Source organism: Pseudoalteromonas ruthenica (genome assembly GCF_008808095.1).
GTDB lineage: Bacteria > Pseudomonadota > Gammaproteobacteria > Enterobacterales > Alteromonadaceae > Pseudoalteromonas > Pseudoalteromonas ruthenica.
On the sequence record NZ_CP023396.1, the window covers coordinates 1 to 461373 of the forward strand.

At 47.8% G+C, this 461373-nt stretch carries 413 protein-coding genes, 14 tRNA genes, 9 rRNA genes and 2 pseudogenes (1 of these 438 only partly in view); 297 read left to right on the plus strand and 141 right to left on the minus strand.

From position 1 onward, the window contains the following. Window positions 1-160: 160 nt before the first annotated feature. The 4 genes from dnaA to gyrB are packed head-to-tail and all read left to right on the plus strand — an operon-like array spanning window position 161 to window position 6199. Window positions 161-1561 carry a chromosomal replication initiator protein DnaA gene (gene dnaA, locus PRUTH_RS00005; RefSeq protein WP_026111101.1) on the plus strand — a complete coding sequence of 467 codons (1401 nt, stop codon included), beginning with the start codon at window positions 161-163 and terminating at the stop codon, window positions 1559-1561. A 10-nt stretch (window positions 1562-1571) separates the two neighbouring features. After that, window positions 1572-2675, plus strand: coding sequence for a DNA polymerase III subunit beta (dnaN, locus tag PRUTH_RS00010; protein WP_022944872.1), 1104 nt, complete (start codon window positions 1572-1574; stop codon window positions 2673-2675). Window positions 2676-2678: 3 nt separating this feature from the next. After that, on the plus strand, window positions 2679-3770 hold the full coding sequence (recF, locus tag PRUTH_RS00015; RefSeq protein ID WP_151172231.1) for a DNA replication/repair protein RecF: 1092 nt from the start codon (window positions 2679-2681) through the stop codon (window positions 3768-3770). A gap of 11 nt (window positions 3771-3781) precedes the next feature. Further along, window positions 3782-6199: a DNA topoisomerase (ATP-hydrolyzing) subunit B gene (gyrB, locus tag PRUTH_RS00020; RefSeq protein ID WP_138548730.1), complete on the plus strand. Its 2418-nt coding sequence runs from the start codon at window positions 3782-3784 to the stop codon at window positions 6197-6199. A gap of 77 nt (window positions 6200-6276) precedes the next feature. Here the strand turns inward: gyrB and PRUTH_RS00025 are convergent, their stop codons facing one another. Continuing rightward, on the minus strand, window positions 6277-7416 hold the full coding sequence (locus tag PRUTH_RS00025; protein ID WP_151172232.1) for a S8 family serine peptidase: 1140 nt from the start codon (window positions 7414-7416) through the stop codon (window positions 6277-6279). Between the two features lie 289 nt (window positions 7417-7705). Here PRUTH_RS00025 and glyQ point away from each other — a divergent pair, with 289 nt between their 5' ends. From glyQ to PRUTH_RS00040, 3 genes are all read left to right on the plus strand, one after another. Beyond that, window positions 7706-8605, plus strand: coding sequence for a glycine--tRNA ligase subunit alpha (glyQ, locus tag PRUTH_RS00030; protein ID WP_026111100.1), 900 nt, complete (start codon window positions 7706-7708; stop codon window positions 8603-8605). A gap of 8 nt (window positions 8606-8613) precedes the next feature. After that, on the plus strand, window positions 8614-10683 hold the full coding sequence (gene glyS / locus PRUTH_RS00035) for a glycine--tRNA ligase subunit beta (RefSeq protein WP_151172233.1): 2070 nt from the start codon (window positions 8614-8616) through the stop codon (window positions 10681-10683). A gap of 109 nt (window positions 10684-10792) precedes the next feature. Beyond that, complete coding sequence (locus tag PRUTH_RS00040; protein ID WP_026111099.1) at window positions 10793-11245, plus strand: early set domain-containing protein; 453 nt, start codon at window positions 10793-10795, stop codon at window positions 11243-11245. A 3-nt stretch (window positions 11246-11248) separates the two neighbouring features. Here the strand turns inward: PRUTH_RS00040 and tusA are convergent, their stop codons facing one another. The 3 genes from tusA to fadB form a co-directional block, all read right to left on the minus strand. Further along, window positions 11249-11488 carry a sulfurtransferase TusA gene (gene tusA / locus PRUTH_RS00045; RefSeq protein WP_022944865.1) on the minus strand — a complete coding sequence of 80 codons (240 nt, stop codon included), beginning with the start codon at window positions 11486-11488 and terminating at the stop codon, window positions 11249-11251. A 108-nt stretch (window positions 11489-11596) separates the two neighbouring features. Beyond that, window positions 11597-12760, minus strand: a complete 1164-nt coding sequence (gene fadA, locus PRUTH_RS00050; RefSeq protein WP_045979470.1) for an acetyl-CoA C-acyltransferase FadA — start codon at window positions 12758-12760, stop codon at window positions 11597-11599. Window positions 12761-12762: 2 nt separating this feature from the next. Further along, on the minus strand, window positions 12763-14925 hold the full coding sequence (gene fadB / locus PRUTH_RS00055; protein ID WP_151172234.1) for a fatty acid oxidation complex subunit alpha FadB: 2163 nt from the start codon (window positions 14923-14925) through the stop codon (window positions 12763-12765). A gap of 301 nt (window positions 14926-15226) precedes the next feature. Between fadB and PRUTH_RS00060 the strand changes: the two genes are divergently transcribed. The 11 genes from PRUTH_RS00060 to PRUTH_RS00110 all read left to right on the plus strand — a co-directional run bounded on the left by PRUTH_RS00060 (window position 15227) and on the right by PRUTH_RS00110 (window position 23263). Beyond that, window positions 15227-17110: a transglycosylase SLT domain-containing protein gene (locus tag PRUTH_RS00060; protein ID WP_151172235.1), complete on the plus strand. Its 1884-nt coding sequence runs from the start codon at window positions 15227-15229 to the stop codon at window positions 17108-17110. A 60-nt stretch (window positions 17111-17170) separates the two neighbouring features. Beyond that, window positions 17171-18493 carry a Xaa-Pro dipeptidase gene (gene pepQ, locus PRUTH_RS00065; protein WP_022944861.1) on the plus strand — a complete coding sequence of 441 codons (1323 nt, stop codon included), beginning with the start codon at window positions 17171-17173 and terminating at the stop codon, window positions 18491-18493. Between the two features lie 59 nt (window positions 18494-18552). Then, entirely contained in the window at window positions 18553-19167 is a 615-nt protein-coding gene (locus PRUTH_RS00070; RefSeq protein WP_151172236.1) for a YigZ family protein, read from the plus strand. Window positions 19168-19206: 39 nt separating this feature from the next. Beyond that, the gene (locus tag PRUTH_RS00075; RefSeq protein WP_151172237.1) at window positions 19207-20658 is read left to right on the plus strand and encodes a TrkH family potassium uptake protein; all 1452 of its coding nucleotides are present in this window, start codon (window positions 19207-19209) and stop codon (window positions 20656-20658) included. A gap of 833 nt (window positions 20659-21491) precedes the next feature. Continuing rightward, entirely contained in the window at window positions 21492-21701 is a 210-nt protein-coding gene (locus PRUTH_RS00080; RefSeq protein WP_022946908.1) for an EF-hand domain-containing protein, read from the plus strand. 58 nt (window positions 21702-21759) lie between these two features. Continuing rightward, window positions 21760-21969, plus strand: a complete 210-nt coding sequence (locus tag PRUTH_RS00085) for an EF-hand domain-containing protein (RefSeq protein WP_022946908.1) — start codon at window positions 21760-21762, stop codon at window positions 21967-21969. Between the two features lie 58 nt (window positions 21970-22027). Next, a complete protein-coding gene (locus tag PRUTH_RS00090; RefSeq protein WP_022946908.1) occupies window positions 22028-22237 on the plus strand; it encodes an EF-hand domain-containing protein in 210 nt (69 codons plus the stop codon). A gap of 51 nt (window positions 22238-22288) precedes the next feature. Beyond that, window positions 22289-22501 (plus strand): EF-hand domain-containing protein, encoded by a 213-nt coding sequence (locus tag PRUTH_RS00095; RefSeq protein ID WP_022946909.1) that lies wholly within the window; start codon window positions 22289-22291, stop codon window positions 22499-22501. 35 nt (window positions 22502-22536) lie between these two features. Further along, the gene (locus PRUTH_RS00100; protein WP_022946910.1) at window positions 22537-22755 is read left to right on the plus strand and encodes an EF-hand domain-containing protein; all 219 of its coding nucleotides are present in this window, start codon (window positions 22537-22539) and stop codon (window positions 22753-22755) included. Window positions 22756-22801: 46 nt separating this feature from the next. Beyond that, window positions 22802-23020 (plus strand): EF-hand domain-containing protein, encoded by a 219-nt coding sequence (locus PRUTH_RS00105; RefSeq protein WP_022946911.1) that lies wholly within the window; start codon window positions 22802-22804, stop codon window positions 23018-23020. A gap of 27 nt (window positions 23021-23047) precedes the next feature. Continuing rightward, window positions 23048-23263 carry an EF-hand domain-containing protein gene (locus PRUTH_RS00110; protein ID WP_022946912.1) on the plus strand — a complete coding sequence of 72 codons (216 nt, stop codon included), beginning with the start codon at window positions 23048-23050 and terminating at the stop codon, window positions 23261-23263. Between the two features lie 68 nt (window positions 23264-23331). Here PRUTH_RS00110 and trkA read toward each other — a convergent pair whose 3' ends face one another. The 4 genes from trkA to def are packed head-to-tail and all read right to left on the minus strand — an operon-like array spanning window position 23332 to window position 27476. After that, window positions 23332-24708, minus strand: a complete 1377-nt coding sequence (gene trkA, locus PRUTH_RS00115; protein ID WP_151172238.1) for a Trk system potassium transporter TrkA — start codon at window positions 24706-24708, stop codon at window positions 23332-23334. 7 nt (window positions 24709-24715) lie between these two features. Continuing rightward, the gene (gene rsmB / locus PRUTH_RS00120; protein WP_151172239.1) at window positions 24716-25999 is read right to left on the minus strand and encodes a 16S rRNA (cytosine(967)-C(5))-methyltransferase RsmB; all 1284 of its coding nucleotides are present in this window, start codon (window positions 25997-25999) and stop codon (window positions 24716-24718) included. Continuing rightward, window positions 25992-26951 (minus strand): methionyl-tRNA formyltransferase, encoded by a 960-nt coding sequence (gene fmt, locus PRUTH_RS00125; protein ID WP_151172240.1) that lies wholly within the window; start codon window positions 26949-26951, stop codon window positions 25992-25994. The genes rsmB and fmt overlap by 8 nt, the downstream gene beginning before the upstream one ends. A gap of 12 nt (window positions 26952-26963) precedes the next feature. Further along, window positions 26964-27476 (minus strand): peptide deformylase, encoded by a 513-nt coding sequence (def, locus tag PRUTH_RS00130; RefSeq protein ID WP_022946916.1) that lies wholly within the window; start codon window positions 27474-27476, stop codon window positions 26964-26966. A 130-nt stretch (window positions 27477-27606) separates the two neighbouring features. On the opposite strand from def, the gene PRUTH_RS00135 reads away from it, so the two are divergent. The 6 genes from PRUTH_RS00135 (at window position 27607) to hemF (ending at window position 32510) form a co-directional block, all read left to right on the plus strand. Beyond that, window positions 27607-28734: a LysM peptidoglycan-binding domain-containing protein gene (locus PRUTH_RS00135; RefSeq protein ID WP_151172241.1), complete on the plus strand. Its 1128-nt coding sequence runs from the start codon at window positions 27607-27609 to the stop codon at window positions 28732-28734. Window positions 28735-28780: 46 nt separating this feature from the next. Then, entirely contained in the window at window positions 28781-29902 is a 1122-nt protein-coding gene (dprA, locus tag PRUTH_RS00140; RefSeq protein ID WP_151172242.1) for a DNA-processing protein DprA, read from the plus strand. Window position 29903: 1 nt separating this feature from the next. Then, window positions 29904-30377 (plus strand): DUF494 family protein, encoded by a 474-nt coding sequence (locus tag PRUTH_RS00145; RefSeq protein WP_045980674.1) that lies wholly within the window; start codon window positions 29904-29906, stop codon window positions 30375-30377. 61 nt (window positions 30378-30438) lie between these two features. Then, a complete protein-coding gene (locus PRUTH_RS00150) occupies window positions 30439-31017 on the plus strand; it encodes a DNA topoisomerase family protein (protein WP_151172243.1) in 579 nt (192 codons plus the stop codon). A 3-nt stretch (window positions 31018-31020) separates the two neighbouring features. Beyond that, window positions 31021-31584, plus strand: a complete 564-nt coding sequence (tsaC, locus tag PRUTH_RS00155; RefSeq protein WP_151172244.1) for an L-threonylcarbamoyladenylate synthase type 1 TsaC — start codon at window positions 31021-31023, stop codon at window positions 31582-31584. 2 nt (window positions 31585-31586) lie between these two features. Further along, window positions 31587-32510, plus strand: a complete 924-nt coding sequence (gene hemF, locus PRUTH_RS00160) for an oxygen-dependent coproporphyrinogen oxidase (RefSeq protein ID WP_151172245.1) — start codon at window positions 31587-31589, stop codon at window positions 32508-32510. Between the two features lie 127 nt (window positions 32511-32637). Here the strand turns inward: hemF and PRUTH_RS00165 are convergent, their stop codons facing one another. Then, window positions 32638-34233, minus strand: coding sequence for a nicotinate phosphoribosyltransferase (locus PRUTH_RS00165; protein ID WP_151172246.1), 1596 nt, complete (start codon window positions 34231-34233; stop codon window positions 32638-32640). A 10-nt stretch (window positions 34234-34243) separates the two neighbouring features. Continuing rightward, the gene (prs, locus tag PRUTH_RS00170; protein ID WP_151172247.1) at window positions 34244-35098 is read right to left on the minus strand and encodes a ribose-phosphate diphosphokinase; all 855 of its coding nucleotides are present in this window, start codon (window positions 35096-35098) and stop codon (window positions 34244-34246) included. A 181-nt stretch (window positions 35099-35279) separates the two neighbouring features. On the opposite strand from prs, the gene PRUTH_RS00175 reads away from it, so the two are divergent. Further along, on the plus strand, window positions 35280-35978 hold the full coding sequence (locus PRUTH_RS00175) for an NUDIX hydrolase (RefSeq protein ID WP_138588055.1): 699 nt from the start codon (window positions 35280-35282) through the stop codon (window positions 35976-35978). A 73-nt stretch (window positions 35979-36051) separates the two neighbouring features. Here PRUTH_RS00175 and PRUTH_RS00180 read toward each other — a convergent pair whose 3' ends face one another. Then, the gene (locus PRUTH_RS00180; RefSeq protein ID WP_151172248.1) at window positions 36052-36510 is read right to left on the minus strand and encodes a group II truncated hemoglobin; all 459 of its coding nucleotides are present in this window, start codon (window positions 36508-36510) and stop codon (window positions 36052-36054) included. Window positions 36511-36536: 26 nt separating this feature from the next. Between PRUTH_RS00180 and aroE the strand changes: the two genes are divergently transcribed. Both aroE and PRUTH_RS00190 read left to right on the plus strand, forming a co-directional pair. Beyond that, entirely contained in the window at window positions 36537-37361 is an 825-nt protein-coding gene (gene aroE / locus PRUTH_RS00185) for a shikimate dehydrogenase (protein ID WP_151172249.1), read from the plus strand. Next, window positions 37358-37606 carry a DUF1488 family protein gene (locus PRUTH_RS00190; RefSeq protein ID WP_151172250.1) on the plus strand — a complete coding sequence of 83 codons (249 nt, stop codon included), beginning with the start codon at window positions 37358-37360 and terminating at the stop codon, window positions 37604-37606. The genes aroE and PRUTH_RS00190 overlap by 4 nt, the downstream gene beginning before the upstream one ends. On the opposite strand, the gene PRUTH_RS00195 is transcribed toward PRUTH_RS00190, so the two are convergent. Continuing rightward, window positions 37578-38126, minus strand: a complete 549-nt coding sequence (locus PRUTH_RS00195; RefSeq protein WP_151172251.1) for a gamma carbonic anhydrase family protein — start codon at window positions 38124-38126, stop codon at window positions 37578-37580. The genes PRUTH_RS00190 and PRUTH_RS00195 overlap by 29 nt on opposite strands. Before the next feature lie 630 nt (window positions 38127-38756). Here PRUTH_RS00195 and PRUTH_RS00200 point away from each other — a divergent pair. From PRUTH_RS00200 to rrf (PRUTH_RS00220), 5 genes are all read left to right on the plus strand, one after another. Next, window positions 38757-40291: ribosomal RNA gene (locus PRUTH_RS00200) — 16S ribosomal RNA — on the plus strand. A gap of 79 nt (window positions 40292-40370) precedes the next feature. Then, window positions 40371-40447 (plus strand) — tRNA-Ile (locus PRUTH_RS00205). Window positions 40448-40500: 53 nt separating this feature from the next. After that, window positions 40501-40576: transfer RNA gene (locus PRUTH_RS00210), tRNA-Ala, on the plus strand. A 263-nt stretch (window positions 40577-40839) separates the two neighbouring features. Beyond that, window positions 40840-43724: ribosomal RNA gene (locus PRUTH_RS00215) — 23S ribosomal RNA — on the plus strand. A gap of 115 nt (window positions 43725-43839) precedes the next feature. Beyond that, window positions 43840-43954: ribosomal RNA gene (gene rrf, locus PRUTH_RS00220) — 5S ribosomal RNA — on the plus strand. Together the 16S, 23S and 5S rRNA genes with 2 tRNA genes alongside form the textbook arrangement of a ribosomal RNA operon. 393 nt (window positions 43955-44347) lie before the next feature. Here rrf (PRUTH_RS00220) and PRUTH_RS00225 read toward each other — a convergent pair. From PRUTH_RS00225 to lptM, 10 genes are all read right to left on the minus strand, one after another. Beyond that, window positions 44348-45181 (minus strand): chemotaxis protein, encoded by an 834-nt coding sequence (locus PRUTH_RS00225; RefSeq protein WP_151172252.1) that lies wholly within the window; start codon window positions 45179-45181, stop codon window positions 44348-44350. A gap of 73 nt (window positions 45182-45254) precedes the next feature. Next, a complete protein-coding gene (locus PRUTH_RS00230) occupies window positions 45255-46337 on the minus strand; it encodes an ABC transporter substrate-binding protein (RefSeq protein ID WP_052698214.1) in 1083 nt (360 codons plus the stop codon). Window positions 46338-46345: 8 nt separating this feature from the next. Beyond that, window positions 46346-48409, minus strand: coding sequence for a tRNA(Met) cytidine acetyltransferase TmcA domain-containing protein (locus tag PRUTH_RS00235; protein ID WP_170268864.1), 2064 nt, complete (start codon window positions 48407-48409; stop codon window positions 46346-46348). Further along, on the minus strand, window positions 48387-50552 hold the full coding sequence (gene uvrD / locus PRUTH_RS00240; protein WP_022943594.1) for a DNA helicase II: 2166 nt from the start codon (window positions 50550-50552) through the stop codon (window positions 48387-48389). The genes PRUTH_RS00235 and uvrD overlap by 23 nt, the downstream gene beginning before the upstream one ends. A 142-nt stretch (window positions 50553-50694) precedes the next feature. Next, window positions 50695-51132 carry a GNAT family N-acetyltransferase gene (locus PRUTH_RS00245; RefSeq protein WP_151172254.1) on the minus strand — a complete coding sequence of 146 codons (438 nt, stop codon included), beginning with the start codon at window positions 51130-51132 and terminating at the stop codon, window positions 50695-50697. Then, complete coding sequence (locus PRUTH_RS00250; RefSeq protein ID WP_151172255.1) at window positions 51110-51802, minus strand: HAD-IA family hydrolase; 693 nt, start codon at window positions 51800-51802, stop codon at window positions 51110-51112. Before PRUTH_RS00250 ends, PRUTH_RS00245 begins: the two co-directional genes overlap by 23 nt. A 2-nt stretch (window positions 51803-51804) precedes the next feature. Further along, window positions 51805-52737, minus strand: coding sequence for a tyrosine recombinase XerC (gene xerC / locus PRUTH_RS00255; protein WP_138589264.1), 933 nt, complete (start codon window positions 52735-52737; stop codon window positions 51805-51807). Next, window positions 52734-53345, minus strand: coding sequence for a DUF484 family protein (locus PRUTH_RS00260; protein ID WP_151172256.1), 612 nt, complete (start codon window positions 53343-53345; stop codon window positions 52734-52736). Before PRUTH_RS00260 ends, xerC begins: the two co-directional genes overlap by 4 nt. Beyond that, complete coding sequence (gene dapF / locus PRUTH_RS00265) at window positions 53342-54172, minus strand: diaminopimelate epimerase (RefSeq protein WP_022943590.1); 831 nt, start codon at window positions 54170-54172, stop codon at window positions 53342-53344. Before dapF ends, PRUTH_RS00260 begins: the two co-directional genes overlap by 4 nt. A gap of 66 nt (window positions 54173-54238) precedes the next feature. Beyond that, window positions 54239-54424, minus strand: a complete 186-nt coding sequence (gene lptM / locus PRUTH_RS00270; protein WP_022943589.1) for an LPS translocon maturation chaperone LptM — start codon at window positions 54422-54424, stop codon at window positions 54239-54241. Window positions 54425-54570: 146 nt separating this feature from the next. On the opposite strand from lptM, the gene cyaY reads away from it, so the two are divergent. From cyaY to add, 8 genes are all read left to right on the plus strand, one after another. Next, window positions 54571-54891 carry an iron donor protein CyaY gene (gene cyaY, locus PRUTH_RS00275; RefSeq protein ID WP_026110922.1) on the plus strand — a complete coding sequence of 107 codons (321 nt, stop codon included), beginning with the start codon at window positions 54571-54573 and terminating at the stop codon, window positions 54889-54891. Next, window positions 54892-55551, plus strand: coding sequence for an alpha/beta hydrolase (locus PRUTH_RS00280; protein WP_257220970.1), 660 nt, complete (start codon window positions 54892-54894; stop codon window positions 55549-55551). 22 nt (window positions 55552-55573) lie between these two features. Beyond that, on the plus strand, window positions 55574-56449 hold the full coding sequence (locus PRUTH_RS00285; protein WP_151172257.1) for a DUF2914 domain-containing protein: 876 nt from the start codon (window positions 55574-55576) through the stop codon (window positions 56447-56449). Window positions 56450-56467: 18 nt separating this feature from the next. Next, complete coding sequence (gene hemC, locus PRUTH_RS00290; protein WP_022943585.1) at window positions 56468-57409, plus strand: hydroxymethylbilane synthase; 942 nt, start codon at window positions 56468-56470, stop codon at window positions 57407-57409. Window positions 57410-57424: 15 nt separating this feature from the next. Next, window positions 57425-59263, plus strand: coding sequence for a uroporphyrinogen-III synthase (locus PRUTH_RS00295; protein ID WP_151172258.1), 1839 nt, complete (start codon window positions 57425-57427; stop codon window positions 59261-59263). A 1-nt stretch (window position 59264) separates the two neighbouring features. Further along, window positions 59265-60377 carry a heme biosynthesis HemY N-terminal domain-containing protein gene (locus PRUTH_RS00300; RefSeq protein ID WP_151172259.1) on the plus strand — a complete coding sequence of 371 codons (1113 nt, stop codon included), beginning with the start codon at window positions 59265-59267 and terminating at the stop codon, window positions 60375-60377. Window positions 60378-60404: 27 nt separating this feature from the next. Further along, entirely contained in the window at window positions 60405-63071 is a 2667-nt protein-coding gene (locus tag PRUTH_RS00305; RefSeq protein WP_151172260.1) for an ATP-binding protein, read from the plus strand. Window positions 63072-63133: 62 nt separating this feature from the next. Then, a complete protein-coding gene (gene add / locus PRUTH_RS00310) occupies window positions 63134-64138 on the plus strand; it encodes an adenosine deaminase (protein ID WP_151172261.1) in 1005 nt (334 codons plus the stop codon). Between the two features lies 1 nt (window position 64139). Here the strand turns inward: add and PRUTH_RS00315 are convergent, their stop codons facing one another. The 4 genes from PRUTH_RS00315 to PRUTH_RS19375 form a co-directional block, all read right to left on the minus strand. Next, complete coding sequence (locus PRUTH_RS00315; protein WP_151172262.1) at window positions 64140-64553, minus strand: CBS domain-containing protein; 414 nt, start codon at window positions 64551-64553, stop codon at window positions 64140-64142. 151 nt (window positions 64554-64704) lie between these two features. Further along, entirely contained in the window at window positions 64705-65418 is a 714-nt protein-coding gene (fre, locus tag PRUTH_RS00320; protein WP_045979494.1) for an NAD(P)H-flavin reductase, read from the minus strand. 69 nt (window positions 65419-65487) lie between these two features. Next, a complete protein-coding gene (gene ubiD, locus PRUTH_RS00325) occupies window positions 65488-66954 on the minus strand; it encodes a 4-hydroxy-3-polyprenylbenzoate decarboxylase (protein WP_053911849.1) in 1467 nt (488 codons plus the stop codon). A gap of 58 nt (window positions 66955-67012) precedes the next feature. Further along, window positions 67013-67318, minus strand: a complete 306-nt coding sequence (locus PRUTH_RS19375) for an MliC family protein (RefSeq protein WP_051034431.1) — start codon at window positions 67316-67318, stop codon at window positions 67013-67015. A gap of 381 nt (window positions 67319-67699) precedes the next feature. Between PRUTH_RS19375 and PRUTH_RS00335 the strand changes: the two genes are divergently transcribed. Continuing rightward, entirely contained in the window at window positions 67700-69658 is a 1959-nt protein-coding gene (locus PRUTH_RS00335) for an alpha/beta hydrolase family protein (protein WP_151172263.1), read from the plus strand. Between the two features lie 109 nt (window positions 69659-69767). Here PRUTH_RS00335 and PRUTH_RS00340 read toward each other — a convergent pair whose 3' ends face one another. From PRUTH_RS00340 to PRUTH_RS00360, 5 genes are all read right to left on the minus strand, one after another. Then, entirely contained in the window at window positions 69768-71054 is a 1287-nt protein-coding gene (locus PRUTH_RS00340; RefSeq protein WP_151172264.1) for a hypothetical protein, read from the minus strand. 121 nt (window positions 71055-71175) lie between these two features. Continuing rightward, window positions 71176-72027 carry a tetratricopeptide repeat protein gene (locus tag PRUTH_RS00345; protein ID WP_151172265.1) on the minus strand — a complete coding sequence of 284 codons (852 nt, stop codon included), beginning with the start codon at window positions 72025-72027 and terminating at the stop codon, window positions 71176-71178. Window positions 72028-72090: 63 nt separating this feature from the next. Further along, window positions 72091-73485 (minus strand): M20/M25/M40 family metallo-hydrolase, encoded by a 1395-nt coding sequence (locus PRUTH_RS00350; protein WP_151172266.1) that lies wholly within the window; start codon window positions 73483-73485, stop codon window positions 72091-72093. 110 nt (window positions 73486-73595) lie between these two features. Continuing rightward, the gene (locus PRUTH_RS00355) at window positions 73596-75665 is read right to left on the minus strand and encodes a TonB-dependent siderophore receptor (protein WP_151172267.1); all 2070 of its coding nucleotides are present in this window, start codon (window positions 75663-75665) and stop codon (window positions 73596-73598) included. Between the two features lie 51 nt (window positions 75666-75716). Further along, complete coding sequence (locus PRUTH_RS00360) at window positions 75717-76316, minus strand: DNA-J related domain-containing protein (RefSeq protein ID WP_151172268.1); 600 nt, start codon at window positions 76314-76316, stop codon at window positions 75717-75719. Window positions 76317-76388: 72 nt separating this feature from the next. On the opposite strand from PRUTH_RS00360, the gene PRUTH_RS00365 reads away from it, so the two are divergent. Beyond that, window positions 76389-76604, plus strand: a complete 216-nt coding sequence (locus PRUTH_RS00365) for a hypothetical protein (protein ID WP_151172269.1) — start codon at window positions 76389-76391, stop codon at window positions 76602-76604. After that, window positions 76576-79176: an ATP-binding protein gene (locus tag PRUTH_RS00370; RefSeq protein WP_151172270.1), complete on the plus strand. Its 2601-nt coding sequence runs from the start codon at window positions 76576-76578 to the stop codon at window positions 79174-79176. Before PRUTH_RS00365 ends, PRUTH_RS00370 begins: the two co-directional genes overlap by 29 nt. Here the strand turns inward: PRUTH_RS00370 and PRUTH_RS00375 are convergent. From PRUTH_RS00375 to trxA, 3 genes are all read right to left on the minus strand, one after another. Next, window positions 79168-80430 carry a methyl-accepting chemotaxis protein gene (locus tag PRUTH_RS00375; RefSeq protein WP_151172271.1) on the minus strand — a complete coding sequence of 421 codons (1263 nt, stop codon included), beginning with the start codon at window positions 80428-80430 and terminating at the stop codon, window positions 79168-79170. The two genes, PRUTH_RS00370 and PRUTH_RS00375, sit on opposite strands and share 9 nt — an antisense overlap. Window positions 80431-80546: 116 nt before the next feature. Beyond that, complete coding sequence (gene rho / locus PRUTH_RS00380) at window positions 80547-81806, minus strand: transcription termination factor Rho (protein ID WP_022943569.1); 1260 nt, start codon at window positions 81804-81806, stop codon at window positions 80547-80549. Window positions 81807-81979: 173 nt separating this feature from the next. Then, a complete protein-coding gene (gene trxA, locus PRUTH_RS00385) occupies window positions 81980-82306 on the minus strand; it encodes a thioredoxin TrxA (protein ID WP_022943568.1) in 327 nt (108 codons plus the stop codon). A gap of 91 nt (window positions 82307-82397) precedes the next feature. Between trxA and rhlB the strand changes: the two genes are divergently transcribed. The 5 genes from rhlB (at window position 82398) to rrf (PRUTH_RS00410) (ending at window position 90682) form a co-directional block, all read left to right on the plus strand. Next, a complete protein-coding gene (gene rhlB / locus PRUTH_RS00390; protein ID WP_022943567.1) occupies window positions 82398-83669 on the plus strand; it encodes an ATP-dependent RNA helicase RhlB in 1272 nt (423 codons plus the stop codon). A gap of 55 nt (window positions 83670-83724) precedes the next feature. After that, window positions 83725-85218 (plus strand): guanosine-5'-triphosphate,3'-diphosphate diphosphatase, encoded by a 1494-nt coding sequence (gene gppA / locus PRUTH_RS00395; protein WP_045979503.1) that lies wholly within the window; start codon window positions 83725-83727, stop codon window positions 85216-85218. A gap of 553 nt (window positions 85219-85771) precedes the next feature. After that, window positions 85772-87306, plus strand: a 16S ribosomal RNA gene (locus PRUTH_RS00400). A 261-nt stretch (window positions 87307-87567) separates the two neighbouring features. Further along, a 23S ribosomal RNA gene (locus tag PRUTH_RS00405) occupies window positions 87568-90452 on the plus strand. 115 nt (window positions 90453-90567) lie between these two features. After that, window positions 90568-90682 (plus strand): 5S ribosomal RNA (rrf, locus tag PRUTH_RS00410). 688 nt (window positions 90683-91370) lie between these two features. Here the strand turns inward: rrf (PRUTH_RS00410) and PRUTH_RS00420 are convergent. The 4 genes from PRUTH_RS00420 to PRUTH_RS00435 form a co-directional block, all read right to left on the minus strand. After that, window positions 91371-91895, minus strand: a complete 525-nt coding sequence (locus tag PRUTH_RS00420; RefSeq protein ID WP_151172273.1) for a hypothetical protein — start codon at window positions 91893-91895, stop codon at window positions 91371-91373. 93 nt (window positions 91896-91988) lie between these two features. Next, the gene (locus PRUTH_RS00425; protein ID WP_022946250.1) at window positions 91989-93374 is read right to left on the minus strand and encodes a class II fumarate hydratase; all 1386 of its coding nucleotides are present in this window, start codon (window positions 93372-93374) and stop codon (window positions 91989-91991) included. 10 nt (window positions 93375-93384) lie between these two features. Beyond that, window positions 93385-93747 carry a hypothetical protein gene (locus PRUTH_RS00430; RefSeq protein WP_130144982.1) on the minus strand — a complete coding sequence of 121 codons (363 nt, stop codon included), beginning with the start codon at window positions 93745-93747 and terminating at the stop codon, window positions 93385-93387. A 75-nt stretch (window positions 93748-93822) separates the two neighbouring features. Continuing rightward, the gene (locus tag PRUTH_RS00435; protein WP_022946252.1) at window positions 93823-94296 is read right to left on the minus strand and encodes a Dps family protein; all 474 of its coding nucleotides are present in this window, start codon (window positions 94294-94296) and stop codon (window positions 93823-93825) included. A 289-nt stretch (window positions 94297-94585) separates the two neighbouring features. Here PRUTH_RS00435 and PRUTH_RS00440 point away from each other — a divergent pair, with 289 nt between their 5' ends. Continuing rightward, entirely contained in the window at window positions 94586-94783 is a 198-nt protein-coding gene (locus tag PRUTH_RS00440) for a hypothetical protein (RefSeq protein ID WP_045980246.1), read from the plus strand. Here PRUTH_RS00440 and PRUTH_RS00445 read toward each other — a convergent pair. Both PRUTH_RS00445 and PRUTH_RS00450 read right to left on the minus strand, forming a co-directional pair. Beyond that, window positions 94780-95376, minus strand: coding sequence for a PGAP1-like alpha/beta domain-containing protein (locus PRUTH_RS00445; RefSeq protein ID WP_045980247.1), 597 nt, complete (start codon window positions 95374-95376; stop codon window positions 94780-94782). The two genes, PRUTH_RS00440 and PRUTH_RS00445, sit on opposite strands and share 4 nt — an antisense overlap. Window positions 95377-95408: 32 nt before the next feature. Further along, window positions 95409-95954, minus strand: coding sequence for a YaeQ family protein (locus tag PRUTH_RS00450; protein ID WP_022946256.1), 546 nt, complete (start codon window positions 95952-95954; stop codon window positions 95409-95411). Window positions 95955-96060: 106 nt separating this feature from the next. Between PRUTH_RS00450 and ylqF the strand changes: the two genes are divergently transcribed. From ylqF to PRUTH_RS00470, 4 genes are all read left to right on the plus strand, one after another. Next, window positions 96061-97005: a ribosome biogenesis GTPase YlqF gene (ylqF, locus tag PRUTH_RS00455; RefSeq protein ID WP_022946257.1), complete on the plus strand. Its 945-nt coding sequence runs from the start codon at window positions 96061-96063 to the stop codon at window positions 97003-97005. Window positions 97006-97437: 432 nt separating this feature from the next. After that, window positions 97438-97902, plus strand: a complete 465-nt coding sequence (locus PRUTH_RS00460) for a DUF2383 domain-containing protein (RefSeq protein ID WP_022946258.1) — start codon at window positions 97438-97440, stop codon at window positions 97900-97902. Window positions 97903-97938: 36 nt separating this feature from the next. Next, on the plus strand, window positions 97939-98718 hold the full coding sequence (locus PRUTH_RS00465; protein WP_045980248.1) for a VOC family protein: 780 nt from the start codon (window positions 97939-97941) through the stop codon (window positions 98716-98718). Window positions 98719-98780: 62 nt separating this feature from the next. Continuing rightward, window positions 98781-99446: an SDR family oxidoreductase gene (locus tag PRUTH_RS00470; protein WP_045980292.1), complete on the plus strand. Its 666-nt coding sequence runs from the start codon at window positions 98781-98783 to the stop codon at window positions 99444-99446. A gap of 1 nt (window position 99447) precedes the next feature. Here PRUTH_RS00470 and PRUTH_RS00475 read toward each other — a convergent pair whose 3' ends face one another. Both PRUTH_RS00475 and PRUTH_RS00480 read right to left on the minus strand, forming a co-directional pair. Continuing rightward, complete coding sequence (locus PRUTH_RS00475) at window positions 99448-101292, minus strand: M48 family metalloprotease (RefSeq protein ID WP_052698282.1); 1845 nt, start codon at window positions 101290-101292, stop codon at window positions 99448-99450. 2 nt (window positions 101293-101294) lie between these two features. After that, window positions 101295-101882, minus strand: a complete 588-nt coding sequence (locus tag PRUTH_RS00480; protein ID WP_045980249.1) for a LemA family protein — start codon at window positions 101880-101882, stop codon at window positions 101295-101297. Window positions 101883-102004: 122 nt separating this feature from the next. Here PRUTH_RS00480 and PRUTH_RS00485 point away from each other — a divergent pair, with 122 nt between their 5' ends. From PRUTH_RS00485 to PRUTH_RS00495, 3 genes are all read left to right on the plus strand, one after another. Further along, window positions 102005-102358 carry a hypothetical protein gene (locus PRUTH_RS00485; protein ID WP_045980250.1) on the plus strand — a complete coding sequence of 118 codons (354 nt, stop codon included), beginning with the start codon at window positions 102005-102007 and terminating at the stop codon, window positions 102356-102358. Then, window positions 102351-104681, plus strand: coding sequence for a fatty acid cis/trans isomerase (locus PRUTH_RS00490; protein ID WP_151172274.1), 2331 nt, complete (start codon window positions 102351-102353; stop codon window positions 104679-104681). Before PRUTH_RS00485 ends, PRUTH_RS00490 begins: the two co-directional genes overlap by 8 nt. A gap of 175 nt (window positions 104682-104856) precedes the next feature. Continuing rightward, window positions 104857-105360: a hypothetical protein gene (locus PRUTH_RS00495; RefSeq protein ID WP_022946265.1), complete on the plus strand. Its 504-nt coding sequence runs from the start codon at window positions 104857-104859 to the stop codon at window positions 105358-105360. Window positions 105361-105388: 28 nt separating this feature from the next. Here PRUTH_RS00495 and PRUTH_RS00500 read toward each other — a convergent pair whose 3' ends face one another. Then, window positions 105389-106033: a peroxiredoxin-like family protein gene (locus PRUTH_RS00500; protein WP_138549034.1), complete on the minus strand. Its 645-nt coding sequence runs from the start codon at window positions 106031-106033 to the stop codon at window positions 105389-105391. 112 nt (window positions 106034-106145) lie between these two features. Between PRUTH_RS00500 and PRUTH_RS00505 the strand changes: the two genes are divergently transcribed. After that, window positions 106146-106766, plus strand: coding sequence for a dUTP diphosphatase (locus PRUTH_RS00505; protein ID WP_045980253.1), 621 nt, complete (start codon window positions 106146-106148; stop codon window positions 106764-106766). On the opposite strand, the gene yrfG is transcribed toward PRUTH_RS00505, so the two are convergent. Continuing rightward, window positions 106763-107416, minus strand: coding sequence for a GMP/IMP nucleotidase (yrfG, locus tag PRUTH_RS00510; RefSeq protein ID WP_045980254.1), 654 nt, complete (start codon window positions 107414-107416; stop codon window positions 106763-106765). The genes PRUTH_RS00505 and yrfG overlap by 4 nt on opposite strands. Window positions 107417-107476: 60 nt before the next feature. Here yrfG and nudE point away from each other — a divergent pair, with 60 nt between their 5' ends. The 10 genes from nudE (at window position 107477) to PRUTH_RS00560 (ending at window position 116973) form a co-directional block, all read left to right on the plus strand. Next, window positions 107477-108031 (plus strand): ADP compounds hydrolase NudE, encoded by a 555-nt coding sequence (nudE, locus tag PRUTH_RS00515; protein ID WP_151172275.1) that lies wholly within the window; start codon window positions 107477-107479, stop codon window positions 108029-108031. A 34-nt stretch (window positions 108032-108065) separates the two neighbouring features. Next, window positions 108066-108869, plus strand: a complete 804-nt coding sequence (cysQ, locus tag PRUTH_RS00520) for a 3'(2'),5'-bisphosphate nucleotidase CysQ (protein ID WP_151172276.1) — start codon at window positions 108066-108068, stop codon at window positions 108867-108869. A gap of 125 nt (window positions 108870-108994) precedes the next feature. Further along, window positions 108995-109071: transfer RNA gene (locus tag PRUTH_RS00525), tRNA-Met, on the plus strand. 35 nt (window positions 109072-109106) lie between these two features. Next, window positions 109107-109183 (plus strand) — tRNA-Met (locus tag PRUTH_RS00530). 31 nt (window positions 109184-109214) lie between these two features. Then, a tRNA-Met gene (locus PRUTH_RS00535) sits at window positions 109215-109291 on the plus strand. A gap of 355 nt (window positions 109292-109646) precedes the next feature. Next, on the plus strand, window positions 109647-111734 hold the full coding sequence (gene fusA / locus PRUTH_RS00540) for an elongation factor G (protein ID WP_045980256.1): 2088 nt from the start codon (window positions 109647-109649) through the stop codon (window positions 111732-111734). Between the two features lie 232 nt (window positions 111735-111966). After that, window positions 111967-113565 (plus strand): alkaline phosphatase, encoded by a 1599-nt coding sequence (locus tag PRUTH_RS00545; protein WP_151172277.1) that lies wholly within the window; start codon window positions 111967-111969, stop codon window positions 113563-113565. A gap of 12 nt (window positions 113566-113577) precedes the next feature. Further along, window positions 113578-115365 carry an alkaline phosphatase gene (locus PRUTH_RS00550; protein ID WP_045980258.1) on the plus strand — a complete coding sequence of 596 codons (1788 nt, stop codon included), beginning with the start codon at window positions 113578-113580 and terminating at the stop codon, window positions 115363-115365. Window positions 115366-115421: 56 nt separating this feature from the next. Next, complete coding sequence (locus tag PRUTH_RS00555) at window positions 115422-116168, plus strand: hypothetical protein (protein ID WP_151172278.1); 747 nt, start codon at window positions 115422-115424, stop codon at window positions 116166-116168. 82 nt (window positions 116169-116250) lie between these two features. Further along, the gene (locus PRUTH_RS00560; RefSeq protein ID WP_045980259.1) at window positions 116251-116973 is read left to right on the plus strand and encodes a substrate-binding periplasmic protein; all 723 of its coding nucleotides are present in this window, start codon (window positions 116251-116253) and stop codon (window positions 116971-116973) included. A gap of 6 nt (window positions 116974-116979) precedes the next feature. Here the strand turns inward: PRUTH_RS00560 and PRUTH_RS00565 are convergent, their stop codons facing one another. From PRUTH_RS00565 to PRUTH_RS00625, 13 genes are all read right to left on the minus strand, one after another. Continuing rightward, entirely contained in the window at window positions 116980-119619 is a 2640-nt protein-coding gene (locus tag PRUTH_RS00565; protein ID WP_151172279.1) for an ExeM/NucH family extracellular endonuclease, read from the minus strand. Window positions 119620-119747: 128 nt separating this feature from the next. Next, complete coding sequence (gene hemB / locus PRUTH_RS00570; protein ID WP_022943899.1) at window positions 119748-120758, minus strand: porphobilinogen synthase; 1011 nt, start codon at window positions 120756-120758, stop codon at window positions 119748-119750. 9 nt (window positions 120759-120767) lie between these two features. After that, the gene (locus PRUTH_RS00575; RefSeq protein WP_151172280.1) at window positions 120768-121454 is read right to left on the minus strand and encodes a GGDEF domain-containing protein; all 687 of its coding nucleotides are present in this window, start codon (window positions 121452-121454) and stop codon (window positions 120768-120770) included. 4 nt (window positions 121455-121458) lie between these two features. Further along, window positions 121459-122556, minus strand: a complete 1098-nt coding sequence (locus PRUTH_RS00580; protein ID WP_151172281.1) for a 7TM-DISM domain-containing protein — start codon at window positions 122554-122556, stop codon at window positions 121459-121461. 2 nt (window positions 122557-122558) lie between these two features. Beyond that, entirely contained in the window at window positions 122559-123332 is a 774-nt protein-coding gene (locus PRUTH_RS00585; RefSeq protein ID WP_138510092.1) for a TatD family hydrolase, read from the minus strand. A 9-nt stretch (window positions 123333-123341) separates the two neighbouring features. After that, entirely contained in the window at window positions 123342-123893 is a 552-nt protein-coding gene (locus PRUTH_RS00590) for a hypothetical protein (RefSeq protein WP_151172282.1), read from the minus strand. Continuing rightward, on the minus strand, window positions 123890-124630 hold the full coding sequence (gene tatC / locus PRUTH_RS00595; RefSeq protein WP_022943903.1) for a twin-arginine translocase subunit TatC: 741 nt from the start codon (window positions 124628-124630) through the stop codon (window positions 123890-123892). Before tatC ends, PRUTH_RS00590 begins: the two co-directional genes overlap by 4 nt. Further along, complete coding sequence (gene tatB / locus PRUTH_RS00600) at window positions 124623-124943, minus strand: Sec-independent protein translocase protein TatB (protein ID WP_022943904.1); 321 nt, start codon at window positions 124941-124943, stop codon at window positions 124623-124625. Before tatB ends, tatC begins: the two co-directional genes overlap by 8 nt. Window positions 124944-124949: 6 nt before the next feature. Continuing rightward, window positions 124950-125192 (minus strand): Sec-independent protein translocase subunit TatA, encoded by a 243-nt coding sequence (tatA, locus tag PRUTH_RS00605; protein ID WP_138510096.1) that lies wholly within the window; start codon window positions 125190-125192, stop codon window positions 124950-124952. Window positions 125193-125262: 70 nt separating this feature from the next. Continuing rightward, the gene (gene ubiB, locus PRUTH_RS00610) at window positions 125263-126861 is read right to left on the minus strand and encodes a ubiquinone biosynthesis regulatory protein kinase UbiB (RefSeq protein WP_151172283.1); all 1599 of its coding nucleotides are present in this window, start codon (window positions 126859-126861) and stop codon (window positions 125263-125265) included. Window positions 126862-126872: 11 nt separating this feature from the next. Next, complete coding sequence (locus PRUTH_RS00615) at window positions 126873-127496, minus strand: ubiquinone biosynthesis accessory factor UbiJ (RefSeq protein WP_151172284.1); 624 nt, start codon at window positions 127494-127496, stop codon at window positions 126873-126875. Between the two features lie 9 nt (window positions 127497-127505). Then, the gene (gene ubiE / locus PRUTH_RS00620) at window positions 127506-128261 is read right to left on the minus strand and encodes a bifunctional demethylmenaquinone methyltransferase/2-methoxy-6-polyprenyl-1,4-benzoquinol methylase UbiE (RefSeq protein ID WP_022943908.1); all 756 of its coding nucleotides are present in this window, start codon (window positions 128259-128261) and stop codon (window positions 127506-127508) included. A gap of 90 nt (window positions 128262-128351) precedes the next feature. Next, the gene (locus PRUTH_RS00625) at window positions 128352-129302 is read right to left on the minus strand and encodes a GGDEF domain-containing protein (protein ID WP_151172285.1); all 951 of its coding nucleotides are present in this window, start codon (window positions 129300-129302) and stop codon (window positions 128352-128354) included. A 232-nt stretch (window positions 129303-129534) separates the two neighbouring features. Here PRUTH_RS00625 and PRUTH_RS00630 point away from each other — a divergent pair, with 232 nt between their 5' ends. The 4 genes from PRUTH_RS00630 to PRUTH_RS00645 all read left to right on the plus strand — a co-directional run bounded on the left by PRUTH_RS00630 (window position 129535) and on the right by PRUTH_RS00645 (window position 133731). Then, a complete protein-coding gene (locus PRUTH_RS00630; protein WP_151172286.1) occupies window positions 129535-131322 on the plus strand; it encodes a DUF885 domain-containing protein in 1788 nt (595 codons plus the stop codon). Between the two features lie 45 nt (window positions 131323-131367). Then, on the plus strand, window positions 131368-132423 hold the full coding sequence (locus tag PRUTH_RS00635) for a potassium channel family protein (protein WP_138547900.1): 1056 nt from the start codon (window positions 131368-131370) through the stop codon (window positions 132421-132423). Between the two features lie 403 nt (window positions 132424-132826). Then, window positions 132827-133339: an RNA polymerase sigma factor gene (locus tag PRUTH_RS00640; protein ID WP_151172287.1), complete on the plus strand. Its 513-nt coding sequence runs from the start codon at window positions 132827-132829 to the stop codon at window positions 133337-133339. An 11-nt stretch (window positions 133340-133350) separates the two neighbouring features. Then, window positions 133351-133731, plus strand: a complete 381-nt coding sequence (locus PRUTH_RS00645; protein WP_022943914.1) for a DUF6768 family protein — start codon at window positions 133351-133353, stop codon at window positions 133729-133731. 80 nt (window positions 133732-133811) lie between these two features. Here the strand turns inward: PRUTH_RS00645 and PRUTH_RS00650 are convergent, their stop codons facing one another. Beyond that, window positions 133812-135845 carry a glycoside hydrolase family 97 protein gene (locus tag PRUTH_RS00650; protein ID WP_151172288.1) on the minus strand — a complete coding sequence of 678 codons (2034 nt, stop codon included), beginning with the start codon at window positions 135843-135845 and terminating at the stop codon, window positions 133812-133814. Between the two features lie 185 nt (window positions 135846-136030). Beyond that, window positions 136031-136891 (minus strand): polyamine aminopropyltransferase, encoded by an 861-nt coding sequence (speE, locus tag PRUTH_RS00655; protein ID WP_151172289.1) that lies wholly within the window; start codon window positions 136889-136891, stop codon window positions 136031-136033. A gap of 160 nt (window positions 136892-137051) precedes the next feature. Between speE and speA the strand changes: the two genes are divergently transcribed. The 4 genes from speA to PRUTH_RS00675 all read left to right on the plus strand — a co-directional run bounded on the left by speA (window position 137052) and on the right by PRUTH_RS00675 (window position 142035). Next, on the plus strand, window positions 137052-138932 hold the full coding sequence (gene speA / locus PRUTH_RS00660; protein WP_151172290.1) for a biosynthetic arginine decarboxylase: 1881 nt from the start codon (window positions 137052-137054) through the stop codon (window positions 138930-138932). Between the two features lie 96 nt (window positions 138933-139028). Further along, window positions 139029-139922, plus strand: coding sequence for a 1-acylglycerol-3-phosphate O-acyltransferase, YihG family (gene yihG / locus PRUTH_RS00665; RefSeq protein WP_045980274.1), 894 nt, complete (start codon window positions 139029-139031; stop codon window positions 139920-139922). 2 nt (window positions 139923-139924) lie between these two features. Then, window positions 139925-140845: a 1-acylglycerol-3-phosphate O-acyltransferase, YihG family gene (gene yihG / locus PRUTH_RS00670; RefSeq protein ID WP_151172291.1), complete on the plus strand. Its 921-nt coding sequence runs from the start codon at window positions 139925-139927 to the stop codon at window positions 140843-140845. Further along, window positions 140842-142035: a mechanosensitive ion channel family protein gene (locus PRUTH_RS00675; RefSeq protein ID WP_045980275.1), complete on the plus strand. Its 1194-nt coding sequence runs from the start codon at window positions 140842-140844 to the stop codon at window positions 142033-142035. The genes yihG (PRUTH_RS00670) and PRUTH_RS00675 overlap by 4 nt, the downstream gene beginning before the upstream one ends. 7 nt (window positions 142036-142042) lie before the next feature. Here the strand turns inward: PRUTH_RS00675 and chrA are convergent, their stop codons facing one another. After that, window positions 142043-143182, minus strand: coding sequence for a chromate efflux transporter (chrA, locus tag PRUTH_RS00680; RefSeq protein ID WP_151172292.1), 1140 nt, complete (start codon window positions 143180-143182; stop codon window positions 142043-142045). 159 nt (window positions 143183-143341) lie between these two features. Between chrA and PRUTH_RS00685 the strand changes: the two genes are divergently transcribed. Next, window positions 143342-144040 carry a substrate-binding periplasmic protein gene (locus PRUTH_RS00685; protein ID WP_257220974.1) on the plus strand — a complete coding sequence of 233 codons (699 nt, stop codon included), beginning with the start codon at window positions 143342-143344 and terminating at the stop codon, window positions 144038-144040. An 83-nt stretch (window positions 144041-144123) separates the two neighbouring features. Further along, window positions 144124-144756: a YiaD family glycine zipper/OmpA-like lipoprotein gene (locus PRUTH_RS00690; RefSeq protein ID WP_045980297.1), complete on the plus strand. Its 633-nt coding sequence runs from the start codon at window positions 144124-144126 to the stop codon at window positions 144754-144756. Here PRUTH_RS00690 and PRUTH_RS00695 read toward each other — a convergent pair. After that, window positions 144746-146533 (minus strand): ABC transporter transmembrane domain-containing protein, encoded by a 1788-nt coding sequence (locus PRUTH_RS00695; protein ID WP_151172294.1) that lies wholly within the window; start codon window positions 146531-146533, stop codon window positions 144746-144748. The two genes, PRUTH_RS00690 and PRUTH_RS00695, sit on opposite strands and share 11 nt — an antisense overlap. A 139-nt stretch (window positions 146534-146672) precedes the next feature. Here PRUTH_RS00695 and PRUTH_RS00700 point away from each other — a divergent pair, with 139 nt between their 5' ends. After that, entirely contained in the window at window positions 146673-147077 is a 405-nt protein-coding gene (locus PRUTH_RS00700; RefSeq protein ID WP_022943926.1) for a DUF3224 domain-containing protein, read from the plus strand. Then, window positions 147070-147615 carry a PH domain-containing protein gene (locus PRUTH_RS00705; protein WP_022943927.1) on the plus strand — a complete coding sequence of 182 codons (546 nt, stop codon included), beginning with the start codon at window positions 147070-147072 and terminating at the stop codon, window positions 147613-147615. Before PRUTH_RS00700 ends, PRUTH_RS00705 begins: the two co-directional genes overlap by 8 nt. On the opposite strand, the gene PRUTH_RS00710 is transcribed toward PRUTH_RS00705, so the two are convergent. The 3 genes from PRUTH_RS00710 to PRUTH_RS00720 are packed head-to-tail and all read right to left on the minus strand — an operon-like array spanning window position 147612 to window position 149983. Next, complete coding sequence (locus tag PRUTH_RS00710; RefSeq protein WP_151172295.1) at window positions 147612-149390, minus strand: alkaline phosphatase D family protein; 1779 nt, start codon at window positions 149388-149390, stop codon at window positions 147612-147614. The two genes, PRUTH_RS00705 and PRUTH_RS00710, sit on opposite strands and share 4 nt — an antisense overlap. Before the next feature lie 58 nt (window positions 149391-149448). Continuing rightward, entirely contained in the window at window positions 149449-149793 is a 345-nt protein-coding gene (locus tag PRUTH_RS00715; RefSeq protein WP_138510120.1) for a rhodanese-like domain-containing protein, read from the minus strand. 1 nt (window position 149794) lies between these two features. Continuing rightward, window positions 149795-149983 (minus strand): YgaP family membrane protein, encoded by a 189-nt coding sequence (locus PRUTH_RS00720; protein ID WP_022943930.1) that lies wholly within the window; start codon window positions 149981-149983, stop codon window positions 149795-149797. A 136-nt stretch (window positions 149984-150119) separates the two neighbouring features. Here PRUTH_RS00720 and PRUTH_RS00725 point away from each other — a divergent pair, with 136 nt between their 5' ends. From PRUTH_RS00725 to PRUTH_RS00735, 3 genes are read left to right on the plus strand one after another with little or no spacing between them, the layout of a single operon-like run. Beyond that, window positions 150120-150416 carry an ArsR/SmtB family transcription factor gene (locus PRUTH_RS00725; RefSeq protein ID WP_022943931.1) on the plus strand — a complete coding sequence of 99 codons (297 nt, stop codon included), beginning with the start codon at window positions 150120-150122 and terminating at the stop codon, window positions 150414-150416. Window positions 150417-150419: 3 nt separating this feature from the next. Further along, entirely contained in the window at window positions 150420-153689 is a 3270-nt protein-coding gene (locus PRUTH_RS00730; RefSeq protein ID WP_151172296.1) for an efflux RND transporter permease subunit, read from the plus strand. Then, window positions 153679-154734 carry an efflux RND transporter periplasmic adaptor subunit gene (locus PRUTH_RS00735; protein ID WP_151172297.1) on the plus strand — a complete coding sequence of 352 codons (1056 nt, stop codon included), beginning with the start codon at window positions 153679-153681 and terminating at the stop codon, window positions 154732-154734. The genes PRUTH_RS00730 and PRUTH_RS00735 overlap by 11 nt, the downstream gene beginning before the upstream one ends. Here the strand turns inward: PRUTH_RS00735 and PRUTH_RS00740 are convergent. Then, on the minus strand, window positions 154729-155406 hold the full coding sequence (locus tag PRUTH_RS00740; RefSeq protein WP_138547912.1) for a nitroreductase family protein: 678 nt from the start codon (window positions 155404-155406) through the stop codon (window positions 154729-154731). The genes PRUTH_RS00735 and PRUTH_RS00740 overlap by 6 nt on opposite strands. A gap of 162 nt (window positions 155407-155568) precedes the next feature. Here PRUTH_RS00740 and PRUTH_RS00745 point away from each other — a divergent pair, with 162 nt between their 5' ends. Both PRUTH_RS00745 and PRUTH_RS00750 read left to right on the plus strand, forming a co-directional pair. Beyond that, window positions 155569-156453, plus strand: a complete 885-nt coding sequence (locus tag PRUTH_RS00745; protein ID WP_022943935.1) for an ABC transporter ATP-binding protein — start codon at window positions 155569-155571, stop codon at window positions 156451-156453. Window positions 156454-156461: 8 nt separating this feature from the next. After that, the gene (locus PRUTH_RS00750) at window positions 156462-160046 is read left to right on the plus strand and encodes an ABC transporter permease/M1 family aminopeptidase (RefSeq protein ID WP_151172298.1); all 3585 of its coding nucleotides are present in this window, start codon (window positions 156462-156464) and stop codon (window positions 160044-160046) included. Here PRUTH_RS00750 and PRUTH_RS00755 read toward each other — a convergent pair. Beyond that, the gene (locus PRUTH_RS00755; RefSeq protein ID WP_170268865.1) at window positions 160041-160850 is read right to left on the minus strand and encodes an endonuclease/exonuclease/phosphatase family protein; all 810 of its coding nucleotides are present in this window, start codon (window positions 160848-160850) and stop codon (window positions 160041-160043) included. The two genes, PRUTH_RS00750 and PRUTH_RS00755, sit on opposite strands and share 6 nt — an antisense overlap. 71 nt (window positions 160851-160921) lie before the next feature. On the opposite strand from PRUTH_RS00755, the gene PRUTH_RS00760 reads away from it, so the two are divergent. Both PRUTH_RS00760 and PRUTH_RS00765 read left to right on the plus strand, forming a co-directional pair. Further along, the gene (locus tag PRUTH_RS00760) at window positions 160922-161809 is read left to right on the plus strand and encodes an aldo/keto reductase (RefSeq protein WP_151172300.1); all 888 of its coding nucleotides are present in this window, start codon (window positions 160922-160924) and stop codon (window positions 161807-161809) included. Next, window positions 161796-162521 carry a substrate-binding periplasmic protein gene (locus PRUTH_RS00765; protein WP_022943939.1) on the plus strand — a complete coding sequence of 242 codons (726 nt, stop codon included), beginning with the start codon at window positions 161796-161798 and terminating at the stop codon, window positions 162519-162521. The genes PRUTH_RS00760 and PRUTH_RS00765 overlap by 14 nt, the downstream gene beginning before the upstream one ends. 47 nt (window positions 162522-162568) lie before the next feature. On the opposite strand, the gene PRUTH_RS00770 is transcribed toward PRUTH_RS00765, so the two are convergent. From PRUTH_RS00770 to PRUTH_RS00780, 3 genes are all read right to left on the minus strand, one after another. After that, window positions 162569-163255, minus strand: coding sequence for a TorF family putative porin (locus PRUTH_RS00770; RefSeq protein WP_082079365.1), 687 nt, complete (start codon window positions 163253-163255; stop codon window positions 162569-162571). Window positions 163256-163543: 288 nt separating this feature from the next. Further along, complete coding sequence (locus PRUTH_RS00775; RefSeq protein WP_045980287.1) at window positions 163544-164701, minus strand: hypothetical protein; 1158 nt, start codon at window positions 164699-164701, stop codon at window positions 163544-163546. A 117-nt stretch (window positions 164702-164818) separates the two neighbouring features. Further along, window positions 164819-165343 carry a GNAT family N-acetyltransferase gene (locus PRUTH_RS00780; RefSeq protein ID WP_151172301.1) on the minus strand — a complete coding sequence of 175 codons (525 nt, stop codon included), beginning with the start codon at window positions 165341-165343 and terminating at the stop codon, window positions 164819-164821. A gap of 86 nt (window positions 165344-165429) precedes the next feature. Between PRUTH_RS00780 and PRUTH_RS00785 the strand changes: the two genes are divergently transcribed. The 22 genes and pseudogenes from PRUTH_RS00785 to rrf (PRUTH_RS00890) all read left to right on the plus strand — a co-directional run bounded on the left by PRUTH_RS00785 (window position 165430) and on the right by rrf (PRUTH_RS00890) (window position 183293). Next, on the plus strand, window positions 165430-166854 hold the full coding sequence (locus tag PRUTH_RS00785; protein WP_151172302.1) for an aminotransferase-like domain-containing protein: 1425 nt from the start codon (window positions 165430-165432) through the stop codon (window positions 166852-166854). A 68-nt stretch (window positions 166855-166922) separates the two neighbouring features. Next, window positions 166923-168860, plus strand: coding sequence for an AsmA family protein (locus tag PRUTH_RS00790; RefSeq protein ID WP_151172303.1), 1938 nt, complete (start codon window positions 166923-166925; stop codon window positions 168858-168860). Window positions 168861-169178: 318 nt separating this feature from the next. Continuing rightward, the gene (gene rplN / locus PRUTH_RS00795; RefSeq protein ID WP_022943945.1) at window positions 169179-169547 is read left to right on the plus strand and encodes a 50S ribosomal protein L14; all 369 of its coding nucleotides are present in this window, start codon (window positions 169179-169181) and stop codon (window positions 169545-169547) included. A gap of 10 nt (window positions 169548-169557) precedes the next feature. Beyond that, window positions 169558-169872, plus strand: coding sequence for a 50S ribosomal protein L24 (gene rplX / locus PRUTH_RS00800; protein ID WP_022943946.1), 315 nt, complete (start codon window positions 169558-169560; stop codon window positions 169870-169872). A 15-nt stretch (window positions 169873-169887) separates the two neighbouring features. Beyond that, window positions 169888-170427 (plus strand): 50S ribosomal protein L5, encoded by a 540-nt coding sequence (gene rplE, locus PRUTH_RS00805; protein ID WP_045980290.1) that lies wholly within the window; start codon window positions 169888-169890, stop codon window positions 170425-170427. A gap of 10 nt (window positions 170428-170437) precedes the next feature. Then, a pseudogene (gene rpsN, locus PRUTH_RS00810) lies at window positions 170438-170744 on the plus strand (30S ribosomal protein S14). Between the two features lie 21 nt (window positions 170745-170765). Further along, complete coding sequence (gene rpsH / locus PRUTH_RS00815) at window positions 170766-171158, plus strand: 30S ribosomal protein S8 (RefSeq protein WP_022943949.1); 393 nt, start codon at window positions 170766-170768, stop codon at window positions 171156-171158. A gap of 12 nt (window positions 171159-171170) precedes the next feature. After that, entirely contained in the window at window positions 171171-171704 is a 534-nt protein-coding gene (gene rplF / locus PRUTH_RS00820) for a 50S ribosomal protein L6 (protein WP_022943950.1), read from the plus strand. Window positions 171705-171713: 9 nt separating this feature from the next. Further along, window positions 171714-172067, plus strand: a complete 354-nt coding sequence (rplR, locus tag PRUTH_RS00825; protein WP_022943951.1) for a 50S ribosomal protein L18 — start codon at window positions 171714-171716, stop codon at window positions 172065-172067. A gap of 9 nt (window positions 172068-172076) precedes the next feature. Beyond that, window positions 172077-172583 carry a 30S ribosomal protein S5 gene (rpsE, locus tag PRUTH_RS00830; protein WP_022943952.1) on the plus strand — a complete coding sequence of 169 codons (507 nt, stop codon included), beginning with the start codon at window positions 172077-172079 and terminating at the stop codon, window positions 172581-172583. Between the two features lie 6 nt (window positions 172584-172589). Continuing rightward, complete coding sequence (rpmD, locus tag PRUTH_RS00835; protein ID WP_081604373.1) at window positions 172590-172769, plus strand: 50S ribosomal protein L30; 180 nt, start codon at window positions 172590-172592, stop codon at window positions 172767-172769. Window positions 172770-172774: 5 nt separating this feature from the next. Then, window positions 172775-173209, plus strand: coding sequence for a 50S ribosomal protein L15 (rplO, locus tag PRUTH_RS00840; RefSeq protein ID WP_022943953.1), 435 nt, complete (start codon window positions 172775-172777; stop codon window positions 173207-173209). An 11-nt stretch (window positions 173210-173220) separates the two neighbouring features. Next, window positions 173221-174549, plus strand: a complete 1329-nt coding sequence (secY, locus tag PRUTH_RS00845) for a preprotein translocase subunit SecY (protein WP_022943954.1) — start codon at window positions 173221-173223, stop codon at window positions 174547-174549. 22 nt (window positions 174550-174571) lie between these two features. Then, window positions 174572-174685 carry a 50S ribosomal protein L36 gene (rpmJ, locus tag PRUTH_RS00850; RefSeq protein ID WP_002959476.1) on the plus strand — a complete coding sequence of 38 codons (114 nt, stop codon included), beginning with the start codon at window positions 174572-174574 and terminating at the stop codon, window positions 174683-174685. A 130-nt stretch (window positions 174686-174815) separates the two neighbouring features. Continuing rightward, window positions 174816-175172 (plus strand): 30S ribosomal protein S13, encoded by a 357-nt coding sequence (gene rpsM / locus PRUTH_RS00855; RefSeq protein WP_022943955.1) that lies wholly within the window; start codon window positions 174816-174818, stop codon window positions 175170-175172. A 13-nt stretch (window positions 175173-175185) separates the two neighbouring features. Then, complete coding sequence (gene rpsK, locus PRUTH_RS00860; RefSeq protein ID WP_022943956.1) at window positions 175186-175572, plus strand: 30S ribosomal protein S11; 387 nt, start codon at window positions 175186-175188, stop codon at window positions 175570-175572. Window positions 175573-175593: 21 nt separating this feature from the next. Beyond that, window positions 175594-176214 carry a 30S ribosomal protein S4 gene (gene rpsD / locus PRUTH_RS00865; RefSeq protein WP_022943957.1) on the plus strand — a complete coding sequence of 207 codons (621 nt, stop codon included), beginning with the start codon at window positions 175594-175596 and terminating at the stop codon, window positions 176212-176214. A 24-nt stretch (window positions 176215-176238) separates the two neighbouring features. Continuing rightward, entirely contained in the window at window positions 176239-177225 is a 987-nt protein-coding gene (locus PRUTH_RS00870) for a DNA-directed RNA polymerase subunit alpha (RefSeq protein ID WP_151172304.1), read from the plus strand. Between the two features lie 40 nt (window positions 177226-177265). After that, entirely contained in the window at window positions 177266-177667 is a 402-nt protein-coding gene (gene rplQ / locus PRUTH_RS00875; RefSeq protein WP_022943959.1) for a 50S ribosomal protein L17, read from the plus strand. A gap of 716 nt (window positions 177668-178383) precedes the next feature. Next, a 16S ribosomal RNA gene (locus tag PRUTH_RS00880) occupies window positions 178384-179918 on the plus strand. Window positions 179919-180179: 261 nt separating this feature from the next. Continuing rightward, window positions 180180-183063 (plus strand): 23S ribosomal RNA (locus tag PRUTH_RS00885). Between the two features lie 115 nt (window positions 183064-183178). Beyond that, window positions 183179-183293 (plus strand): 5S ribosomal RNA (gene rrf / locus PRUTH_RS00890). Between the two features lie 631 nt (window positions 183294-183924). Here rrf (PRUTH_RS00890) and PRUTH_RS00895 read toward each other — a convergent pair. Next, window positions 183925-185229 (minus strand): inosine/guanosine kinase, encoded by a 1305-nt coding sequence (locus PRUTH_RS00895; RefSeq protein WP_022944734.1) that lies wholly within the window; start codon window positions 185227-185229, stop codon window positions 183925-183927. A gap of 251 nt (window positions 185230-185480) precedes the next feature. Between PRUTH_RS00895 and tadA the strand changes: the two genes are divergently transcribed. Continuing rightward, window positions 185481-185990 carry a tRNA adenosine(34) deaminase TadA gene (gene tadA / locus PRUTH_RS00900; RefSeq protein WP_151172305.1) on the plus strand — a complete coding sequence of 170 codons (510 nt, stop codon included), beginning with the start codon at window positions 185481-185483 and terminating at the stop codon, window positions 185988-185990. Here the strand turns inward: tadA and PRUTH_RS19090 are convergent. Continuing rightward, complete coding sequence (locus PRUTH_RS19090) at window positions 185987-186157, minus strand: hypothetical protein (protein WP_022944732.1); 171 nt, start codon at window positions 186155-186157, stop codon at window positions 185987-185989. The genes tadA and PRUTH_RS19090 overlap by 4 nt on opposite strands. A 65-nt stretch (window positions 186158-186222) precedes the next feature. Next, complete coding sequence (mltF, locus tag PRUTH_RS00905) at window positions 186223-187683, minus strand: membrane-bound lytic murein transglycosylase MltF (RefSeq protein ID WP_082079376.1); 1461 nt, start codon at window positions 187681-187683, stop codon at window positions 186223-186225. 139 nt (window positions 187684-187822) lie between these two features. On the opposite strand from mltF, the gene purL reads away from it, so the two are divergent. The 4 genes from purL to PRUTH_RS00925 all read left to right on the plus strand — a co-directional run bounded on the left by purL (window position 187823) and on the right by PRUTH_RS00925 (window position 194811). Next, window positions 187823-191707, plus strand: coding sequence for a phosphoribosylformylglycinamidine synthase (gene purL, locus PRUTH_RS00910; RefSeq protein WP_151172306.1), 3885 nt, complete (start codon window positions 187823-187825; stop codon window positions 191705-191707). Window positions 191708-191844: 137 nt separating this feature from the next. Continuing rightward, window positions 191845-194292: an intermembrane phospholipid transport YdbH family protein gene (locus tag PRUTH_RS00915; RefSeq protein ID WP_151172307.1), complete on the plus strand. Its 2448-nt coding sequence runs from the start codon at window positions 191845-191847 to the stop codon at window positions 194290-194292. A 4-nt stretch (window positions 194293-194296) separates the two neighbouring features. Beyond that, window positions 194297-194482 carry a YnbE family lipoprotein gene (locus PRUTH_RS00920; protein ID WP_022944728.1) on the plus strand — a complete coding sequence of 62 codons (186 nt, stop codon included), beginning with the start codon at window positions 194297-194299 and terminating at the stop codon, window positions 194480-194482. A gap of 8 nt (window positions 194483-194490) precedes the next feature. Continuing rightward, window positions 194491-194811, plus strand: coding sequence for a YdbL family probable chaperone protein (locus PRUTH_RS00925; RefSeq protein WP_022944727.1), 321 nt, complete (start codon window positions 194491-194493; stop codon window positions 194809-194811). 102 nt (window positions 194812-194913) lie between these two features. On the opposite strand, the gene PRUTH_RS00930 is transcribed toward PRUTH_RS00925, so the two are convergent. After that, window positions 194914-195870 (minus strand): methylenetetrahydrofolate reductase, encoded by a 957-nt coding sequence (locus tag PRUTH_RS00930; protein ID WP_053910646.1) that lies wholly within the window; start codon window positions 195868-195870, stop codon window positions 194914-194916. 260 nt (window positions 195871-196130) lie between these two features. On the opposite strand from PRUTH_RS00930, the gene PRUTH_RS00935 reads away from it, so the two are divergent. Further along, window positions 196131-199007: a M16 family metallopeptidase gene (locus tag PRUTH_RS00935; RefSeq protein WP_151172308.1), complete on the plus strand. Its 2877-nt coding sequence runs from the start codon at window positions 196131-196133 to the stop codon at window positions 199005-199007. Window positions 199008-199112: 105 nt separating this feature from the next. Next, window positions 199113-200582: an alkaline phosphatase D family protein gene (locus PRUTH_RS00940; RefSeq protein WP_151172309.1), complete on the plus strand. Its 1470-nt coding sequence runs from the start codon at window positions 199113-199115 to the stop codon at window positions 200580-200582. Window positions 200583-200618: 36 nt separating this feature from the next. Here the strand turns inward: PRUTH_RS00940 and srmB are convergent, their stop codons facing one another. Continuing rightward, window positions 200619-201854 carry an ATP-dependent RNA helicase SrmB gene (gene srmB, locus PRUTH_RS00945; protein ID WP_045980670.1) on the minus strand — a complete coding sequence of 412 codons (1236 nt, stop codon included), beginning with the start codon at window positions 201852-201854 and terminating at the stop codon, window positions 200619-200621. Between the two features lie 68 nt (window positions 201855-201922). On the opposite strand from srmB, the gene PRUTH_RS00950 reads away from it, so the two are divergent. Further along, on the plus strand, window positions 201923-202618 hold the full coding sequence (locus PRUTH_RS00950) for a tRNA1(Val) (adenine(37)-N6)-methyltransferase (RefSeq protein WP_045980664.1): 696 nt from the start codon (window positions 201923-201925) through the stop codon (window positions 202616-202618). A gap of 118 nt (window positions 202619-202736) precedes the next feature. Beyond that, a complete protein-coding gene (locus PRUTH_RS00955; protein ID WP_235419807.1) occupies window positions 202737-204731 on the plus strand; it encodes an alpha-amylase in 1995 nt (664 codons plus the stop codon). A 91-nt stretch (window positions 204732-204822) separates the two neighbouring features. On the opposite strand, the gene PRUTH_RS00960 is transcribed toward PRUTH_RS00955, so the two are convergent. Next, a complete protein-coding gene (locus PRUTH_RS00960; RefSeq protein WP_218939685.1) occupies window positions 204823-205494 on the minus strand; it encodes a cation efflux transmembrane domain-containing protein in 672 nt (223 codons plus the stop codon). Between the two features lie 164 nt (window positions 205495-205658). Here PRUTH_RS00960 and PRUTH_RS00965 point away from each other — a divergent pair, with 164 nt between their 5' ends. Beyond that, on the plus strand, window positions 205659-206537 hold the full coding sequence (locus tag PRUTH_RS00965) for a LysR family transcriptional regulator (RefSeq protein ID WP_022943334.1): 879 nt from the start codon (window positions 205659-205661) through the stop codon (window positions 206535-206537). Window positions 206538-206562: 25 nt separating this feature from the next. Here PRUTH_RS00965 and fldB read toward each other — a convergent pair whose 3' ends face one another. Further along, a complete protein-coding gene (fldB, locus tag PRUTH_RS00970) occupies window positions 206563-207081 on the minus strand; it encodes a flavodoxin FldB (RefSeq protein ID WP_151172310.1) in 519 nt (172 codons plus the stop codon). A 117-nt stretch (window positions 207082-207198) separates the two neighbouring features. Between fldB and xerD the strand changes: the two genes are divergently transcribed. From xerD to PRUTH_RS01060, 18 genes are all read left to right on the plus strand, one after another. After that, window positions 207199-208101 carry a site-specific tyrosine recombinase XerD gene (gene xerD, locus PRUTH_RS00975; RefSeq protein ID WP_257220977.1) on the plus strand — a complete coding sequence of 301 codons (903 nt, stop codon included), beginning with the start codon at window positions 207199-207201 and terminating at the stop codon, window positions 208099-208101. A gap of 87 nt (window positions 208102-208188) precedes the next feature. Beyond that, the gene (gene dsbC / locus PRUTH_RS00980) at window positions 208189-208938 is read left to right on the plus strand and encodes a bifunctional protein-disulfide isomerase/oxidoreductase DsbC (protein WP_022943331.1); all 750 of its coding nucleotides are present in this window, start codon (window positions 208189-208191) and stop codon (window positions 208936-208938) included. Window positions 208939-209006: 68 nt separating this feature from the next. After that, window positions 209007-210713 carry a single-stranded-DNA-specific exonuclease RecJ gene (recJ, locus tag PRUTH_RS00985; RefSeq protein WP_151173678.1) on the plus strand — a complete coding sequence of 569 codons (1707 nt, stop codon included), beginning with the start codon at window positions 209007-209009 and terminating at the stop codon, window positions 210711-210713. A 197-nt stretch (window positions 210714-210910) separates the two neighbouring features. Next, window positions 210911-212009 (plus strand): peptide chain release factor 2 gene (prfB, locus tag PRUTH_RS00990; RefSeq protein ID WP_100229275.1). Its coding sequence is split into 2 segments (ribosomal slippage): window positions 210911-210985 and window positions 210987-212009, totalling 1098 coding nucleotides; the frame shifts between segments, so codons are not numbered across the junction. Between the two features lie 28 nt (window positions 212010-212037). After that, the gene (gene lysS, locus PRUTH_RS00995) at window positions 212038-213573 is read left to right on the plus strand and encodes a lysine--tRNA ligase (RefSeq protein WP_022943328.1); all 1536 of its coding nucleotides are present in this window, start codon (window positions 212038-212040) and stop codon (window positions 213571-213573) included. Between the two features lie 261 nt (window positions 213574-213834). After that, window positions 213835-214014, plus strand: a complete 180-nt coding sequence (locus PRUTH_RS01000; RefSeq protein WP_022943327.1) for a hypothetical protein — start codon at window positions 213835-213837, stop codon at window positions 214012-214014. Window positions 214015-214173: 159 nt separating this feature from the next. Then, window positions 214174-214266: transfer RNA gene (locus tag PRUTH_RS01005), tRNA-Ser, on the plus strand. A 34-nt stretch (window positions 214267-214300) separates the two neighbouring features. Beyond that, window positions 214301-214377 (plus strand) — tRNA-Arg (locus PRUTH_RS01010). A gap of 46 nt (window positions 214378-214423) precedes the next feature. Next, a tRNA-Arg gene (locus tag PRUTH_RS01015) sits at window positions 214424-214500 on the plus strand. Window positions 214501-214543: 43 nt separating this feature from the next. Beyond that, a tRNA-Arg gene (locus PRUTH_RS01020) sits at window positions 214544-214620 on the plus strand. A 906-nt stretch (window positions 214621-215526) separates the two neighbouring features. Beyond that, window positions 215527-216957 (plus strand): SH3 domain-containing protein, encoded by a 1431-nt coding sequence (locus tag PRUTH_RS01025; protein WP_151172311.1) that lies wholly within the window; start codon window positions 215527-215529, stop codon window positions 216955-216957. Beyond that, the gene (locus PRUTH_RS01030; RefSeq protein ID WP_151172312.1) at window positions 216954-218063 is read left to right on the plus strand and encodes a dipeptide epimerase; all 1110 of its coding nucleotides are present in this window, start codon (window positions 216954-216956) and stop codon (window positions 218061-218063) included. The genes PRUTH_RS01025 and PRUTH_RS01030 overlap by 4 nt, the downstream gene beginning before the upstream one ends. Continuing rightward, window positions 218060-218815, plus strand: coding sequence for a L,D-transpeptidase family protein (locus PRUTH_RS01035; RefSeq protein ID WP_257220978.1), 756 nt, complete (start codon window positions 218060-218062; stop codon window positions 218813-218815). Before PRUTH_RS01030 ends, PRUTH_RS01035 begins: the two co-directional genes overlap by 4 nt. Window positions 218816-218827: 12 nt before the next feature. Then, on the plus strand, window positions 218828-220396 hold the full coding sequence (locus PRUTH_RS01040) for a sodium:solute symporter (protein ID WP_151172314.1): 1569 nt from the start codon (window positions 218828-218830) through the stop codon (window positions 220394-220396). After that, entirely contained in the window at window positions 220389-221258 is an 870-nt protein-coding gene (locus tag PRUTH_RS01045; protein ID WP_151172315.1) for a glucosamine kinase nucleotide-binding domain-containing protein, read from the plus strand. Before PRUTH_RS01040 ends, PRUTH_RS01045 begins: the two co-directional genes overlap by 8 nt. A gap of 4 nt (window positions 221259-221262) precedes the next feature. Next, the gene (gene murQ, locus PRUTH_RS01050; protein WP_130148921.1) at window positions 221263-222204 is read left to right on the plus strand and encodes an N-acetylmuramic acid 6-phosphate etherase; all 942 of its coding nucleotides are present in this window, start codon (window positions 221263-221265) and stop codon (window positions 222202-222204) included. Between the two features lie 37 nt (window positions 222205-222241). Next, window positions 222242-223366 (plus strand): exo-beta-N-acetylmuramidase NamZ family protein, encoded by a 1125-nt coding sequence (locus PRUTH_RS01055; RefSeq protein WP_257221070.1) that lies wholly within the window; start codon window positions 222242-222244, stop codon window positions 223364-223366. 87 nt (window positions 223367-223453) lie between these two features. After that, window positions 223454-224227 carry a delta-class carbonic anhydrase gene (locus PRUTH_RS01060; RefSeq protein ID WP_151172317.1) on the plus strand — a complete coding sequence of 258 codons (774 nt, stop codon included), beginning with the start codon at window positions 223454-223456 and terminating at the stop codon, window positions 224225-224227. Here PRUTH_RS01060 and PRUTH_RS01065 read toward each other — a convergent pair. Beyond that, the gene (locus PRUTH_RS01065; RefSeq protein ID WP_022946440.1) at window positions 224224-225069 is read right to left on the minus strand and encodes a MurR/RpiR family transcriptional regulator; all 846 of its coding nucleotides are present in this window, start codon (window positions 225067-225069) and stop codon (window positions 224224-224226) included. The two genes, PRUTH_RS01060 and PRUTH_RS01065, sit on opposite strands and share 4 nt — an antisense overlap. A gap of 319 nt (window positions 225070-225388) precedes the next feature. Here PRUTH_RS01065 and pbp4b point away from each other — a divergent pair, with 319 nt between their 5' ends. The 3 genes from pbp4b (at window position 225389) to PRUTH_RS01080 (ending at window position 229486) form a co-directional block, all read left to right on the plus strand. Beyond that, window positions 225389-227833, plus strand: coding sequence for a penicillin binding protein PBP4B (gene pbp4b / locus PRUTH_RS01070; RefSeq protein ID WP_179954349.1), 2445 nt, complete (start codon window positions 225389-225391; stop codon window positions 227831-227833). A gap of 232 nt (window positions 227834-228065) precedes the next feature. Continuing rightward, the gene (locus PRUTH_RS01075; protein WP_138547641.1) at window positions 228066-228509 is read left to right on the plus strand and encodes an FAD-binding oxidoreductase; all 444 of its coding nucleotides are present in this window, start codon (window positions 228066-228068) and stop codon (window positions 228507-228509) included. Then, the gene (locus PRUTH_RS01080; protein WP_151172318.1) at window positions 228506-229486 is read left to right on the plus strand and encodes an SRPBCC family protein; all 981 of its coding nucleotides are present in this window, start codon (window positions 228506-228508) and stop codon (window positions 229484-229486) included. Before PRUTH_RS01075 ends, PRUTH_RS01080 begins: the two co-directional genes overlap by 4 nt. 44 nt (window positions 229487-229530) lie before the next feature. On the opposite strand, the gene PRUTH_RS01085 is transcribed toward PRUTH_RS01080, so the two are convergent. Next, window positions 229531-232554: a TonB-dependent receptor gene (locus PRUTH_RS01085; protein ID WP_151172319.1), complete on the minus strand. Its 3024-nt coding sequence runs from the start codon at window positions 232552-232554 to the stop codon at window positions 229531-229533. Window positions 232555-232823: 269 nt separating this feature from the next. Continuing rightward, window positions 232824-234086, minus strand: a complete 1263-nt coding sequence (gene lysA / locus PRUTH_RS01090; protein WP_151172320.1) for a diaminopimelate decarboxylase — start codon at window positions 234084-234086, stop codon at window positions 232824-232826. A 91-nt stretch (window positions 234087-234177) separates the two neighbouring features. Here lysA and PRUTH_RS01095 point away from each other — a divergent pair, with 91 nt between their 5' ends. After that, a complete protein-coding gene (locus tag PRUTH_RS01095; protein WP_151172321.1) occupies window positions 234178-235551 on the plus strand; it encodes a Na+/H+ antiporter NhaC family protein in 1374 nt (457 codons plus the stop codon). A gap of 110 nt (window positions 235552-235661) precedes the next feature. Then, complete coding sequence (locus PRUTH_RS01100) at window positions 235662-236168, plus strand: DUF3087 domain-containing protein (RefSeq protein WP_151172322.1); 507 nt, start codon at window positions 235662-235664, stop codon at window positions 236166-236168. Between the two features lie 6 nt (window positions 236169-236174). Here PRUTH_RS01100 and PRUTH_RS01105 read toward each other — a convergent pair whose 3' ends face one another. The 6 genes from PRUTH_RS01105 to PRUTH_RS01130 all read right to left on the minus strand — a co-directional run bounded on the left by PRUTH_RS01105 (window position 236175) and on the right by PRUTH_RS01130 (window position 243939). Continuing rightward, window positions 236175-236873 (minus strand): manganese efflux pump, encoded by a 699-nt coding sequence (locus tag PRUTH_RS01105; protein WP_151172323.1) that lies wholly within the window; start codon window positions 236871-236873, stop codon window positions 236175-236177. Next, window positions 236873-238576 carry an Aq_1262 family (lipo)protein gene (locus PRUTH_RS01110; protein ID WP_151173680.1) on the minus strand — a complete coding sequence of 568 codons (1704 nt, stop codon included), beginning with the start codon at window positions 238574-238576 and terminating at the stop codon, window positions 236873-236875. The genes PRUTH_RS01105 and PRUTH_RS01110 overlap by 1 nt, the downstream gene beginning before the upstream one ends. 66 nt (window positions 238577-238642) lie before the next feature. Beyond that, entirely contained in the window at window positions 238643-240502 is a 1860-nt protein-coding gene (locus PRUTH_RS01115) for an alkaline phosphatase PhoX (protein WP_151172324.1), read from the minus strand. 243 nt (window positions 240503-240745) lie between these two features. Beyond that, complete coding sequence (locus PRUTH_RS01120; protein WP_138547646.1) at window positions 240746-242296, minus strand: sensor domain-containing diguanylate cyclase; 1551 nt, start codon at window positions 242294-242296, stop codon at window positions 240746-240748. Beyond that, on the minus strand, window positions 242286-242714 hold the full coding sequence (locus tag PRUTH_RS01125) for a type 2 periplasmic-binding domain-containing protein (protein ID WP_022946452.1): 429 nt from the start codon (window positions 242712-242714) through the stop codon (window positions 242286-242288). The genes PRUTH_RS01120 and PRUTH_RS01125 overlap by 11 nt, the downstream gene beginning before the upstream one ends. A 1-nt stretch (window position 242715) precedes the next feature. Then, a complete protein-coding gene (locus tag PRUTH_RS01130; protein ID WP_151172325.1) occupies window positions 242716-243939 on the minus strand; it encodes a porin in 1224 nt (407 codons plus the stop codon). 221 nt (window positions 243940-244160) lie between these two features. On the opposite strand from PRUTH_RS01130, the gene PRUTH_RS01135 reads away from it, so the two are divergent. Beyond that, entirely contained in the window at window positions 244161-245402 is a 1242-nt protein-coding gene (locus PRUTH_RS01135) for an NRAMP family divalent metal transporter (RefSeq protein WP_151172326.1), read from the plus strand. Between the two features lie 4 nt (window positions 245403-245406). Here the strand turns inward: PRUTH_RS01135 and PRUTH_RS01140 are convergent, their stop codons facing one another. The 3 genes from PRUTH_RS01140 to PRUTH_RS01150 form a co-directional block, all read right to left on the minus strand. Beyond that, the gene (locus tag PRUTH_RS01140; protein WP_151172327.1) at window positions 245407-245895 is read right to left on the minus strand and encodes a DUF1240 domain-containing protein; all 489 of its coding nucleotides are present in this window, start codon (window positions 245893-245895) and stop codon (window positions 245407-245409) included. Between the two features lie 205 nt (window positions 245896-246100). Beyond that, window positions 246101-247300: a vWA domain-containing protein gene (locus PRUTH_RS01145; protein WP_151172328.1), complete on the minus strand. Its 1200-nt coding sequence runs from the start codon at window positions 247298-247300 to the stop codon at window positions 246101-246103. Further along, window positions 247300-248145 carry an AAA family ATPase gene (locus PRUTH_RS01150; RefSeq protein ID WP_151172329.1) on the minus strand — a complete coding sequence of 282 codons (846 nt, stop codon included), beginning with the start codon at window positions 248143-248145 and terminating at the stop codon, window positions 247300-247302. The genes PRUTH_RS01145 and PRUTH_RS01150 overlap by 1 nt, the downstream gene beginning before the upstream one ends. Before the next feature lie 143 nt (window positions 248146-248288). On the opposite strand from PRUTH_RS01150, the gene PRUTH_RS01155 reads away from it, so the two are divergent. The 12 genes from PRUTH_RS01155 (at window position 248289) to PRUTH_RS01210 (ending at window position 258796) form a co-directional block, all read left to right on the plus strand. Continuing rightward, on the plus strand, window positions 248289-248765 hold the full coding sequence (locus PRUTH_RS01155) for a DUF2947 family protein (RefSeq protein WP_151172330.1): 477 nt from the start codon (window positions 248289-248291) through the stop codon (window positions 248763-248765). Between the two features lie 91 nt (window positions 248766-248856). Further along, window positions 248857-249510, plus strand: a complete 654-nt coding sequence (locus PRUTH_RS01160; RefSeq protein WP_045978504.1) for a hypothetical protein — start codon at window positions 248857-248859, stop codon at window positions 249508-249510. Next, complete coding sequence (ftsB, locus tag PRUTH_RS01165) at window positions 249510-249803, plus strand: cell division protein FtsB (protein WP_022946460.1); 294 nt, start codon at window positions 249510-249512, stop codon at window positions 249801-249803. The genes PRUTH_RS01160 and ftsB overlap by 1 nt, the downstream gene beginning before the upstream one ends. Window positions 249804-249819: 16 nt before the next feature. Next, a complete protein-coding gene (gene ispD / locus PRUTH_RS01170) occupies window positions 249820-250560 on the plus strand; it encodes a 2-C-methyl-D-erythritol 4-phosphate cytidylyltransferase (protein WP_151172331.1) in 741 nt (246 codons plus the stop codon). After that, window positions 250557-251036, plus strand: a complete 480-nt coding sequence (ispF, locus tag PRUTH_RS01175) for a 2-C-methyl-D-erythritol 2,4-cyclodiphosphate synthase (protein ID WP_151172332.1) — start codon at window positions 250557-250559, stop codon at window positions 251034-251036. Before ispD ends, ispF begins: the two co-directional genes overlap by 4 nt. Further along, on the plus strand, window positions 251033-252106 hold the full coding sequence (gene truD / locus PRUTH_RS01180) for a tRNA pseudouridine(13) synthase TruD (RefSeq protein WP_151172333.1): 1074 nt from the start codon (window positions 251033-251035) through the stop codon (window positions 252104-252106). The genes ispF and truD overlap by 4 nt, the downstream gene beginning before the upstream one ends. Beyond that, window positions 252087-252845: a 5'/3'-nucleotidase SurE gene (gene surE, locus PRUTH_RS01185; RefSeq protein ID WP_151172334.1), complete on the plus strand. Its 759-nt coding sequence runs from the start codon at window positions 252087-252089 to the stop codon at window positions 252843-252845. Before truD ends, surE begins: the two co-directional genes overlap by 20 nt. Next, window positions 252835-253473, plus strand: a complete 639-nt coding sequence (locus tag PRUTH_RS01190; protein WP_022946465.1) for a protein-L-isoaspartate(D-aspartate) O-methyltransferase — start codon at window positions 252835-252837, stop codon at window positions 253471-253473. Before surE ends, PRUTH_RS01190 begins: the two co-directional genes overlap by 11 nt. A 10-nt stretch (window positions 253474-253483) precedes the next feature. Then, a complete protein-coding gene (locus tag PRUTH_RS01195; protein ID WP_045978509.1) occupies window positions 253484-254062 on the plus strand; it encodes a YqaA family protein in 579 nt (192 codons plus the stop codon). Window positions 254063-254065: 3 nt separating this feature from the next. Next, a complete protein-coding gene (locus tag PRUTH_RS01200) occupies window positions 254066-254914 on the plus strand; it encodes a peptidoglycan DD-metalloendopeptidase family protein (protein ID WP_022946467.1) in 849 nt (282 codons plus the stop codon). 67 nt (window positions 254915-254981) lie between these two features. After that, a complete protein-coding gene (gene rpoS, locus PRUTH_RS01205) occupies window positions 254982-255962 on the plus strand; it encodes an RNA polymerase sigma factor RpoS (RefSeq protein ID WP_022946468.1) in 981 nt (326 codons plus the stop codon). 284 nt (window positions 255963-256246) lie between these two features. Further along, the gene (locus PRUTH_RS01210; protein ID WP_179954350.1) at window positions 256247-258796 is read left to right on the plus strand and encodes an Ig-like domain-containing protein; all 2550 of its coding nucleotides are present in this window, start codon (window positions 256247-256249) and stop codon (window positions 258794-258796) included. 45 nt (window positions 258797-258841) lie between these two features. Here the strand turns inward: PRUTH_RS01210 and mutS are convergent, their stop codons facing one another. Next, window positions 258842-261421: a DNA mismatch repair protein MutS gene (mutS, locus tag PRUTH_RS01215; protein ID WP_151172335.1), complete on the minus strand. Its 2580-nt coding sequence runs from the start codon at window positions 261419-261421 to the stop codon at window positions 258842-258844. A gap of 24 nt (window positions 261422-261445) precedes the next feature. On the opposite strand from mutS, the gene PRUTH_RS01220 reads away from it, so the two are divergent. Both PRUTH_RS01220 and recA read left to right on the plus strand, forming a co-directional pair. Then, entirely contained in the window at window positions 261446-261952 is a 507-nt protein-coding gene (locus tag PRUTH_RS01220) for a CinA family protein (protein ID WP_053910685.1), read from the plus strand. A gap of 72 nt (window positions 261953-262024) precedes the next feature. After that, on the plus strand, window positions 262025-263074 hold the full coding sequence (recA, locus tag PRUTH_RS01225) for a recombinase RecA (protein ID WP_045978513.1): 1050 nt from the start codon (window positions 262025-262027) through the stop codon (window positions 263072-263074). Window positions 263075-263254: 180 nt separating this feature from the next. Here recA and PRUTH_RS01230 read toward each other — a convergent pair whose 3' ends face one another. Both PRUTH_RS01230 and PRUTH_RS01235 read right to left on the minus strand, forming a co-directional pair. Continuing rightward, complete coding sequence (locus PRUTH_RS01230) at window positions 263255-265384, minus strand: TonB-dependent siderophore receptor (protein ID WP_371741522.1); 2130 nt, start codon at window positions 265382-265384, stop codon at window positions 263255-263257. Between the two features lie 160 nt (window positions 265385-265544). Then, on the minus strand, window positions 265545-266708 hold the full coding sequence (locus PRUTH_RS01235; RefSeq protein ID WP_151172337.1) for a DcaP family trimeric outer membrane transporter: 1164 nt from the start codon (window positions 266706-266708) through the stop codon (window positions 265545-265547). 245 nt (window positions 266709-266953) lie between these two features. On the opposite strand from PRUTH_RS01235, the gene acs reads away from it, so the two are divergent. The 3 genes from acs (at window position 266954) to PRUTH_RS01250 (ending at window position 270065) form a co-directional block, all read left to right on the plus strand. Continuing rightward, complete coding sequence (gene acs / locus PRUTH_RS01240) at window positions 266954-268894, plus strand: acetate--CoA ligase (protein WP_138508979.1); 1941 nt, start codon at window positions 266954-266956, stop codon at window positions 268892-268894. 92 nt (window positions 268895-268986) lie between these two features. Beyond that, a complete protein-coding gene (locus PRUTH_RS01245; protein WP_151172338.1) occupies window positions 268987-269643 on the plus strand; it encodes a response regulator transcription factor in 657 nt (218 codons plus the stop codon). Between the two features lie 17 nt (window positions 269644-269660). Continuing rightward, window positions 269661-270065: an ACT domain-containing protein gene (locus PRUTH_RS01250; RefSeq protein ID WP_151172339.1), complete on the plus strand. Its 405-nt coding sequence runs from the start codon at window positions 269661-269663 to the stop codon at window positions 270063-270065. Window positions 270066-270068: 3 nt separating this feature from the next. On the opposite strand, the gene purU is transcribed toward PRUTH_RS01250, so the two are convergent. Further along, window positions 270069-270902 (minus strand): formyltetrahydrofolate deformylase, encoded by an 834-nt coding sequence (gene purU, locus PRUTH_RS01255; protein WP_022946947.1) that lies wholly within the window; start codon window positions 270900-270902, stop codon window positions 270069-270071. A gap of 39 nt (window positions 270903-270941) precedes the next feature. Beyond that, window positions 270942-274370: a PAS domain-containing hybrid sensor histidine kinase/response regulator gene (locus PRUTH_RS01260; RefSeq protein ID WP_151172340.1), complete on the minus strand. Its 3429-nt coding sequence runs from the start codon at window positions 274368-274370 to the stop codon at window positions 270942-270944. 334 nt (window positions 274371-274704) lie between these two features. On the opposite strand from PRUTH_RS01260, the gene PRUTH_RS01265 reads away from it, so the two are divergent. The 4 genes and pseudogenes from PRUTH_RS01265 (at window position 274705) to PRUTH_RS01280 (ending at window position 279360) form a co-directional block, all read left to right on the plus strand. Then, window positions 274705-274968, plus strand: coding sequence for a DUF4212 domain-containing protein (locus PRUTH_RS01265; protein ID WP_022946945.1), 264 nt, complete (start codon window positions 274705-274707; stop codon window positions 274966-274968). 11 nt (window positions 274969-274979) lie between these two features. Next, window positions 274980-276704 carry a sodium:solute symporter family protein gene (locus tag PRUTH_RS01270; RefSeq protein ID WP_151172341.1) on the plus strand — a complete coding sequence of 575 codons (1725 nt, stop codon included), beginning with the start codon at window positions 274980-274982 and terminating at the stop codon, window positions 276702-276704. Between the two features lie 165 nt (window positions 276705-276869). Beyond that, window positions 276870-278713, plus strand: a pseudogene (locus tag PRUTH_RS01275) (DUF294 nucleotidyltransferase-like domain-containing protein). A gap of 2 nt (window positions 278714-278715) precedes the next feature. Beyond that, window positions 278716-279360 carry a 3'-5' exonuclease gene (locus tag PRUTH_RS01280; RefSeq protein ID WP_151172343.1) on the plus strand — a complete coding sequence of 215 codons (645 nt, stop codon included), beginning with the start codon at window positions 278716-278718 and terminating at the stop codon, window positions 279358-279360. Here the strand turns inward: PRUTH_RS01280 and PRUTH_RS01285 are convergent. Beyond that, window positions 279347-279763 (minus strand): rhodanese-like domain-containing protein, encoded by a 417-nt coding sequence (locus tag PRUTH_RS01285; protein WP_138547662.1) that lies wholly within the window; start codon window positions 279761-279763, stop codon window positions 279347-279349. The genes PRUTH_RS01280 and PRUTH_RS01285 overlap by 14 nt on opposite strands. Before the next feature lie 90 nt (window positions 279764-279853). Next, complete coding sequence (locus PRUTH_RS19240; protein ID WP_257220980.1) at window positions 279854-279979, minus strand: hypothetical protein; 126 nt, start codon at window positions 279977-279979, stop codon at window positions 279854-279856. 116 nt (window positions 279980-280095) lie between these two features. Here PRUTH_RS19240 and PRUTH_RS01290 point away from each other — a divergent pair, with 116 nt between their 5' ends. The 6 genes from PRUTH_RS01290 to csrA all read left to right on the plus strand — a co-directional run bounded on the left by PRUTH_RS01290 (window position 280096) and on the right by csrA (window position 286150). Continuing rightward, window positions 280096-280719 carry a GTP cyclohydrolase II gene (locus PRUTH_RS01290; protein WP_022946939.1) on the plus strand — a complete coding sequence of 208 codons (624 nt, stop codon included), beginning with the start codon at window positions 280096-280098 and terminating at the stop codon, window positions 280717-280719. A 34-nt stretch (window positions 280720-280753) separates the two neighbouring features. Continuing rightward, on the plus strand, window positions 280754-281554 hold the full coding sequence (locus PRUTH_RS01295) for a BPSS1780 family membrane protein (protein ID WP_138590806.1): 801 nt from the start codon (window positions 280754-280756) through the stop codon (window positions 281552-281554). Continuing rightward, entirely contained in the window at window positions 281554-282018 is a 465-nt protein-coding gene (locus PRUTH_RS01300; RefSeq protein WP_022946937.1) for a regulatory protein RecX, read from the plus strand. Before PRUTH_RS01295 ends, PRUTH_RS01300 begins: the two co-directional genes overlap by 1 nt. Before the next feature lie 10 nt (window positions 282019-282028). Beyond that, the gene (alaS, locus tag PRUTH_RS01305) at window positions 282029-284629 is read left to right on the plus strand and encodes an alanine--tRNA ligase (protein WP_151172344.1); all 2601 of its coding nucleotides are present in this window, start codon (window positions 282029-282031) and stop codon (window positions 284627-284629) included. Window positions 284630-284650: 21 nt separating this feature from the next. After that, window positions 284651-285865 carry an aspartate kinase gene (locus PRUTH_RS01310; RefSeq protein ID WP_151172345.1) on the plus strand — a complete coding sequence of 405 codons (1215 nt, stop codon included), beginning with the start codon at window positions 284651-284653 and terminating at the stop codon, window positions 285863-285865. Window positions 285866-285958: 93 nt separating this feature from the next. Further along, window positions 285959-286150 carry a carbon storage regulator CsrA gene (csrA, locus tag PRUTH_RS01315; RefSeq protein ID WP_022946934.1) on the plus strand — a complete coding sequence of 64 codons (192 nt, stop codon included), beginning with the start codon at window positions 285959-285961 and terminating at the stop codon, window positions 286148-286150. A gap of 25 nt (window positions 286151-286175) precedes the next feature. Here csrA and PRUTH_RS01320 read toward each other — a convergent pair whose 3' ends face one another. Continuing rightward, a complete protein-coding gene (locus tag PRUTH_RS01320) occupies window positions 286176-286649 on the minus strand; it encodes a YcxB family protein (RefSeq protein WP_138587894.1) in 474 nt (157 codons plus the stop codon). A gap of 39 nt (window positions 286650-286688) precedes the next feature. Here PRUTH_RS01320 and PRUTH_RS01325 point away from each other — a divergent pair, with 39 nt between their 5' ends. Beyond that, on the plus strand, window positions 286689-287630 hold the full coding sequence (locus tag PRUTH_RS01325) for a hypothetical protein (protein WP_151172346.1): 942 nt from the start codon (window positions 286689-286691) through the stop codon (window positions 287628-287630). 61 nt (window positions 287631-287691) lie between these two features. Here the strand turns inward: PRUTH_RS01325 and PRUTH_RS01330 are convergent, their stop codons facing one another. After that, window positions 287692-290640: a TonB-dependent receptor domain-containing protein gene (locus PRUTH_RS01330; RefSeq protein ID WP_022946931.1), complete on the minus strand. Its 2949-nt coding sequence runs from the start codon at window positions 290638-290640 to the stop codon at window positions 287692-287694. A gap of 441 nt (window positions 290641-291081) precedes the next feature. Here PRUTH_RS01330 and PRUTH_RS01335 point away from each other — a divergent pair, with 441 nt between their 5' ends. From PRUTH_RS01335 to PRUTH_RS19095, 4 genes are all read left to right on the plus strand, one after another. Beyond that, on the plus strand, window positions 291082-291324 hold the full coding sequence (locus PRUTH_RS01335; protein WP_022946930.1) for an OadG family protein: 243 nt from the start codon (window positions 291082-291084) through the stop codon (window positions 291322-291324). Window positions 291325-291336: 12 nt separating this feature from the next. Next, a complete protein-coding gene (gene oadA, locus PRUTH_RS01340; protein WP_151172347.1) occupies window positions 291337-293118 on the plus strand; it encodes a sodium-extruding oxaloacetate decarboxylase subunit alpha in 1782 nt (593 codons plus the stop codon). Window positions 293119-293126: 8 nt separating this feature from the next. Beyond that, window positions 293127-294257: a sodium ion-translocating decarboxylase subunit beta gene (locus tag PRUTH_RS01345; protein WP_022946928.1), complete on the plus strand. Its 1131-nt coding sequence runs from the start codon at window positions 293127-293129 to the stop codon at window positions 294255-294257. A 199-nt stretch (window positions 294258-294456) separates the two neighbouring features. Beyond that, on the plus strand, window positions 294457-294633 hold the full coding sequence (locus PRUTH_RS19095; RefSeq protein ID WP_022946927.1) for a hypothetical protein: 177 nt from the start codon (window positions 294457-294459) through the stop codon (window positions 294631-294633). Window positions 294634-294693: 60 nt separating this feature from the next. On the opposite strand, the gene PRUTH_RS01350 is transcribed toward PRUTH_RS19095, so the two are convergent. After that, window positions 294694-296007 (minus strand): peptidoglycan DD-metalloendopeptidase family protein, encoded by a 1314-nt coding sequence (locus PRUTH_RS01350; protein WP_022944145.1) that lies wholly within the window; start codon window positions 296005-296007, stop codon window positions 294694-294696. Between the two features lie 153 nt (window positions 296008-296160). Here PRUTH_RS01350 and tyrS point away from each other — a divergent pair, with 153 nt between their 5' ends. Beyond that, window positions 296161-297363 carry a tyrosine--tRNA ligase gene (tyrS, locus tag PRUTH_RS01355; protein ID WP_045978528.1) on the plus strand — a complete coding sequence of 401 codons (1203 nt, stop codon included), beginning with the start codon at window positions 296161-296163 and terminating at the stop codon, window positions 297361-297363. Window positions 297364-297403: 40 nt separating this feature from the next. Here tyrS and PRUTH_RS01360 read toward each other — a convergent pair whose 3' ends face one another. The 4 genes from PRUTH_RS01360 to folE2 all read right to left on the minus strand — a co-directional run bounded on the left by PRUTH_RS01360 (window position 297404) and on the right by folE2 (window position 300734). Further along, on the minus strand, window positions 297404-298345 hold the full coding sequence (locus tag PRUTH_RS01360; protein WP_151172348.1) for a cobalamin biosynthesis protein: 942 nt from the start codon (window positions 298343-298345) through the stop codon (window positions 297404-297406). Continuing rightward, window positions 298346-299053 carry a 5'-methylthioadenosine/S-adenosylhomocysteine nucleosidase gene (gene mtnN, locus PRUTH_RS01365; RefSeq protein ID WP_022944142.1) on the minus strand — a complete coding sequence of 236 codons (708 nt, stop codon included), beginning with the start codon at window positions 299051-299053 and terminating at the stop codon, window positions 298346-298348. A 71-nt stretch (window positions 299054-299124) separates the two neighbouring features. Further along, window positions 299125-299742 carry a DUF2726 domain-containing protein gene (locus PRUTH_RS01370; RefSeq protein ID WP_022944141.1) on the minus strand — a complete coding sequence of 206 codons (618 nt, stop codon included), beginning with the start codon at window positions 299740-299742 and terminating at the stop codon, window positions 299125-299127. A gap of 68 nt (window positions 299743-299810) precedes the next feature. Continuing rightward, window positions 299811-300734 carry a GTP cyclohydrolase FolE2 gene (gene folE2 / locus PRUTH_RS01375; RefSeq protein WP_151172349.1) on the minus strand — a complete coding sequence of 308 codons (924 nt, stop codon included), beginning with the start codon at window positions 300732-300734 and terminating at the stop codon, window positions 299811-299813. A gap of 237 nt (window positions 300735-300971) precedes the next feature. Here folE2 and PRUTH_RS01380 point away from each other — a divergent pair, with 237 nt between their 5' ends. Next, the gene (locus tag PRUTH_RS01380) at window positions 300972-302762 is read left to right on the plus strand and encodes a type 1 glutamine amidotransferase family protein (protein ID WP_151172350.1); all 1791 of its coding nucleotides are present in this window, start codon (window positions 300972-300974) and stop codon (window positions 302760-302762) included. Window positions 302763-302804: 42 nt separating this feature from the next. Then, window positions 302805-305135 (plus strand): aerobic respiration two-component sensor histidine kinase ArcB, encoded by a 2331-nt coding sequence (arcB, locus tag PRUTH_RS01385; RefSeq protein ID WP_151172351.1) that lies wholly within the window; start codon window positions 302805-302807, stop codon window positions 305133-305135. Here the strand turns inward: arcB and arcA are convergent, their stop codons facing one another. The 3 genes from arcA to PRUTH_RS01400 all read right to left on the minus strand — a co-directional run bounded on the left by arcA (window position 305136) and on the right by PRUTH_RS01400 (window position 308099). Then, window positions 305136-305858, minus strand: coding sequence for a two-component system response regulator ArcA (gene arcA / locus PRUTH_RS01390; RefSeq protein WP_022944137.1), 723 nt, complete (start codon window positions 305856-305858; stop codon window positions 305136-305138). 107 nt (window positions 305859-305965) lie between these two features. Next, window positions 305966-306478 (minus strand): YfiR family protein, encoded by a 513-nt coding sequence (locus PRUTH_RS01395; protein ID WP_026110996.1) that lies wholly within the window; start codon window positions 306476-306478, stop codon window positions 305966-305968. Between the two features lies 1 nt (window position 306479). After that, entirely contained in the window at window positions 306480-308099 is a 1620-nt protein-coding gene (locus PRUTH_RS01400) for an ATP-binding protein (protein WP_138590790.1), read from the minus strand. A gap of 69 nt (window positions 308100-308168) precedes the next feature. Here PRUTH_RS01400 and PRUTH_RS01405 point away from each other — a divergent pair, with 69 nt between their 5' ends. Beyond that, window positions 308169-308663, plus strand: a complete 495-nt coding sequence (locus tag PRUTH_RS01405; RefSeq protein ID WP_138590788.1) for a DUF3293 domain-containing protein — start codon at window positions 308169-308171, stop codon at window positions 308661-308663. Here PRUTH_RS01405 and PRUTH_RS01410 read toward each other — a convergent pair. Then, window positions 308626-309672, minus strand: coding sequence for a methyltransferase (locus PRUTH_RS01410; protein WP_138590786.1), 1047 nt, complete (start codon window positions 309670-309672; stop codon window positions 308626-308628). The genes PRUTH_RS01405 and PRUTH_RS01410 overlap by 38 nt on opposite strands. A gap of 1 nt (window position 309673) precedes the next feature. After that, window positions 309674-310399 (minus strand): tRNA (guanosine(46)-N7)-methyltransferase TrmB, encoded by a 726-nt coding sequence (gene trmB / locus PRUTH_RS01415; protein ID WP_022944132.1) that lies wholly within the window; start codon window positions 310397-310399, stop codon window positions 309674-309676. 109 nt (window positions 310400-310508) lie between these two features. On the opposite strand from trmB, the gene mutY reads away from it, so the two are divergent. From mutY to PRUTH_RS01445, 6 genes are all read left to right on the plus strand, one after another. Beyond that, entirely contained in the window at window positions 310509-311606 is a 1098-nt protein-coding gene (gene mutY / locus PRUTH_RS01420) for an A/G-specific adenine glycosylase (RefSeq protein ID WP_040643027.1), read from the plus strand. A gap of 56 nt (window positions 311607-311662) precedes the next feature. After that, window positions 311663-311935, plus strand: a complete 273-nt coding sequence (locus PRUTH_RS01425) for an oxidative damage protection protein (RefSeq protein ID WP_151172352.1) — start codon at window positions 311663-311665, stop codon at window positions 311933-311935. Window positions 311936-312052: 117 nt separating this feature from the next. Beyond that, window positions 312053-312128 (plus strand) — tRNA-Phe (locus tag PRUTH_RS01430). A 57-nt stretch (window positions 312129-312185) separates the two neighbouring features. Next, window positions 312186-312261 (plus strand) — tRNA-Thr (locus PRUTH_RS01435). Between the two features lie 7 nt (window positions 312262-312268). After that, window positions 312269-312344 (plus strand) — tRNA-Phe (locus PRUTH_RS01440). A gap of 48 nt (window positions 312345-312392) precedes the next feature. Next, window positions 312393-312468, plus strand: a tRNA-Phe gene (locus PRUTH_RS01445). A 246-nt stretch (window positions 312469-312714) separates the two neighbouring features. On the opposite strand, the gene PRUTH_RS01450 is transcribed toward PRUTH_RS01445, so the two are convergent. The 9 genes from PRUTH_RS01450 to PRUTH_RS01490 form a co-directional block, all read right to left on the minus strand. Next, a complete protein-coding gene (locus PRUTH_RS01450; protein ID WP_151172353.1) occupies window positions 312715-314019 on the minus strand; it encodes an APC family permease in 1305 nt (434 codons plus the stop codon). A gap of 21 nt (window positions 314020-314040) precedes the next feature. Continuing rightward, a complete protein-coding gene (locus PRUTH_RS01455; RefSeq protein ID WP_045978538.1) occupies window positions 314041-314475 on the minus strand; it encodes a YybH family protein in 435 nt (144 codons plus the stop codon). A 17-nt stretch (window positions 314476-314492) separates the two neighbouring features. Then, on the minus strand, window positions 314493-315338 hold the full coding sequence (locus tag PRUTH_RS01460; protein WP_151172354.1) for a CopD family protein: 846 nt from the start codon (window positions 315336-315338) through the stop codon (window positions 314493-314495). Next, window positions 315338-315688: a copper resistance CopC family protein gene (locus PRUTH_RS01465; protein WP_151172355.1), complete on the minus strand. Its 351-nt coding sequence runs from the start codon at window positions 315686-315688 to the stop codon at window positions 315338-315340. Before PRUTH_RS01465 ends, PRUTH_RS01460 begins: the two co-directional genes overlap by 1 nt. 26 nt (window positions 315689-315714) lie before the next feature. Continuing rightward, entirely contained in the window at window positions 315715-316458 is a 744-nt protein-coding gene (locus tag PRUTH_RS01470) for a copper resistance protein B (RefSeq protein WP_045978540.1), read from the minus strand. Between the two features lie 11 nt (window positions 316459-316469). Further along, window positions 316470-318233, minus strand: coding sequence for a copper resistance system multicopper oxidase (locus PRUTH_RS01475; protein WP_151172356.1), 1764 nt, complete (start codon window positions 318231-318233; stop codon window positions 316470-316472). Beyond that, window positions 318223-318726, minus strand: a complete 504-nt coding sequence (locus PRUTH_RS01480) for a DUF411 domain-containing protein (protein ID WP_151172357.1) — start codon at window positions 318724-318726, stop codon at window positions 318223-318225. Before PRUTH_RS01480 ends, PRUTH_RS01475 begins: the two co-directional genes overlap by 11 nt. A 66-nt stretch (window positions 318727-318792) precedes the next feature. Continuing rightward, window positions 318793-319137, minus strand: coding sequence for an HYC_CC_PP family protein (locus PRUTH_RS01485; protein ID WP_257220984.1), 345 nt, complete (start codon window positions 319135-319137; stop codon window positions 318793-318795). Between the two features lie 538 nt (window positions 319138-319675). Further along, window positions 319676-320209 carry a TetR/AcrR family transcriptional regulator gene (locus PRUTH_RS01490; RefSeq protein WP_151172359.1) on the minus strand — a complete coding sequence of 178 codons (534 nt, stop codon included), beginning with the start codon at window positions 320207-320209 and terminating at the stop codon, window positions 319676-319678. A gap of 88 nt (window positions 320210-320297) precedes the next feature. Between PRUTH_RS01490 and PRUTH_RS01495 the strand changes: the two genes are divergently transcribed. Then, window positions 320298-320987, plus strand: coding sequence for a glutathione S-transferase family protein (locus PRUTH_RS01495; RefSeq protein ID WP_052698128.1), 690 nt, complete (start codon window positions 320298-320300; stop codon window positions 320985-320987). Here the strand turns inward: PRUTH_RS01495 and PRUTH_RS01500 are convergent. From PRUTH_RS01500 to PRUTH_RS01510, 3 genes are read right to left on the minus strand one after another with little or no spacing between them, the layout of a single operon-like run. Continuing rightward, complete coding sequence (locus PRUTH_RS01500; protein WP_151172361.1) at window positions 320957-321643, minus strand: LrgB family protein; 687 nt, start codon at window positions 321641-321643, stop codon at window positions 320957-320959. The two genes, PRUTH_RS01495 and PRUTH_RS01500, sit on opposite strands and share 31 nt — an antisense overlap. Beyond that, window positions 321640-322032, minus strand: coding sequence for a CidA/LrgA family protein (locus PRUTH_RS01505; protein WP_022944117.1), 393 nt, complete (start codon window positions 322030-322032; stop codon window positions 321640-321642). Before PRUTH_RS01505 ends, PRUTH_RS01500 begins: the two co-directional genes overlap by 4 nt. Further along, window positions 322004-322801 carry a crotonase/enoyl-CoA hydratase family protein gene (locus PRUTH_RS01510; RefSeq protein ID WP_151172362.1) on the minus strand — a complete coding sequence of 266 codons (798 nt, stop codon included), beginning with the start codon at window positions 322799-322801 and terminating at the stop codon, window positions 322004-322006. Before PRUTH_RS01510 ends, PRUTH_RS01505 begins: the two co-directional genes overlap by 29 nt. A 257-nt stretch (window positions 322802-323058) precedes the next feature. Here PRUTH_RS01510 and PRUTH_RS01515 point away from each other — a divergent pair, with 257 nt between their 5' ends. From PRUTH_RS01515 to PRUTH_RS01535, 5 genes are all read left to right on the plus strand, one after another. Further along, window positions 323059-324234, plus strand: a complete 1176-nt coding sequence (locus PRUTH_RS01515) for an efflux RND transporter periplasmic adaptor subunit (RefSeq protein ID WP_045978548.1) — start codon at window positions 323059-323061, stop codon at window positions 324232-324234. Between the two features lie 11 nt (window positions 324235-324245). Beyond that, window positions 324246-327362 (plus strand): efflux RND transporter permease subunit, encoded by a 3117-nt coding sequence (locus PRUTH_RS01520; protein WP_151172363.1) that lies wholly within the window; start codon window positions 324246-324248, stop codon window positions 327360-327362. A gap of 121 nt (window positions 327363-327483) precedes the next feature. Further along, a complete protein-coding gene (locus tag PRUTH_RS01525; protein ID WP_151172364.1) occupies window positions 327484-327798 on the plus strand; it encodes an HI1450 family dsDNA-mimic protein in 315 nt (104 codons plus the stop codon). A gap of 9 nt (window positions 327799-327807) precedes the next feature. Continuing rightward, window positions 327808-328620 (plus strand): DUF481 domain-containing protein, encoded by an 813-nt coding sequence (locus tag PRUTH_RS01530; RefSeq protein WP_045978550.1) that lies wholly within the window; start codon window positions 327808-327810, stop codon window positions 328618-328620. A 33-nt stretch (window positions 328621-328653) separates the two neighbouring features. Further along, complete coding sequence (locus tag PRUTH_RS01535) at window positions 328654-329094, plus strand: hypothetical protein (RefSeq protein WP_045978551.1); 441 nt, start codon at window positions 328654-328656, stop codon at window positions 329092-329094. A gap of 41 nt (window positions 329095-329135) precedes the next feature. On the opposite strand, the gene PRUTH_RS01540 is transcribed toward PRUTH_RS01535, so the two are convergent. Both PRUTH_RS01540 and ygfZ read right to left on the minus strand, forming a co-directional pair. Continuing rightward, on the minus strand, window positions 329136-329624 hold the full coding sequence (locus PRUTH_RS01540) for an FKBP-type peptidyl-prolyl cis-trans isomerase (RefSeq protein WP_022944110.1): 489 nt from the start codon (window positions 329622-329624) through the stop codon (window positions 329136-329138). A 12-nt stretch (window positions 329625-329636) separates the two neighbouring features. Continuing rightward, window positions 329637-330545 (minus strand): CAF17-like 4Fe-4S cluster assembly/insertion protein YgfZ, encoded by a 909-nt coding sequence (gene ygfZ / locus PRUTH_RS01545; RefSeq protein WP_151172365.1) that lies wholly within the window; start codon window positions 330543-330545, stop codon window positions 329637-329639. Between the two features lie 145 nt (window positions 330546-330690). Between ygfZ and PRUTH_RS01550 the strand changes: the two genes are divergently transcribed. Beyond that, on the plus strand, window positions 330691-330942 hold the full coding sequence (locus PRUTH_RS01550; RefSeq protein ID WP_022944108.1) for an FAD assembly factor SdhE: 252 nt from the start codon (window positions 330691-330693) through the stop codon (window positions 330940-330942). Then, the gene (locus tag PRUTH_RS01555) at window positions 330935-331360 is read left to right on the plus strand and encodes a protein YgfX (RefSeq protein ID WP_151172366.1); all 426 of its coding nucleotides are present in this window, start codon (window positions 330935-330937) and stop codon (window positions 331358-331360) included. Before PRUTH_RS01550 ends, PRUTH_RS01555 begins: the two co-directional genes overlap by 8 nt. Here PRUTH_RS01555 and nadB read toward each other — a convergent pair. Next, the gene (gene nadB, locus PRUTH_RS01560) at window positions 331335-332951 is read right to left on the minus strand and encodes an L-aspartate oxidase (RefSeq protein ID WP_022944106.1); all 1617 of its coding nucleotides are present in this window, start codon (window positions 332949-332951) and stop codon (window positions 331335-331337) included. The genes PRUTH_RS01555 and nadB overlap by 26 nt on opposite strands. Before the next feature lie 203 nt (window positions 332952-333154). Between nadB and rpoE the strand changes: the two genes are divergently transcribed. From rpoE to PRUTH_RS01615, 11 genes are all read left to right on the plus strand, one after another. Next, window positions 333155-333736, plus strand: coding sequence for an RNA polymerase sigma factor RpoE (gene rpoE / locus PRUTH_RS01565; protein WP_022944105.1), 582 nt, complete (start codon window positions 333155-333157; stop codon window positions 333734-333736). Window position 333737: 1 nt separating this feature from the next. Continuing rightward, window positions 333738-334340, plus strand: a complete 603-nt coding sequence (locus PRUTH_RS01570; protein WP_022944104.1) for a sigma-E factor negative regulatory protein — start codon at window positions 333738-333740, stop codon at window positions 334338-334340. 60 nt (window positions 334341-334400) lie between these two features. After that, window positions 334401-335288, plus strand: a complete 888-nt coding sequence (locus PRUTH_RS01575; RefSeq protein WP_257221072.1) for a MucB/RseB C-terminal domain-containing protein — start codon at window positions 334401-334403, stop codon at window positions 335286-335288. A gap of 3 nt (window positions 335289-335291) precedes the next feature. Beyond that, entirely contained in the window at window positions 335292-335741 is a 450-nt protein-coding gene (locus PRUTH_RS01580; protein WP_022944102.1) for a SoxR reducing system RseC family protein, read from the plus strand. A gap of 68 nt (window positions 335742-335809) precedes the next feature. Then, the gene (gene lepA, locus PRUTH_RS01585) at window positions 335810-337597 is read left to right on the plus strand and encodes a translation elongation factor 4 (RefSeq protein WP_022944101.1); all 1788 of its coding nucleotides are present in this window, start codon (window positions 335810-335812) and stop codon (window positions 337595-337597) included. A 21-nt stretch (window positions 337598-337618) separates the two neighbouring features. Next, entirely contained in the window at window positions 337619-338554 is a 936-nt protein-coding gene (gene lepB / locus PRUTH_RS01590) for a signal peptidase I (protein ID WP_022944100.1), read from the plus strand. Between the two features lie 2 nt (window positions 338555-338556). Then, window positions 338557-339234 (plus strand): ribonuclease III, encoded by a 678-nt coding sequence (gene rnc / locus PRUTH_RS01595; protein WP_022944099.1) that lies wholly within the window; start codon window positions 338557-338559, stop codon window positions 339232-339234. Window position 339235: 1 nt separating this feature from the next. After that, window positions 339236-340135 (plus strand): GTPase Era, encoded by a 900-nt coding sequence (gene era, locus PRUTH_RS01600; RefSeq protein WP_026110994.1) that lies wholly within the window; start codon window positions 339236-339238, stop codon window positions 340133-340135. A 6-nt stretch (window positions 340136-340141) separates the two neighbouring features. Further along, window positions 340142-340837, plus strand: a complete 696-nt coding sequence (gene recO, locus PRUTH_RS01605; protein ID WP_151172368.1) for a DNA repair protein RecO — start codon at window positions 340142-340144, stop codon at window positions 340835-340837. Between the two features lie 7 nt (window positions 340838-340844). After that, a complete protein-coding gene (gene pdxJ / locus PRUTH_RS01610) occupies window positions 340845-341576 on the plus strand; it encodes a pyridoxine 5'-phosphate synthase (protein ID WP_130145172.1) in 732 nt (243 codons plus the stop codon). Between the two features lie 72 nt (window positions 341577-341648). Continuing rightward, a complete protein-coding gene (locus PRUTH_RS01615; RefSeq protein WP_151172369.1) occupies window positions 341649-342044 on the plus strand; it encodes a DUF7079 family protein in 396 nt (131 codons plus the stop codon). 26 nt (window positions 342045-342070) lie between these two features. On the opposite strand, the gene barA is transcribed toward PRUTH_RS01615, so the two are convergent. Beyond that, a complete protein-coding gene (gene barA, locus PRUTH_RS01620; protein ID WP_151172370.1) occupies window positions 342071-344830 on the minus strand; it encodes a two-component sensor histidine kinase BarA in 2760 nt (919 codons plus the stop codon). A 79-nt stretch (window positions 344831-344909) separates the two neighbouring features. On the opposite strand from barA, the gene rlmD reads away from it, so the two are divergent. From rlmD to eno, 5 genes are all read left to right on the plus strand, one after another. Then, window positions 344910-346223 (plus strand): 23S rRNA (uracil(1939)-C(5))-methyltransferase RlmD, encoded by a 1314-nt coding sequence (rlmD, locus tag PRUTH_RS01625; RefSeq protein WP_151172371.1) that lies wholly within the window; start codon window positions 344910-344912, stop codon window positions 346221-346223. 8 nt (window positions 346224-346231) lie between these two features. Then, the gene (gene relA / locus PRUTH_RS01630; protein ID WP_022944092.1) at window positions 346232-348397 is read left to right on the plus strand and encodes a GTP diphosphokinase; all 2166 of its coding nucleotides are present in this window, start codon (window positions 346232-346234) and stop codon (window positions 348395-348397) included. Continuing rightward, window positions 348397-349158, plus strand: coding sequence for a nucleoside triphosphate pyrophosphohydrolase (gene mazG / locus PRUTH_RS01635; RefSeq protein WP_151172372.1), 762 nt, complete (start codon window positions 348397-348399; stop codon window positions 349156-349158). The genes relA and mazG overlap by 1 nt, the downstream gene beginning before the upstream one ends. Window positions 349159-349265: 107 nt before the next feature. Next, the gene (gene pyrG, locus PRUTH_RS01640; protein ID WP_022944090.1) at window positions 349266-350900 is read left to right on the plus strand and encodes a CTP synthase; all 1635 of its coding nucleotides are present in this window, start codon (window positions 349266-349268) and stop codon (window positions 350898-350900) included. A 69-nt stretch (window positions 350901-350969) separates the two neighbouring features. Continuing rightward, window positions 350970-352262, plus strand: coding sequence for a phosphopyruvate hydratase (gene eno, locus PRUTH_RS01645; RefSeq protein ID WP_045978620.1), 1293 nt, complete (start codon window positions 350970-350972; stop codon window positions 352260-352262). A gap of 103 nt (window positions 352263-352365) precedes the next feature. Here the strand turns inward: eno and PRUTH_RS01650 are convergent, their stop codons facing one another. Further along, a complete protein-coding gene (locus tag PRUTH_RS01650) occupies window positions 352366-352608 on the minus strand; it encodes a hypothetical protein (RefSeq protein ID WP_022944088.1) in 243 nt (80 codons plus the stop codon). A gap of 216 nt (window positions 352609-352824) precedes the next feature. On the opposite strand from PRUTH_RS01650, the gene PRUTH_RS01655 reads away from it, so the two are divergent. Beyond that, window positions 352825-353148: a hypothetical protein gene (locus PRUTH_RS01655; protein WP_151172373.1), complete on the plus strand. Its 324-nt coding sequence runs from the start codon at window positions 352825-352827 to the stop codon at window positions 353146-353148. Between the two features lie 5 nt (window positions 353149-353153). Then, window positions 353154-353585: a fosfomycin resistance glutathione transferase gene (locus tag PRUTH_RS01660; protein WP_151172374.1), complete on the plus strand. Its 432-nt coding sequence runs from the start codon at window positions 353154-353156 to the stop codon at window positions 353583-353585. Window positions 353586-353624: 39 nt separating this feature from the next. Here PRUTH_RS01660 and mutH read toward each other — a convergent pair whose 3' ends face one another. After that, window positions 353625-354293: a DNA mismatch repair endonuclease MutH gene (mutH, locus tag PRUTH_RS01665; RefSeq protein WP_045978562.1), complete on the minus strand. Its 669-nt coding sequence runs from the start codon at window positions 354291-354293 to the stop codon at window positions 353625-353627. A 459-nt stretch (window positions 354294-354752) separates the two neighbouring features. Between mutH and rppH the strand changes: the two genes are divergently transcribed. The 9 genes from rppH (at window position 354753) to PRUTH_RS01710 (ending at window position 362287) form a co-directional block, all read left to right on the plus strand. Continuing rightward, window positions 354753-355274 carry an RNA pyrophosphohydrolase gene (gene rppH / locus PRUTH_RS01670; protein WP_022944084.1) on the plus strand — a complete coding sequence of 174 codons (522 nt, stop codon included), beginning with the start codon at window positions 354753-354755 and terminating at the stop codon, window positions 355272-355274. Window positions 355275-355283: 9 nt separating this feature from the next. Continuing rightward, window positions 355284-357557 carry a phosphoenolpyruvate--protein phosphotransferase gene (gene ptsP, locus PRUTH_RS01675; protein ID WP_151172375.1) on the plus strand — a complete coding sequence of 758 codons (2274 nt, stop codon included), beginning with the start codon at window positions 355284-355286 and terminating at the stop codon, window positions 357555-357557. Between the two features lie 75 nt (window positions 357558-357632). Then, a complete protein-coding gene (locus PRUTH_RS01680) occupies window positions 357633-358439 on the plus strand; it encodes a sulfite exporter TauE/SafE family protein (RefSeq protein ID WP_022944082.1) in 807 nt (268 codons plus the stop codon). Between the two features lie 12 nt (window positions 358440-358451). Beyond that, the gene (gene lgt / locus PRUTH_RS01685; RefSeq protein WP_151172376.1) at window positions 358452-359267 is read left to right on the plus strand and encodes a prolipoprotein diacylglyceryl transferase; all 816 of its coding nucleotides are present in this window, start codon (window positions 358452-358454) and stop codon (window positions 359265-359267) included. Window positions 359268-359271: 4 nt separating this feature from the next. Continuing rightward, window positions 359272-360105, plus strand: a complete 834-nt coding sequence (locus PRUTH_RS01690) for a thymidylate synthase (RefSeq protein ID WP_022944080.1) — start codon at window positions 359272-359274, stop codon at window positions 360103-360105. A 79-nt stretch (window positions 360106-360184) separates the two neighbouring features. Beyond that, window positions 360185-360778, plus strand: a complete 594-nt coding sequence (locus tag PRUTH_RS01695; protein ID WP_151172377.1) for a FlgO family outer membrane protein — start codon at window positions 360185-360187, stop codon at window positions 360776-360778. Between the two features lie 12 nt (window positions 360779-360790). Further along, the gene (locus PRUTH_RS01700; RefSeq protein WP_151172378.1) at window positions 360791-361516 is read left to right on the plus strand and encodes a FlgO family outer membrane protein; all 726 of its coding nucleotides are present in this window, start codon (window positions 360791-360793) and stop codon (window positions 361514-361516) included. A gap of 60 nt (window positions 361517-361576) precedes the next feature. Continuing rightward, complete coding sequence (locus tag PRUTH_RS01705) at window positions 361577-362146, plus strand: FlgO family outer membrane protein (protein WP_022944077.1); 570 nt, start codon at window positions 361577-361579, stop codon at window positions 362144-362146. A 66-nt stretch (window positions 362147-362212) separates the two neighbouring features. Further along, window positions 362213-362287: transfer RNA gene (locus PRUTH_RS01710), tRNA-Arg, on the plus strand. Window positions 362288-362435: 148 nt separating this feature from the next. On the opposite strand, the gene PRUTH_RS01715 is transcribed toward PRUTH_RS01710, so the two are convergent. The 3 genes from PRUTH_RS01715 to PRUTH_RS01725 all read right to left on the minus strand — a co-directional run bounded on the left by PRUTH_RS01715 (window position 362436) and on the right by PRUTH_RS01725 (window position 365986). Continuing rightward, complete coding sequence (locus PRUTH_RS01715) at window positions 362436-363884, minus strand: dihydrolipoyl dehydrogenase (RefSeq protein ID WP_045978566.1); 1449 nt, start codon at window positions 363882-363884, stop codon at window positions 362436-362438. Window positions 363885-363928: 44 nt separating this feature from the next. Continuing rightward, complete coding sequence (locus PRUTH_RS01720; protein ID WP_151172379.1) at window positions 363929-364669, minus strand: glutathione peroxidase; 741 nt, start codon at window positions 364667-364669, stop codon at window positions 363929-363931. A gap of 147 nt (window positions 364670-364816) precedes the next feature. Further along, entirely contained in the window at window positions 364817-365986 is a 1170-nt protein-coding gene (locus tag PRUTH_RS01725; RefSeq protein ID WP_170268867.1) for a flagellar assembly protein T N-terminal domain-containing protein, read from the minus strand. 127 nt (window positions 365987-366113) lie between these two features. Here PRUTH_RS01725 and PRUTH_RS01730 point away from each other — a divergent pair, with 127 nt between their 5' ends. The 3 genes from PRUTH_RS01730 to PRUTH_RS01740 all read left to right on the plus strand — a co-directional run bounded on the left by PRUTH_RS01730 (window position 366114) and on the right by PRUTH_RS01740 (window position 369458). Beyond that, entirely contained in the window at window positions 366114-366569 is a 456-nt protein-coding gene (locus PRUTH_RS01730) for an LPP20 family lipoprotein (RefSeq protein WP_026110991.1), read from the plus strand. A 307-nt stretch (window positions 366570-366876) separates the two neighbouring features. Then, window positions 366877-367512, plus strand: coding sequence for a transglutaminase-like cysteine peptidase (locus PRUTH_RS01735; RefSeq protein ID WP_151172381.1), 636 nt, complete (start codon window positions 366877-366879; stop codon window positions 367510-367512). Continuing rightward, entirely contained in the window at window positions 367509-369458 is a 1950-nt protein-coding gene (locus PRUTH_RS01740) for a bifunctional diguanylate cyclase/phosphodiesterase (RefSeq protein WP_170268869.1), read from the plus strand. Before PRUTH_RS01735 ends, PRUTH_RS01740 begins: the two co-directional genes overlap by 4 nt. Here the strand turns inward: PRUTH_RS01740 and PRUTH_RS01745 are convergent. From PRUTH_RS01745 to PRUTH_RS01760, 4 genes are read right to left on the minus strand one after another with little or no spacing between them, the layout of a single operon-like run. Further along, window positions 369455-370051, minus strand: a complete 597-nt coding sequence (locus PRUTH_RS01745) for a helix-turn-helix transcriptional regulator (RefSeq protein WP_052698132.1) — start codon at window positions 370049-370051, stop codon at window positions 369455-369457. The two genes, PRUTH_RS01740 and PRUTH_RS01745, sit on opposite strands and share 4 nt — an antisense overlap. Window positions 370052-370053: 2 nt before the next feature. Beyond that, on the minus strand, window positions 370054-371478 hold the full coding sequence (locus tag PRUTH_RS01750; protein ID WP_151172383.1) for an HlyD family type I secretion periplasmic adaptor subunit: 1425 nt from the start codon (window positions 371476-371478) through the stop codon (window positions 370054-370056). Continuing rightward, window positions 371475-373607, minus strand: a complete 2133-nt coding sequence (locus PRUTH_RS01755; RefSeq protein WP_151172384.1) for a type I secretion system permease/ATPase — start codon at window positions 373605-373607, stop codon at window positions 371475-371477. The genes PRUTH_RS01750 and PRUTH_RS01755 overlap by 4 nt, the downstream gene beginning before the upstream one ends. A 23-nt stretch (window positions 373608-373630) precedes the next feature. Further along, a complete protein-coding gene (locus tag PRUTH_RS01760; protein WP_257220988.1) occupies window positions 373631-375604 on the minus strand; it encodes a TolC family outer membrane protein in 1974 nt (657 codons plus the stop codon). Window positions 375605-375832: 228 nt separating this feature from the next. On the opposite strand from PRUTH_RS01760, the gene PRUTH_RS01765 reads away from it, so the two are divergent. Further along, window positions 375833-382135: a retention module-containing protein gene (locus PRUTH_RS01765; RefSeq protein WP_151172385.1), complete on the plus strand. Its 6303-nt coding sequence runs from the start codon at window positions 375833-375835 to the stop codon at window positions 382133-382135. A gap of 57 nt (window positions 382136-382192) precedes the next feature. On the opposite strand, the gene flgN is transcribed toward PRUTH_RS01765, so the two are convergent. From flgN to flgA, 3 genes are all read right to left on the minus strand, one after another. Next, window positions 382193-382621: a flagellar export chaperone FlgN gene (flgN, locus tag PRUTH_RS01770; RefSeq protein WP_022944063.1), complete on the minus strand. Its 429-nt coding sequence runs from the start codon at window positions 382619-382621 to the stop codon at window positions 382193-382195. Then, on the minus strand, window positions 382614-382940 hold the full coding sequence (gene flgM, locus PRUTH_RS01775; protein ID WP_022944062.1) for a flagellar biosynthesis anti-sigma factor FlgM: 327 nt from the start codon (window positions 382938-382940) through the stop codon (window positions 382614-382616). Before flgM ends, flgN begins: the two co-directional genes overlap by 8 nt. Window positions 382941-383012: 72 nt before the next feature. Further along, window positions 383013-383729, minus strand: a complete 717-nt coding sequence (gene flgA, locus PRUTH_RS01780; protein WP_170268871.1) for a flagellar basal body P-ring formation chaperone FlgA — start codon at window positions 383727-383729, stop codon at window positions 383013-383015. A gap of 167 nt (window positions 383730-383896) precedes the next feature. On the opposite strand from flgA, the gene PRUTH_RS01785 reads away from it, so the two are divergent. From PRUTH_RS01785 to PRUTH_RS01940, 32 genes are all read left to right on the plus strand, one after another. Then, complete coding sequence (locus PRUTH_RS01785; protein ID WP_022944060.1) at window positions 383897-384829, plus strand: chemotaxis protein; 933 nt, start codon at window positions 383897-383899, stop codon at window positions 384827-384829. Window positions 384830-384876: 47 nt separating this feature from the next. Then, on the plus strand, window positions 384877-385710 hold the full coding sequence (locus PRUTH_RS01790) for a CheR family methyltransferase (protein WP_026110988.1): 834 nt from the start codon (window positions 384877-384879) through the stop codon (window positions 385708-385710). Window positions 385711-385783: 73 nt separating this feature from the next. Continuing rightward, a complete protein-coding gene (gene flgB / locus PRUTH_RS01795) occupies window positions 385784-386194 on the plus strand; it encodes a flagellar basal body rod protein FlgB (RefSeq protein ID WP_045978574.1) in 411 nt (136 codons plus the stop codon). A gap of 2 nt (window positions 386195-386196) precedes the next feature. Then, on the plus strand, window positions 386197-386619 hold the full coding sequence (gene flgC, locus PRUTH_RS01800; protein WP_045978575.1) for a flagellar basal body rod protein FlgC: 423 nt from the start codon (window positions 386197-386199) through the stop codon (window positions 386617-386619). Window positions 386620-386633: 14 nt separating this feature from the next. Then, window positions 386634-387311 carry a flagellar hook assembly protein FlgD gene (locus tag PRUTH_RS01805; protein WP_022944056.1) on the plus strand — a complete coding sequence of 226 codons (678 nt, stop codon included), beginning with the start codon at window positions 386634-386636 and terminating at the stop codon, window positions 387309-387311. Window positions 387312-387350: 39 nt separating this feature from the next. Beyond that, complete coding sequence (flgE, locus tag PRUTH_RS01810) at window positions 387351-388676, plus strand: flagellar hook protein FlgE (RefSeq protein WP_022944055.1); 1326 nt, start codon at window positions 387351-387353, stop codon at window positions 388674-388676. A gap of 129 nt (window positions 388677-388805) precedes the next feature. Continuing rightward, a complete protein-coding gene (locus PRUTH_RS01815; RefSeq protein ID WP_022944054.1) occupies window positions 388806-389549 on the plus strand; it encodes a flagellar basal body rod protein FlgF in 744 nt (247 codons plus the stop codon). 21 nt (window positions 389550-389570) lie between these two features. Beyond that, a complete protein-coding gene (flgG, locus tag PRUTH_RS01820; protein WP_022944053.1) occupies window positions 389571-390359 on the plus strand; it encodes a flagellar basal-body rod protein FlgG in 789 nt (262 codons plus the stop codon). A 14-nt stretch (window positions 390360-390373) separates the two neighbouring features. Next, window positions 390374-391054: a flagellar basal body L-ring protein FlgH gene (flgH, locus tag PRUTH_RS01825; RefSeq protein ID WP_151173683.1), complete on the plus strand. Its 681-nt coding sequence runs from the start codon at window positions 390374-390376 to the stop codon at window positions 391052-391054. A gap of 11 nt (window positions 391055-391065) precedes the next feature. Continuing rightward, window positions 391066-392157, plus strand: a complete 1092-nt coding sequence (locus PRUTH_RS01830) for a flagellar basal body P-ring protein FlgI (protein ID WP_022944051.1) — start codon at window positions 391066-391068, stop codon at window positions 392155-392157. 150 nt (window positions 392158-392307) lie between these two features. After that, window positions 392308-393243: a flagellar assembly peptidoglycan hydrolase FlgJ gene (flgJ, locus tag PRUTH_RS01835; protein ID WP_151172387.1), complete on the plus strand. Its 936-nt coding sequence runs from the start codon at window positions 392308-392310 to the stop codon at window positions 393241-393243. A 3-nt stretch (window positions 393244-393246) separates the two neighbouring features. Then, window positions 393247-395256 (plus strand): flagellar hook-associated protein FlgK, encoded by a 2010-nt coding sequence (flgK, locus tag PRUTH_RS01840; protein ID WP_045978577.1) that lies wholly within the window; start codon window positions 393247-393249, stop codon window positions 395254-395256. 5 nt (window positions 395257-395261) lie between these two features. Then, on the plus strand, window positions 395262-396509 hold the full coding sequence (flgL, locus tag PRUTH_RS01845) for a flagellar hook-associated protein FlgL (protein ID WP_045978578.1): 1248 nt from the start codon (window positions 395262-395264) through the stop codon (window positions 396507-396509). A 279-nt stretch (window positions 396510-396788) separates the two neighbouring features. Beyond that, on the plus strand, window positions 396789-397760 hold the full coding sequence (locus PRUTH_RS01850) for a flagellin N-terminal helical domain-containing protein (RefSeq protein WP_045978579.1): 972 nt from the start codon (window positions 396789-396791) through the stop codon (window positions 397758-397760). A gap of 389 nt (window positions 397761-398149) precedes the next feature. Continuing rightward, complete coding sequence (locus tag PRUTH_RS01855) at window positions 398150-399115, plus strand: flagellin N-terminal helical domain-containing protein (RefSeq protein WP_045978580.1); 966 nt, start codon at window positions 398150-398152, stop codon at window positions 399113-399115. A 159-nt stretch (window positions 399116-399274) separates the two neighbouring features. Further along, on the plus strand, window positions 399275-400246 hold the full coding sequence (locus PRUTH_RS01860) for a flagellin N-terminal helical domain-containing protein (RefSeq protein WP_151172388.1): 972 nt from the start codon (window positions 399275-399277) through the stop codon (window positions 400244-400246). Window positions 400247-400321: 75 nt separating this feature from the next. Then, window positions 400322-400771, plus strand: coding sequence for a flagellar protein FlaG (locus PRUTH_RS01865; RefSeq protein WP_151172389.1), 450 nt, complete (start codon window positions 400322-400324; stop codon window positions 400769-400771). A gap of 23 nt (window positions 400772-400794) precedes the next feature. Further along, window positions 400795-402210 (plus strand): flagellar filament capping protein FliD, encoded by a 1416-nt coding sequence (fliD, locus tag PRUTH_RS01870; RefSeq protein ID WP_045978582.1) that lies wholly within the window; start codon window positions 400795-400797, stop codon window positions 402208-402210. A gap of 15 nt (window positions 402211-402225) precedes the next feature. Then, entirely contained in the window at window positions 402226-402648 is a 423-nt protein-coding gene (fliS, locus tag PRUTH_RS01875) for a flagellar export chaperone FliS (RefSeq protein WP_045978583.1), read from the plus strand. Beyond that, window positions 402641-402925, plus strand: a complete 285-nt coding sequence (locus PRUTH_RS01880) for a hypothetical protein (RefSeq protein ID WP_151172390.1) — start codon at window positions 402641-402643, stop codon at window positions 402923-402925. The genes fliS and PRUTH_RS01880 overlap by 8 nt, the downstream gene beginning before the upstream one ends. 89 nt (window positions 402926-403014) lie before the next feature. Further along, window positions 403015-405135, plus strand: coding sequence for a motility associated factor glycosyltransferase family protein (locus tag PRUTH_RS01885; protein WP_151172391.1), 2121 nt, complete (start codon window positions 403015-403017; stop codon window positions 405133-405135). After that, window positions 405132-406322: a UDP-N-acetylglucosamine 4,6-dehydratase gene (locus tag PRUTH_RS01890; RefSeq protein ID WP_151172392.1), complete on the plus strand. Its 1191-nt coding sequence runs from the start codon at window positions 405132-405134 to the stop codon at window positions 406320-406322. The genes PRUTH_RS01885 and PRUTH_RS01890 overlap by 4 nt, the downstream gene beginning before the upstream one ends. After that, complete coding sequence (locus PRUTH_RS01895; RefSeq protein WP_151172393.1) at window positions 406322-407479, plus strand: LegC family aminotransferase; 1158 nt, start codon at window positions 406322-406324, stop codon at window positions 407477-407479. Before PRUTH_RS01890 ends, PRUTH_RS01895 begins: the two co-directional genes overlap by 1 nt. Continuing rightward, on the plus strand, window positions 407476-408633 hold the full coding sequence (gene neuC, locus PRUTH_RS01900) for a UDP-N-acetylglucosamine 2-epimerase (RefSeq protein WP_151172394.1): 1158 nt from the start codon (window positions 407476-407478) through the stop codon (window positions 408631-408633). The genes PRUTH_RS01895 and neuC overlap by 4 nt, the downstream gene beginning before the upstream one ends. Continuing rightward, a complete protein-coding gene (neuB, locus tag PRUTH_RS01905) occupies window positions 408626-409708 on the plus strand; it encodes an N-acetylneuraminate synthase (RefSeq protein ID WP_151172395.1) in 1083 nt (360 codons plus the stop codon). The genes neuC and neuB overlap by 8 nt, the downstream gene beginning before the upstream one ends. Continuing rightward, window positions 409701-410333, plus strand: a complete 633-nt coding sequence (locus tag PRUTH_RS01910) for a NeuD/PglB/VioB family sugar acetyltransferase (RefSeq protein ID WP_151172396.1) — start codon at window positions 409701-409703, stop codon at window positions 410331-410333. The genes neuB and PRUTH_RS01910 overlap by 8 nt, the downstream gene beginning before the upstream one ends. 12 nt (window positions 410334-410345) lie before the next feature. Further along, window positions 410346-411404, plus strand: a complete 1059-nt coding sequence (locus PRUTH_RS01915; protein ID WP_138507721.1) for a nucleotidyltransferase family protein — start codon at window positions 410346-410348, stop codon at window positions 411402-411404. Beyond that, a complete protein-coding gene (locus PRUTH_RS01920) occupies window positions 411404-412369 on the plus strand; it encodes a Gfo/Idh/MocA family protein (protein ID WP_151172397.1) in 966 nt (321 codons plus the stop codon). Before PRUTH_RS01915 ends, PRUTH_RS01920 begins: the two co-directional genes overlap by 1 nt. Then, window positions 412369-413064, plus strand: coding sequence for an acylneuraminate cytidylyltransferase family protein (locus PRUTH_RS01925; protein WP_045978593.1), 696 nt, complete (start codon window positions 412369-412371; stop codon window positions 413062-413064). The genes PRUTH_RS01920 and PRUTH_RS01925 overlap by 1 nt, the downstream gene beginning before the upstream one ends. Then, window positions 413061-413870, plus strand: coding sequence for an SDR family oxidoreductase (locus tag PRUTH_RS01930; protein ID WP_045978594.1), 810 nt, complete (start codon window positions 413061-413063; stop codon window positions 413868-413870). The genes PRUTH_RS01925 and PRUTH_RS01930 overlap by 4 nt, the downstream gene beginning before the upstream one ends. A gap of 70 nt (window positions 413871-413940) precedes the next feature. Further along, window positions 413941-414726 carry a flagellin N-terminal helical domain-containing protein gene (locus PRUTH_RS01935; RefSeq protein WP_151172398.1) on the plus strand — a complete coding sequence of 262 codons (786 nt, stop codon included), beginning with the start codon at window positions 413941-413943 and terminating at the stop codon, window positions 414724-414726. Window positions 414727-414876: 150 nt separating this feature from the next. Then, window positions 414877-416307 (plus strand): sigma-54 dependent transcriptional regulator, encoded by a 1431-nt coding sequence (locus tag PRUTH_RS01940; RefSeq protein WP_022944847.1) that lies wholly within the window; start codon window positions 414877-414879, stop codon window positions 416305-416307. Window positions 416308-416367: 60 nt separating this feature from the next. Here the strand turns inward: PRUTH_RS01940 and PRUTH_RS01945 are convergent, their stop codons facing one another. After that, on the minus strand, window positions 416368-416943 hold the full coding sequence (locus PRUTH_RS01945; RefSeq protein WP_022944846.1) for a DNA-3-methyladenine glycosylase I: 576 nt from the start codon (window positions 416941-416943) through the stop codon (window positions 416368-416370). Window positions 416944-417116: 173 nt separating this feature from the next. Between PRUTH_RS01945 and PRUTH_RS01950 the strand changes: the two genes are divergently transcribed. From PRUTH_RS01950 to PRUTH_RS02100, 31 genes are all read left to right on the plus strand, one after another. After that, window positions 417117-418232: a sensor histidine kinase gene (locus tag PRUTH_RS01950; RefSeq protein ID WP_151172399.1), complete on the plus strand. Its 1116-nt coding sequence runs from the start codon at window positions 417117-417119 to the stop codon at window positions 418230-418232. Further along, window positions 418225-419625, plus strand: coding sequence for a sigma-54-dependent transcriptional regulator (locus PRUTH_RS01955; RefSeq protein WP_045978596.1), 1401 nt, complete (start codon window positions 418225-418227; stop codon window positions 419623-419625). Before PRUTH_RS01950 ends, PRUTH_RS01955 begins: the two co-directional genes overlap by 8 nt. A gap of 188 nt (window positions 419626-419813) precedes the next feature. Further along, the gene (gene fliE, locus PRUTH_RS01960; RefSeq protein ID WP_026111098.1) at window positions 419814-420146 is read left to right on the plus strand and encodes a flagellar hook-basal body complex protein FliE; all 333 of its coding nucleotides are present in this window, start codon (window positions 419814-419816) and stop codon (window positions 420144-420146) included. Window positions 420147-420165: 19 nt separating this feature from the next. Further along, entirely contained in the window at window positions 420166-421887 is a 1722-nt protein-coding gene (gene fliF / locus PRUTH_RS01965; RefSeq protein WP_022944842.1) for a flagellar basal-body MS-ring/collar protein FliF, read from the plus strand. Beyond that, window positions 421880-422917: a flagellar motor switch protein FliG gene (gene fliG / locus PRUTH_RS01970; RefSeq protein ID WP_022944841.1), complete on the plus strand. Its 1038-nt coding sequence runs from the start codon at window positions 421880-421882 to the stop codon at window positions 422915-422917. The genes fliF and fliG overlap by 8 nt, the downstream gene beginning before the upstream one ends. A 3-nt stretch (window positions 422918-422920) precedes the next feature. Beyond that, window positions 422921-423778 (plus strand): flagellar assembly protein FliH, encoded by an 858-nt coding sequence (gene fliH / locus PRUTH_RS01975; RefSeq protein WP_022944840.1) that lies wholly within the window; start codon window positions 422921-422923, stop codon window positions 423776-423778. Beyond that, window positions 423775-425112 carry a flagellar protein export ATPase FliI gene (gene fliI / locus PRUTH_RS01980; RefSeq protein WP_151172400.1) on the plus strand — a complete coding sequence of 446 codons (1338 nt, stop codon included), beginning with the start codon at window positions 423775-423777 and terminating at the stop codon, window positions 425110-425112. Before fliH ends, fliI begins: the two co-directional genes overlap by 4 nt. Next, window positions 425105-425557 carry a flagellar export protein FliJ gene (gene fliJ / locus PRUTH_RS01985; protein WP_130145089.1) on the plus strand — a complete coding sequence of 151 codons (453 nt, stop codon included), beginning with the start codon at window positions 425105-425107 and terminating at the stop codon, window positions 425555-425557. Before fliI ends, fliJ begins: the two co-directional genes overlap by 8 nt. A gap of 72 nt (window positions 425558-425629) precedes the next feature. Beyond that, the gene (locus PRUTH_RS01990) at window positions 425630-427501 is read left to right on the plus strand and encodes a flagellar hook-length control protein FliK (RefSeq protein ID WP_151172401.1); all 1872 of its coding nucleotides are present in this window, start codon (window positions 425630-425632) and stop codon (window positions 427499-427501) included. Window positions 427502-427547: 46 nt separating this feature from the next. Further along, window positions 427548-428081: a flagellar basal body-associated protein FliL gene (gene fliL, locus PRUTH_RS01995; protein ID WP_053911139.1), complete on the plus strand. Its 534-nt coding sequence runs from the start codon at window positions 427548-427550 to the stop codon at window positions 428079-428081. Window positions 428082-428090: 9 nt separating this feature from the next. Beyond that, window positions 428091-429185, plus strand: a complete 1095-nt coding sequence (gene fliM, locus PRUTH_RS02000; protein ID WP_022944834.1) for a flagellar motor switch protein FliM — start codon at window positions 428091-428093, stop codon at window positions 429183-429185. Window positions 429186-429227: 42 nt separating this feature from the next. After that, window positions 429228-429632 (plus strand): flagellar motor switch protein FliN, encoded by a 405-nt coding sequence (gene fliN / locus PRUTH_RS02005; protein WP_022944833.1) that lies wholly within the window; start codon window positions 429228-429230, stop codon window positions 429630-429632. After that, a complete protein-coding gene (fliO, locus tag PRUTH_RS02010; protein WP_022944832.1) occupies window positions 429629-430024 on the plus strand; it encodes a flagellar biosynthetic protein FliO in 396 nt (131 codons plus the stop codon). Before fliN ends, fliO begins: the two co-directional genes overlap by 4 nt. Window positions 430025-430028: 4 nt before the next feature. Continuing rightward, window positions 430029-430772, plus strand: a complete 744-nt coding sequence (gene fliP, locus PRUTH_RS02015; protein WP_022944831.1) for a flagellar type III secretion system pore protein FliP — start codon at window positions 430029-430031, stop codon at window positions 430770-430772. Between the two features lie 2 nt (window positions 430773-430774). After that, window positions 430775-431044, plus strand: coding sequence for a flagellar biosynthesis protein FliQ (gene fliQ, locus PRUTH_RS02020; RefSeq protein ID WP_022944830.1), 270 nt, complete (start codon window positions 430775-430777; stop codon window positions 431042-431044). Window positions 431045-431046: 2 nt separating this feature from the next. After that, window positions 431047-431826 carry a flagellar biosynthetic protein FliR gene (gene fliR, locus PRUTH_RS02025; protein ID WP_022944829.1) on the plus strand — a complete coding sequence of 260 codons (780 nt, stop codon included), beginning with the start codon at window positions 431047-431049 and terminating at the stop codon, window positions 431824-431826. A gap of 8 nt (window positions 431827-431834) precedes the next feature. After that, window positions 431835-432965, plus strand: a complete 1131-nt coding sequence (gene flhB, locus PRUTH_RS02030) for a flagellar biosynthesis protein FlhB (protein WP_022944828.1) — start codon at window positions 431835-431837, stop codon at window positions 432963-432965. An 80-nt stretch (window positions 432966-433045) separates the two neighbouring features. Beyond that, a complete protein-coding gene (gene flhA / locus PRUTH_RS02035) occupies window positions 433046-435151 on the plus strand; it encodes a flagellar biosynthesis protein FlhA (RefSeq protein WP_138547726.1) in 2106 nt (701 codons plus the stop codon). 31 nt (window positions 435152-435182) lie between these two features. Next, window positions 435183-436682 carry a flagellar biosynthesis GTPase FlhF gene (gene flhF / locus PRUTH_RS02040; protein WP_045978605.1) on the plus strand — a complete coding sequence of 500 codons (1500 nt, stop codon included), beginning with the start codon at window positions 435183-435185 and terminating at the stop codon, window positions 436680-436682. Then, the gene (locus PRUTH_RS02045) at window positions 436675-437535 is read left to right on the plus strand and encodes a MinD/ParA family protein (protein ID WP_022946906.1); all 861 of its coding nucleotides are present in this window, start codon (window positions 436675-436677) and stop codon (window positions 437533-437535) included. The genes flhF and PRUTH_RS02045 overlap by 8 nt, the downstream gene beginning before the upstream one ends. A gap of 15 nt (window positions 437536-437550) precedes the next feature. Further along, entirely contained in the window at window positions 437551-438273 is a 723-nt protein-coding gene (locus tag PRUTH_RS02050; RefSeq protein ID WP_022946905.1) for an RNA polymerase sigma factor FliA, read from the plus strand. A gap of 38 nt (window positions 438274-438311) precedes the next feature. After that, window positions 438312-438695: a chemotaxis response regulator CheY gene (cheY, locus tag PRUTH_RS02055; RefSeq protein WP_010560568.1), complete on the plus strand. Its 384-nt coding sequence runs from the start codon at window positions 438312-438314 to the stop codon at window positions 438693-438695. Between the two features lie 17 nt (window positions 438696-438712). Beyond that, window positions 438713-439468, plus strand: a complete 756-nt coding sequence (locus PRUTH_RS02060) for a protein phosphatase CheZ (protein ID WP_022946904.1) — start codon at window positions 438713-438715, stop codon at window positions 439466-439468. Window positions 439469-439484: 16 nt separating this feature from the next. Beyond that, window positions 439485-441785: a chemotaxis protein CheA gene (locus tag PRUTH_RS02065; protein ID WP_151172402.1), complete on the plus strand. Its 2301-nt coding sequence runs from the start codon at window positions 439485-439487 to the stop codon at window positions 441783-441785. Window positions 441786-441798: 13 nt separating this feature from the next. Next, window positions 441799-442932, plus strand: coding sequence for a protein-glutamate methylesterase/protein-glutamine glutaminase (locus tag PRUTH_RS02070; RefSeq protein WP_022946902.1), 1134 nt, complete (start codon window positions 441799-441801; stop codon window positions 442930-442932). Further along, window positions 442925-443689: a flagellar motor protein gene (locus PRUTH_RS02075; protein WP_045978608.1), complete on the plus strand. Its 765-nt coding sequence runs from the start codon at window positions 442925-442927 to the stop codon at window positions 443687-443689. Before PRUTH_RS02070 ends, PRUTH_RS02075 begins: the two co-directional genes overlap by 8 nt. Window position 443690: 1 nt before the next feature. Further along, window positions 443691-444671 (plus strand): OmpA family protein, encoded by a 981-nt coding sequence (locus tag PRUTH_RS02080; protein WP_151172403.1) that lies wholly within the window; start codon window positions 443691-443693, stop codon window positions 444669-444671. Continuing rightward, the gene (locus tag PRUTH_RS02085) at window positions 444671-445453 is read left to right on the plus strand and encodes a ParA family protein (protein ID WP_022946899.1); all 783 of its coding nucleotides are present in this window, start codon (window positions 444671-444673) and stop codon (window positions 445451-445453) included. The genes PRUTH_RS02080 and PRUTH_RS02085 overlap by 1 nt, the downstream gene beginning before the upstream one ends. Continuing rightward, window positions 445450-446334, plus strand: coding sequence for a chemotaxis protein CheW (locus PRUTH_RS02090; RefSeq protein ID WP_179954351.1), 885 nt, complete (start codon window positions 445450-445452; stop codon window positions 446332-446334). The genes PRUTH_RS02085 and PRUTH_RS02090 overlap by 4 nt, the downstream gene beginning before the upstream one ends. Window positions 446335-446396: 62 nt before the next feature. Then, complete coding sequence (locus PRUTH_RS02095) at window positions 446397-446891, plus strand: chemotaxis protein CheW (RefSeq protein WP_022944775.1); 495 nt, start codon at window positions 446397-446399, stop codon at window positions 446889-446891. A gap of 3 nt (window positions 446892-446894) precedes the next feature. Continuing rightward, entirely contained in the window at window positions 446895-447311 is a 417-nt protein-coding gene (locus PRUTH_RS02100; RefSeq protein WP_239385690.1) for a DUF2802 domain-containing protein, read from the plus strand. Here PRUTH_RS02100 and PRUTH_RS02105 read toward each other — a convergent pair. Genes PRUTH_RS02105 through PRUTH_RS02115 form a run of 3 tightly spaced genes read right to left on the minus strand, consistent with a single transcriptional unit; the run spans window position 447308 to window position 449820 of the window. After that, window positions 447308-447613 (minus strand): EscU/YscU/HrcU family type III secretion system export apparatus switch protein, encoded by a 306-nt coding sequence (locus PRUTH_RS02105; RefSeq protein WP_022944773.1) that lies wholly within the window; start codon window positions 447611-447613, stop codon window positions 447308-447310. The two genes, PRUTH_RS02100 and PRUTH_RS02105, sit on opposite strands and share 4 nt — an antisense overlap. A gap of 1 nt (window position 447614) precedes the next feature. Beyond that, window positions 447615-448973 carry a flagellar hook-length control protein FliK gene (locus tag PRUTH_RS02110; RefSeq protein ID WP_151172404.1) on the minus strand — a complete coding sequence of 453 codons (1359 nt, stop codon included), beginning with the start codon at window positions 448971-448973 and terminating at the stop codon, window positions 447615-447617. Next, window positions 448921-449820 (minus strand): hypothetical protein, encoded by a 900-nt coding sequence (locus PRUTH_RS02115; protein WP_151172405.1) that lies wholly within the window; start codon window positions 449818-449820, stop codon window positions 448921-448923. The genes PRUTH_RS02110 and PRUTH_RS02115 overlap by 53 nt, the downstream gene beginning before the upstream one ends. A 102-nt stretch (window positions 449821-449922) precedes the next feature. On the opposite strand from PRUTH_RS02115, the gene ccmA reads away from it, so the two are divergent. From ccmA to PRUTH_RS02165, 10 genes are read left to right on the plus strand one after another with little or no spacing between them, the layout of a single operon-like run. Further along, window positions 449923-450543: a cytochrome c biogenesis heme-transporting ATPase CcmA gene (gene ccmA / locus PRUTH_RS02120; protein ID WP_081604405.1), complete on the plus strand. Its 621-nt coding sequence runs from the start codon at window positions 449923-449925 to the stop codon at window positions 450541-450543. Beyond that, window positions 450543-451229 (plus strand): heme exporter protein CcmB, encoded by a 687-nt coding sequence (gene ccmB, locus PRUTH_RS02125; protein ID WP_151172406.1) that lies wholly within the window; start codon window positions 450543-450545, stop codon window positions 451227-451229. Before ccmA ends, ccmB begins: the two co-directional genes overlap by 1 nt. Window position 451230: 1 nt before the next feature. Further along, on the plus strand, window positions 451231-451980 hold the full coding sequence (locus tag PRUTH_RS02130) for a heme ABC transporter permease (RefSeq protein ID WP_151172407.1): 750 nt from the start codon (window positions 451231-451233) through the stop codon (window positions 451978-451980). Further along, window positions 451970-452182 carry a heme exporter protein CcmD gene (ccmD, locus tag PRUTH_RS02135; RefSeq protein ID WP_022944768.1) on the plus strand — a complete coding sequence of 71 codons (213 nt, stop codon included), beginning with the start codon at window positions 451970-451972 and terminating at the stop codon, window positions 452180-452182. Before PRUTH_RS02130 ends, ccmD begins: the two co-directional genes overlap by 11 nt. Next, window positions 452179-452658 (plus strand): cytochrome c maturation protein CcmE, encoded by a 480-nt coding sequence (gene ccmE / locus PRUTH_RS02140; protein ID WP_045979864.1) that lies wholly within the window; start codon window positions 452179-452181, stop codon window positions 452656-452658. Before ccmD ends, ccmE begins: the two co-directional genes overlap by 4 nt. A 3-nt stretch (window positions 452659-452661) precedes the next feature. Then, entirely contained in the window at window positions 452662-454614 is a 1953-nt protein-coding gene (locus PRUTH_RS02145; RefSeq protein ID WP_151172408.1) for a heme lyase CcmF/NrfE family subunit, read from the plus strand. Continuing rightward, complete coding sequence (locus PRUTH_RS02150) at window positions 454611-455180, plus strand: redoxin family protein (RefSeq protein WP_045979862.1); 570 nt, start codon at window positions 454611-454613, stop codon at window positions 455178-455180. Before PRUTH_RS02145 ends, PRUTH_RS02150 begins: the two co-directional genes overlap by 4 nt. Beyond that, window positions 455177-455638 carry a cytochrome c-type biogenesis protein gene (locus PRUTH_RS02155; RefSeq protein WP_022944764.1) on the plus strand — a complete coding sequence of 154 codons (462 nt, stop codon included), beginning with the start codon at window positions 455177-455179 and terminating at the stop codon, window positions 455636-455638. Before PRUTH_RS02150 ends, PRUTH_RS02155 begins: the two co-directional genes overlap by 4 nt. Next, window positions 455638-456873, plus strand: a complete 1236-nt coding sequence (gene ccmI / locus PRUTH_RS02160; protein WP_151172409.1) for a c-type cytochrome biogenesis protein CcmI — start codon at window positions 455638-455640, stop codon at window positions 456871-456873. Before PRUTH_RS02155 ends, ccmI begins: the two co-directional genes overlap by 1 nt. Before the next feature lie 8 nt (window positions 456874-456881). Further along, window positions 456882-457619 carry an MlaA family lipoprotein gene (locus tag PRUTH_RS02165; protein ID WP_045979859.1) on the plus strand — a complete coding sequence of 246 codons (738 nt, stop codon included), beginning with the start codon at window positions 456882-456884 and terminating at the stop codon, window positions 457617-457619. A 59-nt stretch (window positions 457620-457678) separates the two neighbouring features. Here the strand turns inward: PRUTH_RS02165 and PRUTH_RS02170 are convergent, their stop codons facing one another. Then, window positions 457679-458899 carry an EAL and HDOD domain-containing protein gene (locus tag PRUTH_RS02170; RefSeq protein ID WP_151172410.1) on the minus strand — a complete coding sequence of 407 codons (1221 nt, stop codon included), beginning with the start codon at window positions 458897-458899 and terminating at the stop codon, window positions 457679-457681. A gap of 374 nt (window positions 458900-459273) precedes the next feature. Here PRUTH_RS02170 and putP point away from each other — a divergent pair, with 374 nt between their 5' ends. Continuing rightward, complete coding sequence (putP, locus tag PRUTH_RS02175) at window positions 459274-460761, plus strand: sodium/proline symporter PutP (protein ID WP_026111087.1); 1488 nt, start codon at window positions 459274-459276, stop codon at window positions 460759-460761. Window positions 460762-460872: 111 nt separating this feature from the next. Here the strand turns inward: putP and PRUTH_RS02180 are convergent, their stop codons facing one another. Beyond that, window positions 460873-461373, minus strand: partial view of a DUF3379 family protein gene (locus PRUTH_RS02180; protein WP_045979857.1) — the 3' portion only. Its footprint extends 231 nt past the window's final position; the window shows 501 of its 732 coding nt (coding positions 232-732); its start codon lies off the right edge, out of view — the gene reads right to left on this strand; its stop codon occupies window positions 460873-460875.

The following is a 461373-nucleotide window of genomic DNA, read 5'->3' on the forward strand; positions in this document are numbered from 1 at the left end:
ATAATTTCTAAAAAAATCAATATTGAAGTTGTGGATAAATAGGCGTCATAATGGACAGCCGGATCGCACCAAGGCGCAGATTCAGGGAAGACAAGCAACGACAACCTTCACCCGTGATGTACGGGTATCAATAATACAAACCTAATTTCGGGAGTACACTGTGTATCTGTCAGTTTGGCAAAGTTGTTTATATGTGTTGCAGGATGAACTACCGTCGCAACAATTTAGTATGTGGGTGCGCCCGCTCCAAGCTGAAAGTACAGACGACACTTTAACTATTTATGCGCCTAACCGTTTTGTGCTTGATTGGGTTCGCGAAAAGTACCTTAATCGGATCAATGAACTATTAGTTGAAATATGCGGTGACGAAGCTCCTGAATTGCGCTTTGACGTGGGCAGCAAACCGATACTCAACGGTAACACGCCCGCCCCCAGTAGCAATACGAATAATACCCAGGCAGCGAGTGCTAGCAGCGCTCCAGCGGTCACCCAAAGTGCGCAGGCACCTGCCGCCGTAGAACCGGCGCCCAAGTCACAGTACAAATCGAATATCAAAGAAAATTATACCTTCGACAATTTTGTTGAAGGTAAGTCAAACCAATTAGCTAAAGCAGCAGCAACACAGGTGGCCGATAACCCAGGTTCGGCATTTAACCCTGTCTTCATTTATGGTGGCACAGGCTTGGGTAAGACGCACTTACTGCACGCCGTGGGTAATGGTATTTTAGCTAAAAAAGAAAACGCTAAAATCGTTTATATGCATTCCGAGCGCTTCGTGCAAGATATGGTCAAAGCGCTGCAAAATAATGCCATTGAAGAGTTCAAGCGCTATTACCGCAGTGTTGATGCCTTACTTATTGATGATATTCAGTTTTTTGCTAATAAAGAGCGCTCTCAAGAAGAGTTCTTTCATACCTTTAATGCGCTGTTAGAAGGTAATCAGCAAATTATTCTGACTTCTGATAGATACCCAAAAGAAATAGAAGGCGTTGAAGACCGTCTTAAATCACGTTTTGGCTGGGGCTTAACTATTGCGATTGAGCCACCGGAGTTAGAAACTCGGGTCGCTATTTTGATGAAAAAAGCGCAGCAAAGTAAGATTAATTTACCCCATGAAGTGGCCTTTTTTATTGCGAAGAAATTGCGCTCAAATGTGCGTGAATTGGAAGGCGCACTTAATCGGGTCATCGCTAACGCAAACTTTACTGGACGACCAATTTCAATCGACTTTGTTAAAGAAGCCTTGCGCGATCTACTCGCTTTGCAAGATAAGTTGGTGACTATCGATAATATTCAACGCACAGTGGCAGAGTATTATCGAATTCGCGTATCAGATTTACTCTCTAAACGCCGCAGCCGCTCTGTAGCTCGTCCACGACAAGTGGCCATGGCGCTATCTAAAGAATTAACCAATCACAGCCTGCCAGAAATAGGTGATGCCTTTGGTGGGCGTGATCATACAACCGTGCTGCATGCATGCCGCAAGGTTAAATCACTGCGTGAAGAAAATCACGAAGTGAAAGAAGACTATCAAAATCTAATAAGAACTTTGTCATCTTAAGGTCAGCCTTATGCAAATTACTATCGCTAGAGATCAGTTTTTAAAACCACTCATGCAAGTGTCTGGTGCTATTGAGAGAAAACATACCCTGCCAATTCTTTCAAATGTATTGCTAGAGGTGCGTGATGGTCAACTTTATATGACTGGGACAGACCTTGAGATAGAGCTTGTTGCCTCGGTCACTTTGGAGAAGCCCACTGCCGATACCAAGATTACTTTGCCAGCTAAAAAGCTCTTAGATATCTGTAAAAGCTTGCCAGATGGCAGTGACATCAATTTAAACTCGCAAGAGCATCAGGTGGTACTGACCAGTGGTAAAAGTCGTTTTGCGCTATTGTCGTTGGCGGCCGAAGACTTTCCTAATTTAGAACAGTGGGATGGCGAGGTTGAGTTTCAGCTAAGCCGTATGGAGCTGAGAAAGCTACTCGAGAATACCCACTTTTCCATGGCGAATCAGGATGTTCGTTATTACCTTAATGGTATGTCATTTGAATTAGAAAATGATGAAATAAAAACCGTTGCCACCGATGGCCATCGCCTCGCATTAGCGTTTAAAAAATTACCTCAATCGCTTAATTCGCAGCGCCAACTTATAGTGCCACGCAAGGGCGTGCAAGAAATCATGCGGTTAATGCCGGCAGATGATAATCCTGTGACTATTCAGTTTGGTGCCAATCATATTCGAATTAGCGATGCAGAGTTTACATTTACTAGTAAATTAGTTGATGGACGCTTCCCTGATTATCGTCGCGTTTTACCTCGTGGTGGTGACAAGATTATTACTGCAAATCGGGAGTGGCTACGCAATGCTCTGCACCGAGTGTCTATCTTGTCTAATGAAAAGTTTCGTGGTGTGCGCTTAAATTTGAGTAATGGCTTATTAAAAGTCAGTGCCAATAACCCAGAGCAAGAACAGGCCGAAGAAGTTGTCGAGGTTATGTATCAAGGTGATGAGTTAGAAATCGGATTTAATGTTTCTTATTTGCTGGATGTTCTAAACACGGTAAAAACTGAAGACGTTACAATTACGCTTGCCGATTCGAATAGTAGTGCGCTGATGGAAGCGACAGGTGATAGTGAAGCGCTCTACGTTGTTATGCCTATGCGTCTATAGATAATGAGCATTACTTCTCTCAGCCTCAATGATTTTCGAAATGTTGAGGCTGTTTCTTTATCTCCCCAAGGCATAAATATCATCTACGGGGAGAATGGCAGCGGCAAGACTAGTTTTCTCGAAGCCATATACTTCCTTTCCCATGGACGTTCTTTTCGTACCAACAAGTATCGCAACGTGATTCGTCATGGGGCGCAAAAATTTACTCTGCACGCAAAAAAGCACAGTAATAATCTCACCATCCCAATGGGGATAAGTAAAAATGTACAGGGTGAGACCCAAGTCCGTATTCAGGGAAAAGCAAGCCGACGTATATCAGATTTAGCCCAGGTATTGCCTGTGCAAGTTATCACTCCTGAAAGTTACTCTTTCTTCTTTGGAGGACCGAAGGAGCGACGGGCATTTATTGATTTGGGTGTGTTCCACGTGGAACATGAGTTTTTAAATGCGTGGCAAAACTTTAACCGTATACTTAAGCAACGTAATGCTTTACTCAAGCAAAGACCCCGAGATATAAAGCTACAACTTGCTGTATGGGACAAAGAATTTGTCCGTTTGGCGCAGCATATTACGGCGCTAAGAGAATCTTATATTGAGAGGTTTAAAGCGCATTTTTTTGATAGACTGTGTGCTGAACTTGAATTGATGCAAGGCCTGAAAATCGAGTTCCATTGCGGGTGGAAACAGTCAGATTCACTCGCTGATGTACTGTCAGAAAACCTCGAACGCGACCTTGCACGTGGATATACATCGAGAGGGCCCCACAAGGCGGATATAACGATAAAAACCGATGTGGGTGCAGCAGAGCATGTCTTTTCAAGAGGACAGCTAAAACTGCTTTTATATGCGCTTAAAGTAGCGCAAAATAGCTTAATTGAAAAAGAGACCGGGAAGCAGTCACTGTTGCTAATAGACGACTTACCCTCGGAGCTCAGTGAAGATACAAAGCGCAAGGTGGGCCAATTATTATCCCATTGCCAAGCGCAAATATTTATAACGACAATTGAGTCCGAAAGTGTCTCTGCCGTGTTAGAAGCTTTGGATAGAACTGAAGCTTTGTTCCACGTGAAACATGGCAAACTAATAACAAGATAGATGGAAACACCATGTCTGAAAATTACGATTCATCAAGTATTAAAGTACTGAAAGGATTAGATGCAGTACGAAAACGGCCAGGAATGTACATTGGTGATACCGATGATGGCACCGGTTTACACCATATGGTTTTCGAGGTCGTCGATAACTCAATCGATGAGGCATTAGCAGGATACTGTGACGACATCTTCGTAACTATCCACACCGATGGCTCAGTATCAGTTCGCGACAATGGTCGTGGTATCCCAACTGAAATCCATGAAGAGGAAGGAGTCTCAGCGGCTGAGGTTATCATGACCGTACTACACGCCGGTGGTAAATTTGATGATAACTCATACAAGGTATCCGGTGGTCTGCATGGTGTAGGTGTTTCGGTTGTTAACGCATTATCAGAAAAGCTAGCGCTAGAAATTCGCCGCGAAGGTAAATTACATAAGCAAACCTACACCATGGGTGAGCCTGATGCGCCGCTTTCTGTGATTGGTGATTCGGAAACCTCAGGCACAGAAATTCGCTTCTGGCCGAGCTCAGAAACATTCAGCGATATTAACTTCCATTACGATATTTTAGCTAAGCGCTTACGGGAATTATCATTCCTGAACTCTGGCGTATCTATCATCTTGACCGATGAGCGCGAGGAAGATAAGCGCGACCACTTTAAATATGAAGGTGGTATACAAGCTTTTGTTGAATACTTGAACCGCAAGAAAACACCAGTTCATCAAAATGTTTTCCACTTCACCCATGAGCGTGAAGATGGCATCAGCGTTGAAGTATCGATGCAGTGGAACGATGGCTTCCAAGAAAGTATTTTCTGCTTTACCAATAATATTCCTCAACGTGATGGTGGAACGCACTTAGCCGGTTTCCGTGCAGCGCTTACCCGTACATTGAATGGTTATATGGAAAAAGAAGGCCTTAACAAAAAAGCCAATGCGTCGACCAGTGGCGATGATGCCCGTGAAGGTTTAACCGCAGTTGTTAGCGTTAAAGTGCCAGATCCTAAGTTCTCATCGCAGACCAAAGATAAACTTGTTTCCAGCGAAGTAAAATCTGCTGTTGAGCAAGCGATGGCCGAAAAATTAGGTGAATTCTTACTTGAGAACCCAAGTGATGCGAAAGTCGTTGTCAGTAAAATAATTGACGCTGCACGTGCGCGTGAAGCAGCGCGTAAAGCACGTGAAATGACGCGTCGTAAAGGAGCCATGGATTTAGCCGGCCTACCTGGTAAGCTCGCTGATTGCCAAGAGAAAGATCCTGCGGAATCTGAACTTTACATAGTGGAGGGTGACTCAGCGGGTGGCTCTGCTAAGCAGGGGCGTAACCGTAAAAACCAAGCTATCTTGCCACTAAAGGGTAAAATCCTAAACGTTGAAAAAGCCCGTTTTGATAAAATGCTTAGCTCGCAAGAGGTGGCTACGCTCATTACGGCGTTAGGTTGTGGTATTGGCCGTGATGAATACGACCCTGAAAAGCTTCGCTATCATCGTATCATTATCATGACCGATGCTGACGTAGATGGCTCGCACATCCGTACTCTGCTACTGACTTTCTTTTATCGTCAAATGCCAGAAATTATTGAGCGTGGTTATGTCTATATTGCTCAGCCACCGCTATACAAGATCAAAAAAGGTAAGCAAGAGCGGTATATCAAAGATGATAATGCACTCGTTGAGTACTTAACTTCTCTCGCACTAAACGGTGCCGCACTGTATACCAGTGAGGGAGCAAGTGCCATTCAAGATAACGCGCTAGAAAACCTAGTTCGCGATTATCAGAGTACTGAAAAAGTTATTGAACGTTTAGCGAGAAAGTACCCATCTTCAATGATGAACAGCTTAATCTACCAACCTCGTATTAGTGAGTCTGAGCTTGATAATGAAGAGAAAGTGTTAGCATGGACGAAAACACTGGTAGAAGACTTAATTGCTAAGGATGAAGATGCGGCTATTTTCAGCGCACACACGCAATTCGACGAAGAGCGTAAACTCTATTATCCGCTGATCAATATTCGTCAGCACGGGGTTGATAAAGTCTATGTACTGAACCACGATTTCTTAACCTCCAAAGACTATCAGCGTATTAGTGTTACAGGTGAGAAAATCACAGACCTGATGCAAGAAGGCGCTTATGTTCAACGCGGAGAGAAAACGCAGCCAGTGAGCAGCTTTGTTGAAGCACTAGAGTGGTTAATTACCGATTCTAAGCGTGGCCTATACACCCAACGCTACAAAGGACTGGGTGAAATGAACCCTGACCAGCTGTGGGAAACGACAATGGATCCTAGTGCTCGCCGTATGCTTAAAGTGACCATTGAAGACGCCATAGCGGCAGACCAATTGTTCGCAACTCTAATGGGTGACCAAGTAGAGCCGCGTCGTGACTTTATCGAGCAAAACGCACTTCGTGTTGTGAATCTAGATGTGTAGAAATACAGCTTAATAACGTATAACTAAAAGCCCTTACACAAACATGTAAGGGCTTTTTTTTGATTTAATACTTAATATTAAAGATGGATAATATCATCGGCATTGCCATCTGGATCGTTCAACGCCGATCCGTCTGTGCCTGGATTACCATTGCTCATCATGATCACCGCGCACGCCGCTGGTGAAGCCATTGATGTGCCAGACATTGTGGTAGTGCCACCCCCTTGGCGTGTGGAAAGAATACCGACTCCAGGTGCGGCATAATCGATAGGTGGGTTGCCAAAGTTACTGAAACTAGCAAAGCGGTCGCTGCTATCTGTTGCTGAAATAGTATAAACCCGGTTATGGGAGGCGCTCGCTGGAGAGACATTATTGGCATCTTGGCTTTCATTGCCTGCGGCCACTACAAAAAAGGCTCCCGATTGTTGTGCGGCATTTTCGACCGCATCGTTAAGTTCCTGATTGAAGCCTCCGCCTAAACTCATATTTGCACAGTCGCCTGGTGAGGCATTAGCGGCGACATGATCAATACCTGCTAGTACCCCAGACCAGCTGCCAGAACCGCGAGAATCGAGTACTTTTACAGGGACCACATCAGCACCTGCTGCAACACCAACGACATCGATACCGTTATTAAGAGCAGCGATAGTGCCGGCGACATGAGTACCATGACCATTGCCATCATCCATGTCTGCGTCACGCCCTTTAGTAAAAGCGGTAAAGCCACGGTTAGCATCAACGTTGAGATCAGTATGGTCTAAGTCAATACCGGTATCGAGTACCCAAGCGGTATAGCCGGAACCATCCACTGGACCTCCAACACGCGTGACGCTCCAAGGCGTTTGTTGAGATTGACTGCCGCCGCCACCGGGCTTACCTTTTTTTGCTGGTGAGGCATAGGCAATGCCATCTTCGGTGAAGCGCATCACATCGGCCTCGTTTGCAAATACCGTTTTCGCTTTAGCGCAGCTCATATTAACAGCCATACCTTTGATAGCATTTTTATATAGGTGCTTGGCTTGAGCTTGTGCCTTAGTCAACATACCGCGTGCTTTACCTTCGACATCAAAGCGAGAAACCGAGTCATTAAAACGGATAATACAGGTATTATCGATCTCCATCTGTGCCGCCATGCCGGTAAAACTAGGGGCGCTTTGTGCAGTGGCTATACCGGTGGATGCAGCGAATATCGCTGTGGCTAAAAGTGTCTTTTTCATTTCGAATCCTATCTTAGTTATATTTTATTGGTCAAAGTGCGGTTAACACTAATTTAACAAAGTTAGACTACTTTGCTGATAATGCAATAAAGAAGAATTAAAAATACGAATAATGAACTAGGTGAGAAGAAATAATTCAGTGATGTTTAAATGAATAGATTATGAATGTGAAAGGAAGGGGCTGTTAGCTACAGAGCCACTGTAAAAGAAACTGCTTAAAACACAGCGTGGCAGCAGGTATACTGTGAGCAATAAAACCGCACTCAAAGCAGCAGAATCTAACCTCATTATGCAAAAATACGACTTACAAACCTTTCAGGGCCTTATCCTAGCGTTACAGGATTACTGGGCACAGCAGGGCTGTGTTATTGCACAGCCTTTTGATCTAGAAGTGGGCGCAGGCACGTTTCATCCACTCACCTTTTTAAAAGCCGTTGGCCCAGAGCCAATGTCGAGTGCGTATGTGCAGCCTTGTCGCCGTCCTACCGATGGCCGCTATGGTGAAAACCCTAACCGCCTACAGCATTACTATCAATTTCAGGTAGTTTTAAAGCCGTCTCCGGACAATATCCAAGACCTATACTTGGGCTCACTCGCTGCATTGGGAATTGACACACTTAAGCATGAAGTCCGTTTTGTTGAAGACAACTGGGAATCGCCAACTCTGGGTGCTTGGGGATTAGGATGGGAAGTGTGGCTAAATGGCATGGAAGTCACGCAGTTCACCTATTTCCAGCAAGTAGGGGGGCTTGAGTGTGCGCCAGTAACCGGCGAAATCACCTATGGTCTAGAGCGTTTAGCCATGTATATTCAAGGTGTGGACAGTATTTACGACCTCGTGTGGGCTGACGGCCCGATGGGCAAAGTGACCTATGGTGATGTTTTCCACCAAAACGAAGTAGAGCAGTCGAAATACAATTTCGAACATGCCGACGTTGATGCGCTATTTAAGCAATTCGACCAGTGCGAAAAGGAAAGTCAAAAACTCATAGAAGCAGAGTTGCCATTACCAGCTTATGAGCAAGTGATGAAGGCATCGCACGCATTCAACCTTCTCGATGCACGTCACGCTATCTCAGTGACAGAGAGACAACGTTATATTCTGCGCGTTAGAGCCTTATCTAAAGCCTGTGCAGAAAGTTACTACGCGGCGCGTGAAGCGCTCGGATTCCCGCTGTGTAAGGATTAAGAATACCTATGTTACAACAGAATCTTTTAGTTGAAATTGGTACTGAAGAGTTACCACCGAAATCACTGCGCACACTTGCAGAAGCCTTTGCTGATGCATTAACCGCACAACTGGACGAGCTTACTCTCGGGCACCAAGGTGTGCAGTGGTATGCATCGCCTCGCCGGTTGGGGTTGATGGTGTTGCAACTGGACGAAAAACAACAAGACAAAGTGGTCGAGAAGCGTGGCCCAGCAGTCAAAGCTGCGTTTGACGCCGATGGCAACCCAACCAAAGCGGCATTGGGTTGGGCTCGTGGCTGTGGTATTGAAGTCAGCGATGCGGAGCGCCATACCACCGATAAAGGCGAGTGGTTACTACACAAGGCCAATGTTCCTGGTCAGGCGGTACAAGAGCTGATTGTAGACGCCGTAGCTAAGGCATTAACTAAACTACCTATCCCTAAACCTATGCGTTGGGGAGCTAACAAGACTCAGTTTATCCGCCCGGTACACACCGCGACCATTTTCTACGGTGCCAGCTTAGTTCAAGGTGAAATTCTTGGTAAAACGATCGGTAACGAGCTTCAGGGGCATCGCTTCCATCACCCAGAGAAAGTCGCTATTCATCACGCCGATGAGGCGCTAGTTAAGCTGAAGGAAGCCTACGTTGTCGCGGATTACGAGGCGCGCAAAGCGATGATCCGTAATCAAATTGATGCCGCTGCAGCAAAAGTGGGTGCCCAGGTCGCGATGGATGAAGAACTGTTAGAGGAAGTGACCTCGCTGGTTGAATGGCCGGTGACGTTAACCGCCTCTTTTGAAGAAGAGTTCTTGGATGTGCCAGATGAAGCACTGATCTACACTATGAAAGACGACCAAAAATACTTCCCACTGCTTGATAGCAATGGCAAGCTGATTAATAAATTCTTATTTGTTTCCAATATTGAGAGCAAAGACCCAAGTGTAGTGATCTCTGGAAATGAGAAAGTAGTGCGCCCACGTTTGGCTGATGCACAGTTCTTTTATGAGGCAGATAAAAAGAAAACATTGGAAAGCCGCTTAGCGTCTCTTGATTCCGTGTTGTTCCAAAAACAACTAGGTACCCTGAAAGATAAATCAGAGCGAATTAGCGCGCTATCAGGCTACATTGCAGAGCAATTGAGTGCCGATAAAGCTTTAGCAGAGCGGGCCGGTTTGTTAAGTAAAACCGACCTAATGACAGAGATGGTGATGGAGTTCACTGATGTTCAAGGCGTGATGGGGATGCATTATGCACGTCATGACGGTGAGCATGAAGATGTCGCCAATGCCATGAACGAGCAATATATGCCGCGTTTCTCTGGGGATGAATTACCACATAGCACTATCGCTTGTGCTGTGGCTCTGGCAGATAAGTTCGACACCTTAGTGGGTATTTTTGGTATCGGCCAAGCTCCGAAAGGTGACAAGGACCCATTTGCCCTGCGTCGTGCAGCAATTGGTGCGCTTCGGATCATGGTAGAGAAGCAACTACCTTTAGATGTGCTTGATATTATTGCCAAAGCACAGCAACTGTTTGCTGATAAGCTCAGTAACAGCAATGTCGCTGAGGATGTATTTGATTTCCTCCTAGGGCGTTTCCGTACTTGGTATCAAGAGCAGGGTATTGCCGTTGATGTAATCCAGGCAGTGTTGGCGCGTCGACCTTCTAAACCCCTTGATTTCGACCTGCGTGTAAAGGCGGTAAGCCATTTCCGTAGCTTAGAGCCTGCAGAAGCGCTGGCAGCGGCAAATAAACGAGTGGGTAACATCCTCAGTAAAAATGACATCAAGGAAGTTGGTGCCATTGATAAAGCGTTACTTCAAGAGCCTGCCGAGCAGACTTTGGCTGAGCAAGTAGCGGCCTATCAAGCGAAGTTATCGCCATTGTATGAACAGGGTGATTATCAGCTGGCATTAAGTGAATTGGCGAATATACGTCAAAGTGTTGATGCCTTTTTCGATAACGTAATGGTGATGGCTGACGATGATGCCGTTAAGAACAATCGCTTGGCGCTATTGTCACAATTACAATCGCTGTTTCTACAAGTTGCTGACATTTCTGTTTTACAGAAATAGTGAGTATTTTTCATAGTGATAGTAAAAGCCAGCATTAAGCTGGCTTTTTTATTGAAGCCTTTGCACTAATTTCTTAGACTGGAGAAAAGTGCGCTTAAAGTGGAAACAAATAATAATGACAAAGCAAATTCCGTTACTCGTTTCAGCCTTACTATTGGGGGCTTGCTCAAGCTCAGTGACTATCGATGATATCGTGCCTGCTGAGGAAGTGAAAAAGCCGTTATTCTTGCGTGGTGATTTCTCGTTGTGGGATGCACAGCCAGAGTATCAAATGCAACGAGTGGCGCCAGCCATCTATGAGACCAAAATTCGCTTCTCTACGCCGGGGAAGGCCTATGAGTTCAAAATAGCCGATGCCCAGTGGAGTGCTGGTTATAATTGCGGTTATCTTGACGAAGCGCTCGATAAAACGTTAGAGCTTGGCCTACCAGTTCAGGCAGACTGCAACAGCGTATACAACTATTTTAGCTTTACGCCAGAGGAGAAAGGTTGGTACAAAGTGTCTATCAATTTCTCTCGCTTTAAAAAGCCCTTGGTAACAGTCAATCAAGTGTTTGAATAAGGCCTACTGGCCTTTTCTGATCAAATACTGATACGGGGCTTGCTCGGTTTTCTGGGCCACCAAGGTGTGGTCCATAAAACGACAAAAACTGGGAATATCACGAGTCGTTGAAGGGTCATCAGCGGTGATTAGCAGGGTCTCGCCTTGGCGCATTTTGCGCACGGTGCCGCGCACCATCATCACCGGTTCGGGGCAACGTAGGCCCATGGCGTCAAGAACATGGTCAGCTTGGTCAAAGTTCATTGGTGTCGTTGCCTTAGAATAAAAGCGCTAGTTTACCCAAACTTTAGATAAGAAAAAAGGCGGGAGCAATAATGCTTAACCCGCCTTTTTGTCACCAAGCTGATGTGGCTATGGACGTTCGAACACCGTAGCAATACCTTGGCCTAAACCAATACACATGGTTGCAAGGCCGTATTTAGCGTCCTTATCTTCCATAATATTGATAAGCGTGGTGCTGATCCGTGAACCAGAGCAACCCAATGGATGCCCAAGTGCAATTGCACCGCCATTTAGATTCACTTTTTCATCGACCTTATCCAGTAGACCTAAGTCTTTAAGCACTGGTAAAGACTGCGCTGCGAATGCTTCATTAAGCTCAGCAACGTCAATATCATCAATGCTGATGCCTGCCTGCGCCAATGCCTTCTTAGTCGCAGGGACCGGACCATAACCCATGATTGATGGATCGCAGCCGGCGACCGCCATTGACTTAACACGAGCACGAATTGGCAAGCCTAGCTCTTTAGCTTTGTCTTCACTCATAACCAACATGGCAGAAGCACCGTCAGACAACGCTGAAGATGTGCCTGCAGTGACGCTACCCGAGGCCGGGTTAAATACAGGACGAAGCTGAGATAAACCCTCGACGGTGGTTTCTGGACGAATAACTTCATCATCTTCAACCAAGGTCAATGCACCACTTTCATCATGGCCTTCCATCGGTAGGATCTCGCTTTTAAAGCGACCCTCTACTGTGGCTGCATGAGCGCGTTGGTGTGAGCGAGCGCCGAACTGGTCCTGTTGCTCGCGGCTAATACCGTGCAAGGTGGCAAGATATTCAGCTGTTAGTCCCATCACACCTGCGGCTTGAGCTACAGAAGTAGCGAGCCCTGGGTGGAAATCATTACCATGGGTCATTGGTACATGGCCCATATGCTCCACACCCCCGATAAGGTAAGTGTCGCCGGCACCGGTCATAATTGCGCGTGCCGCATCATGCAACGCTTGCATTGATGAGCCGCATAATCGGTTTACAGTGACTGCTGGCACTGTGTGTGGAATACCCGCCAACAGTGCGGCGTTACGGCCGACGTTAAAGCCTTGTTCTAAGGTTTGCTGTACGCAACCCCAGTAGATGTCGTCTATTGACGCAGGATCCACAGCAGGGTTGCGCTCTAATAGGCCTTTCATCAAGTGGGCACTAAGGTCCTCAGCACGCTTGTGGCGGAATACGCCATTTTTTGAGCGGCCCATAGGTGTACGAATACAATCGACGATGACAACATTATTCATGATTATTGTCCCTCCACTTGATAAAACACGCGGCCTTGCTCGGCCCATTGACGTGTTTGGTCAGATACTTGGTAAATCGCACCAAGGTGTGCGTACTTATCGGCAGTTGCTACAAAGTTAGCCAGGCCGACTTGGTCTAAATAGCGGAATACACCGCCTCTGAATGGCGGGAAGCCAATACCATATACCAACGCCATGTCTGCTTCTTGTGGTGAAGCAATGATGTTTTCTTGTAGGCAAAGCAGTACTTCGTTGATCATCGGCACCATACAGCGGTCGATCATTTCCTGCTTATCAACGTCTTTCTCACTGTCGCTCAGCGTTGATAGTAACTTTAATGCCTCGTCATCATGGCTCTTCTTCAAACGGCCACGGCGATCAGGAGCATAGCTGTAGAAGCCTTTACCATTTTTCTGACCGTAGCGTTTAGCTTCTGCAAACACGGCGACCGGATCTTTCTCTTGGCGAGCCATACGTTCAGGGAAGCCTTCAGCCATCACGCCAGTGCAATGGAAGGCGGTATCAATACCCACCACGTCTAGTAGGTAGGCGGGCCCCATCGGCCAACCAAAGACATTTTCCATGACTTTATCGATTTTTGCGAAGCTGATTCCTTCGCTGACCATTTTGCTGAAGCCAGCAAAGTAGGGGAATAGCACACGGTTTACGAAAAACCCAGGGCAGTCATTCACAACGATGGGCGACTTACCTAGCTTAAGGGCATAGTCGACTACAGCGTTAACGGTATCTTCTGAGGTTTTCTCGCCACGAATCACTTCTACCAAAGGCATCTTTGGAACGGGGTTGAAAAAGTGCATACCGCAGAATTTTTCAGGTTTCTCTAGCGCTGTGGCAAGTTCATCAATACGAATGGTCGACGTGTTTGACGTTAGTACAGCATTGTCACCTAAGGTCTTCTCAAGGTCGCTTAATACTGCTTTTTTCACCTTCGGATTCTCAACCACGGCTTCAACTACGATATCAGCACTTTGCACATCCGCATCGTTGAGAGTCGGTTTTATTTTGCCTAGTACGCCGACCATCTTATCCATGTTCATATGGCCGCGTTTTACTTTTTTACCAAGTAGCTTTGCTGCCTCGCCCATACCTAAGTCGAGAGCATCTTGGTTAATGTCTTTCATGACAATAGGTGTGCCTTTGTAGGCTGACTGGTAAGCGATACCGCCGCCCATAATGCCTGCACCTAGTACCGCAGCTTGGTTGATGCTGACACTACTACCCTTGGCTTGCTTTTTAGCTTTGCCTTTAATGAACTGATCGTTCAAGAAAATACCGGTAAGCGCAGCAGCTTCATTGGTTTTAGCCAGCTTGGCGAAGTTGGCATTTTCCACTGCCATGGCTTCGTCGCGACTCATATTCGCGGCTTCTTTAATGGTTTTCACTGCAAGCACTGGCGCTGGGTAGTGGCCTTTAGTTTTGCCCATAACCATGCCTTCGGCCATGGCAAAGCTCATGCCTTGCTCTACCTTATTCATCTTCAATGGCGCTTGTTTTGTTGCGCGGCGCTTTTGCCAATCAAGCTTACCTGCAATGGCTTGCTCCAGCATGTTGATACATGCATCAACAAGCGCGTCATCAGTAACCACAGCATCAAGTGCGCCTACTTTTAGTGCATCATTGGCACGGTTTTCCTGACCCGTAGTGATCCAAGTCATGGCATTGTCTGCACCGATGATACGAGGTAAACGCACGGTGCCACCAAAGCCTGGCATAATGCCCAGTTTGGTCTCAGGTAAACCGATTTTAGCTTTGCTGCTACCAACACGGAAATCGGTCGCCAGAACCCACTCGCAGCCACCGCCAAGAGCCATACCATTGATAGCACTGATCGTAGGGAAAGGTAAGTCTTCTAAAGCATCAAACACATCGGTTGCGTTTTTAATCCAGCTTACAAGCTCTTGCTCTGGTCTTTGGAAAGTGGGTAGGAATTCAAAAATATCAGCACCAACGATGAAGTGATCTTTATCGCTGGTAAATACCATGCCTTTAATGTCGTCACGTTGACGTAATTCTTTGATGGCCTCTAAGCAGTCGTTTAAGGTTTGTTGAGATAGTTTATTCACTGAACCAGGTACAGTGAACTTAAACTCAGCAATTTGGTCCTTTATAAAAGAGACTACAAAGGAATCGCTCTGAAATATCATGGGTATCTCCCTTTGTTTCATGTGAAACTGGTACGATGAGTTGGGTTTTCGATCAGTGTCGCGTCTTTAATCCGAAAATGCAATGAAAATTTCCGGCTAAAATTTACATTCGGTTAAAAATTAACGCTGATACGAGATGCGACCAAAACACGTATAGATGCGGTTACTAAAGGTCAAAACTCATCCATTAATGTAGTACAGTTAAGATGGTTCGTTGAACCAATAATGGTAACGTGCCTTTTTGAGCATTTTTAGTGTTATTCCGTTACCTGTGTTTCGCGCGATAAAACGTAGGATTATCATGAAACGATTTATACATGTGTTACTGGCTGCATCCCTACTGCACGCCTCCAGTGCTTCTTTAGCCAGTGACAATGACGATTTTTTAGAGGCGGAAAAGGTGGCCTGGTCAGGCAACTATAAAGAGTTTAAGCGCCTCAATAGCCAACTTGATCACCCCCTTAAGCCTTATGTAGAGATGGCCTTTTATAAACGCCATCCGCAGTTAAAATATCAAACAGAAATAGAGCGCTTTTTGAGCGTGTACCAAAATACTCCCCTCGAGTGGCCGGTGCGTCGAGCCTGGCTTAACTACCTAGCTAAAAGAGGGCGAAAAGCCGACTTTGTTGCTAACTACCAACCCACAAGCGACGCGCAGTTAAAGTGCCAGTACCTAGATTTTCAATTGCAACTAGGCGCCCCTGAGCGAGCAATATTAGCGCAAGTTGCTGATCTCTGGGTGGTTGGGCAATCTCAACCGAAACAGTGTGACTCCTTATTCGCTAAGTGGCGTGATGCTGGGATGCAAACTCCACAACGGGTATGGCAACGGGTAGGGTTGGCAGCACGAGAGGGCGAACACTACTTGCTGCGCTACCTGAAAACGTTGCTACCGAATAATGAGCGTTATTTAGCTGATTTATATTCTGCGGTGCGCAAAGACCCCAGTGCTGCAGCAGGGTTGTACCGGTTCAAAAACAAAAGCAGCAAAGAAGCGGAAATTGCCCATTATGGCGTTAAGCGTTTGGTATGGCGAGATCCGGAACTAGCGATTCGAGCATGGACCAAACTCGATAACATGTTCACTTTTACCGACGAGCAACGTCAGGAAATTAACTATGCTTTTGCTTATGCATTGGCGGTAAAACAGCATGATGAAGCGAAATTTTGGTTAAATAAAGTGCCCGATGCGGGCCATGATAAAAAGCTAATGCAGTGGCATCTGGCAAATATGCTCAGAGAGCAAGATTGGCCAGGGATATCAGCTTACTTCACTAATAAAACCAATCTCAGCAATGGCCATAAATACTGGCTCGCATACAGCTATTTTCGTCAAGGGCGGGCACAAGAGGCCCAAAATATATGGCTGCCGCTGGCACAACAACGAGACTATTATGGCTTTCTTGCTGCCGCACGCTTGGACCAACCGGTTAACCTCAATAGTAAACAGTTGATGTTGCCGCCTGGGTTGAAGGAAAAGGTGGCTCAGGCGCCAGGCTTCAAGCGCGCCAAACGTTTGCATGAACTGAAGCGCTACACCAGCGCGCGCAGGGAATGGAATTACCTAATAGATACGTCAAGTGAAGCGGAGAAACTAGCGGCTTCGGTATTAGCCGGTGAACAAGGCTGGCATGACAGTACCATCTTTACATTAGCGCGTATAAAGGCTTGGGATTACGTGGATTTACGCTTCCCTGATGCATTCACCGACTTATTTAAGCGCTATAGCCGCCGCAACAAAGTGGATATGGATTGGAGTATTGCGATTGCTCGGCGTGAGAGCTCTTTTGCTCCAGATGCCCGCTCTCGGGCCAACGCCCGGGGCTTAATGCAGCTTCTTCCTAGTACCGCGAAGTACATTAATCGTAGTACCGTGTCTTCACGGCGTTTGTACGAGCCCAGCACTAATATCAATTTGGGCACCAAGTACCTCAAGTACTTAGAGGGTAAAACTAATGGCAACCAAGTGCTAGCAACAGCGTCTTACAATGCGGGTTATCACCGTGTACGTAAATGGTTACCGGATCAAGCTATGCCTGCGGAGCTGTGGATTGAATTGATCCCGTATCGGGAAACGCGCGACTATGTCAAAAATGTATTTGCTTATCGGCAAGTATACCTTACTAAACAAGGCAAAAACGAAAACATCCTAGCGTCTATTCTTGATATGCGCATAGGTGGTTAGCCGCACAGCTGGCGGCTGTGATAGACTGCAGTTAATAATATTTAGCAAAGTGGGTGATACATGAATAAATTAGCGGTGTTATACGCTGAACATATTGCAACCTTGCAAAAGCGCACGCGCGAAATTATCGAACGCGAAAACCTAGACGGCGTTGTTTTCCATTCTGGCCAAGCGAAGCGCCAGTTCTTAGACGATATGTACTACCCGTTTAAGGTGAATCCACAATTTAAGGCCTGGTTGCCAGTGATAGATAACCCACATTGCTGGATTGTCGCGAATGGCACTGATAAGCCAAAGTTGATTTTCTATCGCCCTGTGGACTTTTGGCACAAGGTCCCCGATGAGCCGAATGAGTATTGGGCTGACTACTTTGATATTGAACTGCTGGTGAAACCGGATCAGGTAGAAAAGTTACTCCCTTATGATAAGGCGCGATTTGCATATATTGGCGAATACCTGGAAGTTGCTCAAGCTTTGGGTTTTGAGCTGATGAATCCGGAGCCGGTAATGAACTTTTATCATTACCACCGTGCCTACAAAACGCAGTACGAACTTGCTTGTATGCGTGAGGCGAATAAAATCGCTGTACAAGGTCACAAAGCTGCGCGAGATGCGTTTTTTCAAGGCAAGTCCGAATTTGAAATTCAACAAGCCTACCTGTTAGCGACGCAACATAGCGAAAATGACACGCCTTATGGCAACATTGTGGCGCTAAATGAAAACTGCGCCATTTTGCACTACACGCACTTTGATCGTGTTGCTCCTGCTACCCATCGTTCTTTTTTGATTGACGCTGGCGCCAACTTCAATGGTTATGCAGCCGATATTACTCGAACCTATGACTTTACTGGTGAAGGGGAATTTGCTGAACTTGTTGCCACCATGAAGCAGCACCAAATTGCACTATGTAACCAGTTGGCGCCTGGCAAGTTATATGGAGAGTTACACCTTGATTGTCACCAACGTGTGGCGCAAACACTGAGTGACTTTAACATCGTTAACTTATCGGCCGATGAGATTGTTGCCAAAGGCATTACCTCAACGTTCTTCCCACATGGTTTAGGCCATCATATTGGTTTACAAGTACATGATGTGGGTGGTTTTATGGCTGACGAGCAGGGCGCACACCAAGAGCCGCCTGAAGGTCACCCATTCCTGCGTTGCACGCGTAAGATTGAAGCGAATCAAGTATTTACCATTGAACCTGGGTTGTACTTTATTGATTCCTTGCTCGGTGATTTAGCAGCGACAGATAATAATCAGCATATTAATTGGGACAAGGTCGCAGAGCTTAAGCCTTTCGGTGGTATTCGTATTGAGGACAATATCATTGTTCACGAAGACAGCCTTGAGAATATGACTCGCGAGCTAGAGCTCGATTAACCACCCATTCACTGCGGGGCCTAAGTGCTCCGCAGTTTGCTATCAATGATCCTGCCGTTATGTCTGAATACTCATACCCTAGTGAGCCCTTAAGTTACGAAGAAGAAATCAAAAAGAGCACCTTTATTGTGCATGTGGCGCACACGCCGGATATTAGTGCGGCGAAAGACTTTATCGCCGATATTAATCGCCGTTACCCCGATGCCCGCCATAATTGCTGGGCTCATGTAGCAGGGGCTCCAGGAGGCAGCCATGTGTATGGCTTTTCCGATGATGGTGAGCCCAATGGCACTGCTGGCAAACCAATGCTGAATGTGCTCCAAGGCAGTGGCCTTGGCGAGATTTGTGCTGTGACAACGCGTTACTTCGGCGGTATTAAGCTCGGTACCGGTGGATTGGTTCGTGCCTATGGCGGTACGCTTAATAACGCGCTGGCGCAACTAGTTACCCAGGTTAAGGTGCCTAGTGTGGTACTCATTGGCGACAGTGACTATGCTCTACAGGGAGTCATAGAGCAAAGGTTGCAAACTCACTATCAAGTCCTTGGTATTGAGAAGCAATATGATAGCGCCATTCGTTGGCAGATATGTATTGATGAGCGCCAAAGCGATGCAGCGATAAAAGATATCTTTGATTTAAGCCACGGTACTGTTGAGTTAAAAATAAAACAGTAAGACAATAACATGCAAACAAAAGTCACGGCGATGCGCTAGATGCAATACCGCACGATAATAAAAATACTGGGCCAGCTGGTGGCGTTATTCAGCATCACTATGGTGCCGCCAGCCTTGGTCTCACTAATATACAAAGATGGTGGCGGTTTACCTTTTATTCTCGCTTTTGTCTTTAGCGTAATTGCTGGCTTAATTGCCTACTACCCCAACCGTAATGAGCATGGAGATTTAAAGGCTCGGGAAGGCTTTTTAATTGTGGTGTTGTTTTGGCTGGTGCTGGGCTCGTTCGCATCTTTACCGCTGATTTTTCTAGATGCACCCAAGTTATCAATGGCAGACGCCGTATTTGAGGCGTTTTCTGGGCTGACCACTACCGGTGCGACTGTACTTACAGGCATAGAATATTTACCTAAGTCGGTGCTTTTCTATCGTCAGCAATTACAATGGCTGGGCGGTATGGGGATCATCGTACTTGCCGTTGCCGTGCTCCCTATGCTTGGCGTGGGTGGGATGCAGCTGTACCGTGCTGAGACGCCAGGGCCGGTGAAAGATTCAAAAATGACACCACGAATTGCCGATACGGCAAAACACCTGTGGTATATCTATGTGTCGCTTACCTTAGCTTGCACGCTGGCTTATTGGGTTGCGGGAATGAATTGGTTTGATGCGATTTGTCATGCCTTTTCAACCATAGCCATTGGTGGTTTCTCTACCTATGATGCGTCGATGGGGCACTTTGATAGCCCCGTGATTAACCTGATCTGTGTGGTGTTTTTGCTAATTGCGGCAATCAACTTTTCACTGCACTACGCAGCGGTGGCCAGTCGTAGTGGCAAAGTTTATTTGCGCGACCCTGAGTTTAAAGCGTTTTTTCTGATCCAAGTGGCACTCATCATTATCTGTTTCGCAGTGCTTTCCTCTAATAACATTTACGCTAATGGTGATGAAACTCTCGACCAGGCGATGTTTCAGGCCGTTTCCATCAGTACCACCGCCGGTTTTGCGACCGATAACTTCTCCGCTTGGCCGCTGTTTCTACCTATGCTGCTGATCTTTTCCAGTTTTATTGGTGGTTGTGCGGGCTCCACAGGCGGGGGAATGAAAGTAGTGAGGGTGTTTTTACTTTACTTACAAGGTATCCGAGAGCTTAACCGTTTGGTCCACCCGCGTGCCATCTATTCGATTAAGCTAGGTCGTAAAGCCCTGCCAGATAAGGTTGTGGAGGCGGTATGGGGCTTTTTCTCTGCCTATGCCTTGGTGTTTGTAATTATTATGATCAGCCTGATGGGGACGGGGCTAGATAATATCACTGCCTTCTCGGCGACCGCTGCCTGCCTTAATAACCTGGGTCCAGGGCTGGGTGAAGTAGCCGCTCACTATGGTGACATTAGTGATAGCGCAAAGTGGATTCTGACATTGGCAATGGTCTTTGGCCGGTTAGAGATATTTACTCTCCTCGTGCTGTTTACCCCAACATTCTGGCGTGGGTGAGGCACGGTCGCTTGCGACAGCGAGTGACTTAACGTCACTCGTTGAGGGCCGAACGCGAAGGCGTGGATGCCTGAGCCGGGCGTCGCTTCAGGATGAATTCCTGCCACCATGCCATCCCTTTTCTATCGCGTGACAGTGACTTAACGTCACTCGTTGAGGGCCGAACGCGAAGGCGTGGATGCCTGAGCCGGGCGTCGCTTCAGGATGAATTCCTGCCACCATGCTATCCCTTTTCTATCTCGTGGCAGTGACTTAACGTCACTCGTTGAGTGGCGTTGAGGCGTGGATGCCTAGCGTAGGCACTCAATTGTTTTTTTATCTCTTCTGTATTTCTTTTTGTCCTAAATTCCACCTCTTTACTGAACCAAAGATGCGTTGTTGCTAAAAAGCAACACAGCGCTTGGTGTGCAGTCGGGGCTCAATAAAAATCCCCTTACAAATAGTTATTTAAATTATAAGTTGTTGAATTTTATATAAATAAACATAAAAAATAATTTATGAGAATGATGGCATTACACTTTCATTCAGTTAAAAGTCACCTTCAGCTCAATCCTGGCAGGTAATTGGCTGAATTCAAGGTGAGAAGTTGCAAAATAACCTATTGAAAAATATAGATATTATCTTTTAAGCCTGAACTGTGTCGCAAAAGAGCAACAGAAAAACATAGTGTAACGGCTCTTAACTCCCCTGATTTACATATATCTCCATGATAAATAGTGCTTTTTTAATGTTGGCACCGGACTTGTAATAGTCAGGGTGAGTTTAAAACGCAGTAGCAATTAGCACAGAACGTTACTGACACAGATTTCAACAAGTAAAGAAGGATATTGATTATGAAACGCATGACTTCAACTTTAGCACTTATCACTTTAGCAGCTTCAAGCGCAGCGTTTGCAGCAGATTTCTCTACTTTAGATGCAGACGGCAATGGCGCTATCAGCAAGCAAGAAGCAGCAGTGGATGCAGAGCTTAGCAAACACTTCGACAAGCTAGATACCGATGGTAACGGTGAGCTGTCAAAAGAAGAGTTTGAACAAGCTTAAGCGCTTAGTTTAAACATCAATTTCAGATTTTAGTTTTCAGTCCAGAAGGATACTTATTATGAAACGCATGACTTCAACTTTAGCACTTATCACTTTAGCAGCTTCAAGCGCAGCATTTGCAGCAGATTTCTCTACTTTAGATGCAGACGGCAATGGCGCTATCAGCAAGCAAGAAGCAGCAGTGGATGCAGAGCTTAGCAAGCACTTCGACAAGCTAGATACCGATGGTAACGGTGAACTGTCAAAAGAAGAGTTTGAACAAGCTTAAGCGCTTAGTTTAAACATCAATTTCAGATTTTAGTTTTCAGTCCAGAAGGATACTTATTATGAAACGCATGACTTCAACTTTAGCACTTATCACTTTAGCAGCTTCAAGCGCAGCATTTGCAGCAGATTTCTCTACTTTAGATGCAGACGGCAATGGCGCTATCAGCAAGCAAGAAGCAGCAGTGGATGCAGAGCTTAGCAAGCACTTCGACAAGCTAGATACCGATGGTAACGGTGAGCTTTCAAAAGAAGAGTTCGAGCAAGCTTAAGCGCTATTCGCTCTTTCTCACGCACTTTATTTCCATTAAGAGGGATTTGTTATGAAAGGTATGACGTCAACAATCGCATTTGTCACTTTAGCTGCATCAAGCGCTGTATTTGCAGCAGATTTTAACGCACTTGATGCCGACGGCAATGGCGCTATCAGTGTTCAAGAGGCCTCTGTCGATGCCGCTCTAATGGAGCAGTTCGATCAACTCGATACAGATGGCAACGGTGAGCTCTCAAAAGCAGAGTTCGAAAAAGCCGAGTAACCCAATTATTTACCAAACAAGGTAAGGAGCAAGTTATGAAAACCATGAAACACACAGTCGCATTAATGGCACTTGTAGGCGCATCTTCAGCTTTCGCACTGGATGCAGATTTCAACACTATCGATGCCGACGGCAACGGCGCTATCAGCATGGAAGAGGCGTCTAAGTATCCTGAGCTTATGAGTCAATTTAAAGACTTGGATACTGACATGAACGGTGAGTTATCTGAGCAAGAATTTGCTAAAGCGCAGTAACGACTGCGCAACACCGGACAACACCACACAGTAAAGAGGATACATTATGAAAAATTCGACAAAAGCAGTCGCTATCGTAGGTTTAGTAAGCGCATCATCAGCATTCGCATTGGACATGGACTTTAACAGTGTAGACGTAGATAGCAATGGCGCTATCAGCATGGAAGAAGCGTCTAAGTATCCAGAGCTAATGCAGCAGTTCAAGGATTTGGACGCCAATAAAGACGGTGAGCTGAGCGAAAAAGAATTCGCAAAAGCTGAGTAATTTAACGCCAACTAAGAGGAGAGCGTGATGAAAACGACTAACACACTACTTGCTATGGCGATTTTGGCTTCTTCTGCAACAGCTATCGCAGGTTCTACTTTTGATACATTGGATGTCGACGGTAATGGCAGCATCAGCAAGGAAGAGGCAAGTGCAGATGCAGCGATTCTAACTAAATTTGATGAGCTTGATATTGATGGAAATGGCGAGCTATCTAAGGAAGAATTTGCTCACGCTGAGTAAATACCCAGACCCATTAGAGCAACGCAAAAGCAGTCTTAGTCCACCCACTAAGGCTGCTTTTTTATGTTTTACAGAAACATTGCGCTGACCTGGAAGAGCTTCTCAACCACATGAATGTGCTTTTTATCTATCAAGAACATAATGACATGGTCACCACTTTGGATCACTGTATCATCATGGGCTATCAGTACGTCATCATTGCGCACGATAGCGCCAATAGTCGTCCCTGCAGGTAGTTTAATTTCAGAGATAGCTCTGCCTACCACTTTAGAGGTGTTCTCATCACCATGAGCTACGGCTTCAATTGCCTCTGCCGCGCCTTTACGTAACGAGTAAACATTGACGATGTCACCGCGTCTTACGTGAGTCAGCAGGGCTGAAATGGTCGCTTGCTGTGGTGAAATAGCAATGTCAATTTCGCCGCCTTGCACCAAGTCAACATAGGCGCCACGTTGAATGAGCACCATGGTTTTTTGCGCCCCCATACGTTTTGCCAACATCGCTGACATAATATTGGCTTCGTCGTCATTGGTCACTGCAATGAATACATCGACTTGCTCAATATGCTCTTCTGATAGCAGCTCCTGATCAGACGCATCACCACAAAAAACCACAGTATCATCGAGCATTTCAGATAGTTGCTCAGCTCGTTGTGGGTTACGCTCCAGCAGCTTAACGCTATGGTTTTTTTCCAACGAGCGGGCCAAGCCAGCACCAATGTTACCGCCACCGGCGATCATGATCTTCTTATAAGAACGCTCAAGCTTTTGCAGTTCACTCATTACCGCACGAATATGCTTGGTTGCGGCAATAAAGAAGATCTCATCGTCGGCTTCGATCACTGTGGTGCCCAAGGGTTTGATAGCCTTGCCTTGGCGGTAAATTGCAGCAACACGAGTCTCTACATTGGGAATGTGTTCTTTCAATGCTGATAGCGCATAACCAACGAGTAAACCGCCATAGTAGGCTTTGACTGCGACCAGAGACAACTTGCCATCGGCAAATTGCAGCACTTGTAAGGCGCCCGGATAATCAATAAGGCGGCGGATGTACTTGGTAACAAGTTGCTCAGGAGCGATATGGTGGTCCACCGGCAAATCGTCATTATGGAACAACTGCTGACGATAGCGCAGGTATTGCTCCGAGCGAATACGGGCAATCTTGGTGGGGGTATTAAAAATACTGTAGGCCACTTGGCAGGCCACCATATTGACTTCATCGGAGCTGGTGACGGCAATAATCATATCAGCATCTTCAGCGCCGGCCTTGCGCAAAATATCGGGGTGAGCACTGTGCCCAGTGACTCCTTGCAGGTCATATTTGTCCTGTAGCTCGCGCAAGCGATCGCCATCAATGTCGACAACGGTGATTTCGTTCTGCTCGCCGACAAGGTTTTCAGCCAGTGTTCCGCCGACTTGCCCCGCGCCTAAGATGATAATTTTCATTGCTATATCACTGTTTTATTATTTTTGCGTAATAGAAGCCATCGGTGTCGCCAGGTAATAATTGCCACCCTGGTTGAGCTATAGAGTCTTGCTCGTGCAGTGGGCTATGCTGAGCATCACGATGGCGTGTGAAGAAGGCTTTCATCTGCTCTTGATTTTCTTCTGATAGCACCGAACAAGTGGCATAAAGTAAAGTTCCGCCCGGCTTCAATAATGGCCAAATAGCATCAAGGATTTGTCCCTGTAGCTTAGCGAGCTCGTCAATATCAGAGTGTCGTCTTAACCATTTAATATCAGGATGACGGCGTATCACCCCTGTTGCTGAGCAGGGAACATCCAATAAAATGCGATCAAATTGCTGACCTTGCCACCATGACTCAGTGTCTTGTGCTTGGGCGCAAACAAGTTCGGCATCAAGCTGTAATCGCTGTAAGTTAGCGCGCACTTTGTCTAGGCGTTCAGCATCACAGTCAAGCGCCATCACTTTTGCATCGGCCAACTCAAGTATGTGACAGGTTTTGCCGCCCGGTGCGGCGCAGGCGTCGAGCACATATTCACCATCTTGTGCGCCAAGCAGCCTCGCGGCTTGCTGAGCAGCTGCATCTTGGACAGAGCTTGCCCCTGCGAAAAACTCTGGTAGTTTCTGCACATCCACTGCTTTTTTAAGCTTTATTGCATCTTGGTAATCGGCAAATTGACTGTACTCGATACCTTGTTTGCTGAGCAGGTGCGCATATTGCTCGCAAGTATACTGACGTTGATTCACGCGTAACCACATGGGCGCTTGCGCCTGGTTTTGGGCAACAATGGTGTGCCAATGTTCTGGGTAGTCGCGCTTAAGTTTTTTTAATAACCAGCCTGGGTGATTATATTTACAAGCATCGATCTGTGTTGCTGCGGCTTCGAGCTCATCGCGTTGGCGCTGAAAACTCCGTAATACGGCGTTAACTAGGCCTTTCAGGCCTGGTGCGCGCATCGCTTTGAGTGCATTAACGGTTTCACCCACTGCGGCATGCTCGGGAACACGCATATGTATTAATTGATACAGGCCAACATAGAGTAAAAACTGATAGACACGACGTTTACCTTTGAGGGGCTCATCCAGCAGTTGCTGACAATAAAACTCTAGGCTTGGCAGGTAGCGTAAGACGCCATAACAGATCTGCTGCATCAAAGCCTTATCTTTTGGATTGAGGTCCCGGCTGTAGCGGGGCAGAGCTGCCGAGAGAGAAACCCCGCGATCGACGACGTGATAGAGTGTGTGCGCCGCTTGGGCGCGAACATTACTCATGGGTTTCGCCTGCAATATGTGCCAAGGTGCTACCCACACTGACCCAATCGGCTCGGCCGTTTAAAAAGTCTTGGGCGGACATGGGTTTTTTACCTGGCGGTTGAAGCTCGGTAATGCACAGAGCATGGTTGGTGCAGGCGACCACAATACCGTTTTTATCGGCCCGCAATATTTGCCCTGGTGCACCTTGCTCGGTAACAACGTCGGCTTGCCACACCTTGACGGTATTGCCTTGCATCTTGGTAAAACAAATAGGCCATGGGTTAAAGGCCCTCACGTTGCGAGCTAATTGCTCGGCATCAAGCTGCCAGTCTAACTCCGCCTCTTCTTTAGATAATTTTTTAGCGTAGTTTGCTTGAGCATCGTCTTGGGGCTCTGGCTCTATGGTAGAGAGCTTGGCTAAGGTATCAATTAACGCTGAAGGGCCTAGCTGCGCAAGCTTGGCGTACAATGAAGCTGAGGTTTCATCAGCTGCGATAGGGCAACGAGCAATACTCAGCATATCGCCAGTATCAAGACCTTCATCCATTTGCATAATAGTGATGCCCGTTTCCTTATCGCCAGCCCAGATAGCGCGCTGAATAGGGGCTGCGCCTCGCCAGCGAGGTAAAATGGAGCCGTGGACATTGAGGCAACCTAATCTGGGGGTTGTTAAAATCGCTTTTGGCAATAACAACCCGTACGCAACTACCACCATAACGTCGGCGTTTAGCTCTGCAAGTTGCTGTTGTGCCTGCTCGTCTTTTAGAGAAGTTGGCTGATAAACAGGTAAGTTATGCTCTAAAGCAAGCGTTTTAACCTCACTGGCCTTGAGCTTTTTTCCTCTACCTGCGGGGCGATCAGGCTGGCTGTACACGCCAACCACCTCATGTTCTGAGTCAATAAGTGCCTGCAAATGGCGGGCGGCAAAATCCGGCGTACCGGCAAATACGATGCGAAGAGTTTGAGTCACTGTTTATCCTTGTTACTGAGCTTTTGCGGCAAGACGCGCTTCTTTTTCAAGCTTCTTGCGAATACGTTGGCGTTTCAAAGGAGATAAGTAATCAATGAATAGCTTACCTAGTAGGTGGTCTAATTCATGTTGAATGCAAATGGCCAGTAAACCGTCGGCGTCAAGGCTGAACTCTTCACCTTGTTCATTCAGGGCTTTTACTGTCACCGTTTCAGCGCGATCAACCTTCGCATAGGAGTTTGGAACGGATAGACAACCCTCTTCACTGACCGTAGAGCCGTCTTTATGAGTAATCTCAGGATTAATAAGAACCAACGGCTGGTCGCGCTCGTCGGAAACATCGATGACGACGATACGCTGATGAATATCAACCTGGGTGGCCGCAAGACCAATACCATTTTCATCGTACATGGTCTCTAACATGTCTTTGACGATGGTGCGAACATCATCGTTAATATCGGTTACTGGTTGAGCGACTGTGCGCAAACGTTCATCAGGGAATCGAAGTACTTCTAAAAGTGCCATAGCTACCTTATTAAAAATTGTGCTAAATATCGGGTATTGTGTTATGTTTTTATTTTAGCCATTCGTGTGCACCTTTAACAGGTTATTGGGTAATAATTATAATAAAACAAGCTTGAGGAAGCTCATTACAATGATAAAACAGCTATCGGCTGCCGTATTAGCACTTGCGGCTGCTTTTCCATCATTAGCAGATGTTCTAACGGTAAAAGAAAATGCCCCTGAGCAGTATGTGGTAGAAAAGGGAGATACGTTATGGGATATCTCTGCTATTTATTTGGACAAGCCTTGGTTATGGCCAGAGCTGTGGCAAATGAATCCACAAATTGATAACCCTCACCTTATATATCCGGGTGATACGTTATACCTTGTGTATGACGCTCAGGGTCGACCTCGCTTAGTGATGGAGCGTCCAGAAAACTATCAAAAACTAACTCCCCATGGTCGCAAAACCATGAAGAGTGATAGCGCTATTCCAACTATTTCTTTAGAGCTATTGCGTCCATTTTTAACCTATGAACAGGCGCTAAGTGAAGAGCAAATAGCGGCTCAGCCCTATGTGTTAGGTGCTAACGAGAACGTTAAGCGCCCAACTAAAGGCCACATTCTTTACGTTAAAGGCGATTTAGAACGTAACCGTAACTACGCTATTTACCACAAAGATGATCCTTACATTGACCCACAAACAGAAGAAGTGCTTGGCTACGAGGTGAAGCTTGTTGCTACTGCGCGTGCGTTCCGCTCGGGAGACTTCGATAACGGTGTGCCAGCCTCTGTGTTTGTTAACGATGTGAAGCGTGAAATTAATGCTGGTGACTTCTTACTGCCCGTCAGCGAAGGGCAAAGCTTGCCTGCGTTCTTTAAAATGCGTCGCCCTGACAAGGAAATTGATGGCGAAATTATTGCGTCAACTAATGAGCTGCGTGAATTCAGCAAGATGGGCATCGTGGTACTCAATCGTGGCCTGACAGACGAAGTGAAAGCAGGACATATGTTTGATATTCGTCGACAGTCACCCACCGTGGTTGATGGTGACGATGGGCCAAGTTATAAAGAAGACGCGAGCACTTACGAGAAAGTTGCGTCTAACACTGAAGAGTCCTTTAATTTCGAAGAGGATGGTGACAACACCACGTGGCATATGCCGAAAGAGAAAGTCGGCGAGCTTATGGTACTGAAAGTACAAGATAGAGTGAGCTATGCCATTGTCACAAAAACGCTACGCCCAATTCGCGTTGGCGATGTAGTCAGTGTTAATTAGTAACAGCTGATCGTACACTGCGTTGGGTTGTGCTCAAGGAGGGAGCATGGCACAACAGTTACCGTTATCATCGGCCTCGTCAGAGGCCGATTTACATTTCCATCAAGCCGCATTACTGGCTTTGCTCTATGTTCGTGGACTTAGCTGCCGCGATGTCAATAAGTTGCTTACGCACGTACCGTTAGCCCAAATGGTTACGGAGCCCGAGTGTTTGCAATGCTACGGCGTAAAAGCGAACATCATTGGAGCCCTTTCAGCGCTTAATATGGCTAACTACAAGCGCGAGATTCAAGCATTCAAACATCAAGGTATTGATGTTATAGCCCTAGGTACGTCTGCTTACCCCGAGCTGTTAGCTGAGCTGCCCGATGCACCGCTATTACTGTTTTGCAGAGGCAATACCCAGCTTCTCAAACTACCACAAATCGCGATGGTCGGCAGTCGCAGTGCTTCGCTTGCTGGGAAGCGATGTGCCCAAGAAATAGCCCAGCAATTGAGTGCAGCGGGGCTAACAATCACTTCAGGCATGGCAATGGGTGTAGACGCCATGTCGCATCAGGGGGCACTGATGGCGACAGGTCAAACTGTAGCTGTGCTTGGCACCGGTGTTGATATTTGTTATCCCCGCCGCAATAAAGCCTTACGTGATGATATTTTGGCAAAGGGTCTGTTAGTCAGTGAGTTTGTGCCCACAACTCCGGCTCGGGCTATGCATTTCCCTAGACGTAATCGCATTATAGCTGGCTTATCGGTCGCTACTTTAGTGGTTGAGGCTGAGCGTAAGAGTGGTTCATTGATCACGGCTGAACTGGCTGCGGACTATAACCGAGAGGTAATGGCTATACCAGGCTCGATTAATAATCCCTATGCCAAAGGCTGCCATAAGCTAATAAAAGAGGGCGCGGCCTTGGTTGAATCGGCAAAAGATGTATTGCTCGAGTTAGGTTTTTCTGCACAAAACGGTCTATATATAAAGAGTGAACCTACTTACCGTGAGGATGAAAACAGCATACTTCGTCATATTGGTTACGAGCCTACTTGCGTTGATGACATTGCTAGTAGTGCCGAAGTACCCATTACAGAACTACTGACGCAACTAGTCGATTTAGAGCTGGAGGGGCTAATAGAGAGCACCTCAGAGGGCTATGTAAAAACAGGGGGCGGGTAACATGTTTGATATCCTAATGTATTTGTTTGAAAACTATATTCACAGCGAGAGTGAAATTTTTGTCGAAGAGAACGTACTCACCGACGAATTACGTAAAGCGGGGTTCAACAACAGCGAAATATTTAAAGCACTGGATTGGTTGGAGCAGTTAGCTCAGTTGCAATATAGCGACGAGCGCCCTTATTTGCATAATGCCCCAACTGGAGCATGCCGTATCTATACCGAATACGAAAGTATGAAACTTGATACTCAGTGCCAAGGCTTTTTGATGTTCCTAGAGCAAATTGGCGTTATAAATAGCACAACTCGAGAGATGGTTATCGATCGCGCTGTGGCATTGGACCAAGAGCAAATTGCACTGGACGATTTGAAGTGGGTGGTGCTGATGGTGTTGTTAAGTGTGCCTGGGCAGGAGCAGGCTTATGCACAAATGGAAGATTTAATTTTCGATGACCCGAACCCAACACTGCATTAAGCTTGATCTCTGTGTTGGGGTCAGTATATTGGGCGCAAATTCACCAAAGTGCGAGTAGTGCGTGAGCAAGATCGACCATTCGTTATTTAATGCTAATCAACATGCTCTCGAGAAAGAATACGAAGTGTGTCCCCAGTGTGGTTGTGAGTTGGTGATGCGGCACTCTAAGAACGGTCCTTTTTTAGGGTGCGCAGCCTACCCGAAGTGTGACTTCATTCGTCCTTTGCACCAACATGACACAGCCGTACTTAAGGTATTAGACGATAATCCCTGTCCTGAGTGTGATTCGCCTTTAGCGGTGAAAAACGGCCGCTTTGGCATGTTTATCGGTTGTACCAATTTCCCTCAGTGCCATTACATCGCCGATCAAAAGCAACAGCAGCCAGAGCAAAACCTAGTAACCTGTCCAAAGTGTCATGATGGTCGTTTAACTAAACGTAGTAATAAATATGGTAAAACCTTTTACTCTTGCGATGCTTACCCCAAATGCAAATACAGCTTGAACTATGAGCCCGTAGCTCATGCTTGCCCTCAGTGTGATTGGCCGGTCATGGTCAAGCGTAATCTTGCTGGGGGACCTGTGTTACAATGTCCGCAAAAGTCCTGTGGGCATAAACAAGTTGAGAATGTGGAGAGTTAGAAGGTGTCAGAGCCAATCACAGTAGACCCGGTTGTAGAAAGCTTACAACAGGGTGAGGTTATTCTTTACCCAACAGAGGCCGTGTACGGGCTGGGTTGCGACCCAATGAACCAACAGGCAGTAGAAAAGCTATTGGCTATTAAGCAGCGTCCGGTTGAGAAGGGTTTAATTCTTATTGCCGATAATTACGGTCAGTTACTGCCTTATGTGGCCGATCACAAAATTCCTATGGATAAGCGCGCTGATATCTTTTCGCAGTGGCCAGGCCCTGTCACTTGGGTGATGCCGGCTGCCGCTGATACGCCCAAATGGCTTACTGGCAAGTTTGATAGCATAGCGGTGCGAGTGACCAATCACCCAACTGTGAAGCGTTTATGCCAAGCCTTTGGTGGCCCTTTAGTGTCAACGAGTGCCAACTTAAGTGGCGAGCAGCCGGTTAGCTCAATTGCGGCTGCGAAAGCGGCGTTTGCCGCACAAGTGGGTTGCTATGTTGATGAACCCTTAGGTGGCCAGCAACAGCCCAGCACCATAAAAGACGCCCTCAGCGGGCAAACGTTTCGAGGTTAATCATGGCATCACAACTTTTAGCACAAGTGAAAGAATACCTTAAAGCGTTGCAGGATGAGATCTGCGCTGGTCTAGAGCAGGCTGATGGCAAGGCACAGTTTGTAGAAGATGCTTGGCAGCGAGAAGAGGGCGGTGGCGGACGTACGCGCGTTATTCGTGACGGCGCTATTATCGAGCAAGGCGGTGTCAATTTTTCTCATGTGTTTGGTGCGTCAATGCCGGCATCAGCAACAGCACATCGGCCTGAGCTTGCTGGGCGAAGTTTTCATGCATGTGGTGTTTCATTGGTTATTCATCCGAAAAACCCGCATATCCCAACCAGCCATGCCAACGTACGCTTTTTTATCGCCGAAAAAGAGGGCGAGCAGCCTATTTGGTGGTTTGGTGGTGGGTTCGATTTAACACCTTTTTACCCTGAACGTGAAGATGTAGAGCATTGGCATCAGGTTGCTAAAGATTTATGCGATCCATTCGGGGAGGATGTGTATCCAAAATATAAGAAGTGGTGTGATGATTACTTCTATTTGAAACATCGTGATGAAACTCGAGGTGTTGGCGGATTATTTTTTGATGATCTTAATGAATGGGGATTCGAAAAAAGTTTTGCCTTTATGCAGGCGGTGGGTAATGGCTATTTAGATGCTTATCTGCCGATAGTCAGTAAGCGAAAAGACACTGACTATAACGAACAGCAGCGCCAATTTCAGCTTTATCGTCGCGGTCGTTATGTAGAGTTCAATTTAGTTTGGGACCGAGGCACTTTATTTGGCTTGCAAAGCGGTGGCCGCACAGAGTCTATTCTCATGTCTATGCCACCGTTGGCGAGGTGGGAATATGACTATACTCCTGCCCCAGGCACTGCTGAGGCGAAACTATACGAGCATTACTTAAAGCCACAGGACTGGCTAGCTATGAGTGAAAAATAGATGGTTTCACGAGGTCGATAGATTCATCAATGTGGTAAGAACATGACAGCCCTGATAAAGCACGTTCATGTTCTTACCATAAGTAGATAGTAATAGGCTTTGTTAACTGTTGTCCAACCTAAAACCGCTAAACCTGTTGAGCTATTAAGGCTCTGATTTCGTCAAGGGTTGTCTCTTTTAATAACTTACCATCTTCAAAAACAACGTCTAAAAGTCCTTGTTGCTCCTCTTGTTCTGATACGTTATCAAATAGGGTTAGTTCACCATCGATACGTTCTACCTTTAACAACCCTTTCGATGATTTCTTTTTAGCGTCTGTTTTAGGGTCTTTGAAGATGGCTAAACGTTGACCATCCTTTACTACACTTGTGGCTTTAACCGCGGAGCCATGTGTATCTCGAGTTACGTATTGGTAGCTATATGAACCAATACCTAAAACAACCTTTGATGCGAAGCCTTTGTCCATGAGTCGTTGTAGTATCTGACGTTGACGACTTAGGGTGATTGCGTCCCCGTAAATTGCGCCAATATGATCGTCCAACAACTTGTATCCTTGAGCCGTAGTCGTGCCACCAAAAATGTCCCAGAGGCACTCTATCAAGCCTTTAACTTCGCACTCCATGAGCCTAATGGTCGAATTATTTTCGAATCCAAAGTATTCACCATTAAACCTGTAGGCCTCATACCCTTGCGAAATTGCTTCTTTTTTAGCCTCGATCTGGTTCTGAAATAGCTCACTGTAATCTGAGACAGGGGAAACTTTGTATCCTGTGAGTATTTTTACAGGGTCTCCTGAGTCAGGACGAATAACTAACGTACCGTCCCGCATCATAATATCGTCTTTTAATTGTGGGAGGTAATCAGTGACTAAAGTCCAGAAGTCCCATGTATCAGACACTACGCTTAGTATTCCTTTTGGGGATTGTTCTTTCATTAGGTATTTAAAAAACTCAATTTCTCCCTCCATAATCCAAGAGCAAGTTACCGAGTGCTCTGTTGCATCTACTGAGCAGCCAACTAGTTCTTTATCAACATTTGCGCCGTAGTATTTCTCTGCGAATAAAACTGCGGGAATAGTATCTGTGCCAACTAACCCTGATGCTAAATGGCCAAAGCCACTCATGGTAGCTGCATGCTTGCCAAACATTCCCCTAAAGCTGAAATCATGGCCTTGAAATGGCACAAAATCAGCGGGTAATCCCGTTTTAGTTGCAAACTCTTTAAATACTTTGAAATAGGCAACAGAAGTAGTTGCGCTTGTTTGAATTGGCCAATTCTCGCAACTTAACACGGTTTCGATCATATTGGTCAGCCATTGAAAACCCGGTTTTGTATTAACTATTGTGATGGGGGGCACTAAATAAGGAACCAGTGTTCCTTCTGGCAGTGCTTTGATTTTGAGTGGTAAATACCCCAAATCATGAAGATCTTCTAGGTATGTAACATCAACAGAATAGCCAAGCATTGAGCTCATAATTCGCTTATGAGTTGCTACAGCAACTGCTTTATCTTGTTTAAAAAACTCGTTCCACTCTTCTAACAGGTAGCTCTTTATAAAATATTGCAAGCCAACAAAAGCTACCTTGTCATTGTCTGTTATGTTGCTTAGCTTGCCACTTCTAGAAGTATAATTTGCATATACTTCGGTTACACTAGGGTGGTAAGCGCGACTATGAAACTCTTTATAAACATCCTTTTGCATACTTGCAGCTGTAATAGTCATGGTGTTGTCCCTACATCTCAATTATTTGTAAATTTATATCGCTGTTACTTTTAAACTCATTCGCGGGTCTAAAAGAGTCGGTTGTATAGATGTGATTGATCAGCCCCTCAAACACATCGAGTCCTTTGGAAAAAATTCCATGGGTAATGAACAAAGACACTTCTAAAGCCCCTTCATTCTTGAGTACTTTCGCTAACTCAATAAAGGTTCTCCCACCATCACAGATATCATCTGCGATCAGTACATTTTTATCTTTAACATCGCCTAGTACTTCGGTTTTTACTATGTCGCCCGTTTTGAGATCTCTGACTTTGTGAGCTTGAATTACTTCGGGCACTCCATTAAATTTTTCGGAAATCTTAAGTGTCTTTTTGCTGGCACCAGCATCAGGAGAGATTAGCGTTAGTTCACCCACAGATAAGCGTTTGTTTAACTCTTCACACCGTCCCAGTAACGCGACCTGCTCGATATTGGTTACTCGATGTATTAGAGCTGGTGAGACATCACTGTGTGAATCCCAAATGGTTACCTTTGAAAAGTTTAAGCTGTTAATGATATTTGCCATAACAGCGGCACCCAATGCTTCACCTTCTACACACACTCTATCTTGCCGAGCGTAGGGAAAATAAGGGATCACAAGCTCAATAGTCGTGCTCTCAGCTGTTATTCTTCTTAAAGCATCAACGGCCATCATCAGCCTGATCACTTTTGATGAGTCGTTAAGCCGTTCAAAAATTTCTATTTTTACAGTATGAAGTAAAGAGGCTGGGCTGAATCGAATATGTTCTTCACCCCCTGAAAAGCTGAAGTTATCATAATCGAGCTGTGATTTATTACCTGCTGAGTCATAGCTAAGTACTTTCATTTGGCATCCTTTCAATCTTTGTGTCCCATCGACACAAAGAAGGTTATCAAACGTACCTAAATCAAGCAAGATATTTTTTGAGCTAAAGTGCGACTAGCATAGTGGAGCGGTTAACTCTGCTAGTTGAAATTTTTGGGGCTACCAGATATTTTGTCGCTAAGATCTTAGTGTGGATGGGAAAGTGGCTGATAGTTACGATATTAGAAAATATAAAAACCCTCTATTTACAGTTGATAGTGTGTTGTTCACTGTAAAAGATGCGGATTTAAAGGTTTTGTTAGTCAAGCGAGCGAGCGACCCTTTTACCGGTCAATGGGCGTTACCGGGTGGCTTTATTGACATAGATATCGACCATGATGCGGATATGACCGCATTACGTAAATTAAAAGAAAAGACTAATATCACCCCTCAATATTTGGAGCAATTGCATACCTATTCGGGAGTGAGTCGCGATCCACGAGGATTTAGTGTAACCCTGGTTTACTTTGCGCTCGTCGCAGAGGGAAACGCATCAGCACATGTAGCCACAGTTGATGATGTGAAATGGACAAGTGTGAGGGATTTACAGGATCTACCTGTGGCCTTTGATCATAAATATATTGTAGAGCAGGCAAGGCAGAGGTTGAAGCAAAAGGCTTTGTATTCAATGGTGCCAGTATATTGCTTACCAGAATACTTTACCGTTGGGCAGTTCAAGTCTGTTATCGAAACTATTTTAGGCAAAACTGTACAGCGCAAGACCATTATCAGGCGTATAGAAGCAACTGATATGTTGGAAAAAATGGATGAAAAAGTTAGGTCAGGTGGCCGGTTCGCTCAGTTGTACCGAGTTAAGCCAGGCGTAGATATCGTTAATTTTGAACGCAACCTTAGTACATAATCCTTTGGGGATTATTTTATGGTGACTGCTTAATTTCGGATAAATTGTCCCTAACCTAATAGAGATAACATATTTAGTGCTGGTTTATCATATGACTAGCAAGCTGTGCCAATGATTGGCGCAGGTTTTCTCGCAATACTGGGTTGTCAATTTCTTGATCAAGCGCTTTGTTCATACAATGCATCCACTGGTCGCGTAAGTCTTTATCAATAGGAAAGGGCATATGGCGCTGTCTTAGGCGCGGGTGACCGTATTGTTCTACAAATAAATCAGGCCCACCGAGCCAGCCAGAGAGAAACTCAAAAAACACCTGACGAATGCGATCTAATGGCTGGGGATGCATATCATATAAAGGTTTTGCGTATTCATCTTGAGCCATAATGTCGTAAAATCGATTAGCTAGAGAACGGGCCCCTGGCTCACCTCCAATCATATCATAAGGGGTTTGTGACACGGTCGGGTGCTCGGTTTTGGCAGCGGTGGTTGATGAATTTGCATCTTTTTTGAGGATGCGTTTAAGTAACTGCTTCATAGCCTGCTCAATTATTAGGAAAGATAATGGATAAATACGCGGTTTTTGGTAACCCTATTAAGCACTCTAAATCTCCCCTTATTCACCAAGCGTTTGCTCGCCAACAGGGGATAGACGTGGATTACCAGCGCATTTTAGCACCGTTAGAAAACTTTGAGCAGTCGGTGACTGACTTTTTCGCCGCCGGTGGCAAGGGAGCCAATGTCACTTTACCTTTTAAAGAGCGTGCTTTTGCGTTGGCTGACACATTAACTGAACGCGCGCAATTAGCGGCAGCGGTTAATACCTTAGTGCTTACTCCGCAAGGCAAGTTAATGGGCGACAACACCGACGGCATTGGCTTGGTCAGCGACTTGCAAAGGACCTTTGGTCCGCTGCGCGATAGACATGTATTGTTACTCGGAGCGGGAGGGGCTGCGAAAGGGGCTGTGTTACCCTTAATTGAAAGTGGTATTGGCTCACTCACGATCGCTAATCGTACCGCAAGTAAAGCACAGCAGTTGGCAGAGCGTATAGATAGCAACGTAGCGGTTCATGGCTGTGGCTTTGCGCAGGTAAGTGAAGGCCCTTTTGATATTGTTATCAACTCCACTTCGTCCAGTGTTCACGGTCAGGTGCCAGATATTGATACTAAGGTAATGCAACACTGCCAGTATGCTTATGATATGTACTATGCCGATCAGCCAACCAGCTTTATGCGCTGGGCAGGTGACATAAACAGTTATGTTTCTTGTGCTGATGGTCTCGGTATGCTGGTGGCTCAAGCCGCTCATGCATTTGCCTTGTGGCGTGGCTTTATGCCTGACTGTGAGCCAGTCATTCGTGCCTTAAGAGAGGGGCAGTTAAAATGAATCAAGCTATCCAATTCGTAGACCGTGTAGAGTACATCAATGGTGTACTCACCTTTTACGCTATGGCCAATGGCATGCTAATACCCTGCACTATAGATATGAACAATATCGAACGCAGTGATGCGCTTACACACTTTGCGCAATTAAGATTTGACTACGAAGAGGTCGCGCAGCAACTTATCGAAGATGAGGAGTTTACCGCCGAGGGCCAAGTGGTTATTCCACCACTGGCACCACTTCGTTAAGATATTCGTCTTTTAAGCGCACATAATTATCTGCGGATACTTTCAAAAATGTACGTTCGTCATCGCTCAGTGGTCGAGCTTGCTTTGCTGGGCTGCCAACATACAAGTATCCAGACTGCAGCGTTTTATTCGGGGGAACAAGCGCGCCACCGGCGATAATCACATCATCTTCGACGGTGACGTTGTCCATGATAATGGCACCCATACCAACGAGAATACGGTTTCCTAACTTGCAGCCATGGAGCATGGCCTTGTGTCCTACCGTGACATCGTCGCCAATAATAAGAGGGTAACCTTCGGGTTTCGCTTTGCTGGCGCGCGTAAGGTGCAATACCGAACCATCTTGAATATTAGTGCGTTTACCAATGCGCATATAGTTTACATCGCCGCGAGCGGCTACCAGTGGCCAAATACTTGCGTTCTCGGCGACCTCTATATCTCCAACCAGCACAGCTGACTCATGAACATAGGCTGTCTTATCAATATTCGGTGCTTTACCTTTGTAGCTTTGTATAGTCATAGTTATCCCTTTAAAGTGATCTTGTTCCACTTTAGCTAGAGCTCTGCCGGAGCACAATAGAGTTGGCGAAAATGTGTTCGGGAGATCGGTTTTCTCCCGAACATGAGGTAATTATAGCGTTAATAACGTAGTAAAAGTGTTTATATAGGCCGGAATTTGAGCGAACGATCCATTTTTTGCAGTTTTCTTTAAAAAAGGGGTTGCGTGGAAATCGAATCTCCCTATAATGCGCATCCACCGACACGGCGGACTGCTTACAAACAAGCACTTCAACGAGTTGGGTGAGTCAAGTAAAACTGAGTTTTAAACAGCGCATTGAAAAATGCAAACTTCTTAAAATAAAGTGTTGACAATAAAACAGGGTTGAGTAGAATGCACAGCCCTCGAGACGCGAAAGCAACTCGAAACGTTCTTTAAAAATATGAAGCAATCATCTGTGTGGGCACTCGTACAGATTGAGTTCTAACAGCCGAATCTAGTTCGCTAGATGACGCAAACAAATTTAGAGTCTCAATTGAGCTGAGTGACCAACGGCAATAAATTTAATTTATTGCAGCACAGTCAATTCGATATCGACAGATATCAAAATCAGTATTCATTGAGCTGAATCTTCGGATTCAAAAAAACTTTTAATTGAAGAGTTTGATCATGGCTCAGATTGAACGCTGGCGGCAGGCCTAACACATGCAAGTCGAGCGGAAACGAAGAGGTGCTTGCACCTCTGGCGTCGAGCGGCGGACGGGTGAGTAATGCTTGGGAACATGCCTTGAGGTGGGGGACAACCGTTGGAAACGACGGCTAATACCGCATAATGTCTACGGACCAAAGGGGGCTTCGGCTCTCGCCTTTAGATTGGCCCAAGTGGGATTAGCTAGTTGGTGAGGTAATGGCTCACCAAGGCGACGATCCCTAGCTGGTTTGAGAGGATGATCAGCCACACTGGGACTGAGACACGGCCCAGACTCCTACGGGAGGCAGCAGTGGGGAATATTGCACAATGGGCGCAAGCCTGATGCAGCCATGCCGCGTGTGTGAAGAAGGCCTTCGGGTTGTAAAGCACTTTCAGCAAGGAGGAAAGGTTAGTAGTTAATACCTGCTAGCTGTGACGTTACTTGCAGAAGAAGCACCGGCTAACTCCGTGCCAGCAGCCGCGGTAATACGGAGGGTGCGAGCGTTAATCGGAATTACTGGGCGTAAAGCGTACGCAGGCGGTTTGTTAAGCGAGATGTGAAAGCCCCGGGCTTAACCTGGGAACTGCATTTCGAACTGGCAGGCTAGAGTGTGATAGAGGGTGGTAGAATTTCAGGTGTAGCGGTGAAATGCGTAGAGATCTGAAGGAATACCGATGGCGAAGGCAGCCACCTGGGTCAACACTGACGCTCATGTACGAAAGTGTGGGGAGCAAACAGGATTAGATACCCTGGTAGTCCACGCCGTAAACGATGTCTACTAGGAGCTCGGCTTTTCGGAGCTGTTTTCCAAAGCAAACGCATTAAGTAGACCGCCTGGGGAGTACGGCCGCAAGGTTAAAACTCAAATGAATTGACGGGGGCCCGCACAAGCGGTGGAGCATGTGGTTTAATTCGATGCAACGCGAAGAACCTTACCTACACTTGACATCCAGAGAACTTTCTAGAGATAGATTGGTGCCTTCGGGAACTCTGAGACAGGTGCTGCATGGCTGTCGTCAGCTCGTGTTGTGAGATGTTGGGTTAAGTCCCGCAACGAGCGCAACCCCTATCCTTAGTTGCCAGCGATTCGGTCGGGAACTCTAAGGAGACTGCCGGTGATAAACCGGAGGAAGGTGGGGACGACGTCAAGTCATCATGGCCCTTACGTGTAGGGCTACACACGTGCTACAATGGCGCATACAGAGTGCTGCGAGCCTGCGAGGGTGAGCGAATCACTTAAAGTGCGTCGTAGTCCGGATTGGAGTCTGCAACTCGACTCCATGAAGTCGGAATCGCTAGTAATCGCGAATCAGAATGTCGCGGTGAATACGTTCCCGGGCCTTGTACACACCGCCCGTCACACCATGGGAGTGGGTTGCTCCAGAAGTGGTTAGCCTAACCTTCGGGAGGGCGATCACCACGGAGTGATTCATGACTGGGGTGAAGTCGTAACAAGGTAGCCCTAGGGGAACCTGGGGCTGGATCACCTCCTTATACGATTTAGAACTGATTTGTTCGCAGTGTCCACACAGATGATTGCTGATTAGAAATTAGAGAACAAACATGATTGTTTGGGTCTGTAGCTCAGCTGGTTAGAGCGCACGCCTGATAAGCGTGAGGTCGGTAGTTCAAGTCTACTCAGGCCCACCACTTTGCCTCAACGCAAAGACCGGTTAAAAACAACTCATGTATCCTAGTAATGTGGGGCTATAGCTCAGCTGGGAGAGCGCCTGCCTTGCACGCAGGAGGTCAGCAGTTCGATCCTGCTTAGCTCCACCACTTTACTACCCCTTCTCATAGATAAACACTCTTACCTAAGCGGTAATGCTGAGAGTTTTTAACTCTGAGAAGTTATTCTCTTGCTCTTTAACAATTTGGAAAGCTGATAAAAACTTTGAATCACGCAAGTGATTTAGAGTTCTCAATAAGTAAAGAAAATGCCAGTTAATCGACAGATTAATTGTGCGTCTACTTTAGTATTCTATAACTTCTGGCGAAGTTAAACAGTCGCACCAAACAGCTCAAACTACTTTGGGTTGTATGGTTAAGTGACTAAGCGTACACGGTGGATGCCTTGGCAGTTGGAGGCGATGAAGGATGTATTAACTTGCGATAAGCCTGGTCAAGCTAGTAAAAAGCGCTTGAGGCCAGGATTTCCGAATGGGGAAACCCACCTGCTTGCAGGTATCTTGCACTGAATACATAGGTGTAAGAGGCGAACGCGGAGAACTGAAACATCTAAGTACCCGTAGGAAAAGAAATCAACCGAGATTCCGAAAGTAGCGGCGAGCGAAATCGGAGCAGCCCTTAAGCTTATTTGATGTTAGTGGAAGGCTCTGGAAAGTGCCACGATACAGGGTGATAGTCCCGTACACGACAACGTCTAATAAGTGAAATCGAGTAGGTCGGAGCACGTGAAACTTTGACTGAATATGGGGGGACCATCCTCCAAGGCTAAATACTCCCAACTGACCGATAGTGAACCAGTACCGTGAGGGAAAGGCGAAAAGAACCCCTGTGAGGGGAGTGAAATAGAACCTGAAACCGTGTACGTACAAGCAGTAGGAGCCCTTCGAGGGTGACTGCGTACCTTTTGTATAATGGGTCAGCGACTTATATTTTGTAGCGAGGTTAACCGCATAGGGTAGCCGTAGTGAAAGCGAGCGTTAACTGCGCGTTGAGTTGCAAGGTATAGACCCGAAACCCGGTGATCTAGCCATGGGCAGGTTGAAGATTGAGTAACATCAATTGGAGGACCGAACCCACTAACGTTGAAAAGTTAGGGGATGACCTGTGGCTTGGAGTGAAAGGCTAATCAAACCGGGAGATAGCTGGTTCTCCCCGAAATCTATTTAGGTAGAGCCTCGGACGAATACCATTGGGGGTAGAGCACTGTTTGGGCTAGGGGGTCATCCCGACTTACCAACCCCATGCAAACTCCGAATACCAATGAGTACTATCCGGGAGACACACGGTGGGTGCTAACGTCCATCGTGGAGAGGGAAACAACCCAGACCGCCAGCTAAGGTCCCAAAGTGTATGTTAAGTGGGAAACGATGTGGGAAGGCTAAAACAGCTAGGAGGTTGGCTTAGAAGCAGCCACCCTTTAAAGAAAGCGTAATAGCTCACTAGTCGAGTCGGCCTGCGCGGAAGATGTAACGGGGCTAAACATACCACCGAAGCTGCGGCTGCAACTTTATGTTGCGGGGTAGGGGAGCGTTGTGTAAGTGGCTGAAGGTGTGCCGGGAGGCATGCTGGACATATCACAAGTGCGAATGCTGACATGAGTAACGATAATGCGGGTGAAAAACCCGCACGCCGGAAGACCAAGGGTTCCTATCCCATGTTAATCAGGGTAGGGTGAGTCGACCCCTAAGGCGAGGCCGAAAGGCGTAGTCGATGGGAAACGGGTTAATATTCCCGTACTTGGTATAGATGCGATGGGGGGACGGAGAAGGCTAGGCAGGCACGGCGTTGGTTGTCCGTGTGAAAGGCAGTAGGCTTGAATCTTAGGTAAATCCGGGATTCTTTAAGGCTGAGAGTCGAGACGACACTCTACGGAGTGGAAGCTGTTGGTGCCATACTTCCAGGAAAAGCCTCTAAGCTTCAGTCTATATCGAATCGTACCCTAAACCGACACAGGTGGTCAGGTAGAGAATACTAAGGCGCTTGAGAGAACTCGGGTGAAGGAACTAGGCAAAATAGTACCGTAACTTCGGGAGAAGGTACGCCCACATTAGGTGAAGGACCTGCGTCTGGAGCTGAAGTGGGTCGCAGTGACCAGGTGGCTGGGACTGTTTATTAAAAACACAGCACTGTGCTAAATCGTGAGATGACGTATACGGTGTGACACCTGCCCGGTGCCGGAAGGTTAATTGATGGGGTTAGACTTTGTCGAAGCTCTTGATCGAAGCCCCGGTAAACGGCGGCCGTAACTATAACGGTCCTAAGGTAGCGAAATTCCTTGTCGGGTAAGTTCCGACCTGCACGAATGGTGTAACCATGGCCACGCTGTCTCCACCCGAGACTCAGTGAAATTGAAATCGCAGTGAAGATGCTGTGTACCCGCGGCTAGACGGAAAGACCCCGTGAACCTTTACTACAGCTTGGCACTGAACATTGAGCCTACATGTGTAGGATAGGTGGGAGGCTTTGAAGTGGTTACGCCAGTAATCATGGAGCCATCCTTGAAATACCACCCTTGTATGTTTGATGTTCTAACGTTGGCCCCTGAATCGGGGTTGCGGACAGTGCCTGGTGGGTAGTTTGACTGGGGCGGTCTCCTCCCAAAGAGTAACGGAGGAGCACGAAGGTTGGCTAAGTACGGTCGGACATCGTACGGTTAGTGTAATGGTAGAAGCCAGCTTAACTGCGAGACAGACACGTCGAGCAGGTACGAAAGTAGGTCATAGTGATCCGGTGGTTCTGAATGGAAGGGCCATCGCTCAACGGATAAAAGGTACTCCGGGGATAACAGGCTGATACCGCCCAAGAGTTCATATCGACGGCGGTGTTTGGCACCTCGATGTCGGCTCATCACATCCTGGGGCTGAAGTCGGTCCCAAGGGTATGGCTGTTCGCCATTTAAAGTGGTACGCGAGCTGGGTTTAGAACGTCGTGAGACAGTTCGGTCCCTATCTGCCGTGGGCGTTTGAGAATTGAGAGGGGCTGCTCCTAGTACGAGAGGACCGGAGTGGACGAACCGCTGGTGTTCGGGTTGTTTTGCCAAAGGCATTGCCCGGTAGCTACGTTCGGAATCGATAACCGCTGAAAGCATCTAAGCGGGAAGCGAGCCTCGAGATGAGTTCTCACTTGGAGTTCGACTCCACTAAAGGGCCGTTGAAGACGACAACGTTGATAGGCAGGATGTGGAAGCGCTGCAAGGCGTTAAGCTAACCTGTACTAATTACCCGTGAGGCTTAACCATACAACGCCAAAGTGGTTTGTATGTGACTGTTTAAGCACAGAAGTTAAGAGACTAAAGTAGATTTACTTATACGGCTTTCCAAATGACTAACACGCCGTGTTAGGCCAAGTTTATGCTTGGTGATAATAGCGTTCTGGACCCACCTGACCCCATGCCGAACTCAGAAGTGAAACGGAACTGCGCCGATGATAGTGTGGGTTCGCCCATGTGAAAGTAGGTCATCACCAGGCTCCTAATTAGAGAAACCCGTTGCACCAGCGCAGCGGGTTTTTTTATGCCTGTAGAAAAGAAACCTCCCGTAGGCCAGGCTTCAGCCTTGCAACATCAAGTCAGGGTAAACCCTGACCTACAACAGAGCAACACCTTAGTCAGGATAAATCCTGACCTACAACACAGCTAAACATTCATCACCATACTTGTAGGCAAGGCTTCAGCCTTGCATCACCCCAGTCAGGGTAAAACCCTGACCTACAACACCGCACCCCAGTCAGGGTAAAACCCCGACCCACAACACAGCATCACCTGTCACCACACCTGTAGGCAAGGCTTCAGCCTTGCAACACCTAGTCAGGATGAATCCCGACCTACAACACAGCAACCTAGCCGGGATAAACCTTTACTGGTCAGAATAATCCATACGCGGGCGTTTCTTCTGGACTGTGAGAAAGGTGTTCAGGCCTAAAAATAGCACTGGGCTCTATGATCACTGAGTGACTATCGCCGAGCTTTATTAATCCGGCCATCATATGTTTGGTTTCATTATCTATATTGAACCCAACCGACGTTAATTCACTTAGTGACTTAATATCATCTTGCTCGACACTGATGCTGTCTTCCACTCTGTCTATAAGCAAACCAATATAGGGGTTTAGACCATCTTTAGTGGTAAAAACGATGATAGGCTTATAGTTGTATAAGATCTGATCTTTGGCGGTTTCTAATAAGCGATTGAGGTGAGCAAAGCTGTGATGCTTTTCATAGCTCAATATTTCACGCCCTTGTTCTTGTGTGGCAGTGCGCACCAATTTAGCTTGCTCTAATAGACGCTGATGGCTGTCACTTAAGCGCTGTAGAATATCTTTTAGGTCACTGTCGTGGGCGTGCATATTTTGGTACCAGCGCACAAACTGACGAATATCATCGTCGTACTCGTTGGTCATGGCTTGGGTATTTTCTACGGCGTTCTCCAGCGCCGTAAACCACGTTTTATTTAATGTAATAAACTGGTCCAACTTATGCGCCAAGTTTGCATTACTCTGCTTCGTGGAGACACCATTGAGCATAATACCTAAATCGAATACCGGTGTTGGTATATCCATATAGTCTTTAACCCCGAGAAACGCTTTGTGCTCATTAGGAAGGCTGGTGAGGTTATCGTCGTAACGCTCAGTGAGTAAGATATCAAGGATCTTTAAAGAGATGGTTTTAGCGCCAATACGAAAATTAACAAAGTCCATAAAAGTCTAAGAGTTGCCCGCAATCGTTATTCTAAAGCTTAGTCTAGATAGACTTTTTAACCAGCAAATACAGTTAATTAAGTGGAACGATGTAACTATTCTCACCAACGGGCTTTGAAAGCTTGAAGAGTGTTGCAAGCTGCGGATCTTGAGAGCTGATGAGTGCGCCATTTTGAGCAATGCAGGATGACATAGGGGCTTGCCTTTGCTGGCAGAATTCAGCAATCAGTGTCATCGCATAAGCATTTAAGTAACCTTCAAAATGTAAGCGATTGGCCTTACTCATGCCTGCGGCGGAGAAATCCCGCCGAAAGGCTTCACATAGGGGTTGCTGACACGTGTTAGGGTCTGCCACTACCTCTGTGACTATAGCTCGAGAGCTTTGCTTAAGGTGAGGCCGTAATGCACTTTCGGAAGTAAATGACATTGCCGCGAACCAAGGTTCCTGCCCTTGTTCTGCTGCGGTATTTATAAACTCAGCAACCGGAACGTAGGTTCCTATCAATACGATGGCATCAAGACGCAGAGGCAAAAGCTTCTTTAGCGCGATGGCTAAATCTTGTGTATTGCGCCGAAATCGTGCCGTTTGTTTAACAGCTAACCCTTTGCTGGCTAGTGCTTTTAGGGTGCTAGACCCTGCTTCGAGACCAAACTCATCAGCCTGAATAACTATCCCCACACTTTTTACACCTCGATCTTTAAAGTACTGGGCATGAGCCATAGCTTCATCGTCGTAGCTAGTACGCAGATTAATAACGTTGGATGTTTCTAGATTGCGCAGAAAAGCTGCTCCAGAGTAGGGAAATAATAGCGGAACTTGGTGTTTGGAAATTAAATCGACGATGGCTGCAGTAGTCGGTGTCCCCATATAGCCAAACAGGGCATCGACCTTTCTTTGTGTGATGAACTCATGGGTATTGGCCACAGTATTAATTGGCTCATAACCATCATCCAAGACCGTCAGATTGATGATGGTATCACTGTGTCTATTATGATTATCAAAGTAGAGTTGGGCGCCAATCTTAAGTGCCTTACCAACTTCTTGTGCGGGGCCGGTGAGTGCACATGACATGCCCAAACTCAGAGATTGCTTTTGCTTCGTCGCCACGGGCATTGCAACGTCAAGGGTGAGCGAAAGCAGTAGAGCACTGAGCATGCTGATCCTTAGGTTAGTATTAGTGAAGCTAAAGCTATTAATACCTTATTAGTCTGCTTTTTGCTTTGCTGCAAATCAACCACCCGCTTATTTATACCTAAGGTATACAAGATAAGCGCTTGGGCTTCATCGTCCACGTTGAACAGCAATGACCAATTACCTGCGATTGCGCGGTACAGGGCTCCGTAGCATAGGTTCAATGGTATCTCATTATTCACAAAGCGAGTTAGACAAAGCCTGTCCGCTTCGGTGAGTGGCCTTGTTGGCGCTTCTTTTAACAGCTGTAATGTTAACTTTGGTGCTATGTCATTAAAGCAGTGGCTTAGCAGCAGTGGCATATCTTGGCACCAGCTCTGACTCAGAGTCGCAACACTCGAAGCACCTAGGGGGTTGAGACTTTTAACCATCAATGCACTGTGTTCGCCACTGACATGGTCGCGTTTACTACCTAGTTTGATAGTGCGATAGTTGGCTGATTGCCAAAACGAGAGTAGCGCTGCATGCGCGCCAAAGCTAGTACCAATAACCGCTACCTGCGACTGCCGTAAGTCCCCCTCAATAAAGGACAACAATAAATGACCCAACCCTTGATGGTGCAGCTCGGGCACAATGGCGATGCGCACTATGCGTGCATAACTTAATTGTCCGAGCTCTGCGTCGCCGGACATATTAATCATACTTTGCGCTAATAGATGGCCTTGAGGACGGCGCTGGCCGATGGCGATTGAGCTTGATATATCCTGATCTAACTCCCCCTCCATGCTGACAAGGGCCACGCCAATAATCTTGGCGCCATCCCGGCAGATATAAAGGTGTTGTGATGGTGCATCAAGCAGTTGCCGCAAATCGTTGGCGGACGTCTGGTAGTGAGCGAGTACCAATAAGGAAAAGCATTGCTCAAGTAAGGCGGCATCAGTCAGCAAGCTATGGGCTGGCACTTTAAGCAGCTCCACCTCGCTGTGGTCCACCCTTTGTGCGGGCATGGGTGTGCGCATATCCAGTAACAGCAGTCGGTTGATGCTTTGCTCTAGTGGATCGCCGTTAGCAAAACGTATGGGGGTAACCATATTGAAGGTGCGGTGATTCTTATAGGCTTTTTGCAAGAAGTCCAAAAATCGCAATGTATAGCCGCGACCGCTGCCTTCATAGCCGGCCATAGTACTGGCAAATACAACCCGAGGATAAAGCGTTAAGAGTTGCTTTAGTATCGGAATGGGTATGGTGGCCGCTTCATCAACAAACAACACGTCACACTGTGGTTGCTCACTGATTAATTTATCCGGCGGCATAAATCGTACGTTAGCCAGTTGATTGCCGTTGTCTGCATCGAGTTGTGTCTGCTCTGCTAAGTGCTTAAAAGCGCTGTCGAGGGAGCGGCGCTGAATGGCGCAGAGGATGATATCTTTGTCAGGCAGTTTTGCGGCACTTATGCCAAGTGCAGCTGATTTCCCACGACCCCGATCAGCGCTGAGCACCAAAGGCCGATTGGCACGCCCTGTGGCTGTTTTGATGATCATCGCTATAGCTTGCTCTTGTTCGCTGTAGTCCTGAGAACTCGGGGGCTTAGCAGCTAGCGATTGATAAGTAAGTGCTTGGTGAGTTTGCGCTGATTGACAGAGGCTAAGTGGCTTACAGTAGACTAATTGTTGCTCAAACCAGCGCCAAAACAAGCAGCTCTCGGGTTGAGGGTGGCCATAAGGCAGAATTTTATTGATACCAGGGTCGACAAAATCGTGGGTATTTTCTGGCAGCATAACGACCATCAGGCCCCCGGCTTTAACAGTGCCAGCGGCTGCGGCTACCTTATCGGCATAAAAGCCGCTGTAGCAATCGTAGGCAACAAAGCTATGCTCTTGTCCAAGAATTTGATGCAGATGCTCCGGCCATTGGTTATCAACACAGTGGTTAGATTTACTTAAAGTGAGCCAGTCGCTGTCGGTATCCTGTTGCAAATATTGCAGTTGCTGTGTGCACCATGACGGCTCACCCCGCAGCAGCAACAGTTGCCGCCAACGCCGCTGGGTTAAGCCACTCAGTAACGAGGCTAGCTCAGATTGCTTGTAAGCGCGCATAAGCGGTGACCAACCATTTGCTACCAACATCGTCGAAGTTTACTTGTACCCGTGATTGCGGGCCAGCCCCTTCGTAGTTAAGCACGGTGCCCTCACCAAACTTAGCATGGATAACTCGCTGGCCGAGGCTAAAGCCACTGTCGGCAAACGCTGCTTGAGTCAATGAAGGGCTAAAGCGGTTAGCTTGTTGTGGCGCTGAGATTTTTGTTTTAACGCGGATCTCCTCTACACAGTCTTCCGGCATTTCTCGTAGGAACCGTGATGGGCTGTGATACTTTTCTTGGCCATATAAGCGCCGGCTTTCAGCGTGGGTAATATAAAGTTTATCCATGGCTCGGGTCATGCCCACATAACATAGACGGCGCTCTTCTTCTAAGCGACCACTTTCCTCTTGGCTTTGTTGTGATGGGAACATGCCTTCCTCTACACCGACCATAAATACCAGTGGAAACTCTAAGCCTTTGGCAGAGTGCAGAGTCATCATTTGCACTGCGTCTTCGTGCTCTTCGGCTTGACCCTCTCCGGCCTCTAAAGAGGTATAGGCTAAAAAGCCTTGCAGTGGTGAGGAAAACTCTTCATCAACGGGTAATTCATACTGCTCGCAAGCGTTAATAAGCTCTTCTAAGTTTTCCACGCGAGCACGGCCTTTTTCGCCTTTTTCGGCCTGATACATGGCCATCAAACCGGTATTCTCTATGGTGTATTTTGCCTGCTCTGCGAGGGTCAACTCAGCAATACGCTGCTCCACCCCCTCAACCAACTCAATAAAGCGATTAACTGCCGTGGCGGCGCGACCAGACAAATGTTTCTGCTCTAAGATAGCCTTGGCGGCATACCATAACGGCAGCGACTCGGCTCGGGCACAGTCACGAATATGACTGAGCGTCTTATCGCCAATGCCTCGAGTTGGGGTGTTGATCACACGCTCAAAGGCGGCATCATCTTGACGGTTACTGACCAGGCGCAAATAACATAATGCATCTTTGATTTCTTGGCGCTCGAAGAAGCGCATGCCGCCATAAATACGGTACTTTAACCCCTCTTGTAACAAGGCTTCCTCTAAGACTCGAGATTGTGCATTGTTACGGTAAAGAATTGCGGTATCGGTTAGCGCATTGCCTGCATCCATCCAGGTTTTTATTTTGCCAACAATAAAGCGCGCTTCATCTAGCTCGTTAAAAGCAGCATAGATGGAAATAGGCTCGCCTTGATTGCCGTCGGTCCACAAATTTTTACCCATGCGTTCTGCGTTATTCTCAATCAGAGAGTTCGCCGCTTTCAAAATGGTGGCAGTCGAGCGGTAATTTTGTTCAAGACGAATGGTATCGGCGTCGAAGTCGTCCAAGAAGCGTTTGATATTCTCGATACGGGCACCACGCCAGCCATAGATACTTTGATCATCATCACCGACAATCATCATGCTGTTGGTGTCGCCTGCGATCAGTGCAAGCCAGCGGTATTGAATGGTATTGGTATCTTGAAACTCGTCCACCAGAATATGCGCAAAGCGCTGTTGATAATGGCGCAGCAGAGTGGGGTTTTGCTGCAGTACCTCGTAGCAGCGCAACAGTATTTCTGCAAAATCGACCAGTCCGGCGCGATCGCAAGCCTCTTGGTAAGCTGAATAGACGCGCAGCAATAGCTGCTCGTTGACATCATAGGCTTGAATGTCACCCGGGCGCAGGCCCTCATCTTTTTTGGCGCTGATATACCACGCAAGGTGTTTGGCTGGCCACTTCTTCTCATCAATATTCATGGCCTTGAGTAAGCGGCGGATCATTCGCTGTTGATCATCGCTATCAAGAATTTGAAAAGACTCAGGTAGCTTGGCTTCGCGGTGATGGGCGCGCAAAATACGGTGTGCCAAGCCGTGGAATGTGCCTACCCACATGCCGCCAACGGAGCCTTGAATGGTCTGCTCGACACGAGCACGCATCTCTTTTGCGGCTTTGTTGGTAAAGGTTACGGCGAAGATGCTAAAAGGCGAGGCTCCTTCAACTTGAGTAAGCCAAGCGATGCGGTGCACCAAGACCCGGGTTTTGCCCGAGCCAGCTCCTGCTAATACCAGCATATTTTGCAACGGCGCTGCTACCGCCTCGCGTTGCTTGTCGTTTAAGCCATCAAGTAATTCAGATACATCCATCGCCGCGTTCCACCTGTCATAATTGCCACCAGTATAACAAGAGTTCCAGCTTGGCTAAATAGAATACTGTTTTTATAACCAGTGCGCTGTCTCTTTATCATTCGCTATGGTGTTGCAGGCCCGACACTGGCACTTGATGGCTTTATAGCGGCTTGCTAAATACAATCTTAGTATCGGCATCAATTTGGCTGTTAGCAGTGAGTTGTAGGTACTGATATTTCGCCAACATGGCACGCATAGCGCTAAAGCACAGCATGCTCTTAACTTGAATTTCTTGATAGCCATGGGCTTTGGCCCAGCGCTCTTGATATTGCAGCAGCGCCCTGGCTACCCCTTGAGAGCGATAACTGGGCACCACACCGCCAAGCCAGCTATAAAAACATTGTGGTGACAACGCAAAGCCCAGTTTAAAACCGATAATATGATGTTGTTGATAGGCCACCAAGGCAAGAAAGGGGGCTGCTGCGATCTTTCGCTCATAGCGAGCTAGGCTGGCCCCAGTGGCAAGCTCTGGAATACGACGCTGAGCTGTTAAACACTCGGACAAACTAACGGGTTTAAGTGAGAATCTCAAGCTCATGGATATCGCTAATCTCCATATCCGCTAGCCCCTTGTAGTGGTAACTAGTCGCTTGGTTATTGAGCCATACACTCTTGCAACCAGCATTATTAGCGCCTTGTACATCGGTGTCTAAGCTATCGCCGATATGGATTATTTGCTGCGGTATGACTGCCATTGCCTGCGCTGCTTTGTGGTAAAGGTCGCTATAAGGTTTAGCACGACCGTCTGGGCCGGCCATAAATACGGCATCAAACTGGCCATGAAGGTTAAAGCGGGTGACATCGACATTGCCGTTGGTGATGGCTATCAGGCGAAAGCGTTGGCGCAAAGTGTCCAGTAATGCCAGCACACTGTCGGCAACAACAATGTTACTGCGGGCCTCGGCAAACGCCCGATAGGCATGTTCAGCATGGCTGTTGTCAACGCCCATGTGCTTCATGGCGTGAGTAAGTGCCTGCTTACGTAGGGCGGTAACATCATGCGCTAATGCTGGCTGCTGCATTAACGCCTGCTCGCGACAGTATTGCCAAAAATCAGCTTCTTGCTCGCGCCATTGCGGCAATGTTTGTAAGTAATCATGTTGCGCCTGCAGTGCAGCCTTAATAACCGGATGATTGTTATACAGCGTGTCATCCAAATCAAAACTGAGCACTTTGGCTTGCTCTAAGGCGCGATTGAATCGAATCATAGTTACTTCTGTTTTTTGGCTCTAGGGTGGGTATTATCATACACCTTGGCAAGGTGTTGAAAGTCCAAATGGGTATAAACCTGAGTGGCGGACAAGCTGCTGTGTCCAAGCAACTCTTGCACCGCGCGCAAATCACCACTGGACTCAAGTACATGCGAAGCAAAAGAGTGGCGTAGTTTGTGTGGATGTACCTGGGCACTAATCCCTTGTTTGACACCCCATTCACGCATGCGCTCACGTACGTGACGAGCAGAAATGCGCAACTTGCGCTGTGATAAAAATAGCGCATCAGAGTCTTGGCCGATCAGCGCTGGGCGTATTTTTAGCCACGAGTTTAATGCGCTAATGGCTTGGCGGCCCACAGGAACAATACGCTCTTTACGGCCTTTACCTAGGACCCGAACTTCTCCGCCACGCACGTCTATATCGGTTACATTTAAGCTCACCAGTTCGCTGATCCGCAAACCACTGGAATACATCAGCTCCATCATGGCTTTATCACGAACCGCAAGCGGGTCATCATCATCAATATCCAACAACTGATGCATCTGGTCTACATCTAAGTTACGAGGCAGGGGCTTATCGAATTTTGGCCCTTTTACGTACTGCGCCGGGTTGTCGTGGTGCTGGTGGTAAAGCTTCAAATAGCGAAAAAAAGCCCGCAGACAACTTAATTTTAAACTGACGGTACGTGCACTTAGGCCTCGTGCTCGCAATGACATGGCGAACCGGCGAATATCATCCGCGCTTAAAGTCAGCCAGCCATCACGCTCTTCATGATAATACCGCGCCACTTCAAGAAGTTGTCGTTGATATTGTTCTAAGGTGAGTGGCGAATATTGTTTTTCAAAACGAAGATAATCACTGTACGACTGGACAGGTGTGGCCCAAGTGTCAGCCATGGTCGAAAATGTTAGCGCCTGCGACTCGCTCATGAAATGGTAGCAAGACGCTCTTGTAATGCTTTCACAAACTCGAAGATAAAAAAGCTGTCCTGCGCGGGCTCAAAATGCAGTTCATCTTCGCTGGCAAACGCGAGCAATGCTAAGGGCGCATCCGGCTCACCAATTAAGTACAATGCCGCGCTCTTGCAGGTATGATTAAAGATCAATGCCTGCTCTTGCTCCGAGAGACGTCCTAGATAATGGCCTTGTGCGTGTAAACGGCTATTTATTAGCGGTTGCAGAGCGTCATTGTACTGAACCAACTTGCACTCGTTAAGCTGCAGTTGCTCGCAAATAAGTTGCTCTAGGCTACTGGCAAGCTCGACAAATTCACAGTCACTCATAAGCTGGCGATGACAGGCACTGAATACTTGGTAAACCTGTTCATTTTGCTTCGCTTGACTTACAAGTTGTTGTAATTGTTCTTGAAGAGCAAGGTTTTGTTCTCTCAATAGCTGCTGCTGGCGCAGTTGTAAGGAAGCGACGCTCTCATGCTGAGAGCCAAAGTTCATACAAGCAAACACGCCCGGATTTTCTAAAAAGAAGTCTGGGTTCTGTTGTAGGTATTCACTGACTTGCTGTGTAGTTAATTCGCTCATAAGGCTATTTGTCCGTCAAAAACATGCTCTGCGGGACCCGTCATCTTGACTGGATGACCTTCACCTTGCCACCGTATTTGCAAAGCTCCGCCTGGTAGGTCGACCTTGACGTTGCGCCCAAGCTTGCTTTGCAACTGGCCGACAACGGCGGCTGCACATGCACCGCTGCCACAGGCTAAGGTTTCACCTGCGCCACGCTCCCACACTCTGAGTTTAATATGAGACTCGTCAATAATCTGCATAAAACCGACATTGGCACGCTTTGGAAAGCGTTCATGCTGCTCAACAGCTGGACCTAGGGTGTGCACCTCGGCGGCAGTAATGTCTTCAACCTCGATCACACAGTGTGGATTACCCATCGATGCGGCGCCCATAAATAATGTATGTTCTTGGTGGCGAAGAATATACGTTAGCTCACGCTTATTGGCTTGCAGCGGTATATCTTTGGGCTCTAATATTGGCTGCCCCATATTGACCGTCACTTGCCCGTCTTTTTCAATATACAGCGTCATATTGCCGCCTTTAGTAGAAACGGTGATTTTATGACGATTAGTGAGTCCCTTCATACGTACGAAGCGAGCAAAACAACGTGCGCCGTTACCGCATTGTTCAACCTCGTTGCCATCGGCGTTAAAGATGCGGTAATGAAAGTCTAAATCCGGTGAATAAGGTGCTTCCACCATCAGCAGCTGGTCAAAGCCAACGCCAAAATGGCGATCCGCCAAGCGCTTGATCTGGTCTCGGGAGAGAAAAATATTTTGGGTAACATTGTCCACGACCATAAAGTCATTACCCAAACCATGCATCTTTGAAAAGTTAACTAACATAACGCTTTATAATCGCTCACTCTATGCTGTTACTATGCCTACAAAGTTGCGCCAAGGCCATTGCTTTTACTGCTGTGGCGACGGCTCTGCGTTATCGTTTGCGGTTTCCTTGGCATTTAGCGGTGTTTCTGCTTGTTGGTTATCTACTTGTTCTTGTTGTGGCAAATAGAGCGCGCCGCTTTGACCACACGCACTGAGAAGCGTTAAGCTGGAGGCTGCAAGGATACGAAGCAAACGATGACTTTTGTACATAGCGATTCGATAGATAATTAATATGACTCGTTTTATAATCGCAGAGTAACAGAAAATACAAAAAATGTAGTCGTTGCTGTTGAATTATTTCCCATCGAACGTTACTGCGAGCATATAGGAGCGCAGCCACAATGAGCGAAACCACCATGACCGATACCGAATACCATCAGTTAGCCGATGCCTTGATGCTAACAATAGAAGAGCAGATAGACGATATTGATGCGGATTTAGATTATGAGTCTGCAGCTGGCATATTAGAAATTATCTTTGCTGATCGCAGCAAAATCGTCATTAATAAACAAGCGCCATTACATCAAGTTTGGGTCGCTACTAAGTTTAACGGACACCATTTTGAACTACGCGGCGATACTTGGATTGATAACCGCTCTGGTGCGGAATTTTGGCAGTTTATGTGTGATGCGGCGAGTAAACAAGCGGGTGTTGAAATCCGCTGGGAGCATGATTAAGTGAGTAGCTTTGACGGCGTGAGTGTGTTTGATGCGCCAGAGCACAAATGTACAGTTATCTGGCTTCACGGTTTAGGCGATTCTGGTGAAGGGTTTGCACCTGTTGCTGCACACTTAAACCTACCAGCCGAGCTCGGGGTCAAGTTCCTCTTCCCACACGCCCCGGTGCAAGCGGTGACCATCAATGGTGGTATGGAGATGCGGGCTTGGTACGACATCAAATCTCTTGATCTAGATAAACGTGCAGATGCCCAAGGTGTGCAACAATCGGCGCAAAGTATCAGTGCATTAATAGACGAGCAGATAGCGGCCGGGATCTCTGCGGATAAAATTATTTTAGCTGGCTTCTCTCAAGGGGGAGTTATCGCCTTACACTTAGCGCCGCGTTACCATCATAAGCTGGCCGGTGTTATGGCGCTATCAACCTATATGTCTGAGCCTGAGCGCTTAACGGATGAGGCCCGCCATCGCGATCTTAATATTTTCATGGCTCATGGCGATTTTGACAATGTGGTGCCTTTAGAAGCAGGTAAACAAGCCTATACTTACCTGCAAAATGAAGGCATGAACGTATCTTGGCAATCTTACGCTATGGCCCACCAAGTCTGTGATGCCGAGCTGCACGCTATTCGACAATGGCTGCTTGAGCGACTAAGTTAATAATGATTCAGGAACAACGGTAATGGGACAAAAAATCGTGATCACAGCGAATATGAATAACAGGACTCAACGTATTGAGCGCAAGGAAGTGCAATATCAATGGCATTGGCGCCGCATCGTTGGTGCTGCAACGCTTGGTTTGTGTTCTGTGGCTGCGATTTGGTACCTAGCATTTACGCCTGCCAACGCCGAGCAGGGCGAGGTGAATACGGCGTCCTCCGATGGTATACAGAGTCAGGCTGAAGCGCCCAATGAAAGTGCGCAAGAGGTCACGGTTGCAAAAGCAGCACCCGTCGCGTCAGCTGCGCAGGCAACAGTGCAATCGAGCCAGCCCCACAAAGAAGATGAAGTAGAGGCTGACTCAAAGAGCGCCATGGTGGAGTCTGAGCAAATGCTGGTGGCACAAGTGAGTACCAGTGAAACGAGCACTGTTGAGAGCTCCACTTCCGTGTCCTCAACTGAGGCACAGGCGAATGACACGACAGTGGATGCGCCTGCGCCCGAGAGTGAGTTTAATACTGAGGCTAAAGTAGCAAGCTTGTCTCAAGGCACCAAAATTGACACCGACAAGGTAAGCCGAGCGGTGCTCACAACCGCTGTGCAAGACCGTGAACCGATTAACTCTCTTGGCCAAGAAGTAAAAACCAGTGACTTCCAGCAACAGCTGTTTTTCTTCACCGAATTACATGGTTTACAAGGACAAAAAGTAAAGCATGTGTGGTACTTTAATGACCAAACTATGGCCAACGTTGAGCTCGGTGTTCATACCACTCGTTACCGTACCTTCTCGTCCAAGAACATCATGCCAAGCCAGCTCGGCACATGGCGAGTAGAGCTGAGAGACGAAAATAATAAACTATTGGCTACCCGAGCATTTCGCTTGGTTGGCTCACGATAAATTCGAAGTAGGAATTTCATGACCAATTCGACCGCGCGAGTGCGTATTGCTACTCGCAAAAGCGCGTTAGCGCTATGGCAAGCTGAGTTTGTAAAAGCGCAACTAGAGCGTCATCACAGGGGTATTACCGTAGAGCTCGTCACCATGACCACCAAGGGTGACATTATTCTTGATACGCCACTGGCAAAAGTGGGTGGAAAAGGCTTGTTTGTTAAAGAGCTTGAGCAAGCGATGCTGGATGGTCGCGCTGATATCGCTGTGCATTCAATGAAAGATGTCCCGGTAGAGTTTCCCAAGGGTCTCGAGTTACACACCATCTGTGAGCGTGAAGACCCTCGTGACGCCTTTGTTTCGAATACGTTTGATAACATTGATAGCTTGCCTGCAGGTGCTATCGTCGGCACGTCCAGCCTACGCCGGCAGTGCCAACTTAAAGAGCAGCGCCCAGATTTAGAGGTGCGTGATTTACGAGGTAATGTGAACACCCGCTTGGCTAAACTAGATGATGGTCAATATGACGCCATTATTCTTGCTGCGGCCGGTTTAATACGGTTGCACATGCCCGAGCGTATTCGCAGTTATATCAGTGCTGAGCAATCACTCCCTGCCAATGGCCAAGGGGCTGTGGGTATCGAGTGTCGCAGTGATGATACGGCGATTAAGGCATTGCTAGCACCGCTGGAGCATCGCGAAACCCGGATTCGAGTTGATGCCGAGCGAGCGATGAATCGTCGACTTCAGGGAGGCTGCCAGGTACCAATAGGAGCCTATGCCGAGCTCAACGAAGATCACGTTTATTTACGTGGTTTAGTGGGTTCGGTGGATGGTCAGCAAATTTTACGAGCTGAGATCTCCGGTCCCGCTTCTGAAGCTGAGCAGCTTGGTATTTCGCTAGCGGATGACCTGTTAGCGCAAGGGGCGGGAAGTATTCTTGCCGAAGTATATGGCGAACTAAAATAATACGGATTTATTACTATGGCGCATATTGTGGTCACCCGCCCTCAAGGCAAAGGAGAAGCACTCGCTGAGCTGTTGATTGCTGCAGGTCATCGCGTCAGTACCACACCTGTGCTGCAGATTGACTATCTCTCAGTCGACGCAAATCAGCTGGCTACCCTCGATGAGGCTGATATCGCTATTTTTGTGTCGCAAGATGCTGTGCAAGGATTGTATCAACAGCGCGATGCCTTACCCGCCAATTTGGCTTGCTTTGCGGTTGGACCCACGACCGCTCAAGCCCTTGAACAGCAATTCTCATGTAATGCCAAGGTGCCAAAAAAACAGCATGACTCTGAAGGGTTATTGAGATTACCCGAGCTGCAGAAGGTTGAAGGCAAAACAGTCGTGTTAATCAAAGGCCGAGGTGGGCGCACTTTGATTGCCAAAACGCTGAAAGACCGAGGTGCTTTTGTTAACTCACTGGTGACTTACGAGCGCAAAGCTGTCAAGGGTAGCAGCAAGGCATGGTTACAGCAGTGGCAGCAGCAGGGTGTTGAGGCGTTGGTAATCACCAGTAACAGTGGTGCAGATGCTATTTTTGCTTGCCAAGATGAAAGCCTGTTACAGTGGCTTAAATCAAGGCAATTTTATATTGTAAGTGAGCGCACTAAGGCGCACCTAGTGAAGCTTGGGGTGAAAGGCGAGCAAATTAAGGTTGCAGCCGATGTCGACAACGAGGCCATTGCCGCATGTATTGGTGCCGAGCAGGAAGGAAACATGAGCGAACAACCAAAAAACACACCAAAGAGTGAGCCTGCGCCAAGCGCAACACAACCTAAAGCAGTACCATCACAGAGTAAACCAATGACACAAAAAATAAGTAAAACAGCCGTTCTAGCGTTGCTGGTGGCATTGGCTGCGGCTGGGGTAACTGGATATCAATATTGGTTACAACAGCAGGCGCAAGACCAAGAACAGAACCAACTACAACAGCATTTAGAGCAGCTACAAAGCGATAATCAAGCGCTCAACCAACGCCTCGAAGCATTGGCCAACGCTCTGCAACAACAGCAACATAGTGCTCAGCAATGGCAACGACAGTTTAGTGATAGGGTTAATGGCGAGCTAAGTGCTAATCAACGTGCCGTAGCTGGGCAAATAGAGCAAGCCATTGATGGCTTGAACAATCAGGAGCAACCGCCGTTAGACATCAACGAAGTGAAGCGCTTGGTCGCCATGGCTGATTTTCAACTTTGGTCGGAAGCAAACTACGCAGGCGCTGCAGCAACGCTGAAGCGACTCGATGCATTACTGGCAAGTTATCCTGGCAATGCCCAATTAAGGCGCGCTATTCACACTGATTTACAGCAGCTGGCCAGCATCGAAGTGGCCGATGTTGAAGCGGTGGTGCTTCGACTTCACGGCCTTGGTGGTCAGGTCGATAAGTTACAATTTAATATGGTTGAATTGGCGCCTACCGAAAACAATGGCGAGCAATCACAGGCATTGTCGGACAATGTATCTGATTGGCGACGCAATTTAGCTGCAACCTGGGATAAGCTGGTGGATGATTTTATAAAAGTGCGCAAGCGCGAGGCCGCTATTGAGCCATTATTAGATAACCAGCAGCAGCGACTTATTAAACAGCGACTTCACTTTTATCTCGATCAGGCAGGCTTTGCCGCTAGCCATAAACATCCCAAGTTGTATACACAAGCTCTGCAAAGTGCCGCCGAGATTGTCACGCGTTACTTTAACCTGCAACAACCGCAGACCAGCCAGTTTTTGGGTCAGCTTAAACAGCTACAATTAAAAACCTTGGTTCCTCAGCAGCCAATTACGCTCAGCTCTGTCCAGGTTGTGGGGGAGTCTTAATATGGCGCGTTTATTAATTGTTTTTATTGTTATTGCTGCAGTTGCAGCGATAGCGCCTTGGCTGATAGACGAGAAAGGTTATGTTCTTATTGCGTTCGGTCAGTGGACTGTAGAGGGAAGCATTGTAAGCTTCACCATTCTTACCGCCTTGGTGCTGTTTCTTGGCTACCTAATTTACAGCTTGGTGCGCTATGGCTGGGGCAGTTACCGCAATTTGCGTCATGGCTTTTTCGCGCGCGCGAAAGAGCGCAAACAGGCCGTATTGGAACAAGCGATTTGGGCGTTGATTAATGACGACATGGAACAGCTGCAACATACATTGAGCAAAGGCAAGGTGGAAGACCATTGGCAGGATTTTGCATTGGCAATGCGCGCCAAAGCAAGTTTGCGTCAAGATAAGCCAGATCTAGCCCTTAACTTGCTTGATGAACTCTCGGATACCAACCGTGCGAAGCCGGCAGCACTGTGGTTAGAGAGCCACTCAGATGCAGAGGTATTAGCGACCTTACGGCAACAGTGTAATAGTAAAAAAGCGACATCACAGCAGCTAAATTTGTATGCACAGGTGCTACTAAGATTACGCAAGTACAGTGAATTTGCAGAGCTAGTGCCGCGTTTGGTGAAATCACAAAGTCTTAATGAATACCAATGGGACTGGGCGCTACGACAATATTTCCAAGGAGCAGATAAAACTCAGCTCGATAAGCGCCAAAGTGAGCTGCCAAAGCATATCCGTGAGGCGGCGCATACACACTATTTACGTGCTGTTGTGCGCATAGGCGACATTGCGTCGGTGACTGATGCCCTGAAGAAGTTATTGAAACGCGGTGAATATTCGCAATTATTGTCTATCCTTAGTGAGATAGAGCAAGGTGACGTTGAAGCGCTGCAAAAGGCACTGCAACAAGAGCTGAAGAAGCAACCTGACGAAGCAGAAATGCTATTGTGCCTCGCTTACTTGGCACAAAGCCAAGGAGAGCATGACCTCGCATCGCGTATTTTCGATAAGGTGCTAGCACAACAACAAACCCTGCCTCATCCGCAGCGTGCGATGCGTAGTTATCGCGCAACGCAGCAAGCTGAAAAAGCATTATTGGTTCTCGATCATAGCTAAGACTTAAGACCAGAAGCAGGGAAGGTAATGAAGAATCTCTTTAACTTAACCTTTGTAGTAGCACTGGGTTACTTCATTACTGGCTTTTTAAGCAACGCGCTACTGGCTATTGATGGCTATGCGGTGGCTTCCTGGCCCCCCTCAGGAATAGCGTTAGCGGCATTATTGATTGCAGGGCGGCGAGCGTTGGTTGGCATTGTGCTTGGCGCGTTGATGACCAACTTACTTCACCTTGAAGTGGTCGCCGACATCTTACACTGGCAGGTTGCTTTGCATGCGGCCTCTGTGACCGCAGCTTCAACTGCTCAGGCCTTTCTAGGTTACTGGGTCATCACTCGAATAATAAAAGCGCCTCTGGATCTCTCAGACCTCAAACTGACCATTACCAGTATTATTTTCGGTGGACCAGTTGTTTGTGTCTTCGCCGCTGCAGTGGGTACTGAGCTGCTTATCACTAATGGGGTTATTCCTGAGGTGGCGCGATGGGACAGCTTCGTCACTTGGTGGATAGGCGATAGCATAGGAGTTATGATTTTTACACCGTTGTTGTTGGCAGGCTTCAACTTCGCGGTGATGCGTCATCGCTTACAAGTGATTGTGCCATCCATGGTGATTTATGCGGCCATTAGCCTGACCTTTTATGCTGCTGCAACCAATAAGCACAATAAAGACCAAGAATTATTCCAAGCTCAAGCTCAGGTCGTTGTTGACCAATTCGACGAAATTCTTACTCGCCTGCGGGCCAATACTCAAGTGCTAGCATCCTTCATTGGTAATCAACAGTCGGTGACTCGTGGCGAATTTCGTGAGTTCACGGCTAAACAGATGAATTACAACCCAGAAATAAACGCGCTGGTGTGGATGCCTAAAGTAAAAAGCCAAGATATCGACCAGTTTGAACAATCTACCACGGTGGAAATGAGCAACCCTTTCAAAGTGTTTGCCCGCTATGAGCGCGACACCAATAACGGCGCACACTTTCCGGTTTACTACGGCCACTTTTCTCAGGGAATGCGACAGGTTTTTGGTTTAGATATCAGTGCTGAGCCTTATTTTAAGCATCTTCAAGCTTATAAAGGTGAACTCTTCGTCACTGATACCTTTGCGCTAGAAAGTAGCCCTCAAGGAGACTTAGGGTTTTTGGTGTTGTCGCCTGTCAGAACCAAAGATAAAAGTATCAGAGGGTATGTGGCTGCGGTGGTTAGCTTGCCCTTGTTGTATCGCTCGGCGATGGCCAACCTGACCTTCAATAATGTTGGGGTTGAGCTGGTGGATATGAGTGCGCAGCCTCATAAAGTTATTTTACCTTTAGCGCAGTCCGGACCCGTTATCATGCGTCATGACTTTGCGATCGCTAACCGCCAATGGCAACTTAATTTGCACCGTCAAGGAATAGCCCACGCATGGTCTGGCTACTGGTATGCACAGGTCATAGGCATGTTGTTTGTGTGGTTACTAATTACTTTTTTAATCGCCATTACCGGCAGTAATATTCGGGTGCGTGACCAAGTAGCAAAACAAACCCGGGTGTTACGAGAAGAAAAAGCCAAAGCTGATAGTGCCAATGACGCTAAGTCTCAGTTTCTGGCTAACATGAGCCATGAAATTCGTACGCCAATCAATGGCATTAAAGGTTTGCACTATTTAGCGTTGCAACAACAAGATTGGCCACAAGCACAGCAATATATCACTCAAGCCGACAGTGCTCTGAGCGTATTACTTCGGGTGCTCAATGATATCCTCGACTTTTCGAAAATGGAGGCGGGCAAACTAGACTTGTATCAAGAGCCTTTAGAACTTGAAGAGCTGTGCAAAGAACTAAAACACCTTATGAGTGTGGAAGCGGGTAACAAAAGTTTAGTGATTGACTATGAAATTAACGAGGGAGTGAACCCTGTATTCCACACCGATGCAATTCGCTTGAAGCAAGTGTTATTAAACCTATTAAATAATGCCGTTAAATTCACCCAGCAAGGGGCGATCCGCCTAAAGGTAGACGAACACGATAACGAGCTTTGCTTTAGTGTCACGGATACCGGCATGGGCATTCGCGAAGATATTCAAAAGCAATTGTTTAAGCCCTTTTCTCAAGCCGATGGCTCCACCTCGCGACGCTTCGGCGGCACAGGGTTAGGTTTGAGTATCTGTCAGAAACTGGTCACCTTAATGGGCGGGCGTATTTCCCTAGAAAGTGAAGAGGGGCTAGGCTCGTGTTTTCGTGTCTATCTTCCCAAACAGAGCCCTTTAGCTGTGCGTCCAGATGTGCCCAAGGCGAAAGAGCAAGCCACTTTGGAGTTAGACCTCACCGGCGTCGCTATTTTGTTAGTTGAGGATAACTTATTAAACCAACAAGTTGCCAAAGCCATGCTCGAGGGCAAAGGAGCTCAGCCTGATATTGCTAATGATGGTGTCGAGGCTATTGAGATGGTGAGTGAAAACCACTACGACCTAGTATTAATGGATATTCAAATGCCGAACATGGATGGTTTAACCGCAGCTAGAGCTATTCGCAATGAGCTACTGCTAGACGACTTGCCAATTATTGGGCTCTCTGCCAATGCTCAAGAGCATGACTTTAAGCTAGCTGAGCACTACGGCATGAATGATTATGTGGTCAAACCCATAGACGCGGAGCGGCTATTTAGTAGTATCGCCATGCAATTAAAACAGCACCCAGCGAAGCAGCACGCGTAGCTTGAATTTATCCCTCAAGTGCGTATGATCCGCGAAATTTTATCGAAACCTAGGGGGTCATTATGATCAATCGCCAGTTACCATTGCTCGACTTACACCGCCACCTTGATGGCAATGTGCGTGCCAAAACAATTTTAGAGCTTGGTCAGCAGTTTAATCTTGACCTTCCAGGCAGCGATCTTGAATCGCTACGCCCTCATGTTCAGGTAATCGAGGTTGCACCAGACTTAGTCTCATTTCTGGCTAAGCTGGATTGGGGAGTGAAAGTGTTAGGGGATTATGACGCCTGTCGTCGTATTGCTATTGAAAACGTCGAAGACGCAGCTGCACAAGGTATTGACTATACCGAGTTGCGCTTTAGCCCCTATTACATGGCGATGAGTCATGGTTTGCATCCGCAAGGTGTAGTAGAAGCGGTGGTTGATGGTATCCACAGCGCGGTGCAAGAGCATGACGTTCAAGTCAACTTAATTGGCATTTTATCGCGTACCTTTGGCCAGCAAAAGTGCCAGCAAGAACTCGATGCCATCTTAGCCTTCAAAGAGCACATGGTCGCCGTTGATTTAGCTGGTGATGAGTTGGGCTTCCCCGGGGAGTTGTTTGTTGATCACTTTAGGCAAGTTCACAAAGCCGACTTGCGAGCGACTATTCACGCTGGCGAGGCCGAAGATTCACGCAGTATCTGGCAAGCCATTGAAGGATTAGGGGCTGACCGCATCGGCCATGGCGTTAACGCCGCTAAAGACCCCAAGCTGATGGATTATTTGCGCGATCACCGTATCGGAATTGAATCTTGCTTGACCAGTAACGTACTGACCAGCACAGTAGCTCAAATTGATACACATCCGCTCAAACAATTTTTAGAGCATGGCATTTTGGCTAGCATCAACACCGATGACCCAGCGGTGCAAGGCATCGAGCTTGCTAATGAATATCAGCATGCTGCCTACCAAGCCGGCCTCAGCCAAGAGCATATCACTCAGGCCCAAGAAAACGCCCTGACTATCGCTTATTTAAGTGACGCTGATAAAGCTGCATTAAAAGTGAAAGCGGCGCAGCGTTCATAAATTAGGCTGCATTGCAGCTTTGATAGCTGCGACTTAGCGCATGTAAAACCTGAGTACGGCTAATGATGCCTATCACTTTGTTTTGCTCCACTACGGGGTATTGCTTGGGTTTATGAGGTTGTTGCATTTTTAGCGCAACCTCCAGCAGTGGCGTCTGTGTGGATGTTGTGAGCGCATCTTGGTGCATCACATCAGCCACTGTAATGCGGCCATCACAAAAATAGCTATTGATGGTCAGCGGTGCCAGACAATCCTGCTCCGACAAGTAACCCACCAACTGTTGTTGCTCATCAACAACAGGTGCGCCTATAACCTGGTGTTTCTTGAGCAGCGCAATGGCCGCTGTTAGTTCCAAGTCTGGGCTGAGAGAAAGAAAACTGCGGCTCATAACATGGTGTACTTTTAAATCGAACATAATCTGTCACTCCTTTAAGTCTTAGGAGCAGTGTAGGCTTGTCTTTTTGATAGGTAAAAGGGAATAAATAAATGGAAGCGTTCGATCTAATGGATGGTTGAGTGAGAGTTAGCCCTACATCGGTGGAATGTAGGGCTTTAGCTTGCTGCCTCTATTTGATAAAAGCAAATGCGTCGGCAAACATATATTCGCGCTGGGCACCATGCTCTATGAAGTCGTCGCGTACAATGCCTATCATGTCGAAGCGTCCCGCCATATAAATAGAGTAAGGCTCCAAGGAAACAATGTCTTTCATCACCGCGTGGTGCACAAGGCCGGTATGACCATGCCATTCACCTTGAGGCTGCTCAACCACCGGGATAAAAGTGAAGTTACTGCGTTTAGCTGCCCACTGCTGCATTTCCTCTTTGGCATATAAAGCATCTTCATGCTTGACACCCCAGTAAAAAAAGACGGGACGGTCACAGTCAATTTCAGCTAGGTGGTCGGCCATTGATTTTACGTATGAAAAACCGGTGCCACCGGCTAACAATACCACCGGACGGGTGCAGTCGATGCGTAACTGCGATACGCCTAAACCTACTTCTATCAGCGCTTGGGTGCCATTTTCATGGTGCTGGCGCAAATGATCGAGGGCTTGCATCGCATAGCTATCAGCGCCCGATGCGCCGATATGCAGCTCAATTTGCTGTTTTTGGCTTGGGCGGCTGGCGATAGAGAAGGCGCGCTTATCTTTCTCGGCTAAAACGAGCTGCAAGTAGTGACCCGCTTCAAACTCAGCTGGCTGCTCTGGTGCCAAGACAACCTTGGAAACAAATTCTGTCAGTGGCGTGATGCTTACCACATCCGCTTTTAGTGTTTGCATGATTAACCTTTATGATTTTAGCTGCGCCACAGCGTATCACATAAGCGGCTGTGGCGATAAGTCTGCACTTTAGTCGATACCTAGGGAATCCCAGATTTCGTCAACGCGTTGTTTGACCTTGTCATCCATAACGATAGGCTCACCCCATTCGCGATCCGTTTCTCCTGGCCACTTATTGGTTGCGTCCATGCCCATTTTCGAACCTAAGCCAGAAACAGGTGAAGCAAAGTCGAGATAATCGATCGGGGTGTTTTCCACTAGGGTGGTGTCACGAGCGGGGTCCATACGGGTGGTGATCGCCCAAATGACATCATTCCAGTCGCGTGCGTTGACATCGTCATCACAGACAATGACGAACTTAGTGTACATAAACTGGCGTAAGAACGACCAGACTCCCATCATTACTCGTTTTGCATGTCCTGGATACTGCTTTTTCATGGTCACTACGGCCATGCGGTATGAGCAGCCTTCTGGGGGCAGGTAAAAATCGACTATCTCTGGGAATTGCTTTTGCAGTATAGGTACAAATACCTCGTTCAGGGCGACGCCTAAAATAGCCGGCTCATCGGGTGGGCGGCCAGTATAGGTGCTGTGATAAATAGGATTTTCACGGTGCGTAACATGCGTCACCGTCATAACAGGGAAGTCATCGACCTCATTGTAATACCCGGTATGGTCACCATAAGGCCCTTCTGGGGCGCGCTCGTCCTGAGCAATGTAACCTTCAAGCACGAATTCGGCACTAGCGGGAACCTGTAAATCATTGGAAACGGACTTGACCACTTCGGTCTTACCGCCACGAAGTAAACCTGCAAAGGCGTATTCACTCAGAGTATCGGGCACAGGTGTTACCGCCCCTAGTATGGTGGCAGGGTCGGCTCCGAGGGCAACCGACACCGGGTAAGGTTCACCCGGATGCTCTTTACACCACTCTTGAAAGTCAAGCGCACCACCGCGATGGGATAGCCAACGCATGATGATTTTGTTTTTCCCCAGTAATTGCTGGCGATATATACCGAGGTTCTGACGTTTCTTGTACGGGCCCTTGGTAACGGTTAGGCCCCAAGTGATCAACGGTGCAGCATCACCCGGCCAGCAGTGCTGAATGGGCAGGCGGGTTAAATCTACTTGCTCCCCAGCTAATACTACTTGTTGGCATGGCGCTTTCTTCACTTCCTTCGCTGGCATGTTAAGCACTTGCTTGAACACCGGCAGCTGGCCTATGGCTTCTTTAATACCTTTCGGGGGCTCAGGCTCTTTTAAAAAGGCCAACAGCTTACCTACTTCACGCAAGGCCTCTACATTATCTTGGCCCATACCTAGGGCTACGCGTTCAGGAGTGCCAAAGAGGTTAGCTAATACCGGAATGTCGTAACCTTTGGGGTTTTCAAATAATAGGGCCGGGCCTTTAGCGCGCAATGTGCGATCGGCTATTTCCGTCATTTCCAGGTAAGTATCGATGGGCTGGCTAATTCGTTTGAGCTCGCCGCGCTTTTCCAATAACGCGATAAAGTCGCGAAGATCTTTATATTTCATTACGCCTCGTTAAGCCTGAGTGTTTGCAGCATTATACTGTAACCCAATGGAAAAGCGATCAGTGGCTACGGTGACACTGCCAGGTTTCATTTCCTATCATTAGCATTGCTTCATCGCCCTTGCCCCAGAAGGTCATCTCACCGTTAGTATATTTACTCCCGGAGGCTGAGCGTTCTCCCGATAAACTGTAAGTATCGCCGTCAAGCGTTAATGTGGCCGTGCTGTCGTTATATTCGACCTTTAATACCGATCCAGAGTCACACCGATAGCTAACGCCAACGGAATTGTCGGATGGCTCTATGGATAACTCTGAACATGCAGATAACAAAGTGACAAGTAATAATATTATTAGGGAGGGCTTCATAAGTGAAAGACTCCTATTTTGTGGACAACTACAGTGTAGCGTATGCACTTAACTGGGCCTATTACCCTTTTTTAGGATTTATTGAAGCTGCGTTAGCTCACCGTCTTTTTGCTATGACTTGAGCGCCCGACCCTTGGAGTGAGCGACGATAAATAAAGTTATCAGCACAAACAAAAAATCGCGGGCGCATTCGGTGCTGGTATTGCGCTAAATCCGCATCGCATACAACGTTGGGCTAGAGACTGGCGTTTGTGCTGATGTTAGCGACCTTTTCATCTAGTCCGTAGCTGGAACCATGATTGCTATCGCGGTACACTCTTGTAACTTATTTAACAAAAATAAAAAGTACTACTTTTAAAATGCATTTCATGGAGTGAAATAATGAAATTATTTATTGCCCTGCTGTTGGGGCTTGTTAGCACGGCCGTTGGTGCCGAGGAAGCCAAAACAGAGCTTATTCCCCTAGAACATTTCTCCCGTAGCGCACAGTACCATTCTCTTAAATTATCTCCCGATGGCGCCTACTTAGGGGCGATGACCAAAAAAGAGGGCAAGGATGTTCTGTTTATTCTTGATACCGAAAACTTCAAAATGCATCACGGCGTCAGTTTTCCCGGCAATGCACAGGTTGGCGATTATCAGTGGGTCAATAATGAGCGCGTGGTGTTAAGCAAAGAGTATTTGCAAGGCTGGAAAGATCATCCTGAGTATTATGGTGAATTATTTGGCGTAAACGTCGATGGTAGCCGCTCTAAATATCTGATGGGCTATCAGGGGGAGCAACAGACGGGCTCGCGTTTACGTAAGGCGACCTCCGTATACGGCACCTCTTATATTCTTGACCCATTGGTTGATGATGAGCGACATATGCTGGTGGTTACCTACCCTTGGACTGGCAGCAAGGAGCCGCATACCATCGTTTATGAAGTGGATGTGTATCGCGGGTTGCGCCGTCAGGTCACCCGTTCACCGTCGCGTATGGCGCAGTTTTTAACTGACGAGCAAGGACGCTTGCGGGTATCGGTCTCCACTGATAATGACACCGACCAAGAGATTCACTTACGTGACCTTGATGAGGGTCAGTGGGTTGAGCTTGAGCGCGGGGCCATAGGGTTGTCAGATATCAAGTTGCATGGCTTTAACCAAAAAGGGGATGTGGTGTACGCCAGTGCCTCTAAAAATGGTGAACCAGCAGGCCTTTATAAGTTGAACTTAGAGACTAAAACCCATGAATTGGTCTATCAAGAAGAGCATGTCTCTCCTAGCAAGGTATGGGTTGATGAGGTCGATAAATCGGTATTCGCGATTGAATATGAAGCGCAATATCCTAATTATGCTTTTGTCGATAAGAATGCGCCTATGGCAAAGCGTCTTAAGGGTCTTTTGCAAGCAGTTCCTGGACGGCAAGTACGCATTATCAGTAGCACCGAAGACGGTAACCTGAGTGTGGTGTGGACAGGTAGCGATCGTCACCCCAGTAGCTTTTACCTGTTTAATGCCAGTACCAACGAATTGAAGTTTTTGTTCTCGTCGCGGCCTTGGATTGATACTACGCAAATGTCACAAACCAAGCCCATTCAGTATACTGCGCGTGATGGGCTGAATATTTACGGTTACTTTACCGTGCCCCATGGTAAGGAATTAAAAGACTTACCATTAGTTGTACTTCCCCACGGCGGCCCCCATGGTCCTCGTGACTGGTGGGGATTCGATCCCGAAGTACAGCTCTTGGCTAGCAGAGGCATAGCTGTGTTGCAGGTCAACTTCAGGGGCTCAGGCGGCTTTGGTGGCAACTTCCAGCGTGCAGGGTATCGCAAATGGGGCAGTGATATTCAGTATGACATCATTGACGGTGTTAACTACGTGGCAGAGCAAGGCTGGGTTGATAAAGATAATATGTGCATCATGGGGGCCAGCTTTGGCGCTTACTCAGCATTGCAAAGCGCTATTATTGAACCCGATATGTTCCAATGTGCGGTGGGCGTAGTCGGGGTCTATGATTTGCCGTTGATGTTTGATGAGGGTGACGTGGCTGCGCGCGATAGTGGCCAGCGCTACTTACGCAAGGTCTTAGGCAACGACAAGAAGCAGCTAAAGGCGTTCTCACCGAGTTACAATGTCGATAAATTAAAGGCGCCCGTACTCATTGTTCATGGAGGAGAAGATCAGCGCGCCCCCATTGAACAGGCCGAGTCTTTGATAGCCGCCTTAGATAAGGCCGAACATCCGTATCAATATGTGTTGCTGGAGGATGAGGGGCACGGCTTTTATAACGCCGAGCACCAACTTCACTATTACCAGCAGATGATCGCGTTTGTCACTGAACACCTTAATTTATAAAAGGTTTAGCTTGTGATTGAGCGATGTAAAAAGGCCCTGTTTTGAAACAGGGCCTTTTAGTAAGAAAATGGCCTACAGCCGCAAGGGCAAGCAGGCCACGGGAACAAACCTAGTGTGCGTGGTCATGCTCATCTTCAGCGATACCTAACCACTGCAATTTACTGGCAGCAAAGTTAAGCTCTTGGGTCGCAGTGATGGCCTGCGACTCTAAGTCCACTTTGTGTAGCATGTTCTCTTGCTGATTGAGCACGTAAAGAGCTTCCTCGTCTGCGGCAACCGCTAACTGGTAGTTCTCTGATACCTCAGAAAAAAGGTTGAAGTGAGTGCTGTGATGCCAGCCTCCATCGCCTTCAAAAACGTGTAAGTCACCGTGATTATCGAGAATAAAGTAAGCACCGTGATGAGCGCTAAAGGTGCTAGCCAAAGCATCGACGTCGGCTTCATCACGCCATAACACTTCGGTCATATCATGATTTTCTGGATCGAGGTTGAACAATCGCTTTGCTGAGGTAATGGCAAGCAGATCATGCGAGTTATGGCTTGCTTTGATGGTGCCAATGCGACCCTCAAGCCCCTCTGGGTTGGCTATCTTATGAGCACTGAAGCTCGTATCTTGCTGCTCTATTAGCAGTACACCATCGCTACACCCAAAGGCGATATGTTCTTCATTTTGCGCGCTGCCGTGGAGCATCGGGCAGGTTGGTGCAAAGCGTAGTTCATGGTGAAGATGATCATCATGGCGGTGAAACAGCTCAACTTGGCTAGGCAATACAGTGTCACTGCTGGCCTCTCGATAGGTTGCTAGCACGTAGTCGCCGCGTATCTGTGCGGCACCATGCATATAAGTAGCAAACTCATGGTGGGCAATTACCTCACCTTCGCCAATATGATGATCGTCAAGTAGGGTGACTGATGCGTTGACCGTGTTTTGTTTATCACCATCGAAAAATAAGGCCGCTTGTTGCTCTGCAGCGTCAAAGTGTGTCGGCTTAGCACCACTAAGTTGTAACGATGACAAGCTAGGGGCTTGCTCGTAAGGGTGCATATGGTCGCCATGGTCTTCGCTATAAACGCCACCATCAAGAAACTCTACTAAGCCTTGGTCTCGCTGGATCAGCGCGGCGTAACGCAATGAGGGTGTAGCGTACATGCCAGATACCACATGCGTTGTCGGTAGTAGCTCGACGAGGCTTAAGTCCTCAGCGTTAAATACGCTTACTTCAGCCTGTTCAGCCGCCGAAATTAACAGGCGTCCGGCAATGTGTTCATCATTATGCTCATGCTCTGAATGCTCTTCAGGTACAGCTTCTGTGGGTTGATTTAGGTCATCGATGCTGTCGCCACAACCCCACAATAATGTCGTCGCAACTAATAATGGTAAATAACGTAAGCGCAAAGCAAGCTCCTTAATAATTATTCTGGCTCCATGTTTTGTTATATAGTAACATTAAGGTGTTATATTGCAACATAACATTGCTTGACGCCGGCTTTTAGTAACAGCTAGGAGTTATCGCTTACTAGCTACAGTGCTTTAGCGCTATTTTAGCTTTAGGATGGTTTTGTTCGGCGGCTCTCTTAAACCACAGACATGCTTGTTGAGTGTCTTGTTCAGTGCTTTGGCCTTTTAAATACATGTCACCTAAGTTGTATTGCGACCAAGCATCACCTTGCTCGGCACCACGCTGAAAAGCGCTCAATGCCTCAGTCCACAAGCCTTGACGAAAATACTCAATACCTTTTTGGTTGGCTTGATTTAATTTAGGCCCTTCGTAGAGAGGTTTTGGCTTAGGTCGTGGACGAACGATGCCGCCGTCAATGTAGATATGCTCTGGGCGACGGGCTGAAATAATCGTGCCCTGCGCAAATAAAGGGGCGAGCTGCTGACGCTCAAGAGAGATGGAATTTGTTAAAAAGTAGCTATCAAGCATTAAATTATCCATGCTGATGGCTTTGTCTGTGCCGCTTTCTCGCTTATAAGTGACACTACTGACTTTGAAAGTGACGGTATCAGGATCAACAGCTTTAACCTGAGGCACTTGATACCCCGGCGCTGCGTCTTTACCAAGGGCACGACTTAAGCCTTGCTTTTCGAAAACGTACACATCCCAAACTTTGGGCGCAGCTAAGTTGGCAGCCATTTGTTGCCCTTGTTGGTGGTTATGATTAACAAGCAAAACCACTAATGCTGCAATAAGCCATAAGCCCAAGCTATGGTAAGTCGCCCAAATGAGCCAATGGCTCAGAGCTGCGCCGGGCCTGCCTAGCGGCATCAAGGGTAAGCCATAAGCACTGAGAACTGAATAGCGGCCAAAGCGTTTATTGATATGAGTCGGAGCGAGTCGCTCGGTGGGGACGGCAGAAACTGGCATACTAACATTCCTTGTTGCGCAAGTATTTTCACACTAGCGCAACTAAAAAATGTTAGCAAGATTTTATTTTGCTTGAATTTTGTCCTTAGCATCGGCGGCCATATAGGCAAAAACGGCATACGCAGCGGTATTTTGCTTTAGCTTATGTGGTTCGATTTTATCTAAGGTGTCATCAGCGGTGTGATGGTAATCAAAGTAGTCGGTGCCGTCTTGATGCAAGGCAAATATAGGGCTCGATTGTGCTCGTTCAAACGGGATTAAGTCCGGCCCTCCTCGGGCTGAGTTTGCGCCGATATAGGTTACATCGAGAGGTCTCAGTTGCTCAGCAATCGCGCGCACTATGGGTAAGGATTGGGCATGCACGTTCGATTCGAACGCATACACGACATCGGCGCCAAAATCCGATTCGGCGGCTGCAACGATGTGATCTAACTCATCACTATGTGCTTTGACATAATCTTTAGCACCCCACAGGCCAAGCTCTTCAGCGGCAAAGAGGACAACACGAATACTTCGCTGTGGGCGTTTCACCGCTGCCACATGCTTTGCTGCTGCCATGGTGATTGCAACGCCTGCGCCGTCATCTAAGGCACCGGTGCCTAAATCCCATGAATCAAGGTGGCTAGCTAAGAGCACGTATTCATCAGGTTTACTATGGCCAGTTATCTCACCAATCACGTTATAGCTCTCGCCCTGTCCTAAATCTTCGGTTTGTATATTGATGTGCACGGTGACTTGTTCGCCGAGTGCGATAAGTCGCGCAATTTGATCGGCATCTGGGTTGGCAATAGCCACATTGGGGATCTTGCTTACCCCTTCTTTATAGTGACTGCCACCGGTATGAGCAAAACGGTGATGGCTGGTGCTGACTGAGCGCATCATATAGCCAATTGCGCCTTTTTGTGCCGCGACAACGGCGCCTGAACTGCGCGCTTTCACTGCAGGCCCATAACCGTTGCCATCAATATCACGGTCCATGCGATAGTTCACATAGGCAATTTTTCCTGCTAGCGAGCCGGCGGGTGCAGCTTGTAACTCTGCCAGCGTTTCAAATAACACGATAGGAGCGGTTAGGCCGTCTTTTGCGGTGCTGACGCTGTTGCCTAAAGCCGTTAGATGCAGTGGCTGCTTGCTAGGAGTGAGTATATGTCCTGATTCATGATAGCGACGCCAGTGTGGGAAATGGGCTTTTTCGAGCCACACTTTATCGAAGCCGAGCCGTTCGAACTGAGCTTTGGCCCAAGCGACGGCCTTTTTATCATTCTCGGTACCCGGCAGGCGAGGGCCGACCTCGGTGGTAAGGGACTCCACGAGCTGCCAACTTAACTCGCTGTTTTGTGCCTGCTGACGAATTTGTGCGGTGTGTTGTAATTGTTCAGTGGTAAATTGCTCTGCGGCTGCTTGCTGTATTGGCGCTAGTGCGAGTAGGGGCAGTGCCAACAAAGAGACAAACTTCATGGTTGTTCCTAGGTCTTGAGATAAAAGTGTATTTAATCACATCCTTACTCATGGTGATAATTTATGCGCTAGGTCGGGAGGGAGGCCGCCAAGAGGCGACCTCTTTATGGTTAGAAGCTGAACTGGACAGCGAGGCGGAAGTTCGTGCCTTCGCCAACAGTGACATTACTGACGCCACCGCCGGCAAGGTAGTCAGTATCAAATAGGTTCTCAATATTGAGTCTTAAGTCAATGTCATTACCGGCAAGCTTAAGCGCGTAGGTAGCACCGACATCGACGCGCGTATACGCATCTTTCTCAACGGTATTGGCACTGTCGGCAAAGCGTTTTCCGGTGTAAAAAACGCCAGCATTAAAGGCCAGGGCATCGTTAAGCTCATAGCGTGACCACAGTGAAGCCGACCACTTGGGTGCATCCGCAGGGCGGTTGCCCTCATAATTCTCGTCACGTTCGTATTGAGCATTTAGATACATAGTGGACGCCATGACGAAAAAACGATCGGTGACCGCGCCCTGTGCGGCGAGCTCTAGGCCCTTATGACGCTGCTCGCCAACCTGTGTAGTGATTGAATCATAATCGGGGTGTTCAACGAGCTCAGTGACTAAGGTGCCGTCTTTACTGATATCAAACAGTGAGCCGCTTAGTAGTAAACGGTCATCGAACAACTGCCACTTAGCACCGAGCTCTATTTGCTCAGAAGTCACAGCGTCAAGTTTCATATTATGATTCTTGTCGGTTTCATTATTGAGCTTATCGGCGCCCTGCGGCTCGAAGCCTTCTGAGTAGCTGAGGTAAATCGTGGCGGTATCCAGTGGGTGGTAAAGTACGCCTAGTTTAGGAAGTACAGATTCATTGTCGGCACCGGTTTTATTTTGCTTATCATAGCGTCCACCAATAGAGACTTGCCACTGTGGGTTCACAGTGATCAAATCCTGAATATAGATACCGTAGTAGTCATATTCTGCGGTGTATAAGCTATCATCGCTTTGATAGCTTACATTGGGGCGGCTTGGCTGTTGCTGCGCGAGCGTGTAATCCACTGCATCTGCGCGGGTGCGAAGCTGTCCATAATAGTAATCTAGACTATTGGCACCAATCAGTAGTTGGTGTTGCATATTGGCCAGCTTAAATTCGCCAACAAAGTCGATGTAGGCGGTAGTAAATTGCCAATCATCAAAGCGATCATAGGGGCGCGAGGTGTAGCTATCACCGACTTGATAGTCGCTCGGTTTGCGCGGTGCTGACTCAAAACGTTGGCGCTCGAACGTTTGCTCGTTGTAGCCTACTTTCACTTGCCACTGGTTGTTAATGAAATGGCGTACATCAAGACCGATATTTTCCACAGTAATATCAGTGAAAGCCCAAGAAAAATCGTAAATCGTTTTATCGTCACCGATAAGCTCGCCATCGTTGTTTAGCCAAGCCCCAGTGTCTAATCCTGTTTTATCATCGGTGCGGTCGTAATGTACGCGTATTAAGGTGTCGTCCGTGAGGTCATAATCTAATACCACAGCGCCCAAAAAGCGGTCTCGTTCGCGTTCTTCGCCGTTGGGGTATTCGCGCCAGAAGTTAACATCTTGCTTGACTAAAACGCCGCGTCCGCGCAGGCGCTCATCTTCGGTTAGTGCAGAGCTTGCATCAAGCATAAAGCGAGTGGAGCCGTGTTGATCGATATCTGCCGCAAGGTTAATAAATTGATTGGCGGTGGGCTTTTTAGTCACCATATTGACCAACCCGCCCGGACCAGACTGACCATAGAGGATACTCGAAGGGCCTTTGATAACCTCAACACGCTCAAGGATTTCAATCGGTTGTTGGTAATGAGACCAATGCTGGTGGCCATCGCGTAAGTAGCCAGTCGATGAACTTAAGCCAAACCCACGCATGTTGAATGTTTCTCGGTTACGCTGTTTCGAGCCCGATGTAAGGCTGGCGTCATTACTCAGTACTTCGCCGAGTGTGGTGGCCAGTTGCTCATTAACGACAGTGTCAGGAATAACAGTCACAGACTGAGCCGTCTCTAGCAGTGAAGTATTTGTGCGTAAGGCGCCTGAAGCGCTATCCACTTTATAGTCGTTAAAATAAGAGCCGACGACTTCGATCTTTTCCATGTTTTCAGTTGCGAGAGTCGCGGTAGGGAAGGCAGCTGCGATTGCTAAGGTGAGCGCGTGGCGGTTCATAATAATTACCTAGATAAAAAACAACGTTGCGCATATTAATGAAAGTAATTATCAATTGCAATTGTTGTTTTTTACTCGTACATATTGAAGTAACTGTTGGTATTCATTATGAATTTGTTGAAAGTCTGCGTTACTGTGGGTGTTTTTATCCGGGTGGTACGCAAGCGCAAGCGTGCGCCATCGCTTTTTTAGTGCCTGCATTTGAATCGGCTGTGACAATTTCCAACGTTTGTTAATACGTGCTAGGGTCGTATCGTCTAAAGTGTTAATGGGCAAGGCTTGCCAAAACTGGTCTAACAAGTCTATAACTTGCTCGCGAGATAAGGCGTAATTCTGCCAATTGAGGTAATATTCTCGCAATGAATCGTTGCTGCTAGGTCGTTGTTTTGGGTGGCCGTAAACGAGCTGAATATGTAAACTAGATATGGACAAATAGCAGTCGCTTTTGAGCAATTCATCTTGCAGCTGAAACAGTGCATTCATAATGATGAAGTTGCGTTTAGCTAAATCGGCCATGGAGTCTTCATCAAGGCGGCCAAGGTGACCGTGTGCTCTTAATTGGCTAGCCAGGGTATGGACTTTCCAACTTTGACCGTCCGTTAAGAGCGCTAAAATAGGCTCTATGAGTGGGTTGTAATGTGAGTCGTCCATAATAAAACCGTTAACGTAATTGAGATTGCCCAGCGTAGGGTGTACAGGGTTTAAAATACAGTGAAATGGAATATGTCGCAAAGGAAGCTCCCTCGGTTACTGGTGTGTATCCAGTTACTTGTATGCTCACTTTTTACTAGCCTGAGCTATGGTGATGCGCTGATTGACGATATTCGCTCCCAACCTCAGCAATTACAACGCGATTACGCCATCAGCAAACTCGCTCAACCTCTTTCTGAACCTCAACAATTAGCGGTCAATGCCTTTATCGCCAAACAGTTTTTTTGAAGACAGTAACTACGAAAAGGCGGCTCGCTACTATTTACGCGCGGAGCAACTAGCTGCAAAACACGGCACGGTAATTGAGCATTCGCGATATGCACAGATGCAAGGCGTTAGCCACTACTACCGGGGTCAAGATTTAACCGCTATCGAAGATTATCTTCGCGCCATCGAGATCATCGAGCAAATCGACAAACCCATTATTGCGGCGCATTTATATAATAATATTGGCCTGGCTTATTCTGGCGCAGACCAAATCGAAGCGGCCATCGCCTCCTATTCAAAGGCAAAAGAGCTTTACGATGAATATGGCGACGAGTATGACCAAGTTAATATCATGCACAATATCGCTGTTGCTTATATGGACTGGTACCGCTTCGAAGCTGCATTTGATATTTATGAGCAAATAGGTGATAGCTTTGAGCGTTTGGGGGATACCATAGGGCAAGCGCAAATGGAGACTAACTTAGGCTCTATTTACCAATCACGTATGGATTTCGAACAAGCAGAAATTTACTACCAAAAGGCTCTGGTGAAGTACCAAGAAAATGGCGACCGCCCAAACCATATTGTCAATCTTATTCGCTTAGCTGAATTAAACTTTGTGCAAGGGCGTTTTGATGCCGCTTATACGCAAATGCGTGACGCCCAAGCGCAGGCTGAGGTAATGGATAATTTGCATTACAACAGCAATATTAAAGAAATTGAAGCCAAGTTGCTGTTCGCTAAAGGTCAATATAAACAGGCACAGCAAGCACTGCGAGAGGTATACACCATGCGCGAGCAGGTGACCGATGACAAAGCCTCTCCTGCGATTTCCTTAATTGAATTACTCGTGACTGCGGCGCAGGGTGATCATGTCAAAAGCGCATTGCTATACGAGCGCTATGAGCGCCAGCAGCAAGAGATGCTAAGCAACAAAATAGCCAGCTCTTTGAATGATTTCCAAGCTAAGTACAATGCCACTGAACTACAACAACAGGTTGACTCGCTCAAGCAACAGCAACAGTTAGATAAACTCGAAGCGCAGCAGCGTCGTCAAATGACATTTCTAGCTGCAGGTATACTGATATTGGCTTTTATCAGTATAGTGCTGTTATTCCGGCGCTCTGCCGAGCGCAAAGCAACGGCAATGCTAGAGGATAAAGTAAAGCAACGCACCAAAGAGCTGGAGGAGTTGGCCGATCAGCTCAGTGCGGCAAACGAAATAAAAAGCCAATTCTTGGCCAATATCAGCCATGAAATACGCACCCCCCTGACCTCAATTATGGGTCAAGCGCAAGCAATCATCGAAGGCGATGTGCCCGCCGAGCAAGTAGCCAAGGAGCTACGAGTTATCTACAACAATAGCCAACATCTTGGAGAGCTGATTAACGATGTACTCGATTTGAGTAAAATCGAGGCCAACAAGCTGGAGTTGGTTATTTCAACAGTGAGTATTTGTTCCTTGCTTGCGGATATAAATGCCATGTTCCAGCCAAGCGCATCACAAAAAGGCATTCTTTTTCGTATTAATAATAAGTTGCCAGCAAGCTTCGGCGCGGAATTTGACTACATTCGAGTAAAACAGGTGCTGGTGAACTTATGCTCTAATGCGGTGAAGTTCACTGAGCAAGGTGAGGTTGAACTTGCTATTACTGCTGATGAGCAAGGTGTGTGCTTTCGTGTAAAAGACACCGGGATTGGTATTGCTGAAGATAAGCTTGATGCCATTTTTGCGAACTTTAGCCAAGGTGATAACTCCATCAGCCGGCGCTTTGGCGGCACAGGCCTCGGTCTTAGCCTATCGCAGCAACTAGCGCAGATTATGGGCGGAGATATAAGCGTCTCCAGTGTTTTGGGGCAGGGCAGTACATTTAGCTTCTATATCCCTTGTCGTTGTATGGAAATGGACGAGCGCAGCAACGACACGATTCAGGCAGCACGGGCCCTGAGCTTTTCCGGTGAGGTGGTACTGGCCGAGGATCACGAGGATAACCGTAGACTAATTGAGCGTCTACTTACCAACTTAGGTATTAAAGTGCACAGCGCTGCTAATGGTGAACAAGCTGTAGAGCTTACTTTGCAGCACTGCCCTGATTTAGTGTTGATGGATATCCAAATGCCAAAAATGGATGGTCTTGAGGCTCTTAATTTGTTGCGCCAATGTGGCTATACGCAACCGATCATCGCTTTAACGGCGAACGCCATGACCCATGATATTGAACGGTACAAAGCTGCTGGGTTCACTAATCACTTGGCGAAACCTATCGAAAAAGAAGAGTTTTGCCGCACCCTAGAGCACTTTTTAAATGTTGAAATAGACGCTCGTGCGGCTCAGAGTGTGGATATGAGCGACTTGCACGAAAGCTTTATGCACACCTTGCCAAGAGAGATCGAAAGCTTGGTTAGCGCACACGCTCGTAATGACCTCGATGAAATTAAGGCCGTCGCCCACCGCTTAGCAGGGGCTGCGCAGATGTTTGCCAGCCAAACCATTGCGGAGTTGGTATGCGATATTGAACTTGCGGCAAAGTATCAGGATAAAGAGCAAGTCGGCGTATTAATCGAAGACTTGGCAAATCTGGAACTAAAATAAATCAATATCACCCGTAAGATCCTCACTATGGCTTGTCTTTTGCGGCAGCGCATCTATGTGTTTTCGGCTGGGATCATTACGTTTGCGGGTATCATAATGTTCTTCACTGGTAATAAATAAGCTTATCTTCTGCTCTATACACTGTGCGAGATTGAGTAAGTCTTGTGATGACACTGATTGTATCCGCGAGCTAGACAGCGCGTCTGAGTTGAGCTCTTGCATGGCATCGACGCAGCTTTGCGCTCTATCCGACAACGTATGCTGTTGCTGCAGTTGACTGCGAATTTGTTCTGAATGGGCGCTAATGTCGAGCATGGAATGCTCTATTTGGTCGACCTCGTTAGTCGCTTGCGCGGATAATTCAACGGTTTCCTGTGTCAGCGAGATGCTTTGTTGCATCAACTCGGTGACCCGCTGCGTCCCTTGCTGAATATGTTGCACCATTTCCCGCACTTCATTAGTGGATTTGGTCGTGCGTGCGGCGAGGTGGCGAACTTCGTCAGCGACCACAGCAAAGCCACGGCCCATTTCCCCCGCGCGCGCCGCTTCAATCGCGGCGTTTAATGCCAGTAGATTGGTTTGTTCAGCAATGGCATTGATAACATCAATCACCGAACTAATTTTTTCGCTGTCTTGTTGCAACTGCGCTAATTCATCGTTGGTTTGTGCTATCTGTGATGACAGCGTTTGCATACTGCGCTGGCTTTTATCAGCATCGATTTTGGTTTGCTTTACTGAGTTTGTTGCCAGCTCCAACGAGCCACAAATATTGTCAATGCCATCGCCGAGTTGGGTCGTAATGTGCAGCATGTCATTAAATGAGTTTACCATGTCGTTACCATGGGTACTTTGCATCATCGCTTTTTGAGTGACTGAGGAATAGGTATCGGTAAGTTCATCAGCCATCGGAAGGAGGCGTGCAGAGCTGGCATGAATCTCCATGATTAAGTGCTCAATAGTGGCTAAGCAGCTATTGAATACCAGGTAAGATTGGGGAGCGTGTTTGCTGTCATCAAAGCGAAAACTGACGTTCACTTTTTCTCCATCTACCAAGTGCTGTGCTAGATCAGCGGTCAGCTCATGGTCTTGTACAGAGCCTTGCTTCAAAACGTAGATAAATAAGGCGAGGATAACCACAGTGGGCAATAAAATAAGTGCGGTGTGCCACCACGATGATGTGAACTGGTAGGCCACTATCACTTGCGTGAGTGTTAATACCGCCACAAAGAGAAGGTAAAAATTTCTAAGATTCATTAGCTTACTGATTATATTTTGCCCTATCTAAGATATAGACTAATCTCGTCTAGGCGCAAAATAAAAAGGCCGCGACTGCAAAACAGTCACGGCCTAGGAGTAAGCTAAAGCAGTTATTACTTGCGCTTCATCGAATCAAAGAATTCATCGTTGGTTTTACACATGGCAAGCTTATCGATGAGGAATTCCATGGCATCGATTTCCGACATGTCATGGACAATCTTACGTAAAATCCACATCTTCTGAAGCTCATCTGCCTTGGTGAGTAATTCTTCGCGGCGTGTACCTGAGCGGTTGAAGTCAATTGCTGGGAATACGCGTTTCTCTGCAATCTTACGGTTAAGGTGCAGTTCCATGTTACCTGTACCCTTAAACTCTTCGTAGATGACTTCATCCATTTTTGAGCCGGTATCAATTAGAGCTGTAGCGATGATGGTCAAGCTACCCCCTTCTTCAACATTACGCGCTGCACCGAAGAAGCGTTTTGGTTTATGTAGCGCATTCGCATCAACACCACCGGTCAGTACTTTACCTGATGATGGGATTACGGTGTTATAGGCGCGGGCTAAACGGGTAATGGAGTCTAAAAGAATAACCACGTCTTTTTTGTGCTCAACCAGACGTTTGGCTTTCTCAATCACCATTTCGGCTACTTGTACGTGACGGCTGGCAGGTTCATCAAATGTTGACGCTACTACTTCACCTTTCACCAAGCGCTGCATTTCTGTTACTTCTTCCGGGCGCTCGTCAATCAGCAAAACCATCAACTCACAATCAGGCTGATTGTAGCTGATAGACTGGGCAATGTTTTGCAGCAACATGGTTTTACCCGCTTTTGGCGGAGCAACAATCAGGGCTCGCTGACCCTTACCAATTGGTGAGGCTAAATCCAGTACCCGTGCGGTGATGTCTTCAGTACTACCATTACCACGTTCCATGCGTAAACGTTCGTTTGCGTGCAGTGGAGTAAGGTTTTCGAAGAGGATTTTAGTACGGGAGTTTTCAGGTTTATCGAAGTTAACTTCGTTCACTTTTAATAGTGCGAAGTAGCGTTCGCCATCCTTAGGTGGACGAATCAGTCCCGCAATCGTATCGCCAGTACGCAAACTGAAACGACGAATTTGGCTTGGCGAGACGTAAATATCATCAGGGCCGGCTAGGTACGAGGCTTCAGAGCTACGTAAAAAGCCAAAGCCGTCTTGCAAAATCTCCAAGACACCGCCGCCATAAATGTTTTCACCGCTTTTGGCGTGCGCTTTTAAGATTGAGAAGATAATATCTTGTTTTCTAAGGCGGGCTACGTTTTCTAAGCCCATAGACTCGGCTAGTTTTACAAGTTCTTTGATAGACTTGTCTTTCAGTTCGCGTAAATGCATATTGGTGGGTTCTTTAACTATTTATCGTCTCGAAATGGAAGTATCCCGAGTGAGGTTTTTGGATAAACTTAGGATTGTTGGGGTTATAAACTAGTAGCTCGAAAGCGCATCGTCCAGTGTTTAAACACAATTGTAGAGTAAAAAAGGGCCAAAGCCCTTTTTTAACGGCGTGATTACAGGTTGTTCTCTAAGAACTCAACTAGCTGAGCTTTAGATAATGCACCTACTTTCGTTGCTGCAACTTGGCCATCTTTAAATAGCAATAAAGTTGGAATACCACGAATACCAAACTTAGGCGGAGTGCCTGCGTTTTGGTCGATGTTGAGTTTGCCAATGCTTACACGGCCGTCAAATTCGCCAGCTACTTCGTCAAGGATTGGCGCAATCATTTTACAAGGTCCGCACCATTCAGCCCAAAAGTCGACTAGTACAGGCTTGTCTGATTGCAATACGTCAGCGTCAAAGCTGTCGTCAGTTAATTGGATAATTTTATCGCTCATCACGTTCTCCGTTAATTTTGGCGAATTTATTTAGTGCGTATTTAAACACTCTTGTTTCTTATTGCAAGTTTAAGCGTTATGCTTTATCGCTATGAATAAGACACATTTAACCGATAAAAAATTTGCAGACTTTGCTTTAGCACCGGAAGTGGTTGCCGGATTGCAAGCAAGTGGCTTTGAATACTGCACGCCAATTCAGGCAAAGTGTATGCCATACATTATGGCTGGCCAAGATATTGCTGGTCAGGCACAAACGGGCACCGGCAAGACTTTGGCGTTTCTTACAGCCACTTGCCATTACTTATTGCGTAGTCAAAAGCCATCGGGTCAGCAACCAAGAGCCCTGATCATGGCTCCCACTCGGGAGCTCGCGATTCAGATCCACAAAGACGCAGAAATCTTGGCGCCACACTGCAACCTTAAACTAGGTTTATTATATGGTGGCGAGGATTATGAAAAACAACGGGCACAGCTGGAAAAAGGTGTTGATATCTTAATTGGCACCACGGGACGATTGATCGACCTTTATAAGCAAGGTTGTTACACCCTCAATGATATTGAGGTGGTCGTCCTTGATGAAGCCGACCGTATGTTTGACCTTGGTTTTATTAAAGACATCCGTTATATGTTTAGGCGGATGCCAGAAGCAAGTGAGCGACTGAACTTATTATTCTCCGCGACACTGTCTTATCGTGTCCAAGAGCTTGCGTTTGAACACATGACAAATCCAGAGCATGTGCAAATTGAGCCGGATGTGAAAACGGGTAAGCGTATTCAAGAGGAGCTGTTCCATCCTTCACAAGAAGACAAGATGAAGCTGCTGCTAACCTTAATTGAAGAAGAATGGCCAGATAAAGCGATTGTCTTTGCTAATACTAAACACAGTTGCGAAACGGTATATGCATGGCTTAAAGCTGACGACCACAGAGTCGGGCTATTAACAGGCGATGTCAATCAGAAAAAACGTCAGTCTATCCTGGCGCAATTCACTAAAGGTGATTTAGACTTTCTGGTAGCTACGGATGTCGCCGCTCGCGGATTGCATATCCCAGAAGTAAGTCATGTATTTAACTATGACCTACCGGATGACTGCGAAGACTATGTGCATCGCATCGGTCGAACTGGGCGCGCTGGTGCTTCAGGACACGCTATTAGCTTTGCCTGTGAGCAGTATGCATATAACCTTCAAGAGATAGAAGAGTATATAGAACACAGCATCCCATTATCCCATTATGACAAGAGTGCATTGTTGGATGACATCAAAGCACCAAAAATGATTAAACGCCGAGGGCCGCAAGGACGTTCTCGTAATGGCGGTCGAGGCCAAGGCCAAGGGCAAAATCGGCGTCGTCAGCCGCGTTAGAAGTAAATGATCCCCAAGCTTGGCCTATGCCAAGCTTTTTTTGAGGTAATAACAAGTGGTGAAACCTTCCCTCCAAGATGATTTATATGCGGTAATCGATCTTGGCTCAAACAGTTTTCACATGCTGATAGCTAAGACCGTTGCTGGCTCTTTGCAAACAATTGGTCGGGTTAAACGTAAAGTACGTCTTGCTGCAGGGTTAGACGCGCAAATGTGCCTGAGCCAAGAGGCGATGGAGCGCGGTTGGGAGTGCTTAGCCTTATTTGCTGAACGCTTGCAGGATATTCCTGCCCATCAGGTGTGCATTGTTGCCACGGCAACGCTGCGCTTAGCCACTAACGCCGAAGAGTTTAAGAACCGTGCGCAAGAGATTCTCGGTCACCCGGTGAATGTTATTAGTGGTGAAGAGGAAGCTAAAACCATTTATCAAGGCGTTGCACACACTTCTTCATGCAGTGGCAAGCAACTGGTTATTGATATTGGTGGCGCGAGCACCGAGGTGGTGATCGGTGAAGGGTCCCACCCTATACATTATCAAAGCCTCAATATGGGATGTGTTACCTATCTAGAAGCTTATTTCAAAGACGGCGCTTTAAGCCAAGAAAACTATAATGCTGCTATTGCTGCGGCGAAAAATATTGTCGAGCCGATCGCCGCTAAGTATAAACACACCGGATGGGACTATGCCGCTGGTGCATCGGGCACCGTACAAGCAATTCAAGAAATTATGGTCGCACAGCGTCAGGACGAAACACTGACCTTGGATAAGCTCCATGATATTCGACAGCTAACGGTACAATATAGCAATATTGATAGCCTTCAACTTCCTGGCTTAAGCGAAGAACGTCGTTTGGTCTTTGTCTCTGGATTAGCAATCCTGATTGCTATCTTTGAAGTGTTAGAAATTGAAGCGATGGGCTTGGCCGGTGGTGCGCTTCGCGAAGGGGTGCTCTATAGCATGATCCCCGAACTACAGCGTAAAGATATTAGACAACGTACTATCGACAGCTTTGTTACCCGTTACCATGTAGATCATAGCCAGGGTGAGCGCGTAGCCTGTATCGCCAAATTGCTCGCCACACAACTGGCCAGTGATTGGCATTTGAATGAGACTGATCACGCTTTACTGCATAGCGCTGCAAAACTCCATGAAGTGGGTTTATTAATTGAATATAAGCAATATCCAAAACACGGCGCTTATATTCTTAAAAATACCGATATGCCAGGGTTCACTCGTCAACAGCACTTATTAGTGACTAAGTTAGTGCAAAGCCACAAGGGGGACTTGAGTGCAAACCAGTTTGAGTCCCTTGGTGCGCACCAACAACTAGCGATATGTTTGGTTAGAGTTTTGCGTTTAGCTGTTATTCTCTCTATGCGCCGTAAAGATGATGTACTACCGCAACTAGCCATTAATGCTCAAGGTGAGGCACTCATCTTATCTATAGACTCGCAATGGTTAAAGCAACACCCGCTTATGCTAAGCGAACTTAACCAAGAGACACTCTACCAACGTAATGCTGGTTGGAAGTTAACCATCCAACAATAAAAGTCCCACAATAAAGCCGCCGAACAGCGGCTTTTTGTATTAATTTAAGCCGTAATGCCTAAATTAAAAGCAAACGATCCATTTTTTGCAGTTTTCTTTAAAAAAGGGGTTGCGTGGAAATCGAATCTCCCTATAATGCGCATCCACCGACACGGCGGACTGCTTACAAACAAGCACTTCAACGAGTTGGGTGAGTCAAGTAAAACTGAGTTTTAAAAAGCGCATTGAAAAATGCAAACTTCTTAAAATAAAGTGTTGACAATAAAACAGGGTTGAGTAGAATGCACAGCCCTCGAGACGCGAAAGCAACTCGAAACCGGGTGACCGGACCTGTTCTTTAAAAATATGAAGCAATCATCTGTGTGGGCACTCGTACAGATTGAGTTCTAACAGCCGATTCTAGTTCGCTAGATGACGCAAACAAATTTAGAGTCTCAATTGAGCTGAGTGACCAACGGCAATAAATTTAATTTATTGCAGCACAGTCAATTCGATATCGACAGATATCAAAATCAGTATTCATTGAGCTGAATCTTAGGATTCAAAAAACTTTTAATTGAAGAGTTTGATCATGGCTCAGATTGAACGCTGGCGGCAGGCCTAACACATGCAAGTCGAGCGGAAACGAAGAGGTGCTTGCACCTCTGGCGTCGAGCGGCGGACGGGTGAGTAATGCTTGGGAACATGCCTTGAGGTGGGGGACAACCGTTGGAAACGACGGCTAATACCGCATAATCTCTACGGAGCAAAGGGGGCTTCGGCTCTCGCCTTTAGATTGGCCCAAGTGGGATTAGCTAGTTGGTGAGGTAATGGCTCACCAAGGCGACGATCCCTAGCTGGTTTGAGAGGATGATCAGCCACACTGGGACTGAGACACGGCCCAGACTCCTACGGGAGGCAGCAGTGGGGAATATTGCACAATGGGCGCAAGCCTGATGCAGCCATGCCGCGTGTGTGAAGAAGGCCTTCGGGTTGTAAAGCACTTTCAGCAAGGAGGAAAGGATGTAAGTTAATACCTTACATCTGTGACGTTACTTGCAGAAGAAGCACCGGCTAACTCCGTGCCAGCAGCCGCGGTAATACGGAGGGTGCGAGCGTTAATCGGAATTACTGGGCGTAAAGCGTACGCAGGCGGTTTGTTAAGCGAGATGTGAAAGCCCCGGGCTTAACCTGGGAACTGCATTTCGAACTGGCAGGCTAGAGTGTGATAGAGGGTGGTAGAATTTCAGGTGTAGCGGTGAAATGCGTAGAGATCTGAAGGAATACCGATGGCGAAGGCAGCCACCTGGGTCAACACTGACGCTCATGTACGAAAGCGTGGGGAGCAAACAGGATTAGATACCCTGGTAGTCCACGCCGTAAACGATGTCTACTAGGAGCTCGGCTTTTCGGAGCTGTTTTCCAAAGCAAACGCATTAAGTAGACCGCCTGGGGAGTACGGCCGCAAGGTTAAAACTCAAATGAATTGACGGGGGCCCGCACAAGCGGTGGAGCATGTGGTTTAATTCGATGCAACGCGAAGAACCTTACCTACACTTGACATCCAGAGAACTTTCTAGAGATAGATTGGTGCCTTCGGGAACTCTGAGACAGGTGCTGCATGGCTGTCGTCAGCTCGTGTTGTGAGATGTTGGGTTAAGTCCCGCAACGAGCGCAACCCCTATACTTAGTTGCCAGCGATTCGGTCGGGAACTCTAAGGAGACTGCCGGTGATAAACCGGAGGAAGGTGGGGACGACGTCAAGTCATCATGGCCCTTACGTGTAGGGCTACACACGTGCTACAATGGCGCATACAGAGTGCTGCGAGCCTGCGAGGGTGAGCGAATCACTTAAAGTGCGTCGTAGTCCGGATTGGAGTCTGCAACTCGACTCCATGAAGTCGGAATCGCTAGTAATCGCGAATCAGAATGTCGCGGTGAATACGTTCCCGGGCCTTGTACACACCGCCCGTCACACCATGGGAGTGGGTTGCTCCAGAAGTGGTTAGCCTAACCTTCGGGAGGGCGATCACCACGGAGTGATTCATGACTGGGGTGAAGTCGTAACAAGGTAGCCCTAGGGGAACCTGGGGCTGGATCACCTCCTTATACGATTTAGAACTGATTTGTTCGCAGTGTCCACACAGATGATTGTTACTTACTTGCTAAAGCGGGTAGGTAATATTTTGCTCTTTAACAATTTGGAAAGCTGATAAAAACTTTGAATCACGTTAAGTGATTTAGAGTTCTCAATAAGTAAAGAAAATGCCAGTTAATCGACAGATTAATTGTGCGTCTACTTTAGTATTCTATAACTTCTGGCGAAGTTAAACAGTCACACCAAACAACTCAAACTACTTTGGGTTGTATGGTTAAGTGACTAAGCGTACACGGTGGATGCCTTGGCAGTTGGAGGCGATGAAGGACGTATTAACTTGCGATAAGCCTGGTCAAGCTAGTAAAAAGCGCTTGAGGCCAGGATTTCCGAATGGGGAAACCCACCTGCTTGCAGGTATCTTGCACTGAATACATAGGTGTAAGAGGCGAACGCGGAGAACTGAAACATCTAAGTACCCGTAGGAAAAGAAATCAACCGAGATTCCGAAAGTAGCGGCGAGCGAAATCGGAGCAGCCCTTAAGCTTATTTGATGTTAGTGGAAGGCTCTGGAAAGTGCCACGATACAGGGTGATAGTCCCGTACACGACAACGTCTAATAAGTGAAATCGAGTAGGTCGGAGCACGTGAAACTTTGACTGAATATGGGGGGACCATCCTCCAAGGCTAAATACTCCCAACTGACCGATAGTGAACCAGTACCGTGAGGGAAAGGCGAAAAGAACCCCTGTGAGGGGAGTGAAATAGAACCTGAAACCGTGTACGTACAAGCAGTAGGAGCCCTTCGAGGGTGACTGCGTACCTTTTGTATAATGGGTCAGCGACTTATATTTTGTAGCGAGGTTAACCGAATAGGGTAGCCGTAGTGAAAGCGAGCGTTAACTGCGCGTTGAGTTGCAAGGTATAGACCCGAAACCCGGTGATCTAGCCATGGGCAGGTTGAAGATTGAGTAACATCAATTGGAGGACCGAACCCACTAACGTTGAAAAGTTAGGGGATGACCTGTGGCTTGGAGTGAAAGGCTAATCAAACCGGGAGATAGCTGGTTCTCCCCGAAATCTATTTAGGTAGAGCCTCGGACGAATACCATTGGGGGTAGAGCACTGTTTGGGCTAGGGGGTCATCCCGACTTACCAACCCCATGCAAACTCCGAATACCAATGAGTACTATCCGGGAGACACACGGTGGGTGCTAACGTCCATCGTGGAGAGGGAAACAACCCAGACCGCCAGCTAAGGTCCCAAAGTGTATGTTAAGTGGGAAACGATGTGGGAAGGCTAAAACAGCTAGGAGGTTGGCTTAGAAGCAGCCACCCTTTAAAGAAAGCGTAATAGCTCACTAGTCGAGTCGGCCTGCGCGGAAGATGTAACGGGGCTAAACATACCACCGAAGCTGCGGCTGCAACTTTATGTTGCGGGGTAGGGGAGCGTTGTGTAAGTGGCTGAAGGTGTGCCGGGAGGCATGCTGGACATATCACAAGTGCGAATGCTGACATGAGTAACGATAATGCGGGTGAAAAACCCGCACGCCGGAAGACCAAGGGTTCCTATCCCATGTTAATCAGGGTAGGGTGAGTCGACCCCTAAGGCGAGGCCGAAAGGCGTAGTCGATGGGAAACGGGTTAATATTCCCGTACTTGGTATAGATGCGATGGGGGGACGGAGAAGGCTAGGCAGGCACGGCGTTGGTTGTCCGTGTGAAAGGCAGTAGGCTTGAATCTTAGGTAAATCCGGGATTCTTTAAGGCTGAGAGTCGAGACGACACTCTACGGAGTGGAAGCTGTTGGTGCCATACTTCCAGGAAAAGCCTCTAAGCTTCAGTCTATATCGAATCGTACCCTAAACCGACACAGGTGGTCAGGTAGAGAATACTAAGGCGCTTGAGAGAACTCGGGTGAAGGAACTAGGCAAAATAGTACCGTAACTTCGGGAGAAGGTACGCCCACATTAGGTGAAGGACCTGCGTCTGGAGCTGAAGTGGGTCGCAGTGACCAGGTGGCTGGGACTGTTTATTAAAAACACAGCACTGTGCTAAATCGTGAGATGACGTATACGGTGTGACACCTGCCCGGTGCCGGAAGGTTAATTGATGGGGTTAGACTTTGTCGAAGCTCTTGATCGAAGCCCCGGTAAACGGCGGCCGTAACTATAACGGTCCTAAGGTAGCGAAATTCCTTGTCGGGTAAGTTCCGACCTGCACGAATGGTGTAACCATGGCCACGCTGTCTCCACCCGAGACTCAGTGAAATTGAAATCGCAGTGAAGATGCTGTGTACCCGCGGCTAGACGGAAAGACCCCGTGAACCTTTACTACAGCTTGGCACTGAACATTGAGCCTACATGTGTAGGATAGGTGGGAGGCTTTGAAGTGGTTACGCCAGTAATCATGGAGCCATCCTTGAAATACCACCCTTGTATGTTTGATGTTCTAACGTTGGCCCCTGAATCGGGGTTGCGGACAGTGCCTGGTGGGTAGTTTGACTGGGGCGGTCTCCTCCCAAAGAGTAACGGAGGAGCACGAAGGTTGGCTAAGTACGGTCGGACATCGTACGGTTAGTGTAATGGTAGAAGCCAGCTTAACTGCGAGACAGACACGTCGAGCAGGTACGAAAGTAGGTCATAGTGATCCGGTGGTTCTGAATGGAAGGGCCATCGCTCAACGGATAAAAGGTACTCCGGGGATAACAGGCTGATACCGCCCAAGAGTTCATATCGACGGCGGTGTTTGGCACCTCGATGTCGGCTCATCACATCCTGGGGCTGAAGTCGGTCCCAAGGGTATGGCTGTTCGCCATTTAAAGTGGTACGCGAGCTGGGTTTAGAACGTCGTGAGACAGTTCGGTCCCTATCTGCCGTGGGCGTTTGAGAATTGAGAGGGGCTGCTCCTAGTACGAGAGGACCGGAGTGGACGAACCGCTGGTGTTCGGGTTGTTTTGCCAAAGGCATTGCCCGGTAGCTACGTTCGGAATCGATAACCGCTGAAAGCATCTAAGCGGGAAGCGAGCCTCGAGATGAGTTCTCACTTGGAGTTTGACTCCACTAAAGGGCCGTTGAAGACGACAACGTTGATAGGCAGGATGTGGAAGCGCTGCAAGGCGTTAAGCTAACCTGTACTAATTACCCGTGAGGCTTAACCATACAACGCCAAAGTGGTTTGTATGTGACTGTTTAAGCACAGAAGTTAAGAGACTAAAGTAGAGTTACTTATACAGCTTTCCAAATGACTAACACGCCGTGTTAGGCCAAGTTTATGCTTGGTGATAATAGCGTTCTGGACCCACCTGACCCCATGCCGAACTCAGAAGTGAAACGGAACTGCGCCGATGATAGTGTGGGTTCGCCCATGTGAAAGTAGGTCATCACCAGGCTCCTAATTAGAGAGACCCGTTGCACCAGTGCAGCGGGTTTTTTTATGCCTGTAGGCCAGGCTTCAGGCTTGCATCAGCTAGTCAGGGTAAACCCTGACCTACAACAGAGCATCACCCTTTACCACACCTGTAGGCTAGACCTTCAGCCTTGCACCACCCTAGTCAGGATAAATCCCGACCTACAACAGAGCGGAACACCAGAAAAAACCCACACCTGTAGGCAAGGCTTTAGCCTTGCATCACCCCAGTCAGGGTAAACCCTGACCCACAACACAGCTAAACATTCATCACCATATCTGTAGGCAAGGCTTTTAGCCTTGCAACATCTAGTCAGGATAAACCTTGACCTACAACACAGCAGTCTAGGCTGGGTAACCCATGATCTACAATATTAGGCATTTAAAAACATGATTGGGGGGTGCTAAATGGCGATATATTTTTGGTCTTTTTCGAGTGGAATTGTTAGGCTAGAGAACAGATTTTGAATTTATTAGGGCTGACTTTTGACCCTTCCGTTACTTGCTTACTTATTGATCTTTGCGCTGTTTGGTGTAGCTGCAACGTATTTCGTCAAATTCCTTTACTTTCATTGGTATAAGAATGAGATAAAGCCCAAATTTATTATTCGGGCTTTGGTTTCTATTGCCGCCGTTACGGTATTGTCGCTGGTGTTGAGCGCCTTCGGTTATTAATACGTTTCTTGATTGACATTGCTCTGTACTGCGACGCACTGCTTTGATTTGCATTGTGTTGCGGGTCGCGTAAGGTGCTGACAGATACTCATCATGCCTTTTTCAGCATTTAGTTGGCTTTCCTGAGCAGCCAAACTGTTTGCTAACGCAGACACTTGCTGCGGATCTGCTGATTTACTTGAATATACAAGATATTGGCTTGGGCCGCCGCAAGCACGGCTACCCACAGCAACCACTTTACATTGGCTGGCGCTGTCACAAGATTTGTCCTGCGTCAGTGCTTCTAAACGTTGATAATCAGCTTTGATGGATTGCTCAGTGGCACTAATAGCGCGCTCTTCGTTAATCGGTTGGCTAAGTTGTTCGCCGTCGATTCGCTTATCTTTTCCTAGGTTATCTGTTGTTGACTCAGAGCTAGCTCGCTCTGCGGCTGTCTCTACTTCACCGGTGGTATTTTGTAGCTCATTATTTTGACATGCAGTGAGGGAGAGCAGTGCAAGGGGGATAATTAAGTGGCGCATAATATTTATAATTGTTGATGAGTATAGTGACCATAATACAAACATTGTGCTAATGCGCAAATGCAGATGTTATGGTCACCTAGCTCAGGCCATCTATTTTTGAATGCCTCCTAGGGTAAGCCCTTTAGGATCGAGTAACTTCTCTAGCTCTTTATAAGGAATGTCGGTTTGTGCTGCAGCTACATCGAGAATAGCTTTATTCTCTTTGTAAGCTTGCTTGGCAATAGCGGCCGCTTTCTCATATCCAATAATGGGGTTAAGCGCCGTTACCAGAATGGGGTTCTTTGCTAAAGAACGCTGTAAGTTATCTTCTCTGACGACGAAGCTGGCAATTGCCTTATCGGCCAAAGCATAGCTGGTATTGGTCAGTAACTCGATACTCTGCAATACGTTATAGGCGATAACGGGCAACATTACATTTAGTTCAAAGTTACCAGCCTGACCCGCTACGGTAATAGTACTGTCATTACCGATGACCTGCGCCGAAACCATGGCTGTGGCCTCAGGGATCACCGGGTTCACTTTGCCAGGCATAATGGATGAACCAGGTTGCAGTGCTTCGAGCTCTATTTCACCAATCCCACCTAAAGGTCCAGAATTCATCCAACGTAGGTCGTTAGCGATTTTCATAAACGCGACCGCAGCAGTCTTTAGTTGCCCGGATACCGCAACCACCGAATCTTGAGTTGCGATGTGGTAGAACAGGTTTTCTGCCCCTTGGAAGTGACTATCGGTTTGGGCAGCGAGCTGTTTAGCGAAACGCGCCGAAAATTCAGGATCAGCATTTATACCTGTGCCTACAGCAGTACCGCCTTGGGCAAGTTGATGTAAGTGCTCAGCGCTAGCGCTGATTTGTTGTTTCGCCTTAACGACTTGTTCGCGCCAAGCCGACATGCTTTGAGCGAAGGTAACAGGCATGGCATCCATTAAATGTGTGCGGCCGGTTTTAACATGGCTGCCCACTTGTTCAATCTTAGCTTCTATCACACTAATAAGGTGATCCAGTGCTGGGATCAGCTCTTTCTCTATCGCCAGCGCACTACTTACGTGAATTGCTGTTGGGATCACATCATTGGAGCTTTGCCCCATATTTACATGATCATTGGGGTGTACATTATCACCCAGCAACTGACTTGCACGCGTAGCAATGACCTCATTAGCATTCATATTGGTACTGGTCCCTGAACCAGTTTGAAATACATCCACAGGGAAGTGCTCAAGGTGCTCACCAGCAATAATTTCGCGACAGGCGTTATCTATTGCACCACCTACATTGGCATCAAGATGCCCTAGCTCGGTATTAACGGTGGCGGCTGCGCGTTTTATCTGTGCCAATGCCTGAATAAAGCGTGCTGGCATACGCATGGCACTGATGTGAAAGTTGTTCACAGCGCGTTGGGTTTGTGCTTGATATAAGGCATCTGCTGGGACCTGTAGCTCACCCATGCTGTCCTTTTCATGTCGGTACTCTGTGCTCATAAAGTGCTCCTTAATAGGGGTTGAACTCATGACAGAGAACGCGAGCTTCTTGGCTGAGTGCTCTGTACTTATGCATACCCTGTTGCTGGCGATAAAAACGCTGAAGGGCAAGCTGTGGTTTATGCAGCTGACAAAGGCTTTGTTTTCTTACTTGCTGTTCCAACAAAGGGTCACAGATGATATTAACCAATTGGTAAAACGTGCGACGTAAATAAAGCTCTTGTAATAAATACATCTGTCGAGCTCCATAGTAGCGAGCCCAATGCAAACCCGTTTCAATAAACTGTGCAACTAAGTTGGGTGCTTGGCCTCGCTGACACCGCGATAGACGGCGCAGTTGAGCCCCAAGAAATTCAAGCGAAATCTGTGGCACGGTGCAAATCCCTCTAGCTGAATTGATAATAATTATCATTACAGCTAGAAAGGGAAGATGCAAGTGATTTTGTGATTAATCCAAATAGGCTTTTAACATCCAAACAAGCTTCTCTTGTTCTTTAATGTAATCGCTCATTAACGCGGCTGTGCCTTCGTCTTGGTTATCGCCGGCATCACTGAGCACCTTACGCTGCATTTTTATTAGTGTTGAGTAGCCATCGACGAGTGATTGTACGGCTTGGCCGCCGTCGCTGACATTTTTCACTTCGTTAATTTGGCTTAATTCTATAAAGTCCGAAAATGCGTGTAGGGGCTCACCACCCAAGGTAAGAATACGCTCAGCTATTTCATCTACTTTTTCCAACAGCAAATTATAAATTTCCTCAAACTTCACGTGCAGCTCGAAGAAATCACGACCTTTGATGTTCCAATGGAAGCCACGGGCATTCATATACTGAATTTGATAGCAACTTAATAGCCGATTGAGTGATTCAATTACGTTTTGAGTTTCTTCACTATCTAATCCAATGGCATTGATTTGCGACATAGCTGTCTCCTGTGCATGGTTGTTTGCTGATAATCAGTATGGCCTAAAGGCACCTGATAACAAGCAGATAAATTCGATGCCTGACATCACTTTTAGCGATAACAACACCGACCCTATAATCATACTTGGGCATGATGTATGCCAAAAACAAGGCCGAGGAGATGAATTTTTGATCTAACGCAACAACTCGATACTGATGATTTATTGCCCAGTGAAAACTTGATTTAGCGCAAGGTTACTTTCCTTGTGCAGGCCATACTGAAACCATCAACGATGAGGAGATAGGGCAATGACAAAAGCAAAAAAAGCAGAAATCACAGTATGTATTATCGCCGTACTAACCTTTGTAATCGGTCTTGTTGGTCATTTAGCTGGAGCCAGTTATGCCAACTCTGATGCGTTTGGCATTATTGCTGCGCCAATCCCATTGGTAGTCGGTGTTATTGCGGTAATTGCGTATAAAATCGCAGCGGCTGCTGAGGATTAAGTCTTTAGCTGCGCCAAGATATAATCGACCACCTTACGCGAGTAAATGAGGCTGGTGTGGCTAAGGTGAAAAACTTTATGCTGCGCCATACCTGAGACGCGGGTTTCATCAACCATGACCGTACCATCTGACGGCTTGCCCTGCTCAAATAATGGCAGTAAGCCAAAGGGCAAGTCTCCGGCGATACTGTACAGTTGGGCTGAGAAGGGCCAATCTTGGCTTTCACTCACGAGGTACTCAAGGCTATTCTTCAACAGTGCTTGCATGCCCCGGTCCTGCATATGGCGGGCTATTTGTGCCCCTTTGTGTGGGGTGCCAAGGGTAAAGACCTTTTTTACCTGGTCCGTCTGTGGAAACGCCTGACTGAGGTATTGCCGAGCAATAAGGCCGCCCAAGGAATGACAAACAAAAGCGCACTGGTCATCGGCAATGAAGTCATTAATTTGCGCAAAGATTTTATCGGTATCTGGGTTCAGGGTGTTGTATGACACATTTAAAATGCCATACCCCTGCTTTTTAAGACGTGCGCAAAGAGGGCGCATTACGAAGCCAGACATATACAATCCGTGTAATACAACTACCTTAGTGATCATAGTGACTCCGTTGATAACAATGGCGCTAGTATTTAGCCTTGTCCTTGCAACAAGGTCAAGGGGATTTGTAAGCTGGTCTCGCTATCACTCACCCACACTTCATTATCTTCGATGGTAATCGTTAAATCTAAGCTTCTGGAGGCCATTGCTGCTAGCTTCTGCGTATCTTCATAAGCAAGGCTGACGATACGCAGGTTATCAAACCCAGCGAGTTTCGCTTGGTGTTTTTGCCACCAAGCTTGCTGGCTTCCTTCACCATAGGCATAAAGTAATACTTGCTGTGCTCGGCTACAGGCCTTTTTTAGGCGCTTGTCATCAGCGAGACCAAGTTCTACCCATAAGTGAATACTGTCATCGTCGTTTATCCACCACAGCTCGGGCTCATCATCGGCACATAAGCCTTTGGTGAAAACTAAATTATCATTAGCATTTAAGGCAAAGGCAAGCACTCTGATCATCATCCGTTGGTCGGTTTCTGATGGGTGCTGCGCGAGGGTAAAAGAGTATTGCTGATAATGATGGCGGTTTAAATCACTAATGTTCAACCGTGCCTTGATGATCGTTGCTTTTAGGGCCATGCCTGTTCCATAAGAGAGAAGAAAAGCGGGCAGTATACACATTAACGGGTGATCTTGGCGTGTCTCGAAGGTAAAATAATTATTCATCACTTAGGGGAGAGAAAACATGGCAATCCAGTGGTTCCCAGGCCATATGAATAAAGCGCGTAACGAAATTAAAGAGATCATGCCACAAATGGATGTCATCATTGAGGTATTGGACGCGCGCATTCCCTACAGCAGTGAGAACCCTATGGTTGGCGCGTTGCGCGGTGATAAGCCAGTCATTAAGATCCTAAATAAGGCTGACTTAGCCGACCCGCAGATGACCACCCAATGGATGGACTACCTTGAGCGTGAAAATGGTGTCAAAGCCATGCCGCTCGCGAACGATAAAGCGGGCCATACTGGCAAAGTCATTGAACTGTGTAAAAAGCTTGTGCCGCACAAAGTAGGTGCCGATAAACAGATTAAAGCCATGATTATGGGGATCCCTAACGTTGGTAAGTCAACGCTTATCAATACGCTTGCGGGGCGCATCGTTGCTAAAACCGGCAATGAACCTGCGGTCACCAAAGCGCAACAGCGGATAAAAATAGACGAAGGGATCATGCTTTACGACACCCCTGGGATGTTATGGCCTAAGGTTGAAAACGAGAACTCCGGCTATCGTTTAGCGGCAACCGGCGCTATTCGTGATACCGCTATTGATTATGAAGAGGTTGCCAGCTACACCTGTGAGTATTTACTGCAAGCGTATCCGGCATTATTGAGCCAACGCTATAAAGTGTCACCACTGCCAGAACATGACTATGACTTTATGCTTGCAGCGGGCAAAAATCGCGGCTGTCTGCGTGGTGGTAATCAGGTTGATCTTCATAAGTTCGCTGAAATTCTCATTAACGAGTTACGTGATGCGGTGATTGGGCGTATTACCATGGAAACTCCGCAGATGCGTGAGCGAGAGGAACAGATGGTTGCAGAATTGCGCGCGGCAGCAGAGGCTAAAAAGGCCGCTAAGGAAGAAGAAAAGCGGCAACGACGTGCAAGAGCACGGAAAAACCGTCGCTGATATCACGACAAATTTTAGACATAAAAAAAGCCCTTCCGGGCTTTTTTGTTTTCATATCTACCGTCACCGATATGAGCAATGTAGCAAGTAAAATAGTAGGGTGGTTGGCGGCCTAACAGTTCAAGGGGCGTTGAGGAGTGCAGCCACCAACCAAAGCGCATTACGTGCGCAACACGTGTTTCAGGGTCGAGAAACAAAGTTGTCCGCAACAAAACGTTTAATGACATCACTGCTTTCGAATGCGTTCCCGTTTTGTTGATATTGATTATCAATAAGATTTGCCTTTGTGTCAACGCTTTTTGCAAATAATTCTCATTAATATCTGTGTTTTTCTATAACCAACTGAAATTATTTAAATTTATTTTTCTTCTTTTTTGTTGGAATGGTTCTTGAGTAAGCATTAAGGACAGTAACGATAGAAGGAGCCATGTTATGGGTTTAAAAATTCCTACCTCTGTATCCAGTGAACAAGAGCAAGATATTGAAATTATTGATCAATTAATTGAGTCTTTAGAAAATGAGCGAGTCCTAATTCAAGATGTGCAAAAACACGCTGAAGACGAATCTTTGCAAGCACGCATGAAAGTCTTACATGATCATAAGCGTTATTTGCAAACCGAGTTAGCAAAAGCGGTAGGGCAACAGCAGCAACTCGACGAAGTCGACACCAGTTTATTAGGAGATTTGAAGGAGTGGCAGGCAAAGCTTGAGTCCGTAGTGGGCGACAGTGTGCAAGCTTTCCTTGAAGAGTTGAATTCACAGCAACACAAAACCTTAGTGCAATGTCGTAATGCCGCGCAGGTGATGAATGATAGTCAGGGAGCCCAAGAGGTTGAGACCGTGATTGCCCAATTGGAAACTCATGAGCAGTACCTCAAGCGTTTTCTGAATGCGTAGTCTATGGTTAATGAAAACAACAAAAGGATGTAATTTATGAGCGAGAATTACCCCCAGGGACACTTTTGCTGGACCGAATTGTGTTCATCCGACTGGCAAGGTGGGAAAACATTTTATAGTGATTTGTTTACTTGGTCGGCTGAGGACCAGCCTATCGGCAATGGGCTTTACTATACCATGCTAAAAAAGCCACAAGGGGATGTGGCTGCGATGTATCAAATGCCCGCCGATCAACATGCTCAGGGTGTTCCCAGTTATTGGTTGAGCTATATTGCCGTTGATGATGTAGACGCGATGGCAGACAAGGCAAAGTCGCTGGGGGCAACCATAGTACACGGTCCACATGATGTGCCCGAGGCAGGTCGCATGGTGTTGTTGTGCGACCCTGTGGGCGCCATGGTAGCGCTATGGCAGGGTCAGGGGCACAAAGGGGCCAGTGTGCAAAATGAGGTTGATACGCCGTGCTGGTTTGAGTTAGCGACCCGCGATATTGAATCTAGTACTAATTTTTACAGTGAGTTATTGGGCTGGCGCGCCGAACTAAAAGCCATGGAAGGGATGGATTACACCCTGTTCAAAGCGGGTGACACTATGGTCGGTGGTATGGTGGCCATGGATGAGCAGTGGCCTGATGATATTCCGCCACATTGGATGATCTACTTCAGTGTCAACGATTGTGATGCACAAGCAGAGCAAGCTAAAAAACTTGGTGGCGAAGTCTGTGTGCAGCCCATGGATGTACCTGAAGTAGGCCGTTTTTGCGTCCTCACAGATCCACAAGGAGCAGTCTTTTCAATCATAAACCTTAATCAATAACTTGGGTTTTATTGATTCACCCCCACCCTAAACTCATCAACTTAAAAAGAGGATGAGTGATTATGAGCCAACATGTGGTGATCACCGGTGCCAATCGGGGCATCGGTTTACAGCTAGCGAAAATTTATAAAACTGCTGGAGCTAAGGTTATTGCCGTGGTTAGGCGTAGCAGCGATGAGCTTGATGAACTAGGTGTTGATGTGCGCACAGGGTTTGATGTAAGCCACGCTGACGATGTGGCCCGCTTGCGCACTGAGCTTAAAAACGAGCACATCGATTTATTGATTAATAATGCCGGTGTGTTTCGTAACGAAACCCTGGCAGAGATGAACTTTGACACTATCAATGAACAGCTCTCGGTCAATGCAGTGGCTCCTGTGCGTGTGACTCATGCATTACGTGATAACTTTAGCAAAGGCGCGAAAGTGGCGATGATCACCTCACGTATGGGCTCTATTGCCGACAATGGTTCTGGAGGCTATATAGGCTACCGTATGTCCAAGGCCGCGTTAAATGCAGCCTCAGTGAGCTTGGCCCATGAACTTAAAGCACAAGATGTGGCGGTGGGGTTAATTCACCCCGGATTCGTGCAAACCGAAATGGTCGGTTACGCTGGCGATATAGGCCCAGATGTTGCAGCACAGCGGATCAGTGAGCGTATTGACGAGCTAAACTTAAATAACAGTGGCGGCTTTTGGCATGCTAACGGTGAAACCTTACCGTGGTAAGCTAGCAATCGATACCATCTATCTCTAAGCAGGCAGCAAGCGTGTAGAGCAGCGTTTGCTCCGCCTCGTTAATGTGTGCATCGTGCTCTACGCATACACGACAAGCCTCCAGCAACTGTTGCCGTTTGACTACAGGGAGGCCTTTTATGACTCGCAGGGCGCGCTGCAATCGTGTCAGCTGGCATCGCGCTTCATGCTCTAAGCTAAGCGGTATCTGTAGATGCTGCGCCGCTGCAGCAAGCGCCAGGCGTTGTTGCTCTGAGTTAGCATGGCCATAGCTTGCCAAAGCGCCAAGAAGCTGCTCACAAGCTGCAACAATCACTGTTTTATTCATAACCGGCAACGCACCAACGGTTTTATCAGCGAGGGCATGAGCGCTCAGCTGCTGAAAAGACCAAGGAACAAGCTCCCAGTCCTCACACAGCGCAGCGAGCTGTTTTAGCTGGGCAAGAAATTGGCTGCGTTGCGCTTTGGGCAAACAGCGAATTGCACCAATGGCAACCTCAAGCAGGCGAAATTGAGGTTCGGTGCTGAGCTTCGTTAATGCAAGCTCAGCCCTATCCAGCTTATACATATCAACATAAGGAAGCGCGGCGATAAACGTTAGTTGTGCTTGGCGATTCGGCCAGTGTTGATGAAGACACAGTAACATAACTAACCATCGCGCATCGCTCGGCTCATGAGCTAAATAACTTAGAGAGTCCTCTATCCCCATGAGCTTTTCTCGAAAGTCGCCATACACTACTTGTGGCTGCGGGTTGCGCCCTTGGCTAGCACTAAAAGCCATGGTATTTGCTCGGCTTGGCGCCGTGCGTGGACGCTCTTTTAATTGTCCATGCCAATGTGGATCAAGCCTGCGAATACGTTTCGTTAGCGGCGGGTGAGTGCTTAACCAGGTTAACCACGGACTCAATGCATCACTAAAAAAATAATGACTAAATAGGTGCGCATTATTTTGCCTTAAGGTGTTTTTGCGAGGATTTTCGGCAATAGCCAGTAAAGCCCCGGCCAGTGCTTGTGGGTTACGGGTAAACTGCGCTGCACCAGCGTCAGCAAGATATTCCCGCTGGCGACATACCAGCGCTTTGATAATGTCGCCAAGTTGTGTCCCCAGCCATCCAAACAGCGTCAGAATAACGCCGATGACTGTGGTAAACCCTGCGCCATCTGTGCGTTGCGCGTTGTGGCGACGGGACGCATTCATGGCGCTATAAATTAAGTTTTCACCGGCTTGGCCTATAAAGGTGATGCCATAAAGTAAGGCAGACATACGCACGTTGAGGCGTACATCACCATTGACTATGTGGCTGAATTCATGGGCGACGACCGCTTGTAGTTGCGCTCGGCTTAGCTGATCGAGCGCGCCTTGGGTGATGGCAATGACACTATCGCGACGATGATAGCCCGCGGCAAACGCATTAATACTGGGCTGGTTGGCAAGTAAATAGGTGCTCGGAACGGGCATCCTGGCGGCAATAGCGACCTCTTCAACAACATTCAGTAGCACCCGCTGTTGTTCATGGTAGGTGTTTGTTTGCACCAGCTGCCCCCCTAGTTGCTCAGCAATAACACTGCCACCACGGCGCAATTGCCAGTACTTATAAAGTATGGCTGTACTGATAATTGCAGTGATGGAAAGGGTGAGCCCTAGGTGGATTGAAGCGTCAGTTCCATGCGCGATACCATAATTAAACAGGGTGTATGGATCAGTTGAAAAAATGCTCATCAGCCATAAAAATGGCCAATGTGCGAGGGCGATGAGAGCACCCACCGCGAGCACAAATAATACCAGCAGTAGCCAAGTCTTACGCCTTGCTTGGCGCTGCTGAGAAAAGAAACCGCTCACGGCTACTTAAATGACACGCTAGGGGCTTGGCGTTGTCTTTGTGGATCATCCAGTTCTAGCAGCTTGGCATCTTGGTTATGACCCGTCATGTTGGCAATCAATACCGGCGGGAAACTTTGTCGGTAACTGTTATAGGTAAGTACTGAGTCATTGTATGCCTGGCGTGCGAAAGCGATACGGTTTTCGGTGCTTGATAACTCTTCACTTAGATTGGCCATAGTCGCGTCGGCCTTCAATTCGGGGTAGTCTTCTATGCTCACTTGTAAGGCGCCTAGGGCACTGCTCAAGGCTCCCTCTGTTTGCGCTAAATGGGCAAGTTTAGCCGAAGATAATTTACCACCCGAGAGGCTTTGTAGAGCACTTACAGCTTGATTTCTTGCTTGGGTAACCGCTTTTAAGGTCTCACTTTCATGGTCTAAATAAGCCTGAGCGGTGGCGACTAAGTTAGGCACAAGATCATGGCGGCGATGCAGCTGCACATCTATTTGCGCAAAGGCATTTTGGTATTCGTTTTTATAGCGTACCAGCGAGTTGTAAATCACTATGGCAATGACGACTACCACTGCCGTGATGATTAAAAATAGTTCCATAATAAAGATCTCGCGCAAAAAATTGGGTTAACTATACCTGAATTGTGCACAAAATCAGCCAACATGTAGACATTTTTTGCTATCATGAAAACTGTTTTAGTCTTACCTTATTGGGGCTTGCCATGGAGTTATCGCAAGGCGCTGTACTCAGCCTACCGCTTTTTCAATTCAACGATGAATTACCAAATCGTGATTTAGACCACCCAGATTTATACTTAGAAGTGGTTCTTGACGAGCAGTTACTTGCTCACCTGTGCCAAAACCCAGCGCAAGATCAGAGCGTCAGCTTGCAATTGGCCGATTATCAATTGCTGGCGCATACCGAGTCTGTTCCAAGTGAATCCCACAGTGCCATGTTAATGCTCACTCATGGGCCACTTTTAGCAGCCACTTTAGAGCGCGATAATGGCGTTAGTTACGTATCACCCCAACTGGAAATGATGCCGACCTTTGATCTAGGGGATGATGATGAATAAACTGACGTGGGGTTTGCTGTTGCTGCTATGTACGGGCTGCGCCGTATTAGGTGCGCAGAAGTATGATAGCCTCTTTGGCCCTGAGCAGGTTCAAAACCGCAGTAACGATGTAAGTCCTGCGCAAAGCGACTTTTTTACTGAGCAAGTCAAACCCGTGATAGATAACCGCTGTGTCGTCTGCCACGGGTGCTATGATGCGCCTTGTCAGTTGAAAATGTCATCTCCTGAGGGCATTGAACGTGGTACCTCTAAAGACTTGGTCTATGATGGCACGCGGCTACTTGCAAGTAAGCCTAGCCGCTTATTCGTTGATGCCCACACCACGCAACAGTGGCGTGAGCGTGGCTTCTCACCGGTGCTTAACGAGCGCGAGCAAAGCGCCCATGCTAATTTAGTGGGCAGCGTGATGTATCAAGCTCTGGCATTGAAACAGCAGCACCCGCTGCCAGAACAAGCCATTCTGGGAGAGGAATTTGACTTTGCTCTGGATAGAGACCAAACCTGTCCCACTATTGGCGAGTTTCAACAATACGCGCAAGATAAACCTCACGCGGGCATGCCCTATGGTTTGCCAGCACTGACCAGTAAAGAAATGTCGGTGCTCACACAGTGGTTGCAAGATGGCGCGAAAATGCCCAAGCACGGCCCCATTAGCGCTGAGCTGCAAACTGAAGTGAACAAGTGGGAACGTTTTCTTAATCAAGATGATAACAAACACCGCTTAAGCGCTCGTTATATTTATGAGCATTGGTACCTGGCCAATATCTATTTTGATCAAATCAGCACCTCGGAGTTTTTCACCTTAGTTCGTTCGCGCACGCCTCCCGGTGAAGCCATCGATGTTATTGCTACTCGCCGCCCTTATGAAGACCCTAGGGTAGCGCGCGTTTATTACCGCCTGCTGCCTCGAAAAAGTACCGTACTGGCCAAAACCAATATTCCACTGGCGTTGAATAATGACAAGCTAGCTCGCTTGCGATCACAATTTATTGCGCCGGAATATGCCGTGCCGTCACTGCCTGGGTATGACATAAAAGTCGCTTCAAACCCGTTTAAAGTCTTTGCAGCTATTCCCGTAGGCTCTCGATATCAATTTATGCTCGATGAGGCTGAGCTTATTATTCGTGGTTTTATTCAAGGGCCTGTCTGTCGAGGTCAGATTGCTTTGAATGTGATTAATGATCAGTTTTGGGTCGCCTTTGTTGACCCTAAATTCGTGAGTCAGCCCAAAATTGATGAATTCTTAATGCGCCACGAAGATATGCTCGATATGCCTGCCCAGGAAGATTCGAACGCTTTGCCTATTTCTAGCTGGGTCAAATACGCCGCGAAACAAAGTACGTATTTGGAGGCCAAGTCGAAGCTTGCCAATGAAGTTTTTGCCAATGGCCAACACCTCACCGAAAACCTTATTTGGCAAGGGGAAGGGCATAATGACAATGCCGCATTAACGATTTTCCGGCACTTCAACTCGGCAACGGTGGTCAAAGGCTGGGTCGGCGAGCAACCCAAAACCGCTTGGATTTTAGATTACTCATTATTTGAACGAATTCATTATCTGCTGGTGGCTGGGTTTGATGTATACGGCAATGTTGGCCATCAACTGATCACTCGTCTGTACATGGACTTCCTGCGCATGGAAGGCGAAGACAACTTTCTTGCCTTACTACCGAAAGAGCAGCGCAAGGCACTACGGGCTCATTGGTATAGAAAATCACCCACCAGTCTTGTCGAGTTTATGAAAGATACTAATGTGCGCTTTGAGCAACCGACAGGCATTGACTACAAAACGTCACAGCCACAACAAGAGCTTTACCAGCGCTTAGCCACAAAGCTCTCGGCGGTATTGAGTCAGCGTTATGATTATCAAAAAGTACCTGATGTGCTGCGCCAACTGAATGCCATGCCGAGCACGGCGGTGAACTTATTACCACAAGTGAGCTATATCTTGGTGGCCAATGGTGAGGATGATTATCAGGCTTATACTTTGCTGCATCACAATGCCCACTACAACATCAGCAGCTTATTAGACGAGGAAGATCAGCGCGCCTACGATGAAGATAAAGCACTTGTCATCCCCGGCTTTATTGGCGATTACCCTGAAGCGCTATGGTTGTTACAACCACAGCAGCTGGAAGATTTTGCTGCACATATGCAAAAAATGACCAGCGAGACTGATTACCGAACCTTAAAAAGTCGTTTTGCTGTACGTCGCACTGACCCGCAATTTTGGCGCTTTAGCGATATTTTGCACCAGCAGGTGAAAAAATATCGGGGAATAGAGTATGGCTTATTAGATTATAACCGACTCGAAAATCGGTAAGCTTTTTAGAGCTAATTGTTTGTTAAATATAGATAAATAATTAGCTTCTAATGATTTTATAGCAGTCTTTTTTAGCAAATTGGTACAGAAATGAAAATGTAACAATTTGCAAAGACTTGTTTACCTGTGGCGGTTTTGGCAAAATTGCTGCTGTGCCTAAAATTAGAGAACAACAATGCACTATTGGTTTGTATTATTGCTCGCCCTGAGCGCAACATTCGCAGCGCAGGGCAATGAAAAAAAGCTCAGTAAATGTATTAGCCCCGCAGGTAAAGTAACCTACACCACTAAACGCTGTCCTGCAGGGCATCGTGAAGAGGTTATGCGTGAGCAGTTATCGCTTATTCAGTTTGCTGAAAAAGCGCGCAAAACACCGGATGTGGGCCCTAAAGAAGCTGACGAAAGTGACCTGACTTATTACTTGCGCTCTAACTACGGCGGTACTAACTGGGTAGAAAACATTCAGCGTAGCTATTTGGAACAATACAACGCTGTAGTGGTAGTTGATACCTTCCGTTTGCATAAGCTTGAAGGTATTTGTCGAGCGACACAAAAGTGGATCAGTGAACACCCACACCCTATCTTTGAGCTCAGAGATATGCGCTTTGAGTTTACCACGGGCTCTTCATTTGATACCCGTTACGTGACGCAAGGCAAATGTGATTACCGCCTACGTTAATAACCAAAAGGAGCCTAGGGCTCCTTTTTTAATGGTTCATAACTTGTTTTGCAGCGGCCAGTAATAACGGCTCTGATAAACGAACACGATAATTTGGGTTGGCGTATTGGAAATGCACCATCCCTTGCGTATCGAGCAAAAACACGGCAGGCACTGGCAGCGCCACTTTTTGCTCACCATCCAAGCCAACAAAGTTGACGCCCAACTTATTACGATAAACTTTAGCCGTTTTATCATCTAAGAAAAAAGCTAATCCCATTGCTTGTGCCAATGCCAGCTGATCGTCAGAGAGCAGTTGGTAGGTCGGTGAGCTAATGGTGCTTTGCGCAAGTTTTGCAGGACTATCTGGTGAGACGGCGATGATTTGCAAGCCCATCTCGGCAATTTGTTGCTCGATATTTTGGATATTCTTTAATTGCTTTGAACAATAAGGACACCAGCCACCGCGATAAACAACCAACACCGTAGGCTTATTTGCTAATAGTTGTTTTAACGCAACCGGTTGGCCCTGGGTGTCTTTTAACGTGACATCGGGCACGCTCAAGCCAGGCAGGAGCGGACTTACGCCCTCAGCCGAGTCGCTGATATTGGTAATGACCGCTGCACTGGCGACACCACTGAATAACAATAAGATGGCTCCTACAACAGAGCTCGCAAGTGTTTTAGATAACATAAAATTCCTTTATTAAAACTGTGAAAGCAATGCAACTAGAACGGCCCTAGGGTGATAATCTTTCACGCTATAGGTATGATAGGCAAATACACAGACAATGAGAGATTAAAGAATGTCTAGCGCAGCAAATAAAATTGCCATCATGTTAGAAATGCAGCATGCCATGAATACCAAAGTTCACGAGCAATGGTTCGAGCAAGGGTTTGAGTGGTATCGGGCTATTTGGGTTGAGTGTGCAGAAATGCTGGACCACTATGGCTGGAAATGGTGGAAAAAACAAACTCCGGATACAGAGCAAGTGATTTTGGAGCTGGTGGATATCTTCCACTTCGGCTTGAGTCTGCGCATTGACGGCCACACTTCGTTTGCTGAGTTGGCGGCGCAAATTGAGCAGGAAATGCAAAGTCCTATTCAAGGAGCTGATTTTAAAGTCTCGTTGGAGACGTTAGCAGCCAGCGCGGTAGCTGATAAAGCTTTTAATGCTGCTGCTTTTGCCGGCTGTATGCAGCAAATTGGAATGAATATCGACGATCTTTATCGTGGCTACGTTGGTAAGAACACCCTGAACTTCTTCCGCCAAGACCATGGGTATAAAGATGGAACCTATATCAAGGTGTGGCATGGCCAAGAGGACAATGAGCATTTAGTCGCTGTGGTAAAAAGTCTGGACACTGATAACCCAGACTTCGCCAAGCTCGTTTATCAAGGCTTGCAGCAGCGCTACCCCAGCTAGGCAGGCAAAATGTCACGATAATCGGTGACATTTTCATATCCGGCAAGCGGCTTGTGTGGCTGCTTGCTGTCGGGGTTAGCCACTGCTAGCAGATGATTGATCCCAAAGCGCTTCGCTGCATCGAGTACCGCTGCGCTATCGTCGACGAACAACGTCCGCTTTTTATCAAAGCCCAAGTCGCTTTGCACCTGCTGCCACAGCGATTGGTGCTCTTTACTAACGCCGTAGTCATGGGTAGAAACGAGCTTATCAAGATAGCGGTCCAGCTCAGTGCGTTCTACTTTTAAGCTCAAACTATCTCTATGCGCATTAGTGAGCAAAATAAGCTCTTTTCCTGAATTTTTTAATGCCTGCAAAAACACCTTGGCATCGTCACGAATACTTATCAGGTGCTGAATTTCACGCTTTAACGTCATAATGGGCAACTGTAATTGTTGTTGCCAATAATCTAAGCAATACCATTGTATTTGTCCTTGCACTGCTTCATAGCGGGCCGCCATTTGTTCTCTGGCTTGTTGCAGCGGAATTTGTTGCTGCTTAGCGAGTTGGTGGGGGATGACTTCGAGCCAAAAATGGTTGTCAAAATGCAAGTCTAATAAAGTGCCATCCATGTCGAGTAATACGGTGTCGATATTGGACCAATTTGGCATGGGCTTTTCCTACTAAAACAATTATCATGGATTTATGTTGATAATAACAAAGTCGCGGCTATGACACAGAAAAAGCATCCAACGCCTCCAGAAATACTTGATAATAACGTGGTGGCAAAAAGTAGATTATTTACTGTTGAAGCCTTAGAGCTGCGCTTCTCCAATGGCGAGCAACGTCATTATGAACGTATTCGAGGCGGAGGCCGTGGTGCGGTCATGATCGTTCCGGTTAATGAACACGATGAACTTATATTAGTGCGTGAGTACTGTGCCGGCACCAATGATTATCAGCTGGGGTTCCCAAAAGGCTTAATCGACCCGGGGGAAACGCCGTTTCAAGCTGCTAACCGAGAGCTGCAAGAGGAAGTGGGTTTAGGCGCTCATGAGCTTAACGAGATGAAAAAAGTGTCGCTCGCGCCTAGCTACTTTAATGCTCATATGCACATTATCACCGCCCGCGACCTTTACCACCAAACGTTGGCTGGTGATGAACCAGAGCCATTAGAGGTAGTACATTGGCCAATGGCGCAATGGCAAGCTTTGCTTGGCGAGCCGGACTTTACCGAAGCACGAAGTGTGGCAGCTTTGCTATTATTAATACAGGCATCTAATTAAGCCACGAGGTTCAGCAGTAAAAAAGGGGGTCGTGTTGCAAGATTTTCTAGCTCCATGCATTGAGTTGGCCGAGCAAGCAGGTTTGGCCATTATGGCTATTTATCGCCAGAATGATATTGGAGAGCAGGTAAAACAAGATCACACCCCAGTGACCAAAGCAGACATTGCAGCGAATGATGTGCTTATGGCTGGGCTCGAGAAAATGGCGCCTGACATCCCGATTATGTCTGAAGAGACGCCCATTCCCAGTTTAGAAAAACGGCAGCACTGGCAGCGCTATTGGCTGCTGGACCCAATGGATGGCACCGGAGAGTTTATTCTCGAAAGCGGTGACTTTGCCGTCAACATTGCACTAATTGAAAACAATCGACCGGTGCTCGGCGTGATTCATTGGCCGGCGAAAAACACCACCTACTTCGCAACTTATCAACAAGGGGCGTATAAGAAAACGCCCGAAGGGGTTGAGCGCATCAGTGTCGCCCAACCGGCAAACCTTACTTTAGCGGTTAGCCGCAGGCAAAAACTAGAGGCCGTTAGTCAGTACTTAAATGCCACCTTCGACACCGTGCCGTTAGGGTCATGCTCACTCAAGGCTTGTATTATCGCTGAGGGGAAAGCCGATTGCTTTATGCGTATTGGTCCAACCGGTGAATGGGACACCGGCGCTTCGCAGGTGATTGTCGAAGAAGCGGGCGGGTGTATTACCGATGCGGAATTTAATCCACTCACTTATAACCAGCGTGAATCAACAGAAAATCCCGACTTTATTGTAATGGGGCATCCCGATTGGGAGTGGCAAAAAATGATTAGCCCTCATCAGCGCTCTCATCATAATTAGTCTTCGATGGTGGAAAAACCAGCAGCTGATATGGTTTCAGTGTAATTAAACTTGCATTTAAATTTTGTTGCTATATTATGGCGCTCTCGTTGGCAAAGGGGCTTCCCTAGACCCAACAATGTGGACGCGGGATGGAGCAGTCTGGTAGCTCGTCGGGCTCATAACCCGAAGGTCGTCGGTTCAAATCCGGCTCCCGCAACCAACTTCTAAAAGTTGCGAGCGTCCACAGATAATTGGCGCGGGATGGAGCAGTCTGGTAGCTCGTCGGGCTCATAACCCGAAGGTCGTCGGTTCAAATCCGGCTCCCGCAACCAACTTTTATCGCCAGTTATCACCTTATATTGACGCGGGATGGAGCAGTCTGGTAGCTCGTCGGGCTCATAACCCGAAGGTCGTCGGTTCAAATCCGGCTCCCGCAACCAATTCTTAGTAGACCTCACTACCAATTACTATTTCAAGTCCATTCGACCTAGGGTCGTCGCCACGGCGTGTCGCGTTCATATTCAAGCCTTACAATGAATTACCCTGCGTTGTTTTAAATAAAACGCGATACCCCCTTTGGGCAAATTTTTATATTGCTACTGTGGCGTTTTATCAGCGTGAAATCATGTCTTTTTAGCTCCGGCAAAGCCGCATCCTACCTTGGCTCAAACGATTTTATTGGCGACCCCAAGATTTTCCTAATTTGATTGCATTTTAAGCGGTTTCTATGATGATGTTCGCCACAAGAGGTGATATACTCCCGCCGAATAATTTTTCGACCAATAGAGTAAAGCAATGGCAGATTTATCAAAATACAGAAATATTGGTATTTTCGCGCACGTAGATGCGGGTAAAACGACCACGACAGAGCGTATTCTGAAGCTCACCGGTAAAATTCACAAAACCGGTGAAGTACATGACGGCGAATCAACGACCGACTTCATGGACCAAGAAGCTGAGCGTGGTATTACAATCCAATCAGCAGCTGTAACATGTGAGTGGAAAGGTCACCGTTTAAACGTAATCGATACTCCTGGACACGTTGACTTCACAGTAGAAGTATATCGTTCACTTAAAGTACTTGACGGTGGTATCGGTGTATTCTGTGGTTCTGGTGGTGTTGAGCCGCAGTCAGAAACTAACTGGCGTTATGCGAACGAATCAGAAGTAGCACGTTGTATCTTCGTAAACAAACTAGACCGTATGGGTGCTGACTTCTACCGCGTTGTAGAGCAAGTGAAAAAAGTACTTGGCGCAAACCCACTAGTGATGACTCTTCCTATCGGTATCGAAGACCAGTTCTCTGGTGTTGTTGATGTACTTGAGAAGAAAGCATACGTTTGGGATGACACAGGTCTTCCTGAAAACTACGAAGTACAAGACGTTCCAGCTGACATGGTAGACAAAGTAAATGAGTATCACGAGATGCTTGTTGAAACTGCCGTTGAGCAAGACGACGATCTAATGGAAGCATACATGGAAGGTGAAGAGCCTTCTTTAGAGCAAATCAAAGCGTGTATCCGTAAAGGTACTCGTGATCTTGCGTTCTTCCCAACTTACTGTGGTTCAGCGTTCAAGAACAAAGGTATGCAGCTAGTGCTAGACGCTGTAGTTGATTACCTACCTTCACCAACAGAAGTAGATCCGCAGCCACTAACTGACAAAGACACTGGTGAGCCTACTGGTGAAGTTGCAACTGTATCTGCAGATGAGCCACTTAAAGCGCTTGCGTTCAAAATCATGGACGACCGTTTTGGTGCACTTACCTTCATCCGTATCTACTCGGGTCGCATGAAAAAAGGTGACACAGTACTTAACTCAGCAACAGGTAAAACTGAGCGTATCGGCCGTATGGTTGAGATGCAAGCTGACGAGCGTAACGAACTTACCGAAGCGCAGGCGGGTGACATCATCGCTGTTGTTGGTATGAAGAACGTGCAAACTGGTCACACATTATGTGATCCTAAGCACGAATGTACGCTTGAAGCGATGATCTTCCCTGATCCAGTAATCTCAATCGCTGTCGCACCTAAAGATAAAGGTGGTACAGAGAAAATGGGTATCGCAATCGGTAAAATGGTTGCAGAAGATCCATCTTTCCAAGTTGAGACTGATGAAGATTCAGGTGAAACCATCCTTAAAGGTATGGGTGAACTACACCTTGATATCAAAGTTGATATCCTTAAGCGTACTTACGGCGTAGACCTTATTGTTGGTCAGCCTCAGGTTGCTTACCGTGAAACTATCACCAAAGAAATCGAAGATAGCTACACGCATAAGAAGCAATCAGGTGGTTCTGGTCAATTCGGTAAGATCGATTACCGTATCAAGCCAGGTGAAGTAGGTTCAGGCTACAAGTTCAGCTCAAGCGTTGTTGGTGGTAACGTTCCTAAGGAATTCTGGCCAGCAGTTGAGAAAGGCTTCGCATCTATGATGGAAGAAGGTGTTCTTGCCGGCTTCCCAGTACTAGACGTTGAAGTTGAACTATTTGACGGTGCTTTCCACGCAGTTGACTCATCAGCTATCGCGTTCGAAATCGCTGCAAAAGGCGCATTCCGTCAGTCTATCCCTAAAGCGGGTGCACAACTTCTTGAGCCAATCATGAAAGTTGACGTATTCACTCCTGAAGACAACGTGGGTGACGTAATCGGTGACCTTAACCGTCGTCGTGGTATGATCAAAGACCAAGAAGCGGGCGGCATGGGCGTACGCATCAAGGGTGAAGTACCACTATCTGAGATGTTCGGTTATATCGGCCACCTACGTACTATTACTTCTGGTCGTGGTCAGTTCTCTATGGAGTTCTCACACTACGCACCTTGTCCGCAAAACGTTGCTGACGAAGTAATCGCTGCAGAAAAAGCGAAAAAAGAAGCGAAGTAATAGTCGCCTCTTCTAAGAAAAACCCAGGCTAGTGCCTGGGTTTTTTTATGCCTATTCCTCTGCTCCCGTATTCGCTGTCATATATTCATCATCTGTCCGTCAATAAATGGTTATATTTTAGAAACATTCGTTCCCTACAGTAACGACGCCAGTACAACCCTTGCTGGTACATATTTGTGGTTAAGAACAGCTTCTTAACAGCGCTAAATAATAAAACTCACGGGAACAAAAAATGAAAGTATCAAAGTTAGCCTTGGCGATGGCGGCAGCCTCGGCCATCTCCTCGCTGGTGTGCACACCAGTGCAGGCCGGAGTCTTGCCTGACGTTCAGACCAATAGTCAGTGGTATCAAACAGATAAGAATAAGCTCAACGAGAAGCAGCAATTGGCCAATCAGCAAAAACTGACTAAGGCCAAAAATGTGATTCTGTTTGTTGGCGATGGTATGGGGGTGTCAACACTCACAGCAGCTCGTATTCTACAGGGCCAAAATAACGGCAAAATGGGTGAAGAAGGTTACCTTAGCTTCGAGAAGTTTCCTTACTCGGCGCAGGTAAAAACCTATAATGTTGATGCACAAACCCCAGACTCAGCAGGCACCATGACCGCCATGGCGTCAGGGGTTAAAACTGATGTAGGTGTGATTGGTGTAGATGAAGATATCGAGCGCGGAAATTGTGCCACGGTAGCTGGTAATGAACTAATTACTGCTCTGGAGCTTGCAGAAATTCGAGGTTTAAGTACTGGTATCGTCAGCACCGCTCGTATTACCCACGCCACTCCTGCAGCAACGTATGCCAAATCAGCAGATCGTAACTGGGAAGACGTGTCAGACATGCCGGCGCAGGCAGTTGCGCAAGGGTGTGAGGATATCGCTACGCAATTGGTTAACTTTGAACAAAACCTTGAAGCGCGCTTTGCTGGTACTGACGTGGATGGTATAGAAGTGGTTATGGGCGGTGGCCGCCGTCACTTCCTACCGAAAGACGAAACGTATAACACTCTTGATGCCCGCAGCGCTATCGAAGGGGACCGCACCGATGGTCGTGACCTGACTCAGGAATGGCAACAAAAGTATGCCGATGGTGTCTACGTATGGGACCGTGCTGGCTTTGATGCTATAGCCGATGACGCTCAGCGGGTGTTTGGACTGTTCAATGAATCTCATATGCAATATGAAGCTGACCGAGGCAATGATCTTGCGGGTGAGCCTTCCTTATCGGAAATGACCGCTAAAGCAATATCTGTGCTTGATAATAACGATACAGGCTTTTTTCTTACGGTTGAGTCCGGGCGTATTGACCACGCTCACCACGCGGGTAATGCATACAATGCGCTGAACGATACAATTGAACTGGCTAATGCCGTGCAGTATGCCATCGAGAACACGAACCCCGAAGAAACATTGATTTTGGTGACTGCGGATCACAGCCACGCCTTTACCATTGCCGGCTACCCTAAACGTGGTAACCCTATTCTAGGTCAGGTAGTGGCGGTAGGGCAGCAGCAGCCGACGCTTGCAGCAGATGGTAAGTCTTACACCACGCTCGGCTATACCAATGGCTTGGGCTTTCGCGATCTAGGCATGGAAACTAACGCTGATGCCAGCTACAGCGATGCGCCGCAAACCGGGCGTCAAAATCTGGCGGGTATCGATACCACCACCCCAGGTTTTCACCAAGAAGCAACCATTCCACTTAGCTCAGAGACACACGCAGGCGAAGATATTTCCCTTCATGCTATGGGTCCCAGCGCGCATCTAGCGCAGGGAGTGATTGAACAAAGCATGGTGTTCCACATTATCGACTCAGCCCTTGAGCTCACTAAGTAAGCAGGTATTACAATGAACAAGCTAAATATTCTTTCTCTTGCCGTGGTTGCGGCACTGGCGGGTTGCTCTGACGATGATGGCGCGCCGACTTTAACTGTTAACACCGACATAGCTGTGGGTGATAGTCAATGTATTAATGGTGGTGTCTACACTCAAGTGGGTGCCGATGACAATGGCAATGGCGAGCTTGATGGCGATGAAGTTGCAGCGCAAACGACCAATTGTAACCCGATTAAAACCACATTAGATGATGATGAACTGGCTAACCTAACGGGCAACGCTTGGTTTAGCGATGCTCAGGATAAAGTAGCGCAGGCACAACAACGTGCCGAGCAGCTAAGCAGCAGCAATCAAAAAGCGAAAAACGTGATTCTGTTCGTAGGTGATGGAATGGGCATCTCCACGGTCACAGCTGCACGTATTTTAGCTGGGCAACTACAAGGAAAGATGGGTGAGGAGCACCAGCTGAGCTTTGAAACCATGCCCTATTCTGGCTTTGCTAAAACCTATAATGTTGATGCGCAAACTCCTGATTCAGCTGGCACGATGACGGCTATGGCGACAGGCGTCAAAACCGATGTCGGTGTGATTGGCGTGGCTGAAGGGATTGCCCGTGGTGACTGTGAATCGGTGTCCGGCAATGAGTTAGTAACCGCCTTAGAGCTGGCAGAAATCGCAGGTAAATCAACAGGAATTGTGTCAACCGCGCGGATCACTCACGCCACACCGGCTGCTACCTATGCCAAATCGGCCGACCGTAACTGGGAAGACATCTCCGATATGCCTGCTGATGCGGTCGCTGCTGGGTGCGAAGACATTGCTTCGCAATTAGTTAACTTTGAGCCTAATCTGGAAGCGCGATTCGACGTCGATATTGATGGTATTGAAGTAGTAATGGGCGGTGGTCGTCGTCACTTCCTGCCAAAAGATGCCGCATTTAATAGCAATGATGCGCAAAGCAGCACCGAGGGTGACCGCACCGATGGCCGTGACTTAACGGCGCAATGGCAAGCGGCTTACCCCAATGGCACCTATGTGATGGATCAAGCGGGCTTTGATGCTATCGATCCTGCCAGCACTGAACGCATCTTTGCGCTATTTAACGAATCGCACATGCAGTATGAGCAAGACCGAAGCAATGATATCGCAGGGGAACCGTCGCTGGCGGCGATGACGGAAAAAGCCATTGATGTTCTTGATAATAACGACGAGGGCTTCTTTCTGACTGTAGAGGCGGGTCGTATCGATCACGCTCACCATGCAGGTAATGCCTATAATGCGCTTCACGACACGGTGGAGTTGGCCGAGGCGGTGCAAGCCGCGATGGAAAAGACCAACACGGATGAGACCCTGATCATCGTAACCGCAGATCATAGCCATGTATTTACCATTGCTGGCTACCCTAAACGAGGTAACCCCATTTTAGGTAAAGTGGTTGGCGTTGGCAGCGACGAGCCTACCTTGGCAGCCGATGGCATGCCTTACACCACTTTGGGCTACACCAATGGCAACGGCTTTAAGAACCTTGGCGCACAGACCAATGCTGATGCTGGCTACAACGGTGAGATTGTCACTGGTCGTGTGGATTTGAGCACCATTGACACCACCACAGCTGGATTCCACCAAGAAGCACTGGTGCCACTTAGCTCAGAAACTCATGCGGGTGAAGATGTGGGGGTGTATGCCCAGGGTCCTGGAGCCCACCTAGTGACCGGAACTAATGAGCAAAACTATATCTTCCACGTGATTAATCACGCTGCAGATTTAGTGAGTAAAGCAGAAGCCAAGCTAGGTAATTAATCACCTAAGGTCGAGGGCATAGGTTGCTATGTCCTCGGCCCTAAGTGGAGGATAAAATGATGAAGTATGTCAAATTAGCCACGTTGGCAGTCGCCATGTGTAGTGCCAGTGTGTATGCGCAACAGCAATGCCAAGCGAATGCGCAGGTGTTAAAAGCCAATTATATACAGCAGCAAGGCGTTCAAGAAGAGCAGCTATTTTCGCTTTGGCGGCTGCATGATCAGGTAGCGCATCAGGCCAACAGCCAGGGGGTCGTTGAGCTCTGGCAACGTCTATCTAATCAGCAAGTGCGGCCTATTCGTTATTTTGAGCATTACCAAAGAGGCATTGAGTACCAACCTGGTGAGCTAAAAGAGGGCGGGCAACCAGTCAGTTGGTCACAAAAATATCAGTTAGTGCACAGTGACCTACTTTCACAGTCGCCATCACGTACGCAAGGTGAGGGCTGCGGCCAAGAGCAGCACTTCGAACGCCAGCAAAATGGCTATAAAATGACCCTGGTATGGCTGCCAGCATTGCAGCTGGTCAAGCAGCTTGTGGTGGCACGTGAAGACGCTGACCATCAAGACAGGTGGCAACAAATAAGCAAACTAACATTGCAAAGTTACCAGCTTAACCCGCAACAAGTGCAGCAACAATTTGCTCATTGGGACCGTTATCAAACTACGGACTATGCCGATGTGGGCGATAATGAACATGATCCATTTTTGGCGAAAATGATAAATCAGGGCTTTATTGAGCACGGTGCATCAGGGTTTTATCACAGTGATGGCCAAGCTATGTCAGGCGGCCACCACCATTGATCATGTAGATATCTAGGATAATTTGTCGCGACCAACCAAGCAGTGCCTATAATAAAATGATTTGTGGTGTGCTGGAGAGAGCATGAGTCGCGGCTGCCTATTTCTTGCCTTGTTGTTTCTAATTTCACCTTGCCAAGCCGAGCGCGTGGTTATTGCTGCAGAAGACGCATGGACGCCGTATGCCAATGCCGATGGTACGGGCATGGCGAATGATATAATCACGGCCGCTTTTGCAGCGGTAGACGTGTCAGTCGACTACCATATTTATCCTTATGCGCGGGTGCTGCATTACCTCGATACCGGTGCCTATGTAGCGGGGTTCAATGTGCCTATCGATGCTATCAGTAAAGAAAAGTACTTACTCGGTAGTACACCTCTTTATAAGGCTTATTCTGCGTATTATCACAATACCCAACGGGCTCTGAAAATTACCAATCGTGCGCAGTTTAATGGCGAGTTAGTAGGTATTGTTAGAGGATATGGCTATGGCGACCAGTTTCTTGCTTTGGTGGCCGAACATAAAGTGGTGGCGGCGTATGCCAACTCCGATTTGCCTAATATGCGAAGGCTGATGTTAGGGCGCTTAGACAGTGCGCTTATTTTCATTAAGTCAGCAAATTATCTACGTCGTACCCAAGGGATTAGCGATAATATTCAAGTGGCATTTATTAATGAAGGAACCGATATCTTTCTTGCTTTTTCTCCCCATCACCCAGATGGCGAGCGGCTGCAAAAGTTATTTGAACAGGGGCTAAAAAAGATAATCGAGAATGGCGCTCGTGACGCCATTCTCGCTCGGTATTAAACCCTATTAGTCGGCTTTAACCGCACGGTAGCGTAACGTGACATTACCGTAGGGGAGAGGGCCAAGAATACGGGCTTTCCACTTTCCAGCAGCAGGGTTATCAAAGTGACATTGCTCTGCAGTCCCCCAGTTACGTGAGGCACAATCGGCACGGAAAATAGATGGGCGACGTTGGTGGCTAACGTACAGATCAACTTGACCCCAGCCACCCACGAGCTCGATATCTAGCGTTTGGTAACCCTCTGGTAAGTCGATAGTAAAGTTGCGAGGCCAAAACCATCCACTAAGGCCAGTAAACTCGCCCACAAGCTCTTCGGGCTCAGATTGCTCGGCAGCAATGGCGACGATGACAGGGTCATGATCTGAGGCGCGGTATGCATGCTCGGCATACAAGCTGGCCTGCTGTGCCTGGGTTTTGTACTCTAAGTTGTAGTCTAACACCCGAGGCTCATCAGCATTAATATGCCAATCGGTAGCAGCGACCACTTTGTTCATAAGGCTGGGTGATGCCAAAGCGTGGTCTAAGCTGCCTAAGCGGCCTTGGAAGTTATATGAGTAACCCAACGTATTGCCTTCCAGCGTAGGAATGACATTGGCAAATCCGGCGTCGGCAAAGGTTTGCATGGGGTCTTCCTGCGCATAAGCATTCATATCACCGACAATGATCACATCGTCATCAGCCACACCAGTGGGTTGGCTCACTAACCATGAAGCGAACTGCTCGGCACCGGCTACGCGCGTTGCGTTATAGCAGGCTTGACCATCATTTTGGTCTTGATCGAGCCCTTCGGCACGGCTACAGCCACCTTTGGATTTTAAGTGAGCGACAGCAACGGTTAACACTTCATCACTTTCAATATCACGGAAGCTCTGTGCGATCGCCGCGCGGTTACCATAGGATAAGGCGTCTTCATCATTGATGCTGGCTGTGCCAACTTCTTGTACGCGGTCGCTACGGTAAATGAGCGCGGTAGTAATGGCGTCGGTGCCAACCTCGGCTACGGCAAAATCAACGAAGGCATATTCGCCGTTATCGGTTGCATCGTTCAGTGCAGTGACTAACGAACTTAGAGCACTGAACTCGCCAAAACCATCGTTTTCAATTTCCATTAAGCCAACGATGTCGGCATCCATGGCGGTGATGGCGGTAACGAGCTTTCGCTCTTGGCGAATAAACTCTTGCAAATCATCGGCGCCGCGAGAGGTTGGAAAGCCGCCTTGCTGGCCATCACCATTGAAGTAGTTTAAGACATTAAAGCTAGCGATTTTAATATCGCCCTGCTCATTGAGTACGGGTGCTTCAGTGCGAGGGTTGCTGGCAGTGAATTGTACAGCCGTGGTTGGATGTAAACGGTAGCGATCAAAACCATAGCCTAACACCCCGGTGAGTCCTTCTACACTATCGCCTAAGCGCACGGTATTGTAGGCATCCAGTCCAGCTCCAGGATAAGGAATCACTTCAGGGTTTTGCTGTGTTGAGCCATCATCAAGTAATAACTGTTTTAGCTGGTTTTGCGCTTCCAGCGCATTGGCGGCATCACCTGGTAGCGCCACTTGGGTGCCTTGATATAAGCGCTCTGTTGCTAGGCCGAGCTCTCCATAGCGTGCCAAATTATAGCTATCTACTACGTACATTGGCTGGGCAACACTGATGAGCATGCCTTCATAGGCTTCAAGCTCGTCGATATTGTCAACCGGTAGCGTGATTTCAGTGATATCAGCTTGTGCAGTACCACAACTCTTCAGCGCCGTCACATTCTTTAATTGTGTGGCGCCGTAGTATTCATCAACGGTGGCCTGAAGTCGTACACGGTCGCCGACATTAACGTCATCATCACTATGATAAACAAAAATACCTTCAGAGGTGAGGGGATCATTATCAGCGTTGAGTGATGCTAAGAAAAAGCCATTAAGGGCGTCACTTTGTTGGTAATCAGCACTGACCACCGCTTCGACAATAACTTGTTCGCCTTGCAGGGGACTGGCCATGCCTGGCCCTTGGATTTCGCTAATGGTAGTGGCTGGATCAGCACATGTGAGCTCGGGGGTTGGTTCTGGATCAGGGTCGGGGTCGACTGGGCCGAAACCTCCTTGGTAGGTGCCCAGATCACTGAAATCGTCTTGCTCATAGCCAGTAAAGAAGTCGCTAGGGATATAGGCGGTGTCTAGGGCGGTGCGAGCACCGGTGCCATCAATACGGCGCAGGGTATTATTTTGCGTAGAGGTTAGCCCTTCACCCCATTGCGAACCAGGATCGAGGCCAACCTGACCAAGGCTATCAATGACGTCACCCTGTTTACGAAGCACAATGGCATCATCGCCGTTGAACCAACCACCGCCTGCAATTTGATCAGCGACTGCTAGAATTGCAGAATCTGCTGATTCATGTGCGGCAACAAAAACGCCTTCAGCTGCCAGTGAGCCTGAGAGATCGAGAGTATAACCAGCCGTAGTGCTGCCGTTAAAGTAAAACTCAATAATATACTGGCTTAAATCGACTGACTCTGAATTGGGGTTATAAAGCTCGATGGCTTTATTATTGCTACTGCCTTCGACATATTCTGATATTAAGATATCTGCTTGAGCGCTGAGCGATGCCAATGAGGCCGCCACCGCTAGAGCGATAGGTGTGACTGTGTTTTTCATTAGATAGCTTCCCGTGTATTGTTATTTATCCCTAAAGGGGGACATATTATGCCCCCAATAAGTTACACGAAAATTTCAAGTTGTTAACTTGTTAGCGCTTTTTCTCAGAAAAAAGTTAGGTGTTAAGCTTAAGATTCGTTAAGCCACTGCGCTGCGCGTTTAGCAAAATAAGTGAGAATACCGTCAGCCCCTGCACGTTTGAAGGCAAGCAAAGACTCCATGACAATGGCTCTTTCTTCTAACCAGCCGTTTTCAATAGCAGCCATGTGCATAGCGTATTCACCACTGACTTGATAGGCGAAGGTGGGCACGGAAAACTCATCTTTAACGCGTCGAACAATATCTAAGTAGGGCATGCCAGGTTTCACCATGACCATATCAGCGCCTTCTTGTAAGTCCAGCGCGACTTCTCTGAGGGCCTCATCGGAGTTTCCAGGATTCATTTGGTAGGTCTTTTTATCAGCCCCTTTGAGGTTACCCGCTGAGCCGACCGCATCGCGAAATGGGCCATAATAGCTTGACGCATATTTGGCAGAATAAGCCATAATTTGGGTATTGATCAGGCCTTGCTCTTCTAGCGCCTCACGAATAGCGCCGATACGACCATCCATCATATCTGAGGGAGCAACGACATCGGCACCCGCTTGGGCGTGTGACAGCGCTTGTTTCACCAACACCTCGGTGGTGATGTCATTGATAACATAGCCTTGCTCGTCAATGATGCCGTCCTGACCATGCACGGTGAAGGGGTCCAAGGCAACATCGGTGATCACCCCTAGCTCAGGCAGTTCGCTCTTCAAAGCGCGCACCGTGCGTTGTGCTAACCCCTCTGGGTTATAGGCTTCTTCGGCATGCAGCGATTTCTTTTCACTGGGTGTGACAGGAAATAGGGCAATAGCGGGCACACCTAAAGCGACCAACTCTTTAGCTTCTTCAATCAATAAGTCGATGGACAAGCGCTCAACGCCAGGCATAGATTCAACCTGTTCGCGGCGGTTTTTGCCTTCCAAGACAAACACTGGATAAATTAAGTCATTAACGCTGAGCTCATGCTCTTGAGTTAAGCGTCTAGAGAAGTCATTTTTACGTAAACGACGCATACGCGTATAAGGAAACAGGTCGAGTCCTGATTGGGCCATAATGCTCTCCTAAGGCAAAGATTGTGAGCTAATTACTTGATTACGACCATGCGCTTTAGCATGGTATAGCGCCTCATCCGCCATATGGGTGATGTCGCCAGCGTGAGCGGTGGTTTCCCCGTAAGCGGTATGCACGCCAATACTAACAGTTAATGAAAATTGGTGCTCTGAGAATTCAACCTGTTGTTGACCTACCTCAGTGCATACTTCTTCGCCCAGCTTGAGGGCGCCCTCGTGCGTGGTATTGGGTAAAATAACGGCAAACTCTTCACCGCCGTAGCGGCACACATGGTCAAATGGGCGGCGTAAACAGGCTTTGATAGTTTGTGACACCAATTTAATAGCTGCATCGCCAGCGGGATGACCATAGCTATCGTTGACCTTTTTAAAGTGATCTATGTCTATCATTAGCAGGCTCAACGGAGCGTCATCCCGTTGTGAGCGCCGTAACTCATGCTCTAAACGCTTATCGAAAAAGCGGCGATTTTTGACACCCGTTAATGGGTCCTCGTTATTAATGCGCTCTAGCTCTGTGTTCTTTTCTTCTAATTCCCGTAGGGTAATTTGTAGCTCTATGGTGCGCTCTTCTACTTTATTTTCTAGTTCTTCTTTAGTTTGTTCCTCTAGTGCCAGCTGCTGAGCCAGTAATTGGTCTCGTGTTTGCTGCTCCGCCAGTGCTTGTTGCTGCGCGCGCATGCGTTCACTGTGCTGGCTTAACAAGTTGCGAATAACTACAAAACAGACAAGTAAGGCACTGCTCGCAGGGGGGCAAGAAAAGCCACCAACTGGTTTTGTTAATCGGCAATGCGAAACCAAAATAGTTGAGACAAAAATAGCCCATCAGCGCGAGTAACATCAGATTGGCAATACTGAGTACACATAACTGTTGTTGTTGCTTACGATACCCCTGCCAAGCACTATAGACCGCGCCGAATAAACAAAATAAGGTACTCGCAACAACTACGATCGGGTCGGCAATAGCGGCAGGTAATAGGTTTGGAAGTAGGCCGATAACCACAGTAATGAGCATGACAGTAATCGACGTTTTACGTTTGACTGGCGCTATCAGTGTTTGATTCAAAGCAACTAAGAGGCTTGGTGCAGCTATCAGTAGTAGGGGCAGCACCGCCGTTTGTAGCCAAGGTGTATCGGGGTGCAAATAGCGATAGCCATAGCCAAATACGTAAATACCTATCAGTGCCAAAGCACTAATGTATGCCGTGGCCAATAAAAAGCGGGCTTGTCGTGACAGAATAAAAAAGAATAAGGTGGTCAATATCAGCGTTGCCGCGAGGCCCATCACCGCCCCGAATAGGCTATTGAAGCTGCTTTTGTATTCAAAGTAGCTCTTCAGAGTATGCACCTGAACCGGCATTCTAAAGCCGTCACTGGCGATCACTTCGATGTAGACCCAGTGCTCCCCAGGGCTACGGGTATCAATATAAAAGGACAGTGATTCATCTTTAAAAAGTCGATCTGCACTATCAACTTGACTACCTATAGTACGCGTATTGATTAGCTTATTATCACGTAAATGAAACGCTTTGAGGCTATCTATTAATGGGTTATCGATGGCAATAATATATACGCTGGGTGGGTGTTGGTGAGAGCTTAAATTCACCCGCAGCCAGCCATAACGCACTTTGTTGCCCAAGTTGATAAACGGCTTATTAAGGGGTTGCCAATGGGGTGAATTTTGCGCTGTTGCTAAGGAGTCTGCTTCGGTATTGATACTCATGCTTGAGGCGAGCGCTGAGCACGACCACAGCAGCATCATCGCCCAAGCAAGCACACGCATAACTAACGCAGCTCCACATTAAACAATTGGCTAAAATTATGTTTGGTCTGCGCGATGATCTCTGCCTCAGTACATGCGTAGCGTTGAGCTAAGTGGGTGACTACGTAGCCAAGGTGATGGGGTTCACAGCGCCGTGACTTTGGTTTTGGCCGTATTGTCCGAGGCAGGAGGTAAGGAGCGTCAGTCTCAACTAGTAATCGCTCCCTAGGAATATGCGCCAAGGCTTCATTGAGCGCTTGCGAGCGACGTTCATCACATACCCAGCCTGTGATCCCTAAATACAGGCCCAACTCAAGATAGTGCTGAGCCTGTTCAGCATTGCCGGTAAAGCAGTGCACAATTCCACGCGGTTGGTACTCTCGCAGCAGTGCTAGCATATCCGCACTGGCATCACGTTCATGTAAATACACGGGCAGCGCTAATTCATTTGCCAAAGCTAGCTGGCGAGCAAAAATCTCGCGCTGTACAGGTCGCGGTGAGAAGTCGCGGTTGTAGTCGAGGCCGCATTCACCAATAGCCAGTACTTCACTTTGACTGGCTAGCTGGGCGATAACTTGCTCGAACTCGGCGCTTGCATCTTTTGCATTGTGGGGATGAATACCGGCGGTGCAAAACAACTGATGGCGACGTGCCAGCTCAACTGCATGCTGGCTATCGCGCTCGTCACAACCAATCACTACCATATTGGTGATACCTGCGTCGCGAGCACGAGCAACCACAGCGTCAGTATCTGCTGCAAATTGGCTGCTTGTGAGATTGACTCCGATATCTATCATGGCAGCTACTTAATCAACGCGTTTAACACGGATAGACTTATTTGCACCTTGTTTTTTCAGTAGGAATGAGTTGAACATGCCACGGCTAATAATCACTGTATCATTGCTATTCAAACGAAAATGTTCGGTGCCAATTTGGCGCCATTTTTGGCCGTTATCTAGAGTCAAAATAAGCTCACCATAAGGGGCTTCATCAACTTTGCTTACACGCGCGCGAAGCTCGTTATTATCGTCTTTTTGTTCTTTTTCTTTTTTATGCTCTAGGCCAAAGTCTGCTTTATTGGCTTTGCTATGTTTTGCTGGCGCACCGGCAACACTTGCGGCTTGCGTTTTTTTATTACTTTGCGGTGCAGCGTTGGTGTTTTTCACTTCGCCTTTAGGCATAGCATCAATAGGTTTGCCGGCCATGATGTTGTCGTAGCACAGCAGGCGACGAAAATCATTTTCAATAAAGCTACAGGCCTTTAGCGCTTGAATATTCACGCCGTCATTGGCTATGGCTGCGGGAGAAAGTGTTCCCACCCAAGCGGTGAGCACGGCAGATACTAAATATTTTTTCATTGTTTTTCTTCCTGTGGTGATTTAGCGCTATAAAAGGCGGCCAAAATCAGGCCGAGCTCAAATAATAACAGCATCGGTAAGGCGAGCAAGGTCTGTGATAACACATCGGGGGGCGTTAGAAACATCGCGACCACAAAAGCCCCAACCACGATATAAGGGCGCTTTTGCTTTAAACTCGCGGTGGTCGTTGCCCCACTCCAACAAAGCAGCATGATGGCTACCGGGATCTCAAAGGCAATACCGAAGGCGAAAAATAGCTTTAATGCAAACCCTAAATAGCTGCTGATGTCTGGCGTAAGCGTCATAACCTCAGGGCCAATACCGGTAAAGAAGCTGAGTACGATGGGTAGGACAACGAAGTAACAAAAAGCGATACCACCGTAAAAAAGTAAGACGCTTGAGAGCAAGATAGGGATCAGCATGCGCTTTTCGTGTTGATACAGTCCCGGCGCAATAAAAGACCATACTTGATGCAAGATAAAGGGGATGGCAGCAAATATGGCAACAAAAAGTGTAAGCTTAAAAGGCGTAAAAAACGGTGCGGTAACATCGGTGGCGATCATCTGGCTGTTTGCTGGCAAATGTGCAAGCAGAGGCGCTGCAACAAAGGCGTAAATGTCGTTGGCAAAATACACGAGCGCAACAAACACCAACAATACGCAAAGCAATGAGCGCATCAAGCGATTACGTAATTCGACCAAGTGGGCAATAAAGCCGCTCTGTTGGGGTTCACTCATCTTTGTTACTGCTGTCTTTTTTTGGTGCGTTGTCATAACTGCGAGTGACTGATTGCGCCGCTTTATGCAGCTCTGCCACTGAGTCTTTTACATCGTCAGGAAGGTTTTCCATATTTTGCTGCTCAGCCTTTTTAAGGTTCTGATGTAGCTCATGTACACGCAGTTCCTCGTTGACCTGTGCAGAAATATTGTTGGCCATGCCTTTAGCTGTTTTTACCCAGCGGCTTACCGTTCGAATGGCCACAGGTAAGCGTTCGGGGCCAAGGACAATAAGACCTACTACGAACACCACCAATAATTCCCACATGCCCATGGGTGGCTACACCTTATCTTTGTCTTTTTGACTAGGGTTTTCTTCAGCCTGTTGTTTCGATTCAGAAATTTTAGCGTCATCTGATTTTGCATCGGGCTTATTATCGTCATCCGATACCGCTTTTTTAAAGCCTTTTACAGCATTACCCAAATCACCGCCTATATTACGCAGCTTTTTAGTGCCAAAAAGTAGCACGATGATCGCCAATACGATCAACAACTGCCAAATACTAATACCGCCAAAACCCATAACTGTCTCCGAAATGTCCTACTAAACTGTGGCGAAGTATACCGCGCACAAAGATGATGTCATAGTGCTGTTAGCCTTTACGCCAAGCAGCAAACAGCGCTGCAAACCCGGCGACGGCACTGACTGCTGAAAATACAGGATGTTGCGCCAGCGCGACTAAACAAGCAACGATCAGTCCTGTGCAGCCAGCTAACGCTAAAATAATCGCTTTGTGATTGGTTGCTGGTGGCGCAGGAGGATGCTGTTGACGCCTCAAATTATGGTAGATCAGATCCGGTAGCTCAGGAAACTTCTCTGCCCAAAATGGTAAGTTGGCGTACATTTGTTTGGCGACCGCCCAAGGCCCTACTTGCTGTTTAACCCAGTCTTCTAAGAAGGGTTTGGCGGTTTTCCACAGATCTAGCTGAGGGTAAAGCTGTCGCCCTAGCCCTTCGACATAAAGCAGTGTTTTTTGCAGTAGTACGAGCTGTGGCTGCACTTCCATATTAAAACGTCGAGCGGTATTGAATAAATTAACCAATACATGACCAAACGAAATTTCCGCTAGCGGCTTGTTAAAAATGGGCTCGCAAACAGTGCGAATAGCAAATTCAAACTCTTCAATACTGGTATCGGCAGGGACCCAGCCGGAATCCACATGCAGCTCAGCAACCTTACGATAATCACGATTGAAAAAGGCGATAAAGTTTTCCGCTAAATAGCGTTTATCTTCTTTATTTAAGGTACCAACAATGCCACAGTCGATGCCGATATATTGCGGGTTGTGAGGGTTATCAAAGGAAACAAAAATATTGCCAGGGTGCATATCCGCATGGAAAAAGCTATCGCGGAATACTTGGGTAAAAAAGACCTCAACGCCACGTTCCGCCAATAGCTTCATATTGGTACCTTGTTTTAATAAGGCATCGGTGTCGGATACGGGAATGCCATATATACGTTCCATAACCAGCACATTGGTGCGGCTAGAGTCGCTATACACAAAGGGAATATAAAGTGATTCCGAGTCTTCAAAATTACGTCGTAGCTGAATCGCATTGGCGCCTTCGCGCATCAGGTCGAGTTCATCGAGAAGGGTTTTCTTATACTCCTTAACAACCTCCACCGGACGTAAACGGCGGCCTTCTTTAAGCAGTTTGGCGACAACTCGGGCGCATTGCTGCATCAGCGCTAAATCGGCATCTATTTGCTTTTTGATGTTAGGACGAATGACTTTAACGACCACATCTTGGTGGTCACCGTCGTTGTCAATGAGAGTGGCCGTATGCACCTGCGCAATTGATGCGGAAGCCAAGGGAGTCACATCAAACTCACTGAACACGTCGCTGATATCATTAACTTCCAGTGCTTGCTCGATAATGGCTTTGGCCTGATCACCTGCAAAAGGAGGAACTTGGTCTTGTAGCAGAGCCAGCTCACTGGCGATTTCCGGTGGTAGCAAGTCACGACGGGTAGAGAGCATTTGCCCAAACTTAATCCACACCGGCCCTAATGTTTGTAGCGCTAAACGTAAACGCACGCCTGCGGGTTTATCCTTATGGCGATTACGTAACCAAAAAATACTGCGTCGAGCCAATTTGGCAAACCAAGGAAGCTTCTGCTGTGGCAGCAGTTCATCGATGCCATACTGCAATAAGGTTTTAGTGATGAAATACAGTCTTGCCGCAGACAAAGGGCACCTCTTTACTGTGTTTGCTGAACGTGCGTCAACAACGCATCTATACGTTGTTCAAGATGCTGGACGTCGGATTTTAGCTGGCGACTCTGGCGCGTGAATTGTTCTAATTCTAGCGGGTGAATACTCACTTTAAGTTCATCCTGCAAGAGCGTGAGCACGATATGGTCGAGTTTAGTGAGGCTCTGCTGAGCTTGCGTTTTACCTTTACTGAGAGTTTGCCATAGCAACTGTGCTGGCGCATCACCGATATATTTAGACCAGTGCTCGGGCCAATCAATATCCAAATCATTAAAGGCTTGGCTGTAGGCTTGGGCCAGATGAATATCGCCTTCAAGGTCGAGCTTATCTTGGCGGATAAGCTGGGTGAGCAAAGAGGGATCCTTTAGCTTCATTAATGTATCAGTATCAGCGCTAATAAAGCATTGGTGTTGCTCGGGTGCTTCATTATGGGCTTGCAGCATTAGCCCTGCATCACTATAGTGAACACTTACATACTGCTGCCAGTCACGAATGTGCAGTACCAGCACTTGAGTGTTTATCTGTTGCAGCCTTTGCTGCAACTGCGGATCAAGCAGTATCAGTCGGTTAGCCAGCTTTTCAGCGCTGGCTACAGCAAAGTGAGAGAGCATATTTGCCTCTTAAAATTTAAAGCCACGGTGGAGGGCAACAATGCCCCCGGTCATATTTTGATAACTGGTTTGCTCAAAGCCCACTTCTTTCATCATGGCTTCCAAGGTGTCTTGGTCCGGGTGCATACGGATTGATTCTGCTAGATACTTGTATGACTCACTGTCATTGAGTACCGCTTTACCGACCTGCGGTAAAATGTTGAATGAGTACATATCATACAGTTTAGTAAGCACTTCATGTTCAGGCTTGGAAAACTCAAGAATCAGCAATCGTCCACCGGGTTTTAATACGCGAAACATCGAAGCAAGGGCTTTGCTCTGATCGGTCACATTACGTAAACCAAACGCAATGGTGATCACATCTATGCTGTTATCGGGAAATGGCAGCGCTTCGGCGTTCATTTGTACATATTCAATGTTGCTGACTAGGCCTCGGTCGCGCAGTTTATCGCGACCCACTTTAAGCATCGAGTCATTGATGTCGCCGAGAATCACCTTGCCAGTCTCTCCCACTAGTTGGCTAAACTTAGCGGTTAAATCGCCTGTACCACCGGCCAAATCTAGTATGGTTTGCCCTTTACGGGCTCCTGAACTGGCAATGGTAACCCGTTTCCACAAGCGGTGGATGCCAAAAGAGAGCAAGTCATTCATCAAATCGTATTTGGCAGCAACAGAGTGGAAAACATCCGCTACGTGGTTAACTTTGTCGCTTGTAGCAACCGTTTTATAGCCAAAATGGGTGGTTTTTTGCTCAGCTTCTTTCATCTAATTTAAGCCCAGAGGGAGAGTTTGTCATAGTGTACTTGAGGCCCTGTAACAGCTCAAGGATTAAGCCGTTTTTAGCAAGCGCAGAAGCTAATGAGTGGATGAGACGAGGGCGCTAAAGTTAGGTTCTTGCTGGCGATGTATGGTTTGGCATTGAAACGCCACACCAGGGAGCTGTTTACCACTGCGTGAACTTACAAAGCGAAGCTTACTGATGCCGGCTTGAACTTTTTCGGCAATGAGGTCCACGGTTTGTGCCTCGACGTCGGCCATCATAATGGTAAATTGCTCATTTTGGGTGCGCCCGCAAAAACCACTTTCTTTGACATATTTGTCTATTTTGGTGGCCACTTTTTCGAGCATTAAATTACCAATGCTGTCGCCGTAGTCATGACAAAACTGTTGATAGTTTTCGACATCAATACGGATCAAAGAGATTTGATGCTGCTTCTTGGCCCAATACTGAAATTTTTTATCGAGATAATGACGGTGATAAAGGCCGGTGAGTGGGTCGAGATGGTGTTTGTCTTTAAGGCGTTTTAGTTGCGATTTAGTACTAAGGTATTGCTGTTTTATTTGCTCCAGTAGTTGCTTAAACTTTTGCATTTGCCCTTTTAACACTAGGGTATGCTCGGCTAACTTACGCAGCTGGTGTCGGCTTTTATCAACATCATGTTCATCTAAAGCGCGAGCACAACGATCAATTTCGAGGTGGTAATGGTCGATGTGTTTTTGATTGCTTTTGCTATTGCGCTCTAGATTACCTATCAATTCGCTAATACGTTCAACCATAGCGGTCTGCTTTTGATGATCCGGTGTGAGATATTGTATATACAACTCTTCCATTAACACTGAGTCAATGGTGCGGCCTTCGGTTAAAGCAGCTTGTAAGGCCTCACTCAGTGCACTTTCGCCTTCACTCACATGCTGGTACAGCACATGGTAATTTAAAGGTGTTGGCGGCAGCGCATGCAGTTCGAGCAAATGACAGACTTGGGTCATTTTCTCTTGCGCGTTGGCCATGGAGTCATGGAACATCATAATCACAATCACCAGGTTGAAATGGAGGTGCAGCCAATCCTAGCTTGCTTATACATCCCTTAGCGGTATTAAAAAGCAAATTGTTCTCTTTTGGAATACTCTGGTTACATAATTGCGACCAAGCGCCCACTTTATGCGCAGAACCGACATTTGGACGCTGGTCGCAAGCGGTTGGCTCGCGCGCTGTGGTAGGCTAGAGTATGGCGAAATGCACAATCAATGAGAATAAAGCATGAACCTAGGAACACATATTAAGCAACTGGCATTGGCCTGTGCGATTCCTCTTGCTTTGGGTGGCTGCGCAAGCTCAGCACACAAGACCAATACCAATAACCAGTTCACCACATTGGCTGAGCAGGTTGTCAGTTATCGAGAAAGCGTCAACCCGTATAAGCAAGAGGTTGACGGGTATTTGCTCCCCAATTTATCGCCTGAATTCTTAGAGCAGCAATACCAAGATAAAACAGCATTATTGAATAAGCTTAAAGCTATCGATAAAAGCACGCTCAGTGAAGAGAATCAGATCAATCTGCAAATTTTGACTGCGCAGGTGCAAAACAGTGTCGATGAGTATGTGTTCAATGCGCACTATATGCCCCTGACCTCCGAATATGGTTTTCACTCATCCTTGTCATTTATGGTGCAGCGTGGAGATTACAGTTCTGCTCAAGGGTTTGAAACCTACTTAGCGCGCCTGCGCCAAGTGCCTCGGTTCTTTGAGCAAAACATCTATTGGATGAAAAAAGGGCTCGAAACAGGGTTAACGCAACCTAAAGCCGTGCTTGCCGGCTATGAGGAGTCGATAAGCGCGTACTTGGTCGATGATGTCACCGAGTCTGCGTTTTATGCTCCTTTCAAGCGTAACACCGCAGGGGTGAGTGATGAGGCCTTTGCTGAGCTGCAAGCGCAAGCTAAGCGCGTTATCGGTGAACAGGTATTGCCAGCATACCAAGGCTATTACGATTTCTTTACGCAAACCTATCAGCCAGGTGCACGTGAATCGATAGGGATTTCTGAAGTGCCAAATGGCAAAGCGTATTATGCTAATCGAGCGCGTCATTACACCACCACGCAGATGACTGCGAAAGAAATTCATGAGCTCGGTCTGCAAGAAGTGGCTCGTATTCGCAGCGAAATGCAGGCGATTATTGATGATTTAGGATTCGAAGGCAGTTTTGCTGAGTTTATTGAATTTTTACGTACCGACCCACAATTTTACGCTAAAACACCGGAAGAGCTATTGAAAGAAGCCTCATTCATCGCCAAAAAGATGGATGCGCAGCTGCCTAAACTATTCAAGCAGTTACCACGCAAACCTTACGGTGTCGCTCCGGTGCCAGCGAGTATTGCGCCAAAATACACCACAGGTCGTTATGTGGGGGCAAGCAAAGAGGATGAGCCTGGTTATTACTGGGTTAATACCTATGCACTGGATAAACGGCCATTATATGTTTTAGAAGCTTTGACCCTACACGAAGCCGTACCGGGTCACCATTTACAAATTGCCCTCAATGCTGAGCTTGATTACCTACCTAGCTATCGACGCGACGCCTATCTATCGGCCTTTGGCGAAGGTTGGGGGCTGTACAGTGAGTATTTAGGCTTAGAAGCGGGCTTCTATCAAGATCCCTACAGTAATTTTGGTCGTCTTACTTATGAAATGTGGCGTGCAGCGCGTTTAGTGGTCGACACAGGCATGCACATGTTCGGTTGGAGCCGTGATAAAGCGCTGAACTTTATGCGTGATAATACCGCGCTGTCGCTGCATAATGTGAAAACCGAGACTGATCGCTATATCTCATGGCCGGCCCAGGCGCTGTCATACAAAATTGGTGAGCTCACCATTAAGCGCTTGCGCGCTAAAGCGGAAAACGCTTTAGGCCATGATTTTGACGTGCGCGAGTTCCACTATCAGGTCTTGCGCCATGGCTCAATTCCTCTTAATGTACTGGAACAACAAATAGATAACTATATCGACGAGGCACTTGCTAACAACCAAAACGGTGCCAAAGCGAAGTAAGGGAAGGGCGCAATTGCGCCCATAAGTATACTAATAAGGCGAGCTATGCCGATTATTTTAAAGCGTGTGCTACTGACGATACGCAATCATATTGACCAACTTAGTTGGCAGGTTGTGGTGTTTGTCACCTTGGCACATATGGCACTCACTTGGGTGCTATTGTCAATTGCTGGGGAGCATGCGCTTACCTCTGCGAATACCTTTTTTTATTATTATGTCGTGACTACCTCAACGGTGGGTTACGGCGACTTTAGTCCGACTACAGAGATGGGCCGCTTATTGGTGGCTTTGGTTCAGATCCCCTTCGGTTTGGCCTTGTTCGGCATGTTGCTGGGTAAAGCAGGGCAGTCCATCACACATTTAATAAGGCGCGCTATGACAGGTGAAAAAGACGTGACTCATTTTGCTAATCACATCATTATTTTTGGTTGGCACCCAGTGCGCACCAGAAAAATGGTGCGCTATATTCTTGCTGATGAAAAGCGGGTAAAGCGTGAAATTGTACTCGCGGTAACCGATGATATGGAGCACCCGTTTTTCTCTGAGCCCGATGTCAGCTTTGTTAAGCTCAGTAGTTACACCGATGAAGAGCAACTTAAACGTGTAGGCATTGCCACAGCAGATAAAATAATTGTTGAGGGAGCCGATGATAACCAAAGCTTCACTACGGCACTAAAGATTAGCAAGCTGGTAAAGGAAAGTGCCCATATTTGTGCTTATTTTGACGATGAAAGCAAGGCACAGATGCTAGGTGAGCATTGTGCTAATGTGGAGTGCAGCTCTAACCGCACAGCGGAAGTCTTAGTGCGCTCTATGGAAGACCCAGGGGCGAGTCGGGTGCAACAGGAAATTATGTCTAGTCTGCATGGGGATACCCATTTTTCTATGATGATCCCCAACGATGTCGGCCAGTTTACCTACAACGATATTTTTACGGTATTTAAACACCAATACGACGCCACTATTTTAGGGATTGCTCATAATCGCAGCGCCTTAGATATGGATTTAAATCCGCCGTTGGATTATGCCATCCAAGGTGGCGATATCATTCACTACATTGCCCCCGAGCGGGTGTTGGCATCCGAGGTTAAATGGCCTTAACTATTGCTTGTACTCATAGCAGTTCTCGCTGTTGTACAAGTAAATAGCTTGCCAGTATTGGACTGCGGGCCCAGCCCCATGGGCTCGCGGTTGACGCTCTTTCCCCTAATGCGCTGAGCTGTATCGCTTGCTGTGAGAAGGGATGTATTTTCATCGCGGTGATAAAGCTCACAGCAACTCGCACTTTCGCTAAATACAATGACGTCTACGGAGAAGGGTATTAGCCCTGCACCCCATGTTTTGTTGGCTGAGTGGTCCGACATGGCTGATGTGCGTGCTTCCTATTGGCTTTTGCGCTAAACGTTTATATGAGCGATAGCGGCAATCAAGCGTTATTTATTTTCAATATACGTGAACCTTTGTAAGCCATAGCGCGTCTTGCTAATAAACACCTGGAAAGGCTATGAAACAATCTTATACGGCATTGCTGGTCTTAGCGGCGCAGGGCGGTGATAAGCAGGCGTTTAGCCAATTATGCGAGCTACACTATCAAGCGAGTTATCGTTTTGCTTACAAGCTGTGCCAATCTCCCCAAGATGCTGGTGATATTACTCAGGAAGTATGGAGTAAGGTAGCCAAAGATATACGTTCGTTGCTGGAGCCCGGAGCATTCAAAGCTTGGTTATTTCGTGCTATTTACCGGCGCTTTATTGATGTAATACGGCGTCAGTACAAAGAGCAGGGTATAGCCGAAGCACCGTTAGTGGCGGCGCAACCTATAAGTTTGGAGCAAAGCCTAGATATTTTGAGTCTGATAGCCAGACTGCCTTGGGGGGAGCGTCATACAGTGTATTTGTTTTACCTTGAAGAGCTAGCCATTAGCGACATTGCAGTGGTGTTGGATATTCCTCAAGGCACAGTGAAGTCACGCTTGCACAAGGCCAGAAAAAGATTAAGCCAATGGGCACAGCAATAGGAGAGAGCGTTATGAGTGTTGAGCAACAAATTAAAGCGAGTTTACACAGTGAGCAAGCGCAGTTAGATCAGATTTTATCTCGTGAACAGGGCTTATTTAATCGCCTTGGGCACATCTATAGTGGCTCTATGCGCCGCTGGGTTTGGCTTTCGACGTTGCTTGCTCTACTCGCGACGGCGGCTTTTATTTATGCTGGTTACCGATTCTACATGGCCACCGTTATCAACGAGCAGGTATTTTGGGGAGTGTGGTTTATCGCTGGGCTGTTGGTGCAAATAGCCATCAAATTGTGGCTATTTATGGAAATGAACCGCACTTCAATATTACGTGAAATAAAGCGCAGCGAGTTAAACTTGCAGAGCGCGGGCGCGGCGTCGCGACAATCAAGCTAATCACTATGCATGCGTCGGCAGGGCATGTGTGAACGGTTCAGGTAATACAGGCCGACCGGGGCGTCGGCCTGTGAGCGCGGTTAGTCTAGTGCTTTAAAGCGAATGGCGGTGCCGCCGCTTGGTGCCAAGCGCAGGGTTAAGCTATCTTGGCTGCTCACGTTTTCGGTGTGAATGTCCATGCTGTAGGGGTTGTTTACCCACTCGGCATCTTCACCATCGGCATATATCTGCGCTTCAAAATGCTTTCCTGGCTCGAGGAAGTCAAGTTTAATGGTGATGTCTCGAGCTTGCCCATCGGTGATAGCACCGAGGTACCAATCCTTGCCAGAGTAGTTATCGCGTTGACGCTCTTTACGAGCAAAAACCACATATTCACCCATTTCGCCAGCAATGGCTTGGCTCTTTTCCCAGTCGGTCGGTACATCTTGGATAAATTGAAACGCTGCTGGTTTGGCGAGATAGTTCCTTGGCAAATCGGCGGCCATTTGAATCGGGCTGTATAACACCACATACAGTGCTAACTGCTTTGCCAGCGTTGTTTGCGGGCGATTAGTATCAGCACCTAAGCCGTTGAAACCCATGTCGAAAATGCCCGGCGTGAAATCCATAGGCCCGGCGAGCATACGCGTATAAGCCAGCATCGGCGTGTGCGCGGGGGGGTTGGGCGGCGTTCCCCAGGCATTAAACTCTTGGCCTCGGGCTCCTTCGCGAGTGATCCAGTTTGGGTAGGTACGGCGCAAGCCGGTTGCTTTAATTGGCTCATGGGTATTGATACTGAGCTGATACTTGGCGGCAAGTTTAATATTGTGGAGATATTCATTGACCATAAACTGGCCGTCATGCCACTCATAGCGAGCAATGCCTTGTTCATCAAGGCGCTTGATATTGCCACCATCGGCAACATAACCGGTTTTGATCTGGCTAACACCATGGCGCTGATAGAGGGCGAAGGCGGCGTCCATTTGTTGGCGATAGTTACTGACATTGCCGGAGGTTTCATGGTGACCAATTAATTTTACGCCACGCTTTTCGCCGTATTTGGCAATGGCCTCAATGTCAAAATCATCGTAGCTCTCGGTAAAGCTGAATAAGTCACCGTTATAGAACCAATCACCATCCCAGCCTTGGTTCCAGCCCTCAACCAACACTCCGTCAAAGCCATATTCACTGGCGAAGTCCATATACTTGCGGGTGTTTTCGGTGGTAGCTCCGTGCTTGTCGCCACTGCCCCAGGTGTTTTCATTGATGTGCATGCCCCACCAAATACCGACATATTTACCGGGTTTAACCCAAGACACATCACCGAGTTTATTGGGCTCATTGAGGTTTAAAATCAGGTGTGAGTTGAGTAATCCAGTGGCTTTATCAGCAATTTGGATGGTCCGCCAAGGAGTGGTGAAACCATTTTTTGTTTTCACTGCGATGCCATCGGACCAAGGAGTTAAATCGGCCTTGAACGTGCCTGGTCGGCGTTGGTTCAAAGTCATGCCCGCGTAGTCGACCAGTGCTGCCTCGTGAATACTGAGGTGAACACCATTTTGCATTTTTACGGTGAAGGGGGTGTGTACATGGGCGGCTTCAGCAGTGTTAGTGCGGTTGTAAACGTATTCATAGCGATTCCAGCCTCGAGCTGGGATCCACAGCGCTTCATTGTCTTGGCCAGCAAGGACAAATTCGGTGAGCTCATCGGTAATACGGTAATCGGGGCGCTCTTTACCGGTAAGCTCATAGCGAAATCCAAGGCCGTCATTAAACACTTTTACGCGCACGGTATAAGACTGCTCAGCTGCTTCTGGGTCGCTAAAAGTAACCGCCAACTCATTATGATGATCGCGAATTAAACGTTGCTCACCCCAGGGTTGTTGCCAGGTGGTGTCGGCACTGTGGCGTTCACTGTGGCTAATAGTTAAGTCATCACCTAGCGGGGCGGCATGGGCAAAATAAAAACCCAGTTTAGATGGGTTAATCACCGCTTTGCCAGCGTAACTCACATGATAATGTGGCGCCCCTTCGTCGCTTAATGTAAGCGTGATTTTGCCATCGGGAGAGCTAACATCGACTGTTTTTGCCAACGCCAAAGGTGAGGCCAGTAGTAAGGGAAGTAATAATCGCATCAACCTATCCTGCTTGTTATACCCGAGGCTAAAGCGATGGCTGTCACGTGTGCTGGCAAACGCAGGCCTACAGGTACTTGTATTGGAAGTATTAAGAGTAAGGGGGTTAGCGATGAAATACACGACTCTGCATACGTATTCACATATTACATAGCGAGAGTCAGGGCGAATAGTCGCCCATCTGATTAGCCTTGCTGATTGAAGGCCTTGGTCATAAAAGGTGGCTCCGCGAGCGCACCTTGGTGTACGCCCGGCGTGTAATATAAGGTGTTGAGGGCGTCAGGGTCACAGGCTCTAAAGCCGTCAAAACCCAGGCCTTTGCGTGCTAAGGTGACTGACCACAGCCCCGATGGGTAAATCGGCTGTGGAAAAGGCAAGGTTTGCAACGCGCCGAAACCAACCTGCTTGATGGCCGCTCGCATTTCCAGCAGCAATGGCATATGCATAAGCGGGCTTTCACTTTGTTGCACCAGCACACCGCCTGGACGTAATGCTGCGAGGCAACTTTGATAAAAAGCATGATTAAACAAGCCTTCGCCGGGGCCTACAGGATCAGTGCCATCGACAATAATGACATCAATCGACTCGGCTTGCGCATCGCGCATGTATTTGATGCCATCATCAAAGAGCAAGGTGGCACGGGGGTCATCATTGGCACTGCACAACTCAGGGAAATATTTCAGCGACATCTCTGTGACAACTTGGTCAATGTCGATTTGCGTGACAGTTTCAACACTCTCATGTTTTAGCACTTCGCGCAGGGTTCCGCAGTCGCCACCGCCGATAATCACTACGTTTTTTGGGTTCGGGTGGCTAAATAGCGCTGGGTGGGCGATCATTTCATGATAAAAGAAGTTTTCTCGGCTACTGACCATAGTGCAGCCGTCGATCACCATCAGGTTACCAAAATCGGTGGTTTCATACATTGCCACGTGTTGAAACGGAGACTGTTGCTGTTCAAGCAGCTTATTAATACGCAGTGAGAATGCGCTACCGTCACGGTCGCTTACCTCGGTAAACCAGTGGTTTTTATCTAAACTTGTCATGTGCTCAATAATCGCCAGTAAAGTGGAGGGACAATTTTGCCAGTGAGCGTCATAATGCTCAATGAAATTTTAGCCCAATCCGTACGATTTTCTATTCGCTAGGAACACTTTAAGGTATTACACTAGCGGCAAATTCACAGGTCAATATTGAGAGTGCTTTATGCAATGGGGTTACCAGGCTGCTCAGGCCGTATATAACGTAAGTCACTGGAGCGACGGTTACTTTGATATTAATCCGCAGGGCGAGCTCGTGGCGTATCCCGATGGCGATCATAGTCGCCCAGGTTTGCCTTTAAATAAGCTGGTGGAAAGCTTTAAAGAGCAAGGTCTGACGTTACCGGTATTAGTGCGCTTCACCGATATTCTGCAACACCGAGCTTCACGGCTTATCGGTGCCTTTGCCAAGGCGAATGAGGCGAAGCAGTATCAAGGCGGCTATACCTGTGTTTATCCAATTAAAGTGAATCAACAGCGCTCGGTGGTGCATAAGTTATTGGCCCATGATAGCAACCAAGTCGGTTTAGAGGCGGGCTCTAAGCCAGAGTTAATGGCGATATTGGGACTGGCACAAAAAAATATCACCATAGTGTGTAATGGCTATAAAGATAGTGAGTTTTTGCGTCTCGCATTAATTGGTCAAGCCATGGGCCATAAGGTTAATATTGTTATCGAAAAGCTCTCTGAATTGGATGCCTTACTCAAAGAAATGGCGGCCATGAACCTTGAAGCAGCAATAGGTATACGTATTCGCCTCAACTCTGTGGGTAAGGGCAAGTGGCAAAATACCGGCGGCGAAAAAGGCAAGTTTGGCCTGACCGCCTCGCAGGTACTGCAAGCTGTCGAACTGCTACGTCAACAAAGCAAGTTACATTTGCTGGAACTCGTGCATTTTCATATTGGCTCACAGGTTGCCAATATTCACGACATTCAACGCGCGCTCAAAGAGTGTGCACGCCACTACGCGCAACTATCGCAAATGGGCGTGCCGCTAAAAACGGTTGATGTTGGCGGTGGCTTAGGGGTGGATTATGAGGGCTCAGGGTCGCGCAGCAGCTGCTCTATGAACTACACCGTGGAAGAATACGCGCGCAATGTGGTGGCCGCATTTAGTGAGGTAAGCGACAGCCATGATTTAGCACATCCACATATCATTACCGAGTCAGGACGAGCGCTGACGGCTCATCATGCCGTGCTGATTACCGATGTGGTGGATGTGGAGCGCATCCCAAATAACGATGTAGCCATCGACCAGTACCAAAATTTGCCTTCTGTAGTGATAGAAATGCGGCACACTTGTGAAGCGGTGAGCAGTCGTATGGCGTTGGAGAGCTATCACGATGCCATGCACTTATTTAGTGAAGCGCATAGCCAGTATGTTCATGGCATGCTGGGCATTATGCAGTGGTCGTTAGTGGAGCAGCTCTACTTCCGCACCTTACATAAAGTACGTGATTGCTTACGGGATTCGGTGCGTGCCCATCGCGAGGTATTGGATGACCTTAACGAAAAGCTTGCTGATAAGCTATTTGTGAATTTCTCGCTGTTCCAATCACTGCCCGATGTCTGGGGTATTGGCCAATTATTCCCGGTACTACCCATAGAAAACTTAGATAAGCCATTGGAGCAGCGGGTGATTATCCAAGACATCACTTGTGATTCCGATGGTCAAATTCGCGATTATGTTGACGGGGCGGGGATTGAAACGAGTCTGCCGATACCGCGTTATGAATTTGGCCAACAGTATCATGTCGCTATGTTTATGGTGGGTGCGTATCAAGAGATTCTTGGCGATCTCCATAACCTTTTCGGTGATACCGACTCGGTGCATGTGCACAGTGATAATGGCGAGTTTAAATTAAGTCATAAACTCAAGGGCGACAGTGTTCAGGACGTATTAAAATTTGTGCATTACGATAGCGATGACTTAGCAGCAGTCTATCACCAGCGTATCAACGCGCTTGATATCGATAGTGACATCAAAAAGGCGTATATTGAACAGCTACAACAAGGTCTGAGCGGATACACCTATTTCGAAGATTAACTTTGTTGTTAGTAACACCAACAGATCGGTTTTCTGTTGTCGATAAAAAGCGCTATTATTAGCGCTTGTTTTTTATACCTATATAGGAAAGTCGTTTTGCGCGCTGTAGTAGCTGTAGTTAGGCAAGTTTTAAGTGTTAGTTTGTACACGATTAACACTCTGTTTTGGTTTTTCCCCATTGTGCTTTGCGGGTTACTGAAATTATTGCCAATCAAGCCTTGGCAAAAGTTAATGAGTGCGGCGGCAAAAGCCATGGCAGGGTTATGGGTGGGTGGTAACTCATTGAATCAAAAATTGCTCACTCCCTATAAGATGACAGTGAGTGGCCTTGATAAGCTACGCAAAAAAGATTGGTATCTCGTGATTGCCAACCATCAAAGTTGGGTCGATATTTTGGTGATGCAGCGTATCTTTCGGGGCCGCATACCATTTTTGAATTTCTTTTTGAAAAAAGAGCTACTGTACGTGCCTTTTTTAGGCCTAGCCTGGTGGGCGTTAGATTTTCCTTTTATGAAACGCACAAGCAAGTCGCAATTAAAGAAAAACCCTAAACTGCGTGGTAAAGACATCGAAACCACACGCAAAGCCTGTGAAAAGTTTAAAGAAATGCCGGTGTCTATTGTCAACTTCGTAGAGGGAACGCGCTATACCGAGGACAAGCATCAGCGCCAACGCAGTCCGTTTAAGCATTTACTGAAGCCTAAAGCAGGTGGTGTCGCGTTTGTGCTGCAAGCGATGGGAGAGCAGATCAGTAAGATAGTGAATGTGACCATTCATTACCCCGGCGGCATCCCCACATTTTTGGACTTGGCTGCAGGCAAAGTGAAAGAGGTTGCTGTGCATGTTGAGGTACTCCCGCTTGATAAAAAGTTGGTGGGTGACTACAGCAATGACAATGAATTTCGGGTATCTTTTCAGCAGCACCTTAATGATATGTGGCATGACAAAGACCGTGTATTTGACGATTTAGCAAAGCATAACAGGAGTTAACTATGCTCAAGCGATTTCTACCCAATTGGTTAGCAGGGATTTTAGCTGGCTGTGTGTTGCTAGTGAATACACTGGTGTGGGGAGTAATCGTATTCCTCTTTGGCTTAGTGAAGTTAGTGTTGCCACTGCATGTAGTGACCGTATTATTACATAGCGCCTACAATGGCTGGCGTGGTGGCAATCGTTTAGGGTTAAAGATCGGCTGTGAGAACTTTGATGTGTCGTTCAACGGTGAAGTGCAAAAAGGCGCTTGGTATTTACTGATATCTAATCACCTTAGCTGGCTTGATATCGTTGTTCTTAGTGCGGTGAATGAGCTACCCGCACCGAAGTTCTTCCTCAAAGATGAGTTAAAATATGTGCCACTGATTGGCAGCGGTGCATGGGCGATGGGTATGCCCTTTATGAAGCGTGCTAGCAAAGAGCAAATAGCCAAGAACCCAAAACTCAAAGGTATGGACGTAGAGCGAACTAAACGCAGTTGCCATAACTTTAAACAGTACCCATCGTGTATCGTTAATTTTGTCGAGGGTTCACGTTTCACTGCCAGTAAACATCAACGCCAAGAGAGTCCGTTTCGCCATTTGCTCAAGCCCAAGGCTGGCGGTATCGCCTTTGCACTGCAAGTGCTAGGGGAGCAATTTGACGGTCTCTTAGATGCAACGTTGCACTACCAATCACAGGGCAGCCATATCTGTCGCGACTTTTTAACTGGCCGACTTACTCATATTGAACTCTCCGTAGAGGTACGAGAAATTGCGCCACAACTAGTGGGGGATTATCAGCAAGACAAAGCCTTTCGCGTTGAGTTTCAAAAACACCTCAATGTTATGTGGCATCAGAAAGATGCGTTGATTGCTCACAATCATGCACCTGTCACTGAGGTGTGTTCTGACGTTGCGAATTCAACAGGTGAACTATGAATGAGAGCCAGTTACAAACCCTAGTCGAGCCTTGGTTTGAGGGCATGGAGCAAGCCAGTTTATTCAGTGCGATTACCGCGACAGGTTTGGGGATGCTGGCGATTCTGTTGCTGTATTTTTTCCTGCGCAGCTTGATGTTGCCAGGTGTACAGTCGCTGGCCGCCAAGTTATCACCAGAGCGCATTACTATGCTGGCGCCGTTGCTACAAAAGCTGAATCGTCGCGTCGCCGGTATTATTTGCTGTGTGGTGTTTTTAGCCTTTTTCCAGAACGTTTTTCCAAGCACCGAGCTGGTGGGTGGCGTTGTACGGACTTTAGCGCAGATAGCGCTTATTGTTTATGGCGGCTTTATCGTCAGTAGTGTCGTCAGTGTTGGTGGTGCTATCTATAATCAGTTTGAGTTTGCCCGAGAAGTCCCGATTCAAGGTCTTATCCAGCTGGTAAAGCTGGTGACTTTTATAATCTGTGCCATCTTAATCTTCTCATTACTGCTGGAGAAGTCTCCCACCTATATTATCTCTGGCTTTGGTGCTATTGCAGCGGTCACTATGTTGGTGTTTAAAGACACGATTTTGGGCTTCGTTGCCAGTATTCAAATTGCCGCTAATCGCTTGGTTACCTACGGAGATTGGATTCAGGTTGATAACTACGGCGCTGACGGTGAAGTGATCGATCTTGGCCTGAACACCGTTAAAGTGCGTAATTGGGATAACACTATCACCACAATTCCAACTTATATGCTGGTGGCCGGCTCATTTAAGAATTGGCGCGGTATGCAAGAGTCTGGTGGTCGCCGGATAAAGCGCTCGCTGAATATTGATATGAACAGTATTCGCCTCGCCGACGAGGCATTGCAGCAACGTATCAGCGACAGCATTAATATTGATGATTATGTCAAAGCCAGTAACTTGCCGGAGCAGGTCACTAACCTCGGGTTATTTCGCCGCTATGCCGAAGGCTACTTGAAGCAGCATGAGCGCATCAACAATGAGCTGACCTTAATGGTGCGTGAGATGCAGCCACTAAACCACGGCCTGCCTATTGAGTTTTACTGCTTCAGTGCCGATAAACGCTGGATCTCTTATGAGCACTTGCAGGCTGAGATTATGGATCATCTGCTCGCGATGCTGCCTGTGTTCGAATTACGCCCATATCAGAGTATTACTGGGCAAATGAGTAGCCCTAACTAATCGGCGGTTAGGGCAACTTTGCCAGCAGTAGCCCTAGCGCTGCAAAACTGGCGATTACCATAAGTATTGGTGGTTTATACTGGCGCAACACCCACAGCCCGATAATGGCAAAAAGACCATACCACCATTGGCTTATGCCTGCGGGGATGATCGGGTTGTATAAAGCGGCAGCAATAAAGCCCACCACTGCAGCATTAATGGCTTTGCTTACCCCAGCAACGAGTGGGTTGCTCAATAACGATTGCCAGTGGCGATGAAAGCCGATAACCAACAAAAAACCGGGCGTAAAAATGGCTAAGGTGGCTAAGGTAGCACCTAGCAAAGGCGCATGCGGTGTCATGATAGCACCAAGGTACGTAGCAAAGGTAAACATCGGCCCAGGAATAGCCTGAGCGGCTGCATAGCCGGATAAAAATGCATCGCTGTCAACATCCGTTAGAATAGTGTCTAACAGCGGTAACACCACATGGCCGCCGCCAAATACCAAAGATCCCGCTTGATAAAACTGCCCAGCCAGTTGCCAATAGCCAGAAGCCGCGCTAAAGGTAAGTAAAAACAGCACTGAAAAGAGCAGTAAAGCCGGCCAGTTAAGTCGTGTAGGCGACTCGGACTCGGCGCACTCCATCGGTTTTAATAACCAAGCACCGGTTACGCCAGCTACGGCTAAAATGACCAGTTGCGTGTAAAGGGAAGGAACAAAAATAAGTGCCAAGGCACTGAGCAATGCTAACGCTTTTGTTTGCCAGTTAGGGCAAAAGCTTTTAGTCATCGTTATCAGTGCATCAGTAACAATGACGACAGCGAAAAGCTTTAGGCCAATGATCAACCCAGACAGCCCCCAGCCTAATTGCTGCGCGCCAACAGCCAATAACACCATAATCAACATTGAGGGCAAGGTGAAGCCAACAAAAGCAACGATGCCACCAAGCACGCCCGCATGGTGTAAGCCAATTGCGAAGCCTACCTGCGAGCTGCCGGGACCTGGTAATAGCTGGCTGAGCGAGATCAAGTGCCCGTACTGCTGCTGTGATAACCATTGCTTGTTTTCAACGAAGTGGCGTTGAAAGTAACCTAAATGTGCTGCTGGGCCACCAAAGCTAGTGCAGCCGAGGAGGAAAAACTGGTAAAATAACGATAAAAGTTTCATCGCTAAACTATACTTCGATTAGTTGTCATTAATATGACAGTACAGGCACAGCGGTGTTAGTTGCAAGGGGCACAGGTGGTAGTAAGAGCACGCGTCTTTTTTTTGCTGATAGTTACGTTGGTATATTCGCTTTGTGCCAGTGCTCGCACGGTTGTTAGTGTGGCCGTCGATCATGCGCCGCCGTATAGCAATACCGAATCGAGCGCACCTAAAGGGCTGATTATTGATATCCTGCGCCCGATAGCACAAGAGCTAAACTTCGATATCAACGTAATTGCATGCCCGTTTTCTCGCTGTGTTTACTTACTCACCCATAATGAAGTCGATATAATGGGCGGGCTAATACGTACCCCTGCTCGTGAACAACAACTGCAGTTTGTTACGCCAGCTTACATGGCATTGCACTCATCATTTAGCTTTTATTCGCTAAAGACACCCAGCTTTAACATCGAGCGCTACAACGACTTGTATGGGAAACGTATTGCGGTGATGCGCGGAGCGGCGCACTTTGCGCGCTTTGACAATGATGAAAAGCTGATAAAAGTACCAGTAACATCAGAGCAAATCGCTTTAGATATGTTACTCAAAGACCGCGTAGACCTGTTTATTGGCGTTGAAGCGACGGCAGAACATGCCATGGGCGTACTGCAACGTCCGGCACATCAACTTATGAAGCACCCATATAGGTACCAAGACGCCATTTATGGTCATATGGCGTTTGCATCGCGTTTTGCTGGTAGCACACTGGCTGAGAAAATTAATCAGCAGTACCAGAAAATGCTTAACAGTGGCGAGTTAAGTGCGTTGGTCAAACCTTATGCGCTACCTCCAGTGATGCCTCAAAACGGAATTAATTAGCACGGTTTTAACCTCTAGTTCATTAATCTTTGCTAGTATCACCTGCATACTCAACTATTTAGGAATTCACAATGGTTAAACGTATGACTCGTTTTTCTACAGTGGCTACAGCAGTAGCGGTAACAGTGGTGTTGTCAGGTTGCCAAGCAACCAATACGCAAAAAGGTGCAGGTATCGGTGCCGGTATTGGCGCCGTACTAGGTAAAGCGACGGGCGATCATGACGACAAGCGTATTTTTATCGGTGCCGCCATTGGCGCCTTAGCGGGTGCTGCGGTGGGTGACTACATGGATAAGCAGGAGCAGGCTTTTCGAGATGAATTAGCAGGCTCGGGCGTGGAAGTGGTACGCGAGGGCGATAACATCCGTTTAGTGATGCCTTCAAATATTACCTTTGCCACCGATCAATCTTATATCTCTAGTGGTTTCCACCGTACTTTAGACGCAATTGCCAGTGTTATGAACAAGTACGAGAAAACCTACCTGAGCGTTCAAGGTCATACCGACAGCACCGGCGCCAGTGATTATAACCAACGTTTATCTGAGCAGCGTGCTCAGAGCGTTAAAAATTACTTGGTGAACAAGCAAATTTTGGCGGCGCGTGTGAGCACTCAAGGCTTTGGCGAAAGTCGCCCTGTTGCGGATAATTCCACGGCTAACGGTCGCGCCTTGAACCGCCGTGTAGAAATCCAAATCGTGCCTAACGTTAAGAACTAGATAACTGCGAAGGCTGATTAAATTGCAACTCGCATAGGCGCTGATACAGCGCCGATTGTTGCAATAATGTCGGGTGGTCACCAACGGCCACCACTTTACCTTGGTCCATGACCACGATGCGATCCGCATGCATCACCGTACTTAAACGATGGGCAATAATTAGCGTTGTGCGGGATTGCATGAGTCGGGTCAGCGCGGCTTGCACATGAAACTCACTTTCGGCGTCTAAAGCGCTGGTCGCTTCGTCTAAAAGTAAAATATTAGGGTCTTTTAAAATCGCACGAGCAATGGCAATGCGCTGTTTTTGCCCTCCCGATAGGCGCACACCCCGCTCCCCCAAAAAGCTACTGTAGTCATCAGGTAAGTCGTTTATAAATTCATGTGCATAGGCTTGCTTCGCGGCAGCGATAACTTGGGCGTGTGTGGCGTCTTCGCGCGCATACGCGATATTGTGATAAACATCGGCGCTAAACAGCACTGGATGCTGGGCCACCATGGCCATTTCGTCACGAAGCGCGTGTAAAGACAAAGTGCTAAGTTCTTTGTTGTGCAACTTAATTTGGCCACTGCTCACGTCATAGAAACGCTGTAACAACTCAAACAAGGTGCTTTTCCCCGCCCCCGAAGGGTCGACAATTGCAATGGTCTCGCCAGTGTTAATGGTTAGGTTAAAACCATCAAGGGCGGGTTTATCTGGTCGCGAGGGGTAGCAAAAACTCACCTCATTAAAAGCTAAAATGGCCGTTTCGCTTTGGTTGTTGTCAAAGCGGGCCGGATTCGTTGGGTCGATTATATCGCTGCGTACTTGCAGTAGCTCTACTAGGCGCTTAGCGGCCCCTGCCGCGCGTTGCAGTTCGCCATATATTTCCGCCACTGTGCCTACCGACATCGCCACCACCACAGCATAAAAAACAAAGGCTGCCAGCTCACCGCCTGTCATAGCGCCATTGAGAACATCCACGCCGCCGCTGTAGAGCATAAAACTGATCCCCGAGAAGGTGATAAAAATCACGAGGGCTATCAGGATGGCGCGCTGAAGTATTCGTCGTTTGGCGACTGAGAAAGCTTTATCTACCTCACTATTAAAAGCGTTTTGCTCCATCGCTTGGCGGTTAAAACTGTGAACAGTTTTGATGTTTTGCATGACCTCGCCAGCATAGGTGCTGATATCAGCGATAGCGTCTTGGGAGCTACTTGCTAACGTGCGTACGCGGCGGCCGAATAACTTCATAGGTAAGAGCACCAGCGGTACACACAGCAGTACGATCAACGTCAGCTTCACATTAGTGATAAACAACATAATGATGCCGCCGACAAGCATCAACGCACTGCGCAGTGCCATGGATAAAGACGAGCCGACGATGCTTTGCAGTAAGGTGGTATCGGTGGTTAGGCGCGACATAATTTCGCCGCTGCGATTCTCTTCAAAGTAACTTGGGTGCAGGGAGACAATACGCGCGAACACCGCCTTGCGAATATCGTTACTAACGCGCTCACCTAGCCACGACATCATGTAAAAGCGGCAGAAAATTCCCACCGCCATGATCGCGATTAGGGCAATAAGCACCATCACAGATTGTCGTAGCTGAGTAATTGAACCAGCAATAAAGCCGTCATCAATCACTTGCTTGAGCCCCTGTCCCAACGAGAGGTTAATACCTGCGGTCAGTAGTAGCGCTGCGAGGGCGGCGATAACCACCCACTTATAGGGCCACACAAATTTAAAAATAGGGCGGAGGTAGCGCAAAGCGCTTTTTTCGTTAGCGGCTGTGTTCATATGCGTACTTTGCTGCGGATTAAGTGCTCAGTGTATCAAACCTGTGCACTGGCGCCATGGTTGCTATGATACCAACGTTGCGTTGTTGGTGGTTTTTCTATACAACTAGAGTACAAGGACTAACCAACAGGAAGCCACCATGCAAGCAACAGGAACTTTTACCGTTAAATTAAACCCGCAACAAAGTTATGCCACTGGGGTAGACGGTATTGATTTAGGAAGAATGTCGATAGATAAAACCTTTAGTGGTGAGCTCCACGGTATTAGTCAGGGTGAAATGCTCAGTGCCCGCACGCCAGTGCAAGGCTCTGCTGGTTATGTCGCCTTAGAGCAGGTCACTGGGACACTGGCTGACAAAAAAGGCAGCTTCGTACTCCAGCACTTCGGTACCATGAACCAAGGCAAAGATACATTGATCCTTGAGGTGGTGCCGGATTCAGGTAGCGGCGAATTGCGAGGCTTGAGCGGGAAAATGACCATCAATATGGACAATGGCGCTCACCATTACGTATTTGACTACCAGCTAGGTAGTACTAATGAGTAGTGAAACGATTTTACACAGCGCGCAATTTAACCCCAAAGTGAAACAATACTGGTTGGTCTTGTGGTTATTGGTTGCCACTGTGACCTTGTTTGGTATTGTTTTTATCCCCGTTATTGCCATTGTTGTGTGGCTCGTATCAGGGCGTATGTTGGCGGCCATGTCGGCAACCTTGAGTGAAAAAAAGCTGTTTGTTAAACGCGGTATTTTGGTGCGCACTGAAAAAACCATTCCCCTTGATAAAATTACCGATGTGGGGTTAACGCAAGGGCCATTGATGCGACTGTTTGGTATTCATCAATTGAGCTTTGAAACAGCGGGCCAGTCGGGTACCGGTGCGTTAGTGTCACTCATCGGAGTGGTGGATGCACAGCAGTTCCGTGAGGCCATTTTGGCACAAAAAGAGCGTTTAGCTGAGCACCAACAAACACAATCAGAGTCTATGTCACAACCTAGCGACCAAGCGCTGTTGGCACGCTTGGTCGAAGTTGTAGAACGGATTGATACGCGACTCAAGCATCTCGAGCAGCGTTCAGATTAACTTATCAGCTGACGACTACCGGCATTCACCGATAACTGCTTTGAACGTGTTGAAAGCACTTGGTAATTGCTGTCTTTTACCGTGTTGATGTAATGCCACTGCGCCTGTGCCTGCTCGGCGGTGAACGTCACCGTAAGATAACCCCGATCCACTAAGTTATTGTAGGTAAGGTCGTCAATCAGCAAGGTGATGACCTGCTCTATTTGTGCTACTGCCTGCGGATCCTGAGTGTTCAGGGATAAATAACTTTCAAGTCCAGGGGAAGAAACCGAAGCGGTGGCAAACTCAACGCCAGCCGCTTGATTAGCAGCAATGGGATTAGTGGCGTCGGTTCGCAATTGACCTGCCCAACCATTATGGGTATCGCCAGCAAGTACAACTAAATCCTTTTGCGCAGCTACGGCGCTGGCGAGCAACATCTCGCGCTCATAAGCGTAACCGTCCCAGGCATCAAGGTTGTAGGGTACTTTGGTTTCTACCCGGGCGCGCTCGTTGGCACTGACAGTGGGATCCCCAGCTAGTATGCGTGTTTTTATTTGCGCCAACTCAGCGAACAATGCATTGGCTTGGGTGAGCAGAGCGCTTGTATCTTCGCCACTAGCCAAGGCTACTTGCAGGCTCCCGAGCAGCTGTAATACTTCCACCGGCATATGCATCTTCGTCATCAGGACCTGCTGTGCGAGTACTTGCCATTGGCAGTCAGAGGTCATAATGCCATCTTGTAGCCAAGTTAATTGCTCGCTACCTAAAAGAGCCCGTGATGAGGAGCTAATAGCACTGGCAAACTGCACTTGTCCTGGGGCGCTAGCAAGATCAAAATCAGCAAAGCTAAGTTGCTCATCGCGGGCCAGTACGCGGGTATCCAGCATGTACAAAGACACTAGGTTAGCAAAATCAAAACGACGATAAATACGCTCTTTGTCGGCCACATTACGTATGGGCATCCATTCGAAGTAAGCTTGTAAGGCATAAAGCTTACGTTGAGTGAAATCCCCTTCGTCCTCACTATGGTTTTGGGCACCATCACGCCAGGTATCATTGGTTATTTCATGGTCGTCCCACACCACAATAAATGGACAATGGCTGTGCGCTGCTTGCAGGTCGGTATCTGTGCGGTAGTGTGCATAACGTTTACGGTAATCTTCAAGCGATAACATTTCTGTGCTGTTATCTTGCGGTAGTAGGCGCCCAAGGGCCGCTGCATCGGCAGTGGCATAACCGTCATTACCGTACTCATAGAGGTAATCGCCAAGGTGTAATACCGCGTCTAAGTCGGGTTGTTTGGCAACCTCGCCATATACATGAAAATAGCCAGCAGGGTAGTTTGCGCATGAAAGCACGGCGAACTTAACTTGCTCGATATTGCCTGTTGGCAGCGTTTTCCCTTTACCCGTAGGAGAGGTTTTGCCATATGCCTTGAAGCGGTAATAGTACTGAGTGTTAGCATCGAGACCTTGTAAGTCCACTTTCAGTGTAAAATCACTGTCGGCACTTACCTGCGCCTCGCCATCATGGCTGATGTTGATAAATTCGGGATCGGTCGCCGCCTGCCATTGCACTTTGAGGCTGCTAACTGGCTGTTGCGGTGTTACTCGAGTCCAAATAATGAGGGCATCGCTGAGTGGGTCGCCGCTGGCGACACCGTGATCAAAGCTCACATCGACGCTATCGTCATCGTCACTATCGAATACACAGCCACTGAGGCCGAGCGATAAAACGGCAGCACCAAACCCGGCTGCCGATGCCTTTAAAAAACTTCTCCGCGTTAACGTCATTACTCTGTACCCATTAACCTAAAAATACAGAGCATATCGGAGTCATGTTACTGTTAGGTTAAAACACCTGACAAATATGATCGGCCTTACAGGTTATGACGGTGACATTTTTGTAGCCAACGCGAGTGAGCTGCTCGGCACTTAGTGTCGCCCGCGCACTGCTGGCACAGTGTAAGTAGATAGGGCGGTTGGCGTCTTTTTCAATTTCCATCAGCTTCATTTCCAGTAGCCCCCGAGGAATATTAATAGCACCAGTGGCGGCTTTGGTTGCATGCTCGGCGGGTTCGCGTACATCAATCAATAAGCCATGATTATCACTTAGCTCTGCTTTCGCTTGCTCGGCGCTAATTCGGCGTTGATTAGGGGTGATGGTTTTTAGTAAATCTGGGATTGGGGTCAGCATATTATTCCTCCATGCCTAGCTTTTTTAATATATACATCATAGGACACCAACCGCTAAATGCTGATTGGATAAGATTAAGGGCAATAAATACAGTAAAAAATAGCCAGTTAGAGTCGACGAAATGCGCCAGCAGTAAGGATATCAGGACCATAACGCCAGCAATCAGTCGCAGCGCAGCAGATATATTCATAGCAATACACCTTGTTAGAGATGAGAGACTATATTCAGTATATTAGTAAAATCTAAATTAGCAACAATTAATATTAGACAAGGCTAATATTCCTTTCTATACTTCTGCCATTCTCAGTTCACAACAAGAGCGACACGTGGATTTCAGTAAAATAGCCGACAGCGCTGAGCAGGCACAAAGCCTGCTGAAGATTCTGGCAAATAAAAACCGTCTAATGATCCTATGCAGTTTGCAGCAGGGTGAACTCAGCGTATCCCAGCTCAATGATGCAGTGCCGTTAAGTCAGTCGGCATTATCACAGCACCTCGCTGTATTGCGTAACGAAAACATGGTGACCACGCGGCGTGAGAGTCAGACCATTTACTACCAGTTGTGTGATGATAACGCTAAGGCCATTTTGCAGACTTTATACACGCTATTTTGTCAGGAGTAGGCTGTGAACGCCTTGGATAAAACAGTAAAAGCGAGTTTGAACGGCCCTTTTGCGTTGGTGGTTTTCATTGTGGCCTTGGTGCTTGGTGCCTTGGCCTTAAGCTATACCCCGCGTGAGGAAGAGCCACAGATCACCGTGCCTATGCTTGATATCACGGTGGCCGTGCCCGGAATTGAGGCGCCACAAGTCGAACGGCTGGTGACCATCAAACTAGAGAAGCTGCTGGCGCAAATTCCAGGGGTTGAACACATCTATTCCACCACGGCTAATGAGCAATTAGTGACCACACTGCGTTTCGAGGTAGGTCATTCCCGCGAGCAAGCTTTGATAGACACTTATGCAAAATTATATGCCTATCAAGACACCATGCCTCGGGTGGTTAAGCAGTGGCAGATTAAGCCCATATCGGTCGATGATGTGGCCATTGTGATGTTGGGCTTGTATAGCGAGGCACCGCAGCTCTATAACGATTATGACCTCACCCGCATGGCCCAGGAGTTAGCCACCAATTTACAACGCTTGGCGGATACGAGCGAGGTAAAGGTGGTCGCTGGGCGTAAACGCAGCGCCTATGTTTATCTCGATATCAGCGCGCTCAATGCCCATCAAACCACGGTACAAGATGTTCTCTATGCGCTGGAGGTATCAAATCAGCTGCATGAAGTGGGTCGAGTCAACGATGCTCAAGGCCCATGGCGGGTGCATGTTCAAGCCGGTGATGCCTTACGTGATCAAGCGCAGCTCAGTGAGTTAGTGGTTAATGTTGTCAATGGTCAGGCAGTGCGCTTAGATAGCGTCGCCGAGATCACCGTCGGCCCCAGTGAGCCCAGTCATTACCAGTGGTTACAACACGGCGATCACCAGCAGCTGCCCTTAGTGACTTTAAGCGTGGCAAAGCAAGGGGGTAGTAATGCGGTAGCGGTTGCCGATGCGGTGCATCGAGAAATGGCGCGGTTGCAACAACAGCTGTTGCCGCCAGAAGTCAAGGTGGTGACGCTACGCGACTATGGCCAAACAGCGAATGACAAAGTCAATAACCTCGGTGCCAGCCTGGCTTTTGCCATCATTACCGTGGTGCTCTTTATTGGCGTGTTTCTAGGGTGGCGTCCAGCGATCGTGATTGCCTTGGCCTTGCCTATTTGCTATGGCCTCACCCTCACCTTAGATTGGGCATTTGGTTACACCATTAACCGCGTCACCTTGTTCGCGCTCATTTTAGCCTTGGGGCTATTAGTCGATGACCCAATCACCGGCATAGACAATATCAGTCGCTACCTTAATCGCTCTGGTGATCGAAAAGATAACATCGTCGCTGCCATCAGCGAAATTTGCACGCCGCTGTTGATGTCAACATTGACCATTATGGTGGCCTTCTTTCCACTAGCCTTTATTACCGGAATGATGGGTCCCTATATGGCGCCCATGGCGTTTAACGTGCCAATCAGTGTCGCGCTATCTACGCTGGTGGCATTTTTCGTAACACCATGGCTAGCTATGCGTATCCTCAAGCCAGAGCAAGGTCTGGCGCTCAGGGAGCCAAGCAAAGCGATGCAGAAATACACGCAATTGCTGGGTTATATCCTTAGCCAACCACGCAGAGCTAAATGGGTGCTGTATACGGTTTTAGCGTTATTTGTATTCAGCGCCAGCTTACCGGTGATGCGTGCCGTGCCGCTGAAGTTACTGCCCTACGATAATAAAAGCGAGGTGCAGGTGCTCATTGGCATGCCCGAGGGGACGGCATTGGAGCATACAGCGGCGGTAACCCGGCAGGTTCAGCGCAAGGTGTGGCAGCTTAATGAGGTCAAGGCCATTGCCGCGTACGTCGGCCAGCCTTCGAGTATGGACTTTAATGGTATGGTGCGAGGTTATTACCGCCGCGTTGGCGAGCATCAGGGGGAGTTACGGGTATTACTACACGATAAATCGCAACGCCAGCATCAGTCCCATGCCGTGGTGTTACGGCTGCGTGATAAGCTGGCCGAATTTAATCAAGATGGGATCACTATTAAAGTGATTGAGGTGCCGCCCGGACCTCCGGTGCTGAGCACTTTGGTCGCCGAGGTCTATGCCAAACCGTTTATTGATGCGCAACAGCACCGTGAGGCCGCACGCCAAGTGATGGCGCGGCTGCGCCAAGAGCCCCATGTTGTTGAAGTTGACAGCTCCATGGCCGCCGCGCAACCACAGCTGCGCTTTGTTACCAACACCAGCAAAGCGGCACTGTCGGCGGTAGCCAGCGCCGATATCGCTACGGCGCTAAGGGTGGCATTAAAAGGTCAGCAGGTCGGTCAACTTTATGTTGATGATGAAATCAACCCGCTGCCTATCGAGGTGACGCTGCCATATCGCCACCGTACGCAAACACATATTGGCGCCTTGCAGGTGAAAGGTCAGCGCAATATTAGCCAACGCAGTTCGGAGCTTGGTTTATCTAGCGCTCCTCAGCCTATGGTGGCGCTGTCCGAGTTGGGCGAGTTTAACTCATTAGCGCGACCCCAGCCCATTGTGCGCAAAGACTTACAACGGGTTATCTATGTTATGGCTGAGCTCAATGGCCGTACCCCGGCGGAAGTGATTGCCGATGTCAGTGCCGATAAGGGCGTGGCAGAATTGCAAAACACCCCTTGGCAGCAGCGTACTTTTGTTGATTCGGGTGGCACTCAAGCATGGCACCTTGGCGAGGGGATTGATGTATCTTTTAGCGGCGAAGGGGAGTGGCGCATCACCATTGATGTGTTTCGCGATATGGGCATTGCCTTTGCCTTTGCGTTGGCGGCCATTTTAGTGTTGTTGCGGGTGCAAACAAAATCCATGAGCTTGGCATTAATTATTATGTCGGCCATTCCGCTTACCATTATTGGGATTATGCCCGGCTTTTGGTTACTGAATCAATTGGGTGAGCGCGCTATTGCCGGCGCGCCGGAGCCGGTGTTATTTACCGCCACGGCGATGATTGGCATGATTGCCCTGGCCGGTATCGTCATACGTAATTCACTGATCCTCGTGGAGTTTATTGAACAATCACGACGCCAAGGTGAAGCCATTAAAACGGCGCTTATTAACGCTGTGCAGGTACGTATGCGACCAGTGCTGTTAACCGCTGGGACCACTCTGCTGGGCAATATAATGATCATTTTTGATCCCGTCTTTAGCGGTCTCGCAATCGCGATTATTTTCGGCATTCTCGCCTCAACCCTATTCACTTTGCTGGTCGTGCCTTTGGTGTATTACCTGGTCTTTGCAAAAGAGGAAGCAAACAATGCGAACTAAGTTAACAGCGGCGCTCGTCATAGCTATTTTAGCCGCCGTAATAGTGTGGTTTTCTGGAGTGCTTACTCAGCATATTGCGCCAGGAGTAAAAACTGATGAACAATCATACCGAGGCGCCACCCATCAGGTTGAGCTTAGTGCCATAAATGTGGCAGAAGTGGTGCCAGGGCAGGTTATTGCCAAGCAAAATACCCAAGTTTCAGCACGGGTATTAGCACAGATTGAGCGCTTTTTAGTGCGTGCAGGCGACACCGTAAAGCAAGGACAAGTGGTGATTGAGCTTGATAAACAGGCGCTACAAAGCCAAGTGCAGCAAGCCAAAGCGCAAGTAAATGCATTGCAAGCGTCATTGACGCAGGCCAGTAAACAGCTTCGCCGTGCTAATGAGCTATTTGCAAAGGGGTTGATTTCGCAAAACGATATTGATGTAGCTACCGCCAACCATGACAACCTCAAAGCCAGTGTTGAGCAGGCCCAACAAGCGTTGCAACAAGCGCAGATTGCCTTACAGTACGCCACCATTAAAGCACCTATTGCTGGGCGCGTGGTCGAGCGTTTCGCTGAGCCGGGCGATACTACCAGCCCAGGGCAGGCGCTACTGGCCATTTACAACCCGCAGCAACTACAGCTTGAGTTTGCGGTGCGTGAAGGCCAGGCATTAACCTTGGATATTGGCACACAGCGACGAGTTTCAATTGCTTCGTTGGCGCTATACGCAGACGTGCCGTTGGTGGAGGTGGTCCCCGCAGCGGACAGTGGTTCGCGCTCACTGTTGATGCGCTTTGCGGCGCCACAAAGTGCGAAGCTGCTGCCAGGCTTGTATGCGCAGCTGGAGCTGCCAGCGTCTTCACGCCAAGGAGTGCTGGTGGCCCGCGAGTGGGTGCACCAACATGGTCAGCTGGACATGGTCATGGTGGTAAAGCAAGGACAATTGCAGCGCCGTTATGTTCGTTTGGGGCAAATTGTGGATGATCAGGTCGAGGTGCTTTCAGGGCTGAGCCCCGGTGAGATAATAGCCACCGAAGCGCAGCCCGCAGCGCTATAAAAATGTTGCTATCTCAGTCAGCGATTTTTTCTGTAAAGCGTGGTTAGGCACCGTGGCATCGTCACTTGGGTAGCCAACCACGATAAGCATATAGGGACGTTCATTGTCTTTGTTACGGCCGCAAATTTCGCTCAGGAAGCTCATCGGCTTGGGAGTGTGCGTGAGGGTCGCTAGCCCGGCGCGATGTAAGCCTTGAATTAAAAAGCCTGTAGCGAGCCCAACAGACTCGTGAACATAATAATTGGGTTGCTGCTCATCGGTGTGTAAACCGCCTTTTTTCTGGCTAAATACCGCGATTAACCAAGGCGCATGTTGTAAATATGGCTTTTGCGCATCGGTGCCCAAAGGTTTGAGTGCATCTAGCCACTGCTGCCCAGCGCGGCCCTCATAAAACGAGCGCTCTAATTGCTCTGCTTGCTCGCGAATTTGCTTTTTTACGGCTTCGGAATTGATAGCGACAAAGTGCCAGGGTTGGTGGTTAGCTCCACTCGGCGCTGTGCCTGCCGCCTGAATGCAGGTTTCGATAATGCGCTTATCAACCGCACGGTCGCTAAAACTACGAATACTGTGGCGACGTTTGGCGGTGTCTAAAAACTCCTGCGCACGCGTCAGCATTTGCGCGGCAGGGTACTCAATAAAGTCGGTTAACGGAGTATGTTGGTGGGGCTGCATAGTGTACTCGCTCAATGGTGTTGGTGAATTTAGCCTAGGTCCGAATGGTATTTCTGTCTACATCATATTTACTTACATATTAACGTCGTGTTCATCTTTGTACCCGCTTTCCCCTGTGGTATAACCCTAGGCACTAATAATAAATATAAAAAGGAATACCCCGTGCTTTCGATTCAAGGCCTTACCAAAACATATGGCAATGGCGTGCAAGCGCTCAAAGGAGTGAATTTAACAATCCCTAAAGGCATGTTTGGGCTCCTTGGGCCGAACGGTGCCGGAAAGTCATCATTGATGCGCACCATTGCAACCTTGCAAACAGCGGATAGCGGCACCATCGAATTTGATGGACTGGATGTATTTAAACAGCCGCAGGAAGTGCGCCGCCGCCTGGGTTACCTGCCACAAGATTTTGGCGTCTATCCCCGAGTCAGTGCCGCAGATTTGCTCGATCATATGGCGATATTAAAAGGTTTAGACAACGCCAAAGAGCGTAAAGAGGTGGTCGATGGCCTACTTGCGCACACCAACTTGTATGAGCATAAACTTAAAGCAGTGAGTGGTTTTTCAGGAGGCATGCGCCAACGCTTTGGCATTGCTCAAGCGCTGCTTGGCGACCCTGACTTACTGATAGTCGATGAGCCGACTGCGGGCTTAGACCCTGAAGAGCGTAATCGCTTTCACAACCTATTAGTTAGTTTGGGTGAGCAAAAAGTGGTGATCTTATCGACGCACATCGTTGATGATGTCAGTGAGTTATGCCCTAACATGGCGGTGCTAGCGGGTGGCGAGATTCTCCTGCAAGGCAACCCTATCGATCTGACCCATCAGCTTAATGGCCAGATTTGGCGTAAAGAAGTGGCCAATCAGCAGCAGGCGTTAGAGCTTGAGCAGCACCTACCGGTGATTTCTAAACGCTTGTTTGCTGGCAATACTATTTTGCATGTATTTGCCGATGCGCCGCCGGAAGGATTTGAGGCCGTGCCCAGTAACTTAGAAGACGTGTACTTCTCGACTTTATACCAGCAACGTGCAGCGGCACAGGCGTAGGAGGGCATATGTTACTTAAAATGCTCACCTTTGAGCTGCGCTATTTTTTGCGCCAGCCATCTTTTTACGTTTGTAGTTTATTGTTTTTCCTACTTTCGTTTGCCATGACCATGAGCGATAACCTCCCGTTGTGGGGTTCTAACGTGCATCTCAACGGCCCGTTTGTGAATGCGTTTGTGCAAGTTGTGGCGTTGAATTTCGTGCTTTTTGCGGTGGTGAACTTTGTCGCTTCATCCAGCTTACGCAACGATACTGAAAACATGCTAGAGCTGGTGTACACCAAGCCCTTTAATAAGCAGGCTTACACCTTGGGTCACTTTTTAGGCTCTTTTGTGGTGACTGCGGTGGTAATGCTGTTTGTACCTTTAGGTGTGTTTGCGGGGAGCGCTTTTGGCGTCATGCTTGGTTGGTCGCCAGCCGAGCTGCTGGGCGAGCAGCATTTATCTCACTACCTGCAGCCTTATCTGGTTCTCGCTTTGCCCACCTTGTTTGTGATTACGGTATTTTGTCATGTAGCGGCGCTGCGTTTTCGTACCATGATGGCTGTATATATTGCCGCCGTGATTCTATTTCTCACTTATTCGACCCTTTCGGTGTATTTTGAAGAGCCGTCGGTACGGGTGTGGGCGGCATTATTAGACCCCTTTGGTTATGGTGCATTTGCAGATGTAACGCGTTATTGGACCACGGTTGAGAAGAATGAACTGTTATTACCTTTTTCCAGCTACCTGCTGTATAACCGCGTGCTATGGCTCGCTGTCGCAGGAGTCGTGTTTGCGCTGCTAGGACTAAAAAGTGGTTATCAAAGCCAAGGTAAAGATAAAAAGCGCCCAGGTGTATCGCAATCAATGCGTAAGCGCGCGCAACAAGCATTAGCCAACAATATCTCGGTGCGAGTACAGAGCATTAATACCCGCAGTCAGTTTATGATGCGCACCCGGTTTGAGTTTGCTCAGGTATTAATGAGCCCAGCGTTTTTGATTTTAGCGACCATCACGCTGTTTATGCTGATTGCTCCGCTACTCGCACCAGGGGTCAGCTATGGCGTATCCAACTGGCCGCTGACACAAACTATGGTTCCGCTTATTCAAGGGGCCATGGGCGTGTTGATGGTCATTGTGTTGGTGTACTACTCTGCTGAAGTGGTATGGCGTGAACGCAACTCAAAGTTTGGCGATATCATCGATTCTTACCCAGCACATAACTTAGTGTTTTGGGGCTCGAAGTTAACCGCTGTGACCGCTGTATTAGTGATGTTATATGTAGTGGGGATGGCGCTCACTATTAGTTATCAGCTGATCAAAGGTCACTTTAATATCGAACTGGGTCAATACTTATTCCGCTTGGGTTACTTAACCTTGGTGCCTTTATTTATGACCACAGTGTTGGCCTTCTTCTTCCAAGTGATCAGCCCCAATAAATATGTGGGCATGGTACTGTTTATTGTCTATTACGCCGTAAGCTTGATCCTTAACAACTATGGCTTTAGTCATAACATGTATGACTTTGCCGGCTCCCCAGCCGCGCCTTATTCTGATTTGAATACTTACGGTCACTTTCTTAATGCAGTGCATTGGTACAATGTGTATTGGTTAGGTATGACCTTAGCTTTGGCGGCATTAGGCTACGGCTTATGGCACCGAGGTCCGCAACAAAGCCTATTGGCGCGTATACGACTGCTCAGTTATAACTTAGGCAGTAAAGGACAAGTATTGGCAGTCTGTGGGTTGGTGATGTTTGTCGCCAGTGGCGCGTGGATATACCACAACACTCGGGTACTGAACGAATTTCACACCAAAGACGATATTCAAGCTCTGCAGGTGCAATACGAAAAGCAATTGGGCCAATATAAAGAAGCGCCTGTGCCTATGTTAACTAAGGTGGATATTGCCGCTGATATCTATCCGCAGCGCCGACGTATTGAAGCACAAGCCGATATCACGTTCACCAACCCAACTGAGCAAGTGATTGAACGTTTCTTGGTGAGTAAACCGCAGTACAGTGAACAATGGCAGGTGCAACTAGAAGGCGGTGCCTTAGGTGAAAAGATTGATGACTTAAACACTTGGTGGTTTGAGTTCGAAAAACCTTTGCAGCCAGGGGAGGTGCGTCAAGGCACTTTAACTGTGGTACGTGCCCACCAAGGCTTTAAAGATAGCGGCTTTGATACCAGCTTGGTTGAAAATGGCACCTTTATTAATAACGCGGAACTATTACCGGTATTTGGCTATCGCCTTGATTACCAGTTATGGGATCGCAACGAGCGTCGCAAGCGTGATTTACCTGAGCTCGAGCGTGCCAATGATCTCGAGGATAGTCGCTATTATGGGCAAAATTTCTTTGGTGCCAACGTCGGTTTTATTGATTTCAGCGCCACGGTGAGCACTGATATTGACCAATTTGCTATCGCCCCAGGTTATTTGCAAAGTGAACAAGTAGATGAAGAACGCGGGCGCCGGACTTATCGCTATGAGATGGATGCGCCTATGGTGGACTTCTACAATATTATGTCGGCCCGCTTAGAGGTGAAGAAAGAGCGTTACAAAGGCATCAATATTGAAGTTTATTATCATCGTGACCACCCGTGGAATGTCGATACGATGATCCAGTCTACTAAGGACTCTATCGATTATTTCACCAAGGAGTTTGGTCCTTACCAGCATAAACAGCTACGAATCCTCGAGTTCCCAGGTTACCGTGGCTTTGCGCAGAGCTTCGCAAACACCGTTCCTTATTCTGAACGTATTGGCTTCATCACCGATTTGCGAGACCCAGATGATATTAACCTGCCTTATTATGTAACCGCTCACGAGGTTGCGCACCAGTGGTGGGGGCACCAAGTTGGTGCCGCCAATGTCCAAGGCTCCGCAGTGATATCTGAAACCTTATCTCAGTACAGTGCACTGCAAGTGATGGCGGAAAAATATGGCGAGCAGAAGCTGCGTAAATTCCTCAAGTATGAGTTAGATCGCTATTTGCAGGGGCGCACCATGGAAAGTTATCGCGAGATGCCGTTGTACCGCTCTGAAAATCAGCAATATTTGCACTATCGTAAAGGCTCGGTGGTGATGATGGCGATTGCTGATAGGTTAGGCGATAAGCGCACCAACACGGCATTGCGGCACTTTTTACAGGAGTTTAAGTACCAAACGAACCCTTACCCCACAACTCTTGACCTGTTGCGTCACCTCAAAGCGCAAGCGAATGAGCAAGAACAGGCCTTTATTGATGATCAGTTTAAACGCATCACTTTGTATGAGCTAGCGCTAGAAGATGTAGTCGTGAGTGAAACAAATGAGCAAAGCGGTAAGTTTAAAGTGACCTTGAGCATTGATGCCAAAAAAGTATATGCCAATGGTGAGGGGGTCGAGACAGAAGAGCCCATGCAGCAGCTGGTGGATATCGGCTTATTCCACTTTGACCCTGAACAGTTAAGTGCCAATGATTCAGTAATTTACTTACAAAAACATGAGCTGGTCTCAGGCGCCAATACACTAGAGCTGTATGTTGATGAGCGGCCAAGTTTTGCAGGTGTCGACCCACTCATTAAATTAGTCGATCGTGATAGCGCTAATAACGTGAAAAAGCTATAAGCTTAACGATACCAATATCGGGTTATGATCTGAGCTCTCGCGTGCCAACGCTTGAGCTCTTTTTATTTCTACCCCTCGGGTCCACACTTGATCCAAAGCGTAGCCAAAAAAACGCGTGCGCTGGTCAGGGGATAAGGTCACCGGTGCTAACTGCAAAGGAGTTAATAGCTGCTTTACTAATTGTTGACGGGAGTCGCTCCAGGTATTGAAATCGCCAGCAAAAATAACAGGTCCGTTATGCTGAGCAATGAGCAGGGTTAAGGTTTTTAGTTGGCGTTGATAGTCTTCGGTGCCCCAGGTAAAGTTGATACCGTGGAGGTTCACCACAAGTAAACTGCCCCCCTGCGCTAGCGCATAACGGCTTATACTTGATGCCTTCGGTGTTCGCAGCCAGGGTTCGCGTTGGTAAAAGCGACAATAGAGCTGCGGCTGAAAATCACTGAGCAATAAGGTACCGGTTTGTTTTGACCACCCTCGGAAGCCGGGGGAAAAGCGTGCATAAGGCTTGATAGCAAAGAGTTGTTGGTCGCGAAACGCCTCCTGTAAAAGCACAAAGTCAACGCCCTGAGACAGTGCTCTTAAATCCGGTAGCAGCTGTTCATGTTGTGCTTTATAAATATTCCAACTGAGGACTTCAATACGCTGTGGTAGGACGTCAGTGTGCGTGGTGATTGGTTTTCTGAGTTGCTGCGCACATTGCCGTGGCGTTGAGACAATGCCCTGGATGTCTTCACTGGCAGCTGGTAACACCCACTGTTGCCAAAGTAGAAATGCGCTGTAAAACACCAAATATAAACTGATCACGACAATGATGTACCTTGAAGGGCTGCCAATGGGCTGTGCTATAGTGGCAAAAAAATATCAGGTTGCAAAGTATGGCACACAGAACAATTTCGCCTTTAGTGTTAGGGTTTTGGCGCATGCTCGATTGGCAGCGCAGCGCCCAACAAAACCTCGCGTTTGTAGAGCAATGTATTGAGCAGGGCATTGTTGATACAGATCATGCTGACATTTATGGTCAATATCGCTGTGAAGCGGCGTTCGGAGAGTTATTAAAGCTCAAACCCAGCGTACGTGAACAAATTCGTATCATCACCAAGTGCGGCATTGCGCTGCAGCAGGGTAAGTGCGCTGTGCCCGGGCATGTTAATCACTATAATTCCAGCCGTGAGCATATTATCGCCAGTGCTGAAAAGTCACTGCAGCATTTTCACACCGATCGTTTAGATTGCTTGTTGATCCACCGTCCAGACTACTTAATGCAGGCAGATGAAGTGGCTGAAGCATTCAACACTTTGAGAGCGCGTGGCGATGTATTGCACTTCGGCGTTTCTAACTTTACCACCAGTCAGTTTGAGTTATTGCAGTCGCGGTTGGATTTCCCGCTGCAAACCAACCAAATTGAGTTCTCTCCCTATCAGATGAATGCGTTAGATGAGGGTACTTTAGATCAGTGTCAACGTTGGCGCATAAACCCGATGTGTTGGTCGCCGCTGGCGGGCGGCGAGATATTTACGAGTATGACTGAAAAGGCACAAAGGTTACGGCAAACACTAGAGCAAATCGCACAGGAAATCGGGGCAAGCGGCCTAGATCAAGTGGTATATGCGTGGTTGTTGAAGCACCCAAGCCAGCCTGCTGTGGTGTTAGGTACGGGGAATATTGAGCGTATTCGCAGTGCAATTGGCGCTCAGCTGCTAGAATTAAGCCATGAGCAATGGTATCGAATATGGCAGGCATCTAAAGGCCATGCAGTACCTTAAATATCACATCTATGTGTGGCTAATTGCAATGAGTCTTAGCTTTAGCCTCGTTGCGCAGCCCCAGCTGCAGCTTTATACCGAGCACTGGCCGCCCTACAACTACCTTAATGAGCAGGGTCAGGTGGTTGGCCGGGCAACACAAGCTGTACGTGGGGCTTTAGAAGCCGCCAATATTGATGCTGATATTCACCTTACTACTTGGGCGCGAGCCTATAATTTAGCTAAAACTCGCGCTAACCACGGTATATTCGCAATTTATAAAACCGCACAGCGGCACCAGTTATTTCACTGGTTTTGTCCCATCAGTGCGCCCACTCCTATGTTTATCTACAAGCGCAGCGATGATCAGCGCATAAAAGTGCATTCATTGGCTGATGTGAAGCAGTATACGCTTGCAGTGAGTCGAGACGGCTGGACTCATCAGCATTTGCGGCAACAGGGGTTTAGTGATGAGCGGCACTTAGATGTGGCGGCAAGTATTGAGGTCAGCATGACTAAATTTCTAGCTGGAAGGTTAGATTTAATTTTAAATACAGAAGCTGCGATGACCTTAGCGCTGCGCCAAAGGGAGTTATCGGCCAATACAGTAATCAAGGTGTGGGAGTTACAGCAAAGTCAACGAACGCCATTATGCTTGGCAGTGAATAAACACTCTGATCCTCAATTAGTGCAAGCTCTCAAGCAGGTTTTTGATGAGAAAAATAAAAGATAAAGGGCCTGACGGCCCCTGGTTTGCAGCAACAATAAGTCGGTAAATACCTACAAATCAAAGTCCATACTGTAGGAAACGTAGGCTTTTAAATCGTCATCAGCATCAAGATCAGTTTGCAACAGGCCAAGTGTGAACCCGGCTTTACTGATGCTAACGCCATAATCTAAGTAACTATCATCTTCACCATACCACTCCCGAACGGTGTCACCACTTGAGTGGCCTAGGTGGAATGCGAGCTCGGTGTCGGTGAAAACTGGAAAGCTGGCATTGAGCTCTAAATAAAGCATATCTTCTTCACTGGTTGCATCGTCTTCGGCATTAAGTAGGTAGCTCGCTCCTGCGCTCAGCCATTGCCAGCTTAGTGAACCATAAACCTCACCAAAGCCAATGTCGTCAGCGGCATCAGGGTAGGCATAATAGATATAGCCAACGTCATAACCGATTTCTCCCGCTGTGCCGCCAAACCCAGCGTACAAATCCATTTCATAACTAGTACTTGCGGCTTCGCCGAAATCAATATTGGATAGCCAAGTTCCCATATAGAAGCCACTGTCCGTAGCATAATCTAAGCCGCCCGATACTGCGGCTTGATCATCACTTTGTGTGATCCCTCGCCAATAATAGTTTGAACTAGCCGCCACATTCGCAGTTAGACTGTTCTTAGCATGACCTGTCATAGGCAACAGGGCGAGACAGAGTAGCCCCGAGACTTGCCAGCGTGTTGTTTTTATCATTGTTTCATTCCCGTTTTCGCGCTGTGTTGGCATAAACAGGGCAAAGGCCATGCCAGAGTATGAAATAAATTAATAATTAAATATTTTTCAACAGCTTGGTATTGATTTTTGGAAATGGCCAGATTTCACAAAGTGAGCTGTTGCACGACCCTGGTGCATATTTTATGCGGATGCACCGAGATAATTCACATCACCGTGACTCGTTATGCGCTGGTACTGTTGCTGCAAACCAGGGGGAGGAGCTTGATAAGCTGGAGCGCCGAGCGGCGCTCTGTATGGGATGAGGGGTTAACCGAAAATGGTGCGCATCAAGGTGAGGGTATCATTGATGCTACGGCCTTTCTCCACTTCGGCGATGATAGAGTCGCGCTTGGCACGAATATGCTCTGGGATATCATCTTCGGCTAAAGCTCTATCTACCAGCGTTGCTGCAGACTCTTTGCTGCGTCTAGGTGCTTTGCTGGAAGATGAACGCTTCGGCTTATGGAGCAGCTTGTAGTAGTTTGATTGCTGTGCACTATCCTCGGCGAAATAGAAAAATAAGCATGGTAAAAGTGCCTTGTTGGCACACAAGCGTTGCTCTAGGTCATTGTCGCCGCTGGCCATAGTGTACCAGGGTAGGCGAGTTATAGTGCATACCAGCTCCTGCCAATATCGCTCGAAGTCGCGGTTACTCAATTTGGCAACACCTAGCGCAGCGCACAAAGTATCTAATTTAGCTTGGCTGGCAGGAGTGAATACATCGGGTCGGCGCATGGCTAACAGGCGCGTTGCCGGAGCAAGTGTAGGCTTTTCATCGGCATCGATGAAGATGCTTTGATAGGCTGTAACAAAGGCACTGTAATGCTCGCGCGTTACCTCTCCTTGTAGTGGAATGTGCGCCAAAGCCTGATCAAAAAGAGCTGGGAAATCAGCCAGCAATTGGTGAAATGCTTTATTGCTTCTCGTTGCAGCAAAGAGCTCGACATCAAAGCGGTAGACTGCTGGGTCATGGCTGTTTAGGTGTTTACCCGCGACTACAAGGCGGTCCTCTTTACTGAGTTCAGCTAACGACTGTTCCCGTAACCTATCGATGTAGTCACATAAGGCTAAGTGTTCATCTAATAAAACGCGTGATTGCTGCTGTTGCAGGTATTCACATAGCACTGGCCAGGGAGTAATACGCAAGGCCTTCAGTTGCAAAAAGCTAATGGCTTCAGTAAGCAGTGTGTGTAGCTTCTTTACACAAGGGAGCTGCTGAGGCTCTAGTAACTCGTAGTTTAGGCGGTTATTGAGTGCGTCAAGTAACTCATAACACCAACCTAAGAACTCGTCTGGGTGGTTTTCAACCTTCACCGCCATTAGATTTAGGCTGATATCGGTCGCCTGTTTTAAAATATTTTGATAAATCTGACTTTCTTGTTCACCCAGCGCCATTTTTGATGGGGATATAAGCAACTTCTTCATGCTTGGTACTACAACTCCACTTGATACAACACAGCCCACTTTGAGCGGGGCTGTGCATCATACTGACATTGTGTGTTGATGCAATATTGACTTTGCTGTTTTAAGTAGCTTGGAGGCTTATCTACTATAGGGAGCACACAGATAATCATAGCGTTGTAGGTTGAGCCCCCATTGACGATATGAATCCGTGTGCGTAAACCCAAGTTTTTGCAAAATGCGTACAGAGCCCGTGTTGGCACTATCTACTTCGGCATAAATTCCCGGTAATGCGAGGGTGGTTAGCCCATATGTCATGACGCTTTGTGCCGCCTCATAGCCAAGACCCTGTTGCCAATACTGAGGAAGCATGCGGTAGCCTAAATCAGCAAGCTGTTGTTGTGGGTTGAACTTAAAACCACAAAATCCAATTAACTTGTTGTGTTGCTTGTGTATCAAGGCATAACGAGCGTAACCATAACGTTTGTATTCGTGTAACCAAACATCTTTGATGAGGCGCCGAGCCTGTTCGCTGGTGCTTATCTGAGCGGGGTCTCCGGTATACCGAGTGACTTCGGTGTTGGCATTAAATGCGCGCACTGCTTCGGCATCAGCAAGCCGGAAATGACGCATCTGCAGCCTTGGTGTGTCTATTAATAGGGTCATGTTAGCTCCTTTTCGTTTGACAACCAGTGTAATGGCACGTAAAAAAGCAAAACAGACACAATAAAAATGAAAAATAAGCAATACAGATGCCCAGTTTTATCTATCAGCGAGAGGCCGAGGTACTAGCTAAGTCAATTAATAATGGCCAATTAAAACAGGGTGATAGGCTTCTTTCTGTCCGGGATTTCGCTCGTGAAAGAAAAGTTGGGATATCGACAGCTGCTAAAGTTTATGAACATTTGCAAAGACAACAACTCATTGAGGCCCGGCCGCGCAGTGGTTATTACGTTTGTGCTCGTCAACAAAGCACTGCGCAACAAAACTTTGGTGATAAATTAATCCCAAGTGAGCTGATTTCCATGCCGTTACACAAAGCGGTGCAATACAGTTTTAACGACGCAGATATAGTGCCGCTATCCTGCACTGGGCCAAGTACGGTATTAGACAACGAAGCGTTACTCACGCGGGCGCAAAAGCGTGTGCGTAGGCAGCGTCCATTTAAATTACTCCAAGACAATCGCGAAGCCGGTATTGATTCGCTGCGCCAAGAAATTGCGACACATTATGCGTTGAGTCAGCAGCTTATAAATCCAGCCGAGGTCGTGATCACCCATGGACGCAGTTCGGCACTTACTTTGGCGTTAAAGGGATTAGGGTTGAGTGAGCATAAGGTGGCAGTTGAGTCTCCAAGCTCATTTTTTATATTGGCGCATTTGCACCACAGCGCTCAAGCTTATGTGGGTGTCCCTATACAGCCCGACTTCGAAACCGAATTGGCATTATTGGAGCAGGCTCGACAAGAGCATGACATTCGCGCTTATATTTTTAACCCTAATTATCAAGATCCGACAGGGCGCCTGCTGAGCGAACAACAAAAACGTGCATTGTTGGCTTGGGCGCAGCGCCATGATGTTGCGCTAATCGAATATGACCGTGGCGAGCTTAGTTTTAGTGAGTTTCGACCTCCGTCAATTGCGAGCCTCTTAGATGAAAATAGCTCTCTAGCGGTGATCAGCATATGTGACTACAGTGATACATTGTCGTTTGCTCTAACCTTGGGGTATATGCTCTGCCGTAATTGCGCTGCTGATATTATTTTGACTAAATCAGTGCTTAGTGAGGCGAGCGACATCGCGAGCCAAGAGCTGATTACTCATTTGTATCGCAGTGGTGACTATCGCCGTTTAACCCGACGTTTACGAGCGCAACTATTAAGGCAGTACCAGCAGGTTGATGAAATTTTCAATCACTTTGGCGTTGCGCATTTGTACCAAGACATCGGTGGTGGGCCAAGCTTATGGTTTGAGCTTCCTCAAGGAGGCTGTAGTGATGAGCTATGGCAACGGTTGATTACTCGGCGTATCGCCATTGCGCCTGGCGAACTCTTTATGCCACAAATCGATTATGCGCGTTTTTTTCGTATGACCTTCGCCCTACCTTGGGAGAAAACCATGGCGCAAGCAGTGCATACACTGGCTCAGCAACTATCATCCTATATTCATGAACTTTAACTACAATTACACAGATAACTACTTTAGGTTATGCTAAACACATTTGCTTTAATGGAACGAGGTTCACCATGAAGACCCTAGCCAAGGTTTTGGGCGTAATCATAGTCGTAATTATCGGCTTACTCATCGCCATTCCTTTCTTTATTCCTGTCGATGCCATCTTCAATAAAGTGTCAGAGCAGGTACAAAACACCACTGGGCGCACACTGACGATTGCCGGCGATAAAGACTTAGCGATTTTCCCTTCACTGCGATTAGAGCTTAATGATGTTAGCTTTAGCAATATGGAAGGGGGATCGCGAGCCAATATGGCGACGATGAAACAATTGGATGTGCATATCCCCTGGAGCACCTTATTCTCTGGCGAAGTGAAGCTGGATAAGTTTGTTATCCGTGAGCCGGATGTGTTGCTGGAAACAAATGCCCAAGGCCAAGGCAATTGGCAGCTCTTTGATAAGGTCGCAACTGAGCAATCGCAACAAAGCACTGAGCAAGGCCAAGTCAAGCTGCCAGACAACTTTGATATTGAGCTTGGAGAAGTGGCTATTTATGGTGGTCAGTTTACCTATCTGGACGGGCAAACTGGAAGTAAACAACAAATTAGCGACTTGGAATTAGCGGTATTACTTAAATCGTTACGCCAACCTTTAGAACTAGAAGGGGGCATAACGTACATGGGTGAGCGGTTTAACCTTGATATAGAATTGGATAACCCAATCAAAGCCATCGAAGGTCGACCATTTACGCTTACGCAAAACTTAACATCTGCGCTTGTTGATATGGAATTCAAAGGCAACATTGCTGAGCAGGGTGGAAATATTAGCGGCACTTTGATGCTGCAAGGGGATTCGGTGAAGCGCATTGCCAAGTGGCAAGGCGTTGAGCTTAATGCCAAAGAGAACGCGTTTAATGATTTCCGTGTAGAGGGCAGTATGCAACTGCAAGGGCAAGCTTTTACTATTAATAAGCTCGTGGCGACGTTAGATCAGCTTGCCATCGAAGGTATGAGTACGATTCACCTTGGCGAGCGTTTAGCGCTTACTGCCAATGTAGATTTGGGCATGCTAGATTTAAACCCTTACTTACCGGAGCCTGCCGCGAATACCGAGCAACCAAGTAACGATGATTCTCAGGCTCAACCCTTAGAGTGGGATGATACGCCGATAGACCTTTCTGCCCTGAATGCCCTTGATGCCGATATTGTGGTTCGCTCAAGCGGCTTAAAAGCGCGTGATATTACACTCGGTGAGAACCAATTCAGTATTAAGCTTGATAATGCCGTAGCCACTCTCAGTATGGATAAATTCGCTGCCTATGAAGGCCAGGGAACCGGCAAAGTAACGCTGAACGCAGCGCGACAGCCTTACCACATCGATACTCAGTTTGACCTCAGTGGTATAAATGCTGAGCCTCTTCTTAGCGATGCGGTGAAGTTTGATAAGTTAATGGGTAAAGGGGCGCTCAATTGGCAACTGACTACCGAAGGGCAAAGCCAACAAGACTTCGTTGATGCGCTGGCTGGCAAATTAGCATTCAGTTTTGCCGATGGTGCTGTTAAAGGAGCGAACATTGCTGAATTGGTGCGAAAGGCGAAGGAACTCGTTAAGGGAAATACATCCGCACTTTCACAAGGCCTTAATACTGGCTTTGATAAGTCACAGCAGACAGACTTTACCGCTTTAACGGGGAGTATGAACTTTACCAAAGGCGTTGGCGTCAACTCAGATTTGTCGTTGCTAAGCCCGCTCATTCGTATTACTGGTGAAGGCCAAGTGGATCTCCCCGCGACCAAGGTAAACTACCGCTTAGTAACGGGGATTGTGGATTCAATCGAAGGTCAAGGCACCACCGATGACAGTACCGGTTTCAAAATTCCGGTTCGTATAAAAGGTCCTTTCCATGACGTGGCGGTTAACTTGGACGTTGGTGAGGCTGCCAAAGAGGAAGTGAAAGAAAAAGCCAAAGAAAAAGTAAAAGACAAACTCAAAGGCTTGTTTGGCGGCTGATCCCCCCCATATATACATGCAGCATCAAGGCACTTTTGTGTCTTGATGCTTTTATAAGCAATTGATGGTGCGAAAAATAGCCTGTTTTCGATAATTTTCTGTTCTCACCTTAGGGCTCTCAGAGCCTTTATTAACCGAGCTAAGTAAAGAAATTAATTAAAAATTAGCCTACCTTTTGCCCGCCATTACTGATACAATTGCCCGCCCTCAGCACACAAGTAACCGAAAAGTTGCCTGTTAATTGAGCGGATAATTTATTTAATGCCTTAATTTTTAACGGAATTATGGCGAGTTGTAACTACACCGGAGCACATTAAGATGATCCAAATGCAAACTCAGCTGGACGTTGCAGATAACAGCGGCGCCCGCAAAGTGCAGTGTATTAAAGTCCTTGGCGGTTCACACCGTCGTTACGCATCGGTTGGTGACATCATTAAAGTTGCTGTTAAGGAAGCGATTCCTCGCGGCAAAGTTAAAAAAGGTGATGTTAAAAACGCGGTTGTTGTGCGTACCAAAAAAGGCGTTCGTCGTCCAGACGGCTCTTTGATCCGTTTCGATAGCAATGCGGCTGTTATTTTAAACGATAGCAACCAGCCAATCGGAACCCGTATCTTCGGCCCTGTGACTCGTGAACTTCGTACTGAAAAGTTCATGAAGATCGTTTCACTAGCACCAGAAGTACTATAAGGAGTCGATCATGGCAGCAAAAATCCGTCGTGATGACGAAGTAATCGTACTGGCCGGTAAAGACAAAGGTAAGCGCGGTAAAGTGCTTTCAGTTGTTACTGAAACTGGTCGAGTATTTGTTGAAGGCGTAAACCTTATCAAGAAGCACCAAAAGCCTGTTCCTCAGTTGAACCAAGCTGGCGGTATTGTTGAGAAAGAAGCGTCTATCGACGTATCAAACGTTGCGATCTACAACTCGGAAACGGGTAAAGCAGATCGTGTAGGTTTCAAGATTGAAGACGGTAAGAAATTACGTATCTTCAAATCTACTGGTAAAACTATTTAATAGTTGGAGTAGACGATGGCGAAACTGCATGAAGTATATAAAGACAAAGTAGTCGCTGAACTTCAAAAGAAGTTTGGTTTCAGCTCTGTCATGCAAGTCCCTCAGATCGAAAAGATCACATTAAACATGGGTGTGGGCGAAGCCCTAGCTGACAAGAAAATTCTAGAAAACGCTGTTGCTGATCTAGAAGCAATCTCTGGTCAGAAGCCTCTTATCACGAAAGCACGCAAATCAGTTGCTGGCTTTAAGATCCGTGAAGGCTACCCAATTGGTTGTAAAGTAACCCTACGTGGCGAGCGTATGTGGGACTTTTTTGAGCGTTTGGTTTCAATCGCTATCCCGCGTATTCGCGATTTCCGTGGTGTAAGCGCTAAGTCTTTCGACGGTCGCGGCAACTACAGCATGGGCGTACGTGAACAAATCATCTTCCCAGAAATCGATTATGATCGTGTAGACCGTGTACGTGGTCTAGACATCACTATCACTACTTCTGCGCAGAATGATGAGGAAGGCCGTGCGTTGTTAGAAGCGTTTAACTTCCCATTCAAGAAATAAGGGTAGGGTTATGGCAAAGAATTCAATGAAAGCGCGCGAAGCAAAGCGCACTAAACTAGTTGCCCAATACGCTGAAAAGCGTGCGGCACTAAAAGCTATCATCAGCGATGTTAATTCATCAGATGAAGAGCGTTGGGACGCGGTTTCTGAAGCTTCAGACTCTTCCGCGTGATTCAAGCCCTGCACGTCAACGTAATCGTTGTAACATCACGGGCCGCCCACATGGTTACCTTCGCAAGTTCGGCCTAAGCCGTATCAAAGTTCGCGAAGCAGCTATGCGCGGTGAAATTCCTGGCCTTAAAAAGGCTAGTTGGTAATAGAATCACGGGAGTAAGACAATGAGCTTGCAAGATCCTATTGCGGATTTGTTCACACGTATCCGTAACGGCCAGACTGCGAAGAAGGTTTCTATCTCAATGCCATCTTCAAAGCTGAAAATAGCAGTTGCTAAAGTACTAACTGATGAAGGTTATGTTTCTGGTTACTCAGTAACAGAAGGCGCTAAACCTGAACTAAACATCGAGCTTAAGTACTTCGAAGGCAAAGCTGTAATCGAAAACATCCAGCGTGTTAGCCGCCCTGGTCTACGTATCTATAAGAAACGTGACGCATTACCTAAGGTAATGGGTGGTCTAGGTATCGCTATCGTATCAACTTCTAAAGGCCTGATGACTGACCGTGCTGCGCGTAGCGCTGGCGTGGGCGGTGAAATCATTGGCTTTGTAGCGTAATCGGAGGGGACTATGTCGCGTATAGCAAAGGCACCTATTAATGTTCCAGCCGGTGTAGAAATCACGCTTAAAGGCCAGGACATCACAGTTAAAGGTAAGAATGGTGAACTTAGCCGTGCTATCAACGAAGCGGTTGAAGTTTCATTCGAAGACAATGTAATCACCACTAAACCTGTAGAAGGCGTTGCTAACGCTTGGGCTCAAGCTGGTACTGCACGTGCACTTATCAACAACATGATTGTTGGTGTGAACGACGGTTACGAGAAGAAGCTACAGCTAGTTGGTGTTGGTTACCGTGCTGCGGTGAAAGGTAAAGTACTAGATTTAACGCTAGGCTTCTCACACCCAGTCAACTTCGAGATCCCAGAGGGCATCACGATTGAAGCTCCGAGCCAAACTGAGATCGTTGTTAAGGGCGCAGACAAGCAGCTAGTTGGTCAAACTGCTGCAAACATTCGCGCATACCGTGAGCCAGAGCCTTATAAAGGTAAAGGTGTTCGCTATGCTGACGAATACGTGCGTCGTAAAGAGGCTAAGAAGAAGTAAGGTAGGACGATGGATAAGAGAACAGCACGTCTACGTCGCGCTAAGCGCTCACGTAGAAATTTTATTGAACAGGGCAAAATCCGCCTTGTTATCCACCGCACGCCACGTCACATCTATGCTCAGGTTATTAGTGCTGAGGGTAGTGTACTGGCTGCTGCTTCTACTGTTGAGAAAGCAATTGCTGAAACAGTTAAAGGCACTGGCAACATCGAAGCTGCTCAAGCAGTGGGTAAAGCAGTTGCAGAACGTGCGGCTGAAAAAGGCGTTAACGAAAGTATCGCTTTTGACCGCAGTGGCTTTAAATATCACGGCCGTGTGAAGGCGCTTGCGGATGCAGCGCGTGAAGCCGGTCTGCAATTCTAGGAGTAGACAATGGCTAACGTAGAAGCAAAGCAACAACAGCCTGATTTGGCTGAAAAGCTAATCGCGGTAAACCGTGTGTCTAAGGTGGTTAAAGGTGGTCGTATCTTTAGCTTCACTGCACTTACAGTAGTAGGTGACGGCGCAGGTAAAGTAGGTTTTGGTTATGGTAAAGCACGTGAAGTTCCAGCTGCTATTCAAAAAGCAATGGAAAAAGCACGTCGTAACATGATCAAGGTAGAGCTTAAAGGCAATACACTTCAGCACCCTATCAAGGGTCGTCACGCTGGTTCTAAAGTGTACATGCAACCAGCATCTGAAGGTACTGGTATCATCGCCGGTGGTGCGATGCGTGCAGTACTAGAAGTAGCTGGTGTACAAAACGTATTGTCAAAAGCCTACGGTTCGACTAACCCGATCAACGTTGTTCGCGCAACTATCTCAGCACTAGAGAACATGAAGTCTCCAGAAGCAGTTGCTGCGAAGCGTGGTCTTAGCGTTGAAGAAATTTTGGGGTAAGACACCATGGCAAATACAGTAAAAGTAACTCAAGTACGTAGTTCAATCGGCCGCTTGCCGAAGCATAGAGCTACATTACGTGGCCTTGGTTTACGTCGTATCAACCACACTGTAGAGCTAGAAGATACGCCTTCAGTACGTGGTATGATCAACCAAGTTTCTTACATGGTTAAGGTTGAGGGGTAATTCGAATGAATTTGAATACACTTTCACCTGCTGCAGGTGCAAAATCAGCCGGCAAACGTGTGGGCCGTGGTATCGGTTCTGGCCTAGGTAAAACTGGTGGCCGTGGTCACAAAGGTCAAAAATCACGTTCTGGTGGTAAAGTACGCGTTGGTTTCGAAGGCGGTCAAATGCCTATGCAACGTCGTCTACCTAAGTTTGGTTTCACTTCACGCAAGTCTCTTGCGACTAAAGAAGTGAATCTATTCGAAATCGCTAAAGTTGAAGGCGATGTGGTAGATCTAAACGCGTTACAAGCAGCTGGTCTGGTTAAGAAGAACATCCAGTTCGTTAAAGTAGTTAAATCTGGTGAAGTTTCTCGCGCCGTCACTGTTAAAGGTCTTAAAGTGACCAAAGGTGCACGCGAAGCGATTGAAGCTGCCGGAGGCAAGGTAGAAGAGTAAGGAAGTACTTTATGGCTAAACCAGGTCACGATATGCAAAGTGCACAAAGCGGGCTTGCGGAGTTGAAGCGTCGTTTACTATTTGTACTCGGTGCTATCATTATTTACCGTTTAGGTTCATTCGTGCCGATCCCTGGGATTGACGCCGCTGTACTTGCCGAATTCTTCGAGCAACAGAAGGGCACCATTGTTGAAATGTTCAACATGTTCAGCGGTGGTGCGCTTGAGCGTGCTTCGGTACTTGCACTGGGTATTATGCCCTATATTTCGGCCTCAATTATCATGCAGCTACTAACGCATATACATCCTGCGATGGTAGAGCTGAAAAAAGAGGGTGAACAGGGGCGTAAGAAAATCAGTCAGTACACGCGTTATGGTACGCTCGTGCTTGCTACGTTCCAATCAATCGGTATTGCTACTGGCTTACCGAACATGATGGACGGGTTAGTTGTTAACCCCGGCTTTGGTTTCTATTTCACTGCTGTAGTGAGCTTAGTAACCGGCTGTATGTTCTTAATGTGGTTGGGCGAACAAATTACAGAGCGTGGTATCGGTAACGGTATCTCAGTTCTGATTTTTGTTGGTATCGTAGCTAACCTGCCGTCTGCTATTGGTTCGACAGCCGAAATGGCGCGCCAAGGTGAATTGAACATTTTGGTACTGGTATTGATTGCGGTAATCGTGTTTGCCGTTACTTACTTGGTGGTTTTCTTTGAACGTGGTCAACGTCGTATTGTTGTTAACTACGCAAAGCGCCAACAAGGTCGTCAGGTGTACGCTGCTCAAAGCACACACTTGCCGTTGAAAGTAAATATGGCTGGGGTTATTCCACCAATCTTTGCTAGTAGTATCATTCTGTTCCCTGGTACAATTGCAAGCTGGTTCGGCCAGGGTGAAGGTCCTGTAGCTGACGTGTTACAAGCCATTTCCACAGCATTGACTCCGGGTCAACCGCTGTACGCAATGGTCTTGGCTGCTGCTATTATCTTTTTCTGCTTTTTCTACACTGCGTTGGTTTTCAACCCGCGTGAAACTGCAGACAACCTGAAAAAATCTGGAGCTTTCATTCCAGGTATTCGTCCAGGTGAGCAGACATCGAAATACATTGATAAAGTAATGACACGCCTGACATTGGCAGGTGCCTTGTACATTACCTTTATCTGTCTAGTGCCCGAGTTTATGACCATGGCATGGCAAACGCCATTCTACTTCGGCGGTACATCAATCTTGATTATCGTTGTTGTGATCATGGACTTTATGGCACAAGTACAGACCCATCTGATGTCACATCAGTATGATTCTGTGCTGAAAAAAGCAAACCTTAAAGGCTATGGCCGATAAGGTCGGTTTACGGAGTTGAGTAATGAAAGTACGTGCTTCCGTTAAGAAAATCTGCCGTAACTGCAAAGTAATCAAACGTGCCGGCGTTGTACGTGTGATTTGCAGTGAGCCTAAGCACAAGCAAAGGCAAGGCTAATTAAACAAGTCATGCAGGCTGAGTGGTATGCTCGGCCTGTGTTTTTCATTGTAGTTTGGTCATCACTTGAGTATCCTAACGGGCTTTTCGAGAAGATGATTACCAAATTTAAACTATAGGAGATGTGTTAGTGGCCCGTATAGCTGGCATTAACGTTCCTGATCATAAACATGCGGTTATTGGTTTAACCTCAATTTATGGTGTAGGTAAAACCCGCGCTAAGGCGATCTTGGCAGCGGTAGGTATCGCAGAAGATACTAAAATCGGTGAACTAAATGACGAAACTCTTGACACGCTTCGTGAAGAAGTTGGCAAGTACACTGTAGAAGGTGATCTTCGTCGTGAAGTTACTTTGAACATCAAGCGTCTTATGGACCTTGGTTGCTTCCGTGGTTTACGTCACCGTCGTTCGCTACCACTACGTGGTCAGCGTACTAAGACTAACGCGCGTACTCGTAAGGGTCCTCGCAAGCCTATCAAGAAATAAGGTGGGGTAAATTATGGCTAAAGCACCAATTCGTCGTAAGAAGGTCAAAAAGCAAGTTGCTGATGGCATGGCTCACGTTCATGCGTCTTTCAACAACACTATTGTTACGATTACAGACCGTCAAGGTAATGCACTTTCTTGGGCAACTGCCGGTGGTTCAGGTTTCCGTGGTTCACGTAAATCTACACCATTCGCTGCTCAGGTAGCTGCAGAGCGTGCAGGTACTGCTGCACAAGAATACGGTTTGAAGAACTTAGAAGTATTCATTAAAGGTCCAGGTCCAGGCCGTGAGTCTGCTGTACGTGCATTGAATGCTGCTGGTTTCCGTATCACAAACATCACTGACGTGACGCCAATTCCACACAATGGTTGTCGTCCACCGAAGAAACGTCGCGTATAACAATAGGTTAGGAGAAAGAACATGGCAAGATATTTGGGCCCTAAGCTCAAGCTAAGTCGTCGTGAAGGTACTGACCTGTTCCTTAAGAGCGGCGTACGAGCTATCGACTCTAAGTGTAAACTTGAGACAGCACCTGGTCAGCACGGCGCCCGTAAGGGTCGTTTATCTGACTACGGTCTACAGCTACGTGAAAAGCAAAAGGTTCGTCGTATGTACGGCATCCTTGAAAAGCAATTCCGTAACTACTACAAAGAAGCTGCTCGCCTTAAAGGCAATACAGGTGAAAACCTACTTCAGCTTCTAGAGCAACGTCTAGACAATGTTGTATATCGCATGGGTTTTGCAAGCACACGTGCTGAAGCGCGTCAGCTAGTAAGTCACAAAGCGATTATGGTTAATGGTCGTGTTGTAAACATTCCTTCTTTCAACGTTACTCCTGAAGATCAGGTAGAAATTCGTGAGAAGTCGAAGAAGCAAGCACGTATCGTTGGAGCTCTAGAATTGGCTGAGCAACGTGAGAAGCCAACTTGGGTTGAAGTTGACGGTAAGAAAATGGAAGGTACTTTTAAGCGCCTACCTGAGCGTTCTGATCTGTCTGCGGACATTAACGAACAACTAATCGTCGAACTTTACTCGAAGTAAAGTTAAGAGTTAAGAGAGGATAAAATGCAGGGTTCTGTAACCGAATTCCTAAAACCAAGGTTAGTCGATATCGACGCTATCAACCCAACTCGTTCAAAAGTGGTACTAGAGCCGCTTGAGCGTGGTTTTGGTCACACTCTAGGAAACGCTCTACGTCGTATTCTGTTGTCATCTATGCCTGGATGCGCAGTTACTGAGGTAGAAATTGATGGCGTTTTACATGAGTACAGCGCGAAAGAAGGCGTACAAGAAGACATCATTGAAATCCTGTTAAACCTTAAAGGTCTAGCAGTTAATATCGAAGGCAAAGATGAAGTTTTTCTGACCCTGACTAAATCTGGTGTAGGCCCTGTGACTGCGGCAGATATCCAGCACGATGGTGATGTAACAATCAGCAATCCTGATCACGTAATTTGTCATTTAACAACTGACAATAGCGAGATCAGCATGCGCATCCGTGTTGAGCGTGGTCGTGGTTATGTACCAGCTTCTAGCCGCGTATCCTCTGAAGACGATGAGCGCCCAATCGGCCGTTTGTTGCTTGATGCATCATTCAGCCCAGTTGAGCGTATTGCGTACTCGGTCGAATCAGCACGTGTTGAACAACGTACTGACTTAGACAAGTTAATCATTGATATGGAAACAAACGGCACTTTAGATCCTGAAGAAGCGATCCGCCGTGCGTCGACCATTCTTGCTGAGCAATTAGAAGCATTCGTAGACTTACGTGATGTTTCTGAGCCAGAAGAGAAGGAAGAGAAGCCAGAATTCGATCCTATTCTGCTTCGTCCAGTTGATGATCTTGAGCTAACAGTTCGTTCAGCAAACTGCTTGAAAGCCGAGCAAATTCAATATATCGGTGATTTAGTACAGCGTACCGAAGTTGAGCTTCTGAAAACACCTAACTTAGGTAGGAAGTCTCTAACTGAGATCAAAGACGTGCTTGCATCACGTGGTCTGTCTCTAGGCATGCGCCTAGAAAACTGGCCGCCAGCAAGCTTAGCTGAGTAATCTAAATCACTATATTTAGTTTAGTTAGAAGGATAGGGTCATGCGCCATCGTAAGAGTGGTCGTCAATTAAACCGTAACAGCAGCCATCGCAAAGCGATGTTCAGCAATATGGCTGGTTCTTTGGTGAAGCACGAAATCATCAAAACAACATTGCCTAAAGCGAAAGAGCTGCGCCGTGTAATTGAACCTTTAATCACACTGGCTAAGACTGATAGCGTTGCAAATCGCCGTTTAGCATTTGCTCGCACGCGTGATAAAGAAGTTGTTGGTAAGTTGTTTAGCGAGATTGGTCCTCGCTACGAAGGCCGTCCTGGTGGTTACACTCGTATTTTGAAGTGTGGCTTCCGTGCAGGCGACAACGCACCAATGGCTTACATTGAACTAGTAGATCGCCCAGTTGCGAGCGAAGACGTTCAAGAAGACGCACAGTCTGCAGAGTAAGTCGTAAAAGACACAAAAAGCCGAGCTTATGCTCGGCTTTTTCTTTTTATGGCCAAAATTAAATTTCAGCTCTTCTATATATAGCTATTTAGCTAAACCCTTCTCTATATAGAACATCTCAAATGTAGCAATTTAGATCTTAAATAGATCTATAACTGTTAAATACAGTAGTTTTAGTTCTATTTTTGTTCAAACGATCCATTTCTTGCAGTTTTCTTTAAAAAAGGGGTTGCGTGGAAATCGAATCTCCCTATAATGCGCATCCACCGACACGGCGGACTGCTTACAAACAAGCACTTCAACGAGTTGGATGAGTCAAGTAAAACTGAGTTTTAAAAAGTGCATTGAAAAATGCAAACTTCTTAAAATAAAGTATTGACAATAAAACAGGGTTGAGTAGAATGCACAGCCCTCGAGACGCGAAAGCAACTCGAAACCGGGTAACCGGACTGTTCTTTAAAAATATGAAGCAATCATCTGTGTGGGCACTCGTACAGATTGAGTTCTAACAGCCGATTCTAGTTCGCTAGATGACGCAAACAAATTTAGAGTCTCAATTGAACTGAGTGACCATAAGTTATTAAAAGATTCAGCCTTGAGCTGTTTTGATTTTACTTTTTTAAAAGTGGAAGTAATAACGCACAGTCAATTCGTTCTTGGAAACAAGAACAAAATCAGTATTCATTGAGCTGAATCTTCGGATTCAAAAAAACTTTTAATTGAAGAGTTTGATCATGGCTCAGATTGAACGCTGGCGGCAGGCCTAACACATGCAAGTCGAGCGGAAACGAAGAGGTGCTTGCACCTTTGGTGTCGAGCGGCGGACGGGTGAGTAATGCTTGGGAACATGCCTTGAGGTGGGGGACAACCGTTGGAAACGACGGCTAATACCGCATAATGTCTACGGACCAAAGGGGGCTTCGGCTCTCGCCTTTAGATTGGCCCAAGTGGGATTAGCTAGTTGGTGAGGTAATGGCTCACCAAGGCGACGATCCCTAGCTGGTTTGAGAGGATGATCAGCCACACTGGGACTGAGACACGGCCCAGACTCCTACGGGAGGCAGCAGTGGGGAATATTGCACAATGGGCGCAAGCCTGATGCAGCCATGCCGCGTGTGTGAAGAAGGCCTTCGGGTTGTAAAGCACTTTCAGCAAGGAGGAAAGGTTAGTAGTTAATACCTGCTAGCTGTGACGTTACTTGCAGAAGAAGCACCGGCTAACTCCGTGCCAGCAGCCGCGGTAATACGGAGGGTGCGAGCGTTAATCGGAATTACTGGGCGTAAAGCGTACGCAGGCGGTTTGTTAAGCGAGATGTGAAAGCCCCGGGCTTAACCTGGGAACTGCATTTCGAACTGGCAGGCTAGAGTGTGATAGAGGGTGGTAGAATTTCAGGTGTAGCGGTGAAATGCGTAGAGATCTGAAGGAATACCGATGGCGAAGGCAGCCACCTGGGTCAACACTGACGCTCATGTACGAAAGCGTGGGGAGCAAACAGGATTAGATACCCTGGTAGTCCACGCCGTAAACGATGTCTACTAGGAGCTCGGCTTTTCGGAGCTGTTTTCCAAAGCAAACGCATTAAGTAGACCGCCTGGGGAGTACGGCCGCAAGGTTAAAACTCAAATGAATTGACGGGGGCCCGCACAAGCGGTGGAGCATGTGGTTTAATTCGATGCAACGCGAAGAACCTTACCTACACTTGACATCCAGAGAACTTTCTAGAGATAGATTGGTGCCTTCGGGAACTCTGAGACAGGTGCTGCATGGCTGTCGTCAGCTCGTGTTGTGAGATGTTGGGTTAAGTCCCGCAACGAGCGCAACCCCTATCCTTAGTTGCCAGCGATTCGGTCGGGAACTCTAAGGAGACTGCCGGTGATAAACCGGAGGAAGGTGGGGACGACGTCAAGTCATCATGGCCCTTACGTGTAGGGCTACACACGTGCTACAATGGCGCATACAGAGTGCTGCGAGCCTGCGAGGGTGAGCGAATCACTTAAAGTGCGTCGTAGTCCGGATTGGAGTCTGCAACTCGACTCCATGAAGTCGGAATCGCTAGTAATCGCGAATCAGAATGTCGCGGTGAATACGTTCCCGGGCCTTGTACACACCGCCCGTCACACCATGGGAGTGGGTTGCTCCAGAAGTGGTTAGCCTAACCTTCGGGAGGGCGATCACCACGGAGTGATTCATGACTGGGGTGAAGTCGTAACAAGGTAGCCCTAGGGGAACCTGGGGCTGGATCACCTCCTTATACGATTTAGAACTGATTTGTTCGCAGTGTCCACACAGATGATTGTTACTTACTTGCTAAAGCGGGTAGGTAATATTTTGCTCTTTAACAATTTGGAAAGCTGATAAAAACTTTGAATCACGTTAAGTGATTTAGAGTTCTCAATAAGTAAAGAAAATGCCAGTTAATCGACAGATTAATTGTGCGTCTACTTTAGTATTCTATAACTTCTGGCGAAGTTAAACAGTCACACCAAACAACTCAAACTACTTTGGGTTGTATGGTTAAGTGACTAAGCGTACACGGTGGATGCCTTGGCAGTTGGAGGCGATGAAGGACGTATTAACTTGCGATAAGCCTGGTCAAGCTAGTAAAAAGCGCTTGAGGCCAGGATTTCCGAATGGGGAAACCCACCTGCTTGCAGGTATCTTGCACTGAATACATAGGTGTAAGAGGCGAACGCGGAGAACTGAAACATCTAAGTACCCGTAGGAAAAGAAATCAACCGAGATTCCGAAAGTAGCGGCGAGCGAAATCGGAGCAGCCCTTAAGCTTATTTGATGTTAGTGGAAGGCTCTGGAAAGTGCCACGATACAGGGTGATAGTCCCGTACACGACAACGTCTAATAAGTGAAATCGAGTAGGTCGGAGCACGTGAAACTTTGACTGAATATGGGGGGACCATCCTCCAAGGCTAAATACTCCCAACTGACCGATAGTGAACCAGTACCGTGAGGGAAAGGCGAAAAGAACCCCTGTGAGGGGAGTGAAATAGAACCTGAAACCGTGTACGTACAAGCAGTAGGAGCCCTTCGAGGGTGACTGCGTACCTTTTGTATAATGGGTCAGCGACTTATATTTTGTAGCGAGGTTAACCGAATAGGGTAGCCGTAGTGAAAGCGAGCGTTAACTGCGCGTTGAGTTGCAAGGTATAGACCCGAAACCCGGTGATCTAGCCATGGGCAGGTTGAAGATTGAGTAACATCAATTGGAGGACCGAACCCACTAACGTTGAAAAGTTAGGGGATGACCTGTGGCTTGGAGTGAAAGGCTAATCAAACCGGGAGATAGCTGGTTCTCCCCGAAATCTATTTAGGTAGAGCCTCGGACGAATACCATTGGGGGTAGAGCACTGTTTGGGCTAGGGGGTCATCCCGACTTACCAACCCCATGCAAACTCCGAATACCAATGAGTACTATCCGGGAGACACACGGTGGGTGCTAACGTCCATCGTGGAGAGGGAAACAACCCAGACCGCCAGCTAAGGTCCCAAAGTGTATGTTAAGTGGGAAACGATGTGGGAAGGCTAAAACAGCTAGGAGGTTGGCTTAGAAGCAGCCACCCTTTAAAGAAAGCGTAATAGCTCACTAGTCGAGTCGGCCTGCGCGGAAGATGTAACGGGGCTAAACATACCACCGAAGCTGCGGCTGCAACGTAAGTTGCGGGGTAGGGGAGCGTTGTGTAAGTGGCTGAAGGTGTGCCGGGAGGCATGCTGGACATATCACAAGTGCGAATGCTGACATGAGTAACGATAATGCGGGTGAAAAACCCGCACGCCGGAAGACCAAGGGTTCCTATCCCATGTTAATCAGGGTAGGGTGAGTCGACCCCTAAGGCGAGGCCGAAAGGCGTAGTCGATGGGAAACGGGTTAATATTCCCGTACTTGGTATAGATGCGATGGGGGGACGGAGAAGGCTAGGCAGGCACGGCGTTGGTTGTCCGTGTGAAAGGCAGTAGGCTTGAATCTTAGGTAAATCCGGGATTCTTTAAGGCTGAGAGTCGAGACGACACTCTACGGAGTGGAAGCTGTTGGTGCCATACTTCCAGGAAAAGCCTCTAAGCTTCAGTCTATATCGAATCGTACCCTAAACCGACACAGGTGGTCAGGTAGAGAATACTAAGGCGCTTGAGAGAACTCGGGTGAAGGAACTAGGCAAAATAGTACCGTAACTTCGGGAGAAGGTACGCCCACATTAGGTGAAGGACCTGCGTCTGGAGCTGAAGTGGGTCGCAGTGACCAGGTGGCTGGGACTGTTTATTAAAAACACAGCACTGTGCTAAATCGTGAGATGACGTATACGGTGTGACACCTGCCCGGTGCCGGAAGGTTAATTGATGGGGTTAGACTTTGTCGAAGCTCTTGATCGAAGCCCCGGTAAACGGCGGCCGTAACTATAACGGTCCTAAGGTAGCGAAATTCCTTGTCGGGTAAGTTCCGACCTGCACGAATGGTGTAACCATGGCCACGCTGTCTCCACCCGAGACTCAGTGAAATTGAAATCGCAGTGAAGATGCTGTGTACCCGCGGCTAGACGGAAAGACCCCGTGAACCTTTACTACAGCTTGGCACTGAACATTGAGCCTACATGTGTAGGATAGGTGGGAGGCTTTGAAGTGGTGACGCCAGTCATCATGGAGCCATCCTTGAAATACCACCCTTGTATGTTTGATGTTCTAACGTTGGCCCCTGAATCGGGGTTGCGGACAGTGCCTGGTGGGTAGTTTGACTGGGGCGGTCTCCTCCCAAAGAGTAACGGAGGAGCACGAAGGTTGGCTAAGTACGGTCGGACATCGTACGGTTAGTGTAATGGTAGAAGCCAGCTTAACTGCGAGACAGACACGTCGAGCAGGTACGAAAGTAGGTCATAGTGATCCGGTGGTTCTGAATGGAAGGGCCATCGCTCAACGGATAAAAGGTACTCCGGGGATAACAGGCTGATACCGCCCAAGAGTTCATATCGACGGCGGTGTTTGGCACCTCGATGTCGGCTCATCACATCCTGGGGCTGAAGTCGGTCCCAAGGGTATGGCTGTTCGCCATTTAAAGTGGTACGCGAGCTGGGTTTAGAACGTCGTGAGACAGTTCGGTCCCTATCTGCCGTGGGCGTTTGAGAATTGAGAGGGGCTGCTCCTAGTACGAGAGGACCGGAGTGGACGAACCGCTGGTGTTCGGGTTGTTTTGCCAAAGGCATTGCCCGGTAGCTACGTTCGGAATCGATAACCGCTGAAAGCATCTAAGCGGGAAGCGAGCCTCGAGATGAGTTCTCACTTGGAGTTCGACTCCACTAAAGGGCCGTTGAAGACGACAACGTTGATAGGCAGGATGTGGAAGCGCTGCAAGGCGTTAAGCTAACCTGTACTAATTACCCGTGAGGCTTAACCATACAACGCCAAAGTGGTTTGTATGTGACTGTTTAAGCACAGAAGTTAAGAGACTAAAGTAGATTTACTTATACAGCTTTCCAAATGACTAACACGCCGTGTTAGGCCAAGTTTATGCTTGGTGATAATAGCGTTCTGGACCCACCTGACCCCATGCCGAACTCAGAAGTGAAACGGAACTGCGCCGATGATAGTGTGGGTTCGCCCATGTGAAAGTAGGTCATCACCAGGCTCCTAATTAGAGAGACCCGTTGCAGAAGTGCAGCGGGTTTTTTTTATGCGTGTAGAAAAGAGCTCTCCCAAATCGCCCGTAGGCAAGGCTTTTAGCCTTGCATCACCTAGTCAGGGTAAACCCTGACCCACAACACAGCTAAACATTCATCACCATATCTATATCTGTAGGTAAGGCTTTAGCCTTACAGAATCTAGTCGGGATAAATCCCGACCCACAACAGAACCAAACAACTAAAAAAACCACACCTGTAGGCAAGGCTTCAGCCTTGCAACATCTAGTCAGGATAAAATCCTGACCTACAACACAGCATCACCCTTTACCACACTTGTAGGCAAGGCTTCAGCCTTGCAGCACCTATTCAGGGTAAACCCTGACCCACAACAGAGCGAAACATCCGTTGAACCCTCTTTCCTGTAGGCAAGGCTTTTAGCCTTGCTTCACCCTAGTCAGGGTAAAACCCTGACCTACAACAGAACCAAACAACAGAAGAACCCCACACCCGTAGGCTAGGCTTTAGCCTTGCATCATCTAGTCAGGGTAAAACCCTGACCTACAATATATAGACATCGATTTACGGGCATAAAAAAACCGCTAAAAAGCGGCTTTCTTGGTTAAAACGATAGGAGGGTTACTGTTCCCAATAGGCTTGCTCTAGGCAATCCTCGCGCTCCGGTAGACCCCGGGTTAAACGCGGTGAATGTTGCACTAGCACTTCATAACTTGCACGGTTCGCATACTTACTGATCTGGGCTAAAGAAGAGTAAGTGATCGCTTGCTGACCATGCTTGGCTGAGTTTGGCACATTTAACTTGTGGTACTCATTAGCGCTAATATCATGCAGTACAGCAGCTAGCGCGCAATCACCGGCGCCATTGGTGTTCTTAATGCTATCCGGCCCACCCATAAAAGGGGCGGTATGGCTATAAGCACGCACAGGCTGTTGGCAGTCTTGCTTGCGCATGGCACGTGAAAACTCATAACGATTAAAGTCAGCGATGGCACCTGGAAGGAGTGGGTACTCAGTGGCACGTTTATGCTGATCGTCGACATAGCCGGCCATAAACATACCTTTTTCACCGGCCGTACAAATGACAAAGTCGACCCATTCTAGGGCTTTGTCTGCCGCTAATAGTGGATCTTCAAAACCGGTAATCGCTAGGCCTTCTTCTTCGTTCATAGCAAGAATATCAACATGATCATTTACGAAGTTGGCCCACCATGTAGGGTCTTGCTCAATAAGAAACTTGGTGCCGAGCGTCAGCACCACAGGTACCCCGGCTTCGTTTGCGTACTTTACCGCTTGCATAGTGGCTTCGGTCATTGTTTCGTTGCCTTGCGTGCGCATAAGGTAGGCACTGATCACCAAAGCAGATGACTCTTGGATCAGGTTCTTATCTATGGACTCAGGGCGTAAGTGATTCATTAACCCTGCGCTAATGGCGAAGGTACGTTCGCCACTTTCATCAATCAGCGTAAAGCAACGGCCTATGGGGCCATCTACAGGTTGCAGATAATTAAGGTCTACACGGCTTGAGGTGTTACATAAAAAGCGATAGGCATAACTACCAATTTTGATATTCTCGCTCATTACGCCAAGTAACACCGAACGATCATCAGCCAGCACTGAGTAGTTGTGCATGGTATTGCCTACGGTGCCGCCAGCAAACTCGTAATCAACCATGTCGTTGAGCTTGAGCCGATCATAGAGGGCATTGGTAACGTCACTGTCAATAACCTGTGACATGCCACGCTGCAGCCCGAATTCATCTAAGAATGCCTGATCGACCTTGGCTTCAATATCCACCACGATCTGATCTATGCCTACAATGTAGCTGCGCTTCAACCGCGATTCGGGGTTGATTTGATTAGTAAGTGGATCTTTATCTTCCACCGGGAAATAATGTTTATGTCTTCGGCGACCAGGAAACTTCATGACTTACCCGTTTTCGGTGTCCATAGAACAAAAAAAGCGGCGAATTATAGCTTAATTTTGGGTGTGCAGGCTATGGTACGAACCATAAAATCCGCTAAATAGTGAGAATGTGTTAATACTAGACTCAGAAAATTCTAATAATGAGTGTAAAGCATAGTCGGGAATTTGCTGATGTTAGCGAGAGGATTCGCCGCGCACTTGCCGATATTGCTTGGTATAATTGCTGTTCCTAAGTAGTTAAAAGATACCCTATGACCGAGCTAAATGACGAATACTGGATGGCGAAAGCCTTAGCCTGTGCCGATAAGGCCGAGCAGCTAGGTGAGATCCCAGTCGGTGCTGTACTAGTCAAAGATGGTGAGCTAATTGCCGAGGGCTGGAATCAATCGATCACCCTTAACGACCCGTCGGCCCATGCTGAAATGATGGCGGTGCGTGCAGCTGGAGTGGCCCTTAATAACTATCGGCTTATTGACAGCACTTTGTACGTCACGCTGGAGCCATGCTCAATGTGTGCTGGTTTACTCGTTCATAGTCGCATTGCACGGCTAGTCTTTGGTGCCAATGACTTAAAAACGGGTTCTGCGGGGTCTATTATGAACCTAGTGCAGGAGCCTCGGCTTAATCATCAAGTTGAAGTCACCAAAGGGGTGCTTGAGCAGCAGTGTGCAACTAAGTTATCAGCGTTTTTTAAGCGACGTCGGCAAGAGCATAAGGCGAGAAAAAAGGCGCGTCAGCAACGCCTGGGGGAAGGGGGTTAGGCCTCCGCCAAGCGTTGCTTTTCTAGTTCTTCCATTTGTTGCATAGCAAACAAGCGGCGACGCCACAAAATCTTATTGTGGGTATTTTTGCGGGTTACTCGACGACGATTAGTCGATGAAAATAGTACATTTCGCTTAAAGCGATGCGTTCTACGGCGTTTTAGCATAGTGTATTCTCCTTGAAAGTGTGAGAGGGGAGAGCTGCCAATGAAAACACGATTAAATGACAGTTTTATGGCGTTCCGGCCGATTCTTCCTTGGCGCTAGCGTTGTTGGCCACCAAAGCATCGTTTTCATCTAACCATACCAAGGTGTCGTAGTAGCGCCGAATATTGTCTACGTAAGTTACCGCTACGTCTCCGCGCGCATAACCGTATTTAGTTGTACGATAATAGCGTTTCTTGATCAACAGCGGTAGGTATTTTTTCACATCGGCCCACTTGTCTTTATCGTCACCGGCCCGTTCGGTTAGGATCCGCGCATCATTTACATGGCCCCAGCCGACATTATATGACGCTAAGGCAAACCAAGTACGGTCAGGTTGGGCAATACGATCAGGTATGCGTTCAATAAGATAACGCAAGTACTCGGCGCCGCCGCGAATATTCTGCTCTGGTTTGAGTCGACTGGTAACGCCCACCTGTTTTGCCGTTGGTAAAGTCAGCATCATAATACCGCGTACCCCAGTGGGTGATTTTGCCAAGGGATCCCACATTGACTCTTGATAACTAAGAGCAGCCAGCAAGCGCCAGTCTAACTCTTGTGCATACTGCTTAAACCAAGGCATATAAGTCGGTAAGGTATCGGCAACAGCTTCAATAAATGCCAAGGTGTTAACATAGTTAAACTGGCGTACGTGGCCAAAGTACTTCTCTTCTAAGGCATAAAGGCGCTTGTTTGCTTTCGCTTCACCGAAAAATTCCACTACCAAGGCATAGAGTGAGTCGTCGTTATCTTGGCGCAGTACCCAGCCAATTGGGTCATTACGGGTCACGGAAAAGCCGATGCTCAGATTCGGGTGGTAACGGCGAAACAGTGCCAAGGCGTGGGAGTCGGCAATGGTGTAGTCGATATCGCCGTCGATAATGGCTTGCAGTAACTCTGCTTCATCCATTTCATCGGTTTCATTCCAACTCAGTTGAGGGTACTGTTTTTTATACCGATGTAGAGTTTGCGAGTGGCTGCTGCGGGCCAGTACCGTTAAGTTGCCCTCTAAGTCATCAAAGTCGCGCGGCCGGACTCGACCTTGTTTGTAAACCAGCTTTTGACTAATGATGCGGTAACTGGGGCCAAAGCGGTACAGCTCGGCACGACTTGGAGTGTAGCCAATGCCCGATGCGACCAGGTCCAATGAGCCATTATCAAGGCGCTGAAACATATCGTTAAGGCTAAAGAACGGCACGATATCCAGCTCTACGCCTAGGTAGTTAGCAAAATCTTGGGCAAGTTCGTATTCAAACCCTTGCTCCCCTTGAGGGGCTTGGTAATAATTGCTGGCACCGGCCAGGGTGCCCACGCGCAACGTGTTGCTTTGATGAATACGCTCTAATTGGCTAGGTTTTTGCGGCTCACTGCAGCCTACGAGTACCCAGATACTCACAATTAACCAAACGAATCTCACGGCTTGCCCCTTTACCCCGATACCACCACTTATAACAAAACCAAGGCTTGGCGTCACCTCTACTTTAGCCATAGAAAGTGAGGCTTATAAGGATTCCCTGCAATAGCGGACAATCGTCCTTGCCAGCGGCCCTTTAACTCGCATTTTTAACTAAATTAAGTATAATGCGCGGCAACTGTCGTTCAATCCTTAACCCCGGATGATATTACCTATGTTAATCCTGCGTGGTGCGCCAGCACTTTCCGATTTTCGTGTTCAAAAAGTGCTTACTCAATGTAAGCAAGCCAACCTTCCTGTAACTAACGTCTACGCCGAATTTATGCACTTTGCTGATGTCACAGCAGCACTGAATTCTGACGAGCACAGCAAGCTGGAAAAGCTGCTTACTTATGGGCCGCATATTCCTGAACATGAGCCCCAAGGGACACTCATTTTAGTTACCCCGCGTCCAGGCACAATTTCGCCATGGGCGTCTAAGGCCACCGACATTGCTCACAATTGTGGATTAACTCAGGTACATCGTATCGAGCGCGGCATCGCCTATTATGTTGAAGGTGATTTGAGTGTTTGCCAGCTTAACGATGTGGCCGCCTTGCTACACGACCGCATGACCGAAACAACGCACCGCGATATGGATGATGCCGCGAAACTGTTTCGTACCGATGAGCCGCGAGCTATGTCATCGGTGGACATCCTTGGCGGAGGCCGTGAGGCGCTAGCTAAAGCGAATGTTGAACAAGGCTTTGCCCTTGCAGACGACGAGATTGATTATCTGGTAGAGAACTTCCAAAAGCTCGGCCGTAACCCGAACGACATTGAATTGTTTATGTTCGCGCAGGCGAACTCAGAGCATTGCCGTCACAAAATCTTTAATGCTGATTGGACCATTGACGGCACAGAGCAGCCCAAGTCGCTGTTCAAAATGATCAAAAACACCTACGAGCAAAATAGCGTCAACGTATTATCTGCATACAAAGACAATGCAGCGGTGATGAAAGGCTCAGTGGCCGGTCGTTTCTTTCCTGATTTCAGTGGTGAATACACGTATCACCAAGAAAACATCGAAATTTTGATGAAGGTTGAAACCCACAACCACCCAACCGCGATTTCGCCATTCTCAGGTGCATCAACGGGCTCGGGCGGTGAAATCCGTGATGAAGGTGCTACAGGCCGAGGCTCTAAGCCAAAAGCTGGTTTGGTAGGCTTTAGCGTATCTAACCTACGCATCCCAGGTTTTGAACAACCATGGGAGAGCGAATACGGTAAACCAGGGCGCATTGTTGAAGCGCTGGATATCATGATTGATGGCCCGCTAGGCGGCGCCGCGTTTAACAATGAGTTTGGTCGTCCAAACCTACTGGGTTACTTCCGTACCTATGAAGAGCGAGTTAATAGCCACAATGGCGAGGAAGTGCGCGGTTATCACAAGCCTATTATGATTGCCGGTGGTTTAGGTAACATTCGTACTGATCATGTACAAAAAGGCGAGATCCCGGTAGGCGCGAAGCTTATTGTGTTGGGCGGCCCGGCAATGAATATTGGCTTGGGAGGCGGAGCGGCTTCGTCTATGGCGTCAGGGCAGTCCAATGAAGACCTCGACTTTGCTTCGGTACAACGTGAAAACCCAGAAATGGAACGCCGCTGTCAAGAAGTCATCGATAAATGCTGGCAGCTAGGCGATGACAACCCCATTGCTTTTATCCACGATGTGGGCGCCGGTGGCTTGTCAAATGCCTTCCCTGAATTAGTGGATGATGGCGGCCGAGGGGGCGATTTTGAATTGCGTAACGTGCCAAACGATGAGCCCGGTATGGCGCCGCATGAGATTTGGTGTAATGAATCACAAGAGCGTTACGTGCTGGCGGTAGCAGAAGAAAACTTCGCTCGTTTTGAGCAAATATGTCAACGTGAGCGCGCCGAGTACGCAGTCATCGGTACCGCGACCGAAGATCGTCACTTACGGGTTTCTGACTCGCACTTCAACAATAACCCAGTGGATCTGCCGCTTGATGTGTTATTGGGTAAAGCGCCGAAAATGCACCGTGATGTCAGCACCAAGCAAGCTCAGGGTGAAGCGCTTAATACCAACGCGATTACCGTACAAGACGCAGTGCAACGACTACTGCGCTTGCCAGCGGTTGCTGAAAAAACCTTCTTAATCACCATTGGCGACCGCTCCGTAACCGGTTTGGTTGCCCGTGACCAAATGGTTGGCCCTTGGCAGGTGCCGGTGGCCAACTGTGCCGTGACAGCTGCTGCGTACGACACCTATCATGGTGAGGCCATGTCTATGGGTGAGCGCACACCTGCGGCGCTGCTTAATTATGGTGCTTCAGCGCGTTTAGCGGTCGCCGAGTCTCTGACCAATATTGCCTGTGCTGATATTGGCTCATTGAATAACATTAAGCTATCAGCAAACTGGATGGCGGCAGCCGGGCACCCCGGTGAAGACGCTGGTTTATATGAAGCGGTTAAGGCCGTGGGTGAAGAGCTGTGTCCAGCCCTGGGCTTAACCATCCCGGTAGGCAAAGACTCAATGTCGATGAAGACCACATGGCAAGATAATGGTGAAGATAAAGCCGTGACTGCGCCGCTGTCTTTGGTAATCACTGCGTTTGGTCGTGTTGAAGACATTCGTAAAACGGTCACGCCACAGCTGCGCACCGATAAGGGCGATTCAACGCTCTTGCTTATCGACTTGGGTGCTGGTCAAAACCGCATGGGGGCATCAAGCTTGGCGCAGGTTTACAAGCAGCTGGGTGACAAAACTCCAGATGTTGATAGCCCTGAACTATTAAAAGGCTTCTTCGAGGCGATGCAAGCGCTGGTACGCGAAGAAAAACTACTGGCTTACCATGACCGCTCTGACGGTGGCTTATTCGTAACTGCTGCGGAGATGGCCTTCGCGGGTCACACTGGCGTAACGCTAGAGCTAGACGCGTTAGCGGGGTCTGATTTAGAGGTCCTATTCAACGAAGAGTTGGGTGCCGTTATTCAGGTTCGTAATGATGACCTAGACGCGGTGAAGGCCATCCTTGCCGAGAACGGTCTTGCTGCGCTAAGCCATGAAATTGGTACGTTGAACGATGCTGATCAGCTGGTTATTAACCGTGGTGGTCATGCACTAGTGGATAATAGCCGTACCGAGCTGCGTTTAGCGTGGGCGGAAACCACTTATCAAATGCAGTCTCTGCGTGATAACCCTGCCTGTGCTCGCCAAGAGCATGATGCCAAAGCTGATGCCAATGACCCAGGTCTTAACGTGAAGCTGAGCTTCGACATTAACGAAGATGTCGCCGCGCCTTACATTGCTACTGGCGCTAAGCCACAAATGGCTATCTTGCGTGAGCAAGGCGTTAACTCACACGTTGAGATGGCGGCGGCATTTAACCGTGCAGGCTTTGCCGCCGTTGACGTACACATGAGTGACATTCTAGAGGGGCGCTTAACGCTAGAGCAATTCAAAGGCCTTGTGGCGTGCGGTGGCTTCTCATATGGTGACGTACTCGGGGCCGGTGAAGGCTGGGCGAAGTCCATTCTATTTAATGACATGGCACGCGAGCAGTTCCAAGGCTTCTTCGAGCGTCAAGATACCTTCAGCTTGGGTGTGTGTAATGGCTGTCAGATGCTATCAACATTGCGCGAGCTGATCCCTGGCACGGAGCATTGGCCACGTTTCGTGACCAACCAAAGCGAGCGTTTTGAAGCGCGTGCAACCTTGGTCGAAGTACAAGACAGCCCATCGGTGTTCTTCAGTGGTATGGCGGGTTCACGTATGCCAATTGCGGTGTCACACGGTGAAGGCCGTGCCGAATTTGCAAATGAGGCGGCTATTCAAACAGCAGTGAACTCGGGGACTGTAGCGGTGAAATACGTAGATAACTACGGTAACCCAACTATGCAATATCCGGCGAACCCCAATGGTTCACCAGAGGCAATCTCGGGTATGACCTCTACAGATGGTCGTGCTACGGTGATGATGCCACACCCAGAGCGGGTATTCCGCGCGGTAGCGAACTCATGGCACCCAGATGAGTGGCAAGAAGACAGCCCATGGATGCGCATGTTCCGTAACGCGCGCAAGCACATTGGCTAACTATCTAGTGCTTATCTAATCTAAAAAGGCTGCCTTGGCAGCCTTTTTTGTTGCTCTTATTGATGTGTTCCAATCAGCTTCGCTTCATGAGAAACTTTTAAAATGATCACCTACCATTTGCCGCTTTAAGGAAAACTATGCTGCGCAAACTGTTGATTGGATTAGCAGTGATAGGGCTCACTCTAGCTACCGCCTACTTATTTCGCATCGAGCTCACCTTTATGGTAGCGAAACATTACCTTGATGCCGATGAAGCAGAGTTAACCTGTGCTGATTGGCAATGGGGGAGTGGGCTGACCACAATCACAGTCAATAAGTTATGTCTAGGTTATCGGCAGCATCGGCTTGTTATTAAGCAGGCGCGAATCACACCGCAGCACATCGATATTGAAAAAGCAGCTTTAACTCTGGCTAAGCAACAAACTCAATCATCCAGTGATACTGGTAAACCTCAGGCGCTTAATTTGCCGCTGACAGACAGTCGTCCGTTGGTAACTGTTGAATCCCTTTTCGTGTACACGCCTTATGCCACTGCGCCTGTGCGTATGACGGTAAGTGAGCCGCAACTCAATCAGTGGGTGTTAAATGGTGATATAGCCGGTGATATCGCCATAACCTCGCAGCATATCGACTATGAACTGCATGCCAATCAAGCCTTAAGAGCCCAGCTTATGGCTGTGGCCGAGCCATCACTCATGCGCTTTAATATCTCTCAGTGGGCATTGCCGGAGCTACAAATACAAGGGCGCTATTACGGAAACCGAATTGATAACCAGATCACTATTGCCAGCCAAGCTACTTGGCAACATACGCCTTGCCCGGTGCAGGTGAGTAGCCAGGGCCGCATCGAGGTACGTTCTAACAACATGCGTCGCTTTAGCTTAGACACCAGTGCACTGACAACGCAATTGCGAGCGCAGGGTCAATGTGACTATCAAGCCAGCCTAAAACCCTACTTCCCAGAGCTGCTCAAGGGGTCATGGCAGCTAACGTTGGCCGAACCAAGGGTGAGTATAGATAAAAGCGAGGTGGAGCTAACGCAAGTGCTGCTTACGCATAACAGCGAACAGACTAAAGTGGGTGTCCGCTTAGAGGCGCCGCGTGCCAATTGGCGCACAGCACAGGTGGCTGCCGAGTATGCTTTACAGCTAGAAACCCAGTCGTTAGGGCGGCTTAGTGTTTCGGGACAGGCAACTGAGCAGCGCATTAGCGGCGCCTTTAAAGGTCAGGTAGCTGCGCCGGTGGGTGAAAACGTGCATGTTGCCTCCGTAAGCGCCACTGGCGAGTTCGACCATAACTTTGCTGGGGCTACTGCGCTGCATGGGCAACTGAAAACCGCACAGTTAACAATGGCGCCTTATTCTGGCGAACAGGTAGCGGTTACTGTTGATGCCACTATCAGCGCAGATAACTCGATTTCAGCGCGCTTAGAGACCGTTGCTGCTGTTGCGGCGAGTGCTGATATTAAACTCCTTGATGTCGAGCAAAGTTATCAGGTACAGGCTGACTTGGGGGCAGGGCGGCGCAGCGCGCAGGTTGAGGTGCAAAGCCGTATTGGGCAACTAGATTCTGCACAGCTGAGATTAAGTGAGCTCAGTGTCGATAGTCGAGTTGATATTGCTCGCAGCATTGATGGTGAGCACCTTATCTCATGGCAGCAGGCGCAAGCTTTGGCTAAGCACAGCTGGCAAGAAACGGCTTTTCCTATCACCGTGGTATTGCCGCCGACGCCTTTGCCTTCATTGCAAGCCATTGCCAGCCAATTGGCCCCTGAGTTGTCACTGACCGCCGGCACACTCAGCGCTCAACTGCACGGTGATGCGCGCCTTCAGCGTATGCAATGGCAGCTAGAGGTGGACGACGCCAGCGTGCTTTATCAGAGTTACTTAGCTGAAAATATCGATACGTCGCCGCAAGGACAGTGGAATTCAGGGCAACTTCAGCTCGATGATACTAGCTTTACTATTTCCCAACTACGCGCTGGACCGGTGTTGTCACAGGTGCAAGGGCTCTGGGGTTATGACCAAGATGCCTACCTCAAAGAGGTGCAGGCTGAGGTGTTAGGTGGCACTTTGTCGCTGGATAAACTTTATGTGACGGGACTAACGAAGCGCCGTGCTCCCACCTTAGTTGAGGTAGCACAAATTAATGCCCAAAGCCTACTGGCGCTAGAGCCACAGCAGGGTATTGAGATCACAGGGGTATTGGCAGCAAAACTACCAATACGGTTAGAGGAGCAGGGAGTCAGTGTCGAAAATGGCCGTATTTATTCGCAAGCTCCGGGTAAATTGACGATTAAAGATAACGCCGCCTTCGATGCGGTGAAAGCACAGCAGGAAGAGCTTGGGCCGATGTTGGGCATGTTGGAAAACTTAGATATCAACAGCATCAACGCCGATGTTGATTTAAAAACCGATGGTTGGTTAACCATGGCGATGCAATTAAAAGGGGAAAACCCCGAGCACCAGCAAGCTGTAAATTTTAACTATAATCATCAAGAAAATATCTATACCCTATTTAAGGCGCTGCGCTTAAGTGATGAAATCACTAAGAAAGTGGAGCAAGAGTATCAAGCGAAGGAGTAAGCGAATGAGCAAACTATCGCTGGTGGCGGTGGTCGCTATGTTAACTTTAATGGGATGCACCCATAAGGTTGAGGTAGAGAGTAAAGAGCCAATCACCATCAACCTAAATGTCAAAGTCGATCATGAGATCCGCGTCAAAGTGGATAAAGAACTCGACGAATTATTCAGCGATGACAGCGAGCTTTTCTAGGAGGGGTTATGAAACTAGTTAAATGGAGTATGTTAGTCAGTGCCGCCATGTTGGCCTTCAGTGCCTGGGCGCTAACTTTAGACCAAGCTAAGGCGCAAGGTATCGTCGGCGAAACCAGCAACGGCTATTTAGCCTTAGTACAAAATAACAGTGAGGCGCAAAAGCTAATTGCCGAGATTAACGCTAAGCGTAAAGCCAAGTATTTATCATTGGCGAAGAAAAATGGTATCAGTTTGAGCCAAGTGGAGGCGTTAGCAGGCGCCAAAGCTATCGAAAAAACGACCGCAGGGCATATGGTTAAAGTCGACGGCCAGTGGCGCAAAAAGTAACACTAGGGTGAGCACAGTGCAGTATGGCGCTGCACTTTTTGCCGCTCAAAATGCCCAGCGCTATCAGTAGGTATAGCACTGGGCGGGCAAAAGAAAGGTAAACTAGGCGATTTGTCGTTCTGCCAAGCTCAGCTCCATGGTGGCTTTAAGCAAACGATACAGGTTGATGGATGCATCGATTTCCTGCTTGCGGTTCGTCAGTGACTCGATATTCAACCCCAGCGGCACATCCAGATGTGCGCAGCTACGTAAGATCAAATCTAAGTTTTCGCGGCAGATGCGCACCGACTCACTCAAGGTGTTTTCGGCATCAAGCATGCGCCACTTAGTTGCCTCTGGCACGGAAATCCCCAACCACTGCATAAAATCCAGCGTTTTTTCACCGCCACAAGGGGTGAAGGTCAGAATAATACGCTGTGGTGAGAGCCCTTGCTGGCGGCAGCTGCGGGCATAACTGGTGATTAGATCAATGGTCGCTTGCGCATCGTAAACCGCCTGAGAGATAAAAAACTGACACCCTTGCGCCGTTTTGGTCAGTAAGCGCTCATGTTCATTACGCTTATTGGCATGGCGCTCGGCAATGGTCACGCCACCTAAAAAGAAGTCTTGGTGATGGGCGGCAATCTGGGTGTAGGCATCATTTAAGCTTAGCTTGATATCCCCTTGTGACGACGGACTTCCGACTAAGACTAAGTTATTTAAATCATGGTCATTGGCGGTGCTATCAAGCCATTGATTAAATTCATCCTGATTGCGCTGAGCCACACTTTTATAGGTGATCACATCGGCGCGTGATAAGCGCCGCAATAACTGGCCATAATCACGTGGATCAATGGTGTGTTTGAATGGGAAGGGGCGCGGCGTACTGATGCGGCTGCTCTCATCCTGAATGTCATAAACCACCACACCGTCATATTCAATTTCGTGTAAACGGCCAAGCAACTTTTCGGCAATTGCGCGCATAGCGACTTCATCGGTATCTGCTTTAGGTGGCGTAGTGCCAATTAAATACACGCCCTGACGGGGGTCCTCTATTTTTTCTCGCAGTGATAAAGCCATGGTTCTCATTCCCAGCAATTGACAATGAAACAACTATAACAGCCATTTAGACGTCTAAACAGCTTTTTATAATGAAACTTACTCAACTCGAGTGAATTTGCTTCAAGTTAAAGCGTTACTCATCATGATCTGACCGTTATACCCATTATGTCGTGGCTGACATATTTGTTTACAGCAAAGTGACACCCCTAAGGTGCGTTTGCGATGTGATTTATTGCATAATGAGGAAGCTAAAAAACAACAAAACATCAAGGTTGAAGATGAAACTTTCTCTATTAGCGACAGGTGTCGCCTTCGCGCTCACTCTTGGCGGTTGCCAAAGCACGCAAACGACGACCAGCACCCCAACGGCTGCTGAGGCCGCGCCACAGTCACAAGCGGTGTTCTCCCAAGACTATGTACTTGAAGAGCTTGATAATGGTCTGCGAGTCATGGTGGTGAAAACAGACTACCCCGATGTCGTGTCATTACAAATCCCGGTGTCCGTAGGCTCACGTAATGAGGTGGAACCAGGAAAAACCGGCTTTGCACACTTCTTTGAACACATGATGTTCAAAGGCTCTGAGAAATTTCCTGCACACGTGTATGCAGATATCTTGAAAAATTCTGGGGTCGATAATCGCGCTTACACCACGAACGATTACACCAATTATCACCTTAACTTCTCCAAAGAGCACCTCGATAAGGTGCTAGAAATTGAAGCGGATATCTTCCAAAACTTGAGTTACAGTGAAGAGCAATTCCGTACCGAAGCGCTGACCGTCAAAGGCGAATACTTAAAGAATAATGCCAGTCCAATCCGTAAGTTATTAGCGGCGGTGCGTAATGAGGCCTTTGATAAGCATACCTATAAACACACCACTATGGGCTTTTTTGCCGACATTGAAGCCATGCCGGACCAAAGTGAATATGGGCAAACCTTTTTCGAGCGCTTTTATAAGCCGGAATATGTTTCTTTGGTGATTGTCGGTGATGTTGACCCGCAAGCGACCATTGCGATGGTGAAAAAGCACTGGGGCAATTGGCAGCAAGGGGATTATCAAGCCGATATTCCTGTTGAACCGCAACAACAGGCGCCTCGTTATGTGCATGAGCAATACGAAGGGCTACCCGGGCACTGGTTATTAGTGTCATACAAAGGTGCAGCGTGGCAGCCGCAGAAAAAAGACCGCGCGGCGCTTGATTTGCTCTCACAACTATACTTTTCTGAGAACTCAGATTTGTATCAAGAGTTGGTTGTTGATAAACAAATTGCCAGCCAAATGTTCACTTACAACCCGGAAACCAAAGACCCAGGCTTGATGCATGTGTTTGTGAAGGTGGATGATGAGCAGCACCTCACTACCGTGCGCGATGCTATCAACCGCACTTATGCCAAGGCACGTACAGAGTTGGTCGATGAAAGCCGGCTACAAGCCTTGAAATCGCACCAAAAGTATAGCTTTATTAATAGCTTAGATTCATCACAAAGCATCGCCTCAACCCTTGCGCGGTACATGCATTTCGAGCGTGACCCTGAGGTGATCAACACCTTGTATGCCACTGCCGATAATATTAGTGCCGAAGATATTCGCACCATGGCGAATAAATACTTTGTCGATAGTAATCGTACCACGGTGACGATGTCGGCTAGTGAGTCGGTCGCAGGCTTTGCCAACGAGGTGCGCCTTGATGCTTTAGTCGCTGAGCATCAAAATAAACCTACCGAGCGCCATTTCACCGTGCTCGATAACACGAATAGTTCACCGCTGGTGGATGTTAACTGGTTATTCTACACCGGCGCGGCTGCCGACCCAGAGGGCAAAAAAGGTTTGGCGGCTCTGACTGCGGCAATGATTGCCAAAGGCGGCAGTGAGTCACAAAGCTATAAAGATATTCAAAAGGCTTTATACCCCATGGCGGGGAGCTTTAGCTATCAAATTGACAAAGAAATGATGTCGTTTCGTGGCCGTATTCACAAAGACAATGCTGACAAATGGTATGCCTTGGTGAGCGAGCAATTGCTAAACCCAGGATTTCGCGAAGACGACTTCCAGCGGTTGCAAAAGGAGCTTGTCGATAGCATTAAATCAGGCTTAAAAGCGTCTAACGATGAGGAGCTGGGCAAGGAGGTACTGTATAGCAAGCTGTATCAAGGCCATCCTTATGAAAGTTATAATTACGGCGACTTATCTGATCTGGAGAATATTACCTTAGCGGATGTGCGGGCCTTTTATCAGCAACAGCTGACCCAAAGTAAACTGCACTTGGGTATTACGGGAGCCATGCCAGAAGAGCTGAAAACGCAGCTGTTAACGGACCTACAGGGCTTACCAAAAGGTGAGCAACGCCGCCTTAATGTGCCTGACGCTCCAGCCCTTGACGGGCGTTACGCTACTATTGTCGAAAAGTCGGCAAAATCAACGGCAGTGTCGTTTGGCTTCCCTATTGATACCACGCGCTCGCACAAAGACTGGACAGCATTATGGTTAGTGCGTTCATACTTAGGTGAGCACCGTAACTCGAACGCTCAGTTATTCCAGCGTATTCGTCAGGTTCGGGGGATGAACTATGGCGACTATGCCTACATCGAGTACTTCCCTCGTGGTATGTTCCAAACTAAACCAGATGCTAACCTAGGGCGCTCTGAGCAAATCTTCCAGGTATGGCTAAGGCCGCTGCGCTCAAATAACGATGCTCACTTTGCTACTCGCACCGCTTTATTCGAGCTCGATAAACTCATTGCCAATGGCATGAGCGAAGCGGACTTTGCAGCAACGCGAAACTTCTTAAGTAACTATGTGCCGCAACTGGTAGCCAGCCAAGACCGACAGCTAGGCTATGCCCTAGATAGTCGCTTTTACGACACCGATAACTTTGTCGACTATGTACGTGAGCAGCTCAGTAGCCTAAGCGTCGAAGATGTAAATCGGGTGATCAGTGAGAATCTACAAAGCGACAATATGCACTATGTGTTTGTTACTGGAGATGGCGCCGATATGCAGCAACGACTGGCCTCGGAGCAGGAATCACCGCTGCAGTACAACACTGAGAAACCGCAATCGCTGCTTGACGAAGACAAGCAAATCCAAAGCTACCCTTTGCGTATTCCCGCTGAGAATATAGAGGTGTTGGCGGTCGACACCGTCTTTGAATAAGCATTAATCTGCACGAAAAGCCGCTGTTGATGAGCGGCTTTTTTATTGCTGTGTTTCTGCTATGGTTATGAGCGACAACTCATTTGTATGCCATGGAGGGACATAATGTCAGCCAAGCTATTATTGGGGCCTATTCTTGGCCTTGAATCAGATACCCTGTATACCTTTGTCTTTGTGACCGATAACAATGTGCAGCAATGTCATGTTGCGGTGGAAGGGCAGAACTTAGAGGCGGTTGAAATCGGTTCCCTAAGTGCGGGGAAGGTATGGAAAGCCCGTATCGAACTTGAAACCACAGGTTACCTGGATTACCGCATTACTATCAACGGCGAGGACGCCGCAGACCAACAAGGTCAACAGCTGTGGACATTTTACGTGCCTGAGCAGGGAGAAAAACCGCGCTTAGCCTATGCCTCATGTAATGGTTTTTCCGATTATAAGATGATGAATGCCACAGAAAAACCTTACTATTTATGGCGTGAAATGCATGCACAACACCAGCAGGCGCCATTTTCGCTGCTGTTAATGGGAGGCGATCAGGTTTACGCCGACTCCATATGGTCCCAAGTCCCCACATTACAGCGTTGGAATGAACTTGATAAAGAGCAGAAAATAACGCGCCAAGTTAGCAAAGAGATGCGCAACCAAGTGACGCGATTTTATAGCCAACTGTATTTAGCTCGCTGGAATAAAGCGCCAATGGCGGCGATGCTGGCTTCAGTGCCATCGTTAATGATGTGGGATGATCATGATATTTTCGATGGCTGGGGGAGTTACCCTGATGATTTGCAGAGCTGCCCCGTGTATCAGTGTATCTATGAGGCGGCCCGTGAGGTGTTCACTTTGTTACAATTACGCGGCAGCGATAACCACGGTTTACTTGCCGGTGAACAAGGTTGTGACTTTTCATTTGCGCTGAGATTTCGCGATTACCATATTTTGGCCCTGGATAACCGCTCTGAGCGCAGTTTAAGCCAGGTGATGTCGGATAATTGTTGGGCTCATGTGACCGATTACCTCGATAGCCAATGCCAACAAGGAGATTTGTTGGTGATGACTGCTGTGCCTGTGGTCTATCGTGATTTCTCTTTCGCTGAGCGTGCGGTTGATGCCACCCCTTGGCAAGAAGAGCTGACTGATGATTTAAAAGATCATTGGCGGGCAAAAGAGCATGAAGGGGAGCGCGCTCGTTTAATTATGCGACTCATTGATAATGCCAAGCAACGTCAAGGCAAAACCGTGTTGCTGTCGGGGGATGTGCATGTGGGGGCTCTGGGAGTGATCAGGGCGCCACAATCTCAAGGCGTGGTGAAAATTCACCAAGTGGTGTCCTCGGGGATTATGCACCCGGCGCCGACCTTTATGCAGTGGCTCGGGATTTGTGCGATCACCAATGACGATTTGGAATACATTGATGAAGGGGAGCAAATTACGGCTTCCATGCTGCGCCCATTTGGCTCAGCAAAGTACATTCGCGCTCGTAATTTTGTGTCCATGTGCCAAGGTGATGACGGCAAACTATGGGTCAACTGGCTCATTGAAGGCAAAGATAAGCCGAGTTATCCCATTAACTAGAGAGTAAAAAGGCCTCTTTAGGGAGGCCTTTTTTAACTACTTTTTGGCTTTGATTTTAGCCTTGGCTTTTTTGCGCTTGGCTTTGATCTTGGCCGGATCTTTTTTCTTTTTCGGTGGCAACTTAGGCTCTTTATGTTGTGGCTCTAAGCCCTTTATTTTGCGCCGTTTCAGTACTTGATCGGTATAACGCTCTATTTTGCCAACCATGGCCACATCATGGGCCTCAACCAAGGAAATAGCGGTGCCTTTTTTACCTGCACGGGCCGTGCGGCCAATGCGGTGCACGTATACATCGGCCGTGCGTGGCATATCAAAGTTGATGACATGGCTGATATCGCTGACATCAATGCCGCGTGCGGCGACATCTGTGGCCACCAAAATATTAGTGCGACCACTGTGAAAGCTAGCCATGGCTGCCATGCGTTTATCCTGTGGCATCTCGCCACGTAGCCATGTGGTTTTTATATCATTAGTATAAAGCTCGCCCACTAACTTTTCTAAACGCTCGCGGGTTTTCACAAACACCACGGCCTTTTCCACATCACTTTGTTTCAATAGATGGGTCAGTAGTGCCAACTTGTGCTCGTAATCATCGGCCAAGTGAACCCATTGTAAGATCTTGCCGCGCTCGCGACGCGAGGGTGAAGCTTCAAGTTTAGCGGGCTCATTAAGGATTCGCTCGGAGAACTTTTCTACTGCTTCGCCTTCCAAGGTGGCCGAAAATAGCAGACATTGGCGTCGGTTTTTGGCTTCCTCACAGATGCGCAGCATTTCTTTGCGAAAGCCCATATCTAGCATGCGATCGGCTTCATCGAGGATCAACATTTCCACATCCTCGGCGTGGAAGTTTTCGGTATCCAAATACTCCATTAACCGTCCAGGAGTGGCAATCAGCACATCGTTGTTCTTTTCAAAGATTTCTTTATGACTGCCGTAGTTGATGCCGCCGGTCACCACGCCAATTTTTAGGTGCGTGTGGGCTGCGAGCTTTTCACACTGCTCATGGACTTGGTAAGCAAGTTCGCGCGTTGGTGCCATGATCAGCACGCGAGCGAAACCTGGGTTACGACGCGGGTGGTCGAGTAAGTATTGAATTGCAGGGATCAAGAACGCTGCCGTTTTCCCTGTGCCCGTTGGTGCACCCGCAAGTACGTCGCGACCATCAAGGGCCTCTGGGATGGCGAGCTGTTGGATGCTGGTGGCTTTGCTAAAGCCCATGGCATCAATGGCTTTTAAAAGCGCGGCATCAAGATCAAAATCGGCAAATTGCATAAAGGAGTCAAAATGAAGGACAATTGCGTTAATTATACGTGGCACATACACAAACACAAAGGGCAAAAGTGGCAGGATTTAACTTTAAACGCTTCTCCATCGCACAAGACAACGTCGCCATGAAGGTCTCAACCGATGGCATCTTGCTCGGTGCGTGGGCCGATGTCAGCCAGGCGCGGCGTATATTGGATGTGGGCACGGGCACAGGGCTACTGGCGTTAATGGCTAAGCAGCGGGCGCCCGACGCGTGTGTGCACGGCATTGATATTGAACCGGATGCTTGCACTCAAGCGCAGCTTAATGTTGCTGCGAGCCCCTGGCCTGAGGTGGCTATAAGCCGCTGTGATGCTAATACCTTCACGCCCGAGCAAGCGGTTGATTTAGTGATCAGTAATCCACCGTATTTCGATAATGCCCTTAAAGCCGGCAGCGACAAACGCACGTTGGCGCGTCATACCGATAGTTTACCTTTTAGTGAACTACTGGGTGTGTGGCAGCGAGCCAGCCACAGCCAGACTGAATTGGCGGTGATTTTGCCACTATCTGGCGCCGAGCAATTGCACCAATTGGTGCTGCAACAAGGGGGATATTTACGCCGTTGTTGTCGGGTGAAAACCACCGCCACTAAAGCCGTAACGCGCTGTTTAATGCAGTGGAGTTGGCAGCCAAGTGATTGCCATTATAGCGAGTTGGTGATTCATCAAGGCGATGATTACAGCGCCGAGTATCGCGCATTGTGTCAGGATTTTTACCTGCGTTTTTGATTTTTCAGCGCTCTTGTTTCGGTAATGAATACGTATTCAATTGCCACAGTGATGCGCTCAGTCTAGTGTTAAATTTTTGTAAATTAAGCGCAGGCTAATAACGAAAATGAGACACACTATGACAACTAAAACCCTCCTCGCTGCGAGCCTCTCGTTAGGTCTTGCAATCCCGACGACAAGTCATGCCGCCCCGACCACCTTTGTTCACTTGTTTGAATGGAGTTGGTCGGACATCGCTCAAGAATGTGAGCAGTTCTTAGGCCCCAAAGGCTACGCTGCCGTGCAGGTGTCACCGCCCAATGAGCATATCCAAGGCAGCCAATGGTGGACTCGCTACCAACCGGTCAGTTATGAGCTCTCCAGTCGCGGTGGCAATCGCAGCGAGTTCATTGATATGGTCCAGCGTTGTGGCGAGGCCGGCGTGGATATCTATGTTGATACCCTGATTAATCACATGGCGGCGGGCAGTGGTGTTGGCACGGCAGGACACAGCTATGGGGATAAATATTTCCCAGATTACAGCCCACAAGACTTCCATACTAGCTGCGCTATCAATCCTGAAGATTATGGCAATGACCGTTGGCGCGTGCAGCATTGTGAATTGGTGGGCCTCGCGGACCTAGACACCGATGCCGAGTATGTGCAAAACACCTTAGCCAATTACATTAACTCACTGCAAAGCCTAGGGGTGAAAGGGTTTCGTTTTGATGCTGCGAAACATGTTGCAGCAGATGATATTGCCAGCTTGATGAGCAAGGTGGTAGGCAACCCGGTGGTATTCCAAGAGGTGATTGATCAAGGCGGTGAAGCTGTCAGCGCTTCGGAATATCTGGCCACAGGCTTGGTCACCGAATTTAAATACAGCACCGAGCTTGGCAACACCTTTCGCAATGGCAAACTCGCCTGGTTGAGTAATTTTGGTGAAGGGTGGGGGTTTATGCCGAGCTCCTCAGCAGTGGTGTTCGTCGATAATCACGACAACCAGCGTGGTCACGGTGGGGGCGGTAATGTAATCACCTATGCCGATGGCCGTTTATATGATTTAGCGAACGTATTTATGCTTGCCTATCCCTATGGTTACCCTAAGGTGATGTCGAGTTATGACTATCACGGCGATACCGATGCTGGCGGGCCCAGTGTGCCGGTGCATAATAACGGCGAGTTAGAATGCTTTGGCAGCAACTGGCAGTGCGAACACCGGTGGTCTTATATCGCCGGTGGCGTGGATTTTCGCAATAACACCACCGAGCACTGGCAAGTGACGCAGTGGTGGGATAATGGCAATAACCAAATAGCCTTTGGCCGGGCGGATGCCGGGCATGTGGCCATTAATAAGGAAGAGTTCGCGTTGCAGGCGACGATCGCCACTGACATGGCTCCAGGACGCTATTGCAATGTACTTAAAGGTACGCTGAGTGAAGATGGCAGTCGCTGTAGCGCTGAGGTCATTACCGTACAATCCGATGGCACTATTAACCTTGATGTGGCCCCTTGGGATGCGATGGCTATTCATCATCAAGCCAAATTACCTGCCGTCGATGACGGTGACTGGCAGCGTACGGTGATCTTTATCAAGGCAGCCACCGCAAGCGGCGAGGATCTATTTCTACGCGGCGGCATTGACCACCACTATGCCAACACCACACAAGGGCGCGATTGCCAAACTAGTAACTACCAATGTGCCATGCCTATTCGTCACAACAACCTACGGAATACCACCACAGCGCCGTGGAAAATCAATGATAACTACCTTGATTGGTATGGTACTGAGGCGGGGCAAAGCAGTGATGCTCCCGGCAGTGCGACCGACTGGACCACCGACCTTTGGCCCAGCGACTGGGGCACTGAACGCACCGTGATTGTTGATGGTTATGGAGTGACAGCGCTTAATACGTGGGGGCCGCATTATTGGATGCTGGATGTTGAGATGGATTGCAGCCGCGCGGTAAATGGCTGGTTTGAAATTAAAGCCTTTGTGCGCAATGGCCAAGGCTGGGAGGGAGATATTAACCAGCCGAATAGCCCTTATGCGAGCGCAAATCATTTTGCACAATGTGGCAAAATAAACACCTTTGAATTCAATAGCGATACCGCACTCATACAAAGTTTTTAGCCTTTATTACCCAAGTCAGGAGCGGATAAATCACCCTGACTTGGGTTAGTGGTAATGCTTTGTTCCTGTTGTATTTAAATCTAACCTCACCTTAAATTTGCGTGCGGCAATAGCTACGCTGCACTGGGCAGGTTTGTAATTGCTTAAGCGCTGCTAGCATCATTTTTACAGGCACAACAATAAAGTAGACGGAGGCAACAATCACCATAATGGGGTCGGCGTAGGCCGCATACACACTTAAATCGAAATAAGTGAGCAGGGCTGCGATGAAAAATCCGGCGATAACCGCAGCGCTGATCACCGCATCCATAAACCATTGCTTGGTTTCAGCTATTACCAAAGCAGATGCACCAGCTTGGGCTTTAATCACTGTGTAAGCACCTATACAAGCCAGCAGGTTGATGACACCAAATAACAGTGCGGCCGCAGTATTGATAGTGCGACCACCATCCATCATAGCCAGCAGGGCTGAGATAAAAGACACACTGCACATCAGTGCGATAACAAACCCCTTAAAAGCAATAACAATGGAGGGTAAGCGCTGACTTAGTAAGGCACGTCGCCGAGAGTTTGGCGAATTTAGATATGCGGCGGTAAGCAGTGAGATAGCCGTTAATAACACACTGACAAGGGAGTAAGCACCGTCAAATAAAATCACCAAGGAGTCTAACCATAGACCCAAAATGAGGCCTAATAAGGCTAGTAAAAGCGCGCTTATGCAAGAAAACAGCAATAGCTTCTGAGTATTTAAAGCAGACATCATAAACCACCTCACAATGGGGATGTGTTCAATAGCAATTAACAACGTGCTGCCAGTGTAATGTCATAGAGGTCACTTCCAAAGCCGCTGAGCGACGATATTTACGTCGCTGAAAAGGCATAAACTTGCTATGGTAAATAAAACCAGCAAGATATCTGCGGCACGGTATGAAAGTCAGTCAAATTGAAATATTTCTCGCTATTAGCGAATCGGGCTCGATTGCAGAGGCGGCACGACGAATTGGCAAAAGCCGCACGACGTTAAGCTCGGCACTCACTGCCCTTGAGGATGAACTTGGCGTTGAGCTGCTCACTCGCACCGGTAATCAAGTCTCGTTAACGAATATTGGTGAAGTTATTAAAAATGACTGTGAACGTTTGGCGATGATCGCCAACGACATCACCGGTCGCTGTCATCAGCACTTGCAAGGTGTTGAAGCCTCGCTGCGCATTGCCCGTGACGATGCTCTCCCTGAGGCTTATTGGCGACAACTAATTCATGAAATGAGCAGACAATTTCCTAGTATTAGCGTTTCTGTGTATATGGCGCCGCCGCCGGAGCTCAACGATATGGTGGAGCAAGGGGTCGTCGATATTGCTTATTGTTTGTTACCCCAAAGCCAGCAACTAACAAGTAGCCATCAAGTCAAGCTAGGTGAGATTCGTATGATGACCGTGGCCAGCAAAGGCCATCCGCTCACGACACTCAGCCAAGTAGTTAAAGCCGACCTGTCCAGATATACCGAATTTGCGTTAGCAACTATTGATGAAACGGGTCTGCATGCGGTTACCCCAGTCTCAGGAAATTACATCGCGTTGCCTTTTTATGAGCACCTGCGCAATGCCGTGCTTGATGGCACCGGCTTTGCCAGTGTGCCCTCGGTTTTAATTAATCCCTATTTACGCGACGGCAGTGTTAAAGTTTTGAAGTACGATCAAGCGATGACATCGCAGGCCTATGGCATGATTCAAACCCGCTATAGCCAGCTTGGTCGGCTAAGCCAGTGGCTAGCGCAACAAATTGCTGCCTATCTGAGTGAATCTTAGCGGCTGGTTGAGAAAGCAATTAAGGTTATAACGCGCTGTACTCATTCATGATTTGCTCTATCCAAGTAGCAATGCGTTCATCGCTTTTATCGTACTGACTGTCCTCATCTAGCGCTAAGCCAACAAAGTGAGATTTATCCTCTGTTAATGCTTTAGACGCTTCGAACTCGTAGTCATCGCCATTGGGCCATTGGCCAATAAAGTGCACACCTTGTGGCTTAATTTCGTCGTGGAGCATACCCAGTGCATCTTGGAACCACTGGCCATAACCTTGCTGATCGCCCATTCCGAAAAGTGCGATCACTTTGCCACTCAAATTGACGCCACTGATATCATCCCAGTGCGACTCCCAATCCTCTTGGATTTCACCAAAGTCCCATGTTGATATCCCGAAGATTAGAAATTCGTAATCTTCAGCTTTTTTCAAAGGCTCATCTTGGATGTTGTATAAGTCCACCACCTCTGCACCAATGATGTCGCGGATTTTTTCCGCTGCTATTTCGGTGTAGCAGGTAGTCGAGCCATAAAATAAACCAATCTTCATAATCGCCGTACAACTGAGTGAGTAATGGTCGCAGTTTAACGTATCGGCTCGCGACTATCTATGGCGTGCTTTATGATATGATGGCAAATAGGTAAATACACACAAAGCGCCTTACTTGTGAACAAGCAACCAATACACAGCGATAATATCGAGCATATAGAAATGTTCATAGATGCGTTATATCTGGAGCAGGGTAGTAGTGAGAATACGCTGTCTGCTTATCGCACGGATCTTGTTAAGTTCAGCGAGTTTATAGCGCCGCAAGCGCTGCTGGCAATTGATAGCACCGACGTAGAACACTACTTAGCCCATCGTGTAGACAAAGGCCTTAGTCCGCGTAGTACGGCACGGAGTATCAGTGCGCTAAAGCGCTTTTATCAATATCAGGTGCAAGAAAAGCGGTTGCCCAGCTCCCCTATGGAAACCATATCTCGGCCTAAACCAAGCCAGTCATTGCCTAAAACGTTAAGCGAAACAGACGTTGAAGCTCTCCTAGCAGCACCAGATTGTGATGAGGCGATGGGCCTTAGAGACCGCGCAATGTTAGAGCTTCTTTATGCTACAGGCCTGCGTGTCAGCGAACTGATAGGCTTACGCATGGAGCATGTTAATCAGCGTCAGGCGGTGGTGTTTGTAAAGGGTAAGGGGAACAAAGAGCGTCTAGTGCCTATGGGGGAAGAGGCACTGTTGTGGCTAGAGCGTTATTTAAAGTACGCGCGCCCATCATTGGTTAAGCTCGCTACTGACTTTGTATTTGTCTCTAAGCGGGGTATTGGCATGACGCGGCAAACCTTTTGGCATCGCATTAAACACTATGCTATGTTGGCGAACATTAAATCAGATTTGTCCCCGCATACCCTACGTCATGCATTTGCAACACATTTGTTGAATCATGGAGCTGACTTACGGGTTGTACAAATGATGTTAGGGCACAGTGACTTGTCGACCACACAAATTTATACTCATGTGGCCAATGAAAGGCTAAAATCGGTCCATGCTGAACATCACCCCCGTGCCTAGGCAACAGGTTAAATTGCTCAGGTGCTGGAATTTATTTGTATAAGCGCGGTCTAGTTTATTGTGCAAGAAGCAGTTAGAGATTTTATTATGAAAAAATTAGTTGTTGCGCTGGCGTTTGCTGGTGCCAGTGCCGGAGCGTTTGCTCAAGGCGTCAGTGTAGAGCCGCAAGACACCATGCAGCAGCAGGTGAGTGTGATCCAAAGCAAGCTGGCAGAGCTTGGGGTGAATGTAAAGCAAGTGCATCCAAGTCCGGTGCAAGGTTTACAGGAAGTGATCACCGATAAGGGCGTGTTTTATGCCAGTGCTGACGGCCGTTATCTTGTGCAAGGTACGATGATTGACCTTGTTAACCGTGAAAACTTAACAGAAAGTGCACTGAGTCATGTGCGCCTTGAAGGTGTCGCACAATACCAGAACTCAATGATCACCTATAAAGCAGATAACGAAAAAGGCAAGATCACCGTCTTTACCGATATCACTTGTGGCTACTGCCGTAAGTTACACCGTGAGCTGGATGACTACCTAGATGCTGGCATTACCGTGCAGTATCTGGCATTTCCGCGTGGCGGGCTGCGTGGCTCTGGGTACACCGACCTGATGAATGTGTGGTGTGCTGATAACAAGCAAGAGGCACTGACGGAAGCAAAAGCAGGTGAAAAACCAGAAAAAATTGAAAACTGTAACGCACCGGTGGCAGAGCACTACCAATTAGGGCAAAGCTTTGGTATCAGCGGTACTCCAGCCATTATTTTATCTGATGGCAGCATGATCCCAGGTTATCAGCCTGCGGCTGCAATTAGCTCAGCGATTGATGAGTTAAATAATAACAAATCTTAATGTAGAATGGGCCGCATCTAACGACGGCCCTTTTTTTGGAGTTTGCCTTGCAGGCGCATACCACCATAATGGCTCGCCCGCGAGTCGATGATAGCCACCTAAGCGATAAGCTTCACCCCGTTATTCGTCAAATCTATGCCTCTCGTGGCGTCAATAGTAATGAGCAAATAGATAACCGTGCCAATACCTTGCACGATTTCCGGCTATTTAAAGACATTGAATTAGCAGCAGATATACTCAGTGACAGTTTACAGCGCCAAGACAAGGTGCTGATTGTCGGAGATTTTGATGCTGATGGTGCCACCAGTACTGCCACCTTAATGCAAGGCTTGGGTATGTTTGGGTTTAGCCAATTGGATTACCTGGTGCCGGACCGATTTAACTTCGGCTATGGGCTAAGTGTGGAGTTGGCAGAGCATATTGTCGCCATGGCTCCTGATTTGGTGATCACCGTCGATAGTGGCATTTCGTGCTTAAAAGGTATCGAGCGCGTCAAGGCTGCCGGTATTAAGGTCATTGTCACCGACCACCATTTACAAGGTGAACAATTACCCAACGCTGATGCTATTGTTAACCCCAATCGTCACGATTGTACTTTCCCATCAAAATCGATAGCCGGTGTTGGTGTGGCTTTTTATGTGCTTATTGCATTGCGCCATACGCTGCGTGAGCGTCGTTATTTTAATGAGCAGCGTCCTGAGCCGAATTTAGCCAACCTCCTTGATCTTGTAGCCCTCGGCACGGTTGCCGATGTGGTGGCGCTGGATGCGAATAATCGCACCTTGGTGCATCAAGGGCTGGCGCGCATCCGCAGTGGTAAGACTCGCCCCGGTATCGAAGCGCTGGTTGATGTGGCACGGTGCACGCAAGCGCGTTTAAGCGCCTCAGATTTTGGCTTTGCTCTGGCGCCACGGTTAAATGCGGCGGGTCGATTAGATGATATGAGCTTAGGCATTGCTTGTTTGCTATCACCGGATATTAATCACGCTCGGCGCATTGCCGGTGAACTGGATATGCTTAATGCCGAGCGCAAAGAAATAGAGCAGGGCATGCAACAAGAAGCGCAAGCGGCGCTGGCCAAGCTCTCTTTAACAAGTGCGCAAACACCCGATGCGTTATGTCTGTACCAGTCCGATTGGCACCAAGGTGTGATTGGTATTCTCGCCGGGCGTTTAAAAGAGCACTATCACCGCCCCACGGCGATTTTTGCCGCCGGAGATAATGGCCTACTGAAAGGGTCTTGTCGCTCCATTGATGGCGTGCATATGCGTGATGTGTTGGCGCATATCGACGGTCAATACCCAGGGCTGATCGCTAAATTCGGCGGCCACGCCATGGCTGCGGGGTTAAGTATTGAGGAAGCGCGATTCAACGAGTTTCAACAAGCCTTTGCGCAAGAGATAGGTAAAGTGCTTACCGAAGAAGCGAAGGAGTGTATTTTACTCACTGATGGTGAACTGCCCAGTGATTGTTTGAATATGGAGTTTGCTGAGTTGCTGCGTCAAAGTGGGCCTTTTGGTCAGCATTTTCCAGAGCCCATTTTTGAGCATACCTTTGAGTTACTGCAACAGCGCGTTGTTGGTGATAAACACCTTAAGCTAGTGCTGCGCCATAGCAGCGGCCGAGTGCTTGATGCTATCGCTTTTAATGTCGATGTACGCGCTTGGCCTGATACCCAAGTGCGTTATGTGCACCTAGCTTACCAGCTCGATATTAATGAGTTTCGTGGCCAATTTTCTTTGCAGTTGATCGTTCGAGAGCTGCAAAAACAATAGCCACAGCAAGTTGGCTTAGAGCAAATAAAATTAGATAAAATCATGTGAAAGCGCTAATAAATGCAGCAGTTTTTTGCTAAAATCGAGCGCTTTTATTGATGCGCCGAATTCTCAGTATACTTGAAGTGTAAATGCTTACATCAAGATGGCTAAAGAGATAGACCTTGGCGCCACCATCATTTTGCGGAGTGACATGCATGTTTGAAGTGAATCCTGTGATTAATCAAATCAAGGAAATTCGCGAGCGCACAGAGCTTCTTCGGGGGTATCTTTGACTACGCTCTTAAGAAAGAGCGCTTAGAAGAAGTGAATGCTGAACTCGAAGACCCAGCAGTGTGGAATGAACCTGAAAAAGCCCAGGCTTTAGGTAAAGAAAAAGCCAGTCTTGAGGTGATTGTTGAGACTATCGGCAAGCTTGAAGACGGCACTGACGATGTCGAAGGGCTGGTGGAGTTGGCTGTTGAGGCTGAAGATCAAGAGACCTTCGAAGAAGCCCAAGCTGAACTTGAAGAACTCAATGCCCACCTTGAAAAACTCGAGTTCCGTCGTATGTTTAGTGGCGATCAAGACGCTAACGATGCGTACTTAGACTTGCAAGCGGGTTCGGGTGGTACAGAAGCACAAGATTGGTGCAACATGTTATTGCGCATGTACTTGCGTTGGGCCGAGGCGAAAGGCTTTAAGGCTGAAATCGTTGAAGCAACTGACGGCGATGTGGCTGGTATTAAAGGCGCTACAGTAAAAATTAGCGGTGAATATGCCTATGGCTGGCTGCGCACGGAAACAGGCGTGCACCGTTTAGTCCGTAAGAGTCCTTTCGATTCTGGCGGACGCCGCCATACCTCGTTTGCCTCAGCGTTTGTTTACCCAGAGATTGACGACAATATCGAAATCGATATCAATCCAGCCGATTTACGCATTGATGTATATCGGGCTTCGGGGGCTGGGGGTCAGCACGTTAACCGGACAGAGTCAGCGGTGCGAATTACTCACTTGCCAACCAATACCGTGGTACAGTGCCAAAATGACCGCTCGCAGCACAAAAACAAAGACCAAGCGATGAAACAGTTAAAAGCAAAACTGTTTGAGCTGGAGTTGAAAAAGCAAAACGCTGAGAAGCAAGCGCAAGAAGAAGCAAAGTCAGACATCGGTTGGGGCTCGCAAATTCGCTCCTACGTACTTGATGACTCACGCATCAAAGATTTGCGCACTGGTGTTGAGAACCGTAATACCCAAGCGGTACTCGATGGAGACCTTGATAAATTTATTGAAGCAAGCCTTAAATCAGGCCTGTAATGTAACGCCAAACCAATAGAGCTAGAAAATGACAGATCAAATTCAAGACGAAAATAAACTAATTGCTGAGCGTCGTGCCAAGCTCGACGCCATTCGCGAAAACTGCAGTGCTAACGGCCACCCAAATGGTTTCCGTCGAAAACATTACACTGCTGATCTTCAAGCCGAGTTTGGCGACAAGTCGAAAGAAGAATTAGTTGAGCTTGATCATCAGGTGGCCGTTGCTGGGCGTATTCTTGCTAAGCGTGGTCCATTTATGGTGTTGCAAGACATGAAAGGTCGCGTACAAGCCTACGCTTCAAAAGATGTACAAAAAGATCTTAAAGCTAAATATGGGCAACTAGATATCGGCGATATTATTGGCGTTGCTGGACCTTTGCATAAATCAGGCAAGGGTGACCTCTATGTTGATATGCATGAGTACGAGTTACTGACTAAGTCTTTACGTCCGTTGCCAGAGAAATTCCATGGCTTATCTGATCAGGAAACCAAATATCGCCAGCGTTACGTTGACTTGATCACCAACATGGATACGCGTGAGACTTTCCGCGTTCGCTCGAAGATCATAGAGGGGATCCGTCGCTTCTTGGCTGAGCGTGATTTTATGGAAGTAGAAACCCCTATGCTTCAGGTCATCCCAGGTGGTGCAACAGCGCGTCCGTTTGTGACTCATCACAACGCGTTAGACATCGATATGTATTTGCGTATCGCTCCTGAGCTTTACTTAAAGCGTTTGGTCGTCGGTGGTTTTGACCGGGTATTTGAGATTAACCGCAACTTCCGTAACGAAGGGTTATCAACACGCCATAATCCTGAATTCACCATGATCGAGTTCTACCAGGCCTATGCTGATTACAATGATCTAATGAACTTGACCGAAGATATGCTGCGCACCGTAGCGCAAGACGTATTGGGTACTACTACTATCGTCAATACTACTAAGAATGACGACGGTGAAGTAATCGACAGTGTAGAATATGACTTTGGTCAGCCATTTACGCGTTTGAGCATGGCCGATGCAATCATCAAGTACAACCCTGATTTTGACGCTCAGGTATTTGCAGACCCTGAAAATCACCTAGAGCAGTTGATTGCCTATGCCAAGCAAGTTCATGTCAAGATCCCTGACAACTGTGTATGGGGCGCGGGCAAGTACATGTGTGAAATCTTTGAAGAAACAGCAGAACACCAGTTGATTCAACCGACTTTCATTACCGAATACCCATGGGAAGTTTCACCATTGGCACGTCGTAACGATGCTAACCCATTCGTTACCGACCGGTTTGAGTTCTTCGTCGGTGGACGTGAGTTAGCCAACGGCTTCTCTGAGCTTAATGATGCTGAAGACCAAGCCGCACGTTTTGCTCGTCAAGTTGAAGAAAAAGATGCCGGTGATGATGAAGCCATGCACTTCGATGATGACTATATTCGTGCACTTGAATATGGTTTGCCACCGACAGCAGGTGAGGGCATCGGTATTGATCGTCTAGTTATGTTGTTTACTGACTCGCCGACGATTAAAGACGTTATTTTGTTCCCGCATATGCGCCCTGAACAAGAGTAACAGCTTAAATTGTTTAAAAAACGCGGCCTTAGTGCCGCGTTTTTTGTACCTCTTGTGTGCGATATGTCTCAAAAAGTCCCTCGTCCCCTCGCAATTGAGTCCCTGTTTTCTGTATTGTTTTTTATTAAACTCATGATATATATAGATTTTTAATTTCAGCTTTAATTAAGCTGTGATTTGCCACGCTATTATTTGTAAGTCCTTAGGCTAATATTTAGGCGTAGTCGATGCGCTAAATAAAATTAAAAGGGAGTGTGGCAAATGGAAAACGACGATTTTTTACCAGAAATTCCAGTGGATAAGAAGCGCCAAGCTTATTACCGCGAGTGTATTCGCGAGTTTGAATTACTCGGATATCGCGACCAGTTTCTACGCGAAATTAGCGAGGATTTAGAAGCCGTCGAGAGAATGCAGAGTGATAAGCCAACAAGCGATCAATAGTGCTTATTTTTAGATGTTTAACGCCCCAAAAATGGCCCTTAAGGGTCATTTTTTATGCCTTTTTAGCGGTTGTGGGCAAAGTCTGAGCAGATGGATTGATTTTGCTATAAAAGTGTTTGACATATTTGCTCAGACCTTTATTATACGCCCCACAAAGACGGAGAGGTGGCCGAGTGGCTGAAGGCGCTCCCCTGCTAAGGGAGTATAGGGTTTGTAGCCCTATCGAGGGTTCGAATCCCTCCTTCTCCGCCATTTATTTTAAATGGCTTTCTTTGTTTATAGATACGGACGCATAGCTCAGCTGGATAGAGTACCTGGCTACGAACCAGGCGGTCGGAGGTTCGAATCCTCCTGCGTCCGCCATCTTCCTTCAAGATGGTCTAATATCTATAAATCACTTTTATGTACCGGACGCATAGCTCAGCTGGATAGAGTACCTGGCTACGAACCAGGCGGTCGGAGGTTCGAATCCTCCTGCGTCCGCCATCATTTAAGTGATAAATTCAGAACGTAAGTTCACACATATAACGGACGCATAGCTCAGCTGGATAGAGTACCTGGCTACGAACCAGGCGGTCGGAGGTTCGAATCCTCCTGCGTCCGCCACTTCCTTTAAAGAGAAGTGATAATAAACCAACGAAAGTTGGTTTTTTTGTGCTTGAAATTTGATGTAAGCATACGGATGCGAACCTCTGAGGTTCGTTGATTACCAATTCTGGCCTGCCCCCGCCACTTCCTGTAAAGAGAAGTGTTAATAAACCAGCGAAAGTTGGTTTTTTTGTGCTTGAAATTTGATGTAAGCATACGGATGCGAACCTCTGAGGTTCGTTGATTACCAATTCTGGCCTGCACCCGCCACTTTCTTTAAAGAGAAGTGATAATAAACCAGCGAAAGTTGGTTTTTTTGTGCCTGAAATATAACCATCGACTCTTTACTTGATAGTTAAACCGCTCAGCTATTTACCCATCGATTTATCTCACGTTGTAGGTCAGACTTCAGTCTGACTAATTCGTCGTCCTGCACCCGCCACTTCTTTAAAAGAGAAGTGATAATAAACCAACGAGAGTTGGTTTTTTTATGCCTGAAATATAACAATCTATTCTCTACTTGATAGTTAAACCGCTCAGCTATTTATCCATCGGTCTATCCCACGTTGTAGGTCAGACTTCAGTCTGACTACTTCGTCGTCCTGCACCTGTTTCTTCCTTTATCTACCTTTTGTCTCAATGCGAAAATGGCGCGTCAGGTGGGATTGTGCTCTTGCTTGTTTGTCACCTACCTATGTCAATAAACTAAAGCTTCGCTCCAAAGTTATTGCCTAGAGCAGGTTACAGCTCGTTAAGGCTAAATTGAAATCATGACCCATCGACGATTTATTGTTAAAAGGAATAAAGTATTCCTTTTTGTTGTTTGTTTTTATAATATTTTGATAGGATGAATTTAAGCCATTTTTTTAATCTGTGACGGTTGCGCCCAATCGGCGCGCTATCAAGGTGATGCGGAGCATAACAATGACAAAAACCCCGGTATCGATAGTGTGTGCGTTAGTTTTAGGTTGTACCTTAGGTGCAGGGCAAAGTGCTGCCCAGCAAAGTATTGCCCAACAAAGCAATAACGCCCCTTTTGTAAGTGATGTGCCTTTAGTTCAGCAACCTATGCTTAACCCTGAATTTTGGTTGCAACGCCAAAGTGATAGTAAGCCGCTGATGTCGCAGTCGCAAATCCAAGCCTTCAATCGCAGCCTCATCAATAATAACCCTTACATTATCGATCCCCTAGCAATGCCTGATACGCTCTCTGCTAAGGCGTTACGCAGTTATATTAGTAACACCAGTAGCACGCCTTCAAGTCCTCGCTTTTATGTTGATGGCAAGCAACTTGATCGGGCCGATTTTGCGCGTTATCACGCCAATACCAATATTGATGCTGTGACTGATAGTAACCCGGTGCGCTTTGGACTGATTGTTGAGCGCACCTCATTGCGTACCTTCCCAACCGCCGACAGGGTGTTAAACAGTGAAATGGATATCGACTTAGATCGCTTTCAAGAAACCGGGGCGTTTCCGGCGGAGCCTGTCGCTGTATTGCATGAAAGTGCTGATGGTCAGTGGTATTTGGTGGCAGCCTATAACTATACCGCTTGGGTCAAACGCTCCGCAGTGGCGGTAGGTGATAAGAACCGCATCCGTACCTTCACTCAAGCTGATGATTTTATCGTGGTGACCGGTGATAAAGTAGAAACCACCTATGTTCCTAATGAGCCTCGTGTTTCCGAGGTACAATTGGATATGGGTGTACGCTTGCCGCTAGCCCCAAAAGAGCAGGTTAAGCACCTAACTCATGGGCAAAATAGCTTGGCCAGTTATATTGTGACATTGCCTGTGCGCAATGACGATGGCACCTTGAGCTTTGCTCAAGGCTTAATACCGCGCAGTGCCGATGTGCATTTAGGTTATTTGCCGCTCACTGCGCACCATTTAATAGCCCAAGGGTTTAAGTTTTTAGGTGAACGCTACGGCTGGGGGCATGACTATAATGCCCGTGACTGTACCGGCTTTGTCGGTGAAATTTATAAGGCCTTTGGCGTGTGGATGCCGCGTAATTCATCGTGGCAGGGTAAAACCGATTACGGCTACAACTGGCGCTTTGATAAAGACAGTACTGAGGCACAAAAGCGCGAGGTTATCGCGCAAATGCAGGTGGGCGACCTTATTTACATCCCTGGCCATGTAATGATGTATATAGGTTCATACCAAGGCCAACCTTATGTCATTCACGATGTGAAAGGTCTAGGTTATATCAAGCAAAATGGCGAGTTTTACGATGGCGAGCTCAATGGCGTGTCGGTAACGCCCCTATTACCCTTGCACCTAAATAGCACCACTTCTTACCTTGAGCGCACCTATGCGATTAAGCGCATTGCTCAAGGAGCAGAGCAATGATCATTCAGTCTGTGCGTTTTGCACGCTTATCGGTGCCCTTGCATACGCCATTTAAAACGGCGCTGCGCACGGTGACGCATATTGATGACCTAGTGCTGATTATTGACACTCTATGTGGCCGACGAGGTTATGGTAGTGCACCCTCAACGCCTGTTATCACCGGCGACACCCATCAGTCGATATTAAGTGTTATCGAGCAGGTCCTTCAACATCAGCTTATTGGCCAGCACATACAAGATATCAATCGCTTATGTGATGACCTAGCGGCGGCAGTGGTGGGTAATTATTCCGCCAAAGCGGCGTGTGAAATCGCCCTCTATGATTTATGGAGCCAAAGTTTAGGTGTGCCGCTTTATCAGGCTCTGGGAGGGCTCCAAAGTGAACTGAAAACCGATGTCACCATCAGCGTAGATAGCATAGATAAAATGCTCAGCGACTGTGATAAGGCACTGAGTAACGGCTTTGATGTGCTTAAAATTAAAATTGGCAATGAGCTAGAGCAAGACATTAAGCGGGTACAGGCCATCGCTGCTCATGTCGATAGCAAAGCGTCTTTACGTTTAGATGTGAATCAAGGCTGGGATGCCAAGCAAAGCGTGCGTGCACTGCAAGCAATTGAAAGCCAAGGTATTGTACTGGAATTGGTCGAGCAACCCGTACCAGCTCATGATATTGATGGCCTGTGCTACATCAGTGAGCGCGTGCAATCGAAGATTATGGCCGACGAAAGCGCCTTTTCTGCTAAACAAGTGCTTACCCTATTGGCGCGCGGCGCCATTGATATCATTAATATTAAATTGATGAAAAGTGGCGGTTTAAGCCGTGCAATCCGCATTGGCGAGGTTGCGGCAACTTATGACTGCCCGTGCATGATTGGCTGCATGCTAGAGGGCAGTATTGCAGTGTCGGCAGCGGCTCACCTGGCTGCAGCAAAGACACGGCAAATCAGTCTCATTGATTTAGATGGTCCGGCTCTGGGGCAATATGACCCCATCCAGGGTGGGGCGACGTTTTCGGGCCCACTGATTAGCCTTAATCAAACAGCCGGGCTTGGTATAGCGGCGATAGACGGCCTTATCGAACTAGCTGATGGAGTATGGCAATGAATAACACATTATTAAGCTTGCTACTGCTAATAAGTATCTTAATGAGCGGTGGCGCCGCATCTAAGCCACAACCCATTACCCTGAACAACCAGCAATTGGTGGTGGTGGTAACTGACTCATGGACCGATATACAAGGCGACATGCTCTTATTTGAGCGCAGCGAACAAAAGCGCTGGCAGAGGGTGGGCGAGCCCAGTGCCGTGGTCATTGGTCGTACTGGGTTGGCATGGGGTCTAGGTTTGCACCCCGCACAACCAGGTCAACAAAAAGTCGAAGGCGATGGTAAAGCACCCGCCGGGATATTTGCTTTAGGTAAGGCCTTTGGTTACTTACCGTCGCTGAAAACCGGGCTTGAATACCAGGCCATGGATGCCGACGATTACTGTATAGACGTTAAAGGCTCGCCCTATTATAACCAGATGGTCAATACGCGGGAGGTGGGGAGTCAGGCCGTTGAAGGCTCATCTGAAGCCATGCGTCGAGATATACATAGCCAAGATGAGCTATACAAAAAAGGCGTTATCGTCGCGCATAATCCCGACAATATAGATGGTGCCGGCAGTTGTATCTTTATGCATTTGTGGCGTGCCGCAGATAAGCCCACAGCAGGGTGTACGGCAATGGACGAGGCGGATATGGACCGTTTACTAGCCTGGCTCGATCAACGCAAACATCCGCTGATGGTGATTCTACCGCGTGTGGAATATGCTCTCAAACGTGCACACTGGCAACTGCCAGCACTGCCACGATAGGCCTATACGGTTATGAATGCACATTATCAACCTCTGGATTGGCTGGTCTTTGCTGCCTATGCCTTACTTATCGGCGCCACCGCTTGGTGGTTTAACCGCAAAAAAGCCACCACTAGCTCAGAGTATTTTCTCGGTGGCAATGCGATGCCCACGTGGATGGTGGCTGTCTCGGTGTTGGCCACCTCGCAGTCGGCGGCGACCTTTATCGGCGGTCCGGACCAAGGTTATCAGGGGGATTTATCCTATTTAGCGACCAACATTGGCGCCTTTATCGCCGCTGTCATTGTTGCCAAGGTGCTGATCCCGCGCTTTTATCGCTACCGAGTGTATACCGTGTACGAGTTGCTGGAGCAGCAAATTGGCCCCAAAGCCAAACGCAGTGCGGGCTTAATGTATTTATTTGGGCGCGTGTTTGCCAGTGGCGCGCGGCTGTATATGGCGGCCATTGCCGTGGCGATGATTCTTTATGGCAATATTGCCGCTAGCAGCATGATCATGGCCACCTTAGTACTGGTTTTGGTGGGCTTGCTGTACACCGTGTTTGGCGGCATCCGTACGGTGATCTACTCAGATGTGATCCAATGTGCCGTTTACACCGGCGCTGCCCTATGCGTCATTGTGAGTTTATGGCTGGCGATCCCAGCCGACTTCAGCACCGTGATTGAAGCGTGGCAAAACCCCGCCCCCGGGCAGCCTTCGAAGCTAGCACTGCTAAAGTTTGAACTCGATTTTAGTGCCAGCGGGGTATTTAATATATGGTCGGTGTTTACTGGCTTTGTGCTGCTCAATATTGCCGCCTTTGGTCTTGACCAAGATATGACCCAGCGGGTGCTCACCTGTAAAGACGCTAAATCAGGTAGCCGAGCGATGCTATTGTCCATCGCCCTAGTGATCCCGGTGATGTTGCTGTTTATTATTATTGGTTTGCTGTTGTTTGTTTTCTACCAACGTCCAGACATTATGGTGCAAGGGGCTAGCCAAGGCGTGGGGCAGTTCCAAGGTGAGAAAATCACGGTGTTTATGCACTATGTACTTAACGAGATCCCCGCAGGTGTGAGGGGGTTGGTTACCATAGGTATTATTGCGGCGGCCATTTCTACGTTGAACTCTGGGCTAAGCTCAATGGCATCGGTATTAGTGCAAGATTTATATAAACCTTGGCGGCAAAAGCGCAACCCAGATCAACACGATAGTCACTATGTGGTGGCCGGACGCTGGGCCATGTTAGTGGTGTCTCTGGCGCTGGGAGGGATGGCGGTTATTTGCTATTTTTGGCAGCAATACTCGCAAATGCCGTTATTAAAATTTGCCCTCAGCGTCATGGTGTTCTCTTATTCCGGATTATTAGGGGTGTACATTAATTCGGTGTTTTTCCATCGCGGCAGCGAGTCATCGGTGTTAGCGGCACTGGTTATTGGCTTTGTCGCCACCTTATTGATGCAGCCTTATGTGCAAGCGGCGCTATTGCCAAGCGCTTGGCACTTTAACCTCGGATTTACTTGGCAGTTGTGTTTAGGCACCTTACTTGCCACGTTAGTCTGTGCCTTGGGTCGCCCCAATAGGCGGAGCAGCCATGAATAATTATGTGTTAGCCGTTGATGGCGGCGGCAGTAAAACTGCCCTAGCAGTATTTAATCGCAATGGCGAAGTGATTGCTTCTGAGCAAGGCGTAGGGAGCTCATTGAGTTACGATTTAAAGCTGAGCTGTGAGCGTATAATGCAGCAAGTGGCAAGCATTATGAACACTACAGCCATACCGGCGCATCATACCCAGTGTATAATAGGTGTTGCTGGCGCTGGGAATCCGTATAATCGAGCCGCATTGCTGCAGCGTTTAGAGACATTCGCTTTTGCTGATACCCGTGTGATCTCGGATGCCGTGACCGCTGTCCTGGGCGCAAATTTAGGTGCGCCGGTGGCTTGCGTGGCATTAGGGGCCGGCTCGGTGGGGGCGCGCTTGGATAGCCATGGCCAGTTACAGCTCGTCGGCGGCTGGGGATTTACACTGGGCGATGGTGGCAGCGGAGCGCGATTAGGGGCCATGGCGGTACAAGCACTGATGCAGGCAGTAGACAGGCAGCCGCCGCTACATGGGCTGATAGCCACTATAGCTAAAGAGGTGGGGGAGACCCGGGCCGATATCAGTGCCTGGGTGCGCCAAGCCACAGCCAAGGAGTTTGCCACACTCAGCGAGCGAGTATGGCCGCACGCTAATCATTGCCCCATTGCGACCCAGATCCTTGCTCGGCATAAAAGCGCGGTGCTGCAGCTTATTGCTGATACTCGCCAAGATACTGAGCTTCCGGTGATGTTACTGGGTGGACTGGCAAACAAAAGCAAGCAGTTACTAAGCGATAGCGAACAACGAATTATTATGCCAGCACGCGGCAATGCCTTAGATGGCGCCTGGGTGCTGGCAACACAGAATATACAAGTGGAATAACTACATGAGTTTACTGGATGATCAACGATCGAAATTATTACATGAGCTAAATAGCATCGTGTCGGAAGGGCAAAACCCCGAGACCCTCGATATCGATTTATTAGCGACAGACGATATCTTGTATAAGCTCAATGATGAAGACCACAAGGTTGCTCCAGCAGTACGCGCCATTATCCCAGATATTGCTAAAGCCGTGGATGCGATTGTGCATGCCTTTAGCAAAGGAGCGCGGCTGATCTACATTGGTGCGGGCACCAGCGGTCGGTTAGGTATTCTTGATGCATCCGAATGTCCGCCGACATTCAGTGTTGACCCCAGCCAAGTGGTGGGCATTATTGCCGGTGGCGCCAAAGCGATTCAAACCGCTGTCGAGGGAGCCGAGGATAATGCCGAGCAAGCCATCGCCGATCTTAAAGCGCATAACCTGTGCGCCGACGATGTGTTAGTGGGTATTGCCGCCAGTGGCCGCACTCCCTATGTGGTATCGGCACTGAATTATGCCCGGCAATTAGGGTGTGTGACAGCGGGGATCAGCTGCTCGCCCAATGCCCCAGTCCTTGAAGCCGCACAGATCCCATTGGGGGCAATCGTAGGCCCAGAAGCGCTTGCCGGTTCTACTCGATTGAAATCAGGCTCGGCACAAAAGCTTATTCTTAACATGTTAACGACAGCAAGTATGATCCGCAGCGGCAAGGTGTATCGCAACCTAATGGTCGATGTTAATGCCAGTAATGACAAGCTTAAAGCGCGCGCGGTACGCATTGTCATGCAGGCGACAGAGTGCACCGCAGAGCAGGCGGCTGAAGCCTTGATGCGCAGCGAGCACAGCGCCAAACTCGCGATTTTGATGCTGCTCAGCGGCGTTGATGCGCGCCAGGGTAAAAGCATGCTAGCCAAGCAACAAGGCTTTTTACGTGCTGCCGTACAAGGTAAAGATCATGATTAGAGCGTTGGCGCTGATACTGGCCTGCACCGTCGCGCTTATGGGCTGCGCGCAGACACTCAAAGAGGACGGCGCAATTCGCGTGGGCGCTGAACAATTCGGCAAATATGCTCCCTTACTTGCAGGCAAGCGTGTTGGCCTGGTGGTGAATCAAACCTCGCGGGTACAAGACAGCCACTTGGTTGACTTTTTGCTGGCGCAGCAGGTAAATGTAACCACTATTTTCGCGCCTGAGCACGGCTTTCGTGGCGATCATGATGCCGGAGCCCATGTTCAATCTGGCATTGATGCGCGCACCGGTATTCCCATCGTTTCCATTTATGGCGCCAATAAGCAGCCTGCTGCGCAAGAGATGGCAGACATCGATGTGGTGGTGTTTGATATTCAAGATGTCGGGGTGCGATTCTACACCTATATCAGCTCCATGCACTATATGATGCAGGCCAGTGCTGATGCGGGGGCTGAGTTTATTGTTTTAGATCGACCGAATCCGAATATTGCCTATGTTGATGGGCCCATTCTCGACCCTGACTTTCGCTCCTTTGTGGGTATGCATCCCATTCCTATTTTACATGGTATGACTGTGGGCGAGTTGGCACAGATGATTTTAGGAGAGGGCTGGCTGAACAGTGATGCGCAGCTACAGCTTAGTGTGGTGCCGGTGGCGCACTATAATCGCACTATGAAGTATTCGTTGCCCCTCAAGCCGAGTCCTAATTTGCCAAACGACCAAGCCATTGGCTTGTATCCATCATTGTGTTTTTTCGAGGCGACCCCGGTGAGCATCGGCCGAGGCACTGACTTCCCATTTCAAGTGATGGGCCATGACAGTGTCGCATTAGGCGATTTTGCTTTTCGCCCCCGCAGCATTGTTGGCGCAGCGGCATCACCGAAGTTACAGGGCAAGCTCGTCAAAGGCGTCGACTTGCGACAAAGCTCTGTGCGTGGTTTGGATTTGACGTGGTTGATTAGCGCTCAGCGGCAATTTGCGCAAGCGCAGCAGGTGCTATTTACCCGCCCTGACTTTATGGACAAACTTGCCGGTACCGATAAGTTACGTCAGGCCATTACTGAGGGGCACAGTAGCGAACAAATAAAGCAAAGTTGGCAGCAACCCTTGCAGCAGTTTAAACGCCAGCGTGCTCCATACCTACTTTATCCTTGAATTTATTGCATATTCGTTGAGTTTTTGTACCTTTTTTAGGTTGGGCATGATACACAGTTGTTGGCAAACAATAACAAGGGATCAATCATGCCTAAACGCTTTCTATTGTTCATGGCCGCCGTTACCACGGCGCCCGTGTTCGCGGCGCAATGTGATTTGGCTGGGCCGCAGTCACCGCGCGATATTAACCTTAGCGAGGGGAGTAACCCGGTGCACTTTGCATCAGCTCCTAACTATAATGAGCTCAACCTTTGTAATATCCATTTTCATAAAAATGCTGAGCATCGCGCCGCAGCCTTTTCGGTGACTGCTCACTCCAGCCCAACAAACACTGGCTATCAGTGCCAATTGAGTAAAGCGCTCGCTGAGCACGAAAAAAAGCCATTGCTTACGCCGGCCTGTGATGGTCTACAAAGTGGCGATACCATCGAGGTGCACTGGGTGTATAGTTCGGCGCGGGTTTCACCTGGGCCAGGCTTGGGTAGTTGCGTCAGTACCGCTAGCGCGAACCCCGATTTGCGCGTTGAAGCCCAAGTATTCACCCTGGTGAATGACACCGGTGCCTTAAACTTTACCGAGATGACGCGCATCGTCCAGCGTCACGGCCGTTACCAGAGCAATGAAATTCCACACGACAGTGGCGAGCCGGTGCGCTACCTCGGGTCCACCACTGGGCCCAGTTATTCGCAACATCAATGCTCGCCTTATCAAGTAAGTTGGTCGGTGCGTCCGGATTGTCGCAAGCTTGATATTCATAGCTTGGCTAAGTGGTGTGAGGACAATCCCTTTGATGAGCATCAGGCGCACGGGGTGCGCCAATTAGTGATTGATGCGCAGCAGTTATCAACGATTGATGATTAACTTTCGCGGAACGCTTTAACCACATCGTTGGAGTGTTCCAGCAACTTACGCCCTGGACGTGTGGCTTGCGTCAACGCGATAAAGACAATATCGATAACAAAGTCTTGCGCGGTACGCGCCAAAATCGACGATAAGCGAATAGACTCTTCCTCAGCGACGGAGTAAAGATTAACGGTGGCGCAATCGGCCACTGGGTTGGCGCCAAACTTAGTAACAGCGATCACCGGGCAGCCATTGGCTTTGGCCTGACTGGCTGCTTCTGCCACTTCGCGGGTTTTCCCGGACTCACTGATAGCGACGACTAAATCGTCTTTGCCTAGGGTTGATACGTAGGCCAGCTGTGCATGACCATCGGCATCGGCGATAGCGGCAATGCCAAGCTTTTGCAATTTAAAAGCAAAGTCTTTGGCCACCAATGCCGAGCCACCGAGGCCACATAAAGCCACACGCTTCGCGTTTTTTAACAAGCTGACCGCTTGTTCAACCGCTTCAGCCTCATTGAGGTTTTTAGTTTCACTCAGGACCGCCATTTTACTGCTGAGCAGCTTTTCTGCTATTTGCTCTAAGCTATCATTTAGGGTGATTTTACCGTGCAGCTTAGGTGCGGGTGTCTCGGTGTTTAGGGCATCAATTACCGCGAGCTTAAAGGCCGGAAAGCCTTTATAACCGAGCTTTTGAGCAAACTTCACAACGCTGGACTGACTAACACCAACCACCTTGGCCAGTTCAATAGAGGAGAGATCGCGAATGGCATTAGCAGAATTAAGGGTAAAGTCTGCTAATTTTGCTTCACTGCTAGAAAACGATTTACGCAGTGCTTTGATTTTTACAAATGTCGACATAAGAAGGTACTTTATTGTTAGATTATATTGGTGCAAATGAGCGCTTATGGGCTCATCGAATGCACACTTACAACGACGTTAATTACAGTGTAACCTGATATTCCTACACAAAGGAATAAATAATTTGATATACACTAGTACCTATATCTTTACTTTGGCAACGTTACAAACGGCCATAACCGAACATAATTTTAATGCTTGAATATTATTTTCATCTATTTTTAATTGAGCGAAATAAAATATTATTATACTGTGGTCATTATTTGTATTAACCCAGTGCCTAGGAGCAGGCGGGCTGCAAAACATAATGTAGGCTGATATGAATTTTCCATACTTTGATACGCCAATGCGAACGTACTTACTGCTGCTAATGTGCATGGCTTCCCTTAGTTGCGTTAACCACTACCCCATGAAGCCGTCACACAATTATTCAAAACGCATTAAGTTTTTGGTGATGCATTATACCGCCATTGATTATCAAAAGTCGGAGCGGGTATTGGTTGATGAAGGCGGGCTCAGTGCCCATTATCTGGTGCCACAAAGTGGCGATGCGAGTTATCAGCGCAGCGAGCTTGAGGTGGTGCAATTGGTGGCTGAGCAAGATAGAGCTTGGCATGCCGGTAACAGTTTTTGGCAAGATCGCAGCGATTTAAACGATCATTCCATTGGTATTGAAGTGGTGAATGTACCGCGCTGTGCTGCGGCTGAGCGCACCGCCAAGGCCGCAGCAGGGCAAGAGCAAAAGCTGTGCATGTACCCCGATTACGACCCACAACAGGTGCAGTTATTGATTGCCCTGAGCCAAGATATTCTTGCCCGTAACCCGGATATTGGACCAACACAAGTTGTCGGTCACTCCGATATTGCGCCTGGGCGCAAAAGCGATCCAGGCCCGCGCTTTCCTTGGTATCAGTTATATAAAGCCGGCGTCGGCGCTTGGTACAAACAAGCGGATGTCGAGCATTATTGGCAGCACTTCAGTACCGCAGCGCCGACGACCGCCTTGATGCAGCAAGCACTGCGTGATTATGGCTATGGTGTTGACGTTAGCGGCCAGCTAGATAGAAAAACGGTAGCAGTTATCAAAGCCTTCCAGGCTCACTTTCTGCCGTGGCAGGTGCATGGCCAAGCGGATGGCAAAACGGCAGCGGTGTTGTTTGCCTTATTACACCGCTATAAACCGGATAAAGCCCAAGCACGTTTTCGTGACTATCAGGCCTTGAATACAGCGCAGCCAGCACCCAGTAAACCTTTGGGTCATGAGCAGCTATTGGCGAGCTATCCCGCAAAGGCGCTGAGCTCGCGAAAAGATGTCAACAACAAGTACCGCTTTAAGGCTTACCAAGGCCGTGGCGAGATCATTATTGATAACGTGAATGCCGTTGCTGCTGAGCTTGTCGTCAATGGTCAAACTCTGAATATCGCAAAGCCGCTAACGGCGGATACCCAATACCGTTATTCGCTTAGTAAGCGCACTCGCACCGGGGTGAATAGTTTGCATATTAAGTCGGTAACACCAGAAGATGCGCAACTGCATATTCGTATTCCTGCGCCAGTGTTAACGCAGCGCCCAATACCTAAACGTTTCGAACAGGTTGATGCGCTGATTAATGCTGAAATTGAGCAAGGGTTTCCCGGAGCCGTGTTGGCGGTCGTGCACCAAGGGGAATTGGTTAAGCTTTCGGCTTACGGTGAGGCGCGTAAATATCATGATGGCGGCGAGATGATGGCCACACCGCAGCCCATGCAAACCGATACCTTGTTTGATATTGCCTCGAACACGAAAATGTTTGCCACCAACCTGGCGTTGATGCATTTGGTATCGCAAGGGCACTTGGATGTCTCATTGCCGGTGAGCTTTTATTTGCCCGAATATCGCGGTCAAGGGCGGGAGTTACGGCTAGTCAGTGATTTACTCGAACACAGCGCTGGCTACCCTGCTGTGGTGGACTTTCATCGTCGTGATAACCAGCTTGGTGAGCAATTCTATTCGATTAGTAGTGATTGGACCAAGCAGCTTATTGTCCAAGGAGTGCCTTTCACGGCGATGCGCAAGCAACGCCACCTGTACAGTGATATTGACTATATGTTGTTAGGGTTGCTGGTGGAACGTATCAGCGGTATGCCCTTAGATGCATATGTTGAAAGCCGGCTCTATGCGCCCCTTGGGATCACCTCAATGATGTTTAACCCGCTGCAAAAAGGGGTGTTAGCACAGCAAATTGCAGCCACCGAAATTCAGGGAAATACGCGGGGTGGGCGGGTGCACTTCGAGGGCGTGCGCGATTACGTATTACAAGGTGAGGTGCATGATGAAAAAGCTTTCTACTCACTTGCTGGGGTCGCAGGCCATGCTGGGCTATTCGCCGATGCCAAAAGCCTAGCGCAATTGTGTCAGCTACTGCTTAATCGCGGCACTTACGGTGAAAAACAGCTATTTACCGCGTCGGTGCTGGATCAGTTTACTAAACCGAGCGTGAGCGACGAAAGTTATGGCTTGGGTTGGCGCCGAGCGGGAAATGGCGCACGTAAATGGCACTTTGGCCCTTATGCCAGTGCGCAAGCGTATGGACACACAGGCTGGACGGGCACAGTTACGGTTATCGACCCAGAGTATGATTTAGCCATAGTGCTGCTGACCAATGCCCGGCATAGCCCGGTGATGGGCACTGAGCAGCAGTATCAATTTGTGGGTAAACAGTTTGAGACCGGCCAATATGGTTCGGTGGTCACTCGCGTTTACGAGGCTATACTTGGATTGTAGTGAACTTCAACGACTAACACAGGATGCCCCTGCCAGGGCACCTGACCCAAATGGCATCGTTTAGGTGCCATTTTCTTTTTCCTTTAGCGCCGCAGTCATTTGCTAATTCAATGCATTCGTTATTAAATAACTGGCTAATTATTTTACTTACCCAAGGAAGAGACATGCCGATTAGGATTGCATGTAAGTCCAGTCTGTTCGCTATTTATGAGCCGCGTGAGCTGGAGATAGGATGACTAAACTTTCACACTGGCTGTTATTAATGTTGCCGCTGTTCGCGCACGGCGCAGAGCTGCGGCCCTTTGCCACTGATGGTTGTAGCTTGTTCCCCGATGGCACCCTAACAAACAGCGTTAAGTGGCAGCATTGTTGTATTAGCCATGACTTGGCCTATTGGCAGGGTGGAACTCAGACACAGCGCGATGCCGCTGATGCTGCATTAGCGCAGTGTGTGCGCGATTTAGATGAGCCTGCAATCGCTACTTTGATGCATATCGGTGTTCAGCTCGGTGGTGGGCCACTATATCCAACTTGGTACCGCTGGGGCTATGGCTGGCCTTATGCTCGCAGCTATGGAGCATTGACGATTGACGAACAACAGCAGGTGCAAAAGCGATTGGCAGAGTTAGTGCCTGACTCACTGTCTAGTGATCCTTCCGATAAGGAGCGACCATGACAGAGAAATTTGCACGGCACTTGGGGATTGTTCTGGGCGCTCTGTATGGCCTCGGCTTTCGGCTGCTATGGGAAGTAGAAGCGCTACAATCACTGGGGAGTTTGGTGACCCTGTCGTTTATGTTCTTAGTCCCTTTTGTGATCGGGTTTATTCGTATTTATTGTCAATGTAGGGTCACTCCTTCGCTGTCTTATACAAAAATGATTACCCTAGCATGGCAGCCTATTTTTGTATTTTTAGTGGTCAGTGTCGTGACCTTACTGGAAGGCAGTATTTGCGTGGCCATGGCGTTACCCGCGTTTATGTTATGTGCGAGCCTAGGCGGATTGGCGGCAGGGTTATGTGTGCGCTTGGTGCATCATAAAAAGCGTGGCGCCTTATTCAGCATCGTCGTTTTACCTGTGATTGTTGCCCCGCTAGAGTTGCACTTTTTAACTAGTTCAGCCACCTATGTGATTGAAGACAGTATTGATATTAACGCTCCAGCGGCAGCGGTTTGGCGACAACTGGCAACGGTATCAACGATTGAGAGTAATGAGTTACCCACCACCTTCGCATCGCTCATTGGCGTACCTAAACCCATCGCCGCAGATATGTCTGGTCAAGGTGTGGGCGCTGTGCGTACCAGTCACTGGCAAAAGCAGGTGCAATTTAATGAAGTGATCACTTCATGGATCGAAAATCAGCAAATGACCTATCGTTTTGATATTGACCCAGAGCGTATCCCTGATAACGCCTTGGATAAACATGTAAAACTTGGTGGCGAGTACTTTGCCCCACTTGATGGTGGTTATTTTATAGAAGTACTTGATAGTAAAAGAAGTCGTTTAACGTTACGAACTCGCGTCGAAGACAACACTCATTTTGGCCTGTATTCGCGCCTATGGGGAGAAGTCATTTTTCATGATTTTCATACTTCATTGCTACAGCTTATGAAAACCAGAGCGCAAGCTGATTTTGCTGAACATCAAAGCTAAAAAAGCGCCGCAGGCGGCGCTTTAAGTGGTTGCTGGGGGGGAGCTTAGAACTCGACTTTGACCGACAGTTGAACTCGGCGAGGGCTATAGTATTGGCGCGGCTCAGCGAAGTTTTCGTCATCAAAATAGGGGTTGTTGTTATACCCAGTTTGACGGTCAAAAACATTGAAAATATCGGCGCGAAATTGCATCGCCACATCGTTATACACCGTGAATTCTTGAGTGTAATTGAGGTCTAACTGCCAATGACTGGCGCTACGGCGACTGCCGGCGGGCTCGGCATAGCGGCTGGTATCGCTAGCATAACCGTAGGGGGTGCCATGCCACTTTTCCCAAGGCTTACCGGATTGAAACACAAAATAGGCACCGACGTTCGCATCCCAAGGGGTGGTGTAATAGCCGTAGACTTTGAATAAGTGTGGCTTATCCCCGGCTAGGGTGCCATAGCGGTAATCCCAAGGGTAACGGCCGCGACCGTCACCATAAAATGACGAACCGACGAAGTTATTGGCATCGTTGGTCGCTGTGGTGTTGTCTTGGTCAAAATTACCGTAGTAATGACTCCACACATAGGAGGCGTTGACATAGGTGTTATCGCCCATGTATTCAGCTTCAAGGCTGGCTTCCCAGTATTTAGTTTCGCCTCCCGGCACTTCGGCGATAACATAAGAAGAGCCACCAATTTCCTCGCGAATGGCATCGAGGTTATCAATGAAGAGTCCTTGCTCGGCGATATCGGCAGGAATACCTGGCACATCAAGGCCACTGTAATCGGTTAATCTGGCGTTATTGGGCATATCTTCCCAAAAGTGCATGCCTCGGCGGTGACGCACATGGGCGCGTACCACCAAGTCACTGCCAATGTATTTGGTTGTGCCCACGGTGAACTCATTAATACGCCGTGGTTTTAAGCCTTTCTCGAACGCTTTACCTGATGAGCCACCGCGTGGCTCGGCATAAATAATATTGCCATTGCTATCGAATTCGATTTCTTGCTCGCCACGGGTATTACGGTCCCACGATGCAGCACGAGCCAGTGAGCTAGTATCGGGGTTATACATGGCAAAGTTGGCAAATACCGAGTCTTCGCCTGCATAATTCCACGTGACGCCGAGGCGGGGTTGCACCATATCGGCCCAGTCGGTCTGGTACATTTGATATTTATTACCCGGGGCTAATTCATACCCAGAAACCGTTCCTGATTTTGCTCTTAACCCTTGGCCATAGTAGGTATCTTGGCTGAACATAACGCCAATGTTGTAGGTCCAATCGCCGATTTCAATGGTATCGTTAATTTCAAAGTTAAGGGTTTCGGTGCTCGAGATAATAGATGGCACCGTATCGCCTTGGTTATCAACTAGGCTCATTTGCTCAACGAAGGCGCGGTAAATCACCGGTGTGCTACTGCCTTGCTCTAAGCTTTCGTCCAAGCCGCCAACGTATTCTATACGGCCCCAACCATTTGATAAGCGAGTGAGCACTTCCTCACCTTCAGACCATTGGCCACCGAAGTGTAGAGTGTGGTAGCTGTCGCCCCAACTAAATTCATGGTCGAGGGCGAGCTCGAAGGAGTCGCGGTAGAAGTCTTGGCTATCATAGCGATAATACGCACCAACACCGCCGCCGCCTTTTTTGACACCATTTTCGCTGTATCCATATTGTTCAATAAGCGTATTCGCGGCACTATTAAAAGCGGCTATTTGCTCTGCGGTGTAGCCTGAGTCAGCATCCAGTGGTGTGGGGACACTAAAGTAACCCATTTGCTCAAGGTTATTGATATCGAGTTGCGCCGATAGTGAAGGCTGCACGCTAAGTTCAGTATCAGGGCGTGAGCCGCTTTCTAGCTCAAATTTACTGTATTGAAACGAGAGAGTGGTGGCCGAGCCGACCAGCCACGAGCCATCAACAGTGAAAATATCTTGGTCGGTTTGTCCGCCCACCGAGACGCTGTCGGCTTCAAACTGACCGATGGAGTCGCCCTCAAGGGTTTTCTCTGACATCCGCTGCGAGATATTAAACAGCAAGTCGTCAGTGGGGGCCCAGGTCAGCTTGCCAAAGTACTCATCGCGTACGCTCTTATAATTTTTGACCTCGCCATAAGCGGTGCCCTTGTTGCTGCGCTCTTCCTCCGGGCGGTAGTAAGAAGTGTAGAAATACAGCGTATCTTCAATCAGCGGGCCGCCTAGGCTGGCCGTCAGCCAGCTTTTATCGAGCTCATAACTTTCCTCACCAACAGGGCTTGCTACGAGGCTTTTGGGCTGCACTTTATATTCTACGCCACCGCGAAATTCGTCGGTGCCAGATTTCGACACGGTATTGATAGCAAAGCCCCCGGAGCGGTTAAAATCCACAGCCTTAGCGCCGCCGCGATCCATGGTTACGTACTCAATATCATGCGTCGAGGGCTCGGAGGCGAGGTTGCCGAACATCGGCAATGAGACATTGACGCCGTCGAAACCATAAGAGTTATCGACCCCAGACCCGCCAGCTGAGGGGCCAAGGATGGAGTTTTCAGAAAGCTCGACACCGGGGACCAATTTCAGTAGATCGCGATAATCTTGGCCGATGGGGACGCCTTCAATGGCGCTTTCTCCTAAGGAGTTGGTCAACGATGAATTACCCTGGCGGTATAGCCGACTGCCAGTAACGGTGATCACTTCGGTGTTGCTGCCGGTCATGCTTAGCGCCACATCCACCTTTGAGGTTTGCTCCAAGAGCACTTGTACCGTCATACGCTGACTGGCACCGTCTTTATTGGTAAAGGTCAGCTCGTAAGTACCCGGTTTGAGTTGCGGGAGGTCATAGCTACCATCTGCTCGGGTTACGGCTCGTCGCGGTTTCGGCATGACGTTACTGGTGGCGATGACTGTGACTCCGGCCATGGATTGGTCGGTTTGCTCGGCAATCACCTTGCCTTTGATGCCACCGGTGAGCGCCGCCAGCGCTGGGGCGCTAACAAAGGCTGCAGCGATTAAAGTGGAGGTGAGTGCCGTTTTTGGTGCGCGCAGCGCCAGGCCAGTAGCCTGTGTTAACGCGCTAAGGCTAAACCCGGATGTGATCTGTTTCATTGTATCCCCGTCCTTATAATAAATTATTTATCGGTTGGACTTTTTACCCTGTGATGTATAAGAGCAACGTCAAATGTTGCTTAACTATTAAACAAGTGTTGCTATCATTAATCAAGAATAAAATTTTCTAACTATTCTTTAAAGTAAAAATAAAATATATAAAAAGGAGTCGCGCTTAAGCACCTGAGGTGCCCCTGGGCTTCTGTAGGTTATCTATATAAAAGTTATAAGTATGAATTGATTAGAGCCAAGTAGGCTTGGCTCTATGGCTATAACCAAGAGGGCAGGGAATCCATGGCAATAAGAGTATCGTAATCGATACGCTCGCGAATAATACTGTATTGATCATCCTTTACCAGTACTTCTGGAGCATTAAGGCGGGAATTGTAATGTGAGGCCATCACTGCACCATAGGCGCCTGCGCCCATAATCGCTACCAAATCGCCACTTTGGCACTGGCCAATGGTGCGGCCTTTGGCAAAAGTGTCCCCCGTTTCACACACCGGACCGACAATATCATAAGTGACCTTTTGTGTTTGCTCGGTGACCGTGACAATGTGATGATAGGCATCGTACATACTGGGACGAATAAGGTCATTCATGGCCGCATCTAAAATTAAAAAGTGACGCTGTTGTCCGGTTTTCACATACTCAACGCGTGACACTAACACCCCGGCATTGCCAAGTATTGAACGCCCCGGCTCGACGATAATTTTGCAACCAAGGTGGCCTAAATGGGCTTTGGCAAAGCTAGCATAGGTGGTGATATCTGGCTCTTGGGATTGCTCTCCATAGTTGATCCCGAGCCCGCCGCCAATATCGATGACCTGAATATCAATACCGTGATGCTGCAAGCTTGTCACCAGGTCAGCAACTTTACTAAAGGCCTGGTCAAACGGGGTCAGCTCGGTTAACTGCGAGCCGATATGCACGTCAACACCACTCACCTCGATGCCCGGCAGATTGGCGGCCCGTTTATACAGCGCAGGGGCTAAGTCGATGGCGATACCGAATTTATTCTCGGCCATTCCCGTGGTGATTTTGGCATGGGTCTTGGCTTCAACATCCGGGTTAACACGAATCGAGACCCGCGCGCGTTTGCCCATGCTCTGTGCTTGTTCGCTGATGCGCATCAGCTCCGGTTCGGATTCTACGTTGAACTGTAAAATGTCCTGCGCCAAAGCGTAGCGTATTTCAGCAACACTTTTGCCTACGCCGGCAAAGACGATTTTATCAGCGCTGATCCCGGCGGCTAGGGCACGCCGTATTTCGCCTTCAGAGACGGTGTCGGCACCGGCGCCTAAACGCGCTAAGGTCGCCAATATTGCCTGATTGGAGTTGGCTTTTACGGCATAACAAATTAAGCTATCCAACCCTGCAAATGCGTCACTGTAGCGCTGGTAATTGCTGGCAATCGCTTTACTGGAATAACAGTAAAAGGGCGTTGGCACCTGCTGAGCAAGCGCTTCTATAGCAAGGCCTTCGACTTGCATTTGCTGACCCACGTAGGGGAAGTAGGGAAGTGGATGCATAACTAAAAAATTACAGTAAATTTAAAATTAATTGAATAATCTATGCTCATTTGCAAGACTATTCAAGCTTTATAAGAACAAGGATAACAACATGTCTTGGTATTCCATTTTGCCGCCGTTGATTGCCATTGCAATCGTATTTTGGCGCAAAGAGGTCATAATGGCGCTGTTAGTCGCGGTGGCCTCTTCGGAGTTTTTGCTTGCACTCCAGGGTGACGGTAACACACTTTTCTTCACTTTTATTAATACTATAGAACGTGTGGTGGCAACGGCGTCCTCTGCGGGTAATAGTCGCGCGCTGTTATTCAGTATTCTTATCGGTGCACTGCTTGCCTACATTCGCGAGTCTGGCGGGGTGGCGGCAACCGTAAATCTGTTAATAGGCAAAGGGGTGGCAAAGTCAAAGCGGCAGGTGGGCTTTTTAACCATGTTTTCCGGTATTGCCGTATTTATCGAGTCAAACCTCAGTGTCTTAACTGCGGGGATCCTCTCACGCGGGCTATTCGATAAATTTAAAATGAGCCGGGCGCGTCTGGCCTATATTATTGATAGCACCAGTGCCCCAGTGTGTATCTTAATCCTGCTTAATGGCTGGGGCGCTTATGTGCTTGGGCTATTAGAAAACTATGAGCTGGAGCAGTCTGCGGTGTCTATTTTATGGGGCAGCATTGGTTATAACTTTTATGCCATTATCGCCTTATTGATCGTGGCCTACACTATCGCCTTCGATAAAGTACACGGACCAATGAAAGTGGCCGAGCAAAAGCTGGAGCGCTTAGAGGTTAACGAAACAGCGGACAAAGGCACTAAAGCACGCTTTATGTTGGTGCCCTTGGCGACATTGATTGTTTCTATGGTTGGCTTTATGTTCTGGACTGGTAATGGTGATATTGCCAGCGGCAGCGGCTCGAAATCGGTGTTGTATGCAACTATTTTAGCCTGTGTTGTTGCTTATTTCTTACTGAGCTCAAGCCGCCAATTCAGCCATCACCAATTGGTGGACATGGGCTTTAAAGGCATGGGAGAGTTATTACCATTGGTGGCAATAGTGTTGCTATCGATGACCTTGGGCGCGAGTTTAAAAGAACTCGGTACAGGGGTGTTTGTTGCTTCACTGGTAGGCGATTACCTGCCGTTGGTATTGGTGGTGCCAATGCTGTTTGTAACCGGCGCGGTGATCTCCTTTACCACCGGCACCTCGTGGGGCACATTTGCTATTTTAATACCCATAGGTGTGCCGCTGATCCAAGCGTTAGGATTACCGCCTTCATTGGTGATAGCCGCTATTTTAGGGGGTGGCGTGTTCGGCGATCACTGCTCACCAATTTCTGATACCAGTGCGGTGTCTGCCATTGCTTCGGGCTCCGATCTGCTTACTCACGTAAAAACGCAAATGCCTTATGCTTTATTCGGCGGTGCGTTAACTTTTATTGCTTACCTATTGGTGAGTTTCATCGTTATTTAACACCTAGGCCCATAGCCGATGACTGTGGGCCAGTGTTTATCCATAAGTGATAGTACTTTGCTCGCAGCGCTTGCTATAATCGCTGCGTTTTTATATCTGTGGTTGCCCTTATGAAGTTACAGCAAATCGATAAAGCGCGTTATAGAAAGCATTTAAACCGAGTTTTAGTTGCCTGTATTGGTGCCTTGGTCTTGGGGAGTCTCGGCATTGCGCGATTACTGATTATCGCTTTTCCCAGTGCATCCGGCAGTCATTTTCACTGGAACTTGATCGGCGTGATTATCACCTGTGCGGCCATTGCCTTGGTGCTTAAACGTGTGCAACACCACCCGTATTTGCGAGAAGTGCTGTATGTATGGCACTTAAAACAGGCGCTGAATCAGATCACGCGCCGCCTGCGTAAAATTAAGGCGGCGGCGGAGCAAGGCAATGTCGAGGCCATGCATGCCTTGCAGTTCAGTTATTCTGGTTCGCGCCAGCTTTGGCAACTTGACGATAACACCATCACCATGGACGAATTAGCTCTGGAGCAGGCCAAACTTGACACCTTAGCCGAACGTTACCAAGTTGAGCCCAGCGCGGAGCGTTATCACAGCAGCACCCTTAAGCAATTTTAAGCTTGGCTAAGCACACTTAGGTGTGCCCGCTTGGCCTACCTTGCGAAGCGCTAATAGCAGTGCGTTAATAATCGCACACAGTGCCCAAATAGCCCACCAAGGGGTATCCCAGGCAAAGGTATAGCGCAGCAAAGCCAGTACCGCGAAATAGCTGATCACCGAATATTGTAACCACAGGCCAAACTGATGGTTGAAGTGCGTTGGTGCATAAAGCACAGCTTTGCGGCCAAGGTGTAAGCTAGCGACTGCCAAGAGCGCGACCACCAGACCCACTATCACAAATGACAACCACACCATCCACTGCGCCCAGTCGATGACTTGTGCAGATTTAGCCGGCCCAGACCATAGCGCATCCCAACTAACAGTAACGATCAGTGCCGCACTCAGTAATTTGGAGTCTATACTAGGGGCGTGCTCGCTATTGCTGCGATACTCACTGAGCAAGTAATAACCTACAAATATGAATGCGATAACTCCGACAATTGGAGTGAGTACGGGGACTTGCTGCACGCTAAAATAAGCCGCGAGGTAACCAAGCATAGGAAACACCGTATGTGTAAGTGTGACCCCCGCTATCCAAGTGAATACACTACGCCGGCTCGTGAGCTGCTTGGCTTGGGTTAGGGTGGCGATGGCGACATCAGCACTAATTCCTAAGCCCATGAGCAGACTTGCTAATACAAAAGCTTCTATGGGTGTGCCCATCACTCACTCTCCTGAACAGTGGGCGTGCGGGCTTCATCGCGTAGCTGAGCATGCTCCCAGTCTAGGCGCATATCCCATACGTACCGATGTTGCTCTTCGAGTGGCGCCTGGGATTCATCTACTTGCTGTAATACGTTAGTGGCCTTGGCAATGGTTGCATCACGGCCAAATAAATAGCTCTGCTCAGCGACAATTGTGCGATACGCTTTATTTAGGTCCAGTGCTCGGCGCGGTGAGGGAGTGATCAACTCGTAAATGCTGTCGATGGCTGTCACCTTAGCTTTATTCACACTGCCATCTGAGTTGAACCAACGTCGCAGCATTTCTTTGTTCTGTCGGAACTCATCGCCACCTCCCACTCGTTGAAGGTAAGTTAAAAACTCGCCTTGGGTTTCACCAATGTTGGGTGCATCGTGCATACTTGCCAAGTTTATATAGCCCCAACCTTCTCGTCCTGTGACTTTGCGTGGAAAGGAAAAGGTTTGATCAAACGTCGCTCCCACGGTTTTATGGCAGCCGTTGCAAAATGCCATTTCCTGGATATTTTGGTGGCGTAGTTGCCCTTGCTCATCTTCGATATAGCCATTGATGGTCCACCCAAACATATTATTAATGCCTTTATCACCCAATGGTCGAGTGCGTGGCAGTTTCTCGAAGTGCTTCTCTTTCGCCTCACTGTAATAGAAAGAAGCCAAGCGTGCTTTTGATTTAAAGTTGTGTTTGCGCATGTAGCGTACTTCTTTCATGCGTGGTGCATTATAAATACGCCCTTGTGGGTCCACGCCAATGTAACGCACGGTGTGTAAAAACTCAGTATCTTGAGGGTAGAGCTGGTAAGCCAACTCGATATCTTGGGCATCGCCTAAGTAGTGACTGCGTTTGTTAATAGCGTGTATTTGCTTTTCGAGTCGGTTGTTGCCGTTAAGATCTACACCGATCGCTTGCTCGGAGATAGAAGGCGTACTCAATTGCTCTAAGCCCTTAATGGCCATCTCCACAAAGCTGAGGTTGGCAATGTATACATCTTGATTATATTGCCCGTTAAGTTCACGAAAGGGGGCACCAAGGCGGATCATCACATCACCGGTGGAGCCATTGGTGGGCCAAAAGGTGCTAGGGAAGGGTTTATAATTAAACGCAACCCAGTGACTCTTGTCGCGAGCAAAACCAAGCTCATCAAAGGCTTGCTGCGGATAAGCAAGGTTTTGAATATGCGCTATTTCACCTTGCCACTCGCTGTCGACCTGCAGTTTTTCAATAAATGGCGAATAGTTATCTTCGTTAATCCACTGCTTTATTTCTTCATCGGAAATAGATGCGATCATCTCACTGCGGTCAATAAATAAATTACGCCAATGATTCTTCATTCCCAAATCCGAGAACTGGTATTCACCTTGCAGATTACCATCATTCATTTGGTTCGGACGTTTGCTGTCTTGGCGGTCTGTCTGATGACAGGCGTAGCAAGGGTTATGTTTACCTTGTGTTTTAGTGTAGCACTGCGGCGGGATCACCGACTCAGGGTTATACACTGCACCATGCTTTAAATAGGCGGTTGCAGGAATTTGCTCTGTGGGCTGGTAGGCAAAGTCTGCGCCCTCACTGGTAGTTGTAGTCGTTAATAATGGTTGCGTACGCTGTTGTTCCGAGCATGCACACAGCAAAACAGCCAGTGCAAGGGCCAGCGCCGAGTTAAGTTTCATCATAATTGCACACCGATGGGAAGTTATGGATAAATGAGGGGGCAGCCCCCTCATAGAGTGCGAGGATTAGTTGCCCGCTGGGTCGTACAACCAAAGGGTGTTGTTTTCTTGGAATCCATCCTCACCGATGATCACGCGACCATCGCGCATGACAATGGTGTTATCTGGTTGTGATAACTGCTCTACGTCACAACGTGCTGCGCCATCAAGACTGCGGCGATAGGTGGAGCCCATTACCACAGGTTCAATACGGGTGAGGCTGTAGTTGCTATCTATGTGTGCACGATATAAGCCACCACAGTCTTCCACGCGATTGGATAATTGCATGTCTCCTTCATCGTCAATCATGGTGTTATCGATATCAGCGATACCAATATACATAAACGCTTCGGTGACGATTTCATCAGCAATCATATCTTGGCCAGTGATTGCTTCCATGACGCGGTCATGATTGATACTAATGCCTTCGAGCTTACGCCACTCTGCGGTGGCTCCTTTTAAGCGAGCTGCTTGGCGAGATTCTAAAAAGGCCGCTCGGTCATCCATAGGCTCACCAGCGGTAACAGGGCTTCCGCCTTGTGCTTCACTTGGGTAATGAGTGGCGCCATCAGCCCAGGCCTGTACGTCAGCCATGCTCATATAGCTGGTTTTACCTGCAACATAATCACTGGTATCAATGCCATCATAATCAGCAATCCAAGCTGCAATTGTGGTGTTATCGCCACTGGCCAGAGCCACCCATTCAACATCAAATCCTGTGACCGCTGGGTCACTAAGGCCTTCATCCTGAGTCAATTTTGCCCCGTATAATGTGCCAGCACTCAAATCTTCCGGGGTATCGGCGACAAATTTAAACAACACCCCACCGGTATCATCTTGTGACGAGTACACGGTTTTTCTATCCGGCATAACCACTGAGTTTTCATGCTCATAGCGGCCAATAGTGTAGTGTTTTACCACTTCTGGATTGGCGCTGGTGGGCGCGGTGATTTCAGCAATATAACCATAACGGTAGGGGTTAGGGAAATCCGGTGCTGTAAGCATCTCAAGACCATCGGTACTGGTGTCTGCTGGGTCATTCCAGCTGGCATCGGTGGTTGAGTCAACGCTTGAGCGCACAATCCACTCTTCTGAGGTTAATGGGGTGCCCCAAGGAGACACTGAGCCAAAGCAGTTAGCTGCGGTGCCCCAAACATTATCGAAATCAACCATCATGGCTTCAGCGATTGACCAAGTACCTTGAGTATTTTTGCTTAGCTTTAAGCGGCTAACTCCCCCAGGGTATGACTCCCAGTTCGTGAATAAGTAGCCCTCATTGTCGCTAGTAGGGATAAAGCCGTTAAAATCTGGGTTTTCATTCTCAATAATTTTCTCATCACCGACCATGGAGTAATGTACACCTAACCCACCGGGCAAGCCTTTATCACCTAAATCAGCAAAGGTATCACCGGTCTGGCCTAATACTTGGTATTGGCCAACCGCTGATACTACGGTTTGACGCTCATAATCCGATTCTGGCACTGGTGAGCTAACGATATTTTTTGGCAGTTGGTTGAAGTTTACGCCCGCTAGTACGCCTACGGTACCACGATTAATAGCGCGGCCATTGAACTCATCCATGGCGGCATTGGTGTCATCAGGGTGCTGAACATTGAAAAACAAATCGCCCTGACGAGTTAAGAATGCCCCGGTCACTTCAGCTCCAGCAGGTACTGTTGCCAAGCGTGTTAATTTACCACTTGCTTGTGCATTTGCGCCGTCTTCGCCACTTGCTCCATCTTGGCCATCGGCGCCATCCTGTCCAGCTGGGCCTTGTTCACCAACCGGGCCTTGCGGACCTTGTTCACCGTCGTCGCCATCGCAGGCTGCCAACGCTAAGACCATGGAAGCAGTCAAAAAAGATAATTTTAGCTTAGTATTAAGCATGTGAAACGCCCCTTCACTTATAGTTATTTAATCAATGTTGCAGTCGATACTGCGACCTAAGGTCTCGCTGCAGCGATATAATTGCCTGTTGAAAGCGGGGCTTATACTAGGGAGCGGTTATTGCAAAGTGATGGACAAAAGAAGACCTTTTTATGGTACTTATAATACATTAATGTGACTTTATAACGTTTTTGTAGAGAGGTATCCGCATCCGCTATATCAAAATAGAGGCGCTGAGTTTAGCTAAATATCAGCCATAGCAACGGCATTTTTTTGCTGGTTTTTTACCTTGTACATGGCTTGATCGGCGGCAATCACAAGATCTTGTAAGGTGGTACCGTGTCCAGGGGAAGTGGCGATACCTATACTGGCGCCGACACTTACTTGCTCGCCATTGTCCAATCGTGTGGCTTGGCTGAGCGCCTCTCGGAGTTTGTCGGCAAGGTGCAGCGCTGGTGTTTGTTCAAGCGCATCGAGAATGATGACAAACTCATCACCACCCCAACGAATACATACATCCTCTTTGCGCACATGGTGTTGTAGTTGTGTTGCCACATGGCAAAGGATGTCGTCGCCTGCGTCGTGGCCATACACATCATTGATCGGTTTAAAGCCGTCAAGATCAATCAACATCAAGGTAATGTCTTGGTCGTTATCAAGGCGTTGTTGCGCCGCCTGTTCGCCTCCTAGGCGGTTAAATAAGCCTGTTAAACGGTCTGTGGTGGCTGCTTCGTTAAGCTCAGCGACCATTTTTTTGTGGCGAGTAATATCATTAATAAAAATCTGTAGGTAGGTATCTTGTTCCTTACCATAGCTGCGAGTAACAAGAATATGAGCCCAAATGCAATCTTGTTGGCAGTCAGTGCATAGCTGGTACTCACCGGTGGCAATATCATGCTGATCTAAGGAGTTGCGAATAGAGCGGATAATTTTTTCAGGCTCATTAAAAGTACGCGCCACAAGTTGATACAAATCTTTTTCCAAAGGAATACCGAGGCGGTTAAACAGCCGCTCTGTGGACGCGTTATAAAGGATGATATTGCCTTCGCGGCGGGCGAGGATCATTGCTGACGCCGCATGCTCGAATAATAAGCGTAGCCGACCTTCTAGCTTTTGTACCTCAGAACGCAGTGCCCGCTCTTGGTTAAAGAGCCGCTCCGTTTGCGCAAGCATAGCGTTAATACTGTGGGTAATTTCGCCTATTTCACTGGCGTTGTGCGCGAATGGGGTGTGCAAGCGATTATCGCCGCCGGGGGTGATGCCCTTAAGCTGAGTGTTAAGTCGCGCCATTGGCTTGGTAATTATAAAATAAGCCAAAATCGTAAAGGTGAGTAATACCGCGAGGGTTTGAAAGACCAATAGTTGCGCACTGGATTGCGCTATCGACCGTGCTCGCTGTTCTATCATGGACCAGGCCGGTAATAGACGCATTTGTCCGACCGCCTCATTGGCGAAAAAGGGATTATACAAGGTGAAAGTTTTTGCTTGCTGCCAATCACCTTCTCCTTGACTGGCTAATGGCTGAGTGCCTTGGATTTGCGCGGCAAGAATACTGTCGTTCTTTAACAGGCCACTGATAACTTCGATTGCTAAGTCTTCGTCTTGCAAGTAAGCGGCAATAGAGGCAGTGCTCGAGACTGTCATATGCAGCTGAGCAATAGCAAGGTTGGCTTTCTCTACCTCCTGCTGGTAGACGCTACGGTAATAGTATTTCACTGCGATAACGCCAACGATTAACGAAGTGAGTACAAGCGCAATGGCTAAGCGCAGGATCAGGCTATGTTTATTGAACAAGAGTATAAACTACCTTCACGTCGTTAGTGACTTCTTTGAGCTTTACATAGCCGATGGCATTGTCAATTTCTCGGACCCTTTTTATTACCTCAGCGCTGCTTGCCATAGTTAAAGGCGGCTTTGCATGGCCACTGAACTTGACCCGAGACCAATACGCATTAATGCTGCCAATCGGACGCTTAGTTAGACCTTGATAGAACTGCTCACGCAGCAATGAATCCGGTTGCATGTCCAAAGGTGCGGCATGTTCCCCAGAGGGAAAGGCGATAAGTCGACCCATATACAAGTCAACTAACTGCTTGGTGGTTAAACTTTGCGTAGGGTTTGCCTTATTAACTATAACGGCTATTTTTTCTTGTCCGTACGCAACCGCGCTCAATAAAGCGTAAAGTGCGCACGTGATGATGAAGGCTCTCATACTAGAACACCCAATCAATCGTCGCGCTTACAACGGTGAATGATTCTGGCGTAGTAAGCAATTCGCGGCGTAGCATAAATTGGTTATCGCTGCTGTCTAAATCAATGTACTCGAGCTGCAGTTTAGCCGCCATATCAGCGCGAAAATCATAGCGGGTGCTGAGCGAAGTTGTTGACTGATCGTTGACGTAGTAGTTAAATCCGCGCTCAAGCTGAAAATGCAGTTCATCGGCGAGGGGGTTTGTTAGTCGTGGTTTATCAATCTGCTGGCGCTTGCCATGCGTCACTGAGTAACCCAGTTGCACAGTGAAATCTTGCCATCTTGTGCCGAGAACGACATACCCGTTGTGCAAATGTGAGAGAATGTCTGAATCAGCACTGACACGGGCAATTTCCGATTGCACATAGTACTGACCGTTATCGTACTTTGCGCCTAAGGTCACGTACTGCAACCGTGTATTCACCGTTTTTAAACGCTTGGCAATATCTTGTGCTTGAGGCCAGATTTGTTCAGGCACACTTTGCGCCAGCTCGCGTAGTTGAGCGTAATGGTCGGGCTCATTATCGATATAGGCTTGGGTATAATTGGCTCGCCAAAGCCAGTTACCTTGCTCTAGTGTGAGCGTAGCGCCAGCGATATCATCAAGAGCTATTCGCCATTGAAAATCGAAATTTGTAAGGTAATCCTTTGACTTGCCGTAATACCAGCGTGTGGAGAACATCCCCTGATCGGTGGCGTGGGCTGAAGATAGTTCGATACCATCAATGCTGCGATGGGGAATAAGGCCATAAAACTCAATGGGTGCGTGGGTCGCTGTATAGGCATAGCCTATGTTGCGATAAGGACTCATCATAAACAAATCAAACGCGGTACGCCCGGCTTTGATGGTCCAGTTTGGCTTTGGTGAGTAACTTAAAAATGCCAGTTGGGTAACATCGCCAAGGCTATAGTCGGGGTGGCTTTTGAGTACCCACTGGCCCGTAAAGCCCCACTGAGTATTAAACTGCTTGTGTAACTGAATGCCTAATCGCGACAACGAGGAAAAGTCTAATTCAGAGTTTGTTTTACCGTCGGTTACCGATACATCAGTACGAAACCCGTATTGCTCGGATTCATTATAGCTTACGCCGACAGTGGCAAAGCCGCTAAGTTGAGCGGGTTGTGCCAGTGCTGCCGCGCTACTAATAAGCAATGAAAAACCACTAAGTGAACGAAATAAGCGCATGATGCCTCTGAAATTTAGCCATAAAAAAAGGAGCCTGATGTGGGCTCCTTGCTTACGAATCGCGGCGAATTATAAGAAGGTTAGCTGCAACTGGCAACTAAGTGGTCAGTCCTGTTTGCTATTTGAGCACCTAAGTTGATTAAAAATAGTGCACTATGTACTTGAATTGAATGATGATTCCACCTAGCCTGAGAGCCTAGAAAAAAATATAAGAAAAACCCATGCAGTTAGTGAATTATGCGCAGTATGTAAAGGCTTTAGGGCCGGGAATATTAATGGCGACTGCCGCCATCGGCGGCTCACACCTGGTTGCTTCGACCCAAGCCGGGGCGTTATTTGGGTGGCCGCTGTTATGGCTGATCATCGCCGTGAATGCGCTTAAATACCCTTTTTTTCGTTTCGGCGTGCATTACACCTTGGCGACCAACGACAACCTAGTCGAGGGTTACAAAAAGCAGGGGCCTGGATTTTTTTATAGCTTTGTGGCTTTGAACCTGATTGCAGCGGTTGTTAACACTGCTGGGGTACTGCTATTAACGGCGGCGCTGGCCCATTATATGCTCGGTGGAGCGATTGGGTTAACGGCGTTATCAGCCCTGATACTGTTGTTTTGTCTGATATTGCTATTGTTAGGCCATTATCGCGCCTTAGACAGCGTGGCTAAAGTAATTATGGCGGTACTGGCGTTGAGCACGCTAGGTGCATTGGCCATTGCCTGGGTGCAAAGCGGCGGTGCACCGATGGCGATGAGCGCAGAGTTTCAAGCGCCCGATATATTCTCGCTGGCGGCGCTGAGCTTTATTGTAGTGATGATGGGGTGGATGCCCGCACCTATCGAAATCTCCGCGCTTAACTCATTGTGGCTGCAAGCAAAGCGGCGCAATACCACGATAACTACAAACACTGGCTTATTCGACTTTAACTTGGGGTATGTGGTCACCGCGCTCTTGGCAGTGGTATTTTTTGCCTTAGGGGTGTTGATACAATACGGCAGCAGCAGTGAGATTGCTTTGGCTGGGGTCGCGTTTGCACAGCAGCTCATTGATATGTATACGCAAACCATAGGTGAGTGGTCGCGTTGGCTGATTGCCGCCGTGGCGTTCTTATGTATGTTGGGGACCACACTTACGGTGCTAGATGGGTATGCCCGCACGCTGTTTACCAGTGCCAAGTTAATTGACCGTCGGTTGCTACCAGGTCACCTCCGCTCTTGGCTGATACTGCAAGCGGGTGCCGGGATGGCAGTGATCTTATTTTTTAAAAGCAACTTAAAAGAAATGCTTACCTTTGCCATGACCCTTGCCTTTTTAACCACACCGGTATTTGCATGGCTTAATATGCGTTTGGTCAAACAGGCAAACATCAATCAACCAACTTGGTTAAAGGCGTTAAGCTGGTTGGGCATGGCCTATTTAATTAGCTTTAGCCTGGGTTTTGTCGCCCTACAGTTTTGGTCGAGTTAGACACCTATTTAGCACGGTTTATTTGTAAAGTCCGGATGTCTTGCATCTCCTTGAAAGAGCCATAGGAAAGAACTTTCTTAACAATTTTACCTTCACACAATGCTGTGTCTTTAACCCAAGCGGTGCGACCTGATTTATCGATTAGTAGCGTAAATGCAGGGCAAGGTTGATAGCCTAACGCCGTTGCTTTATCGCGCCAAAGCAGTTGGCTCGAAATAATAGTGGTGATGGCGACAACAGCAATAACTCCTAAAGCGATGATCACCTTTCGCTCCATGACGGGGATTTTCTCGACTTGGTTCTTAAGACGATAATAGATCGTACCTAAAAGAAATATATATGCGGCTATAAATACCAAACATAGGCTGACATAACCGATAGCGTAAGGTTTTTCTACTACTAATGGGTAGCTGTGATCCAGTAACGTAGAACGTTGAATAAGATCAGGTACGGTACTTGTGAATGTCCACCAAGTTGACCAAATCGTGAGCATAGAAAACCCAAGTATGATTGCTATGTGGGTATGAAGTGGTGGCAGTGGTTTCATCTTTCGGTGCTAAATCCAATTCCATTTGATGTTCAACACTATCTATATGCCGTCGTATTAGAGCTGTTTAGGATTCTAAATACAACATGTGGCGACACTTTCGCTATTAAGTCACAAAAACTAAGCGGATAACGTTGTTTACAATGAGCGCTTAAGTTAGCGCTTTAATTGCTGCACTAATACCATCAAGGGTGAGCGGAAACATGCGGCTTTGCTCGTTGCTTGCCATGAGTTGGTCTATCATCTCGATGGAGTGGTAATAACGCCAATGCGATTGTGGCTGTGGGTTGAGCCACACCACTTTGTCAAAATGTTGGGTAATACGCTGTAGCCATAACGCGCCAGGCTCTTCATTCCAGTGCTCAACACTGCCGCCGGGGTAGGCTATCTCGTAAGGACCCATGGTGGCATCACCGACAAAGATGACTTTGTAATCGCTGCCAAAGCGCTGCATCAGGTTGTGGGTATCAATGACTTGGTCGTGACGACGGTCATTGTCTTGCCATAGGTGTTCATACACGCAGTTGTGGAAGTAAAAGAACTCCAGGTGTTTAAACTCACCATGAGCGGCGCTGAACAACTGTTCGCATAGGTGAATATGGTCATCCATGGAGCCGCCAATATCGAACAGCATAATGACATTTACGGCGTTATGTCGCTCGGGTGCCATTTTTACATCCAACATGCCCCCTTGTTTCGCCGTTGCCCGAATAGTCTCAGGTAAATCTAAGGTATCGCTGGCTCCGGTACGGGCAAACTTACGCAGTTTTTTCAATGCCAGCTTCATGGTCCGAGAGCTGATATCTGCGCTACTATCGAGGTTACGGTACTGGCGTTTATCCCACACTTTTACCGCGCGGCGCTGCCGTGACCCTGATTGGCCAATGCGAATGCCCTCGGGGTTGTAGCCAAAGGCGCCAAAGGGCGAGGTGCCGCCGGTGCCTATCCATTTATTACCACCGGCATGGCGCTTTTGTTGCTCTTCAAAGCGTTTCTTTAATTCTTCCATGAGCTTATCTAAACCGCCCATGGCCTCTATTTGTTCTTTTTCTGCAGCGCTTAAGTGCTTTTCAAACTCTTTGCGTAGCCACTCATCTGGAAGCGTATGCTGGGCTTTCAGCGCCTCGAGTAAATCGACATCTTCTATGCCTTCGAAATAGTCGGCAAAGGCTTTATCAAAACGGTCGAAATGAGTTTCATCCTTGACCATAACAGTGCGAGCAAGGTGATAAAAACCTTCGGTATCAGCAAATACCACGCCCGCTTTGAGGGCCGCTAACAAATCCAGCAACTCGCGCAGGCTGACAGGCAGACGATACTTACGCAGGGTGAAGAAGAACTCAATTAACATTAGCGGCGGCTCATAAACGCAAGCTTTTCAATTAACGACACATCCTGCTCGTTTTTAAGCAGGGCACCAAATAAGGGCATTAACCCGCCTTTATCTGCGCTTTGTTGCAGCACCTCGGGGCTGATGTCTTCAGCCATTAACAATTTAAGCCAGTCGAGAAGCTCGCTGGTGGAAGGCTTTTTCTTTAAGCCATCGACTTGGCGCAAGCCAAAAAACACCTCTAGCGCCTCACGCAATAGCGTTTGTTTAATGTCGGGGTAGTGAACATCGACAATTTGCTGCATTTCATCTGGACTTGGAAAGTCGATGTAGTGGAAAAAGCAACGGCGTAAAAAAGCATCGGGAAGTTCTTTTTCGTTGTTGGAGGTGATAATGACAATGGGGCGTTGTTTAGCAACTACGCGCTCACCGGTTTCATAGACAAAGAACTCCATCTTATCGAGCTCCAGCAGTAAATCGTTCGGAAACTCGATGTCGGCTTTGTCGATTTCATCAATTAACAGCACCGGACGCGGACCTTGTTCATCGCTTGCAAACGCTTGCCATAACTTCCCTTTAACTATGTAATTGCCGATATCATGGACACGCTCATCACCTAGTTGCGAGTCACGTAGGCGAGATACCGCATCATATTCGTAGAGCCCTTGTTGCGCTTTGGTGGTGGACTTTATATGCCACTGAATCAGTTCACTGCCAACGCTTTTTGCGAGCTCTTCAGCCAATAAGGTTTTTCCTGTTCCGGGCTCGCCTTTGATCAGCAGCGGCTTTTGTAGGGCAATCGCTGCGTTGACAGCTTGTTTTAAGGCGCTACTGGCAATGTAGTGGTCGGTAGAATCGAAATGCACGGAATAATCCTATTACTGGTCTGACATCAATGCACTTAGTCTGCCATAGTTCGATTTGTACACCAAGTCATGCTGTGACAGCGCTCGCTAACACAGGTATAATGGCCGATATTGTTTCGCGCTGCGATAAGTTGCCATATTGAATGAATTACTTGTGTTTGGATGAATACGCAAAGGCTTGGGTGTTTAAGCACCAAGAGCTATTGATAGCCCCACAACAGTTGGCGCAGATAAAACCGATGACGCCAACCCGTTCTGCGGTGCTGTGGTCGACCTTTATCAGTCGAGATAAAGACCACCCGGATTTCTTTAGCGAAGATGATTGGCTATGCCAAGCGCAGCACTGGCAAGCGCAAGAGGTGTTTTGGGAGCAGGCATTCGAAGATGAAACAGCAATCCCTGAGCAGATTCTTAGTCATTTAGATTGGCAAGACAACACCACAGTCTATTTTTGTAATAGCCGCGATGAGGTTATCGAAACTCGGTTTGATGTGTTTAAACAACATTGGCAAAACTTTATGTTTTTAGCTGATGGCAGCATTTTGATCGGCAAAAAACGCCCTCAAGTGGTGCAATTCATGGAAACAGGTTTTGCCCGCCTAGGTGAGCAACCTAAATAGCGCGAGTATCTTGAAGCATCGGACAGATATCATGCTTCTCAAATTTTGCACAACTATGGTATAAACTTAACCTCTACGACTAGGAGGTATTGTGCAGCAACCGTCATCGCAGCAGGCCGATTTATTTGCGCTGGATCAGCAGCGGGTGCTCTATGCTGAGTTGTGTAATGCCTTTTATGCTCGAGAACTACAGCGCTTAAGCCAGCACCTTGAACCCAGCGGTGATGCGGCTCGTGTGGCGCGTATGCTAGCCAGCTTACCTTATTATGTCGAGCGCGCGGCGTTTCACATCGTTCGTGGTCATAGCCCGTTAACCTTAGATGGGCAAAATGGCAGTTGGATTGCCAAGCAGGCCACTAAGGCGCCAGTACCAGATAGCGAGAAAAATCATGCGTTTTATAGCCGCTTTGCGCAAATTGGCATGTTAGTCCCGGTATTGGTGGCGCAACAAGGGATGCAGTACGTAATGCTCGATACGCTTGATCAAGTCAGTAGTAACCGAGTGCATTGCAATCAAAGCGGATGGTTTGATTTGCAGGGTCAGTATCAAGATAGCCGCATACAACATCAAAAAGTGACGCTGTTATGGCCTGGCAAGAAGCATTTTACGCCGGCCTGCTGTGGCCATCGTTGGCAGCAATATAAGGTCACATCGCCGCGCACATTAAGCTTGCGGGAAATGCTGTTAACAACACGAATAAACTGGAAAAACTTCAGGCAACCATTGCCTGTAAAGGATACATAATGCGCCTATTTCAATTAGGCCTCGTGGCTTTGTTTTTTTACTTACAGTATCTGTTATGGTTTGGTCATAATGGCATTGAGGATTACACCCGACTGCGTAAAGCGGTCGCCAGCCATGAGCTTACTAATCAACAATTAAGTAAACGTAATAAACTGCTTGAGGCAGATATCCAGGACCTGAAGTTGGATTTGGAGGGGGTAGAAGAGCGGGCCCGCCACGAACTGGGGATGATCAAACCCGGTGAGGTGTTTTACCGCGTTTTACCGAGCAAGCAATCGCTTAGAAAAGAATAATAGTTACTGAATTCATATGACGACACAACCTCGCATTGTTGCCATCGTTCCCGCTGCGGGAGTGGGCTCCCGAATGCAATCAAGCACACCCAAGCAATACATCGAACTGCAGGGCAAAACAGTCTTAGAGCACACCCTGAATAAGCTTATGAGAGTAGGCGAGATCAGCGCCATTAAAGTGGCCATCAGTGCAGCTGATGATTACTTTTCCACGCTCGCCATCAATAAACAGGTTATTAGTACTGTCGCCGGAGGCCGTGAGCGCGCAGACTCGGTGTTGGCGGCGTTGGATGCCTTAGAGCAACAAAGCCCTGATTGGGTCTTGGTGCATGATGCGGCACGTCCTTTAGTGTGTGCACATGACATCGAGAATCTGATAGCGCAATGCTGCGCTGCAAAGCAAGGTGGTATTTTGGCCGCCAAGGTGCGCGATACGATAAAGCGCGGCTGCAAGCGCGGGTGCAAGCGCGGGTGCAATAGTGAAGATGACGGCGAGTTTATCGACATGACCATACCGCGAGAGCATTTATACCAAGCGTTGACGCCGCAATTCTTTCCTTATGAGCTCTTGCGCCAATCGCTGCGCGATGCGCTTGCTGCGGGTGCCAACATTACTGACGAAGCATCAGCCATGGAGTGGGCTGGACATCCGGTACGCTTAATCACCGGACGCAGTGATAATTTCAAAATAACCACGCCAGAAGACTTACAGTTAGCAAACTTTCTTTTGGCCCAACAAGTAACGGAGTTTGTATGATCCGCATTGGTCATGGCTATGATGTACACCGCTTTGGTGGTGAAGGACCGCTAGTAATTGCCGGCGTGAGCATCGATTATGAACAAGGCTTTATTGCCCACTCCGATGGCGATGTTGCTATTCATGCCTTATGTGATGCCTTACTTGGGGCGTTGGCATTGGGGGATATCGGCAAACACTTTCCTGATACCAGTGCCGAATTTGCTGGTATTGATAGCCGTATACTGCTGCGTCGGGTGATGCAGGAAGTGAATAACAAGGGCTATGCGGTGGGCAATGTTGATGTCACTATTGTCGCTCAGACACCGAAAATGCGCCCTCATATTGATGCTATGCGCCAATGTTTAGCCGATGATTTACAGGTGCGCATGGATCAAGTCAATGTTAAGGCAACGACCACTGAAAAGCTCGGTTTCGCAGGGCGCAAAGAAGGGATAGCCAGTCATGCGGTGGCACTGTTGGTCGAATCGTCATGAGTGACGCAGTATCACCCTGGGAGCAGCCTTTAGCTGAGCTAAACTATTTATACGGCAAGCCAAGCGCAAAAGGGCTGTTTAAAGAGCACGCCGAAGACTTTATGGTCGACGAAGAGCTTGGATTTGAGCTCGATGGTGAAGGTGAGCATGTTTGTATCCATATAATCAAACGTGGTGTTAATACACAGGCGGTCGCCAAAGCCATTGCTAAGCATGCACAAGTGGCTCCCAGAGAGGTGGCTTACGCCGGACAAAAAGACCGCCAAGGTGTGTGTAGCCAGTGGTTTAGTGTTCCTGTTCCGATAAAAAAGCATATCGACTTCAGTGCCCTAAATGATGAGTCAATCTTTGTTACTGAGCAGCAACGCCATGGTCGCCGTTTGCGTCTCGGTTGTCATCGGGGGAATCACTTTAAAATACGCTTGCGTGAGGTCGATGAGCCATTAGCGGTGCTTAGTCGTATTAACGCCGTGCGTCAGGGAGTGCCCAATTACTTTGGTGAGCAACGTTTTGGTCATGGCGGGCATAATCTCACCATGGCGCAGCGGATGTTCCAAGGTGAGCGTATCCGCGATAAAAAGCTGCGCTCGATGGTGATCTCCGCCGCCCGGTCTTACATTTTTAATCAGATCGTTAGTTTGCGAGTAGCCGAGCATGGTCTTGCCAAAACCCTGCAACATGAAGTGTTTATGCTCAGTGGCAGTAACGCCTTTTTCACTGATGCCATTACTCCTGAGAACATCACCCGCTTAGTACAAGGTGATATTGAGCTGTCTGCCCCCATGGTGGGTAAGGGTGATAAGGCACTGGTGGCGCAAGAGCGTCAATGGTTGGCACCATTTAATGAGTGGTGCGCGGGGTTGGCGCAATTAGGGCTTAAAGGGGAGCGCCGTATGCTGCGTCTTTACCCTGAAAACTTAACTGTCGCAGCGCCTAGCGAGAATGTCATAGAGCTGAGTTTTAGTCTAAAAAAAGGCTGTTTTGCTACGGCGTTACTCAGAGAGCTGGTTGACTATCGACAAAGTGAGAACAGTATTACAAGGAATCACGATGAGAATATTGCTAAGTAATGATGATGGTGTGCATGCCAAGGGAATAGCCGCTTTATATCAAGCGTTGCAGCAAATTGCTGAGGTTGATGTGGTGGCACCCGATCGAAACTGCAGTGGTGCCAGTAACTCATTGACGTTAATGAACCCTCTGCGTGCCCACAAGCTAGATAATGGTTTTATCAGTATCAATGGCGCGCCGACCGACTGTGTACACGTTGCTTTGAATGCATTGTTGGAGCAGCAACCGGACTTAGTTGTCGCGGGCGTAAACCATGGTGCTAACTTGGGTGATGACACCCTTTATTCTGGCACAGTTGCCGCCGCCACCGAAGGCCGACACATGGGCTTACCAGCCATTGCTGTGTCGCTTGTAGGACCAGAGTGTGAGCACTTTGAGACGGCAGCACAAGTGACGGTTGATATAATCAAAAAGCTCAAGAGCCACCCATTACCGAAAGACCAAATTATTAATATCAATGTTCCTGATGTGCCTTACCGTGAACTTAGAGGCATTAAAGTGACGCGATTGGGTGCTCGTCATAAAGCGGAAACCATGACTGCACAGCGTGACCCTTGGGGTCGTAAGGTGTATTGGTATGGCTCGCTAGGCCCTGAACTGGATGCGGGGGCGGGCACTGATTTTGATGCAATCCGTCAAGGCTTTGCCGCAGTAACGCCAATGAGTGTAGATATGACCGCTCATGAAAGCATTACTCCCTTGCAGGAATGGCTGTTGGAGTCTGGTGATGATCGGTAATCTGCAACGCAGTGCAAGTTCATTGGCAGAGTTGTTAGCCAAAGAGGGAGTGACTGATCAGCGCGTGCTTGAGGTTATAGCACACACCCCTCGGCATGTATTTATAGATGAGGTGCTAAAACATAAAGCCTATCAGAATACCGCTTTACCAATCGGCCAAGGGCAAACTATTTCGCAACCCTTTATCGTCGCGCAGATGACCGCACTGCTGCGCCAGCATGGCGTGAGCTCTAAGGTGTTGGAGATAGGTACCGGTTCTGGTTATCAAAGCGCTATATTGGCACAGCTGTTTGACAAGGTGTATTCGGTAGAGCGTATCAAGGCGTTGCAGTGGCAAGCAAAACGCCGCTTGCATCAGCTTGATTTGTATAACGTCAGCATGAAGCATGGTGACGGTTGGCAAGGCTGGGCATCTCAAGCGCCATTTCAGGGCATTATAGTGACTGCCGCAGCATCCAGTGTTCCCGAGCAGCTGCTCCAGCAGCTTGATGACGGTGGTGTGATGATTGTGCCAATAGGCGATGCTGAACAAAAGCTAATGGTATATACTCGCCATGGAAATCAATTTAATCAACAAGTTATGGCCGATGTACGTTTTGTGCCCTTGGTACCTGGCGACATAATATAAGGAAGTTTTCTTGCAGTTATTTACCCCTTTGTACGATGCCGCCTTGCGTTGGGCCGCTCACCGACATGCTGAGCGCTACTTAGCAGGGATGAGCTTTGCCGAATCGGTATTTTTTCCCGTTCCCCCTGACGTCATGCTGGCACCGATGTGCTTAGCGAAAACTTCACAAGCTTGGCGTTTCGCTATTTTGACCACCTTAGCCTCTGTTATTGGCGGAGTATTAGGTTATCTTCTTGGTTTTTGGTTATTTGAACCCTTAGTTGAACCATTTATCCATTCTATGGGTTGGCAAGATAAATTTGCCCAAGCACTCGCTTGGTTTGAACATTATGGCGTGTGGGTGGTGTTTATAGCTGGCTTCTCGCCGATACCTTATAAGGTCTTTACCATAGGCGCCGGTTTATTGCAGATGGCCTTTTTACCTTTCTTGTTGGCATCGGCAGTAGGCCGAGGTGCACGCTTTTTTCTTGTCGCTGCATTGATGAAGTGGGGAGGGGCGCGTATGGAGCAAAAACTGCGACAATACGTGGAAGTGCTTGGTTGGCTTGTAGTTAGCTTGGCCATCGGTTTATATTTGGTTTACCGCTAAGCTATGCAAGGGCGCTTTATGCAAGTGAAATACACCAGTTTGATAGTACTGGTTTGCTTGTTATTGAGTGCTTGCTCGTCTCGAAATACACCCGCACCGGTTTCTGTCCTAGACACTGGTCGGGCCAAAGTGTCACGAAAAATTCATATCACCGGGGAGCACTATCGTGTGCAAAAAGGCGATACCCTCTACGCCATTGCTTTTAGTGCTAACAAAGATGTCCGGGAAATCGCGCAAATCAATGGTATTAAGCCGCCGTACACTATTTACCCAAAGCAGTTGATTTACATCGAGTCGCAATGGCTAAAAAAGAAAAAGCGAGAAAAATATCGTAACTCGAGTAAAAAGTCTACAAAATCAACACAAAAAAATAACAAAAAATTAAAGAAAGAGGTTGCGAAGCCGATACAACGGGAGTATGTTCGAAAACAACCTAGTAAAAAAACTGTTAGCAAAAAAGTACGTTCTGCTAACAAGTCAGCTCAAACTTTGAGCTGGCAATGGCCAGCACAGGGAAAGGTCACGCAGCGTTTCTCTAACAAAGAAAATGGCTATAAAGGGGTGCAGATAGCCAACCGAACAGGGACTTCTGTTCGCGCTGCCGCCGATGGTGTGGTCGTGTATGCGGGTGATGCGCTACGGGGATACGGTAATTTAATCATAGTGAAACATAACGATGATTATCTTAGTGCGTACGCACACAATTCGCGTTTACTAGTACAGGAAAAACAGGATGTCAAAGCTGGGCAAAAGATTGCCGAGATGGGCAGCTCTGAGTCCCCTGTTACCGCTCTTCGTTTTGAAATCCGGTATCGAGGCAAAGCAGTCAATCCGAGCAAGTACTTACCCTAGCTTTACAAGCACGAAACAGTAGTAAGGTGTTTGGGATTTTTACCGCGCTACACCGGAGGGTACTCTGATGGGTCACACTGCAAAACTTGAAACCACACAAGACAACGCCACTGATACAAATGTTATCGACGAACCAAAGGAAGAACTCCTAGAGCAAGTAGAGGAAAGTAATGCTGAGGAAGAGATCTTTGCCAAGGACGATAATGTTAAAAACCTCGATGCAACGCAACTTTACCTAAGTGAAATTGGCTTTTCGCCGCTGTTAAGCGCCGAGGAAGAAGTCTACTTTGCACGTAAAGCCTTACGTGGCTGCGAAGCGTCAAGAAAACGCATGATTGAGAGCAACCTACGCCTGGTTGTGAAAATTGCCCGACGTTACAATAATCGTGGTTTAGCACTACTCGATCTGATTGAGGAAGGTAATCTGGGGCTGATCCGTGCCGTGGAGAAGTTTGACCCAGAGCGCGGTTTTCGCTTTTCAACTTATGCAACATGGTGGATACGACAAACGATAGAGCGTGCGATAATGAACCAGACACGCACTATTCGCCTACCGATTCACGTGGTTAAAGAGCTTAATGTTTACTTGCGTACGGCCCGTGAACTGACGCAGCAACTGGACCATGAACCAACGGCAGAAGAAATTGCAGAGCGTTTAGACCGACCAGTAGAAGACGTGACTAAAATGTTGCGTTTAAACGAAAAGATTTCTTCCGTTGATACCCCGATTGGTGGTGACAACGATAAAGCATTACTGGACATTATTGCCGATGAGAAGGGCAGTGGTCCCGAAGGGGAAGTGCAAAGTAAAGATATCAACGATCATATCGTGCATTGGCTTGATGAGCTAAACCCTAAACAGCGGGAAGTTTTGGCTCGACGCTTTGGTTTATTAGGATACGAGCCATCCACCCTCGAGGACGTAGGCCGAGAAATTGGCCTCACCCGAGAGCGGGTAAGACAAATTCAAGTGGAGGCATTGCGCCGATTAAAAGATATGCTCCATCACGAAGGGCTTAACACCGAGAGTCTATTTGAACAAATGTAATGACTGATTACCCACAAGCCGCCTTTTAAAGGCGGCTTTTTTATGCACTTAATTAACAGGGCAACATACAATGGGCCTCGCAGCCCAAGAACTTTCCCAGATACTCCAACACTCATTGTTAACGTACCCATTGGTGGTGAGATAAATTCAAGCTCGCTGAAGTCCCTTCTTTTGATATTCGTCGGTTGTTAATAATGACTTTAGTCAATACAAAAAATACACAATTGATTAACATGTTTGTTTTGGTTAGTCTGGACCTGATTAAAAAACAAACGAGGTGATTTATGAAATCCAATCGGCGATATATACCTGCTGTGGTGGCTGCACTTATGGCGGCGCCCACTGTGACTTGGGCCTTAGACTGCAGCCCACTGACGGCATGGAATAGCGATGATGCTTATAACAGTGGTGCTCAAGTTGTATACCAAGACAAAGCATATGAAGCGAACTGGTGGACGCAAAATCAAGACCCAGCCACTCACTCCGGAGACTGGCAGCAATGGCGTTTACTGGGTCAATGCGATGGTGCCAACCAAACGCCAATAGTCGAGCTTACTTCGCCTCTTAATAATAGTTCTTTTGGTGAAAATGACAGCGTTGTCCTTAAGGCGCAAGCAAGCGACAGTGATGGCAGTGTCAGCGCCGTTGAGTTTTTCATCAATGGAGTTTCACTGGGTGTCGATAGTGCTGCTCCATTTGAGCTAAATTGGCAAGCCTTGGCCGGAGAGCATACTCTGCTCGCTCAGGCGCGAGATGATCAGCAAGGCGAGGGCGTCAGCGCTGAAGTAAAGATTTCGGTGCTTCCCGCTGACGGGAATGCTGCGCCGACAGTGACGTTAACTGCGCCGACGGCGCAAACCCAAGCGCGTAGCGGTGAGCAAGTGACCTTGAGCGCGAATGCCGATGACAGTGATGGTGTTGTTACGGCGGTAGATTTTTATGTTGATCAAGTGCAAGTTGGTAGTGATACCAGTGCGCCCTATTCTATACAATGGCAGGCCGAGTCGGGGCTTCATCAGTTTCAAGCCAAAGCCACCGATGATGTCGGTGCTCAGAGTATGAGTGCCAGTGTGCAAGTCAACGTCGATGCGGCCGCAGCTGGCATCTGTCAAGGCACGCCTAGTTATGTAGCAGGCACCAGTTATAGCCAAGGGGATACCGTCGAAAATGTCAATCACGCCTATCGCTGTGACGTCGCTGGTTGGTGTTCTTCAAGTTCGGCTTGGGCATATGAACCTGGAGTCGGCCAGCACTGGCAGGATGCTTGGACCGACCTTGGTATTTGCGCAATTGCTCCGGATATCACCATTACCTCGCCCAGTGCGAATGCCACATTATTACAAGGGCAAAGTACGGTGATTAGCGCCGATGTTAGCGACAGTGACGGCAGCGTCAGTGCGGTTGAATTCTCTGTTGCAGGCAATGTGATCGCCACAGATACGAGCGCGCCTTACCAAGCGACATGGCAAGTGCAAGGGCTCGGTGAAACGGCGGTGACGGTTGCCGCGAGTGATAATGAAGGCAACCTTAGCGAGCAGTCGGTGCTGGTCAGTGTCACTGATCAGCCCTTGGTGGTGAGCTTGAACTCTCCTGCCAGCGGAGAGCAGCTGCGCTTAGGGCAAAGCCTGACACTGGCTGCTGATGCAAGCTCTGCGCTCGGCAGTGTTACCGAGGTGAGCTTTGCTGTGAATGGACAAATCGTTGGCAGTGATAGCAGCGCCCCTTATACGCTGAATTATACCCCCGCGAGTTTAGGCCAGTATGCAGTTAGCGCCCTTGCCAATGACTCTCAAGGTAACAGCGCACAAAGCACGGCCGCGACAATTAATGTGATTGACACCCCAGCGGGGAAAAAACACAAGCTCATCGGTTATTGGCATAACTTCGTTAATCCGGCAGGCTGCCCTATTCCCTTGTCCGATATTTCCAGTGCTTGGGATATCATCGATATTGCCTTTGCCGAGAATGACCGCAATGCCACGGGTAAAGTTGTCTTTCACCCCTTTGAAGAGGACATTCGTTCCGATTGTCCGCCGATAGACCCGGTTAAATTTAAGCAAGACATAAAAGATTTACAAGCACAAGGAAAGGTCGTGGTGTTGAGCCTTGGCGGCGCCGAAGGCACGATTACTTTAGAGACAGATAGTGACGAGGCGAACTTTGTCGCCAGTTTGACCAACATCATCAATGAATGGGGTTTTGATGGCCTAGATGTCGATTACGAGAGTGGTTCCAACCTGGTTCATGGCTCACAGATCCAAGCGCGTTTAGGGCGTGCCTTGAAGCAAATTGAGCAAAACATCGGGGGCGATATGTATCTAACAATGGCTCCGGAGCACCCTTATGTACATGGGGGCATGGTCGCTTACTCTGGCATTTGGGGGGCGTATATTCCGCTCATTGACGATGTGCGGGATACCCTGGATTTACTCCATGTGCAACTCTACAACAATGGTGGCCTACCTAACCCCTATGAGCCGGGCTCGGCATCTGAGGGGTCGGTCAATATGATGGTCGCACATGCAAAAATGTTGATAGAAGGGTTTACCCTTGCCAATGGTCAGCAATTTGCGCCGCTGCGTGATGACCAAGTTGCTATCGGTCTGCCGTCTGGGCCGCAATCGGCTAATTCAGGGCAAGCACCCACGCAAAACATTATTGATGCGTTGGATTGCTTAACCAAGGGGCAAGCATGTGGCACCATTACACCCAGTAACCCGTATCCACACTTTGGTGGGGTAATGACCTGGTCGATAAACTGGGATAAGTACGATGGTTACAATTTCTCTGGTCCCATTGGCGATAAGCTCACTCAAATGAACAATGGCCAATAACCCTGAGATATAAAAAAGCCCGCTTAATTGCGGGCTTTATTGTTGCTATAGCAGCTCTTTTAACCGGTATAACAGCTCATGAGCCTGACGTGGGCTTAGATCGTCGGGGTCAATATTACTCAGCTCATTCTCAACCTCACTGGGCTCGGGCTCCGCCAATAAATCCAGCTGCGCTTGTGTGCTTGAGGTGTTGGCGTTAATTGCAGGTTGTTGCTCTAACTGTTTGAGCTTGCGCTTAGCGCTGTTGATCACCGCCTTAGGCACGCCCGCTAATGCTGCTACCTGTAAGCCAAAACTCTTACTTGCAGGGCCTTCTAAGACTTTATGCATAAAGGCAATGGTATCGTTGTGTTCAATGGCATCTAAGTGCACGTTTACTAACCCTGATTCACGCTCGGCAAGCTCTGTAAGCTCAAAGTAATGGGTGGCAAATAAGGTTTTGGCATTAATTTTGTGAGCCAAGTAATCTGCCGTGGCATAGGCGAGCGACAAACCGTCATAGGTACTGGTACCGCGACCAATCTCATCCATTAACACCAGCGAGTGGGCTGTGGCATTGTTTAAAATAGTGGCGGTTTCGGTCATCTCAACCATAAAGGTTGAGCGGCCAGAGGCGAGATCGTCGCTGGCATCGATACGGGTGAAAATACGATCGACCAAGCCGATTTGCGCCTGTGCCGCTGGCACAAAGCTGCCAATATGAGCCATTAACACAATCAGTGCCGTTTGGCGCATATAGGTTGATTTACCGCCCATATTCGGGCCGGTGATCATCAACATGCGACGCTGGTTATTGAGCTCCACCGGGTTGGCGATAAAGGGGTCTGTCATCACCTGTTCAACCACAGGGTGGCGCCCTTCACTGATGGCGATGCCGTCGCCTTCGTGCAGCTCGGGTTTCGCATAGTTAAGCGTTTGCGCGCGCTCCGCTAGGTTATTCAGTACGTCTAATTCACTTAATGCCGCCGCCAATTGTTGCAATGCATCCAGGTGCGGGGCTATGAGGGTGAATAGCTCATCATAGAGCTGCTTTTCCAGCGCCAGCGCTTTGGTTTGGCTACCTAACACCTTATCTTCGTGCTCTTTGAGCTCGGGGATAATATAGCGCTCGTTATTTTTTAGGGTCTGACGGCGGATATAGTGGCTTGGCACTAAATGAGAATTCGCGCGGCTAATATCAATATAAAAGCCATGCACCTTGTTGTAGCCAATCTTCAAAGTACTAATACCGGTGCTCTCGCGCTCTCGCTCTTCCATGGCGGTGAGTACATCGGTGGCCCCTTGCGAGAGGTTACGCCAATGGTCGAGCTCGTCATTGTAACCCTCAGCAATCACCCCACCATCGCGGATCAACACCGGTGGGTTATCAACAATGGCGCGTGTTAGTAACTGCAGTAGTTCATCATTGGGGTGACTGGCGGTGGCAATTTGTTGTATCCGCTGGCACTGACTGGTCGCTAACATATTCTGTAACTCAGGCAGTTGCTCCAGAGCTGCGCGCAAGCGAGACAGATCGCGTGGGCGCGCATTGCCCAGCGCTAATCGGGCAACGATACGCTCAACATCGCCTACAGCACGCAGCAGTGGCTGCAACTCCATATGCCAGGCTTGGTCGATGATGGTGCTAATGGCATTAAGACGAAGGTTGAGCTCCTTGCGACAGCGAATAGGGTTGTGAATGCGACGTTTCAATAACCGCGAGCCCATGGGGGTTGCGGTTTTGTCGAGCACGGCCGCGAGGGTGTTTTCCAGACCGCCACCAAGATTTTGCGTCAACTCAAGATTTTTGCGGGTGGCGCTGTCGAGTACCACGGCCTGCGTATCTTGCTCGAGACTAATGCCCTTAATATGGGGCAGGGCGGTACGTTGCGTGTCTTTGACATACTGTAATAGGCAACCAGCGGCAGTCAGTGCTAACTTTGCTTCATGAACACCAAAGCCAATCAAGTCTTGGGTGCCAAATTGCTGACATAATGCGGTAACGGCAGTATCTAAATCGAATTCCCATTCCGGACGCCGACGAGTGCCTTTAATATGCTCTATAAGCGCCATATCAGCAAAGGTTTCTGGATAGAGCAGTTCGGCCGGGTTAAGGCGTTGCAAAGTGGATTTAAATGCGTCATTGTCAGCACATTCAACGACATTAAAGCGTCCGGAATTGATATCTAAATAGGCAACGCCAAAACGGCCTTGTGGGTTTTTATACACACTGACTAATAAGTTGTCTTGACGCTCTTTTAATAGCGCTTCGTCGGTGATGGTGCCCGGGGTGACAATACGCACGACTTTGCGCTCAACCGGGCCTTTGCTGGTTGCCGGATCGCCCACTTGTTCGCAAATGGCCACCGATTCACCGAGCTGTACTAGGCGAGCGAGGTAGTTTTCCACCGCATGGTAGGGGACACCAGCCATGGGAATAGGCTCGCCGCCGGCTTTGCCACGATAGGTCTGTGATATATCAAGCAGCTCGGCGGAGCGAATGGCATCATCAAAAAACAGCTCATAAAAATCGCCCATACGATAAAACAGCAAAATATCGGGATGTTGCGCTTTTATTCGCAGGTATTGCTGCATCATCGGGGTTTGTTGTTTTATATTATCTTCACTGTAGAGATTTGCTGACATGCACGCACTCGAATAAGGATGGTTATGAATTTACAGCACCAGTCAACGAACAATACGAAAACCCTTGCTGCCCAGCTCGGCGCTATTCTAGCGGATAAGCAGATGATGATCACTACCGCTGAATCATGCACCGGGGGGGGCATTGCTTATGCCATTACCGATACCCCCGGCAGCTCGCGCTATTTTGCCGAAGCGATGGTGACTTATTCCAATGAAGCTAAGCACGAGCGCTTGGGCGTGAGCAAGCAAACATTGGCCGATTATGGCGCGGTAAGTGAACAAACCGTGCGTGAAATGGCTATTGGCGCAGCACAAGCCGCAGAGGCTGATGTGGCGGTGGTCACGTCAGGCATTGCCGGTCCCGACGGCGGCAGTGATGATAAACCGGTGGGACTGGTATGGTTTGCGGTGTTCTTTAATCAGCAGGTGAGCGTGCAACAGCAGGTATTCACCGGCGATCGCGCGTATGTGCGCGAGCAAGCAATAGCTCAAGCTCTGGCGATGACGGTAAAAATTATAGAATCTGCTTGATACTGTAATTCCATACAGTATACTAAGACACATTAAGCCAGCGTGTGGCACAGAACGATTTTGGAGAACAGCATGAACGATAACAAATCAAAAGCCTTAAGTGCAGCGGTTTCGCAAATTGAGCGTCAATTCGGTAAAGGCTCAATTATGAAGCTCGGTGATAGCCAGGCTTTGGATATTGAAGCCATTTCTACCGGCTCACTGGGAATCGATATCGCTCTAGGTATAGGTGGTTTGCCGACCGGGCGTGTTGTTGAAATTTATGGCCCAGAATCGTCAGGTAAAACAACCCTTACATTGCAAGTTATTGCTCAAGCTCAGCGCGATGGTAAAACCTGTGCTTTCGTCGATGCCGAGCATGCCCTAGACCCTGTCTACGCCGAAAAGCTGGGTGTTAACGTTGAAGAGCTACTGGTTTCGCAGCCGGATACTGGTGAGCAAGCGTTGGAAATTTGTGACATGCTAGTACGCTCAGGCGCGGTTGATGTGGTCATTGTTGACTCGGTAGCTGCACTGACACCAAAAGCTGAAATTGAAGGCGAAATGGGTGACAGCCACGTTGGCTTGCAAGCGCGTTTAATGTCACAGGCGCTGCGTAAGTTAACGGCAAATATCAAACGCTCAAACACCTTGTGTGTGTTTATCAACCAAATCCGTATGAAGATTGGTGTGATGTTTGGTAACCCTGAAACCACCACCGGTGGTAATGCCCTGAAGTTCTACTCGTCTGTACGTTTAGACATTCGCCGTATTGGTTCAGTGAAAGACGGTGATGAAGTGATCGGCAACGAGACCCGCGTCAAAGTAGTGAAAAACAAAGTGGCGCCGCCATTTAAGCAAGCCGAGTTTATCATCATGTATGGTGAAGGTATCTCCAAAGAAGGTGAGCTGATTGATTTAGGCGTGAAGCACAAGCTCATTGAAAAGTCCGGTGCTTGGTACAGCTACAACGGGTCTAAAGTCGGCCAAGGTAAATCTAACTCTATTAAGTTCTTAAAAGAGAATGTTGAGATTGCCAATGAGATTGAAGGTAAGCTACGGGAAATGTTGCTGCTTAAAGCAACCATTAAGCCTGAAGACGGTGAAACCAACCCGCTAGCTGCTGAAGCGCAGAGCGAGTAAGACTGCGAAGTACTGAATAAGAGTAAGCGAAACCAGCCTAAGGGCTGGTTTTTTTATGGCTGGAGTTTCATCGCTGGCACGCCTGCCATAAGTTTTAGCTAGGCTTTAAGACTAATAACCAGGCATAAAAAAACGCCAAACACAGAGTTTGGCGTTCTACTGTTTAACTAAGACAGGGAATTAAAGCTGCCAGTTAATAGAGAAGGCATAGTGACGCGGTGCACCGTAATAGCCCTGGGCCCAGTAAAGGCTGTGCAGGTACTTTTCATCGGTCACGTTGTTAACATTAAAGGTGGCACTGATGCGCTCAGTCACTTGGTAAGTGGCCACTAAATCAAGTAAGCCATACGCACCTTGTGTCGTCACTGTAGGAATAGTGCCATTGCTTTGCACTCGTGACGTTTTGGCTTGCCAGCGATAATTGGCACCAAAGCTTAAACCCTCAATTACAGGGACCTGATAATTCAGCGCCACTTTAACTTGGTCTTCTGGGGTGTAATCACGAACTAGCTTACCTTCATTGACGTCATCACCGGCTTCAATATCTACATGGCTGTAGCTGAAGCTAGCACTTAAGTCATCAGTGAGACGACCACTGAGTTCAAGCTCGTAGCCATCGCTATTGATCCCTTCAGCAGCGTAGTAAACCGTGTTGTCAGGAGTTGAAAGAGCGGTGTCAGGCAAGGCAATACCGTCTTGCAGAGCATCGAAAATAGCAAAAGTGGCAAACAACTGACCATCTAGCAACTGTGCTTTAATCCCCAGCTCTTTACTCTCACCGGTGATTGGGTCTAAAGCCATGCCGGTTTGATCTTGCTCTGATTGTGGCGCAAAGGTTTCAGTGTAGCTGGCATACACGGTGTAATTCTCTGCAAAGTCGTAGACAGCACCAATATAAGGAATAAACTCTTCTGAGCTGTTCACTTTGGAATTACCGTAAGATAGGCCCTCAGAATCCCACTCGGTATAACGACCGCCAGCAAGAATGGCTAGAGGCTCAGTGATTTTAAAGCGTGCCGACGCGTAAGCAGATTTTTGGTCAGCCTCGACTTTAGAGCCGTTATAAGCATCCTCGAGTGTTGGAATAGGTGCGTTACCTTCAAAATCCTCCAGTGGTGGCATCGCCGGGAAGCCATTGCCTGTGGTGTAGTCGTAAAGTGAACTATCTTGGTAGTTCATATCGGCGCTACTGACACCAAACACTAAGTTATGAGTTTGTCCAAACAGTGAGAAATCACCTGTGGCGTATAGATCATAAAGGTTTTGCTGATCTTTATAGTCGTATTCACTGGCGTAGCCGGTTAATCCCAGCCCGGTTTCAGCACTTGGGGTGCCGTAGACATAAAACAACTCGGAGTCTTGCTCATTGGTCATGTGCGCGTAGCGAGCGCGTATAAACCAAGAGGTGCCCAAACTTTGCTCAAGTTCAACAAAAATATGTTCGTTATCGTTATTCCAATAAGACCAATCAGCGGCCGTGCTTGTGGATACGTCGAAGTCAGTCGCCGTGCCATCATCATAAAACAGTGGCAAGGCTCCCCAAAGAGGGCTATCGGCATCTTTTGACTGACGAATATAATTCACTGATACCTTAGTGCTGTCAGTGAGCTGACCTTCATAGGCGATATAACCCAAGGTTAAATCTGTGGCGTAGCGGTCCAAGTAGGAGTCTGAGCGCTGCTTAGTGACCACTGCGCGCATTGCGTGGTTATCAGTTAAGGCGCCAGAAACATCCACCTCTAAACGGTTTTTATTCCACGAGCCAACAGATGCAGAGGCACTGGCTTGAGTCGTATAGGTAGGCTTTTTCAGGACCATGTTAACGGTCGCTGCAGGAGTCCCCGCGCCAGTCATAATACCGTTGGCACCACGGACAATCTCAATGCGATCGTAAATAGAGGTATCAAGGGTACCATGCACATCACCACCATCTTGAGGGATACCTAAACCATCAACTTGGAAGTTAGTGATATCAAAACCACGGGCTTTAAAGTAAGTACGGTCTGTTTCGATTTGCTCAACAGTGACACCCGGTGTTGACTCTAATACAGCGTTGATATCGTCCAGTGAAAAGTCATCCATTAATGCACGAGACACCACAGAGATAGATTGGGGCGTTTCTTTAATGGTGATGCCGAGTTTAGAAGCCGAGTCCGCTTGTTCGGTGATGTAGTTTTTATGGTGCTGACCATACACGGAAACACGTTCAATATCTTTGTCTTTTGCTTGCTCAGCAAAAGCTGAAGTACTCAGGGCAACGGCGCAAAGCGTTGCTATTTTACTTAAAGTGAAGCTTTTCTTAGACATAATCTTTTAGCACAGAGAGTTAAAAATCGTGCATAGACTAATCTAAGTGAGAATGATTTGCAAACACACTTTTGTTGCGAAAAATAAAAAGCCGCTCTCAATAAGCGGCCAAAAGTCATCCAATGTCTGCAGAGCAAGGCTCTCGTTTAAAGTTTAAGCCCTACTAAAACGCATATTTTGCAGAAAACTGTAAGCGGTCTAAGTCACCATCGGCGCCGCTTTCGGTTTCTCGCTCTGCGTGTTTAAACTCAACTCCGAAGGTGAGTTTCTTAACCGGCGAGTACAGTAAGTTGGCACTGTAACTGACGCTGCTTTCGGTAGGGTCGCCACTGAAGGCGAGTAAATCGGTATTGTTATCAGCGCTGAAGAACGAATAAAGGAAAGTCGATCTGAAGTGATTATTCCAATGGTGTTGATAGCCAATAAACCCTGAGGTTGAGTCAATCGCATCGAGTTCATCACCATCAAATACCGCACCATGGGCGACGTTAAGACCGACATAACGACCCAATCCTTTGCCTTGAGTCAGCATAAACTTAAGGTTGTCAGAGCCGAGATTCACGCGCCCTGAAACACTCAACCCAAACGAGGTTTCGTCTTCATCAAAGCCGTTTTGCTTGTATGTTAGCTGACGCGCCAACGCAGTAACAGCAATATGGCCCCAGTCCGCTTTGTGATTATAGCGGGCAGTGAAATCAGGCATGCTGGCATCGTCGGTTTCTACTCGAGCACCATTGACGGTGATAGAGCTTTCTGGGTTTTCGGCCGAAAATGCCCAATTACCCACGCTATAACGGACTTGTGCCTGGCGGGCGAACACCGTGCCCTCCGCTGGGCCAACGAAATCAAGTGTTTCTGGTAGCGCGCTGACGTTTTGGAAATTAGACCATGCTTGACCAAATAACCAGCCATCGTAGGTAATAAAGGCTTGGCGTAGACGCGGTGAGTAGGAGTTGGTGACACGTTCGTTGCCTCCAACAGAGCCGATAAAATCTAGCTCGATTTTAGTTTTTACTGTCTTTCCGTTACTCACTTTGGTACTGGTGCCAAAATTAAAACGAGATTGGCGGGCATGCATATCAAATACTGCATCGGTATCTGCGTCTGACCCGACGGGGGTGGTACTGGGAACATAAAAGTCACGGCCAATACTGTCGCCAGAAATGGTGCCAGCGGAGTAATCACTCCACATGGCATCAACTTTCACGTAGCCGCCATAGCTAATATCGGTGTCGCCAATCGTGGCCGCGTGAGCACTACCCACTACCGAGCCAAGCGCAGCGCACACCGCCATAAATGTTTTTGTTAGTCGTTTTTGTGTTGTCATAATGAAGTTGTCCTGTTGCAAGCTAGCTATGAAAACATGGTCGTTGCCATGATTTTGAGCAATTACCTATTGGTCTTACGACTAAGGTATAGCCGAACTCTGAGTATGTGGTTAGTTAACTTGCTGAGTGTAGGCAGGTTTGTGGCCAATTTGTGGGATTTCATACTAAGGTCTAATACTGAAACATTCAGCCCTGAGTAATGCTGTGAGCAAGCCTACAGGCAACAAAAGATATGGAGACGGTTATGTCACAGAGCATTTATCCGGTTTTTGATAACATCAAAAACAACGCACTAGTCGATAACGAAAAATACAAAGCACTATATCAGCAGTCCATAGATGACCCCGAGGGCTTCTGGGCCGAGCATGGTAAGCGTTTGCACTGGTATACCCCCTATACAAAGGTAAAAAATACCTCTTTTGATAAAGGCCATATCAGCATTAAGTGGTTCGAAGACGGGCAACTCAATGCATCATATAATTGTATTGATCGTCATTTAGAACACAAAGCCAATAAAACCGCATTGATTTGGGAAGGAGATGACCCGAGCCAAAGCGAGCATATTAGCTACCAGCAATTGCATGATGAGGTGTGTAAACTGGCTAATGGCCTGCGCAAACTAGGCGTTAGTAAGGGCGATCGTGTGGCTATTTATATGCCGATGACGCCGCAGGCTGTCTACGCGATGCAAGCATGCGCGCGTATTGGTGCCGTGCACTCGGTGGTGTTCGGTGGTTTTTCGCCTTCTGCAATCGCCGATCGTATCAACGACAGCGGCGCTAAAGTGGTGATCACCTCAGATGAAGGTCGCCGTGGCGGTGGCACCGTGCCATTGAAAGCCAATGTCGATGAGGCTGTGAGCCAAGAGTCAGTGACTACGGTCGAGCATGTTATTGTGCATCAACTTACCGGTGGTGACGTGCAGTGGCACAGTCACGACCTGTGGTGGCACGATTTAGTCGCCGATCAGCCTAGCCACTGCGAGCCAGAGGTGATGGACGCTGAAGATCCTTTATTTATTCTTTATACCTCGGGCTCCACGGGTCAGCCTAAAGGGGTCGTGCACTCTACTGGCGGTTATTTGGTGTATACCTCCATGACCCATGAATATGTATTCGATGTGCATGATGACGATGTCTACTGGTGTAGTGCTGATGTCGGCTGGATTACTGGTCACAGCTATATCGCTTATGGGCCTTTGGTTAATGGCTGTACACAAGTGATCTTTGAAGGTGTGCCGACCTACCCAAGTGCAGGGCGCATGGGGGAAGTAGTCGATAAGCATCAAGTGACGATTCTGTACACTGCGCCTACAGCCATTCGCGCGCTGATGGCAAAAGGCGATGAACCCACCGCCAGTTCAACACGCTCATCATTGCGGGTATTGGGTTCGGTGGGCGAGCCCATTAACCCAGAGGCCTGGGCATGGTATTACGAAAATATTGGTAATAGCCAATGTCCTATTGTGGATACTTGGTGGCAAACCGAAACTGGCGGCATCATGATCACGCCGCTGCCGGGTGCAACCGATATGAAGCCTGGCTCAGCGACACGACCTTTCTTTGGTATTGCCCCAGCACTTTACGATGCCGAGGGAAATAACCTTGAGGGTGCGGTTGACGGTAACCTTGTTATTCTCGATAGCTGGCCGTCGCAAGCACGCACGGTGTACGGCGATCATGAGCGTTTTGAGCAAACCTACTTCTCAGCCTATCCTGGGGTGTACTTCACCGGTGATGGTTGTCGTCGTGATGAAGATGGCTATTATTGGATCACCGGCCGCGTAGATGATGTACTTAATGTGTCAGGTCACCGCTTAGGTACCGCAGAAATTGAAAGTGCCTTGGTGGCGCACGAGGCTGTCGCCGAGGCTGCCGTGGTTGGTTATCCACATGACATTAAAGGGCAGGGGATTTACGTTTACATTACCCCAAATGATGGCGTGCAGGTTAGCGATGAATTGACTAAGGAAGTGCGGAACTGGGTGCGTAAAGAGCTTAGCCCCATTGCCTCTCCGGATATGATTCAATGGTCGCCGGGACTACCTAAAACCCGCTCAGGTAAAATTATGCGTCGTATTTTGCGTAAAATTGCTGCCAATGAGCACCAGCAATTAGGCGATACCTCGACGCTGGCGGATCCTGGCGTGGTGGACGATCTCATTGAAAACCGTCTAAATCGTTAATTAGGCGTTAAGAACTTGATTAACGAACGATTCTAAACGTAGACTATCGGCTGTCATCAAGCGATGACGGCCGATTTTTTTAGGAGCACAGCATGAGTCAGTTTTTAATCGCGGACGATCACCCATTATTTCGTGAAGCATTAAAAGGGGCACTGACAAAGCAGTTTACCCCCCTAGAAGTATTTGAATCTGATACCTTCGACAGTACCTTGGCGGTACTCGATGAGCAGCCAGAGCTAGACATTTTATTGCTGGATTTGCATATGCCCGGTAATGGCGATTTGTATGGCTTAATTCGCATCCGTGAAGATTATCCTGACCTTCCTATCGCTGTGGTTTCTGGCAGTGAAGATTTACACATAGTATCAAAAGTGATGGGCTACGGTGCCATGGGCTTTATTCCCAAATCATCTTCGGCACAGCAAATTGCTGATGCTATATCGCACATGTTGGAGGGCGATACCTGGCTGCCTGAGGAGATCAAAGACAAGGTTGAGGCGATCAGCGGTGAGGATAAAGAACTGGCGGCTCAGGTCGCTTCATTGACACCGCAACAGTATAGAGTGTTAAGCTATTTGCATGAAGGTTTATTGAATAAACAAATTGCTTATGAGTTGAATATTTCTGAGGCGACAGTGAAAGCGCACATTACGGCGATTTTCCGCAAGCTCGGTGTCTATAATCGTACCCAAGCGGTGTTAATTGCCTCAAAGCTACAGTTGGAGCCTCTTGAAAATCAAAGCGAATAATCGCCACTGGAGGAACTATGAGCGCAATTACGGATCTGCACACGTTGTTAGCTAATCTTGAGCCACAATTACAGCCCCAAGAGTATGTTTTTTGCTGTGTACCGGGGTTGTTATCTGATTATACTCAGCTTAACCCCCTTGCTGCGTTTAGTGAAAAAGAGGGTATGACACTGGTACTTGAGGCCAATGCGGCGCAACAAGCCGGTTTTGATAGTGCCGCCACCTACCGGCAAATCACCCTAAATGTTCATTCTGCTTTAGATGCTGTGGGCCTCAGTGCCGCCGTTGCGGACATCTTAGCCGCAGCGGATATCAGTGCCAACATTATCGCTGCGTTTTATCATGATCACGTGTTTGTTCCCAGCAACAAGGCCGAGCAGGCATTATCGGCACTGCAAGCGCTGAGCGCCGATAACCAGTAAAGCTTAGTCAAATACCACCGTTCGGTTACCATTTATGAAGAGCTTGTGCTCGGCTGCAAGCTCAAGTGCCTTACAAAATACCTGCTTCTCTACGTCGCGGCCTTTTTTAGCCATACTCAAGGCGCTGTCAGCGTGAGTCACCGGAGTGACCTGTTGCATAATAATGGGGCCTTCATCAAGTTCATCAGTAACAAAATGGGCTGTGGCGCCAATGATTTTAACGCCACGCTCAAACGCTTGATGGTATGGCTTAGCGCCAATGAAAGCAGGCAAGAAAGAGTGATGAATATTGATTATTCGGCCACTAAAACGGGCGACAAATTCGGGGCTAAGAATACGCATGTATTTGGCAAGGCCAATCATATCTGGGGCATACTCGGCGATTTTATCGCCAACTAAAGCATCATGCTCATCACGGCTTAGGCCCTCATGGCTAATACAGTGAAAAGGCACATTGAACCCAGCAGCTAAAGGCGCGAGGTCGGGGTAGTTGGCGATCACTGCCTGCACTTCAATATTTAATGCCTGCTCGAAGCACTTAAGCAACACACCACCAAGGCAGTGCGCTTCTTTGGTGGCCAGCAGTACCACCTTGGTTGCTTCACCGCCATGCAAGGAAAGCGTAGAACCACTGGGCAGCGATGCCTGCAATTCGGCTAGTAAATCAAGGTTATCAAAGTTTCCGTCCAGCTCAGTGCGCATAAAGAAACGCCCATGCTGCTTATCAACAAATTCGTTGTTGCGGGTAATATTCAGGTTATGCTCAAAACACAGCCCGGTAATCTTCGCGATTAACCCCTCTTCGTCGGGGCATTGCGCCAATAGTACTTTTTTCATTCCTCATTCCTAATGTGTGAACACATTAGGCATTATGCCCTAAAGAGAATGATTTAACAGTGCCTTTAACTTTGCGGGTTTTACTGGCTTAGAAAGATAGTGAACACCCGCTTCTTTCGCTTTTTGTTTTACTTCGTCATCGCGTACTGCGGTAATTAAAATAGCCGGTATGGGGCCACGCAGGGCGCGTATTTTTTCGATAAGACTTAAGCCGTCTTCATCATGACCAAGTTGATAGTCCATTAGAATCACATCGATAGCCCCCCCGTTTTGCACCCATTCGAGTGCTTGCTCGCCACTGGAGCAACCTTGGCTGTTGGCACCCCACTTATTTAGTAAGTGGGTCATGGCGGTGATGTTTTCAGCTTCGTCATCAACGACCAGTACATCATAATGAGCTTGTGCGCGGGCACCGGTGTGTTGCTCTGTAGGGCTGCTGATACGCTGTGCGTTGCCATAAGGAACTTCTACCTTAAAGCAGCTCCCTTGGCCTAAGGTGGAGCGCATTGTCAGCCGGTGTGAGAGAAGCTCTACCATGCGCTTGACAACGCCGAGGCCGAGGCCAACGCCTTTATTATCGCCAGACTCAACGCGATAAAAGTCGTCGAATATCTTTTGTTGTTCACGCTCGCCAATGCCCAGTCCGGTATCCCATACCTCAATACTTAAATGGTGTTTACGGCGACGACAAGCAATAAGCACCTTGCCGCGCTCGGTATATTTAACGGCATTAGAAAGTAGGTTTTGTAGAATTCGGCGTAAATAAGTGATGTCGCTATGAACCACATCATTGCGCGAGCGCAAGGTAATTTCGAGGCCCTTATCGGCGCATAAAATGGCGTATTCATTGACCAGCGGCGCTAATATATCATCGATATGAAAATGCTTCGGACTGGGGGTCATCGCGCCTTGGTCGAGTTTGGCAATATCGAGCAGGGCTGACATCAAATGTACGGTGCTATCGAGGCTATCGCCGAGTTTATCTAAGCTACTGGCGTTATGCGGGGTTAATGTTTGCTCATCAATAGCCGCAAGGTAGAGGCGCGCCGCATTCAGCGGCTGCAAAATGTCATGGCTGGCTAGAGCGAGAAAGCGGGTTTTACTGTCATTGGCGCGCTCAGCTTCTTGTTTGGCCGCTTTTAGGGCTTGCTCGGTTTGCTCCCTGCTGGCCATTTGTGTTTTCAGATCTTGGTTGATTGCGCGGATCTCTTGCGTGCGCGCTTCAATGCGATTCTCCAAGTCCGTGTTCACTTCTTCCAGTGCGTTTTGTGTTGCCATGTGTGCGGTAATATCCGAAAAACTGGTCACAAAACCACCGTCTGGCAGTGGGTTACCTATCATTTCATAGACCTGACCGCTGCGCCGATGGCGAATGAAGTGATGTGAGCTGCCATTACGCAGGTGGCGGACGCGCTTTTCCACATGATGCTCAATTTCCCCCGGGCCGCACTCGCCACGTTGCGCATTGTAGCGAATCACTTCTTCAATCGGTTGGCCCTGTTGTAAGAAACCTTCGGGATAGTTAAACATTTCGGCATAACGCTTGTTCCACGCGACTAAATTTAAGTCTTTATCGACCACTGAGATGCCATGACTGAGGTTCTCTAAAGAGGTAAAGAGTAAGTTTTGGTTAAACCGCAACGCCTGGGTGGTTTCATCAAAGAAGTTGACCACCTCCTCAAAGGCTAATTGCTTACCGCTGGCCACCGTTTGTATCAATGCTTGCGCCGACGATGCCCCCAGTACCCCGGTAAGAGCGCGCTCACAATAAGCGATAAATTCGTTAGAGGGTTGGGCATTATTGTCATTGAGCTCGTCGTTGGCTTGGTAGTGGCTTAATACTTGGCTACTGCGCTGGGCGCCTAAAAAGGTTTGCAGCAGCACCTTAAAGTCATAAATCGTGGCATTAACGTGTTTGTTTAGTCGCTTGGCGAAGTTAAGCTGCTCTTTGGGGTTCACAAAAGCGGCGGCCTGAATACGGTCTATCAATCGCTCCTGAGCTCCAAGAGAGAAGCTGATATAACAACAGATGTTAGCGAATAGCGCTATCAACGTTCCTTGAGTAATCAATTCTTGCTGCGCGGTGCTATCTAACACTGTGGGAGTGTTCATAATGGGCAGCATTAAAAACAGCATCCAGCAGATCACCCCGGCAGTCAGCCCAGCATACACGCCATATGCATGGCCTCGGCGCCAGTATAAGCCGCCAACAATAGCCGGAAGCAACTGAGTTACCAACGAAAAAGCAACCAACCCCATAGACGCTAACGTTTCGCCGTGACCAAATACTTGTTGGTACAGGTAGGAAAGCAGCAGGATGGCGGCAATAGTAAAGCGCCTGACTAACAAGATGCGGGCACGATAACTGCGGTTAATCTGGTTGCGGCGAAACTTACGCTTGAGTATCAGTGGCAGCACCACATCGTTAGACACCATGGTGCTTAGGGTCAGTGTCGCCACTACAATCATTGCGGTCGCGGCCGATAGTCCACCGATAAACACGAAGGTAGTGAGTAACCAGTGTCCAGTACTTAACGGAAAGGCGAGAACAAAGCTATCAGCACTGTGCCCGTGGCCGATTTGCGGCATGATGGCGGCGCTAGCGATGGGTAGGATCATGGCGCCAATAAGCAAAAGGTAAAGAGGAAAAGCCCAGCGTGCGGTCTTTAAATGACGGATATCCTGATTATCAACCACGGTGACATGGAACTGACGTGGCAAGCAAATGATTGCAGCGGCGGCCATCAAGGTTTGACCGATAAAGCCAAAGCTGAGCATATCGGAGCTTTGCCAATGCTGCCAGATTGCGTCAAGGGAGACAGAACCGGGCAACGAATAAAGGGTATACACCGCAAGGCCTGCAACGAAAATGAGTGCCAGCAACTTTATCAAGGATTCAAACGCCACCGCGAGCATCAGTCCCGAGCGGTACTCGGTGACATCGACCTTGCGGGTACCAAAGAAAATGGCAAAAACGGCCATGATTAGCGCACCACTAAGCGCCAGTATAGTGCCGGATACCTGAGCCCCGCCGGGGAGTAACAAAAAGCTGCTGGAAAGTGCTTTGAGTTGCAACGCAATGTAAGGAATGGTGGCCATCAGCGCGATAAACGTGACTAAAATAGCGCTCAGTTGGCGCTTGCCATAGCGCGCAGAGATAAAATCGGCAATGGTGGTGATATTTTGTTTTTTACTGACCAATACCAGTTTGCGTAAAAAGCCCTGACAGAAAATAAACAATAACGCCGGGCCCAGCAAAATAGGCAGGTAGCTCCAACCGCTGCTTGCCGCTGTGCCCACTGAGCCATAATAAGTCCACGAGGTGCAATAAATCCCCAAAGACAGTGCGTACACAAAGGGGTGGTGACTAATGTATTTGGCCCAAGGCGTGGTTTTGTCGCCCCAATTTGCCAGCCAAAAAAGCAAAGAGATGTACACCAAGGATACGAAGATAAGAGCGAGGGTCATAAGCCGCAGCGTTATTGTTATTAGTAGCAAATACCATAGCAAACCCACAGCCTATTTAGCAGTGATTTTTAAGTGCTCAGTGCATGCGACTTAAGGTTATTAGACTAATGTATTAAGCCCTTGTTCACCTTCGAAAAACGTCCTGACTTTATCTGCATTAAAATCTAACTTAATGAAATTTATAGCTTTATTTGAAATGATGTTCTCGATGTTATTGACGTTAAGTTTTTGTTACGACTAAGGTCTGAATTTCCTCTGGCGCTGGCGTTGCTAGATTCAAAAGTGATGATAACAACCAGTCATACTTTTAGTGTGACGTGAAGGGGATACAAAAATGGCTTTTAAAGATGCAGATCACGCTAAAGCCTATTGGAACGAAAACCTCAGTCTAGTGTTTAAATTGCTAGTGGTGTGGTTCGTGGTTTCATTTGGCTGTGGCATTTTGCTAGTCGACGTACTCAATGAGGTGCGTTTCTTCGGGTTTAAACTGGGTTTTTGGTTCTCGCAACAGGGCGCCATTTATACCTTTGTGGTTCTTATTTTTGTCTACGCACACAAAATGAATGCGTTAGATAAAAAATACGGCGTAGACGAATAAGGAGCGCAGTGATGGATGTTCAAACGTTAACTTTTTTAATTGTTGGCCTTAGCTTTGCCATGTACATCGGTATTGCTATTTGGGCTCGAGCGGGCTCAACCAACGACTTCTATGTAGCTGGGGGCGGCGTACCACCTTTGGCAAACGGAATGGCAACCGCTGCAGATTGGATGAGTGCTGCGTCGTTTATCTCCATGGCGGGGATTATTTCTTTCGCCGGTTATGATGGTGGCGTGTATCTAATGGGCTGGACCGGCGGTTATGTGTTACTTGCGCTGTGCCTTGCGCCTTATCTTCGTAAGTTCGGTAAGTTTACCGTGCCGGACTTTATTGGCGATCGCTATTACTCACAAGCGGCGCGTATGGTGGCCATCTTCTGCGCTATCTTCATCTGCTTTACTTATATCGCAGGGCAAATGCGTGGTGTGGGCGTAGTGTTCTCACGCTTCCTTGAAGTAGACATTGAAACTGGCGTCTACATTGGTATGGTGATTGTGTTCTTCTATGCCGTATTAGGCGGTATGAAAGGCATCACTTACACCCAAGTAGCGCAGTACTGTGTACTTGTTTTTGCTTATTTGGTTCCGGCAATCTTTATCTCGTTGATGATGACTGGTCACTTGCTGCCACAAACTGGCTTTGGGGCGACACTGAGTGATGGCTCGGGAGCTTATATGCTCGATAAACTCGATGGCCTCAGTACCGAGCTCGGGTTTGCGCAATACACCGAAGGCTCCAAGAGCATGATTGATGTGTTCGCTATTACCGGCGCCTTAATGGTTGGTACTGCGGGCTTGCCTCATGTAATTGTTCGCTTCTTCACTGTACCCCGAGTGCGTGACACCCGTATCTCTGCGGCTTGGACTTTAGTGTTCATTGCCATCGTGTATACCACGGCACCGGCAGTTGCGTCTTTCGCGCGTGTTAATATGATTGACACTATCAATGGCAAAGATGGCAGCGGAACGCTCTACAGCGAAGCCCCAACGTGGATTAAAAACTGGGAAAAAACCGGCTTAATCACGTTCAATGACAAAAATGATGACGGCCGCATGCACTACTCAGCAGGGGATGTTAACGACCCAAGCAATGCCAACGAGGTGAGTGTCGATCGCGACATTATGGTGCTTGCTAACCCAGAGATCGCCGATTTACCGGCCTGGGTTATCGCCTTGGTTGCAGCCGGTGGTATTGCTGCGGCATTGTCGACCACTGCGGGTTTATTATTGGTCATTTCAACCTCGGTGTCCCATGACTTGTTGAAGCGTACTTTGAAGCCAAATATCAGCGACAAGCAAGAGCTACTGGCAGCGCGGTTAGCGGCAATGGTGGCCATAGGCATCTCCGCTTACTTTGGCATCAACCCGCCCGGGTTCGTGGCATCGGTGGTGGCCTTCGCCTTCGGCTTGGCAGCGGCCAGCTTCTTCCCTGCGATTATCATGGGCATTTTCTCTAAGCGCATGAATAAAGAAGGGGCGATTGCCGGTATGGTAACGGGCATCGGCTTTACCGCTGCGTACATCATCTACTTCAAGTTTATCAGCCCCGACCTAAATAGCGCCGAGCATTGGCTGTTCGGTATCTCCCCAGAGGGCATTGGTTTGCTCGGTATGGTGGTGAACTTTGTGGTCGCCGTTGTCGTTCAGCGTATGACTGCTGAGACACCAGAAGAGATTCGTGAGATGGTCGAGGGGATCCGTAACCCGAAAGGATCAGGTACCGCTCACGCGCACTAATGTGTGAAGCACACAAACAAGCCCGGCCTTAGACCAAGGTCGGGCTTTTTTTGTCGCTGTTTTCGGCCTAGATTTAAGCTATATGCAGGATGCGGTGTTTTTCTATGGTTGGCCAACACGCTGATAAATAGGTAGACACAGCAGTGATCAGTTGAGGTGTGGATAGTGAGCCCACAGCATCAAGATATTATCGATTTTGTCATTGAACAGGCCCGTTTAATACGTTAGAGCGCTCTGCCTGTGAATACTTTTGTCATCACCTTGAAGTTATTTATGTCACGCGAGAGAACCAGCATCAGTGGCTTGATTCTGACGACCCAAAACTCTTTCTTATTCGCAGCGGTAGCCTAGAAATCGTCGCTCCAAGTGGAGAGGCGGTCGCGCGCTTAAGTGCGGGTGATTACTTCGGCTATCCGTCGCTACTCAGCGGTGAGGCCATTAAAAACCGTATCGAGATAAAGCAGGAAGCTTTGGTGTATATTCTCAGCCAGTCCAGTTTTGATTATTTGCGCCACGAATATAAGCCCTTTGAGCAGTACTTTGTCCGTGCACACTCGAATCGTCTATTGTCATCGAAATACCAACACCACAGTGATAGCTGGTCAGAACGTAAAATAGCCGAACTGATGACTCGCCAAGCCGTTACTCTGGGCCCTGAAGCCAGTATTAGGCAATGCGCCCAACTGATGAGTGACCAGCGAGTGTCATCGATTATGGTAACCCACAGCGAAGACACCAAGTTGCTCGGCGTGGTCACCGACCGCGACTTGCGCACTCGAGTTCTGGCAGCGGGGGTGGACCCTGAGCAACCTTTGCAAGCCATTATGACCGCCCACCCGAAATACATTTTCGAAAATAACCGGGTATTTTCGGCTATGCATTTAATGCTCAAGCACAATATTCACCATTTGCCGGTGCTGAACGAGGCGCATCAGCCGGTGGGCATGGTGACCGCGACCGACTTGTTACGGCAGCAAAAAAGCGATCCCGTGCAGCTCATTGGTCGCATTTATAAAGCGGCGGGGGTTGCCGATTTAAAACGTTATGCCAGCGAGGTGCCAAGTTTACTCGATAGCTTTGCTTATCATATCGAAGACACCACCTTGGTGGGTAAGCTACTCAGTGGTATTAGTGATGCGTTGACCACGCGATTGATTCAATTATACCAACAACGCCATGGCGATGCGCCTAAGCGTTTTAGCTGGATTTGCTTCGGCTCACAAGCGCGGGAAGAACAAACGCTGCACTCTGATCAAGATAATGGTTTGCTGTTACCCGACCAATTGAGCGATGCTGAGGCTGATTATTTTCGCGGCATGGGCGAGTTTGTGTGTGAGCAGCTCGATGTTTGCGGCATTGTCCGCTGCCCAGGGAACATCATGGCCAGTAATCCGCAATGTCGGCTATCGATATCGGCCTGGTTAGAAAAGTTTGCTCGCTGGCTCGGTAGTCCCACGCCCGAGGCCATGCTCAACTGTAAAATCTTCTTTGATATTCGCTTTATCACCGGCTCCAGTGATTTGTTTGCGGCATTTACAACGTCGCTTGGCAAGCAAAACCGCGATCAGCTTTTTTACCGGGCTCTGGCCAGTGAGCTGAACCAAAATTCGGTGCCTATCGGCCTGTTCCATCAACTAAAAACGCAAACCGACGCCCAGCATCACAAGTTTATCGACCTGAAAAAGCGCGGTATTGTGATTATTAACGACATTGTTCGCCTGTATGCACTGCAAGAGGGTATCCGCAGTGCCAATACCCTAGAGCGCTTGGATGCGCTGATAAAAACTCGGCAGTTATCGAAAAAAGACATTTTTGATTTAAAAGACTGCTGGCGCTATTTAACGCAATTGCGTCTTAAAGCTCAGCTGGATAAAGAGCCGGTGCCGAGTAACTGTATTAATCCCGATACCTTAACGTCGCTCGAGCGCCACCAACTTAAGGAGGCATTTTACTTGGTGCGCCAAGCCCAGCAGGCGGCGAGTTTTAAGTTCGCACGAGGGAGTTTGTAATTATGACCCACGCGTGGTGGCAAAAGCTCAAAGCGATGTTTGGCCAAGACCATTTTGGCTTTGCCGATAGTTGGCATCGTCATCGATATGTGGTGGTGGATTTAGAGCTAACAGGGTTAAACCCTAAGGAGCATGAAATTGTATCCATGGCGTGGGTGGTGATCGAAAATCAACGTATTTGCCCGCGCCAAAGTGCCCATATGTTACACAGTGGGGTGTCGCAGCTAGCGCAATCGCCTATTTATCACGGTATCACCGCGTCGCGTTTAATCAGCGAGGGCGATTCCATGGCGGCGATACTGACCGCTTTTGATGCTGTCTGCGAAGACAGTATTTTAGTGTTCCATAATGCTTTGCTCGATGAGCGTTTTTTGCGTTGCGCTTACAAACAGCAGGGGCAAAAGTTTCGTTACTTGACGTTGGATACCCTGAAAATTGAGCAACGCCGTTTAGCGCGGCAGGGCACGGAAGTGGCGCTTGATGCATTATCGCTCAGTGCCTGTCGGCGTCGCTACCAGTTGCCGGTTTATCGGGAACACAATGCGTTGAGCGATGCGTTGGCCACTGCGGAACTGTTTCTTGCCCAAGTTAATCACATGAGTCGGCAGCAAAGGCTGCCGCTCAGCGCGTTGATTACTGCTGGTTAATTAAAGGTAGTTCGGCTTGTTGCCATTTTAAGAAATCACCCTCTAAGTGGTATAGCTGGGTAAAGCCTTGCTTTTTGAGCGCCTCCAGAGCAATACCTGCGCGACGACCACTGCGACAATACACCACAATGGCTGTGTCTTTGTTGAGTGTGGCGCCATTTTCAACAATCTCGCTATGGGGGATGTTTACCGCACCTTTGATATGTCCTTGCTGATACTCTTGTTTTGAGCGCACATCAAGCAGCGTCATTGGCGTGGCACTGAACCTATCCGCCATCAGTTGTTGCTGCGTAACCGTCTGTGCTGACTCAGCGTGCAGTGCGGGTGCAAAAACGAGGGTGCACAAGACGAAGGCCAGCGATACCCCGAATGCAGTGAGTTGTGATGCGATTGTTTTTATCATAATAGCCCCTGTTGTTGGCGTGATTAGTTGTTTACAAAGCGATGACACCAAGTGTGTATGACCTATTCCACTTCGGCACAACGCGTATCGTTAAGGGTGATCATAGTCGCGAGCATCCACTGGCTGCAAGGTTTTCAGCTCCCCGCCAGCACAATCACCATTTATGTATACGGCTACCACCACCGTGTTGAGCACATGTTTCCCTTGATTAGCCATCGCTTGGTATTGTTGTTTCGTGTTAATATAGCCCCATTTAAAAGCATATAGCGGCTGATTCTGAGCAGCGGCTTGTTATACTATCACAGTTGTTTTTTATAAAAGAGTGAGTCGTCGTGGCTGAAGTAAGAGCTAGGGTCCAATTAAATGTGGGCAAAAACAGTGATATCCCGGCAGAAATTGTCTCATTTTCTGGGCTAAAAGATGGCCAAGAGCATGTTGCACTAATTTTTAATGAGGCGGACAAGCATCAACAGACACCGCTTATTCGCATGCACTCTGAGTGTTTAACCGGCGACGTTTTCCACTCCAGTCGTTGTGACTGCGGTGAGCAGCTCAATGAAAGTATCGAATTAATGCACCAACAGGGCGGAATATTGTTATACCTGCGTCAAGAGGGGCGAGGCATAGGGTTGTACAATAAGCTCGACGCCTATGTTTTACAGTCTCAAGGTATGAACACCTATGAAGCCAACAACCACTTGGGCTTTGCTGATGATTTGCGTGAGTTTTCCGATGCGGTACTCATGCTTAAGGCGTTGGCTGTGACGCAGGTCAAACTGATGACCAATAACCCTAAAAAACTCAGTGCGTTAGCTGATAATGGCATTGATGTGAAAGCTGTCGTGGGCACGTCGGCGCATATTAAGGTGGGCTTAACGGGAAACCAAGCATACTTAGAAACCAAAATTAAGCATGGCTCGCACATGCTCGATATCAAAAAAATACAAAAACCATAAAGCACGACGCAAAGAAAGAGGAAACGCAGTCATCATGGCTATAGAAATTCGCGTACATAGCGCCAAAGCCGGCGGGCGCTGGATAAAGCAGGGATTGGATATCTTTGCCAAGCAGCCTTTCACTTTTATGTTTATGTACCTGCTCATTGCTGTTTTAGGGTTAGTTGGGCTGGTGGTACCGCTGTTGAAAATTCCAGCAGCACTGGCGACGCCTTTTCTAATGGCTGGTTTTTATCAGTCAGCACTTGCGCGTCAGCAGGGGAAAAACGTTGCCTTTGCTGACATCATCGATGTATTTTCACAAAAAGGCCGACGTATGGGCTTGTTCCGGGTCGGCTTGTACCAAATGGGTGCGGGGATCTTACTAGGCTTGCTAGCTAGCGTGTTATTTGCGGATATGGCTGCGGTGGTGAGTGACCCGAACATGAACCCAGAGCAGGCGCTACAGCTATTAGCACAAAGCCTGTCATTTCCTTCGTTAGCCTTGTTTTTGGTAATAACCAGTATTTACCTGTGCGCCTTTGCATTTGCCATACCATTAGTGTTTTTTGGCGGCCACACGTCGATGTGGGCGGTGATGAAAGCCAGCTTGATGGCGTTTTATCATAATGCCGCAGCGATGACGGTGTACGGACTTATTATGGGTGTTTTGATGCTGTTGTGTGCAGTATTGTCCTTTATTCCTCTTCTGGTTCTAATGCCGATTTGCTACATTAGCCTTCTGGTGGCGTTTCAGGCGATTTTTGCGCCGCAACTGGGCGAGCAGGATGCACCCACAGCGAAGCATGTTAATGCCATTAGCGACACCACCGACAATGGTCGGTTTGACGCCTAATGGACGATAGCGAAAAGCAAAAGCAAAAAAATTACGTTCTGTGGCTGTTAGGAAGACAGGACTACAGTCGCAAAGAGTTAGAGCGCAAGTTAAGCCAGCGCCAAGTGCCGCAGGCGTTTAGCTGCGAATTACTGGACTGGTGTGAGCAACATGGGTTCTTAGATGACAACCGGTTTTGTGCCGGTTTTGTCCGTCGCGCTGCGGACAAGCGCCATGGCCCGCGACGCATTATGGCTGATGCGCAGCAAAAGGGGCTGGCAAAAGAGCAAGTTAGCGAAGCCATCGATGCCTTAGACATAGATTGGTTTGAACTCGCTCTAGAAGCTTATACCCGGAAGTTCCGGACAACAGATAAACAATTAGATTACAAAGAAAAAGCTAAGCGCATGCGTTATTTAACAGCGCGTGGGTTTGACTACCAACAGATAGAATTTGCACTTGCAAGTGAAGCGAATGACGAGTGAGAAAAACGCAATGCAGCATTTGACGACCGCACAGCTAAGACAAAAGTTCTTAGACTATTTTGCCAAGCACCAACACCAAATTGTGCCTTCGGCTTCATTAATCCCTGGTACTGATCCAACGTTGTTGTTTAACAACGCCGGCATGGTGCCTTTTAAAGACGTATTTTTGGGCGCAGAGAAGCGCCCCTATACGCGAGCGACCAGCGCCCAACGTTGTGTCCGCGCAGGTGGTAAACACAACGACTTAGAAAATGTTGGTTACACTGCCCGTCACCATACCTTTTTTGAAATGCTCGGTAACTTTAGCTTTGGCGATTATTTCAAAGAGCAAGCTATTCAATTTGCCTGGACTTTTTTGACCGAAGAACTCGGTTTGCCTAAAGAGAAACTTTGGGTGACGGTGTTTACCGAAGATGATGAAGCCGCCGATATTTGGATTAACAAAATTGGCGTGCCAGCTGATCGCGTCTCTCGCATTGGTGAAAAAGATAACTTCTGGTCCATGGGCGATACCGGTCCATGTGGTCCGTGCTCGGAAATTTTCTACGATCATGGTGAAGAAGTCTGGGGCGGTCCACCAGGGACGCCAGAAGAAGATGGCGACCGTTATATTGAGATTTGGAACTTGGTTTTCATGCAATATAACCGTCATGCCGATGGCACGATGGAAGCCTTACCTAACCCATCTATTGATACAGGCATGGGTCTTGAGCGTATCGCCGCCATTATGCAGGGCGTGCATTCAAACTATGAAATTGACCTATTCCAAGCGTTAATCCAAGCGGCAGCAAAAGTGACGAATGCGCAGGATTTAGAAGATAAATCATTGCGGGTTATTGCCGACCATATCCGTTCGTGTGCGTTTTTGGTGCTAGATGGTGTCATGCCTTCGAATGAAGGACGCGGTTACGTGTTGCGTCGTATTATTCGTCGCGCTGTGCGCCACGGCAACAAACTGGGGGCAAAAGGCACCTTCTTCCACCAACTGGTTGGTGCGCTGATTGAACAGATGGGGGATGCATACCCTGAGCTTGCCAAACACCAGAGCATTATTGAAAAAGTACTGCGTATTGAAGAAGAGCAATTTGGCAAAACTCTAGAACGCGGCTTGGCTATTTTGGAAGAACATCTAAGCGCCCTAGAAGGCAATGTTATTCCCGGCGATGTGGTATTCAAGCTCTATGATACCTATGGCTTTCCAGCGGACTTAACCGCTGATGTCGCTCGTGAACGTTTTATGACCATTGATGAGCGTGGTTTCCAGCAGTGTATGGATGTGCAACGTAAAAAAGCACAACAAGCTGGCAAGTTTGGCGCTGATTACAACACGCAACTGCGCTCTGATAAGTCGAGCGACTTCAAGGGTTATGAAGCCGAGCATTACAGCGGCACAGTGGTCGAGTTGTTCGCTGCTGGCGATAAGGTATCGGTATTGGAAGATGGTCAAGAAGGTATCGTGATACTTGATCGTACGCCATTTTATGCTGAGTCAGGCGGTCAGGTGGGTGACACCGGCGTGCTGAAAGCCGGTAATGGAGAGTTTATTGTTACCGATACACAAAAACTTGGCAATGCCATTGCGCACTACGGCAAAGTAAGTGGGCAAATGGGGGTGAACGATAAAGTGGATGCGCGTATCGATGCTGAGCGCCGTGACCGCATTAAGAAAAACCACACTGCAACCCACCTTATCCACGAAGCGTTGCGCCAAGAGTTGGGTGAGCATGTAAACCAAAAAGGCTCCTTGGTTGAGCCTGATCGTATGCGTTTTGATTTCTCTCATTTTGAGGGTGTCACGCGTGAGCAACTACAACGCATCGAACAACAAGTGAATATTGAAATTCGTCGTAATTTTGCTTTGCAAACTGAACTGATGGCCATTGATGAGGCAAAAGCAAAGGGCGCTATGGCGTTATTCGGCGAGAAATATGACGATGAAGTACGTGTCGTGAGCATTGGCGACTACTCTATCGAGCTGTGTGGTGGTACCCACGTGCAGCGCACTGGCGACATCGGTTTATTTAAAATCGTCTCAGAGGCAGGTATTGCCGCTGGTGTACGCCGTATTGAAGCGGTCACCGGTGATGATGCATTGAATTATGTTGCTGAGCAAGAGAACAAACTGGCGCAAATAGCGGCATTACTCAAAGCGGATAATGCCTCGGTGCTTGATAAAGTATCGGGTTTAATTGAACGTAGTAAAGGCCTTGAAAAGCAGGTGGCGCAGCTTAATGACAAGCTCGCCAGTGCAGCGGGCGCCTCGTTGCTTGATAGTGCTATTGATGTAAACGGCGTTAAGCTGCTTGTGGCGAACGTTGCTGGCACCGAGAGCAAAGCGCTGCGTGGTATGGTTGATGACCTGAAGAACAAAATGGGTTCAGGCATTATTGCTTTAGGCGTTGCCAACGGCGAAAAAGTCAGTTTAATTGCTGGCGTCACCAAAGATCTTACTGGTCAGTTTAAAGCCGGAGAGTTGGTTAACCATATGGCGGCACAAGTTGGTGGTAAAGGTGGCGGTCGCCCTGATATGGCACAAGCCGGTGGCTCGCAACCAGAGCACTTAGATAGCGCACTGGCCAGTGTTCAAGCATGGGTGAGTGAACGTGGATAAACAACAGGCGCGTATTTATTCGTGGCACTGTTAGTTCAAAAGTTTGGCGGCACCTCGGTAGGCTCGATTGAGCGTATTGAGGCCGTCGCCGATATCATTATTCGCCAACGTCAGCAGGGCCACCACATTGTGGCTGTGGTGTCAGCAATGTCAGGCGAAACCAATCGATTATTAGCGTTAGCTGAGCAAGTTGATAGCTCCCCCAGTCCTCGTGAACTTGATGCATTAGTCAGTACCGGAGAGCAAGTAAGTGCCAGTCTTCTAGCGATGGCACTGATCCGCCGAGGCTACCCCGCCATCAGCCTGTTGGGCGATCAACTGGGTATTCGCACCGACAACCTCTTTACCAAAGCACGTATCAATGACATCAACAGTGCCCGCTTACGTCAAGAAATTGAACATGGTCGCATTGTTATCGCAGCAGGGTTTCAAGGCCGTGATTTGGAGGGAAATATTACCACTCTGGGGCGCGGCGGTAGCGACACTTCGGCAGTGGCCATTGCCGCTGCGATAAATGCTCAAGAATGTCAGATCTATACCGACGTTGACGGCGTATATACGACTGATCCTCGTATCGAACCTGGGGCATGGAAGCTGTCGAGCGTGTCAGTGCAGGTCATGCTAGAGATGGCTAGTTTAGGCGCGAAGGTATTGCATATTCGTGCAGTGGAAGCCGCTGCGCATTATAAAATGCCATTGCGGGTGTTATCTAGCTTTAGTGTTGGGGAAGGAACGCGCGTTGATTACGAGGATGAAGGTATGCAACAACAGACTGTTTCGGGAATTGCCTCCAAGCGTGAGCAAGCGCTTATCTTTATAAATGACTGCTCAAACGATGGTTCTACTTTAGCAAATATAGTGGAACTCTTGGCTGAAAAAGGCATCGAAATAGACATGATTAACCAAGTTAATCAAAAAGTTGGAAAAGTAGACTATGCTATAAGTGTACCCAGCTTAGATTTGCAACAAGCAATGAGTTTATTGCAAGAAAGTGATGCTTTAAGCGGGGCCAAAATAGATAGTCGTGACGACCTCGCCATGTTGTCTATAGTTGGCGCAGGGATAAAAACGAACACGCCAATTACGGGGCGATTTTTTCGCGTGTTAGCCGATGAAAATATAGATGTAGTCGTCGCTAGCTCAGGAGAAATAAAGCTTTCAGTTCTTATTGAACGAAAGTACTTGGAATTGGGCGTACGTGCATTACATGCGGCTTTTTTAACGGCAAGTGAATAATCGCTTTTAAGTTTTACTTACTTTTAGAGTGATTATTCTTTAGAATGCCGGAGACGGAATTTTTTACTAATTTGGAACTATGGGAGCAAGCGAATGCTAATTCTTACTCGTCGAGTTGGTGAAACCTTAATGATTGGTGATGAAGTCACAGTGACTGTTTTAGGCGTTAAGGGTAACCAAGTGCGTATCGGTGTGAATGCACCAAAGGATGTGTCTGTTCACCGCGAAGAGATTTACATGCGAATCCAAGCCGAAAAATCGGACTCAAATCCGGGCAACGCATAAATAAACGAATTCATACAAGCCACTATCAAGTGGCTTTATTTTTATCAAAGATAAATGCAATCACTTCCTCATTGAGCACTCGTGCGGGAAAATAGTGCCTAGCTCCTTTATCGGTGACAATAATTATTCCCTTCTGCGTACTCAATACCTCTTTAATTTGTGGCCATGAGTATTGCTTCTTATGGGCATTAATCTCGGTACTAATTCCTTGCTCATCAACCCGTAGCGTCACTTCATTTCCAGCAGCTCTTGTTAATCGCTGTCGTGCCACCCACCAAGGTTGCTGATATTTGTAGGCAACCACTTCTAAAATAGCTAAAGCAAACAAAAAATAACCAAGGTAGTTATTTTGCAACTTAAACATGCTAAAAAGAGCAAGTCCTACGAGTAAGAGCACCAGTGGATATTTGAGTTGGCGGCGATGGCTGAAGGGCAAAGACTGCTCAAAGCTTTCGTGGTAGTAGTCTTTATCTAAAATATAGCTAGTGTGGTAATTCATAGTACTCGTTATACGAACTTGATTAATATAGAGGCAGGTATGCGCGCGATTTTTATGGCATTAACGGCCGCGCTTTTCAGCGCTACGGTTGGCGCCCAACACCAATTTTTGGTCTTTGGCGATATGCCATATTCCCCTATCGATGAAGCGCTGCTCACCCCACCTGCAGGGCCATTATATCAAGGCGTGCGGCAAACCCCACATCATTTTATTGTCCACGTCGGTGATATTAAGGCTGGAGCTGTCGCTTGTACCGATCATGTTCTGCGCGGCAACTACCAGCTGTTATCTAATCTTAGTGAGCGGCCCTTTGTCTACACACCGGGTGACAATGATTGGACCGACTGCGATAGGAAAGGGCTTAGCACACGCTATGATGAGCTAGAGAGGCTAAGCTTTATACGGAAAGAATTCGCTGTTCATACAGTCGCCTTGCACGATTATGAACGCCAGCCTGAGCTGCCCGAAAACCAGGCTTGGCGTATAGAGCAAGTGCAGTACCTAACTGTGCATGTGGTAGGTACCAATAATGGTCGTGCGCAAATTCTTAAGTCTGATAAAAAACAAGCGCTGCAGGCTGTTAAAAAGCGAGATCAGCATAATATTCAATGGCTAAAACGCCATGCTGATAAAGACCTAACCGCCATGGTTGTCTTTTTTCAAGCGGATATCTTTCGCTCAAGTAGCGATCAGGGAGTGTGCAGTGACAATAACCGAAAATGTGATGGCTTTGCTGTCTATCGTCAGTACTTAGATAAGCTCGCTCAACACAGTGATTATCCTATTTTAGTGGTGCATGGCGATACCAGTGAATTTTGTTTTTCACAGCGTCAGTCGCAGCTTTGGCATCTTAATGCACCTGGCGATTTTCAGGTTTTAGATATTGCTCATGTAACCGTTAATGTAGATTCAGCACAGCCTTTTCAGGTGTCCCCCTTGTTGACAACTAGCGCTATTCCTCGCTGTGAAGATGACGGTTAGCTACTGCGGCAGGTAAGCATAAAAAAGCCGCGCTAGGCGCGGCTTTTGTTAACACTGCGAATTAGAACTGGAACCTTAAGCCCAGTTTAAATTTGCGACCAAGTACGTCATAGTTACTTGGGAACGTGTTACCCGAGTTAGAGCTGGTATCACCTGCCTCATTGCCCACAACCGGTGGATCTTTCTCGAACAGGTTATCTATACCTAAACTTGCGGTGATATTATCGGTAAGGTGATAATTGGCATACAAGTCAAAGTAATCGTAGGAATCGATACTTCTAAACTCTGGGAAGTAATCGTCGGCAACGACTGGCTCTGCGTCAATGCCGTCAATGTGACGCCATTGCAATGACAGGGTAAAGTCGTCCATCGCCCACGTAGTACGTTGCACCCAGCGCATCTCTGCGAGGGGATCACAGCTGGCACTGTAATACCCTTTACAGTCGATAATTCGCGCTGTATCAGAGCTTTGCGATTCTTGAGTTAGATACTTGTTGATGGTTCCTGAGAACTGCAGCTCACCCATGTCCTCAAGTGGCACGAAGAAATTGAAGCCCAGTTCAACCCCCTCAGCGGTCAAGTTCTTGAGGTTGGTAGTGAATTGTTCAATCCCGGCACCAGCGACGGTTAAATCGCCACCCACACGTTGTATTTTGGCACACTCTTGTGCATCACCTAACTTGTAACAGGCATCGAGGATTTCTTGTGCTGAAAACTCGCCGATGATGTCATCAATATCAATATCATAGTAATCTAAACTGATAGTGAAGTTTTGCAAGGTATCGAACTCTGGAGTCCAAACAATACCTGCTGTAAAGGTGCTTGCTTCTTCAGCGTCAGGTGGATTAAGTGGATCGCTTCCGGAGATCACTTGCACTTGACCTGATATCACATCTTGCACGTTACCCACTTGCGCATCGGTCATGCCAGTGGAAATACATAGTTGGCGCAGTTCAGCACTGATGTTACCGGCGTTGGCAACCGAGCAAGGGTCGCTAGTCGCGTTATCAAGGCCAGTTACCACAGGAGAGGCGATTTCACCCACATTCGGAGCTCGCGTCGCTTGCTGTTGCATAACACGTACTAATACGCTGCTAACTGGGCGCCAGTTGAAACCAAGCTTCCAGGTTTCATTAGAGCCCACGGTATCGTAGTCTGCCCAACGGAAACCAAACTCCACATCAAGCGTATCAGCAAATGCCATACCGTCTAAGACTGGCAAGTACCCTTCCATGAACAGCTCATCAACACTGAAGCCACCTTCAATAGGCAACTGGTTACCTCCAGCACCGCCCTGACAGCTCGCTGGTGCAAGTTTCAAACATTCATCAGGCTCAAATAAGCCTTTTTCTTTGCGGTACTCGTAACCAAAGCTCATTGATAGTGGTGCGCCGGCGCCCGGCACTTCAATAAACTCAATCGGACCATTGATGGTCGCAGTTGCGATACGCTGGCTGTACTTTTGCTGCTGTAATGCAATAGCTGTAGCATAACCGGCCATTTCATCGGTAATGGTGCCAAAGCCACCAAACAGGTTGATGGGTACGCACGTTGGGTCGCCGTTTAAGCAGGTGACACCGTCTTCGGTTTCAAGGGCATTTTGGATGTTAGTTAGGTTGGTGTAGCCACCGCGTACGGTGGTACGGTTGGACTCACCATATTGGAAACTAACATCATACTCCCAGTCGTCAAACACATAACCTTTCACGCCAGTGACAAACTGGAACAACGAGGTGTCATAGCGCTCTGTACGGGGGCCGAGTTCGAGTGTACGCCGACGTAACTGCACAGTTAAATAGTCCTCAGAGTCGACGACGCCATTGCCGTTGACATCATTCCAGTTACTGTCACTTAAGAGACCATCAGCGAGCGCGTTGTTGCCCGTATCAATCATAAATTGCTGTGCTTGATCGCCAATTAACGGGTTAAATAGTGGCAATTCGAAACTAGCACCAAATGTGCCTGATGGCGCAACCTGTGTATCTACCGAGATCGAGCTGTAAGTGAGTGATGAATAAACTTCATGATCGTCGGTGAGGTTGTAACGAGCGAGAGCCGTACCAGAGTAGCGCTCGGACGGTGTCTGATAGAAGTTGTAGGGGTTGAAGTTGAACACGCTACAGGTATCGGCAGCAAGTGTGCCATCATTTCTAAATTGGCCTGCGGTACCCGCTCCGACAATACCAAAGCGTGTGGGCATGGCCGTTGTAGAACCACCACTTTCTACTGAGTTAGGGGCCTCACACTCAGAGGGCGCTGGAACGGGCGGTTGACCATTTAGGAATTGCTCATAGTTAGCGCCTGATGCGGTTTCGATACCAAGTAAACCCAACGGACGATCGCCAAGGAGCACTTGGTCACGCTTCATCCAGTCCAATGAGAGTACGACGTTACCTCTGTCGTCAGCGAGGTTAGAACCGATGGTAAGCGATATATTACTTTTATCGCCGTCACTTTCGTCTGTTTGCTGGTGCGAGGTGTCTAAGGCTATCCCTTCAAAATTATCTTTAAGGACAAAGTTAACCGCCCCAGCAATGGCATCAGAGCCATAAACGGCCGAAGCACCACCAGTAACTACATCGATGCGCTCTACCAGTGCCGAAGGGATCACTGAGGTATCTACCGAACCGTTGTAGTTATATGGGATCATTCGCCGGCCATTAACCAGTATCAATGAACGCTGAGAACCCAAGCCTCTTAAGTTGACCGTTGCTGCACCGCCAGAGCCGTTGTTCACGTTACTGCCGTCACCGGGAATAGTGGATGGTAAAGTACGTAGAATTTGCTCTACTTCAGGTTCTTGTTGGAAGCGCAGCTCTTTCTCGCCAATGGACGTGATGGGGCTGGCTGAGACAGCGCCAGGCTGGCGAATACGACTACCAGTGATGGCAATGACCTCGATATCCTTGGCTTCTTCATCCCCCGCAGCGAGTGCTTGAGGCATAACGAATGAAGAAATACCTACGCCGAGCGCTACTTGTAGCGACAGCGCCAGTTTAGATTTTAACATTGTTTTTCTCCCTAGTTATTAGTACGACTAATACTTCAGGGCCAATCAAACTGCGGTTGTTCCTATTTAGCGTCATAAGCTTAGTCCGATTTGTTCAAACCTGCCAATGACTTAGAGTCAAAAAATAGAGCAAAAACCCTCAACGTAAACAATGTTAAATCAATCTTGGTATGACCAATTATCTCTTTTCAGGTTCTCAACATCATTTATGGCTAATGAAGATAATTTTTTCTCGTATAGATTTTATTTATATCCGCTATTTTTATTATCTATAAAGCTAAAATAACGGCATTGTTGGCGGTTTTTAAGTCTCCTTCCAAGAATTTCTAGGTTATAAATATTGGTATTACCAATTTACACTTATGTAGACATTCTCTTTTTTTTTGATATGGTGTTGGTTAAATATCAATAAAAAGTAACTAAATTTGCACTGGGGTGAGCATGGATATTACAGCATTGTTAATTGAAGCCGCTTGGCTTATGGCGACCGGTATGGTGGTGGTCTTTGTATTTCTACTCATATTGATAGGCGCTTTACGCCTAATGTCATATATCTTTGCCGATACAGAACAAGCACAAGCCAATCAACAAGCTAGCGCCACTACCACGCATCACAGTAAGCGCCCTTCAAAGGCGCATATTGCAGCTATTGCTGCGGCTGTGCATCAGTATAAGAAGCAATAATAAGGGTCAATTATGTCTAAATTAAAGCTTACCGAATTAGTACTGCGAGACGCGCATCAATCTTTATTGGCAACACGCATGCGCTTAGAGGATATGCTCCCGATCGCTGATAAGCTTGATCAGGTTGGGTTTTGGTCAATGGAGTCATGGGGTGGGGCCACCTTTGACTCCTGTATCCGTTATTTAGGTGAAGACCCTTGGCATCGTATCCGCGCCCTGAAAGCGGCGATGCCTAATACTAAACAGCAAATGCTACTGCGTGGTCAGAACTTACTCGGTTATCGTCATTACAGTGACGATGTCGTGACTAAGTTTGTCGAGCGCGCTCACGCCAACGGCGTTGATGTGTTTCGTATCTTTGATGCGATGAATGATGTGCGTAATTTAGAGACGGCAATCAAAGCCGCTGTAAATATTGGCGCCCATGCACAAGGCACTATCTCTTACACCGTTTCACCGGTCCACACGCTGGATATGTGGTTAGATCAGGCCAAGCGCCTAGAAGATATGGGTTGTCATTCTATTTGCATTAAAGATATGGCAGGGCTGTTAAAGCCCTATGATGCCGATAAATTGATCCGTGGCTTAAAGGAAACCGTGTCTTTACCCATTGCTATGCAATGCCATGCGACCACAGGACTAAGCACTGCAACCTATCAAAAGGCCATTGATGCAGGCATTGATATGCTTGATACGGCAGTTTCTAGTATGAGTCAAACCTATGGTCACAGTGCCACCGAGACCGTGGTTGCTATTGTAGAGGATACCCCGCGTGATACCGGTTTGGACCAAACGTTACTCGAGGAAATTGCGGCTTATTTTAGGGAAGTACGTAAGAAGTATGCGCAATTTGAAGGTAGCTTGAAAGGCGTTGATGGCCGCATCCTATTAGCGCAAGTGCCCGGTGGCATGCTCACAAATATGGAAAACCAGTTAAAAGAGCAAAACGCAGGCGATAAGTTAGACGAGGTACTCAAAGAAATCCCCAAAGTCCGCAAAGACTTAGGTTACTTACCTTTGGTCACCCCCACCTCACAAATTGTTGGCACTCAGGCCGTGTTGAATGTGCTTACCGGTGAGCGCTACAAATCTATTACTAAGGAAACCGCAGGCGTTCTTAAAGGTGAGTATGGAGCAACACCCGCACCGGTAGATAGCCAATTGCAACAGCGTGTTTTAGAAGGTGCAGAGGCAATTAGTTGCCGTCCTGCCGACCTCATTGAGCCTGAGCTAGACAAGCTGAAGGAGGAACTAGATGCTCATGCGAAAGAGCAGAACCTCGAGTTAGCAGACGAGGTGGTTGATGACGTTTTAACCTATGCACTATTCCCGCAAATCGGTTTAAAGTTCTTAGCGAATCGAAATAACCCTGATGCTTTCGAACCAGCGCCTAGCGCCGAGCCGGAGCAGCCAAAGGCTGTGGCAAAGGCGGCACCGACAAAGCAAGGGCCAGAGCGTTATAGCATTAGTGTCGATGGTCAGGCCTATGATGTTGTCGTCGCCCCCGGTGGTGAGTTGGAGAGTGTGCGTGCTGTTGAGGGTGAAGGTGAAAACCCACCGCAGTCGGCTGCGATTAGTGGCGGGGAAACACTGAATGCACCGCTAACGGGCAACGTTTTCAAGGTTTTAGTCAAACCTGGTCAGCACGTGAGTGAAGGTGATGTGGTTATGATCATGGAAGCGATGAAGATGGAAACTGAAGTGCGCGCATTGCACGGCGGTGAGGTCAGTGATGTGTTAGTGCGTGAAGGTGACTCCGTGAGCGCTGGCGATGCCTTAATTGCATTGGTTTAGGAGGGGGTATGGAAGGAGTATTAAATCTCTGGCATGCCACCGGCATTGCCAACTTTTCCGTCGCTCAACTGGTGATGATCTTAGTCGGTTGTGGGCTGTTATATTTGGCGATAGCGCGTAATTTTGAGCCATTACTATTGGTGCCAATTGGCTTCGGGGCAATATTAACAAATATCCCCGTGGCTGGTATGGCAGACCCTGGTGGCATTCTGTATTACGTGTATTACATAGGCATTGACTCCGGCGTCTTTCCGCTGCTTATCTTTATGGGGGTGGGGGCACTTACCGACTTTAGCGCGTTGATCGCGAACCCGCGAATGCTACTTCTGGGCGCTGCGGCGCAATTTGGTATTTTTGCGACCTTGTTTGGTGCTATTGCTTTGAACTTTGTGCCGGGCTTTGAATTCACACTCAAAGATGCATCTGCTATCGCCATCATTGGCGGTGCCGATGGCCCGACTGCTATTTTCTTAGCCTCTAAATTAGCCCCGGACTTGCTCGGTGCTATCGCAGTGGCGGCGTATTCTTATATGGCATTAGTGCCCATTATCCAGCCACCCATCATGCGAGCATTAACCTCCGAGCAAGAGCGTAAAATTGAGATGCCGCAGTTACGAGCGGTTTCAAAAAAGGAAAAAATTATTTTTCCACTTATGGTTCTGGCGTTAACTGCGATGTTTTTACCGGCAGCAACGCCGTTGGTGGGAATGTTCTGTTTGGGCAACTTAATGCGTGAGTCAGGTGTCGTCGATAGGCTCAGTAGCACAGCGCAGAATGAGCTGATCAATATAACGACTATTTTCCTTGGCCTAGCAGTGGGCTCAAAGCTAGCTGCTGAGCAATTTCTGACGGTGGAAACCATTGGTATTCTAGCGTTAGGAGCCTTGGCATTTTCTATTGGCACGGCGTCAGGTGTATTCATGGCAAAAGGGCTGAATAGATTATCGTCATCACCCATTAACCCCTTAGTAGGGGCAGCCGGTGTATCTGCTGTGCCTATGGCTGCTCGCGTGGTCAATAAGGTTGGCTTGGAAAACAACCCACATAACTTTTTATTGATGCATGCCATGGGGCCAAACGTTGCTGGCGTTCTTGGTAGCGCTGTGGCTGCAGGTATTTTACTGGCTTTGGTGGGCTAACCTCTGCCGAGAAATTTATCTATTTAGGCACTTCCTAGCCATTTGCGCGTCCTATTCGAATTCGGTGGGGCGCGCTTTTTTATGGCTGAGGCCGGTTTCATAGTTTTGCGATTAAGTGTTATAAGTGCATGCTAGAGCATGAGTTGGGACTAACAAAGCAGTCCATGGCTAGCCATAACAGTCAAAATAGGGAGCGGCTATGAACGCTATTATCATCATCATTGTATTATTTGTTTCGCTGGCTATTTTGGTGCCGTTACTAGAACGCTACCAACATCAGTTAGGGCTCAATAAAATGATGCGCTTTCGCAAGTATATCTTGCCACTCGTTGGCATAAGCTTAGTGGTGCAATTGCTTTATATGTTATTTAGGTAAGGACTTGCGATATAGTAGACATAAAAAAAGCACCCTAAGGTGCTTTTTTTATGTCGATGATTAGTTCATCGCCAGCTGCATTTCTCGCTCTCTAACCAGCTGCGCAAGCAGTGTATCGGCTACTGGTTTGAACTTGGCTAATTCGCCAGCGGGAAGCGGCTCAGATTTTGGCAGTTCAACGGTACGAGGATTACGATGTACACCGTTTACAAGGAACTCATAGTGTAAGTGGGGGCCGGTAACGCGACCGGTGGCTCCGACAGTGCCAATAAGCTGACCTTGTTTCACTTTTTGGCCATTTTTTACTTTGCGTTTATTTAAGTGCAAGTACTTAGTTACATAGGTATTGCCGTGTTTAATGAACACATAATTACCATTAAAACGGCTGTAACCTGCTTTAATAACTTTGCCGTTACCAGCGGCTACCACGGGCGTACCTGTGCGCGCGGCGTAATCAATACCACGGTGTGGCTTCACCGTTTTAGTTACTGGATGGAGGCGACGCGGATTAAAGCTTGAACTGATGTATTTAAAATTAACTGGCGCTCGTAAGAAGGCTTTTTTCATACTTCGACCTTCAGGCGTGTAGAAGTTACCATCAGTGTGGCGCACTGCGGCATAACGTTCGCCTTGGTTGATAAATTCAGCAGCGATGATTTTCCCTGTGCCAATATACTCGCCGTCAACGTGGTGTGTTTCATACAGCAAGCTAAACTGATCGCCTTTACGCAGATCATTGGCAAAATCCACGTCCCAGCCAAAGATGGTGGCAAAGTTCATAATTTGCTTCTCACTTAGCCCTGCCGAGATACCGGCTGTCCATAGGCTGCCATTGACTGTACCAGACGCTGTTTTAGTGAGGGTTTCAATTTCTTTGGAGTCGATAGAGGTGTCGTAGCGTCCCTCTTCGTTAAGCGTAACAAACAAGGTGTCGGTTTTGCTCAGTACATATTTGAGCTGCTGCAACTCACCCTTGTCGTTTTTTGCAAAACTTAACACTTCACCTGGGTGAATTTTGGTTAGTTTTTTCGTTTCTTCATTGGTATTAACCAATTTATACAAGGTTTGCGCGGAGAAGCCTGCACGTTTAAAAATCAGGGCAAGGTTGTCACCGTTACGTACTTGGTAATCGGTGTGCTCATAGGTTGGTAAAGTCTGAGCTTGCTCGGGGGAGTTCAAATCGGTGATTTGTTCGTCTTCCTCAAGCTTAACTTGAAGCTCGTAACGCTTACCCACCTCCAATGGCTTTGCGTCGTTATCCTTTGATGCTGTGGCTCTTTCCGTAGGTATCAACATCAGGGCAATAATCGTGACAAGAAAGCCCACAATGAGCAATTTGTGTTTTTTGGGGAGCTTGTGAACCACGTTTACCATAACCTACCTTTTTCTGCTGTTAAGGAAAACAAATCTAACCAAAGGCTGAGCATATACGTTATAAAGGGCAAATACCAGTATTTTGTGCATTTAAACCCGGCGCGAATTGCGCTAGAATCGCGCGGTTAGCACATTTTTTTATCGGAGAAATAAATGACAGACTTGCAGACAGCGCTGGCAGAAATTAAACGCGGTGCTGAGGAAATTTTACTTGAGGAAGAACTCGCTGAACGCCTTAAGTCAGGGAAAAAGCTACGAATTAAAGCTGGGTTTGATCCTACAGCGCCAGATTTACATTTAGGTCATACGGTGCTTATTAATAAGCTAAAAACGTTTCAGGACCTTGGCCATGAAGTGATCTTTTTAATTGGCGACTTTACTGGAATGATAGGCGATCCAACGGGTAAAAACGTGACTCGTAAACCTTTGACCCGTGAAGATGTGTTAGCTAACGCCGAAACCTATAAAGAGCAAGTCTTTAAAATCCTCGATCCAGAAAAAACCACCATTGCATTTAACTCGCAATGGATGGAAAAGCTAGGCACCGCAGGAATGATAAAGTTAGCTGCTCGCCAAACCGTAGCACGCATGCTCGAGCGCGATGACTTTAAAAAACGTTATGCAAGTGGTCAATCCATCGCCATTCACGAGTTTTTGTATCCGTTAGTACAGGGGTGGGATTCAGTCGCACTTGAGGCCGATGTTGAGCTTGGTGGCACCGATCAGCGTTTTAACCTGTTGATGGGCCGTGAATTGCAAAAAGACGAAGGGCAAAAGCCGCAAACAGTGCTGATGATGCCGTTGCTTGAGGGCACTGATGGCGTGCAGAAAATGTCTAAGTCTCTGGGTAACTACATAGGAATTACTGACTCTGCTAACGATATGTTTGGCAAAATGATGTCTATCTCCGATGATCTTATGTGGCGTTACTATGAGTTGCTAAGTACCAAGTCACTTGAGCAAATTGCGGAGTTGAAGGAGCAAGTCAGCAACGGCGCGAATCCGCGTGATATCAAAATTGCCTTAGCGAAAGAGATTATTGCGCGTTTCCATGATGAGCAAGCGGCTGAGCAAGCTCACGCAGATTTTACCAAGCGTTTCTCTAAAAACGCGCTGCCTGATGATATTAACGAGCTAACCATTGAATGTGATGGCGATGAGATGATGATCACCGCCTTGCTTAAGGAAGCCCAGCTTGTGGCTAGCACTTCAGAAGCGATTCGCATGATTAAACAGGGTGCTGTGAAAATTAATGGCGAAACCAAGGTAACAGATAGCAAGCAAATGGTGGCTAAAGGCAGCACCGAAGTTTACCAGGTTGGTAAACGTCGCTTTGCAAAAGTGACTCTTGCCTAAGAATTGATACTACAGAAAAAGCCGCTTAAAGCGGCTTTTTTTACGCCCACGCTATGTGGCTAAGTGCTATAACCGCCAGCCAAAGCACGTTAACACCGTCAATATATTTCAATGTTGCTTTGATTGTTTTGTCATCAGGCAAATGATCCACACCAATACGCATGCGCTCAAAACGATGGCCTTGATAAAAGGCTGGCCCGCCAAGCTGTACTTGCAATAATGCACTGAAAACACTGAGAGTAAACCCGCTAACGCGGTGATAAAAGTGCCGGCCATATATCCGCAAGTAACGCCATAGTTTACGCTGTTGGGTCATCATCGCCAGCGGTAGCAAGTACATTACTAGGGCCGCTACACAGCAAAGAGTTAGTAACCATTTACTGGCGTAGAGATAAGGACTCGATGGCAAAGCATGCTTGCGCATGGCCGTGTGCAGAGTCCACGTTAAACTGTAGGCGAGGGCAGCCATGCCGCCAAATAAACAATACAGTAATAGTGGTGCAAAGTAGGTATGAAGCATGCGCAGCACCACACTCTCAATGCAAGCTTTGGCGACACCCTGACTATTCAAACGCTCACAATCACGTACCACAATAGTTGCTAGTAGTGCCCGAGCGAGTGATTTACGTTGCTGCTTTAATGCCAAAGCAATACGCGTGCTTTTGCTGCGGATTGTGTGGGAGTCTAGGCTCAGGTAGAGCAAGAGCGCAGATAATGCCTCTGGGTAGTAAACTAAATGGGAGAACAGCGCGATTAATGTCAGCGGCAACAACACACACAGAGCCAGTGACAGTATGGCTATCAGCAGATGGTAGCCAACACTATCTTGCGGATTGAAAGTGCGTTTAACTAAATTGTTGAAGCCCAGGCGCGCCAGGGTAAAAGGGTGATACCAAGGAGAGAGCGGCAGCCAACGCTCGCAAGCAATGGCTGCAAGTAATAACAGCAAACTAAGCTGAGCACTTAGCGCCTCAACCAGCATCTATAGGGTGACACCATCAAGTTTCGTTAGCATCGCCATCACCATAGCCGATGAATTCTTCGATGCGACTTCTAAGTATTCTTCGAATGAATGCGGCGACTCTTTGCCGGCGATATCAGACAGTGAGCGGATAACCACAAAGGCCGTATCAAGTAAGTGGCAGGCTTGAGCGATTGCGGCGCCTTCCATTTCCACGGCAAGCATCGCTGGAAATTGTTTGCGTGTTGCATCAATGCGTTCAGGATCACACATAAATGAATCGCCTGTACACACTAAGCCAACCAACGACTGACACTGTTGAAGCTGTGAAATTGATTGCTCGGCCACTTGTATCAATTGTGGGTGGGACTCATAAGCCGCTGGCATTTGTGGTACTTGGCCATACTCGTAACCAAATGCGGTAACATCGACGTCATGGTGGCGTAGCTCGCTGGCAATAGCTACATCACCCACTTCTAAACGCTGGTCAAAACCGCCTGCTGAACCTGTATTGATAACGCAATCAGGGTGAAAGTGGTCGATCAACAAGGTGGTTGCAACGGTGGCAGCGACTTTACCTATCCCTGATTGCACTAAAGTCACAGTCTGAGTATTGAGTTGCCCATGGTAAAAAGTAAAACCACCGTGTTGGTGAGTTTCTACGTCGCTCATGCGTTCACGCAAAATCGCGATTTCTGGCTCCATGGCGCCAATAATACCTACTTTCATAGCATCTCTGATTAATTAGCAAAAACAGCCCTTAGTATATCAAAGGCTGTTTTAATATGGCATTGGCTTAATTAGATCTCTGCAAGTTGGGTCGATGTAGCGATAGCTGAGCCGCTAGTCTGCGCTTTGGCTTGCGAAGGCGAGAGCACTGCTGGGCGCGTTGGCGTGCGCGTCGGTTTACGTTTTGTTGCTGTTTCTGGCTTGCCAATCTTAAATAAAATGGCGTTGCGTACGTCTTCAACGCGGTAGCCACTTTTTACTTTCATACGAATATGAGGAATACCGGCGGTTTCTAGGGCACCGCTAACAAACCAATCGCGCTGTGCCTTGTGGCCGTCTTTATTGGCATTATTGACCAGATCCACGGCGGCGACTATGGTCATTTTCTGTTTATCTAACAATACATAGTCGAGTTGTTTATTCTTAGTTTTAGTCATGGCAATACGCCGTGATTTGCTAGAAAGTCCCGCCTTGCAATCAATGACATCTGCTAATTTGACTCGGCTGACGATCCGGTAGTTATCGCCAACCGCCCGCTCTAGAAGCGATAGAAAGGCGCTCTCAACCTGCGTATAGATCTCTTTTTTACGAACGAAAGGATAAGGGTTTTCGTTATTATCAGTGAACTTGGAAGCCACCACGGAAGCAACAACAACCAGCACCAATATAGATAAAAGCGCGAATTCCATTTTTTACTCCAAAACGAATTTTTGACACGCTTACATCAAAGCAATAAACGTGCCTAAAATTGAATTGGCTAGGGTTGATAACCCTGGGGCAGGCCTTTAGTCGTGATAGCTACGGCGTCATGGGCGTGAAGCGACTCATAGTGGTTAATGCGAACCCAAAAATCGAGCACGTCTGCCCGCTCATCTAACGCTGCTTTCACCTTACGAGCGGCATCTTCACAAAACATCAAATTGGCGCCATTTAATCGTGCAAACTCTTGCTCGTCTTCTCGTTTCACGGCGGTTTGCACGGGGGTTTTTAGTGTTTGCTCAATTTCATCGATGATGGCGACGAAGTCAAATTCGCCAAGCTGTGCATCCAATAACACCTTGGTTTGTGCGACGGAGCGTTGAGAATGGGGGGTGGCGCTGATCCCCTCTGTTGTGCCCAGCCACTTTAGCACTTGTTCAAAGTTCAAGTTCTCGGCGTCAAAGTCGCGTTTAAAGTTTTCTTGAATCAATTGCCTTGCAAGGGCTGCTGAACAAGGGCAAGTAGACGAGTAGGTTACTTCAACACCGGCTTCAACACGCAGCTGCCCTTGATTTAACTGCATGTCTAAGGTGATGGGATAGAATTTCCAGCCGCTGTTATCGCTTAGCAACGCACTGCGGCGCAATGGAAGCTCAAAACTGAGGCTGAGTCGCGCTCTATCGCTAATATCGTCATGGGAGCTGATAAACGCATCAAGGGTTGTTTTGAGTTGCGCAGGAGTCACGCTGGGCTCATTAGAAAGTTGGTCCAGTGCCAAAAATAAGCGCGACATGTGAATGCCCTTGGCATGGGTGTCAATTAAGTTCACAAAGGCTTGTGCTTTGGCATTAATAACGGTTGCTGCCATGCCCTTTGTCGCAATTTTTAAAGGTATTTCAATGGCGCTCATACCCACCCAATCAAGCGTATGATGTACTGAAGACGCGCTGGTGTTGGCGATATCTGGCATTGGATGTGGCATAGCCTTCCTCATTATTGAAGCAACGAAAAGGCGACATTCTACCTGAAAATGCGCAAATGTGGAGCGGCTCAAAGTTGCAGGATAAAAAGCCAAAGAAGAGATATGTAAAGCAATGCTGGCAGCTAAGTGGCGACAACATGCTTCCTTTATTGTCCAGTAATTGTTAACATTGTGTGTTGCTGTTAAGACGCGCTATTTACACCCATAACTTGCAAAATAACAATAATGACCAGTCCGATGAAATCAATTCTAAAAAAAGCCGCCACTGTGGCGATGTTAAGTAGCTGTAGTGTTGCTGCGTTCGCCAAGCCTCAGCTGATGTTGTTTGCTGACGACCTGCAGGTGTGCTCCAGCGAAAGGCTGAGATATTGTAATTCTGAATCCCGCAAAAGCTTAAGTAAGGATACTTATAAACAACAGCCAATTTATCAAATTACAGAAGAAGGCCTAGGCCGTATTGCCGATATGGCCTGGACCGAGCAGCCCGATATTCGCGCCCAGGCAGTCGAGTTATTAAATGCGGCGAAAAGGCATTTTAATGATGAAGCATTCGGCCAACGTGAATTCGAACGTTATCTGCGCCGCAGTGATTTCACCCTTACTGGTAGCGATATATCAGCACGTGAATTTTGGTTTAACTTATTTGATTTCGAACAGCGTAACTTTTTTGATTTACTCGAGCAAAAACAAGCGAATGGTAAGCGTCGTCGCCAAGGCGAAGTTGATGTTCAGGGCACGCGTAATTGGGTAACCAAAGAGGCGTTTGCGCAGCTGCTTAGTGATGCGCAAAAGATTGCCGATGCCAAACGCAAACCGCGTGTTGCCTTTATCACCGGTGGCAGCCGCGACCCCTATCGCGATGTTGATTATTATCAGTCCTTATTTGAGCAGCTTGGCTTTGAAGCGCATTGGCTCGCTATCGATGGGGCTATGCAAACGGTAATGAGTGCTCAAGATACCAAGTTGTGCGATAGCTTGGCTGATTATCAGGTGTCGAAGTTAGCGAGCTTCCGCCGTGATGTGCTATACCCTGATCTTTATCAAAAGCAGCAAAAACTGTGTCGCGACCCAGAGAAGCTATATAACCTTCTGCGTAAATCTGACGCGGTGTTTATAGCCGATTCAAGCCCGCTACTGCTATATCATGCGTTTTATAAAAATGCTAACCAGCCCAGTGAGTTGCTAACAAAAATACAAGATATGGTGGCAAAAGGGCAATTAATGGTCGCCGCGCAGGGTGATGCAGTGCATGCCTTGGTCGGTGGTAAAAACAATGCCACTGTACTCTCTGGTGATGGCGTGCAGGTGTTGACTGGGCGACCCACGGTTTACAGCAATGGTTTTGAAGCTTGTCGCTTGGGAGTGGACTGTATCTCAGTGGTAAATAGCCGTGAACTAAGCTATATGCAATCGGGTGTGCTAGGTTTGTTTAACTGGGGCACCTTGGATACTAAAGTAGCCAAGTATGGTAATCAGCCGCGTCTAATTAAAACCGGTATTGATAACAGCAGTAATTTAATTTTTGGTCTCGATAGTGACAGTTATGCCCGCATCAGCAGTGAAAGTGATGACGGCGAGTACATGCAGATGCAAGTATTTGGCGAGGGTGGGCTATGGCTTGGTGACTTACGTCAAAGCAATGACTCTATGGCTACAGCAATGCAGTTTGGCCCTTTTGACAGTTACTTCTTGACTCATGAAGACAAAATCATGCTGCGTAATGACATGATTAACGTTGAATTAGCGCCATGGAAGCAAGCCATCAATACCACAACCGCCGGACCATTAGTGAATTCGTCCACGCCATTTAGCCGCTCTAATTACCATAAGCTCGGACAAATGCAGTGCAACACCGGAGCTGCAACTGCCAGTGGTAGCACGGATATTGATTCACAGCGCTTTGAGTTAACCTTAAAAGCCAGTGGCGCCACGAACATGCGAAAAGGCGTACTCGCAAAAGGCGGCAAACGCATCGGCGTATGCTCGTTTGCAAGAATCTCAACGCAGATACTGCCAAAGGCACTCTAAGTTGATTACAATAAAGGGGTTTGTAGCAAAACCCCTGTTTTTATGTTTGACTCTTCCCTGAGCCCTTGGGTTCGTGTATTAACTAATCTCCTTGCCCGATTTGGGATCTGGTACGCAGCCGCTATTGTTTATGGTGTGTTTATCGTCGCGGCCCTGATCCTTGGCTCAATGTATTACTACGTTGCCACCGGTGAAGTGACCCTACTGGATGTACTCGCAGTGGTGTTCTTCACGGCCATTACCGCACCTGTGGTGATTATGGTGGTGTTGCAATCAGTGGCACAGCTGCAAGACTCGCAAAAGTTTTTGGAAACCGCCACGAAGCAAGAAAAGCTATTAAACCAGTCACTGAAAGATAATATTCGTCTACTCAATACTGAGATTGATGAGCGTAAAATGGCGCTCAACGCTAAGCATCGGTCTATTGAAGAGTTGCGTCGTGAGATAGCGGAGCGCAAGAAAACGCAGCTAGAGCTAGCTCAACAAGGCATGCTATTGCGCTCAATTGTCGACTCGTCCCCTGACTTATTCTATTACCGCGACCAACAGGGAGTATTTGCCGGCTGCAACAAAATGTTTGAAAAGGTGATGAATCGCAGTTCAGGCGACTTAATTGGCAAAACTGCTGAAGATATTTACCCACCGCAGTTGCTACCTGAGGTGTTACGCACCGACCATCAAGTAGAAACGACGCATGAACCCATAACGCTAGACGTTCAGTACCCTGTGGATGGAGAACCCCATTGGTTTGAAATGCGCAAGCTACCCTTTATTAATGACGACGGCGAATATATTGGTCTACTTGCTTTCGGCCGTGATATCACGAGCCGTAAGGAAGCTGAACAAGCGCTCGAGACTGCTTACAAAGACAAAGGTAAATTCATTGCTACTTTGTCTCATGAGTTGCGCACCCCTTTGAATGGTATTGTTGGCCTCACTCGTATGCTGCTTGATACTGAATTAACGAAACAACAACGCAGTTGGTGCAATACGGTCTTCTCAAGCGCTGAAACCTTAGGCAACATCTTTAACGACATTATCGATTTAGACAAGATTGACAGAGAGCAACTTGATATTGTCACCGAACCGGTCGGTGTTACAGATTTTATAAATGATGTGGTGAATTTTGGCTCTCTCATTGCTGAGCAAAAGTCACTGTCTTTCGATGTATCCCGTGAAGGCGACTTAGATGTTTACGCCGAAATAGACCCAACGCGTTTGCGTCAAGTGCTCTGGAACCTCATCAACAACGCGGTGAAATTTACCAAACACGGTGGTGTGACCTTGGGCTGTCGTCGCCACGACACCGGCAAACAAGTGTGGCTTGAGTTAAGTGTTACAGATACAGGCATAGGTATTCCACAAGAGCAACTGCGGCATATTTTCGATATGTATTACAAAGCGCCGGATGCCAGCGGCGCCAATGCCATAGGTTCGGGGATCGGCCTTGCGGTTACTAAAGCCCTAGTTAAAGCAATGGGTGGGGATATTCAAGTCAGCTCTATGGCGGGTGAAGGAAGTAGCTTTAAAGTACATATTCCTCTTAAGCTGACGCAAGCTCCGCAATTAGAAACATATGATTGTGCCAGTCTAAATATTCTTCTGGTCGAGGATGTTCCTTTGAATGCCGAAATTGCTACCAACTTGCTTGAGCAACGGGGGCACGAGGTCATTTGGGCTGAAACCGGTGAGGATGCGCTGTCTTTTGTGCAAACAGAGGATGATCTCGATTTAGTGTTACTCGATATGCAATTGCCAGATATTAATGGTGATGTGGTAGCTCGTGAAATCCGCGCCGATGAGCATTTTGATAATTTACCTATAGTGGTGTTAACCGCAAACGTGCGCAGTGCTGAGGAAGAGCTACGGGGCATTAAAGTGCAAGGCTCACTCGCCAAGCCGATTAATACCAACAAACTCGATAAGATGCTAGCGACGCTCTTTGGTATTGGAAAAGACTGTGCACAGCAGGCAGCAGCCAAACAACTAGTCGGTGCTGCATCGCCGCAAGCACTGGATGTGGATGAGATAAACCTAGATAGAGAGATTATCTCTGAATTCTTGGATTCTATGGGGGCGAAAGCTTTTGCCCGCAGCGTTGACTTGTTCGCAAAGTTGGCTCCTGGGTATCAGCAACAAATGCAAGATAGCCTTGCCAGTGATGTGGATGAATACAAATCGGTCGCCCACAAATTGAAAGGGGCCGCAGGCTCAGTGGGGCTCAAAGCGGTGCAGTTGCAGGCCAAGGAAATGGAGAATAATTGTCAGCAGGTTGAACAAGAACAGCGCCAGCAATGGTTAACGCAGTTAGATGGGCAAATAAAAGAAGGGCTCAAGGCCCTTCAGTCATTCTTATCTCAGTTAGCTCAGTAATTACGAGTTGCTGTCGATTTTTCCGATAAAGCGATAACCTTCACCATGGATGGTGCTGATCAGCTCAGGCGTGCTGGCGTCGCTTTCAAAGTGTTTACGGATACGACGAATAGTCACATCAACAGTACGGTCGTTAGCACGAAGCTCACGGCCAGTCATATGTTTAATCAGTTGCTCGCGGCTAAAGATACGACCTGGTGAGTCTAACATTAGACGTAATGCGCGATACTCACCTTTAGGTAAGCGCTTAGATTCACCCGCCGGAGACGTTAAGCAACGGCTGTTTTCGTCTAATTCCCAACCGTTAAAGTTAAGCACACCATCAGACTCAAGTGCAGGGTCATCTTTGCTGGCTGCTGTGCGAGAAATAAGGTTGCGGGCACGAATAGTTAATTCGCGTGGGTTAAATGGCTTAGTGATGTAATCGTCCGCACCAATTTCAAGACCTAAAATACGATCGACATCGTTGTCACGGCCGGTCAAGAAAATCAAACCAACATTGCGTTTTTGACGCAATTCACGGGCGAGGATCAAGCCATTTTTACCTGGTAAGTTGATATCCATAACAACCAGGTTAATTTCATCATTGGTGGTGAGCTTATCATGCATATCATCACCATCAATGGCTTCAACTACAGTGTAGCCTTCCGCTTCAAATAAGCTAACGAGGTTCAGGCGGGTTACGTCTTCATCCTCTACGATCAGAATGACTGGCGTTTGCATTGTTAATTAACCTTTTCGGAATATTTTATTTACAGAAAAACCGGAAAAACGAGAATTCCGCGAATACTTGCGATTATAGGAGTATATCTAAATGTTAACAAGTAAAATCAATTTGGATAAAACTTAGATACTGTCATCAGCCTGGCTTGTACTTTAAAGCTTACTTGCTCGAGCTGCTCCCTGTTGATATACAGTCGAATCTTCTTACCTTCCTGAATTAAGGCAGCCACACCGCCTTGCTCAAGGAACTCGAAATTACTGCCAACGGTGAATGTTGTTAAAGGCCGAGTTTTGATCCAAGGCGACAGTATATCATTCTCTATTTTTCCATCAAAGTATGTGATGTCACATTGCCGAGAAAGTTCATCATTTTGTGAACTTTTACTGAGTTCGGTTATGGCAATTGGTTGTCCACGTATCAATAAGTTCTGTTGTTGCGCAAGAAATGCACCAGGCCCTTTGCTTAAGTTAGTAAAACAATAGCGCACCGAATCAGACTGAACATGAGTAAAGTCGATAAACTTGGCTATTTGAAAAAGCAGCGCCGAGCGCACTTGATCGGGCGTTCCTGCTTGCGCAGATAGGCTGCACATCAAGGCGGCTAAACAGACTACACGCATACTACTGTACCCCACTTAATGGGATCTGAACTATGAAGTGACTGCCTTGTTTATGTTCTGGAGCAAGAAGCACCTTGCCGCCAAGTGCTTGAGTTACGAGGTTGTAGACTAGGTGTAAGCCTAGACCACTGCCGCCAGAGCCTCGCTTCGTGGTCACAAAAGGATCAAAGACCCTGGGCTTTAATGTTTCGCTGATGCCGCTACCATTATCTCGGTAGTCAATCTGTAGCTGTCCGGAGTCAGTTTGTACATCAATATCTATACGTGGCTCAGGGTGATCTTTGAAGGCGTGGATAAGAGAGTTACTGATAAGCTGCTGCAATATCTGTTGGATAGGCCCAGACTTTGATTGGATATGTAAATCCTCGGGGCAGTGCACGTTTATCTGCGGGCTAATGTCATCAAGGTCGGCACGCATACTAATCATGACTTCGCCAATGAGCGCGCTTAAATTAACGTCGGTGATGCTCTCACTATCTTGGGTCACAGCGACTTTTTTAAAGCTGGCGATAAGCTCGGCTGCGCGGTTAAGGTTGCGATAAATCAACGACAGATTTTCTTCACCATCTATTAGGAAGCGCCCTAGTTGTTGCGAGGTGAGTGTTTTTTCTTCAAATGAATGGCGAATATCACCGAGCTTGTCACGCATTAATGTTGATGCAGTTATCCCCAATCCCAAAGGGGTATTGACCTCGTGAGCGACACCCGCAACCATTTGCCCCAGTGACGCCATCTTTTCATTCTCAACAATTTGATTCTGATATTGGTGCATCCGCTCTAGCGTACTGAGTAGCTCTTGGTTGGCGTCGCGCAGGGCATCGGTGCGCAGGTTCACTTTTTCCTCAAGACTCTGGTTTAGGGCTTCTATTTCTTTTTTATCTGTCTCATTACGCTCGATTTGCTTTTCTGTGCGCCGCAGCATGGTGTTGACACTTAGCGCCAGCTGATTGAGTTCTGCTATATTACTGCTCGGGGCGCGAACGGTATAGTTACGGTTTTTGGCAACGTCTTGCAGTAACTGGCTCAATGTATCAATAGGGTTACCGATATGACGCTGGAAAATACGTGCTATAACATAGGCAACAACCAGCACCGCTACGCTCAACATAATATCGATAATTATTTTGCGGTGCAGGTAATTCTCAATACTCTCTAAACTGGCTCGAACATACACATAGCCTATGGTGTTGTCTTGGTTGGTGATGGCCTTAATGATTTCTAAATGGCCATCTTCGACTTCCCCCTTGCCGATACTCTCGAGACGTTTGGTTTTTACTGGCACTGGTGGCGTGCGAGGGGCGTTATAACTGGCAAAAAACTCAACTTCGTCATTGAATTCATCTATACGATAAATATGAATGTTTTTTATTGCCTCTACAGCCTGAAAGGCTTGTAGGCGCTGCTCTTCGGTTTTGCTGTCGTCAAAAAGAACCGTCACTTGAGCGTTAAAAGCGGTGAGCTCGGCAAAGGTTTCTACGCGCTCTTCCAGCTGTTCTCGCTGCTCTTGAATGTCAATGTAGGTAGAAATAGTAATAGACAAAATGAGCGACAATGACGCAACAGACATGACCGCGTAGATCAATGCCTTTCTTATACTAGTTGTTGAGCCTTGAATACTCATGAGTGTGCGCGGTTCACTAATAGCTGTGTTACAACATTAAACTAGTTTAGCAAATCATTGAATAGTCGAATGTTAAAATCAGAAAAATGCATAAATAAAAGCACTTTTGTCAGCATAGATAAGGACACCTTAGCGGCCTATGAAAATCCTTACTTCTGGTTTGCTCAAAAACCTAGTTATATCGCGTCTGGGTTTATTATAACCGCTTGGAATCCGCAGGGGCTGCGCCTTGGACAAAGACAAAATTGCTTACATACGCAGCGCTTGGCTAAACGGCTCGCAGGCTTTGACCCGCACTGGGGTTTTGGCGGTAACCAAGAGATGACCTATCGCGAGCGCAGCGCCTTAGTGCGAGCACCTCGCAGCTATGGCAAGAAGCTAATGAAGGAATTTAGCCAAAATGCTATCTACCTAATAAAAGGTGGGCGACTATATTTGTATTTCTATAATGCTCAAGAAACATCGGTCAACGGGGATTGGCAGCGCCGTGTAAGCCATCTAAGACAACTGCCACGGCGTAATTATGCTATTGGTTTTGATACACCGCAAAACGCTTCGTTTTAGCAATTGTTTGGTGAGTGTTAAATTGCTGCTGTAGTTGCTCTGGGTAGGCTAAGAAGCTATTAGCGACTAGAGTAAGCGCACCGCCTTTATTCAGGTGTGCTTTCGCGCTGGCAAAAAAGCGAGCGGTGATATCATAATCGGTCTTTAGCCCGGTATGAAAGGGCGGGTTACTGACGATGATGTCAAAGCGCTCGTTGATGTTGGTTAGGCCATCGCTGAGCACAATATTGCCGTGCAGGTCATTGGCGCGCAGGGTTTGCTCACTGGCATATGCGGCTAAGGCGTTTACATCCAAGGCAGTGCCTTTAATGTGGGCAAAGCGCTTCAAGCAAAAGCTGATAATAACTCCGGCGCCGCAACCAAAATCAAGTAAAGATTGGGTGTTAGTTAAATCAGGTAAGTTATCCAGTAACAACGCCGTACCATCATCCAATTGACCATGGTTGAATACACCCGGTAGGCTAACTATATCACAGCTCACTTGCTCACCGGCTATGCTGCGAGTAAGACAAAAGCGCTTTTCGTAGCGGCTGATATCGAACTCGGGCAGCGGGGTAATATCGCTGTATTGGTATAATTGACAATGTTTGGCAGAGTCAACCTTATGGCCATGAGCGAGGCCTTTTAGCTGTTTATCAATGGATTTTACGCCGCCTTTTTTCTCCCCCACCACCAGTAACTGCGCATCATCATTAATACAAGCACGAATATTATCTAAGGTCATTAAAGCTTCGGCTTTGGCCTTAGGATAATAGTAAATTACTAAGTCGAAGCGGTGTTTAGGAAGCTCATGAGACACCAGAGTTTGGGCCTGATGTTGCTGGGCTTGGCGTTGTGCAAAGTCGCCATTCGCTTGGTTATAAGAGAATAAATGAATATCAGCTGTTGGGTTCAGCTCACGCAGTTCGCTTGCAAACCCATCACAGTTAAAATTGACCACTAAAATGGTTTGCGCGATTAACAGCTCAGGGCTGCGCAGTAGGATCTGCGACGGGTTGCTCAGTACCATATTATTTCACGCGCTCAAACATTAAATCCCAAACACCATGGCCAAGACGATGGCCACGTTGCTCAAACTTAGTTAGTGGGCGAAAATCTGGACGTGGTACATAGTCATTCGTGCTTGATTGGTTGCTAAAATGGCTATTGCCTTGCATTACTTCGAGCATGTGTTCAGCATAGTTTTGCCAATCTGTCGCCATATGAAAGACCCCGCCAATTTTTAGTTTGCTGCGCAGGTTTTCGACAAATTCAGGTTGCACAATGCGACGTTTGTGGTGACGTTTTTTATGCCATGGATCGGGGAAGAACAATTGCACTTTAGCTAGGCTTTCATCGCTGATACAGTCCGCTAACACTTCCACCGCATCGTGTTCAAAAACGCGCAAATTGGTAACACCTTCGGCATCAGCGTCCATCAGGCAAGCACCTACTCCAGGGCGGTGAACTTCGATGCCGATAAAGTTTTGCTCTGGTGCGTTTTTAGCCATTTCTACAAGCGATTTACCCATGCCAAAACCGATCTCAAGAACAACATCATTGTCATTGCCAAACACTTGGCTGAAATCAAGTAAGCCATTTTGATGCTCAAGCCCCATTGTCGGCCAGCATTTCTCTAGTGCCGCTGCTTGACCTTTGGTCAGTCGGCCTTCGCGTTTTACGAAGCTGCGTACCTTACGGATATACTTTCCTTCGCGCTGTGCTTGCTCCAATGCTTGTTGCGTAGATTCACTCATGGTCTTGGCTGTCTCTGTAAAAATGGGTGCGTATTATCCCCAGTTGTAAGAGGAAGTACAAGTAAAGGGTATTGATATTTACCTGCACAATTATAGACTGAGCGCAAATATGTACAGGGGCGTTATAAAAGTAGTGGAAATAAGTAAAAGCACGCGTGATTGGTTTGCCACTCAAGTACTCGATTGGTACGACAAACATGGTCGCAAGACGCTGCCTTGGCAGCTAGAAAAAACACCCTATAAAGTTTGGGTATCAGAGATTATGCTGCAGCAAACGCAAGTTGCTACGGTGATCCCTTACTTCAACCGCTTTATGGCGCGTTTTGAGACTATTGAGGCGTTGGCTGAAGCGCCGCAAGATGAGGTTCTCCATTATTGGACAGGTTTGGGGTATTACGCTCGAGCACGTAATCTACATAAAACCGCACAGTTGATCTGTGAGCAGTATCAGGGTCAGTTTCCACACACCTTGGAAGAAGTAATGGCTCTGCCTGGGATAGGGCGCTCTACTGCGGGTGCTATTTTAAGCCTATCGCGCGGCGAGCATCATGCGATTCTCGATGGCAACGTAAAGCGGGTATTAGCACGGTTTTTTATGATTGAGGGCTGGTATGGTGTCAAAAAAGTGGAAAACCAACTTTGGCATCTAAGCGAGCAATTAACACCAAAGCACGGCGTCACTCAGTTTAATCAGGCGATGATGGACTTGGGAGCAAGCCTGTGTTCACGTAGTAAATATGACTGTCAGCCCTGCCCACTCAATGATAAGTGCCAAGCGCGAATCAATGACAAAGTAAACGAGTTCCCACATTCAAAACCCAAAAAGCAAGTGCCGAAGAAGCATTGCGTAATGTTTATTCCCGTTTATGAAGGGCACACCTACATGGAAAAGCGTCCCGATCAAGGTATTTGGGGAGGGCTACATTGCTTTATCGAGTTTGCAAGCCAGGACGGGGTCAAAGAGTTTATGGCAATCAATGGTATTAGCGGTAAAGAACATAGGTTAGAGCCATTTACCCATGTATTTTCACACTTTCAGTTAACTATAGAGCCTGTTGTTGTGCATTTGCACAAACCCATACAACAGCTTGCAGAGCGTGCAGTACTAACTTATTCACTAGCGCAGCAACCTGAGGTGGGGCTAGCAGCACCGACAAAGAAATTATTGAAACAGCTAAAGCAGCACCTTGCAGGTGCGAGTGTTTAAGCATTAGGTTACACTACAGAGCAATATGTATTAGATAATCGTAAATGAGGATAAACATGGCACGTACGGTATTTTGTCAGAAGCTGCAAAAAGAAGCTCCGGGACTTGCTTTTCAACTTTACCCTGGTGAAGTAGGCGAGAAGATCTTCAACAATATTTCTCAACAAGCATGGGATGAGTGGCAAAAGAAGCAGACCATGTTAATTAACGAAAAGCATCTAAATATGATGGAACCGGAGCATCGTACCTATTTAGAAGAGCAAATGGTTGGCTTTTTGTTTGAAGGTAAAGATGTAGAAATTGAAGGTTACAGACCACCTGAAAAGTAGCAACTTAGCCGGGATTTTCGCCAATAAATCTCGGTTTGCATGAAAACTGTGCAAACGGTTTGTTTATTTTAAAAAATGGTTGACTTGATACCCTAAAAACCGTTTAATACGCCGCACGCCCAGATAGCTCAGTCGGTAGAGCAGAGGATTGAAAATCCTCGTGTCGGTGGTTCGATTCCGCCTCTGGGCACCATTATTAAAGGTGTTTTTGACAATTCAGAAGCACGTGCTTTTGCACACAGTTTTGTGTGCCTGCTTAGCTCAGTTGGTAGAGCAACTGACTTGTAATCAGTAGGTCGCCAGTTCGACTCCGGCAGCAGGCACCATTCATTTGCCCAGATAGCTCAGTCGGTAGAGCAGAGGATTGAAAATCCTCGTGTCGGTGGTTCGATTCCGCCTCTGGGCACCATTATTAAAGGTGGCGCTCAATGGGCGCCATTTTTATGAAAAAATTTTTGCCCAGATAGCTCAGTCGGTAGAGCAGAGGATTGAAAATCCTCGTGTCGGTGGTTCGATTCCGCCTCTGGGCACCACGATTTAAGAAACCCTGATCAGTATTGGTCGGGGTTTTTTTATTGCCTGCAGCATAATGCAAGGCGTAATCTCACGCTTATTAGCTCGGGTGGTTCGATGGTAAAATACATCCATGTATTTCACCGCTTTGCGGGCAATTGCTCCAGACAATTTTGTCCGCATCTAAGCACCACCATCTTTTCAAACGTTGTAGGTAATTTCATTTTTATTCTTTATGAATTAAATGCTTGGGCGGAGTGACTGTTTTAACGCTTTTTGCGTAAAAACAAAATCTCACCAGCCGAGATTATCGCCATGCCGATAACAGAGATCCAAATAACTAATGGGTCGCTGTTCCACTTTGTCCATACAAAGGCGGCTAATACTACAATATCCAGCGTTATAGCACAGGCAAGTATATAAATATTGGCATTTACTTTTTCTCTAAGGTGTCGCAATACACCCCAATGGATCGCAATGTCCATAACGATATAAAAAATAGCGCCAATCGAAGCGATTCGACTCAAATCGAAAAAAGCAGCTAACATCATAGCCATAACAATGGTGTAAACCAGTGTATGTTTCTGAATTGAACCAGGCATGCCAAAATGGCTGTGTGGCACAAGTTTCATATTGGTCAACATTGCCAACATTCTTGAGACGGCAAACGCGCTGGCGATCACGCCGGAAACTGTGGCTACAATCGCAAATCCAACCGTAATCCAAAGCCCTGTCTCGCCATAGATTGGTCTTGCGGCTTCAGCAAGTGCGTAGTCTTTTGCTTTCACAATCTCATCTATGGACAGGCTCGAGCCAACGGCCAGGGTGACTAATAGGTATATTAAGGCGCAGATAATCAACGAAATAATAATGGCACGTCCAACATTCTTCTTTGGCTCAATGATTTCACCACCACTATTAGTTATAGTTGTAAACCCTTTGTACGCGAGTATGCTCAAAGCAATCCCTGCTAGAATACCGCCGCCCGAAGCTTCTTTTGGAATAGCAGATATCGATTCAAATTGAATGCCAGATGCCCATAAACCACCAGCCGCTAAAACAACCAGCCCTAAAGCCTTCACAAAGGCCATAAAAAACGAGAACGTTTGAATAAACTGATTACTCAGAATATTGATAAAAAATGCGAAGAGCAGCAAGCCAACCGCCAGCGACGGGACAAGCCACTGCGCTTCAAAAGAAATTAATTGGCTTGTATAGGACGCAAATGTACGAGCAACTAAGCTTTCATTAATGACCATAGAAAAGTACATTAACAGTGCAAATATCGCTGTCACACTTCCCTTTCCATAAGCTTTACTGAGGAACATCGCAATACCTCCCGCTGATGGGTAAGCTTTGGCTAATTTTACATATGAATAGGCGCTGAATCCGGCGATAACACCGCCGCACACAAATGCCAGTACAAACCATTCTTTTGCCAGCTGAGCAACTTGTCCTGTCAGTGCAAAAATACCAGCGCCAATCATGACACCAGTCCCTAAAGACACCGCCCCCCAAAGACTCAAGCTTCCTTTCTGATAATCTTGATGTCCGTGTTTATGTTCCGCCATAATCAGCTCCTGTGGTTGACGTTAGTTGGACCAGTGAATCCGGATAATTTTCCAGCCAGACTCCGGTGTATGTGAAACGGTTACAGTTTCATTCATCGTTAAATCAATCTCCTGCCCGTTGTACGCCCCGGAAATACTATATCGAGACGTGATCACAGCAAGGCTATCCACTTCATATCTTGTTCTTTCAATCAGTTTTGAAGGAACCTCCTGGCTAAATTTGATATCTGACTTTAGATGATGAGCACTATATTCAGCCAGGGACCGTTCAACGCCACCACCTTCAAAGATAAGCACATCATCGGAAAGCACGTCTTTAAAAACCTCCATGTCACCTTCAGTCAAAGCAGTTCGAAATGCGTCAAGCACAGCGGTCGGCTCAGATAGTTTTTCGGCGCTACTGGGCGCTGAAACAAACATTACCGAAATCATAAAAACACTCACAAGTAATTTCATTCTTCTTATTCCTTACATTAACCAGGAGAAAACGCGCTGCTTAGCGCAGAGGCCAGGATAAAAATAGTGACAGCCAATACCATTTCTACCGTTATCGACTGTTTAAGTCGCTTCGCAGCCGACTCATTATTTAACTGGGGTACCAACTTTAACTTATGCAGTGCAGCGACAAGAAAAATCAACGCCACAAACACAAGCTTCGCCAGCAATACTGTGTCGTATGAAGTTAATGGCAGCTCTGGTAACCATTGTCCGGTTGCGCTTCGATACATAACCACACCAGCAATCAAGAGTATTAAAACCGCTGCAGACATGTGCCCGCCAAAACGCTCCATAATCAATTTCGCTTTATCAAGCGATACGGAGGTTGCCAGCTTACGCAGTGAATTCAGACTGCCAAACCAGACCCAGGCGACTAACAGATGTGTTAAAAGCGCTAACTTTCCCCACCAGAGCGCGTCACTACCGTGGCCGATACTTAAAAAACTCCATCCCATGAGTCCAACCGCCACAACATAAAGCATCCACTGTATGCTTGTTACCTTAACAACAGAGTAAATAATCCAGACAACAGCAACGGTTACCTGAAGTTGGATGAACAACCCAACAGGGCCAGCCCATATAAATTGCATATAGGTCGAGTCAACCATTCCGGCAAAGCCTTCAGCAGTGAAACTACCAACTTTCAGAAAGAAGTAGAGAAGGCTCGCCAGTAGTAGAAGCAACGCAACAACGCTAGTCTTTTGTTCAGACAGCTTTTTTAAACCAGACAAATAGGCGATATAAGGAGAGGCCGTTATCACCGAATTAAGCCAGAATATAAAGGCCAGCGTTAAAACGCTGGCCACACTCCATAGGGTCATCACTTCACCTCAAAGCTAAAATCACCCGATATTTTATGACTGTCCCCACCCATGGCCGTCCAATAAACTGTGTAACCACGCGGCGCTAGTTTGTTTTTAATCGCTATTTCGTATGCTACTTTGGGTGTCATGCTCATCGAAAAGTCCAACGGGTGCATTTTGCCATCATCTGAATGCAGCATAACTTTAGCCAGGCGAACATCACCGGAGAAACTCATCGTAATTTCCGTGGGTGGCTGCGATAAAGTGGCACCGTCTTTCGGGCTACTGGATGTCAAATCGGCGTGAGCGCTAGCCCATGCACTAAGAAATAACGCGGTACCGAAGGCTAATTTAAGTATGTTTTTCACGTTGTTTCCTCTTTGTTTATTATCAATTAAAACCAAACTCTGGCCCCAAGGACCACGCCTGTTTCTGTGGTGTCTTCACCCATTCGTTTCATTTCATCTGCCGTATTCCCTAACGCACCGTTCCAATAAACACCGATGTAAGGTGCAAGTTCACGATTGATTTCGTGACGATAGCGCAACCCCACGCGCAAGTTGCTCAAGCCACTTTGACGTTCATATTTGTCTGAATCGGTTAGGTTGGCTGTTAGTTCAATACGAGGTTGCAAATACGATGTTTGTGTGAGTTGCCATTCGTATTCAGTTTCACTCACAAATTGAACATCGCCTTCTTCATTCATCATCAGCGAGTTATCCATTTCAAACCAATAGGGCGCCAACCCCATAAAACTCACGACAGCATAATTTTCCATAGATGCATCCGACGATAAGGTGCCTCGCGTACCGATACCGCCCTGAAACGACCAAAATGGAGACACCAAGTATCCATACAGCAGTTCTGCACTTTCCAAGTCAGTGGACTCACCGTCATCTTGAACATTTTCACCTTCACTTTTAAAGACAAACCGATGATAATCGCCGCCATACCAAGCCATCATGTCCCAGACAGCAAGGTTCTCCTCCTCGTTAGTTCGCGTTAACTCCAACCGATCGAACAGCACTTGCCCGGTGTGATATTCCTTGACGGGTTCTGGCCAGTCTTCTTCCGCATGTTCCGCAACAGCTAACACCGGCAAAAAGGCCACGCCCATTAGTAATGATTTACCGTACATAATCGTCCTCCTTATGCGACATTGACCACACGGAACATGCCCGCTTTCATGTGATACAACAGATGACAGTGGAACGCCCAGCTGCCCGGCGCGTCCGCCGTTATCAATAACGACACTTTTTCATTGGGTTTGAGGCTAATTGTGTGCTTACGGGGACGGGGATACTGTCCGTTTTCCAGCTCCATCCACATGCCGTGTAAGTGTATGGGGTGGTCCATCATCGTATCGTTTACCATCACCAACCTCAGTCGTTCTCCATGATGAAACTGAACTGGGCCATCCACCTCGGTAAACTTCTTCCCGTCGAAAGACCACATGTAACGCTCCATATTACCCGTTAAGTGCAGCTCTATCTGTCGTTCGGGCTCTCGCGTATCCGGCCATTCATGCGCGCCGATCAAGTCGGTATACAACAATACTTTGTGCTCAACATCTTCCAATCCAATCCCGGGTTCATGCAAACGGCTTACCGGGTTTGTAGCAATCATAGCCGCCCCGGCGCCATGTCCGGACTCACGGTGCTTGATTTTAATATTCTCGACGGGGAGTTCTCTTTTGTGTGTCATTTTATGAGTCATATGGCTGTTATTGCCGCCCATATGCTTCATATTCATGCTATTGCCTTTCATATCACCAGACATTGCCATCGCTCCCATGCCCATAGCCGCCATGCCGCGCTCAGGAGCTTGCCGTAGTTCAGGCACTTCAGCCTCAAGACCCAGTTCTGGCGTTAACGTGCCTCTGACATAACCACTTCGATCAAAGCTCTCAGCATAAATAGTGTACGGCTTGTTTTGCTTAGGCTGGACAATTACATCGTAGGTTTCCGCCACACCAATGCGGAACTCGTCAACTGGCACTGGTTTCACAGGCTGCCCGTCAGCGGCCACAACCGTCATCTCCAACCCAGGGATTCTCACGTCGAAGAAACTCATTGCCGAACCGTTAATGATACGAAGGCGTACTTTTTCACCAGGCTTAAACAATGCTGACCAGTTCATCTGCGAATCGCGGCCATTCATCAGGTAGGTGTAAGTGCTGCCCGTCACATCCGCAATATCACGAGGGCTCATTCGCATTTGCCCCCACATTTCTCGTTGCTTCCAAGTTTTATCTAACCCTTGTTGTCGCACGTCCTTGAAGGTCTCAAATATCGTACGTTTTTGGTAGTTATAGTACCCCTCCGCAACTTTCAAGTTACGAAACACGGTATCCGGGTCTTCAAATGTCCAATCACTTAGAATAATGGTATGTTCTCGATCAGCACCAATGTCTCCGTCTTTCGGTTCAATCACTAACGGCCCTAGGTGTCCCAATTGCTCCTGCAAACCGGAATGGCTGTGATACCAATAAGTTCCGTTTTGCTCGACATCGTAGCGGTACTTGAACGTTCGTCCTGGCTTTATCCCTTCGAAAGATACGCCAGGCACGCCATCCATGTTCTCTGGCAATATAATGCCGTGCCAGTGAATCGATGTGTCTTCCAGCAACCGGTTAATCACATTTAACTTTGCTCTCTGTCCCTCTTTTAAACGGATCAAAGGACCCGGCATTTGGCCATTGATGGTTATCGGCGTTCCTACCTTATTTCCCACGAGCAGTGGAGATTTTGTAATGGTCAGATCAATTTCATCGTTTGTCAGGATCTGATCCTTAAAACTGCGTCCTTGAGGGACTGCCCAGGTCGGCGCTACTTTGGCGATTGCTAAAGCAGACGCTACAGTGAATGCTGATTTAACAAATTTTCGACGTCCTTTAGTAAAATCATTGTTCATAACTTTTTACCTCCTTCGAAAGCGCTTTCTGCCGCTCTAGGCTGACTATCTGCCGATAGGATGTGATCGAACCGTCACTTTTGATTTCGTAGACCGTATAAGGTTGAAATTGAGTGCCCATCTCCATACCGATAGACCCTAGCGGCATGCCTGGAACAGTTAAGCCAATGCCATTATCTGACTTTTTCCCAGCTAAATAATGAGCAACTAATGTAGGAGGAACGTGTCCCTCAAAGACATAGCCATTGTTAGAAATAGCGGTATGGCAGGATTGGACCTCGGCACTAATACCGGAGTCCCGTTTTCGTTGAGTCAGGTTATTCGGGTGTTGTACAGACACACTAAAGCCATCCGGTAAAGCTTTTAACCATTGCTCACAACAACCGCAGTTGGGAGCTTTTAGAACGGTTAGATGCTGCTCTTGTGAATCAGTTGCAGGCACAGACACCGAAAACAGCATCGCTAAAACAGTGCTATTGCGTTTGATAAACATAATTATTCACCAATTAATAAGTATTAATGGAACACGCCGAGCGTGTGCTAAATTTCTAGTAACTTATTAAGCAATAATTATTGGGGGGCGGAATAAATTAGACGCGTGTTTAGCACGAATTGAGGTGTCAATGGGCGAATCGACTTTAGTAGAGAAGTTAATTGCAGCGGCATTAACCGCAGAAGACTGTCCAACAAATAAAACAGAACTGCCGGAGCAATGTCGAATGGTTATATCAGCACAGCACGAGTTGTGCTCTTGCTCTCCATTCTCACAATCTCTTGCGTCCGCTTCTTGCATCGTGCTGTGCTGCATTTGCCCGTTATCATGGCACACGTGAACGTCTGCCGTTTGCGCAAACGACATCAGCACTAATAGCACTGCCATTAATAACGAAAGTAGAACTCGCACGAGCACCCTGTTTTTGCAATTTAATAACGCCAGCTTAACGTCATTTTAGAGCGTGTCAAGTAAGGGGTAGAGAGTGATGAGTCACGAAATTTTCTCCGGTATGGGCTTTCCATTGATGCTGATTGCAGGCGCTATTGTTTCCGCATGGCGCATCTACTAACGAGTTGAGCACTCTGGTACATTGAGTTATTGGTTGCCTTCCCTATTGCAAATATCATCCATATTTACTTTGTCTCTCTCGCCAAAGTGACAAATATAGTTTTCTATCTCTGGTTGGGAGCCCTAATGTATTTGATACTACACTTATACAAAATACGGTCCTCTATATAGCTATTTTCTACTCATTTACGCGAGCTAAAAATATTTGTAAAGAGGTTTCTAGTTTTTCATCAATTATAAAATAATAAGCTGTCGGGCATAGGCGGTGCCGCATCTAAGCACCGCGATTTAAGAAACCCTGATCAGTATTGGTCGGGGTTTTTTTATTGCCTGCAGCATAATGCAAGGCGTAATCTCACGCTTATACAGTCTATGTATCTTACTCGTGTTGAGGACTTTGACGTCCAACAGTTAATAGCTCTTCTTTAAGTGACTCATCGGTTATTGCACGAGAGACAGCGACGGTAGCGATCATCATAAGCGCTTGATGAATAGCGGCTGTGCGCGTCAGACCAGTATTTTCGAGTTTAGTGAGGGTATTATTCAGCACTGCAGTGTAAGTTGCCCTGACTTGCTCATCTCGGTGGCTGATATCACTCACTAAAAACGCTAATGGGCACCCAGCATGTTCAGCATTGACGTGTTCATCTGCTAAGTAAAACTGGCGAATGTCTTCAGCGTCATAGCTATCATTGACTTGGTTAGCCCTTAACTTTGCGGCATGAATGAGGGCTTTGCTATATAACTCTGATTTCGATTTAAAGTGACTGTAAAAAGCTCCACGGGTGAGTTGAGCTGCACCCATAACATCGTCAATAGCCACTTTATCGTATCCATGCTGGCTAAAGAGATTAGCCGCACTAGTAAGGATTCTATTTTTAGAATTTTTCTTGTGCTCAGGGTGCCAAGCCATGATATTCCCTATATTTAAAATATGTTCTTGGACATATTGTCGCTTTTTTTATGCTCAAGCAACAGTGTCAAGAATAGGAATACGAACAGTGAATAAAGTACATATTATTGGCTTACCTTTTAGTACTTATACCCGCAGTGTCCAGCTTTTTTGTGAGCTAATAGGGGTTAATTACACGCTAGCGATGTCGCATGCTGACAAAGCTATAGAGATGCACGATAAGCATCACCGCAAACTACACCCGATGGCAAAAATTCCTATTTTAATAGACGGTGATACGCATCTTTGTGAGACAACAGCGATTTTACATTACCTAAACGACAGTTATGCCAGTGGGGAGTTCTTGAATCTCGACCCTATTGGCAGAGCCCATCAGTTAGAACGTATGAGCTTATTAAGTCATTATGTTAACAACGCCTTGATTCGAGATTATGCCTTAGAGTTAGCCTTACCGAAGGGGAAGGGCGGGGAAGTTCGTGTGCAGTGGATGATGGAAAATAAAAGTGCAGCACTTGATGCAGTAAAAATTGTAGAGACCTGGTTAGCTGAAAATCAATTCCTAGCAGGTTCAACTTGGTCTTTGGTTGATATGATGGCATTGCCGTCTCTTTATTATGTAAGCTTACTTCCTCGAGAGCTTGCTTTGCTAACACCGTATTCGCCACTACATCAGTACCTGAATAACGTAAGAAAGCATTCAGGAGCCAAGAAGGTGTTGCAACCGGCCAATATCAATGTCTCAGATAGTCAAAGCGCTAAGCTGGCAAGCCAAGGGTAGTAGATAGGCACTATGATAGGCGAGAGCAACGCACTTAACGCCATGGCTGCCGAGGCATAGGCGGCGCTGGTTTCATTGTCGGCAATAGCGGTGGCGGTGCCAATGGCATGGCAAGCACCGCCGAGGGCCACGCCTTGAGCCCCCTTATGATTGATGCCAGTCAGCTTAAGCGTGTTGAAGCCAACAATAGCACCGACAATACCAATGAGAATGACCATGGATGCGGCAATGCTGCCAAGTCCGCCTAACTGCTCGGTGACAAGTAAGGTGATAGGGGTAGTGACTGCAAGGCTAGCAAGGGAGGCCTGCAATTGTTCGGGTACCCTAAGCAAAGAGGTGATCACAACGGCGGTGGTGGTGGCCGTGATTATTCCGGCAGCCACAGCGATGAACATCAATAAAAGCTGTCGCCTTAACTGGTGGATTTGCTTATAAAGTGGCACTGCTAAAGCAACGACGGCCAACTCCAAAAGATAATCGAAAATTTGTGTGTGAGCGCGATACTCGTTGATGTCGATGTGCCAGGCCGACAAGATAAATACCGAGGCGGCAATAGTGAGCAAGACGGGGTTACATAGTGGTGAGCGTACCTTGGCGTGCAGGGCTCGAAACGCTAAAAATAAGGCCACTGTCATAGGGATAGCCAAATACATCATTGCTCTTTACCCAAACGTTGCATTATCGTCCCGATGATAAACAGGCCAATCAGCGGGACGATTACTAAGCACAACAACAGTGGCAACCAATAGCGGGCGACTAATTCGACATGCTCTATAATGGCAGCGGCTGCGGGCACAAAAAACAGCGGCATATAATTAAGTAAGGGATGAGCACTGCTAGTAAGCCAGTGCAGTTTAACAATGCCTAATTGCAAAGCTAAGAATAGCGCTAGCATGGCACTGAGTGGTGCTGGGAAGCTCACCGAGAAGTAGTCGCTGAGGGCATGGGCTGAGAATAGAAAAGCGCTAATTATAGCAGCACTCAACATGAATCTAGCGCTGTGTTTAATGATCTTTTTACCAGCGCCGACGCGGTTGGTACTCATCGAAGGAATCATCCTTGCGCGAAGCATTTTTAATAGCAATACGGGTATTTTTACACATCAGCAGTTTAATTTGCGAGAAAGTTTCCTTAGCCAATAGTCTACGATGGGGCTGTCGGTAAGCGCTTTGCGTTAACCGTTTGATTGCACTGATGGCATCCGGTGAACGCGCTCTAAAGGTGTCGATGATGTGTGCAGCTCGTTGCTGTAAATTGTTATCAACATAAGATACCAAGCCTAAATTGAGGGCCTGTTGCGCTGTAACAGGCTCTGCAGACATGGCAAGCTGTAAGTAATTGTCGGCACTGAGGATTCCTGGAAGCACTAAGCTTGCCCCCATATCGGGGCATAACCCCCAGCGTGACTCCATGATTGCTAAGCTAGCATCCTCACTGGCGATGCGAATATCAGCACCTAAGGCTATTTGCATCCCGCCACCCCAACATCGCCCTTGTAGTAGAGCAATTACGGGAATGCTTAACGACTGCCACCCCAGCACCACACGTTGAGCGAGGTTTTGGTTGCCTGGCAGCGGTTTAAACAGCAATTTGCAGATATCGGTGGGTTTGCTGATCACACTTTTAACGTCTAGCCCAGTGCAAAAATCCGGCCCTTGTGCTTGAAGTATCACCGCTCGCAAATCACGCTGCTTCTTGATTTGTTTAATCACCCCATCAAGTTGTTTGAACATCTCAAAGTTCAGTGCATTACGTTTACTTTCATTAGCCAAGGTTACATAGGCGACTTGCTTAGCAGTGGTTAGTGTTATCATTATTATCTCCTCTGACCAGTATCAATTTACCTCAACATCTGATTGATGTCATGTTCCCGTTACTAGCACTTGATATACTCTGCTTGCGCAATGCACTGTACTCATTTTTAAATATCGGTATAACTTAAATACAGTGAGTTACAAAATAGTCTATATTTCTCAGGGAACTAGATTTATTTTATGTCAGTCTATTGAGCGCCTATCTGGCCATTGAAAACAACATTGCTAGCGACATAACGATTCTAAGGAGACACGCGATGCATTTATCCCCTTCGGGCCCAAAGTATTTCTATCATTCAGTTTTAGCTGGGCTCTGTTCGTTAGCCTTGGTGGGCTGCTCTGAACCGCAACAACAAAACCAGAGCATGCCAGCGCCGGCGGTGTCTGTTTATGAAGTGGCGATGCAAGAGGTTGGTAATTATCGCGAGTTTGTCGCTCGCACCGAGGCCTTTCAGGAAGCAGATATTCGTGCTCGAGTTGAGGGTGAACTCATTGAGCGGACTTTCCGTGAGGGCGCATATGTAGAAAAAGGCCAAACGCTATTTAAAATTGATGCATCGGAATACACCGCCAGTGTGAGTGAAATTGAAGCGTCCTTAAAAAGTAATCGTGCAGCGGCCTCTCGAGCTGAGCGAGATCTTAAGCGAGGGCGTGAAATTGCCAAAGATGGGTTTATTTCTGAGGCAGACTTAGACAAATTGCAAACGAACTTAGATCAAGCCCAAGCCGCTGTTAAGTCCAGTGAAGCAGCGTTAGAAAAGGCCAAGCTGAACCTCAGTTACACCACTATCGACGCGCCATTTAGTGGCCGCATAGGTAAAGTGAGCTTTGATGTGGGCAATATCGTTAACCCACAATCCGGTGCCTTGGCACAACTAACAGATATCGACCCCATTTATGTTAGTTTTCAAGTAGAGGAATCCGATTACATCAGTTACCAACAGTCGCATCAGCAAACTAATAATAGCCCTGAAGATGTCCCTTTAGACTTAAGCCTGCGCTTACCCAATGATACTGACTTTGAACAGCCGGGTACGCTGGATTTTGCCGACACTAAAATTGACCGTAGCACGGGGACGGTTGAGTTACGTGCCAAATTTGATAACCCCAATGGCATTGTAATGCCGGGCTTGTTTGTGACCTTAGTGGTTGAGAGTCAAGACAAGCAGTCGCAAGCCTTGGTGCCCCAAGCAGCGGTGCAGGAAAATCAACAAGGCAAATTTGTTTTGGTTGTCAAAGATGACAATACAGTGGCGCAGCGTTTGGTGGATTTGGGTCGACGCATCGATGCGATGTGGGTGGTTAAATCAGGTATTGAGCAAGGCGAGCGGGTTATTGTCGAAGGCCTACAAAAAGTGCGCTCAGGGGTGGAAGTAAATCCTGTTGTTAAACAAGTCGACGCCAAAACCGGCACCATCAGTGACCAACAATAAGCGAGTCTAGGATGATCAGTAAAACTTTTATATCCAGGCCCAAACTGGCGCTGGTGATCTCCATTGTTATTACATTGGCTGGGCTTATCTCTTTGACCCAGCTGCCCGTCAATATGTATCCGCAAATCACGCCGCCGCAGGTATCGGTGACCGCGATTTACCCCGGGGCCAGCGCACAGACCATTGAAGAGACAGTTATTCGTCCCATTGAAGAGCAAATTAATGGCGTCGAAGACATGATGTACATCGAGTCCACATCCAGTAACAATGGCTCGGCAACCATCACCGTTTATTTTAATGTCGGTACAGACACCGATATGGCCCAAGTGAATGTGCAAAACAGGGTGGCGTTGGCAGAACCTAGTTTGCCTCAGGAAGTACGCCGTCAGGGGGTAACGGTTAAGAAAAAATCTAGCAACATGTTGATGGGTATAAGTTTGTACTCAGAAGACCCCAACATGGATGCTATGTTCTTAAGTAACTACGCCACTAATTATCTTACTGAGCCACTCGGGCGTATCCCTGGGGTTGCCTCTGCCGAGGTGATGGGTGAGAAAACCTATTCCATGCGTATTTGGTTACGGCCAGATAAAATGGCCTCCCTAGGAGTAACGGTTGCGGAAGTGAAGGCTGCACTGGAGGAGCAAAACACCTTGGTCGCCGCCGGTAAGCTGGGCGCCGCTCCGGCGCTACCCAACCAACAATTCGAATATGCGATTCAAGCTCAGGGGCGGCTTGTCTCTGCCGATGAGTTCGGACAAACCATTGTGCGTGCTAATTTGGACGGTAACTTTGTGCGCCTTAAAGACATCGCGCGCATAGAGCGGGGCTCAAAAAGCTATTCAGGTAGTGCTACTTTCAATCAAAAAGACACCGGTTTTATTGTTATTTATCAGCTCACCGACGCCAATGCCACGGCGGTTGCTGAGCAAGTTAAAAAACGTATGGCGGAACTGTCTAAGCAGTTTCCTGATGGCCTTGAATACAAAGTGCCTTATGACACCACTGAGTTTATTAATCGCTCCATTGATGAGGTGGTTGTAACTCTTTATCAAGCGGTGGCATTGGTCATCTTGGTGGTGTTTCTATTTTTGCAAAATTGGCGTGCCACCTTGGTACCAACTGTGGCGATCCCGGTATCGCTCATTGGTACTTTTGCGGCGATGATGGCGATGGGCTACTCCATTAACCTGATTACGTTATTTGGTTTAGTACTGGCGATCGGCATTGTCGTGGATGATGCCATCATCGTGATAGAAAACGTTGAGCGCATACTCAGAGAGGACAAGCTGCCCATTAAGGAAGCAGTGACCAAAGCCATGGAGCAGGTGAGCGGGCCTATTGTGGCCACAACGTTGGTGCTATTAGCGGTATTTGTACCCGTAGGCTTTATGCCAGGGATCACCGGAGAGTTACACAAGCAATTTTCTGTCACCATTAGCTTTGCTGTACTGATTTCATCAATCAATGCCCTGACACTGAGCCCGGCGCTCTGTAGTTTGTTGTTGTCAGCTGAAAAAATGAAGCCAATAAAATGGTTACGACCTTTTGAAAACGCCATAACCCGCTCCACTAAGAGTTACACCGGTGTGGTTGGATTTATGCTCAAACGAGCAGGGCGGATAGGTATTGTTGTGGTGGCGCTATTTGTTGCTACCGGTTGGTTTGCTACTAATGTACCTACCGGATTTGTGCCCCCAGAAGACCAAGGCTTTGTCTTTGTTGATGTGCAGTTGCCAGATGCCGCCGCGATTAATCGTACCGATGCTGTGGTAAAGAAAATCAGCGATGTGATCATGCAAGACCCAGCCACTGAAGATTTTATTGGCGTCTCCGGGTTCTCTTTACTAGGTGGCGCTGGCTCAAACAACGCGTTGGGCATTATGGTGCTCAAAGACTGGGAGCAGCGAACGGCACCAGATATGGGCTTAAAACAGATTATTACCCGTATCCAAGGGCAGTTATGGGCCATGCCAGATGCCCAGATTATGGTCTTTAATGCACCGCCTATCCCAGGGTTGGGCAATAGCTCGGGGTTTGAGTATCGATTATTGGACTCCGAAGGTAGAGACCCAGCCGAGCTAGCGCAAGTTATGAATGGTTTGATATACGATGCCAACCAACGCCCTGAACTGCAAAATGTATTTAGTACATTCCGCGCCAATGTGCCGCAATACTTTTTAGAGGTCGATCGCAATAAAGCGAAAGCACAAGGGATCACCTTGAGCAATATTTTCTTAACCCTGCAAGCGCAGTTAGGCTCGCTCTATGTGAACGACTTTAATCAGTTTAGCCGCACTTATCAGGTCACCATTCAAGCAGAGGCGCAGTTCCGTGCTGAACCTGCTGATTTACAGCATTACTATGTACGCAATAGTGAGGGAGATATGGTCCCTCTGACGACCATAGCCACGCTGAAGCCTATTCTTGGCCCTACCAGTATGAACCACTTCAATTTATATAGAAGTACCAGTATTACCGGCAGTGCTGCACCTGGTTATTCCAGTGGGGATGCCATTGCGGTCATGAAGGAGCTCTCTGCACAGTTGCCCAATGGCTATATTTTTGATTGGGCAGGGCAAACACGACAAGAAATTTTAGCGGGCGACCTCGCGCCGGTACTCTTCTCATTAGCGGTTCTATTTGTGTTTTTGTTCTTGGTCGCGCAATACGAGAGTTGGACGATTCCGTTTGCGGTCATAGCCGCTGTACCCTTGGCTATTTTTGGGGCCATGGCTACCTTGTTTACGGTGGGAATGACGAACAATATCTACGCCCAAGTCGGCTTTGTACTGCTAATAGGTATGTCGACTAAGACAGCTATCTTGATTGTTGAGTTTGCTATGGAGCAACGCAAGGCGGGACAGAGTATCTTTGATGCCGCGCAGATAGCCGCATCGCAGCGTTTCAGAGCGGTCTTAATGACGGCCTTGTCTTTCGTCCTAGGTGTGTTACCGCTGGTGTTGGCCAGTGGCGCAGGGGCGGCAAGTCGTGTGTCTTTAGGTGTCACAGTGATGTCAGGCATGATTGCCGCAACTGTGTTTGGTACCTTATTTGTACCCCTGTTTTACACCTATATTCAGCATATGCGCGAGGGTGTTAAGAGGCGACTCGGTATTAATAGCTAAAGTATAAAGCAGTGCACTAAGAGCCGGGAATTTCCCGGCTTTTTATTGGTCGCGAGACAATGCACATTCTTATCAAGTTTTGTTATTATCTCCAGAAATAAGCATCAACGGGATCAGCACCATGTCAGGGCCGCGCCTATTCACTGAACAAGAAATAACTCATCATGCCTATGAAGTATTCTTGGAGCTTGCACCTGAGCACTTGTCCGAGCAGGATATCAACGATTTTAACGAGCATCGTGAGGCTCTGGGGTTTATAGAAGAAAGTGCGCCAAGTGAGCAATGGCAAGGGATTGTGGCGATGGAAATCGAGCCGGAGCTTTACAGCGAAGTGAGCATCGGGCTCGAGCTGGAGAATGAAGACTTGGTATTCGCACGGGTTTTGATCAGCCGTGATAAAGATGCGCCATTTTGTCACGTTATTTGGAAAGAGTAAGCACTAACTATGCGTTTTATCGCTCTATTAATTGCTTGTTGGAGTGTAAGTTGTTGGGCCGTTGACCCATTTGAAGACTTTCATGAATACGGACAGTTGACGGATGCAGAAATCCACGAAATTCACCAAGGTGAAATGTTTTACGGCGATGCCGAGTTTGGCTTTATCGTGACTCGAGGTAACACCGATTCAACGAGCTTTAAGCTACGTAGCAATATTTACCAAGATTTCACCCATTGGCGCAATCAGTTCAAATTTGACTCTTTATACCGTCGTGATGTTGATGCTGAAACCGGCGAAGAAACTATTTCGGCGCAACGATTTTTTGGCTCTGCACAAACTAACTACAAAGTAGGCGAAAAAAACGCCTCGTTGTTCTTTTACGCCGATTACGAGGAAGATGAATTCAGTGGTTTGGAGTACAAGGCCACAGTGGCAACGGGCTATGGTAATCGTCTCTACAAAGGGGTGAAAAACACCGTCGACTTTGACATCGGCCCAGGTCTATATCGCTCTGAGGGCAAACCCGCTGAAGAAGGTGAAGAGCCGACTGAAAGTGAAACGGGTTACTTACTGCGCTTGGCTTTACAGTGGGAGCGCACGGTCTCTAAACGTACTCGTTTTAATCAGTTTATCAGTGCTGAGCAGTCACTTTCAGGGCTGAATTCGCGGCTAAAATCAGAAACTTCTTTGATCAGCCAAATTATGGGGCAGTTATCACTTAAATTTGCTTATTTATATCGTTATAACTCCAAACCGGAAGAAGATAAGCGCAATTTCGACTCAGAATTAAGCGCCACTTTCGTCTATAGTTTCAATTAATGTTAGCGCTGCGCTGACACAAAAAGGAATAGTATGTATCAACATAAGCAAACTGCTTGGGCCATTCTCATTATTTTATTGTGGGTGGGTGGCTTTTTGGGATTAGCCTTTTACCTGATGGAAGGGGATGGTCCGATGATGCTGTTTGCGGCCATTTTAGTGATACTGGCATTTTTATTTCATGGCTTAACAGTGCGTGTAGATGAACAGGGTGTGGAATGGTTCTTTGGCCCTGGTATCGCTAAAAAGCGACTCGCATTTGATGAGATTAAATCGGTTGCTGTTGTCAGTAACTCGTTTCGTCATGGGGTGGGCATTCGCATTACTCATGATGGCTGGGTATACAATGCCAGTGGCTTTGCTGCTGTAGCCATCGAGCTGCATGACGGCACATTTTATCGCGTTGGCAGTAATGACGCTGATAATCTGGCTAAGCACATTAGTGCTCACTTACCGGCTCAGGAACAAAGCTAAAAAAAGGCGCTTAAGCGCCTTTTTTAAAGAGTCACAGACAACTATTCGTGGTCGTGATCACATCCCCCTTCGCCATGAACATGGCCATGGGCTAATTCATCAGCAGTGGCATCGCGTACGTCTACAATTTCCACGTCAAACTTTAGGTGAACACCTGCAAGAGGGTGGTTACCGTCAACGATCACATCTTCACCTTGAATATCGACGATAATAACTGTTTGCTCACCGTCATCAGTGGTGGCGCGAAACTGCATGCCTACTTCAATATCCATCCCATCGAACATTGATTTAGGTACAGCCTGCATCAATTGCTCATGACGCTCACCATAGCCATCTTCCGGCGCGATTTCGACACTCAGGGTATCACCTGCTTGTTTACCAATTAGCGCATTTTCTAAGCCTGGGATCAAAAAGCCAGTGCCAACGATAAAGACTAATGGCTCACCATCAAAGGTATTGTCGATGGTGTTATCGGCTTTGTCGACTACGCTGTAGTGCATAGTTACGACTTTCTTCTCGGCTATATTCATAACGTTTCCCAATTATTCTTCAGTGAGTGAGTAAGGGAGTGGCTCAATACTGAACATCACCTCAGGTGCGTGTTTTGCACGAAGTTGACTGTCGAGTTCAAGATCGTTTGGCAACACTGCCAAGCCATAAAGTCTGCCTTGATCAACCGCTTGTGCTATCAAGGTGCCACCGCGACGCCAATTGTCACCGACCTGACGTTCTAAATCCACTGGCTGTACTTGACCCTCTGTGAGCGGTGGCGCTAGTTTGCTGTCTGCTTGCGCAGAGAGTACGAACATCGCGCGTTTGTTTTTACCTAGGTACTTCATGCGCGCGACAGTCTCTTGACCAGTGTAGCAGCCTTTACTAAAGCTGATGCCGCCAAGCGCATGTAAATTAACCATTTGCGGGACGTATTCATCAATTGCGGCAGCACATAAGCTGGGCTCTGCGGCCTTAATTTGCGCGCTCAAAAAAGCCTCGCTTGAGTGCGCGGGTGCTAAGGTGTCGGCATCGGCTACAACAAGGTAACGGTCATCGGCAAGAGTGAGCACCAACCCTTCAGGTAGGTTGGTCGCGGGATTATCAAGGTTGACTCCTAAGTGCGCACCTAGAGCTTGTTTGTCACCTAACACGCCAGATACCTGTTGCGTCATAGAGGTGATTTCAACTTGGCTAAATACCGCATATTTCTTTAGCTCTCGCAGCGCTGCTTCGGCCTCATCGGCGCTACAAATTAATAAATAGCCTTGCTGATAAGCTGCGATGCGAAAGCAGGCCCATAGCTTTCCTTTTGCGCTGCATTGCCCTGCCCACAGCCAAGTGTTTGGCTCAACAAGGTTGATATCTTGTGTGAGTTGTCCTTGCAGGTAAGATTTAGCATCAACACCACTAACGTAGATCGCAACATAATCTGTTGCGTAAACAGTAAATGCAGACATACACGACTCCTTAGGTACGCAAGCTAATGACAAGCGCAAGTGTATCGTAAGCGTCGCAGTGATGACACCCGATAGACGCAAAATAGCTGTGAGTAGCAACAGTTTTTGCTAAACTGCGGCGCAGTAAACCATAAAGAGGTAAACCATGGCGAAGTTAGACAGTAAAGCACGCTTACGTTGGGCGTGTCGCAGAGGCATGCTTGAGCTTGATGTGTTGTTTATGCCCTTTGTTGAAGAGGCGTACGACTCCCTTAATGATGATGACAAGGCGACGTTTCAACGCTTGTTGGCGGCTGATGATCCCGATTTATTTGCTTGGTTTATGGGTCATGAGCAATGTGAAGACGCAGAACTTGCGCGTATGGTTAAAATCATTCTAGACCGCGTACGTGTATAGAGGTGTATTTTCTGCCAATACGGCGAATCACCGGCCATTGTTGGGGCTAGTCGGGCTTATCTACATAATACTCGTGTTTAGTCAGCCGCAATGGTTATGGGCTTTGCTATGTGCAATTGTGCTCATGATCGCGAGTTGGCATGGCTGGCGGGTATATAAGCGTTGCTGGCCGCGCTATGGCATTATTACTATTGATAATCAGCAAGTAGAATTACATGGCCAAGGCATTGAACTCAGTGGCAAGCTATTAAAGGGAACTAAGGTATTCAATGGCCTAGTATGGCTGCATTTGCAAAGTACCTACACCGGCGCCAAGCGGCACGTGTTTATAGCGGATAAGGCGATGGCGCCCGAGCAGTTTCGTGACTTCGCTCGGGCTGTTAACGAAAACCTTAACGACCCAGTGTCGCAGGATTAAGCTCGGTGATATGGCTGTGTGGTAAACGTTCTGGGTAGTCCAAGGTGTAGTGTAGGCCTCGGCTTTCTTTGCGCGCTAAGGCACTGTGGATAATAAGCTCGGCAACTTGGACGAGGTTACGTAGCTCCAATAAGTTATTGCATACTCGGAAATTCGCATAATACTCATGGATCTCTTGTTGCAATAACTCTACTCGACGCAGTGCACGCTCAAGGCGTTTGGTCGAGCGCACAATGCCGACGTAATCCCACATAAATAGCCTGAGCTCATGCCAGTTATGGGTAATGACGACCTCTTCATCGGAGTTAGTGACCCGGCTTTCGTCCCAATCGGGCAGGGTGCTAGGCTCTGCGGGTAACCCCAATTTTGCGACGATGTCCTTGGCTGCAGCTTGGGCAAAGACAATACACTCCAACAACGAGTTGCTAGCCATGCGATTCGCTCCATGCAGACCCGTGTAGGCGACCTCGCCAATGGCATAGAGGTTGTCCAAGTCGGTTTTGCCGTTAAAGTCGGTCATCACACCGCCACAGGTGTAGTGCGCTGCAGGGACTACCGGAATGGGTTCTTTGGTGATATCGATTCCCACACTTAGGCACTTGGCGTAAATGGTGGGGAAGTGCTCGATGATAAATTCTTTATCACGATGAGAGATGTCTAAATAGACGCAATCAGCCCCTAAACGCTTCATTTCAAAATCAATGGCTCTGGCTACGACATCGCGAGGGGCTAGCTCGGCGCGCTCGTCAAATTCCGGCATAAAGCGTGTACCATCTGGGCGCAATAAATAAGCTCCCTCACCGCGCATTGCCTCGGTAATTAAAAAGTTCTGTAATTTTGGATGATACAAGCTTGTGGGATGAAACTGGTTAAACTCCATGTTAGCCACTCGGCAGCCTGCTCGCCACGCCATGGCAATGCCATCGCCACTGGCAACATCAGGATTCGAGGTATACAAATACACCTTACTGGCGCCGCCGGTGGCCAAAGCAATAAAGCGAGCGCTGAGAATTTCTACTTGCTCTTTGGCACGGTTATAAACATACACGCCATGACAATGTTTGCCGTCGCGCCCAAGTTTGGCGTCGGTAATAAGGTCGATGGCGTTGTAATTCTCTAGCAAGGTAATATTAGGGTGTGCTTGCACCCGCTCAATCAGCGTTGTTTGCACTGCTTTACCAGTGGCATCGGCGGCGTGCAGAATACGGCGATGGCTGTGTCCGCCTTCACGAGTTAAATGGTAACGCTCATGACCTTTGTCATCGGTTTCCATATCAAAAGGGACACCTTGCTCTATTAGCCAGCGCATGCAAGCCTTCGCATTCGATGCTGTGTAGTGCACAGCCTCACGATCGCACAGCCCAGCACCCGCTTCTAAGGTGTCTTCAACGTGCGACTCAATGCTGTCGTTTTGCTTGTCGAAAACGGCAGCAATACCGCCTTGGGCGTATAAAGTCGACCCTTCTCGCAGTGCACCTTTACTAATAACCGTAACTTGGCAATGGTTGGCAAGTGACAAGGCCAGTGATAAACCAGCGGCACCGCTACCTATGACGGTAACGTCGCTGTGATGTTGTTTGTTTGGGTTCATGTTATAATGTGGCTTGAGGTTTTTATACCTACGTGGCTCTATATGTATCATATTTACGGGTGTCACACGACTTTAGTTGCTTGCCAATGCAAAAATATTTGCTCAAGCGCGAACTTTTTCATTTTACTCAGGTCAGACACAGTGTATTTGGTAGCAAAGATGCAGCAAGAAAAGCACGACAACGCAGAGGAGTACCGGCTCGAATGAGCGAGCAGGATTTGGATTTAGCGCTGGTAAGAAAGGTTCAACAAGGAGATAAAAATGCTTATAACCTGTTGGTCACCAAATATCAGAATAAGGTTGCAGGATTGATTTCTCGTTACGTTGCCAATCAAGGTGATGTTGCAGATGTAGCTCAGGAGGCGTTTATTAAAGCCTACCGGGCCCTGCCTAACTTTCGGGGCGACAGTGCGTTTTATACTTGGTTATACCGTATCGCGGTGAACTGTGCGAAAAATTACTTAGTAGCACAGGGTCGTCGGCCGCCTGCGAATGATGTAGATGCAGACGAAGCAGAGTTTTACGAGGGCGCTGATTTATTGCGCTCAAATTCAACGCCCGAGAATTTGCTTCTGAGTGACGAAGTCAGAGACGTTATTTTTGCAACCATAGATAAGCTACCAGAAGATTTAAAAACAGCCATCACTCTGCGGGAGCTAGAGGGGATGAGCTACGAGGAAATCGCTGCGGTGATGGATTGCCCTGTGGGTACGGTACGTTCGCGTATATTTCGTGCCCGAGAAGCGATAGATAATAAGTTAACTCCGTTAATAGGTGAGTCTTAATATGACTAAAGCAAAGTGTAGTGAGCAGGATAAGGCGTTTGTCTCTGCTTTGGTTGACAACGAAGTGTCTTTGGACGATGTCCAAACTGACGATATTGATTCGCAAACCTTAGCCCGCTACAGCCTAATTGGCGACGCGATGCGCTCAGAGACCGCGCCTTCAATTCAATTAGATATTGCCGCTTCGGTTGCTAAGCAATTAGAAAACGAACCTGTCCATGCTGAATTCGGCCAACAACAAGCACAACAACAGCCGGCCGCATCACAGCAAAGCGCTCAGGTTATATCTGGTGGATGGTGGCGTGGTATCGCCCAAACAGCGATTGCCGCAAGTGTTGCTGTGGTTGCTGTAGTGGGTGTGCAACAATATGGCACTTCTGGTTCAGAACAAAGCGACTTGCCACCTTTGCAATCGCAGCCATTTTTAGGTTCCGCATCGCCGGTAAGTTATTCTTCGGAGCCGGCGCTTGATAATGCCGAGCGTGGTTTAAGAGATTTGCAAAAGCAGCGTATTGGTGCGCTTGTTATGGAGCACCAGCGACAAACCCGTGAAGCGGCGCGCATCGCTGCTAACGACGAGTCACAAAGCAAAAAGGACCAGTAACAAGTAATGAAGTACCTGTATGTTGCGCTTTTTAGTCTGTGGCTGACTCCTGCGTTGGCCATGTCCGAGATGACCGCTAAACAGTGGTTGGATAACATGGCTACGGCCGTTAAGCAGCGCAACTTTGTTGCTTCTTTCGTGGTCGTCAAAGACCGTGCCATGGAGCCTTATCGTTGGAGCCATGGTATTTATCAAGAGCAGGAGTTAGAGCTTCTTACGCTGTTAAATGGCGCCGGCTTGGAAATGGTGCGAGTTGATGGTCAGGTCACCTATTACGAGCCGCAAAATCAGCCATATTCAATCGCTACTAATACCATCGCTGGGCCTATTCCCGAAGTCTTATTTAGCGATATTGATAAGCTGCAAAGCAACTACCGCTTTGTGCTTGGAAATAAAGGACGTATCGCTGGGCGACCGGCACAGCAAATTCGCATCGAAGCGAAAGACCAAGATAAGTACAATTACTGGTTGTGGTTGGATACTGAGACCTCGTTATTGCTCAAATCCGCTTATGTGAATCACAGTGGTGAGTTGCTAGAGCAGTTACAGTTAAGCCATATCAGTGTGACCGAGCAACCCACTCCGGAGCTGGTGGAAATCAGTCAACGTGAATTTCCCACGCCGCTGCCGAAACTAGATGGGCAAAGTGGTGAAAGCAGCTGGAGTATCGGGTGGCTGCCGCAAGGGTTTGAACTGCTTAAAGCCGACCGCCATAAACTGAACATGAATAATGAGCTGGCCGATTACTACCTTTATTCTGACGGCTTAGTTGATGTCTCGGTGTTTGTGCAGCGGCCTCTAGCTAGTCAGCGTCCTAGCGGTGCACTGACCTCGGGAGCAACTACCGTGTATATTCATAATGCCGGAGCTTACGATGTTTCGGTGATAGGAAATATCCCGACGGCAACGGCGAAAAACATTGCCGAATCTGTCCAACGTCCTCTGTAGATTATGATCGAGCAAACCCTAACGGTGGTATCGGTGAAAGGGGATACCGCCTTTTTAAAAAGCGAACAAAAGCCAGCTTGTGCGGGGTGCAACGGTAAATGTGGCGCGCAAATCTTTGCCAAGTTATTCAAAACCGACAAAAAGACCTTCCCGTATCAATTTTCTGAACCTGTCGTTGTGGGGCAAAAAGTGAAGTTAGCTTTGGATGACTCCCACATTGTCAGCAGTTCGTTTGTTGTTTATATCTGGCCATTGTTGGCGGCATTGGTAAGCGCCGTGCTTGTACAAAGTGTTTTAGGCTTAGGCGAACTGGCACAAATTGGCACTGCTGTGGTGGCCGGTTTCGTTGGCTTTGTCATGGCAAAACAACGTCTTGCGCAGGTTGTTCATGATGTAAAAGTATTAAAAATTTACCCTTTGAGCCTACCTATTTCGCAAAGAGTTGGTGATTAGCGTCAATTAAAGGTAAAATCGGGCCTTTATTTACACGAGCTCAAGTTTAAGAAGTCAGAATCCAATTTATGAAGCATATCCGTAACTTTTCGATTATCGCCCATATCGACCATGGTAAATCGACCCTTTCCGATCGTTTGATCCAAGTATGTGGCGGGTTAACCGACCGCGAAATGCAGCAGCAAGTTCTGGATTCAATGGACCTCGAGCGTGAGCGTGGTATTACCATCAAAGCGCAAAGTGTAACCTTGAATTACACCGCCAAAGACGGTGAAACTTATCAGCTTAATTTTATCGACACCCCAGGGCACGTTGACTTCTCCTATGAAGTATCACGTTCTCTTGCAGCCTGTGAAGGCGCGTTGCTTGTTGTTGATGCTGGCCAGGGTGTCGAAGCACAAACCTTAGCCAACTGTTACACTGCCATTGAAATGGACTTAGAAGTGGTGCCTATTCTTAATAAAATAGACCTACCACAAGCAGATCCACTGCGTGTTGCCGAAGAAATAGAGGACATTGTCGGGATTGATGCCACTGATGCAGTGCAGTGCAGTGCAAAAACAGGAATTGGTATCGACGATGTGCTAGAGCGTATCGTTCGCGATATCCCGCCACCGCAGGGCGACACCGACGGGCCTCTTAAAGCACTTATTGTCGACTCGTGGTTTGACCCTTATCAAGGCGTTGTGTCTTTGGTGCGCATTGTTCAAGGCGAGCTGAAAACGGGCGACAAGATTAAAATCATGTCGAACGAGCAAGTTCATATTGCTGACAAGGTGGGTATCTTTACCCCTAAACAAACTAATACTGGCACACTGAAAACGGGCGAAGTAGGCTTTGTAATCGCCGGTATTAAAGAAATCCATGGTGCGCCAGTCGGTGATACGATTACCTTGGCGAAAAACTCAGCACAAGAGCGTTTACCCGGCTTCCAGCGCGTTAAGCCACAGGTATATGCAGGCATGTTCCCGATCTCTTCGGATCAATACGAGGCATTTCGTGATGCTCTTGATAAGCTCAGTCTCAATGATGCATCGCTATTCTTCGAACCGGAGAACTCAACCGCATTAGGTTTTGGTTTCCGTTGTGGCTTCTTGGGCATGTTGCACATGGAAATCATCCAAGAACGCTTAGAGCGTGAATATGATATTGACCTCATTACAACCGCGCCTACGGTAATCTATGAGGTTGAGACCAAAGACGGCACGATTCAGATTGATAACCCATCGCAGTTGCCTGCTGTAAACGATATTCTTGAAATTCGCGAGCCTATTGTTGAGGCCAATATTCTTGTGCCACAAGAATACTTAGGCAGCGTTATTACTTTGTGTGTTGATAAGCGCGGCGTGCAAACGCGTATGAATTATCATGGTAATCAAGTGGCTATTACATACGAGCTGCCGATGGCTGAAGTGGTGATGGATTTCTTCGATAAGCTGAAGTCGACCAGCCGTGGTTTTGCCTCTCTGGATTATAACTTTAAAGAATTCCGTACCTCAGACATGGTGCGGGTCGATATTCTTATTAACGGCGACCGTGTTGATGCCCTAGCGATGATTTGTCACCGCGATAATGCTCAAGGGCGAGGCCGTGAGCTTGCTGAAGCATTGCGCGAACTTATCCCAAGGCAGATGTTTGATATCGCAATTCAAGCGGCTATTGGCAATCATGTTATTGCCCGCTCAACAGTTAAGCAGTTGCGTAAAAACGTAATCGCTAAATGTTATGGTGGCGACGTAAGCCGTAAGAAAAAGCTCTTGCAGAAGCAAAAAGAAGGTAAAAAGCGTATGAAGCAGCTTGGCAATGTGGAAGTGCCACAAGATGCCTTCTTAGCAATTTTAAAAGTTGGCAAATAATAACAAAAGGAAATGCCTCTGATGGCCGGATATTTCTCCATATTTTTGGTGTTATTAACCCTTGGTTCTGGGTTAATTTGGTTGGTTGACCATCTTGTATATGCACCTAAACGTAAAGAGCGTATAGCCCTAGCTGAAGGGGCGGCGGGTAAAGAACTTGATGAAGAGTTGAAGCAAGAAATCGCACCTGAGCCTGTGCTTACCGAGCATGCTAAGTCGATTTTCCCAATGATTGCTATCATTACGGTGTTTCGCTCTTTCATTTTTGAACCCTTCCAAATTCCATCGGGGTCAATGATGCCGACCCTTTTGGTGGGGGACTTTATCCTCGTACAGAAATACTCCTACGGCGTTAAAGACCCGGTCTGGCGCAGTGAACTTATTGAGACCGGCAAGCCGGAGCGCGGAGATATCGCGGTATTTAAGTTTCCACCAGATCCTAAATTAGACTTTATTAAACGTGTCATTGGGCTGCCTGGTGATGCCATTGTGTATCGCAATAAGCAGTTATATATCAAACCAAACTGCGCCGAGGGTGAGCGTACTCAAGGTGCATTGCAATGTGGCGAATATAATAAAATTGCGCTAGAGATCATCAATAAGGATGAGTTCTCGCTCAGAGGACAATCGCTGGTGCGGCTGCAAGAGAGTTTGGGTGAAGTTGAGCATGACATTCTGATTAACCCAACTTTGCCTGAATTTAAGAGCAAATATTATCGCCAGCAGGGATCAAAAATTGATGAATGGATTGTTCCCGAAGGCCATTATTTTATGATGGGTGACAATCGCGATAACAGTCAAGATGGACGCGCTTGGGGGTTTGTACCTGAGGCTAACCTTGTAGGTAAGGCCGTGTTTATTTGGATGAGTTTTGAATTTGAACATGAACCAGATAGCGCGCTTCCAAGTTGGGTTCCAACCGGCGTACGATTCGAACGCCTAGGTAATATTCAGTAACAATGAAGAAAAACGTAGCAGAACTTTATAAAAAAATTGGTTATACCTTTAGTGAGCAAAACTTACTAGAGCAAGCCCTTACACACCGCAGCCATAAAGGCCAACATAACGAGCGCCTGGAGTTCTTAGGTGACTCTATCCTCAGCTTTGTTATTGCTGATGCGTTGTACCACAAGTTTCCTAAAGCGCGAGAGGGCGATTTAAGCCGTATGCGCTCGACCTTGGTTCGTGGGCAAACACTTGCCGAATTTGGCGTTGAATTTGAATTGGGTGATTACCTGCGCTTGGGACCCGGTGAGCTAAAAAGCGGCGGTTATCGCCGTGAGTCTACATTAGCTGATGCGGTAGAAGCGATCATCGGTGCAGTGTTCTTAGACTCCGATATCGATACCTGCCGTGACCTAGTACTAAGCTGGTATGCCACTCGCCTTGAGTCAATTTCCCCAGGAATGAATCAAAAAGATCCAAAAACTCTACTGCAAGAGTTTTTACAGGCGCGCAAACTCCCCTTGCCGGGCTACACTGTGATTGATACAAAAGGTCAAGCGCACAATCAAACATTCACGGTTGAATGTATTGTTGAAGGTATGGATAGCATTATTTCTGTAGGCAGTTCACGCCGTAAAGCAGAGCAAAAAGCGGCGGAAAAAGCCTTAAAGATGTTAAAGAATGACAGCTGATATGCAAACAAATACCCATTGCGGTATGGTCGCCATCGTTGGCCGCCCCAATGTAGGAAAATCGACCTTGCTTAATAAAATTGTTGAGCAAAAGGTCAGTATTACCTCGCGTAAGCCACAGACCACGCGCCATCGCATTATGGGTATCCACACCGAAGATAATTACCAAACGGTTTACGTTGACACACCTGGCTTACACGTAGAGGAAAAACGTGCCATCAACCGGCTAATGAACCGCGCAGCATCAAGCTCAATTGGTGATGTTGAATTGGTGATTTTTGTTGTTGAGGGGACGCATTGGACTGATGATGATGAAATGGTACTTAGCAAAGTCAGTGGTGGCAAAACCCCGGTGTTGGTCGTGATCAATAAGACCGATCAAGTGAAAGACAACAACTTGATTTTGCCGCACATTAAGTGGCTCAGTGAGAAAGGCGATTTTGCTGGCATTATTCCAGTATCGGCAAAACACAACCGCAATCTTGATTTGATCAAAAAAGAGGTACGTGCCCGCTTGCCAGAAAGTGAGTTCTACTTTCCAGAAGATTATATTACCGATCGCTCAATGCGGTTTTTAGCGGCTGAAGTAGTGCGTGAAAAGCTGATGCGCTTTATGGGTGATGAGCTGCCTTACTCGGTTACTGTAGAGATTGAACAGTTTAAGTGGCAAGACAATGGTGTATGGCATATTAATGCACTGATCCTTGTTGAGCGTGAAACGCAAAAACGTATGGTGATCGGTAACAAAGGTGAAAAGTTAAAAACTATCGGCCGAGAAGCACGTAAAGACCTTGAGCATATGCTCGATAATAAAGTGTTTTTAGAGCTTTGGGTGAAGGTCAAATCAGGTTGGGCAGATGACGAGAGAGCACTGCGCAGCTTAGGTTATGGCGAAGATTAAACGCCGATGGAAGCCGGTTTTGACCGTGCCTTTTTACTTCATCGTCGAGCCATTAGTGACTCGCAGTGGCTCGCTGATTTTTTAGTACAACACCGTGGTATGATGCGCATGATCGTGCGCCTCAGTGGTAAACACGCAGTAAAACATAAGGCTCAGTTACAGCCTTTCCAACCTTTGCTCATACGCTATCAAGGCGGCGGCGATCTTAAATATTTGCAGCATTTCGAATTATCAGGCTCACAGCCCGCTTTAATTGGTGACAAACTATATTGTGGTTTTTACATGAACGAGTTGGCCGTGCGTATCGTACCTTTGAACGAGCCGCTGGAGCAGGTGTACGACCTTTATCAAGCGCAGCTCAAGGCCTTGGCAGCCACTAACCACATGGCAGCGAGCTTACGCCATTACGAGCTCACTTTATTGGAAAGTTTGGGGTATGGTGTTGATTTTGAATACGATAATACCGGTAAAGAAATCAGCGCTGATTGTCATTATGACTACTATCCAGAGCAAGGGTGGGTGATGCAACAACAGCCTAAATATGGCTATGGTTTTAGCGGTAAGCAAGTGCTTGCAATGGCTGCGCGTGAGTTTACAGATCCTGAAATTCAACAGGCGGCGAAGCATTTTTGTCGCTTTCTACTTAAACCCTTGCTAGGCAGTAAGCCATTGAAAAGCAGAGAATTATTTAAATCAAGGTAAGGCAGCAATGAAAGAAATTCTATTAGGCATTAACGTTGATCATATCGCCACCTTGCGCCAGGCGCGCGGCACTCGTTACCCTGACCCTGCCCATGGCGCAGCAATCGCTGAGCATGCGGGCGCTGATGGCATTACTATCCACCTGCGCGAAGACCGTCGTCATATTCAAGACCGCGATGTGTATGTGATGAAAGACACCATTCAAACCCGTATGAACTTAGAAATGGCGGTGACTGAACAGATGCTGGCCATTGCCCTTGAGGTACAACCCGCGTTTGTATGCCTAGTACCAGAAAAGCGTGAGGAGCTCACCACCGAAGGGGGGCTTGATGTGGTCGGTCAATTCGATAAAGTTGCCGACGCGGTTAAACGACTCACGGCTGCGGGTATCAAAGTCAGTCTATTTATTGATGCCGATAAAGCGCAAATTGATGCCAGTGTGAAAGCGGCGGCACCCTATATTGAAATTCACACCGGAGCCTATGCCGATGCCGAGAATGACCAGCAACAAGCGAAGGAACTAGAAATTATTCGTGAAGGTGTGCGTTATGCTCATAATCAAGGGCTCATCGTCAATGCGGGGCATGGCTTGCACTATCATAATGTGAAGCCAATTGCCGCGATCGAAGAAATCTATGAGCTTAATATTGGTCACGCTGTTATTGCTCGTGCGGCCATTGATGGCATGGAAAAAGCGGTTCGTGACATGAAGCGCTTGATGTTAGAAGCGCGGGCGTAATTAGACCCTAAAGCACTGGTGCTGCCCAGTTCGGTGGTATGAGTGCTTTGCAGTTGCTGAAGTAAACATAACATGCGCAGCGCCTCAACCGATCTTGATAATAGGGCACCTGTTTGGCTGGCGCTGTCGGAGTTGTTTTTAGATACTGCAGTGAGTGATCACTATGATGCTATCGCCCGGTGCTGTGCGCACTCACCTTACAGCCTCAATGAACTTGCCTTTATTTTACATTATGAAGTTGCCCCAGTGCTGTGGCAAAACTTATTATCACCTGCTGGGCACTGGAGTGGTTTTGATGAGCAGTGGCTTATCAGCGCAGTCAAAGCGCATGTACTTAGCGCACGCACACCGCTAAGGCGGGCGTTACTGTATCTGTATTCGCTTTGTTATCGTCGCTATCTGCACCGTCATTGGCAGGCATTAGTACCAAGGATAAAGCACTGGCGACAAGTGCAAGGCAATGCTTAATGCACTGCCTTCACGTATCAGTACAGTCAAGATGAGCTGCTTTTCTCTAAACCGGCGTCAGCCATCAAATTGCTTAACTCGTCTTGTAGCTCTAACAGCTCGGGCTCAATATCATTAATGCTGGCTTTTTCTTTCATTGCGGTTTCAATCAGCTCGGCGAGTTTTTTCAGCTTAGGCACACCGGTATAGCAACAAGCACCATGAAACTTATGGATTATCGACAGCAAACGTTCATGGTCACCTTTTGCCATCGCCTCTTCGATAAGGTTCAGTGTTTCAGGAATACTTAATAGCAACATATTTAGCATCTCTTGGGCCAAATCTTCCTTGCCACCGGCACGTTGCAATGCCAGCTCCCAATTTAAACTGTCGCTGATAAAGGGGGGCTCGCTTAGTGGCGGTTTAGCACTGACGCGCTCACGAGCAAGCTTGTCATTGGGGGCATAATGCAATAGAGCATCGCTGAGCATATCCTCATCTAACGGCTTAGTAAGGTAACTGGCAAAGCCGACATGTTTTAACTGCTCCTTTTCACCATCTAAGGCATGGGCAGTGACCGCTATAATCGGGGTATCTTCATTCAGAGATGACTCTAAGATTAGTTTACACGCGGTAATGCCATCCATAATCGGCATTTGAATGTCCATAAAAATTAAGTCGTAACGATGGCTTTTACATACTTCGACCGCTTGCGCGCCGTTATGTGCGGTATCTAGACTCTCCACTTGTTCTTCGAGTAAGGCACAGATCAGTTTTAGGTTGGCATCATTGTCATCGACCACCAAGGCTTTGAGTGGCAAACGGGTCGTATGATGGTCGTGAGCATGAATAGTTGGGTGATCCAAGCGAAATGGCGCGGCCAACATTTCGCAAAATTTGCGATGGTTAATTGGCTTACTAAGACACCCATCGGCACCACTGCCAACGAGTGCCTCACGCATATTATGTGACACTGTGTTGAGTAATAAGTAGAGGTAGTCACTGCATTGACGAGCAATGGCAATGAGCTGCTTCATTCTGGCCATGGACTCTGCGCCGCCGGGATCGCCAAGCACGCAGATATCGTAGTTGAATGCGTTACTAGCAGCCTGCTCGAGCTCTTCTATGGTGCGGCACCCGGTTAAATGCACGCCCCAAGCCGCCAAAATACTGCTGGTTGCCATATAACTGTGTTCGTTCTGCTCGAAATACAGCACCCGCTTGTTGACCAAAGAAGCACAAGGCAGGTCAAGTTCAAAGTGATGTTCAGGTACTTTGAACACGGCGTTGAAGGTAAAACAGGTGCCCTTGCCGGGAGCCGAGTTCAGAGTGATGCGACCGCCCATAGCCTCGACTAAATGTTTGGTAATGATAAGGCCGAGGCCTGTGCCGCCAAATTTTCGGGTAATGGAAGAATCGGCCTGACCAAAGGGCGTAAACAAAGTGTCTTGCTTGTCCATGGCAATGCCCACACCCGTATCCTTAACAGATATTAACAATGAGACACGTTCGTCGTTCAACAACCGGCTACTAATATCAATATTGACTTCGCCGTGTTCGGTAAATTTAATGGCATTACTGACTAAGTTAGTCAGTATTTGCCGAAAGCGTGTGGGGTCGCCAACAAGGTGATCAGGCACGTTTGGGTTTACGTGAATAGACAACTCCAGGTTCTTCTCATGAGCGCCGGGGGCTAATAAGGTGAGCACTTCATTAACGGCATCACGAATTTGGAATTGAATGCTTTCCAGTTCCATGGCACCAGCTTCAAGCTTGGAAAAATCGAGAATGTCACTGATGATTGTCAACAGGCTATTCGCTGAGAGCTCAATGGTATCGAGGTAATCTTTTTGGTTTTTATTCAGTGGCGTTTTATAAAGCTGGCGGGCAAACCCGATGACTCCGTTCAGTGGGGTACGCAGTTCATGACTCATTTTCGCTAAGAAGTCTGATTTAACTTGGTTGGCAGCCAATGCATCACGTTTGGCGATATTGAGCTGGATGTTTTGCATCTCATACTGCTCGAGGGTTTCTTGATAATCAGCAGTGGCTTGGTCAATATGACGCTGCATCTCATCCTTTTCTTCGGCCATATGCTGGTTAATATGCAGCAACCCTTGGCGCAGCTGTTCGAGCTCGCCCTGCATTGGCTTTTGAATATTGTCGGCCTCTTTCCCATGAGCGACTTCTTGGGTTGCTTGAACTAAACGCGACAGTGGCTGAGTGATCATACGGCTCAAACGAATCGATATCACCACGGCAAAGCCAATGGCTAGCAGAATGACCGCAGCACTGATCAGCACCGCCTTTTGCTGCTCGACTACCGCAACTTGGCGATTGAATTGCACCATGACAATGCCATTAGTTTTAAAAGGCTGATGACTCGGCGCATTGGGGTCAAGTATGCCATGGTAGATAACCAGGAAATCGCCTTCTCGGGTTGTTTTGCTACTGGTTTTATTATCAAGCGTCGGTACTTGGGTTAAACGCGCAAACTCACGGTGTAAGTTGCTGGCCAACACCAGTTCATCGTTGCTATCGAAAATAGCAACGGACTTAATAAGAGGTGAGTGTTTGTTATGAATATGCCTGGCGATGCGCTCAAGTGCGCCTTGGTCGTTGTTCGCCAATGGGTTTTCCAGCGCTATACTTAAGGGTTCGATGATCGTATTACCTTGCTCGATAAGAAATTCATCCAGCTCAAGGTAGCGATTTATAGTAAAATAACCGCCAAGTAACAGACCAATCACCACAGTAGGCACCAAGGTCAGGATCAATACCGAGTCCCGCAGGCCTAATCGGTTCATAATCAACCATATTTTTTGTCTGTGATAGGTTTAGGTTATAGCTTTCACAGGCCTTTCGCAATGTTAATTAGGGTAGTCAATGGCGAAGTTCTTTAAGCCCACAAAAAAATCAGTCAGTCAGCGCTTTCGTACCTTGTCGATATCTGGACTCGACCACCATGGTCGCGGTGTCGCCAAAGATAAAGGTAAAGTGATCTTTGTTGCCGGGGCGCTTGGCTCGGAGCAAGTCAAAGCAGAAATACTCAGCGATAAAAAGAATTACGCTGAAGCACGCTGTGTGAAAGTATTAAGCCCCAGTGCTGAACGAGTGGAGCCAAAGTGCCAACACTACCAGCACTGTGGTGGTTGTAACTTGCAGCACCTCGAGGCAAGTGCACAGTTGGCTGAAAAACAAAAAGCGTTAGCGGCGTTATTTCATAAGTTCACTGGGCTCAGTTCATTGCCATGGCAGAGTCCCATTGATAGCTCACCTTGGTATTATCGTCGTAGTGCCCGGGTCAGTGTATATTGTGATAATAAGCAAGAGACCATCAAAGTTGGTTTTCGCCAGCAGGGGTCAAAACAGATCACTAATATTGTTGCTTGCCCGGTGCTTGATGCAGGGTTTATGGGTGTCTTTGACTTCTTTCGTGATGTTATTGGTGCGCATCGTGCTTTGCGCTGTATTACCCATTTACAGTTGGTGAGTGCCAAAGAACATAATTTCATTGTTGTACGCCACACTAAAACAATAGCGCAAGCACTGCGCGAAGATATAAACGCACAAGCGCAACAACACAACTGGCAACTTGTTTGGCAAAGTGAAGCGCAGCAGAGCTTGCCTAGCACTTACTATGAGCTGGAAAGTAGTCAGCTCCGCCTTGGCTTTGGTTTGCAAAATTTCATTCAAGTAAATGCCGAGGTCAACGACAAAATGCTCACGCAAGCCATGTCATGGCTTAATTTAGCGGCGCATGAGCGGGTATTGGATTTGTTTTGTGGGGTGGGCAATTTCTCGTTGTTAGCGGCCATGCAAGCACAGCATGTTACGGGTGTCGAAGGAGTTGAATCGGCCGTCTCCCATGCGCGCGACAATGCTCAGCATAATGGCATTGATAACTGTGATTTTTATTGCAGTGACCTTACGCAGCCATTAGCGCAAGCACAGTGGTTTTCAAGTGAGCTTGATGTGTTGATCCTCGATCCATCTCGCACTGGTGCTGAGGCGGTGCTTGCGCAATTACCGTGCAATCAGTTTAAACGTATCTTGTACGTGTCGTGCGATCCCGTTACTCTGGCCAGAGACAGTAAAATTATACTCGCCAGCGGACACCAGCTAACTAAGCTTGGGATAATGAATATGTTTCCGCATACCGGGCATATTGAAACAATGGCCTTATTCGAACGGGGGTAGTTGCGGCCATGGTGGCAACCAGACAATCACACCGTACAGCACAGATAGAGAGCTTTGATACGGCGCTAAATCAACTAGCTCTGAGCGATGACAAACATGCGTTAGTGAAAGCGGCCGCCGACTATTGTGGTGAGCGCCAGTGCGCCGAGCATGACCGTCTTGCCTTGGAGATGGTAGAAATTTTGGCGCAGTTAAACCTGGACGCCAATTCATTGGCGACGGCCTACCTAACGCCCTATTTCCTTGCTGGTTGTATAGATATTGAAGACACTCGCAACACCTTCAACAAAGACGTGGGTCTGTTACTCAAAGGGGTGGAGCAAATGGCGACCATCAGCACTTTGGCTCATGCTGGCAGCGGCCAAGTGCAGGTGGATAAAATTCGCCGCATGCTGTTGGCAATGGTGGAAGATGTTCGCGCGGTGGTGATTAAACTCGCGCAGCAGGTTTGCTATTTGCGTGAAGTGAAAAATGCCGAAGAAGAAGAGCGCGTAATTGCTGCCAAAGAAACCGCTAATATTTTTGCCCCTCTTGCAAACCGTCTTGGTATTGGTCAGTTAAAGTGGGAGCTAGAAGATTTAGCTTTTCGCTATTTGCATCCACAAACCTACAAACGCATTGCTAAATTGCTTGAAGAGAAGCGCTTAGACCGTGAAGCGTATATGCGCGATATGGTCAAGCAGGTAGAAGACAAGCTTACCCAAGCGGGAATTCAGGCGCAGGTATATGGCCGCCCGAAGCACATTTTCAGTATTTTTAAGAAAATGAGCAAAAAGAACTACGAGTTTGATCAATTATTCGACATTCGAGCCATGCGCATCATCGTCGATGAAATTCAAGATTGTTACGGTGCCTTGGGTATCGTACACACCAGTTGGCGTCATTTACCCAAAGAGTTTGACGATTATGTTGCCACACCCAAACCGAACGGCTACCAATCCATTCATACCGTGGTCTTCGGGCCGGAGGGAAAAACCGTAGAAATTCAGATCCGTACCCAGCAAATGCATGAGGATGCGGAGCTAGGTGTGGCGGCACATTGGATGTATAAAGAAGGTGCACTGCCTGGTCGGGACTCGGGTTACGAGCAAAAAATTAATTGGTTACAGAAGATTCTGCAGTGGCAAGAAGAAGTTGTGGATGGCACCGACCTAGCGGATGAATTGAAAAACCAGGTGGTCGAAGACCGGGTCTACGTGTTCACCCCGCGCGGCGATATTTTCGATTTACCCCATGGGGCAACCCCCTTGGATTTTGCCTATTACATTCATTCCAACGTTGGTCATCGTTGTGTTGGCGCTAAGGTATTTGGCAAGATTGTGCCTTTCACTTACCAGTTACAAACTGGTGATCAGGTCGAGATTCTTACCCAAAAAGAGCCCAATCCGAGCCGTGATTGGCTTAACCCTAGCTTAGGGTATATCCGCTCCTCACGAGCACGTTCGAAGATCCACCACTGGTTTAAGCAGCTAGATCGAGACAAAAACTTACAAGCTGGTAAGGATATTCTCGATGGCGAGCTGCAAAAGCTCGATATTCACTACAAAGATCTCGAGCCGGCGATTAAGCGTTTTAATTTCTCAGCTCTTGATGACCTCTTGGTCGCTATCGGTGCCGGTGATGTGCGTCTAAATCAGCTGCTTAACTTTGTGCAAAACAAAGGTGAAAGCGAACCACAAATCAAGTTCAAGCCGCACCGTGGTAATCACAAAGGCGATAAAAATGGCATCGTGGTTGATGGCGTTGGCTCGCTGATGAGCCATATGGCAGGTTGCTGTGAGCCGGTGCCAGGCGATAGCATTTGTGGCTATATTACTCAGGGTCGAGGCATCGCGGTGCATCGCAGTGACTGTGAGCAATTTGCGCAGCTACAAGAGCGTCACCCCGAGCGCATTGTGGAGGTCAGTTGGTCGCAAAAAACCAGCCAAGACTTTGCTCTGTCAATCAAGGTCGAGGCCAACGATCGCCAAGGATTAATTCGCGATATCAGCGCGGTGCTCGCCAATGAGAAGGTCAATGTGATGAGCATGAATGTGAATACTATTGATGAGAAGCAACTGGCGATATTTTCGATGAAGATCGCGGTCTCAGACCTAAGCAGCACCAATCGACTGCTAACGAAGTTACTGCAAATTGATGGCGTGTACGATGCCAACCGAGTTGGAGCTAGCTAATGGGCTCAGTTGATGAACTATTGGCGATTATGGCCAAGCTGCGCTGTCCTGAGTCGGGTTGCGAATGGGATTTGGGGCAAGATTTTCACACCATAGTGCCGCACACTCTTGAGGAAGCCTATGAGGTCGCCGACACCATAGAGCGTGGTGATTTTACTGCCCTTAAAGCCGAGCTTGGCGACCTGTTATTTCAGGTGATTTTTTATGCGCAACTGGGAAAAGAACAGCAGCTGTTTGATTTTGAAGACATCGTCAGTGGTTTAAATCGTAAGCTCAAGCAGCGTCACGGTCATATTTTTGCCGATGAAGCCGAGCCCGGCAACTGGGAGCAGCGCAAGCATCAGCAGCGCCAAGCGCAAGGGCAAAAGCAGCTTCTAGACGATATTCCTAGCAATCTTCCGGCGCTCAGTGCGGCTCATAAAATTCAAAAACGGGTCGCCAGTGTGGGCTTTGATTGGCCCTGCATTAGCGGCGTTTTGGATAAGGTGAATGAAGAGGTCGAGGAAGTGCGTGAGGCCATCAACATTGATCCACACAGCGATCACAGTGCTGAAGAAATTGGTGACTTGCTGTTTGCCACCGTTAATGTCGCTCGCCATCTTGGTCGTGACCCTGAGCAGTTACTGCGCCAAGCCAATCGCAAATTCACTAAGCGATTCAACCAAGTGGAAGTACACATCAATGAGCAGCAGCACTGCCTTAAGGACGCCTCATTAGCGCAAATGGAAGCAGCGTGGCAAAAGGTCAAATCACAAGAGTAAGGCCGCACCCGTAGGCCAATTTAAACTGGATTGGCGCAGGTGGCTTTGCTATACTATCGCCCCGTCTTGATTCTATTTAATCCATTTCCTGATATCTTAGGGTTCGCATGAGTACAAAATTTATCTTCGTTACGGGCGGGGTGGTTTCCTCGTTGGGTAAAGGTATTGCCGCAGCGTCTTTGGCCGCAATTTTAGAAGCACGTGGCTTAAAGGTGACCATCTTAAAGCTGGATCCTTATATCAACGTTGACCCGGGCACTATGAGCCCGATTCAACACGGTGAAGTGTTTGTTACCGAAGACGGGGCTGAAACAGACCTTGACCTAGGTCACTACGAGCGCTTTATCCGCACCAAAATGACCAGCCGCAACAACTTCACTCAAGGACGCGTATACGAAGATGTGTTGCGCCGTGAACGCCGTGGTGAGTACCTAGGCGCCACCATTCAGGTTATTCCACATATCACTAATGATATTAAACGCCGCGTGATTGAAGGCGCTGAAGGGCATGATGTGGCCATCGTTGAAATCGGCGGCACGGTTGGTGATATTGAATCACAACCTTTCTTAGAAGCAATCCGTCAGCTTGGTACCGAGCTTGGACGCGAAAATGCGCTGTTCATGCACTTAACCCTAGTGCCTTTCTTAGGCCCGGCAGGAGAAGTGAAAACCAAGCCTACGCAGCACTCGGTGAAAGAGCTTCGTTCCATCGGTATTCAGCCTGATGTGCTGGTATGCCGTTCGGCGTGTAAATTGCCGGCCAACGAGCGCGCTAAAATTGCACTATTCACCAATGTTGAAGAAAAAGCGGTTATCTCACTGCAAGACGTCGACAGCATTTACAAAATTCCGGCGTTATTAAAGTCGCAAGATTTAGACAATATTATTTGTCGCCGTTTTTACTTAGATTGCCCAGAAGCGGATCTGTCTGAGTGGGAACAAGTACTGTATCAAGAGTCGAACCCAATTGGGGAAGTGACCATAGGTATGGTCGGTAAGTATATTGAGCTTCCTGATGCTTATAAATCGGTGAATGAAGCCCTTAAACATGCCGGTTTGAAGAATCGCTTAACTGTTAATATCCAGTATGTTGACTCCCAGGATATTGAGAGCAAAGGCGTTGAATTACTGCACGGCTTAGACGCTATCCTCGTACCGGGTGGCTTTGGCGGCCGAGGTATTGAAGGCAAAATTCGCACAGCGCAGTATGCTCGTGAAAACAAGGTGCCTTACCTAGGTATTTGTTTGGGGATGCAAGTCGCACTGATTGAATACGCACGCAACGTTGCTGGCCTAGAAGGGGCGAACTCAACTGAATTTGATGCCGGCTCTGCGCATCCGGTGGTTGGCCTTATCACCGAGTGGCTGGATAAAGACGGTAATGTTGAAATGCGTGATGCAGACTCTGATTTAGGCGGCACTATGCGTTTAGGCGCGCAGTTATGTCACCTTAAAGAGGGTTCAAAAGTACGCGAGGTGTACGGCAGTGACCAAGTGGTTGAGCGTCACCGCCACCGCTACGAAGTAAACAACAATTATGTTGAACAACTTGAGCAAGCGGGTCTGAAATTCACCGGTCTCTCCGAAGATAAAAAGCTGGTGGAAATCATCGAAAATGAAGATCATCCATGGTTTATTGCGGCGCAATTCCACCCGGAATTCACCTCAACACCACGCGATGGTCACCCACTATTTGAAGGTTTCGTGGCAGCAGCAAACAGCTTCCAGAAACAATCTTCGTAATTGTCAGATAAAGCCGTGCTCATGCACGGCTTTTTCGTTTTACACTTGGGACAAGAGGAATCAAGCAAGATGTCAGAAATTGTTAAAGTGATCGGCCGTGAAGTGATGGACTCACGAGGTAACCCAACTGTTGAAGCTGAGGTTCACCTAGCCAGTGGTGCATGGGGCCGTGCCTGTGCTCCATCAGGTGCATCAACCGGTACGCGAGAAGCATTGGAGCTGCGCGACGGCGACAAAGCACGTTACCTAGGCAAAGGTGTGCTAACCGCAGTCGGTTACGTAAACAACGAAATTGCCACCGCATTAAAAGGTCAAAATGCCCTTGAACAACGCGCTATAGATGCGGTGATGTTAGAGCTAGATGGCACTGAAAACAAAGAAAAACTAGGTGCAAACGCGATTTTGGCTGTGTCTTTAGCGAATGCTAAAGCAGCCGCTCAAGAAAAGGGCGTAGAGCTATTCGAACATATCGCTGATATCAATGGCACCTCAGGTAACTACTCTATGCCTGTGCCAATGATGAACATTCTTAACGGTGGTGAACACGCTGATAACAATGTTGATATTCAAGAGTTTATGGTTCAGCCAGTAGGCGCATCTAGCTTCCGTGAAGCGCTGCGCATGGGCGCGGAAATTTTCCATAGCTTGAAGAAAGTACTCAGTGCTCGCGGCTTAAATACGGCGGTGGGTGATGAAGGTGGTTTCGCCCCTGATCTGAAGTCGAACGAAGAAGCTCTGGAAGTGATCGCTGAAGCGGTTAAAGCTGCCGGTTATGAGCTCAACAAAGACGTGACCTTAGCGCTTGATTGTGCTGCGTCAGAGTTTTACCACGATGGTAAATATGACCTTAAAGGCGAAGGCAAAGAGTTTGATTCTGCTGGATTTGCAGATTTCTTGGCTGACTTGGCGGCGCGCTATCCAATCATCTCTATTGAAGATGGCTTGGATGAGAGTGACTGGGACGGTTGGAAAATTCTGACTGACAAAATTGGCGATAAGGTGCAATTGGTCGGCGATGATTTATTCGTAACAAACACGAAAATCTTAAAGCGCGGTATTGATGAAAGCATTGGTAACTCTATTCTTATTAAGTTTAACCAAATTGGCTCTCTGTCTGAAACCTTGGATGCGATCAAAATGGCGCAAGATGCCGGCTTCACAGCGGTTATTTCACACCGCAGTGGTGAAACAGAAGACGCCACCATCGCTGATTTGGCAGTAGGCACAGCAGCCGGTCAAATTAAGACGGGTTCATTGTGTCGCTCTGACCGTGTCGCTAAGTATAACCAGTTGCTACGTATTGAGCAGCAACTGGGTGATAAAGCGGTATATAAAGGTCGCTCGGAAATCAAAGGTCAATAACCAGTTGTTGAACAAAAAAACCGCAGCTCAGCTGCGGTTTTTTATCTCTGGTATTACCAAGCACTTAAAAGCTTGGCTTGTGGTTAAATAGCACCACTGAAGGTTATTGAAGGCTGTTGGTTGTACCGCGATTGAGCTCACGTTTTACGTAATCTTGACCTGCTTTTTCTTGTGCTGCTTTTTCTTCAGCAGTCATACAGACGCGCTTGGGTATGTTCGAGCCAGTCGGCCTTTTTAACTCACAAATCAGGCCGTCATTATTGGCGGTTTGTCCTTCATTAGCTTGGCCAGCGCAACCACTTAATAGCACCACTGCACATCCTGCCAAAAGCAATCCTAATTTCATTATTATCTCCTTAATAGTCCGTTAGCCCTCTTTTGGGGCCACCTTCATGTTATAAGGGAATTACTTTTCAGTTGCCAGTAAAGTAAGTGTTATTAATTGTTTTTAATAGTTAAATTAACCTGTTGTTAATATTGTTTACCTTTCATTGTTGTGTCACTATGAGTCTAAATCGGAACAGTCGCTGTATCTGCATTGGTAACGCTCAAGGAGGGCAGGGTGACAGTACTTTATTTTCTCGGATGTCCAGAATTAGACACGCTTAATACCTATGAGCGTAGTCAGGTCGTGGAACAGGCCTATAAAGAGTTTCGGGCAGTGCACCCGGTAAAATGGGCGATACGCTGGTTGTTAATTGTCTTGGCGCTATTACCCTCGGTGATACTAGGCGTGTTGATTGGCACTGAGGCTGCGCTCGCCAGTGCAGTGATAGCTATGGTGCTACTGCACATTGTCATTGCAGAGAAAGAGAGCACCTTAGCCCGCCATTATTTGCATCAGCATTTCAGCGAGCTCTGTGCGAAAGTGTTGCTTAAGTACTAAAACTGATGTTGCTAGGCATCAATCACCTTACTTTGACGGTGCATGATTTGCGGCGTTCGTTACAGTTTTACTCCGAGCTGCTATGTTTCACTCCGTTAGTGCGTTGGCGCCAAGGTGCTTACCTGCAAAACCAAGAATTGTGGCTATGCCTTAATGTTGGCCGACCCCAACCAGCGCAAGATTACTCCCATATTGCTCTAACGGTGGAGCCAAACCGTTTTTGTGAATTGCAACAGCGATTAACTGCTACTGATGTGTGTTTTTGGCAGGAAAATAGCAGTGAAGGAAGCTCTTTGTATTTCCTAGACCCTGATGGTCATAAGTTAGAAGCGCATGTTGGCGATTTAGGTAGTCGATTGGCAGCGATAGCGCAAAAGCCCTACGAACAATTGCATTGGTATCCACAAGGGCAGGCAGTGATAAAGGACTATGATTGATACCCAAAGCGGCGCTAGTCAGGCCTCCACAGACCGGGTTTATAAGGCGAAATGGTTGGCTAGAATCTGTCTCGTAAAATGGGTTTTAAGGTAAAAGCCACGGGGCAGAGTTTGAATTGTTTTTCCCTGTGGGCCAATGGCGTCGGTTAACGCTTGGCTGTTTGCTGCTTTAGGACGCAGTTGCAATACTTCGCCATAATGGCCGTTGAGCGTTTCTATTTTCCCCAATGCAATCAGCTCGGTGAGCTCCTCCCAATCACGTTTAAGCTGTGCAAACTGTTGCTCATTGGGACGCCACAAAAAGCCACTGCCAATGACTCTGTCGATTACTGCGATATCACGTTCGGCCAATATTGGCAGCCACAGTACGTGATTAAGCTTCTTGTACACTGTGCTTTGTTCAAAGGTCAGCCCTTGCAGGTTGGTTAAGGGGGCGACACTGACAAAGGTCGTCTCCAGTGGCAAACCTTTTTGCGAGATGGGCAGCGTTTTCAGTTCGACACCTAATGACACAAAGTCGGGTTCGGGCAGTGAGCCAGCACTGGCTCCTAACGCAAGTTCAATAAGCTGACCAACCCAGCCTTTTTCACGCAGCAAGTCTTGCGGTGTTTTAAAGCCCAGCTCACCTGCCAATTGTCCCAGCGTTTTACCTGCTATAGCATCGACCCGTTGTTGCAGTTGACTAAGGGTTTGTGGCGGTGCGTTCATGTCTATGTCTCTAGAGTGTTTCAATCGCTATGTTAGCAAACTCTTGCGTAGCGGAGAATGTGTCACCTTACTATCTCGGCTAAGTATTGCTAGCAAGTGCCTTAGTTGGTGTTATTTTGAACATGTTTTCAGTGGTTAAAATAACATCGCTTTATAAGTTCTCGCCAAAAAATAACATTATGAAAAATAAAGATATTTTCCATAAAGCCTCTCGAGCTTTAATAATATGCTGTTGTTTTAATCCACAAAATACAGTCCTATAAACACATTTATCCACAGAATCTGTGGAGAAACGCCTTTTTATGATCATCAATTGTGGATTTGTTCTATTTTTACCCTTGTTTTTTAAAAGTTATGCACAACTTGTGAGTAAGTTGGTGTTTAGTGCGAATAATATTTGCTGTGCTTTAGGGATTATGGAACAATCGATAAAAATCGACTTACAAATGAGGCACTAAGGTGATTGATGCCGAAGGTTTTCGTGCCAATGTCGGAATCGTAATTTGTAATAACCAAGGCCAAGTCTTTTGGGCTCGTCGTTACGGACAGCATTCTTGGCAATTCCCGCAAGGTGGCGTAGACGATGGGGAAACGCCCGAGCAAACCATGTATCGTGAATTACACGAGGAGGTTGGCTTACTCCCTGAAGATGTAGAGATACTGGCAAGTTCTAGACATTGGTTGCGTTATAAGTTACCGAAGCGGTTGATCCGCAGAGATTCCACACCTGTGTGTATTGGCCAAAAACAAAAATGGTTCTTGCTAAAATTAAAGTGCAAAGATGAAGACGTGGATTTACTTAAAACTCACCACCCTGAGTTTGATGACTGGCGTTGGGTGAGTTATTGGTATCCTGTACGTCAGGTCGTGGCCTTTAAACGCGACGTATACCGCCGGGTAATGAAAGAGTTTGCGCCGGTTGCTATGCCTTTTAATCGCAAGGAGTCACAGCCGCAAGGGCAGTGGCGCCAACGCCGATAGGAGAACACCATGTTAGCCACCATGCGCACCATCGTCGAGCAAGTTGCTCAGCAACCGAGTTTGGAAAGCGCATTGGTGGTATTTGTATCGCAAGTAAAAAAAGCGATGCGCACTGAGTGTTGCTCAATTTACTTCGCTGATTACAGTAAAGATAACTTCGTCTTAATGGCCACCGATGGCCTCAATCCTGGTGCTGTGGGTCAGTTTCGAGTCGGTTTTACTGAAGGCTTGGTGGGCTTAGTGGCGCAGCGTGAAGAACCTATTAATTTGGCTTATGCCAAATCGCACCCGCGCTTTGTCACCTCCGATTTAGTGCAAGAAGATCAGTACAATGCTTTTCTCTCTGTACCTATTGTGCATCAACGCCGCGTGCTCGGTGTTATTGTCGTGCAGCAGCAGGCTGCGCGCGTATTCAGTGAAGATGAAGAGTCATTTTTAATTACTCTTTCTGCTCAGCTAGCGCCTCAGTTGGCCGACGCGCAACTGCAAACCTTGCTCAACCAAGATGGGCAAAGCCAGCGCTCCACAACTCTTAAAGGCATATCCGGCTCGCCGGGTATCGCTTTAGGGCAGGCCTATGTGGTGTTGCCTAAGGTTGACTTTTCGTCGGTTGAAATGCGCAAAGAGCCTAACAAACTCAAACAAAAGCAGCTATTTTTCCAGGCGGTAGCCGCCACTCACAAAGAATTCAGCACCCTGGCAACGTCGATGCAAGGGCACCTTCCCGATGAGGCTGTGGCCGTCTTTGAAGTGTATTTACAGCTTCTTGATGCGAAGAGCTTAGGACGTGATGTTGAATTAGAAATAGCCGATGGTTGGTGCGCCAAAAGTGCTTTGAAGCGGGTTATTGAGCGTCTAGTGCAGCAATTCAATGCTATGCAAGATCCTTATATAAAGGAACGCGCTGTTGATGTTAAAGACATTGGTTTACGGGTTCTGCACCACCTATTAAATACCGAGAAGGCCACCAAGGTGTATCCAGACGATACAATTTTGGTGGCGCACACATTAACCCCAGCCATGCTAGCTCAGGTTCCCAAAGAAAAACTCAAAGGGGTGGTCAGCGTCCATGGTGCGGCGAACTCCCATGCCTCTATTCTTACCAAGGCGATGAACATTCCCACCGTGTGGGGCATCAATGATATTCCTCTATTGCAGTTTGACCAAAAGGAATTGATTGTTGATGCTTATGCGGGGCGCGTCTATTTATGTCCTAGCGAGGCTCTTAAGCAAGAGTACGCACAAGTACAGCATCACGATGCAAAATTACATGACCAGTTTGAGTCTGAGCACCATCTTGAGGCGAAAACCGCAGACGGGAAAAGCATCGACTTGTTGCTTAACGCTGGCTTAGATTTAGGCAGTGAGCTCAATAGTGCCCGATATTGCGATGGTGTTGGGCTGTACCGCACCGAATCATGGTTTATGCAAAAGGGAACGTTTCCGTCTCAGCATGAGCAAGAGGTGTGGTATCGCCAAGTACTCAGCAGCTATCACCCTGCGCCAGTTACTATGCGTACACTGGATATTGGCGGCGATAAGGCACTGGATTATTTCGATATTGACGAGGAAAATCCGTTCTTAGGGTGGCGCGGTATTCGCGTAAGTTTGGATCATCCGGAGCTTTTCCTCGATCAACTGAAAGCCATGATCAAGGCCAATACTGGCTTGGGTAATCTACGTATTATGTTGCCGATGATAAGTGATATCGGGGAGGTCGATGACGCGTCTGCGCTGATGGAACGTGCTTATTATGAGTTGCAACAAGATGCACCGGATCAATTCAGCTATATTGATAAGCCGCTAGTGGGAGTGATGATTGAGGTGCCCTCGAGCATGTATTTACTCAAGGAGTTAGCGGCCAAAGTTGATTTTTGTTCGGTGGGCAGCAACGATTTAACTCAGTATCTGTTAGCTGTGGATAGGGCTAATTCCAGAGTGGCTGGGCTTTTTGATCCTTATCATCCTGCGGTTTTACGAGCTTTAAACGGTATTGCCCAGCAATGCCAAAACGCCAACTTTCCCTTTAGCCTATGTGGTGAACTTGCCGGTGAGCCCGAAGGCGCGGTGCTCCTTATTGCTATGGGGTTTGACAGCCTAAGTATGAACTTCAGTTCGTTACACAAAGTGAAATGGGTGATCCGCCGTGTCGGCTTGGCCGCTTGTGAGGTGCTATTGCATCAATGTTTGGCTGCTTCCAGTGCAAAGAAAGTGCACCGCTTGGTGCGTGAATTTATGCTCGAAAACCACCTTGGCGCGCTTCTTTATACGCAAAAAGAGTGATCAATAAGTGGTCGTGAAATTGCCTTTATAACCTGATATATTAGCGCTATAAGAAAAGTTTATAAGAAGGGCGGTATGGCTGACCTGATATGGCTATTTTTGCTATGCACAGTGCTTGGCAGCGTAGTAGGCTTTTTAGCTGGATTACTGGGAATAGGAGGCGGCTTACTTATTGTCCCGGCGCTTTCGGCGTTATTGGTGCACTTTCATGTCACGGATGTTGAGCACGTGTTAGTGATTGCCATTGCTACCTCCTTGGCTTCGATTTTATTCACCTCCACCTCTTCTGCTTTGGCGCATCATCGTAACCAAAATGTCCCCTGGCAAGTTGCACCTTGGGTGCTTGTAGGCGTTTCACTGGGCGCCCTGATAAGCGGCTTTATGGCAAGTTATATACCTCAACAGGGATTGAAAACCATATTTGCTGTCTGTGTGATGTTTATCGCGATGCGTATGATTGTCTCTACGCGCAGAGTAATGAAGACTCGGGCCATGCCTAAAGGTCCTGTGGTCGCTGCTAGTACCTCGGTACTTGGGGCCATATCTGGGTTAATCGGTATCGGCGGCGGCGCGCTTGTGGTGCCGCTTTTAAATTATTTTTCTGTGGATATGAAAAAGGCCATTGGCTGCGCCGCAGTCAGTGGCATAGCCATTGCGCTGTTTGGCTGCTTGGGTTACATTGCCTCCGGGTGGCAAGTGAAGAGTTTAAGCGATGGCTTCTTGGGCTTTGTGTATTTACCTGCTTTAGCGGGGATTGTTGTCACCTCCTGGTTCACAGCTCCTTTTGGCGCGCGAGCAACGCATTTTTTACCAGTATCGCAAATTAAGAAAATCTTCGCCGTGCTATTGGTGGTGATCGCCTTGCGAATGGTGTTTAGTTAGGCATTGGAATTTATGGCTTTAGAGTTTCCGCAAATCGACCCCATTATTTTTGAAGTGGGTCCGGTGGCTGTACGTTGGTATGGCTTGATGTATTTAATTGGCTTTGTTTTCGCTCTGTGGCTGGCAAACCGACAAGCAGCAAAACCTGGCTCAGGGTGGAGCAAAGAGCAGGTAAGCGATCTGCTGTTTTGCGGCATGCTCGGTGTGATCCTCGGCGGACGTGTGGGCTATGTGCTGTTTTATCAGTTTAGCTATTTCCTCGAAAATCCATTGTATTTACTGCGTATTGACCAAGGCGGAATGTCCTTTCACGGAGGCACCCTCGGCGTGATTGCCGCCATTGTGTGGTTCGCTAAAGCTAAAGGTAAGTCAATCTTGGCGGTGGGCGACTTTGTGGTGCCTTTGGTGCCGTTAGGACTACTGGCCGGGCGCATTGGTAACTTTATCAATGGCGAGCTTTGGGGGCGCGCATCTGATGTGCCTTGGGCTATGGTATTTCCTACTGGCGGGCCTGAGCCAAGACACCCTTCACAATTATACGAGGCATTTTTTGAAGGCCTCGTGCTGTTTCTTATTTTGCAGTGGTTTATACGCAAGCCACGCCCAGCAGGCAGTGTCGCCGGATTGTTTTTACTCGGTTACGGGGTATTCCGTTTTGCCATTGAGTACTTCCGTGAACCTGACGCTCATTTAGGCCTGTTTGCAGACTTTATTTCCATGGGGCAAATTTTATCCTTGCCAATGATTATCGTGGGTGCTGGGCTGATGTATTGGGCATACCAGCATAACAACAGCACAGAGAAACACGGTTCACAACAACCAAGCTAATACTATGAAGCAATATTTAGATTTAATGCGCCATGTGAAAGAGCATGGCACCAAAAAAGAAGACCGGACCGGTACCGGCACCCTTAGTGTATTCGGCTATCAAATGCGCTTTAATTTGCAAGAAGGGTTTCCCTTGGTGACCACCAAGAAGTGTCATTTGCGCTCGATTATCCACGAGTTGTTGTGGTTCCTTAAGGGCGATACCAATATTGGTTATCTTAACGATAATGGCGTGCGCATTTGGGATGGTTGGGCCACGGCAGAAGGTGAGCTGGGCCCAGTGTATGGCAAACAATGGCGCAGCTGGGAAGGTCCTAATGGTGAAGTGATTGACCAGATTAAGGACGTGGTCGAGCAAATTAAAACTAATCCAGATTCACGACGGTTAATTGTGAGTGCCTGGAATCCAGCATTGTTGCCAGACACTCAGTTTAGCCCTAGCGAAAATGCTGCTAAGGGCAAGCAAGCACTGCCGCCGTGTCACACGCTATTCCAATTCTATGTGCTCGATGGCAAGCTGAGCTGTCAGCTATACCAACGTAGTGCAGATATTTTCTTAGGTGTGCCGTTTAATATTGCCAGCTATGCGTTACTGACCATGATGATAGCGCAAGTATGCGATTTAGAATTAGGCGACTTTGTCCATACCTTTGGCGATGCGCACTTGTACTTGAACCACTTACAGCAAGTAGACGAACAGCTTGGGCGTGAACCCTTCGCCAAACCGACCATGAAGATTAACCCTGAAGTGAAAGATATCTTTTCTTTTAGCTTTGATGACTTTGAGCTGGTGGATTACCAGTGCCATCCTCATATCAAGGCGCCTGTTGCTATTTAATCTAGCCTCAGGTTATTGCTGGCACTTTTATTGCAAGCACATTAAGTAATTTTCATAAATGTGTTTCGATGAGGGTGTCATGCGACTCTTAATCACGATTTTGCTAGCGGCGCTGGTGACGGCTTGTGCGCCTTCACAACGCATAGAAATTGTGCCCCGCGTCGGTGAATACCGACCTGTACAAGAAAATACTATTCACCAATATAGTGTCCGTCTTGCCAATAATATGACAGCGGCGCTGCAAAGCATTGCTCCGGGTGCCAAAGTCGCAGTCGGCACCTTTTTGCCGCCCCAGTCATTAACGCTCAAGCAAATGACACCTCAGCAACATCAGATAGCTCTACAACTTCAAGAGAGTTTTATCACCCTCTACAATCAAATGGGTTTCTCTGTGGTTGAATACCGAACCCGTAATAGCATTGCTTTGCGTGACGGCGGAGATGTTATGTTGAGCCGCGAGGTAGGGCAGTTAGCAGCCCGTCACGGTATCGACTTTTTTGTTACCGGGACTATGACCCCACAGCAAGATGCTTATGTGGTCAATGTGCGGATGATTAACATCAGTAATAATGAGGTGGTCGCGGCGGCGACGGACTATTTACCTAATAATGTGTTAACTAGTGCCGATAAAGTACATATGCAAAATGGCCATATTGAGCGCCGCGCTTATTAACGAGGAAAGACTATGAACACTCCCGCAATTTCAGGGCTTTTATCGCTGACCTTAGCTGTAGCTGGTTGTGCCAGTATGAATCAATGGACCGCGCATGAAGATGAAGTAAAGCGCCAGGCAATTGAAGAGTATGAAAGTGCCCATCAGCAGGTTAAAGTGATTGGTGCCCCAGAGCAATCCGTGGCTGGTAATACAGCTCAGTATCAAGGCCTTAACAATCCTCTTAAAGTACATTCTAGCCGCCAAAGTTACGCGAAACATTCTGTGAAAAACATTAACCATTATGTGCGCGGATTGATGCAAGATATGATGAGTAACATTGACGCCAGCGCACAAAATCAGGTTATGGCAGTATCAAGCTTCGTCTACTTAGATACCGACTACCAGCAGGGCACATTATTGGGCAACCAATTGGCAGAGAGCTTTATGCATGAGTTGCATGAATTTGGGGTGCCTGTAGTGGATTACAAGACCACCGATTACATTCGTGTAACCCCTGAAGGTGATTTCGCTTATAGCCGTGACTTTTTAGAGTTGCAGCAAGATCACCCAATGCGCTTAGTGTTAGCGGGCACGTTGGTGAAACACCAAGGCGGAGTCTTAGTGAATGCGCGGATTGTTAGCGTCAATTCGAAAATGGTCATTGCCAGCTCTCAAGGTTTGATCCCCAACGATGTAGTAAACGCGTTACTGAGTAACGCCATTTATAATGGTGTGGAGCTCAGCCAAGCGAATTAGTTATAAAGTTTTTAGCCCTGGCGCCGATAACCGACTATATGGCTTAAGTGGGTAAAAACAATGATAAAGCGTTTTCTTGTTGGCGCCATGGTAACAACCATGGCCATGGCTGCATGGGCTCAAAGTGAGCCAAGCAAGGTCGAGATAAACCCTCTGTATATCAGTGTTGATAGAGGGTTTAACAATGCTCACCACAAACACCTAGGGGATTACACTCAACAATTGGCATTGAAACTCAGTGATACCATGGCGACACAACATGTCAGCCATATTGCAGTGACCAGTTTCGTTGACTTTGATCATCGCCTTGATAACGCTGGCGCCCTAGGTAACCAGTTAGCCGAAGGGCTGATGACAGACCTGCAACAATTTGGTTTTGCAACGGTCGAGCACAAGCTTAAACGCGCTATTTCTGTTCAACCATCCGGTGACTTTGCTCTCTCTCGTCATGCCAGCGAGTTGGCTGAGTCGGTGGGTGTAGACCATGTTCTCACCGGTACACTGGTGTACCGCCCCAATGGTGTGGTGATTAATGCTCGAGTGATCAGTAGTCAGGATCAAGTCATTAAAGCCAGCGCCCGCCAGTTTATTCCTTACTTCGTCTTAGACGACCTATTGCCGCATGGTTAATAGCTCAGCGTTTGTGCTTTAAGCTATTGCTATTTAAGGTGAAGTTATTTGATAATAGAGGCCAGTGGCCTCTTAGTTAAATGGATATAACAACCCCCTCCTAAGGGGTAGTTGCAGGTTCGATTCCTGCAGGGGCTGCCAGTTTATCCACATCGACCTATCCCCATAAAAGCACTTTTTATTCGTGTTAAAGACAGTACCTAGCAGATAAATACGATAACGGTCTTGCGATGCGTGCTCAGGTACCCATGCCTCTGGGTCGTGGACTCAGAGGCCGAAACAGGTATTACTAGGCGCCAGGGCCGCACTCTATACAGTGTCTAATAATATCAGGACCAAACTTTAGCTTGGCGTTAACGTTTCGTAGCGCCGTGCGCACGCCTTCCTCTATGACTGGGTGGTAAAATGGCATCTCTAACATTTGTGGTACAGTCATTTTGTTTTGCACCGCCCAGGCAAGCAAGTGAGCGATATGCTCGGCTGCAGGGCCTATCATTTCGGCGCCCAAAAATAGGCCGCTGCCTTGCTCTGCGTAAACTCTTAACATCCCTTTATTTTTTAACATAACGCGGCTGCGTCCTTGGTTTTCAAAGCTTACTTCGCCGATTTCATAGCAGCCACAATCACCAAAGCGTTTACTTACTTGCTGATAAGACTCGCCAACCATCGCAATTTGTGGGTCGCTAAATACAGCCGCAATTGGCGCTCGACGTAAGCCATTACGCACATCAGGGTAGCGTCCTGCATTGTGCCCTGCGATAGTGCCTTGATCCGTAGCTTCATGTAGCAGCGGCACCATATTACTGGCATCTCCGGCAATAAATATGTTGCTGTCCCCGCATTGCATAGTGTATTCATCGGCAATGGGGACTCCTCGCTCATCAAGCTCTAGCGATGTATTTGTCAATGCTAGCTTATCGACGTTCGGTTTGCGGCCTGTGGCGGCAAGCACGTAGTCGAACTGTTCGCTGTGTTGTTGTCCATGACCGTCGGTATAAGTGAATTGAGCTTTATCGCCGACTTGTCGCATATTTGTCACTTGAGCATCGGCGTCTACGAAAAACTCTTCAGCGAAGGTGGTGGCGGCATAATCTTTTAAGACTGGATCGCTTAGCGGGCCAATCGCTCCGCCAACGCCGAATAACTTTACGCGTACCCCTAAACGATGCAATGCTTGGCCAAGCTCTAGACCAATAACGCCAGGGCCAAAAACAGCCACAGACTCGGGTAAGTCTTGCCAGTCAAAAACCTCATCGTTAACAATTAAGCGCTCGCCAAAGTTGTTAAACGCTTCTGGGTAGCTAGGTCGGGAGCCGGTGGCGATAACGACACGCTTGGCTTCAATTAACGTATGATCAGCGACTTGAACTTGATGATCATTAATAAATTGTGCGTGGCCAATCAGACGGTCTTGCGGGTCGATATCTTCGACTGCATCAATTACAAAGCCAACAAAGCGATCACGTTCGCTGCGCACGCGATGCATCACTGCCTGACCATCAATAATAGGGGCTTGGGTATTAATACCGAAACGGTTCGCTGTGTGCACACTGTGGGCTGCTTCTGCGGCGGCGATCAAGAGTTTGCTGGGCATGCAGCCAACTCGCGCACAAGTTGTTCCGTAATGGCCTGCCTCAATCAAGAGTACCTTATTGGTATGTTCTTTCGCGCTGCGATAAGCACTTAGGCCGGCTGAGCCTGCGCCAATGACTAAAACATCGGTGCTCACTTTATTCATAGCAGTGTCCTTATAAAAAAGGGCCCGCAGGCCCTTAAAATGAATTAGTTGTTGGTGAAGTAAAGGGAAAGCTCATCAGAGCCACCAATATGTTGCCCACCAATAAATACTTGCGGTACCGTATCTCTACCGGATATTGCTTTTAGACTCGTCAGCGACGCTTGACTACCTAACACAATTTCCTCAAAAGCAAGACCGTGCTGCGAAAGCATTGCTTTCGCTTTGGTACAAAACGGGCATCCCGGCTTAGTAATAATGCTTACCGGCTGTGGCTTACTTTGTTTGGGGTTAATATAATCAAGCATAGTATCTGCATCCGATACCTCAAAAGGGTCGCCTGGTTTTTGCGGCTCGATAAACATCTTCTTGACCACACCGTCTTTCACGAGCATGGAGTAGCGCCAGCTACGTTTACCAAAACCTAGGTCGTTCTTGTCAACCAGCATGCCCATGCCGTCGGTGAACTCGCCGTTACCGTCAGGGAGTAAGGTAATATTGTCGGCTTCTTGGTGCTCAGCCCAGGCATTCATCACAAATGTATCGTTTACCGACACGCAGACAATGTCATCTACGCCATTTTGTTTTAGTGCACTGGCAAGTTCGTTGTAGCGTGGTAAGTGTGTTGATGAGCAGGTTGGTGTAAACGCACCGGGCAATGAGAACACCACGACCGTCTTACCTGAAAAGATATCGTCTGAGGTAAGTTGTTGCCATTGCTCGCCTTTACGCACTGCAAATGTCACCTGAGGAATTCGTTGGCCTTCGCTGTTGTTAAATGTTGTCATACTGATAATCTCCTTTCGATGTGTTGGGTACAGTGTGACAAAAGCGAATTGATTTGTATATCAGTAAGAATTGATGACTTTGATTGTTAAAACCGAACGTTGAACATATCTTTATTTTCAATAGTACGCAGGGATTACTGAGCCAGGCTATTGGCTCAGTAACACTAAGTCGTTGAGTTGAATATTCGCCAGTGGCCGTTTACCAATATTAGTGGCAATGGCACTGTGTTGGTAAAGCTGATTCACTTCTACACGATGTAAGGTAGTTACCTGACGTGGCAAACGTTTGCCTGCATAGGTGGTGAGGTTGCTGCTATGCGCCAAAGTGAGTTGCTGACCCATCACTAAGCCGTTGGCTTTACCTAAGTTGATAACTACTTGGTCACCATCAATATGCTGAATTAATCCACGGGTGGGTAGGCAGCGCAGCTCATTGTTAAGGTCAAACATCACTTTCTCACTAAGCGCAGTAATGGCTCGTCCGTATTGGCTTTGCCAAAAAGTGCCACTGTTTACATCGATACGAGCGGTTTTTTCAAACTGCCAAGGCCCTTGAGTTTGATAGGCTTTTTGCCATATTTTTTCAAAGCTCAAGGCATCGAATAACGCAAACTCTACATTAAAATAGCGGTTATAGCTTTCATCCTGCCAAAATGCATAATCATTATTCAATTGCTTGCCGGTGGAAATATCGGTGATTTGCGAGAGTAACACGTACTGACTGTTACTTTTGTCGCGAATATATTCCAGTACATTTTCATCATACTGAAATTGCTGTGTAAAGAAGGGGCTAACATCCACCGCTTCTTTAAAATAAGGAATAGGCAGCATAGCTAATTGCGTTTGGCTCATAATTGCGTAGAGCTGCTTAGTAAAAGCAGGGGCTACGTCAAATATTTGACCATAACGAGCTTGCTGTGGATTATCCAATGCCGTGCGTGTGAGGGCAAAGTGGCTAATAAAGTCTTGTTCAGGGCATTGCTGTGGGTTGTCTAACACTTCAATTTGCATGGTGACACTGATCATGCCATCACTTTGTTGTTCTTCGAGCAGCTGCATTTGTTGTACTTGACCATGTGCTTGCAAAGAAAGGTGATCCTGAGTGAGCACGCCGTTAGTCAAGGTCTGCACACTGGATAGCTCCAGCCCTGAATATAATAACGCTTGTTTTATAGCGTCACTGACCGCGTTGGCGCGTGCTGTTTCGGTATCTCCATCCTCTAAAGTCGCAACCCCTGTGGTTTGCAACCATTGGGCGCTGACACTCGGGCTTATTAGTGCAATCATCAGTGCGCACACAGATGCCAAATATCGCATAGTTATCCCACCTAAAAATGTTCTTGTAACAAAGATAGCAAAGAACATACCAACTCCCCTGTAATAGTGGCATTTATCGTGCATACTACTGAGCATAGGTTTAAAGACAATCAGTGTGGAGCAAAACATGCTACGAATGATGATACTGCTGATCAGCACATGGAGCATGCTCGGTTGCAGCAGCGTGTTTGATAAGCACGTTGAATACGCCATAGAGCAGCCTGACAATTATCCGATTTTACGTGCGATTGGCTACGCGCCTATTGCACCGCAGCCCGGTGAAAGCGCCCAGCAAAAATCGCTGATGGCGATGAAAGCTTCAAAGATAGAAGCCTATCGGGAGTTGGCGGAGCAGGTTTATGGCCAACAAATGCAAGGGCAAACCACCGTTGCCAATGCCATTGCTGGAGATGATGTACTGCAAGCGCGGGTTCAAGGGGTGATCCGAGGGGCTCGAGTTAAACGCAGTTATGTTGTTGGCGATAGTTATGCGACTGAATTAGAGCTGGATATGAAGCTAGTACACGATCTTTACATTACTCAGAGTAAGCCTCGCAAGGTAAAAAAGGTCACTTACTACTGAGGTGCTTGCTGATATACAACATTGCCCCAAGTGTACGCCAGTGCGCTTGGGTTTATCTTTTCTTGCCTTTATACACCTGCATTTTTGCTTTAATTTTTAATATCAAACTTATTCTAAGCACCTCTTTATACTGCATTTACGGCTAACATCGGGTGCTGCAGAACTGAAAATCACTGCTATGCTTTAATAAATCAAACCCATTGCGTCCTAAGCGGTGCGCAGAAACTATGTAGGCCTTTAGGACGTAGTGAGCAGTGCGAAAATTATAAATAAAATACGGTGGCTGGGGCTAGGTTTAGTGTTCGCCATGACGTTGCTCATGAGTGGCATTCACGCTGGCGCAACTATGGACAGCGGCTTGTTTCAAACGCTTATGCGCAACCAATACGGTACTCAACGTTTACTGGTGGCGCAGCGCTGGCAGCAATTACTAGCTAGCTTGAGTGCTGAAACCGAAACCCGCAAAGTGCAACTGGTCAATCAGTTTTTTGCCACGCAAGTGCGCTACCGCACCGACCAACTTCTCTACAAACAACAAGATTATTGGGCAACGCCATTAGAAACCTTAGGGCAGGGGCTGGGCGATTGTGAAGACTACGCCATAGCGAAATACGCGTCATTGAGGATGCTAGGCATCGCTGATAATAAGCTACGGCTTATCTATGTTAAAGCGCAAATAGGTGGCCCCCGCAGCCAAGAGTTTCAAGCGCATATGGTGTTGGGTTATTACCCGACCCCCAGTAGCCAACCCATCATTCTCGACTCGCTCACAAGTGCTATTTTGCCAGCAGCGAAGCGCACTGATTTATATCCGGTTTTCAGCTTTAACAGTGAAGGTCTGTGGACTGCAACGTCAACTCACAGTGTGGCCGACCCTCGGGCGAGATTATCTCGCTGGCATTCGGTTTTAAAGAAAATGGAACAGCAAGGAGTTAGGTGGTGATAAAGCAAGCATCTACAGCGTCCAGTGGGGCGCACCGTATATCTCTGGTGGTACAACTGTGGCTGGTGATTGTGGTTATTGCTTTGAGTGGGTTGATCAGCAGCGTACTCATTAGCGGGTACAATGTTAAATCTAGCTTCACCGAAGAGCTTTATTTGAAAAACGCCGATAATGCCACAACCTTAGCGCTTGCGCTCAGTCAGATGGGCAAAGACCCAGTGACCGTTGAGCTTTTCGTCTCAGCAGCCTTTGATACCGGCCACTATCAGCAGATTAAATTAGTCGACACACAGGGGGAAGTTGTGGTTGAGCGTTCGCTTGCACAGCACGAACATGCTTCAGTACCTAGTTGGTTTGCACAGATGTTTGCTTTTGAGGTCGACGCCGGCGTTGCACAAATAAGCAATGGTTGGCAGCAATACGGCACCTTGTATATTCAGAGTCAGCAAAGATATGCATTAGAAGCTTTATGGGACAATGTGCTCAATTTAGCCAGTGGTTTTGCTATCGTTGCGTTATTGAGCTGTATTGCTGCTTCACTCATTTTACGTTGGGTACTGAAGCCCCTAGAGCGAGTGGTCGCTCAAGCCCAAGGGTTCTCAAAAAAGCAATTTAAGCAGCTTGCAGTTCCCAATACGGCCGAACTAGCTGAGGTGACAGAGGCGATGAATCATCTGGCTGAGCGCTTTGGTGGCATTCTGCGCGAAGGGAACGAGCGTATCGCCCGCGCACAATACCTAGCCCAGCATGATACAACAACAGGGCTTGCCAATGGTCGGTACTTCCTGTCGCGTATGGAGCAAGAGTTAAAGCAAGTTAGTCATCATCAGCAAGTGCTGATACTAATGCGTTTAGCAAATTACGAGCAACTGCGGGGGAGCTTAAACCCGGAACAGTTTTATAGCTTGGAGAAAGAGCTGGCGCAGTTACTGATTAGGTATGCAGAAACTCAGCAAGATAACCTCCATGACTGGCAACTTGGGCGTATCAGTCATTGTGATTTTGCTCTTCGACTCAATGAGGTAATGGCTGCAGAGGATAGCTCACGGACGCTGACGCAATGCTGTAGTGAATTTAGCGATACCTATAATGGGCTGATCGAGCTGAGGCACAGTATTACCTATATTGAAGAAAAGCAAAGCGGTGAAGAGGCTTTGCAGCACGGTCAACGGTTGTTGGCAATGGCTACCGCTTCCGGCGTAGATATGTACGCCGATGCTGCAACCGAGCATCACCAAGTAGCGGCGGTGACTGGGCAATCCTTAACGCAAGCGCTTGAAAAAGAGCAGTTTGAATTAAAGCTCACAGACGTACTGAATTTTGACGATAGCTGCGTGCAAAGTGAAGTCGGTTTATATTTGAAAGTGGGTAACAAGGTCCATTCGCGACGCTACTATCAACGTCTGCTCAGTGAGCAACAATTGGATGCGCAGCTGGACTGGAAAACGGTGAAAACATTTTTCAATGAGAAGTTATGGCTGCATTACGCTCAGCCTCTTGCTATCAAACTCAGTGAAGCGACACTAGAAGATGAAATCGCTTATACCAGTATTCTTGCATTGATATCGAGTGAGCGGCTGCTAGCATCGCGCCTAACCTTGGAGTTTTCTGAGTCATGTTTAATCAACATGGCTGAACAGGTGAAAGAGTTCTGCCGAGAGGCAAAATTAGTGGGTTGCCAATTAGGTTTAACGGATGCAGGTCAAGCACTGAACCAAGTTGATGGCTTAGAACAGTTGGGGTTAGATATTATAAAGCTTGATAACACCTTGGTGCACAACATCAGTAATGATGAGGCCACCCAACAGTTGGTGAGGCATATTTGTGCACAAGTGCGCCCTTTGGGAATGATGGTCGTGGTGGAGGAATTGGCTCAAGACATTGCTGTTGAATTACTCAAAGAGTTGGGAGTCAGTGCTCGTATTCAAACTCAGCAGGGGCATTAATGCCCCTGCCCAGCACCGTTGACATGCAACGCTAATTGCAGTCGGTCTTTAACCTGTAGCTTTGCAAATGTCGAGCTTAGATGCTGTTTAACGGTGCGCTCAGAAATATAGAGTCGTGCCGCGATAGCCTTGTTGGTTTGTCCTTGAGCCACGAGCTTGGCGACCTCACATTCACGCTCGCTCAGTTTACTTAAATCCGCAGAAGTAGGTGAACAGGCCTTATCGGCGATGGAAAGCGCACCAATAAGGTTGCTTAGCAAGCAGCCAGGAAGCCACAGAGCATTGTTTTCAATCGCGTCACGCGCCTGTTTAAGTACAGCCGTAGTGGCGAACAGTTCAACATAGCCGCGCGCACCTAAGCTAAACCCTTGTTGTAATTCACTGACACAGGGATTACGGGTCATCAAAATAATTGCGATATGACGAGCATGTAATTGGCCGATGATCTTCTGCCAATCGGGCATGCCAGTGAGTACCCAAGCAACACGAGCATCGGGTATTTGCTCGGGCAGAGCATAAAGCACTTCTATTGGCTCACCTAGGCGCTGCCAATGGCTAGATATGAGCCCTTGTTCGGTTATAAACAGATCCATGGCTAACGCTCCGTCATCGCCTGAGAAGTGGCTTTAAGAATGGGTTTTAGCAAATAGTCTAATACCGTTTTTTGCCCGGTGATAATATCCACTTGGGTTGTCATTCCTGGGATAATCGTGAGTTGCTCGCTCAATGAGCCGCGCGATGTTTTTAATTGCACTAAGTAATAGGTGTTATCGCGCTCATCGGTGACAGTATCGGCACTGATGTGAGTGACTTGGGCTTCCAACCCGCCATAAATAGTAAAGTCATAGGCTGTGAGTTTGATCATCGCCGGCTGTCCTGGGCGTAAAAAGGCAATGTCTTGTGGCGCAACTTTGGCCTCCACAAGCAGTTGATCATCAAGGGGGATGATCTCCACCAAGTCACTGCCAGGTTGTAACACAGCGCCCACGGTATTGACCAATAGGCGTTGCACAGTGCCACGAACTGGCGAGCGAATATCTGTTTGTGTAACCTTATCAGCAAGCCCCGTTTGTGTTTCCCGCAAGGCGTCGAGGCGCAGCATCGAGTCGGAGAGTTGGTCGCGCCAGCGGTTCACCATGGTCAGTTCGACCTCATCAATTTTACTTTGCGCTTCTTCAATCGCCGCCTGGGTTCGCTTTAATGCCGCTTGGGCGCGCTTTATCTCACCTTGTAAGTCCACAGCTTGTCGCTCCAAGCGGATTATGTCGACTTCAGAGACGGCCCCAGATTGCAGTAATGGTCGTGTTACCCTCAGTTCTCGTTGGCTTAGTGCTAAGCTGGCGCGGTACTGCTCAATGGCTGCTGCTGTTTCATTATAGTCTTGGCGTCGCTGTTCTAATTGCCGTTGGTGAATACGGATTTGCTGGGTCAATTCCTGCTTGTTACTGCGATATTGGGCTTGCTCATACTTAATCGCATTCGGCGCCTGTTGTTTTAATTCATCGCTAAATACCAGTTCAGTATGGGCGGTGAGTGCTTGTAAGCGAGCCACTTCAGCGCTTAACCCTAAATATTGGGCGCGGCTTTCACGCAGGCTGGAGACAAACCGAGTCGGGTCGACCTTGACGAGGAGGTCCCCTTGTTCAACAATTTGCCCCTCCTTGACGAGAATTTGCTCGACCATACCTCCGTCATAAGATTGCACAATTTGCAGTTTTTGCGAGGGGATCACCCGCCCTTCGCCGCGTGTCACTTCATCTAGTTGTGCGTAGGCGGCCCACACCAGCAGCAGTATAACCGCCACAGCTATAGCATAAAGAAGACCGCGTGCCGCCAGTGGTTGCTGCTGCATTTGCTGCCAATGCGCATCAGCCACCCAATCTTGCTGATTGGGAGGCACGAAGAAACCATTAAACAGACGATTGAATAACCCCTTTTTGGCGCTGCGTTGAATGCCTCGGCCTAAGCGCTCAAAACTCGCTTGCTCAATACTGGATGGCGGGTGTTCTTGCTCTTTCATGATGCGTGTTTCACCGATTTTTTCGTCAAGTGAGAGGTGATCGTCGCTTTATCTCCATCGGCGATGATTTGGCCCTTGTCCATGACTATAACTCTATCAACGAGGTCTAGTAGGGCTGAACGATGGGTAACAAGCACTAGCGTTTTGCTGGAGCAGTAGTGTTTTAGGGTATGAATTAACCGTTGCTCACTGCTGTGATCTAGGGCTGCACTGGGCTCGTCCAATAGCAACACCGCAGGGTCATTGATGAGGGCCCGAGCCAGAGCAACGGCTTGGCGTTGTCCGCCAGAGAGAAACTTTCCTTGTTCGCCAACTTGCAAATCAAGGCCGTCAGGATGGGCGTTGATAAGCTCCATTAGACCAGCTTTCTCTGCAGCTGCTATTATTTGTTCATCTTCGGCATGCCACGCACCAAGCGTGATGTTGTCTCTTAACGTACCGTACATTAAGCTCACGTCTTGGGGAACGTATCCTATATTGTGGCGTAGCTCAGCCGGGTCGAGTTGGCCGATATCAATGTCATCAACTAATATATGGCCTGCATGAGGGCTATATAACCCCATAAGAAGCTTCTCAATGGTGCTTTTGCCAGAGCCATTTTTACCGACCAGGGCCACATGCTCACCGACATTAATTTGCAGTGACACGTTGCGTATAATAGGCACTGCGTTTTCATCATAACTAAAGTTAACTTGATCTAACTTAAGGTGGCCGTTAAGGACAGGGTGAGATACCCAGTGTTTGCCCTCTGGTCGCTCTACTGGCTTGTCCATTATTTCATTAAGTGAATCCATAGCCGTAGCCGCGTGGTGATATTGTGCCATCACAGCGGCTGTTTGCGAGATTGGGGCCATGGCGCGAGAAGACAACAGATACGCTGCAATCAATCCGCCTTGCGTTAATTCGCCGTCAATCACCAAGTACACGCCAACAATGATAAGGCCAATGCCGACTCCTTGCTGCATCCAAGTAGACAGATTAGTAATTGAGGCGCTGAGCAAACGGCTTTGGGCATTTATACGCGCCAAGTACAGTGTCGCTCGCTCCCACGCTGATTGCACTTTACATTCTCCATGAAAGGCTTTGATATCATCAAGATTGTTTAAGCTCTCAACCAGCACGGCATTGCGCATGGCACTGACTTTCATGGTGTTGTCACTTAGCTGCTCAAGGCGATTGTGACTGGCAAGGGCGTATAGCAAAATGACTATAGCGCCAATGATCAGCGGCACAATTAGCTCTAAGCCAATCAGTGCGATAATTAATACGTAAATTAATACAAAGGGTAAATCGACTAACGCTACTAAGGTCATAGAGCTAAAAAACCCACGGATAGACTCAAAAGCGTGAAGGTTTGCGGCAAATGAACCTGAAGATTGGGGCTTATTCTTCAGTTGCATGCCGAGTACCCGCTCCATTATGGTGGCTGAGACTTTCACATCGATACGGCTCGCGGCTAATTCAAGAAAGTAACTGCGCATCAAACGCAATACCAAATCGGCGCTGAGCGCCAACATGGCGCCAATACCTAAGACCCATAAGGTATGTACGGCTTGGTTTGGGACAACGCGGTCGTATACGTTCATCACAAACAGCGGCATAGTCACTGAAAACAAGCCTATGAATAGTGCGGCAATAATCACATCGCGATACAGCGAGCGACATTCTTTGATGATTGGCCAAAACCACCCGGCGCGGCTATTTTTATTAGTCAGAGGCGCGCGGGCATCGTAGGCAAATTCAGGCTGAAGGTAGATAACCGCGCCGCTATAGGCTTTTTCAAACTCCCCAGTACTTTGTTGTACTGGCGTATCTGCAAGTTCAGGGTAAATCACAGATACTTGCTCGTTATGCTTATCGAAGCTTAGCAGCACACAGGCTTGATTGTTTGCCATTAACACAATAGCAGGCAGTAAAGCGGTATTAACCGCATCAAGGTCTCGATGTACGAGCTTCGACTTAAAGCCTGCTCGTTTGGCGGCGCGTGACAGCACAGAAGGAGTGAGCTTATCGTCAACAAGAGGAAGGCCAGCGATAAGCGCTTCGCCAGAGAAGGGGCGATTATGATAATTGCATATTATCGCTAAGCAATCCGCTAAGGCACCACCGTGAGCATGATCCATTTTCATAAAACGCCATTTTTAGTCGGTGGTTAGCTATTGATTTTGGCTTCAATTCGCCTATTGAGCGCGTTGGCGCGCACCGAAATTTCTTGCTGAATAGGCTGCTCAATACCAAAGCCCATGGCAGTGACCCGCTGTGCAGAAATACCGAAGTTATTGATAAGAATCTCGGTAACAGCAAAAGCGCGGCGCTCTGACAGCCGTTTGTTGTACTGAGGTTCGCCATCAAGTGACGCGTGGCCGTGGATTTCAACGGTTTTATCTGGGTGTTGCTTTAAGAATGTCGCGAGGCGCTCAATCTCAGCGTAGTATTGCGGCATTACCACGTCAGAATCGAAGGCAAAGGGAATACCTATTTTCACCGAGCGCGTGTCCGCTGTATATTTAGTGCAGCCTTGGGCGTCGACCTCGGTTGCAAATGGTGTGGCCGGACACTGGTCTTTATCATTAGCAATGCCATCACTGTCGTCATCAGCACTTATAACGGCTGCGTTACTGCTAAGACCTGCAGTCGGTAATGTGGTGTCTATTTTTATACTTTTATAGGCGTTGTTGCGCTTATTTTTCTCGGCAAGAAAGGACTTGCGAGACATTTGGCTGGCAACATCGACTTTGGGGCAAAGGTGCTCGCTATCTGCTGTAAGCGGCGACTCAGTTAACTCACTTAAAGTAGGGTATTGTTCGTTGGTAATACTTAAAGCTTCGAGTAACCCGCCCATCTCTGCTAGCATCGCCAATACATTATTCATTCGCTCATACTCGGCATTTATATAGGCTCGGCTGGATTGAAACGCCTCATTTTCAGCATCAAGCACGTCCAGCAAAGTACGCTCGCCGATATCGAACTGATCCTTATAAGCCAGCTTGACCTTCTCAGAGGCGGCCTGGTGCTGCGCTAAGGCCGGTAGCTTACGCTCTAAAATGCGTACGTTATTGTAGGCGATTTGCACGCCTTGGCGTATCTCTAAACAGGCTAAATCGCGCTGTTGCTTAGCAACATTAACTTGTTCGTATGCTTGTTCGAGATTGGCACTATCAAGGCCACCATTAAACAGGTTGTAGCTTACATCGATGCCAATTCGGCCTTCAGAGCGAGTTGTGTTAAAACCAAGCTCATCTCTGTCTTGCATGCCATAGCGAGCGGATAAGTTCACATTGGGGTGAAATCCAGACTTTTGGCTTTGTGCAAAGGCTTGCTCGGCGCTGATACCATAGAGCGTGGCATAAAAGCGCGGAGAGTTTTCATATGCTAGCGCTAACGCTTTGTTGATAGAAAACGGAATTTGTTCATCATCGATCCCCGCCTCGTTGAGGTTGCTAGGGGGCAGCTCGCCAACAATCCGTAGATAGCGGGCATTGACATCGTGCAGGTTGGCAAGCTCGGTCATAACGTTAGACTCGGCCAGCGATAAGCGTCCGGTGATTTGCTCTAAGTCGGCTGCTCTGGCTACGCCTGCGCCGACGCTTTGCTCAATCTGTTGAAACACCACTTGGTGTTGTTCAAGGTTTTGCTCTGCTAACTCCACCAGCTTGTTGTAGCGAATAACATCAAGATAAGCGGTAGCGGCATCTAAGCTGGTTTGTTGTGCTTGGGCTAGCAGCTCAAAGTAACGTGTTAGCTGGATTTGCTCAAACCGTTCAACTTCGTTGCTAGTGCGAAAGCCGTCATAGAGCATTTGAGTCACGCTCAACTCGGCGGTATTTCGCGCATAGTCATCATCAACGCCGTAATTACGAGTCTCGTACCCAGTGCTTGCATTGACGTCGACTTTAGGCAAGTAGCCAGAGAATGCAGCATCGACCCCATGCATTGACGCTTTAAATTCATGCCAACGCTGTTTTACCTGCGGATTTGTGTCAATTGCTTGTTTGGCGGCGTAAGAAAGTGGTTCTGTAGAGCGTGCTTGTGATAACGAGCTTGTAAACATCGTAGTCAGTGCAATAGCGGTAAGTAGAAGCGGTTTAAGACCTATGAACTCCTTGTTAGCCTGTTCACGATCCATGCTAACCTCCCAGTTTTGTTAAATAAACCCAGTACTGCCATGTCAATTGTATGATTTAGTCGAGAATTCATCGATGCGCAATAAAATCATTTTTTGTACCTCTAAAATTCGTTCGACTTAGTATAAAAGTATGGTTTTTTGGCGACAAAATTGGACTGCTGTCCAATAACACTTTACTCGTCAGTTTCTACACTTAATTTGTCGGCCAAATTCAGTGAGGAAACCGCCATGGATCAGTTAATTGTAAAAGAGGTAGTAGGGGAAGTATTTGTACGTTTGCCCAATGGTGAGGTAAAGCTTGTTAGCGTTGGCGATAGTATCGTCCAAGGCGCGCGCATAATGACCCAAGCACAAAGCTCAGTGACACTCTCAGGCACTCACAGCGACTTTGAAATTCCTGCCAATCAGCATGTATCGCTAGGGGCAGACACGCTAGCTGAATTTGGTTTGAGCCTAGATGAGCATCAGGTCGCCCAGCAAAGTGTTGCCGAGGCACTCAATGGCCTTGATGCACAGCCGACCTCACCTTCTGCCACTAACGAAGACCCCAGTATTTCCTCTTTTTTGGATGCACTGCAAGGTGACGGTGACATTCTCGATGCCTTAGAAGCAACCGCTGCTGGTGCGGGTGGAGGCGCCGCTGGTGGAGGGGGGACCTCTTTTGTACAGCTCACACGTATCAGCGAAACGCTATCAGGTCAGCAACTGACCTTAAATGACGATTTTAGTGCTCAGAATCAAGGTGCGATAACGGTTGAGAATACCGGCGATGGGGTGTTGCCAGAGGGTGAAGCAGCGAGTGGTGAGAGCGGAGTTATTACGGTGACGCCGATAGGTTTAACTAATAACCCAGACATTCAAGTCAGTGGCACCAGTACAAATATGGCAGGGCAAACTGCGACTGTGACATTGATCACGGCTAATGGTGTTTCGATTGAGCAGACAGTGGTTATTGATGATGGCGGTCAGTGGCAAGTGGTATTCTCTGATGAGGTAGCAGACGGAGCGTTCGAAGTGACTGTTACGGCCACCGATCCTCAGGGAAACACTGTGGTGGGAACAACATCAGGGGAGCTGGACACCACAGCCCCCGTTATTGTTATCGCTACACCTATAGATGAAGATGACCCGACGCCAGCTATTTCGGGGAGCAGTGATTTAGAGGCTGGAGCAGCAGTCAATGTACTCATTACAGATGCAGCAGGTGCTACCCAAACACTGGTCGCTACTGTGGGGGAAGACGGCACTTGGCAAGTGCAAGTGACACAACCGTTGGTGCAAGGGGAGTTCAGTGTTGTTGCTAGCAGCACTGATGAAGCAGGGAATATTGGCCAGGTGCAGGCACAGGGCAGCTTTAATGGTGACACTGACCTAGAGAGTTTAACTATTGATATCGCTGCGATTGGCACCACAAACGACAGCACGCCGAGTCTAGCGGGCAGCACGGATGCCCCTGATGGCAGTGTGATCACTATCACTGTCGTTGACGCTTTGGGAAATGGGCAGAGTATAACCACGACAGCTGTTGCCGGTCAGTGGCAAATTGATGTGGCTCAGCCATTGGCCGAAGGCGAGTTCTCAGTGACCGCATCTGTAGCGGCGGGTGGCTTAGAGGCCAGTGACTCAGAGTCTGGTTTATTGGACAGCCAAGCACCCAGTATAGTCATTGACTCTTTAGCAACTATAAGTGATAACACCCCAATAATCAGTGGCAGCAGTGATGAAATCGGCGCTACCGTCAACATATTGGTTACTGATGCGGCGGGAGTTGCGCAAAGTTTAACGGCTGTCGTCCAGGCAGATGGTAGTTGGCAGGTGGAGGTGCCACAGGCGCTGGCTGAGGGAGAGTTTGAGGTACAGGCTAATATCACTGATGCCGCAGGTAATAGCGCCAGCGATACCGAGCAAGGCAATATAGATACCACTGCTCCAAGTTTAGATATTGAGCCATTGATCTCAACTGGTGACAGTACACCGTTAATTTCAGGTAGTAGTGATGAAATCGGCGCCACAGTCAATATATTGGTTACAGATGCGGCGGGGGTTGCGCAAAGTTTAACGGCTGTCGTCCAGGCAGATGGTAGCTGGCAGGTGGAGGTGCCACAGGCGCTGGCTGAGGGAGAGTTTGAGGTACAGGCAAGTGTCACTGATGCGGCAGGCAATAACGCCAGTGATACCGAGCAAGGAGTTATAGATGTCAGTGCGCCTGAGATAACGATAGACTCCCCTGCGATTACCAATGATACAACCCCTGACATAACTGGTACCAGTAGTGAAATAGGCGCTACAGTTATTGTTGTTATCACAGGAGCCGAGGGCAATCGACAAACATTAGAAGCGACAGTGCAGCAAGATGGTAGCTGGCAGGTGCAAACTCAACAACCGCTAGGTGAAGGAATTTACCAAGTGCAGGCGAGTGTGGTTGATGCATCCGGTAACAGTGCCAGTGATACTGCTCAAGGTGAGGTGGATACTACGGCGCCAAGTCTGACTCTTAATCCACTTGGAGTCACGAACGATCCTACTCCAGTGATTTCCGGAACAAGTGATGAGATAGGAGCAACGATAGCGGTCGAAGTGGTTGATGCGAATGGTACAACTCAGTCATTCACTGCTGTGGTGCAAAGCGACGGAAGTTGGCAAGTAGAGGTGCCGACAGAGCTTGCTGAAGGGGGATACCAAGTTGAGGCCAGTGTGAGCGATGAAGCTGGAAACAGCACATCAGCAACGGCAAGTGGAACAATTGATACCAATGCTCCCGATTTGAGCATCGACCCGCTATCATCTACCAATGATGTAACACCAACGATTTCAGGTTCTAGCAGTGCAATAGGTGCCGCAGTAAATTTGACTCTCACCGATGCAAATGGGCAGATACAAACCGTAACAGCGGTGGTGGCGGCAGATGGTAGTTGGCAAGTGTCTGTCCCGCAGGCGCTTGCTGAGGGGGTTTTTACCGTTTCAGCGAGTGTTACTGATGCCCAAGGAAATGAAGCGCAGGCAAATGCCCAAGGGCAAATAGATGTTACGGCTCCGACGCTCAGTATTGACCCGCTTGGAGCGCAAAGTGATACCACGCCTATTATTTCCGGTGTTAGTTCGCAAGTGGGCGCAAGCGTGGTTATCGAGGTCACCGATAGCGATGGTACGACGCAAACGTTAACAGCAGTGGTGCAAAGCGATGGTCGCTGGCAGGTAGAAGCCTCCCAGCCGTTAGCTGAAGGGGATTATACTGTACTTGCATCAGTGACTGATGAAGCAGGGAATAACACCCAAGCGTCAGCGCAGGGCAGTATTGATGCCAGCGCACCGGATTTGACCATCGACAACCCGGGTATAGGCAATGACACGACTCCAATCATTACTGGCAGTAGTTCTGAGGTTGGAGCAACGGTGGCTATTACCGTGGTCGATGCCAGTGGTAATACCCAGACGGTTCAGGCGACGGTGCAAGATGATGGCACTTGGAGTGCTTCGCTCGCCGCGCCCTTAGCTGAAGGGCAATACACTATCACCGCCGAAGTCAGTGACAATGCCGGTAACCAAGCGAATGATCAAGTCCAAGGTGAAGTGGATATTACAGCACCCTCTGTGACAATTTCGCCCGTTGGCAGTGTGAATGATGAAACCCCTGTAATTAGCGGCAGTGCTGAAGGCAATGAGGGGGACGTTGTATCAATTACCGTAGTTGATGCCAGCGGAGATAGTCAGAGTTTTACGGCACTGTTAGCCGGTGATGGCAGTTGGACAGCAGAGGTGCCCACTGCACTTGCTGAGGGGGATTTTGATATTACCGCCAGCATTACTGATGCCGCAGGAAACGAGGGCACCGACAATGAATCCGGTACTGTTGATACTGCCGGTCCAGGGATCACGATTGATCCCGTAGGAGTGATAAGCGATGCCACTCCTGTTATTTCTGGTATATCAGCGGGCGCTGCGCCTGGAGCCGTGGTGTCAATAGTCGTGGTTGATGCCCTTGGCAATGTTCAGAACTTGAGCGCCGCAGTCGGCGCAGACGGTACATGGAGCGCAAACGTTGGTGCAGCGCTGGCAGAAGGAGAGTTTACTATCACAGCCAGCGTTGACGATGGAGCTGGCAACACCTCAACGGATTCTGAGACAGGGGTTATCGATACTCTTGCTCCAAGTGTTGAGATTGACCCACTCGAGCTCACTAACGACAACACGCCCCTTATTTCTGGGGGCTCAAGCGAGGCGAACAGCCAATTAACACTTATCTTTACTGATTCTCAGGGGAACAGTCAAAGCGTAATCACTACCACTGATGCCAATGGGAATTGGCAGGTATCCGCTCCTTCAGCGTTAGCCGATGGTACTTATACCGTGGCCGCGACCATTGTTGATGATGCAGGCAATACGGGTACTGATTCTCAGAGTGCTGTAATTGATACCATTGGCCCTGAGTTGACCATAGTGCCATCGTTTCTGTTAGGTAATCTTGTTTCCTTGTCTGGTACTTCGGATTTGCCCGCAGGCAGTGAGGTCACCATCACAGAGCACCTCGTCGGAGGAGGGATTGGTGCAACGTACACAGCGATCACCGATGCGGATGGCAATTGGACTTTAGTTAATTTGACGGTGCCGCTTCTGACATTAGCCTATGTGACTGCGTCAGCCTCTGATGCCGCTGGTAATTCGACCACCATCAGTACACTCGATTTTGATAATGAACCGCCTGTCCTTAGCATTGATACCCTTGGCTTAACTAATGACAGCACGCCAGTTATCAGCGGCACAACGGATGTGGCTGATGGCACCGTGGTAGAGGTGATAGTGACCGATGCGTTCGGTGACCAGCAAACCCTGCAAGCGTCTACCTCAAATGGCAACTGGTCTGTGGCTGTGCCTACGGCGCTGGCTGAAGGTGGTTTTACTGTAGCAGCGGCAGTACGTGATGACGTTGGCAATCTAACCGAAGTGAGCGCAACCGGTGAGGTGGATACCACCGCCCCTAGCCTAAGCGTGAACGTGCCAGCAAATGGCAATGACAATACCCCGCTTATCTCAGGGACCAGTGATGAAATAGGTGCCACTGTCTCTGTCACAGTCACTGACGGCAATGGTGATAGCCAGAATATTTCTACCGTTGTCGCAGCCGATGGCACCTGGGCTGTGACGCCTTCAGCGTTATCTGACGGCACCTTCTCCGTGAGTGCAACGATAATGGATGATGCGGGCAATACCACCACAGTGTCTAACACCGGAAGTATTGATACTCAAGGAGTGAGTGTCACCCTTGACCCATTAGGGTTAGGGAACGATGCCACACCGCTGCTGAGCGGTACATCGAGTGAAATAGGCAGGGAAGTGAGTATTAGTGTGCTGGATAACAACGGTGATACTTACACACTCAGTGCGACGGTAGACGGCAGTGGTAATTGGTCGGTGCCTGCCCCCAGCCTGGCTGAAGGAGACTACACCGTAACCGTCAGTGTTTCTGATGCTGCTGGCAATAGCAGCAGTGCAAGCGACACTGGCACCATAGATACCATTGCACCGACCGTAAGCATTGATGCAAGCAGCGTGGCACTAACTAATGACAACACCCCGCAAGTCAGTGGCTCCTCAAATGAAGCGAATGCTCAGGTGAGTGTGCAATTTGTGGATGATGCGGGCACTATCCACACGGTGACCACCAACACAGATAACAACGGTGATTGGTCTATTAGCGCCAGTGCAGTACTGGTCGATGGTCAATATACGGTGACCGCACGTGTTACCGACCAAGCGGGAAATACCGGTAGTGCTGTGGATAGCGGTATCATAGATACAACTCCCATTAGCTTTGAAGTCACTGATTTTGACCCCGGCATTTTGGGTTTAGTGCTACCGTCAGCGGAAGGCACAGCACCTGCAGGTACAGAGATCTACATTATTGGCTCTAGCCTGCTAGGTGTAGGGCTAGCTGGCATCGACCTTGATGTGTTAAGCACGTACCCCAGCACGACGACTGACGGTGATGGCAACTGGCAGTACACTCTATCTTTATTAGATGTTGATTTACTTAGCGGTGAAGATTATTACTTCGTGACTATTGATGATGCCGGCAACTACCTCGTAAAAGACACTGACAATCAAGAAGTGGAGCGCGGCTCAATTTATGACAATGCTGCTGCGGATCAGACGTTGGAGGCCAGTGTGGCAAGCGAAGATGATTTGGCCTTCGAATCAGGTGAGCAAAGCCATTATGCCAGTGTTGAAACTCTGGATTATGAGACTGTAAGCTTGAGCTTAAATGGTGAGCAGTTTACCGAGTTTAACCAAGTAAAAGAAATCACAGTCAATGCCGAGCAAACTATCAGTGAATCGGGCTTGTTAGGCGCTGAGTCTATTTTGGATAATCCCGATGAGGCAGAAGAGGTATTAGCTCAATTTGATGATTTAGCCTCAGAGCAAACAATAACAAGTGAGGAGCATGGCTTTGGAGGAGCCTCGCAATATGCCACTGTTGGCGATGATGAAGTGATCAAAGCAATGCTGGATAGCTCGGGCAAAGGCGAACTGTAAGAGGTAAAAAAGGGAGCTTAGGCTCCCTTTTTCAAATCAATATTTAGCTTAGTAGGTTCAGGCTTTTAAATTCTTTACGATTTTATTTTCGCTGCGGTCAATCCCGCCGTCGGCAGCATAGGTTAATGAACTTGGTGCGCCGATAAGAATATCTTTGAGTTGTTTGACAGTGAGCTGAGCGTTGTGAGCAGCCTGAGCATTCACTTGATTTTGCTGTTTGCACTTTAGCAATAAAGTCTGTGCATGCTCTATCATCTCTTGGTGCGGCGCTAATACCTCTTGCTCTTGCGCTTTTAATAGCTGAGCAATATGCTGGTCTTGTTGCTGAATTTGAACAAGCGCCTGTTCTTTTTTAGGCGTTAATTCCTTCAGTTCATCACCACTGCGCCCGGCAATAGCGCTCAACTCATCTTCAAGTAGTTGTAGCAAGTCTTGTAAACTTGAGAGCTGTTGGCCGAGAGCCACACTAAGTGCCGAATCAGCCATACAAATCGAACTCAAACGCAGCGATGTTTTTAGCAAGCTTTTCGCTATCTACTTGATATTTGCCTTCACTGATAGCTTGCTTTAATTCGTCAACCTTTTGTTGATCGAACCCTGATGAGCGCTCTGCTTTTTCTTGCAAAGACTTCATTTGCTTTGCTTGTGGCGTAAGGCTTACTGAGTCTGCTGCAGCCTTGGTACTGGCTTTTGCATTTGCCTCATTACCTTGTGTTTGCGTTTGGTTGAGCTTTTGTTGCTCCACTTTATTTTGTGGTGTGTTGTACACCGAGCCTTGCTGGCCTTTGTTGACTTGATTCACCATCACTAATTACCTAAGCTATATTGACCTTTGCACTGTTTATCGGCCATTCTAGCCAATACTTTAGCATAAAATTTAAATATTAACCGCCACGGTTTCCACTGCTGTTACTTTGGCATTGATCAGCCGGCCAGACTTTACATTACGCACGCGAATATTATCACCGACACCGCCATCTTCTAGCGCTTCTCCAGATGTTTTTATAGTGAGTCCGTTAAAGCGGGCAATTATGCTCACATTATCGCCCTTACACACCATACACAACTGATTCATACTAATTGGCAACCCTCTGCGAATACTGCGTTTACTGCGGCTGCCGACAATAACTTCTGGCTGCTCTATGTAGCGAGCGCGAACAAAATGTTGCGGACGCTGCTCCGTAGTTAAATCATCAGCACTAATAATTTGCCCACGGGCAATGTGATCATTGGCGACCACGATAGTAGAGAGCTTAATGATGCGTACATGGACATACTGACTCCAAAGAGCAGGACTTGAACACTTAAGTTTTACTGTTACCTGCCGATTAAATGGCGGAGCGCTAGCCGTAGAGGCTTGCGGTGTTACTGCACACTCTCTGGGACCTATGCGCGCATCTAAGTCCATCGCTTGCACTTGCAGCTCTTGATCGGGCTGAATCTGCGCTTGCTCTGTGATGTATTGCTCAGCAAGCGTTTGCAAAGCGTGGCGATCATAGCGCTGTTGTTGGCCGTTGTTTGCCTCAGCCGTTGAGCTTATTAATACACCGGCTATTAACCATAAGCTTTGGAAAAGTTGAATTTTTTTGAACATACTCACCATGTTTCGACTATGCTTATTGGGTAAAACAGGGTATAACTACGAAGCGTCAAAAACTGGGCGTTCTAGCGTAGTTATACTAACGTATGAAGCTAAGAAGCAAAATGCGTTCCTATTTGGCGCGAGTGTGCGAAGTTGTAAATTAATGCTAGGAGAATCCGATGGCTGGCATTTTAGATTCTGTCAATCAACGAACCCAACTTGTGGGTCAAAACCGCCTTGAATTATTGCTGTTTAAACTAAAAGGACGCCAGCGGTTCGGGATCAACGTTTTTAAAGTTAGAGAAGTCCTTCAGTGTCCACCACTAACAAATATGCCGAAAACGAATTCTTATATTCGTGGGGTAGCGCATATTCGTGGACAAACCATTTCTATCATCGATTTGTCTATGGCTGTAGGCGGTCCGGCCATCACTGATATTGAAAATTGCTTTATTATTATCGCCGAATATAACCGCTCTGTGCAGGGGTTTTTGGTGGGTGGCGTTGAGCGTATCGTCAATATGAACTGGGAAAAGATTATGCCACCGCCGTCAGGTGCGGGGCGTTATTCATACCTTACCGCAGTGACTGAGATTGATGACGAGCTCGTAGAAATCTTGGATGTTGAAAAAATTCTTGCAGAGATCAGCCCTGTTAATACCGAGGTCAGTGAGGGCATTGCCTCAGATGGCGAGATGCAGAAAGATCTCGGTGAGCGTATTGTGTTTATTGCCGATGACTCTGCCGTGGCGCGTAATCAAGTAAAACGGGCGCTGGAGCCTCTCGGGGTGCAAACTGAGCTGGCGAAAAATGGTAAAGAGGCCCTGCTGCGATTAAAAGAAATAGCGAAGCTTGACTGCAAAGATGATATCACTGAGCGAGTGGCGTTACTGATATCGGATGTGGAAATGCCAGAGATGGACGGCTATACCTTAACAGCAGAGGTCAAAGCGGATCCGAAGCTGGCACCATTGCATGTGATACTGCACACCTCTTTAAGTGGCGTATTTAACCATGCGATGATAGAAAAAGTTGGGGCGGATGACTTTATTGCCAAATTTAACCCCGACGAACTGGCTACAGCAGTTAAAAAGTGGGTGCATTGTGATTAATGCCGCCTTGTCTTGTAACCGCTTCAAGTGAGTTAGGTGAGAGTAATTTGGAAAATAAGCATTTAGAGCTCGGTGAATACAACCAGTTTCGTGCATTTTTAGAACAGCAGTGTGGCATTGTGCTGGGTGATAACAAACTTTACTTAGTTAAAAGTCGCTTGGCTCCGCTGATGGCTCGCTTTAGCGTTGAATCTTTGTCGCAGCTGGTTAGCAAAACGTTGAGTCCGCATGAGCGGCAACTTCGTGCCGCTGTTGTTGATGCCATGACCACCAATGAAACATTGTGGTTTCGCGACTCTTATCCGTTTGAATTATTGAAGACAAAGCTCTTACCTGAGTGCAAAGATTTACGTCGGCCGGTAAAAATTTGGTCGGCGGCCAGTTCTTCCGGGCAAGAGCCCTACTCAATAGCGATGTCAGTGGCCGAATATCAACAGTCTCGCCCAGGTCAACTGTCCTCGGGAGCGCAAATAATCGGTACTGATATCTCTAATACCATGCTCGATATTTGTAAAAATGCTGAGTATGACTCATTGGCATTGGCTCGGGGGCTCAGTGCTGAAAGACGCAAAAAGTTTTTTAGCGATAGTGGCAACGGTATGGCTAAAGTTAATGACAATGTAAAACGTATGGTGAGCTTTCGCCATTTGAATTTATTGGATTCATATGCGTTGCTGGGTAAGTTTGACATTATCTTTTGTCGCAACGTCCTTATTTATTTTTCTCCGGAAGTAAAAGCCAAGATCATTGGTCAATTCGCGCAAGCGCTTAACCCTAAGGGATATTTGTTTTTAGGAGCGAGTGAATCAATGACAGGCTTGAGTACCGAGTTCGATATGATCCGTTGTAATCCCGGTATCATCTACCAAAAAAAGTCCTAAATACATAGCCTTACAATCTATGGTCTAAAAATTGCTGTAGCCCCTCTAAGAGAGTCAAAAATTTGGAGAGGCTATGGCTATCAGTTTTGATAAAGCATTTGGTATTCATCCCCAAGCAATGCTCGTTCGCTCGCAAAGGGCTGAGCTATTGGCGTCGAATATTGCCAATGCAGACACCCCTGGCTATAAAGCGAAAGACATTGATTTTGCCAGCGCGTTAAAAGCGGCAAACAATCGGCAGTTAAGCGGCAATAGCTTAGCTCGGACCCATCCGGAACACCTCCAAGCAAGTACCCAAATGAGTATGGGTGAAGCAAAATTTCGTGTTCCAAATCAACCAGATACAGGCGATGGTAACTCTGTTGATGTACAGGTGGAACGGAACTTGTATACACAGAACGCTATAGAGTATCAGGCCAGCTTACGCTTTATGAACGGCAAGATTTCCGGTCTTAAGAAAGCCCTAGGTGGTCAAGGAGCATAATCATGAGTTTATTTAATGTTTTTGATGTTTCTGGTTCGGCCATGAGTGCGCAAAACGTGCGCTTAAATACCACGGCCAGCAACTTAGCAAACGCAAACTCGGTTAGCTCCTCAGTGGAGCAGACATATCGCGCTCGCCAACCTGTTTTCGCTGCTCAGCTGCAGCAAGCGGTAGGCAAACAGCAAGGTGAGTCTGTGGGAGTGAAAGTGCTGGGTGTAGTCGAGAGTGACAAACCGTTGCAAATTGAATACAACCCAGGTCACCCGATGGCGGATGAGAACGGCTATATCTATAAACCCAATGTCAATGTGGTTGAAGAAATGGCCAATATGATTTCGGCGTCACGCTCCTATCAAACGAATGTGCAAATAGCCGACTCTGCTAAGCAAATGCTAACGAGAACGTTGCAGCTTGGTAAGGGTTAAAGCGAGGATAGAGCATGAACAATAATGTGCAATCAGCAACGGGTCTAGGCTCCCTGTATTGGGATAACCAAAATAAGGCGCCGGAAGAAAAGAGTGATGAGCTCACCCAGGAAGATTTTTTCAGCCTGCTGACTCAGCAGTTGTCCTATCAGGATCCGAGCAAACCTGCGGATAATGACCAGATGATTGCGCAGATGACTAATTTCACCATGGCTGAGGGGATCTCAAAGCTCAATGAGAATTTCAACTCTTTGGCTGCGTCAATGACATCTAACTCGGCGCTGCAGGCGTCAACACTAGTCGGGAAAAAGGCATTGTTGGAGTCTGAAACTATCGAGTTGTATAGCGGTGAAGTGAGTAAAGGGACTGTTCTTGCTAAAGAGCCTGTTGATAATTTAAGCCTCACTATCAAAGACGATAAAGGTCAGGTGGTTGAGGTGGTTGATTTAGGCTCGCAACCTGCTGGTGCAATTCGCTTTGAATGGGACGGTCTCGACAAAGACGGCAATCCGTTTCCTCCTGGTGAGTACGACATTGTGGCAGAGGGCAGCATCAATGGTGAATACAGCTCTTTACCTATGGCGACATTCAAAAATATTGAAAGCGTTAATATCAACGGCGCGAATGGGATCATCGTGAACACCAAAGAGGGCGCAGTGAAGCTCGCTGAGGTGGCTGAGATTTCAGTGTAAAGCATTTGCCTGCGGGCAGTTATTACGAAGAGGTGAAACATGAGTTTCAATATCGCTTTAACAGGGTTGGCGGCAGCCCAAAAAGACTTAGATGTGACCGCAAACAACATTGCGAACGTCAATACCACAGGTTTTAAAGAATCCCGCGCAGAGTTTGCTGATGTGTATGCGGCATCAGTATTCAGTGGCGGTAAAACGAAGAACGGTGATGGTGTGCAAACCACCATGGTCGCCCAGCAGTTTCACCAAGGTTCTTTAAAGTTCACGTCAAATGCACTGGATTTAGCGATTACCGGTGAAGGTTATTTTGCTATGGCTGACGATTTAGCTTCGCAAGATTTTACCTATACGCGTGCTGGGGCGTTCAAGCTTAATGATGATAACTTCGTAGTCGATGCTAAAGGTAACTTACTGCAAGGTTTCCCAACGGATCCGGTAACCGGTGATACCACTTCGGTGAGCTTGAGTACGGCCAACCCGATTCAAATACCTGATTCATCAGGCTCTCCAAATGCGACAGATAATGTCTACAGTTCATTTAACTTGGATGCGGGTGCCACCGTCCCAACGGTAACGCCATTTAACCCAAATGACTCAGCCACCTATAATTCGTCAACATCAACAACGGTCTACGACTCTCTGGGTGAGCCCCACGTGCTGCAGTTTTTCTTTGTAAAAACGGCCTCTAACGAATGGGATGTGCGCGCCACCGTCGATGGCACTGAAGTTGATAACGCGGGTAACGCAGGTGCAGGCCCCATCACCCAGTTTACTTTTGATGCAGCAGGTTTACCATTACAAACTGATGGTACGCCCAACACCGGCGCGACGTTTAACCCAATGACGCTATCGGGTGCTAACCTTAGCGCCAGTGGTATTTTGACCAACGGGGCCCAGTTTAATGATATTAACTTAAACTGGCGTGATGAAGCTGCGACGGGTAACAAGCTCCCAACTCAATTCTCTAGCCGCTTCGAGGTGAAGGCGTTGGAACAAGATGGTTCGACCGTGGGCCGCTTATCTAATATTGAAATCGGTAGTGATGGTAAGTTAGTTGCCTCATATAGTAATGGCGACTCTACCTTCTTAGGTCAGGTAGCGATGGTTCGTTTCCCTAACTCTCAGGGCTTGCAGCAGGTAGGTAATACCAGTTGGAAAGAAAGCTTAGACTCTGGTGAGCCCATCGCCGGTGAGCCAGGAACCGGGACCTTGGGCACGATTAATTCCGAAGCGTTGGAGCAATCGAATACCAACCTTACTAATGAGTTAGTTGATTTAATCAGTGCACAACGAAACTTCCAGGCTAACTCTCGGGCGTTAGAGGTGAACTCAACGCTGCAACAGAATATCCTGCAGATCCGATAAGAAATATCCTACTAGGCCACCTTTTGGTGGCCTTTTTTCATCCCTCTAGTCTCTCCTTTTAAATAACTCCTTTTTCTTGGTATCAATCTTGCTTTAGTCAATATAACGACGATTTTAAGGAGCAAGCCAATGGACAAGATGCTGTACATTGCCACCTCAGGAGCTAAGCAAAGCCTACTGGGGATGGGGGTTAAAAGTAACAACCTTGCCAACGCTAACACCACAGGCTTTAAAGCCGATATCGCTCAGGCACGCTCGATGCAGGCCTTTGGTGAAGGGTTGCCGACACGCGTTTTTGCTCTACAAGAACGGGCAGGGACCAACACCACAGCCGGCGGTATTTCTGAAACCGGTCGCGACTTAGACATTGCTATGAGTGAGCACGGTTGGCTGACGGTATTAGATGATGCCGGTAACGAGGCTTATACCAAAGCCGGTTCATTGAAAATGACCCAAGAGGGGATGCTACTCGATAGAGATGGCCGTCAAGTTGTTGGCGAAGGGGGGCCTGTTATCCTGCCTGTTCCGATTGAGAAAATAAGTTTCAGTAAAGACGGCACCATTCAAGTTCGCCCTCAAGGCGCACCGGCCAACTTTCTTGAAGAAGTGGACAGATTGCAAATCGTTGAGGCCACAGGGCATCAGGTGGAAAAGGGCAACGACGGTCTGTTTCGGCCTGTAAATGGCCAACAACTTGATGTTTCTGAAAATGTCTCAATCATGTCAGGGGCTCTCGAGATGTCGAATGTCAATCCTGTGCATGAAATGGTGGATATGATCAGCCATCAACGTCAGTTTGAATTACAAGTCAAGCTAATGAAAACCGCCGAAGAGAATGACCAGCGTGCTGAGTCATTGCTACGGATTATGTAACATTAGCGAGGAGTCACTACTATGAACCCAGCATTGTGGATCAGTAAAACCGGGCTTGACGCCCAACAGACCGATATTTCGGTTATTTCCAACAACTTGGCTAATGCCAGTACGGTCGGTTACAAGAAAAGCCGCGCCGTGTTTGAAGATTTGTTGTATCAAAATATCAATCAACCTGGCGGGCGCTCTTCACAAGATACAGAGATGCCTTCGGGGTTGATGCTTGGCGCCGGTGCCAAGGTGGTTGCTAACCAGAAGAATTTCTCCCAGGGCAATATGCTAAGCACGGAGAATTCCCTCGACTGGATGGTTCAAGGACAAGGCTTTTTTGAGGTGTTGCTCCCTGATGGCAATATTGCTTACAGCCGTAATGGTCAATTCACGACCGACGAAGACGGTCGTATCGTCACCAGTGGTGCTGGTTTTCCGGTGCAACCAGAGATGAACGTGCCCGATGACGCGCAGTCTATTACTGTGTCGCAAGACGGCGAAGTGTCGGTGCGCGTAGCCGGGCAGGCGGACAATGTAGTGATTGGTCAGTTGGTGATCAGTGACTTTATTAATCCATCAGGGCTTGAACCTATGGGCCAAAACCTTTACACCGAAACCGCTGTCAGCGGCGCTCCGGTGCAAGGTAACCCGGGAGTAGACGGCTTGGGTATTATTGTTCAAGGAGCATTGGAAACTTCGAACGTCAATGTGACCGAAGAGCTGGTCAACTTAATTGAGACACAGCGTGTTTATGAGATGAACTCTAAAGTGATTTCATCTGTAGACCAGATGCTCAGCTATATTAATCAGCAGCTATAAGTGAGGGCATTATGATTAGGCCAATTGCACTATCAATTACTTTTGTACTTGCTACAGGGTGTGTTTCTACACAAAACTCCCATGTTGTCGAAAACGACCCTTACTATGCGCCGATGTATCCGCAGGAAGCAACACAAAACATGACCCAAAGTGGCGGCCTTTTCAATCCCGTATTGGCGAACGATTTGTATGCCGATAAGAAAGCGTTGCGTACTGGAGATATCATTACTGTGGTACTGCGTGAGTCAACGCAAGCATCAAAAACGGCAAAAACGGAAACTGACAGGGAGACCGAGCTGGGTTTAGAGCCGGTTATTGGTTTAGGCGGCGATCCGGTCAATATCGGTGGAGATAGCATTCAAATGGGTGTGAACTCAGATGCTTCGTTCACCGGCGACGCTAAATCTAATCAATCCAACAGTTTGTCAGGCAATATTTCCGTGAACGTGATGCGCGTGCTGCCCAATGGTAATTTGGTGATTCGTGGCGAAAAGTGGTTAACGCTTAATACCGGGCAGGAGTTTATTCGCTTAGAAGGCATTGTTCGCCCAGCTGACGTGAGCTCCGAAAACACCGTAGAAAGTAGCCGTATCGCGAATGCGCGTATTCAATATTCTGGCAAAGGCGAGCTGCAAGAAACGCAAAGTGCCGGTTGGCTATCACGGTTCTTTATGAGCACTTTGTTCCCATTCTAAGGAGTCCAGTCATGAAATGGTTAAACCTTATCGTGTTCTGCATGGCGTTGACTAGCTGGCAAAGTTTTGCCGAGCGTGTCAAAGATGTGGCCATGGTTGAGGGCGTACGTAGTAACCAATTAGTGGGTTATGGTCTGGTTGTGGGTCTGCCTGGCACGGGAGAGAAGAGCCGCTTTACCGAACAAAGCTTTAAAGCGATGTTGAATAACTTTGGCATTACTTTGCCGGCCAACCTTAAGCCTAAGATTAATAATGTTGCAGCGGTTGCCGTTCATGCGGATATGCCGGCGTTTATCAAACCCGGCCAGAGTATGGATGTCACTGTATCTTCAGTAGGCAGTGCCGAGAGCCTACGCGGTGGTACCTTATTGCAAACCTTTTTAAAAGGTGTCGATGGTAATATTTATGCTATTGCTCAAGGTAGCTTAGTTGTTAGTGGATTAGGCGCGCAAGGGCTTGATGGCTCACGTGTGGTGGTCAATACGCCAACTGTGGGTCGAATTCCTAATGGCGGCATTGTCGAGCGCGCGATTCCGAGTCCCTTTACCCAAGGGGATTACATTACCTTTAATCTTAATCGCCCTGACTTTACTACCGCGAAGCGCTTGTCCGATACCATTAATAATCTCGTCGGGCCGAATACCGCAATGGCAATGGACGCCGCGTCAGTGCGCGTAACTGCCCCACGTGATGTTTCGCAACGAGTTGCTTATTTATCGACGCTGGAAAACCTTGAATTCACTCCCGCCGATAATGCTGCGAAAATCATTGTCAACTCCCGCACCGGTACCATAGTGATTGGCAAAAATGTCAAGTTGCAGCCAGCGGCTATTACTCATGGCGGGCTCACGGTGACCATCGCCGAAAATGCAGAAGTGTCGCAGCCTAATGCATTGGCCGAGGGTGAGACGGTGGTGACCAATCAAAGTATTATCGATGTGCGTGAAGACGACTCGCGTGCCTTTGTTTTTGACCCCGGGGTGAGTTTAGACGACCTTGTGCGCGCGATTAATGAAGTGGGCGCCGCACCGGGAGATTTAATGGCCATTCTTGAGGCGTTAAAAGAGGCTGGTGCTATTAATGGTCAGTTGGTGGTCATTTAAATCTGATACTGCAACAGCAAACCCCAAGTGCCCAAAGCCTTGGGGTTTGCTGTTTTTATAGCCACCTAAGTTCTTGTTAATCAGAACTATAAAGTCAGTGGTACGTTTTTTGCTTTAGTTTTTGCATCTAGTCATAACTTTGTCAGTCTTATGGATGCTAATCAACTGCAAACGCAAAGCGTCTTCGATCTCAATAGCTTAGATAAGCTTCGTCAAGATGCGTTAAAACAGCCTGCCGGCAGCGACGGCGAGCGCGCGGCCTTAAAGCAAGCAGCGCAGCAGTTTGAGTCTATCTTTACGCAAATGCTGCTCAAAAGCATGCGCAAAGCCAATGAAGCCTTCGAAGATGAAGACAGTCCTTTTAATGCCAGCAGCGTTAAATACTTCCAAGACATGCATGATCAGCAGCTCTCCAGTGAGTTATCGGCGAATGGCTCATTGGGCTTGGCCGATTTGATTGTGCAACAGTTATCGCCACAAAAAGACAGCTATATGCCTGCGTCAGCTTTGCGTGATGCGCGGTTAAGCAACGCGCAAGTGAAAACCCAAGAACAACACTCTGAGGCATCTCCTATCGCTCACAAAGCCGATTTCGCCAATGCCAAAGAGTTTGTCGAAGGGGTGTGGGACGTTGCCCGTGAAGCGGCCGGTAAAATCGGTGTGCACCCCGGTGTTATGGTTGCTCAAGCAGCATTGGAAACAGGTTGGGGCAAGCACATTATTAAAACTGCGAGCGGTGAAAGTTCGAACAATTTATTTAATATCAAAGCGCATCGTGACTGGCAGGGGGAAGCGACTGTAAAACCAACATTAGAGTATGAAGGAGGAGTTGCGGTTCAGCGCAAAGAACCGTTCCGAGTGTATGACTCTATTAAGCAAAGTTTCGATGATTTTGTCTCATTTTTGAAAACTAATCCCCGTTACCAGCAGGCTTTGGATGTGGCCGATAAGCCTCATCAGTTTATCGACGCTATACAACAAGCTGGCTACGCCACCGATCCACAGTATGCAGAGAAAATTAAACGTGTGTTAGGGCAAAGCGAATTACGCGCCCTAGCCGGTGATCTGCTAAGGCAAGGAGAGTAGATCATGTCATTTAACCTACTAAACATTGCCAGTTCAGGCATTCGTGCCAATACCGAGCTGCTTAATACTACCAGTAAAAATATTGCCAACATTAATACCGAAGGCTATGTGCGCGAGCGTACAGAGCATGGCACCACCTTTGACAATCAGGTTGGCCGTGGGCAAACCTATCGTCTGCTCAATGAGTTTGCACAACAGCAACTCAACAGAGACACTTCTAATCGCTCCTTCTTTGAGCGCTTTATGGAGGAAGCACAGCGTATTGATAGTCAGTTTTCCGAGGAGTCAAATAGCCTGTCTACGCAAATCAATGGCATGTTTAATAATTTGCAAGAGGCGCTGAATCAGCCCTCTAACAATGTTACCCGCTCGTTGTTCTTCACTAATGCGGAAAACTTTGTTAATCAAATGGATAGGTTGTCAGGGATTGTGTCGCAACAAAAGAGTGTAGTGAATGATCAGCTTGGGATCCTTGCTGATGAAGCCAATGGCTTAATTGAGAAAATTAGTGAGCTGAACAACCAAATTACGGCTGTTCATGGCAAGAAAGATCAAGCTGATGCCAGCTCGGTCTATAACGAGCGCGATAAAGCGATTAAAGATCTTTCAGAGCTAATGAACCTAGAAACACTCGATGGACCTCATGGTGAAAAATTGGTGTTCATGTCCACAGGTGAAGCTTTGGTTATGGAAAATGGTAGCTTTAACTTGTTCTCGTTAAATGGCGATCCAGATCCGAACCTTAAGGAACTTCGCCTTGATGTGACCTCCGGACAAGCCAATAGCTTAGAGGTTGATACCAACAGCTTAAAAGGCGAGATTGGTGGCCTGCTGGCTTACCGAGACGAGGTACTCATACCGGCGCAAAATCAGCTGGGGCAAATGGGCTTATCATTGGCCGATGCCTTCAATCAGCAAAATCGCTTGGGGATGGACGCTAACGGTGAAATAGGGGGTGATCTGTTCACTTTGCCCACCGTCAACGGCTTACCATTTGCCGCTAATGCGGGGTCGGGTAATTTGCAGGCTGGTTTAGAGCAGGGGATGGGCAAAGAGATTCCGGCAACGGATTTCCGTGTTACCTTTACCTCGCCAACAACCGTAGAGATAGTGCCCCTTAACAATAAAGGTGAGCCTATCGGTACGCCGTCGACGGCCAACGTAACGGCTGGAGTGATAGACTCAACCACAGTGACAAGTGGTGAGTCTTATGGCTTAGATATTGATGTGACTGGTGCGCCAGCGGCGGGAGATAGCTTTGATATCAAGTTAAATGCCTTTGCAGCCAGTAATGTTGGGTTGGCGACCACGCGGCCAGAAAAGCTGGCATTAGCGTCGCCAATTCGCACCGAAACAGCGTTAAATAACGTCAGTGAAGCGGCAATTTCTCCCGGTTCGGTGACTGATATTGCCAACTCAACGGGCATCACAGTGGGCCCGCCGCCAAGCTTGACGAACGGGCCAATCAGCTTGCAAAAAACAGGTAATCCTAACGAGTACACGATTACCGATGGCAATGGTACAACGACTTTTACCATTACACCGCCTGCTGAAAATATGCTCGCTCAAGCAGGAGCACCGTACGCTAACTATGGCTTTGACTTTAATATTGAAGGCAACCCGGCTGCAGGTGATACGTTTAGCCTCGAGTTTAATACTGGGGGGTTTGACGATAACCGTAATGGCCTGGCACTCGCTGGGCTACAAAGCGAAGAGTTAGTGCGAGAAAATGTGCTGAGCAGCGGCAGCGCCGATAATCTCAAAACATTCAACCAGGCATTCGCAGGTATAGTGACTGATATAGGGATTGTAACTAGCCAAGCACAAACCAGTCATGCGGCTTTCTCTGCGTTGGAGGAGCAATCGAACGCATGGTATGAGTCGATGTCAGGTGTCAATTTAGATGAGGAAGCGGCTAATTTACTGCGCTTTCAACAAAGTTATGCGGCATCAGCGCGTGTGCTCTCTACAGCACAAACGGTGTTTGATAGCCTGCTTAGCTCCGCGAGGTAAGTAATATGCGTTTATCCAATAATCAAATTTATCAAAAAGGCTTAACCAGTATTTTAGAAAACCAGGTTAAGGTTGCCAAAGCACAAGAGCAGATCAATACGCAAAAGCGCGTGTTAACTGCATCTGATGATCCATCTGCAACAACGCGAGCCATGCTATATGGTGATGCTATTGCTAGTAACGAGCAATACACCAAGAACCTTAATTTGCTCAACAGCCGTTTAGAGACAGAAGACAGTGTCCTTAAAAACATTAAAGACTCTATTCAACGCGCTAATACGCTTACTGTACAGGCCGGTAATGGTGCATTAACAGAGCAAGACCGTAAAGGTTTAGCGGAAGAGTTAAAAGCCATCCAGGCTAACTTGCTTGATTTGATGAATGCCAAGTCTGAAGACGGTAAGTTTATCTTTTCTGGCTATCAAGATAACAACCAGAGTTACCAGTTTAATAGTGCAAGTGGGCGTTACGAGTATGGTGGCGACCAAGGCCAACATAAAGTCACGGTTGCCGAAGGGGTGAGTATTAAATCATCAGACAACGGTTTCGATGTTTTTGAAAAAGTACCCACGCGTTTAAATGTTGACAGCAATACAGCAACGCCCGGCGGCGGTGTGACTTCGGCAACAGTGTATGTGAACGAACAAAACGCTTTTGACCAATTTCATAAACAAAATTACAACTCAGACCCAGCCGCTGGCGCAACCGCCAATACGATGACGGTAGATATCACGGCCGGTCCTCCTGATAGCTATCAAATACTGCAAGATGGGGCGCCATTAACGCCTGCAGTTACTGGGACCTACACTCCCGGCGAGCCGATTAAGTTTGCCGGTATGGAAATTGATATTCAAGGCGCAGCACCTGGACAGGCGACCTTCGATTTGGCCCCGCCGGGGCGAGACAACGTGCTTAATACCCTTGAAGATTTGATTAATGGGATCACCACACCTGGATTAGGTATTGAGGATTACCAACAAGTTTTGGCCGACGGTTTGGTGCAGTTAAGTAGTGCACAAAACCAGGTATCACTTACCCAAGCAGGTTTAGGCGGACGCCTTAATACGGCTGAACGTATTGAGTTTTCCAACGCCGATGTTGATATTAATAACAAAGAAGCAAAAGCTGATCTTGTTGAAGTGGATATGGCTGAAGCGGTGACCGAGTTAACTCGTCATGAGACTGCACTGCAGGCTTCGCAGGCCACTTTTAACCGCTTGTCGAACTTATCCTTATTCGACTATATCGGTTAGTTGAGATTACTATTTGTGGTTGGGGCCGCAAGGCCCTTTTTTATTTTTTGTTCCTATTACTATTCGCTCTTCTCCTGCCTTAAAGTTACCAACTTATAAGTAAAGTTATTAATTTTTATATTTAAATTCATAGTGTTGAAAAAAAGTATAAAAAAATACTAAAGGAAAAAAGTGCTCGCCCGATAACCTAAGTAACTTAGCAAAACGTCAAAAAACAAGCTTTCGCTTAGTAATTGACAGTTTGAGAGTAAATTCAAAGTTTACTGTGGGAGAAATGACATGGCACTTTATGTAAATACTAACGTAAGTTCACTGAACGCCCAGCGTCAGTTAATGAATTCAGGTAACGAGTTAGATACCTCGTTCAAGCGTTTATCATCAGGTTTTCGTATCAACAGCGCGGCTGACGATGCGGCAGGTCTACAAATTAGTAACCGTTTAGGTTCACAAATCATGGGCCTGAACCAAGGTAACCGTAACGCCAATGATGGTATCTCATTAGCACAAACTGCTGAAGGGGCGATGGACGAAGTAACGAGCATGTTTCAGCGCGTTCGTACCCTAGCTCAGCAAGCAGCAAACGGCTCTAATACTGATGAAGACCGTTTAGCACTGCAAGAAGAGATTCGCGCATTAATGAGTGAGGTTAACCGTGTTGCAGAAGACACCACATTTGGTGGTACAAACCTTCTTGACGGAACGTATGAGGCAAGCTTCCAAGTAGGTGCTGATGCGGTACAAACCATTGGCTTCAGTATGAAAAATGTGGGCGGCACGGCGGCAGCCAACTCGCTAACGGCAAATGGTGGTTTCACATTATCGGGTATCGCAGGGATCGCTTCAGCTGTAACTGGCGAAGTGTTGTCAGCTAACCTTGAGGGTTTAAGCGAGGCAACCACAGGTGTTTCAGGCGCAGGTGAAACCTTCGCTGCTAACTTCACAGAAACAGGCATTAGTGTTTCTAGCCAGGCTAACGCACAAGTTGTCATGGCAGGTATGGACTCGTTGATTGCGGTAGTTGATAAGAAACGAGCTGAGCTCGGTGCAGTACAGAACCGTTTCCAATCAACGATTCGTAACCAAGCTAACATCTCTGAAAACTTGAATGCAGCGAAGTCACGTATTAAAGATGCAGACTTTGCTCAAGAGACCGCTAACTTAACTAAGAACCAGATCTTGCAACAGGCAAGCCAGACCATTCTTAGTCAGGCAAACCAGCGTCCACAGGCAGCATTAAGTCTTCTTGGATAAGTAAAATGAAAAGCGCCCTTGCTGATGGGGTATTAGCAAGGGCGCGAAGTTGGATTTTAAAGCGGAAGCTAATTGCTAAAAAAATCCCAAAGTTGGGCAGGGTGCTACATCCCACCCAACTTCATTCAGTATAAGCAGCTATTATGCCAAAAAGTATAACAATTTTTTGGCAGTCGATTTCACTCTCAAACACAAGGGCCGTAATGGCCCTTTTTTCATATTGGCCCACTTATTGCTCACTTACTCGTATACGCGGCTAGCGCGGGTTTTTAACGGCAAATAATTGCCAAGCCCCCTCTGAAAGCGGCGTAAAGGATCCGCCCTAGTGTGGAAACAATTCGCCGCAAGCAGCGGTTAATAACCTAATTGAGAGTGAAAGAGAGGCTATTATGGCTTTATATGTAAATACCAACGTCAGTGCGCTTAATGCACAGCGTCAGTTAATGAACTCTGGTAATGAGTTAGATACCTCGTTTAAGCGCTTGTCTTCAGGCTTGCGTATTAACAGTGCAGCCGATGATGCGGCAGGTTTACAGATTTCTGACCGTCTGCAGTCACAAATCCTCGGTTTAAACCAAGGTAATCGAAATGCCAATGACGGTATTTCCTTAGCGCAAACCGCTGAAGGTGCGATGGATGAGGTGACATCCATGTTCCAGCGTATTCGTGTTCTAGCGCAGCAGGCTGCGAACGGGTCAAATACCGATGAAGACCGTTTGGCGCTGCAAGAGGAGATACGTCAACTTTCTTCTGAAGTTAACCGAGTCGCATCGGATACGACATTTGGTGGACAAAACCTGCTAGATGGCACCTATGAAGCAAGCTTCCAGGTTGGTGCGGACGCAGTGCAGACCATCGGTTTTAGTATGAAGTATGTCGGTGAGACAGCTAATACCATGACCGCGAATGGTGGCTTTACCATTTCAGGCATTGCTTCCATCGCCTCAGCGGTATCAAACAGAGCATTATCTGCGTCCCTTGAAGGATTGAGTGAAGCAACTACGGCACTAGCTAACTCGTATGACTTTGCCACCTCATTTACCGAAACTGGAATAAGTGTGTCATCGCAAGCAAACGCCCAAGCCGTATTAGCAGGTATGGATGCATTTATTGCTGTTGTGGATAAAAAACGGGCCGAGCTCGGTGCGGTGCAGAACCGATTCCAGTCTACCATTCGTAACCAAGCAAACATTTCAGAGAACTTAAGTGCTGCAAAATCGCGAATCAAAGACGCTGACTTTGCTATGGAAACTGCGAAACTGACCAAGAACCAAATATTGCAGCAGGCAAGTCAAACTATTCTTGGTCAAGCTAACCAGCGCCCGCAAGCAGCACTAAGCTTACTTCAAGGTTAAACTGGTACTTAATTCGTATTTTAAAAAAAATATTAAAGCCTTCGTTTTATCTGTCGATAACAGAGCTAGAGAACTGTAACTCTAGTTCTTATCGTGAATCTAAGCTGAATAGGGGTATTTCGCTTAGGTTCATATAATTAAGATAAAGCGGAGGCTAATATGGCTTTATATGTAAACACGAACGTTAGTTCGCTTAATGCACAGCGCCAACTGATGAATTCGGGCAATGAGCTTGATACTTCTTTCAAGCGTTTGTCTTCAGGTTTTCGCATCAACAGTGCTTCTGATGATGCGGCTGGTCTACAGATTTCGAACCGTCTTACCGGTCAGGTAAATGGTTTAAATCAAGGTAACCGAAATGCCAATGACGGTATCTCTTTAGCACAAACAGCTGAAGGGGCGATGGAAGAAGTGACCACTATGTTCCAGCGTGTTCGTACCCTAGCTCAACAGGCTGCGAACGGCTCTAACACTGATGAAGACCGTTTGGCACTGCAAGAAGAAATTCGCTCACTAATGGGTGAGGTAAACCGAGTTGCTTCTGATACCACCTTTGGTGGTCAGAACTTACTTGATGGGACTTATCAGGCAAGTTTCCAAGTGGGTGCTGATGCGGTACAAACCATCGGTTTTAGTATGAAGAACGTAGGTGGTACGGCTGCTGCCAACTCACTGACAGCCAACGGTGGTTTTACTCTTTCTGGTATCGCCGGTATTGCCAGTGCGGTAACAGGCGAGGTGCTCTCTGCGCAACTAGAAGGCTTGAGCGAGGCTACAACCGGCGTATCAGGTGCAGGTGAAACATATGCTGCGAACTTCACAGAGACAGGTATCAGTGTTTCTAGCCAAGCCAATGCACAAGTTGTCATGGCAGGTATGGACGGGCTGATTGCCGTGGTTGATAAGAAGCGAGCTGAACTGGGTGCGGTACAAAACCGTTTCCAATCAACAATTCGCAACCAAGCGAACATCTCGGAAAACTTAAGTGCTGCACGTTCACGCATTAAAGATACCGATTTCGCCGCTGAGACAGCCGCACTGACTAAAAACCAGATCTTGCAACAGGCAAGTAGCTCAATCTTGAGCCAAGCGAATCAGCGTCCTCAGGTCGCTCTATCGCTACTTGGTTAATTGATAGAGTGGGCCATAACTGACCACTGGTCGGTTATGGCTTATACTCTTAGTAGGTGATGTTGGAGAGAACCCATGGCTGAAATTAATCTTGGTCAAGACACGGCAAATATTTTGCAAAGCAACGTGACGCAAAGTCAAAATAAGGCGCCTGAGCAAACAGCGCAGAAGCCGGATTTGGTGCCGCAAACAGACGTACGCGCTGAACAGTCATCAACCAGTGACGCGCAGCGTGAGCAATCGCAAGTAGTTGCAGAGCAGCTATTTGAAAAGCAGCAAAAGCAAAGCGAAGAGTTACGTGAGAGTTTAGAAAAGCTAAATGAGTTTGTTCCCATTAGGTCTACGAACTTGATTTTTGAATTTGATGAGCTTGGCGATCCGCCGGTTGTGAAGGTTGTGGATCGTGATAGTGAAGAAGTTATTCGGGAAATCCCACCGAAAGAGTTTCGCGAGATAGCTAAAGCTTTAGAAGAATTCGCCGATAAATTAGACAATCGCGGTGTGTTCTTTGATCAATCCGCTTAAACGCGAGACGTAGGAGGTTTTTTATGCCATTAATAACACAAGCCGGTATTGGTTCAGGTTTAGATTTAGAGCAAATAATCGAAGCATCGGTTCAGGCTGAAAATGCTCCTAAAATGCAGTCTTTCATTCAGCGTGATGAGCGATTGCAAGTTGAGTTATCATCTATTGGCGCGGTTAAATCTGCGTTGTCTCAACTTAAAGACACCATTGAAAAACTGGCAGATCCAGAAAATTTTAACAAGCGACTGGCCGATATTTCTCAACCTGCCAGTGGTGACATCATCTCGGTGAGTCCTTCAAGCGACATTTCTCCAGGCAACTTTAACGTTGAAGTCCAGCAGCTCGCGCAAGGCAGCAGGGCGATGTCTGGCGCCGGCGCTTTTGCCGATAACACCTCGGTGGTCAGTGCGTCAGGAGGCACGCTTAGTTTTGCCGCTGGCGATAAGAGCTTTGATTTAACACTGGATGCAGGTGCTACTCTTTCTGATTTGCGTGACGCGATTAATAATTCTGACGCCAACTTTGGCGTAACCGCAAACATTATCAACACCGGTAGCGAAGCAAAGTTGGTACTGACTTCAAGCGAAACTGGGGTTGGTAACGATTTGGTGATCACCAATGACAATGCTGAACTTGATGCTGTGTCAACTATAGCTAATGGTGGTGGTGCTGGTGGCATGTCGATTGCCGCTGGGGACGAGGCCAAAGACGCGAAAATTACCGTTGACGGTATTGAGATTGTCAACGACAGCAATGTATTTAAAGATGCCGTACAAGGCATGACTATTACTGCAAAGCAAGTAAGTGCGGCAGGTGAAAGTGCCGATATCAATGTCAGTGTTGACCGTGAAAGCGTCACTAAGCTAGTGGATAAACTTATCGAAGACTATAACAACTTAGTCGGTACAATCGCTTACCACACTAGTTATGACGAAGAGCGCCAAGTAGGGCTGCGCGGTGATGCGACCATGCGTTCGTTGAGCGATCAACTTGTCAGTGTATTGTCAAGCGAGTTGACTGATGCTGGTCCATTTACCAGTATTTTTGATATTGGTTTGGGTGTTGATAAAAAAGGTTATCTAGAAAAGTCGAGCATCGTTCGCAGTCTCAATGAGGCTATGGATACTAATTACGACGATATTGGCAAGGCATTTGCAGGAGAAAATGGTGTCGCGAAAAAACTGGATGAGTTACTTGGCTCATTTGTAGACTCAGGCGGCATTCTAAAAACCAGGGAACAGGATATAAACAACCAGATTGATGAACTAGAAGACGATGTTTTAGACCACCAATACCGCATGGGCGAGCTAGAAACACGCTTGCGTAAGCAATACTCAAATTTGGATGTATTGCTGGCGCAAATGAGCTCGACCCAACAGTATTTAGGTGCACAGCTTGCAAGCTTACCAGGCTTCACCAGCGGTAAATCATCATCTTAATAAGGGCGATAACCTATGTATAATGCAAAAGTAAAAAATTATCAGAAAGAAGCACTTAAAACTCGCCTAGCCGGTGCTGATAGATATGAAGTTATCCAAATCCTAATGGCTGGTGCGGTTGAGAAAATGGTCCACGCTAAGGTTGCTATTGAGCATAAAAATTTTGAAGCGAAGGCTGAACATTTGGGCAAAGCCTCCTCTATTATCGAGGCGCTGCGAGGCTGTCTTGATTTTAATGTAGGCGGTGAAGTTACAGAAAACTTATACGCACTCTATTCTTATATGCTCGATCAGCTCATTGATGCCAGTGTAGAAAACAGTGTCGATAAAGTAGAAGAAGTCATTACCCTATTGAAAGAGATTAAATCGGCATGGGACAGTATTCCCGTCGATGTAAGAGAGCAAACGCTGAATACTAAAGAGGCTCAGCTTGGATAAGGTTGAGCGTATTCGTGATGACATAGCATCTTTGCAAGATGCTATCGTTAATGACAGTCTTAGCGATGCTCTTGAGCTTCAACAACGCATAGATGAGCAGTTACGTTCGTTAAATGCAAAGGAGGTGTCAGCGAATGAGAGTGAGCTTGCAGCTATGTTCGAACAGTTAGGCAGCATCATGGCACAAGCTGAGAGTAAGCGAACAAACGTAAAACGAGACCTCTCTAACTTTACTGCAAACCAAAGCAAACTTAGAGCATATGATATACCTCGATAGCCCCTTCCTCTCTTAGTCGCAAATTGGCACTCAACTTGCTGACAAATATGCTAAATTAGTCTATAGCATAGAGTAAAACGGGATCCATAATGAGCCCAGACAACAAGCAAACAGAGCTGCACAAAGCGTTAGATGAAGCAGAGCAAAAGCTCAGTCAAGCGCAACAACATCAACGTCGAGAGGCTGAGTTTGCCCAGCAAGCCAATCAGCGGTTTGACAATAATTTGACGGCCTTCCGAAAATATTACCCTAATATCGCTCAGTTTATAGAAACCTATCAAACCAGAGAAGATTTCTGCCTTCATGTTACGACATCTGGACATGGCAACTTTTTTCCGAAGGACAGCAGTGTCCCTTTGTACGGTGACGATCCCTTAGAACAAACAAGAGAACAACTGAAGCGCTATACGGAGAAAGCTAACTTCGGTCAAGCGGACTACTTGGCCAGAAAGTCATGGGAGGCTGGCGACGACAGGCTACACCTGCAGTACATGCAGCGATTAAGTCAAGTGCTACATGATGTCTACCAAAAAGACTACAAAAAAATCGTCGCTTTACCAGAACATTATCCGACGGCTCTTATCTTTGGTATCGGTCTGGGATACCACATTCCTGAGCTTTTAGAAAATCACAGCTTTGATTACATGTTTATTTGTGAGCCGGATCCGGAGCTCTTTTTCGCCAGTTTGTTCTGCATAGAGTGGGATAAGGTGATAGAAAAGATTGACGATAGTGATGGCTGCTTGTTCATAAATATAGGTTTAGACTATCAAGCCTTTTTTGAAGATGTTTTCCGCTTAGCGGGGGAGATAGGGGCTTTTTCGACGAGTATGAGTTTTTGCTATCAGCATTACCCGTCGGAGAAGATTAACCAACTAATTAAAACCTTTTTTGAAAACTATTACCAGCTACATCAAGGGTTTGGATTTTACAACGACGCTATTACCGGTCTTGCTCATTGTGTGCACAATATAGAGCAAGGTGCCCAGTGTTTCTTCGCACAACCGCGAAAAGCAAACGAGCTTCATGACGTCCCCGTGTTTGTTGTCGGTAATGGCCCTTCGCTAGATGAATCATTAGATTATCTTCGTGATAATCAGCATAAGGCTATTATATTAGCGGCAGGGACTGCCTATCAAAGTTTGCTAAAGGCTGGTATTACTCCGGACTTTCATGTGCTAGTAGAAAGGCCCAGGATTACTTACGACATCCAAAAGACAATAGAGCCAGAGCAGGGCTACCATGATACTAACTTATTGACCGTAGACGTCATGTACCCTGATGTTTTGGGGTTGTACAAATGGGCTGGAATGGCATTAAAGGGGCCTGAGTCGGCCACCGCGTTTTTAGCAATGAAGAGCTTGCTTAAATATGGTCGCCAAGTAAGTGAGCTGCCGGCTTGCGGGCCTTTTGTTTCCAACACTGCATTTTCTTATGCCTGCTTGTTAGGCTTTAGGGACATTTATCTATTCGGCGTCGATAACGGTTACAGTTTGAGTGGTAAAACGCATTCTTCCTTGAGCATATATAACGATGATAAGCACAAGAGCAGCTTTAAAGTGCTTGATGGTGCGAAAATCCGCTTCGATGGTAACTTGCAGCACGATGTGATGGCGACACCGCTTATGGCTATGTCCAAAGCGAGTTTTGAGCGACTTATCATGCAGCTGGGGAACCATATAAAAATATACAATGTCGGCGAGGGAGCGAAGTTAGAAGGCGCCATGGCCGTAGAGGAGCAATCGTTGGTGCCATTAAGCGTGCCATTGGATAAGAGCGCTCTCGTCGAGGGCATTAAAAGTAATTATTTTGATACTTTGGAGTTTGATGATATTGAGCAGTCCATGGGCTTTGATGAGCTGGCTTCTCTGTGTGATTACCTTATTGAAATAGGCCAGCGTCCTTATGCTACTCGAGATGAAGCGCAAGCCATATTGAAAGCCCAGCAGCGAGTCGTTTTCGCTTATAAAGCATCAAAATATAGACACTTATTCCATCTAATTAAAGGTACTTTACTGTATTTCCATTGCCCTATGGTGAGCCTGCTGTATTACTTTGAAGACGAAGCTGCAACCTTACAAGAATTTCAACGCTGCCTAGATTTATGGCATCAGTTCTTGGCCGATATTAAAGATGACTTCCCTGTTAATTGGAAAGCAAAGTGTACTTGGACAAAACCACAGTATCAGCAATATAAAGAGGCCAAGTGATGGATATATTGCGAGTAGTCAGTCGCAGCCAGCCGCTCTTTTCAAAGGATCTCACAGCGCATGAGCAAGAGTTGTCGGCGAAAGTGTCAGCGTCACGTTTTTTAGTGCTCGGTGGCGCAGGGACTATTGGTCAAGCCGTATGCAAAGAGATCTTTAAGCGCAGTCCTCAAGCCCTCCACGTTATCGATATTAGCGAAAATAATTTGGTGGAACTAGTGCGCGATATACGCTCGTCATTAGGGTACATCGAGGGAGACTTCCAAACTTTTGCTTTGGATATTGGCAGCTTAGAGTATCGCGCCTTTATCGAACAACAACCTAAATACGATTATGTGCTTAACCTTTCTGCATTGAAGCATGTGCGCAGTGAGAAAGATCCCTATACGCTGATGCGTATGATTAACACAAACATCTTTAATACTGAACAATCATTACGCCAGGCAATTGCCCATAACAGCAGCAAGTACTTCAGCGTCTCCACTGATAAAGCAGCGAACCCAGTAAATATGATGGGTGCATCAAAACGTATCATGGAAATGTTTCTCATGCGTGCCGGTATGCAAATACCCGTCTCAATGGCTCGTTTTGCTAATGTGGCCTTTAGTGATGGCTCGTTACTTCACGGTTTCAATCAACGGCTACTGAAGCAACAACCTATTGTCGCTCCTAGCGACGTTAAACGTTATTTTGTCACCCCAACAGAGTCAGGGCAATTATGCTTGATGTCATGTTTGTTAGGTGACAATGGAGATATTTTCTTTCCTAAACTCAGTGATGAATTGCACTTACAAACCTTTAGTGAGATTGCAAAGGCCTATCTACATCAACGTGGATATGAGCCCTTTATATGTGAGAGTGAACAACAAGCACGTGAATTAGTGCACTCATTGCCCCAACAAGGGCAATGGCCTTGTTTATTTAGTTCCAGTGACACCACCGGGGAAAAAGACATCGAAGAGTTTTATACCCCGACAGAAGAGCTGGATATGACACGCTTTGATGACCTTGGCATCGTCAAGAGTAAGCTTGCCTATGACTCGACCAAGCTAAGCGCATTTGTAGACAATATTAATGCTATGAAAAGTGCGGGACGATGGAGTAAGGCTGATCTTGTCGCTGAGTTTATCAAACTGCTTCCTGAATTTTCCCATACCGAAATGGGTCGTTATCTAGATGGGAAAATGTGATGGAGGAGGTCAAAAAATTAGTAGAATTGGTGCGTAATCACTACGGTACCAATGACTTTATTCCACTGCATGCCCCTCGATTCAATGGCAATGAAAAGCGTTATGTATCGGATACCCTAGAATCCACGTTTGTATCCAGTGTAGGTGCTTATGTTGGTAAGTTTGAAGACCAAGTTTGCACTTTCACCGGGGCTGGCGCAGCCGTTGCCACGGTTAATGGCACGGCTGCATTGCATACCGCGTTATTCCTATCAGGTGTAAGAAGTGGTGATATTGTTATCACTCAAGCCCTTACATTCGTCGCTACGTGTAATACCATTGCCCACCTTGGGGCCACACCACTTTTTATTGATGTTTGCCGGGAGTCGCTCAGTCTTTGCCCAATCGCTCTTGAGGACTATTTAAGTGCTCACAGTGAGATTCGTGATGGCCAGTGTTATCACACTTGTGGCGCTAGAATAGCTAGCGTGATGCCGATGCACACTTTTGGTCACCCAGCCAAAATGGATGCATTGAAAGAGGTCTGTGAACGCTACCATATTACGCTAGTTGAAGATGCGGCAGAGAGTTTGGGAAGCTTTTATAAAAACCAGCACACAGGGACCTTTGCTGATTTCTCGGCGCTTAGCTTTAATGGCAATAAAGTCATAACAACAGGCGGTGGAGGTATGGTTTTGTGCGGCACACCTGAATTGGGCCAGCGCGCTAAACATATAACAACAACAGCGAAAGTGGCACATGCTTATGAGTTTTATCATGATGAACTCGCTTTCAATTATCGCATGCCTAATATCAATGCCGCTTTGGGGTGCGCACAAATGGAACAGCTACCGGCTTATCTGAAAAATAAGCGTCGATTAGCAGCAACCTATAAAGCCCACTTTAATAACAGTGAACTGGTGTTTGTGGATGAGCCTCAAGATGCTCATTCAAACTTCTGGCTCAATGCGCTGTTATGCCCCTCACGACAATATCGCGATGCATTTTTAAAGCAAAGTAATTCAGCCGGTATAATGACCAGGCCTGTCTGGCAATTAATGCACACCTTACCAATGTTTAATAGTGCTCCTCGAGGACCACTGACAAACTCCGAATTTCTTGCTGATCATTTGGTCAATATACCGAGCTCGGTTGCGCCCGAAAAGGAGGTAAGGTGAAGAAAATAGGGATAGTAACCGGAACCAGAGCTGATTTTGGCTTGCTGTGTCGCACGATTTTACTGCTACAGAGCCACGGCGACTTCGACACTTACACATTTGCTTGTGGCACGCACTTGTCGCCTGAATATGGTTTGACTATAGACGAGCTCAGGGACAGTGGTGTTGAAAATATAGTGACTGTGGAAATGTTGCTTTCATCGGCATCCAAAGTAGGCGTGGCAAAATCCACAGGTCTTGCCACAATCAGTTTTGCTGACGCTTTTAGTCAACATAATCTAGATTGCATCCTATTGTTAGGCGATCGCTTTGAGACATTCGCGGCCGCGCAAGCGGCGCTATTTTTGGGTGTTCCTATTGCTCATATACACGGCGGTGAAGTAACCGAAGGCGCGTTTGATGATGCTTTGCGCCATAGTATTAGTAAAATGGCGGATATTCACTTTCCTGCAGCGCAGGTCTTTGCTAGGCGGCTAATGCAGTTAGGCGAGCAACCGAGTCGTATTTTTGTGGTCGGTGCGCCGGGCATCGATAACATCATGTCAGCACCTAGAGCAAGCCAACAGCGACTTGATGCTGTGCTTACATTTGCTGATCACACCGCTCCTTTAGTGCTTGTCACCTATCACCCTGTGACTCGGGGGACGAGTGCTGAAAATGATATCACTGCGCTTGTTGACGTGGTTAAAGAGCGTACCGATTTAAACTTTATGATCACCTATCCCAATGCCGACGGCGAAGGTGCAGAAATGATTGCACAGTGGCAAACATTAAGTGCATTGCCCCATGTATCGGTATGTCCCTCCCTTGGTTTTAAGCGCTATCTTAGTGTTATGGAGCGTGCATCCTGTGTGCTCGGTAATTCATCAAGTGGTGTTATTGAGGCGCCTAGTTTTAAGGTGCCAACAATTAACATTGGTACTCGGCAACAAGGTCGGCCGAAAAGTTGTACGGTGATTGACTGTCAGTTATCTGAAGTACGCAGTGCGCTTAACAAAGCGTTGAGCCCGGAGTTTGTAATGTCTTGCCAAAGTGCTGAGAATCCATATGGCTCAGGCAATACCGCAAAGAAAATAGTGAGTATTTTGGCTGATATCGATCTACAACAGTTGCAGCCCCAGCCTTTTTACCAATCCGAGAACGCTTATGGATAGTCGAACTTTAATCATTGCTGAAGCAGGCGTAAATCATAATGGTGATGAGCACCTAGCGCTTGAACTTGTGCGCCAAGCCCATGCGGCTGGAGCTGATATTGTTAAATTTCAAACTTTTAAAGCGGCAGAAATTGTTACGCAAGATGCTGCACAAGCGCGTTATCAAAGCGAAAATATTGGCAAGCAGGAATCTCAGTTTGCCATGTTGCAGCGCCTAGAGTTGAGTTATGAGTGTCATCGTCGTCTGCTTCAAGAGTGTCAGCAATTAGGTGTGGAGTTTTTATCTACGGCATTTGACGAGCAAAGTCTGTCTTTTCTGATTAATGACTTGGGTCTGCAACGTTTAAAAATACCCTCAGGGGAGCTTACCAATGCGCCATTGTTATTAAAGCACGCTCAAACAGGTTGCGACCTCATAGTGTCAACAGGCATGGCGACTTTAGGGGAGGTCGAGCAGGCGTTGTCGGTTATCGCATATGGGTTAACTCACCCTGACAGTGAGAGTCCGCAAGAGGGGGACTTTGCAAAAGCGTATGCCAGTGAGCGTGGACAACAGTGTTTGCGTGACAAGGTTACACTTTTACATTGTACAACTGAGTACCCAGCACCGTTGGATGAAATCAATTTAGGCGCAATGGACAGTATGAAACAGGCTTTTCATTTACCTGTAGGCTACTCCGATCATAGTGCTGGTTGGCTGGTGCCTGTGGCTGCTGTGGCCAAAGGGGCAACGGTCATTGAGAAGCACTTTACCTTGGATTGTAATTTGCCTGGGCCCGATCACAAGGCATCCCTAGAACCAAAAGAGCTTCAACATATGATACGTTATATTCGCCAAAGCGAGCAGGCGCTGGGTCATGGTGTGAAAATGCCCACAGCAAGTGAAATTAATAATAAAGCTGCAGCTCGTAAGAGTTTAGTTGCGGCTGAGGAAATCCCTGCCGGTGCGCCCTTTACACAATGTAACCTTGCGGTGAAAAGGCCAGGTACGGGAATGTCTCCGCACCTGTATTGGCGCTTACTGAACTGTAACGCCTCGCAAAATTACAAGCCTGGCGACTTAATCAATGAATAAACCAGCCATTTTGATGTTTGGCGCTGGTGGGCATGCCAGTGTGCTGGCCGATATATTAATGAAACAAGGGCAGCCACTCACAGCCGTGTTCTCGCCACAATCTATTCAACGCCAAGCATTGATAGGAATAACTCACTATAAAGATGATCAAGACGTGACGTTATTTAATCCTGAAGATTGTCAGGTGGTTATCGGCATTGGCCCGCAACCCTACGGCGACAGTCGCTCGAAGCTGGCGTCAAACTTGCAAAGTAGAGGTTATCGTTTTGCAACCGTTATTGCCGACTCCGCAGAAGTTTCGACTTATGCCAGTGTGCAGCTAGGGGGGCAGGTGTTAAGTGGGGCGATAATTAATGCAGGCGCGCACATAGAGCAACATGTGGTAGTGAATACTCGGGCCTTAATCGAGCATGATTGCAAGGTGGCAAGCTTTAGCCATATAGCCCCCGGTGCTGTGCTGTTAGGCGGTGCTGAAATTGGCCCGCATGCATACATAGGAGCAGGTGCGACTGTATTACCGAGCGTTAAAGTCGGTGCCGGCGCGGTGGTCGGTGCAGGGGCACTGGTTGATAGAGATGTCGAGAGTAACGCTGTTGTTTATGGTGCACGGGCGAAGCAGAAATAAAGGGAGACCCAGATGAGTTTTTCATGGCAAGAAATATTAATGGCCCCAGAGCAGTCTCTGCGCGAAGCGCTTGAAGTGATAAATACACAAGCGTCGCGAGTGGTACTCATTGTTGATAAGCAAACACACTTACTGGGTGTGATTACCGATGGTGATATACGACGTGCGTTATTAAATAATCTCGGGTTGGAAGTTGCGTTATCGGAGGTCATGAATACCTCGCCGATATGCGCGGAGGTAGGCACACCTAAAGAACAGCTTATTGAGACTATGGAGCAAAAGGGAATTTTATCTATTCCCGTGGTGCGCCAGGGTAAAGTGGTCGGATTACAGACCCTCAAGCATGTGTTAAGTAAACCAAAGTTTGATAACCCTGTTTTTCTCATGGCTGGCGGGTTTGGTACACGATTACGTCCGCTGACCGACCACTGCCCTAAACCTATGTTGCAGGTAGGCAATAAGCCGATACTAGAAACCGTTCTGAAAAGTTTTGTCAAAGCAGGCTTCAGTAATTTTTATATCTCAACCCACTACATGCCTGAACAAATCGAAGAGCACTTTGGCGATGGGAGCCAATGGGGGGTCGAAATAGAATATGTCCATGAAGAGTCTCCCTTGGGGACAGGGGGGGCTCTCGGTTTATTGCCAAAAAGTATGCGACGTGACCTACCATTAATTTTAATGAATGGTGATGTACTAACAAAAGTCGATTTTGCGCGTTTACTAGAGTTTCACTGTGAGAATGGCGCAGACGCAACAATGTGTGTGCGTGAGTACGAGTATCAAATTCCTTACGGTGTTATTCAAGGCGAAGGAAGTCGAATCACCGATATGGTGGAAAAACCAATACAACGGTTTTTTGTTAACGCCGGTATCTATGTGGTTTCCCCTGAAGTGATCAGCTCTGTACCCTTTAATCATCGCATCGATATGCCCACCGTGCTAGAGCAGCGAATAGCTAAAGATAAAGATGTATTAATGTTTCCCATCCATGAATACTGGCTTGATATAGGCCGGATGGACGATTTCAATCGCGCTCAGGTGGATATTCGTAGTCTGGGAATGGGTTAATGCAAAGCGTAGCCGTTATTGGTTTAGGTAATATCTCTCATCGCCATAGAAAGAATTTGAAGGCTCTAAAACCCGACGCTCGAGTTATCGCCATGCCAGCAAGCAATCGACAATTAACAACTTTGCCGGCCCATGCCGATGCTTGTGTAACGCAACTTAATGAGCTGATTGAATTGCGACCTGAGTACGTCATTGTCGCGTCACCTGCGAATCTACATGCAAGCCATGGTAAGTCGCTGCTAGAGGCAGGAATTCCATGCCTTATAGAGAAACCACTGGGTGCAAGCCTAGACCAAGCTCAGGAATTGTTGAGATGTGCTCAGAAGCCATCAGCTCCTGCTTGTGCAGTGGGTTACTGCTTGCGGTTTATGCCGACAGCACGAATCATGAAAGATCTGGTTCAGCAACATGCAGTGGGCGAAATCTATAATATCCACATTGAGGTTGGCCAATATTTGCCACAATGGCGATCAGGTTTAGACTACCGTGATTCAGTGTCAGCGCGTAAAGAGCTTGGCGGCGGTGCCTTGTTGGAGCTGAGCCATGAGTTGGATTACGCTCGCTGGATATTTGGTCCTTTGGCACTAAGCCACGCCCATTTGCGTTCATCATCGGAGCTTGGCTTAGAGGTAGAGGACTTAGTTGATGTTAGCCTGCGTACCGAGCATGACGCGCATGTGCAAATACATCTTGATTTCTTGCAACGTCAACCACAACGATTTTGCCGTGTGATAGGAAATAAAGGCCGCCTTGATTGGAATTTACTAAGAAACGAGTTGGTGTTAACAGACTCGCAAGGGCAGAGCCAACAGTTTGGCGATTCTCATTGGCAAGCCAACACTATGTATCTGGATATGTTGGATAATTTTCATAACCAAATCGCACAGCGACCTTATCAAGGGGCGAGCGTGGCGCAAGCTTTAGAAGTCGTTAACCTTATTGATGTTATAAAACAGAGTGCCTAATGAACCATTATGCTTTTATCTTTGCTCGAGGGGGTTCAAAGGGACTGCCTCGCAAGAATGTTCTTCCTTTGGCTGGAAAGCCGTTAATACATTGGTCGATTGATTCAGCTAAAGCCACTTCTTTGATATCGCGGGTTTTTGTCTCAACTGAGGATCCAGAGATAGCTCGTCTAGCGAAAGAACGCGGAGCTGAGGTTATAATCAGGCCCATGGCCTTGGCACAGGATGACTCACCAGAGTGGCTTGCTTGGCAGCATGCTGTGCAGTGGGTCGAGGAAAAATATGGTCAGTTTGACACTTTTATCAGCTTACCAACGACAAGCCCATTGCGCGCCAGTGAAGACATTGAAGGGGCTTTGCAGCAGTTGCAAAAAGTCGGTGCAGATATTTGCATTTCAACAACACCTGCGGGACGTAGTCCTTTCTTTAATATGGTAATGCGTCAGCAGGACGAAACTGTGCAGTTAGTATGCGAGACGCCGTCAGGGGTTTCGCGCCGGCAAGACGCGCCCAGCGTTTATGATATTACTACAGTGGTGTACGCCGCGCGGCCAGCTTATATCCGCCAAGCCTCAGGCTTATTGGCGGGGAAAGTAACCAGTATTTGCGTACCCGCAGAGCGAGCCGTAGATATCGATACACAATTGGATTTTGATTTCGCCGAGCTGTTGGCTAAGAGAATGAGGAAAGTATGAGAACATTGTCACAATTACAACAGTTAAATGGCCAATGGGCATTGATCACCGGTGGTGCTGGGCATGTTGGCCATGCTGCAGCGCAAACGCTGCTAGAGCTTGGTGCTCATGTGATTTTACTAGATAGAAGTGAACAGCAGTTACAACAAGTCCATAGCTCGGTGTATGGCAGCACTGACAAAGTTCATACTCTCTCTTGCGAGTTATCACAGCCAAGTGAAATAAGCACAGCAATGGCTAAGGTTAGCGAGCTCACTCAAGGCAAGCTCAACATTCTCATTAATAACGCAGCGTTTGTTGGCACTGATAAGCTCTCAGGCTGGTGTGTGCCTTTTGAGCAGCAGTCATTAGAGACTTTCAACGACTGCCTAAATGTGAATTTATCTGCGCCGTTTCAGCTGTGCCAACACGCTTATGAGCTAATGAAAAACACGCCCGGTGCCGCAGCAAGGATCGTTAATATCTCCTCAATTTACGGCGTTGTTGGCCCACAAATGGACATGTATGAAGGCACCGATATGGGCAATCCAGCTGCATATGCCACCAGCAAAGCGGGGTTGATGCAATTGACACGCTGGTTAGCTGCCAATGTTGCACCTAGAGTCCGAGTAAATAATATAGTACTAGGCGGCATTGAGCGTGGCCAGCCAGATTCATTCTTGAATAAATATAATGCCAAAGTACCTTTGGCTCGAATGGCCACAGAAGAAGACGTCAAAGGAGCCATTGCTTATCTTAGTAGTGAATTATCTAACTATATGACCGGCCAGAGTTTATTCTTAGATGGTGGATGGACAGCGATTTAAAGTGCTTGTTGGAGACCAATGTTCTACACTTTAGTATAAGTGCAGGCCACAAAACTCCAGGAGGCAGGTTATGAAAATCAACTCAGAAGCTGCAAGCCAACTAGCGTCAATCAATACTCGTTCGACGCAATTAGATCAGCAACTCGCTACAGGTAAGTGCGTTAACTCAGCGGCTGATGATGCAGCTGCGCTTCAAATTATTGACCGCTTAACGGCGCAGCAAAATGGTTTTACACAGGCCAGCCGTAATGCCTATGACGGTATTTCCTATGTGCAAGTGAGTGAGTCAGCATTGAGTAACGTCAATGATTCTGTTGGCCGTATTCGCGAGCTATCCATACAAGCTGGTAATGGTGCACTTTCCGATAGCGACCGCCAGGCTTTGCAAGAAGAGGTCGTGCAACTGCAAAGCGAAATTACCAACACGTTAGAGCAAAGCAGTTTTGCCGGGAAGCCGTTATTTGATGGCCAAAGTGTCAGCTTCCAAATTGGCGCTGATGCGAATCAAACAAACGCCCTTGAACAGCCTAATAGCGACTTCCTTAGTGCCGTAAATGCTATTGATATCACCACTCAAGCGGGCGCTAATTCAGCGTTAGATGTGACTGAGCAAGCCGCAGAGCAGGTTAACCAGCAGCGAGCGCAGCTGGGCGCTTTCGAGAATAGCCTAAGCAGTCAAATTCGCTCGCTTAGCGAGCAAAACGAGAATGTTGCAGCAAGTCAAAGCCGCATTGCTGACACCGACTATGCAAAAGCGGTGAGCGAGCGCACCAGTAATGACATCCTTAACCAAGCATCTATCGCGCTGCGCGGCCAAGCTAACCAAAACGCCGCCGCAATTTTAGGACTGCTGTAATGGTGGTTCACTATGCGCTGAATCAAACAAAACTAGGAAAAGCGTCTGATTTTTGGCATTAACGTCAAAAACATGCCGCTTTTCCTTGAATCCTCCCTGAACTGCAATACAATCTAGAGTTATAACAATCGCTTAGTATTTGGCGGCGCGATGATCCTGATTCTAGATGACAATACGACTCGAGCCCAAGGGTTGAGCTCAGCACTAACCTTTGTGGGTGAGGCTAATGAACTGACCACCTCAGGTGATTTGTGTGCAAATATTGATAAGCACCACGAGCCCATTATTGTGCTCGGGGCACTCAATAACGGCGAACACCAGCAATTAATTAAAGCGCATCCAGAGTTACCATTTTTATTAATTGGTGAAACGTTAAAGCCCTTATTAGATATCGCTAACGTCATTGGCCTTATAACCGAGCCTTTTCACCATGATGTAACCACCCAATTGCTCCATGACTGTCAGCAGTATGCGCGCATGAAGCCCACCCAAAGTGCGCACAATCCAAAAGCCTTCAATGGCTTAGTGGGGGATACTGAAGCCGTCAATCATGTTCGCTTTTTAATCTCTCAGGTGGCGAAAACGGAAGCAAATGTACTCATTCTTGGGGAGTCGGGCACCGGTAAAGAAGTGGTCGCTCGTAACGTGCACCTTCTTTCGGGACGAAGTTCAGGCCCGTTTGTGCCGGTAAACTGTGGCGCTATCCCCGGCGAATTATTAGAAAGCGAATTGTTTGGCCATGAAAAAGGCGCATTTACTGGCGCCATATCAGCGCGTAAGGGGCGATTCGAGTTGGCTCAAGGTGGTACATTGTTCTTGGATGAAATCGGCGATATGCCATTGCAAATGCAGGTTAAGTTACTGCGTGTATTGCAAGAGCGTACTTACGAGCGAGTTGGTGGTACCAAAGCCATTCAAGCCGACGTTCGAGTCATCGCAGCGACGCACCGAAACTTAGAGCAAATGATTGAAGCGGGAGATTTCCGTGAAGATCTATACTACCGCTTGAACGTTTTCCCCATCGAGAATCCGGCTTTGCGTGAACGTGGCGATGATATTGGCTTATTGCTCAAAGAGCTGACTAAGCGAACAGCCCAGCAAAGCGGTCAAAGCGTTAAGTTTACCGACCGCGCCATTGAAAGTTTAAAAGGCCATACGTGGCCCGGAAATATTCGTGAGCTCGGTAATCTTGTCGAACGCATGGTGATTATGTTTCCGGATCAAGTGGTTGATGTACCAGACTTACCGAAGAAATATCAGCATCTTGATGTTGAAGCATTTGTTCCAGAGTACCCCGAAGAGCTATTAGAGCGCCAAGCCCTGAATGATATTTTCGGTGAAGGCTTTGTTGATGACGATGAGCAACTACCTGCTGAGCATGAATCTGCAGCGGACAATATTGGGGTGCTGCCTGATGATGGAGTCAACCTCAAAGAATACCTTGCAGAGTTAGAAGTGAGTCTTATCACGCAAGCGCTTGAGCGCTATGACTATGTTGTTGCCCGTGCTGCTGAGGTGCTGGGCGTGCGTCGCACCACCTTAGTTGAGAAAATGAAAAAATATAATCTCAACCGCGATTAGCTTTGCCGCAGTAACACACGCGGTGCCAGCGCCCCTTAAGTAGTTAACTCAGGTTCAAAGCTAATACAAAGCGATCACCTGCTCTTTGCGAAAGCATTGGTTGTGGTGGTCGTTAACCATGCCACAAGCCTGCATATGAGCATACACTGTAGTGGATCCTAAAAATTTAAAGCCACGCTTTTTCAAATCTTTAGCAAAAATATCGGATTGCTCACTGGTTGCTACGTAATCTTCAGGACTCGCGATGCTGTTGACGCGCGGTCTGTCATTCACAAATTGCCATTGATACGCGCTAAAGCTACCAAACTGATGTTGAATTTCAATAAAGCGTTGAGCGTTATTAATAGCGGCATTAATTTTTAACTTATTGCGCACAATACCGGCATCATTGAGCAAGCGCGTGATGTCTTCGCCATCAAAAGCGGCAACAGTGTGAATATCAAAGTCAGCAAAAGCACGGCGGTAGTTGTCTCGTTTTTTTAAAATGGTATACCAGCTCAAACCAGCTTGTGCCGATTCGAGAGTAATAAACTCGAATAAGCGTTGATCATCATAAACAGGCACACCCCATTCATCGTCATGGTAGGCAACGTAATCGGGCTTACTTAAGTCCACCCAGGCGCAGCGAATACACATAAAAACTCCTTGTAGAAAGCATTATCAACTAATGTATCAGGTAACTGTTTTTTTATACAGTGTCATTTTTTTGATAGCAATAATAACAATGTAACTTTATGAATATTAAATAAAATAAAGTTGGTACGCTTTGTGCTTTTATGGATTAGACCTTGTGTTTAAGAGTGAAAATCATGGCATTAGCGAGTGTTATCAACCCACAAATCCTTCATCATGGCCAGTTTAGCCCGGCATTAGCGCAAGAGGCTTACGTTGGAGAGCTGAGCGACTTGCGGCTACAAGCCAGCTGGCTGAGTCATTTAGTCGATACCATGCCTGCGGGTGTGGTGGTGCTTGATGGACAGGGAATGATAGCCAAAGCCAATCAAATTGCCAGTGATATGTTAGGCGAGCCGCTCGAAGGTGAGAAATGGTTTGCGGTGATCCAGCGCTCATTCCGCCCGCAACAGGACGATGGCCATGAAGTGTCGTTGCGCGATGGACGGCGTATAAAATTAGAAATCCGCGCGCTCACGCCCGAGCCCGGGCAGCTTATTTTAATGACCGATTTAACGGAAACGCGTCGTTTGCAATCAAGAGTGGCGCACATGCAACGTTTAAGCGCGCTTGGCAAAATGGTGGCTACTTTAGCCCACCAAGTGCGTACACCGCTCTCGGCAGCCATGTTATATGGGGCCAATTTGGGCTCGTCGCGATTGAATAATCAATCGCGTGCCCACTGTCACGATAAGCTCATGTCGCGTTTAAAAGATTTGGAAAACCAAGTGAATGATATGTTGTTGTTTGCCAAAAGTGGTGAGCAGCAAGTCGTTGAGCCGATGTCATTAGGGCAGTTACTTAATGATGTAAATTCTGGCAGTGAAGCCATGCTTAGCGAGCATGAAGCGCATCTACAAGTACAGCTTCCTGAGCCCGATATCGAAGTCATGGGCAATCGTACTGCCTTGGCCAGTGCCATCAATAACTTGGTGCACAATAGTTTACAGGTGATAGGCGGTGGTGCGCATATTAAGATGCAGGCACGTCGTCAACGCACGAACAGTGATTATGTCGATATCATCATTAGCGATAATGGCCCAGGGATCAATGAAGAGATTATTGACAAAATTTTTGAGCCTTTTTTTACCACTAAGCGTCAGGGCACAGGTTTAGGTCTGGCTGTGGTTGCCTCAGTGGTGAATGCCCATAAGGGGCAAATAAAAGTAGAGAACCTTCAAAACGGTGGCGCGCAATTTACGCTAACGCTTCCTGTTTTGCACAGCAATACCCAGGAGCAGAGCAATGAATAACTATGTACTTGTTGTCGAGGATGACAAGGGGTTACGCGAAGCCCTAATCGATACATTAACACTGTCAGATATTCGCTGCATTGCAGCAAAAAGTGGTGAAGAAGCAATCATGATGCTAAAAGAGCACAGTGTTGCTCTAGTGGTCAGTGATGTGCAGATGCCCGGTATTAATGGCATTGAATTACTAAAAAGCATCAAGCTTAACTATCCAGACATGCCGGTATTAATGATGACGGCCTACGCCACTATTGATGATGCGGTCGAAGCCATGCGTCTGGGTGCCATCGACTATATGGCAAAGCCATTTGCCCCCGAGGTCTTACTGAATTTAGTGAGTCGTTATTTACCCAATGAGACGGCTAGCCAAAGTGGCCCAGTGGTCGCTGATGCCAAAAGTTTGGCGCTACTCGATTTAGCCAATAAAGTGGCTGACAGTGACGCGAGTGTCATGGTGATGGGTCCAAGCGGGAGTGGTAAAGAGGTATTGGCGCGCTATATTCACGACCAATCGCCGCGCAAAGAGGCGCCATTTATCGCTATTAATTGTGCAGCCATTCCCGAAAACATGCTTGAATCGACTTTGTTCGGTTACGAGAAAGGCGCGTTCACTGGCGCTGTGAACGCCTGTCCAGGTAAATTTGAGCAAGCACAAAATGGCACCATTTTACTTGATGAAATTACTGAAATGGATTTAGGCCTACAAGCGAAATTGCTACGTGTATTGCAAGAGCGCGAGGTTGAGCGCTTAGGGAGTCGCAAAACCATCGAGCTCAACGTACGGGTGTTGGCCACTTCAAACCGTGATCTCAAAGAAGCGGTCAGAGCCGGTATATTCCGGGAAGATTTATATTATCGCCTAAACGTGTTCCCGCTGACCTGGTTGCCGCTCAATCAGCGTCCCGGGGATATTATTCCACTGGCTGAACATTTATTGGAGCGCCATTGCCAAGCTAGCAAACAAGCGACTGCCTCGCTCAGTGCCGATGCCAAAGAGCGCTTAATGGCGCATACTTGGCCGGGAAATGTGCGTGAGCTTGATAATGTTATTCAGCGTGCGCTGATCTTAAAATCCGGTGACGAGGTGCACGCCAGCGCCATTTATATCGAAGAGTTCGTCACTGATGATGAAGTTGAGCTCAATGCGCACCAAGATATGCCCTCTGCGCTCAATCAACACTATGATGAGCTGCCAATGGCATCACCCCAAGGTGTAGATCAAGCCCATAACTTTAAAGATGAGCTTAAAAACAAAGAGCACAAAATAATTCTCGATACCTTAGCGCGCTTCAACGGTAAGCGTAAGGATGTTGCTGATGCCTTAGGGATCAGCCCGCGTACCTTACGCTACAAAATAGCGCAAATGCGCGAGCAGGGGATCCACCTTCCTGCATAGTCTCGTCATAATGTTCTATTTCAGCCCGGGATATGCTCGGGCTTTCTTGTGGGCGTCAAAAATATAGCTTGCCTAATTCTTCAGTGTCAAAATTAAAATAACAATAAGCCACTGTTAAATAACGATATTTTATTGGCATGACTTGTGCATTATTCAGGGTAAGTTTAATTAACTGAGTGATGCCCAAGATGAAAGTCCAAGCCAACTCATTATTTCAAGAAATGCAGTCGCTCGCGCAAGAAGCGCAAGCTCGTAACCCATTGAAAGAGGCACAAAACCAAGTGCCGCAAACATCGACCAGCCAATTTGGTGAGCTACTAAGTAGCGCAATCGATAATGTTCATAACCTACAGCAAGATGCTAAATCGAAAGTGGTTGCTGTGGAGATGGGTGATCGCCGCGTTTCTCTTGCCGAAGCAATGATCGCATCGCAAAAATCCTCTGTCGCATTTGAGGCCACTGTGCAGGTTCGTAACAAGCTAGTGGAAGCCTACAAAGACATCATGAACATGCCTGTATAACGGATAGCGGAGAAAAGTTGTGGCACAAGCAAACCAATCAACAGATTTAGCCCTTGCCGATGGCGGTGTTGACATGAACACCGACTCCTCGGGTGAACAGCAAGAACAAAAGTCTGGCTATTTAAGCGCCCTCAATGGCGTGGATATGCTACGACAGGTGACGCTGATCATCGCTTTGGCTATTTGCTTGGCCATCGCTATTTTTATCATTATTTGGGCGCGTCAGCCTGATATGCGCCCGTTAGGTAAAATGCCTACCGAGGAATTGATTCAGACCTTGGATTTCTTGGATGCGCAAAAAATCGATTATGAACTCGATGGCAACGTGATCATGGTTGCCGAAGATGCCTATCAAGATATAAAACTGAATATGGCCCGAGAGGGGCTTACGCAAGGCCCGCAATCTGGCACCGATATCTTGATGCAAGACATGGGGTTTGGCGTATCACAGCGTCTTGAACGTGAACGTCTCAAGCATTCTCGCGAGCAGCAGCTTGCGCGTACTATTGAAGAACTTAATAAAGTATCTCGCGCCAAAGTATTACTGGCCATTCCTAAAGAAAATGTATTTGCTCGTATTGAGAAGAAGCCTTCAGCAACGGTTGTTGCTACGGTTAAACGCGGCCGTAACCTCAACAGTGAAGAGATAGACTCTATCGTCGATATCGTCGCCTCGGCCGTGCAAGGACTGTCTCCTGAACGGGTCACGGTGACCGATCAAAATGGTCGTCTGCTTAACTCCGGTTCACAAAATTCGTTATCAGCGCGCTCACGTAAAGAGTATGAGATTGAGCGTCAACGAGAGCAGGAATATATAGAAAAAATTGATAGCATCATGATCCCGGTGGTCGGACTGGGTAACTATACTGCGCAGGTCGACTTGGTCATGGATTTCAGCGCAGTAGAAGAGACTCAAAAGCGTTACAACCCAGATTTGCCAGCGGTGCGCAGTGAAACCACATTAGAAGAGAATAATATTGGTGGTTTAGCGGTCGGCATTCCTGGTGCTTTAACAAATCAACCGCCAGTGAACTCTAACATTCCAGAGAATGCGTTGGACGAGCAAAGTGCGCAAACTCGCTCACCGTCGCGCAGCCACAAAGAAGCGACCCGTAATTATGAGCTTGATACCACTATTTCTCATAAACGTAAGCAGACTGGGGTGATCCGCCGTATCAGTGTTTCCGTGGCTGTGGATTACACACAAACGGCTGGTGCGGATGGGCAAACCACCAGTGCGCCGCGCAGTGCCGAGGAGCTCAACAATATTCGTCGCCTGTTACAAGGAGGCGTGGGTTTCGACATGCAGCGTGGTGATGCCTTAGAAGTCGTGAGTGTCCCCTTTGTACGTGAGGACCTGGGCGCGGTTGCTGAACTGCCACTGTGGGAGCAAAATTGGTTTATGAAGATAGTGCGTTTAGCACTGGGTGCATTAGTGATAATCGTGTTGATCATTGCCGTGGTTCGCCCCATGCTTAAACGACTTATCTACCCAGATGATACACTGGAAGAATACAATGAAGATGCGTTGAGTTCGGGTGTTGATATCGGTGATAGTACATTGGAGATGTTAAACAAAGATTTCGACTCGGCAGCGGTGGGCTTCTCCTCCGACGGGACACTGCAGTTGCCAGACTTACATGGTGATGAAGATCTCCTAAAAGCGGTTCGCGCCTTGGTTGCCAATGAGCCTGAACTATCCTCGCAAGTAGTTAAAGCATGGTTGAGTGAAGATGACTGAAGAACAACAGCAACTAACTAGCGGCTTCGATGTTGATAAACTCGAAGGCGTAGAGAAAGCAGCAATCCTGCTACTGAGCTTGTCTGAAGAGGATGCCGCGCAAATTCTTAAACACCTTGAGCCCAAACAAGTGCAAAAGGTGGGTATGACCATGGCCGCGCTTGATGACCTTAGTCAGGATAAGATCAGCGCCGTGCACAACCTGTTTATTGAGCAAATTCAGCAGTTCAGCACCATTGGCTTCCAATCAGAAGACTTTATTAAGAAAGCTCTGACAGCCGCATTAGGTGAAGATAAAGCGGCAAGCCTGATTGACCAAATTGTGATGGGCTCAGGTGCGAAAGGTCTTGATTCGTTGAAATGGATGGACTCCAAACAGGTGGCGAACATTATTCGCAACGAGCACCCGCAGATTCAAACCATCGTTTTATCTTATCTGGAGCCAGAGCAAAGTGCAGAAATTCTGGCCCAGTTCCCAGAGAAAGTACGTTTGGATTTAACCATGCGGATTGCCAACCTCGAAGAAGTGCAGCCAGCAGCGTTGCAAGAGCTCAACGAGATTATGGAGAAGCAATTTGCAGGTCAAGCTGGGGCACAAGCTGCGAAGATGGGCGGCCTGAAAGCGGCGGCCGATATCATGAACTACCTCGATACCAATGTCGAAGGCCAGTTAATGGACTCTATTCGCGAGCACGACGAAGAAATGTCGCAGCAAATTCAAGATCTTATGTTCGTCTTCGAGAACCTTATGGATGTCGATGACCGAGGCATTCAGGCCATCCTACGCGAAGTACAGCAAGATGTGCTGATGAAGGCAATCAAAGGTGCCGATGACGGACTGAAAGAGAAAATCTTCACCAATATGTCCAAACGGGCAGCCGATATGCTGCGTGATGACCTTGAAGCCATGGGTCCTGTGCGTATCAGCGAAGTGGAAGCGGCGCAAAAAGAGATTCTCTCTACGGCGCGACGCTTATCCGACTCCGGTGAAATTATGCTTGGTAGTGGTGGTGGCGAGGAGTTCCTCTAAGCCATGAGTGAGTCAAAATTACGTCGTGGGCAACGATTAGACGCCAGTGAGGCAGCAGATGAACTGCTGGAGAACTGGCCTATTCCCGATGTCAGTGCAGATCCAAAGAAATATCAAGGGCGTTCAACCGCCTTTGGGACACCGCTCGAACAGCTTTATAAAAAGCATGTCGAGGAAGATGAGCACCGCGATGGCGAAGAGATCTTGACCCCTGAGGAGACCGACTTTCCTAAACTGACCCTTGAAGAGTTAGAGCAAATTCGCCAAGACGCCTACGAAGAAGGCCTCAAACAGGGGCATGAACAAGGCTACGTTGACGGATTTGATAAAGGTGCCAGTGAAGGCAAAGAAGCGGGGTTCCAAGAAGGGCTAAAGCAAGGCAAAGAGCAAGGGCTTGAAGATGCGAAGCCCATCATTGACGAACAACTGGATGCGTTAAAAAGCACGTTAGAAGCGCTTGATGAACCCGCCAAACACATTGATGAGCAGGTTGAGCATGAGCTGATCTTTCTCGCCAGCGAGTTAGCCAAAGCCATTACCTTGAGTGAGTTAAAAACCAACCCCGACACTATTTTAAATGCGCTTCGCGCGGCAACCGAAGCCTTGCCAAGTAATGAGGCAATGTGCCAAATCAGTCTCCATCCAGATGATTTAGCTATAGTGACGTCACACTTCAGTGACACCGAGTTGGATAATCGCCATTGGCAGTTACTCGGTGAGCCGACTTTGGCGCGCGGTGATTGTAAAATCAAGCAACAGCGTTCATCTATCGATTTCACATTAGGGTTGCGAATCCAACAAGTACTGGAACCGTTTTTGCATGACAGCGGTGTCCATGTGCGTGATGAGCCAAAATCATGACAACTTCATTAAGTGAGCGTTTGCACCAGCAGCGTAAACATATCCATCAACCTCAGGTCGCGGTAGCGGGGAGCTTGACCCGTGTTGTTGGCCTGACCCTTGAAGCAAAAGGGCTGCAAGCACCGCTGGGTAGCCAGTGTCAGGTCGAAACGAACCAAGGCTTAGTCGATGCCGAAGTGGTGGGATTTAACGACGACGTGCTTTATTTAATGCCCAATGACCGTATCTCTGGGGTGTTGCCTGGAGCCCGCGTTATCCCTCAACACAAGCAGCAAGGGTTGCCAGTAGGGATGAGCTTACTCGGGCGAGTGGTTGATGGTTTGGGGCGCCCTTTAGATGGACTCGGGCCACTGCGCTGCGAGGAGTTTACTCACTTTGCCAAAAACACCATCAACCCTTTAGCACGGCGACAAATAAGCCAACCCATGGACGTGGGCGTGCGTGCTATCAACTCCATTATCACCGTGGGTCAAGGCCAACGTATGGGCTTGTTTGCCGGTAGTGGTGTGGGTAAGTCGGTATTGTTAGGGATGATGACCCGAGGCAGTGCGGCCGACGTTATTGTGGTCGGCTTAGTGGGTGAGCGTGGTCGTGAAGTTAAAGAGTTCATCGAGGAAATCCTGGGTGAAGAAGGGCGGCGTCGTTCTGTGGTGGTGGCCGCGCCGGCTGATGCATCGCCATTGATGCGTCTAAAAGGCTGTGAAAGCGCCATCACTATTGCCGAATATTTTCGCGACCAAGGCCTCAATGTATTGTTATTACTAGATTCGGTCACTCGGTATGCCATGGCACAACGGGAGATTGCGCTCGCCGTTGGTGAACCACCCGCAACTAAAGGCTATCCCCCTTCGGTATTTGCCAAGCTACCTGCTCTGATTGAGCGTGCGGGTAATGGCGGTGAAGGCCAAGGCGCCATTACTGCCTTTTTCACGGTGTTGTCAGAGGGAGATGATTTGCAAGACCCGATTGCTGATGCTGCACGAGCTATTTTAGATGGCCATATTGTGCTCTCACGAGAGCTTGCCGACAGTGGCCATTACCCGGCTATTGATATCGAAAAATCGATTAGTCGAGTAATGCCGCAAGTGGTTTCAGAGCAACATATGCAGCAAGCACGGTTAATCAAGCAAGTGGTGGCAATGTACAATGAAAACAAAGACATGATCACTCTAGGCGCATACCAAAAAGGCACCGACCAGATACTCGATCAAGCCATTGATATGATGCCGCGTATAAATAACTTTTTACGCCAGGGAATGAAGGATGTCGTGCCTTACGATGAGTGTTTAACCTCGTTAGCCAATTTACTAGGACAGGGAGGCAACCATGGCTAAGCTGGCGCTGCTTTATAAACTTGAATCGGACAAAGAAGAAAAACTGCGTGCCGACTTTCTAGGCGCGCAACAGCACTGGCAGTCTCATCAGCAAAAGCTCAATGGACTTAACCAGTTTCGCCAAGAGTATTTTGCACAACTGACGCAAAAGGCACAGGCCGGTCTATCCAGCGCTGGGTTTAGTCACTACCAAAACTTCATCAGCAAAATAGACCAAGCCATTGAGCAGCAAACACAGGTGGTTGAAACTGCCCACAGAGTCACGGAGCAGCGCCAATCACAATGGCGTCAACAGCGGGTACGTACTGAAGCCGTAGCCAAGTTAATTGAAAAAGAAAAACTTAAGCAACAAGCGAAGTTAGCGAAAGCAGAGCAAAAAATGTTGGATGAATTCGCTACCAATCAGTTTTATGCCCGACGGCGTTCAGGCGAAACTGGTATGTAACTTGCTGTAATTTTCTAAAAGCTTAGTTAACCTTGCAAAGCGGCACTGCTTTGCCACCTTTGAAGGGGTCATATGATGACACAGGTAGAATCAGTAATTGTCCTTCCCCAATCGGGACAGAGCCAAGATAAGAGTGCATCATCCACTTACGATTCTGGTGAGAAAGAGTTTGCGCAATTCTATTCTCAAGAGCAGCAACGCCAAGACCGTGTGAAGCGCTCCCCAGAGGATGAAAAGCAGGCCATTGGCGGCTTTGTGGGTCAAAAAAGTGATTCAAAAGAGCCCCAAAAGAATGCTCAGGAAACCGAACAAAGCGTTGATAAATCAGCGGAAAAGGTTATCGAGCAAAGTAGAGATAAAGAACCATCAACAACCGTTTTGGATGGCGAGGGTGACGCAGCTGGTGGCGCTGAGCCGCTTAGTAATACGGCGCGGCCTAGCGAAGAGGTGGCGCAGACCACTCCCATAGCTGCTAGTGAAGATGACTTTTATCAGCAACTTTTTGCGCAATTGTCGATGAGCACAGAGCTCTCTGCGGTTGCCAAAGAAGTGGGCAGTGCTCTTAATGGTACCGGGTTCAGTGATGATATTGATGTCGACTTTATTGCTAAGTTACCAATCGAGCTTAAACAATCGCTTGCCCGTTTAACGCCAGCACAGCGCAGTGAGTTGAGTGTGCAACTGCAGCAAATGGCCTCGGCAGCGGGGATAGACGCAAAAGCGTTGGCTAGCATAGAGACACAACTGAATCAGTTAGTGGCCACCCCAGGGCAATCTGGCCTGAGCGATGCTGAACGCATTGCCGCGCAAGCCAAAGAGTTATCCATGGCAAAAGCCAGTGAACAGGTTCAGCGTCCAGCCGAGAGTGTAGCAGCACGCAGTGCTGAGGATGCCAGCAAACTAAACAATTCAACTAAGGTTGCCAGTGACGTTCAGCAAGAACTGAATAAAGTACTCGCTGATGGCAAAACCCTTGGTGCAGAGGCTGCAAAGTCTGATGCAAAAAATAGTACCGCGAGCGCGGCGCCAGGGTCATTAAACCCAGAGCAACAGCAACGCCAATCCCAAACCCAGCATATATTGGCAGCAGCAAAAGTTGAAGCGGACCAAGGCGGACCCAGTGTCAGCAAAACGACCCAAGCAGCAGTTAATCCAATGTTGAGCGATGCACAAATGAAAGCGGCTCAGCCACAAGGGGATAAGCAAACTAATCTATCAGCGAGTAAATTCAGCGCCGAGCCTATGATTGAGTCAGGGGATAAGGCGGTTTCGCCAAGTAAAGGCACGCAAGGGGAGAACGCTCAGCCTTCAGCCAATGCTTTGAGCGCTCAGTCTAAAGTGACTCAGCTTGCCAGTGCCTTAGTGGCACACGCGCAAGGCAATACCGAGCTCAGCAGTGCAATTGAGGCGGACCTTGCACATTGGCAACAGGTGCAACAAGCCGCCATGCAAAGTACGCAGAACACCCAAGCTCAAGGGCAAACTCAGCGTATGGCGCTGGATCCTGCACTGCTGCAAGCAATTAATATCACTAAAAACGACGCCGCGCAGCAAATACAGCAGCGCGTGAATATGATGCTTAACCTCAATAACCAAGAAGCCGAAATCCGTCTTGATCCACCGGAGCTAGGAAGTATGCAAGTGCGGGTACGCAGTGAGGGAGAACAAGCACATGTTAATTTTGTAGTGCAAAATCAACAAGCTAAAGAAGCGCTAGAGCAGGCGATGCCGCGATTAAGAGATCTACTAGCGCAGCAGGGGTTATCTTTGGGTGATACCAACGTCGAGCAGCAAAATCAGCAAAGTGCGCAGCACGATGGTGAACAAGGTCAAGGCAGCGAGCATGGCCCATTGACAGAGCAAGCAAGCAATGATGAAAACCATGGCTTAGAGCAACAGCAGAAAAACGCGCCAATGGAACAAGGAATTGATTTCTATGCGTAATAACTATTGCTATTATACAGTTAAGTGATTCTATTCGAGGCAACCTATGGCCGATGATAAGCAAACCGACCTGCAAATAGAAGAAGGCGGCGGCTCAAAGAAAAAACTGATTATAATCATTGCTGTTGTAGTGCTATTAGTCGGTGGTGGTGCAGGCTATTTCCTGTTTGCTGGGGGCGACGACCCGGCGCCTGCTACACTGGAACAAGAGCAAGGCGGTGCATCAGAGCAAGGTGGTGCAGCACCGAGTGCACAGCTTGGCAGTGCATTGTATGTGGGCATGCCTCGTCCTTTCGTATTCAATGTACCGGGCGCTGCACGTGACCGCATAGTACAAATTAAAGTACAGCTATTAGTGCGTGGCGAAGGGAACGAAGAGGCCGCTAAAAAGCATATTCCACTTATTGAAGGCACATTATTAAGTGTGTTCGCCGGTACCAATGCCGATGAGCTAAGCACTGCAGCAGGTAAAGAATCTTTGCGTGATGAAGCGCTTACGCAAGTACAACAAGCCCTCGAAGGCGTAGAGGGTTCGAAAGTCGTAGAGCGAGTGCTCTTTACCGGCTTTGTAATGCAGTAAGGGGTAGATGTGAGCGACTTATTATCTCAAGACGAAATTGACGCGCTACTGCACGGGGTAGACGATGTCGAAGAAGAGGATACCTCCGAGGGTGCCAGTGCCAGTGGCGAGAGCGCGCTGCAGTATGACTTTTCTTCACAAGATCGTATTGTCCGTGGGCGTATGCCAACGCTTGAGATTGTCAATGAGCGCTTTGCCCGACATATGCGCATCAGCTTATTTAATATGATGCGTCGCACCGCTGAAGTGTCCATCAACGGCGTGCAAATGATTAAATTTGGTGAATATATTCACACCTTGTTTGTTCCCACCAGTTTGAATATGGTGCGCTTTCGTCCGTTAAAAGGCACCGGTCTGATTACTATGGAAGCGCGGCTGGTATTTATATTGGTAGACAATTTCTTTGGCGGTGATGGTCGTTATCATGCCAAAATTGAAGGTCGTGAATTCACGCCTACCGAACGCCGTATTGTGCAGATGCTGCTGAAAATCATCTTTGAGGATTACAAAGAAGCGTGGGCTCCGGTCATGGATGTGTCGTTCGAGTATTTAGACTCGGAAGTAAACCCGGCGATGGCCAATATTGTCAGCCCCACTGAAGTGGTGGTGATCAGCTCGTTCCATATTGAGCTTGATGGTGGCGGTGGCGACTTCCATATTGCCCTGCCATATTCCATGTTGGAACCCATCCGTGAGCTGCTTGATGCCGGTGTACAGTCTGATACTGAAGACACTGATTTACGCTGGTCTAAAGCTCTGCGCGATGAAATCATGGATGTTGAAGTCGACTTATCGACACGGTTATTAGAGGTAGACTTGAGTCTTGAGCAGATTATGGAGCTCAAAGCTGGAGACATTATTCCAGTAGAAATGCCTGAGCATATCACTGTGTTTGTTGAGGACTTACCGACCTTCCGCGCGAAGATGGGCCGCTCTCGGGATATGGTGGCATTGCAAATTAGTGAAAAGATTAAACGCCCAGAATCGGTGAAGTCGGAACTTCATGTGTTTACGAAAGGCGGTAAGAAGCTCGACTCAGATGCTGAATTAGCCGAGCTTGAGGAAGATCTGCATTTAAGTGAAGGCGTAGATTTAGATTGGTAAAAAGGTGCGCACATGCGCGCCTAGCAACAGAGGTTGTATGTAATGAGTGATGATCAAGATACCATGGATGAATGGGCCGCAGCCCTAGCCGAAGCCGAAGAAGGTGAACAAGGCGGTGGCGACGATGCCCAGGTTGCAGAGCTAGACGAGCTCTCCGAAGAGCGCGATGAGGTCACGCCAGAGGAAAAGCGTAAGCTGGATACCATTTTAGATATTCCGGTGACCATTTCTATGGAAGTGGGCCGTTCTAAAATCAATATCCGAAATTTGCTACAGCTTAACCAAGGCTCAGTGGTTGAACTTGATCGCGTTGCTGGCGAGCCACTGGATGTATTAGTGAATGGCACCTTGATTGCGCACGGTGAAGTGGTGGTGGTGAACGATAAGTTTGGTATTCGCTTAACCGACGTGATTAGCCAAGTAGAGCGGATCAAAAAACTACGATGAGAGCATTGGCCTCGCTTTTTGCCCTCGTGGCACTTCCCGTTTATGCGCAAAATGGTGCCGCCCAGCCTGGCGCGGGGCTGAATCTCAATGTTATGTCTATGTTGTTGTCGCTGTTGTTGGTGGTCGGGACAATTATCGCATTAGCTTATATGCTTAAGCGTTTTAATCCGAATATGGCCAATAATGACGATTTTAAAGTTATACGCACTTTGCCACTGGGGACTAAAGAGCGGCTACTGGTGGTAGAAATCGATAATAAGCAACATTTATTAGGCGTTACGCCAGGTGCCATCAATTACTTATATGAGCTGGAAACGCCGCTCAAAGAGCGCGAGATGGCGCCACTGGCAAAGCAACTCAGCCACATACTCAATACTAAAAAAAAGACCTAAGATAATGAAATACTGGCTAATACTTCTTTTTGCTATGCTTTTAAGCCCGACTGCTTTTGCAGAGCAGGGGCTTCCCGCCGTGACCGTAACCACCAATGCCGACGGCACGCAGGATTACTCAGTCACCTTGCAAGTATTAGCGATTATGACGGCGCTCAGTTTTATCCCTGCCGCCGTTATTATGATGACCTCATTCACCCGTATTATTGTGGTGTTGGCGATATTGCGCCAAGCCATCGGCTTGCAACAAACCCCTTCGAACCAAGTGCTGCTGGGCATGTCTTTGTTTCTGAGTATTTTTATTATGGCACCGATATACAATCAGGTGCACGACCAAGCGATTCAGCCTTACCTAGACGAAGAAATGTCCTCTATGCAGGCGCTGGAAGCCGCTAAGCAGCCGATGAAGGCTTTTATGCTTTCACAAACACGGATAAAAGATTTAGAAACTTTTGCGCAAATAGCCGGTTATGAAAAACTAGACTCGCCTGCGGACACTCCTTTTATCGTGGTGATCCCCGCATTTGTCACCAGCGAATTGCAGACCGCGTTTATTATTGGCTTTATGTTTTTCATTCCCTTCCTGATCGTTGATTTGGTCGTGGCCAGTGTCTTGATGGCCATGGGTATGATGATGCTCTCGCCAATGATTGTCTCCTTGCCCTTTAAAATTATGCTATTTGTTTTAGTGGATGGGTGGTCACTGGTAATGGGCACCTTGGCACGTAGCTTTGGGTTGGGAGTGTAATAATGGAGCCGGGCATTTTTGTCGATATTCTCAGTGATGCTTTATTTTTGGTGATAAAGTTGGTGTCGGCGATCATTGTCCCTAGTTTGATTGTAGGTTTGATTGTTGCGGTATTCCAAGCGGCGACCTCAATCAATGAGCAAACCTTGAGCTTCTTACCTCGTTTGCTTGTCACCCTAAGTGCACTTATTATCGGTGGCCACTGGTTTACGCAGGAACTTATGGATTTCTTTAACCGCTTAGTGCTGTCGATACCTGAAATTGCGGGATAACCATGGAATACCCCTTTGCCGTCATTGTTCAGTGGCTAAGTGACTACTTACTTCCCTTAGTCCGTATACTGGCAATGTTGATGGTCATGGCAGGGATAGGGGCACGTAATGTCCCTTCGCGTATTAAGCTTGGCTTGGCCTTGGTGATTGCCTTTGTTGCGGTGCCGGTATTGCCTCCTACTCAGTTCACCAACCTGTTTTCGTTGGAAATGGTGTTTGTGGTGCTGCAACAGCTGCTCATTGGTGTGGCTATGGGCTTTGCCTCGCAGTTATTATTGAATACCTTCATTCTCGCCGGGCAAATCTTAGCAATGCAAACGGGCTTGGGTTTTGCCTCGGTGGTTGACCCCTCAAATGGCCTAAGCGTGCCGGCGGTGGGGCAGTTCTATTTAATTCTTACCACCTTATTATTTTTTGTTTTTAACGGTCATTTGATGATGATCCAAATGATTGTACACAGCTTTATCGCGGTCCCTATCGACGGCACTTGGTGGGCGGTTGATCACTACTGGGATATCGTTACCTGGGGCGGGTGGATGTTTACCACCGCTTTGGTATTGGCGTTGGCACCGCTGACTGCGATGTTGGTCATTAATTTATCTTTTGGCGTGATGACGCGAGCGGCACCGCAATTAAATATCTTTTCAATTGGTTTTCCCTTCACCCTAGTGGCGGGACTAACCATTATCTGGGCAACCTTAGGAAACTTCATGGCGCAGTTTGAGGCGCAGTGGTTACGCATGGTTGAGCTACTTTGCTCGATGGCAGGCTGTAGTCCTTAGGAGTTGTTATGGCAGAAGATTCAGGTCAAGAACGTACCGAAGAGCCCACGCCGAAAAAGCTACAAGAGGCGAAGAAAAAGGGCCAAATAGCACGCTCAAAAGAGTTGGGTACCACCTTTGTATTGATTATGTCGGCGGTTTCTTTGCTCATTTATGGCCCCGATATTGGTCGTGGTTTACACACAGTCATGAAGCGAATGCTATCGCTGAGTCGTAACGAAACTTATGACACCACCAAGATGTTTGCGGCATGGGGGGCGGTAGCGGATTCATTGCTCTATCCCATGAGCATGTTTGTACTGGTTATAGTTATCGCCGCGTTTATTGGTAATACCATGCTTGGCGGGTTTAACTTTTCATGGCAGGCGATGGCACCCAAAGCCAGTAAAATGTCGCCGATGAAAGGGTTCAAACGTATACTTGGGCCGCAAGCAGCAGTTGAGCTGATAAAAGCGCTGCTCAAATTCGGGCTAGTTGCAGCGTGTGCGGTGTTTTTGATCAAAATGTATTTTTACGAAATTCTGCATTTGAGTATCGAAACGCCACCGAACAATATAGCTCACGCGTTGGAAATTATTGCGTGGATGTTTCTAGCATTGAGTTGCACCATGATTGTTGTCTCGGCGGTGGACGTGCCTTATCAGGCGCACAACCACCATAAACAGTTGAAGATGACCTTACAAGAAGTTAAAGACGAGTATAAAAACTCTGAAGGTGACCCGCAGATCAAAGCGCGTATTCGGCGAACCCAGCGGGAAATGTCACAACGTCGGCAAATGCAAGATGTGCCGGATGCTGATGTGGTGGTAACCAACCCGACACACTTCTCGGTAGCGATAAAATACGATACTGAAAAAGCCGGTGCGCCAATAGTATTGGCTAAAGGGGCCGATGAAATGGCCTTACAAATTCGTAAAATAGCCAAGGGGAATGACGTCCCGCTGGTAGAATCTCCAGTGCTAACACGGGCGCTCTATCATACCACCGAAGTAGGCGAACAAATTCCCGAGCAGCTATTTACCGCTGTCGCGCAAGTGTTGGCCTATGTGTATCAGCTGAAACGCTTTGAAAAAGGACGCGGTCGTCGACCGTCTAAACTGGCAGACAAACTACCTATTCCTGATGAATTCAAGTATTAACCAACTGAAATATAAGATATAAAAAACTGGCCTACTCCTTGCTTTGATGACTGCAGTGTCAATTTATTGCTGTAGCATTTATGGATTTTAAGGCCGTTCTCACCCAGCTTAATCGCGATAAAAAAGAATATGCAAAAGGCGTAGGTACGCCGCTGTTGGTGCTCGCCGCACTGGCAATGGTGGTATTACCTATGCCGCCATTTTTACTGGATGTTCTGTTTTCGTTTAATATTGCGCTGGCCTTGGTGGTGCTGTTAGTTACGGTCTACACCATGAAACCGCTTGAATTTGGAATGTTCCCAGCGGTGCTTTTAGTCGCGACCATTATGCGTCTGGCGCTCAATGTTGCCAGTACGCGGGTGGTGTTATTAGAGGGCCACCAAGGCGGGGATGCGGCCGGTAAAGTAATTGAAGCCTTCGGCTCGGTGGTGATCGGCGGTAACTATGCCGTGGGTCTGGTGGTCTTTCTAATCTTAATTATTATCAACTTCGTGGTTATCACCAAAGGGGCCGGACGTATATCAGAAGTGTCTGCCCGCTTTACCCTCGATGCGATGCCCGGTAAACAAATGGCCATTGATGCCGATTTGAACGCGGGTTTTATCAGCGCCGAGCAAGCGCGGGAGCGGCGTGAAGAAGTCACCCGTGAAGCGGACTTTTACGGTTCGATGGACGGTGCCAGTAAGTTCGTAAAAGGCGATGCCATTGCGGGTATCGTTATCTTAGTGATTAATATCGTTGGCGGGTTATTTGTCGGTATGATCCAACATGACTTGAGCTTTTCTCAGGCCATGGAAGTGTATACCTTACTCACCATTGGTGATGGCCTTGTGGCACAGCTGCCATCGCTGTTGCTATCAATCGGTACTGCCATCGTCGTAACTCGCCAAAATGAATCACACAATATGGGCGAGCAAGTTAAAACCCAGCTTGGCAATGACAAAGCACTGTGGATAGCATCCGGTATTCTCATCACTATGGGGTTGGTACCGGGTATGCCCCATGTGGCGTTTTTAGGCTTAGGTGGCTTACTTGGTTTTGTTGCTTATTATTCGCAAAAGCAGGCAAAGCTTGCTGCTGAGCAGGAGCAACAAGAAGCTGAGCAGGGCCCTGGCAGCAATGTTGCCACTCACGACGAACCAAAAGAATTGGGCTGGGACGATGTGCAGCAAGTCGATGTCATCGGCTTGGAGGTAGGCTACCGCTTGATCCCGCTGGTGGATCAGGCCCAAGGTGGAGAATTGTTAAGCCGCATTAAAGGGGTCCGTAAGAAGCTCTCACAGGAACTGGGCTTTTTAGTGCCGCCCGTTCATATTCGCGATAATCTAGAATTAGACCCTAATGCCTATCGTATTACCCTAATGGGCGTGTCCAGCGGTGATGGTGAGCTCAGTCATGGTGATGAACTGGCCATCAACCCGGGTCAAGTCTTTGGCCCAATCAATGGTGTGGCGACTAAAGATCCGGCTTTTGGTCTGGATGCGGTGTGGATCAAACCAGAGCAAAAAGATGAAGCACAGTCTTTAGGTTACACCGTCGTTGATGCAGCTACGGTAGTGGCGACCCACATTAGCCAGTTACTCACTAATAACGCCTCACTGCTATTGGGCCACGAAGAAGTGCAGAGTCTGCTTGATATGCTAGCGAAAAGCCATCCGCGTCTAGTAGAAGGTCTAGTACCAGATGTGTTACCGCTGACGACCATAGTGAAAGTGCTACAAAATCTCCTCAATGAAGGCGTTGCTATTCGCGATATGCGTAGCATAGTGCAAACTCTCGTAGAGTATGGTCCACGCAGCCAAGACCCAGATGTATTAACCGCAGCGGTACGTATTTCATTGCGTCGTTTGATTGTGCAAGATGCGGTTGGCGCTACGCCAGAAATTCCTGTCATAACATTGGCGCCTGAGTTGGAACAGATGTTGCATCAGTCGCTTCAGAACGCAGGAGATGAGGGTGCTGGCATTGAGCCAGGCTTGGCAGAGCGGCTACAGGCCTCTTTAAGCGAAGCCCACCAGAACCAAGAAATGTCGGGTGAACCTTCCATCTTATTGACCTCCGGGATGCTTCGTACAGTGTTATCACGTTTTGTGAAGCACACCATCCCAGGGCTGAAGGTGATGTCTTACCAAGAAGTGCCCGATGAGCGTCAAATTAAGATTGTTAGCTCCGTTGGACAGCAATAGATCGGAAAGCCGGTTGTGAGAGGGTAATATTATGAAAATCAAACGCTTTTTTGCTAAAGATATGCGTACAGCACTAAAAGAAGTAAAAGATGAGCTGGGTGTTGACGCGGTGATCATGTCGAACAAAAAGCTTGCAGATGGCGTTGAAATCGTTGCTGCTATTGACCATGAACGCCCAGCAGCCGCACCGAAAAGCGCTCCCCAGCAGCAAATGCAGCCGCGCGCCACTGAGCAGCGTATGGTACGCCCACAAACACGTACGCAACGTCCTGAGCCGCAAAGTCACAATGGTGTGGCTGATTCATTACAGGCGTTGTTAGAGCGTCAGAGCCCAAAACCAAAGAATGCTGCTCTCGCCGACATGTTTTCGCAATCAGGTATTGATATGAGCGCGCCTGAAGAGCCCGTTGAGCAGCCTCAGCGTCGCGCTGCGCCGGCCAATAACTACGCTCCGCAGCCAACGCTAGCAGAGCCAACGCAAGCCCGCGCTGCAGCGCAGTCCATGGGTGATGATTTGGACGGTGACGGTTTTGATGAGCTACACCGCCAGCCCAATGATTCTGTACAGCAAGAGGCCATGGACAGCGAAGAGATCAGTGCCATGCGCGATGAGATGAATGCCATTCGTCAGCTTCTTGAACATCAAGTATCCGGCTTATTACACCAGGACCGAGCGCGCCGCGATCCAACTCGTGCCTGCTTTATCGAGCGCTTGCAGGGCATGGGTATCGACACTGAAGTGGCTGAGCAGTTGGTGCGTTATGTACCAGACGACGTATCGCGCAAGCAGGCGTGGAGTGCAGCCCTTGATATGGTGCAAAAGCAGCTACACACCACCAATAATGAGATTTTACGTCATGGCGGCGTATATGCGTTGGTCGGCCCTACTGGCGTAGGCAAAACCACGACGGTTGCAAAACTGGCCGCATTAGGGGCGCAAAAATATGGGGCTGACAAGGTTGCGCTGATCACCACGGATACATATCGTATCGGTGCTTACGAGCAGCTAGCAACTTATGGACGCATCATTGGTTGCCCTGTGAAGCAAGTAAAAGATGCCAATGAATTGGCCGATGTGCTTTATCAATTACGCAATAAACGTCTAGTATTAATTGACACTGCGGGAATGAGCCAGCGCGATTTACGTTTAAGTGAGCAATTAAACACGCTCATGCGTAGTACGCGAGTCGATATTCGTAGCTATTTAGTGCTCAGTGCCACAGCACAACATGAAGTGCTTCAAGAAACCGTAAGGCACTTCCAAAAAGTTGACTTAAGTGGTTGTATTTTCACCAAACTTGATGAAAGTCTAAGTTTAGGCGAGATTATTAGTGTAGCGATTCAAAATCGCTTACCAATAGGGTATCTTACTAACGGTCAACGCGTTCCAGAAGATATTCGCGTTGCTAACTCAGAAAAAATGGTTAGAAAAGCTGAACAATTGTTTATCAAACGCCAAAAAACACAAAAATCAGCGGCACCAGCAGGGCGCCAAACAGTGGCGTCTCAGGCAGTAGGAATGTATGATTAACACAGTGCACGATCAAGCAAGTGGCCTTCGAAAAATGAATCAAAACAATAGCCAAGGCGTAAAAGTAATCGCCGTGACCGGTGGCAAAGGGGGCGTCGGTAAAACCAATGTCTCTTTGAATTTAGCTATTGCCATGGGTCAGCAAGGCAAACGAGTCTTAGTGTTAGATGCTGACCTAGGACTGGCAAACTGTGACGTTATGCTTGGTCTGCGTGTTGAAAAGAACCTTTCTCATGTTCTAAGCGGTGAGTGCGAACTGCGCGATATACTGGTAACTGGGCCTGCGGGCATTCGTATTGCTCCGGCAACATCGGGGTCACAGAGCATGGTTGAACTGAGTGCCGCAGAGCATGCAGGTTTAATCCGTGCGTTTAGCGAGCTCGATAACGACTTTGATGTCCTCATTGTCGACACCGCCGCCGGTATCTCCGATATGGTACTGAGCTTCTCGCGTGCTGCGCAAGATGTTGTGGTGGTGGTCTGCGATGAGCCAACCTCGATTACCGATGCCTACGCGTTGATCAAGGTGCTTAGTCGTGAACATGGCGTATACAAATTCAAAGTCGTTGCCAATATGGTGCGCAGCCAGCGTGAAGGGCAAGACTTATTTGCCAAACTCTCCAAAGTAACCGACCGATTTTTAGATGTGGCGCTCGAATTAGTGGCCACCGTGCCCTATGATGAAAACATGCGTAAATCAACGCGTCGCCAGAAAGCCGTCGTGGAGTTATTCCCTAACTCACCCGCTTCGGTATCGCTGAAAAGTCTCGCTGGCAAGGCACTAAAATGGCCAACCCCTAATCAACCATCGGGGCATTTGGAGTTCTTCATTGAAAAGCTGGTCAATAATTAACTGTTGTTCGGATTTATGAATAAAGTGGCTGGATATCAAGATCAATTACAATTAAACACTCTGGTCGAGCGCCATGCCGCGCTGGTCAAGCGTGTTGCATGTCATTTGCTGGCGCGACTGCCAGCGAGTGTGCAGCTCGATGATCTCATTCAGTCCGGCATGATTGGCCTCATAGAGGCATCAAAAACCTTTGACGCCAGTAAAGGCGCCAGCTTTGAGACGTTTGCTGGTATTCGTATTCGTGGTGCGATGCTTGATGAAGTACGACGGGGAGATTGGGCTCCACGATCGGTACATCGCAATAGCCGCGCTGTAGCTACCGCTGTACATGAATTGGAAACCTCCCTAGGTCGGGAACCAAAGGATGTTGAAGTAGCTGAAAAACTTGATATTTCGCTCGATGAATACCATCATATTTTAAACGATGTTAATTGCTCTAAAGTGCTCGGTATCGAAGACTTAGGTGTCGATGAAGATGTACTCACCCCGAGCAGTGAACAATCTCAAACGGGGCGGCCCTACACCAGCGTTCACAACGAACGCTTTAACCAAGCATTAGTAGCGGCAATTAATTCTCTCCCCGAGCGTGATGCATTGGTATTATCGTTGTACTATAACGATGAAATGAATTTAAAAGAAATTGGGCAAATACTGGACGTAAGTGAGTCCCGTGTGAGTCAGATACATGGTCAGGCAATGATTAAGCTCAAGGCGAAAGTCAATGACTGGGTCAATTAGTAGTAAGAATAAAGGTTCATACCTCACTGGAGGATACTTTGGATAAAAACATGAAAATTCTCGTGGTCGATGACTTTTCCACTATGAGAAGAATCATTAAAAACCTATTGCGTGATTTAGGCTTTACCAACGTGCAAGAAGCGGACGATGGTAGTACCGCGCTGCCCATGTTGCAAAACCAAGAGTTTGACTTTGTGGTTACCGATTGGAACATGCCAGGTATGCAGGGTATCGATTTGCTCCGTGCAATTCGCGCCGACGACAGCTTAAAGCACATTCCAGTACTGATGGTAACTGCAGAGGCGAAGAAGGAACAAATCATTGCCGCTGCCCAAGCTGGCGTGAACGGTTACATCGTTAAGCCCTTTACCGCAGCTACATTAAAAACCAAGCTGGATAAAGTATTTGAGCGCTTAGGTTAACCGAGAAGGAGAGGTTTATGTCAGCTCCCGCTGCACCTCACATTACCCTAGAGCAAGCCAAACAGCTTGTATCGTTTCTTGAGCAAGGTGAGCAGGAGAAAGCCGATCAGCTGATCCTCGATGCTGCCTCCAAGGAACAGTCCGAACTGTTTGCTGAGGTTGGCAAGTTGACGCGGCAACTTCACGAGTCGTTGAAGAATTTCCAACTCGATACGCGCTTGAACGACCTCACGCAAGAAGCCATTCCCGATGCTAAGCAGCGTCTTAATTACGTGATGGAAATGACCGAGCAGGCGGCAAATAAAACCATGGATGCCGTGGAAGCCAGTTTGCCTATCGCTGAGCAGCTATCCACTGAACTACATCAAATTAAACCCATTTGGGATAAATTGATGCGTCGCGATCTCGAATTAGGTGAGTTCAAGCAGTTGTGTCATCAGCTTGATAGCTTTATGAACCGCTCTCAAGGCAGCACAGTGGAGCTGCACGACCTTCTTAACAATGTGCTGATGGCGCAAGACTACCAAGATTTAACAGGGCAGGTAATTCGCCGCGTAATCGAGCTGGTGCGCGAGGTAGAAGACAGCCTTATTAATTTATTAACTGTGTTTGCGGGCAACGAAGGTGAAGAACCGGTGGTTGAACAACAAAAAGCAAAACCAGCTGTGAACGCAGAAGGTCCAGAAGGGCCAATTATAGACACAGAATCACGTGATGACGTGGTCTCAGGCCAAGATGAAGTAGACGACTTGTTGTCTAGTTTAGGCTTCTAAAGAGGAGAGCGGCTGCATGAGCTTTGAAGTAGATGAAGATATTTTACAGGACTTTTTAGTCGAAGCAGGTGAGATATTGGAGCAGCTCTCTGAGCAGTTAGTAGAGCTTGAAAATAACCCTGATGATAAAGACTTGCTCAACGCTATCTTCCGGGGCTTCCACACTGTTAAAGGGGGAGCTGGGTTTCTTGGCATGAATGAGCTGGTGGATGCCTGTCATGGTGCTGAGAATGTGTTTGATATTCTGCGCCAAGGTAAGCGCCAGGTTACTTCTGAACTGATGGATGTGATCCTGCAAGCGCTCGATACAATTAACGACATGTTTGCGCTTATTCAAGCACGAGAGCAGCCGCAACCTGCAGACCCTGAGTTACTTGCTGTATTGCATAAACTGAGCGAACCTGAAACCGAAGATGAGGCACCTATTGCTGTGCCTGAACCTGCCGCAACTCCGAGTGAACCTGTTGTTGAGCCCGAACCTGTGCCTGAAAATGACGTCGCATCAGGGGCCGATGATTTTGGTGATGATATTTTGTTCGATGCGCCAAGTGCTGACAGTGACGAAGGCGAAGCGATTGACGAAATCACCGAAGATGAATTCGAAAGCTTGCTCGATGAATTGCACGGTCAAGGCAAAGGCCCGTCTGTGGGTGAAGGGTCAGCGGATGCTGGGGCATCCGGTAATGATGAAGATATTACCGATGATGAGTTCGACTCGCTACTAGACGAATTACATGGAGCAGGCAGCTTTGGTGCCATTAGCGATAATGGTTCCGCGCCGAGCGCCGAAGAGCAGGGAGCTGCGCAGCAGAGTGCACCGACTACATCGGGCGAATCAGAGTCGGCCAGTGGTGATGATGAAGACATTACCGAAGATGAATTTGATGCGCTGCTTGATGAGCTGCACGGCAAAGGCAATGCGCCTAAAGCAAGCTCGGCAGAAGCTTCGCCAGCGCCGGTTGAAAAGCCTGCGGCGCCAGTAAGCCAAAGTAAAGCTAAAGACACACCGCCGGCAACGCCAGCGCCTAGTAAAGCGCCAGCGGCCGCAAAACCAGCGCCGAGTGCAGCGAAGGGGAGCACCCCGCCTAGTAGTGGTGATGCCAAAAAACCGGCACCTAAAGCCGCGCCACCGCCACAAGCAGAAACGACAGTGCGCGTCGATACCAAACGACTAGACCAGATCATGAATATGGTGGGTGAGCTGGTATTGGTACGTAATCGTCTTATTACCTTAGCGAATAATAACAACAGTGAAGCTATGGGTAAGGCTATCTCAAATCTTGACGTGGTCACCGCCGACCTACAAGGTGCGGTGATGGCAACTCGGATGCAGCCAATTAAGAAAGTATTTGGCCGCTTCCCTCGTGTGGTACGTGACCTTGCCCGTAGTTTACAAAAAGATATTTCCTTGGTCCTTGAAGGGGAAGAGACTGATTTAGATAAAAACCTTGTCGAAGCCCTAGCTGACCCACTCGTGCACTTAGTACGTAACTCAGTGGACCATGGTATTGAGATGCCTGATGTTCGAGAAGCAGCAGGTAAACCTCGCACCGGTACGGTGCGCTTATCGGCTTCTCAAGAAGGCGACCACATTCTCCTGAGCATCCACGATGATGGCGCTGGGATGGATGCCGAAAAACTGAAAAAAATTGCTATTAGCAAAGGGGTTATTGATCACGACCAAGCCGCTCGTTTGAGTGACACGGAAGCCTATAACCTTATCTTTGCACCTGGATTCTCCACCAAAGAGGAAATTTCTGATATTTCTGGGCGTGGTGTGGGTATGGACGTGGTGAAAACCAAGATCAGCCAGCTTAACGGCACCATTAATATCGACTCACAGCTCGGTGTTGGTACCCGTCTAGATATCAAAGTACCGCTGACGCTTGCTATTTTGCCAACGCTGATGGTGATTGTTGGTGAACAAACCTTTGCTCTGCCATTGGCGGCTGTTAGTGAGATTTTCCACCTTGATTTGACCAAAACTAACATTGTTGATGGCCAGCTCACCATTATTGTGCGTGAAAAAGCTGTACCACTATTTTATTTAGAGCATTGGTTAGTCAAAGGTGCGGACCGCACCCAACGTAAAGCCGAAGGCCATGTCGTCATCGTTCAAATTGGTACTAAAAAGGTCGGCTTTGTGGTGGATTCGCTGATTGGTCAAGAGGAAGTAGTCATAAAGCCTCTGGATGCGTTGCTGCAAGGCACACCAGGTATGGCCGGGGCGACAATTACCTCAGACGGTGGCATAGCCTTAATTCTAGACGTGCCAAGCATGCTAAAACATTACGCTGGGCGCTCCAGCGTTAACTAAAATCGAGTATTAAATGGCTGTCAAAGTTCTAATAGTTGACGACTCAAGCTTTTTTCGTCGCCGGGTTACTGAAATTCTTGAAGGTGATGCCAATATCGAAGTCATTGACGCAGCTGTCAATGGCGCCGATGCGGTGGAAAAAGCAGTTAAGTTACGCCCAGATGTGATCACCATGGATGTGGAAATGCCAGTGTTAGATGGTATTTCTGCGGTGAAACAAATCATGGCGAAATCGCCAACGCCTATTCTTATGTTTTCCTCACTGACGCGTGAAGGAGCCAGTGCCACACTGGATGCACTTGATGCCGGGGCATTGGATTTCTTACCGAAAAAGTTTGAAGACATCGCGCGCAACAACCAAGATGCGATTGAGATACTTCGACAAAAGGTGCGCGAGCTAGGACGTCGTCGTCTTTCGCGTTTTAATCGCCCAACGACCTCGACAACGGCATCGTCACCAGCGCGCCCCAGTGTCACCACACGCAGTTCAGCGCAACCTGATAGAAGCTTTAACCAAGGAGCTTCGACTCGGCCTCAAAGCGCTAGCCAATTCAAGCCCAGCGGCAAAAAGTACAAGTTGGTGGCTATTGGCACCTCTACCGGGGGGCCTGTGGCACTGCAAACGATTCTGACCAAGCTGCCAGCCAATTTTCCTCATCCTATTTTGCTTATTCAGCATATGCCGGCCGCATTTACTCCTGCGTTTGCGCAGCGCTTGAATAACCTTTGCAAAATCAAGGTAAAAGAAGCGCAACAGGGAGACCGTTTGCAACCTGGAACGGCGTATCTTGCACCAGGTGGTCAGCAAATGATGTTTGATGGCCGCGCTCAACAGCAAACTCTGAAGGTATTTCAAGACGACAACCCAAGAATTACTTATAAACCCAGTGTTGATGTTACTTTTGCCAGTAGCGCAAAAGCATTTGGCGGTGATGTATTAGCTATTGTGCTGACCGGGATGGGCGCTGATGGTCGTGAAGGTGCGCGGATGCTCAAACAATCAGGCTCACGGGTTTGGGCGCAGGACGAGCAGTCTTGTGTTGTGTATGGCATGCCGCAAGCGATAGCCAGTGCCGGTTTGCATGACCACCAAGTGGCTCTTGACGATGTTGCCGCGCATTTACTCAAGGAAGTTGGCTGTGGATAAACTTTCCATAATTGGCCTTGCTGTTGCCATTATCGCCATTACCTTAGGCTATAGCCTCGAGGGCGGTATGGTTTCAGGGCTGATTGATGGACCGGCACTGATCATTGTCCTTGGCGGCACTTTAGGTGCCGTGATGTTGCAATCGCAACTAGCGACCTTCAAAAAGGCTTTGGGAGTCTTTAAGTGGGTATTTGTTCCCCCGTTTTATGATACCCAAGCTGGGATTGAGCAGATTAAATCGTGGGCCAGTACCGCACGTCAAAAAGGATACCTGGCTCTTGAGGAACAAGCACTCGTAAGTGAAGACCCTTATGCCGCTAAAGGTTTAAGCTTACTGATTGATGGCTCTCATGAGCAGCGCTTGCGTGACACCCTAGAAATCGAGCTTATGTTAGAGCGCGAGCGGTTGCTAGATGCAGCTCGGGTTTACGAAGCCATGGGAGGATATGCGCCGACCATTGGTATTTTAGGGGCTGTGCTCGGGCTCATTCAGGCGATGGCATACATTAGCGAACCCGATAAATTGGGTGCTGGGGTCGCCACCGCATTTTTGGCCACGATTTATGGCGTAGGCTTTGCCAACTTGTTATTCCTGCCCGTTGCCAACAAGCTAAAGCAAGTGATTGAAGAAAAAATGCTCTATCATGAGCTCATCGCTGAGGGCATCATGGCAATGCAGCAGGGAGAGACGCCCGCAAATATAGAGTTGAAACTCGAGGCTTACTGCGCTGAGCGCCATGTTAGTGCAGGGTACTAATATGATGCGCATTCGTCACCGCCGAGGTCATGTAAAGGAGTCGCAACACACCCACCGTTGGCTCGTTTCTTACGCTGACTATATGACCATTATGTTCGCCTTGTTCGTGGTCATGTACGCGATTGCTATCAATAAAAAAGACGAAGAGTTTGCTATTTTTTCTCAGACGTTGGAGCAATTTTTTGACCGTGCTACCCAAGTGACTCAACCCATATTAACTGAGCAGCAGCAATCCACAGGGGACGGTGTGTTGCAACAACCACTGCCCGTCAATGACAATGTGTTAGAAGGTGAGAGTATTGTCAAAGAGCCTATTCGTGGCTCAAAGTTGATTCCAGAGCAAGCAGACGTGAGTCTTATCGAGCAAAAAGAGCTCGGAGAGCCTTTAGAAACTTTGTTAGATAAGTTAACTGGCACTTTGCTTAATGAAATTCGCCAAGGTGATGCACAGCTCCAACTGAATGAGAACTGGCTTACTATTGAGATGAGTTCGGGGCTGCTTTTTCCAAGCGCCAGCGCCACGGTGACGAATCGTGCCGAACAAGTGGTGGCTCGTATTGCTGAGATTATTTCGCCAATGCGCAACTACTTGCGTGTGCGTGGCTATACCGATGACCGCAGTATCAATAACGAAATGTTTCGCTCCAATTGGCAGTTATCAGCGGCACGTGCAGCGGCCGTAGTCAAAGAGTTGCAAACCCTAGGCATAAACCCTGCGCGAATGGCGTTGGAAGGGTATGGGCAGTACACCCCTTTTGCTGACAATGATACTGCCCAAGGGCGGGCGCAAAATCGTAAAGTGGTCATCGCAATTTCAAAGTTTGCCTTGCCACTGCAAGAGGCCCGGCAACAAGACAGTGCCGTTGAATCAGTTGAGCCCGCAGTGGAGCAAGAGCTGCCAAGCACTGACAATACAATAAAAATAATACAACTACCCCATGGCGGTATTCGTATTACGACGCGCAATGAGGAACAGCAATAATGAAGGTATGGACGGTCGCGAACCAAAAAGGCGGGGTGGGTAAAACCACCACAACGGTGTCTTTAGGCGGTCTATTGGCTGAACAAGGAAAGCGTGTCTTATTAATTGATACCGACCCTCACGCGTCGCTTACCTACTATTTTGGTATTGATTCAGAGGCCATCGAAGTGAGTGCTTACGATGTTTTCACTCGCGGTAAAAATATGGCGAGTGAGGAAATACTGCAATCGCTGTGTCCATCCGGTGTCGAAAATATTGATATTCTGCCGGCTACCATGGCCATCGCCACGCTTGATAGAAGCATGGGTAATAAAAACGGCATGGGGTTAATACTTAAAAAGGTATTAGCGAAAATCAGCGAACATTATGATTATGCCATTCTCGATTGCCCACCGGTACTTGGGGTGTTAATGGTGAACGCGTTGGCAGCAAGCGAGCGCGTGCTCATACCTGTGCAAACTGAGTTTCTTGCGCTCAAAGGACTAGATCGCATGATGCGCACGATGGAGCTGATGCAGCAAAGTGCACAAACCTATAGCTATCAATACACGGTGGTCGCGACTATGTATGATAAGCGCACCAATGCCTCTTTGGATGCATACAAAAAACTGCGCGCTACGTATCATGACAGTGTTTGGCCGGGTGTGATCCCCATTGATACCAAGTTTCGCGATGCCAGCCTTGCGCAGCAGGTGCCTAGTAAGCACTGTGCTAAGGCGCGAGGCGTACAAGCCTACCGTGCGCTCTTAGACTATTTGCAAAACAAGCAGGTGGATGCATGAGTGGTCCTAATGAAAAGGTGATGAAGGAGTACCTCAGCGCGCTACTTAAAGAAGAAGCAGAGCCTAGGCGGGTAGCTAAGCCGGTCATCACTGAATCCCCTCAGGCAAATAAACTTGAGCCACTTGAAAAGTTACTTGCGCAGGCAGAGCAGCAAGCACAGGCTCGCGAGCAACAGCAACAGCAACAGCAACAGCAACAGCAACAGCAACAGCAACAGCAACAGCAACAGCAACAGCAACAGCAACAGCAACAGCAACAGCAACAGCAACAGCAACAGCAACAGCAACAGCAACAGCAACAGCAACAGCAACAGCAACAGCAACAGCAATCCAGCACGCACGTTGAGGATATTGCTCGGGCAATTAATAAGGCAAAACCTGCATCCTCAGGCACTAAGCTGCGCGCGCCACAGGCGGCGCGAGAAGAATATATGCAGGGCGAGTTTCAGGCGCTGTTTTTTGACGTGGCTGGTTTGCTATTAGCAGTGCCTCTGAAATCTCTCGGTGGTATTCACCAGATTGGTGAAGTAAACCAATTATTCGGGAAACCACCTTGGTTTAAAGGGGTGATGTTAAACCGCGATGAAAAAGTCAGCCTTGTGGACACCGCCCGCTGGGTAATGCCAGAAAAATATGACAAAAACTTGGAACAGGCATTAAACTATAAGTATGTGATAATGCTTGGAGAATCTCAGTGGGGATTAGCCGCTGAGAATTTGATCAACAACGTAACCTTGAAAAGTGAAGACGTAAAGTGGCGACAAAGCCATGGTAAGCGTCCGTGGCTTGCTGGGGTTATAAAAGAAAAAATGTGTGCTTTAATTGATGTGGATAACCTGCAACTGCTTTTAGAGCAAGGGTTAGACAGTCAGGCTGAGTAATCAGGCACAAACTAATTGGTAACCAAGGCCGATTCATGACAGACGGCGTTATGGAGCTAAGTATGAGCGAAGAAAGAATAGTATCAGCGAAAGATGTAGACAGCAGTGATGAGGTACTGCAATGGGTCACCTTCCGGTTAGAGGAAGAAACCTATGGTATCAATGTGATGCAGGTACAAGAAGTACTTCGTTATACCGAGATCGCGCCCGTGCCCGGTGCACCCAGTTATGTCCTGGGTATTATTAACTTGCGAGGCAATGTGGTTACCGTGATTGATACCCGTTCACGCTTTGGGTTGGTTGACGCTGAAGTCACAGACAACTCTCGTATTGTGATTATCGAAGCGGAAAAGCAGGTTATTGGTATTTTGGTCGACTCGGTCGCTGAGGTGGTGTACCTGCGCAGCTCTGAAATCGACAGTGCGCCCAACATTGGCACAGAAGAGAGTGCTAAGTTTATCCAAGGGGTCTCAAACCGTGACGGTGAGTTACTGATTTTGGTGGATCTAAACAAACTACTCAGTGACGAAGAGTGGGACGAGTTAAGTAATATTTAAGTAATGAAAGACCCGAATCTGCTGTATATGATAGCCGCTAGCATAGTGTTATTGCTGGCGGTTTTAGTAATAGTGTTGTGGTTACGTACGTCGCAATTAGCGCGGCAAATGCGGGCACTGCGACAAAACATGGACACTGAAAAACAGGCGTCATCACAAACGCAAATTTTGCGTGCGGAGGTCAGTGAGTTGCGCACAGCATTGGAAAATATGAGCAACCGTATTGGCCAAATTCAACAGCGCACCGAAGAAGTGGCGCAACAGCAAGACACTATTCGTGAAGCAGACCCGCAAGCACGAATCTACTCTCGAGCAGTAAAAATGATTGAGCTAGGTGCGCCCATGGAAGAAGTCATGAGCGAATGTGAGCTACCTCGGGCAGAAGCTGAGTTACTGTTCTCATTGCATCAGAAAAATTAAGCTTTCACATTGAGCTTATTGCTAAAGTTCTGCCATCCAGGTGGAAACTTACCACGTAATACATAGGAAAAGGCAATAAGCTCAGCAATCACATAATAAAGCTCTTTGGGGATTTCTTGGCCTTGATCGAGCTTTTCTAAGGTCTTCGCTAAATCAGCATCTTGGTGAATTAAAATGCCTTGTTCTTGCGCTGCTTCGATAATGTGCTCGGCTAACTCGCCAAACCCTTTGCTCGACACGGTTGGTGCACTGCCATGCTCGTAGAGCAATCCAATGGCACTGCGTTGGGTTGATGCTGTCATACTACACCTTTAAATTAACGATACTATGACGGCGATAAAACTGCCGCCACTGTTGTACTTGTTGCTCACTCACCTGCTCAACCTTAATGGGCGCAACGCCGAGGCCGTGACTTTGCAGCTTGCGTCTTAGTGTTTCACTGTGTTCGTTAGCAAGGTGGTGCAAAGCCTGAGAGCTGGCGCGAAGTTCACAATTGAGGGTTTGCTTACACAAGTGCGCCTGCACACTGAGCTCGCCCAATTTCGGGTAGTCAAATTGCATACGCACAAACCACACGTCTTCGCCTTTACCTTGTTGGCTCTTTTCTTTGTAGCGACCAATACTTAGCTGCGTTTGTCCTGCCTCGGGTGGCAAACGCATAGGTAAAAACAGCTGTACCAAAGGGTTAGAATCTTGTTGCGTTGTTAATTGTGGAGCGCTGGACTGTGGCGTCATACTTTGTTTAATGGCTGCCAAATCGCCGCCTAATGCTTGCGCCCCCGCACTTTGCAGCTGTTGCAATACTTGCTCAGCAGCAGAAGCTGGCGCTTGCGGTGTTTGAGCTAAAAGTAGGTTTATCAGTGGCATCAAGGCGCTTTGGCTGTGAGTCGCCATCGTGCTTGGCAGCTGTTGCAGGCTCTGAGCGCCCAACAGTGATAGCAAAAGAGTATCGATTTGAGCTGTGACGCTTGCACGGTATTGGCTAACAGGCTGTGACCAAGGCTGCAATTGGGCTTGCAACTGATTGACTGTGTTGGCTGCCGGGGTATGCGGTCCAACCATTTTACTAAAAGCTTGATTGACGAGTTGCTGTAGCTCTTTAGGCGCGTTTTGCACCAGAGTGTCTAGATTGGCAAGGTGATGGGTCAAGCTATGCTGTGCTGTATAAGGCTTTATTAGTGGTGCCATTAACGCCTTACTGAGAGGCAAGGAGAGTACTTGCTGTGCCCCTGATACCGTTTCTGTAGCAGCCCCAGACACCAAGGTTGCTTTTACCGTGTGTTGCATCTGTGCGGTTAATGCTAATAGCGGCGACTGACTGCGAAGGGTATTAAGCAAGGCGCTCACCTCAACGCCCGGGCTTAATGGTTGCCCCATGGCGTTGTGTCTTGCCGCGCCATTAAAGGCGCTGAGAGACACCGGTTCAAGCTTTTTCGGCGTATCAAATAGCACCGTACTAAGCAGTGGCTTTGCAGTACTTTGTAATAACTGCTGAGCACTTGCGAGTGAATTGATACTTGGCGCACTTCGCCCTTGCTGCCAAGACTGTAATTGTTGCTTAGCATGCTGCCATAACGAGGTGTTTGCTTTGTTGTCTATTACCGGCCTATCAGCGAGTTGCTGTGTTGCCGGGGAGGCCGTGGCGGTGCTTTGAGTGCCCACAATCACTTGTGGGCGGGCAACGTGTAAGTCGATACGCGGTAATTGCAGTTTGAGTTGTAACGCAGGTGATGTTGGCGCTACCCCCAGGCTTGTTGTGAGGCCCTGAGTTGGCAGTTGAGCCGATACGGTTTCGGTTTATCGGCAAGGTCAATATGGCTTTATTCGCTTGGCCACCGACCAGGTTGAGCTGAGCATGCTTACCATCGGGACGTGGTAGCAACTGCAAGTTCATCGGCGTCTTTAGCAGCATGGCAACGAGCTTTTGTTGGCTCATCGGCAGTGGTAATTGGCTCCCTCCACTAAGCGGTAAGTGGGCCTGTATCTTTCCTTTCACTAACTGAACGATCAAGGATGTCGGCGATGGCTGAGCGTTAATTATCTCGGCACTGGATTTATTTAGATGCAAACTGGCATTAAGCGCCGGTATTGATAACGCTGCTTTATCAGTTAATTGCACTGTTAGTGCCAAACGCGTTGGGCTCACAACTTGGCCCTGACCATTGGTTAAGGCTGCGCCAAGCAAACGCATTATATCCTGAGCGGAGCTAAGCGGTAGCGAGGTTTTGCTGGGCGTTAATTGCAGTTGTCCTTGAGCATTAAGTTGCACGGTGCCTTGCTCAATAGTCAATGGTAGCGGCCCCTTTGGCGGTGATTGCAAGGGAACTTCGAGGGTCCGCCATTGACCTTGCAGCTGAACTTGCATTGTCGCTTTGTCAGCGCTGATATGAACATTTTTAACCGCCAAGGGCTGCTCAGTGGGCAGCGTGAGTGTCCTAGCCTGCTGCGTATCGCCAGCGATGCTCAGCGTTTGTGTGTGATGAATTAAAGGGGCAGATGGGCCCGACATATTACCCCCGAAACAAGATCAAAGTTTTGCCCGCAATTTTTCGCATTAGCATAGCATTATGGTAGACTATCGCCCAATTTTAAGCACTGAGAATGTCTGTTCGTGTTACACGTTGACGCAGTCACTTGCATTAAGCAAGAGCGATGCCTGTTTGAAGACCTTAGCTTTTCAATAAACGCTGGGGAGATCATGCAGTTAGAGGGGCCTAATGGGGCTGGGAAAACCTCTTTATTGCGCATTTTGGCGGGCTTTTCAGAGCCTATGCAAGGGCAAGTACGCTTTATGCAAAAGTGTATTCGCCGTGACTACGAAAACTATGCGCAACAAGTGTTGTTTATTGGCCATAAAACAGGTGTAAACACACAGTTAAATGCATTGGAAAATTGTCAGTTCTGGCTTGATACTCACGGACTGAAAACCGACCTCAATATTTATGACGTGCTGAGCAATCTTGGCTTAGTAGGACTAGAAGATGTTCCGGTGCGGCAATTATCAGCTGGCCAACAGCGCCGTGTCGCCTTGGCTCGGTTGTGGCTCAATGATGCCAAACTGTGGTTTTTAGACGAGCCATTCACTGCCGTAGATAAAAAAGGTGTGGCATTATTGCAACAGCGTTTCGCTCAGCATTTAGCCCAACAAGGGGCGATTTTACTCACCAGTCACCAAGACTTGACCGCGCACTTTTCTCACCTCAGTAAGTTGCAGTTGGAGTATCGCATTTAATGATTCAGCAGCACTCCTACTGGCGAGTTTGGGCCAGCGTATATAAAAAAGATGTGCGTCTTGTCTTTCGCCAGCGCAGCGATATTGTTAATCCGCTGCTGTTTTTCTTAATCGTGATTACACTGTTCCCACTTGGCGTGGGTCCTGAGCCAAACTTATTGGCACGCATGGCGCCGGGTATTATTTGGGTCGCTGCTTTACTAGCGACGATGTTGGGTCTGGATAAAATGTTCCGAGATGATTACCTAGATGGTACTTTGGAGCAGTTATTATTGTCGCCATTCCCTTTGTCGCTCAGTGTGTCGGCAAAAATTGCAGCGCATTGGACCATTACAGGCTTGCCAATGGTGTTATTAACGCCACTGTTCGCATTACTAATGAATTTAGAAATGCAGGCCCTCAATGCAACGTTGTTAACGTTGCTTATCGGTACTCCATTATTAAGCTTGATCGGGGCGATCGGCGCGGGGTTAACCGTGGGTTTGCAAAAAGGGGGAGTGTTACTCAGTTTGTTGGTCTTACCGCTGTACATTCCCGTATTGATTTTTGCGACTTCCGCCATTGATACAGCCAGCATGTCGTTGGCTTATGGCGGTCAGCTCGCAATCTTAGGTGCATTTCTTACCGTCGCCATCGTGCTTGCGCCTATTGCCGTTTCATCAGCATTGAAAGTGAGTATTAACTAGTATGTGGAAGTGGTTACATCCCTATGCCAAGGCCGAGCGGGCCTACACGCTGTGTAACACACTGTTGCCGTTTTTTGCAGTGGTTACCGTGATATGCATGATCTTAGGTTGGGTTTGGGGGTTGGCTTATGCGCCGGCCGATTACCAACAAAAAGACAGCTATCGCATTATCTTCATTCATGTACCGTCGGCTATTTGGTCGATGGGTGCTTATTCGTCGATGGCCATTGCCGCCATCGTCGCGTTAGTATGGCAAATTCGCAATGCCCAACTGGCGGTGATTGCTATAGCCCCCGTGGGTGCGGCAATGACGGTGATCGCATTATTGACCGGCGCTGCGTGGGGTAAACCTATGTGGGGTACTTGGTGGGTATGGGATGCGCGCTTAACCTCAGAGCTCATCCTGTTGTTTTTATACCTAGGGGTCTTGTCTTTGTACCATGCCTTTGAAGACAAACGTGCCGGAGGCAAGGCAGCGTCTATTTTAGCCCTTGTCGGAGTGGTCAACTTACCCATTATTCACTTCTCAGTGGAGTGGTGGAATACCCTGCACCAGGGCTCAACCATTACTAAATTTGATACCTCTGCCATCGACCCAAGTATGTTTTGGCCGTTAATGGTTAATATTGTCGCTTTTGCTGGTTTTCTAGGCTGGGCAACGTTGATCCGTTTGAAAACGGAGTTGTTAAAAAGTGAACAACATCGACCGTGGGTGAGAGCACTCGCCAAAGGAGCAAAACATGGAGTTTAATAGTTTTTCTGAATTTCTCGCCATGGGTGGGTATGGCTTTTATGTATGGCTTTCCTTCGGCAGCTGTGCATTTATTTTGATTGCGCTTTTAGTGACCTCGCTATTAGAGAAACGTAACGTGCTCAAGCAGGTTGCCGCTCAAAGCGCACGAGAGCAACGTATTGAGAGGGCGAAACGCTCGCAGCAGGAGTCGTCACTATGAACCCAAGACGCAAAAAACGCTTAATCACCATTATTGCCTTATTGCTCGGTTTATCATCGGCGGTGGGGCTTACTCTGTATGCGTTGCAAGAGAACATTAACCTTTTCTATACCCCCAGTGAGCTGATTGAAGGCAAGGGTAAAGATTTGGAAAAACCCAGTATTGGCCAAAAACTACGGATTGGCGGCATGGTAGTGCCAGGCTCAGTTAAGCGCGACGAAAACTCGCTATTTGTAGAGTTTAAACTGATTGACAGTGGCCCTATGGTCACCATCCGTTACAAAGGCATCTTGCCGGACTTATTTCGTGAAGGCCAAGGCATCGTAGCCCAGGGCACCTTAGTGCAGAGCGATGTGGTAGAGGCATTTGAGGTACTCGCCAAGCACGATGAAGAGTACATGCCAGAGGAAGTGGCAGAAGCGGTGAAGGGCATCAAACACGAGAAACCTAAATACAATAGCAATTACGGCAACTAAATTATGATTCCAGAGCTCGGGTACTTTTCCCTAACCTTAGCAATGGTGCTGTGTGTACTGTTGTTTATATTTCCTTTGTGGGGCGCGCATACCGGTAATCTCAGGTTAATGCGTGCAGCTCCTTCTTTGGCTGTGGGCCAATTCATTTTTGTTCTGCTCTCTTTTGCGGCTCTTATTTACGCCAGTGTCACCGATGACTTTACCGTCGCCTACGTTGCTTACCACTCCAGTAGCACGCTACCTTGGTATTACAAAATAACCTCGACTTGGGGTGGCCATGAAGGCGCTATTTTATTATGGCTGGTCATGCAAGCGGGGTGGACAGCCGCAGTGGCGCTGATGTCTAAATCGTTGCCATGGCCGCTGCGCGCCCGGGTGCTCGGCGTACTTGGGTTTTTAGCGGTTGGCTTTATGCTTTATACCTTATTGATGTCGAGCCCGTTTGAACGCTTATTACCTTACTTTCCAGTAGAAGGGCGCGATCTTAATCCTTTGCTGCAAGACCCTGGCATGATTATTCACCCGCCATTGCTGTATATGGGCTATGTGGGTTTATCTGTCTCCTTCTCATTTGCCATTGCCGCACTGTTGACCGGTCAACTAGATAATTTGTGGGCCAAGTGGTCTCGTCCTTGGACGATGGCTGCCTGGGGCTTTTTGACCCTCGGTATCACTATCGGTAGCTGGTGGGCTTATGCTGAACTTGGCTGGGGGGGCTGGTGGTTCTGGGATCCAGTAGAAAACGCCTCACTGATGCCGTGGCTGGTGGCCACCGCATTATTGCACTCTTTGGCGACCACGGAAAAACGTGGCATCTTTAAGTCATGGACTGTGCTATTGGCCATCGCAGCGTTCTCGCTGAGTTTACTAGGTACCTTTATCGTACGTTCAGGGATCATCGTCTCGGTGCACGCGTTCGCGTCAGACCCAGATCGCGGTATGTTTATTTTGGCGTTTTTAGCCATCGTCGTCGGTGGCGGCTTGTTGTTGTATGCTCTGCGTGCAGGGCAGGTACAAAGTGAGGGACGTTACAGCCTTTTCTCCCGTGAAGTGGCACTGTGGCTAAATAATATTTTATTGGTGGTGGCAACCCTTATTGTCCTGCTTGGCACGTTGCTGCCTATGGTGCACAAGGAGCTCGGCCTTGGGTCTATTTCCATTGGTGAACCGTTCTTCAATCAGATGTTCAGTTATTTAATCGTGCCTTTTGCCTTGTTATTAGGCGCCGCACCACTGCTACGCTGGAAGCAGAATAAGTTTAGCCAAGTGGCACGTAAGTATGGCCTTGGGCTAGTCCTGACACTGATCGCGACACCGGTGTGGCTGTATAGTAGCTTCGATAGCGTCAGTGCCTTGACGCTACTGGCCACCGGCCTTGGAGTGTGGGTGTTAATCATGAGCGCCCAAGACCTGTTATTAAAAGTGTCACAAGCCAACAGTGTGGCCACTGGCATTAAGCGCCTCGGTTTGAGCTATTGGGCGATGCTGCTTGGCCATGTCGGTCTTGCCTTAGTCGTGATCTCGGTCACCCTAACATCGGCTTATTCCACCGAACGAGACGTGCGCGTTGAGCCCGGTGAGCAAGTTGCCTTAGGTGGCTATGAATTCCGTTTTGATGGTGTTAAAGCCATTCGCGGCCCCAATTACAGTGGTCACGCTGGCGTTGTCACTGTGTTTGATGGCGATGAAGTGGAAGCCGTATTACATGCAGAAAAACGCCGCTATGACATCGGCATGCAGTTTATGACCGAGGCTGCGGTTGACCCAGGTTTTACCCGCGATTTATACCTGGCCCTTGGTGAGCAATTAAGCGGTAACGCGTGGTCTTTACGCTTGTACCATAAACCTTATGTGCGGGTAATGTGGCTAGGTGGGATATTAATCTCCTTAGCTGGGTTTGTTGTGTTGTTCGATAGACGCTATCGCCGTCGCGTGCGTAAGGAAGGTCAGTCATGAGTAAAAAGTGGATAGTGATTACGCCGTTATTAGTTTTCGTGCTGTTATGCGGTTTTTTACTTAAAGGCCTTTTTTCGGATCCGCGCGAATTACAAAGCGGTCGCGTGAATCAGCCTTTGCCGGCCTTTGACTTGCCTGATCTCATGGATCCAGATAAACGCTGGACCAATGCTGACCTGCAAGGGCAAACCTATTTACTCAACGTTTGGGGCACTTGGTGTCCTACCTGCTTGGCAGAGCTGGGTTATTTGACCGAGTTACGCGAGCAGGGAGTTAGTATTGTTGGTTTGTATTATGAACAAGGCTACGATCCTGATTTTGACGGTCAATTTAACCTCGCTGCTTTGCAGCAAGAAGTGCGTGATATGTTGGCCCGTGCAGGCGACCCATATCAATTCAACATGCTTGATCTAGATCGCCAATTTCTTCTTGATTTAGGCGTTTCAGGTGCGCCCGAAACCTTCCTAATTAATAGCGAGGGGAAAGTGCTTGTGCATCATACCGGCGACATTAACCAACGTGTGTGGCGCGCTAAGTTCGCACCCTTAATGCAGGAGGCGCAATGAGATATTTACTATTAGCCATAGTACTGATGTTGGCGCTGCCAGCACTTGCTGTGGAGGAAAAGTACGATTTTGCTAATGACGACCAAGCGCAGCTGTTTTCAGAGCTAACCAAAGAGCTACGCTGTCCAAAGTGTCAGAATCAAAACATCGCTGACTCTGATGCCGTGGTGGCCAAAGATTTACGCGATAAAGTCGAAGAGCTCGTTAAAGAGGGTCAAAATAAAGACCAAGTGATTGATTATATGATCGATCGTTACGGCTACTTTGTGCACTATCAGCCGCCAGTCACTCCAGCGACCATCTTATTATGGATCTTGCCAGGGCTGATCGTTATTGCAGGCTTAGCTTTTATTGTTTTACGGCAAAAGAAAGCGGCGCAAAAAGCAAGTTGGTCAGCGGCCGATGAGCAAAAACTGCAGCAACTTATCAAGCAATATCAGCGTAAGGAGTCAGCGTAATGCTTACTATGTGGGGGGGCTTTGCTGCCCTGATTATTATTGCTTTAGTGTTTGTCTGCTGGCCGTTTTTTCGACGTTTTCAGGCACAGAGTAATTCAGGAGTTAATGCGCAGCGTATCGACATCTTCAATCAACGTCAGCAAGAGCTTGCAGACGAACTCGCCATGGAGCGCATCTCACAAAGCAGTTTTGACGAGTCCATGGTTGAGCTGAAGCGTCGTTTGTTGAATGATTTATCACCTGAACAACAGCTACATGGCCGAGGTAATAACCGTATTTTGGCGCTAACAGGGGTGCTCTTTGTGGTGGTCCTCAGTGGCGTGTTTTACTACTTTACTGGCAGTTATCAGCAGCTAAAGAGCTGGGAGCAGGCTATTGAACAACTGCCTGAGTTAGGTGAGCGTGCGGTGATGGGCAAAGGTGAACCATTGTCGGCCAACGAGCGACAAGCGTTATTACTCGGGCTTCGCACCCGCTTGGCACAAGATGGCGATGATGCCGTTGCCTGGCTGATGTTAGGACGCGTTGCTATGACTCTGGACGAGTTTGAAATGGCCACTCAAGCTTTTGATAAAGTATTGGCCATGGACCCAGACAACTTAGGCGCTAAAGTCGGCTACGCACAAGCGCTGTTGGTACGGGGTAACGACAGCAGTATGACGCAGGCAGCAAAGTTACTCTCGCAAGTGTTGCAGCAGCAGCCACAAAACATGGATGCGATTTCCATGTTGGCGCTAATAGCCTACGAGCGCCAAGATTGGCTTGAAGCAAAAAGTGCCTTTGAGCTTATTTTATCGTCCATGCGTCAAGACGATCCGCGTTATGCCATGGTGGCGCAGCGCATCGATGAAATCGAGCAACGCATTAGCCAGTCGCAGCAAAGCTCCGGCGAGGAAATAACGGTTGCTGTCGCGCTGGCCGATAAAGTTAAAGACCGCATCCCCCATCAAGCGATTTTGTTTGTCTATGCTAAAGCTGCTTCCGGGCCACCTATGCCTCTGGCAGTAAAGCGTTTTTCTGAATTTTCATTGCCAATGACGGTGACATTATCGCAAGCGGATGCGATGATGGCGGAATTAACACTGGCTCAATTTGAGCAAGTGCAAATCATCGCTCGTATCTCCAAAGATGGTGATGTCGCCATTGCCAGCGGCGAATTACAAGGGCAGTCTGGTGTGATTGACCAGCAGCAACAGAAGCAAGTGGACGTGCTTATCGACACTTTGATTCAGTAGGAAGTGACATGTTAAAGAAGACTTTTATAACGCTTGTAGCGTTAGTACTCAGTGCCTGTGCCCAGGTTCCTCCAGAAAAAGAGGATCCGCGCGATCCGCTACAAAGCCTGAACCGACCATTGTATGACTTTAATATGGATGTGTTGGATGCTTACATTTTGCGTCCAGTTGCAGTGGGTTATGTGGAAGTAACGCCAGCGCCTGTTCGTCGTTCGGTGGTGAACTTTACCGACAATATCAGCGCGCCGACCGACGCCATTAACGCAGCACTGCAAGGTAAAGCGGATCACACCGGCATAAGCATTGCGCGCTTTTTAGTCAACACCACAGTAGGTATAGGGGGATTATTTGACGTGGCTTCATCCCTTGGATTGGAGTATGTTGATGAGGACTTTGGTCAAACCTTAGGGGTTTGGGGAGTAGGTGATGGAGCGTATGTGATGATCCCAGGAATGGGGCCGAGCACCGCACGTAACGTAACCGGCGATATTGTGGATAATGTGGTATTGCCTGAAATCGCTCTGACCACACCGCAAACTATTTTAGTGTTTGCTTTGAAGGCCGTGGAGGCGCGAGCTTCATTGATCCCCCAAGAGAGCTTGCTAAATGAATCGCTGGACCCTTATACCTTTATGAAAGATATATACTACCAGCGCCAGTTGTATGAGCTACATGACGGTAATCCGCCTATAGAGGAAGAGCCTGAAGCGCAAGACTACGATGATGACTTTTTGGAGAATCTCTAGTCGATTAGCGCGAACAGCGAATAATAAAAAAGCCGGCAATTTGCCGGCTTTTTCAATTATTACATTATGGCTTGCATTTGCTCGTTGGCCCAATGAATTGCCTCGTGATAGGCATCAGGCACTTTGTTGGCATCCAGTTTCATTTCTTCTACTGTTGCGTTAGCTTGTTGCCACTGGGCGTGCTCATAATATTTTACCAAGGTGATATAGCCCGCAAGTACGCCTTCGTTGTCGCGCAGCGCTGCTTTTATATCATTGGCCAAAGGCAAACGTTCAACAACCGCTGCCATATCTTGGTCTAAAATCGCGTCTAATAGAGACATCATGCCGGTTAAGAATGCACGTCCTGGATCACCTGCATTTTGGTGCTGCTCTGCTAATACCTCGGCAAAACGGGCGCGGGTAAGGGATAAACGCATCAGTTCGGCAGGTTTGTCTGAAGACAGTTGCGCGGTGAACAGCAGCGATAAAAACTTTTTAATCTCTTTGGCACCGAGCACTACGAGCGCTTGCTTAATGGTGGATACTTCAGCGCGGCGTTTAAACATGGCGGAATTGGAATAGCGCAACAACTTGTAAGAGAGGTTAACGTCGCGTTCAAACACCTTAGTGACTTTTTCCAAATCCATTTCACTGGTTGATGTTTCGTATAGCAACTCGGCAAGCGTCAACTCCGAGGGCGGCAATGCCTTACTTTGTACCATCTCAGGCTTAGAGAAGAAGAAGCCTTGGAAGTAGCTAAAACCAAGGTCGAGCGCGTGCTGGTACTGCTCATAAGTTTCTACCTTCTCAGCCAACAGCTTGATATTAGGGAAGCCTTTAATCGCCGCGACCACTTCTTGTATTTCTTGTTCGCTGTTTTCTAGGTAGTCGATTTTAATAATATCGATAAAAGGGAAGAAGTGACGCCAGACGTTTTGATGCTTATAGTCATCAAGGGCAATGGTATAGCCTTGCTCTTTAAGGTCTTGTACCAGGGCTAGCAGACGTTTGCCAGGTTGCACGGTCTCGAGTATTTCAACGACAATTTCGTCAGTGCCCATCATGGTGGCATACCCTTTACTGAGTGTTTCCAAAGTAAAGTTGATATAAGCCGGCTTATTGTCGGTTAGCTCTTCAAGGCCAAAGGTAAACTGACTTCCTTCGATAAGCTTAGAGGTGGCTTCATCACCATTAATTTGTGGGAACACATTGGCTAAGCCATCGCGGAACAACAGTTCGTAGCCGACCAGTGTTTTCTCTCTATCCAGAATGGGCTGACGCGCAGCGTAAAAATTCATTTATTGGCACTTCCAAAAATACGTTGCTAATTGCTTAACAATATATGAAAAATCTAGGTTGTTTTCATTAATAATTATACTTTTTTGTGAGCTAAGTGCGCAAATGTGACGTTGAAACCATCATATGTATCAAATATTTAATACATAAGTATGGATATCGCACTAATTGGAGTTGCGGGTCAGGGCCATGCTATAGTGGTGTGAGCGTACGTTGTGATAAAAATACACTGCAACGTCGTTAGGGTATGCTGACCTTTGCTGCAAAAACAGGCAGCAAAGGTCAACGCGCCTAAGTAATAATAACAACATTCTTCGCCCAATCTGTGCTTCGTGCGGCTTTTGGGGTGAAGCTCAGCGCTAAGTTGGAGGCTAAATTGGAAGTAGGTACGATAATTTCTCTTGCTCTGTATTTCATCGTTATGCTCGGCATCGGTCTGTATGCATACAAGAAATCAACGGATGATGTATCAGGGTACATGTTAGGTGGGCGTAATCTTAGACCCAGTGTAGCAGCGCTTTCTGCAGGTGCTTCTGACATGAGCGGTTGGATATTGATGGGCTTGCCTGGCGCTATGTTCTTAACTGGCTTTAGTGCTACCTGGATTGCTATAGGATTGGTGATCGGTGCTTGGGCTAACTACCTATTAGTGGCGCCGCGCTTACGTGTGTATACCGAGCGGGCCAATGATGCGATAACCATTCCTGATTACTTTGCTAACCGTTTTAACGATTCCAAAAACGCGCTGCGCGTGGTGTCGGCGGTGGTGATCATCGTGTTTTTCACCTTATATACCTCTTCAGGCGTTGTCGCTGGCGGTAAGCTGTTTGAAAGCTCGTTCGGTTTATCCTATGAAATGGGCTTATATGTGACCACCGGCGTGGTCGTATTGTATACCTTATTTGGCGGCTTTTTAGCTGTGAGCCTAACTGACTTTGTGCAAGGCTGCATTATGTTCTTAGCGCTCATTATCGTGCCTTTTGTTACCTATACCTTACTTGAGCAGCCTCTACCTGCCACGCTTGAACAGGTAAATCCGGATATGCTTGAGTGGGTGGGGACCGGCTCAGTACTAGGAATTATTTCGGCTATGGCGTGGGGTCTGGGTTACTTCGGTCAGCCCCATATCATCGTACGCTTTATGTCAGTTCGTGGTTTGAAAGATATTCGCGTTATGCGCCGTATTGGTATGTCGTGGATGATTGTTGCTGCGGTAGGTGCAGTGGCAACAGGTTTATGCGGTGCTGCTTATAGCTATGAGAAAGGTATTACCGTTGAAGATGCGGAAACCATTTTCCTCATTTTATCTCAATTGCTATTCCACCCACTGGTGGCCGGATTCTTATTAGCAGCTATCTTAGCGGCTATCATGAGTACCATTTCCTCGCAGCTATTAGTGAGTTCCAGCTCGCTGACAGAAGACTTCTACAAGATTTACATCAAGCGTGATGCCTCAGAAAAAGAGCTTGTGCTCGTGGGTCGCATCAGCGTGCTACTGGTTGCACTGTGTGCCATCTACCTTGCATATGACCGCGATAGCTCGATTTTATCGTTGGTGAGTAACGCTTGGGCCGGTTTTGGTGCGGCGTTCGGTCCGCTAGTATTATTTAGCTTGTATTGGCGCCGTATGAACCTTCCAGGCGCGCTTGCAGGTATGATTGTTGGTGCGGCTACAGTGCTATTCTGGATTTACGCGCCTGTTAAGATTGATGGCCAGTCACTAAGCGACTGGATGTATGAAATCGTCCCAGGCTTTATTCTTGCGAGTATCGCTATTGTTGCAGTATCGCTGGCGACTAAAGAGCCCAGCGAAGCACTGACAGATACCTTTGATAAGGTTGAGGCAGAGCTGCAAGAAGGCTAATCCCTGAGAATTAGAGATAGTAAAAGGCCACCCTTAGCGGGTGGCCTTTTTTGTGTCTTTGAGCTGTCCTAAGTAGCGTTGAGGGTATTTAGTAACAGCAACCCTAGTTCGCTAATTCCAACGCAGTGATTGGTTTATCCGTGCCTGGTATTCATCCACTGGCGCTTGCGCCATAGCCACCAGTATGGCGTCTCCTTGAGGGAAGTGTGAAACGCGTCCAGCGAAGCGCTGATCATTAAAATGAACATCACCGAGATAATCGTTCGCAGAGGGGACGATAAATACCGTCATCGGGCCGAAATCCGATTGAAAAACTAGGTGCAAACCTTTTTGCCCTTTGAAATTACAGTAACGAGCGTAGGTGATAGCCCCAGGTAACTCATCCAGATGGCCGCCAAGTTCAGAGAGTCGTAAATTGACCTCATCCAAGGCTATTTCCTCATTTACGCTCAGTGCGTCAATTTCATGATAAACATGTGCCAAGGCGTGCTCACCAATAGATAACGTTGGCGACATCAGGTGATACAACACCCCAGTAAAGGCGATAACCACAGACGCAGCTATGGCGATATACCAAGGCGTTTTTGGTTTAGTCTGCTTCGCTGCGGGGTT

Excerpts from the sequence above, each read along its gene's own strand:
- dnaN (WP_022944872.1), top strand. The coding sequence starts at position 1,572 with ATGCAAATTACTATCGCTAGAGATCAGTTTTTAAAACCACTCATGCAA.
- recF (WP_151172231.1), top strand. The coding sequence starts at position 2,679 with ATGAGCATTACTTCTCTCAGCCTCAATGATTTTCGAAATGTTGAGGCT.
- gyrB (WP_138548730.1), top strand. The coding sequence starts at position 3,782 with ATGTCTGAAAATTACGATTCATCAAGTATTAAAGTACTGAAAGGATTA.
- PRUTH_RS00025 (WP_151172232.1), bottom strand. The coding sequence starts at position 7,416 with ATGAAAAAGACACTTTTAGCCACAGCGATATTCGCTGCATCCACCGGT.
- glyQ (WP_026111100.1), top strand. The coding sequence starts at position 7,706 with ATGCAAAAATACGACTTACAAACCTTTCAGGGCCTTATCCTAGCGTTA.
- glyS (WP_151172233.1), top strand. The coding sequence starts at position 8,614 with ATGTTACAACAGAATCTTTTAGTTGAAATTGGTACTGAAGAGTTACCA.
- tusA (WP_022944865.1), bottom strand. The coding sequence starts at position 11,488 with ATGAACTTTGACCAAGCTGACCATGTTCTTGACGCCATGGGCCTACGT.
- fadA (WP_045979470.1), bottom strand. The coding sequence starts at position 12,760 with ATGAATAATGTTGTCATCGTCGATTGTATTCGTACACCTATGGGCCGC.
- fadB (WP_151172234.1), bottom strand. The coding sequence starts at position 14,925 with ATGATATTTCAGAGCGATTCCTTTGTAGTCTCTTTTATAAAGGACCAA.
- PRUTH_RS00060 (WP_151172235.1), top strand. The coding sequence starts at position 15,227 with ATGAAACGATTTATACATGTGTTACTGGCTGCATCCCTACTGCACGCC.
- pepQ (WP_022944861.1), top strand. The coding sequence starts at position 17,171 with ATGAATAAATTAGCGGTGTTATACGCTGAACATATTGCAACCTTGCAA.
- PRUTH_RS00070 (WP_151172236.1), top strand. The coding sequence starts at position 18,553 with ATGTCTGAATACTCATACCCTAGTGAGCCCTTAAGTTACGAAGAAGAA.
- PRUTH_RS00075 (WP_151172237.1), top strand. The coding sequence starts at position 19,207 with ATGCAATACCGCACGATAATAAAAATACTGGGCCAGCTGGTGGCGTTA.
- PRUTH_RS00080 (WP_022946908.1), top strand. The coding sequence starts at position 21,492 with ATGAAACGCATGACTTCAACTTTAGCACTTATCACTTTAGCAGCTTCA.
- PRUTH_RS00085 (WP_022946908.1), top strand. The coding sequence starts at position 21,760 with ATGAAACGCATGACTTCAACTTTAGCACTTATCACTTTAGCAGCTTCA.
- PRUTH_RS00090 (WP_022946908.1), top strand. The coding sequence starts at position 22,028 with ATGAAACGCATGACTTCAACTTTAGCACTTATCACTTTAGCAGCTTCA.
- PRUTH_RS00095 (WP_022946909.1), top strand. The coding sequence starts at position 22,289 with ATGAAAGGTATGACGTCAACAATCGCATTTGTCACTTTAGCTGCATCA.
- PRUTH_RS00100 (WP_022946910.1), top strand. The coding sequence starts at position 22,537 with ATGAAAACCATGAAACACACAGTCGCATTAATGGCACTTGTAGGCGCA.
- PRUTH_RS00105 (WP_022946911.1), top strand. The coding sequence starts at position 22,802 with ATGAAAAATTCGACAAAAGCAGTCGCTATCGTAGGTTTAGTAAGCGCA.
- PRUTH_RS00110 (WP_022946912.1), top strand. The coding sequence starts at position 23,048 with ATGAAAACGACTAACACACTACTTGCTATGGCGATTTTGGCTTCTTCT.
- trkA (WP_151172238.1), bottom strand. The coding sequence starts at position 24,708 with ATGAAAATTATCATCTTAGGCGCGGGGCAAGTCGGCGGAACACTGGCT.
- rsmB (WP_151172239.1), bottom strand. The coding sequence starts at position 25,999 with ATGAGTAATGTTCGCGCCCAAGCGGCGCACACACTCTATCACGTCGTC.
- def (WP_022946916.1), bottom strand. The coding sequence starts at position 27,476 with ATGGCACTTTTAGAAGTACTTCGATTCCCTGATGAACGTTTGCGCACA.
- PRUTH_RS00135 (WP_151172241.1), top strand. The coding sequence starts at position 27,607 with ATGATAAAACAGCTATCGGCTGCCGTATTAGCACTTGCGGCTGCTTTT.
- dprA (WP_151172242.1), top strand. The coding sequence starts at position 28,781 with ATGGCACAACAGTTACCGTTATCATCGGCCTCGTCAGAGGCCGATTTA.
- PRUTH_RS00145 (WP_045980674.1), top strand. The coding sequence starts at position 29,904 with ATGTTTGATATCCTAATGTATTTGTTTGAAAACTATATTCACAGCGAG.
- hemF (WP_151172245.1), top strand. The coding sequence starts at position 31,587 with ATGGCATCACAACTTTTAGCACAAGTGAAAGAATACCTTAAAGCGTTG.
- PRUTH_RS00165 (WP_151172246.1), bottom strand. The coding sequence starts at position 34,233 with ATGACTATTACAGCTGCAAGTATGCAAAAGGATGTTTATAAAGAGTTT.
- prs (WP_151172247.1), bottom strand. The coding sequence starts at position 35,098 with ATGAAAGTACTTAGCTATGACTCAGCAGGTAATAAATCACAGCTCGAT.
- PRUTH_RS00180 (WP_151172248.1), bottom strand. The coding sequence starts at position 36,510 with ATGAAGCAGTTACTTAAACGCATCCTCAAAAAAGATGCAAATTCATCA.
- aroE (WP_151172249.1), top strand. The coding sequence starts at position 36,537 with ATGGATAAATACGCGGTTTTTGGTAACCCTATTAAGCACTCTAAATCT.
- PRUTH_RS00190 (WP_151172250.1), top strand. The coding sequence starts at position 37,358 with ATGAATCAAGCTATCCAATTCGTAGACCGTGTAGAGTACATCAATGGT.
- PRUTH_RS00195 (WP_151172251.1), bottom strand. The coding sequence starts at position 38,126 with ATGACTATACAAAGCTACAAAGGTAAAGCACCGAATATTGATAAGACA.
- PRUTH_RS00225 (WP_151172252.1), bottom strand. The coding sequence starts at position 45,181 with ATGGACTTTGTTAATTTTCGTATTGGCGCTAAAACCATCTCTTTAAAG.
- PRUTH_RS00230 (WP_052698214.1), bottom strand. The coding sequence starts at position 46,337 with ATGCTCAGTGCTCTACTGCTTTCGCTCACCCTTGACGTTGCAATGCCC.
- PRUTH_RS00235 (WP_170268864.1), bottom strand. The coding sequence starts at position 48,409 with ATGCGCGCTTACAAGCAATCTGAGCTAGCCTCGTTACTGAGTGGCTTA.
- uvrD (WP_022943594.1), bottom strand. The coding sequence starts at position 50,552 with ATGGATGTATCTGAATTACTTGATGGCTTAAACGACAAGCAACGCGAG.
- PRUTH_RS00245 (WP_151172254.1), bottom strand. The coding sequence starts at position 51,132 with ATGAGCTTGAGATTCTCACTTAAACCCGTTAGTTTGTCCGAGTGTTTA.
- PRUTH_RS00250 (WP_151172255.1), bottom strand. The coding sequence starts at position 51,802 with ATGATTCGATTCAATCGCGCCTTAGAGCAAGCCAAAGTGCTCAGTTTT.
- xerC (WP_138589264.1), bottom strand. The coding sequence starts at position 52,737 with ATGAGCGAGTCGCAGGCGCTAACATTTTCGACCATGGCTGACACTTGG.
- PRUTH_RS00260 (WP_151172256.1), bottom strand. The coding sequence starts at position 53,345 with ATGAGCGAATTAACTACACAGCAAGTCAGTGAATACCTACAACAGAAC.
- dapF (WP_022943590.1), bottom strand. The coding sequence starts at position 54,172 with ATGTTAGTTAACTTTTCAAAGATGCATGGTTTGGGTAATGACTTTATG.
- lptM (WP_022943589.1), bottom strand. The coding sequence starts at position 54,424 with ATGTACAAAAGTCATCGTTTGCTTCGTATCCTTGCAGCCTCCAGCTTA.
- cyaY (WP_026110922.1), top strand. The coding sequence starts at position 54,571 with ATGACCGATACCGAATACCATCAGTTAGCCGATGCCTTGATGCTAACA.
- PRUTH_RS00285 (WP_151172257.1), top strand. The coding sequence starts at position 55,574 with ATGGGACAAAAAATCGTGATCACAGCGAATATGAATAACAGGACTCAA.
- hemC (WP_022943585.1), top strand. The coding sequence starts at position 56,468 with ATGACCAATTCGACCGCGCGAGTGCGTATTGCTACTCGCAAAAGCGCG.
- PRUTH_RS00295 (WP_151172258.1), top strand. The coding sequence starts at position 57,425 with ATGGCGCATATTGTGGTCACCCGCCCTCAAGGCAAAGGAGAAGCACTC.
- PRUTH_RS00300 (WP_151172259.1), top strand. The coding sequence starts at position 59,265 with ATGGCGCGTTTATTAATTGTTTTTATTGTTATTGCTGCAGTTGCAGCG.
- PRUTH_RS00305 (WP_151172260.1), top strand. The coding sequence starts at position 60,405 with ATGAAGAATCTCTTTAACTTAACCTTTGTAGTAGCACTGGGTTACTTC.
- add (WP_151172261.1), top strand. The coding sequence starts at position 63,134 with ATGATCAATCGCCAGTTACCATTGCTCGACTTACACCGCCACCTTGAT.
- PRUTH_RS00315 (WP_151172262.1), bottom strand. The coding sequence starts at position 64,553 with ATGTTCGATTTAAAAGTACACCATGTTATGAGCCGCAGTTTTCTTTCT.
- fre (WP_045979494.1), bottom strand. The coding sequence starts at position 65,418 with ATGCAAACACTAAAAGCGGATGTGGTAAGCATCACGCCACTGACAGAA.
- ubiD (WP_053911849.1), bottom strand. The coding sequence starts at position 66,954 with ATGAAATATAAAGATCTTCGCGACTTTATCGCGTTATTGGAAAAGCGC.
- PRUTH_RS19375 (WP_051034431.1), bottom strand. The coding sequence starts at position 67,318 with ATGAAGCCCTCCCTAATAATATTATTACTTGTCACTTTGTTATCTGCA.
- PRUTH_RS00335 (WP_151172263.1), top strand. The coding sequence starts at position 67,700 with ATGAAATTATTTATTGCCCTGCTGTTGGGGCTTGTTAGCACGGCCGTT.
- PRUTH_RS00345 (WP_151172265.1), bottom strand. The coding sequence starts at position 72,027 with ATGCCAGTTTCTGCCGTCCCCACCGAGCGACTCGCTCCGACTCATATC.
- PRUTH_RS00350 (WP_151172266.1), bottom strand. The coding sequence starts at position 73,485 with ATGAAGTTTGTCTCTTTGTTGGCACTGCCCCTACTCGCACTAGCGCCA.
- PRUTH_RS00355 (WP_151172267.1), bottom strand. The coding sequence starts at position 75,665 with ATGAACCGCCACGCGCTCACCTTAGCAATCGCAGCTGCCTTCCCTACC.
- PRUTH_RS00360 (WP_151172268.1), bottom strand. The coding sequence starts at position 76,316 with ATGGACGACTCACATTACAACCCACTCATAGAGCCTATTTTAGCGCTC.
- PRUTH_RS00365 (WP_151172269.1), top strand. The coding sequence starts at position 76,389 with ATGTCGCAAAGGAAGCTCCCTCGGTTACTGGTGTGTATCCAGTTACTT.
- PRUTH_RS00370 (WP_151172270.1), top strand. The coding sequence starts at position 76,576 with ATGCCTTTATCGCCAAACAGTTTTTTTGAAGACAGTAACTACGAAAAG.
- PRUTH_RS00375 (WP_151172271.1), bottom strand. The coding sequence starts at position 80,430 with ATGAATCTTAGAAATTTTTACCTTCTCTTTGTGGCGGTATTAACACTC.
- rho (WP_022943569.1), bottom strand. The coding sequence starts at position 81,806 with ATGCATTTACGCGAACTGAAAGACAAGTCTATCAAAGAACTTGTAAAA.
- trxA (WP_022943568.1), bottom strand. The coding sequence starts at position 82,306 with ATGAGCGATAAAATTATCCAATTAACTGACGACAGCTTTGACGCTGAC.
- rhlB (WP_022943567.1), top strand. The coding sequence starts at position 82,398 with ATGAATAAGACACATTTAACCGATAAAAAATTTGCAGACTTTGCTTTA.
- PRUTH_RS00420 (WP_151172273.1), bottom strand. The coding sequence starts at position 91,895 with ATGCGCCACTTAATTATCCCCCTTGCACTGCTCTCCCTCACTGCATGT.
- PRUTH_RS00425 (WP_022946250.1), bottom strand. The coding sequence starts at position 93,374 with ATGAGCACAGAGTACCGACATGAAAAGGACAGCATGGGTGAGCTACAG.
- PRUTH_RS00435 (WP_022946252.1), bottom strand. The coding sequence starts at position 94,296 with ATGTCGCAAATCAATGCCATTGGATTAGATAGTGAAGAAACTCAAAAC.
- PRUTH_RS00440 (WP_045980246.1), top strand. The coding sequence starts at position 94,586 with ATGACAAAAGCAAAAAAAGCAGAAATCACAGTATGTATTATCGCCGTA.
- PRUTH_RS00445 (WP_045980247.1), bottom strand. The coding sequence starts at position 95,376 with ATGATCACTAAGGTAGTTGTATTACACGGATTGTATATGTCTGGCTTC.
- PRUTH_RS00450 (WP_022946256.1), bottom strand. The coding sequence starts at position 95,954 with ATGGCCCTAAAAGCAACGATCATCAAGGCACGGTTGAACATTAGTGAT.
- ylqF (WP_022946257.1), top strand. The coding sequence starts at position 96,061 with ATGGCAATCCAGTGGTTCCCAGGCCATATGAATAAAGCGCGTAACGAA.
- PRUTH_RS00460 (WP_022946258.1), top strand. The coding sequence starts at position 97,438 with ATGGGTTTAAAAATTCCTACCTCTGTATCCAGTGAACAAGAGCAAGAT.
- PRUTH_RS00465 (WP_045980248.1), top strand. The coding sequence starts at position 97,939 with ATGAGCGAGAATTACCCCCAGGGACACTTTTGCTGGACCGAATTGTGT.
- PRUTH_RS00470 (WP_045980292.1), top strand. The coding sequence starts at position 98,781 with ATGAGCCAACATGTGGTGATCACCGGTGCCAATCGGGGCATCGGTTTA.
- PRUTH_RS00480 (WP_045980249.1), bottom strand. The coding sequence starts at position 101,882 with ATGGAACTATTTTTAATCATCACGGCAGTGGTAGTCGTCATTGCCATA.
- PRUTH_RS00485 (WP_045980250.1), top strand. The coding sequence starts at position 102,005 with ATGGAGTTATCGCAAGGCGCTGTACTCAGCCTACCGCTTTTTCAATTC.
- PRUTH_RS00490 (WP_151172274.1), top strand. The coding sequence starts at position 102,351 with ATGAATAAACTGACGTGGGGTTTGCTGTTGCTGCTATGTACGGGCTGC.
- PRUTH_RS00495 (WP_022946265.1), top strand. The coding sequence starts at position 104,857 with ATGCACTATTGGTTTGTATTATTGCTCGCCCTGAGCGCAACATTCGCA.
- PRUTH_RS00500 (WP_138549034.1), bottom strand. The coding sequence starts at position 106,033 with ATGTTATCTAAAACACTTGCGAGCTCTGTTGTAGGAGCCATCTTATTG.
- PRUTH_RS00505 (WP_045980253.1), top strand. The coding sequence starts at position 106,146 with ATGTCTAGCGCAGCAAATAAAATTGCCATCATGTTAGAAATGCAGCAT.
- yrfG (WP_045980254.1), bottom strand. The coding sequence starts at position 107,416 with ATGCCAAATTGGTCCAATATCGACACCGTATTACTCGACATGGATGGC.
- nudE (WP_151172275.1), top strand. The coding sequence starts at position 107,477 with ATGACACAGAAAAAGCATCCAACGCCTCCAGAAATACTTGATAATAAC.
- fusA (WP_045980256.1), top strand. The coding sequence starts at position 109,647 with ATGGCAGATTTATCAAAATACAGAAATATTGGTATTTTCGCGCACGTA.
- PRUTH_RS00545 (WP_151172277.1), top strand. The coding sequence starts at position 111,967 with ATGAAAGTATCAAAGTTAGCCTTGGCGATGGCGGCAGCCTCGGCCATC.
- PRUTH_RS00550 (WP_045980258.1), top strand. The coding sequence starts at position 113,578 with ATGAACAAGCTAAATATTCTTTCTCTTGCCGTGGTTGCGGCACTGGCG.
- PRUTH_RS00555 (WP_151172278.1), top strand. The coding sequence starts at position 115,422 with ATGATGAAGTATGTCAAATTAGCCACGTTGGCAGTCGCCATGTGTAGT.
- PRUTH_RS00560 (WP_045980259.1), top strand. The coding sequence starts at position 116,251 with ATGAGTCGCGGCTGCCTATTTCTTGCCTTGTTGTTTCTAATTTCACCT.
- PRUTH_RS00565 (WP_151172279.1), bottom strand. The coding sequence starts at position 119,619 with ATGAAAAACACAGTCACACCTATCGCTCTAGCGGTGGCGGCCTCATTG.
- hemB (WP_022943899.1), bottom strand. The coding sequence starts at position 120,758 with ATGGCCCAATCAGGACTCGACCTGTTTCCTTATACGCGTATGCGTCGT.
- PRUTH_RS00575 (WP_151172280.1), bottom strand. The coding sequence starts at position 121,454 with ATGCGCGCGCAGCAACAAGCACTGGCGGAGCAGCAAACACGAGACCAA.
- PRUTH_RS00580 (WP_151172281.1), bottom strand. The coding sequence starts at position 122,556 with ATGCGTGTGCTTGCTTGGGCGATGATGCTGCTGTGGTCGTGCTCAGCG.
- PRUTH_RS00585 (WP_138510092.1), bottom strand. The coding sequence starts at position 123,332 with ATGATAGATATCGGAGTCAATCTCACAAGCAGCCAATTTGCAGCAGAT.
- PRUTH_RS00590 (WP_151172282.1), bottom strand. The coding sequence starts at position 123,893 with ATGAAAAAATATTTAGTATCTGCCGTGCTCACCGCTTGGGTGGGAACA.
- tatC (WP_022943903.1), bottom strand. The coding sequence starts at position 124,630 with ATGAGTGAACCCCAACAGAGCGGCTTTATTGCCCACTTGGTCGAATTA.
- tatB (WP_022943904.1), bottom strand. The coding sequence starts at position 124,943 with ATGGGCATGTGGGAATTATTGGTGGTGTTCGTAGTAGGTCTTATTGTC.
- tatA (WP_138510096.1), bottom strand. The coding sequence starts at position 125,192 with ATGGGTTTTGGCGGTATTAGTATTTGGCAGTTGTTGATCGTATTGGCG.
- PRUTH_RS00615 (WP_151172284.1), bottom strand. The coding sequence starts at position 127,496 with ATGCTCTCTCACTTTGCTGTAGCCAGCGCTGAAAAGCTGGCTAACCGA.
- ubiE (WP_022943908.1), bottom strand. The coding sequence starts at position 128,261 with ATGAAAGAAGCTGAGCAAAAAACCACCCATTTTGGCTATAAAACGGTT.
- PRUTH_RS00625 (WP_151172285.1), bottom strand. The coding sequence starts at position 129,302 with ATGATGTTCCATGACTCCATGGCCAACGCGCAAGAGAAAATGACCCAA.
- PRUTH_RS00630 (WP_151172286.1), top strand. The coding sequence starts at position 129,535 with ATGAACCTAGGAACACATATTAAGCAACTGGCATTGGCCTGTGCGATT.
- PRUTH_RS00635 (WP_138547900.1), top strand. The coding sequence starts at position 131,368 with ATGCCGATTATTTTAAAGCGTGTGCTACTGACGATACGCAATCATATT.
- PRUTH_RS00640 (WP_151172287.1), top strand. The coding sequence starts at position 132,827 with ATGAAACAATCTTATACGGCATTGCTGGTCTTAGCGGCGCAGGGCGGT.
- PRUTH_RS00645 (WP_022943914.1), top strand. The coding sequence starts at position 133,351 with ATGAGTGTTGAGCAACAAATTAAAGCGAGTTTACACAGTGAGCAAGCG.
- PRUTH_RS00650 (WP_151172288.1), bottom strand. The coding sequence starts at position 135,845 with ATGCGATTATTACTTCCCTTACTACTGGCCTCACCTTTGGCGTTGGCA.
- speE (WP_151172289.1), bottom strand. The coding sequence starts at position 136,891 with ATGACAAGTTTAGATAAAAACCACTGGTTTACCGAGGTAAGCGACCGT.
- speA (WP_151172290.1), top strand. The coding sequence starts at position 137,052 with ATGCAATGGGGTTACCAGGCTGCTCAGGCCGTATATAACGTAAGTCAC.
- yihG (WP_151172291.1), top strand. The coding sequence starts at position 139,925 with ATGCTCAAGCGATTTCTACCCAATTGGTTAGCAGGGATTTTAGCTGGC.
- PRUTH_RS00675 (WP_045980275.1), top strand. The coding sequence starts at position 140,842 with ATGAATGAGAGCCAGTTACAAACCCTAGTCGAGCCTTGGTTTGAGGGC.
- chrA (WP_151172292.1), bottom strand. The coding sequence starts at position 143,182 with ATGAAACTTTTATCGTTATTTTACCAGTTTTTCCTCCTCGGCTGCACT.
- PRUTH_RS00690 (WP_045980297.1), top strand. The coding sequence starts at position 144,124 with ATGACTCGTTTTTCTACAGTGGCTACAGCAGTAGCGGTAACAGTGGTG.
- PRUTH_RS00695 (WP_151172294.1), bottom strand. The coding sequence starts at position 146,533 with ATGAACACAGCCGCTAACGAAAAAAGCGCTTTGCGCTACCTCCGCCCT.
- PRUTH_RS00700 (WP_022943926.1), top strand. The coding sequence starts at position 146,673 with ATGCAAGCAACAGGAACTTTTACCGTTAAATTAAACCCGCAACAAAGT.
- PRUTH_RS00705 (WP_022943927.1), top strand. The coding sequence starts at position 147,070 with ATGAGTAGTGAAACGATTTTACACAGCGCGCAATTTAACCCCAAAGTG.
- PRUTH_RS00710 (WP_151172295.1), bottom strand. The coding sequence starts at position 149,390 with ATGACGTTAACGCGGAGAAGTTTTTTAAAGGCATCGGCAGCCGGGTTT.
- PRUTH_RS00715 (WP_138510120.1), bottom strand. The coding sequence starts at position 149,793 with ATGCTGACCCCAATCCCAGATTTACTAAAAACCATCACCCCTAATCAA.
- PRUTH_RS00720 (WP_022943930.1), bottom strand. The coding sequence starts at position 149,983 with ATGAATATATCTGCTGCGCTGCGACTGATTGCTGGCGTTATGGTCCTG.
- PRUTH_RS00735 (WP_151172297.1), top strand. The coding sequence starts at position 153,679 with ATGCGAACTAAGTTAACAGCGGCGCTCGTCATAGCTATTTTAGCCGCC.
- PRUTH_RS00740 (WP_138547912.1), bottom strand. The coding sequence starts at position 155,406 with ATGCAGCCCCACCAACATACTCCGTTAACCGACTTTATTGAGTACCCT.
- PRUTH_RS00750 (WP_151172298.1), top strand. The coding sequence starts at position 156,462 with ATGTTACTTAAAATGCTCACCTTTGAGCTGCGCTATTTTTTGCGCCAG.
- PRUTH_RS00760 (WP_151172300.1), top strand. The coding sequence starts at position 160,922 with ATGGCACACAGAACAATTTCGCCTTTAGTGTTAGGGTTTTGGCGCATG.
- PRUTH_RS00765 (WP_022943939.1), top strand. The coding sequence starts at position 161,796 with ATGCAGTACCTTAAATATCACATCTATGTGTGGCTAATTGCAATGAGT.
- PRUTH_RS00770 (WP_082079365.1), bottom strand. The coding sequence starts at position 163,255 with ATGATAAAAACAACACGCTGGCAAGTCTCGGGGCTACTCTGTCTCGCC.
- PRUTH_RS00775 (WP_045980287.1), bottom strand. The coding sequence starts at position 164,701 with ATGAAGAAGTTGCTTATATCCCCATCAAAAATGGCGCTGGGTGAACAA.
- PRUTH_RS00780 (WP_151172301.1), bottom strand. The coding sequence starts at position 165,343 with ATGACCCTATTAATAGACACACCAAGGCTGCAGATGCGTCATTTCCGG.
- PRUTH_RS00785 (WP_151172302.1), top strand. The coding sequence starts at position 165,430 with ATGCCCAGTTTTATCTATCAGCGAGAGGCCGAGGTACTAGCTAAGTCA.
- PRUTH_RS00790 (WP_151172303.1), top strand. The coding sequence starts at position 166,923 with ATGAAGACCCTAGCCAAGGTTTTGGGCGTAATCATAGTCGTAATTATC.
- rplN (WP_022943945.1), top strand. The coding sequence starts at position 169,179 with ATGATCCAAATGCAAACTCAGCTGGACGTTGCAGATAACAGCGGCGCC.
- rplX (WP_022943946.1), top strand. The coding sequence starts at position 169,558 with ATGGCAGCAAAAATCCGTCGTGATGACGAAGTAATCGTACTGGCCGGT.
- rplE (WP_045980290.1), top strand. The coding sequence starts at position 169,888 with ATGGCGAAACTGCATGAAGTATATAAAGACAAAGTAGTCGCTGAACTT.
- rpsH (WP_022943949.1), top strand. The coding sequence starts at position 170,766 with ATGAGCTTGCAAGATCCTATTGCGGATTTGTTCACACGTATCCGTAAC.
- rplF (WP_022943950.1), top strand. The coding sequence starts at position 171,171 with ATGTCGCGTATAGCAAAGGCACCTATTAATGTTCCAGCCGGTGTAGAA.
- rplR (WP_022943951.1), top strand. The coding sequence starts at position 171,714 with ATGGATAAGAGAACAGCACGTCTACGTCGCGCTAAGCGCTCACGTAGA.
- rpsE (WP_022943952.1), top strand. The coding sequence starts at position 172,077 with ATGGCTAACGTAGAAGCAAAGCAACAACAGCCTGATTTGGCTGAAAAG.
- rpmD (WP_081604373.1), top strand. The coding sequence starts at position 172,590 with ATGGCAAATACAGTAAAAGTAACTCAAGTACGTAGTTCAATCGGCCGC.
- rplO (WP_022943953.1), top strand. The coding sequence starts at position 172,775 with ATGAATTTGAATACACTTTCACCTGCTGCAGGTGCAAAATCAGCCGGC.
- secY (WP_022943954.1), top strand. The coding sequence starts at position 173,221 with ATGGCTAAACCAGGTCACGATATGCAAAGTGCACAAAGCGGGCTTGCG.
- rpmJ (WP_002959476.1), top strand. The coding sequence starts at position 174,572 with ATGAAAGTACGTGCTTCCGTTAAGAAAATCTGCCGTAACTGCAAAGTA.
- rpsK (WP_022943956.1), top strand. The coding sequence starts at position 175,186 with ATGGCTAAAGCACCAATTCGTCGTAAGAAGGTCAAAAAGCAAGTTGCT.
- rpsD (WP_022943957.1), top strand. The coding sequence starts at position 175,594 with ATGGCAAGATATTTGGGCCCTAAGCTCAAGCTAAGTCGTCGTGAAGGT.
- PRUTH_RS00870 (WP_151172304.1), top strand. The coding sequence starts at position 176,239 with ATGCAGGGTTCTGTAACCGAATTCCTAAAACCAAGGTTAGTCGATATC.
- rplQ (WP_022943959.1), top strand. The coding sequence starts at position 177,266 with ATGCGCCATCGTAAGAGTGGTCGTCAATTAAACCGTAACAGCAGCCAT.
- PRUTH_RS00895 (WP_022944734.1), bottom strand. The coding sequence starts at position 185,229 with ATGAAGTTTCCTGGTCGCCGAAGACATAAACATTATTTCCCGGTGGAA.
- tadA (WP_151172305.1), top strand. The coding sequence starts at position 185,481 with ATGACCGAGCTAAATGACGAATACTGGATGGCGAAAGCCTTAGCCTGT.
- PRUTH_RS19090 (WP_022944732.1), bottom strand. The coding sequence starts at position 186,157 with ATGCTAAAACGCCGTAGAACGCATCGCTTTAAGCGAAATGTACTATTT.
- mltF (WP_082079376.1), bottom strand. The coding sequence starts at position 187,683 with ATGGCTAAAGTAGAGGTGACGCCAAGCCTTGGTTTTGTTATAAGTGGT.
- purL (WP_151172306.1), top strand. The coding sequence starts at position 187,823 with ATGTTAATCCTGCGTGGTGCGCCAGCACTTTCCGATTTTCGTGTTCAA.
- PRUTH_RS00915 (WP_151172307.1), top strand. The coding sequence starts at position 191,845 with ATGCTGCGCAAACTGTTGATTGGATTAGCAGTGATAGGGCTCACTCTA.
- PRUTH_RS00920 (WP_022944728.1), top strand. The coding sequence starts at position 194,297 with ATGAGCAAACTATCGCTGGTGGCGGTGGTCGCTATGTTAACTTTAATG.
- PRUTH_RS00925 (WP_022944727.1), top strand. The coding sequence starts at position 194,491 with ATGAAACTAGTTAAATGGAGTATGTTAGTCAGTGCCGCCATGTTGGCC.
- PRUTH_RS00930 (WP_053910646.1), bottom strand. The coding sequence starts at position 195,870 with ATGGCTTTATCACTGCGAGAAAAAATAGAGGACCCCCGTCAGGGCGTG.
- PRUTH_RS00935 (WP_151172308.1), top strand. The coding sequence starts at position 196,131 with ATGAAACTTTCTCTATTAGCGACAGGTGTCGCCTTCGCGCTCACTCTT.
- PRUTH_RS00940 (WP_151172309.1), top strand. The coding sequence starts at position 199,113 with ATGTCAGCCAAGCTATTATTGGGGCCTATTCTTGGCCTTGAATCAGAT.
- srmB (WP_045980670.1), bottom strand. The coding sequence starts at position 201,854 with ATGCAATTTGCCGATTTTGATCTTGATGCCGCGCTTTTAAAAGCCATT.
- PRUTH_RS00955 (WP_235419807.1), top strand. The coding sequence starts at position 202,737 with ATGACAACTAAAACCCTCCTCGCTGCGAGCCTCTCGTTAGGTCTTGCA.
- PRUTH_RS00960 (WP_218939685.1), bottom strand. The coding sequence starts at position 205,494 with ATGATGTCTGCTTTAAATACTCAGAAGCTATTGCTGTTTTCTTGCATA.
- PRUTH_RS00965 (WP_022943334.1), top strand. The coding sequence starts at position 205,659 with ATGAAAGTCAGTCAAATTGAAATATTTCTCGCTATTAGCGAATCGGGC.
- fldB (WP_151172310.1), bottom strand. The coding sequence starts at position 207,081 with ATGAAGATTGGTTTATTTTATGGCTCGACTACCTGCTACACCGAAATA.
- dsbC (WP_022943331.1), top strand. The coding sequence starts at position 208,189 with ATGAAAAAATTAGTTGTTGCGCTGGCGTTTGCTGGTGCCAGTGCCGGA.
- recJ (WP_151173678.1), top strand. The coding sequence starts at position 209,007 with ATGGCTCGCCCGCGAGTCGATGATAGCCACCTAAGCGATAAGCTTCAC.
- lysS (WP_022943328.1), top strand. The coding sequence starts at position 212,038 with ATGACAGATCAAATTCAAGACGAAAATAAACTAATTGCTGAGCGTCGT.
- PRUTH_RS01000 (WP_022943327.1), top strand. The coding sequence starts at position 213,835 with ATGGAAAACGACGATTTTTTACCAGAAATTCCAGTGGATAAGAAGCGC.
- PRUTH_RS01025 (WP_151172311.1), top strand. The coding sequence starts at position 215,527 with ATGACAAAAACCCCGGTATCGATAGTGTGTGCGTTAGTTTTAGGTTGT.
- PRUTH_RS01030 (WP_151172312.1), top strand. The coding sequence starts at position 216,954 with ATGATCATTCAGTCTGTGCGTTTTGCACGCTTATCGGTGCCCTTGCAT.
- PRUTH_RS01035 (WP_257220978.1), top strand. The coding sequence starts at position 218,060 with ATGAATAACACATTATTAAGCTTGCTACTGCTAATAAGTATCTTAATG.
- PRUTH_RS01040 (WP_151172314.1), top strand. The coding sequence starts at position 218,828 with ATGAATGCACATTATCAACCTCTGGATTGGCTGGTCTTTGCTGCCTAT.
- PRUTH_RS01045 (WP_151172315.1), top strand. The coding sequence starts at position 220,389 with ATGAATAATTATGTGTTAGCCGTTGATGGCGGCGGCAGTAAAACTGCC.
- murQ (WP_130148921.1), top strand. The coding sequence starts at position 221,263 with ATGAGTTTACTGGATGATCAACGATCGAAATTATTACATGAGCTAAAT.
- PRUTH_RS01055 (WP_257221070.1), top strand. The coding sequence starts at position 222,242 with ATGGGCTGCGCGCAGACACTCAAAGAGGACGGCGCAATTCGCGTGGGC.
- PRUTH_RS01060 (WP_151172317.1), top strand. The coding sequence starts at position 223,454 with ATGCCTAAACGCTTTCTATTGTTCATGGCCGCCGTTACCACGGCGCCC.
- PRUTH_RS01065 (WP_022946440.1), bottom strand. The coding sequence starts at position 225,069 with ATGTCGACATTTGTAAAAATCAAAGCACTGCGTAAATCGTTTTCTAGC.
- pbp4b (WP_179954349.1), top strand. The coding sequence starts at position 225,389 with ATGAATTTTCCATACTTTGATACGCCAATGCGAACGTACTTACTGCTG.
- PRUTH_RS01075 (WP_138547641.1), top strand. The coding sequence starts at position 228,066 with ATGACTAAACTTTCACACTGGCTGTTATTAATGTTGCCGCTGTTCGCG.
- PRUTH_RS01080 (WP_151172318.1), top strand. The coding sequence starts at position 228,506 with ATGACAGAGAAATTTGCACGGCACTTGGGGATTGTTCTGGGCGCTCTG.
- PRUTH_RS01085 (WP_151172319.1), bottom strand. The coding sequence starts at position 232,554 with ATGAAACAGATCACATCCGGGTTTAGCCTTAGCGCGTTAACACAGGCT.
- lysA (WP_151172320.1), bottom strand. The coding sequence starts at position 234,086 with ATGCATCCACTTCCCTACTTCCCCTACGTGGGTCAGCAAATGCAAGTC.
- PRUTH_RS01095 (WP_151172321.1), top strand. The coding sequence starts at position 234,178 with ATGTCTTGGTATTCCATTTTGCCGCCGTTGATTGCCATTGCAATCGTA.
- PRUTH_RS01100 (WP_151172322.1), top strand. The coding sequence starts at position 235,662 with ATGAAGTTACAGCAAATCGATAAAGCGCGTTATAGAAAGCATTTAAAC.
- PRUTH_RS01105 (WP_151172323.1), bottom strand. The coding sequence starts at position 236,873 with ATGGGCACACCCATAGAAGCTTTTGTATTAGCAAGTCTGCTCATGGGC.
- PRUTH_RS01110 (WP_151173680.1), bottom strand. The coding sequence starts at position 238,576 with ATGAAACTTAACTCGGCGCTGGCCCTTGCACTGGCTGTTTTGCTGTGT.
- PRUTH_RS01115 (WP_151172324.1), bottom strand. The coding sequence starts at position 240,502 with ATGCTTAATACTAAGCTAAAATTATCTTTTTTGACTGCTTCCATGGTC.
- PRUTH_RS01125 (WP_022946452.1), bottom strand. The coding sequence starts at position 242,714 with ATGAGAGCCTTCATCATCACGTGCGCACTTTACGCTTTATTGAGCGCG.
- PRUTH_RS01130 (WP_151172325.1), bottom strand. The coding sequence starts at position 243,939 with ATGCGCTTATTTCGTTCACTTAGTGGTTTTTCATTGCTTATTAGTAGC.
- PRUTH_RS01135 (WP_151172326.1), top strand. The coding sequence starts at position 244,161 with ATGCAGTTAGTGAATTATGCGCAGTATGTAAAGGCTTTAGGGCCGGGA.
- PRUTH_RS01140 (WP_151172327.1), bottom strand. The coding sequence starts at position 245,895 with ATGCTCACGATTTGGTCAACTTGGTGGACATTCACAAGTACCGTACCT.
- PRUTH_RS01145 (WP_151172328.1), bottom strand. The coding sequence starts at position 247,300 with ATGTTAATTGAGTTCTTCTTCACCCTGCGTAAGTATCGTCTGCCTGTC.
- PRUTH_RS01155 (WP_151172330.1), top strand. The coding sequence starts at position 248,289 with ATGAATTACTTGTGTTTGGATGAATACGCAAAGGCTTGGGTGTTTAAG.
- ftsB (WP_022946460.1), top strand. The coding sequence starts at position 249,510 with ATGCGCCTATTTCAATTAGGCCTCGTGGCTTTGTTTTTTTACTTACAG.
- ispD (WP_151172331.1), top strand. The coding sequence starts at position 249,820 with ATGACGACACAACCTCGCATTGTTGCCATCGTTCCCGCTGCGGGAGTG.
- ispF (WP_151172332.1), top strand. The coding sequence starts at position 250,557 with ATGATCCGCATTGGTCATGGCTATGATGTACACCGCTTTGGTGGTGAA.
- truD (WP_151172333.1), top strand. The coding sequence starts at position 251,033 with ATGAGTGACGCAGTATCACCCTGGGAGCAGCCTTTAGCTGAGCTAAAC.
- surE (WP_151172334.1), top strand. The coding sequence starts at position 252,087 with ATGAGAATATTGCTAAGTAATGATGATGGTGTGCATGCCAAGGGAATA.
- PRUTH_RS01190 (WP_022946465.1), top strand. The coding sequence starts at position 252,835 with ATGATCGGTAATCTGCAACGCAGTGCAAGTTCATTGGCAGAGTTGTTA.
- PRUTH_RS01200 (WP_022946467.1), top strand. The coding sequence starts at position 254,066 with ATGCAAGGGCGCTTTATGCAAGTGAAATACACCAGTTTGATAGTACTG.
- rpoS (WP_022946468.1), top strand. The coding sequence starts at position 254,982 with ATGGGTCACACTGCAAAACTTGAAACCACACAAGACAACGCCACTGAT.
- PRUTH_RS01210 (WP_179954350.1), top strand. The coding sequence starts at position 256,247 with ATGAAATCCAATCGGCGATATATACCTGCTGTGGTGGCTGCACTTATG.
- mutS (WP_151172335.1), bottom strand. The coding sequence starts at position 261,421 with ATGTCAGCAAATCTCTACAGTGAAGATAATATAAAACAACAAACCCCG.
- PRUTH_RS01220 (WP_053910685.1), top strand. The coding sequence starts at position 261,446 with ATGAATTTACAGCACCAGTCAACGAACAATACGAAAACCCTTGCTGCC.
- recA (WP_045978513.1), top strand. The coding sequence starts at position 262,025 with ATGAACGATAACAAATCAAAAGCCTTAAGTGCAGCGGTTTCGCAAATT.
- PRUTH_RS01235 (WP_151172337.1), bottom strand. The coding sequence starts at position 266,708 with ATGACAACACAAAAACGACTAACAAAAACATTTATGGCGGTGTGCGCT.
- acs (WP_138508979.1), top strand. The coding sequence starts at position 266,954 with ATGTCACAGAGCATTTATCCGGTTTTTGATAACATCAAAAACAACGCA.
- PRUTH_RS01245 (WP_151172338.1), top strand. The coding sequence starts at position 268,987 with ATGAGTCAGTTTTTAATCGCGGACGATCACCCATTATTTCGTGAAGCA.
- PRUTH_RS01250 (WP_151172339.1), top strand. The coding sequence starts at position 269,661 with ATGAGCGCAATTACGGATCTGCACACGTTGTTAGCTAATCTTGAGCCA.
- purU (WP_022946947.1), bottom strand. The coding sequence starts at position 270,902 with ATGAAAAAAGTACTATTGGCGCAATGCCCCGACGAAGAGGGGTTAATC.
- PRUTH_RS01260 (WP_151172340.1), bottom strand. The coding sequence starts at position 274,370 with ATGACCCTCGCTCTTATCTTCGTATCCTTGGTGTACATCTCTTTGCTT.
- PRUTH_RS01265 (WP_022946945.1), top strand. The coding sequence starts at position 274,705 with ATGGCTTTTAAAGATGCAGATCACGCTAAAGCCTATTGGAACGAAAAC.
- PRUTH_RS01270 (WP_151172341.1), top strand. The coding sequence starts at position 274,980 with ATGGATGTTCAAACGTTAACTTTTTTAATTGTTGGCCTTAGCTTTGCC.
- PRUTH_RS01280 (WP_151172343.1), top strand. The coding sequence starts at position 278,716 with ATGACCCACGCGTGGTGGCAAAAGCTCAAAGCGATGTTTGGCCAAGAC.
- PRUTH_RS01285 (WP_138547662.1), bottom strand. The coding sequence starts at position 279,763 with ATGATAAAAACAATCGCATCACAACTCACTGCATTCGGGGTATCGCTG.
- PRUTH_RS19240 (WP_257220980.1), bottom strand. The coding sequence starts at position 279,979 with ATGGCTAATCAAGGGAAACATGTGCTCAACACGGTGGTGGTAGCCGTA.
- PRUTH_RS01295 (WP_138590806.1), top strand. The coding sequence starts at position 280,754 with ATGGCTATAGAAATTCGCGTACATAGCGCCAAAGCCGGCGGGCGCTGG.
- PRUTH_RS01300 (WP_022946937.1), top strand. The coding sequence starts at position 281,554 with ATGGACGATAGCGAAAAGCAAAAGCAAAAAAATTACGTTCTGTGGCTG.
- alaS (WP_151172344.1), top strand. The coding sequence starts at position 282,029 with ATGCAGCATTTGACGACCGCACAGCTAAGACAAAAGTTCTTAGACTAT.
- csrA (WP_022946934.1), top strand. The coding sequence starts at position 285,959 with ATGCTAATTCTTACTCGTCGAGTTGGTGAAACCTTAATGATTGGTGAT.
- PRUTH_RS01320 (WP_138587894.1), bottom strand. The coding sequence starts at position 286,649 with ATGAATTACCACACTAGCTATATTTTAGATAAAGACTACTACCACGAA.
- PRUTH_RS01325 (WP_151172346.1), top strand. The coding sequence starts at position 286,689 with ATGCGCGCGATTTTTATGGCATTAACGGCCGCGCTTTTCAGCGCTACG.
- PRUTH_RS01330 (WP_022946931.1), bottom strand. The coding sequence starts at position 290,640 with ATGTTAAAATCTAAACTGGCGCTGTCGCTACAAGTAGCGCTCGGCGTA.
- PRUTH_RS01335 (WP_022946930.1), top strand. The coding sequence starts at position 291,082 with ATGGATATTACAGCATTGTTAATTGAAGCCGCTTGGCTTATGGCGACC.
- oadA (WP_151172347.1), top strand. The coding sequence starts at position 291,337 with ATGTCTAAATTAAAGCTTACCGAATTAGTACTGCGAGACGCGCATCAA.
- PRUTH_RS01345 (WP_022946928.1), top strand. The coding sequence starts at position 293,127 with ATGGAAGGAGTATTAAATCTCTGGCATGCCACCGGCATTGCCAACTTT.
- PRUTH_RS19095 (WP_022946927.1), top strand. The coding sequence starts at position 294,457 with ATGAACGCTATTATCATCATCATTGTATTATTTGTTTCGCTGGCTATT.
- PRUTH_RS01350 (WP_022944145.1), bottom strand. The coding sequence starts at position 296,007 with ATGGTAAACGTGGTTCACAAGCTCCCCAAAAAACACAAATTGCTCATT.
- tyrS (WP_045978528.1), top strand. The coding sequence starts at position 296,161 with ATGACAGACTTGCAGACAGCGCTGGCAGAAATTAAACGCGGTGCTGAG.
- PRUTH_RS01360 (WP_151172348.1), bottom strand. The coding sequence starts at position 298,345 with ATGCTGGTTGAGGCGCTAAGTGCTCAGCTTAGTTTGCTGTTATTACTT.
- mtnN (WP_022944142.1), bottom strand. The coding sequence starts at position 299,053 with ATGAAAGTAGGTATTATTGGCGCCATGGAGCCAGAAATCGCGATTTTG.
- PRUTH_RS01370 (WP_022944141.1), bottom strand. The coding sequence starts at position 299,742 with ATGGAATTCGCGCTTTTATCTATATTGGTGCTGGTTGTTGTTGCTTCC.
- folE2 (WP_151172349.1), bottom strand. The coding sequence starts at position 300,734 with ATGCCACATCCAATGCCAGATATCGCCAACACCAGCGCGTCTTCAGTA.
- PRUTH_RS01380 (WP_151172350.1), top strand. The coding sequence starts at position 300,972 with ATGAAATCAATTCTAAAAAAAGCCGCCACTGTGGCGATGTTAAGTAGC.
- arcB (WP_151172351.1), top strand. The coding sequence starts at position 302,805 with ATGTTTGACTCTTCCCTGAGCCCTTGGGTTCGTGTATTAACTAATCTC.
- arcA (WP_022944137.1), bottom strand. The coding sequence starts at position 305,858 with ATGCAAACGCCAGTCATTCTGATCGTAGAGGATGAAGACGTAACCCGC.
- PRUTH_RS01395 (WP_026110996.1), bottom strand. The coding sequence starts at position 306,478 with ATGCGTGTAGTCTGTTTAGCCGCCTTGATGTGCAGCCTATCTGCGCAA.
- PRUTH_RS01400 (WP_138590790.1), bottom strand. The coding sequence starts at position 308,099 with ATGAGTATTCAAGGCTCAACAACTAGTATAAGAAAGGCATTGATCTAC.
- PRUTH_RS01405 (WP_138590788.1), top strand. The coding sequence starts at position 308,169 with ATGTTAAAATCAGAAAAATGCATAAATAAAAGCACTTTTGTCAGCATA.
- PRUTH_RS01410 (WP_138590786.1), bottom strand. The coding sequence starts at position 309,672 with ATGGTACTGAGCAACCCGTCGCAGATCCTACTGCGCAGCCCTGAGCTG.
- trmB (WP_022944132.1), bottom strand. The coding sequence starts at position 310,399 with ATGAGTGAATCTACGCAACAAGCATTGGAGCAAGCACAGCGCGAAGGA.
- mutY (WP_040643027.1), top strand. The coding sequence starts at position 310,509 with ATGTACAGGGGCGTTATAAAAGTAGTGGAAATAAGTAAAAGCACGCGT.
- PRUTH_RS01425 (WP_151172352.1), top strand. The coding sequence starts at position 311,663 with ATGGCACGTACGGTATTTTGTCAGAAGCTGCAAAAAGAAGCTCCGGGA.
- PRUTH_RS01450 (WP_151172353.1), bottom strand. The coding sequence starts at position 314,019 with ATGGCGGAACATAAACACGGACATCAAGATTATCAGAAAGGAAGCTTG.
- PRUTH_RS01455 (WP_045978538.1), bottom strand. The coding sequence starts at position 314,475 with ATGAAATTACTTGTGAGTGTTTTTATGATTTCGGTAATGTTTGTTTCA.
- PRUTH_RS01460 (WP_151172354.1), bottom strand. The coding sequence starts at position 315,338 with ATGACCCTATGGAGTGTGGCCAGCGTTTTAACGCTGGCCTTTATATTC.
- PRUTH_RS01470 (WP_045978540.1), bottom strand. The coding sequence starts at position 316,458 with ATGTACGGTAAATCATTACTAATGGGCGTGGCCTTTTTGCCGGTGTTA.
- PRUTH_RS01475 (WP_151172356.1), bottom strand. The coding sequence starts at position 318,233 with ATGAACAATGATTTTACTAAAGGACGTCGAAAATTTGTTAAATCAGCA.
- PRUTH_RS01480 (WP_151172357.1), bottom strand. The coding sequence starts at position 318,726 with ATGTTTATCAAACGCAATAGCACTGTTTTAGCGATGCTGTTTTCGGTG.
- PRUTH_RS01490 (WP_151172359.1), bottom strand. The coding sequence starts at position 320,209 with ATGGCTTGGCACCCTGAGCACAAGAAAAATTCTAAAAATAGAATCCTT.
- PRUTH_RS01500 (WP_151172361.1), bottom strand. The coding sequence starts at position 321,643 with ATGATGTATTTGGCTATCCCTATGACAGTGGCCTTATTTTTAGCGTTT.
- PRUTH_RS01505 (WP_022944117.1), bottom strand. The coding sequence starts at position 322,032 with ATGAGTACCAACCGCGTCGGCGCTGGTAAAAAGATCATTAAACACAGC.
- PRUTH_RS01510 (WP_151172362.1), bottom strand. The coding sequence starts at position 322,801 with ATGATAACACTAACCACTGCTAAGCAAGTCGCCTATGTAACCTTGGCT.
- PRUTH_RS01515 (WP_045978548.1), top strand. The coding sequence starts at position 323,059 with ATGCATTTATCCCCTTCGGGCCCAAAGTATTTCTATCATTCAGTTTTA.
- PRUTH_RS01520 (WP_151172363.1), top strand. The coding sequence starts at position 324,246 with ATGATCAGTAAAACTTTTATATCCAGGCCCAAACTGGCGCTGGTGATC.
- PRUTH_RS01525 (WP_151172364.1), top strand. The coding sequence starts at position 327,484 with ATGTCAGGGCCGCGCCTATTCACTGAACAAGAAATAACTCATCATGCC.
- PRUTH_RS01530 (WP_045978550.1), top strand. The coding sequence starts at position 327,808 with ATGCGTTTTATCGCTCTATTAATTGCTTGTTGGAGTGTAAGTTGTTGG.
- PRUTH_RS01535 (WP_045978551.1), top strand. The coding sequence starts at position 328,654 with ATGTATCAACATAAGCAAACTGCTTGGGCCATTCTCATTATTTTATTG.
- PRUTH_RS01540 (WP_022944110.1), bottom strand. The coding sequence starts at position 329,624 with ATGAATATAGCCGAGAAGAAAGTCGTAACTATGCACTACAGCGTAGTC.
- ygfZ (WP_151172365.1), bottom strand. The coding sequence starts at position 330,545 with ATGTCTGCATTTACTGTTTACGCAACAGATTATGTTGCGATCTACGTT.
- PRUTH_RS01550 (WP_022944108.1), top strand. The coding sequence starts at position 330,691 with ATGGCGAAGTTAGACAGTAAAGCACGCTTACGTTGGGCGTGTCGCAGA.
- nadB (WP_022944106.1), bottom strand. The coding sequence starts at position 332,951 with ATGAACCCAAACAAACAACATCACAGCGACGTTACCGTCATAGGTAGC.
- rpoE (WP_022944105.1), top strand. The coding sequence starts at position 333,155 with ATGAGCGAGCAGGATTTGGATTTAGCGCTGGTAAGAAAGGTTCAACAA.
- PRUTH_RS01570 (WP_022944104.1), top strand. The coding sequence starts at position 333,738 with ATGACTAAAGCAAAGTGTAGTGAGCAGGATAAGGCGTTTGTCTCTGCT.
- PRUTH_RS01575 (WP_257221072.1), top strand. The coding sequence starts at position 334,401 with ATGTCCGAGATGACCGCTAAACAGTGGTTGGATAACATGGCTACGGCC.
- PRUTH_RS01580 (WP_022944102.1), top strand. The coding sequence starts at position 335,292 with ATGATCGAGCAAACCCTAACGGTGGTATCGGTGAAAGGGGATACCGCC.
- lepA (WP_022944101.1), top strand. The coding sequence starts at position 335,810 with ATGAAGCATATCCGTAACTTTTCGATTATCGCCCATATCGACCATGGT.
- lepB (WP_022944100.1), top strand. The coding sequence starts at position 337,619 with ATGGCCGGATATTTCTCCATATTTTTGGTGTTATTAACCCTTGGTTCT.
- rnc (WP_022944099.1), top strand. The coding sequence starts at position 338,557 with ATGAAGAAAAACGTAGCAGAACTTTATAAAAAAATTGGTTATACCTTT.
- era (WP_026110994.1), top strand. The coding sequence starts at position 339,236 with ATGCAAACAAATACCCATTGCGGTATGGTCGCCATCGTTGGCCGCCCC.
- recO (WP_151172368.1), top strand. The coding sequence starts at position 340,142 with ATGGAAGCCGGTTTTGACCGTGCCTTTTTACTTCATCGTCGAGCCATT.
- pdxJ (WP_130145172.1), top strand. The coding sequence starts at position 340,845 with ATGAAAGAAATTCTATTAGGCATTAACGTTGATCATATCGCCACCTTG.
- PRUTH_RS01615 (WP_151172369.1), top strand. The coding sequence starts at position 341,649 with ATGCGCAGCGCCTCAACCGATCTTGATAATAGGGCACCTGTTTGGCTG.
- barA (WP_151172370.1), bottom strand. The coding sequence starts at position 344,830 with ATGAACCGATTAGGCCTGCGGGACTCGGTATTGATCCTGACCTTGGTG.
- rlmD (WP_151172371.1), top strand. The coding sequence starts at position 344,910 with ATGGCGAAGTTCTTTAAGCCCACAAAAAAATCAGTCAGTCAGCGCTTT.
- relA (WP_022944092.1), top strand. The coding sequence starts at position 346,232 with ATGGTGGCAACCAGACAATCACACCGTACAGCACAGATAGAGAGCTTT.
- mazG (WP_151172372.1), top strand. The coding sequence starts at position 348,397 with ATGGGCTCAGTTGATGAACTATTGGCGATTATGGCCAAGCTGCGCTGT.
- pyrG (WP_022944090.1), top strand. The coding sequence starts at position 349,266 with ATGAGTACAAAATTTATCTTCGTTACGGGCGGGGTGGTTTCCTCGTTG.
- eno (WP_045978620.1), top strand. The coding sequence starts at position 350,970 with ATGTCAGAAATTGTTAAAGTGATCGGCCGTGAAGTGATGGACTCACGA.
- PRUTH_RS01650 (WP_022944088.1), bottom strand. The coding sequence starts at position 352,608 with ATGAAATTAGGATTGCTTTTGGCAGGATGTGCAGTGGTGCTATTAAGT.
- PRUTH_RS01660 (WP_151172374.1), top strand. The coding sequence starts at position 353,154 with ATGTTGCTAGGCATCAATCACCTTACTTTGACGGTGCATGATTTGCGG.
- mutH (WP_045978562.1), bottom strand. The coding sequence starts at position 354,293 with ATGAACGCACCGCCACAAACCCTTAGTCAACTGCAACAACGGGTCGAT.
- ptsP (WP_151172375.1), top strand. The coding sequence starts at position 355,284 with ATGTTAGCCACCATGCGCACCATCGTCGAGCAAGTTGCTCAGCAACCG.
- PRUTH_RS01680 (WP_022944082.1), top strand. The coding sequence starts at position 357,633 with ATGGCTGACCTGATATGGCTATTTTTGCTATGCACAGTGCTTGGCAGC.
- lgt (WP_151172376.1), top strand. The coding sequence starts at position 358,452 with ATGGCTTTAGAGTTTCCGCAAATCGACCCCATTATTTTTGAAGTGGGT.
- PRUTH_RS01690 (WP_022944080.1), top strand. The coding sequence starts at position 359,272 with ATGAAGCAATATTTAGATTTAATGCGCCATGTGAAAGAGCATGGCACC.
- PRUTH_RS01695 (WP_151172377.1), top strand. The coding sequence starts at position 360,185 with ATGCGACTCTTAATCACGATTTTGCTAGCGGCGCTGGTGACGGCTTGT.
- PRUTH_RS01700 (WP_151172378.1), top strand. The coding sequence starts at position 360,791 with ATGAACACTCCCGCAATTTCAGGGCTTTTATCGCTGACCTTAGCTGTA.
- PRUTH_RS01705 (WP_022944077.1), top strand. The coding sequence starts at position 361,577 with ATGATAAAGCGTTTTCTTGTTGGCGCCATGGTAACAACCATGGCCATG.
- PRUTH_RS01715 (WP_045978566.1), bottom strand. The coding sequence starts at position 363,884 with ATGAATAAAGTGAGCACCGATGTTTTAGTCATTGGCGCAGGCTCAGCC.
- PRUTH_RS01720 (WP_151172379.1), bottom strand. The coding sequence starts at position 364,669 with ATGACAACATTTAACAACAGCGAAGGCCAACGAATTCCTCAGGTGACA.
- PRUTH_RS01725 (WP_170268867.1), bottom strand. The coding sequence starts at position 365,986 with ATGCGATATTTGGCATCTGTGTGCGCACTGATGATTGCACTAATAAGC.
- PRUTH_RS01730 (WP_026110991.1), top strand. The coding sequence starts at position 366,114 with ATGCTACGAATGATGATACTGCTGATCAGCACATGGAGCATGCTCGGT.
- PRUTH_RS01735 (WP_151172381.1), top strand. The coding sequence starts at position 366,877 with ATGACGTTGCTCATGAGTGGCATTCACGCTGGCGCAACTATGGACAGC.
- PRUTH_RS01745 (WP_052698132.1), bottom strand. The coding sequence starts at position 370,051 with ATGGATCTGTTTATAACCGAACAAGGGCTCATATCTAGCCATTGGCAG.
- PRUTH_RS01750 (WP_151172383.1), bottom strand. The coding sequence starts at position 371,478 with ATGAAAGAGCAAGAACACCCGCCATCCAGTATTGAGCAAGCGAGTTTT.
- PRUTH_RS01755 (WP_151172384.1), bottom strand. The coding sequence starts at position 373,607 with ATGAAAATGGATCATGCTCACGGTGGTGCCTTAGCGGATTGCTTAGCG.
- PRUTH_RS01760 (WP_257220988.1), bottom strand. The coding sequence starts at position 375,604 with ATGGATCGTGAACAGGCTAACAAGGAGTTCATAGGTCTTAAACCGCTT.
- PRUTH_RS01765 (WP_151172385.1), top strand. The coding sequence starts at position 375,833 with ATGGATCAGTTAATTGTAAAAGAGGTAGTAGGGGAAGTATTTGTACGT.
- flgN (WP_022944063.1), bottom strand. The coding sequence starts at position 382,621 with ATGGCTGATTCGGCACTTAGTGTGGCTCTCGGCCAACAGCTCTCAAGT.
- flgM (WP_022944062.1), bottom strand. The coding sequence starts at position 382,940 with ATGGTGAATCAAGTCAACAAAGGCCAGCAAGGCTCGGTGTACAACACA.
- flgA (WP_170268871.1), bottom strand. The coding sequence starts at position 383,729 with ATGTTCAAAAAAATTCAACTTTTCCAAAGCTTATGGTTAATAGCCGGT.
- PRUTH_RS01785 (WP_022944060.1), top strand. The coding sequence starts at position 383,897 with ATGGCTGGCATTTTAGATTCTGTCAATCAACGAACCCAACTTGTGGGT.
- flgB (WP_045978574.1), top strand. The coding sequence starts at position 385,784 with ATGGCTATCAGTTTTGATAAAGCATTTGGTATTCATCCCCAAGCAATG.
- flgC (WP_045978575.1), top strand. The coding sequence starts at position 386,197 with ATGAGTTTATTTAATGTTTTTGATGTTTCTGGTTCGGCCATGAGTGCG.
- PRUTH_RS01805 (WP_022944056.1), top strand. The coding sequence starts at position 386,634 with ATGAACAATAATGTGCAATCAGCAACGGGTCTAGGCTCCCTGTATTGG.
- flgE (WP_022944055.1), top strand. The coding sequence starts at position 387,351 with ATGAGTTTCAATATCGCTTTAACAGGGTTGGCGGCAGCCCAAAAAGAC.
- PRUTH_RS01815 (WP_022944054.1), top strand. The coding sequence starts at position 388,806 with ATGGACAAGATGCTGTACATTGCCACCTCAGGAGCTAAGCAAAGCCTA.
- flgG (WP_022944053.1), top strand. The coding sequence starts at position 389,571 with ATGAACCCAGCATTGTGGATCAGTAAAACCGGGCTTGACGCCCAACAG.
- PRUTH_RS01830 (WP_022944051.1), top strand. The coding sequence starts at position 391,066 with ATGAAATGGTTAAACCTTATCGTGTTCTGCATGGCGTTGACTAGCTGG.
- flgJ (WP_151172387.1), top strand. The coding sequence starts at position 392,308 with ATGGATGCTAATCAACTGCAAACGCAAAGCGTCTTCGATCTCAATAGC.
- flgK (WP_045978577.1), top strand. The coding sequence starts at position 393,247 with ATGTCATTTAACCTACTAAACATTGCCAGTTCAGGCATTCGTGCCAAT.
- flgL (WP_045978578.1), top strand. The coding sequence starts at position 395,262 with ATGCGTTTATCCAATAATCAAATTTATCAAAAAGGCTTAACCAGTATT.
- PRUTH_RS01850 (WP_045978579.1), top strand. The coding sequence starts at position 396,789 with ATGGCACTTTATGTAAATACTAACGTAAGTTCACTGAACGCCCAGCGT.
- PRUTH_RS01855 (WP_045978580.1), top strand. The coding sequence starts at position 398,150 with ATGGCTTTATATGTAAATACCAACGTCAGTGCGCTTAATGCACAGCGT.
- PRUTH_RS01860 (WP_151172388.1), top strand. The coding sequence starts at position 399,275 with ATGGCTTTATATGTAAACACGAACGTTAGTTCGCTTAATGCACAGCGC.
- PRUTH_RS01865 (WP_151172389.1), top strand. The coding sequence starts at position 400,322 with ATGGCTGAAATTAATCTTGGTCAAGACACGGCAAATATTTTGCAAAGC.
- fliD (WP_045978582.1), top strand. The coding sequence starts at position 400,795 with ATGCCATTAATAACACAAGCCGGTATTGGTTCAGGTTTAGATTTAGAG.
- fliS (WP_045978583.1), top strand. The coding sequence starts at position 402,226 with ATGTATAATGCAAAAGTAAAAAATTATCAGAAAGAAGCACTTAAAACT.
- PRUTH_RS01885 (WP_151172391.1), top strand. The coding sequence starts at position 403,015 with ATGAGCCCAGACAACAAGCAAACAGAGCTGCACAAAGCGTTAGATGAA.
- PRUTH_RS01895 (WP_151172393.1), top strand. The coding sequence starts at position 406,322 with ATGGAGGAGGTCAAAAAATTAGTAGAATTGGTGCGTAATCACTACGGT.
- neuB (WP_151172395.1), top strand. The coding sequence starts at position 408,626 with ATGGATAGTCGAACTTTAATCATTGCTGAAGCAGGCGTAAATCATAAT.
- PRUTH_RS01910 (WP_151172396.1), top strand. The coding sequence starts at position 409,701 with ATGAATAAACCAGCCATTTTGATGTTTGGCGCTGGTGGGCATGCCAGT.
- PRUTH_RS01915 (WP_138507721.1), top strand. The coding sequence starts at position 410,346 with ATGAGTTTTTCATGGCAAGAAATATTAATGGCCCCAGAGCAGTCTCTG.
- PRUTH_RS01920 (WP_151172397.1), top strand. The coding sequence starts at position 411,404 with ATGCAAAGCGTAGCCGTTATTGGTTTAGGTAATATCTCTCATCGCCAT.
- PRUTH_RS01925 (WP_045978593.1), top strand. The coding sequence starts at position 412,369 with ATGAACCATTATGCTTTTATCTTTGCTCGAGGGGGTTCAAAGGGACTG.
- PRUTH_RS01930 (WP_045978594.1), top strand. The coding sequence starts at position 413,061 with ATGAGAACATTGTCACAATTACAACAGTTAAATGGCCAATGGGCATTG.
- PRUTH_RS01935 (WP_151172398.1), top strand. The coding sequence starts at position 413,941 with ATGAAAATCAACTCAGAAGCTGCAAGCCAACTAGCGTCAATCAATACT.
- PRUTH_RS01940 (WP_022944847.1), top strand. The coding sequence starts at position 414,877 with ATGATCCTGATTCTAGATGACAATACGACTCGAGCCCAAGGGTTGAGC.
- PRUTH_RS01945 (WP_022944846.1), bottom strand. The coding sequence starts at position 416,943 with ATGTGTATTCGCTGCGCCTGGGTGGACTTAAGTAAGCCCGATTACGTT.
- PRUTH_RS01950 (WP_151172399.1), top strand. The coding sequence starts at position 417,117 with ATGGCATTAGCGAGTGTTATCAACCCACAAATCCTTCATCATGGCCAG.
- PRUTH_RS01955 (WP_045978596.1), top strand. The coding sequence starts at position 418,225 with ATGAATAACTATGTACTTGTTGTCGAGGATGACAAGGGGTTACGCGAA.
- fliE (WP_026111098.1), top strand. The coding sequence starts at position 419,814 with ATGAAAGTCCAAGCCAACTCATTATTTCAAGAAATGCAGTCGCTCGCG.
- fliG (WP_022944841.1), top strand. The coding sequence starts at position 421,880 with ATGACTGAAGAACAACAGCAACTAACTAGCGGCTTCGATGTTGATAAA.
- fliH (WP_022944840.1), top strand. The coding sequence starts at position 422,921 with ATGAGTGAGTCAAAATTACGTCGTGGGCAACGATTAGACGCCAGTGAG.
- fliI (WP_151172400.1), top strand. The coding sequence starts at position 423,775 with ATGACAACTTCATTAAGTGAGCGTTTGCACCAGCAGCGTAAACATATC.
- fliJ (WP_130145089.1), top strand. The coding sequence starts at position 425,105 with ATGGCTAAGCTGGCGCTGCTTTATAAACTTGAATCGGACAAAGAAGAA.
- PRUTH_RS01990 (WP_151172401.1), top strand. The coding sequence starts at position 425,630 with ATGATGACACAGGTAGAATCAGTAATTGTCCTTCCCCAATCGGGACAG.
- fliL (WP_053911139.1), top strand. The coding sequence starts at position 427,548 with ATGGCCGATGATAAGCAAACCGACCTGCAAATAGAAGAAGGCGGCGGC.
- fliN (WP_022944833.1), top strand. The coding sequence starts at position 429,228 with ATGAGTGATGATCAAGATACCATGGATGAATGGGCCGCAGCCCTAGCC.
- fliO (WP_022944832.1), top strand. The coding sequence starts at position 429,629 with ATGAGAGCATTGGCCTCGCTTTTTGCCCTCGTGGCACTTCCCGTTTAT.
- fliP (WP_022944831.1), top strand. The coding sequence starts at position 430,029 with ATGAAATACTGGCTAATACTTCTTTTTGCTATGCTTTTAAGCCCGACT.
- fliQ (WP_022944830.1), top strand. The coding sequence starts at position 430,775 with ATGGAGCCGGGCATTTTTGTCGATATTCTCAGTGATGCTTTATTTTTG.
- fliR (WP_022944829.1), top strand. The coding sequence starts at position 431,047 with ATGGAATACCCCTTTGCCGTCATTGTTCAGTGGCTAAGTGACTACTTA.
- flhB (WP_022944828.1), top strand. The coding sequence starts at position 431,835 with ATGGCAGAAGATTCAGGTCAAGAACGTACCGAAGAGCCCACGCCGAAA.
- flhA (WP_138547726.1), top strand. The coding sequence starts at position 433,046 with ATGGATTTTAAGGCCGTTCTCACCCAGCTTAATCGCGATAAAAAAGAA.
- flhF (WP_045978605.1), top strand. The coding sequence starts at position 435,183 with ATGAAAATCAAACGCTTTTTTGCTAAAGATATGCGTACAGCACTAAAA.
- PRUTH_RS02045 (WP_022946906.1), top strand. The coding sequence starts at position 436,675 with ATGATTAACACAGTGCACGATCAAGCAAGTGGCCTTCGAAAAATGAAT.
- PRUTH_RS02050 (WP_022946905.1), top strand. The coding sequence starts at position 437,551 with ATGAATAAAGTGGCTGGATATCAAGATCAATTACAATTAAACACTCTG.
- PRUTH_RS02060 (WP_022946904.1), top strand. The coding sequence starts at position 438,713 with ATGTCAGCTCCCGCTGCACCTCACATTACCCTAGAGCAAGCCAAACAG.
- PRUTH_RS02065 (WP_151172402.1), top strand. The coding sequence starts at position 439,485 with ATGAGCTTTGAAGTAGATGAAGATATTTTACAGGACTTTTTAGTCGAA.
- PRUTH_RS02070 (WP_022946902.1), top strand. The coding sequence starts at position 441,799 with ATGGCTGTCAAAGTTCTAATAGTTGACGACTCAAGCTTTTTTCGTCGC.
- PRUTH_RS02080 (WP_151172403.1), top strand. The coding sequence starts at position 443,691 with ATGATGCGCATTCGTCACCGCCGAGGTCATGTAAAGGAGTCGCAACAC.
- PRUTH_RS02085 (WP_022946899.1), top strand. The coding sequence starts at position 444,671 with ATGAAGGTATGGACGGTCGCGAACCAAAAAGGCGGGGTGGGTAAAACC.
- PRUTH_RS02090 (WP_179954351.1), top strand. The coding sequence starts at position 445,450 with ATGAGTGGTCCTAATGAAAAGGTGATGAAGGAGTACCTCAGCGCGCTA.
- PRUTH_RS02095 (WP_022944775.1), top strand. The coding sequence starts at position 446,397 with ATGAGCGAAGAAAGAATAGTATCAGCGAAAGATGTAGACAGCAGTGAT.
- PRUTH_RS02100 (WP_239385690.1), top strand. The coding sequence starts at position 446,895 with ATGAAAGACCCGAATCTGCTGTATATGATAGCCGCTAGCATAGTGTTA.
- PRUTH_RS02105 (WP_022944773.1), bottom strand. The coding sequence starts at position 447,613 with ATGACAGCATCAACCCAACGCAGTGCCATTGGATTGCTCTACGAGCAT.
- PRUTH_RS02115 (WP_151172405.1), bottom strand. The coding sequence starts at position 449,820 with ATGTCGGGCCCATCTGCCCCTTTAATTCATCACACACAAACGCTGAGC.
- ccmB (WP_151172406.1), top strand. The coding sequence starts at position 450,543 with ATGATTCAGCAGCACTCCTACTGGCGAGTTTGGGCCAGCGTATATAAA.
- PRUTH_RS02130 (WP_151172407.1), top strand. The coding sequence starts at position 451,231 with ATGTGGAAGTGGTTACATCCCTATGCCAAGGCCGAGCGGGCCTACACG.
- ccmD (WP_022944768.1), top strand. The coding sequence starts at position 451,970 with ATGGAGTTTAATAGTTTTTCTGAATTTCTCGCCATGGGTGGGTATGGC.
- ccmE (WP_045979864.1), top strand. The coding sequence starts at position 452,179 with ATGAACCCAAGACGCAAAAAACGCTTAATCACCATTATTGCCTTATTG.
- PRUTH_RS02145 (WP_151172408.1), top strand. The coding sequence starts at position 452,662 with ATGATTCCAGAGCTCGGGTACTTTTCCCTAACCTTAGCAATGGTGCTG.
- PRUTH_RS02150 (WP_045979862.1), top strand. The coding sequence starts at position 454,611 with ATGAGTAAAAAGTGGATAGTGATTACGCCGTTATTAGTTTTCGTGCTG.
- PRUTH_RS02155 (WP_022944764.1), top strand. The coding sequence starts at position 455,177 with ATGAGATATTTACTATTAGCCATAGTACTGATGTTGGCGCTGCCAGCA.
- ccmI (WP_151172409.1), top strand. The coding sequence starts at position 455,638 with ATGCTTACTATGTGGGGGGGCTTTGCTGCCCTGATTATTATTGCTTTA.
- PRUTH_RS02165 (WP_045979859.1), top strand. The coding sequence starts at position 456,882 with ATGTTAAAGAAGACTTTTATAACGCTTGTAGCGTTAGTACTCAGTGCC.
- PRUTH_RS02170 (WP_151172410.1), bottom strand. The coding sequence starts at position 458,899 with ATGAATTTTTACGCTGCGCGTCAGCCCATTCTGGATAGAGAGAAAACA.